Source organism: Alteromonas sp. Mac1 (assembly GCF_001562125.1).
Taxonomy (GTDB): Bacteria; Pseudomonadota; Gammaproteobacteria; order Enterobacterales; family Alteromonadaceae; genus Alteromonas; species Alteromonas stellipolaris.
Genome location: NZ_CP013932.1, coordinates 497,672 through 959,044 on the forward strand (window position 1 = coordinate 497,672; position 461,373 = coordinate 959,044).

Below are 461,373 nucleotides of genomic sequence, written 5' to 3' on the forward strand. Positions count from 1 at the left end.
GTAATGTGGGTATGCGAAAAATTTGTTCTTTTTGAGATTTACCCTGATGGCTTTGTTGCAATACTTCGCCATTTTTAACCAAGTAGAAGTCGACTTTGTCGAGTTGGCTAAAATTGATAGAAAATACCCAGTTCTCTTGGTTTGACACGTTGGAAAATGAAGTTAACAACCACATTCCTTTGTCTCTAAAGCCGAAGTTAGGGTTGCTATAAGGATGCATGCGAAAGTCGCTGCGTCTTCTACTCACATCATTTATTGTGAGTGGTAGATTGGTTTCGTATAAATAGTACAGGGAGTCGGAGAGGTCTAAAGAAGCATCTTCATCGAAAAGTTGCTCAATGTGCTGGGCGTGACTTGGTTGAGGGGCGATAAGCCAAAGTAGTGCGCACAGCAGTGTAAAAATTCGAAACAAATACATCCTGAATAGCTTCTTAATCTTCTTCTATTGTTATTAAACCACTCTGGCGGACAATTGTACAAAAGATTGAGGCATTAACGTAAATCGGCATAGTGATTTTACCTAATAGTGATTATTGCACTAGCCCCTAGTTTCCCCCACAATAGAAACATTGAAGGCTTAATAAAAAGTCCTACTTTGTGGTTAAACTCTTCCACATAAACACGCCGTTCGTTAACGCTGCCACCTGTCTAAAAACTAAAGGCTTTGCATTAACGCTGAATTGTGAAAATAACAAAACGAAAAAATTATCATGAGCGACGAGATTATTATTAACCGCGACGGTGTAGAACAACTGCCTTTAAGGCGCTTTACCGAAGACGCTTACTTAAATTATTCCATGTACGTCATCATGGACCGTGCCCTGCCTCATATTGCCGATGGTCTAAAACCCGTACAAAGACGCATTATATACGCTATGTCTGACTTAGGACTGAGCGCCAATGCAAAGTATAAAAAGTCGGCCAGAACGGTAGGGGATGTATTAGGTAAGTTTCATCCTCATGGCGATTCCGCGTGTTATGAAGCAATGGTTTTGATGGCGCAGCCCTTTTCTTACCGCTATCCGCTAGTCGATGGGCAAGGAAATTGGGGGGCACCGGACGATCCTAAATCTTTTGCTGCCATGCGATACACCGAGGCTAAACTTTCTCGTTTTTCAGAAGTATTGCTGGATGAATTAGGCCAAGGCACCGTTGATTGGACGCCTAATTTCGATGGCACATTAGAAGAGCCTTGTGTGTTACCCGCTCGATTGCCGCATATCTTGCTTAATGGCGTAACGGGTATTGCTGTTGGTATGGCCACAGACATTCCGCCACATAATGTACGTGAATTAGCTTATGCCTGTGCCATGTTGCTCGATAATAGCAAAGCAGAGCTTAGCGATGTGTTAGAGCATGTTAACGGACCGGATTACCCTACCGAAGCTGAAGTTATTACGCCTAAAGCTGATATTCGTAAGCTGTATGAAACCGGCCGCGGCTCAATTAAAATGCGCGCGGTGTTCCACGAGGAAAATGGCGATATTGTTGTCACGGCTCTACCTCACCAAGCTTCAGGCGGAAAAATTCTAGAGCAAATTGCTGGGCAGATGCAGGCTAAGAAGCTGCCGATGGTAAGTGACTTGCGCGACGAGTCAGACCACGAAAATCCTACCCGTTTAATTATCACTCCGCGTTCAAACCGTATCGATACCGCGCAGTTAATGCAGCATTTATTTGCAACTACGGATTTAGAAAAGAACTATCGCGTAAACCTAAACATGATTGGTTTGGACGGTCGCCCTAAAGTAAAAGACCTTCGTACTATATTATCTGAATGGTTGGTTTACCGAAAAGAGACAGTTACCCGTCGCCTTCAATACCGCTTAGACAAAGTACTCGCTCGCTTACATATTCTTGAAGGTTTGCTCATTGCCTTTTTGAATATCGACGAAGTTATCGAGATTATTCGTACTTACGAAAAACCCAAGCAAGAATTAATCTCTCGGTTCTCGCTTAGCGATAAGCAGGCAGAAGCAATACTAGAATTAAAGCTTCGTCATTTAGCCAAGCTTGAAGAAATGAAAATTAAGGGTGAGCAAGACGAGCTGGCAGCAGAGCGTGATAAATTGCAAACCTTGTTAGGCTCAGATCGCCGCTTGAAAACCCTTATCAAGAAAGAAATTTTAGCCGATGCTGAAAAGTATGGTGATGATAGGCGTTCACCTATTGTTGAGCGCGGTGAAGCAAAAGCGTTATCTGAAAAAGAACTTGTGCCAGCCGAATCGGTTACCGTGGTGTTATCGGAAAAAGGTTGGGCACGTTGTGCTAAAGGCCATGACATTGATGCCGAGGGATTAAGCTACAAAGCGGGTGATGGCTATCTATCAAGCGCAGAAGGGAAAAGTAATCAGCCTGCGGTATTTATGGATACCTCGGGGAGAACTTTTTCCTGCGATGCCCATGGTTTGCCATCGGCGCGGAGTCAAGGAGAGCCGCTTACAGGACGTTTTGCCTTGGTAGGTGGAGAGTCATTCGAGCACGTCATTATGGCATCAGACGAGGCTAAATTTTTAGTTGGCTCAGACGCAGGTTACGGGTTCGTTGGTACATTCAAAGACATGGTGAGCAAAAATAAGGCGGGGAAAGCGTACCTTTCTTTACCTACAGCGGCCAAAGTGATGAAACCTAAGCCTGTGACTAACCCTGAATCAGATTGGTGTTTAACCATTTCTAACGAAGGGCGTATGTTGTTGTTCCCACTTAAAGACTTACCAAGCTTAGGTAAAGGAAAAGGGAACAAGCTAATTAATATTCCTGGTGCCAAAGCGCAATCCCGCGAAGAGTTTGTGACTGTATTGGCTGTAGTGCCTGATGGGGCTTCATTAAAAGTGACGGCGGGTAAACGTAATATGACCTTATCTGCTTCAGATTTGGAACACTATTATGGAGAGCGAGGACGTAGAGGAAACAAATTACCTCGAGGTTTACAGCGGGTTGATGGTGTTGAAGTGGTACAAAGTCAAAGCGCCCCAAGTGATGATAGTCCTGAGGGCCAGGACAGCGATATTTCCTAAACAATGGTTGTCGTTGGGTGGGACTGAACTACACTATTATTAATCGTATAAGGAGACCGTATGTTAGGGATTGTATTTACTTCGCTTATAGACATGCTAGAAGAAAAGGTATCGCCTGAATTTGCTGACGAAGTGATTGTAGAAGCTGAGTTAACTAATGATGGTGCCTATACTGCGGTCGGCTATTACCCTTTCGAAGAAATGCAGAAAATTTTATCTATTCTTGCCGCGAAAACGGGCAAATCGGTCAATGAACTGCTGTACGATTTTGGGGTTTACCTTTTTGGCAAATTGGCGGCAGTACATGGCAATGTACTTGCCGACACGAAAGACATTTTGCAGTTGCTAGAACACCTAGATGGTGACATTCATGTTCAAGTACGAAAACTTTACCCTGATGCCGATTTACCGCGGTTTACCGTTATATCTAGAACTGATACTGGTATGCGCTTGCGCTACTTCTCTGAACGAGAGTTATACCCCCTTGCTGAAGGGCTAATGGATGCCGCAGCGATGCATTTCGATTGCACTCTAGAGCGTGAAACTCATCAAATGTCATTCCCTCATACGTACGAATTTAGTATTCAGGTTGTGTAGCCGGTGGGCGCCAATCTAGTTCCTCTAGAGAAAAAACTACAAAGCTTAGAAAGGCGGCTTCAGCGTGAAAAAGCGGCCAGAGAAAACGCTGAATCCTTGCTGCTGCTAAAGTCTGACGAGCTATATAACTCACTACTTTTCAGTCAGCAATCACTGAAAAAATTAGAGCTCGCGTTGTGGGCATCGCAAGAGTCATTTTGGGATTGGCAAGCAAGCCATGACATCATTGATATTCGAGCGTTTTCGCTCAATTCAGAAAGCGAATCTACCTGGTCAGGAACGCCAATCGACTTAATGGCGTTAGTGCATGAAGACGACTTGGAAAACTTACAGTTTCAATGGTCGATGGCGCTTCATGGAGGCCGCGAACGCATAGAGCTTTCCTTTCGTATGAGCATACAAGGTCAGTTGCAATGGGTTCGTTTGAGGGGGCGTGTGCTTAAGCGTGGCGTTAGCGGTGAAGCCTTGCAAATAGTGGGCACCACCAGAGACATTACGCAGCTAAGGCAGGCAGAGCAATCCTTCCAGCTAATGGCATCAGCCTTTGCTAATTCCCGCGAACCCATGTTGGTATTGTCACCTAGCTTGAGCATAAATGAGTGTAATGAAGCGTTTGTGAAGTTAGTGGGCGCGCCAGATAAGATGGCTTGTATCAATCTCAATCTCAATGATTTGCTGATAGGGGAAAAAGTTAATACGAACAGCCTGCAACACAACAAACAGCTTAGGTTTGAATCTGTTATTGTGCCTAGAGTAGGTAAAAACACACCGGTAGATATTTCAGTATCAGTTTTTGATAATTATCTACAAGCCCAGTCGTCGCTCATAGCTACTATGCGGGATATTAGTGAACGTAAACGCAATGAAGCTCGCTTAAAGCAACTTGCCCTTTATGATGAGTTGACAGGGCTCAATAATCGCAGCGCCCTGCGAGATATTTTTCAACACCTTTTCGACAGCCAAACCGATTTTTTAGTGGTGTTTATCGACCTTGATGGGTTCAAAGCTATTAATGATACCGCTGGGCACGAGAAAGGAGATACCGAACTTCAGCGTGTTGCCGCATTACTTACCGCTGCTTTCGGTCCGCACGGGGATGTGGCGCGGTGGGGAGGCGATGAGTTTATCGCTGTACTTCCAAGGCAACATATTGACTGGGCGGTGGAAAAATCCGAAGCGCTTATTGGCCTCATAGAAGAAGATGTTGTGGTGACCAAAAAGGTCGAATTAAAACTGTCAGCAAGTATTGGTATTGCCAAATTCCCCAAAGACAATGACAGTATTGAAGGCGTTGTCCAATGTGCAGATGCAGCGATGTATCACGCCAAAAAGCTTGGTAAAGGCCAAGTGAATGTGTACGAAGAAGGGCTTTACGAGAGAATGTCGCAACAGGTCAGTATGGTGAACGACTTGCGTAAGGCTATCGAAAACAATTTACTCGATTACTATATTCAAGGTAAGTATGACTTGCAGGGTAATTTGAAAGGCGGAGAAGTACTTTGTAGGTGGATATCTGGGTTACACGGTGTTGTGCCTCCTGTGGTATTCATTCCTATCGCTGAAGAGCACGACCTAGACCGCCAGATTGGCTTGCAAGCGCTGGAAGCTGCATGTGACTACATCGCCATGATGGAAGCGCAGCAAGGAGAAAGCATACCGCTTTCAATTAATATCAGCGTTAACCAAATGCTCGACACCGAATTCCCCGCTCAAGCCACCAAAATTTGTGATGACTGTTCAGTGCGCACTGACATGATTGAACTTGAGCTCACCGAGTCTATTTTTATCCGTGATGAAAAAGCTGCGCTTGTTGCGCTAAATAGTCTGCGTGAAGTCGGCTTCCGCCTTTCACTAGACGATTTTGGCAGTGGGTTTTCTTCCCTAAGTTATCTTAAGAATTTTCATTTTGAAGTCGTTAAAGTGGACAGGAGCTTGGTGAAAGATATTCACAATAACAGTAAAGCAAATGCGCTTTTTTGTGGTTTGGTGGCTATGCTTAACCGGTTACAGATTGAAATTGTGGTGGAAGGGGTCGAGCAGGAGTCATACTTGCCTTTTATGGAAAATGCAGACGTGAACCTAATGCAGGGTTTTTATTTCGATAAACCTATGCCCTATGATCAGTTCCTTGCAAGGCATACGAACCCGTCAGATACTTTTCCTGACAGAAAATAAAAGGGCTTTCGCCCTTTTATTTATCGCATATCAGTTCTTACTTTTCGTTCAATACCCGCTAATTTAACGCGTAAATAACTCAACTGGCGTTAGTGCTTTCAAAAATCTTATCTGCAGACGCTGCCACAAAACCTTGGTAACGCTTGCCATTAGGCATGTTATAACGCTGAGCAAATTCGTAAAAACAGCTAGGAATAGCAGCGGTCTCATCGGAAAAATTCACAGGAGCGCGGTCGGCCATAGTAGAAGACTGTGCAAGGAAGACTTCAGGTCCGCCTTTTATTTCGCCGCCAGAGGTATTTAGCACAAAACCGGCATCTTTAAGACGCGCATTTACGTCTGAAAGCTCATCAGTTTGCCCTAAATGATTAACGCTAACCGTGAAGTGATTGGCGCAAAATCCCCATGCCGCCAACCATGCTGCATATTCTGACTCATCTAGCAGGGCATCATAATCGGCTTTACTGATATCCCAGTGACGGCCTGAATAAAGGAAGTTGTCAGCAGTCACTACATCCGCATCCATTTGTGCTACGAGCTTTTGAATTATAGCTTGTGCATTGTCAGACAGTTCGTTCACTCTCAACTCACTGATGAAAACTTTTGGTTTTGTATCATCAGGGTGTTCGAAGTGCTTAGCGGTTAGCTTCTTCGCTTCAAAATTGTAATCACCCATTTCGGTATACCCGAGGGCAAGAAAGTGAGCAGCCAATTTTTCAAGCGCGGTTTTATCTAATGCAAAGGTTCTAAAAGCAACATGATCGTTAACTATGTTATTCGTGCTTTCTTCATCGGCAAGAAGGGCATGGATTTTGTGAGCTGAAGGGGTAATTGCAACATAATCGTCCCACATATTGGCAAAGAGCGTATCGATATTGTTATGCATGGCGTGTGTCCTATAAATAAAGCCGCTATTAATAGCGGCTTTGAATGTAGTGGTGTAATTAAAGTGTTAGGCCTGGGCTTAACTTACCCGGCAAGGTTACTTTTTCAAGCTCTACCGAGGCGACTGGAAACGCACAGTAGTCGGCGGCATAAAATGCACTAGCGCGATGGTTTCCACTTTCACCAATGCCACCAAAGGGTGCTGCACTGCTTGCACCCGTAATAGGGCGGTTCCAGTTAACGATGCCTGCACGAATACGTGCAAAGAAATAGCGGTAGTCTTCTTCGCTATCTGCTAGCAATCCTGCCGATAAGCCAAAGCTTGTATTGTTCGCTTCTTCAATTGCGTTATCAAAGTCGGTGTAGCGAATAACCTTAAGCAATGGGCCGAAGTGCTCTTCATCAGGCAATTCAGATAGCATGTCAGTTACATCAATAATACCTGGTGTGGCGAAACCCTTTTGGTTATCAGGCTGTTCTAATCGCAACAACACCTTGCCGCCTAGAGCTTCAAGTTCTTGCTGCGCTTTAACCATAGATGCTGCAGCGTTTGCTGAAATCATTGCCCCCATGAAAGGCTGATCGTCGGCATCATAGTCATCAATTTTGATATTCTTAGTGACTTCAAGCAGACGAGCTAATGTGGCATCACCTTGAGCATTGGCAGGTAAAAACAAACGGCGCGCACAAGTACAGCGTTGACCCGACGTAATAAAGGCTGATTGCACGATATCGTGAACCGCACCATCAATATCGGCAACATCTTTCACAATTAACGGATTATTTCCGCCCATTTCAAGAGCCAAAATTTTACCTGGGTGTCCTGCAAATTGTTCGTGCAAAATTTTGCCAGTGCGTGAACTTCCGGTAAAGAATAACCCATCTATACCGTTGTGCGACGCTAGTGCTTTACCGGTTTCAACTTCACCTTGAACCAGGTTAAGTACGCCGGCAGGCAAGCCTGCTTGTTCCCATAGCTTGACCATTTCTTCGGCAACCATAGGGGTAAGATCGCTAGGTTTAAATACCACGGTATTACCTGCAATAAGCGCTGGTACAATGTGACCATTAGGCAAGTGGCCAGGGAAATTGTACGGGCCGAATACTGCTACAACACCATGGGCTTTATGGCGAATGAAAGCTTTACCTACAGGCATAGGGTTTTCAACATTGCCGGTACGCTCAAAATAAGCTTTTTCAGAAATAGCGATTTTACCCATCATGGCACCCACTTCTGTGGCGGTTTCCCACTCTGGTTTGCCGGTTTCTTTTGCTATTACTTTAGCTAGGTGCGCTTTCGCTTCGCCTAGCTTTTCGCCGTAAACTTTAATAATGTTTAAGCGTTCTTCAACCGTCATCATTCCCCAAGCTGGAGCCGCAGCGCGAGCTGCTTTTACCGCTAAGTCAATCTGGCTAGGGGAGGCTGACTTACCCTCCCAAATAACTTGGTTTTTAGCTGGGTCGATTGAGGCTAAGTCGTGCCCTTCACCGGTAACCCATTGTCCGTCGATAAAATGTGTGTGTAACATAAAAAGTGTCCTTCAATTAGTCTCTGAACTTTACAGGTGCAAGACGAACATGGTCGCCTTCTTGCACATTCAGAGCGGCTGCAGCCTGACGCGAAAGCACGGCAATATTTTGCTCTTCATTAACACCTATTTCGGTGGCTACCGCGCGAAAATCTGCAACAGAGGTGTTTATGATGTAATGGGTTTGACCTTGTGCGGCCGCTGCATCATCAATAACAATTGGCATTTTTAAGCTAGATTGCGCCGTTCGGATATGGCTGAGGTTGGCCTCTACCGTAGGGCCCGCATCAAAAATATCAACGTAACCGCGACAGCTAAACCCTTCACCTTCAAGCAACTGCAAGGCGGGGCGGGTTTTTTCATGAACCTGTCCAATAACCGCCTGTGCTTCTTTGCTCAATAGATTGACGTAAATAGGGTATTTAGGCATCAGCTCTGCAATAAATACCTTATTGCCAATACCGGTAAGGTAATCAGCAGTAGGGAAGTCCATCGAGAAAAAGTGGGTTTCAAGCCATTCCCAAAAAGGCGAACGACCTTTTTCATCACTCACACCACGCATCTCGGCAATGACAGTTTCAGAAAAGCGCTCACGGTGCTCCATCATAAATAAGAAGCGGACTTTCGATAGAAAACGGCCGTTAATGCCACCACGGGCCTGCTCTCTTAAAAACAGTGTACAAATCTCAGTTACGCCCGTGTAGTCATTACAAAAGGTGAGAATTTCAACCGTATTGTGAATGTTTAGCTCGCGAGAGGCGTGCACCACTTTACTCAAATGATAGTGGTAAAACGCATCATCAATACCTACAGCTGCTTCAATACCTGACGTGCCTACTACTTCACCGGTTGTCGTATCTTCCATAACAAAAAGGTACGACTCATCACCGGGTTGGGTCACGTTAGCTTTAGTGAAAGCTTCTTGCGCACGGTCGACTTTTCTATGCAGCAGATCATCGTTAACTGGTAAGGAGGTAAACCCGATACCTGACTCTACAGCAATGTCGTACAAGGCCTTGTAATCAGCTTGTGTAATAGGGCGAATTATATTCATGTTCGCTACTCGCTAATTTGGCGTTTATTCGGCGTTCACAACAGCGGCAACGGCACGTTCAAATCGGGCTAAGCCTTCTTTGATATCTTCATCAGGAATAACCAGTGAAGGGGCGAAACGAATAACATTAGCACCGGCAATTAAGCACATAAGGTGCTCTTTTGTTGCTGCCATCATAAAGTCGCGAGCGCGGCCTTGGTATTTTTCGTTTAACGCGCAACCAAGCAACATACCTTGTCCACGTACTTCAGAAAATACGTCATATTTGTCGTTAATGACTGTAAGTAGCTCACGGTACAAGGCTTCTTTGTGTAACACGCCTTCAAGTACTTCAGGCTGATTAACAATATCAAAGGCTTTTTCAGCCACGGCGCAGGCTAGTGGATTACCACCGTAAGTACTGCCGTGAGTCCCCGCTTTTAAATGCGCGGCAATCGCGGTTGTCGTTAACATGGCACCAATAGGGAAACCACCGCCTAACGATTTTGCGGTAGTTAAAATGTCAGGTGTTACACCTAAGCCCATGTAAGCATATAAGTGACCAGTACGACCAACACCCGATTGCACTTCATCAAAAATAAGTAAGGCATTGTGCTTATCACACAACTCACGCACACCTTTGATAAATTCAACATCAGGAGAGATGATTCCGCCTTCGCCTTGAAGTGGCTCCATCATAACGGCACATGTGTTGTCAGAGATTAATGCTTCAAACGCGGCTAAATCGTTATAATCGCAATGCTCAACAGCGCCAGGCTTAGGGCCAAAACCATCAGAATATGCGGCTTGTCCACCAACGGTTACGGTAAAGAAAGTACGACCGTGGAAACCTTTGTTGAAAGCGATGATTTGGTTTTTGTCTTCACCGTAGTTATCTAACGCGAAACGACGAGCTAATTTTAATGCGGCTTCATTGGCTTCTGCGCCTGAGTTAGCAAAGTATACTTTCTCTGCAAACGTGGCATTTACCAGTTTAGCCGCTAAGCGAAGTGCTGGCTCATTGGTGAATACGTTGCTCAAGTGCCACAATTTGCTGCCTTGTTCGTTAAGCGCCTTAACGAGTTCAGGGTGACAATGACCTAGTACGTTCACGGCAATACCGCCAGCGAAGTCGATGTACTCAGCACCATCTTGATCCCATACACGTGAACCTTCACCACGTACGGGTACCATGCCCGCAGGATTGTAGTTAGGCACCATCACTTCATTAAACGTTGCGCGAGTTACTGTCATTTTTGTTACCTCTGTTTTAAGCGCCTGTGTCGGTAAAATAGACCTCGAACAGGCGGAAAAATAAACGAAATTACCGATGAGTATGCCATTTTTTTAAGGGTTTGTCTTGTTTGTGAATGGCTGCAGCCCTTTATATACAAGGACTCTGGCTTAATTTGCAGGAAAAGTGAATAACTATTTACTACTAAGCCATATTGTTTAGGAATAGTGTAATTAAAAGGTGAATTAGGTGTGTAATCTCACAGCCAGAGCGCGTTGATCTGGTGTGGGTCAAATAAGGGTAAAAGAAGATATTTGGCTACTTTGCATGAATATCCACAAAAAATTAGCTGTTTTCTTCTTCCCGAGATAATGGAAGGGTGAAAATATCAACAGATCTTAGTTGTTCCAATGCACCTGATGGATACTCCTGCTCCTTAATCATTGGTTTTACCTCTGGCACTTCAACCATGCGTGATTGGTGTAACATTCTTACCTTCGAATAAGTGCGAGCTTGATGTAGAAGCTTGGGCATGGAGCCTACTTCACAGGGTTCTCTGGTGGCACATTGGCGCATCGCATCACCAATAAATAAGCGTTTCAACATCATGTTTTCAATGAGATCAGCGGATACCGCATCGGCATATTCATCTTGTAATGCAATCAGGTAATTTGCCGACGGCGCCAGCTTTAACAACGCTTCATGGCGCATGCGCTCTTTGTCTTTTTGGCTTTCGTTTAACAGGTGAAGCTGCACCTTATCGAATAACTTGAAGTACAATCGGATGATGGCACATCGACCTAATTGACTGAGCATGCCGAAACTATAAGCCTGAATCGGGTTCAGCTTGTAGTGTGGCGCAAGATGCCTAGCCGCGACCGCCGTGCCGTGCGCAAACTGAGTGAGTTTAAGTTTGATGCAAGGGTATGGGTCGGTTACCTGAGGCATGGCGCGTTTTACAACAAGAGAAGGAATTAGCAGGCGTAAATTCTCAATGCCTAAAAAGCTAAGCGCCGTCCTGAAGGTTTCAACCACGATTACCCGGCCTTTGGAATCTCGTCTTCTAAAAGCGGGAGAGTTCACGACTTGCATCAACTCGTCATAAAGCCAAGGTAAATTAGTTGCAATAGGTTCTAGTTTTGATACCGACGCCGCGCGAACCGAAAGCGCATCGAGTAATGCACCAGTGTCGTCACTTAAATTCAATGTGTTGTTGAATACGTCTGAGGTAAACGATAACTGCTCGGTAAGCTCACCTAATAACACTTCATGTAAGTAATGGTTAACAGTTTCGGTATATGAAGCATCAGACTGTGCTTTTAGGCGTTTATTCTCTATAGCGACTTTTTCGACGTGAAGTAATTGTCTGCGGGCGTCACCTTGTTCGGATTGCTCAAAGCTGACTTCACCAGGACCACGTTTTCCCAGCATTTTCATCGCGAGTTCTGGAGAGATTAATAGGCTCTCAAAGCGCTCATCGATAGGCGGCGGGGTCGATGCTTGGGTCGTCATCTTAAAGTAGCTCCTGCTAAGTAACTGTTCGTGCGTCTGTTCATAGATGCCGTGCATTGGGTCGCCCTACTTCCTAAATATATATATTTACAAAGGCGCTTTGTTGATTAACCTATAAAAGTAAACAAAAACAACGCCAAATGCGAATAATTGCAGAACTTTTTATCGGCAGGAAGCCCTATAGCTTAAGTTTATTCTGTATCCTTGGCAGAATAAATAAGGGTTACACCCTAGGCGTTTAGAAAAGCACATAAAATATCGTGGCCATACTCGGTGAGTAAAGATTCAGGGTGAAATTGTACACCCCATATAGGGAGAGCTTTATGAGAGATCCCCATAATTTCTTTTTCCCCGTCATCAGTTACGCACCACGCATCGATATTTAAGCTTTCAGGAAAGTGGCTTTCATCAAGCACTAATGAGTGATAGCGAGTTACCGCATAACCTTGTTCAAAGCCGCTAAATAAGCCACGGTTTTTATGAAAGAGCGCGGAAGTTTTGCCGTGCTTAATTTCTTTTGCTCCAATCACTGAAGCACCAAAAACCTGACCTATGGCTTGATGGCCTAAGCACACACCAAGTAAGGGGATCTTCCCAGCAAAGTGCTTAATAGCCTCTAAGCTAATTCCCGACTCATTGGGTGTACATGGGCCTGGTGAAATCACTAAATGACTGGGTGATAAGGCTTCTATATCGGCAATAGTAAGGGCATTGTTTCTCACCACCTTAACGCATGCACCTAACTCGGTAAGGTAACGGGCAAGGTTGTGAGTAAATGAATCGAAATTATCAATTAACAGCAACACGACAACCTAACCTGTTCAATACAACGCTAATTAAGGTTTTGGAATAAAGCCAACGGCTTCATAAACCTTTTTAAGAGTTTCCTCTGCGCGGGCCGAGGCTTTTTCTGCGCCATTTCGCATCACATCGTTTAAGTAGTCACGATTGGTGCGAATATCGGCATAGCGTTGCTGAATTGGCTCTAAAAGGCCCACTACCGCTTCTGCTACGTCACCCTTCAAGTGACCATACATTTTATCTTCGTATGCCGGCACTAATTCATCTATCGATTTTCCTGTCGATAATGACAATAGGGTAAGTAGGTTTGATACCCCAGGCTTTTCTTGTGGGTTGAAGTAAATGTTTGCTTTTTCGTCTGAATCGGTTACCGCACGTTTAATTTTTTTGGTGATTTTTTTAGGATCTTCAAGCAAACCAATAAAGTTGTTTGGGTTAACATCAGACTTCGACATTTTCTTTTCTGGCTCTTGTAGACTCATGATACGAGCACCAAACTCAGGAATGTGAGGTTCTGGTACACGTAGAATGTCGCCATATAAGTTGTTCATACGGTTAGCGATATCACGGGTAAGCTCTAGATGTTGTTTTTGATCATCACCTACAGGCACTTTGTCAGCTTGGTACATTAGAATGTCTGCTGCCATCAATACCGGATAGCCATAAAGGCCAACATTGATATTGTTTTCGTTCTTCGCTGACTTATCTTTAAATTGCGTCATGCGATTTAGCTCACCCATTTGGGTGTAGCAATTAAGTACCCATGAAAGCTGGGCATGTTGAGGTACATGAGACTGCACGAATAAGGTGCTTTTTTCTGGGTCGATTCCGCAAGCTAGGTATAACGCCAGTCCATCTAGGCAGGCCTCAAATAATTGCTTAGGATCTTGCCTAACCGTTATGGCATGCAAATCCACTAACATGTATAGGCAATCATGATCGTCTTGCATGGAAACCCACTGCTTAAGCGCACCCATGTAATTGCCAAGGGTAAGTTGTCCAGAAGGCTGACAGCCACTTAATACAATAGGCTTGTTACTCATAATGTGTACCTGTACGTTAACGTTGTTTAGTTACGCCTTAGAAAGACGAGATAATTCAGTGCGCATGTCATCAATAACTGCGCGGTAATCGGGCTCAGAAAAAATAGCAGAACCGGCTACGAACATATCCGCGCCAGCTTCAGCAATGGCGCGAATGTTATCGACTTTTACGCCACCGTCAATTTCTATTCTTATATCGTGACCACTTTCTAACACGCGTTGCTTAACGGCGCGCACTTTATCCAATGTGCTAGGGATAAACTTTTGTCCACCAAAGCCCGGATTGACCGACATGATAAGGATATGGTGTAACTTGTCCATGACATGATCCAGATAATGCAAAGGCGTGGCAGGGTTAAACACCAACCCAGGTTTACAGCCAGCATCAATTATAAGCTGTAATGAGCGATCGATATGCTCGGATGCTTCAGGGTGAAAACTAATATAGCTGGCACCGGCATCGGCAAATTTTTCGATTAAGTCATCAACCGGCTTCACCATCAAATGCACATCAATAGGTGCAGTAATGCCATACTTTCGTAAAGCCTCGCATATCATAGGGCCAAATGTGAGGTTGGGCACATAGTGATTATCCATTACATCAAAATGAACCACATCGGCACCTGCGTTTAGTACGTTCTCTACCTCTTCTCCTAGCCGAGCAAAATCGGCAGACAGAATTGAGGGGGCAATCAAAAATGGTTTCATCGGTTTTCCCTATTTACGAGGCAATGCACGTGCTAAAAGGTGAAGTTTACCGAAAGTTGGCTTTTGAAAACAGCGCTGATTACATTAGTACTTGTGTTAAAGGGAAGTAAAAATAAGGGGTTGAAAAGATTAAATTAATTGCACCGTATTGGTGAGCATGCCCATTTTTGGGGCGATTTTGTGCACTTTAACTCAACTTTAAATTTATTTTTTATTTTTCATAATTTATTTTTATTCATAAAATCAGTATTTTATGTTTATTTTGGTGGTTGTGGGAATTGCGCTTTAAGTGGGCATCACTCTTGCGTAATCCAACTCAAATATAAGAAAAATCAAGACAGAAAAATTAATTACAACAAGTTTTGGAACTTCACGGAGAACACACACATGAAATTATCTACTAAAAGCACATTGCTTGCGGTTGCTGTATCGTCAGCTTGCCTATTTACTGCGTTACCTAGTTACGCAGAAGTTACGGCTAACGCCGGCGCGACAAGTAACTACATTTGGCGTGGTTTAACGCAAACAATGAATGAAGCTGCCGTTCAGGGCGGAATTGACTACGCACACGAAAGTGGCTTTTATGCAGGTACTTGGGCATCAAACGTGAAATACGGTTCAGACGACAATTATTCGTATGAGCACGATATGTATTTTGGATTCTCTGGTGAATCTAACGATATCTCCTATGATTTCGGTTACCTTTATTACAATTATGATGCTGCAGCAAACTTCGATTTTGCTGAAGTATACGGCTCTGTTGGTATGGGTGGACTTAGCCTGACCCTTTCTGTTCTTGCTCATACCGAAGCGGATGAAGCGGATAACCGTGATTACGGTTTTGGTGAAGCGACTTATGTTTCGCTTGATTATGGTTTAGAAGTACTAAATGGTTCGGAACTAGGTTTCCATGTTGGTTATCACCAAGGTGATTTTGCGGAAGACTTCAACGGTGTAGTTGGCGGTTACGCAGATTGGGGTGTGTCTATTGCGAAAGATGGATTTAGCTTCGCAGTAACCGGTACTGATTTAGATGACAGTGGTGATGCAGATTCGTTAGATAACGATGCAGTTAAGTTCACTGTTGCTTACAGCATGGACTTCGAGCTGTAAGTTTAAAATGACTTCGAAAACAATGAATTAATTGTTGTTGATGTCTGAAATTAAAAGCCTGATGCGTACGTGTCAGGCTTTTTTTACTATTGGAAATAGTAATTATATTCATCATTAGTGAATATTATCTTGTGAGTAATAAGGTTTTATTTATAATGAAGTTCAATGCAAAATAGCGCAAGGAGTGTTCAGGATGAAAGTACTTCCATTTTATGCAGTATGCGGCATGGTTGCGCTAGTTAGCGTAGCGGTGTATCCACGTTCGGGCTCGGAAGCCTCAGTGTGCGAGTTTCAACCCTCTTCTAGTTTTAATCCTAAGTTACCTGCTAGTCATGTGCAGAATCAGTGCGCCAGAGACAGAGATGGTGTTGCTGAAGTCAGTTGGCTGTCATGGATTGCTGGAAAGTCTCCTTCATTTCAGTTTCATTTTCTCGATTTGCTTGAGTTACTTCATAATGATGACAGCAAGTAAAACAGCAAGTAGCATCGCAGTTTCCCAACAAAAGACTTATCAGTAATGAGTCAACAACCGGGTACCGGCTTCTGGTCAGTGCTTATGAGTGTTGTTGCTGGTGTGTTCGGTGTGCAAAGCCATAAAAACTATGAGCGCGATTTTACGAAAGGAACCTTCGTTAGTTTTCTGATTATTGGCATATTTTTAGTTGCCATGATGGTGGTGTCTTTAATGATGTTTGTGAAGTGGCTAACCGGTTATTAGTTATTTTTTTGCTTCAACATTTCTGCGTTGGTTTCGTTTTGGCTTTTTTACTACTGCGCTAGGCGGGAAGTACGCCAAAATTTCATCTACGGGCTTTCTTGTAGCACCATTTTGACTAATGGAGCGCTTTACCGACAACATGCTGAAATCTGCGCCCTTGTATAAGGTGCGGGTAAGTGGCAAATCATGATTCGACACCAACACGGGGATCCCCCGCTTTTTTGCGGTTCGCATTGCAAGTTCTGCTAACTTCTCTTGCGCGTCTTGTCCAAAACTGCGCGCTGCATAACTTGTAAACGCCGCTGTTTTACTGATAGGTGCGTAGGGTGGGTCACAATAAATGACATTTCCGCGGCGGGCGCGAGTAAATACTTTTTCAAAGGGTAAACAAGTGAATGTGGCTTTTTGCGCCTTCTCTGCAAACACGAACATTTCATGCTCAGGGAAGTAGGGCTTTTTATAGCGCCCAAAAGGTACGTTGAACCTGCCCGCTAAACTATAGCGACATAATCCATTGTACCCATGCCTATTAAGGTATAGAAATAAAATAGCTCGGTAGTACTCGTCTTCGGTGGCATTAAATTCTTCTCGCAAAGCATAGTACATTTTCTCATCGTTACGTTCGCCGTTAAAGAAACTACGAGCGTCATGAATGATGGCATCTGGCTGCGCTTTTAAGAAGTTATACAGGTTTATAAGGTCAGGGTTGATGTCGTTCAGCAAATACCGCTTATACTGAGTATTCAGAAACACTGACCCCGCGCCTACAAACGGTTCAATAAGTTTGTTTGCTTGAGGTAACCTGGCCTGAATATGCTCTACTAGGCTGTACTTGCCACCGGCCCACTTTAAAAAGGCCCGGTTCTTTTTCTGCATCATGCGTAAACGTTACTACCTGCACGGAATAAAGACGGTTGTCATTCCGGTACTCGCCGAGTGTGGCGTTATTCTGGGGAGTGGCGCTGCAAATATCTCGCAATACCACGCTAAAGATAGATTGTATCTTTCCTCATACGATGGAACAACCATGAAACGTAAAGCTGACGGCTTTTCTTTTGTTTGAAGTCAGTACAATGAGCACAACGTACTATTATTCGCCAGCTACCAGCGCCATTTCGTCTAAAATTTGCTGTCCACGTTTAATGAACGCTTCGTTTTTAGTCGGATAATCCGGTAGGGCAGATAACGCAGTACGAGCGTCAGTTAGTGATTTAAATGGTTGATGGAAAACCACCACATGCCAATCACCGCCATACCGTGTAGTCACATACTGTCGGGTAACGGCATACAAGTTATGTTGAGCAATAAATTGGCTAACAACGTTTTTATCTTTAATGCCTACCATCTGAATCACAAAATCGTTGGGCAAAACCATGTCAGGCTTTAAGATTTCTGTGATAGCGCTGGTAGGGGGAGTGCTGGTAGCCCTTTCACTTGTTGATCCACCATCACTTTGTGATTGCACTTGCACGCTGGCTTGTAGAGCCTTGGCGGTTTGCGTGCTTTCATTTAAAGCGGGTTTTGCCGCAACGCTATCAGGAGTGTTTAAAGTAGATGCACTATTAGCCCCTTCACTCGAGATTACTTGTTGTTGAGGCTCTTGATTGCTGATTTGCATTGGCGTGCCCGCTACCAGCGTATCAGGGCCAGAAGTGCTGTCTATCAGAGCGCTGTTTGTTACGTCGCCAGCTACTTTGCCATCTGCATCGCGATCAAGCGAGGAGACCGCACCTTTCCAGTCTGTCACGAGTTCTACATTGCTCTCATTGTCTGGAGTTGGCGCAATAGGCTGCTCAGCTTGATTATCTGCGACTTTGCTAAAAGCAGAGCCTGGTACCACATTCTCTGACTCAGAAGGCTTAGGTTGTTGTGCAATCGGTGAAAATAACGACGATATTGAATCGCCATACTGCCAAGTAACCAATCCGCCAAAGGTCAATAAAAATACCAAGGCTATAGCTATATAGAACCCCGTAGAGGTAAGTGGGTTAGACGGGGTGGCTTCGACAGGAAGATTCCGTTTATCAAGGTGAGCTTGAAACGCTTCTCGGCGCTGGGAAATCATCCTATCTAGTTCAGATCCTTGAGGCTTTGAAGTTTGAAGGTTTGAAGAAATAGATTGGCTACTAATAAGTAATGGGGTATCGGTATTTTTGGCTGGGAGCCATTTTTTGGCATTTTCAGCCCATTTGGTTGTGGCAAATAGCAATACATTCAAATGTTGCTTGTTACCCGCGAAGCGGCTTTGTAATACCAAATCCCATAGCTCTTGAAGCAGTTTGTCGGGCATGTGCTCGGCTTGCGTTATAGCAATGAGTACTGGCCCTTCATGGCTATTAAGTGCAGACAATAATTCATTAAGAGGGCGTACGAAACTACCTACTACTTGACCTAACAACTGGCGGCACAACTGACCACGGTAGTCAGAAATTTCCATATTAGATTCAGCGGTTAAATACGCTATCTCAGTATCGTCATGCTGCTGGTAAACGAAGGCTTCAAGAGTTTGCTGTTGCTCTGCAATAGAGTCGCCACTGACAAAAACCAGTTGAGAGGAATAATTAACTAAATACTCAAGACGTTCATGCAATTCACTGTGCATGCGCAATAACCCCATAAAGCCCAATACCTGTGTAAAGGGCTAGCAAATAAAACGAATGTAGGTGTTAGTTAGGTTTGCCAGTATACGGCTAGCGTAGAATTTTAGTAAGAATATCGTCAGTGACGTCTTTAGTGACAACTGCATTGCCCATATTCTTAGGAAGTACAAAACGAATATTACCGGCTTCTACTTTTTTGTCGCGCTTCATATGCTTTACATAATCTGCTTTACTCATTGTGCTAGGCCCTTCCACTGGAAGTGAAAATGCCTCAAAAAGTGAACGTACGCGACGAGTTTCTGACGCTGTAAACCAACCTAACTGCTCTGCAGCTACACAAGCAATTATAGTACCAGCTGACACAGCTTCGCCATGTAACCAGTTGCCATAGCCTTGTTCAGCTTCAATGGCGTGACCAAAGGTGTGACCTAAGTTTAAAATAGCTCTCAGGCCGCCTTCACGTTCATCTTTAGCAACCACTTCCGCTTTAATTTCACAGCAGCGTTTAATGGCAACATTGAGGGTTGATTCATCAAGCTGTTTTAGTGCTTGCTCATTCGCTTCAAGCCAAGAGAAAAAGGCTTCATCATAAATGATGCCGTATTTTATGACTTCCGCCATACCAGCAGAGAACTCACGGGGAGGTAGCGTAGACAGTGATTTGGTATCAATAGCGACCAAGATTGGCTGATAAAAAGCGCCAATCATGTTTTTGCCCAATGGGTGATTAACCGCGGTTTTACCACCTACAGAAGAATCTACTTGTGAAAGTAGGGTAGTGGGCACTTGAATAAAGGGTACGCCGCGTTGATATGTTGCAGCCACAAAACCACACAAATCGCCAATAACACCACCACCTAATGCAATAAGGGTGGTATCTCGAGCCGCGTTGAGTTCAAGCAAGCGGGTCATGACTACCTCGAATTGCTCGAGGTTTTTATATTGTTCACCGTCAGGCAATACAATGGTTTCAATTTGCTTGCTACCACATGCCGCTTTCACTGTATCGAGATATAATGGCGCAACAGTTTCATTGGTGACAATAACCGCCAATGGACCTTTTATATAAGGCACAAAAAGGCCAGGCTGCTTGAGCAACCCAGCCTCAATATGTATAGGATAGCTACGTTCGCCAAGTTCCACAGTTAAGGTTGACATGGGCGTAGCACCTCCTAATTATTTTATTTATAAACCGATTTTACTAATGATCTGATTTGCCACTGCGCGAGCAGATTGGTCATCAGTATCAACTACATAATCTGCAACTTCTTCGTAAAGAGGATTACGCAAATCTGCTAGATCGCGAAGTACTTGCTCCGGATCGTCGTTTTGAAGCAAAGGGCGACGCTTATCGCGCTGTGTTCGAGCAACTTGCTTATCAATCGTAGTTTGCAAGTAAACAACAATGCCTCGTGCAGACAAACGATTACGTACTGCTTTGGTTACAATTGAACCGCCGCCAGTGGCAAGCACGATACCCTGCTTGTCTGTTAAATCATTGATGATGTTTTCTTCACGTGCACGGAATCCATCTTCGCCTTCAAGGTCGAAGATCCAGGCGATATCAGCACCAGAACGGCGCTCTATTTCCTGATCGGAGTCATAAAAATCCAGGTGAAGTTCGTCTGCCAGGTGTCTACCGATGGTACTTTTGCCAGCACCCATTGGGCCAACCAAAAAGATATTACGTTTTTCAGCCATATTTGCTTATATCACAACTTTATCATGTTAGGGGCATGCACTGTTGCCTTACCAGCCTACCCATTGACTCGTGCTTATTTAATGTCCAATAAGCACTACTCCTTTAACCTCGCTAAAATTTCGAGACCGCGATTATCTCAGTTTCTAACAAGCCCTTGCAAGTATTGTTGAAAACAATTAGCACTATAATGTAAATACAGGGGGATTGCAGTACCAGAAAACGCAAAAAGCGGACTGCTCTCAGCCCGCATTTTACCTTGAATAATAGCTTGTTACGGTTTTTCTGTAATTATTTTCGGTGTTACAAATATAAGTAGCTCACGTTTCTCTTGAAACTCCGATGTATTGCGAAACAGCACACCTAAAAACGGCAGGTCACCAAATAATGGCACTTTGGATACGTTATCGGTACTCGTTTGCTGGAAAATACCGCCTAATACTATGGTTTCGCCGTTTTCTACCAAGACCTGAGTTTTGATTTCTTGCGTATCAATGGCAACGGCATCACCGGTAGAAGTAGACACTGTTTCACCACGCGTATCTTGCGTAACTACTAAATCCAAAATAATGCGATTATCTGGCGTAATTTGCGGTGTTACGCGAAGCGATAATACCGCTTTTTTGAATTCAACCGAAGTTGCGCCACTTGAGGTGGCTTGAACATAAGGTATTTCGGTTCCTTGTTCAATGTAGGCTTCTTGTTGGTTCGCCACGGTAATGCGTGGGCTGGCGATAATCTCACCTTTGTTTTCAGACTCAAGTGCAGATAGCTCTAAATCTAATATGGTGCCATCAACCAAGCTTGCGATTTGAAAGCCAATAGTGCCCGTTGCACCAGAAACCGGAAGGTTTACGTTTAGTCTGTCGTCAATACTCGGAATAGAGCCACCTGCAATAGCTTCAGCCCCTTCAATACTCCCTGAAACACCACTGTCACTTTCTCTATCGCTTAAGCCCCAGCGAACACCTAGCTCTTCATCCACGTTATCAAGTACGGTAACCATTCTGCTTTCAATTAATACTTGTTTAACTGGGATATCCAGCGCATCAATCATTTTTCTTGCTTCATCAATGGAAGGTAACGTATCTCGAATAAGCATAGTGTTAGTGCGTTCATCCACGGTAACTGTCCCGCGCTCAGATAAAATGCCGCCTTCTGAAGATTTCAAAATAGTCGCCAGGTTGGCTGCTTTAGCGTAATTTACCGAGATGTTGACTGTACTAAGCGGGGCTAGATCAGACACTTGCTTCTTTGACTGCAATGCCTGGGTTTCTCTGGCGGTTAGCTCTTCAGTTGGCGCAATCAATAGAATGTTGCCCTCTAAGCGTTTATCTAATCCTTTAACACGCAAAATCATATCAAGGGCTTGATCCCAAGGCACACCAGATAGGCTAATGGTGACATTTCCAGTCACTGTGTCTGTAGTCACTAAATTAAAGCCGTTAACTTGCGCGATAATTTGTAACACTTGACGTACAGGTACATCTTGAAAATCTAGCGAGATAGGGTCGCCTGTATAAGTTTTTTTGTTTTCTAACTCTTCTTGTTGCGACAAGCTCATCGGCTCAATTTTGATGCGAATGACGTTATCGTCTATCGCGTGGCGGGCTGTCACGGTATCGCTATAAAGAATCTCTATACGCGTACCTTTTTCATCTTGAAAGGTCTCAATGGTTGATACAGGCGTGGAAAACTCTGTTACGTTTAATTCAACGAGCTGACTGTCATCTAACACGCTATTAGCAAGGGTTATGGTAACCTTGCCTTGAGACTCAACGAGTTGCGGTGTAGGTGAAGCACCTTCAAAGGTGACTAACGTAACACCAATATTATTAGCTTCTCGAGTAAAGTCTATACCGGTAATTCGGGTTGAAGGAGTGTCGTCATTTGGGTCGTACAATACGGGTTCTAACGCTTTGGCGGGCGCAACATAAACCATCAATACCGTACAGATAGCAGCAAAGCCAAGCAACCAAGGCCAGCGAGAACTTCTACGATTTAAAGATTTGTTAAATAGGTAACGCTCAGCCATTATTTTTTCTCTCCTGACGTTGAGGTTTTGCTCAACGTTATCTCTTTTTTCTGCCAGCAACCTGCGCCATCAGGTATAAGCTGTTCTATTGTTAGTGAGTTTGGATTAATTCCAGTGATTTTACCGTAAAATAAACCGATGCGGCTGCCAATTTTGGCTTTATGTAGAATACCGTCATTACTGGTTACTAGCGCCCATTCAACGCCTTGGCTTTTAAAGTTTCCGGTTAATCCTAATGAGTCTAAGCCATACCTTTCCAATTTCTGCTTTGTGCGTTTAAAGTCAGGTTGAAAACAGTTTTGTTGTCGAGTTTGTGTCAGTGGTGGCGTGTTTTCTTTAGGCGAATCAAAAGGGCTAGGCAATTCGCTCGCCGAATATTCAAAGGTTTTAGGTGTAGCAAACTCAGGGTAGGGTTCAATGTTGTGAACCGCATTTTCGCTCACACTTTGCGTGTACGCCTGCAAGTCATCAAGTTTTGGCGAGCAAGCGGTTATCAAGACAACAGCAGCAAGAACTAAAAAATAGCGCATTACTTAGATCCCCCGCTTATACCGGTACTGTTTTCTGAGCGGTAGGTTTTTGCTTGTAATTGCAAGGTAAGCCCATTGCTTTCCCGTAAAATATCAAAGTCATGCAAGGTAACAATACGAGGAAGCCCAGCCACTTTAGAAACGAACTCTCCAAAATGGTGATAGCCACCACTGACTTCAATTTCAATAGGCAGTTCGGTGTAGAACTCTTTAGGCACCTCTTGTTGCCAGTTCAATAACTTAAAGGTAAGCCCTGAAGAGGTGCCCACATAAGTTATATCGTCTAGCAAGCCAGGGGTTTCATTGCTGGTGGGTAGGCTTTTCAGCATGGAAGAAAAGTCATCTTCTAGCTGTGCGAGCTGCTCTCGGTACGCTTCTTTATTTACCGCAATGCGGTACTTGGCTTCATATTGCAGTTTCAGCTCTTGTTCTTTTAATTCTGCAGCTTCTAGAATAGGAAGTTTTGGGTTTATAAGCAGGTAATAGCTAAGTGCACCAATTACGATTGCCACAAAGGCAGCTACCACTATACGTATTTCATTGGGCCAAATAGCAATTTGTTCAAAATCTAGTTCATTGAGTTCTTTAAGTTTTTCTACATCAAATTTCATTAGTTTGTCTCCCCTTCAGCATCTTGCTTCAACGGTGATACCGAGTCGCTAACCATGAAGGTAAGCGTGAAGGTGCTAATTGCACGAGAGGCATTGGTGTCTGCTTTTATAGAAGACAATTCAGCTCCAACAAAAACATCTGAATTATCTAATGAGCGCATGAAATCAGAAAGTCGGTTATTTGAATCGCTGATACCTTCAATTTGTAATTTATTACCTATGCGCTTCATGGATTGGAAGGTCACGCCCACAGGTACGATTTTAGCAAGCTCATCAAATATTATGGCTGCCACATTTCGGCTAGCCTGTAATTGCTCAATAAGGGCCATGCGCTGTTCAATCGCATTTTTGCTTTCTTTAATATTTTTTATATCTGCAATTTGCGTATCTAATAAGCCAATCTCTCGCTCAAGAAACTGGTTTCTTGAATTCTGGTGATTAATTTGTTGGTCGATGGCTTGACCGATAAACCAAAAAATTAACCCCATAATAGCGGCAACGGCAACTAGGGCCATTAGATACTGCTGCTTTTGATGTTGGCGTTGTTGTTCGCGCCAAGGAAGTAAGTTTACATGTGCCATGATGTGAAACTCCGGCTAGCAAGGCCTGCAGCTATAGTGAGCTGTGGGGCGATACGACGTAACCGTTGTGAATCTAACTTAGGGTTCATGGTCATGCCCAAAAAGGGGTCGAATACATCAACTTGTAGGCCTAAGTCTTGGCGTAATATGTCTACTAAAGGTTGGATAGTGGCAGCGCCGCCGCAAAGTAAAATTTTTGCAGGGCGGTCAACATGAAATGTTGTCATGTACATTTGCAATGCACGATTGATGTTCTGTTGTAAATTAGCGGCAAAGATAGGTAATACTTCATCTACCCAGCTGTTAGATGATGAATCATCCATTAATAAACGTTCGGCTTCTTCACGCTCAATCATTTGAATAGCGCTAATATCGTTGACTAAGTTATTTAGCCCGAATGCGTGTTCTTTTGTGTAGACCACGTTGCTGTTACGTACCACACTGATTTGAAGCAATGAGGCACCAACATTAATGGCACAAATGGCTTCATCTTCTACTTTTCCATTGTAGAAAAAGTCGATGGCATTCCCAATCGCGTAATTTTCAACATCAACAATTTTAGGTTCGAAATCGGCTTCGCGAGACAGCAGTAATCGGCTATCTACTAAATCTTTATGAGCAGCTGTTAATAGAACATTGACCTTGCCAGAATGGGTTTCACTGGGGCCAAGCTCTTCGAAATCCAAATAAACCTCTTCAAGGGGAAAAGGAATAAGGCTGTCGGCTTCAATTTCTATCTGGCTTTCAAGTTCATAATCATTTTGGTCGGGTTCCATATAAACGATTTTGCTGATTACCGATGTACCCGCTACCGCGACATTAGCTTGCTTTATTTTAGTTTTTAAGCTGTTACGCACTTTTTTAAGTGCTAAACTTACCGCCTCGTAATCTTTAATATCGCGCTCTGAAAAAGCAACTTTATTGATAGATTCACATGCATAGCCTTGAAGCATGTAGCCATTGACTGAATGTTCTAGCCATACCGCTTTTATTTGACGTGTGCCTATGTCTAAACCCACAATGGGAGGCATCTTTTTCTTGAACAGCGATTTCATTTACAAGTGTCCAGTTTCAATGGTAATTGCTCTAAAGTACAATATTACTCAGTTTTTATTGTGCGTATGGTTCTATTGATAACACATACGTATGAAAATATACGTCATTTTCGCAAAAATGCCTTGGTATCCTTAAATTGTGAAGTACATTAAACCGTTATTATTATTCTTTGTCATCTCCGGCCTTATTGGTTGTGTCGCGCTTGTTGGTATTTACTTTTATATCAAACCTAACCTACCAAGCGTCACTGTACTTAAGGATGTTAGACTCCAAACGCCCATGCAGATATATACCCATGATGGAAAATTAATTTCCCAGTATGGGGTTAAACGGCGGATACCCGTAAAACTTGAGGAAGTGCCTGAACAATTAGTCCACGCGATATTGGCGACAGAGGACAGTCGCTTCTTTGAACATCACGGTATTGACCCTATCGGTATCGCCCGTGCAGCGTTGAGCTTAATTCTTACGGGTGAAAAAAGGCAAGGTGCGAGCACATTAACCATGCAGCTTGCTCGAGGCTTCTTTTTAAGTCGAGAAAAAACATATATTCGTAAGGTAAAAGAGATATTTATCGCTTGGCACATGGAGCAGGAACTCAGTAAAGAAGAGATACTTGAACTTTATTTGAATAAAGTTGAGCTAGGTCATCGTTCGTTTGGCTTCGGTGCTGCCGCCCAAGTATATTACGGTAAATCTCTTAATGAACTTACATTGGCACAACTTGCTACTATTGCTGGCCTTCCAAAAGCGCCTTCAGCACTAAACCCTATTACTGATCCTGAAGCATCCGCAGGTCGCCGCCGCGTGGTGTTGCTGCGTATGCTTGATGAAGAATACATATCTAAAGCAGACTTTGATAGTGCGGCAAGCGCGCCTATAACTGCGCGTAAGCATGGTGCAGAAATTGAAGTGGATGCGCCATATTTGGCCGATATCATCTATAACGAAATGGTCGACATTTACGGTAAAGATGAAGCTGAAACCGGTGGCTATCAAGTTTATGCGACCGCAGGTTCCGACTTGCAGCTTGCTGCTCAGCGGGCGGTGGTCAGGAATCTTCACGACTATGATGAGCGTCATGGTTACAAAGGACCACTGGGCTATTTGTGGGATGCCCCATCGCCAGATAGCCAAGATGAGCCAGTGCCGCAGCTTTCTTTAAATACCGATATCAGTGATAAGTTGCTTGCCAGTGATTGGAGCGAGCGCGAAATGCTTGCTGCGCTGTCACAAGTGCCGTACATAAAGCCTCTTGTGCCAGCAGTTGTGCTTTCAGCAGCTGAACAATCGATTGATGTGCTCGATGTAAACGGCGAGAAGCGCACAATTACCTGGGAAGGCTTAGACTGGGCTAGACGCTATATTACCGACTTTAGGCAAGGCAGTGAGCCTGAAACTGCATCGGATATTACGCAACCTGGCGCGGTTATTTATATTCGTGAGCAGGACGACGCATGGCGTATCGCACAACTCCCTGAAGTGAGCGGAGCCTTTATTGCGCTCAACCCACGAAATGGTGCGGTTGAAGCGGTAGTTGGCGGGTATAGCTTTTATCAAAGCCAGTTTAATCGTGCCACACAGGCTAAACGACAAGTAGGCTCTAACATTAAGCCCTTTATTTATTCTGCGGCTATAGACAGTGGGTACACCCTTGCTTCCATTATTAATGATGCACCTATTAACCAATGGAATGCGGCGACCGGTGTTGCGTGGCGCCCCCAAAATTCACCGGCTGAGTACGATGGCCCTATTCGTATGCGTAAAGCCTTGGGTAAATCAAAAAACGTAGTGTCAGTTCGTCTATTGCGGGGGGTTGGGCTTCGTAAAGCGGCCGATTATCTTACCCGCTTTGGTTTTGATCCAGACGATATCCCGTTAGATGAAACCGTATCGTTAGGCTCTAGCTCTCATACCCCGCTAGAGGTGGTTCGTGGTATGTCAGTTATTGCTAATGGCGGCTACTTAGTAAACCCTCACTTTATCGCTAAAGTGCTGGATGAACATAATCAAGTATTGTGGCAAGCCAATCCTGTATGGGCATGCGACAATTGCACCAAGGCTCATGCACCTGAAAGCTATCCAGAAAGTGATTTAGATAGCGGTTTGGACAACAATGAGGTTGATGTAGAAGCCTTACTCGAAGCCCAGCTCAATAAAGATGTGTTGCTCGCTGAAAACGAAACAGCTGAAAAGCAAAGTGCGCCGCAAGTTATTACCGCACAAAATGCTTTCTTGGTCGGTGAGATGATGCGTACCGGTGTGCGAGCAAATGGGAATTGGAGTAAGAAGACCTATTGGCTTGGTACAGGTTGGCGAGCACGAAATATTCTTCAGCGCACTGATATTGCCGGTAAAACCGGTACCACGAACGATTCAAGAGATACGTGGTTCAGTGGTTTCCAAAAAGATATCGTTGCGACTGCGTGGGTGGGTTTTGACAACATGGGCAGACAACTTGGCCGCGCGACCCGCAACCAAAACCTCGTCAATCGCAATCCTGAAAAATTCAATTGGATTGGTAATGCGTTAATTGGTACCGAAGACGGTGCCAAAGCAGCAGGTCCGGCATGGATAAGATTTATGGAATATGCGTTGGCAGGGAAGCCTCATTCACCTATCCCTGTACCTGAGAAAATAGTACGAGTTCGCATTGATCGTACCAGTGGGAAGTTGACCCGAAGGACAGACCATACGACACTGTTCGAATATTTCTTGCAAGGCACTGAACCCACCTCATATGTTCTTGATGATGAAGTGGTCGACCCTGCCTCGCAAAATAAAACAACGACGCCTGAACCTGAAGAAATATTTTAATAAAGAGCGTGCAAAAGCACGCTCAGCAGGTTGCTGCTAAGTGATTGCCTGTAAAAACAACCGGATAACCCATGTCAGAAGATTCAAATCGATATCTTTATATTCCTCATGCTGGCCCCTCGCTGCTGGAAACGCCCCTATTAAATAAGGGCAGTGCCTTTACTTCCAGAGAACGTGCTGCATTTAACTTAACCGGCTTAGTACCGCCTCGCTACGAAAGTATCGAAGAGCAAGTTGAGCGCGCGTACATGCAATACAGTAGCTTCGACGAAGTTCTGAATAAGCATATCTATTTACGCGCCATTCAAGATAACAACGAAACCCTGTTTTATCGTCTTATTCAAAAGCATATTGATGAGATGATGCCAATTATATACACCCCAACTGTGGGTGATGCCTGTGAGCAGTTTTCAGACATTTATCGTAGTTCTCGCGGGTTATTTGTGTCGTGGGAAGAGCGCCATCAAATAGATGATATTGTTCGCAACGCCACCAAGCGTAAAGTGAAAGTTATTGTCGTGACCGATGGTGAGCGAATTCTTGGTCTTGGTGACCAAGGTATTGGTGGTATGGGTATTCCAATCGGTAAGCTTTCGCTTTATACCGCCTGTGGTGGTATTAGCCCAGCTTATACCTTGCCGGTTATGCTTGATGTAGGAACGAACAACGAGAAGTTACTTAACGACCCTATGTACATGGGGGCACGTCATCCTCGTATTGGCCAAGAAGACTACGATGAATTTGTCGATATGTTCATTCAGGCAGTAAAGCGTCGCTGGCCTGAAGTGATGATTCAGTTTGAAGATTTTGCACAGCCTAACGCGATGCCCTTGCTGAACCGCTATCGCAATCAAGTGTGCTGCTTTAACGACGATATTCAAGGCACTGCTGCGGTTACATTAGGTACCATTTTAGCGGCATGTCGCATGAAGCGACAAAAGCTATCAGACATGAAAGTAGTGTTTGTTGGGGCAGGTTCAGCCGGCTGCGGTATTGCTGAAATGCTTATCCAACAAATGGTGCATGAAGGTATTAGCGATGCACAGGCGCGTAAACAAGTCTTCATGGTAGACCGCTTCGGCCTAGTAACTGAAGGCATGGAAGGGTTACGTGACTTCCAGCAAAAACTAAGTCAACAGTTAGTCGACCTTGAAAGCTGGACCTTTAGCGGTGATTACGCATCGCTACTTGATGTTATGCACTGCGCCAAGCCAGATATTCTTATTGGTGTATCGGGGCAACCTGGTTTGTTCACCGAGCAGGTGGTTCGTGCCATGAAGCAAAACTGTGAATTACCTATTATCTTTCCATTAAGTAACCCGTCTCGTCAGGTTGAAGCGCGGCCAGAGCAAGTTATCGAATGGACTGATGGCGAAGTGGTTATTGCAACGGGAAGCCCGTTCAAGCCCGTTGAGTATAAAGGTAAAGTATTCACCATTGCCCAGTGTAATAACTCGTATATATTCCCTGGTATAGGTCTTGGTGTCGTTGCTGCAAAAGCAAAATTAATCAGTGATGAAATGCTGATGGCTGCAAGTAATGCACTTGCTGATGCGTCGCCGCTGGTAAACACTGGCGAAGGTTCCTTGTTGCCGCCATTGGGTGCTATTGCTGAGCTTAGCCGCAAAATAGCCTTTGAGGTGGGTAAGGTTGCCATGGCACAAGGGCTAGCCCTTGAGATGTCAGACGATGCATTGAATGACCATATTGAACGTAATTTTTGGAAAGCTGAATACAGACCTTACAAGCGCGTTAGCATTTAAACTAATGTGCGTTTAATAAAAGTCTACGAGAGCAGCCCTAGGGCTGCTTTTTTTATCCCTTCTGTCAGGTTTTGCTAATTCAAATACACTGACTATTTTACTTCATGTTTTAAGTCTAGGTTTTTAATTCAAACTTCGGACGTTCCCCTAGTCAGTAATAAAGTGTTGCGAGAGTGCAACATTTTCTCAGTGCCACTTATCTCACGTACCGCGAGATTTTTCATAAGTATCTGATATTATTTAAATTGTTGTGGTGGCACAATTGCTGCTTACTCTTAATCGAGAACACAGCAATAGCTGCATCGGTATTGTGACTCAAAGCAATACCCACAGGGAGGAACCGTATGTTTGCAATAGTAAGGAATTTCACTAAAACCATTTTTGCTAATGAGATTATGTCTAATGAGCTCATGTCGAACGATTTCAATACGTGCATGTTGCTTGATGCACTGTCCTCTTTGGAACAAGACTAGGCTTTCTAAAGCAGTAGTTAGCACTTGTTAAAAAATTCGGTTACTGGTGATGCTCGTTGTAGCGAATACGCTATTAAATAGCACGCACCCAATAACCACACAGTTTGCGGGCAATGGATTGCGCGCCTTTTATTCAAGCAGGGGCAGTTTATAATACGTGTTAAGCGATTTTATTCTGTCTTCTTTGTGAATTATCCCAGCGAGAAGCGCTTGGTCGTATATCATTCATCCAATCCCTTGTAATTTCATATTCAGTACACACATCAAATTTATAATCATGCTAACGCGATAGAAAAGGATCTGATATGTCTGACAGTAATACTTACACGCCTCCAAAAGTATGGAGCCAAAATGAAGATGACGGTAACAAATGGGCTAGTATCAATCGCCCTGTATCGGGTGCCACCCATGAGCAAGAACGCTCTGTAGGGCAGCATCCACTTCAGCTTTATTCTTTGGCTACTCCCAACGGTCAAAAAGTGACTATCATGTTGGAAGAGCTTTTAGCTGCAGGTATTACAGACGCCAATTACGATGCGTGGTTGGTTAACATTGGCGAAGGGGATCAATTTTCATCTGGCTTCGTTGATGTAAATCCGAATTCTAAAATTCCTGCTATGGTAGATACATCAACTACACCAGAAACAAAGCTATTTGAATCGGGTTCGATACTGCACTATTTAGCGGAAAAGTTTGATGTATTTATTCCTAAAGATCCTGCTGCAAAAGTAGAGTGTTTTAATTGGTTGTTCTGGCAAGTAGGTTCAGCACCTTACTTAGGCGGCGGTTTTGGTCACTTCTATAGTTATGCACCGTACCCAATGGAATATCCTATTAACCGATTTACCATGGAAGTAAAACGTGAGCTAGATGTGCTAGACAAACATCTCGCCAAAAATACCTATTTTGCCGGTGACGAGTACAGTATTGCTGATATGGCTATTTGGCCATGGTATGGCAACTTAGTACTTGGAAATCTGTACGACGCAGCAACTTTCTTACAAGTTAAAGATTACAAACATGTTCTACGCTGGGCTACAGAAATTGAGGCTCGCCCTGCAGTACAGCGCGGCGTAATTGTTAATCGTACGTGGGGCGATGCGCAGCTTAAAGATAGGCATAGCGCGAAAGACATCGATGATGCGCTAAACGAAGCGAAATAAGCCGCGAACTTTGCTTTGAGTCAGCAACACATAGGTTGTCACCTAACTCGAGCCTACTCGTGGTAGGCTGGTAAATGTGTTGCTGCTTTGCAGTCTTTTTATGAGCGTCTTTAACAAGCGTCTTTAACAAGCGTCCATTATAAATGACTGTTGTGCGTAGCAACCAGCGCGTAAACGTGCAGCCGAATAGCATTCAATGCCCGCGCCTTCCAGTCCACCCAATTAATTCTATTGCGAATTTCATGTTGGTTTAGACTTATATAACCATGACACAACGCCCAAATTTGCATGGCTATATCTTGACGCTCTTCTACAGCAATCTCTTTTTTAATTATCGCTGAAACCACTTTAGTTAACGTAATAAACGCCTTTTCCCCTGCAGCAATTGCGTCCTCACTCGGGGTGTAGTCTTTAAGGTTAGACCCAAATATCAAATTGTAATGCGCTGCATGTGCTTCAGAGAATCGCAGTACGTGTTCGCAGGCATTTAGTAACCGGTCTGATGGGGTATTACCCTCTGACTTTTTCATCATCTCATCGACAAGGGTAAAGCCTTCAATATATAGGGCATCAAGAATACCTTGCTTCCCCTTAAAGTGGCTGTAAATGCCAATGGTAGACATACCAGCGCCCTCAGCAATAGCACGTACACTTAATGCATGGGTGCCCCCTTTCAAAAACAAGGTCGAAGCCGCTTCTAAAATTTTCTGACGAGTATCTTTTTTCATTTACATTGAATTTACATGTTGCGCAATATAACGGCGTTATATATATTGAATATAACACTGTTATATTCAATCGTTCCATTAGATTGTCGTTTAGCGTGATTACATTCTATAAACCCGCGTGCAGGCAGGTTCATACATAAAGGACATAGTATATGAAAGCAGAACAATTAACTTGCGATTATTTGATTGTGGGAAGTGGGGCGGTAGGCATGGCATTTGCCGATGTACTGCTCAGTGAAACCGATGCCAGCATTATCATAGTCGATAAATACGCTAAGCCTGGTGGTCATTGGAACTTAGCTTATCCTTTTGTCACCCTACATCAGCCTTCTGCTTTTTATGGTGTTTGTTCACGAGAGTTAAATCGCGGCGTAATTGATAAAACAGGAATGAATGAAGGATTAATGGGGCTGGCCTCTGGTGCTGAGGTGAGTGCCTATTTTGATGCAGTCATGCAAGAGACCTTTTTACCCTCAGGTCGCGTACAGTATTTTCCTCTCAGCCAATACGAAGGCGATGGCAAATTTACTAATATCACGGGCAATAAAACCTTTGAGGTTACCGTTAATAAAAAAATCGTGGATGCGACCTACTTAAAAACCAGCATTCCCATTACCCACAAGCCTAGCTTTACACTTGATGAAAATGTTGATTTTACGCCAGTAAACACCTTAACCCAACGTGTACGTGGGCATAAAAACTATGTGGTTATAGGCGGCGGTAAAACGGGGATCGACACTTGTTTATGGTTGCTTAGCAATCTTGTAAACCCTGAAAACATCCATTGGGTGGTATCGCGGGATGCATGGCTGCTTAATCGAAAAAACACCCAGCCACTAGATGACTTTTTCTTCGATACCATCGGTGCGCAAGCGAACCAAATGGAAGCTATTGCTCAGTCGACCTCTATTGATGATATGTTCGATAAATTAGAGGAAAAGGGCGTGATGCTGCGTATAGATAAAGACGTCAGGCCTGCTATGTTCCATGGCGCAACGGTAAGTGAAGCCGAATTAGCGGCACTGCAAACCCTACCCAATATTATTCGCCATGGCAGAGTGACCCATGTGTCAAAAGAGGCACTTACGTTCGAGGATACTCAGTGGGCAATGCCAGAAGATGCTTTGGTGGTGGACTGTTCGGCGTCAGCACTCACAAATCTAGAGATAAAGCCTGTTTTTGAGGGCAATACTATTACGCCGCAAACCGTGCGAGCTTACCAACCGGTGTTCAGTGCGGCGCTAATTGCGCATGTTGAAGCAGCCTATGATGATGAAGCTACCAAACAGAAACTGACCCAAGTTGTCCCTTTGCCCAATCGTGATATTGACTGGGTACCTATGACAGCAGCCATGCTGCGAAATATGCATATTTGGGGCGAGGCACCTGAGCTTCGAGCATGGATCCACAATTGTAGGCTCGATGGGTTTTCCAAAATTGTTCATGGAGTGGCCAGAGACGATATGCCGAAACTACAAGTGTTAGGGCGCCTTAAAGCCGCGTCGCAACCTGCTATGGGGAAACTCATGGAGTACATGCATATGCTATCAGCCAGTGGCAAACTCTAATTCTAAGAAAAAGGGAACAAGGTTATGCAACAGTTTCAAGTTGATAAACAAGACTTAAGCCAACACCGTATAGTCGCGACAGAAAACACCGATCTTTCTAATCAAGGGCTGTCGAAAGAGGGCGTGACTTTTGAAGTAGAGCGTTTTGCGTTTACCGCCAACAATCTCACTTATTTCATGATGGGTGAAAAGCTTGGATATTGGCAGTTTTTTCCAGCGGTTTCCGACAAAGCTCTTGCCGACAAAGCTGCTTCCAACAAACCACTTGAGAGCAACGTCAACAATAAGTGGGGGGTTATTCCTGTGTGGGGTATTGGGAAGGTGTCAGCGTCTAGCGCAGAGGGAGTGGACGTAGGCAGCCGTTATTTTGGGTATTTCCCGCCTGCCACGCACCTGCATATGGACGCCATTGCTTTTGCTCAAGGAAATCTGATAGATACCAGCGCGCATAGAAATTCATTACCGCAGGGTTATAACATGTATCGCCCGTTAGAAAGTGGCGGTGATAAGACCCAGTCACACCGTGAAAACCTGCAAATGTTACTGTGGCCTTTATACATTACATCTTATTGTTTATGGGATTTAATCGACCAGTACAACGCGCCTAAGCCAAAACAAGTGATTGTATTAAGTGCATCAAGCAAAACCAGTTTAGGGTTGGCCTATGCCCTTAAAAAAGATGACTATCACGTGGTAGGTGTAACTTCTGGTAAAAGCCAAGAGTTTGTTGAGGGACTAGATGTTTACAATCAAGTGGTTTGCTATGACAACCTAGATGACATCCACAGTAAAGCCAGTATTGTGGTAGATATGTCGGGAAACAGTGAGGTTAAGCAGCGGCTAAAGACAAGGCTTGGTGACGACCTAATGCGCTATGTGCAAGTGGGATTAACACATTGGCAAGACGCGGGCACAGAGGATGGCGCTGAAAATACCGAAGACGCCTCTGGCAATAGCGATGAGTTCTTCTTCGCACCAGCGCACATTCAAACCAGAATGACGGAATTAGGTGCAAGTAAATTTCACGCACAAAGCGGGGCTTTTGTAAAAGAAGCCATGTTGTGGACCTCTTCATGGTTGTCAGTAAAAGAGCATAAAAATATTGCGTCGTTAATACAAAACTTTACCGCTATTTGTCGCGGTGATGTTTCACCACACGAAGGGCTGATATTTATACCATAATCATAATAAAATTTGCGTTCACTCCTATCAAATAAGTGGGTAGGCGCATCGCTTTTTGGGACACCAACTCAAAGTAGCTTTCGCACCAGGTTGGTGCTTTTAGTTAATTTCATGTAAAAAATATTGTCAGTTGTCAATGATTTTTACATTTTTTCAGTTGGTATTAGGTTTTATTTCATAAACTTCATTAAAGTCATAGGGTTGAATTTATGGTATGAATTTTGCTTTTGTTGCGGCAATGCACAAGTTTTGACTTAATTTCCTAAGTTGATGGACTTGTTTGAACTTCATACAAATATAAGGCAGTACGTGATGTTTCGCTTAGTCGTATTAGTGATATCGTTGTTTACATTTGTAGCTTCAGTGAGCGCCGCAGAGTCTACTTCAAGTACGCTGGGTACTTACAACCTCATCTTGTTGGAAGATTATAACTTTCAAGGTGGAGATGTGCAGGGCCAAGTCCTTATCGGTGGTGACTTAAACGCTAATGGTCGCGCGGTTGAGTTTGGTAGTCGGCTAGCAAATACAGACACTGCCATCGATGCCGTTACTATTATGGGTGACGTAAATGCCAATCAAATTCGCGTATTAAATGACAATAACTTGGTTTACGGTGGCGCGCTTAATGTGTCGCATGTAGAACTGAATGACGGTAATGATGGCGAAGCGATTTATAATGCCAACCTCAGTATTGATGAAGTAGCGGCCTCGCTGCACGCCGATTCAGCTTACTTTGCCAGTCTTAGCGCGAATGGCACATACAGTGATGGCATATTTAATTATGTAGGTACAGACAGCGTTGCAGTATTTAATGTATCCGCTGGCGATATCTTCGCGCAAAACAGTAATTTATCGCTGAACTGGGGCGATGCAGAAACCGTTATCATTAATGTTTCAGCAGGTGATGCTGTTGCGAATGACATCGTAGTGGGTGGTGGTGTAAACCTAAACAATGGTTTCAACGGTAGCGAAGCATTTTCAAATGTACTGTGGAACTTCTACGACGCAGAAAGTATTGATTTTAATAGTTTAGCTGTTAAAGGTTCGGTGCTAGCCCCTCTAGCGACAACCCGAGGTGGTGCGTCGTTTGATGGTTCTTTCGCCGCGGTTTCATATACAGGCGCTCGTGAATTTCATAACTATGTATTTAATTACGAGACACCTTCAGCGCCTCCGGTAGTAACTGTCCCAGAGCCGCCTACCATTGCAGTATTGGCGTTGTTCTTGTTATTCTTAAGCTTTAGAAGAGTACGCCGCTACTAGTGTATCGAGCGACTGCCTATAGCAGAGCATGTTACTTAATGAGTAAAACCTCGCCCCTGATATCTATAATTACAAGCGCACGGTGTGCGCTTGTTTTCTTTGTGAGTCTTTCTCTATCTTTCTCGGTATATTCAGTGAATAACGAGGATTATGAAAAAGGGAAAGCTTCCTTCGCCCAAAAGGAATACAAAGAAGCATTCATTTATGCAAAAAATGCACTTCAAGCTGAACCAGACTATTTACCTGCACAGATCTTATTAGCACAATTGTATCAAGTTAATGGCATGTTTACCCAAGCAGATGCTGCATTTAGAGAGGCCTTTGATGCCGGGGGCGACGCAGGACTCATTTTCGAACCATGGGGCGAAGTACTGCTTCGCTTAGGCGATAGTGAACGTATACTCGCTCTTGGTTTTGATTCACCACTGCCTCTTGAAACACGCATAAATTGGCATACGATCCGCGCAAAAGCCTGTATGCAGCAATCTAGAATGTTGTGTGCTAAATATGAATATGACCAAATCCTCGCACTCACCGCAGATCACCCTAAAGGCCTAAATGGATTGGCATTATTAGCCATTCTTGACCGTCGTTATGCGGAAGCTGAAGCACTATTGGCTAAATCTATGACACAAAATGATAGCCAAGCACAAACATGGTGGTTAAAGGGGCGGTTGGCAAATGAGCGTCTAGAGTATGCACAAGCACAGGCCTTTTACAGTAGGGCCTTTTTATTGGCTCCAAATAACCCAACCATGGCGCGTAGTTTAATCGATGCTTACATTTCTTCTTCTGACTTTGATGCGGCGCTTTTAATCACAGAAGATTTGTTGTTACAAACGGAAGGCGATCTTTATGTATTGTTCGTCAATAGTTGGCTCACCAGTCAGGTAGAATCGTTAGCTGTTATTAGGCCCCAGTTAGAGCAAATAGCGACTCAATTAGCGAATGTTGATGACGTTATGCTGCAGACTGAACCTGCACTTTATTACCTGCGCGGTATGGTGGCGTTGATGCAGAAGAATTACGAAACAGCGCGTGATAATTTTCTCAGTTATGCAAAGCACACAGAAGAAGATGTACAAACGGCGATATTGCTAGCAAGCACTAATATAGCGCTTGGGGATAAGAAATCGGCGATGTCTGCTTTGCAACCTCATGCAGAAACCTTGATAGATAGCAATATTGATCAAGCGTTAGTGTTGGGAACACTATTTCTCGAGAACAAGCAAAATTTTGCAGCAGTAAACTTATTGAATAAGCTTGAAGAGGCGTACCCAAATAACGTCAATGTCGCTTTATATGCAGTGCGAGTTGCCTTAAGTCGCGGAAAAGTTGCTCAAAGCAATGCGCAACTATCTAGCTTAAAGGCACGTTACCCTGAAAACCGACAAGTGCTGATGACCTATGCGCTACATCATCTTAATAACGGAAACTCGGTGCTAGCTGGTGAAGCAATAACGTTGTTGTTAGCCCGCTTTCCAAATGACGTGTCGATTCAAAATATGTACGCAGCGCAGCTTATTATTGATAAACAATTCGAAAAAGCACAAGAGGTTCTTGATAGGGTTCTTATACAATCACCTAGGTTGTTCGCAGCACGCTATAATCAGGCAACTTTGTTGCTTCAACGTAATGAGTTAGATGAAGCTAGAGAAATATTACTCTCCCTTTCTACTTCGCGTCCTGAACATTTACAAGTTGCTTTTCAGTTGGCCAAAATTGATTTTCAAATGGGTAATCTTCAGGCTGCCATTTCGGGCTTTCGTAAAATATTAGTATCTAATGGAGCATCAACGCCGTCGAACGTTACCTTAGCGGCGGTAGCGGCTTATGCGCAAATAGGCGACTACAAGAGCGCTATAGAGTTGCTAAGAAAGCTATTGGCTAGCGAGCCTGGGAACCAAGTCGCATTAGTTCAACTAGCAGGTTTTTTCATAAAAGTAAGCGATAAACAACAAGCGCTGACTACCCTTAAGAAGATGGATGTTATCCCGTCGCTTTCTATTAATACACGACTTGCGCAAGTCGCACTTTGGACAGCTTTAGGCGAGCAAGCCAAGGCCTTAGAGGTAATGAAAAGCACCCATCAACTAGTGCCAGATGATAAAAATATCCATTTACAGCTGGTGAAGTTGATGCTTGTTTCCGGGAAACTGAACGATGCCGCAGCCTCCCTTGAAATGCTTGAAAACGACTTCCCGAATGATCCGCTGGTTAGGTTTAAGCAGGGCGAATTAGCACAAGCGCAAGGGCAACTAGACACAGCCTATAAGCATTTTGAAAACGTATTGGCACTTGATGCAAGTTTCGATTTGGCCTTAGCTAAACTGTATTCAATTAGCGTTCAAAAACAAAGTTTTAACCGCTTTTTGGCGCGCTTAAATAGCATAGTAAAGCAAGAGCCAACGCGTTATTTTCCCCGCAATTTACTTGCTCAATATCACTATTACTATGGCGACAAAGCCCTGGCTATTGGTCATTATCAACAGCTACTCAGTCTTGTTGATGATAATAGCCGATATGCCATGTTAAACCGGTTAGCTATTTTACACTTCCCTACCGATACAGACCAAAGCTTCGTGTATGCAAAAGAAGCGTATGAGCTTGCGCCTAACAATGCAGATGTCTTGCATTCCTACGGTTGGAGTTTAGCGCTTAATGATCGTTACAACGAAAGTTTACCCATTCTAAGAGAGGCGTCGGCAAGGGATGCTATATCACCATCGCTTAAATACCATTTAGCCTATACGCTTTATAACTTGGATAAACGTGATGAGGCCGAGCGAATACTAACGTCGTTACTTACCGTCGAAGAATATTCTGATATCCGCCCACAAGCCGAAGCATTGTTGGTAGAAATTAAGCGTTGAGGTGAGAGATAAGAAAATCACTTACCTCAGGCCACAACGACTGACATTTTCTAGAGAAAAACTTCATGTGGCCTATCTCTGTAAGATTATGGTCGCTGGGCTCGATTAGACGAATTTCTGCCTCTAGCGAAGGAAAGACGCTAATCATATCTTCAACGTTTGACAGGTTGGCAATATCATCATCGCTGGCTAACAACCATTTAGATGGCAGGCGTAGTTCATCATACCAGTGCTTGAGTACTTCTTTACCAAAAGCTTCCTTCACGTAACCTTGGCCATTACACCACTTTTGCCACTGCTTGCTAACACCTTTAGGTAAAGGCTCACCCATGCCGACTAAGTGAGACTTAGTGTGTCCGAAAAGTAAGTTGTTCAAAGGGATATAGACATTCATGAAAAAGTGCGCTTTGAGCAAATACCTAGCCCGCATGTTACGCAAACTACCCGATGAGCTTCCAAAGTTACAAAATGCAGTAAGGTCATTCACGTTTGGCATTAGCCCTAACAGTTGCCCGCCAGCACTATGACCGACTAAAAAGTATTGAGTCTTGGGGAAGTGCATTTTTAAGGTTTCTAATACTGCGGGCATATCTTGCTGCCCCCAGGTGACCAAGGAGGCTTTACTGTGTTTGACCTTACCTTTTAACGATTCAGCAATACCGCGGTTATCGAATGTGATCACACCAAATCCCTGTTCACAGAGGTAGTTAGCAAATGCAGAGTAAAACTGACGTTTAATACCTGTGGCGGGCGCTATCATGACTGCGCCTTTAACGGCGTGTTCGGGTGTGTAGAGTGTTGCGGTTAAGTGAGTACTGTCTTCACAGGTAACGCTGATATCTTTAGGCATCTGTCGTTCTCGCTCTTCTGGTCTTACCAGTAAAGCGAGAGTCGAGTGAAAATGCAAGAGAATAGGTATTTAAATTTGTTATAGACGGTTATTAAATTGCAGGCTTTCCAACAGTAATAGCTTTGTCCATTCCGTGCCACGCTTCAAGTGGGGCTGGTTTCCCGTACAAATACCCTTGGAAAAGAGTAAAGCCCATATCAACAAGTAGGTTAAGCTGTGCTTGCGTTTCTACTCCTTCAGCAATGGTCTGCATATCAAGGCTTTTTGCCAACTCTATCGTCATTTGAACAATCTTGCGGTGGCGATCTGAGCTATCTATACGATCAATAAACTCTCTATCAACTTTTAACACCGATGCTGACATATCGATAAGTTGTGACAGTGATGCGTGGCCAGTACCAAAGTCATCAATAATAATAGTCGCGCCCACATTGGCCAATGAAGTTAGCCTGCGCTTCGTTTCTTGGTGGCTCGCTAATACCGAGGTTTCTGTTAACTCCAGCTTCAAGCGCTCTCGTAAAAAGGCGCTTTCTGAATATCGGCGCAGTAATTTTTCGTAGAATAAATCACTGAGTAGTTCTGGGCCCGACAAATTTATGGCCACGGGAACGGGGGGAATACTGCTTGGCCAATTTTCAATAAGCTCAATGGTGTTATCAAGCACTTTTTGGGTGAAGAGAATATGCCAGTTGTTTTTTTCAATCACAGGAAGAAACTGATAGGGGTGAAGTATTTTATTCTCTTCATCATCTTTGAGCCTAGCCAGTACTTCAAAACCTACAATTGCATTATCAATGGAAACCTGAGGTTGAAGCCATAACGCTAAACAGCGGTTGTCGAGTAATCGCTTCACCTTGTCTCTGTGTTGCGTGTCTTTACGAATAAGCTTTACTACATTGCTATCAAATTGGCTGAAATCTTTGTCGCTACTAGCTTGGCTTAGGGCAATAGCACAAGACTCAGTAACCTGAGAAGGCGACTGGGGGGTGGTAACATGTACAAAACCGCCCAGCCAGTTTAATGGTTGAGACAGCTTTACGAGATTGTCATCAATCTGAATAGCGCAGGGAAGCTTCTCCCGAAGCCAAGCATTAAAGTCTTTGGACTGGTGCGAGTCGTGTTGACATGAAACCAGAAATCTAGCGCCAGGTAAGCGATACACGTTCACCGATGCGGGCAGTGCGCTTTGTATCTGCGCTGCACATCGTGCCATTGCTTTGTCACCTTGGGTAAAACCATACTGCAAATTAATGTCACGCAAATTCGCCAGTTTAAGCATGACCGCCTGCGTGTTTGCGGGTACCGGCTGATTAACACTGCTATTCCAATAATGATGGTTTCGCAAACCTGTGAGCTCATCGTAATAATGCTTTTCAAAATGCTGGCGTTTAAATGCGTCGAACTTACGGTCATGTTCCGTTGCCTCAGATACGTCGAAGCAATGGATTAATTGTTTTTTGTGAAGCTGAAGGCTGGCAGATTGAAGCTCGAAGGTGGCGTGTGGATTGCCCGTTATATGTGTTTTTTGTCGATGACCAGCACTAAGTGGCTTATTTAGCTCAAAAAGTTGATGAATATATTGGCAGGGTTCCGGTAATTGAGTAATCAGTTTTCGGGCGCTTTTGTTAGCTTGTAATATCTTCCCTTGTTGATCACAAAACAAAGAAGGGGTGCCGCCGTTGTTAAAGATTTCTTGATAGCGACTCACAAGCTTTTCCATCTTTTTCGTTTGCTTCAAGTTTAACGATGATTGACTTTCCAATGATGTCATCACGCGAATGACGGCCATGGGAAGGCAAAAATTGAAAAACATGAATATTAACGAACTCAAATAGGTGTGAGTGTCAGGTAAGGTGATGTCGATGCCGAAAAGTGGGGCTATTGGCTCGTTGTTGATTAAAACCGCAAAAGGAATGAGGTTTACAAACATACCAATCATTGCGGCTTTATTGCCGTAAAATAGCCGCAAAATAATGGGAAGCGTGAAGAAAAATAACAAGCCGTAGCGAGCGGAAGCAATATCAATCGTGAAGAACAGTATGCACAGTCCTGCTAACACAATGGTGAGGGTAAGGCTGGCTGATGCGAGTTTTATTTGTCCTTTACGAAGCCCCAAGGTAGCGTAAAGTAATGCTGAAAAGCCAATGGTAAGGTATAGAACATAGTACATACCTTCTTGATAGGCAGCATAAGAAGAGTGCAGCACAATGGCTGAGGTTAGGGTAACGCCGATAAGCAGGATAATTCGCAGCACGCTAAGCTTCCATGTATCAGCGTCTGGGGCGCGAACATGCTCTGCATTGAGAAGAAGATAACGTTTGAGTAAAGTACTGCAACGATTAAACACTACAAATAACCGAGTAATTATTCTGTCATCAACGTTATCTCAGGCTAGGCTATTTGTCGAGAATATTGTTTTAAATTACTGATAATTATTAACAATTTTCTATTTTTGTTAACAGGGTGCGCGCTAAAGTGTCAGCGCGCCACGACATTGCTAGATATTTAGCGTGAACACTTTAGAGTTACGCTGAAAGTTATAAAGCTCTTTTTTCACTTCAGGTAAGGCACTAATATCTGCGTGTTCAAAACCTTGCTCTAAGAACCAGTGCGCCGTCACTGTGGTAAGTACGAATACACGATTGATATCTGCTTCGCGGGCTCGTATCTTAACTTCATCTAAAATGCGCTCACCACGGTTTTTACCGCGATAATCAGGATGGGTAGCCACACACGCTAATTCAGCGCAACCATCTTCGGGGTAAAGATAAAGCGCCGCACACGCGATGATCATGCCGTCGCGAACAATTACAATAAACTGGTTAATTTCACTTTCTAGTCGTTCACGAGAGCGTTTTACCAATACGCCGCTTTCTTCTAGCGGTTTAATGAGCTTTAAGATGCCGCCCACATCATCAATAGTTGCTGCGCGAAGCTGTTCGTAGTGATGTTCCATCACCAACGAGCCTGTACCATCACGGGTAAAGAGTTCTTGCAGCAATGCGCCGTCTTTCTCGTAACTAATGCAGTGCGCGCGAGGTACGCCAGCAGCCACGCTGGTGGTGAGTGCGCGTAATACAGTATCTTCGGTGGTAATATTGCCACTCATAATAAGCTGTTCTAACTGAGGGCGCTCAATAGTGCGAAGTAGCTTGTCTTCGCTATTGTATATACCGTCGAAGTTAGAGAAAACAATAAGCTTGTCTGCTTTAAGGGCAATAGCTGCTTGTGTGGCTACATCTTCATGGGAAAGGTTAAAGACTTCCCCTGTAGCGGAATACCCCATAGGGGAGAGCAGCACAATTGAGCCATCGTTGAGGTGATCGTTAATACCGGTGGTATCTATACGACGCACCATACCGGTATTTTCAAAATCAATACCGTTTCTTACACCCATAGGCTTAGCAACCACCAAATTACCTGAGCACACGCGAATTTGTGCGCCGTGCATCGGTGAATTGGGTAGCCCCATGGTAAGTAAGGCTTCTACCTGTGAGCGCACAGAGCCTGCGGCATCTTTAACGCACTCTAGGGTTTGCTTATCGGTAATGCGCACGCCATTTTCAAATCGACCTTCAATATTGCGAAGGGCAACACGTTGATCAATTTGCGGGCGTGCACCATGCACCACTACCACGCGAACACCTAAGGTGTTCAGCAGAGCAATGTCATGAATAATATTGGGGAAGTTAGGATGTTCAATGGCTTCGCCACCGAACATCAAAACAAAGGTTTTCCCTTGATGAGCATTGATATACGGCAGTGAACTTCTAAAAAGTTTAACGCCGTCATGATGTGCAAGCACCATGTTACTACCCTTGCTTATCTAGGTTTTCTAGCTCTTGATACAGTGCTTTTGTCACTGTTTCTTTGCTAGTGCCGCCTAATATGTTGCGTTGGTTCACGCCGTACTCTAATTGCAATACGGTATAAACATCATCTTCAATTTTATCGCAAACCGCTTGTAAGCTTGCCAAAGGTAAGTCTTCAATCGCGCAGCCTGCTTCAATGGCTTCTAGTACCACTTTACCGGCAATGTCATGACCGGTTCTAAACGGAATACCTTTACCTACTAGGTAGTCGGCAAGTTCAGTGGCGTTAGCAAAACCTTGTGTGGCAGCTTCGCGGCAACGGTCTTCATTAAGCTGCAATGAATCAAGCACCTCGGTAGCAATACATAAGCAAATATGCCATTGGTTTACCGTATCGATAGCGCCTTCTTTGTCTTCTTGCATATCCTTGTTGTAGGCAAGAGGAAGACCCTTCATGGTCACAAGCAAGGCTTGAAGTGAACCGAATACACGGCCACATTTACCGCGCATAAGCTCTAATGCATCGGGGTTTTTCTTTTGCGGCATTAGCGACGAACCAGAGGTTACGCTATCGCCAAGCTGCAAGAAGCCCGCTTCACCAGAGTTATAAAAAATCATGTCTTCAGCTACGCGAGACAAATGCATCATGCTGGTGCTAGCAACGAACAAAAGCTCTAACACGAAGTCTCTGTCTGAAACCGCATCAAGGCTGTTTAAGCATGGCGAGTCAAAGCCTAACTCTTCAGCAATAGCGTGGCGGTCAACCGGATAGGTTGTACCCGCTAATGCACCAGAGCCCAATGGACACTGGTTCATGCGTACTTTCAAATCGTCTAGACGGCTTAAGTCGCGCTTAAACATTTCAACATACGCTAAGCACCAGTGTGCAAAGTGAATAGGTTGAGCACGTTGCAAGTGGGTGTAACCAGGAATAATCGCTTCTTGGTGACGACTTGCGGCATTAAGGAGTGAACGAATAACGGCTACAACATCACTACGAAGTGAAGCAATATGCTCACGTACCCACAATCGGAAATCTGTAGCTACCTGATCGTTACGGCTTCTACCCGTATGTAATTTACGACCAATATCACCAAGCTGCTCAATAAGCGCAGACTCAACAAAACTATGAATATCTTCTTCGCTAGATGCGTTAAAGTCTAGTTCACCCGCGTCAGCTTTCGCTTTTAAGTCGCTAAGTGCACCTTCAAGTTGTGCTTGTTCGTCTGTGGTTAGTACGCCTGCTTTTTGCAGTGCACGAGACCAGCTAATAGAGCCTTGAATATCTTGGCTTGCCATCACTTGGTCAAACGGCAACGAATCGTTAACCTGCTTGAACATGCTACTAGCGCCTGATTCGAATCGACCACCCCACAATGCCATGTGTTACTCCTTAACCTTGATTTTTCAATGCAGAAATACGACTTGAAAGACTGAACAGGCGAATAAAGCCTTCAGCGTGTTTTTGGTCGTAAACATCATCTGCACCAAAGGTAGCAAAATCTTCAGAGTATAGGCTGTTTGGTGAACGACGTTGAGTAACGGTCGCCTGACCTTTATAAAGCTTCACTACGATGTCGCCAGTCACTTTCTTAGCGAAAGATTCAGCGCCCGCTAGCAAGGCATCGTTTAAGGCTGTGAACCAACGGCCGTCGTACATTACGTGCGAGAATTCTAGGCCAATTTGTTCGCGGTACTTAAGCGCAGCTTTATCAAGCACCATGGTTTCAAGGGCTTTGTAAGCTTTAAGCATTACCGTGCCTCCTGGTGTTTCATAACAACCACGAGACTTCATGCCAACCAAACGGTTTTCAACAATATCGATACGGCCAACACCATGTGCAGCAGCAACTGTGTTTAGCTTAACCAATGCTTGGTAAGGCGATAAAGCTTCACCGTCAACGTGAGTAAGTTCACCTTCGTTAAATGAAAGCGTTACGCGCTCTGGCGCATCTGGTGCATCTTCTGGATCAACTGTCATGGTCCAGATTTGCTTAGTAGGCTCTTGCCATGGATCTTCTAATTCCCCACCTTCGTGAGAAATATGCCATGCGTTTGCATCGCGACTGTAAATTTTGGTGGCAGAGGCTGTGGTTTCGATATTACGTTCAGCTAAGTAAGCTAATAAGTCTTCACGAGATACCATGTCCCATTCACGCCATGGCGCAATTACAGTAAGCTGTGGTGCAAGGGCCGCAAACGTACTTTCAAAACGTACTTGGTCGTTACCTTTACCGGTACAACCGTGACAAAGTGCATCTGCACCTACTTTAAGGGCAATTTCTACCTGCGCTTTAGCAATAACAGGGCGCGCCATAGACGTACCAAGTAGGTATTCACCTTCGTATACCGCACCGGTTTTGATGGTAGGGTAGATGTATTCGCGTACGAACTCTTCTTTCAAGTCAACGATATGACATTCGCTAGCACCAGAAGCAATGGCTTTCTCGTGTAAGCCTTCAAGCTCTTCATCGCCTTGGCCAACATCGGCCGCAAAGGCAACAACTTCACAGTCGTAGTTTTCTTTAAGCCATGGAATGATGGCTGAAGTGTCAAGGCCGCCTGAATAGGCGAGTACGATTTTCTTTACGTTTTGCATCTAAAAGAGTCCTCTTAGGCACTTAATAATTGAGTGAGAATGGCGTTTTGGCCATGCATTCTATTTTCGGCTTGCTGCATTAACAACGATTTATCGCTATCAATCAACGAACCTGTAATTTCTAGGTCGCGGTGTGCTGGTTGGCAGTGCATAACATAGCTTGCACCGGTAGATTCCATCAGCGCCTCGTTAACCTGATAAGGCATAAATTTCGCTTTAATATCAGCCAAAGGCGTTTCGTCACCCATCGACAACCAGGTATCAGCGTAGATCACATCGGCGCCGTTTGCAGCGCTAACGTCATGGCTTTCAACAATGGTCGCGCCAGTTTGTTCGGCAAGCTTTTTAGCGTGCGCGACTATCTCGGCATCACATTCGTGACCTTCAGGGGTAACCACTACTTGATTGCAGCCTAATAACGCACCTGCAATTAACAAAGAGTGAGTGACATTATTGCCATCACCAATGTAAGCCATGGTAATGCCTTGGGTCTTACCAAAGCGTTCAAAGACGGTAAGGTAATCGGCTAATGCCTGGCACGGGTGATATTTATCGCACAGTGCGTTCACGACAGGCACTTTAGAGGCAAGAGAAAACTGCTCTAAGGTATTGTGAGAAAAAACACGGGCCACAATAGCATCTGCCCAGCATGCTAAATTAGCTGCCATGTCAACCGCGTCTTCACGACCAGCAAGTTTTCCACCTTGGCTATCAAGATACACCATGTGGCCGCCTAAGCGGTTAATGCCAATATCGAAGCTGACACGGGTACGCAAAGATGGCTTTTCAAACAAGGCGACTACCGATTTTCCGGCTAATACATTGCTGTAGCTTGAAGGTGATTGTTTAATTTCAACAGCCAAATTCAACAACTTATGCATTGCTTCGGGTGTCCAATTGGAAAAAGTCAGTAGGTCTTGTTTCATAATGCGTCTCCTAGTACGCCATGTTCCGGTGCTTGCGATGTAGGTAATACCTGCGTGCCCGTATTCTTATTCAAAATGTCAGTAATGTCAGCCGTCCAGCTAGCAATGTAAACAGGGAATCCGAGGGTATTGGCAGACTGCAGTGCGGCGTCTACCTTAACTTTCATACCATCAGTAATTACTCCAGCTTGTGCAAGCTCGGCAATGGAGTCTTGATTAAGCACTTCTATCAGTTGCTTATCAGCATCAAGTACCCCGTCAACGTTCGATAGCAACAGCAATTCAGCGTCAAGCAGCTCTGCAACCACTGTCGCGGCTTGGTCGGCGTTGATATTCAACAAGCGACCTTCAGGGCTGCTGCCAATTGAGCTTATTATTGGTAACGTGGCTTGCGCTAGCGCACTCTTAAGGAAAGTGGCATCGGCAGTTGAAGGAATACCTACAGCGCCATACTTCTCAGCCATCGGTTGGCACACTACCATATTGCCATCAAGTAAAGAAAGGCCGACGGGCGTTAATCCTGAGGCAATCGCCGCAGCACATAATTGTTTGTTTGCAGCGCCGGCTAACGCACCACAGATGTAAGGCATATGTTCATCAGGGGTTACCCGAAGGCCATCTATTTTGGTGCTTGCCAAGCCTAAACTTGCCATTAGTGTTTCAACCAAAGGGCCGCCACCGTGAACCACGGCAACAGGGCGCGATTCGCTGACTTGTTTTATACTTAAAAATAGCTTTTGCATTGCGGCAGCGTCATCTAGCAACGCGCCACCTACTTTAATTACAACGGGTGAACTGTTCATTATTGCACGAGTCCTGTTTCAACCGGCTGCGCAGTCATAATATTAAGGCATTGAATCGCCTGTGATGCGGCCCCTTTCATGACATTATCGATAGCTGCCGTCACTACTGCATAACCTGATGTTTCATCAAGCTTCCAGTGTAAATCAACAAAAGGCGTATGCGCCACATCGTCAATTTTAGGGAAACTTGAACGTAATCTTACTAAAGGTGCATTACTATAAGCTTCGGTAAAGGCGGTATGTAATTGAGCGCTGGTCACGCCCTTATTTAGTTTAACCGTAACCGTTGCAAGTATGCCCCGTTTGAAGTTACCTAAATGAGGGGTGAATATAACCGGCGTAGCTAAATAAGCTTCAATTTCTGGCGTATGGCGATGACCTAGTACACCATAAGCTTGCAAGCTAACTTCATAGAAACTTGACGTTAGGCTGGCTTTTCTACCGGCTCCGGATACACCCGATACGGCATTGATCACAGGGCGGACCGCGTCATCCAGTAAGCCATTAGCTGCCAAAGGTTTTAGCGCTGATAAACTCGCAGTAGGGTAGCAGCCAGGTACTGCAATAATATCTGCTTGTGCAATATCATCTTCGTACCATTCAGCCAACCCATATACCGCTTCTTGCAGACTCGCCTTCGCGGTATGAGGGAAACCATAAAACTGCTCAAAAACTTCGGTGTCTTTAATTCTAAACGCACCAGATAAATCTAGTATTTTTGCTTTGCCCGCAGACAAGGTTTCCATCCAGTCGTGACTAGCTTCATGAGGGGTCGCCAACAACACAAAATCCATTTCCGTTGCCAGCTCTACTAATATGTCATTGCTAATAGGCGTCAACGAATAGTTGAGGTGGGCTAGGTTGCCATGAAGTGCCGCAATATTTTTACCCGCATCAGCACTATTTTCTGAGACGTAAGTCCCCTCAAGCGACAAAGCAGGATGTTGATGAACTAATTGAACTAGCTGTGCGCCGGTGTAACCACTGGCACCAATAATCGATACGTTATACATAATGAGAAATTCAATAAATGGAGAAAAAAATCACTTTTTACCTTTGTAAACTGATTTGGCGAAATTACTTGCCTAACCGCTACCACATTACAAAGGTAAAAAGTGTGCTACCGAAAAAGCATATTCGCAGACATTCGTTGTCGCAAGCAATGCAATGTGCAGCTATCCAGGGGAGAGGTTAACTCATTGACGTTCCCAGTATTGCTACCACGAACGAGAGTTGGTTGTGTCATCGGTGCTTCCTGTGTCTGTATCAACCCTAAAAATGGGTTGGATGCCTTAACCGTCGCCTAGTTTACTTATATGGAATATTTATGCAATAAAAATGTATAAATATTTTAAGTTTTTGGTGCCACAGATGTCGCATTAAATAGCTGGGTAGGAGTTTTATCTATAGTAGCCACTGAGATATGACATAATGTTGACAATTGAGTGTATAAAACTGAATATTTATACTAATTATCGCATAAATCGGCGATGATATGGATTAACCATGGTTAAACAAACGACAGTTGGAATTTCTAAGTATGAGTAAACTTACCGTTGCGCTGGTAGCTCACGATCATAAAAAGCCCGAATTACTAGCATGGGTTAATAATCACATCGAAATAATGAAGCAGTGTGACCTAGTGGCAACTGGCACTACGGGTGGGCTAATCAGTGACGAAACTGGATTAGAAGTAAAACGGTTTAAAAGTGGTCCACTTGGTGGCGATCAGCAAATTGGTGCATTAATCGCTGAAAACAGACTCGATGCGCTGTTTTTCTTTTGGGACCCGTTAAACGCAGCTCCTCACGACCCTGACGTTCGCGCGCTATTGCGATTATGTTCAGTGTGGAATGTGCCAGTGGCATGTACGCCAGCTACCGCTGATTTAATGGTAACGTCACCGCTTTTCTTATCGTCTGAGTACAAGCCAATTAAGCCTAATTTTTAAGCGTGGCGGCGCTAGCCGCCGCTTACATCACTTAAGCACCTAGCTTTTAAACACAAAGCTCTTAAATACATAAAACTCTCATACGTTAGCTACCCAAGGCTAGCGCAACCCTTAGCCACTTACTTGGCGACGTACAAATTCATAAACGTCACTAGCAGCGGTTGAGGACGTCTCGCCATCAGCCTCATCTACCATTAGACTATTTTCATCGGTGGTTTCGGTGGGTGCATTGCCATTTATTATTTGTTTACCTGCGTCCCATAAATTATTTGAGATACTCTTACCGGTAAGCCCCTCTACAGTGAGGTCAACGGCGTTATAAAGTAGTCCACCGAGACCGCCATATAAGAAACTGCCCGCCATACTGGATGCCGCTGCAATATGGCTTGATGTCGTCGCCTCATAAATATCAGACACAACCGGTAAATGGTTCACAATGTTGAGTGTGTCAAAACCGTCTTGCAGCCCCAATCCATCCTCACCAAATGCTGATGTCATCATGCTATCGAACATCGAGGTTGTTGGCAGGTCGGTTTCCGTACTAGCTGCTTCAACCGTAGTTGAAGGCGCAGTGCTGCTTGATGACTGCGCTGCGGTGTCGGTTGAAGACGTTGATGCTGCCGCAGTAAGCGCCGCGAAAACATTATTTTGCAGGGCACCAAGCAATTGATTTTGCATTAGGCTAATGGCGTCATCAGTGACAAGGTTCGATAACAAGCTGGTATCAAATTGACTTGTGCTAGTACTGCTTTGTGAGCTTGACGTTTCTGACGTTTCGTCATTGCTGGCTTCTTCATTTGACAACAAAGCGGCAAACATAGACGGCAAAGACTGGCTAGTCGTTGCCGCTTCCTCTGCCGTATTGGAGGTGGAATTTCCCCCCGCTGACGGCACTGCTGAAAGCAGCGAATTTATCGTGCCTTGTGTAGATGTTTCAATGGCCATAACTCCCCCATACCCGCAGGCATATCATTGTTTTGTAAAGGTTTTGCAAAGTTACTAAAGAACGTATTTCGTGTTGAAATTATTCGTTTAAACTTGCTCCTGTTCGGGTCATGGATGGCACTTAAACAACATTATTTTTTATTTCCTTCAGAGCACATTATGAAAAATCGATGCCAGAAAGTGTTTCTTACCCTTATCTTTACAATGACCGGTTGCGCCCAAACGGTTTCACAAGAAGAAGAAGTGGTGGCAAGCAGTCCAACCAATCCAAAAGTAGAGCAACGCGCTATATCGCCCACCTCTGATGAACCTGCACCAGGCGATCCTACTTATGCACCGCCGCGGGCTTATTCTGTTGAACAAGTTCGTATCCCTAGCGGATCTTTGTTTAACCCAGAGCTGGCCATGGGGTTATATCAGCGCCATAGCCAGTACAAAGTTGGCGATATGATTTTAATAAAACTGGATGAGACCACCCAGTCTGAGAAGTCACTTGATTACAACCAAGACAAGAACAGCACCTTTGATATAGAACCTTTAACTGTGCGGGTAGGTGGAATTCAAATTGAAGGCGATGATCTTGAAGTTGACCATGAACAAGACAGCGAATTTACCAGTTCGGCCCAATCAAGCCAGTCAAACTCATTGCAAGGAAGTATAACGGTTTACGTTACCGCCATTACGCCAGCTGGAAACCTGCTGGTCACCGGGGAAAAGTGGATAACCATGAATAAAGGGAAAGAATATATTCGTTTTTCAGGTGAAGTACGAAAGCAAGATGTTGATGAAAGTAATACGGTGGTGTCGTCAAAAGTGGGCAACGCACTCATTGAATATAGCGGCACCGGTGATTTGCAGAAGAATCAAGAGCGCTCTGTAATAGATAAACTGTTCGCAATATTCGGTTAGTAGGTGAAAAGCATGAAAGGCTACCTTTGTCTGGGTATAGCAATATTAACTATGTGGCACGGCACTGCCATGGCCATATGGGTACAAGGTGAAGCAAGTCTCAATTTTACCGGTGCAGACTTAGATTCTGTTCGCCCTACGGTAATTAAAAATGCTATTGCCGATGCGTCTTATAAGAGCGGAAGTGTTATTGCCGCCGAAGATGTTCTAATCAATGGGCTGATACTTAGCAGCAAAGCCGAGCTTCGTACCGCGGGTCGAATACAGCGGGTTGAAATCATTAGCGAAAGCGTTCAAGACAATGTGCTATCGGTAGTGGTAAATGTTAATTTAACGCCTTTGTTTGATTGTGAACCCAATCGTTTTCAAAAGCGTTTGCTGGTGACCCACTTCGCCTTACTCGATTCACGGCAGGCGGCCACAGGCGGTATTTATAATATTGGTAAACACATCACGCAACGATTCGCGCAGCAACTGAAAAATACTGCAGATACGCCTAATGTCATGCAAATATCACAGGCCATGACAAACGCCGATATGTGGTCTGCCGAAGCGCTCTCAGGGGTAGAGTTGCAACAAAAATCTACTTACTTACGTGATACCTATGGTCAGCAATTCGCACTATTCGGCTACATAAAAGATGTAAGCTTGTTTGAGCAGATAGCGCAAAGTGAGTCATTTTTTGACAGCGACGAGGTGGCGGTTAGGCGCAACTTTACCCTTCAAGTGTTTGTGTTAGATACCTTCAGGCAACGCATCATTTATAACGACAGTTATCACAGTGAAGCAGACTGGGGGTTCGAAAATACCTATCAAGTTGATACTAACAACAGCTTGTTTTGGCGCAGTGAGTACGGGCGAATGGTGTTGAATACAGTAAATGCAGCGGTAACCGATATCTCTGCCGCCATTACCTGCGAGCCCACTTTTGCGCGGGTGGTTAATACGAGTAATCAGCAGTTGATCGTCGATTTAGGTGTTGCCCAAGGTATTCGTAAAGATGACAGCTTTCAGCTATATAAACAGCAGTCATTACCGGTGCTTTTATCACCCACTAAGAGCGTTATGTTGCCAGTAGAAAATGGGCGATTTGCTATTACCCATTTAGGTGATGAAGTGAGTGTGTTAAAGGTCGAAGGCGCTGAATCTGCGGTTCACTTGTACGACATTGTTTCGCCAGTACAAAAAAAAGACGCAAACTAAAGGTTTGCGTCTTTGCTTACGTTCCATGTTGTTATCTGTTTCTAGCCAATAGGGTTAGTTATCGCTAAACAAACGGCGAAGCGCGTCTATGTTTTCGCGCTTTTGCTGCATCTCGGCTTGCTGTACATCGGTAAGTACTGCAAACGTGGCTTGTTTGTGAGTAATGTCTTCTATCGCTGCGTTAACGAGATCATCTTTATATTCAGCATAAAGGGCATCCCACGCAGATTCAGAGAAATTGCCACTTCTTACAAGGGCTCTTTCAGCGTCTCTGTGTGCATCCAATGTAGCTCTACGTTGTAAGCGGGTTTCACGATAAGCGGCATTTAAGGTTTCTAGTGATGCTATCTGCTCGTCAGTCAATTGCAGTTCTTCAAACGGTAGACGAGGGACTCTTGGTGGCTGGCCTCGCATAGCGCCTCTGTCAGCACCTCTATTAGCCCCTCTTCTCAGGCCGTGGGCAGTTTCTCGTTTGGATCCTCGCTTAGCTTCAAGCTCGGTTATCATATTGCGTTGCGACTCAGAAAGCAGGTTGTAAATCTGACTGCGAAGTTCGGCAATAGCAAAATGTTGCGATTGTTGTGTCACCATTCTAGTTTCAACTAGGCTACGAATTTCACTTTCCGAAAGGTTGGCGAAACCGGGCTTATCTGGTCTCTCTGGGGGCGCGTCTGGCCGTTCGTGATTGGCCTTAAACGCGGTTACAAGGCTTTTCACCTCATCCATTTGCTCTGAAGAAAGAGAAAGGCGACTTAACGTTTTGATCATTTCCATCCCAGGAGCATGATCACGCATTTTGGGGCCTTGAGGGGCCGCATTTACGTTTTGGGCTAGGGTAAAGGTGGTAGCTAATAACCCAGCAATGAGGATTGAATTCACGGGCGTCTCCTTTGTATTCGCACACCAGAAGCTTACTCACTCTGCGGGCAAAAGCAGTCAACGCAGTGTAAAGCTTGTGTAAAGTTTGAACCATACGCAGATTCTATCGGTCACAAAGTTTATCATTTCCATCGTTTGTGTTTGGGAATGGCTAGGTAGCTGCTCATTGTGTTTCCTAGTTTTACAACGCAGCGCGCAGTATTTAACCGTTGTCATTCCTCTATGCATTATACTTGGGTATCCATAAGATGAATCAAGCCGTCGTAGGTTTCAAAAACATGAGTTCAGAGTTTCATTTACAGTCCATTCTTATTATCGATGATGATAATGAACTAACTGACATGCTAGCCACCTATCTATCAAGTATGGGGTATCAAATTCAGGTCAGTAATGACGGGCAGGCAGGGTTGGCGGAAGCGACGGCCGGTGGTCATTATGATCTCATTCTGCTTGATGTCATGATGCCCAAAATGGATGGCTTCGATGTACTTAAGAAACTAAGAGTGAGCCATGCTACACCAGTACTTATGTTAACGGCGCGCGGTGACGATTACGACCGCATTCTAGGGTTAGAGCTAGGTGCTGACGATTACTTGCCAAAGCCATTTAATCATAGAGAGCTGGTGGCGCGAATTAAAGCAATTTTCCGAAGACTGGCATTGACCAACAGCGGTGGTACCATTGAGCAAGACTTGATTGTGAATGAGTTATTTTTAAGTAGTAGTAGCCAGGTCGCCAAAGTGGGCGAGGTTGAAATGACCCTGACCAGTACAGAGTTCTCTATTCTTCGGTTGCTTATGCTGAACACAGGTAGTCGAGTGACGAAAGAAGAAATTAGTTTGAAGGTATTAGGTAAATCTCTTCAAGCGTTTGATAGAAGTATCGATATGCACGTAAGTAACTTACGCAAAAAAATAGCCGCAATTAGTAATATCGAAAAAATTAAAACCATCCGCGGTGTGGGTTATATGTTGCTACCCGGTCAATGACGTTTCTTCGTAAAATAAACCCTGCCCGCGCCATTATGGGGCGCTTGTTTTTATGGTTTTGGGCTACCTTTATTGTTACTGCTGTACTTGCTGTGTGGGGCAGTCGGTTTTTCTTCGAAGAACTTCAAGTAAATAGTGCCACGCCGAAAGAATTGCAACAGCTAGAACGTGTATTAAGTGGTATTACGAGTGACCGTGCTATGCAAGCCCCCCTTCGGGCTGTTTTAGATAGAAACGGCCGAGCAGGACGAGGCAGAGCTATTGCAGTTGATGTTGACTCAGGTCGTGTGATTGCCGCGGGTGGTCCGCCGTTACGTGAAGATGATAGGCGTGATGTACAAAGAATCATCGATCAAAAAGTGCCCATTACGCTAAATCGGGGCGCCCTAAAAATAACCGGCCCCATGTTCTTTGAACGTGACGGTAAACGTTTCGCTTTGTTTTCCGCTAAATTAGAAGCGCCAGGTGAAAACTCCCCTCCTTTTGTTCTCTTTCTTTGTATCGCTATAGTGACAACATTCATATTGTCGTGGCTATTTGCGAAGTCTCTTACACGCCCCATTTTGCAAATTCAAAAATCTGCTCGCTTATTATCAAATGGGAATTGGGAAACGCGTATTAACAATACGGATAAACGTCAAGATGAGTTAGGTCAATTGGGCAGAGACTTCAACTCTATGGCCAATCAACTAGAGAAAATGTGGAGCGGACAAAAGCGGCTATTGGCTGATATTTCTCACGAGCTTCGTTCTCCCCTTGCTCGATTACAAATGGCACTTGGCTTGGCACATCAGCAAAATGTTGACCCCGCTTCGCTAGCTCGTATTGAACGAGAAGCTGAGCGTATGGAGGCCTTAGTCACGCAATTGCTAGAACTGAGTCGCGCTGAAAATGGGGTAACCAACTTCTCTTCCTACTCTTTATCTCTGTTGTTTCGCGATATCTTTACCGATGGACAGTTTGAGGCCGCGAACAGTAATAAAGCCCTCGATATAGATGAAATACCCAAGTTGACTGTATTAGTAGACCAAGTATTACTTTGCCGTGCGGTAGAGAATGTATTACGTAATGCCATTCGCCACAGCGCATACTTAACAACGGTTGAGTTTACAGTTACTGAAACCGAGTGGTCAGTGACCATATGTGACGACGGTGAAGGTTTATCAAGTGAAGAGTGCGAGCGGGTATTTGCCCCTTTTTATCGTGCAACCCTAGCCCGAGAAAGAGCTTCTGGAGGGGTAGGCTTGGGCTTATCCATTGCAAAAGCAGCCGTAGAATTGCATCATGGAAAAATAAAAGCAGTGACAAGAGAAGAAGGTGGCCTAAGCGTCACACTATCCTTCCCTCGTAAGTTAGAAAACGCTTAACTAACGCGCATAGCTTCGCATTGCCCTGTCGCGTTTAAGTCATCACTGCCTAACGATTCTATTAGGACAACCCTCTATGAGCTGGACGTTTACGTCGGAGCAAGACTTAGCTTCAACCTTTGCCACTGCAATCAATCCTTTTTGGCAAACCTCCGTCACCTTTGGCGAATTTGTTGGTAAAGATAATATTGATGTGCGCTACGCGTGGTGCATACCAGAAAAAACCAAATCCACAGTAGTGATCAGTTCCGGACGTATCGAATCGTACTTAAAATACAAAGAACTCATTTTCGATTTGTACCAAAATGGCTTTGCGGTGTTCATTCTTGATCACCGTGGTCAAGGGTTATCGGGCCGTATGACTCACGACCCTCAACATGGATACGTGGCGGATTTCGCTGATTATGTGGAAGATTTAATTACTTTCGTAAATGATATTGTAATACCACGCCAACAGGGCGAATTGCAGTTACTTTGCCATTCTATGGGCGGTGCAATTGGCGCACTAACCCTATTGAAAGCCCCTAATTTGTTCGACAAAGCCGTACTTGTATCACCTATGTTTGGTATTAAACCGGCGTTACCCAATTGGTTGGCTAATAGTCTTATTAGTGTAGGGCTTAGTATCAATAAAATTAAAAAGCGTGAGTCGGGTTATTTCTTCGGGCAAACGCCTTATATCGCATTTCCTTATGCCCTGAATAAGCTTACGCATAGTAAAAGCCGCTACAGCTTGTTTCGTCAACTTTATGATGAAGAACGCCAAATACAACTCGGGGGGGTAACAACCGAATGGTTACGTGCAGCGCAAGCCGCAATGAATACCATTGAACTCAATGCGGCTTCTATTACAACGCGCTCACTAATCTTAAGTGCAGATGGCGACAGTATTATTGAGAATAAACGCCAACGTCGTGTGGCAGCTAAGTTCCCCAATGCTCAGGTAGAAATTATTCCTGTGGCGTATCATGAAGTGCTTACCGAATCAGACGATATTCGTGATGCTGCACTTTCTACTGTATTTGATTTTCTAAGCGCGTAAAATAGCGCGAATGGGCGATGAGCGCCCATTCGTTATCGCCATTTAAAATCGTGGCAATTTAGCATTTCTACAGTGAGCCAGCATGTTAGACATCGTACTTTACCAGCCAGAAATTCCGCCTAATACCGGAAATATTATCCGCCTATGCGCAAATAGCGGCTTCATGCTGCATTTAATTGAGCCTCTAGGGTTTGAGTGGGACGATAAGCGTGTACGTAGGGCCGGGTTGGACTATCACGAGTTTGCGCATGTTAAGCGCCATGCTTCGCTAGATGCTTACATTGAAAGTGAAAAACCTAGCCGAATCTTTGCTTGTACTACCAAAGGCAAAGCATTTCACAGCGATGCACAATATAAAAAAGGTGATGCCTTATTGTTTGGGCCAGAGACCAGAGGCTTACCCGACGATGTGATTGATGCGCTTCCGCCTGAACAGCGAGTACGTATTCCCATGCTACCCGACAGCAGAAGCATGAATTTATCGAATGCAGTATCGGTATTTGTGTATGAAAGCTGGCGTCAGTTAGGTTACGACGGCGCACGCTAGACATAAAAAAACGCGCAGTGTTGAAGCTGCGCGTTTTGTTTTAAGTGGTTTAGCTAGCCAAACTAGCCTTCGTTTTTGAGATCGCGACCGAGTAAGGTTAATGCGGCCTCTTTTGGCGATTTACCGTGATAAAGTACAGCGTAAATCTGCTCGCAAATCGGCATTTCAACACCTACTTTATGCGATAACACATGCACTTCTTCTGTGTTGCGATAGCCTTCTACCACTTGCCCAATTTCTTCAATCGCCGTGTCGACAGATTTACCTTGCCCTAAGGCTAAGCCAAATCGACGATTACGTGATTGATTATCGGTACAGGTCAGTACTAAATCACCAAGGCCAGCCATACCCATAAAGGTTTCTGGCTGCGCACCCAGCTTCACGCCAAGGCGAGTAAGCTCTGCAAGACCACGGGTAATTAATGCCGTACGTGCATTGGCTCCAAAACCTAACCCATCGGCTAATCCAGCGCCGATGGCAATCACGTTTTTCACCGCACCGCCTAATTGAACGCCGGTGAAGTCAGGGTTTTTGTATACCCTAAACGATTTTGCACAATGCAGCTTAGCAGCAAATTCGTCAGCAAAGGTTTCATCAGTGGATGACAACGAAATAGCGGTAGGTAAGCCCGCCACCATTTCTTTCGCAAACGTGGGGCCTGATAACACGGCTAGTGGATACGACGTACCCAGAATTTCTTCTGCCACTTCTCGTAGTAGGCGACCGGTCTTAGGTTCAAGCCCTTTGGTTGCCCAGATTATTCTATGGGTAGGCTGCAACAAAGGCTTAATGCTTTGAAGCATTGCAGCAAAACCGTGGCTTGGCACTACCACAAGAATATCTTGACTAGCGGCAATGACGGTTTCTAAATCGGCATCTACATTAAGCGCATCAGGGAAGGTCGCGCCCGGCAAATAGCGAGCATTTTCTCTGCTTGAAGCCAGTGCTTCCATGTGCTTTTCGTCGCGCCCCCATAATAAGGTGGGGTTACCATTTCTGGCTAAACAAAAAGCAAGGGCGGTGCCATACGACCCCGCCCCTAATACTGAAACCGAATTCGGGTTCATCATAATGGTGCTTACGCGTCCATCTTAGGCGCTTCGCCTTGTGCCTGCTGTGCACGCTTTTGAACGTAAGCAGCGAAGATAGCGTCGAAGTTAACTGGCGCTAAGTTCAGTGGAGGGAAAGTTCCACGGTTCACAAGGTTTGAAATCGTTTCACGAGCATACGGGAAAAGCATGTTCGGGCAGAATGAACCTAGCGTATGCGCTTTGTTCTGATCTGGCATTTCGCCAATAGCAAAAATACCGGCTTGCTGAACTTCACACAAGAAGGCTGTTTCTTCGCCAAGGGTAGCGGTAACGGTTACTGACAACACAACTTCGTAAACGTTTTCGTCTAGTTTGTTTGTGCTGGTGTCAATATCTAGCTTAATTTCTGGCTTCCACTCTTTTGTGAAAATAGCCGGCGCATTTGGCGATTCAAAAGAGATATCTTTAGTGAAGATACGCTGAATGTTGAATTGTGGGGCTTGCGCTTGGTCGCCTGCTGCGGCGCCATTGGTAGTCTGATTATCGTCAGCCATGATATTTCCTGTTTAATTGTCGTTTTACTTTGATGTATTGCGTTGCTTTACGCGCTGACGCGTTATGCTAACCCAAGCATAGGATTTAGTTTTTGCTGTGCTTCTAGTGCCATCATGTCATCACAGCCGCCTACGTGCTTATCGTCGATGAAAATCTGCGGCACTGTCCAACCGCCATTTGCGCGCTCAATCATTACATCACGCAATTCTGGCTGAACATCAATAGGGTACTCTTGAAACTCAACACCTTTCTGTGCGAGAAGTGCTTTAGCACGATGGCAGTATGGGCAATGGCCCTTGGTGTAAATCTCTACTTTACTCACTATGATCACCTATTATTTTGAAATCGGTAAACTTGCACTTTGCCACGCGTTCATGCCGCCTTTAAGCACTTTCACATTAGTGAAGCCCGCTTTTGACATCGCACCAGCTGTACCACGAGCTTGATTGCCCATGGCGCATACAACGATAATGGGTTTATCTTTGCTGTTTTCAAGCTTAGCGAAGTTTTTCTCGCGCAATTCTTCTGGTTTTATTTGCTTAGCACCTAAAATGTGCCCCGCTTTAAAGTCTTTCGCCGCACGAGTATCGAAGACAACCGCATCGTCTTTATTCATTAATAAAGTGGCTTCGTGTGTATTTACTTCTTTGATTGAAGAGGTGAACGTTGAAATGTAGCTAAACACCAACATGCCCACCAAAGCAACCCATACACCAGCAAGTACAATATTATCGCTGGCAAACGCTATTAGCTGATCCATTACTTCAAACCTTGTCTACAGACCATAAAAAGAGTGCAAAGTATATAGAAAAACGGGCGAGAAACCACCCTGCAATAGACAAGCGTCTATTGTAATTGTGTGCGGTACAATAGCTGCTTGATATTACAACCAAATTGCACTGGGATTTAATCTAGCCCTCAGATACACTGATACGCTAACTATTACCATGATTGCAGGTAAAATCTGCAATCTGTTTTTACCATTAATATACCGCCAAAGGCTGCTTTTACCTTTTTATGTATACTCAACGCTTTTGCTCAATTGTATGTTTACTGGCTGCCATATTCGGCATGGGCATTGTCTCATCCACCGTGGCGGCGCAAGATGTTAGCCAAGAGAAGCTGGCAGAACTGCAAGTTGAATTAAGAGCGCGTCAGCAGGTTTTAGAAAATAACAAAGCTAGCGCACAAGAACTTGAGCAAGTACTCAAGCGCTCAGAGCTTGAAATAGCGAAAGTGGCAAAAGCCTTGGCGCAAAACAAACAGCAATTAAATAGTGTGTTAGCGGAAGAAGAAGCGCTTGTTGAAGAGCAAGAAGGCTTAAAAGAAGCCATTCGCCAGCAACAGTCTTTACTTTCAAGTCAGTTGAAAAGTGCCTTTATGGCAGGGCATTACGACTACGCTAAAATGTTATTCTACCAAGAAGATGCCCGTAATTTCGAACGGGTCATTACGTACTATAAGTATTTGGCAAAAGCCCGTCAGCAAGAAATTACTCGATTCAGAGACAATGTAGCTCGCCTTGAAGCGGTAACCGAAGAACTGGCTGAAAAAGCGGAATCTCTGCTCGCCCTTCGCAAGACACAAGAAAGTCAGCGCGGCGTGTTGTTAACTCGCCAAGACGATAGAAAGCAAACCTTAGCCAAACTTAATAAAACTATCGCCAGTGAAAGCGGACGTATTGCCACCTTGCAGGCAAATGAAAAAGCGCTACTAGACGCTATTGAAGCCGCCCGTATTGCCGCCGAGCGGGCTGCGGCTAGAGCCAAGGTATCGTTGGATGGGTTAGCCAAATTAAAGGGGAAGTTGCTAGTGCCTGTTGAAGGTCACATTCGTAAACTCTTTGGCAACCGCAGACAAGGACAAGTGCGCTGGAAAGGCATTATTATTGATGGTTCTGAAGGCGAGGCCGTTAAAAGCGTGGCATCGGGCAAAGTACTTTATGCTGACTGGCTTCGCGGGTTTGGTTTAGTGGCCATTGTAGATCATGGCGAAGGTTACATGAGTGTTTACGGGCACAACCAAGCATTGTTGAAACAAGCTGGTGACGATATTCTTTCTGGTGAAAGTATTGCTTTGGTAGGAAGAAGCGGCGGACAAGATTACCCTAATTTGTATTTTGAAATACGCCATAAGGGAAAAGCGTTAAATCCCACCGCTTGGTTTAATTGATTTCGTAACTACTAGAGCTTGTCTTTACTTATCGCACCGACTCAAGCTCGTCTTTTGATGTACGCAAAAAACGCAAGCCAAAGCGAATCCAGAGCTTATTCAAAAGCGCAGTGATAAAAGTTAAACCTCAATGCCCGAACGGATTATACCGTTATTGAAAAAGTGGAATTGTCAGGTAAGTTCGACGCTTCTTGTTGTTGTGGAGGAGGCGGTGGTTTGCCGATACCCGCTAATTCGGCAATATTTTTACCTTCAAAGCCTGCACTGTTTAACGCGGTATTCAACGACTTACTTGGCTCGATACCTGCCTCTTTGAATTGCTCTACAATGGAAGCCGCATCTTCGCTTGATAAGTTTTCTGGATCGTAAGATGACAAGATAGCGCTGACAGATTCTTTTTGTGTATCACTAAGTGCTTGGCCTTCAGGGCGAGGCGGCATGCCAGCTTGAATAGCTGAGCTGTTTACAGAAGAAATCATAATTACTCCACAATAAATAGTATACGTTGTAACCTTATCGACTATTAAAGCTGAAATTGAGCCACTTGGTCACTCTTTACGCAACCTTTACACACTAAGAAGGGCTTAGCAGTGCTTGTTTCCTTTTTGTAAATTGGTATGCTGCACTAATGCTGGTTCAGTGAAACCAAGATGCATTCACACTTTTTTATCTGGCTTGGCTTCTATCTTAATTAGCCTAGTTGTTAGTATCAGCAGTGCGCGTGGAAATAATAAAATCAATAATGGAAGTGAATAAACGTAGATGAAGGTGCTTTGGCGTCTGTGTATTTTATCGTTAATGATAATGACGAGTTTTACGAGTCATGCTGCTGCGTCAGCGACTATCCCGGTAAAGCCTCGCGTTATTATAATTCTTGATGATCTGGGGTACAGAAAGTCAGATATGGCGGCCTTTGCGCTTCCCAGTGAAGTTACCTTTTCCATTTTACCGCAAACCCCTCTTGCACAAACTATTTCACGTAAAGCCGAGCAACAAGGCCGCGCGGTCATGTTACACATGCCAATGCAATCAACCAGTGGCAAAGCCATGGGCCCGCTAGGTTTATCTACCGATATGTATCCTGCTGCCATTACTCATACGCTAAGAGCAGCACTTAAAAGTGTGCCAAATGCGGTGGGGGTTAATAATCACATGGGTAGTGCATTTACGGTTAAAGAACCCGCCATGCAGACCATTATGGAAGAGATAAAGCGCCAAGGGCTTTTCTTTGTAGATAGTAGAACCAGTGTAAATACCACAGCGCAACAAGTTGCAGATAGAGTGGGGGTGCCTAACGCGAGCCGGCAAGTGTTCCTTGATAATGACCGCTCGGTAGCATCACTTAATAAGCAGTTTGAATACACAAAACGATTAGCTAAACGAAATGGCACCGTTGTGGTTATTGCACACCCCTATCCAGAAACCATTACCTTTTTAGCACACACTTTGCCTAGCCTCGTTAACGAGGGAATTGCTTTGGCATCGGTAAATGATTACTTCGCGGAAGCGGCAGATACTTCCACTGGTGTCTCTAATAGCAGCTTGGCAAAAGGAGTTCATCGAAAGCCGCTGTCAGAGTCTGAAGCGGCTGCGCCTAATGAATAGCCCTTGTTAGTTTCATTGAAGTAATTAGCTCTACTTCTTTCCCTTTCTCCGTGATCAGCGCGTCAATAGTATTACCTTTAACAATCAGTCGCTTACCAGATTAAATATTCACATATGATATTTTGTTCTGTTAAAGATTGAAAATATCATAGGGGAAAGTTTCGCATTCCCCTTAAAATGTTATATTATAACGTCTCTGGCAGAGTTACTCTGCGGTTACAGTGCGCGTGCAGCTATTGTTCTGACTAAAGCGTGTACAGTGACGAGTTTTAAAGTTTTTGATGTTACAAAGGTACAGTAAATGAATCCGGTAGAAGACAATCCGACAAAATTAGACAGACTTGGCATTTGGGTGTCGAGCTTGTGTGCGTTGCATTGCCTAGCGTTGCCTGTTGTTGTGCCTTTATTACCACTTATTGGTTCTTCGTTTTTTGCACAAGTTTGGTTTGAGCGGACCATATTAACCATTTCGTTAATTATTGGTGCGGTTGCACTTATCGGCGGGGCCACTCGCTATCACGGTCGTTATTATCCGTTGGCATTGTTGTTTACCGGTGGTGCAATTTACTGGAACAAGAACATGTTTGGTGAAGCCTACGAACCGTTCACCATCGCTGTGGGAGCCTTACTTATTGTGGCAGGGCATTGGGTTAACATGCGTTTATGCCGTCAATGTAAGTGCTGTAAAGAAACGGTATTTTCTAATCACTTATCTACCGAAGTAGAATAGTCTAAATTCCTCGTTAATTTTCTGACGTAAATTTTTTCTAAACCAAAAGCACAAAGTTTTAGCTTCTTAATTAAGAACTTGCTTTGCTATGTTGGGCACGTTGGTAAAAATACCGGTTACACCCCAAAGCTTCAATTGAAGCATATCTTCTGGCTCGTCTACCGTATAAACATACACATCCAATCCTGCCTGTTTCGCCGTATTCACAAAATCAGCATTCACCACATCTAATGCAATATTAATAGATTTCGCTTTAAGCTGGCGGGCGCAGTGCGTAGCATCAAGCGCGTAGGTAGCGGTTAATGCGCCAATAGCCACCTGTGGCCATAATGCGCTTATCGCAGCTAACCAATGATGATTAAACGAAGAGATAAGCAATGTATTCGAGTTTACTTGTGCATCTTCCACGGCCTGTTTTACATCTTTCACCCAGGTTTCAGCATTACGTAAGTGTTTTACTTCGATATTGCAAAGCGCTCCATTAGGCAAGGTGGTTAGCACCTCTTCCAAGGTAGGGATAACTTCACCTTCTCCGGCGTCTAGCTGCTTTAACATAGCCAGTGGAGTTTGTAATAACAACCCTGAACCGTTTGTAGTGCGCCCTAGGGTTTTATCGTGAAACACCACAATGGCGTCATCATGCTGGTAGGTGTCGAACTCTATTCCATCAGATTGCTGCTCGAAGGCTAGCGTGAATGCTTTAAGGGTGTTTTCAGGTGCAAGGGTACTTGCGCCCCTGTGAGCAATAATAAGCATTTAGTCACTGTCCTTGTCTGATTTACCGTGCAGCTTATGGGTATTAAGCGTTTCGTAAATAGAGGCAGAAGTAATAAGAATACCGCCCAAAAGCGTGCTGCCACTGGGGTTTTCATCTAAAAGCAATACGGCAAGAATAACCCCGTAGAAAGGCTGCATACAGGCAATGAGTGAAAAGGTTTTTGCTCGCAAATGACGTAAACTTGCTGCAATTAATGCATGAGGTAACGCGGTAAAAACAGTACCTAATAGCAGAAGCATTAACCATGCACTCATCGGGGCACGTACAATTTCATTACTACCGCTAGGAAGCAAGAAAATAGCAATGACTAAAGTTTGCCACGCCATAGCTTTAGCGCCACTGTATTGTTTAAAGTGTTTTCGATGAATTATGTTTCTGAACGCGTAAAGCACCGCAGAGCCCACGCCAATAAGTACGCCTAAGGTAATGTCATTATCCAGTGACGTTTCAGGCACAATAAAATATACACCCGCAATAACCGTTAGCGCAGATACAATGTCTTGCCATACCAGGCTTACTTTTTCGAAGAACGGCTCTATCAGTACGGTAATCACTGGAAAAGTGAATAGCGCAATCATACCCACCGACACACTAGAGTATTGCATCGCCGCGAAGTAGGTTACCCAGTGAAGGGCCATCAAAATACCTAGCCCTATGGCTATTAGATAATCTTTGCGGCTTGCCAGCGTCAAATTTTCACTAGAAAACTTAAGAAAAAGAAATAACGCGATACAGGCAAATACCGATCGCATTAGTGTGATATCACTGGCACTGAGGGGCACTAAATGTGAAAAAAGCGCGGTACCGCCCAATAAGACAACGGTAAAGTGCAGTGATATCAAACTTCGTTTTACTGCATTCATAAACTAGCTTGTTGTCGCTTGCGTGCCTAAATCAGCGCCTGAGTTATCGCCTAAATCAACGCCCGCATCAGTATTTACTGGCGCGTTCGCAGCAAAAGCCATTGGTTCACCTAAACGGGTTACTTGCCCAGGTGCTAATGCATCAAAATCAATCATGTCTTTTTCGAAACATACCACAATGGTAGAGCCCAACTTAAAGCGACCTAGCTCGTCGCCCTTCGCAAGGTGTACGCTTGCTTCGGTATCTTTCTCGTAAGTCCAGTGTTGTACATTTTTACCTGTAGGTGGCGACACAGTACCAGCCCAAACGGTTTCTATACTGGCAACAATCGTAGCGCCAACCAGTACCATAGCCATTTTGCCTACGGGTGTATCGAATAGCGCCACAACACGCTCATTACGGGCAAACAAGCTTGGAATATTTTGAGCGGTAAGTGGGTTTACTGAGAATAACTCGCCAGGCACATACACCATGTCGGTAAGCGTACCCTCTACCGGCATATGAATGCGGTGGTAGTCTCGAGGGGCTAAATAAATGGTAGCAAATTTTCCGTCTTTAAATGGAGCCGCTAAATCTGGCTTTCCGCCTAATAGGCTGGTAAGGCTAAAATCGTGCCCCTTAGCTTGAAATATACTGTCAGCTTCAATGTCGCCAAATTGACTTACCGTGCCATCTACCGCTTGAATTAACACATCTTCTCGTGGGTCAATGGTGCGAACTTCAGGCTTTAATGGGCGAGTGAAGAAGGCGTTGAAACTGCGGTAATGGGCAGGATCTGAATGCAAAGCCTCGCTCATATCAACATTATATTGCTTGATGAAAAGCTTGATAAGAAACGTAGTGAAACCACCAAGCTCTGCTGCCGCTAATTTGCCTACTAGGCGTGACAACAAATGTTTAGGGGTAATGTATTGTAAGTTTATTTTAAGCCAGTCCAGCACGAAAGCTCTCCATTAAAAAGACAGGTTAATTGTACCCTAACTTATATGCGCGTAAGTAACTTTAAGATTATGTATGCTACAAACTTGGAATAAGCCAGAAGGGGTGGGCTTGTTGAAGTAGTGTCAATATTCTGTTTCAACAAGCCAAACAAAGCGTAAAAATGCGCCTTATGCGCCAGGCGGTTGGCTGTGGCTCGGGCGCTGCTCGTCCATGGTAGTTAGTATTTTGTGGTAGCTAGCAAAACGCTCGGCATTAATTTTTCCTTCGTCTACAGCCTCCCGAAGAATACAGCCAGGATCGTTAAGGTGTTTACAGTCACGGAACTTACACCCGCCTAAGTAATCTCTAAATTCGATAAAGCCCCAGGTAATTCGTTCGGTAGGAATGTGCCATAAGCCAAACTCACGGACGCCAGGGGAATCAATTAAATCGCCGCCAGCCGGTAAATGCAGTAGCTTGGCTGCGGTAGTGGTGTGTTGGCCTAAGCCTGAGTTATCTGATACTTCACCGGTAAGTATGTCAGCACCAGGCAAAACTTGATTAATTAAACTAGATTTACCTACACCCGATTGACCTACGAAAACACTGACGTTGTTATCAAGATAGGCATTAAGCTCATCAATACCTTCACCGGTTTTACAGCTGGTGAAAAGTACGTCATAACCTAAGTCGGTATAAACCTTTAATTGCTCATTAATGGTTTCTCTTTCACTTTGTGAAAGCAGCTCCACTTTGTTTAAAACAATAAACGGCGTAATACCAATGTCTTCACAGGCCACTAAATAGCGATCGATAATGTGAGTAGATAATGAAGGCAGGGTAGCGCTTACCACAATAATTTTATCGATATTAGCGGCAATGGGCTTTATACCATCGTAAAAGTCGGGGCGGGTAAGTACTGAATGGCGGTCATTAACAATTTCAATTACACCACGCACACTGCCAGAGTCGGCATCGTCGCCTTTACTAAAAAGCACTTTATCGCCACATACCACAGAGTCAACCGTACGGCGGATATGACACCGTGACACATTGCCTTCGGCGTCTTCAACATCTGCATGTTTACCAAAGCGACCCGTCACCACGCCGCTTATCAGTTGGCTTTCATCTAGCGATGATTGCTTATTGTCACCATGCTTATCTTGCAACCGTTTACTTCTATTGGCTGCGACTTGGCGTTTCTGTCTGTGTGTAAGTTTTGGTTTTTTCGCCACGATTCTTTTCTAGTTCACGTATACTGCGCTTATAATAACGTTTGTAGGGCATGGTTGCCATGCCTCAGTACTAAGAGGAAGCCGATGACAAAGCACGACAGTAATTTAGTGTGGATTGATATGGAGATGACAGGACTCGATCCAGAGACTTGTGTGGTGATGGAAATTGCCACCATAGTGACAGATGCACAGCTAAATGTGCTTGCTGAAGGCCCCGTCATTGCGGTGCATCAGCCTGATGACGTACTTGATAATATGGACGAGTGGTGTACGCGGGTACACGGTGAAACTGGGCTTACTGCGCGTTGTCGTGCGAGTACGATAAATGAAGCTGAAGCCGCCCGTCAAACCATGGCATTCTTGGCTGACTATGTTGATGCAGGCAAGTCGCCTTTGTGCGGTAACACCATAGGTCAAGATAGACGCTTTATGGTGAAGTACATGCCAGAACTAGAAGAATACTTTCACTATCGCAGTATTGATGTGAGCAGCGTAAAAGAGCTAATTAAGCGATGGAAGCCGGAAGTATTAGACGGATTTGATAAAAAGGGTGTTCACCTTGCCCTTGATGATATTCGCGAGTCTATTGAAGAAATGCGCTACTACCGTGAGAAAGTGTTCACGATTTAAGCGGTAAGGGGGCGTTTGTACAAAAAAATCCAATTAATGGTTGCCAAATAAAAATATTTTTGTACAATGCGCACCACTTCAAAACGAAGTGCCTTTTTTTGTATGCGGGAATAGCTCAGTTGGTAGAGCACGACCTTGCCAAGGTCGGGGTCGCGAGTTCGAATCTCGTTTCCCGCTCCAAAAAACTTAGTGTGAATTGAAAAGTTTAGACTATACCAATCTTCAGATGCAAAAGCATCGACTCTATGCGGGAATAGCTCAGTTGGTAGAGCACGACCTTGCCAAGGTCGGGGTCGCGAGTTCGAATCTCGTTTCCCGCTCCAAATTTTATACTTCAAATTACGTTAGCACCATATCAGATTGATTAAAACGACCCCTATGTGGCCGCGACCGGTTCCCGGCGAGCAACAAATCTCGTTTCCCGCTCCAAATTTTATACTTCAAATTACGTTAGCACCATATCAGATTGAATAAAGCGACCCCTATGTGGCCGCGACCGGTTCCCGGCGAGCAACAAATCTCGTTTCCCGCTCCAAATTTTCATATCTTAGTCATCAATTGAAACTATTTTAATTTGATTAATGCGACCCCTGTGGGTCCAGCGAATCTCGGTATAACAAGTGTCAGCCAGTTATCAATTTTATTTCCTACGCAGTAATTCCTAATAGTCGACGGGTTTCTGTTCCTGAAATTGCACCACTATTTAAATTAAGCTTGTTCATTTGTGCCCAGATTGCTAGCAAAAGCGCGTTAGCAAGCTCACAAAAGCGCAGATGAATGTAAATTTCCTTCCGGAATACGTATAAAAAGACCTTAAATTTTGAATGGGTTTTTATTCTTGAGTTATCGCACTTTTTTGGGGCGCGTTTTCACTAATTTGGTGATGCTGGGTAAAACTATCTAAGTATCAATAGTTAAGCTTGCATTAAATGCGGCTATCATTAGCTTTATTTCAAAATTAGTGCATGCATGCGCGATATTAGAGCATATTTATTCAAAAAATATTAAATATTAATGTGTTTTTGCTTTAGAATGCGCGCCGTTTACGGCACAGATTCTGCTACGGATCATGCTGAAAATACTGATGCACGTACCCAATAATAAAATTAATGGGTACTAGATAGAAGCCCCGCCAGGAGAAAACACAAGCATGCATTATAAAGGCAGCACTTTCGGGTACTCTTTGGTTGCCGGCGCTGTATTTACTGCTTTAACCAGCAGTGCAGTTGTCGCCCAAGAAGTTACTGTAGATGAAAAACAAGTAGAAACAATTGAAGTTACTGCAACACGCCGAAGCGGCACTTTGCAGGAAGTTCCAATTAATATCTCCGCCATAACATCGGACGTGTTGGCCCAACAAAATATTGAAGACCTAGACTCAGTAGCACGCTGGGTACCAGGCTTGACCGTCACCGATCAGGGTGGTCGAAATGATTCTCCTATTATCGTGCGTGGCTTGAATACAAACTCATCTGGACCCGGTTCAGATGGCGGCACGGTAGCAACTTACTTTGGCGAAATACCGCTTTTCCTTAACATGCGTTTACTCGATGTAGACCGTGTTGAAGTACTGATTGGGCCACAAGGCACCTTATATGGCGCTGGCACACTTGGTGGTGCCATTCGCTATATTCCAAAAGCAGTTGATTTAGATTTTACCACGGCAGAAATTACCGGTGATGTCTTCACCATGGAAGAGAGTAATTCACTAGGTGGCGAGGGAAGTTTCGTATTCAACGCGCCTATTATTGAAGGTGAGTTGGGTGTTCGTGCATCACTAAACTACTTCAATAACCCTGGTTTTATTGATTACAACTACGTTGTACAAGAAGGTGGGGTTTCACTGCCCGATCCTGATTGGACTGACAGCACTGCCATCAGCGATAACTTACGCCAAGTGGAAGATGCTAACGGTGAAGACACGCTAACAGGCCGAATTGCGGTACGTTGGTTACCCACCGACACCATAGACGCTACGCTTACCTATTTCTTCCAAACACAGGATGTAGAGGGCCGTTCAATCAGCCACTACAATGCGTTGTCTGATGAAAACGGTTTAAGTGCGTTAGTCGGTAAATACGAGTCGGCTTATCGTTATGAAGAGCCGCGTGAAAAAGAAGATTCATTATTAAGCTTAGAAGTAAAAGCCGATCTTGGTTTTGCTGAATTAGTGTCGGCGACGGGCTACTCGAAATTTGAATCAGACGGTCAACGTGACCAAACTGACTTACTTATTCGCTTAGACTACAGCTACGAAGAATTCCCAGCGTTTTCTTCTTACACGGAAGAATTATCGGAACGCTCTACGCTTACCCAAGAAGTTCGCTTAGTGTCGCTAGACGATGGTCCACTATCGTGGATTGTGGGTGGTTTCTATTACGACACTGATAGTGAAGGCACCAGTAAAGAATTTACTCCTAACTTTGACGTGTATGCCATTGAAGTATGGGGCGTTGAAGGTAACTATCGCCCAGATAGCCTTGAATACTTCTCTGCTGACGAAATTGATATTACTGAAAAAGCACTTTTCGGTGAGCTAACTTATGAAATTACCGATAAGTGGGATGCCACTATTGGTTTACGAGCTTATGATTATGAAGTGTCAGCACGCTCGGGCGTAGATTTGCCACTTTATTACTCTGTATTTGAAGGTCGTGCTTCTGATTCTATCGATTTAGAATTAACCGAAGCACCTACTGAAGATGACAGCGGTACGTTATTTAAATTTAATACGAGTTACAAATTCACTAGCGATACCATGGCCTACGCGACAATCAGCGAAGGTTTCCGTATTGGTGGTGCTAATGGTGCACCAGCGTGCCCAGACAACGTTGATGATTTGAATAACCAAATAGTGTGCGCATTACCTGATGAGCAAACTTACGGTGCAGATACTACGACCAACTATGAGCTTGGCGTTAAAACCAACTTCTTCAACAACAAACTTCAGGTTAATACCTCTTTGTTCTATGTTGATTGGGAAGACCCACAAGTTACTGGTGCAACTGTAAATGGTCAGCAAACCATTACGGTTAATGCTGAAGGCGCTGCATCTAAAGGGCTAGAGTTGTCGTTACGTGGTCGCGCAAATGACTACTTAACCATGTATGCCACGTATGCCCATACTAAAGCAGAGCTAACCGCTGATGCGCCATTCTTGTTTACAGCCCAAGGTGAAGCGGGAACTGAACTACAAGATTTTTATGATGGTAAAGACGGGGATCGTCTGCCAGGTTCAGCCGAGCATCAATTTTCATTTGGTATGACTTACAGCCAAGAAGTATTTGGCGATAAAATGCTAGATGTGAACTATGGTATCACTGCACAAAGTGATATCTACACAACGGTTGGTTTACGCCAGGATGGTGAAGCGTTACCAGGTTATGCTATCAGTAACTTGAATGCGCGTATTTCATCTGAAACTTGGTCGGTAACCTTGTACATCGACAACCTGTTCGACAAATATGCATTTGTGTCTACACGACGTAACGTAAGTGATATTGGCGAAGGTGTATACGACAGTGTACTTCAACCAAACGGCACTGAATTAAGCCGTAACTACGGCCATTACATATTGACGCCGCGTACCGTAGGCCTGAAGTTCAACTACAAGTTTGATATGTAGTAGTATTACTTATAGTACTTATTAAAGGCACTCCATGGAGTGCCTTTTTTTCAGGTTTATGATGATTAACGTTAGCAAAAAATATCAACGAAAAAACAATTACCACAAACAGTATTGACGATACCGCTATGACATACAAAAATGATAGATAAACAACAGCATTTCAATGTGGCTACCACAGCCATTAGCAAACGAGACTATACGTCAGCACATAAAGCCTGCGTAGAGGTTATTCAGACCTTTGGCGACGACCCTCATGCTTATTTTCTTTTGGGTATCATCCACATTGAAATAGGGCAAATTAATAAAGCGGTTAAATTATTAGAAAAGTCGAATAGCCTTGAGGCTAGAGCCCTGACTTATGCTTATCTCGCCAAATGCTTTGCACTCACTGGCGATCTTAACCTTGCCCAAGCCGCCGCTAAAAAGGCCCCACCAACGTCCCTGACGCGAGCGCTAGATTTAGATACCGTGGGCGTAGCGTTAAGCAGAGTAGGCGACCATGAAGGTGCGCTTTCTTATTTTAAACGAGCGTTATCTATTGATAACGACAATCCGCAGTTTCATTATAATTATGGCGTGAGTAGTAAGTTCGCCGGTCATTTTGCGCATGCTAGAGAGCATTTCGAACGCGCAATTTCATTAAACCCCAATTTTTATCAGGCACATTTTGCATTATCAGACTTAGGCGGGGTTACGACTGAGAAAAATCATATCGACCGTTTGCTAGTTGCATCACGCACCTGCGAAAAGCATGTGGAAGGGCGGCTACACATTGGCCATGCATTAGCAAAAGAATATGAAGCGTTAGGGCAATATGATAAGGCTTTTGAAGCACTACGGCACGCCAAAGCGCCTAAACAACAAGCCAGCCAAGATGCCTTTGCAGACTACCAAGCGTTATTCGACTATTTACAGCAGCAAGCGCAAAGCGCTATTGAAGGTATTGACGTAGACGCTGATAAAAGCGCGATTGAGCGTATTAAAGCAATAGGGGCACAAGATGATTCGCCAATTTTCGTCATAGGTATGCCCCGCTCTGGCACTACCTTGGTAGAGCGTATTTTAAGTCACCATAGCCAAGTCGCCTCTGGCGGCGAACTACAAGATTTCGGGGTGGCAGTAAAATCGCTGGCTAATACGCCATCACAACATGTTCTTGATTTAGACACCCTCAAAGCGGCCGAAAACCTTAATATGCAAGAAATTGGGGAATGCTACCTAGCGCGAACCGCTTACCTTAAACAAGACGGACAGCGCTTAGTAGATAAGCTGCCGTTTAATTTCTTTTATGTGGATCTTATTCGCCGTGCATTACCGAACGCTAAAATCATTTGTTTGATGCGAGATCCCATGGATACCTGTGTGGGCAACTATCGCCAGCTATTCTCTATTCATAGCCCATACTACGCGTATGCTTATGATTTAAATGTTGTCGGGCGTTTCTACCTGCGATTTAAAAAGGTAATGGAAGCATGGGCGCAGAAATTTCCTGACAACGTGCATATCCAATCTTACGAAGCATTGGCGACCAACCCTACTCAAGAAGTCCCCAAATTACTTTCGTTTTGCAATTTAACCTGGGAAGAACAGTGTCTACATGTAGAGCGAAATACACTGCCAGTTTCTACGGCCAGCAAGGTACAAGTGCGCGAAGCAATAAATACTCGTTCGATAGGGCGCTGGAAACAGTATGGCGACCAAACTGCATCGCTACAAAAATTGTTAGGCCATTGTTAAAATTACTTGCATCCTTTGCGGTGGGAGCATAACCTCACTGGTCTAACCAGAAGAAAGTGTTTCAGAGAGAAGATTATGTCCGTACCAAACCCCCTTCGCAGCTTTGCGAAAAAAGCCAATACCTATCCAACATGGCTACGCCAGCGTATGCTGACGTGGATGTTCCGGTACAAAGTGAAACTAACGGGTACGGTCAGCATCGATATTCTGGAAACCGATTTGAAATCGGTTACTTTCCGTCAGAAAAACTATAAAAAGGCCCAAAACCATATTGGCAGCGTGCATGCTGCGGCAATGGCATTGTTGGCAGAATCGTCAACGGGCTTTGTTGTGGGTGTTAACCTACCTGGTGACAAATTACCGCTTATCAAAGAAATGAATTTTAAATATGTGAAGCGCGCCCAAGGTGATATGCACGCAGTGGCGCACCTTACAGATGAACAAATAGCGTTGATGCAAACTCAAGAAAAAGGTGAGGTGACGGTAGCCGTTAAGGTAACAGATGCCCAAGGTATTGAACCGGTTCTGTGTGAAATGGTTTGGGCTTGGGTGCCGAAAACCAGGAAGTAGTACCTGCCCTACATGCCGTAATCAGAATGCGCGTTAGTACTAAGTGTGCGTTACTTATGTAGCGCGCTTCTCTATCGGTGCATTTTACAGTTTTGTTAAGTTTTCTTTTATCACGTTTTTCTGTTTGACAGCATTGTTGATCCCAACTATCTAATTATCAGTGTAATGAGCCAAGCGGCACAGTCGCGCGGTTAATGGTTCCTCATCGGCAGCAGATGGGGAGTATGATAATAGCTAGACAGGCTGAGATAGGGGGTCATATGACAACGTTATCCAGAGAGAAACTGATTAACCGTCCGTTTGCTGATAAAAAGCATTACCCTTATGGTTTTGCACGCTCCGGTGATTTTTCAATTTCTGAAAGCAAGTTATTGCAAGCCCATGGTAGTTTGTTTGCAGCCTTAGTCGATGGCAAGATTGAACCAAGTTCAGACATTGAAATAAATTATCTTAATGCTGCGTTGGGGCAATGTGAGCCACAAACGCCTCAGGCCAAAGCATGGGTCAAATATCAAACCCGAATCAATCGGCCAAAAGCGGCCAGTATTTATGGTTCTAAGCGTGCTGTAACAGAATATGCAGACGATAATATGGGAATAGATGATAATAGTGACCTTGAAATAGACATTGATGACGATTAGTTGTTAATTTCTTGTGAAGGCTATCCTAATAATAGCTATTAATTTCACCAAATCGAAAGATTCATCCTAATTATCTTGAATATTGGGATATATATCTCACTTTTGTGCGGTTTGGTGTTTTATCTTCCTACTTCCTTCGTTATAGTCCGCTCATCGTCAACATTCGCTGACAATACACCAAACCGATACAGGAGATAGTACTGTGAAAATGATGTCGGGCGCTGCCATGGTGGTAGAAGCGCTAAAAGATGTAGGAGTAACACATGTGTTCGGCTACCCCGGTGGTGCCGTACTAGACATTTATGACGCTTTATATGCGCAAGAAGATGTCGAACATGTCCTCGTACGTCATGAACAGGCAGCCGCTCATATGGCGGATGGTTATGCACGTTCAACAGGCAAAACCGGCACAGTCCTCGTCACCTCAGGCCCAGGTGCAACCAATACCATTACCGGTATTGCTACCGCTTATATGGATTCAATTCCAATGGTTGTGTTGTCAGGCCAAGTTCCTTCAAAGCATATCGGTGAAGATGCTTTCCAAGAAACCGACATGGTGGGGTGTTCTCGCCCTATTGTTAAGCACAGCTTTTTAGTTAAGCGTGCCGTAGATATTCCAGAAGCGATTGCAAAAGCCTATTACATTGCAAACACGGGCCGTCCAGGTCCAGTGGTAGTCGATTTACCTAAAGACATTGTAAATGTTGCTGAAGATCATCCTTATGTGTTCCCAACTGATGTAACCATGCGTTCGTATAACCCAACCGAGCGTGGGCATACTAAGCAAATTAAGAAAGCGGTCGCTTCATTGATGAAAGCCGAACGTCCAGTACTTTATGTTGGTGGCGGTGCGGTTACTTCTGAAGCGTCATCACGTGTTATTGAATTAGCTGAGAAGTTGAATGCACCGGTTACCTGTACGCTTATGGGCTTAGGCGCCATGCCTGGCACACACGAGCAGTTCGTGGGGATGCTAGGTATGCATGGCACACTTGAAGCAAACAAAACCATGCATAATGCCGATTGCATTATTGCCTTAGGGGCACGTTTTGATGACCGCGTTACCAACAACGTAGATAAATTCTGCCCGCATGCCGATATTATTCACGTAGATATTGACCCTGCGTCTATTTCTAAAACCATCAACGCGCATATTCCAGTGGTTGGCTCGGTAGATAAAGTACTCGACCAAATTTTAGAACAGCTGGTTAATAAAGACCTATCTGGTCAAAAAGAAAAGCTAGCCGATTGGTGGCAACAAATTACTCAGTGGCGCTCTCGTGAATGTCTGAACTACGAGCAAGGCGATACGGTAATCAAGCCTCAGCAAGTTATCGAGTCTATTTATAAGCACACCAATGGTGAAGCTTATGTTAGCTCTGACGTAGGTCAGCATCAGATGTTTGCGGCCTTGTATTATCCATTTGATAAGCCTCGCCAGTGGATCAACTCAGGTGGCTTAGGCACCATGGGCTTTGGTTTGCCAGCAGCAATGGGCGTGCAGTTTGCACATCCTGACTCTACTTCTGTAGTGGTAACTGGCGATGGTAGTATTCAAATGAATATTCAAGAGTTGTCTACCTGTTTGCAGTACAACCTGCCGATTAAAATCATTACTTTGAACAACCGAGCGCTAGGCATGGTTCGCCAGTGGCAAGATATGATTTATAAAGGTCGTCACTCGCATTCATACATGGACTCTATGCCAGACTTCGTGAAACTTGCTGAGTCTTATGGCCATGTAGGTATCAAAGTAGATAAATTAGACGAATTAGATGCAGCTATGGAGAAATGTTTCAGTCTTACAGATCGCCTCGTGTTTATGGACATTGCGGTAGACCAAAACGAGCACGTGTATCCAATGCAAATTAAGTTTGGCGCTATGGATGATATGCGCTTAAGTAAGACGGAGCGAACCTGATGAAACGTATTATTTCAGTATTAATGGAAAACGCCCCTGGCGCGTTATCACGTATTGTGGGTGTTTTCTCACAGCGCGGCTACAACGTAGACTCGTTATGTGTAGCACCTACTGACGATGGCAGCTTGTCGCGTCTTACCATCATTACTCATGGTGATGATAAAGTCATTGAGCAGATTACTAAGCAAGTGAATAAGCTTATTGATGTGCTTAAAGTGGTAGACCTTACTGAAGGCACGCATATTGAGCGCGAGTTGATGCTAATTAAAGTGGCTACTCGCACTGAATCAGTACGTGCTGAAGTAAAGCGCAATAGTGATATTTTCCGTGGGCGCATCTTAGATGTTCATGCGAATAACTACACCATTGAAATCACGGGTACTACAGACAAACTAGATGCTTTTGCGGCCACCATGGCTCAATGTGCTGAAGTGATTGAATCATCACGCACCGGCGTGTGTGGTTTAGCACGCGGCGAGCGCGCGTTGCGCCCGTAACAGGTAATCACTAAGTAAGTTTATTGATAATGTACCAAAGGCGAGTAACGAAAGTTACTCGCCTTTTCCGTAATAGGCCTCTAAACGCAGCGCCATACCGTAAGACGGCGAGAAGTCTTCACTTCGAAGCCAGAGTACAAAGGGTTCTACCTCGAAATAAAGCCATTCTCTAATTGGGTTACTACGCCAGCGTAACCCTGTGTAAACCTCTTCTACTTGATAAGTAGGTTTGTTCAACCCTTCCACCATAAAGCTGTAAACCAAGGCATTGTTGTTGTTGATAGGGTACAAGTGTTGTAACTCGTGTCGCCACAACCAGTCGTTACTATTGTCACGAAAATAAAAGCGGTTATTTAACCGAGTAACGTTGTTACTGCCACTAACATGCTGAATTGAGGTGCCTAATTCCGCACCAAATTGGTCACGGGTGTATTGATATATTTCGGTATCGTAAAGCATTGCCCAATGGGAATTAAATGCATAGGCATTACGGTAGCGCGCCTTTACATACAACTGGTCACGCCTGCCTGCACCCACACGAAATGAATAGTGAGAGTTTATATTGGGGCGAAAACGCAGGGAAATGGTTGTATTGTCTTGTCTCCCCAGCGAAGGAGAACGTGCCGCCTTTATAGTATCGCTTTGGGTTTCGTCTTCATTATCACTTAAAAGCAAATCTACGCGGTTTTCGAGGTGGGGGAGTGAAACACGAATACGAAACCTAAGATCGGTTTCTGCGATATCTCGGGTTCTAGGCTCCCAGCTAAGTTGAATTCGACCTTCTGCTTTCGCCTTTTCTATGCTTTGTGAGCCATCGGAAAACAAGCCATCGAACTTACTGACGGTAAAGTCCATAGAATCGGTGAAGCTGCGTTGCCACACATCAAACCATTGCATAGGTTGATGAGATTCGACATTGTTTTGCGCATTATTCACCACCTCGCGCGTAGGAATAGACTGGTTATCACTTTGGTTAGTAAGTAATAAACACAATGAGACAGCTAAACACAACATAACAACCCAAACTCCCTCTATCGATTACGCGGTGAAATGATATCCGTATCAATTAATTACCATCAGGATGCGTGTTGTGATAATAAACGTCAACGATTATTCATCCACGCAAATATTCACGTGAAAGCTAGCGCTTTGGGTGGCATACTGTCCTAACTGTTGTATCGGAGATTATTTTTATGGGCGGTATTGGAATCTGGCAGTTACTTATTATCTTAGTAATTGTAGTTTTACTTTTTGGCACTAAACGTTTGAAAGGGATTGGCACTGATTTAGGTGGCGCAATCAAAGGCTTTAAAAAAGCAGTCACTGATAGCGAACAAGATGCCGATTTCGAGCAGAAGAAGCAGGTAGAAGACACAGACACCGTTAACACCGCTGACACTGTATCAACTAAAACGCAGAGCGACGTTAAAGAAAAATCCTGATGTTTGACATTGGCTTTTGGGAGCTATTGGTAATTGGTGTGATGGCCTTGTTGATACTAGGTCCAGAACGTTTGCCAGGTGCCATGCGGTCCACCATTAACACTATTCGAAGTGTGCGAAATACAGCAACGGGCTTTAAGCAAGAAGTTGAGCATCAGTTGCGCGTGCACGAATTACACGAAAACCTGAAGAAAGCTGAGCAGCAAGGCTTGAAAGATCTCTCGCCAGAGCTTGAACAAAGTGTTGATGAGCTCAAAAAAGCGGCTGAGTCGGTTCAGGAACCATATAAAAAACAGTAAATGTCTGACGCAAACAATTTAATATCTCATTTAATTGAGCTTCGTAGCCGCATCCTAAAAGCACTATTAAGTGTGCTGGTGGTATTTTTGTGTTTGGCGTACTTTTCGCAAGATCTCTATCAATGGCTCGCTTTGCCGTTGCTTGATTCTATGCCAGAAAACGCTAGCATGATTGCCACCGATGTTGCCTCACCTTTTTTCGCACCGTTTAAACTTACGCTGGTGTTGTCATTCTTTATCGCTATTCCCTATGTACTTTATCAAGTATGGGGCTTTGTTGCGCCTGGGCTATATCGCAACGAGAAAAAGCTCGTTGCACCGCTTTTACTCTCAAGTACTTTGTTGTTCTATGCGGGCATGGCCTTTGCGTATTTTGTGGTATTTCCTATCGCGTTTGCGTTCTTTAATAGTGTGGCACCAGAAGGTGTTACGGTCAGTACCGACATCTCTAGTTATCTTAATTTTGTATTGAAACTCTTCTTTGCTTTTGGGGTCTCATTTGAAATTCCCATTGCCATTATCTTACTGTGCTGGACTGGGGTAACTGACGCAAAGTCACTTCGAGCAAAACGCCCTTATGTGGTTGTTGGTGCGTTCGTTGTGGGTATGTTACTTACGCCGCCGGATATTATTTCTCAAACACTCTTAGCTATTCCTATGTGGATATTGTTTGAAATAGGCGTTGTTGTAGGTAGTTTGTATGCGGGGAAAGGCCGCCGAGATAGTGACGAAGAAACTGGCACTGAAATCGAATAATAATTAAGTAAAATAAAGGATTTACCATGAACATACGTGCATTATTACTGTTAGTAAGTATGCTCCCTTTTAGTGCTTTTTTAGCACAGGCAGAAACTGTAGGCGAAGCACTAGCCAAATGTAGCGAAACCAAAAACAGCCTTCAACGTTTAGTGTGTTACGACCGTGTAGAAAAGCAAGTAAACCGCCTCTCAGGTGCGCAGGCAGGTATACCCGTTGCTATGCCTACCAACACACCTGCCGTGGCTTCTGAACGTCGCCGCGAAGCACCAGTAAGCCAAACCCCAGCGCCTAAAGAAGAACAGTTTGGTTTAGAGCACAAAGTAAAAACTGAAACCTTAGCCGATACATTTGCAGGTACAGTAACTAAGATCACGAAAACTGCTCGCGGAAAGTTTATTTTAACCTTCGATAACGGCTCGGTTTGGCAGCAAACTACAGATACGACGTTGAAGGTAAAAGAAGGCGAAACCGTACTAATTGAGCGTGGTTTGTTAGGGGCTTTCTATTTGAAAAAAGAAGGGCTGAACAAACGTATGAAAGTAAAACGTGTAAAATAATATGCCTTGGTTCGACGCTGGCGTTAATCTATTAGATCGCAGATTTGATCCCCACGAGATTATTTCAAATGCAGTGGACGCCGGTGTTTCCAGGCTGTGCATTATTACCACCCACCCTAATGAGTGGGATGCGGCAGCAGCACTTCATCAGCAGTATCCGCAAATTTGCAGCTATACCTTAGGCATACACCCCCATAATGCTAAAGATGTGGTTGAAAGTGACTACGCGCGTCTAAGGAGCATGGCCAACGATGCTGGCGTCGTGGCTGTGGGGGAGTGTGGGCTCGATTTTAATCGCAACTTTTCTCCCCCAGATGTTCAAATAAGTGTGTTCGAAGCTCAGCTAGCGCTGGCGGCAGAATTGAACTTGCCAGTGTATCTTCATGAGCGAGATGCGTTCGAACAACAAGTGGCCTGCCTGCAAAAGGTGCTGCAGTCTCTTAGCGGCGGTATTGCGCACTGTTTTACGGGTGATACAACGCAGCTAAACGCCTATTTAGATATGGGACTGTATATTGGTATTACCGGCTGGGCATGTGATGAAAAGCGCGGAGAGGCCCTTCGTACCGCCATACCCACCATTCCTTTAGATCGTATCATTTTAGAAACGGATGCCCCTTATTTATTCCCGAAAACATTACGCCCAAGAAAACGCAACAATGAACCTGCGCTATTGCCTCATATCGGTGAGCAAATTAGTGAACTAATGCAGGTTGCCCCTGATAAATTACGAGATAGCAGTTATGCTAATACTTGTCGTTTATTTTGTATCAGTGATTAATGGTAATGCGCATAAATCGTCAAGAGGTCCGCAATTACGATCTTTATCTCTTCGTTATTACCGTTGTCGCGGTATCGATTTTTGCGCTTGTTGCACTAAGTGTAGTACCTGAGCGAACCACAAATAGCCGCGTTGCCCAATTAGCTTTTATTAACGATCCCGAGAACCGACTCACCTTCGAAACGATACTCAATAAAGACCCAGGCGCATGGACGCCAGCGGTGTCACCTGTAAATTTAGGCATGAGCAGTGATGTACACTGGTTCTCGTTTGTTGTCACTCCCGATGAGTCCAAAGTGCTGCGTTATCTTTTCGAAATAGACTACGCGTTGCTAGATAGTGTTGATGTTGCGATTTATACGCCGTTATCGAATTCACCCGTTGTGCGTTACCGAGCGGGCGACACTTTAGCATTTCATGTGCGACCTATCGCAAATAATACCCCGCTATTTTCGATCCCTTTAAGTGCAAAACCGCAAACCGTAGTGGTTCGCGTTGAATCTAGCGGTACTATTCGCATGCCTATCGTGGTGTGGGAAGAGAAAGAGTTTATAGAATATGCAGCAAGCCAAAATCTAGCATTAGGTCTGTTTTTCGGTTTCTTATGTGCCATGGTCATAAGCAATATCTTCTTATTTTTTACTACTAAGAACCGCTCGTTTTTATTCTACACCGGCTATGCACTGAGCTTAGGCTTAACCCTCGCCTCATTGCAGGGATTGGGCTACGCATATTTATGGCCCGAGCAGGCGTGGTTTCAGGGTAAGGCGGTACTCATTTTTGGTAATGCGACGATTTTATTTGCTGTACTGTTTTCGCGGCATTTACTGCCTATTGCCGAATTTAGCCCTGTAGTAGATAAAATCTCCAAGGTAGCTGCGTGGGCATTTGGAGCCTGTATTTTCACAAGTACAATATTGCCTTACCCCTTTGCCATAAAGCTCTACTTAGTCATGTTGTCGATAATCGTGTTTGTGGCCATGTTCACAGGTGGTTGGTTATCATTTAAAGGCGTGCCTATTGCCCGATACTTCTCTGTAGCGTGGTTATTTTTATTGTTAAGTGGCTTCATTGTTAGCTTAGATAGCGTGAATATAATCAATTTAGGCATTTCTACGAGCTATTTGCTTATTATTGCTGGTACCGTCGAAACGGTGATTTTAGCCCTTATTTTGGCAATTAATTATAGTCATAGTTACGATGAACTCATTTCTACGCAAGCATTTGCCCTTGAACAAGAAAAACAGGCGAGTAAGGCAAAAGAAGATCTTCTAGAAGTGCAAAAGCGTTATCAAGATGATTTAGAGTACAAAGTTGAAGAACGAACGTTAGAGCTTGAAATTACTTTGCGTGAACTGTCTGAAGTTAACCAAGAATTAGAGCGCCTAACGGCAATCGACCCACTTACTGGGATTAATAATCGTCGTCACTTTGATAAAAAGTTAAAATCAGAAGGCAGACGAAGTCGCCGCGAGCAAACACCTTTGTCTATTGCGGTAATCGATGTGGACCACTTTAAACGTATTAATGATAAATACGGTCATGCTGGCGGAGATGCCTGTTTAATTCATATAACGGGCGTTATGCAAAGTATGCTGCTTCGTTTATCCGATGATTTATGTCGAATAGGTGGGGAAGAATTTGCACTTATCCTACCGAATACCGACAGCGAGGGTGCCTTACATGTTGTTGAGGCAATACGCGAACGTATCGAAAATTCCCCTCTTATGTTTGAGGGAGAGGCAATACACCTAACCATTAGTGCAGGGGTAACCACCAGCATTATCACGGACGAAGAACATGCTGAGGCGCTACTTCGGTTAGCGGATGAGCAGTTGTATGCTGCGAAAGAATCAGGACGAAATAAAGTACTTTTTAAACCGTTTTCAGGATAACTTATGAATGCTTCCTTCCCGGCTCGCCGTATGCGACGCCTACGTGCAAAAGATGCACTGCGAGATTTAGTTGCCGAGCAACGTCTTACGACTAACGATCTTATTTACCCTGTATTCGTGCTTCCTGGCACCGGCCAGCGTGAAGAAGTGCCTTCAATGCCAGGAGTTGAGCGTTTATCTATCGATTTATTATTAGAAGAAACGGCAAAGTGGGTAGCCCTTGGTATTCGTACGCTAGCCCTTTTTCCCGTTACACCCATGTCACTTAAAACCGAGTGTGCTAAAGAAGCGTTCAACCCAGATGGCTTAGCACAAACGGCTATGCGTGCATTAAAAGCACAGTTTCCAGATGTGATGTTAATGTCGGATATTGCATTAGATCCTTTTACGTCTCACGGACAAGATGGCTTGGTGGATGAAGCCGGATACGTGATGAATGATGTGACCATCGAAGTGTTGGTCAAGCAAGCATTGTCGCATGCCGAAGCAGGCGCAGATATTGTTGCACCCTCTGACATGATGGATGGGCGCATTGGCGTTATTCGTGACGCACTTGAGCGGGAGGGATTTATTAACACCTGCATTATGGCGTATTCTGCCAAGTATGCCTCTGCCTATTACGGGCCATTTCGCGACGCTGTCGGCTCTTCAGCGAACATAAAAGGCGGTAACAAGAAAACCTATCAAATGGACCCTGCAAACAGCGATGAGGCTATACACGAAATTGCCTTAGATGTGCAAGAAGGTGCTGATATGGTGATGGTGAAGCCTGGTATGCCTTATTTAGATATTGTTCGTCGTTGTAAAGACGAGCTAAAGGTACCTACCTTTGCTTATCAAGTCAGTGGCGAATATGCCATGCATCAAGCAGCATTTGCGAATGGCTGGTTAAACGAAGAGGCGGTAATTCTAGAGTCGTTACTGGCTTTCAAGCGCGCTGGCGCAGACGGTATTCTTACCTACTTTGCCCCTAAAGCTGCCGCACTTCTCGCAGGCAAATAGCACAGCGGTCATAAAACAAAGAGTAAGCACATAGGCCAACAGGCCAGTTGCTAAAAAAAATGGGATGCTACCTAAAGTCGCATCCCATTTTTTTATTATTTATTTTAAGCTGCACTGACTATTTACAGATAAGTTCCCAGCCTGCTTTGTGCTGTAGCCAGCTTTCATTGGCTAATTCCGCGTTAATCAGCGGGTGAGCTTTCAGCCAGCCTTCAGGGAAGGAGACTTCCCATTTGTCACCTTCGCAGACTAAATCTACATGGGGAATATGCTTGTTTTGTCTTCGCAAACACAGCACCACAGAAATGCGCAATAACCTAAGCAACCCCAATAACATAGGCTGGGAGTCATCGTGGTAATTGCTAAAGGCATCAGCTGGAATGGTTAATCTATGATGGGCAACAAGGTCTCGGATGGCCGCCCGCTGCAAGCGTGTAAAGCCAGGTAAATCGATAAAAGACAGAATATAAGCACCGTGCTCATGATGTTTTTTGTACTCTATATGCAAGCCGGTTTCATGAAGTAGTGCCGCTGCACCTAAAATAGCTTCGGTATCAAGATGGCAGATGTTTTGTTGTGAACATAGCTGCGAACATAACTGCGTTGCCACGCTTTTTACTGAATTCGCTTGGGCTTTATCGATGTGGTATCGCGCCATTGTTTGGTTTAGCGTTTGGTCGCGACGATCATTTTCCTGCATGTTATCTAACATGCCGTAAATCAGTCCTTCGCGAAGTGCACCGCCAGAAATATTCATATTTTTAATGGCTAACGCTTCAAACAAGCTAATTAAAATGGCTAAGCCGGAAGGAAAAATCGCCTTGCGATTTTCTTCTAAACCTTCAATGTTAAGCTGGCTAATTTCACCGCATTCAACACATTGTTTTTCTAGGTGATGAAGGTAATCAAGTCGTATTGAGTCGCTAATTCCCTGTGCCACCAATATTTCAGTAATGGCCTGCGGCGTGCCAGAGGCACCTAAGCAATTTTCCCAATCAAAGCAAAGAAAGGCGTCTGCAACGGGTGAAAGTAACGCTTTCGCGGCTTTTTTCGCATTCTCGAAGTTTTCAGTGGTAATCTTACCGCCATCGAAATAGCGTTCCATAAAGGTTACGCATCCCATATCCAAGCTTTTTAAGTGAATGGGTTGCATGTCGTTACCAATAACAATTTCAGTACTGGCACCGCCGATATCTATGACTAAGCTGTTGCCTTGATTTGCCGAGGTATAGGCTACGCCAAGATAAATCTGACGTGCTTCTTCCTCACCGCTTATCACGTTGAGTTTATGCTTAAGAATTTGCTCGGCTTTCCCAATAAACACTTGGGCATTAGTAGCAAGACGTAAGGTAGCGGTAGCCACTACCTTAATATTTGAAGGAGGAATATCTTGTAACCGTTCGGAAAAGGTTTGCAGGCATTGCCAACCACGTTCCATGCTCATTTCATCTAGTGCAAAGTCGTCATCCAACCCTGCCGCTAAACGTACTTTCTGTTTCACCTTGCCAATGATCTGAACACTACCATTAACAACGTGAACAATGACCATGTGAAAGCTATTAGAGCCTAAGTCTACAGCGGCGTAATACTCGCCATAGCTTTCAGAGTCGTGCTGAAGTTCTGCCTGCATATTGTCTCGAATGTTAGTTACTGTTTCCGCGATTAGACGGTTTACCTCTATTTCCACCGCTGTTACCACGACCTTTACCATTACCACGTCGAGACGAGTTTCTCGTGTTTGGCGTGCGTCTGCGTCTAGCTTTAGGCGCATTAACGTCATCAAGTAAGGCACTAGCATCGTAGTCAGTCACAGGGATTGCTTGTTGAATATACTGCTCAATCGCAGGTAAATTCAATGCATATTTTTCACATGCAAAACTAATCGCAATACCGCTTTGACCAGCACGACCGGTTCGACCAATACGGTGAACATAGTCTTCTGCATCGTCAGGTAAATCGTAGTTAAACACATGGGTGACAGAATCAATATGTAAGCCACGTGCGGCAACATCCGTAGCCACTAAAATGTCTAGCTTACCTTTGGTAAAGTCTTCCAATATACCTAAGCGTTTTTTCTGTGGTACATCACCGCTTAATAAGCCAACACGATGACCATCGGCAGTAAGCCAGTCGGTCACGCGCTCACAGCTGTATTTGGTATTAGCAAACACAATGGCTTTATCTGGCCATTCTTCTTCAAATAATGAAAGAAGCAGTAGCATCTTGTCATCATCAGAAGGATAGAACAGCTCTTGCGATACCCGAGTCGCCGTCGTTTGCTCTGGCGCAACTTGAACGTGAGTCGGGTTGTTCATGTGCTCGTAAGCGAGTTCTTGAACGCGATAACTAAGTGTAGCGGAAAACAGCATACTTAGACGTTCTGTAGCAGGCGGCAAGCGACGGAACAAAAAGCGGATATCTTTAATAAAGCCTAAATCGAACATACGATCGGCTTCATCAAGTACGGCAACTTGAATATTATTCAAGGTAAACACGTTCTGTTTGTAATAATCCAGAATGCGTCCTGTCGTACCAATAATAATATCTACCCCTTCTTCTAGGGTTTCCCGTTGACTTTGGTAACCTTCGCCCCCATAAATCAATCCAAGCGATAAACCGGTATGCTCACTGAGCAGTTTGGCATCGTTGAAAATCTGAACGGCTAACTCTCTCGTTGGTGCCATTATTATGGCTCGAGGGCCTTTTGATTTGCTGTTCTCGTCATTATCTGCTTTGCTTAGCAAATAATGAAAAGTAGCAACCAAGAAGGCAATAGTTTTACCTGTACCCGTTTGAGCTTGTCCGGCAATATCTAAGCCTTCAAGTAACGGAGGCAGAGATAACGCCTGTATTGGTGTACAATTATTGAAATTTGCCGCCGTTAAGGCGTCAACAACCTTGCTATTAATCGGCAGGTCGGAAAAATGAGTATCAGTTAAGTGAGTAGGCATAGCTTATAGCTTATCAGTGCTTGCATTAAAAACGGTTTCTATATAACACTTATGGTAGAGCTGAAACAAATCAGCGACCGACCAAAAATGGAGAAAAGAATGAGCGACAAAATTATCCAGTTATCTGACGATAAATTCGAAGCAGATGTTATCAATGCTGAAGGTCCTGTACTGGTTGACTTTTGGGCCGAGTGGTGTGGCCCCTGTAAAATGATCGCGCCAATCTTAGAAGAAGTTGCGAACGAGTTTGAAGGCAAGTTAACAGTTGGCAAGTTGAATGTCGATGAAAATAACGAAACTCCACCTAAATATGGTATTCGTGGTATTCCTACATTACTACTTTTCAAAAACGGTAACGTAGCGGCAACGAAAGTAGGTGCGTTATCTAAAACTCAGCTAGCTGAGTTCTTAAACGAAAATCTTTAGTAAGATAGCAGTATAGAAAAAACCGGTGGCCTAGCTACCGGTTTTTTATTTACCCATGAAAATAAGCAGTAGCAACGTCTACAACAGCGTGAATACAAGTTATTTAACAATTGGCGAGTAAAACGCTGGACGTTGATTAATTTTAGTGCTAACTTTTCTTAAGCGCTCACCCGAGCAGCATTCTGCTTAGCCTCTATTCAGGCATAATCAAATCAAAAATTAGAACAGAGTGACTACCAGTCCTGTAAGCAAACCCCAAGCACAAAGACCCACCAGTATGAATTTAACAGAATTAAAGAACAAACCAATTAGCGAATTAGTCGCCATGTCCGAAGAAATGGGCCTGGAAAATATGGCTCGCGCTAGAAAACAAGACATCATATTCTCGATACTGAAATCGCATGCGAAAGGCGGCGAAGATATTTTCGGTGACGGGGTTCTGGAAATTTTACAGGACGGTTTTGGTTTCTTGCGTTCAGCAGACTCTTCGTATTTAGCTGGGCCTGATGATATTTACGTATCACCAAGCCAAATTCGCCGATTTAACTTGCGAACGGGCGATACCATTTCTGGTAAAATCCGCCCGCCAAAAGACAGTGAGCGATATTTTGCCCTGTTAAAAATCCGCGAAGTAAACTTCGACAAGCCTGAAAACTCCCGTAATAAAATCCTCTTCGAAAACCTTACTCCTCTACATGCTGCATCTCGTATGCGTATGGAACGTGGTAATGGTTCAACAGAAGATATTACGGCGCGTGTATTAGACCTAGCCTCACCAATTGGTAAAGGGCAACGTGGTCTTATCGTTGCACCACCTAAAGCCGGTAAAACCCTTTTACTTCAGAATATCGCGCAATCTATTGCAGCGAATCACCCTGAAGCTGAATTGATGGTATTGCTTATCGACGAACGTCCAGAAGAAGTAACAGAAATGCATCGCCTAGTACAAGGCGAAGTGGTTGCGTCAACGTTCGATGAACCTGCAAGCCGTCACGTTCAGGTAGCTGAAATGGTTATCGAAAAAGCGAAACGCTTAGTTGAGCACAAGAAAGATGTCGTTATCTTACTTGATTCAATTACTCGTTTAGCACGTGCTTATAACACGGTAATTCCTTCATCAGGAAAAGTACTTACCGGTGGTGTTGATGCTAATGCACTGCACAAGCCTAAGCGCTTCTTTGGTGCTGCACGAAACGTTGAAGAAGGCGGTAGCTTAACAATTATCGCGACAGCACTTATCGATACAGGCTCTAAAATGGATGAAGTTATCTATGAAGAGTTTAAAGGTACCGGTAACATGGAATTACACTTAAATCGTAAGATTGCTGAAAAGCGTGTATTCCCAGCCATCGACTTCAACCGTTCAGGTACCCGTCGTGAAGAGCTATTAACGTCACAAGAAGAACTACAGAAAATGTGGATCTTACGTAAAATTGTGCACGAGATGTCAGAGATTGATGCCATAGAGTTCCTTATTAATAAACTCGCTATGACTAAGACTAACGATGAGTTCTTCAACGCGATGAAGCGTCAAAAGAGCTAACCCGTTTTTATAGAAAAAGCGCCTCAGGGCGCTTTTTTTGTGCCCGCATTTCACTACCCACTTAATCGAAATAATTCTTATTATACTTCTGTCTAATGTTCACTGGCCATTGAATAGGTTATTTTCAGAAGTCACACCGCAATTGGTACTCGTATTTTTTAGCTACCAGATAGTTTATTCTGGCGTTTTACTCTACAACGGAATAGATGTTATGTATCGAAAGTTACTCTCGCTCGCTGTGGCAAGTTGTGCCACTTTTGCCTTTGCACAAGTTGATGTTGATGCATTGGCTACAGAAGTAGAGCCAGACGTTATTGAATGGCGCCACCACTTTCACGAATTCCCTGAACTTTCTAATCGTGAATTTAATACCGCAAAATACGTAGCAGACTACCTAACATCGCTAGGTCTAGAAGTTGAAACCGGCGTAGCCAGCACAGGCGTAGTTGCGATACTCGATAGCGGCAAACCAGGCCCTGTTGTAGCGCTTCGTGCAGATATGGACGGTTTACCGGTTAAAGAGCAGGGGGATTTATCCTACCGCTCTACCCAAATGGGTGAATACAACGGACAAGAAGTGCCTGTTATGCATGCTTGTGGACACGATACGCACATGGCCATGCTAATGGGAGCGGCAAAAATACTGACCAGCATTAAAGGCGAACTTAAGGGTAAAGTGAAGTTCATCTTTCAACCTGCTGAGGAGGGTGCACCTGCTGGTGAGACCGGTGGTGCTGAAGTCATGGTCAAAGAAGGGGTGCTTAAAAACCCTGATGTAGACGTTATCTTCGGGTTACATATCAGTTCGAATACTGATGTGGGCACAGTACGTTACAATTCTGGTGGCACTATGGCTGCAGTAGACCCGTTTAAAATTGTTATTCACGGTAAGCAAGCCCATGGCGCATACCCGTGGAAAAGTGTCGACCCAGTGGTAACTGCGGCGCAAATGATCATGTCTATTCAAACCATTGTTAGTCGTGAACTTAAGCTTATTGATGATGCTGCTGTGGTTTCTATTGGCTCAATTCATGGTGGAAATCGCTCTAACATTATTCCTAATGAAGTAGAGATGGTTGGTACCATTCGTACCCTTAACAAAGCCGCTCGTGAACACATTTACGAAGCGCTTCCGCGTAAAGTGAATGCTATCGCCGAGAGCATGGGCGCCAAAGCCGAACTTACGCTTCCTTTAGATTACTACTATCCCATTACCTATAACGACCCTGCACTTACGCAAGCCATGGTACCGACCATGCAACGTACCGCAGGGGCTGAAAATGCCATCGTTTCGAAGCCGGTTACCGGTGCGGAAGACTTTTCCTTTTTCCAAGAAAAAGTACCAGGTTTGTACGTATGGGTTGGTGGGAAGCCACTGGATGTTTCCGAGCAAGATAGTCCTGCTCACCACACTCCTGAATTTTACGTAGACGATTCGGGTATGAAATTAGGTGTAAAACTACTGACTAACTTTACGTTAGATTACATGGCGCAACACTAATCATGGTGATGCCAGAGGGGGGCGTTGTTGTACGATAAACACCGGTGGTCATTAACTCTGGTATTACACCTGTTACTTGTAGTGGTTGTAGGTAGTGCTCTAAACGCAGTACCTGCGCCATTTGATAGCAGCGGTATTGCTGTATTCGGTGTAGGGGTTGGTGTATACGCGGCACTACGGTTCCCCCCTATCGTCGCCATTCCTATTGCGTTAATTATCTGCGTCCCCTTATGGCTCACTCACGGCAGTATTGTGGGGAAAGAAAGCCTGTCTTTACTGCCTATCGTAGTAAGCTTATTTGGGTATAAAAAATCCCTGAGCCGAGTAATTAAAGTTGGTGCTGGGTTTTGGTCGCTTATTTTCCTACCCATTCTATTGTTAGAGCACGCACTTTACGAAGCCGACCAGCCTACAATGATGTTTTCTGGGGTGCTTGTTACGTGGGTAAGTGGCGTTTTTGGGCTTATTTCTGGGCACTTTGTCTTCCTAGCGAATAAAGGGCTTAAACACACCAATACGGGTTCGCAAGAAAGAGTCTCACTGCATTTTCTGTTCAGCTATTTTTTCTCAGGTTGTTTTTTTGCCGCTTCCATGGCGGTGGTGTATTTATCTGTAGCGCTTTATCAAGACGATCAAGAAGCGCAAATTGTTCGCTACATGCATCAACGTGTTGCGGTATTAGAACAACAGTTGTCTGATTTTATTGGGCAACACCAAAAAGCGATAGCTGTTGCCTCGCAATCACTATCCACGCCCTATGCCATTGAGAAGTTGGAAGAGGCTAGCAGCAATCAGCTTTCAGTTTTAGCTGCGCACTACCCCGAATTCATCACATTTTTAGTGGCCGACGAAAATGGAAATATCACCCACTCTTATCCACCCGGGCTGCTAAATAAAGCGCAGGCCGTCGGGGCTGCCAATGTGGCTTACCGTCCTTATTTTTATCAGGCAATGGAAACGGGCGGGCCGTACCTTTCAGATGTTTTCCAAGGCAAAGGCTTTGGAAACGATGCTATTGTTGCCATGTCTTCACCTATTATTAATGAATATGGCGTGCCTATTGGCATCGTGGAGGGCTCATTATCCCTTCGAAGCTTCTCTACAGTAGATGCCCTTAACCTCGATGGTTTTTCGCTTTTACTCGAAGATGCTAAAGGCGAGGTTATCTACGCGTCAGATGCGTTGGGCTTAAAACCACTGAACAAAGCGCCTACGTATTTATGCGATGGTGAGTGCGATATAAAAATTGAAGACGGACCGCTTAACAAGCAGTGGCTGAGGCTAGAAGGTCAGCTGCCTACCGCAAATTGGCACGTTAGCTATTACTACGATTATCGACGTTTATTGTCAGTAATGAGTGGGTATTTATTGACTGATTTATTGCTGTTACTTGTCTTGTCTGTATTTGGTACGTTTATGGGCTCTGTGGTGGCACGAATGATAGAGTCTCCCATTCGCAGGCTCATACGTTATATCGCCAATTTTACCCCTTCAGAAGTGCGCAGAGAGCCAACCTTGGCGGGGAGTACATTGCATATTCAGGAGCTCGCCTCACTTAATGACGAGTTCAGCAGCTTAGAAGGGCGCTTAGTCGACGCATTTAAAGCCCTTGAATTCGCTCGGTCTAAAGAACAAGCGTTAAATGTAGAGCTTGCTGGTTTCAATCATAGCTTAGAAAATAAGATAGAAGAGAAAACGCGACATTTGGCTACGGCGCTTGATGAAGCAAAAGCGGCAAGCGTAGCTAAAACCCAGTTTTTAGCCAATATGAGCCATGAGATTCGTACCCCGATGAATGGCATTATTGGGTCGTGTGAATTAATGATGGAATTACCCTTACCTGACGGGGCACGCCATAGAACGGAAACTATTTCCACTTCTGCCAGCCACCTATTAATGATCCTTGATAGTATTTTAGATTGGTCGAAAATTGAATCTGGTAAAATGTTGCTAGATAAGCGTAGTGTTTCCGTTGAGCAAACCATCGATGCATGCAGTGTGCTTTACGAGCGAAGCGCAAGTAAGAAGGGCATTTCGATTAACGTGAATATTGATGAAAACGTGCCAAAAGCGGTTATTACCGATGGTGGCAAGCTAAGCCAAATCATTAATAACTTGGTTAGTAATGCGATTAAGTTTACTCACCAAGGCGTCATTTTAATAGAGGCCAAGTATAGCCAAGGCAAGCTATCTTGTTCGGTTACTGATACAGGCATTGGCATACCAGCGGAAAAAATAGAGAGTATATTCGACCAATTTGAACAGGCTGATGCCTCGATAACCCGTGACTATGGTGGGACTGGATTGGGCTTAGCCATTACCAAAGGGTTAGTAGAGCTACTTGGTGGCAGTATTTCAGTAGACAGTAATGAAGGCACGGGAACCACCTTTTGCTTTAGTTTTCCGTGTGAGAAAGGCGATACGCAAGAAGCTTCATCCAATGTAAAAGCCCAGTCTTTACCAAGTACGTTACGAGTATTGCTTGCTGAAGACAATGATGTAAATGCTAATATCGTGATGGATATGCTTGGCTCTGTTGGCGTTAAACGCTTTAGGGCTAAAAATGGTATGGAAGCGATAGAGGCCGCAACTCGTCATGCATTTGATGTAATTTTGATGGATTACCAAATGCCCGTTATGGATGGGCTTACTGCCTCGAAACACATTCGCCAACAAGCTAAAAATAAAGACAAGGTAATCATTATTGCATTAACGGCAAATGCTTATGCAGATGATAAGGCGGCATGTCTAGCCGCCGGTATGAATGCACATTTAAGCAAACCAATTAGAAAGCAGGTGTTAATCGACAGTATTGCCCGTGAACTTGCTCGCGTTTGAGGCTACTTTACCTTTGTTGTTAACCGGTTTGTTGCCTACCATATACAATACGATGTAACCCAAGGTTGCCGATACAACTGAACCGGCCAAAATACCTACTCGCTCGTCAAAAATCTGATTAATACCCGTTTCTTCAAAAGCTAAACCACCAATAAACAAGCTCATGGTAAAGCCCACACCACACAGTAGTGCACAACCGTAAATATGTTTTAAGTTAAGATCATCAGGCAAGGTTGCAAGTTTGAGCTTAATCATCAAAAAGCAAAAGCCAAAAACGCCAACCTGCTTACCGAGAACCAAGCCTAAAAATATGCCAAAGGTGACGGGGTGAAAAATACCCTCGGGGCTAATATTACCGAAGCTTATCCCTGCATTTGCGAAAGCGAACAGGGGTAAAATGGCGAAGCTCACCGTGCTATTTAAGCTACGCTCTAAGCGCGTAACCGGTGAATAGGTTTCATCCTTACTGTCTCGCATAGGAATAAAGGCCGCTAATATCACGCCTGCTAGCGTGGCATGCACCCCAGACTTGAGCATGGCGACCCATAAAATAATGCCCACCATCATATAAGCAGGAATATCAACCACGTTGCGCCTGTTCATTTGCCATAACAGCAGTAAGCACGCCGCTGCTACCATCAGTGCTCCCATAGTGATGTGGTTGGTATAGAAAATCGCAATGATCACAATAGCGCCAATATCATCAATAATGGCCAAGGTGACTAAGAAAATCTTAAGGCTAGTGGGTACTCGGCTTCCTAATAACGCCAAAATACCTAACGCAAAAGCAATATCGGTTGCCGCTGGAATTGCCCAACCGGCAATTGCCACAGGGTTGTCCCAGTTAATGCCTACGTAAATGAGGGCCGGTAAAAGCATGCCGCCAATTGCACCGGTGGCAGGTAATACAATGTCTTTGGGATTTGATAGCTCGCCTTCGCATATTTCACGCTTTAGCTCTAACCCAACATGAAAGAAGAAAACGGCCATAAAGCCATCGTTAATCCATAGCAATAAGGGTTTATCAATCGCCCACGTACCTGCTGAAATTTGTACTGGAAGGCTGATTAGTTGGTCGTAGAGGTGATCAATAGGGGAGTTGGCAATGATAAGCGCCAGTACAGTAGCAATCATCAGTAAAATGCCAGGGGCAGCTTCCCGATTAAGAAAATCCGATACTACAACCTGCACTTCTTCAAAAACTTCATCAATTTTGTCTGTTTCATGCGCTTTCGACATTATCGATACCTCCGTTTACCCTAGCCTAAAAAGCTATAACCAGCCAAATAACCACGGGTAGTCGTAAAGAGCACCAAGTGGCATTAGAAGGATTAACTATTTGTAATTATATAGGGGTTTTACGAAAATGAAGGCCTCGCTAGATCACTTACGGCTAATATGTGGGATTTGTTGGCGATTTAGGCTACAATCGCGGGCTTTTCCGGTTATCCAATTTACCTATCTCAGAGGATTTCTAGATGGCAAAAGTCGCAATAGTTATGGGCTCAACTTCAGACTGGCCTACCATGCAACAAGCAGCAAAAATGCTGAAGTCGTTTGGTGTTGAATTCGACGCAAAAGTGGTGTCAGCACACAGAACGCCAAACTTGTTGGTTGAATTTGCTGAAGGTGCAGCAGATGAAGGCTTTAGTGCCATTATTGCTGGCGCAGGTGGTGCAGCACACTTACCGGGTATGATTGCTGCGCACACGCACTTGCCAGTATTCGGTTGCCCAGTAAAATCTAAAGCATTAAGCGGTCTTGATTCCCTGTTATCAATTGTACAAATGCCTAAAGGCGTTGCGGTTGGCACATTAGCCATCGGCGAAGCGGGTGCAGCCAATGCAGGCTTGCTAGCGGCGCAAGTGGTGGCACTGCAAGATACTAACGTACGCGATGCGGTTATTGCCTTTCGACAGCAGCAAACTGAGACGGTGTTGGCTTCAAGCAACACTTTGGAGCTTGACGAATGAGAGTAGTCGTTTACGGTGCAGGCCAATTGGCGCAAATGATGTATTTGGCGGGCAGTCCGCTTGGCATTGAAGTGCTGGCTGTCGACGTAAACAACGATACTGTCGTGCACCCAGTAAGTAAAACTCCCCTGGATACTTCTTTAGATCAAGCCTTAGAAGGTGCTGACGCACTTACGGTAGAATTTGAGCATGTGCCCGAACACTTACTCGAAGAAGCCACCAAAACGGGCAAGTTAATGCCCAGTATTGAAAGTATTTTAGTTGGCGCTGATAGAGTGCGAGAGAAAGCATTGCTTGAGGGCATGAAGGTTGCTAACAGTGCGCACCGCATAGTTACCCATCTAGATCAGCTCGATGAATGCATTGAAGCGTTGGGCGAGAAGCTTATTCTAAAATCCAGTCGAGATGGCTACGATGGTTATGGGCAGTGGCGATTAGCCAATAAAGATGAGTTACCAGAGCTTAAACGAGCCTTAGCGACTTTAAATTTAGAGAAAGTGCCTCTTGTAGTAGAGAAGATGGTGCCTTTTGAGCGTGAACTTTCTTTAATAGGCGTACGTAATAAGCAAGGTGATGTGCGTACATACCCGCTTGCTGAAAACTTACATTATCAAGGCCAACTTCATGTTTCGGTTGCCCCGGCTACCCATGTTGACGATGTGCTTCAAGCTAAAGCTCACGATATTTTTGTGAAACTGGCTGAAGGCATGGACTATATCGGCGTGTTAGCGGTTGAATTGTTCCAATGTGGTGATGAACTCTTAGTTAATGAACTTGCGCCTAGAGTGCATAACTCTGGTCATTGGAGTCAATCGGGTGCAGTAACCAGCCAATTTGAAAATCATCTTCGCGCAATTTGTGGTTTACCTTTAGGTGACACATCGGCTATTGGCCCAAGCGCAATGATAAATATTATTGGCTGCAGTAGTTTTTCAAGAGAACTTTTGAGTATTGATGGCAGTCATTTGCACTGGTATGGAAAATCGGTGCGTGAAAAGCGCAAGATGGGTCATATCAATGTCACCACTGACAGCTACACAAAACTGGGCGAAAAATTACACGATTTGAGTCAATATTTGCCATTAGAGTACTTTCCTAAACTGATTGGCGAGGCAAAACGTTTAAAAGGTTGACAACCTTTTAATTGTGGCTATTATACGCATCCGCTGTTAACCCAGCGGGTGTGAAAAGTGTGCCGACTTAGCTCAGTTGGTAGAGCAACTGACTTGTAATCAGTAGGTCGCCAGTTCGATTCCGGCAGTCGGCACCATTCTTTCACACTAAAGCCTTCACGCAGTTTTTTTATCTAGTGCTTTCTAAGTTAACTCCCTCGTTATCGTTTTTCCCTTTCGGGATACATTTCCAGTTTTTCTATATTTTCTTCTTTATTAAATAAACCTACCGTACACTAGCAGCCAGTTTTTATTTTGGAAGCGGCGGTATGACACCTAATACTCACTCATTATCCTTTAAGTTACTTGCCTTGTTTATGTTTGCGCTGACCGCGTGCAGCGTTCAAGCTACGCACCCTATTTCTATTAGCGACGGTTACGCTCGCGCCACGTTCCCCATGGCACAATCTGCAGCCCTTTACTTCACTTTGCATAATGAAAGCGACACTCCGGCTAAATTAACGGGTGTAACGGTGAGCGGTGATATTGCCAGCGACGCGCAAATTCATACTACCGAAATGAGCGATGACATGATGCGTATGCGAGAAGTAAAAGAAGGTATAGACATTGCGCCAAATGAGTCACTTTCCTTTACGTCTGGCGGTTATCACGTGATGTTGTTGGGATTAGAAAAAGGGCTGGTTGAAGGAAGTAGTGTGTCATTGACCTTGTCTTTCGATAACGCCGCTAATTACACCGTAGAATTGCCGGTTAAAGGAATGGGTAAAGAAGCCGGCCATCGGCATCATCATTGAAGTAAATCGTTAAAGTAGATGTGTACAATCGTTAAAATTATAATCCAAATCAATATTCTTAGAGTATCATTAAGGTAAGATTTGAATGGTATTCCCCATTCTAAATTAGTGAATTAGTTGCTAACCCAAGGAGAGATATATGAGCAAGATTGATATCGGCATTTCAGAAGAAGATCGTAATGCGGTGGCTGAAGGCCTTAAAAAACTATTAGCAGATTCTTACACGCTCTATCTACAAACCCATAACTTCCATTGGAATGTAGAAGGCCCACAGTTTAGACAACTACATTTGATGTTTGAAGAGCAATACACAGAGCTTGCAGAAGCCGTAGATGAAATTGCAGAGCGTATTCGTACACTTGGTGTATCAGCGCCAGGTACTTACAAGTCGTTCGCTGAACTAAGCGCAATTGACGAAGTGGAAGGCGTACCTGAAGCATCAGAAATGGTGGCTTTACTGACTCACGGTCATGAGCAAGTGGTTAAGACATCACGTGATTCACTTAAGTTAGCGCAAGACGCAGACGATGAGTCTTCTGCTGCACTTATTGGCGATCGTATGCGCGTTCACGAAAAGTCTGCTTGGATGCTTCGCGCAATGTTGGCAAAATAAGCCGGAATATACTTCACGGCGGAAAAATTATGACACGCACTATAGTAAATGTGCTGTCTGTTTGTACATTAACGCTGGCTGGGGCAACTCAGCCAGCGTTTTCGCAACAAGCAGACGCTAAAACTCCCACAAATGAAAATCTTGTCGTTACTGAATTAGCACAAGGGTTAGTTCACCCTTGGGGAATGACCTTCCTACCTAATGGCGATATGTTAGTTACCGAACGCGAGGGTGGCATTAGGCGCCTAAGTCAATCTGGTGAACTATCGCCGCGCTTGTCAAATGTGCCTAAGGTAGAAGCGAACAATCAGGGTGGTATGTTAGATATTGCTATCGATCCTGAATTTGAAACTAACAACACGGTTTATTTTTGTTTCAGCCAACCTGGTGAAGGTGGAAGCAGCAGTAGTGTTGCCAAAGCCACGCTAAACGGTAACACGCTGGCAAATGTAGAAACTATTTTTAGTGCCGCGCCACTAATTGACAACGGCTTTCACTTTGGTTGTCGTTTAGCGTTTGATGCCAACAAGCAATTGTTTATCACCTTGGGTGACCGTTATAAATACATGAAGGAAGCACAAAATACCGATAACCATTTCGGTACTATTGTGCGCATTAATCGCGATGGCAGTGTGCCTAGCGATAATCCTTTTACTGACGGTAAGGCCCCTGAAATCTATAGCTACGGCCACCGAAATGTTCAAGGCATTACCATTCACCCTGAAACCGGTGAAGTATGGGCAATGGAGCACGGACCCAAAGGCGGTGATGAAGTTAACTTGCTGTCTAAAGGTGCCAACTACGGTTGGCCTGTCATTACCTATGGTATTGATTACAGCGGCGACATTATCAGTGATAAAACCCATATGGACGGTATGGAGCAGCCAGTACTTTACTGGGACCCTTCTATTGCCCCAAGCGGTATGGCGTTCTACCAAGGTGACTTGTTTCCACAGTGGAACGGAGATTTGTTGGTAGGCTCGTTAAAGTTCACGCATTTACGACGTATCGAGATGGATGGCGGTAAACCTGGGGAGCAGCATGAATATATGCGTGATAACCAAGCCCGTATTCGTGATGTAGAAGTTGGGCCTAACGGTGCTATTTATCTGCTAACAGATGCCACCAACGGTAAAGTATTAAAACTTACCCCCGCCAAGTAAATGGTAGGCGTAATCTTATTTTTAGTGTGTTGAAAGCGACTAGATTTTAAAATTCAAAAAGCCAGCGTACAGGGGGTTATTTCACTGTGTACGTCTGGCTTTTTTGTTTTTTAACCCGACAAAATTTTAACGTTGATAGGCATCAAGCCCTAAGACTGACTTTACCTATTAAAATGTCCTTAAACATCACCCAGTCACCCAATAAGCTATAGAGCGGGTGGCGAAAAGTCGCAGGCCTATTTTTCTCATAAAAGAAATGCCCCACCCACGCAAAACCGTAGCCTACTACTGGGATCAGCAATAACAAAGCTAAGTTGCCCGTCATTATGCTACTGGCGATAACACCTAACACTAACCATGAACCAATAAAGTGTAATTTTCTGCAGGTTAAATTGGCATGTTCCGCAAGATAATAAGGATAAAACTCGCTAAAAGATTGAAATTGAGTTTGAACGTTTGACTCGGTAGCCATGGCGTAGCCCTCCAGTGAGTGTCGTCATGCATAAATTAACAACAAATTAACACGCGAGCGTAGGTAAGTATGTCGTGAATACGACATTGTTGCCGATTTTTTGTAGCGGTTGTTTTTTGCTATGAGTTACCCCATATTCATTGTCAGAAAATAAATGTTTTAAAAGGCCCACTTTATGGACAATCTTGTTGCGAACAATGCGGCAACTATCGTTGATATTACTGTTGAAAATTTTCAGCAGGTTATCTTAGAAGCATCACAAGAAAAGCTGGTGCTAATTGATTTTTGGGCAGACTGGTGTGAGCCATGTAAAGATCTACTGCCTATCTTAGAAAAGATAGCAGGAGAGTATGCACAGCATCTTATTCTTGCGAAGGTAGATTGTGAAACGCAGCAAGAAGTTGCAGGTCAATTTGGCATTCGTAGCTTGCCAACTGTGATGGTAGTGCAAAACGGCCAACCTGTTGATGGCTTTGCGGGCGTGCAACCTGAAGCACAAATTCGTGAGATGCTAGCTAAGTACCTGCCTAATCCTGAAGATGATTTTCTTGCAGCAGCAGGACAAGCCATTCAAAAAGGTGATTACGTAGAAGGCTTATCGAATGCGAAGCAAGTCTTAGAGATGAGCCCTGATAATATCAATGCCAAATATATGGTCATTGATTGCTACATTGAGACTGGGTCGCTAACACAGGCTAAAGCCTTGTTAGAAGAGATAAAGTTAGTCGATCAAGATGCGCGCTATAATACCCTTAACGGTAAAATAGAGCTTGCTGAACAGGCAGCCGATACACCAGAAATTCGCCAATTGCAGGCGTCGGTATCGGCTAACCCCGATGATTTACAACTCAAAGTAGATTTGGCTGTGCAACTACACCAAGCCAATAAATCGGAAGAAGCGTTATCCTTGCTGCTCAGCGTACTTAAAAAAGAGCTAGGGTTTGGGGATGCACGTAAAATCATGCTGGATATGATTAATGCGTTAACCGATGGTGATGCGCTTAAATCTGAGTATCGACGTAAAGTGTATAGCTTGCTTTACTAGCAATTAAATTTAAGGGCACAGATACGCCCTTACGTTTTCGCTATAGGTGAAAAGCCTTCCTTGTCTAGCCAATTAAGCGCTGCAAAGTAATGTTGAAAGTAGTTTCTTTCATAACCGTTTAAATCAAACGAGCGCTCTTTGGCTGGGTGGGTATATTCTAATTGCGCGCGCTTAACCATGCCTGTATCTAACACATAGGCAGAGCGTTTTAGCCCTTTAGTAATGCTAAATTTTATAGCGTCAACGATGATTTGTTGTGTATCTGGTGTCGATAACACCCACCTTCGACCATCTAGCAAAGCACCCCAAGGTTTGTCATCGAACCTGCTCACTAGGTCATGCATTTCTTCAGTAAAGGCTTCTGCGGTTTTTAAATTCCACGCACCCGTAGCAAACACTTCCAATACATTCCCAGAGATATCTAACGCATAATTTCCATATTTGGGAAAACGCATGAATTTGTTTCCGTGTGATTAAGTGCAATACTCTACGTATAGCAGATGATATATTTTTTGCACTACTTTGCGTTAAAAAAAAGTGAAAAATTTCAGTAGGTTGAATATAAAATGCTCGAATAACCATTAGGTTAGCAAAATAGGGTATTTATATGTGTTAATCCCTAATGAGCCATTACTATGCTTAAGTGACTACTTTAAGCGCATCTAGCTGCTACTAGGCTTTAAAATATATGGCGCAGATACACGAAAATAATTTAGATAAAACAGTGAGGTATAGAATGGACTGGCTTTGGCCCGCGCTAGCAATAGTGCTTATTGTAGAAGGCATAGGCCCTTTGTTATTCCCTACACGCTGGCGCTTATACTTATTACAAATAAGCCAGATGCAGACCAATCAACTACGACAAACCGGCGGTGTATTGGTTGTCATCGGTGTGGTTTGTCTTTTTTACTTGTCACAATAAGTCTAATTGCGTAACTAAAAATAGTTAGAGTATACAGATGCTTAGCGAGTTACAGACTGAAAAAGACCATGAGTTTCCAATAACTGGCGCATTTTTGCGCATAAAACAGATGATAAAGGGTATAAAATTTTGATAGAATCCCCGCCTAATTTTCTTACACAATATGATTCATGGCAAAGAACGTTGTGGTACTCGGCACTCAATGGGGTGACGAGGGTAAAGGCAAAGTAGTAGACCTACTTACTGATCGTGCAAAATATGTGGTTCGCTATCAAGGCGGTCACAATGCAGGTCATACTCTAGTAATCGACGGTGAAAAAACCGTTCTTCACTTAATCCCATCAGGCATCCTGCGTGACAACGTTACCTGTATTATTGGTAACGGCGTAGTACTTAGCCCAGACGCACTAATGACTGAAATGACTATGCTTGAAGAGCGTGGCGTTCCGGTACGTGAGCGACTGAAAATCAGTGAAGCATGCCCGCTTATTCTTCCTTATCACATTGCTTTAGATGTAGCGCGTGAAAAAGCCCGTGGTGCTAAAGCGATTGGTACTACCGGTCGTGGTATTGGTCCAGCATACGAAGATAAAGTAGCTCGCCGTGGTTTACGCGTAGGCGATTTATTCAATGCAGAAGACTTTGCAGCTAAGCTCAAAGAAGTACTTGATGTACACAACTTCACATTGACTAAATACTATGGTGAAGAAGCCGTCGATTTCGATGAAACCTTAAAAGGTGCCCTGGCCGTTGCTGATATTCTTAAAGCGATGGTGGTTGATGTTACTGACGAACTAGATAAAGCCCATAAAGCGGGCTTGCCAATCATGTTCGAAGGTGCGCAAGGTACATTGCTTGATATCGATCACGGTACGTATCCTTATGTTACGTCTTCTAATACCACAGTTGGCGGCGTAGCCACCGGCGCTGGTTTTGGTCCGTTAAAGCTAGATTATGTATTGGGTATTGTTAAAGCGTACACAACACGTGTAGGTTCTGGCCCTTTCCCTACTGAGCTTGATTGCGAAGTGGGTAATCATTTAGGCGTTAAAGGTCACGAGTTTGGTGCAACTACAGGCCGTAAACGCCGTACTGGTTGGTTTGATGCTGTAGCAATGAAACGTGCCGTACAGATTAACTCGATTACCGGTTTTTGCTTAACCAAATTAGATGTACTTGATGGCTTAGAGTCTCTACAAATTTGTATCGGTTATAAGGATGCAGACGGTAACGTGAAAGATGTTCCTCCTATGGCGGCTGACGGTTACGATAAAGTGACCCCAGTGTATGAAGAAATGCCAGGTTGGAGCGACAACACGTACGGTGTAACGACGTTTGAAGGTTTACCACAAGCTGCAAAAAATTATATTCAGCGCCTTGAGCATCTTACCGGTGTTCCTGTAGATATCGTTTCTACCGGCCCTGATCGTAACGAGACGATTGTTTTACGCAACCCATACGACGCGTAAACTAGCCCCGTCTAGTTAGGCTATTTGAAAGCCCGGTACTTATTTTAAGTACCGGGCTTTTTTGTGTAGGCAATAAACTGAGATTGAGGTAATAATTAAACATTAATTAACAAAATAATTGGGTTGTGGTTTATTGCCCTCATTACTATAAGATAAATATTGGCTTATTCGGTTGCGCCTGATCTTGAATTTAAAAACCAGCAGGTCAACAGTCTTCACATGCAGGTGGAATGTATTATGTCTAATCAACCAACGCTTCACGCCGTAGAACCCAGTTTTTGCTTTCTCGATACGGTAGCTTCGCTTCAAACTAGTTTTAGATCTGGCAAAACCCGCTCATTAGAATGGCGTAAGAGTCAATTAGATGCCCTAAAGCGACTGTTGATTGAAAACGAAAAAGAGATCTTACAAGCACTCCATCAAGATTTAGGCAAAAGCGAAAGTGAAGCTTACGTGGCCGAACATGGCTTTTTGCTATCGGATATTAAACATACCCTTAAACATTTAAATAAATGGATGCAGTCTCGTAAGGTATCAACTCCGCTTATTGCATGGCCGGGTAAGAGCTTTCAGCAACCAGAGCCTTTGGGTACAGTGCTTATTATAGGCGCGTGGAATTACCCTCTTCAGTTGTTGCTAGCGCCTTACATTGCGGCATTAGCGGCAGGTAACTGTGCGGTGTTAAAACCATCCGAATTATCTGTTGAAACCTCAACGATTGTGGCAAAACTTATTCCTCAATATATGGATACTTCGTGTGTTCAGGTGATTGAGGGCGGGAAGGAAGAATCGTCGGCATTACTTGCGTGTAAATGGGATCATATTTTCTACACCGGCGGCGAGGCGGTTGGCAAAATTGTTATGTCTGCTGCCGCTCGGCATTTAACCCCAGTTACGCTAGAACTGGGTGGTAAAAGCCCCTGTATTGTTGATAGCACTACCAACTTGAAAATTACTGCGCGCCGAATTGTATGGGGCAAATGGATGAATGCAGGGCAAACCTGTATCGCGCCCGACTACGTGCTAGTGGTGAAAGGCTTTGAACAAAAGTTAATAGACGCTATTAAAAAAGAGCTTAAATCCCAATTTGGTAAAAACCCTTTTTCGTCGAATGATTATGGAAATATCATCAATACCCGCCATTTACATCGATTACAAGGCTACCTCGATGGGGTTAATGTGGTTTACGGTGGCGATGTAAATGAAGCAAGACCCGCGATGACGCCCACATTGGTGCTCGACCCTGCGAAAGACAGTGCCATCATGCAAGAAGAGATTTTCGGTCCTATCTTACCCATAGTGCCCGTGAGCTCTATCGATGAAGCCATCGGTTTCGTTAACGACAGACCTAAACCTTTAGCCCTATATGCCTTTAGCGAAAGTGATAAAGTACTGAATAGTATTATTGAAAAAACCAGCTCTGGCAGTGTTTGCACTAACGATACGATGATATTTATGACTAACCCAGAACTTCCCTTTGGCGGCGTAGGTAATAGCGGTATGGGCAGCTACCATGGCCAAGCTGGGTTCGATACCTTTAGTCATTTAAAAACAGTGATGAAACGGGCTTTCGCGTTGGATGCACCCGTACGCTATGCACCGTTTTCTAAATTCAAATTATCGTTACTGAAGAAATTCTTATAGGATTCAATATATGGCGCAGCCGTTTCATTTAGCAATACCGGTTAGTAATCTTGCTAATGCAGAAGCTTTTTATGGAGAACTGTTAGGCTGTGAAAAAGGCCGCAGTGATAGCCAGTGGATTGATTGGAATTTTTTCGGTCATCAGTTGGTGACACACTGTGTTGAAAAGATGCCGTCACCGCCTTCCCATAATGGAGTTGATAGTCATGCTGTGCCTGTGCCGCATTTTGGCGTGGTGCTTGATATGCCGCAGTGGCAGGCGCTAGCCGACAAGGTAAGCGCTGCAGATATTGAATTTGTTATTGAGCCCTATATTCGGTTTAAAGATCAGCCGGGCGAGCAAGCTACTATGTTCTTTATGGACTACTGCGGTAATGCACTGGAGTTCAAAGCATTTGCCTCTATCGAACAGTTATTTGCGACTGATTAAAATCGATTTAACCCTGAGCGCTTTCTAGGTCGAAAGCGCTGCCACAACAGCACTATTCCAGTTAGCGTAAAAAGCAATGCGCCGGCGGAAAAGCCAATCAATAGTGGGTGATTGAAGTCACTGCGGTCTTCATAATCCATGATATGCAGCATCCACATAAAATCGAATAACCGCCAGGTGTCTGTTCTTACACGAAGTACGCTACCAGTGTTTGGATCGATATAAAGCCGTGTGTTTTCAGTATCATTAAATTGCACTTGCCAGATAGGCGAGGGAAGCTGCTGCACTTCTTGAGGTAACGTGGAAATAAAATCTATTTCACTCAAGGTGCCTGTCCCCGCGTATTGAACATTAGCGGCTTTTTGAATTTGTGTTTCGCTTAGTGGTGCCAAAATGGTCCCATTCACGGCATTGTAGCGAACAGTGGTGTTCTGCTGAGCCCCGTTTCCAGATATAGCTTCAGAGACTGTATAGACAGGTATTGCACGAGGTTTATCTTCATTCACAATCAACCGCTGGCTTAACGCTAATGTGGCGTCAGCACTATGAGAAGCAAGAACAGATTGTGGAGATTGAGTCGCGTGTTGCCAATTTGCTTGAAAGGTATGGCGAAGGTGCGCCCCGCGAACATCTTCAATAGGTAGCCACGCCATCACCAGACCACTGGCGAACCAAAGGGTAATTTGAATCGCCAGTATAAGCCCCAGCCAATTATGAACTGTGCGACATAGCTTATACATGGCTATTCCTTTCTTATGATTTAACAGTGCTTAACGTGCAGACACTATGCTTTTACCGCGCCCACTTGCTTCTGAAGCGGCTTCTACACCTTGCGCTGTACGCTTAATTAAGTGCACATCACCAAAGCGGCGGGCATCTATTGTGTAGCCCATGTCCGTTAATTCAGCCAATGTTGCCTCATCAAACCCAGGATGAACACGAATGGTATCTTTAGGTAGTAATTGGTGATGAAAGCGAGGAGCGTTAGCAGATTTTGTGGCATCAAAATCAAACAATAATGCGTTTAATAACGACTGTGCTACCGACGAAATAATGGTTGTGCCACCTGGTGAACCGGTTGCTAACACCACATCATCGCCCTGTTTTACAAGGGTAGGAGTCATTGAAGATAACATGCGCTTATAGGGCGAAATAGCATTAGCTTCTCCCCCAACAGCACCAAAGAAATTGGGTACGCCAGGCTTAGCACTAAAATCATCCATCTCATCGTTAAGCAAGAACCCGGCCCCAGCCACTACCACGCCACTGCCAAAAGTAAGGTTAATGGTGGTGGTATTAGCAATCGCGTTGCCCCATTTATCCATAATTGAAAAATGGGTGGTGTCTTCACTTTCTTTTAGGCCAGGTTTAACACTTGGCGTATCTGAAATACTATTGGGTTGAATAAGCGATGCGCGAGCCTTGATATAGTCAGGGGCAACAAGCTTAGCAACCGGTACTTCAACAAAGTCAGGATCGCCGAGGTATTCCGCTCTATCGGCAAATACGCGTTTACCAATTTCAGACATGACATGCAGGTATTCGGCGCTGTTATGTTCTGGCAGAGTATGATTGCTGCCGTAGCTTTCTAGCATGCCAATCCACTGCGCCACAGCTACGCCGCCTGAGCTTGGTGGCGGCGCTGTTACTAGGGTGTAACCTTGCCAATTAAGTTCAAGAGGTTTACGCCATACTGCTTTATAAGCCGCAAGGTCACTGTGGTTAATTAGCCCACCGTTTTCTTGCATAAAGGAAACAATTTTCTTGGCAACTTCGCCTTGGTAAAATCCATCTTGGCCATGCTGTTGAATCGCTTTCAAGGTAGTGGCTAATTCAGGCTGTTTAAACAAGGTATTGGCTTTAGCGTGTTCAAAGTAACTAGCAAAGTTGCTGTTTAAACCTTGCTCGCGGGTACGAGCTAAATAGCGAGTAATGTTACTGGCAAGTTTGTCAGGTACTAGAAAGCCATTTTCAGCCAGTTCAACTGCAGGCGCCACAAGGCGGCTCCACGGTAAGCTGCCGTACTTTTGATGCGCTGCCCACATGCCTGCAACCGTGCCTGGAATACCTGCTGCTTTCGCGCCAAAAAGTGATTCGTAAGGTTTCACATCCCCCTCGTCATCCAAGTACATATCTCGATGTGCATCAGACGGTGCCATTTCGCGGTAATCAAGAAAGTCAGTGCTGCCTTCAAACGCAATGGTCATAAAGCCTCCGCCGCCCACATTACCTGCTTCAGGTAGGGTTACTGCCAACACAAACTGCGCCGTAATGGCAGCATCTACCGCATTACCGCCGTCTTCTAAAACAGCATACGCGGCGTCGGCACTAAAGGTATCGGGCATCGCGACGGCTTGCTGTTGAGTTTGCGTTACTTCAACGCCTGTTTGACTACACGCTGTCAGAATTACAAATGAGAACAGAAAAAACGTTTTCTTCAACACCGTCTAACTCCTTAAAATTGAAAAACTTTGATAAAACTTACTATTAGAACTGTGAAAAATAGACTTAGCGTTAGCCTATCGTGGCTCGCACTAGCCAATCATAATAATGCTGGCAATGAGATAACCCACCAAAGTTAACCCGCCTGCCACAAGCGCGTAAGGAAACTGGGTTTTTACATGGGTTAATACGTCACAACCAGCGGCTAACGACGATACGGCAGTGGTATCGGAAATAGGCGAACAGTGATCGCCAAAAATACCACCACCTAAAATAGCTGCAACCACTAACGAAGGCGGTAATCCAAGGGTTTGAATTAGTGGCACGCCAATAGGAATAAGAATGGCAAATGTGCCCCACGAGGTGCCTGTGGTAAACGACATCACCGCCCCTGCAATAAACAACATAGGTACGATGAAAACAAGGGGTAGGTATTCACCCACCACACCGGCAACAAATACGCCAGTGCCTAAGTCTTTTAAACTATTCCCTAAGGTAAGAGACAGCAGCACAATGGTGACGAGGGGAAGCAATTCCCCCATGCCTTTAAAGCCGATTTCCACGGCTTCTTTATGGGTGAAGCGTTTGTGCCAAAGTAAAAGGCCATAAGCGATAGCGGTGGCAAGTGCCGTGGCATAAAGTACAGATTTACTGCCACTGCCTTCAGATAAAGTGCCGTTGCCGGTCCAAAACATAAAGCCCACCATGCTTAATACCATGGTAAGCAATGGCACTAACATGTAACGCGCTTTGGTGGCCGTTTCTGTTTGTTGGGGAATGTCTGTCTTCGACAGGGTTTTCTCTTCCACTGCCAATGGGCCGTGCACTTTGTCTGCAGCTATGGTGTAAGCCACAATCAGCAAGGTAAAAATAGCGTAGAAGTTAAAAAACACGCTGCCCCATAATATTGAGGCTGATGAAGCTGGCAGTTCGTAGGTGTCGAGCAAGCTTAATATGAATGCACCCCAACCATTGAGTAAAATGAGTATGCATACTGGTGCGCTGGTGGAGTCGATAATGTACGCTAAGCGGGCGCGGCTCATGCCGAAGCGGTCGAATAACCCTCGGGCAAAAATACCTGCCGTTAGCACACTTAAATTCGATTCTATAAATACCGCAATACCGGTAAACATAGTAAGGCTGCCAACTTGTTTCTTATTCTTAGCTACCCCTTTACCAACTAAGTAGTTAACCGTAGCCGTTACTCCGCCAGAGTCGCGAATAAATGCTAATAGCGCGCCTACTAATACAGAAAATAGAATGACTCGGGTATTACCTGGGCTGGAAGCGGTATCGACTACGCGTTCTATAGCATTTATTGGAGCAAGAAAGCTGGTGGCAGGACTTGCTGTTAACAAAATAAGTGCTTCAGAGCACAGCACCGCTAATAGCAATGCCAAGATAACTTCTTTTTTCCAGAATACGACAATGATCGCAACCAATGGGGGGATAATTGATACCCAATCCATACTACTTTCCATACTTTATTATTGTGAAATACTGCCATTCGCTTTAAAGCGAATATCTGAGCTTAAACGTTGATACTAAATTTAAACGACTTTGTTCGTGAATGCGAAGCGAACGACTTGCTAGTAAACGGCACAACGAATAACAATTCATGTGCATTAACATGAGCAATAGCGATAAGCGTACCGCAGAGCACACGGTTAATTCCACAGAATGACACGTATTTATTCTGTATGCATTGGTTTTTGATACCATGGCAATTATTATGCGTATCAAAGCTTAACGTATCGTTGTACTTACCCCGTCAACGGCAAGTAAAATAACAGTAATTGTAAATGTTACTAACAACGCTATTAGCACAACTGCTGGCAATGCTACTGGTATAGCTAAAAAGAATGCCACTGTTCAAACCTTTATTAAAACTTCTAGGATCCTGTTTGCGCCTTTTTCCATTACTCGTCAAATTTTTACCTTACACGTTCTTGCTTAGTCTATGCATGCTCATGCTACCTAGCGCTTATGCGAATGAGCTCAGCCAACAAGACCAAATAAAGAAATCTGTTGGGCAAAAAGTCATTCTCGATTTTCGTTTCTACTGCGATGATGGTACTAGCTCTAACGCATGCAAAAATCCGGTAACCACGCTACCCGATGCGCTTAAAGACCTACTCGTCACCCACAATATTGGTGGCGTTATTTTGTTTTCTGAAAACATTAAAACCAACAAGCAGCTAATAGAGCTGAACTACGCCTTGCAGCAAGCCATGGCAAAAGCGAAGTTGCCACCGCTGTTTATTGCAGTAGACCAAGAAGGGGGGAGAGTTGCTCGCCTACCATCTTCTATGCTAACGCCTTTTCCCGGAAATTTGGCAATAGGGGCAAGCTATTATCAGCACGGCACTGCTTTTGCTGAAAACGTAGCGAAAGGCATTGGCAGTAGTTTGAGTTCCTTAGGTATAAATACCAATTTCGCCCCGTCGGTAGATATTAACAGCGAGCCTAAAAACCCGGTTATTAACGTACGTAGTTTTGGCGGAACGCCTAGCGATGTTGCGGTACTAGGTCAATCTTTTGTAGATGGGTTGCAATCAAGCGGTGTAATAAGTGCTATCAAACATTTTCCTGGTCATGGAGATACACAAACAGACAGCCACACGGGCTTACCCAAGGTTAAACATTCTAAAGCTCAAGCGTTAAAGGGTGATCTATTGCCTTTTAGCCGAATTATCAGTGGTGGTAACCCGCCAGGTATGTTGATGAGTGCACATATCCAGTACCCATCATTAGATAGCACTACCGTAAAAGACAAACAGGGTAGGGTGATGACAATTCCTGCAACCTTGTCCCGTAAGATACTCCATGACGTTCTGCGAAATGAATTGGGTTACAAAGGGGTAGTCGTTACCGATGCATTGGATATGGCGGGCATTGCTAAATACTTCTCTCCCGAAGATGCCATGATAAGAGCTTATCAAGCGGGTGCCGACATCGCCTTGATGCCTTTCACCATTAGAACACCGCAAGATATCAAAGTGTTTGCTGCATTAATGGGTAAGGTAAGTGAGCGAATAAGCAAAGGCGAAATTCCCTCAACACAGCTTGCTACTTCCTTGCAACGCATAGCGTTACTTAAGGCTAAATTTAATGTAAGCAGCTACTCCGAGAAAGCGCTTTCTTGGTGGCTTTCTGACGTAGATAATAAAGCGAAGAAGACAAGAAATATTCAAATTGAGAAAGCGCTTTCTAAAGCGGCGATCACCACGCTTTTTGGCGCTAATAAACTCCCCGTTACACAGAAGACATGGCTGGCATTAATGCCCGATGCGCTCAGATGTTTAGCGCTCGAAAAAAGCTTATCTAGCATTGCGCCTAAAATAGGAATGGCATGTCTGCCGCTTACCAAGCTTCCAAACAAAGCAACCTTTGAATATGCATTAAAGCAGGCCGACCTACTAATAGTGGGAGACATCTCACCCCAACATGCCGTTTACGAAATGAAAGGCTTCGATAACGAAGAAGCCCTAGCTGCACGGGCGCCATTAGGCAATGTACATAATTTTATTAAATCGGCATTGCAGCAAGCTAAAAAACAAGGGCTTAGCACAGTTTTAGTGCCCCTTCGTATGCCCAATATGGCCAAAGAAATGCAGCCACACACCGATATCGCTATTGCTACATTCAGTTACAACGTAGATAGTAATATATACAGCCCAATTTTTGATGCTTTGGTAGAAACCCTATTAGGCTTGAACAGACCTAATGACTATGTGCCGGTTCAGTGGAAGGGTGCTTCAAAGTAGTGTTAGTGTCATAGAGCCGAGCAGATAGAAGGCTCTCAGTAAATTAGCCGCGCATACAAGTGATTGACGCTGTTAAATTAAATTAAGTAATTTGCAGCCGGTATTGTTAGCGGGCTGAAGCAAAAAAAGATAAAAATATAGTGCTATACGGCGAAAAACTAAGTTAATTGTGACTTGGTTATAAGAAAAAACGGAGTTTCAGTGTGGATGTAGTGGTCGCTTTTCTCATTCCTTTTATTCCATTAGTACTAGCAATTGTGCTGGTGGTGGTGGGGTTAGGTGCGCTTCATTACGTGCTACTTGCGCGACAATCCCACCTAACCAGTGAGCAAAAATTGCCGCGCCAGGTTACTTTGTTAGTACTTACTATTGTTGGTTTGGTAGCCATCTCCATGGCACTTCCTGTTAACGAAAGCACGCGTAATCAGGTCATCGCGTTGATTGGTGTTTTACTATCGGGTGTCATCGCATTTTCATCTACCACCATGGTGGGAAATCTGATGGCAGGATTGGTGTTGCGGGTTAATAAACCTTTTAAAGTTGGCGACTTTATTCGCGTAGAAGACTACAGCGGAAGGGTAGCTGAAATGGGCTTGCTAGATACTGAAATTCAAACAGAAACCCGGGAGCTAATTGCTTTTTCGAACACCTTAATGGTTAACACGCCAGTAAGAGTAACCCGGGCGTCAGGAGCGATTATCTCGGTTGACTTAAGCTTAGGTTACGATATCCACCACTCAAAGGTTGAGAAGCACTTACTAACTGCGGCAGCCAACGCTGACTTGGAAGATCCTTTCGTTCAAGTGATATCCTTAGGTGATTTCTCGGTAAGCTACCGAGTTGCAGGCTTGCTCAAAGAAGTCAAAAGTATGCTAAGTGCGCGCTCTCGACTACATAAATCTGTGCTTGATGCCTTGCACAATACAGGTATTGAAATTGTATCACCCACTTTCATGAATCAGCGACCTCAACCTGAAGGATTGCAAATGATTCCTCAGCAACCTGGCTCATCAATAGAGGTAGCAACCCCCGAGGTTGAAGAGGAAAACCATCCCGAGGCAATCATTTTTGATAAAGCAGAAGAAGCTGAACAGCATGAGAAAAATCGAGAAGGTTTAGCCGAGCAAATTGCGGCTATCAGCACGCAACTTGAAACCGCAGAGGGTGATGAAAAAGAACAATTGAAAACCCACAAAGCGACGTTAGAAAAGCGGCTGGCTGATCTCGTCGAGCAGAACCGCAATGTGTGAATAGACCACTCCACTGTGCTGGCTTAACCCAATAGCGCAAGTCGCACTATTCGACACTCCTCTATAACAATGTTCAGGCACCTGACTGGCAAGCGGTGCCAGTGCACTTTCGTTCAGCCCTGGGGTAGTGAATCCCTTAGTCCCCGCAAACCCGCAGCAGGTAATATCAGATGGAATAATAACGTTTGAAGTGCAAAGGTTCGCTAAAGCGTTAATAGCAACGCCCGCATCTAGCTTAGTACTTGAACACCCTATATGTAGCATTATAGGGTCATCTGTTTTACCCACCTTTACACGAGGTGAAATGTGCCGAAGTAAATACTCGCTTACTTCCAGTGCATTTATTTTATTTGGCTGTGAATCTTCAGCGCTTTTTGATGTTACGTTATATGCACAAGCGCTATTGTCAATGATGACCGGCCAGCGCCCTTGCTCTGAAAGTGCATAAGCTTCTTGTTTCCACGCCGTGAGTTTATCGCTTGCGGTGCTTGATTCACCCTCACTATCCCAAGGTTGACCACAACAAAGGTCATCTGCGCTGGAAAATACCACATCAACATTGGCCTTATTACACAAAGAAATCACAGCTTGAATAACGCTTTTTTCTTTAGCGTTACCACCGAAAACTTTGCTCGGGCAACTTACCATGTAAACCACCTTCGAAGCCGCTTGGGATGGCGCTTGGGATGGCGCTTGAGAAAGTAAGCTGGAAAGCGCTTTCTCGCGTGCTTTCTCAAGCTCATTCTCAGAGCAGCCTGGCTGCCCTGAATTAGGGGGCACTTTAAGTGGATATTCAGCGTCTATTTCAGCTACTTTATCAATGTCAGAAGCTAGTGCATTAGCCTGGGTTATGGCATTAAACTCTGCCTCACTAAGATTTTGCGAGGTCTTAGCATGGTATTGCGAAGTATAGGTTTTATACTGCGAAGCTTTAGGAATACTATTATGAAGCTGCGGTAAATGAAGTGTATCTGTAATACGATTGAATGCCTTCTCACCAATTACGCCTTTTACTTTATGACCGGTATTTAGTGTAAAGCGTGCAATTGATAACGCCTTATCGGTATGTTTAGCTGCAAGGTCACTCACTAATTGGGTAGCGCGACCACTATCGCGGCGGCCACGTATTTGTTTTATCCACTGCCCAGTGTCAATGCCTACCGGACAAGCACTTGCACATAACCCGGTTGCTGCGCAGCTATCTACGGCTAAATGTGAAAACGCTTCGCTAATTTCAGTAATAACTTCAGGTTCTTTCAAAGACGTTTGTCGCCGCTTAAGTGCAATACGTTGACGGGGCGACAAGGTATAATTAAGCGAGGGGCACTGGGGCTCACAAAAGCCGCACTCAATACAGGCATCTACAGTGTCTTGCACTGCTGGCATGGGTTTTAAGTGAGTGATATGCGCTTGAGGATCGTCATTTAAAATAACGCCCGGGTTTAAGATACCTTTAGGGTCGATAATGTCTTTTAATGAGCGCATTAACGCCACGCCTTCATCCCCCCACTGTGCAGCAAGAAAAGGTGCCATGTTACGGCCCGTGCCATGCTCGGCTTTTAAACTACCCGCGAAGCGCTGTGTCACTAGCACACTTATATCTGCCATAAAGGCCTGGTAACGGCTGACTTCATCTGGGGTATTGAACCCTTGGCTAAACACAAAGTGCACATTGCCATCGAGTGCATGACCAAAAATAATGCCATCGTGGTAATCATGCTTTTCGAATAAGTCGACTAACGCATTTAACCCATCGGCCAAGCTTTCAAGTGGAAAAGCCACATCTTCAATAATGACCGTGGTGCCAGTAGGTCTTACCGCTCCTACCGCTGGAAATAACCCTTTTCGAATATTCCACAGCTTTTCAATGATGCGGGGCTCTGCAGTAAAATCTTGCAGAGGCTGTCCTTGCTTCTGATTTTGGTTAGAGGGGGGCTCATTTTCTTTGCTTAACCCCGATGCTGGCTGGCTTAAAATGTTGCGTACTGTCTTTAGCGTATCATCAAGCTCAGCTTGTGAAGGTGCGCCCACATCAATGAGTAGGGCGACAGCATGTGAGTTATTAGTATTATGATTGCCTTTGCTTGCCACTATTCCATATAACAGTGGCGCTACTGCGCGCAATGCTCTGGCATCCATTAACTCCACAGCATCCACATCACAAGCTTTAAGCGCAGGAATAACCGCACATGCGGCTTTAAAATCTTCAAATAAATATAGTCCAGTTTCTCGCGCACGAGGTAAAGGTACGGTGTTGTAGGTAATATTGGCAATGAAGCCCAATGTACCTTCTGAACCAATCATTAAGTGTGTAAAAATATCTAGAGGGTTTTCGTAATCAAGTAAGGCATTAAGGCCGTAGCCCATGGTATTTTTAAGGCGATATTGATAACGTACTTTTTCAGTCAGTGCCGAATTTTTTAATAGCGTGTTGCGAAGGGCAGCTAGGGAGGCTAATAAGCCACTATGGCTTTGCTCAAACGCTGCAACGCTTTTTGCATCAGCGGTATTAACTTCACTGCCGTCGGGCAACAATACGTGAATGTGGCGCAAGGTATGATACGAGTTGTTCTTTACCCCACAACACATGCCAGACGCATTATTCGCTGCAATACCACCGATCTTGCAGGCATTAATAGAAGCTGGATCTGGCCCGATTTTCCGGCCATAGCTTGCCAATATTCGATTCGCTTTCGAGCCAATTACACCTGGTGCTAACGATATTGCCTCGCCGTTATCTATTACCTCAAACTGCTGCCAATCTGGTGTTAGCATTACCAATACGGAATCGGTAATTGCTTGACCAGATAAACTGGTGCCTGCTGCACGAAATGTCAGGGCTATACTTAAGCGATTCGCCAATGCCAATATGCGGCACATAGCACGAATACTAGGTACTTTAATAACTAGCTTAGGTATTTTTGTGTAAAAGCTGGCGTCGGTAGCAAGGGCTATTAACCTAGCTTTGTCGCTAATAATATTATTAGGCGCTAACCATTCGCTGATACCCGTGAAAAAAGCACGAAAGTTATCATCTGCGTTATCTATTATTTGCTTGTTCTTGGCATTACCCATCGCGTTAGAGCTATTCATAGTGCGTTGCTACTTTCATATTGATGGTTTTAACACGGCTTTTTACGTCGTCAGGCAATTCAGAAGCCATTAACTGGTAAAGTAAATAGGGGGAGCGAAGCTGTTTAAATGTGGCTAAGCCTTCTGCCCAACTAGCTTGTATTTGAGTGCTGGTTTTCCCCGCGATAATGGCCTGTCGTAGCGAATCCGTACCGGCTAATTTATCGAAAAAATCTGGGCGAGTGAAAAAAGTAATGTCTTGTTCATTAAACTGAGCATAAGCGTCAAGCAGCACATCAATATTTAACCCTGAAATGGGAGCATCCGTCATAAACGAAGCCTTCAGGGTGGTGTTATTGTGTTTAGGCGAGGGAGCGGCTTGATTAGCTACAACGTCTATATTTTCATCGCCAAGCGCTATAACAGGGTGGCCAATAAGTTGAAAAGGAAGATTAGTACCTCTTCCAACGCTTACGTCCGTGCCCTCAAAAAAGCAAAGAGTGGGATATAAGGCAATAGCAGCATCATTAGGTAAATTTGGGCTGGGGGCAACAGGCAAAGAATAAGGCATTTGTTTATAGTAATTTGCCACGGGAATAACGGTTAAAAGCGCCTGCGACTGCATGTGTTTATTCACCTGCTGCGCTAGCTGTTTCCCTTCAATGGCATCGGTCGTCATCCATTGTTCACCCACTATCATTAGCGCGAGCTCACCTAACGTCATACCGTGCAATACAGGAATGGCGTGCATGCCTACAAACGAGGCATAATCCGACTGTAAAATAGGGCCATCAGTAAAGGCACCATTAGGATTGGGCCTATCTAAGACTATTACCGGAATGTGTGCCTCGGCAGCGGCCTCTAGTACGTAGTGCAAAGTACTTAAATATGTATAAAAGCGCACGCCTACATCTTGAATGTCGAACACCAGAATATCGGTGTTGGCTAACATGTCGGCCGTCGGCTTTTTCGTTTTACCGTAAAGGGAGTGAATAGGCAGACCTGTTTTAACATCAACATCGTTATCTATTTTTTCACCCGCTCCCGCCTTGCCGCGAAAGCCATGCTCGGGCGACATAATACTCACCACATTGATATCACGATTTAGCAGTGCGTCGACTAGATGGGTAGGCTCCGGCGAACTGTTAATAACAGCCGAGCCTTTTATAATCGGGCTTTCGATAATTGAGCTTTGGTTAACTACCAGTGAAACACGCTTGCCTTCAAGCAAGGGCAAGTATTCATTAAATTGCGCCGCACCTACTTGCAACCTACTTTCTGCAACTTCAGCCTTATCATGGGTTTTGGCCCTAGTAACTGTTTGGGCATGGCCTGACACACTAAGAGTAATAGCAGCGCTTAGTAGTAAAGCGAATGTAAGTAGCGACTTAATACGCATGTATGAACGTGGCCTTTTTAAAGCGGTTGTTTTACAGCGTGACGCAAATAGCCATTGCTTGCCACCAATTGTTTTGCCGCGTCGTCGGCACTGGCGCCGGTTAACACCATTAAAATGGCCAGCTTTGCATTGTTGTTCGACGCTTTTAGCGCGTTAGCTGCGTCGTGTTCATTGCACTCAGTGGCTTGCATCACAATACGAAGCGCGCGAGCCTTAAGCTTTTCGTTGGTCGCGTTTACATCCACCATTAAGTTTTCAAAGGTTTTGCCCAGCTTGATCATGGTGGCGGTGCTTATCATGTTAAGTACCAATTTTTGCGCTGTGCCGGACTTCATTCTTGTTGAGCCGGTAAGCGCCTCTGGGCCAACCACAAGACAAATGACAACATCGGCATGTTCAAATATGGCTGAGCTCGGGCTGCAGGCGATAGCCGCTGTCGTTGCTCCAATAGATTGCGCATAAGCAAGAGCGCCTGAAACATAAGGTGTGCGCCCACTTGCCGACAACCCAACCAGCGTGTCGTGTTGACTAAGCGTAATAGCAATAACGTCTTGCTTGCCGGCTTCTCGATTATCTTCAGCACCTTCAACCGCATGTAAAACCGCACGTTCGCCGCCAGCAATAATGCCTACTACAACACCATCTGGCACACTGAAGGTTGGCCTACATTCAGCTGCATCTAAAATGCCTAGCCTGCCACTGGTTCCAGCGCCTATATAAATAAGTCGCCCGCCATTTGCTATGCTTTTTGCAGCGGCGTCTACCACTTTGGCTATGGCAGGAATTTCTGTCGCCACGCTGGGTACTACTTTGGCGTCTTCGTGATTAATTCGCGCCAGCATCCCTTCTGTTGAAAGGGTGTCAATATCTACAGTATTGGGGTTTCGCCCTTCAGACACTACCCGTTCTAAATCTTTAGCCAGGTGATGAATACTGCGTGATGAATCGGTGGGCTGCATGGTGATACCTTACGAAAGACAAGGGAGTTAATTTGCTATACATACATAAGAACACGCATAAATACATTCATACTTGAATTCTTAGCTAGCACTTTGTTGCTCCACAATTGAGTAAGAGCAAACTACACATATTTACAACGCATTATAATGTGGCGAACCTATAGCGCAAACCCAAGAGGCGAAAACCAACAAGGCGCAAACCAATAAGTCGTAAACCTACAAGATGCAAAGCTCAGTGCTTTAGTTAATAGAAAATTAGCTCGTACGTTGCGTCTATAAATTTGTATACCGAGAATTCGAATTCATTCAACTCGTGATACACTCTGTGCCTAAGCAAATACAAAGGATTACTCGTTTACTGTGAGCCGTCAAACCCAAGCCATTATTCACGCTGATGCTATTTTAAGTAACTTTAAACTATTAGCAGAATTAGCCCCAACAAGCCGTTCTATGGCGGTGGTAAAAGCAGATGCGTATGGGCACGGTGCAGTTAACGTTTCACGTATTCTACAACATGTATCCCCTCGGTTTGCTGTGGCGATTATTGAAGAAGCTATCGCACTTAGAGAGGCGGGGATTACCGCGCCTATCGTAGTGTTAGAAGGTGCACACCAAGCTAAAGAATGCGCTATGGCTGCAGCCCATGGTTGTATTTTAGTGATGCACAATAAAGCACAATTAGAATGGACGTTAGCGTGTCCCGAAGAGCGTCGCCCCATCATTTGGCTAAAAGCCGACAGTGGCATGCATCGACTTGGTTTTGCCCTTAACACGCTGCCAAGCATTGTTGAACAATACGCGTCGCTTATTACCAAAGACACTGTGCTTGTCACACACTTGGCTTGTGCAGACGACACCAGTAACGACTTTACTCAAAAACAGCTAAGTGCGTTTAGTCAGGTGGTTAGCCAATTAGGGCTACCTGTCAGTATTGCTAATTCTCCGGCCACCATTGAATGGCCAAAAAGTCGTGGCGATTGGAATCGCTTAGGCATTGCGGTTTACGGCGGTCAGCCCAACACCGCTAACGTGGCATTAGCCCCTACCATGACGTTACGTTCTAGTATTATTGCCCTTCGCGATGTGCCAAAAGGGGAGTCAGTTGGTTATGGTCAAAACTGGGTTGCACAAAAAGATAGCCGCATTGCTACAGTAGGTATTGGTTATGCTGATGGTTACCCACGACATTGTCCTAACGGCACGCCGGTTGCGATAAACGGCAAGCGAGCTTGCTTAGCAGGGCGTGTGTCTATGGACATGATCACCATCGATGTCACCCATATTTCAAACGTCAATATTGGCGATAGGGTAGAGCTGTGGGGTGAGAATGTTCCTATTAATGAGGTTGCAGGTGCTGCAGGAAGCATAGATTACGAATTGTTAACCCGAGTGTCCGCCCGGGTACCTAGGATCGTGAAATATCGCTAGTATTTACAGTATTTTACATTCCCGTAAATGCGCTGATGAATGACTATTCACCGAAACAATGAGGTGTTTTTCACCTGCTTGTGCCTATACTAGACTCCCATTTTCAGGATTGAGATGAATATTTCATCTTCGACTGTAATGGGTATATCACGTAAGTGAGGTTTGTATGCGTACTTCGTTTTCTCGCCCTAGGGTGAATCGAGGACTAGTAAGTCGACCGTTTAAGCCTGTGCAGAAAAAAGCAGTAGGGTAGCGACAAGGATACAAAGCGTTACGTTAGAAATAATATAAAAACTCGGCATTAATATGGCCGGGTTTTTTACGTTTAGCGCAGGCGAAACATTAACAGATTAGTTATTTTGCGCGTGTAGATTAGTGTTTACTGTTGCACACGTCTGCACGCTAGGCACCTTTTTTTCAGGTGACTTTCCACCTTCTTTTTTCGCTGGGATATAACGCTCTGGGCGATGGTTTAATGAAATGACCATATTCAAGCAGAACGCTGCTAGAATCGATATAAGCACTAAATGCCATGGAATGAAGAAAAGCCCGCAAAGCAAAATAACGCTATCTACAGTAAGTTGGAACGTACCGGCGCGAATATTAAATCGAGATTGCAAATAGAACGCTAAAATTCCCAAGCCGCCTAAACTAGAGCTGTGTCTGAACATGATCAACATACCCACACCAATAAGCAAACCACCTAAAATGGCAGCAAATATAGGGTTAATGCTAGAAATGTCGACGAAGGCTGGGATCTGCTCAGTCAGAATAGACACTGTGGTCACAGAAATAAACGTATTCAGTGTGAAGCGCTTGCTGATGCGAGTCCATGCTAGCGTGTAAAAGGGCAAGTTGATTAGGAAGAATAGAACACCGAAGTCCATATCAATCGCGTAAGTTCCCAGCAATGCGATACCCGCAGCGCCACCTACCATCAAATCTTGCGATTGGAACAGAAATACACCAAATGCCACGAACAATCCGGCACTAACTAATGCAAAGATATCTTCGATAACACTGTGATTGGAGTTTTGCATAAGTGGCGATTCTTAGTTGATAAGACACGCTGTAATTATACGTTTACGTTGGTAGGGTATACAGGGTTGTGGTTAGATAACATGCTGAGCTTAAAATCTATTGGTACGCGCAGCTTTACGACTTTTAACTGCAGGGTAAACAGTAAGTTGCTGACTTGTAAATACTGCACCATTTGTGAGCGAAAAGCGGGCTATTCCACCACTGAAAACACCACAATGTCTTGTCTGTTGAATTCAACGCGGCAGTGCATGTAACCGAAGTTTAGCGGACTATAGGCCACTATGCGGCTACCAACCGCTAAAAACTCGGTATCCCATACCAATAAATTAGTGGTATTTAATTGTCGTTCAACACTATTTTTCGATACCCCTGGCGTAAAGTTATCACATAAATAGATAACTTCTTTTCTGGCTTCAAGCCCATAAAACGCAGTCGCAATTAATATCGCAATGGCCAATATAGCCACTATGTCGGTAATGATTGAACGCTTCATGGGGGACAAAACAAATCTCCAGAGGGTGTGGTTACACCTAATTAAGGTCGGCATGCGCGGGTTGTAGTAAATCCCACTTATTGCCAAAACAATCTTTAAAAATAGCTACCGTACCGTAAGCTTCTTCTCGCGGCGTTTCTAAAAATTCAACGCCTTTATCACACATTGACCGATGATCGCGCCAAAAGTCATCGGTATGTAAAATCATAAAAACTTTACCCCCAGCTTGCTTTCCAATCATCGCTTTATCTTCGTCCGATTTAGCTTTAGCTAACAGAAGCGACGTTGCACTGCCTTTCGGTGTGACTAATACAAAGCGCGACCCTTCCCCTTTATCTCTGTCTTCGGTAAGAGCAAAATTAAGGGTTTGGGTGAAATAGGCAATAGCACTATCGTAATTGTCTACAAGGAAGGTAATAGCTGAAATGTGATGCTGCATAGAATCTTGTTTTACGTAAATTTTGTGGAATTTTACCCACTATATAACGCAAATGAAATGTACTTCATCGACAATTTCACCTTACATATTTCGTGTACGACAATGATCTTTTTGTAAGGTTCACTCTATATAATTTGTACTGAAGGAATATATATCACAACGAGGGTCTCCAAGGCGGAGTGGTCTAAGTTGTGAGCAAATTGACATTAGGACAAGGAATGAACAGACAACTTCCACTACTTTCCTTAGCCGCACTATTAGGCAGCAACTCCTTTGCAGTGCAGGCAGATGAGCTCCCTTTTACTCTTAGCGGCCACGTACGGGTTAATTATGGTCATCAAGATTGGCAACTTCCTGAAATAAGAGATGGATTTGAATTTGAATCTATCAAGCTAGGTGTTGCTGGAGAGTCAGATCAGTTTAGCTATAAAGCAGAATATCGATGGTACGAGAATACCGATTTCGACACTATTCGCTTTGCCGAACTTACCTACCATTGGGATGAATCCACCGACATCACCGCCGGTATTACGCAAACCCCTTTCGGCTTGCAGCCCTTTGGTTCAAACAACTTTTGGTTTTCAGTTAATTACTACCTAGGCTTTGAAGATGACTATGAAGCCGGTATTAAGATAAATCACGATTACGGTAATTGGGACTTTCAAGCCGCTTACTTCATGAATGACGAATATAACGATGCCGCTGAATTTGGCCGTTACTCATTCGATGTGGCCGATGATGGTGAGTTTCGTAACCAAGAAGATGGCCAATACAACTTACGTGCAAACTATACTGCAAAGCTGCTGCCAAGGAGTACCACCGACATTGGTGTGTCTTACCAATATGGCGATATCTTAAACTTAGATACGTTAGAAGATGGCGATATGACAGCTTACGCCGTTCACGTACGCCACCAGCAAGGTGATTTTAAAGTAGAGCTTCAATACATTGATTACGAGTACGACTTAGCTGCACCGGAAGGCCAAGCCACAGATAGAATTTCGCTTTCTGCATTTACGTTTCCGTTCTTAGCGGCAGCCGATGGGTCGACGTATTCGGCGAATTTGGTGTATTCAGTACCTTATAAATTCACCCGTATTGACTCGCTAACGTGTTACACGGAGTACAGTGTGGCGCAGGGTGATGAGGCATCAGGCCGAGATTCATCGCAGTGGATAAACGGTTGTAGTTTTGGCTGGGACAAATTATTTGTGTATGTAGATAGTATTCAAGGGAAAAACATGTGGTTTTCTGGTGGTCCAGGCGTGGGCTTAGACCTGGGTGGTCGCCAAGAAACAACACACAGATTGAATATTAATTTAGGTATCTATTTCTAAGGGAAGATTATGCGTTTATTAGCTATTTTCACATTACTATTGGCGTTAGTCCCACTGCATAGTTGGGGGCATGCTTGGTTAAAAATTAAAATTGCTACCACAGAATATGCGCCTTACACCTCATCTGAAATGGAGCATAAAGGGTATATTAACCACATCATTTCACAGGCTTTTTTAGAGACAGGTGTGGTGGTTGAGTTTGTATCAATGCCGTGGGATGAAGCCGTAGAAGCCACATTGAATGGCGAATTCGATGCGCTGTCTTACGGAAATTTCGTGCGCGCGCGTGGTGAAAAATTCTGGCATAGCGACCCAATCACCGCTGAAAGCCTAGTTTTTTACGTGAATGGAAAGTCTGACATAGCGTCATGGTCGAGCTTCGACGAACTGAAAGATAAAAAAATGGGGGTGACAGAAGGCTATTTGTACAATAACGAGTTGGCCACTTATATTGAAAATACCCCTTCGGTAACCACCTACGCAACAGACAAAGAAAACCTAGAAGCGTTAGTGAGTGGGGAAATAGATTTGTTTCCCATTGATGATTTAACGGGTTGGTACTTGCTTCAACGCGACTTCACAGATGAGCAGCGTCAAGCGGTAATGACTATCGACCCGTTTATATCTACCGTCACCACGCACTTACTGGTAGCAAAGGGTAGAAATGACGACAGGTTGCTTATTGAGCTTTTCAATAAAGGCTTGGAAGAACTAACACTAGACGGAAAGCTAACTCGCTTTAAACGGTTATTAAAAGACGGCTTTTATCAAGATCCGAAAAGGCCGGTTAACTTCGACAGACGCTAACAGTTACAAACTTGCGTATATGCGATAACCGATAGGGGTTAGACACAAAGGCGTTAAAAAAGGAGAGCATGCTCTCCTTTTCTATTATGCGCAAATGGGTAAATAAACACCCCTAAGCTGCGTTTATACAGTAAAACGTCCTACATTTTGCCCCAAGCTATTCGATACCTTATTAACATTCTCGCTGGCTTCGCTAGACCTAAAAACAGTCTGTACTGCTTTTTGGGTGAGGGTATTCAGTGAAGAAATATTTTCGTTTACGCTATCAACTACCTGACTCTGCTGTTCAGTAGCCGAGGCTATTTGATAGATGCCGTCATTGGCGCCACTGACGGCCTCTACCACTTTAAGCAATCGCTCAGAGAGTGCTGAGGATAAATCCACCACATCGGTAACCTGTGATGCACCACTGTTTATAGAGTTTACTGCTTCATCTACGCCTTTGTTAAGGTTAACCAGCATAGTATTGATATCGCCCGTTGCTTGTTGGGTTCTGTTTGCTAAAGAGCGGACCTCATCAGCTACAACAGCAAATCCTCTGCCTTGCTCTCCGGCACGAGCAGCCTCAATCGCAGCGTTTAGTGCCAGCAAATTAGTTTGATCTGCAATATCGCGAATTACCCCTAACAAAGAAGATATTTTTGTTGTTTCCTTCGCCAATTCTTCAATAACATGTCTGGCTTGGCTTATTGTTCCTGACATCAGTGTAATGCTTTCAGTCGATTGGGTTACCGCCTCTTGGGAAGCAAGGGCTTCGTCATTTGCCAATTGCGTTTCTGTAAGTGAGCCTTGCGTACTATTTGCGACTTCACGAAGTGCATGGCTCAGCTCGGTAACCGCAGTCGCAATTTGATCTAGGTTTTCGCTTTGCTGCCCCGAGATAGTGTTTGTCGCATCGGCTGCGCTAATTAATGAATATTGTGCATCAGCTAACGATTGTGCATCTGCTTTCACCATGGTGATAAGCCGTTGTAGGTTATTCATGAAATTATTAAAAGCTACCGCCACAGCGGTAATTTCATCGTTTCCATCAGTATTTAAGCGTTGGGTTAAATCGCCTTCGCCTTCACTAATAGAAACCAGCATGTTTTTCAAAATATGAATGCGACGGGTGACAAGTCGTGGGCCAACAATAATACTTCCTATACAAGCGAGCACTGCAAGCACGATAGCAATGATGAGTAACCAAGTTTGTAACGCATTTGAATCTAGGCTTTGTAGGGTTACTTCGTCAGATTGTGTTTTAACTGCCTCACCGATACGGTCATAATTCCCACGCAGCGTTTCGAATAACGCCATGCCCTCAGTGCGATATCGCTGGGCCGCCGCCGAGATATTTCCATTCTCAACTTGTTCAATAACGATTTGGTTTAAGGCTATCCAGCTTTCATAATCTTGGGTGAAGTCTTGCGTGACGCTGAGCATTTCAGGGTAATCTTTTATCAGACTTTTAACCTCAATCATTCTCGCTTTTGCTTGCTCAGCATTTTCTTCGTAGTCTGCAAGGTGATCACTGATAGATGTTGAATTCATAGAGCGATTGAGCATAAGTTCTAACAGCGCCGAGTGGGCTTGATATAAATCTCGGTCAGCATTCAGGGCGATACTGATTGATTGGGTATAGACCGTAGATAATGTCTCCGTGTTGTGTGCCAAATATCGACTGTTATTGATACTTATTGTGCTTACAACCAATACTAAAATGGCAACAAAACTCAATGGAACAGCAAATTTTTGCCTAACAGATAAATTATCAAAGTTCAGCATGGCTTATACTTCCTAGCTAGTAATAACGTACTAATTCACAAATTATTTCGATAAAGGGTAGTCCAAGAATTTTAGCTTTGCATTTAGACTTTCCACTAGATTTTCAATCAATATTAATAGACAAAAGAGGTAATGTGATTTTAATTTAACCGTCTATACTTCACGCCTTAAGAGCAGTCGAAGCTGTAAACGATTGAGGTATTAGAATGAAACTAGGTTATTTAAACATCGAAATAGTACTTTTGTGGAGGAAGCTATTATGAAGTTTTTTGTCATATTTGGCGTGTTTCTGGCGTTAACTTCACCATCGTTTGCTAGCGAGGTTAGTTTCGATGTAAGCGGTTCTTGGCGTCTTCGTTATGAGCATTTAAATAATCCCATTTTCCCTTCCTCAAGCGAAGATAGAGACCAAGTGAATCGGCGTGTGTCATCTCGTGTGCTACTTAAAACTGAAGCTAACTGGGATGTATTCAATGTCACCCTTGAGTTGGCCGACTCCCGCGTATGGTTAGATGATAACGACCCTACGTTAAAATCATCACAAGTGAATACCTTAGAGCCTTTACAGTTCTTCGCGCGCTACACGCCCCAAGATAGCGAATACTTAAAAGGTATCACCGCGGGACGAATTACTTTTGATCACGGTAGTCGCAGACTTATAGGCCAAGGCGTCTACCGCAATACAAAAAATGCTTTCGATGGCGTACTAGTCGATTATCAAGTTAGCGATTGGAACATTCGAGGTTTTTACTTGCTACCGGTCAGCAGACTACCTAGCGACAGCGGCGCAGTTGCTGATGCCGAACGCGCTTTTGACAAAAGCTACAGTGAGCGTGAGTTCTTCGGTTTATATATTACATCACCAGATAACAACGTGAAGCTACAGAGTTACTGGTTGAAAGAAGAAGATTCTGCAAAGCTTTCCACAAAAAATCGAGATTTGTACACACTTTCGGTTGATTATACCAAGCCCTTTGCTGATACATGGAAAGCTAACATTGAAGTTATTGGGCAAACCGGTACATCACATCAAACGGCAAGTGCAAGTGACACGACAGAATTAGACGTAGAAAGCTGGTTGCTTCATGCAAATATAGGCAAGAAAATTACCGACTACACGTTCTTACGCGGTGAAATAGACGCGATTAGCGGCGACAATGATAGTTCAGATAATACTATTTCTGACTTTGATAGCTTGTATGGAGTTAGACGTTTCGATTTTGGCCCAACCGATGTTTACCAAGCCATGCCACGAAGAAACTTATACACAGTTGGGGCAAGGAGTGTGACCAAGCCTTCTAAAGAACATAATATTATGGTGAGCTACAAGGCCATGTGGTATCAAAAGGCACCAGAGTCTGTTGATAATTTTATTGGACAACAGTTAGAAGCAAGATGGCGCTGGCAAATAATGCCATCATTGCGACTTGCAATTGGTGCAGCTTATTTGCTGAAAGGTGACGGGTTTGAGCGGGGCGATTACCCCGATGATAGCCAGTTTGTATTCACAGGCGCGCTGTATAAGTTCTAGATACGATTTAATTCTTACTCATTTTAATCTAATGCTGTTGGAAGCTCGCAATTTTGTGACGGGAATAGGTATACTCCTTAACCGCTTCTAGCAGTTTGTGATTAAAGGAAAAGGATTGAGTCACAGTATTTCACTCACACAATATCAACGCTTCATGCGCATGGTGCAGTTGCTTGGCCCAGGCGTATTAATGGCCACTGCTGCCGTTGGCGGAAGCCACCTTGTTGCTTCGACGCAAGCTGGCGCCAAATTTGGTTGGCAGTTAGTAATACTTATTCTTGCGGTTAACGTGCTTAAGTACCCTTTTTTCCGCGCAGGTGTCAGCTATACCATCAGCACTAAGCAAACCTTGCAATACGGCTACCATCAAATGGGTAAGGGTTATCTTATCGTAGCGCTGTGTTTAAATGCTTTAGCATCTGTGGTGAACGCAGCAGCGCTACTGCTCTTTGCAGCAAGCTTGCTTTCTTATTTTCTACCTTTCAACATATCTATTGCTATCGCCTCTGTGGCTATTCTCGGTGCCATTTTATTTATCTTACTGGCAGGACACTTTGAAGCCCTTGAAGGTGTAGCAAAAGCCATTATGGGTGTACTGGTTTTAGCAACCATTGCCGCTTTTTGTGCGGCGGTAATAAATATAGAGCCTAGGCCAGCCAATTTTGAGTCTCCCTCACCGTGGACGTTAGCTACCGTAGGGTTTTTGGTGGTCACCATGGGGTGGATGCCCGCACCAATAGAAATATCTAGCATTACGTCGTTATGGTTAAAACGCCAATGTAAAACACAAGCTGTCACCCCTAAAAATGCATTGTTCGACTTTAATTTAGGCTATGCGGTCACCACTATTTTAGCTTTGCTTTTCCTAGGCTTAGGCGCATTAGTGCTGCATGGAAGTGGCGAGACACTCGCAACAGGGGGCATCGGCTTTTCACAGCAATTAGTCAGCCTTTATGCCAACACGATTGGCGACTGGGCGCACTGGCTTATTGCCATCGTTGCCTTTCTTTGTATTTTCGGGTCGGCATTAACGGTTTACGATGGATATGCCCGCGTTATTGCCGAAGCCATTTCATTGGTATCGCCAAAGGAAATGGCGCGAGACGCAGTATTTGTACCTGTGCTACTGGCAATGGCAGCCATTAGTTTTAGTATTGTACTGTTTTTCAAATCTGCGCTACTGGCCATGCTAGGCTTTGCTATGACACTTGCCTTTGTTACCACGCCCATGTTTGCGTGGCTAAATCATCGTTTGGTAAAAAGCGCAGTGCTGCATGAAGATGCAAAAGCAAGCTGGTGGGTAACCCTACTTAGCTACGTGGGTTTAGTGTATTTGTTTGGCTTTTTACTGTTATTTGTATGGTGGAAATGGGGATAGCCTAAAACTTAGGTTTGGCTAGGGCTGAGCTTGGCGCGGCAAGTTACGATGGCGCGCGTTTTGTATAGATAAGCACTATTATCTGATATAGCACGTAAAAGCCTGCCAGCAATGAAACTAGCGCAATAATAGGGCTAAGAAATAACCAACAAAGTACATAAAGAACAAGCCCTATCACACCTTTTTCAGACGCCCTAGCAAATAAGTCTATGGCGCCCAAGATAAGTGCTGCGGCGCATAAAAGGCCAACTACTAAGGTTGTAACAATTAAAAGTGTGTTTTCCACTAACAAGCTATCCTAGCTTCTTTTGCCAAAACAATGCGTGGCCTTCGCCTTCCGCCAGTTCATAGCTAGTAAAACCAAACTTTTCATAGGCCGATTTTGCTACTGTGTTGTTGCTTAATACTTCTAGGGTAATTTTGCAGCAGCCTTTCTCGAGCGCTATTTCCTCTACTTTATCCAGCATTTTTTGACTAAGGCCTAAACCTCTGAATTCGGGAAGAACAGCAATATCATGAGTATTGATAAGCGGTTTGCAGGCAAAGGTAGAAAACGCTTCAAAGCAATTTATTAGCCCAGCGGGCTTACCATCAACAAAAGCAAGAATACTAAAGGCATGGGGTAGTGTAGATAGCGCATCGACTAAGTTGTCGTAGGTGTGTTTAGAAAGTGCCTCAGCACCACCCATAGGATCTTTCGCATATTCGTTTAGCAAATACGGAATGGCTTGCTTATGTGCTTCGTCAAAATAATCTGCTTTTAAAATTTCTATATTCATACACACCTTCACTTCTTTATATGCCCCAGCTTGCTTTAGACCCCAGTTGTTAAGAGAAGTCATGCTGGCGGATTTTGCACTGCTAGGGTTTACTTTAGTTTAATTTACTTCGTGTCAAATCTACTTTGTTTCAGGTTTATCTTCTGCTTTTTTAACGCGAATATTCGCATCGCCTAACGCATGGTTGTTCAACGACTTAATGGCCGCTTTAGCTTCGCCTGGTTTTGGCATTTCTACAAAACCGAATCCTTTAGAGGCACCGCTTTTTTCATCAACAACAATCGTGCAAGACTGCACAGAGCCGAAGGTTTTAAATAAACTAGCAAGCTCTTCTTGTGTAGTTTGTCTGTCTAAATTACGTATTAATATTTTCATTTTGTTTCCTGCGCGCTCGACAAGGTAAGAAGAGGCTTGTTATACAGCAAAGCTAAAGCGATGTAGATAGGTTTCGTGTTACTTCGCGGTATTCGCGGTAGTAAATCAAATTAAAAGCACATCGAATCAACGGTTAGGTAATTGGCTCCAATTCCCTTTTCAATTTAAGGCGCACTGTGCTCTTTACCTTCGGGCGCGTTGTGCTCTTTACCTTTGGGCGCGTTGCGCTCTTTACCTTTTGGGCGCGTTGCGCTCTGACGGTGCGGTTTTGAAGTTTTTAATCATCTCATGAGGATTAATATCTTCACTATGGCGCTTGGCCGCTTCTGCCCACCACATCAATTGATGTAAAGTACGAGAAAAATAATCAAACCACGATGATTGGTCTTCCCCTGAACACATCTCTGCGTTTGCTTCGAATACTTCCTGCGCCTTTGGAATATGAATCATAGCCGATACTGGTAAGCAACCTAACTCAGAAAGGTAAGTGCGCATGCCTACCGCTGCCCGCATACCGCCCCATTGCCCAGCCGAATAGGTAACAATAGCGCTTGGCTTATAAGCAAATAACGAACTACCAAAGTGATTGAGCAGGTTCGAAAGGGCAGGGCTCATGGAATGATTGTACTCGGGGCTAACCATGACATAGCCATCACAATTGGCAATTTTTTCTGCCAATGTATTTAGCTGCTCAGGCGCTTTACCCTTTGCATAAGCAAAATGGGGCTTAAATACGGCATCTAGAGGGTAATCTAACGGGTCTATTAATTCTATGTCATGCTCGTCGTAACGAAGCTGAAAGCAGGCCATAACCGCCTTTGCCACACGTTCACCAAGGCGAGCAGGTCTAGGTGGTGTGCTATCCCGTACCGTGCCTAAGAAAATAAGAAACTTCATTTGTACGCTCTTTTCACAAAACTATCCGGTTGAGCCGACAACGCCCGTGGTGGGAATAATAGTGAGGTACTGAAGCGCAGATCGCAAATCATCGCAGTGAATAATCCTTTGCAATTATCTTCCAAATCTTAATTCTGTTTCCATAATAGCCGCATTTATTAACTAAATCAGGTGTAATAGATTATAGGCATAGGTTTGGGAAACCGGTTTGATGTCGGTTTTGAAATCGTTTTGAAGAAGAACGCTAGTCCCCCATTTGCCATTGGAGATAATTTATTATGACATTTACTCAATTACAGCATGCACGTGCTTTAGATTTGCCAACGCGCGAAGCCATGCTTCATCGTGCACCATCCGTTCAACAGTTTTGGAATACAAACAACCAACTGCTGAGCAATGCGTGGAAAGAGTGGGAAGCAAGTGAAAAAGACAACTTATTCATCCTTGATGATTCCTTGCTAGATGCCAAGTTACGTAACGCAGTAATGCAAGCGTGGGAAAACCCTGAAAAAGAAACAGACGTAAAAGCACTTTTGGAAGAGGTATCGCCCGATGTGTATCAATTCCAATTCTTTGATCCTGAACGTTTGGTTGAGTTACGCGCCTATTTAGAAAAGGTATGGGATGCAGAAATAGCGTTAAGACCACCCTACGGTATAGTGTTGAACCGTCGTGGTGCCATGTTAGATGAGCGCTCGGAAGGGTATTTGGCTGCGCCAAGTTTTCAAGCGTTTTATCGCATGATGCTAGACACATACATGCGCCCAATTGCTCGTTTACTGTTTCCTGAAATTATGGGGTACGACACACAAACCTTTGGCTTTTCTATTCACTATCAGCCAAATACAGACACGTCGATCAGACCGCATACCGATGCATCAGCGGTAACGCTGAATATTAACTTAAATGTACCGGGAGAAACATTTACGGGCTCAACAGTAGACTTTTATGATGTGAAGGCGGGTAAAGTAAACCCATTAACGTTCAAGCCTGGTAGCGCTATGCTCCACCGTGGGAACGTGCCGCATGCAGCACAGCCTATCACCAGTGGCGAGCGAACTAATTTCGTACTCTGGTTGTATGGCAATCGTGGTCAAATGCCTCCACAAGGTTTGAAAGGCGTTAATGTTGATGCCCGTGAAAGATGGACAGTACCCTCTCAAGCACTAGATAACTTTGCACCATTTTAAGTGTGGTATCTAACAATAAGTAGCAGCAATAACGGGGGAGTGATCCTCCGTTATTATTCCTTCGAATTCATTTTTTTAGCGGCCATAAGACCAACAATAAAAATGATAAAAATAACAAACCCAACTGACAGTAAAATATTGAGTAAAAAATCCATTCTAGCCCCTTAATCTTTTCAGGTAGTTGCGAGTACAACAGTTTTCGCAATGACATAACCTCTATTTATACCATCACTACGCCAGATTAGCCCATATTGTTGTTGCCAAACTGTTACCGGTATAACGGCAAAGACACACCCGTGCTAGGCTTGTTCGATAGGGGATGGTTCACTTATCAGTAACTTCGCAAAAACATGCTTGTCGTAAAAGCGCCCATTTTTATAAATGGCTTTTTTCAGTATAGCTTCTTCGTTAAAGCCTGATTTCAAAAGCAGTTGCATAGATGCATGGTTACCCGCAAACACAGCGCCGAAAATTCTTACAATATTGGTATGGGCAAAGACAAAATCTGTCATTTGTCGAATAGCCTCTGCGGTTATGCCTTTACGCCAATACTGCTTATCAAGCCAATAGCCAATCTCCCCCGAGCGCTCATATTCAAACTGCCCTCGATTAACCCCAATGCACCCCACTAATACATCATCGTATGAAATGGCTTTGATGATGCCAGATTGACTGCCTTCATTAACCCACCAGGCAGCATCTGCACTTGTATAAGGGTAAGGGATTTTAGTAGAGAGGAACTCGGTGACTACCTCATCATTTAAGATGTGCACAAGCCTATCAATATCGCTGTTATCAAAATCTCGAAGAATAACCATTCAAATCCTATTGTAGCTAAGCGCTTGCTGTATTTGATGTAGACCGTTTAAACACTCTACTCACATGAATCAGGCTGGTTAATTTAATGAATGGTTTAATAATTAATTGCGCGCTACCTACTATAAATAACCACGTACCACTTTCAACAAGCGAGTCATTTAAAAAGAAAAAGCTACCAATCAGAAACCAGATAGCGATTAGCAAATCATTGAATGCACCTAAAGCCTCATAGCGACGCTGTATTACAATATGGTCATTACCGATATCTACGTCGAATTCCACACCTTGACTCACAAAACCTCCTAAACTCAACCTATTCGTAAACAGCATAGGCAGCATTGAATAAAACTTAATTTCAGGTACATTCGTTAACAACCGCTAAGCCCAAGTCTATGCTAGCCGCAATATACCCATATTCCTTCTTTGACAATTTGCACAGTTTTGTACTGTGCCCAATAAATAAAACGTACCATAAACACAGCACATAATTGAGCTTATTACCCAAAACGTTACTGAATTTTGATGTACTACAGGGGCTGAGGTAAAAAATGGTCCAATTAAGCCTACGACACCGCGCAACAAATAGATGGTAGTAATTAAAACCAAACAAGTTTTAAGTAGTGGTAATTTAAAAATGACACCAGCGCCAGACAAAGCATACAAGCCCCAGCCAGTGAGAATCGAAGCAACTATCAATGTAACTATTGTTGGATATGGGTCGCCTTGGGCGGCGAGTTGAGCCATTCTTTGGCCGGCGCCAAAAAAGAGATACCAGTCTGGGCCGCCAAAAATACAACTAATGTGAAGTAACGCAGCTAAAATGCTTAAACTGCCAGCGATTACTAGTTGAGTATTCTTGCGCATGTAATTCCTTTTGGCACATAACGGCCCGCATAACGGGCAAAAATACGTAGGCTACAATACCAAGCGAAGCTGCAGGGAGCCTGCGTGTTTTTGTCCCTAGTTAGCGCAGCGAGCGTTAAAGCGTTTGTTATATGCCCTACTTTCCATGAAAAGCGTATCTCGCCCGTGCCAAAAGCGCTTTGTACTGTTCCTGTGTTATTGCACCTACCGAAAGCTGCTCTTCTACGCGCATGATTTTTAAATGATATTCATTTTCCAGGTCTGCAACAATATAGCCATACTGCACTTCGTTTACTTCATCTGACCAAAACGCAGACCATGCAAGCTTTTTATTCCAAGGCATTCCTGATTTATGCAAAGGGTATGAATAGTCTTTTTCTATTACAGATTTGTCGGAAACACTTTTTACATTATCGCCTTCCGAAATAGCTAATTGGTAGCAATAGTTAAGTACCCAATCTACGGAATGTTTGACACCAATAGGGTGCCAATCAAAGCCTGCTGTGCATTCTCCTACTTTCTCACCTTCCTGACCATATAGGTTCAGGTTTCCACTTGCGCAACCAGATATAAGGCAAACATAACCTAAAACAGCCATGAATTTCATTTTTCTTCCTTGGGCATATAACACCCAAATAAGGGGTACAAACATGGCGGCTATAATCGGAACGAAGTGCCACAGCCGTCATGTTTGTATCCCAGCGAGCCAGCGAGCGACTTAATTTGATTGTTAGCTGCCACTTACTAGTAATGGTAACGACACGAGATAATCGTAATTGAGGTATCGTCCACGGCATATACCAAACGGTTGGTGTCATCTATTCTGCGGGACCAGAAACCTGAAAGATTTTCTTTAAGAGGTTCCGGTTTTCCAATTCCATCAAATGGAGAACGCTTAACATCCGAAATTAACTTATTGATACGTTTTAAGGTTTTCTTGTTTTGAGTCTGCCAATAAACGTAACTATTCCAAGCTTCATCAGTCCATGATAACAACCTGTTACTCATCAATAAGTTCTCGCTGGATCGTTTTTGCCGCTTTAAACTGTGCTATTGAACGATTTAAGTGTTCAGCGTTCGCTGGAGAACGAAGTAGATGAACGGTTTCCATAAGGCTGTTGTAGTAATCTAATGACATTACAACAGCATCCTCAGAGTCACGACGAGTGATTACTGTTGTATCTGCATCGTTGATTACATTGTCCAAAACGGCTTTTAGACCATTTCGTGCTTCGGTAAAAGAGACAATTCTCATTTTGCACCCCTCTTGTACATTATATGGGACAAGTTTAGACTGAAAACGGGAACATGTACAGGAAGTTGTGCATTACTGCGCCGTGGCAGCTAACACCTCAATAATAAGTGAACCATGTGCTGGCGGGCGATTTGCTCAGCAAATGGCATGACAGCCTTGGTGAATCTTAATTTATTGACTTGTTAGATTACGACTACTCCGAGCTATTTAACTCTTGAGGGTTAAACTGGTGGTTGTGGCTATTCCACTTTGATGCAATACCAATATCATAACCATAGGTGAGTGTTACTTGAATCAAGTTTTTGTTTAATGACTCTGGATAAGTTTTAACTATCACCTGTGCTAATTGCTTAGCAATATCCGAATCGTCAACATTATTTTTATAGAGAAAAGCCTGTGTATTCACATAAGTAGTCGTTGTCGTGCCGGAATCAGACGAAGTAAAAGTAGTTGAACCTTCTGTGACACCTGCATATTTTACTGATTCGTTACTATTTATTGCTTCCTGGGTAGCTAGTAAGCCTTTGAAAGGTTCTGATTTAGCTAAGTCGGAAGTAAATACTGGTACAAGGGCTGCTGTAATGAATAAACCTGCAACCACGACTAAGTGCGGTTTCCACACGGAAGGTAACTCTTCAGGGCTAATCTCAGTATTTACAACATAAGTATCTACAGCAAGGTCATGTAATGACTGCCGAGTTGCACGATTAAAAGTATATAAGTAAAAAATTGAAAATAAGCCGCCAAATATAATAAATGACAACGGATACATTAAATATGAAAGCAATGCTTCGTTAGTAATTTGTGCTCCATTCAGTGAAAATGGAACTGCAAGAAAGCTATACCTTAAAAATGACTTAGGTAGACTAATAGTTGAATTGGATGAATCTACTACCTTGATATTTAGTATTCTCTTACCAATAGTTTGGCCATTTGATAAGGAGCTATTCATAACTCCGAAATATGTAATTGATACGGCAAAACCAATTAATCTTCCCCATCCACCAAGCTGAACAAAGATATCTTCAAGGAATAAACCTACAACATATCCCAAAACACCTAAAACAATAGTGTCAATAAACAGCGCCCCGATTCTTCTCCAGAACCCGCAAATCCATTTTCCTTGTGCCTCTTCCAAAATTTAATCCTTACTACAATATTTAAAGTAATCTAACTTTCCAATAACGGGCGCGGACATGTGGGGCATAATGGCGAAGCCGCCCCGCGTGTATGCGTCCCAGCCCCCGCAGCGGGCGAACTTGATTTTTTGTTATATTGCATTGCCTATACATCCTCGATTGAGATACAACCAAACTCACCAGTTAGCTGCTCAATAAAAAAGCCGAGAAACAAGAAATAGTCTCCTGAACGGTGAGTATAAAAACCTTCGTTTGTAACGACAATTTCAAAGGACATATGCTCTCCGTGCATTGAGAGAATAATCCAATTTTTATCGTGTTTTTTAAATTTAAGACCTGTGCAAAGGTTATCTAGAAACAATGATGCTCGATCACAAGAGACTTTGTCTTCAAGCCTAATCTTTTGTGCTAATCCCAAAGATGCCTCCTGCAATATAACTTATAAATAAGGGCGCTGGCATGTGGGGCATAATGGCGAAGCCGCCCCGCAGGTATGCGTCCCAGCGAACGTGTTAAGCGCTTTGTATGGATAATTATTCCCTAAATTCACCACATTTCCTTTTCAAAGATGGGTAAAGTGAGGCCCAGACTTTGGCTGCAACCAAAGTTCGATTAAACTCAATGGTTAGAGATGGCGTCACGTGGGAAGAAAAAACGGTTTAACGTGGGAATTGACACCATAGTCGTTTGTTAGAAGCAGAGCCTGTTCCTTCGGCTTAATTAAAAACTAATAAAGTCAGCATACGATTGATTATTAACACAAACAAGTAAAACAACAGTGCTGTGATGGTTTTGATTTGACTGAAGCAAGCTGCCATTTGAGCTGACAGACGCAATGGCGCTTGCAGAATTGAAATAATATCTTGGCGATAAAGCGCCTATTGCACAACCTTTGAAGTTAATGCGGCGAAGTTAAAACCACCTAAAGCCAGAGCGATGCTGGTAAAACTGATGAGGGTAGTTGCGCCACTTTTTTATTTAGACAAACGTAGTTTAGGCTGCCGCCTTCTAACTTCCAAATAAGGGGCGCAGACACGTGGGCGATAATGGCGAAGCCGCCCATGTGTTTGCGTCCCAGCCTGCGCCAGCAGGCGACTTAATTTGTTTGTTATACCTGTGTTTTTAAAACCTTGGAACCGCTTTTTATAAATGAGCTTAAAGCACGGCTAACACAAGAATTTGAAAAAACGTTGAAATCATATGGTGCTCTTGAAACCTCGTAGTACGATAGCACTGATCCATTTTCAACGAATACCAATAAGGTTACTCCGTCATTAATCCACACTGACGTTAATGATTCTAATGGCCATTCAAAGCCGAGCAATTCACTTGCAGCTTCATTATTGGAGTAAGGGCCGAGAAAACAAACTTTATCCCAGTTTCCATCAACATATTCGACGAATTTAATTGGCTCTTTTGCGTAGTCAAAATTTAAGGACGGGGCTTCTACTTCACCATAGGAGCATGCGCTTAAACCAAGAATTAAAACCAATAAATTCAAATAATTCATAAGAAGGTATAACTTTTCAATAACGGGCGCATACATGTGGGGCATATTGGCGAAGCCGCCCCACGTGTATGCGTCCCAACGAACGCAGTGAGTGCGTTGATTGGCTTGTTATGCGTTGCGCTCATTCATACCTCTGACAGCAAAGAAGTAATAAACTAAAAAGCCTAACCATGAAAAGAATAGTGAAACGATGCACCAAACTAATTTGTGTACCCCCTTAGCTTTCTTTGATGTTAGGGCAACTAATACTGGTAAAAGCGTTAGGCTGAAAAGCACAATAAAAATGATAATTTGCCAAATACTCATGTTAAAAAAGAACTCCTTATCTTTTGTCTTCTATTTAAACGTATAACTTTCCAATAACGGGCGCAGACATGTGGGGCATAATGGCGCAGCCGCCCCACGTGTATGCGTCCCAGCGAACGTAGTGAGTGAGTTTATTGGGTTGTTATATGCCTTGTTTATTAAACCTGATGACATCTTTGTGTAATCCATAAGACATGCTCAATCCAAGCGTATCGTTAAAATAGAACTGAATATATCCATTATTGAGCCTAGCTTCCCAGTTACTGATATTGTCGTAGCGAGAAAGGTATAGATTTACTTTTTTCTGTCTCCCAAGGTTCCAAGACCTTCCAATGGGATCGTCGTACCAAGCACTTGAAACAATGCCATTAGTTTCATAAATAGCTACATTGTAAGCTGCATTTGAAATTTTATATTGCCTTTCCTCTTCGGACTCAAAAAAAACGGGACTGCCAATCTTTTTTAATATAGCCAATCCATCTTCTATTGGAATGCCTAAAGGTACGTGAGGGCTTTTGAGTTTTTTAAACCAGATAATGTCCGTATTCCTTTGGCATATAACTTTAAGCTAAGGGGCGCAGATACGTGGGGCATAATTGGCGAAGCCGCCCCGCGTGTATGCGTCCCAGCGACCGAAGGGAGAGGTTTAAGCGCTTTGTTAGAAGCAGAGCCTGTTCCTTTGGCCTTATTAAAAACTAATAAAGCCAGCATACGATTGATTGTTAAAGCAAACAAGCAAAATGCCAATGCAGTGATGTAGGTGATTTAGCTGAAGCAAGCCGCCAACCCAATCAACACACTCACTTCGTTCGCTGGGACGCATACACGCGGGGCGGCTTCGCCATTATGCCCCACATGTCTGCGCCCGTTATTGAAAAGTTATGTTTGCCTCGCTATGGAGAGTTTATGAAAGGTTTAGGTTTATTAATCATTTTGTTTGTTATTTCGGGTTGCTCATCGAACAATCAAAAAACAACTGTCACGGGTGAAAGAGTAAAGAAATCTGACTTTAAAAAAGGTGAGCTTACCGAACTAAAACCTGAAAAAGGGGAGAGTATTTTTGATATGCTTGTTAGGATGCAAGGCGCGGAAAACATGCCCAAAGTAAATGATTATGAAGACTGTAGTGGTTTACTTTTGTTGTTAAAAAATAAAAATATAACTATAGAGTCTATTCAAGAAAAAGAGGTTGTAGCAATTACACCAACAAACAAAAAGTTTACGTATAACTTTAAGTCAGGAAGTTGTTTGGGTTAAACCGCAAACATAACAAGCTGTTCAAGCGGGACTGCTAACAGTTGGCTCGGTTTCGCTTCGCTACACATTTTAGCCAACAATTATCAGCCCCTTAACAGGGCGTTAGCTGTTAGCTGTCAGCATGGAGGCAATAGAGGCATTTTGGAAAAATACGTAAACAAAAGTTCGTTAGATAAAACAAATTTCATTCATTTCGTTCTCATTTTAGCCATCGTTTTATCTTTAAGCTTTGTAGTTTTCGACATCAAAAGGCATGACGAACGCTCTTTTGTATTTTATTTATTATTCTTCATTTGGATTGCCTATGGAGCTGGTAGTAACAAGATAAGTTCTTTTGAATTTCGCAAAACAACCGACTACACGCCCGCCGCAGCATTTTCCGGAATTTGTCTATGTTGGTGGGTCGCGCTAACAGATTATTTCTTAGTCTTGGATCAAACATCACGGTTTTCTGGTTTTTTCTTAGCCTTTTCTCTTTTATTAACTTTCGGCTTAATGCTGGACTTCATTCATTTTTTTAGTGATAAAGTAGAGAAACCAATTACACCACAATACGTCATTCGTATTGGACAAGTCGTTTTGCTTGCAACCTTAGGTGCGTCGTCTTATTTTCTTATAAATGGAACTTGGGACTATCACATTGGCGACCCGTTTGAATTTTTGTCACGTGTAATGCAGGGTTAATAGGGGCGTGGCAGCTAACAATCGCATAAACTCGCTCGCAAGCTCGCTGGGACAAAAATACTTAGGCTCCCTGCGCTTCGCTTGGTATTGTAGCCTAAGTATTTTTGCACGTTATGCGGAGCGTTATAAGGCGTCAGCCTAAACTTCGTTTGGCTTTATAAAAATCCTAGTTCAACTACCCTCACCTGTTTTCACTAGCATCGCTCTTGCTTTAGGTGGTTTTAACTTCGCCGCACTAACTTCAAAGGTTGCGCATTAGGCGCTTTATCGCCAAGTTCTTATTCTAGGCCAGCAAGCGCCATTGCGTTTACCAATTCAAATGGCGGCTTGCTTCAGTCAAATCAACTACATCACTGCACTGTTGTTTTACTTGTTTGTGTTAATAATCAATCGTATGCTGGCTTTATTAGTTTTTAATAAGGCCAAAGGAATAGGCTCTGCTTCTAACAAAGCGCTCAAGTCACTCCCTTCGGTCGTTCGGACGCATTTACGCGGGGCGGCTTCGCCATTATGCCCCACGCAACTGCGCCGCTTAGCTTAATGTTATAAGACAAAGGGAATTCAGTGAACAAGGTTGTTATCAGTATCCTTTCAATATTACTCCTACTAACCAACTTATTTTGGTTGTATCGGAGTTTGGATAACGGCGTCTCTTTAACTTACATGGAAGCAAGCCTAGAAACCCAAACTAAAATATCGGAGCAACTGTTCGTTCTAATAAACGCGCAGCTTATAGGTAAAAGTATCAACGAAGTTAATAGTATTGTTCCACTGGATATTTATGGCTCTTCACCATTCATAAAAGATGATTGTTTATATTATGGTAGCGTATGCCTTATTGTTGGCACCAATGGCACTATTCAAGGTTTTAAGTAGCATGTCTTATAACAAAAAAATTAAGTCACTCACTTCGTTCGCTGGGACGCATACACGTGGGCTGCTTCGCATTATAGCCCACATGCCTGCGCCCCTTAGCTTAAAGTTAGAAGGCGTCAGCCTAAACTACGTTTGGCTTAATAAAAAAATCAGTACAACCTCCCTCACCTGTTGTTTCAAACATCGCCCAAGCATTGGTAGTTTATTAAACTCAATGGTTAGAGATGGCGTCACGTGGGAAGAAAAAACGGTTTAACGTGGGAATTGACACCATAGTCGTTTGTTAGAAGCAGAGCCTGTTCCGTTGGCCTTTTTAAAAACTAATAAAGCCAGCATACGATTGATTGTTAAAGCAAACAAGTGAAACGACAGCGCGGTGATGTTTTTGATTTAACTGTAGTAAGCCGCCATTTGAACTGACAAACGCATTGGCGCTTGTTGACGTTGAATAAGAACTTGGCGACAAAGCGCCTAATGCGCAACCTTTGAATTTAAAGCGGCGACATTAAAACTACCAAATGCCAGAGCGATGCTAGTGATGACAGATGAGGGTAGTTGAGCTGATTGTTTGACTAAGCCAAACGCAGTTTAGGCTGACGCCTTCTAACTTTTAAATAAGGGGCGCAGGCATGTGGGGCATAATGGCGAAGCCGCCCCGCATGTATGCGTCCCAGCGAACGAAGTGAGTGACTTAATTTTTTTGTTATATCGCATGTTTGCCAGCGTGCTCGAATTCCATGGTGTTAGCCTGATTGATTTTATGCTGAATGTAAATGACATGAAAAAAAGTGCAAAGAATTGGGTTGAGCCAAAGTTTGCTTTGAGGATTGGCGTCATTTAAAGCATTAATTCTATTTCTAATTTTTACAAGCCAAACTAAATGAAAAGCCGATGAAATGACGTGCATCGCTTTTGAAAAGAGAAGTACCTCTGGTGGCGCACTCGAAGCAAGGTAAATAAAGAGGCTGAAAAAAGAGACTAAGTGAATGGCAATTGCAGAAAAAGCGAAGTACTTTGAGATAGGATTGTGGGTATGAGGGTTAACTTTTGCAGTGAACGTATAGAGCCGATAAATAAAGAAAAGGCCAAAAGTTAAAACACACCATGCCATAGTTATAAATACTGACTTAGTTTCGAAAATATTTTTCATGCTCTTCCTTGATGCATATAGATACAGGCATACATGCGGCTAAAGTGACATAGTTCAAGTGTGGAAGAAGAGGTTAGGATTTTCTATGCGATATAACTTTTAAATAAGGGGCGCAGACATGTGGGCTATAATGCGAAGCAGCCCCGCATGTATGCGTCCCAGCGAACGGAGTGAGTGACTTAATTTTTTTGTTAGCTGACATTATTTGAATTTGTACCATTTTTTTCGTTGGTAGCAAGCCGCACCTATAGCAATGCCAAAAGCTATGAGAAAATAGTGAGTAGTGAACACAGCCCAAAAAATCAATGGAGCTGCGACAGAGATTGCAATTGATAACCTTTGATTTGATGAGTAATCGACTTCTACAAATTTACCTTTTTTAAAGGCAATAATTTGAACGATTAAGGCGACAACTATCAAAACTAAAATTAATAGTTGAAAAGGGCTTAAAAATTCCATCTTTATATCCTTTGGCAGCTAACTTTAAGCTAAGGGGCGCAGATACGTGGGGCATAATGGCGAAGCCGCCCCGCGTATAGGCGTCCCAGCGACCGAAGGGAGTGGCTTGAGCGTTTGTTAGGCGTACAACTGAAAGTACGCAGCTTTGCTGCCACCACTAGCTCATTAGCCAGCTTGTTTAAATTATTGAATTTAAGATAAAACAACCCTGTGCGAAATGCCAGATGTTAACGACATTACTGGATAAAAGAGCGAGTTTAAAAAGCTGGTGATGTTGAATATAGGCGTTGGGGTGTTGATGAAAAATGCGTTTCTAAAGTCGTTGAAACTACCGAAAAAGCAAGCCGTAAAGACAACCTAGAGAAACAACCTTGATGCTGGAATGTCACGTTTGAACCCACATTTTTATGCTGTAAGTAAATGACGCCTAACTTTCCAATAACGGGCGCAGGCACGTGGGGCATAATGGCGAAGCCGCCCCGCGTGTATGCGTCCCAGCGAACGCAGTGAGTGCGTTTATTGGCTTGTTAGTTGCCACGCTAATACATCCTAGAGTAACAGCTAAAATTGCGCACAACGCTCACTCACTTTTGACGAATAACTTTTTGAAAAGTTCTTCTGATTTGGCAAGACCTTCTTCAGTTAAAACAACAGACTTAGATTTGCCAACAGGATCGTGAATATATCCTTTTTCATAAAGCCGATCGGTGATACTCCAATCTATTTGTTTCCAAGCCCTACCAAACTTGTCATGAAGAGTAAGGTAAAACAGAGCAAGTGCCGCTTCATCGATTTTATCTTCATCTATTTCCACTGCTGTCTCCATTTTCATATGGCTACTAACTTTAAGCTAAGGGGCGCAGATGCGTGGGGCATAATGGCGAAGCCGCCCCGCGTATAGGCGTCCCAGCGACCGAAGGGAGTGAACTTGAGCGCTTTGTTAGAAGCAGAGCCTGTTCCTTTGGCCTAATTAAAAACTAATAAAGTCAGCATACGATTGATTGTTAAAGCAAACAAGTAAAATGCCAATGGAGTAATGTTGGTGATTTGACTGGAGTAAGCCGCCATTTGAGCTACCAAGTGCAATGGTGCTTGCTGGATGAAAATGAGAACTTGGCGGTAAAGCGCCTATTGCGCAACCTTTGAATTTAAAGCGGCGAAGTTAAAACCACCGAAAGCCAGGGCGATGTTGGGAACAACAGGTGAGGGCGGTTGAACTGTTATTTTTATAAAGCCAAAAGTAGTTTAGGCTGACGCCTTCTAACTTTTCAATAACGGGCGCAGGCACGTAGGGCATAATGGCGAAGCCGCTCTGCGTGTATGCGTCCCAGCGAACGAAGTGAGTGAGTTTATTGAGTTGTTATGCATGTTTATATACAGAGTGAGTTGTGTTTTTAAAACAGTGTAAGGCGATAAAGGCCCCTAAAGTTAAACTCGCCACGCCACACAAATAATTTAAGTCATAGATTATCGTTTCCATTAGGCTCTCACTGTCGAGAAAAACATAATACGAGGACATTATGTAAAGTAAAGCTATGACAGAGCTTCCAATTTTATAGGAAACCTTTGACGTATTAAAAGCAGCGAACAGCAATGCTATTGAAAAAAACACACTCGAAAATGCTCCGATGTAATAAGCTGAGTCTTGGAATTGATATCCTAATTCTTCATCGCGTAACATAACAAAAGGGGATATGAAGCCGATTAACTCCGCTAGAATTGGTCCACTAAATAGTCCAAAGATTAAAATTTTAAGAGCACGAACCATTAAACCGCCTTCTAAATGCATAACTTTTCAATAACGGGCGCAGGCACGTAGGGCATAATGGCGAAGCCGCCCCGCGTGTATGCGTCCCAGCGAACGAAGTGAGTGAGTTTATTGAGTTGTTATGCATCATTTTCCAAAACATCCAAGTTGCAATGGACTAAGTCTGGGCCTTCTAGATTAGCGCACTCTATATAACCATGTTGCTTCAAAGACTCAATGACGGCGTTATTGGTACTGTAGGTTCCGGTATTTAAACCATAGTCATTTTTATAGATATCTCTAAGTCGAATATCGTCACGATACATGAGCGACACCGCAAGAACATACTGAAACTTAGCAGCTTCTTTGTCCTGCAATGAGGCTTCATATAAAACCGTAAGAAGCTGGATTTCATTCCAACGATCGGAAGACAAATTTACAGTTGTGACTAATGCATCTATGTATTCTGAACTCTTCTTTGAATGTGTAAAATATTTACCTGCTAAGAACGAGAAACCGGCTACTAATATTAAAGCGACAAAAAAGAGTTTATTTTGCATGTTCATCCTGATGCATAACTTTAAGCTAAGCGGCGCAGTTGCGTGGGGCATAATGGCGAAGCCGCCCCGCGTAACTGCGTCCGAACGACCGAAGGGAGTGACTTGAGCGCTTTGTTAGAAGCATAGCCTGTTCCCTTGGCATTTTTAAAAACTAATAAAGCCAGCATACGATTGATTATTAACACAAACAAGTAAAACGACAGCGCAGTGATGGTATTGATTTGACTGAAGCAAGCTGCCATTCGAGCCGACAAACGCAATGGCGCTTACTGACTCAAAATAAGAACTAGGCGATAAAGCGCCTATTGCGCGACCTTTGAAGTTAATGCGGCGAAGTTAAAACTACCAATGCTTTGGCGATGTTGGAAGCAACAGGTGAGGGTGGTTGAATTGATATTTTTATACAGCCAAACGTAGTTTAGGCTGACGCCTTCTAACTTTAAGCTAAGGGGCGCAGATGCGTGGGGCATAATGGCGAAGCCGCCCCGCGTATAGGCGTCCCAGCGACCGAAGGGAGAGGCTTGAGCATTTTGTTAGGCATTGGGCTCAAACTTTGCCTTTGCGGCCAAAATAAAACAACCCAGACTAGCAAAAGTAGCTAAGTAATAGGGTAAATCATTGTACAAATGAATATCATCATATACGGCATCGTCTATTATTGCAGTACCAACAGCTATTGAGACTATCGGGATAAAAATAGATAAGAAAGAAAAACAAAACCCCAGTGAAAGGTACTTGTATACTTGATGACCAGAAATTTTTGCACTTTTACGAAAATTGAAAAATAAGTAACCAAAGGTTAGCAAAACTAACAGTTCAAAAATACCAGAAAGCATCCCTTCTGTTCCTAGGAGCTCTAAAAATAAATCCATTGTTTACGATTACCTTAAAATGCCTAACTTTTAAATAAGGGGCGCAGATACGTGGGGCATAATGGCGAAGCCGCCCCGCGTATAGGCGTCCCAGCGAACGAAGTGAGAGACTTAATTTTTTTGTTATATGCCGTGTTTCTGAAATCATATCTGACTGATAAAGAAACCCTATTCAAATGGATTATTACCATATTTCTTTCGGTCATGGATGAAAGGAATGAGCATACATAAAGTAACTAATATTAGAATACTTATGAATACAAATAGTCCACGCAAAAAGCCGTGTTCGTAACCTATAAGTCCAGCAAGAGGAATAATCATTAGACTCATTTTGAACAGATGCGATTTATAGATATTAAAAAAACGCTTTAAATTATTCATTTATCTTAGGCATATAACTTTAAGCTAAGGGGCGCAGATGCGTGGGGCATAATGGCGAAGCCGCCCCGCGTATAGGCGTCCCAGCGACCGAAGGGAGTGGCTTAAGCGCTTTGTATGGATAATTATTCCCTAAATTCACCACATTTCCTTTTCAAAGATGGGTAAAGTGAGGCCCAGACTTTGGCTGCAACCAAAGTTCGCAACCCAATCAACACACTCACTTCGTTCGCTGGGACGCATACACGCGGGGCGGCTTCGCCATTATGCCCCACATGTCTGCGCCCGTTATTGAAAAGTTAGTTCGCTCGGAGACTCTTGTGGAGATTCATATTGACTAGGCTTCTTATGTTTTTAGTTTTCTTAACTGTCGTTTTGCCTGTTCAATCGAGATGCTTTTTAAGGTCTGAATTTGTTGATACAGCAATATCGTTTAAGAAAAGCTTGAGTTCTGTAAAGTCCTACATCGTTTATTCTGGAAGCTCTGATGTGACTTCGTATTCAGGTGCAGTTACAAGTTTCCCTTTGACCAATTATTTTACGGCGTTACGATTGGAACCTGAAAACTTGGAGAAAAGCGCTTTTATTTTCGCGGTAGACCTGAAAAATGAAAGCTTTTACGCGTATTACACCAATGGCGTTTCAAAGCCTTTTCCTAACTATACAAAAGGTAAGGTATCTTTAGAGAATTGCTCTATCAACTTTGATATAAGTGATACAGAACAGCTTTTGGTCAAAGTCCATGAGAAGGGCGAAATTGAAATTATTTCACAGAGTCGTACTAATACAAGTGAGGCCTTTTCTTTAAGCCAACAGTTTATTTTTAGCTCAAATGAATACGCAAACTAACAAACACATTAAGTCGGTCGCAAGCTCCCTGGGACAGTAACACGTGGGCTCTGTCGCTTCGCTCCTATTTTAGCCCACGCATTACTGCCCCTTATGTGGGTGTTAGGCATATAGGTAAAGTGGCACATATGGATATTGAGTTCCCTATAATTATTAAACATAAGAATATCACCCTAAAGCTATATGATTGGATGGATTATCCTAAAAACAAAGCTGCCCGAAATGTTGAGGCTTATGATTCAAATGAAAATAAGCTTTGGGTTATAGAATCATTAGGTGGTTTATCCCAGTCTGATTGCTATACAAATATTTCATCTCGTAATGGAAATATTCATGCTTTTAACTTTCAATGTTATGACTGCATAATTGACGAGAATAATGGCAAAATAATAACAAGTTCATTTACAAAGTAAGTGGCAAAATATGCCTAACAAGGCGTTCAAACGGACAAAAAACAGTTGGCTGTTTCACTCCGTTCACAATTTTAGCCAACAATTTTTTGCCGCTTAACGTGGCGTTATATGCTAAGAAGGAATTCAGCATGGGCTTAGATACTGTAGAAATCGTATTGTGGGCTGAAGAGAAGTTTGGTGTAGAAATGCCGGATGAAGAAGTTACTAATATCTGTACTGTCGGAGAGTTTGCTAATTACATTGCCAGTAAAGTTAATAACGAAAAAGGCACCAACATCAGCTTTGAGGAAGTAATGCCGGATCTGCTCGATGTGCTGGAGGCGGACTATAGTGTGCCAAGACATAAAATCACTTTAGATAGTCGGTTTGTCCAAGATCTAGGTTTTGGTTAGACGCACATAACAAACAAATTAAGTCGTTCGCTCGCGCTCACTGGGACAATAACACGTAGGCTCAGGTCGCTTCGCTCCCAAGTTTAGCCTACGTGTTATTGCCCCCTTATTTGGGGGTTATGTTGCGGGGTAAACGTGGATTCTTACGGAAGGAATAAGCTTCATTACCTGATCATCGACTCATCTATTGCAGAACATCCAGCAGGTATCAAAGAGTTAGTCGATAAGGGAATTAACGTTAATGCACAGGATATTAATGGATGGTCCGCGCTACATTTTGCTGTACAGGAACAATCGTATAATGCTGTAAAAGCTTTACTAGAAAATGGAGCTGACACAGACTTACTTGAATCAAACGGTAATAGCGCTCTTCATAAAGCTGTTTTTTATTCCAACAATAATAATGACATTATCTCTCTATTATTGGTTTATGGCGCTAATCCAGATACTGTTAATAACCATGGTGTTACACCAAGATCGCTAGCTCAAGTAGTAGGAAATTCGAGTATTGTGGCTCTTTTTAACAAATGCAACATAACAAAAAACTAAAGGCGCTCGCGCTGCTCGCTGGGACGCTAACACATGGGCTGCGTCACTTCGTTCCTAATTTTAGCCCATGTGTTATCGCCCCTTAGTTGGGCGTTATGTGCTTTTCAGGAAGCTCATCAATAAGGAATTTTATGAATTTAAACGCAACATTTTTGGGGCAAGTACTCTTCATTCTCGCTTTAGTTGTAATTTTCTTTACCATCAAATTTGCTAAAGGAAAGGCTGACAATATCGGGTTGGTTGCCATTTACGCCGTCTTGCTCAACTTCTTGATTCCTCCTATTGGGTGGTTTTATTGTTACCGATGGGCAAATAAATAATTACTTAAAACAAATACTATTCTCTTTGTAGCTAGGATTATTTTTATTATAAAGTGGGTTTGTAAAAGGTTTTAAATTGTACGCACATAACAACCCAATCAACACACTCACTGCGTTCGCTGGGACGCATACACGTGGGGCGGCTTCGCCATTATGCCCCACATGTCTGCGCCCGTTATTGGAAAGTTAGCCACTAAAAAGGATTTTTCATGGATACAGGTTTTCTAATACTTTTAATATCCTGCTTAAGCGGCTTTATATATTTAATCATTGGCTATCTGCTTACCTTCAAACAAAAAGCGGATGTACTTAACGGCATCGACTTTTCTAAAATTGCCGACCTACCTGCTTTCTGCAAATACGTAGGCAATAGCTTTTTATTATCTGGTGTAATACAAATCGTAGTTGGGGTGTTAGTTTATTTAGCTTATTTCGACCTTTTACTGTTCGTAGCTATTTATGTTTTCTTTTCGATATTGCCCATTGTTAATGTCGTCAGAGCTATGCGCAAATTTCAAAAAAGTACTTCGTAAGTGAAGCGCGGCTAACAAGCCAATCAACACTCTCACTACGTTCGCTGGGACGCATACACGCGGGGCAGCTTCGCCATTATGCCCCACATGTCCGCGCCCGTTATTGGAAAGTTATGTGCACATGAAAATTCAAATTCTTTCAGTTTTATTATTACTAAGCGGATGCTCCAGCATCGACAATAAAATCGGCTATGGAGTGAACTTCGAAATTCCAATTGAAGCGTCGTGCCTTATTAACACAATAAATGAGTATGAACCGTTTCAGCCTGTTACCGCTTTAGACTCATCTTTGGAATTCACATATTTGGAAAATAGTACTAGTTTGAGTCTTCACTCTAAGAATTTAATCGGTGGTTATCAACTAACTATCGACGGCATGTTCCTCGGAAAGAGTCATCTACAATTTGTTCAAGAGGCAGAGCAAACATCAAAATTAGTTCAGCTCCTTGTAAATCAAGGTTGTTCTTAGTGAGTGCACATAACAAAAAAATTAAGTCACTCACTTCGTTCGCTGGGACGCATACACGCGGGGCGGCTTCGCCATTATGCCCCACATGCCTGCGCCCCTTATTTAAAAGTTATGTGCCAGTCGGATATTGAGTAAATGAGCTTTTATGAGTTAAAAAATGTTTCTAAAAAGGCCTTGTGGGCCGCAGTCACATTTTACCTAAAAGTTCTGGTCATCTTATTGCCTTTGTTCTTGTTTATCTATTGGCCAGAAAGTACGGAATTCAGCATCGATATACTGTCAAAAATCTTAGTGGCATTTTTCATAAACCCATTAACAGTCATCATGCCCAGTATTTTATTTTTCTTATTCTTGTTTATCGGTATTGCAGGTAAAAGGCCTAATCAGTAATGTCACATAACAAAAAAATTATGGCGCCCGCAAGCGGGCTGGGACACAAACAGGCAGGCGGCTTCGCCATTTTCGCCTGCCTGTTTGTGCCCCATATTTAGGTGTTAGAAGGCGTCAGCCTAAACTACGTTTGGCTTAATAAAAAAATCAGTACAACCTCCCTCACCTGTTGTTTCAAACATCGCCCAAGCATTGGTAGTTTCATATTAAACTCAATGGTTAGAGATGGCGTCACGTGGGAAGAAAAAACGGTTTAACGTGGGAATTGACACCATAGTCGTTTGTTAGAAGCAGAGCCTGTACCTTTGGACGTTTTAAAAACTAATAAAGCCAGCATACGATTGATTGTTAAAGCAAACAAGTAAATTGCCAGTGCAGTGATGTAGGTGATTTGACTGAAGCAAGCCGCCATATGAATTACCAAGTGCAATGGTGCTTGCTGACTGAAAATAAGAACTAGCCGCTAAAGCGCCTATTGCGCAACCTTTTAAGTAAGCGTGGTGACATTAAAACTACCAATGCTTTGGCGATGATTGAAACAACAGGTGAGGGTAGTTGAACTGATATTTTTATAAAGCCAAACGTAGTTTAGGCTGACGCCTTCTAACACCCGCATAACGGGCAAAAATACGTAGGCTACAATACCAAGCGAAGCGCAGGGAGCCTACGTGTTTTTGTCCCAAGGAGCGCCAGCGACTGAGTTTATGCGTTTGTTATGCTCCGGATTAGGGCTTCTTCTTTTTTCTGTTTGCAACATAATTGGCATATTTTGCTGCGCCAAGCAGATCAGGGAAAAGTGTTAGCTCATTAATATTCATTTTATCCAGTGAATCTAAAGCGAACTCTTGTTCCGAAGAGGGAATTAGGACTCTGGCTAAATCGATAGCGCCTTCTTCAGATATTTGTTTAATCCATTCCGTAAGGCAAATCATCTCTGGTGTTTTTATGAAAAGTCCTCTCTGATTTATAAGGCGAGAGTTCTCATCTAAATATGGTGTCAAAAACTCAATGTGTCTTTCTTCTTTGAGTTTTTCAATACATGGTTTTTTATTAACGCCCTTATTCAAAACCCATATAACTACATTGTCTGAGTCTAAAACACTGGAATTGAATGCGAAAAATGCCGCCACAAACGGGGACTCAGACCAGTCGAGTAAGGGAGTGTTCAACCCAAAATGTTGACCAAGCGCCCACCATTCACTTTCTTCTAATTGGGGAGGGTTATGACCCCTGCGTCCAAGGCAATATTTTTTGAACGCATTCAATGTCTTTTCTTCTTCTTTTTCTGTATCTTCCCATGGTGGTTTATCCATATCTAAAGATCTTTTTAGTGTTGGAACCAATGCCCACTCAACAGACGCATGCCCTCTAAAAATGTAGCTTTGCTTTTGTTTTAATGCTCGGTCATGATGCAAGAAGTCTATAAAACCATTCCAAGATTGACATTTTATATCTGCAGTAGTTGGTCCTGTCCACTCCAGTTGCCAGTCATTGCCTGATTCAGTCTTCCTTCCTTTCATAAATCATCCTTAATTTGTTAGACAGCTAAATACCCACTTAGGAGCATAACTTTTAAATAAGGGGCGCAGGCACGTAGGGCATAATTGCGAAGCCGCCCTGCGTGTATGCGTCCCAGCCCGCGAAGCGGGCGAACTTAATTTTTTTGTTAGGTGCGTGCTTACCATGAAATATCATATTTTGTACCGTAGGAATTGATGTGGTCCCTTGCGGCGAAATAAGTACTAAATGTAGGTGATTTACTTTTGCGCCCCTGTCCTTCAAATTGCCAGAAATATACAGAGCCCTCGTCACTTATGGAGTAATCGATATAATCCAAATTATAAGGGTGAACAGTCACTTCTATTTTTGGTAAATCAAAAGATGTGTAATCATATTTTTGTCTAAGCAACGTTGCATTGAATGGTATTTTATTATCATAAAACCACACGCCAGAGGCCAAAACTTCCTCTGAAAGAAGCGTTGGTTCCCATCCCGAAGTAAACATTTTTTTCACCAAAGCACCTAACTTTTAAATAAGGGGCGCAGGCACGTGGGGCACAATGGCGAAGCCGCCCTGCGTGTATGCGTCCCAACGAACGTAGTGAGTGAGTTAATTGAGTTGTTAGCTGCGTTCTTTGGTATACATAACATTTACATACAACCCAGCTAATAGTGGAGTTGCAACTGATACACAAAAAGCTACACCTGCGAATGACATTGACACTAACTTCATTGCTACTCCTGTACAAGACAAGATAATTAATGAGCCCGTTATAAAAGAGCTTGCTCCCATTATTCTTCCAACTAATACAGGATCTGAGAAACTTGAGTCATCCCAACTGGCAAGAAGACTTCTCTTTTGTTTCACACCGATCAGAAAACCCAAAATCACACAAGGTAATCCACAGAGCATCGCAAAAGTAAGAGCTATCCAAAACGTATCGTCCATAAAATTATCTCCTAGCAGCTAACTTTTCAATAACGGGCGCAGGCACGTGGGGCATAATGGCGAAGCCGCCCCGCGTGTATGCGTCCCAGCGAACGAAGTGAGTGACTTAATTTTTTTGTTAGGTGTAATTGCCAATAAAAAGACCGTACAATTTAAAACTGCCATCCAAGCCATTGTGAACCAGTATATAATTCAATGACTCACCTTTAGGTCTAAATAGAGTAAAAGCTAAACTATCTGAAACCAATTCACTTCTTAGTTCACACATTTCATCAATACCTAACGTACCTCTTTTAAACTCTTTGTCTGAAATGTTTTTTTTACTTAAGTTACCGTTTTGAAGCTGTAGTTTTATATATTTTACTTCTAAATTTTCGCAGCTGCGCACTTTTACTGCATGAGCATTAAAACTGCAGAACGTAGCCATAACAACGACAAAAGTAAGTATTTTCATCATTACACCTAACGCCCCATTAAGAGGAAAATGATAGTTGGTTATAATAGCGAGGCACGAGCAAAAACCAACTGTTATTTGTCCTGCTTGAATGGCTTGTTATAAGCCGAAGACGACTTAAACATTCAGCATTTCTTTACGATAAACTAGCACAGTTAAAACAAGAAAAATCAGGTAGCTAATCGCATCTTTGTAAGCAGTTAAATCAGTTACCTTTTCGTTGTAACTCTGTGCGCATTGCAGATATATAGAATGAAGTCTATCGAAGTTCATCATAAATTGGTTAATTTCAAGTAAAGCTTCCGTATTATCTTTTCTTACTGATAGATATGGATCTTCCATTAATTTCACAGTGATATCCAATCTTTCAATTGCTCCCTCAACACTAAAATCACCATTTTCGTCTTTTTCTGGAGGGACATCTAAAATACGCTTGTGAATATTTATAATAGCTTTAGGTCTTTCATTAATTTTCTTGATTAAAGGTGTGTATTCTTTTGCAATGAGATTGAAGGTATCTTGACTACCATCTATCAGCAAACATTGATCTGAGTTTGTGTACTTCCTTGCTATTTCGATATTTTCTGACATTTTGTCGATTGACATTAAGATTGGTTTTGAAATTATTATTTTATAAAGTTCTAACATTTGCCTGTGATAGTCACGTAAAACAGACATATAGGAATCATCAATTTTTTTCTTACCAGTCTGGATACTTAGCTCTGATATTAGATTTTTATCATGCATATATAAATTCATTTCACGTAAGCTTGAATCTGCTTCACTTTTTGGTTGATAAAATTCAATATCTTTATCCATCATTGGTTTGGGAATATCAAAAAGTATTTTATCTACAGCGAAATGAACGATAGTGAGGATAGCTATCCACCTAAAGATCTTAATAAGTTTTATTTTTTTTGTTTTATTATTCATGAATACTCAAACGTGCCAGTTAAACTGAAAGGCTTATAACTTTAAGCTAAGCGGCGCAGTTGCGTGGGGCACAATGGCGAAGCCGCCCCGCGTAAATGCGTCCGAACGACCGAAGGGAGTGACTTAAGCGCTTTGTTAGAAGCAGAGCCTGTTCCTTTGGCCTTATTAAAAACTGTTGTTGTTAGCATACGATTGATTATTAACACAAACAAGCAAAATGCCAGTGCGGTGATGGTTTTGATTTGACGTAAGCAAGCCGCCATTTGAGCTGACAGACGCAATGGCGCATGCAGAGTTGAAATAATAACTTGGCGATAAAGCGCCTATTGCGCAACCTTTGAAGTTAATGCGGAGAAGTTAAAACCACCAAAAGCCAGAGCGATGCTAATGAAAGCAGATGAGGGTAGTTGAACTTGGATTTTTATAAAGCCAAACGAGGTTTAGGCTGACGCCTTCTAACTTTTAAATAAGGGGCGCAGGCGCGTAGGGCATAATGGCGAAGCCGCCCTGCGTGTTTGCGTCCCAGCCCGCGCAGCGGGCGTGCTTAATTTTTTTGTTAGGTGCGCTCACTTTTAGAGCTCCAAGCCGCTCTTGTCGTGCAAACAGCCGACTAAGATACTAAAGCCTTTGAGCTGCTCTGTAACGGATAGAAACCTATTCCCTTGTGTGTCGTAAAGATGAAGTATTTGAGCGCTTGCTACATGGCGAACTTTTAAAATCGAGCTCCATTGTACGCTATTACATTTACTTCCATTTTTAACACTAATTCCCTTTTCCGATAGAGTGATAACAGCATTCATAAATGGTAGTGTTTTTAAACCATGTACAGTCATATATAAGCACCCACCGCCTAAAAATGCTGCTGAAAGAAACAGAAGAAATTCATATCTTTGGTACCAAACCGGTAAGAATAGGCACCAAATAGAAACGCCCAACATTATGGGTAAAAATACCCATCCTATAATACGTACCCAATAAGGGTGACTTAATTTAAGTTCTTCCATGGTAGCACCTAACTTTGAGCTAAGGGGCGCAGATGCGTGGGGCATAATGGCGAAGCCGCCCCGCGTGTATGCGTCCAAGCGAACGAAGTGAGTGAGTTGATTGAGTTGTTATGCATTACTTCCTCTGTAGTAAATATCTGGTGCTGGAGACAAAGTACCAAAGCGCAAACGACCAAGCGGTTAATTCAAACAATACTACAAAAGAAAACCAGAAAGGAGACTCAGTTAAGGAAACAGAATTAGTAGTTCGTAGATTGAGTATCTCTTGGTGAAAAGCAGCGGTAAGAATTTGGTGTCCCAGCCATATTACGAGAAACAAGCTTACAAACATCCAAAACCAATTGAATGAATAATCGGGTAAGACAACGAAATTCAAATAAAGCGTAAAAAATTAGCGATTCTGAGCTGGATAGGTGAGCAAAATCCATGTCCATTTACCTTTTCAAATTTATTTTTCGCTTTTTTCACCGATAAATTGACGTAGGTTTGCCGTTTCAATTTTTTATTATACTTTAGTTGGCACCTTATAAATAAAGGGCTAGAACCTAGCAACAGCTCTACAACTTTCGTATAAGGTATACTTTGGGATACCTTGTTATTTGCTTGCATGTTTTCTGACCTGCCCATTTGGTTTTTAATTATTCCCGAACCGAACAGACAAACTTTAAATTAAACATTAAATACGAAAGGAAATTAACCATGTTGAAAATTGTTAAAACTTCTTTAGTTATCGCAGCATCTACTCTAGCTTTCTCTAACGCAGCACAAGCCGATGTAAACGAAGCGCTAGCCAACATTTGTACTATCGTTCAAGCAGACGATAAAGGCGAACTACGTAAAAAGATGCGTCGTGTACAATCAGATTTCAAATTAAAATTGCATGATTACTACTCAGGTATTTCGTGTAACGGCAACAGCCTAATCCGTACTGCTATCGTAAACAACGCGGTAGATGTAGGTACACTTTTGGTTAAGAAAATGCCAAGCCGTGAACTACAAAACCCAGAAGCAGACGGTAAAACACTTCAAGCGTGGATTGCTGAGCAAGGTCTTCAATCAAGCCCTATCTCTAGCGAACTTAACGAACGTATCTAGTTTTTAAGATACTTCGCACCATGTAAAGATACAGCAGTTCAACATGGTAACGGCAGGATGCCGTGCTTGTGGCCCCGAAAGGGGCCACGCCCCTTTTCCAACATCGCTTTTCTCACACTTCTTTTTAAAAAATTCTACGTTACAAAATCAGTTATTTCTTTTGCAGCCCAACTCGCCTGTTCTCTATGAACCCAATGTGTTGCCGTATCGTGATACACAATTCGTAGGTCGGGAACGTACGCTGTTAAACCATTCAAGATACCTTCATCAAACGCATCATCTAAACGCCCCCATAATACCAATGTAGGTAAAGTGACGCGTAGAACCGGTACACGTAAGCGTGACAATTCTGTTTCAGGTGCGTGCTCATCGGGTGCCATTTGTGGCATTTCTCGGTAATAGTTCAGCATGGCTGACAATGTTGGAGTATTGCGCCAACTACGAAGTAGTCTTTGCCCGTAGCTATCTGGGCTAGCTTTATGATCTTTATTTTTGGGCATGGCGCCGTCAAACATAGCAGAGCCTAGCATCCCCTTAAGCAACGCAAAATCGGTTTGCTGTAAGACTACCTCTGCATCGTCTGCTACTAACGCTTTTATGTATTCACTTTTCTTACGTTGTGCGCTACTTGTTTTAAGCGCTTGGGTAAAGGTACTTGGGTGCGCTGCATTTAAAATCACTAGTTTATGAAACAAATCAGGTTGAAAAGCAGCTAACGGCCACGCTATCGCCCCACCCCAATCGTGACCCACTAGTATCGCTTTTCGACCTTGGCTAACTGTTTCAACAAATTCCTTCATACGAGCAACCAAGGAAGGAACTTGGTTATCGCTACTATCTGTCAATGGATCTGATTGATGGTAGCCCGGTAAATCAGGCGCAATAATATGATAATCAGCTGGCAAGACATTGATGAGCGCTTCCCATGTATGGGCATTCTCAGGGAATCCATGAAATAAGATAAGTAACGGGCTATTTGAGGTTTGCCCTTTTCTTTCTAGATAATATATACGGTGATCTTGAATAGAAATGGTGTGAGATGTTACTGCGTTTAGTGGCATACCTAGCCTTTCGCAAAACAGTAAAGATAAAAATGCCGAGCAGGTGCTCGGCACTTCATTACGTATCCTATTTACTCGATAGCAAACATGCTTTCTGGCATAGACATAAGGTTGTCTGAGCCTGAGTGCATGGCTGATACAAGTGAACGGGTGCGCGTTAGTAAGCGATCAAAATAGAAACCAGTGGTTAAGATTTTGCTCTTATAGAACTCGGTCTCAGTACTACCTGCATCAAGTTGTTCTTGTGCTTTAACAGCCATTTTCAACCAGAAGTAAGCGACTGTCACATAACCTGAGTACATTAGGTAATCTACCGACGCGGCACCAATCTCATCAGGATTAGAGGCTGCTGCTTTACCAATATCCATGGTAAGTTGCTGCCATTCATCTAAATGAGACGTTAATGCATTGGTCCACGCACTGAACTGGGCTTTACCGCGAAGCGATTCGCAATATTCACGCACTTCTTGCACAAATACATTAAGCAATTCGCCATTAGAGCCCATCACTTTGCGGCCTAATAAATCGATAGCTTGAATACCTGTAGTGCCTTCGTACATAGTACAAATACGCGTATCACGTGCTAACTGCTCCATGCCCCATTCTTTGATGAAACCATGGCCACCGTAAACTTGCATACCGTAGCTTGTGCTTTCTTGCGCTGTTTCTGTCAAGAAGGCTTTAACGATAGGTGTTAAGAAAGCAAGCTTGGTATCAGCCAGTTTCTTCTCTTGTGCATCATCACCGTAAAGGGTCACATCAACCAACTGCATGCAATAAGCTGCTAATGCACGGTTACCTTCTGCAAACGCTTTTTGCGTAAGTAGCATGCGGCGTACATCAGGGTGCACTATAATTGGATCTGCAGGGCCATCTTGGTTCTTACGACCCGTTAAAGAACGAAATTGAATACGATCTTTAGCATAACGCAATGCACCTTGGAAAGACGCTTCAGAAGCGGCTAAGCCTTCTAGGCCAGTACCGATTCGGGCAGTGTTCATAAAGGTGAACATGCAATTAAGACCACGGTTAGGCTGGCCAATCAAAAAGCCTTTCGCACCGTCAAAATTAATCACACAGGTGGCGCTAGCCTTAATACCCATTTTGTGTTCAATACTGCCGCACGCAACGCCGTTGCGATCTAGCTTTTCGCCTTCATCAGAAACGTTGAACTTAGGTACTACAAATAACGAAATACCTTTAGTGCCTTCTGGGGCACCAGGCAAACGCGCAAGCACAATATGAACGATATTTTCAGACATATCGTGCTCACCGGCTGAGATGAAAATCTTCGTTCCGGTTAAGCTATAGCTGCCATCGTCTTGCGGTTCTGCGCGACATTTAAGCATGCCCAAGTCAGAGCCACAGTGTGCTTCGGTTAAACACATGGTACCTGTCCATTCACCGCTGATAAGCTTTGGTAAATATTGGTTTTGTAGTGTTTCAGTACCGTGAGCTTTGATGGTTTCCATACACCCTTGGCTTAAGCCAGGGTACATAGCCCATGAGTGGTTAGCACCCGAGAACCATTCAGCAATAATAGATGACAATGAGTATGGCAATGCTTGACCACCAAACTCTTCAGGGTGAGACATACTTGGCCAGCCGCCTTCAACATATTGTTGATAAGCTTCTTTAAAGCCAGCAGGCGTAGTCACTTCACCGTCTACCCACTTACACCCTTCTTCGTCACCCGACATGTTGATGGGTGCTAGGCTGTTTTCAGAAAACTTAGCCGCTTCAGAGAAAATAGCTGATACTAAATCTTCTGAAGCTTCGTCAAAACCAAGCTTTTGATAATGTTCTTGATAGTTTAATAGCTCATGTGTAACAAACATGGCGTCGCGTTGTGGAGCTTTATAACCTTCCATACCAAATACCTATATAACTTCAAATAAACCAGCAGCACCCATACCGCCGCCAATACACATAGTACAAACAACGTATTTAGCACCACGTCGTTTGCCCTCGATTAATGCATGACCCACCATACGTGCGCCACTCATTCCGTAAGGGTGACCAATTGAAATTGCACCACCGTTTACGTTTAGTAATTCATCAGGAATACCCAGCTTGTCGCGGCAATAAAGCACTTGAACAGCAAAGGCTTCGTTAAGTTCCCACAAACCAATATCGTCCATGGTTAAGCCGTGTTGCTTTAACAATTTAGGAATAGCAAATACAGGGCCAATACCCATTTCATCAGGTTCACATCCAGCTACCGCAATACCACGGTAAATACCTAATGGTTGCGCTTGACCTTTAGCGGCAGATTGCTCATCCATAATGACGGTAGCACTAGCACCATCAGACAGTTGACTCGCATTACCCGCAGTAATACAACCGCCTTCAATCACAGGTTTCAGCGAACGCAAACCTTCAAGTTGAGTTTCAGGACGGTTACCTTCGTCTTTCGATAACGTCACTTCCTGCTCGCTTGTTTCACCAGTTTCTTTATTGAAAATGGCTTTAGTGGCCGTAATTGGCACAATTTCGTCGTCAAACTTGCCTGCTTCTTGGCCTGCCGCTGTGCGCATTTGGCTTTGATAAGCGTATTCATCTTGCACGTCACGGCTAATACCGTAGCGCTGTGCAACAACTTCAGCAGTTTGCAGCATAGGCATATAAATGTTCTTATGCTTTGCCACTAGTTGTGGGTCAACCGCGCGAGACATGTTCATGGCTTTGGTTTGAACCAAAGAAATAGAATCTAACCCACCCGCTACCATAATATTGGTGTCGCCAGTACGAATACTGTTTGCCGCATTGGCAATGGCATACATGCCAGAGCTACATTGTCTGTCTAACGTCATGCCAGCAACAGTCACCGGCAAATCGCCTGCTAATGCCGCTAAGCGACCTATGTTCATGCCGCCACTGCCTTGCGTTAGGGCTGCACCCATGATCACATCGTCGATACTGGCAGGATCAACACCTGCACGTTGTACCGCGTTGCGAATAGCATGACCACCTAATGTAGGGGCTGGTAAATTATTTAGTGCACCTTTATAGGCACGGCCAATAGGCGTTCTTGCGGTACTTACTATTACTGCATCGCGCATAGCGTACTCCTTAGTTTTTAAATTTTGCGAAGCTACTGCGCTCTTGCGCTAGCTTGATTAATAGGTCGCTTGGTTGTAACCACATTTTTCCGTAGTCACCCAATCTTTCAGCGTAGGTAGATAGCTTATCGACGATTTCCCCAAGGCCAACTTCATCGGCATACTGCATAGGACCGCCACGATAAACTGGGAAGCCATAACCATATACATAGATAACATCGATATCGCTAGACTTAGCCGCGATGCCTTCTTCAAGAATGCATGCGCCTTCGTTGATTAAGGTGTATAGGCAACGTACCAGAATTTCTTCATCGCTAATGTCATTGCGCTGGGCAACCCCTAGGCGAGCAGCTTCTTGTTTAGCAATTTCTAATACTTCAGGGTCTGGAATGGGAACACGGCTGCCAGCTTCATAAAGGTAAGCACCACGACCTGTTTTAAGACCGTTACGATCTTTCTCTACCAATCGGTCAGCCACTGCGCCGTAAGAAGGGTCATGTGAAATAAAGGCTTGGCGAGATTGGCGTACGTAGTAACCAATGTCTAACCCAGCCATGTCACCCATGGTAAATGGCCCCATAGGCATACCAAATTGTGTAAGCACGCGATCGACTTGCTCAGGGCTTGCGCCTTCAAGCAATAAACGGTTAGCTTCACGGCCATAAGGTTCAATCATCCGGTTGCCAACAAAACCAAAACATACGCCAACCAATACCGCTACTTTCTTAATGCGTTTGGCTAGTTTCATACAGGTTTTAATAACGTCAGCCGACGTATCTTCTGCTTTAACCACTTCAAGCAGCTTCATAACGTTGGCTGGCGAGAAGAAATGCAGACCGATAACATCTTGTGGACGTGAGGTACATGCGGCAATTTCGTTCACATCAAGGGTAGACGTGTTAGACGCTAAAATAGCCCCAGGCTTACAGACTTTATCTAAGGTAGTGAAAACGGTTTTCTTCACTTCCATTTTTTCAAATACAGCTTCAATAACAAGATCAACATCGGCTAAGTCGTCATACGTTGTGGTGCCGCTCAACAGCGCCATACGTGTTTCCACTTGCTCTTGGGTTAACTTGCCTTTTTTAGCTGAGTTTTCGTAGTTTTTACGAATAAGGGCCAAGCCTTTATCTAGCGCTTCTTGCTTAAGCTCTAGCATAGTGACTGGAATACCCGCATTCGCGAAGTTCATGGCGATACCGCCACCCATGGTGCCAGCACCAATAACCGCAACTTTCTCTATACTGCGCTCTGGTGTGCTCTTGTCGAAATCACTCACGTGACCCGCGGCTCGCTCGGCAAAGAAGAAATGTTGTTGTGCGCGGGCTTGAGGGGTGTTCATGCATTCCATGAACAATTTCCCTTCGTGTTTAAGTCCATCACTAAAAGCTAATGTATAAGCACCTTTTACTGCTTCAATACATTTTAATGGTGCAAAAAATCCACGAGCTGCTTTTTTCGTTTGTGCCGTAACGGCGTCAAATACGCCCTGCACTTCTTCAGACATTGTCAGCGTAATATCACTAGTACGTTTAATACCGTTTTCAGCATTTAATGAACCAAGATACTGCTTAGTGTCTTCAAGCAGATGTTCAGGTTTATCAGAAATTTTATCGAACACACCTGAAAGCTTCACTACCGAGGTAGGTTTACCCGTAACTATCATCGTTAAAGCGGTAGCAGGATCAGCTAAGCGCGGTAAACGTTGTGTTCCACCCGCGCCTGGCAATATGCCTAAGTTAACTTCTGGAAGTCCAACTTGATTACCCGCAAAGGTAATTCTGTGATGACACGCTAATGCGACTTCTAAACCGCCACCAAACGCAGGACCAGGCAATACTGCTACTACTGGCTTGGTTGCATTTTCAATTTTGTCGAGTACTTCAGGAAGGTTCGGCGATAAATCGCCACCGGAGAATTCACTAATATCAGCGCCGCCCGAAAATAGGGCGAGAGAAGAAGTGATTACAATAGCACTAACACTGTCGTCGCTTAATGCGCTTTCAATGCCATCTATTAGACCAACTCGTACTGCACGAGAAAGTGCGTTGACTGGGGCACTTTGCATAGTGATTGTTGCTACGCCCTGTTGGACTGTGTAGCCCACTGCCTTGTTTTCCATCTCTGTCATAACGGTATCCTGTTATTCACGTTAACCGGATGTTATTGCAGTGTTGTCAATCATCCAAGTTTATTGGTGTTATAGACATTCATCACAATATTTAATATGGACAGCAACCCCTTTATTTGTGCCCGACTCCCCTTGAGCGCTTATTCGATAGGGTATAAGGAAGATTTGACAGATTACCTCACTAGTGTTTTTGTTAACTGACACAATAATTAGTTACATATAATTTACATTTGAGGTTGGCAAGTATGCAAGTCTTAAAAACCCCTGAAAGTGCATTCTCTTCTATTACCGACTTTCCCTATAAGCCGAGGTACGTAAACGTTACCGACACGGTGAGCGGCGAAATAGCCATGGCTTATTATCAGTGCGGTCCTGAAGATGGCCACACTATTCTTCTTTTGCACGGTGAGCCTTCATGGGGCTACCTATATCGCAGCATGATTCCGATATTGGCAGATGCAGGTTTTAATGTATTAGTTCCCGACCTTATCGGCTTTGGCCGTTCAGATAAGCCCACCAGGCGGGAAGATTACACTTATGCCCGTCATCTTATTTGGCTGAAAGACTGGTTTAATCAAACCATTGAAGGAAAAGTCACCCTCTTTTGTCAGGATTGGGGCGGATTACTCGGTTTAAGGCTGGTTGCTGACATGCCAGACCGCTTTGCTGGCGTCATGGCTTCTAATACCTTTTTACCTACCGGTGAGCAGAAGCCCCCTGAGGCATTTTTGAACTGGCGTCGCTTCTCGCAAGATGTTCCTGTATTTCCTGTATCAGGTGTGATTAAAGGCGGAACCGTATCTACACTTTCTCAAGAAACATTAGATGCTTACGACGCCCCTTTCCCTTCTGAAGAATATAAAGAAGGGGCCAGACAATTTCCGTTATTAGTGCCTGCCACACCCGACGATCCCCAAACCCAAGCAAACCGAGATGCGTGGGAAAGGTTAAAACAATTTAATACGCCATTTATGACCGCATTCAGTGACAGCGACCCAGTAACCGCTGGCGGCGACAAGCTGATGCAGTCTTTGATACCTGGCTGCCGTGGCGTGCAGCACACCACAGTAGTGAAAGGCGGACATTTCGTACAAGAAGATAAAGGCCCTGAATTGGCCGATCTTCTAATCACTTTTATTAATGCAACTGGACAAGCTTAAGGAACCACCATGGATTCATTGTTAGATTTTAGCGACAAAGTGATATTGATCACCGGCGCGGGCAGCGGTTTTGGCCGCTTATTAGCAGAAGGCTTAGGGAGTCGAGGTGCCAAATTGGTACTATCAGATATTAATGAAGAAAATTTAGCGTCATGTCGCGCTGACGTTGCAAGCTATACTGATGTGGTAGCGAAAGCAGGCGATATTGCCAGCGAAGAATTAAACAAAGCCTTGGTAGAATTGGCAAAAGACAAGTTTGGTCGTTTAGATATCGCCATTAACAATGCGGGCATTGCCCATGTGCCTGCCCCTATGCATGAAATGACCGAAGAGATAATAGACCTTCAGTTTGCTGTGAACGTAAAAGGCGTGATGTTTGGCATGAAGTATCAATTGCCGCAAATGTTATCGCAGAAGCAAGGGCATATATTAAATGTGAGCTCCCTTGCCGGTTTAGGCGGCGCACCTAAAGGTGGCGCATATGCCGCTGCTAAACATGCGGTTGCAGGCGTGACTCGAACTGCAGCTGTTGAATATGGCCGTAAGAATGTACGTGTAAATGCAGTGTGCCCTTTTTATAGCCCTACCAACATTTTAAATGTGGATGGTTACAACACCAAAGAAGCACAAGCTCAACTTGGTATGGGAAGCCCAATGAAACGCTTGGGCGAACCTCAAGAAATTGTGAATGCCATGATCCTTATGTTGTCACCAGGTAATAGCTACATGAATGGGCAAACTGTTGCGGTAGATGGCGGCGTGACTGCATGGTAAGCACTTGGCAGATGCTTATACCTGGTTTAGATGGGCATCCAAAAGTATAAGTTTTCATACCTTAGTATGTATGGTGATGTTTTGTTTTAGTGCGACTTTAGTTGTAATGAAGGGGAACAAACAAAACCTTCGGACGAAGCGACTTGTTAGTCGCTTCTGACTTTTTACCTAACCAACCTGTGCGCTAAGAAACTAAACGCTAAGAGTACTTATGAAAATGACATTAAGACACTTCATTACTATGAGCAGCATTGTAGTTGGTTTAGGCCTATCTTCGAACGGTTTAGCTAACGAGTTATCAACGCAATACGCAACGTCTTCTTCAGCACAAACATCTGGGTTTCAACTTGCAAACCCTACGCAGAATTCACCCGTTACCGTTAAGAAAGTACGAAGCCAATCTTCTTCTTTTGCGCTTAAACGTTTGATTTCTGTTTCAACACAAAAGCCATCTGCGTCTAACGCTACGCGCTTACTTCATACTGCATTACCACAAGGCATAGTTGTAGCCCAGTAATTGCCAGTCAATGCTCGTAAGCCCATAATTATTAGCATGCCGGTAAGCAATCGCCGCTCTGCTTCTAAATTGACCAACCTGCTTTTGCCCCCAGATTATTCAAGCCAATTAGCATGTGCTTCTTATAGGCAATAGCTAAATACATTGCTGATATAAACGCCGTTTCTTATCTACACTTATCTGTATTTATCTACATTTGGCCGCCTATAATCACCCTCATTAGTATGCCACAATACGGCTAAAAGTCAGTTAGACATTGGTTGGAGAAACGCATGGACGTTGACCATATTAAAGTATTTATTCCCAGTAAAGATTACGAAGTATCGAAAAGGTTTTACAGACAAATCGGCTTTAAAGGTGAATTTGTTTCCGATGAATTAACCCTATTTGAAAATGGCGATTGCCAATTCTTTTTACAGGATTTCTATCAGGAAGATTTAGCAAAAAACTTCATGCTGCAGATTTGTGTGCAGGATATTGAAGCGGCACATTCATTATGTGAAAAAGCCACCAATAAACTCAAGATATCAGACGTTTCAATGGAAGCATGGGGAAAGGTATTTTATCTTTGGGGCCCTAGCGGCGAACTATTGCATATCACTGAGCTTCGTCAATTTTAGGCAATAAAAAAGCATGGCACGAAATGGAAGCTCTATCGAATCGTAGGCCATGCCTTTTTGTTTTATTAATTAGTGCCTTTCAGGCTGCGCTTTTAAACGGCCCTGGTTTAAAACTCATTTTAAAACCCTACGGCGTAATAACCATTTTGCCTTTTACTTCGCGGTTCATCACTTTAGCCATGGCTTCGGTAGCACGCTCCATGGGTAAGGCTTCATCTACCACGACTTTCACTTTACCTTGCACATACCAGGTTAAAAGCTCTTGCATGTTAGCAGCAAAGCCTTTCGGATCGTGCTGCGTGAATGAACCCCAGAATACACCCACTACCGAATAGCCTTTCACTAACGATAAGTTCACAGGGAATTGAGGGATTTCACCACCCGCAAAACCGACTACGAGCAAACGCCCTTCCCACGCCATACTGCGGCTACAGGCGTGAAACGTATCGCCACCAACACATTCGTAAACCACATCAGCGCCTTTGCCGTCTGTGGCTTCTTTAATGGCATCTTTTAGGTTCTTTTCTTTGTAGTTAATAAGTATATCTGCGCCATGCTCTTTGGCTAGCGCAAGCTTTTCTTTGGTAGAACAAACGGCGATTACCGTTGCCCCCATTTCTTTACCTATTTGCACTGCCGCTAAGCCAGTACCACCAGCCGCGCCTGTTACCACAAGGGTTTCACCCGGTTGAATTTTGGCTCGCTGTTTTAAAGCATGGTGGGCAGTAGCATGCGCAGTCACTAGTGCTGCACCTTCTTTTACATCGATAGGATCGGGTAATGGCATAACATGAGTAGCAGGCACCAACACTTTCTCGGCAAAGCCACCTAGATTAGACAATGCAATAACGCGCTGCCCTACACTGATATGTTTTACGCCTTCTCCCACTTCGACGACCACACCAGCCACTTCATTTCCTGGCACGAATGGGCATGGCGGTTTCATTTGATATAAACCTTGTACCAGTAACCCATCAGGGAAATTTACACCAGCCGCTTCTACATTCACGACTACGTGACCTGGCTTAATTACTGGGTCGTCGATTTCTTTGCATTTTAAATCGTCTATTGGCCCAAATGCTTCACATACAATCGCTTTCATAGCCACTCCTTATCATTCGTTTCTTTGCTTACCGCTCGTTTATTAACGGGCGACAAGTTGTTCATTAGCGCCTAAGTAATCCAACTCGCGCCTTTTTAATAGCACCGCGAGTGAGCACAATCACCATCCGTATGGCGTTCAAGCGCATTTCAAAGCAAATAAGGTCTACAACCGTATTCGGTCGTCTACCCGTTTTGATGAATTGTTTTATTCGCAATTTGTGCCAGAGGACGCACCATAGCGCCTAATTGCATCGCCTTGTCACTTGATGCATTCCCATCATGAGCCCGTTTTACAACCCCTTGCAGGATGGCTGCTAAACGGAAAAAACTAAACGCGAGGTAAAACGTCCAGTTTTCTATTTTGTCGATGCCCCGTCGTTTGCAATAAGCATCTACGTATTCTTCTTCACTAGGAATTCCTAATGCGTCCCTGTCTAACCCGCCTAAACCGGAAGCGTGGGCAATGTCACTCGGTAAACGCAATTGCATGCATTGATACGCTAAATCAGCATACGGATGCCCTAAGGTAGACAGTTCCCAATCAAGTACCGCAATTACTTTAGGTGCATCAAGGTTAGACATATCAAACATCATATTATCTAACCTAAAATCACCGTGAACTAAGGCTATCTGCCCATCGTCTTCAGGCAAATTTTCTTCTAAATAGGTAATCAATTGTTCGATGTCTTCAACGTGTTCTAGCTCAGACGCACGGTATTGCTGCGTCCAGCGGCTTAACTGACGTGAAAAGTAACTCCCGGGTTTGCCGTAACTCGTTAACCCAGCGGCTTCAATATCAACACTGTGCATTACTGCCAACACGCGGTTCATTTCATCGTACATGGCACCACGGGTTTTTGGGCTATCGACTTCCGGTAAGGCGCTGTTCCAATAAATGGTACCTTCGACGTAGGCCATAATGTAAAACATACTGCCAATGATGTCGGCATCTTCACACAGGTGATAAACCTTAGGCACAGGTACTTCTGTATTACTGAGTGCATTAATCACGCGGTACTCGCGATCAACCGCATGGGCAGACTTAAGCAGTTTCCCCGGCGGTTGGCGACGCAGCACATAAACGCCAGAATCAGCATTTAATTTAAACGTAGGGTTAGATTGCCCACCAGAGAATTTCTCTGCCGACAATACCGTGCCTATTTCTGGGCACGCCTTATTTAAGTAGCGATTTAACGTGTCTATCTCTAGCGTGTGCGTAGCCACAGATACTCCTTAAGCGTTCTTTTCGGCAATAAGATTGCGACCCAATTGCATCATGTGCACTTGATCTGGGCCATCTGCTAAACGAATGGTTCTGGCATACGCGTACATGGCTGACAAGGCGTAGTCTTGACTTGTACCCGCAGCACCGTGCATTTGAATAGCTTCATCAATAACCTTACACGCCATTTTAGGTGCAACAATTTTTATAGCGGCAATAATATCGCGAGAGACTTTATTGCCGTATCTGTCCATTTTATCGGCGGCTTTAAGTGTTAATAAGCGAGCTTGCTCAATGTCACAGTGCATTTGCGCAATACTTTCTCGCACTGATTGCTGTTTGCTAAGTGGCTTACCAAACGCTTCACGCTGTTCTACTCGCTCGCAGGCTAAATCTAGGGCGCGCTGCGCACAGCCTATTAGACGCATGCAGTGATGAATACGACCTGGCCCTAAGCGACCTTGTGCAATTTCAAAACCTCGGCCTTCACCCAGTAATAAATTACTTACCGGAACGCGCACGTTATCGAACAATACTTCCGCATGCCCTACTGGTTCATCAAAATAGCCCATTGCAGCCATCGGGCGCACAATAGTGACCCCCTTAGTATCCATTGGCACTAAAATTTGCGACTGTTGTTGATGGCGAGCAGCTTCAAAGTCAGTTTTGCCCATGACCACCATGATTTTGCAATTTTCGTTCATTGCACCACTGGTGTACCATTTGCGCCCGTTGATTACGTATTCGTCGCCTTCACGGGTAATTGAGGTTTCAATGTTAGTCGCATCACTTGAAGCAACTGCTGGCTCGGTCATGGCAAATGCCGAACGAATTTCGCCATTAAGCAGCGGCTCTAGCCATTGTTTTTTCTGCTCTTCATTTCCGTACTTTGCCAATACTTCCATGTTGCCTGTATCTGGCGCGCTACAATTGAAAATTTCTGAGCTAAACAACACGCGCCCCATCTCTTCACACAAAGGGGCGTACTCAGCATTTGATAACCCAGCGCCATAAGGTTTGTATTCCTCTGGCAAGAATAGGTTCCAAAGGCCCGCGTCTTTAGCGCGTTGTTTAAGGGTTTGCATCATATCGGGGGTTTGCCAACGGTTTTCACCATTTTCTACCGCGTGAACATAATCCTTTTCAATTGGATACACTTCTTCTTGCATGAAGGCTCTTAATTTCGTTAAAAGCGTTTGTGTTCTTTCATTATATTCAAAGTTCATAACTGTCCTTATCCGCTGATAGCGCTGTTTAGCTGTATGTCACAGCGTGTAATCTATCCACAACATCTAAATGTGGTACGCTGTTGAAATTATTCAAATGCACGCCGCGAGTATTCGCGAAGCACTGAGAAAAACTCGCATTTCTAATCTGCAAATTCATGTTAATAACCGTTGGGGCGTCGTATCCGAGTATGTGTTTTAGCATCATGGCAATAGCACCACCTGAACTCACCACTAGCACTCGCTTAGCCTCTGTGCTTTGAAGCGCGCTTAGCATGGTGGCAACCCTGTCTTCGAAGCCTGCCCAACTTTCATCCAATAGGTTATGGTCCAATTCATTGGCTGCCCATGCCAGCATGGCTTTTTTAAGCAAGCGATAATATTCAGCGCGAGACGCACCTTCGGGGACATTTTGATCTGGGTATCGGGTTAAAAATGCCGTTGCCACAGCTTGGAAATTAAATTCGTTCAGTTCACTGTTGATATTTGCTTGGGGTAAAGAACCTGCCCCCTTTGCAATACCTTCGGCAGTCTCTCTGTGGCGCACCATGTCCCCCATAAAAACACTATCAAAAGTAATATCGCGCTGTTTGAAATAGTGCCCAAGCCACTCGGACTGTTGTGCGCCTAAGTCGCTGAGCTTGTCGTAGTTTGCTGCGCCAAAAGATGCTTGCCCGTGGCGTACTAGGTAGATGTCAGTCATACTACTCTCTGATGTTATCAATATGTTAACCATGGTAAGAAAAGTAGCACCATAAGTTTAATTGATATTTTGAATGGGAATACATCATGTTAGGCTATGGGGAAATCAGGCGAGTACACACGCCTAATGTCGTTAAAACGGTTCGTTTTCGGATTATTTCTACCATTGTTATAACGACATAAAATTACTGCAACACTAGGTTGTTACGTTCTTTTTTGCATAATGATGCAAAGCGTAAAATTACTGCTAAGGTTCTAGCTGTAGTCAAACGACGCTATTCGTTTGAAATGGGTTAGATGTTAGGTAAAAATAAAAATGAAAAAATTGCTGCCCAAGCACACACTTGTCGCACTAGGTGTCTCACTAAGTATTGCGGCGAGTTGCACATCTTCACTTGCTTACAGCCAAGATAGCGCCTTAGAGCACATTACTGTTCAGGCACAAAAAACGGCACAAAATTTACAGGAAGTCCCTGTTGCGGTGACCGCCCTTTCCGGCGACGATTTAATTGAAACCGTAGTGAAAGACGTTTTTGATTTACAAAACTATGTACCGGCTTTTGGTGCTTTTCAAAATCAAAGCGTGACTAATTCAGGGTTTTCTATTCGCGGTATTGGCACATCATCACAAAACTTCGGTTTCGAATCTTCTGTGGGTTTATATGTGGATGGGGTTTATCGTTCACGGCAAAATGCCCTTATCAACGACTTAGTCGATATTGCCGCTATTGAAGTATTGCGCGGCCCCCAAGGCACTTTGTTTGGTAAAAATACTGCGGCGGGTGCAATGACACTTACCTCTGTGGCGCCAAGTCATACTGATACCGATGGGTTTGTAGAAGTACTGGCGGGCAATGATTCATTATTGAGAGTAAGCGCTGGCGCTTCGTTCTCATTGATTGATGATGTATTAGCCATGCGAATTTCAGGCTTTAAAACCGATGGAGATGGCTACATTACCGATGCCACTTCTGGGCAAAGTTTAAATAATAAAAATCGCTCGGCGGTAAAGGCCCAGTGGCTTTATACACCAACAGAGAACTTAAGCGTTCGTATTATTGCCGATTACGGTGAGTTAAATGAACGCTGTTGCGGTGCACTTACTTGGCGAAATAATTTTCAGGCAAATGAAATCTCTGGCAAGTTTGGCACCGATGCGGTGCTTTCTCAGCCCCCCTTTAACGCCACGATTTACAGTACGAAAGATTTCTACGACTTCACCACGTCGTTGTCTCAACCACCTCTTTCAAAAATGGAAGATAAAGGTGTATCGGCTCAAATTGATGTGGCCCTTAATGCACAATGGTCTTTAGTGGGTATTACGGCTTATCGTGCTTTTGACAGCATAGATATTGTAGATACTGATTTTTCAGATGCAGATCTGTTAACCGCCACTAACGATGCAAAACAACAATCTTTCTCTCAAGAATTAAGACTGCATTATAAAAGCGACAAAATTCGTGGTCTTGTGGGTGCATATTATTTCAGCCAAAATTTAGATTTAACCTTTAACACCACGACACAGTCGGAATTCGATAGCTTCTTTAGCATTGCAGGTGCCCAATTACTTCCCTTGGCAAATGCGATTGATGGGCTCAGCGCAGCTACAGGCGGGCTAATCGCCCCTTCTGGTGTGGCAGCACCAAGCAATACCGTATTTATGCATACAGCAAATCAAGAACAAGATAGCATTGCTCTTTTTGCCCAAGCTGACTGGTTACTTTCTGATTCACTTACCTTAACAACTGGCCTGCGTTTTACCGATGAAAAGAAGTCGATAGATGGGAGGTATACCGAGCAAGGCCCTGGCATTGATGGCTTAAACGGCGACCCCGAAAGTAGACCGAATATAGGTGCTGCGGTGACAGCGTTGAATGATATTGGCGCAGCGCTTATTACGGGTACTGCAATTAGTCCAACGTCACTAAATGACCTAGCCCCTTTTCAGCAACCAGGATGGGGGTATTTCTTCTTGGGATCATCCGCGGTGCTCCCTCGCCCTGACTTAAACGAAGAAATAGATGATAGCCAGTTAACGGGCACAGTAAAGCTTGCTTATCAGCCAAATAAAAACCAGCTAATTTATGCCAGCTTGGCCACAGGTTATAAGGCAGGCGGTACTAATACCGATCGTATTTTACCGTCTTTGGATGCCACTTTTGAAGCCGAAAAGGCCCGCAGTGCAGAAATAGGCTTAAAACAGGATTGGCCTGAATATGGTGTGCGGGTAAATGTTGCGGCACATTATTCAACTATTAAAGATTTTCAAGCTACCACTTTTACTGGCACGGGGTTTAACCTACAAAACGCAGGCGACATTCATGTTAAAGGACTGGAGCTTGAAACTACTTGGTTGATAAGCGCAAATACAGAACTTCAGCTTAATGCATCACGTACGTTAGCCAATTTTGATACTTTCAAACAGGGTACATGTTGGGTGGCCTATTCATGGCATACAGGTATTGACGATCCGGGCAGAGCGTCACCTTCCGACCCATATTGCGCACGAGACGGTGACAGAGTGGGTTTCGAACCTCAAAACAGCTTTTCAGTTCTGCTAAACCATCATTTTTCAGTGGCGAGTTACGACGCCACGATAAGTGCAGACTATCAATACACGGGCGATGTATATTTGGATGATTCGAACGACCCGTATAAACAGTCTGGTTCATACGAGATTATTAACGCTCGACTTGCACTTCATCTTGATGAATGGGACAGCGAAGTCATTGTATGGGCTCGAAATCTTTTAGATGAAGAATATATCGCCCGAAGCGGTTTTGATGTGCCAGTGCAAGAAGGAAAAATTATGGCTTACGCTGGCGCACCTCGCACCTTTGGAGTGTCGGTAAGAAAGCGCTTCTGACGTTAGCCTTTACTAAGTTAAAGCGTTTCGAACATTAAAAAAAGCCCCATGTACTCTTTCACTTTGGGGCTGCCGATTTATTGAACTGTCGACTTGTAGAGCTGTGTATATTGACCGCGAGTTGCACACTACTGCTGTAATGATGGTAGCTTTTGAGCTAGCACCGCATGGCACTGAGCGATAATCGACAACGCGATACTTTCAGGTAAATCGCCGCCAATATCAAACCCAGCTGGGCTAGCAAAGAAGCCCTGAAAATCACTTTCTGTCACCCCAGCTAGCGCAAACATTTCTTCTTTACGATGAATGGGCCCCAACATGGCCACGTACTTCAGCGGGTGCCGACTTAACGTTGCTAAGGCTTTGCTGTCTATTTGACGGTGATGGGACATCAGCACCGCTGCATCAACATTATGCTCTGCGATATGTAAATTGAGTGCGTCGGCTTCCGTAGACTCGACTATAAAGTTTGCATCGGTAAAGTGCTCTACCCTTGCCTGTGCTGGCCTAGGATCCCACACACTCACCGACCATCCTTGCTGTACCGCCATCTTCACCACAAAGGTTGCATCGTATCCACCGCCAATAATAAGTATGTGTGGAGGCGGTTGACAATGCACTGTTAAAAAGCGCTTTCCGTTTTGGGTATCCAGTGACGCAGCCACTTTTTTAGCTGCAGCCTTTACCAGAGGAGTAGTGTCAGCCAGTTCACTTGAACCCGTAGGTTGGGCGCCGCAAATGCTAACAGAAGACGAAAGCTCGCCATTAATTTCTTGCTTCCATAAACAAGCATTCCCGCTTACCAAATGAGAATAAACCGTATGTAACTGCAAATAATGATTATCGCTATTTACGGGCAGCAGCGCTAAATGCACAACCCCGCCACAGCCTACACCTAACTTAAAGGCAATGTCTTCTTCGTCATTGTCATCATAAACCGCAGTGCGATACTTACCATCTTGCATTACCCGCTGGGCTTGCTTGTTAATATCTGATTCAAGACAACCCCCACTTAACACACCAAGCTGGTGCCCTGCGTCGCTGAACAACATCACCGCCCCGGCTTTTCTGTAACAAGAGCCTTCCGTTTTATAAATAAGCCCCAGCACCCACTGGTGGGAATCCTTTCGCGGATACCACTGGGCTAAAAGGTGTATTAGCTGGTTACTCATTGCTCGGTTGATGCTTGCATAATAAACTGCGCTAAAGTATCTGGGTCCTGTGCGCCTGCAACACCGCTATTGCCAATCACAAAAGTAGGCACACTTTGAATACCGCGCTGCAACCATAAGTTCTCATGCTCTCGAACTACATCTGCGTAGGTTTGATTGGCCAGAATTTCACGTACCTCTTGCTCGTTTAACCCTACAGACACCGCTTCGTTTGCCAACACGTCAACATCGTTCACGTTCTTTCTTTCACTGAAATAAGCGGCAAACAAGCGTAATTTTAGTGCTTCTTGCTTACCTTTTTCCCCTGCGAAGTGCAGTACTTGGTGTGCATTGAAAGTATTGGCCATGCGCATGCCGTCGAAGTAGTCAAACTCAAAGCCGACTGATGCACCTGCATCAATAAGTTGTTGTCGGTTTTGATCACTCTGTGCCGGAGTAAGCCCGTATTTTTCAATTATGTGTTCACGAACGTCTTGGCCTTTTTGCGGCATATTCGGATTAAGTTCAAATGGATGGAATTGAATAGTTACTTCTATATCGTCTAGTTGAGCGATGGCTTTTTGTAGACGTTCGTAACCTATAATGCACCAAGGGCAAACCACATCTGACACCATATCTATTGTTACTTTTTTCATTGCACCTCCAGCGCGAAGCCGTTAAATATTGTTGGTTTTTCAACACCTACTAAATGAATAATGCATTGTAGGGGTGAACCTTCCAGCTTCAACCAACATGGCTATTTTTACCGACCAATTCATCAAGTTCTTCGTTAACTAACTTCACAACAGCGTTAGACCACAATTGATAGCCTGCAACTTGTGGATGAAAACCGTCTTCGGCCATGTAATTGTGTGTGTTGTTTGATTGGCTGTTATCTATTGGATTTAGCGTTAGGGTAAGTACGTTAACCCCATGATAATTGTTCACCAGCTTTAGCAAGGCGGCATTAAGGTACTTCGCTTTTTGCCCTAATACCCACCGTAATGGTTGAGGTAGTGCGGGAAATTCGTGCATAGGAGGCAGCGCAGTAAATACAATAAACCGGCACTGGAATCGTGCTTTTAGTATTTCAATTATTTGCTTTAGGTTGCAACGCCACTTCCGCAAAGAAGTAAAACCCGTAATATCATTTACCCCTATTGAAATCACCGCCACGTCAAACGCTCCACATTCAAGAGGCGTGTCGAAGTCATGAGTAGAAGTAAGTATTGAGGGCGGTGTTGATTTAGAATCAACAGTAGGTTCAGAGTTTGGTTTAGCCCGCTGCAACATAGATAACAAATCAGTACTGTTAACTCCTGCCTTGGCCTTTAACTCCCAATTAATGCAGTAGTTTGTTGATAAGCTTTCCACTAGCCAGCCAGACAGTGCTTGTTTTTGGTTAGATACTCCCACACCAGCGGCGGCGGAATCTCCTACAATTAGTAACGCTAAGGAAGGTTTGGATTGTGCATGGCCTTTAAGATCTGCTTTGCTGTCGACCTTGTTAACGCACTGGCAACGGCCCACTCTACTACCCGTAGGTTCCGGTAATTTGAGCGTTTTTTTCCTTACCCGCAAGCCTTGCAATAGCAAAATTGGAAAACTGACTATAATGAGTATGTTTAAGAGCAAAACCTTGAACGAGATCAATAAACACCTTACTAGTTTGCATTACTATCAATGATGAAATGGATTTAACACGAAAGAAAGACACCGTGTATGTGAGTCTTTCGCTACTTTACTAGCAAACTAAGCAGAAGATAACTATGAATTCGCCAATTGAACAGGCCACAAGTACAATAACAAAGTATGCACAACAGGCGCCACGTTACACTTCTTACCCTACTGCACTTAAATTTGAGGCGGTGAATGATGGCTTATTAGAGAGCGCATCTGAAAACTGCGGTGCCGATACAATAAGCTTGTATATCCACATCCCTTTCTGCGAAGAGCTTTGCTATTACTGTGGCTGCAATAAAATAGTGACTCGCCACAACGAAAAAGCCGACCATTACCTTAGCTATATTGAAAAAGAGATGGTAGCGAAAAAGTCGCTATATAAAGATAAGAAAGTAGTAGCGCTTCATTTAGGTGGAGGTTCTCCTAGCTTCCTTTCAGCAACACAACATACCTATTTAATGTATTTGATTAAGAAACACTTTCTTATTTCCAGCGATGCAGAGTTTTCGATTGAGTTAGATCCCAGAAATGTGACTTTTGAATACTTAGAAGATTTAAATGAATTAGGTTACACCCGCGTTAGCTTCGGTGTGCAAGATATTAATGTGGATGTTCAGCAGTCTATCAATCGTGTTCAAAGTACGGCTCATATTGCCAAATTAGTATTCGATGCAAAAAACATAGGCTATACCTCGGTTAATTTAGACTTGATTTATGGTTTACCAAAACAAACTATGGAAAAGTTTCGCACCACGGTAGTGGCGGTAAAAGCCATGTCACCCGACCGAATTTCTCTTTTTAGTTATGCACATTTACCCGATAGATTCGCAGCCCAGCGTAAAATACCGCTAGATACCCTACCCACCCCTGATGAAAAAGCGGCACTGCACCAAATGGCAGTAGAAAGCTTTACTAAAACAGGTTTTGAGATGATTGGTTTAGATCACTTCGCTAAACCCAGTGATACTCTAGCCATGGCTAAGCACAACCACGTATTGCACCGAAACTTTCAAGGTTACACTACCCATAAAAACAGTGACTTACTTGGTTTAGGTGTATCGGCTATTAGTACAATAGGTAATGCATATGGTCAGAACCCTAAGCAACTCAAAGACTATTACAACCGGTTGGATAACGACTTACCACTAACCGCCAATGGCATTGCGTTAAGCTTAGACGATCGCATTCGCCGAGATGTGATCATGTCTTTAATGTGTAATTTGTATTTAGACAAAAAAGACATTGAAGATAAATACAATATTAACTTCAATGGCTATTTCTGTATTGAATTAACAAGCCTTAAATCCTTAATGGCCGACGGTATTATTGAGCTTAGCGACCGATATATTAGTGTTCCAGATACGTCTCGCATTTACATAAGAGCAATATGTGCAAGGTTTGATGCTTACCTAAATAAAGATCACCATATCTCGCGCTATTCTGCTGCAATTTAGGAAGTGGGAATTTAGATCGCAAGGATTTGAATCGCGAGAATGTTGGTCGCGGGAATGTAGGCAGTGAGAATAAAGAGAACAGGAATTTAGCCTGCAGCATTTAGCTTGTAGAAATACCAAACGCTGGGCTTTAAAACACGCTGCACATCTACTGAAGCTTGAACCTGGCCATCACGGATAAACCAGGTTCAAGTTTCAACCTTTCAATCGACAAAGTACTTACTCTGGCATATAGCGTTTGAGCACCGTGGGATAGCATCACGATTGCGGTTTGAAGTTGCTGGCTGTTAGATTGTGGGTTGTTATATTGCAGTGTTTCAGGATAATAAATTTTCACCACCTCGCACGGTAGCGCATTCAAAATACTACTAGAGGGCACATTCACTTGTGTATTGGTATCAATACTCACTTCACTGGCAAAAACGGCTATTTTTCCTCGCGCTTGACGCGGGTTCGAGTCTAGCCCTTGTTCAGTGTTGTTATTGGTATTCCGTTCGTTATCACTTTGTACGGTCGCTTTAGCGTACAATATATTGCCGCTTACGTTTAAACGAGTAAACGGATGAGGAAAATCATCCGAGTGTGGAATTATCTCACCTTCTAATATGGCACAGGGGTTTTCTACGCTTCCTTGGCTGGCGATTTTCGCCATAACGTAAGCTACTGAGCCCGCCGCGTCTACCGCCCCATCTTCAACCGATATTAGCCCATCACAAAATAGGGCTAAGTCTTGAACATCGTGAGACACCATGATTAATTTTATATTTAAGCGCCCACAGGTTTTTACTAAAAATCGTAAGATTTTACTGCGTAACGTTGCATCTAATGCGCTTAACGACTCATCAAGCATTAGCACATCTGGCCCATTAACCAGTGCTCGCGCTAACGCCACCCGCTGCGCTTCGCCACCTGAAAGGCTATCTATTGATTTATGCAACAGGTGTTCGCACTCACACCCAGCGAGGGCATGCTCTACCGCTAACGCTTTGCTCCCTGCATGACGCTGTGCCAGTGCTAAATTGCCTTTTACGTTTACATGAGGAAATAGCATTGGTTGTTGGAATACTAAGCCCACTCGCACGGGGGCAAGCGCGTTTTTTGCGTTACATGCGCTTATCGCGTTTACCGTCTTTGTAGCTGAACCCGCTTTAGCGGTAGCTATTGATTTAGCGCCTTCACCAAACCAATTAACACTTACCGTCGCTTCTGGCTCGAACCCAGCTAGCGCACGAAGCAAACTGCTTTTGCCGGCACCTGATGGCCCGGTAATACCCACAACCAGCATGGAGTCTGGCAACACGGCTTTCGCACTAATGCGGTTTACTAACGAGATATTGAACTCCAAGCTTGCCCTCCTTTTCCATTAAAGCGATACAGCAGCGTAAGCAGCAAAAATGAAAACAACAGTAGCCCAAACGAAAGTGCATGTGCTTGACCATACTCTAAGGCTTCAACATGCTCATACAACGCTATTGAAAGCACTTGGGTTTCACCTGGAATATTGCCTCCAATCATTAGCACTACACCAAATTCACCTATGGTATGGGCAAAGCTAAGGCCGAAAGCCACTATAAACGGCGCTTTGCACAAGGGAAGTATGATGCGAAAAAACGTCTCAATTTTGCCAAAACCTAATGAATGCGCCACTTCAACATACCGTTTATCGAGTTGAGTAAAGCCGCTATACAGCGGCTGTAGTGCAAAGGGTAACGAGTAAATAAAGGAGCCTATCACTAAGCCTTCAAAACTAAACGCAAGTTGATGGCCGGTGAGCCATTGCCACCCTTCCCCTACTGGGCTTTGCGGCGAAAAGGCCACCAACAGGTAAAACCCAAGCACTGTGGGCGGAAGTACCAAGGGTAATGCAAGCACCGACATAAACACGGGTTTTAATTTATGCTGCCAAGTAGCTAACTTCCATGCCAAAGGAGTAACCAATAACATTAAAAGCAGACTGGTTAAAAAAGCCAATTTTAGGGTTAAGCCTACTGCGGCAAAAGCGCTACTCTCTAGCATTTACGGTAAGCCCCTAGTGTCACTGTTGTTTACTTCCTTGTTCTCCCTAATACGCGAATCTACACTAATCGGAAGTGAATCATTAGCGGGTTGATAACCCCAATTGGGTAAGTTTTCCTGTACTTCTAGTGACAATAAATAACGAGCAAATGCTGACGCTGCGGCTTTTCTATCGGCGGCAGCGGTAACCGCAAGGCTTTGTAATATGGGCTGATGCAGGGTATCGGGAATGAGTAATGCCGCGGCAGCACGACCACTAGTATTACGCCCGCCAGCCTCATTAATTTGCTTATCCGTCAGTGTAAGTGAGTATGCCACCAAGGCATAGTCGGCGTTACCTGTAGTAAAAAACTGATAGGTTTGAAGTACGTTTTTCCCCATCACAATATGCGGGGAAACAATGTTCCATTGATTGGTATTAACAAGATACTGTTTTGCTGCGTTGCCATAAGGAGCAAGTTTAGGGTTTGCGATGGCCAGCTTTTTCCCAGCCAAGGAAGCAGCGGTAAAATTAGGCGTTGAAGCAGTGGTATTCGATGACAGAAAGGCCAGCCTGCCTTTAGCATAAACATGCACATCTTCAGCGTTAACACGCCCAGCCTCTACCAGCGCATTTGGCCTAGCAGTATCGGCAGAGAGGAATACATCGAACTGTGCACCATGAGTAAGCTGCGCAAATAGGGTGCCACTGGAAGAAACGGTAACACTAACTTCCTGCCCGCTTTTCTTAAAATAATCACTGGCGATATTACGTAAGGGCTTGGCAAAATTTGCGGCTACTGCTACCTGTAATGGCGAAGACAAGATGGGCACTGCTTTGCCATAATTAGCGGAATCATTATCCGAATCAAGATACGTGTTTGATACTGCCGCATTGCACGCAAAGCTCAGAGTAAAAAAGACAACAGACAGAAACGTACCCGCGCTGACTTTAGGTTTACCTACTCGCGTGCTTAAACACGCGGGTATTATTCTTGAACAAGTAAGTATCTTTGCGCCAACCGCCATTTCTATTTTTCTCGCAACCAAGCCAAAGCGGCCTTGTCGTCTGAGGCTTTTACCTCAACCCAACGAGAATCATCTCGGGTAAATTCTTTTTTCCACAAGGGGACAGATTGCTTAAGCATATCCATTAAAAAGTTAGCGCCTTCAAAGGCCGCGGCGCGATGGGGTGCGGCAGTGCCCACCCAGACTATTTGCTCGTCGTTATATAATCGGCCGACACGGTGAACCGCGCCTGCCGAGGTTAGCGAAAATCGAGTGATGGCTTGTTGCACTAAGTCGGTTAAGGCTTGCTCTGTCATGCCAGGGTAATGCTCAAGCTCAATGCCTAAAATATTGCCATCGACATTGTTGTCTCGTACCAAGCCGGTAAAAGTAACAATAGCGCCTACATTGCCTTTCGCTTTTTGGCTAGCTTCTTGGCGTAAGCGATTGTATAACCATTGTTGATCGAAGTCGGCGTCGCCAATTAATGCGAACATGATTATCCCCCTGTTACTGGTGGGAAAAAGGCAAGTTCGTCACCTGGTTGCACATGAGTTTGTATGTCGCACAGTTGCTGGTTTCGCGCCATTAATACACTGCCATTTTCGCTACCAGCACTGGCACCAAGAGCTTGCGCCCATTTTTCACTTCGGCTTTTTAGCAAGGTAATAACGTCACCCATAGTAACGGTACTATCAGGCAGCGTTAGGGTGAAGCTACCTTCTTGGGTAATTTCACGTAATTGCGCAAAGGTTTTCACGGTTACATTCATGTTGATTCCTATGAAGGTAAATTACTCACCTAATGGGTTCTTGTCTTTTATATGGCTACTAGCTGGTTCATCGATACGTTGCCAATGCCCCGTTTTACCGCCTTTTTTATCGAGCACTTGAATGCCCTCTAAGCGCATACCAGGATCGATAGCCTTACACATATCAAATAAGGTAAGCAAAGCCACATTTACACCGGTAAGGGCTTCCATTTCCACCCCCGTCTTTCCACTTAGCTTGCAAAAACAAGTGGTTTTTATACGGTTATTTTCCGGCTCAATGGCAAAGTTAACATCGACTTTCGAGAGCGCTAGAGGATGGCACAAAGGAATAAGATCGGCGCATCGCTTTGCCCCCTGAATACCTGCAATACGCGCAACGGCAAATACATCGCCTTTAGCAATAGTGGCATTGCTTATTTGGCTGATAACCTCTGGGCTAGCATATAAATAGCCTTGAGCAGTGGCTTCTCTGACGGTAACCGCTTTATCACTAACATCCACCATGTTAGCTTCGCCGCCCGCGTTTAAATGACTAAATGTGGCCATTACGACACCAAGTGTTTAACGAAATTACAGGGTTTGAAGTCGACATCTAACTGGCTGGCAATAATTTTTTCCCAACCGGTTTTACAGGCACCTGTAGAACCCGGTAAGCAAAAGATGACGGTGTTATTGGCAAAACCTGCAATAGCGCGAGACTGAATGGTAGAAGTACCAATTTCTTCGTAGCTTACTTGGCGAAACAATTCACCGAAACCATCAACCTGTTTATCGAATAAAACACTGATAGCTTCTGGCGTTGAGTCTCTATGAGTAAAGCCGGTGCCACCGGTAATTAATATACCGTGAATGTCGGGGTTTGCTATCCACGCTGACACTATAGCGCGTTGCTGATAGATATCATCTTTTACTAAGGCTCTGTCGCCTAAGTTATGCCCCGCAGTTTCTAATGCGCCAGTTAAATAATCCCCTGACTTATCGTTTTCAAGTGTGCGGGTGTCAGAAATGGTAAGTACCGCCAAATTTAGCGGCTGACTAACTACAGACATAAGAAATCCTAAATTGATATGCGACATTTATTCAGGCTTTGATAAAGTACGCCTAATTAATACATCATGTTACGTTCAGCTTACCACATTGATGTATGCGGCAACATATACTGCACTAGCGGCGCTTCGGTTTTTTAGTCAGGCGCCGCGTCTTTGCAAAGACGTCGATTTTAAAAGCTTAATTTGTAAAATGCAGCGCCTAATCTGAAAATTGTTGTGTGTTGGTCGTATGACGCATTGCCATGTACCATTATAAATTAAAGTAGTGGTAAGGCTTAAAACACAACGTGAACAACACCAATTCATCTATAAGGGTACTGCGTAAATGAAAACCCCGCTATCTACTAAGCAGGTAATGCGATACAACCGTCAAATTGTGCTGCCTCAAGTTGATATAGATGGGCAGGAATTGTTGGCGGCGTCACGCGTTCTACTAATTGGAGTAGGTGGTTTAGGTAATGCGGCGGCTACAAGCTTATGTGGCAGTGGTGTGGGCAAAATCACACTCATAGACAACGATATTGTTGAACACACCAATCTTCCCCGCCAAACCTTGTTCGATGAAAGCCAAATTGGGCAGTCTAAAGTAATGGCGGCTAAAGCTAGGCTGGCGCAAATAAATAGCGATTGTGACATTGTAGGTATTGAAGCGAGTTTGCAACCAGATAATACGCCATATACTTCTATAGACCGCTCTGGGGTAGACAGCGCAGAGGTAGATGCCTCTCAGACAGATTCTTCAGGAATAGAGAAAGCTGAAATAAACAACCACAAACTGTTTAGCGAGCACGACATTGTGCTGGATTGTACCGATAATACGCAAAGCCGCGACCTCATAAACTACTTATGTTATAAACACGGCGTACCTTTAATTTCCGGTGCGGCCATTCGCTTTGAAGGTCAATTATTTGTAGCCAAACCTGGCGAGAGCCAATGCTATGCCTGTTTACGCAGGTTATTTAGCGCTCCTGAATTAAGCTGTACAGAAGCAGGCATTTTTTCGCCCATCGTGAATATTGTAGGCACTTACCAAGCCCTGCTTGCCATGCAAGTACTAATGAGAGTTGGTTCAGTGCCGCTGAATACCTTGTTAACCTTCGACGGCTTACAACATGAGTGGCAACAATGGACCTTACCAAATACTATGCAGTGTGATGTTTGCAACAAATAGCACAAAAATGCTGATAACAATCAAAGCTAGCGCACGTCCATCACCCAAGTGTGTTACGCAAGTACTTGCGAAAGCATCATTAACTTACAACGACATGAATAACAACGAACTAAAAAGAGAGAGTTATGACAACTAAGGTTGTTAAACAGCATATTGTCGTGGCGCAAAACGCCTCTGGCAGAAATATGAATGTACCTATTTACCGAATGCGTGGCGCAAGACCCGGCCCCACCGTATACATTCAAAGCTCGATACATGGCGCCGAGGTGCAAGGTAACGTAGTGATATACCACCTTATCCAACGCTTAAAAGACATGGATATTTGTGGTGAAATTATCTTGGTACCCAATTGCAACCCTGTGGGCACTAATATAAAAGCCGGTGAGTACACCATGGGCCGCTTCGACCCTGTAAACGGCACTAATTGGAACCGAGGCTATCATTTCGATAAAGGCAGTGTAGAGCAATTTGCTAATACCGTTACTCCAGAAGAGTCGGTACAAGGCATAAAGCAACGTTTCAGAACGTTTTTATCAAGCGCCATTGATACTAAACTTGCCACACCTTGGGGTTTAGGCTTAGCGCAGCAACTTAACTTAAAATTACAGCAATTAGCGGTGAACGCTGATTTTGTACTGGATTTACATAACGGCCCTGTTTCCACACGCCATATTTATGTGCCTGAGTATGCTAAGCCCAGCGCTAGCCTATTCAATATTCCCCACTGCATTTTTATTCCCAACGTTTTCGCTGGCGCATTAGACGAAGCGACTTTTTGCCCATGGTGGACGCTACAAGAATGTATTGAAGCAAACCTGCAGCGAAGTATTGAATTTAACGTTGAAGCTTTTACGCTTGAAATGGGTAGCCAAGAGGTGATTAATTTCACCGAAGGCGATGTGGATGCGCTAAGTATACTCAGTTACTTAAACGCAAAAGGCGCACTGCATAATTGTGATGTTAAGCCTGACCATATGACTCGGTTAGGGGTAATGCTGAAAGACTATAAAACCCTGTTTACTGACTGGGGCGGTATGGTGGAATACATGGCAAAACCAGGGGAAACTATTAAGGCGGGTGAGCCCCTAGCTAAAATTCTAAATATCGACGAGCTTGATAACGATAATGGCAGCCGTTTATTGAATGCCCCATGCGATTTAATACCTATTTTGCACTTTCCGTCGGCATCGGTACTAAGTGGCACACAGCTGTATAAAGTATTTACTAATTACGAAAAGCTCACCTAGCTAAGGTAATTCGCGTGGTTGCTTGCGAGATTGCGCAAGATTATATAGGAGCACTAATGTCTTCGTATTAGTGCTCAAATGCGCCATTCTGTAAAAAATGTATAGTTTGATTTGCCACTTCTTCGCTATATCGCATTTGAGCATGGCCAACCTCGATGGTGATAAAATCACTCATGCCTTCCAACTTGGTAGATTCTACTGATACCAAACCGTCATTTGGCCCCTTGAACCTGTCGTTCGTTAAACCTAATGGTTTTGTGCCAGCAATAACGCCTATATTGAAATCTATTGCATCAAGGTTATTGCCCAGGCTTCTACTGCCTGTTACCAACGCGCGACTAATTCCCCCACCTAGGTTCATCAACCAAGAATCACTATAATAGTCGGCCAGCTCACTGCCTTTGTTTGGCGTACCGATTAGTACTACCTCACCCACGTTCACGGCTTCTAATGCTTCTTCGTGGTTTTGCAGATACGCCCTAATGACTAAACCACCAAGGGAGTGCCCTACAAAATGTACCTTGGGGGCGTTTTGTAAGCACGCATCGATTTGGCTGGTTGTTTCATCTAATACCGACGCCACACTGACCCCGATGGTAGCGTAGTCTAATCGGCATACTTTATAGTTTGCGTGTTCCAAGCGCTGGGCAAAACGCCACATCGCCCAATCGCTTCGCCCTAATCCATGGGCTAGCACCACAAGCTCATCATCCACTTGGTAGTTAAGCGACTTTGCTTCAGAGTTAGCACAACCCGCAGTATGAAAAAGCATTAGCATTAAAACCGTTACAGCAACGGATTTTGTAGTCGTTAAGAGGAACATCATTCAACCTAAATTTTTACGCACCTAACCGAGAACATATAACTCTTTTTGAGTTTGGCGCGGCGAATTTCTCCTTTATGAGAGTTCCACCACGAATATGCCAGTGTTCTAGCAAAAGCCTCTTTTTCAGTGGCATTGCTGCTTGTCCAAAACTCAGTATACATGCCTTGGGTAATATACCAATTACCCAACTTCACACCCGCTGGCGTGGCAGAAAATTTATGCTTATTTACTTGGGACTGGTCAAAACGCTTAAACAATGTATTTGGTTGTGCGGCTTTAAGTGTAATAGCAACGTCGTTTTCGCCTCTCCACCCTTCTTTATCCAGATCAGATTCGGCAATACCAATAGCAGACTCCAACGCTTTCCAGTCTTCATCTGATGCAACTCGCCACCCCTCAGGGCAAATATTTCGGGAGTCAGAAACATCATTCCAATCATAAAGCCTGCCATAGCCTGAAAGGTTTTTGTCGTTATCATCAGGAATGAAGCCCGTATTTACCGCAGTGCCATCCTGAAATTTGGTCGACCTTAAATTTTCAGCCAACCATACTCTATTGCCAATGTTAACTGTACGATAAACGTTGCCCTCAACATCTTGTATTGAGCCTTGATCAGAACTTTGTTCCGAGCTTTGAATAGCTTGCTGAGTATCGGCTAACTTACTACTATCGTTAGCCGATGAATTCATTGTAATTAACATACTGATACCCACACCCAAAATTAACCTTTTCATCTTTTAGCCTAAACACAAAGCGCGTTACTTGTTAAATTAAAGCGGCCAATCAATAGCGGTTTCTTTTTCAGAAAGCGCCCACAATCGAGTTAACGCGTCTTTTTGCAAAACAAATGATTCAAGCTTACCCTCTCCTACCGGGCCACCAAAATTCATGATGCCGGTTGGCCCATAATAAGCACGCTCTTTTAAGTTTTCTTCGGTTGCACACATTACCTCTGGATAAGCGCCTTTTTCAGCGGTTTGCGCTAAGCCGATTTTAACCATAAATGCCCAGGAGATCCGCGTCATAAAACTCGCGCTTTCCCTGATAAGAGATGTATTAGAAGCCCCAGGGTGGCAAACGTATACTTTCACATTCTTCCCAGCCGCTTTGATTTTGTCTTGCAGTTCATAGGCAAACATCATTTGAGCTAGCTTACTTTGGCTATACACTTTATTTGGATGGTAGTTTTTGTCCCAATTCATGTCATCGAATTGAATGGCTTTTAAACCCATTTTATGGCCTTCACTAGACACCACTACAATTCTGCCTTCTGACGCTTCAATTCTTTCAAAGAGCAAACCACATAATAAAAAGTGACCGTAATGATTCACCCCTAACTGACTTTCAAACCCGTCGACAGTAAGCTGTTGCGTGGCGATTTGAGCAATTGCGCCATTGCACACAAGTGCATCGATTTTAGGCACCTTTTCTAATATTTCTTTCGATGCGCGCCTTACTGACGCCAACTCCGCTAAATCTAATTGTATAAAACTAACTTTAGCTTCATCACCAAATTCACTTTTTAGCTGGGCCATTGCAGCTTCCGATTTGCTAGGGTTTCGGTTTAGCATTACCACATTAGCCCCTTTCGATAGCAAGATTCGCGTAGCCTGAAACCCTGCACCGGTATTTGCGCCAGTGATGAGAAACGTTTTCCCCGTAAGAGAACCTAAACGCTCGGGAGTCCAGCCTTTAGGGCCAAATTGGTTGTTAATCGCCATAAAATTACCTGCCAATGTTGATTACGCAGTCACCGCCTAGCCTGAGGTAAGCTCTATTAAAAGATTGGTGACGCGCTTAGGGTTAAAACTACTCTTAGCAATGCATTATAGTATTTGGAAACAACATTTAGCAGGCGCAATAGTCGCTAAAAAATGCCTATTTGTATCAATATGCTTATATTTAGTCTATTTACTCTAACCTATAGCAAGTCAATTACTCCTGCGGTAATTTAGTATTTATCAAACTAAAATAATTTTGCATAAGCACTGTTTTTTTATACAGCCAAAGATTCAGTTGCATAGACTCGATCTATTACGGAATTTTTCCGTCTTTCTCTGGGTGTGGTTTAGGGTTTATTAATAATGACTTGCTAATCATAAGCTTAAAAAATAGACTGGGACAATAAATCAATGAAATATGGAAATTTTCCACCTTGCATAAAGGATTTTTTCCGTACACTAAATTGTTATAAGTCAATGGAATAACTTTTGATGTCAGAGCTTTTTAACACAATCCTTGTCGTGGTCATATGCTGTTTAGCCACTGCTCACATCAATGGCCTTTTTTCTATATCTAGAAAATCACCAAGTGTCATTTGGTTAAAAACAAAACATACCGCTGTAGTGGTTTCGCTTACAGTTCTTTTTATTGTCGTAGCTATAACTAAAATTTTGCTTTTACTTGTGTAATCTAGGAAGGTTGTTTTTAAAAATGACTTATAACAACCCAATTAACCCACTCACTGCGTTCGCTGGGACGCATACACGCGGGGCGGCTTCGCCATTATGCCCCACATGTCTGCGCCCGTTATTGGAAAGTTATGTGCCAAGGAGAGTGTGAGTGAAAATTTTGGCCTTTTTGTTTTCTTTAATCTCTTTCAATTCTTTAGCTTGTAGTTGCATGGGTTACGACATTGAAGAAGCCTTTGAAGATTATCCCGTTGTTTTCTCTGGTGTTGTCGAATCGGTCGACACCATAAAAGTGAAAGAAGATGGCTGGTTTGAGTACTCAAAGTTGAAAGCTGTCACTTTAGTCGTAGATCATAGCTATAAAGGTATGACAGCTGAAAAAATTAAGGTTACAACAAGAGTGGATTCTGCTGCATGTGGTTTTCCATTCGAGGAAAAAGTTAAGTATGTTGTTTTTGCCATTCCTGATGAAAATGGACTTTTTGTGGGCTCTTGTGGGCCGACTATCCATATGGAAAAACGTGAAGAATACTATGAACCGGAACGTCTGAGAATGACACGTTTCTTGTCAAAGCAAATTGGCACATAACAAAAAAATTAAGTCACTCACTTCGTTCGCTGGGACGCATACACGTGGGCTGCTTCGCATTTTAGCCCACGCGCCTGCGCCCCTTATTTAAAAGTTATGCGATTGGTGGAACATGGATAAAAAATTAGAACGTTCCAATGCAGATAAGGTCTTAAGAAGACTAACTAACCAAATCAAGCCACTTGGTTTTGTTCGAACAAAACCAACGTTTTGGGTTAGAGAGCAAGAATATTTGGTTCAGTTCATTCATATACACAAGTTCACATTTGGCCCGTGCTTTAGACTGCACACGTGTGTTAGACCGTTAAATTCTGAATTGGAATTTATTGGGTTGTTTGGTCCAATCGAGCGGGAACTTAGCGCCACTACCAAATTTGAATACACGGAAGCCTCAAACTCTGTAGAAAATTGTGCTTCTGCAATGTCTCAGTTTATCTCAACATTTTCAGAAGAGTGGTATGCAACTCTTGGTAGCTTAGCGACATTACTGAGTTCAGAATCAGTACTAGACGCACAGGAAAAAACGTCACTTCAAGAATCCTTAGATGGGAATTCCAAAATATCCAATATCGAAAGAACGAGGTTGTTATTAAAAATCGCATAACAAAACACTAAAGGCACTCGCTCTGCTCGCTGGGACGCTAACACATGGGCTGCGTCACTTCGTTCCTAATTTTAGCCCATGTATTATCGCCCCTTAGTGGGGTGTTAGGTAGCTATGGATAGTACGGCGATAAAATTCAGGGATTCGTGTCTAGAAATATTAAAATTCTTATCATCTCCTACGGAACAAGAAGAGTTTGCTTCTAAAGTTGAATATATCGACTATAAAAGTGAATTCGCTTGTTGGTGGTTTGATGATCTAGTAATGGAATCTCTGCCAAAGGGAACGGGGTTAATTTCTCAGAGTTTTAACGAAAGTGAGAAGTTTATTCTCTGGGAGTTCACCCAACTCTTTGATCAAAACATTGATAGCCAAGACCTACAAATTGATGAATTATTAAAAAACCCTCAATGGCAAAAAGTAGTTGAGGCTGCACAGGTAGCATTTGAAAAATTGGTGTAAAAGCTACCTAACAAGAATTTAAAGCGGGACTGCTAACAGTTTGCTCGGTTCCGCTTCGCTACACTTTTTAGCAAACTATTATCAGCCCCTTAAATGGGCGTTATATTTCAGAAGGAAATTGAACAATGGAAGGTAGTAAGTTACTAGAAGTAGATGGCACTGAAATCCAACCTATATCTTTGCGCTTCTATGAGGAGTTAGTTGAGATTGAATTAAACAACTGTGATAGCAACCATGTATTTCCTCAAAAAAGTGTCCCAAGACATGCTTTAAGTCAAAACAATGTTGCATTAGGCTATTTTAAAGTAACGAGAGCAAAAGCACTTTCCAATGGAAAAACCTCTCTTTTCACGCTACATCGACAGTAGTTTTTACGTACTATGACCAAGGTTTTTTCAACATTGAAATATAACAACCCAATCAACACACTCACTTCGTTCGCTGGGACGCATACACGCGGGGCGGCTTCGCCATTATGCCCCACATGTCTGCGCCCGTTATTGAAAAGTTAGCGGCTTGCTTCAGCTAAATCACCTACATCACTGCATTGGCATTTTGCTTGTTTGCTTTAACAATCAATCGTATGCTGGCTTTATTAGTTTTTAATAAGTCCAAAGGAAAAGGCTCTGCTTCTAACAAAGCGCTTAAGCCTCTCCCTTCGGTCGCTGGGACGCCTATACGCGGGGCGGCTTCGCCAATTATGCCCCACGTATCTGCGCCCCTTAGCTTAAAGTTAGGCGGTTGTTCCCTACAAAATCTTTTCGTCAGTTCGTTCGTGACATTTCAGCCAAAAGGTTGTTTCACTAGGTCGTTTTGAATTTCGTTGCTCCACTTGCTTTATCAGTTGTATCAGCTCGTGTTTCTATTTCAGCAACCTTGTTACATCTAGCATTTCGTACGAGGTTGTTTTATCGTGGTTTTATCAATTTTAAATCAGCGGTTTGTTTGGCAAGTAGTAGCGGCAGTGCCGCGTGCGTTCAGTTGCACGCCTAACAAAACGCTTAAGTCTCAGCCCGCTGCGCGGGCTGCTGGGACAAATATACAATGCGGCTTCGCGATTATCGCATTGTACATTTGCCCCTTAGCTTAGTGTTAGCCGTCATGGAGTTTATATCGAGCATGGATGTGTTATTTAATATTTTTTGGTTTGCCCTAGGTGCTCTTTCGATATACTTAACCGCGTATTTAAAGGTTAAGGGTAAAAACCGAGCACTAATTGAAGATAATCGCCAGCTTGAAGAAGACAAACAGAAGATTGTTGCAAAGTATCGCGCCGAAACAGAAAAAATTAAAAAACAGCACTCTTTAGATATTGAAAAGAGAAAATATCAATATGAGGATAAAAGGCTTCAATTCTCAAAATACTTTTCTCTACTTGATGAGTTCCACGGAAAGTGTAATTCAATCTTTGTAGAGAGGTTTCAGCCAATTATGACTGAATTTTTAACTGCTTGTTTACAAGATGATGAAACAGTCAAAAATAAAGCAATTGTTAAATATAATCAAGACGTTCAATCGCTTGTATTTGAGTTAAACGAGGAACATCTTAAAGTTAAAACTGAGCAAAATAGTATTCGGTTGATAGCTTCGAAGGAAGTTGACACGTTACTGGATAAGCTAGAAATTGCGGTAAAGAATGCAACCGACGCTTCTACCGAAATGCTTAGATTTATGTCAACGCAAGAGTTCTGGGCAGATCAAACTTTGATCACTCCGTATCAGGAAAAAGCGACCATATTCGGGCAGGACGTACAAAAATGTCATAATGCTTTAAAGGAGCAGATGAAGCTAGAGCTGAATGAGATATGACGGCTAACAAACAACTGTTGTCACTCACTGCGTTCGCTGGGACACAAATACATGGGCACCCTCGCTTCGCTCGTAATTTTAGCCCATATATTTGTGCCCCAAAGTTGAGGCGTTATATTCACAAGGAGGTCACATGAAGTTTTTACCTATAATCCTAATTCTTATTTACCCTTTTAGTCTTTTTGCAAGCGTACCAAATGACAGGCATATTGTTGTAGAAGGTGAAGCTCAAATAAGTGCCGCGCCAGATCTGGCGGTACTCACTTTTGAAACAGAATCAAAAAATGATTCAAGCTTAGCGGCTAAGAAAGATGTTGATGAGAGAATTAATGACTTTTTAAATGGGTTAAATAGATTTGGGATTAATGAAAAGAATGTTAGTGCGTCAAGTATTGTTACAAGTCCAAACTATTATTATACCGAGGAAGATAAGAAAGTATTAGACGGATACATTGCGAGCCGCACTATCAAAGTAACCCTCAATCAAATTAAACATCTCAACGAATTATTAAACTTTGCACTAGAGGTAAAGGTGAATGAAATTCACAATATTGAGTTTCAATCTTCTCGTAAGGAAGCATTAAAAGAAGAAGTTTTTGCAAATGCAGTAGAGAATGCAAAAAGAAAAGGGCGAACTATGGCCTCAGCATTTGATGCCAGATTAGGCAAAGTCTATAGCATAAATTCTGCTAACCAATATCAACGTAATAGATATGGTTTTAATGACAATATAGAGAGGATAGAAGTCACTGGGTCACGAATCGAAGCAGAAGAGTTTGAACCAGGTCGATATCTTCAAGAAAATATCGTATTTTCCGCCTCGGTAGATGTTGTATTTGATCTTGAAGTAAAGTGAATATAACAAAAAAATTAAGTCACTCACTACGTTCGCTGGGACGCATACATGCGGGGCGGCTTCGCCATTATGCCCCACATGCCTGCGCCCCTTATTTAAAAGTTAGGTGTTTCGTGAAGCATATATCTAAAATTGCATTTTTATCGCCACTTATTTCTATTCCTGTAGCAATCTTTTATGGCGCGTTTTTGGCCGGTTACTATTCGTATTTAGTTAACGGAAACGTTGATATTAGCGGTTTCGGAATTTTCGTAATTAACGCTATTCTTCTCTCTCTTCCGATAGGATATGTTTTTACGTTTAGTTATGGTCTTGCCATATATAAATTATTTAAATGGCTCAAAATCGATGGACTTTTTTATTATGCTATTGCAGGTTTAGTTCCAGGTTTTATCTATAGCTTCTATGCTAGGGTGTGGGTTGAAACAGGGTTGGCTAGTCTCTTATTCGGACTATCAATATCTCTCTGTTTTGGGTATCAAGTTCGAAAAAAAAAGCAAATAGCGACTTTATTGCAAAACAACACCTAACAAGCACATTAAGTCGGTCGCAAGCTCCCTAGGACAGTAACACGTGGGCTCTGTCGCTTCGCTCGGATTGAGCTTTGAGTGAAAACACGCTTTTAAACATCCCTTGTCGTTTGATTGCCTATAGTTCTATCGGTAATGCATAACAATTTAATGTACGGAAAAAATCCTTTATGCAAGGCGGAAAGTTTCCATATATCATCCAAATAATATTTTAACTTTCGCATGTAAGTTAACTTATATCAATATCCTACACTTTGTATCTGAAAACACTGTACTTAAGTACGGAATATTTCCTTTTTATTTTACGCAGCGTAAAAAAAACGTAATGCTGTATATAATTACAGTTGAGATGTGAAAAATAAAAATGAAGTCGATGTTTATGCAAATGGTGGTTCAACACATGAGAAATCGCCGTTATGCCAAGCGCTCTATCCAGCTTTATAGCGGGTGGATTATTAGCTATATACGCTTTCACAATACTAAGCATCCTGCCGATATGGGAGACAAAGAAGTAGAGTTATTTTTATCTCACTTAGTGAATAAAAAGAATGTTGCGCCAGCCACGCAAGCCAGTGCGCTGAATGCGTTGGCATTTCTGTATCGTGACGTACTAGAAAAACCGCTTTCCTTGAGTCTCGATTTCGTTACAAGTCGCAGGCAAGCCAAGTTACCTGTTGTGCTAACACAAGACGAAGTGGTCGCGCTTTTCGCCCAATTGCCTGCCCATTTAAAGTTACCTATTTCATTGCTGTATGGCAGCGGTTTACGTTTAATGGAAGCAGTTCGGTTACGGGTGAAAGACATCGATTTCGACTACAACGCTATTCGCATTTGGGATGGAAAGGGCGGAAAGCATCGTGTTGTTACCTTAGCAGCAGAGCTCAAGCCTGGGCTTACTCGGCAAATAAGTGTGGTTGAAACTTACCTCATTGCTGATTTAGATAACCCTAGTTACCAAGGGGTATATCTGCCACATCGTTTGCGTGTCAAATATCAAAATGCGCCTAAGGAGTTAGGCTGGCATTACCTTTTCCCCTCTTCGCGTTTATCGATTGACCCTGAAAGTAAAAAAGTGCGTCGACATCATATTGATGAATCAAGCATACAAAAGGCGATAAGAAATACAGCAAATGCATGTGGGCTTAAAAAGAAGGTTACGCCGCATACTTTGAGACATTCGTTTGCTACTCATCTTTTACAGTCGGGGGCCGACATTCGTACGGTACAAACGCAGCTGGGTCATTCTGATGTGAAAACCACCCAAATTTACACTCATGTGTTGCAACAGGGCGCGCAGGGGGTAGTTAGCCCTCTCTCCCGTGTTTTAAAATAGTATTTTTTGCTAAAAAATACTGAAGGTCAAAAGCCAATCAACAAAAAAGGGCCCGAAGGCCCTTTTAATAAAACGTGAATAACTAATTAAACACGTTCAAATACAGTAGCAATACCTTGGCCTAAACCAATACACATGGTGGCTAGGCCTAGCTCTACATCTTGCGATTCCATCAGGTTAATCAAGGTACCTGAAATACGTGAACCAGAACAACCTAGTGGGTGACCTAGTGAAATAGCGCCGCCGTTAAGGTTAATCTTGTCATCAAGATTGTCCATCCAACCTAGTTGCTTAATGCACGATAGTGCTTGGGCTGCAAAGGCTTCGTTGAACTCAGCAAGTTGAATGTCGTCCATGCTAAGGCCAGCACGTTTAAGCGCTTTTTGTGTCGCAGGTACTGGGCCGTAACCCATAATAGCGGCATCACAACCAGCCACTGCCATCGAACGAATTTTAGCGCGAGGTGTTAAACCAAGGGCTTTCGCTTTATCGGCAGACATAAGCAACATGGCAGACGCACCGTCAGACAACGCTGAAGATGTACCCGCAGTAACGGTTCCATTTACTGGGTCGAATACAGGGCGAAGTTGCGCCATACTTTCAGCAGTGCTTTCTGGGCGAATAACTTCATCATAATCAATCAGTTTAAGCGTGCCGTTAGCATCATGACCTTCAATAGGCACAATCTCGTTGGCCCAGCGGCCTTCAACATGTGCTTTATGTGCTAGCTGATGCGAACGTGCACCAAAGGCGTCTTGCATTTCACGGCTAATACCGTTTTGACGGCCAAGTAGCTCGGCAGTCATACCCATCATGCCTGAAGCTTTTGCGGTGTACTTAGCTAGGCCTGGGTGAAAGTCGATGTTGTAGTTCATAGGTACATGGCCCATGTGCTCAACACCACCAATCATGTATATATCGCCACGGCCACTCATAATACCGCTAGTAGCGTCATGCAATGCTTGCATTGAAGAACCGCATAAACGGTTAACGGTTACTGCACCTGTGGTACGTGGAATTTGGGTTAGCAACTGGGCATTACGCGCAATGTTGAAACCTTGTTCTTTGGTTTGCTGTACACAGCCCCAAATAATGTCTTCAATTTCTGCTGGATCAACACCTGGGTTGCGCTCAAGTAACGCGGTCATTAGTGCAGCAGACATCGTCTCTGCACGAACATTTCTAAACACACCTGCTTTAGAGCGTCCCATAGGGGTACGAACACAATCGATAACTACGACTTCTTTCATTATTAGTCTCCTTGGGAATTAAGCGAAGTAAGATTTACCTTCAGCGGCCATCTTGCGAACGCCATCTGAGATTTGGTAAATCGGGCCAAGACTGGCGTATTTGTCGGCTAGTTCGACAAAGTTCGCTAATCCCATTGTTTCAATCCAGCGGAATACACCACCGCGGAATGGAGGGAAGCCTAAACCGTAAAGTAAGGCCATATCAGCTTCAGCTGCAGTACCTACAATACCTTCTTCTAAGCAACGAATTGCTTCGTTAGCCATAGGGATCATCAAGCGTGCAATAATATCTTGCGCGTCGAAGTCTTTGGTATCGGCAGTAATAGGAGCAAGCAAGCTATACGCTTCTTCAGCAGCCACTTTGGTAGGCTTGCCGCGCTTGTCTTTACCGTAGTTATAAAAGCCTTTGCCATTTTTCTGGCCTAAGCGTTTTTCTTTATAAAGAACGGTTACTGGGTCGTCGCCAATACGTGCCATACGCTCTGGAATACCCGCAGCCATAACGTCTGCAGCATGGTCGCCGGTATCAATACCAACAACGTCCATTAGGTAAGCAGGGCCCATTGGCCAGCCGAATTGTTTCTCCATTACTTTATCAACGGCAACAAAATCAGCGCCATCTATTAGCAATTTACTGAAGCCTGCAAAGTAAGGGAACAATACACGGTTTACTAGGAACCCTGGGCAATCGTTAACTACAATAGGGGTTTTACCCATGCGAAGTGTTGTGGCCACTACGGCATTGATGGTGTCTTCCGAGGTGTTTTCACCACGAATGATTTCAACCAATGGCATGCGGTGTACTGGGTTAAAGAAGTGCATACCACAGAAGCGTTCTGGCTTGTCTAAGCTTTTCGCTAGTTGGTTAATTGAAATTGTAGAGGTGTTAGAACAAATGATAGCGTCATCGGCCACAACGTCTTCTACTTCTTTAAGCACGATGCCTTTTACTTTCGGGTTTTCAACAACCGCTTCAATAACAAGATCGGCGTCTTTAAGCGTGTTGTAGTCAAGGGTAGGCGTAATAGCGTTAAGGGTTTTTGCCATGGTTTTGGCATCAACTTTACCGCGCTGCATACCTTTACCAAGAATGTTGGCGGCTTCGTTTAAGCCTAGGTCTAGTGCATCAGTGTTAATGTCTTTCATTATCACTGGCATGCCTTTAACAGCACTTTGATACGCAATACCACCACCCATAATACCCGCACCCAGTACGGCATTAAGTTTTACGTCTTTAGTGGCTGCTTTAGCTTGTTTCTTGCCTTTGCTTTTAACTAGCTGGTCGGCTAGGAAAATACCAATTTGCGCTTGCGCTGCATCGGTTTTAGTTAGGGCTACAAAGCCTTCGTTCTCAAGCTTAAGTGCGCCGTCGCGGTCAAGGCCAGCGGCTTTTTGAACGGTTTCTACCATTTTATGCGGTGCGGGGTAGTGTTTGCCTGCTTGGGCAAATACCATAGCTTGCGCAGTTGAGAAGCTCATCATGGCTTCGTTTTTATTCAGTTGTAAAGGGGCTTTTTTCTGAGCACGACGTGCTTCCCATTTAAACTTACCATCTACTGCATCTTTCAGCATAGAAAGGGCACTGTCACGTAATGACTCAGGGGCAACTACGGCGTCAACGGCACCTTCGGCAAGGGCTTTTGCGCCCTTACGATCTTTACCTGTAGTCATCCACTCTAGTGCGTTATCGGCACCGATAAGACGAGGTAAACGTACTGTGCCACCAAAGCCAGGCATTATGCCTAGTTTAACTTCTGGTAGGCCAATAGAAGCTGTTGTGTCTGCAACGCGAAGGTCACAAGCTAGTGTCATTTCACAGCCGCCACCTAGTGCGAAACCGTTAATGGCAGCCACGGTAGGGAAAGGCAAATCTTCGAAGCGGTCAAACACTTGAGATGTGTTTGCTACCCAGTTTAGTACTTCGGCTTCATCCATCGCGAATAAGCCGGTAAATTCGGTGATATCAGCACCTACAATAAATGCAGATTTTGCGCTGCGTACTACTAAGCCTTTAACACCGCTTTCTTTAAGCAGTGCTTGGGTTGCTTCATCAAGCTCGGTCACTGTTTGGCGATCGAACTTATTTACTGAACCTTCGGCATCAAATACCAGTTCAGCAAAACCGTCATCTAACAGACTGACGGATAGACTCTTGCCTGTATATATCATTATCATCTCCTTCGGCGTTGGCCGGGATATTAGTGAAGCAATCTAACCATTCGCTATAAGCGTATAAACCAATCATGCATTCTGGTCGTACCACAACACTAATGCATTAGGGTGGCTAGCTTTTTAACTAAACTTAAACAAAATATCAATGAAAAATTCAAACGAGTGTTTCAATTGTTAAAAATGGTGGCCATTCATTGAAAATCAAGCTCGATTTCAATAATAGTGCTTGTATAATGGGCACTATTGACGCAAAGCGCCAATCCAGCATAAGAATAATCTACAATCATGGCATTAATGTTTGTAAGGTATAACTAACAGCGCTGGCACTTTTTACTTCTGTGGCATGGAGCCACGCCGATAATTTATCGGCTTTCAAGCAAGCATCGTTCTATAATTACACCAACTCTGGTGTGTTTGAATGCAACAAGGGGTAGGAGTTCACATTGTGTCGAATAAAGTAGGTGTAAGTTTTCTTTTAAAAGCGGTAACGTTCTTCAAGCGGTTACCTATGCTCAAGTCGTTTCACGTTTTCACGTTAGTCGCTATTTCAAGCAGCTTTCAGCTTAGTCATGCGCAAGTTTCACCGCTATTCCCTGACGACATCTACGCCGATGAACGAGCTCGCTTCTTAATTTTAGAAAAAAGCCTGCGTACGTTACCGAAAAGGCGTTTAGAAGATTTAGACGCAGAAATTTACGGGTTGGCGAATTACCCTCTTTATCCGTACCTGCTTCGTTTGCGATTAGAACGCACTATGTCGCTTAAAACCCAGCGTGAAGTAGAGCAATTCTTAGAAGATTACGCGGGGCAACCGGTCAGTTATGGTTTGCGCTATCGTTGGTTAAATTACCTAGCCTCTCGTGGTCATGAAAACGCGTTTTTAAGCAGTTATCGAAATGGCATGGGCGCTAAACTTACCTGCCAAGCGTTGGGTTACAAATTAAAACGTACAGACAACCCTAAACCTGTGCTAACCGAAGTCGACCCTCTTTGGTATAGCGGTCAATCACAGCCCGATGAATGCGACCCATTATTTGCAAAGTGGCGAAGTAATGGCCTCATGACGCCAGACAAAGTAGTTAAACGTATAGCTATTGCTGCGAAAGAAGATAATCGCCGCATTATTCCTTATTTAAAACGCCAATTACCCAGTAGTCATCAGTATTTAGCTGATGCGTGGTCATCGGTATCACGTGATGTAAGTTTAGTTAACCGAACCCGCTTATTTCCTATGAAGCACAAACACAACGAGGCTGAAATTCTAACATGGGGCATAGAAAAGCTGGCGTGGAGAAACCCTAAAGCGGCAATGAAGGCTTACGATACTTATGCCCCGAAAAACATTTTTTCCGTGCCTGAACTGCATATTATACAGCGTGCTATCGCGCTAAGTGCTACCCTCGATTTTCTACCAGAAGCCCATGAATGGTTAGATAAAGCCGACATTGAAGGTGCTAGCGATGATGTGAAATTATGGCATGTATCGTTTTTGCTTCGCGCCAAACAATGGCAGCGGGTAGTGGATGTAATTGATGCCGCAAACCCTGAACTCCAACAAGAAGAAAACTACCGTTACTGGAAAGCGCGCGCCCTCGAAGAACTAGGTAATGTGATGCAGGCCACAGTGATGTATCAGCAGCTAGCCAATGAACGCAATTATTATGGATTTATGGCCAGTGCCCGTATTAACAGCCAGCCGAACTTGTCTCATACGCCAGCGCCTCGAGTACAAAGTGCGGTGCAAGCCATTGCTAATACCCCAGCTACCCAACGGGCTATGGAATTTTACCGCTTAGAACGTTCAACCGAAGCCCGCCGCGAGTGGCGTTATTTGTTGTCAAACTTACCTGACTCACAAGTAACAGACGCCGGTGTGTTGGCTTACGAGTGGGGTATATACGACCAAGCCATTATTAGTTTTGCGAAAAGTGGTTATTGGGACGATGTTGAACGTCGCTTCCCCTTGGCGTTCGAGTCACAGTTTAGTGAAAAGAGTGAAGCTTACGACGTATCCAAAGCGTTTGCGATGGCTATTGCCCGTCGTGAAAGTTCGTTCATGGTAGACGCGGTATCGCCGGTGGGCGCTGCGGGGTTAATGCAACTTATGCCAGGTACAGCGCAGTATTTGGCTAAAGAGAAAGTGAGTCGAAATACCTTGTTTCAAGTTGACGATAACCTTGACTACGGCGTGCAATATTTACGTTATTTAGGCGATAAGCTTAATAACAACCCAGTTTTGGTGTCGGCATCTTATAATGCTGGCTGGCGCAAAGTACTAGAATGGCTGCCTGCTGGCGAAGCATTGCCAGTGGATATTTGGATTGAAAATATACCTTATAAAGAAACCCGTAGTTACGTAAAAGCGGTGTTGGCTTATCAGTACATTTACGAGCATCAGTTGGGAGAAAATAAAAACGTGTTTCCGCAGCTTACTCAAGATGTTATTCCTTCATCAAGTGCAGTGAGCACGCATCCTGTAACGGGAACCTTGCAATTGGCGCCTCGCTAGGGCAGATGAATCATTAGTGGATACAAGCCACTCGGTGAAAGCCGAGCGGCTATCGTGTTACACTCTTCGCCTTAAACATAAGCGTACGTAAGAGCAAGCGCACTTAACGACAATGGCTAATACTTTTCTCTTCTGGCGAATTAGCGTAGCAAACTGGAATCAGTGCAATTAACGCAGCTGGCATTACAGTGCTAATTGAAGAAGACCAATTAGCCATGCAAATCAGAAAACTTAAATGAGGTGTTATGTCAAAACATCAGGCAAGCTATCAGCAACATATTGAGGAACTTCAATCTCGCACTCGCGAAGCACTTCAGCGTGAAGGACTAGAAGGGTTAGTCATTCATTCAGGGCAAGGCAAACGCTTGTTCTTAGACGACAACCATTATCCGTTTAAGGTAAACCCACAATTTAAAGCTTGGGTGCCGGTTATCGATAACCCTAATTGCTGGTTGGTGGTTAATGGTGAAGATAAGCCCACCCTTATTTTTTATCGCCCTGAAGATTTTTGGCACAAAGTACCGCCAGAGCCACAAGATTTTTGGACCGACAGCTTTAATATCATTTTGCTACAACAAGCCGATGCTGTTGAAAAGCATCTGCCTTACGATAAGCGCGGTTTTGCTTATGTTGGTGAATACATTGAAGTAGCCAAAGCGTTAGGGTTTGAGAACGTAAACCCAGACAGAGTGCTGCATTATTTACATTACCAACGGGCGTATAAAACCGATTACGAACTAGATTGTATGCGAGAAGCAAACAAGCTGGCGGTAGCGGGGCATAAAGCAGCAGAACAGGCGTTTCTTGAAGGTAAGAGCGAATTCGATATCAATTTAGCGTACAGCGCAGCGTGCCGCCAAGGCGATAACGACGTGCCTTACACCAGTATTATTGCGCTTAACGAACACGCGGCAATTCTGCATTACATGCAGTGCGATACCACTGCGCCTAAGCAGTCTCGTTCGTTCTTGATTGATGCAGGCGCAAATTACCACGGCTATGCTGCTGATATCACGCGTACTTACAGCCAAAACTCAACATTATTTTCCGATCTTATTCAGGCCGTTGATAAAGTGACGTTAACCTTGGTTGATTCTCTAAAGCCAAGTGTGGCCTATACCGATATTCATTTGCTAGCCCATGCGGGCATAGCACAAATTCTACAAGACACTGGCATTGTGAACCTTCCAGCGGCAGATATTGTAGAGCAGGGCATTACGCGAACTTTCTTCCCTCACGGCATTGGCCACTTTTTAGGGCTACAAGTTCACGATGTAGGCGGATTGGTAAACGACGACAGAGGCACGCCTAAACCTGCCCCTGACGATCATCCTTTCCTACGCTGTACGCGCATGATTGAAGCGCGTCAGGTATTTACTATTGAGCCTGGTTTGTACTTTATCGACAGCTTGTTACGAGATTTAAAAGCAACCCCAGCGTCGAAATATATCAACTGGGATACAGTTGATACTTATCGTCCGTTTGGCGGTATTCGCATTGAAGACAATATTATTGTGCACCGCGATAAAAACGAAAACATGACCCGAGACCTTAATTTAAAATGATCTCATCGCGGCGCATTACTCTATGATTAATGGCGTCAGGCTTATTAATTTATAGATGCGCTCAGTAATAGAAAAAGGCAGCCAGTTTTGAGCTGTCTTTTTTATGGCTTCTGAGCATGCTACCAGTAGTGTTAGGCCAAGTAATGGAACAACTCAAGGCATAGGGAGCAAACATGCAGGAACCCGACATTTTAAATTTAATTATTGTGGCAACCCTGGCTGGCCTCGCTATGCCTGCTGGTGCTGTTTTGTCGAGGGTGAAAGGTTTGCGCCCTAAGTGGTTAGAGCAAGAATTACGACACGGTATTTTGGCCTTGGGGGCCGGTGCGTTAATTTCAGCGGTTGCTTTAGTATTAGTGCCTGAGGGTATTGAAGACGTATCGGTATTAATGGCATGTAGCTGCTTTATCGGCGGGGCACTTGCCTTTATGGCGTTGGATATCTATTTGGCTAAAAAGAAAACTGCAGGCAGCCAACTTGCCGCCATGTTAAGCGATTTTGTGCCTGAGTCGGTAGCGTTAGGCACTACTGCGGCATTGGGTGGCGGTACTATGCTATTAGGCGTGTTAATTGCGGTACAAAATTTACCGGAAGGGTTTAATGCTTATCGTGAAATGACCCCAACCAATAAAAACCGCAGCACTAAGCTTATTTGGATTTTTGTACTAATGAGCTTACTTGGGCCGCTAATGAGTGCGGTAGGGTTTTATTATTTGGCTGAATTCCCCGTCGTGATGAGTGGCATTATGCTATTTGCAGCAGGGGGAATTTTGTATTCAGTATTTCAAGACATAGCCCCAGGTATTCGCATGGAAAACCATTGGTTACCACCTTTAGGCGCAATACTCGGCTTTTTGGTGGGGCTGGTGGGCGCTATGCTTGAGGGGGGCTAACGCACTAGCTAGTGCGTTCTACCGAAATATGAGCAAGGGCAATTAATGCCTCTTTATAAGGTGAATCTGGAATAATAGATAAACTATCAATAGCCATTTTCACTTCATTGTTGGCACAAGTGCGAGTGTAATCCAATGCCCCGGTGCTTTCCATGATATGTTGAATACGAGTAAGGTGAGGTAAACCGTTGCTCTGCTCTATGGCATCGCGAATAAGCGCTTTATCTTCTTCACTGTCGGTATTCCACATTGCGTATAGCAAAGGTAGCGTTGGCTTTCCTTCCGCTAAATCATCGCCCGCGTTCTTACCCATTTCGTCACTGTCGGCCATGTAATCTAAAATATCGTCGGCTAACTGAAAGGCGGTACCTAAGTGCTTGCCGTATTCTTGCATGGCATGCTCTACGTTTTCTGGTTGGTCGGTTAATACCGCTGCCAGTTGCGTAGCCGCTTCAAACAAACGAGCGGTTTTACCGTAAATTACGTCGAAATAGCGTGCTTCGGTGGTAGAGGCATCATTGCAGTTCATTAACTGCAATACTTCACCCTCAGCAATTTGATTGGTTGCTTCAGATAAAATGTCCATAACCCGCATGCGTTTCAAACTTACCATCATCTGAAATGAGCGGGTATATAAGAAATCACCTACTAAAACCGATGCTTGGTTACCAAATACGGCGTTAGCGGTTTCACGGCCACGTCGCATGGTCGATTCATCAACCACATCATCGTGCAACAAGGTTGCTGTATGTATAAATTCAACAATAGCGGCAAGGGTGTGATGGTCAGCATTTTCGATACCCATTGCACGTGCACTTAGCACGGTAAGTAATGGGCGAAGGCGCTTACCGCCACTATTTACAATATAGAATCCCAACTGATTGATAAGCGCAACGTCAGAGTCTACTTGTTGTTGAATCAGTTGGTTAACCGCTTGCATATCATCATCTGATAGCGCGCGTATTTGATTAATATCCATTGGCATGGGCGTAAAAACTTATTCATTTCTTAGGCAATTATAGGGGCTGATTGTACCTGAATGCGCTGTACTATCCACCCAATTAAACGTAATGGCCACCCAATTAAACGTATTTAGCTACCGAATTAAACGCATTAGCCACCTAACTTAACCGATAGCGGGCCAATAGTGCTAAAAATTCTCTTTTAGTACGTTATAGAAAAATTCATATACCGCTGACCGACCAATCGCTCATTTCTTTGTTAGATTATGTCTTATTATAGGTGCTATCGCGTATTTATGACCTGAAGTGTGTATTTTCAGAAAAATTCTTTTTGCTAGCTGCGAAGTACAGATCAAAATGCTACAATCTCGGATCTGTTATCCGATCGTTTTGATCATTGTGATTAAAAAGCGCGTTTTAGGTGCGTTTTTCATGATCAGATCGGTGCGATTGGATCGTATTCGATTTTCCATCTACAGATATCGCATTCCATGCTTTTTTAGCAATAAATGCTTATCGAATTTGGCGGTTATCATCTTCAATTTTACCGTTTGTCATTCACTTAGTGCGGTTTTTTAAGTGTGACATCGTGCATTTTTGGGTGAATTCACGCAAAAATTCACCCATGTTGGAAAAATAATCTACTTTTATCAGAATCGGGGTTGTGATTTGCGGATGTTTCACGTACAATTCGCGCCCTGTTTTTTGAATTGATTGCGTCAGTGACGCAGAGCGGAGTTAACTATGTACGCGGTTTTCCAAAGTGGCGGTAAACAACACCGTGTGGCCGAAGGCCAAACCGTTCGTCTAGAAAAAATCGAAGTTGCCCCAGGTGACACGATTGAATTCGACAAAGTTTTAATGGTCAGCAATGGTGACGATGTAAAAATCGGCACACCAAACGTTGCTGGTGGTAAGGTGACTGCTGAGGTGGTTACACACGGTCGTGGCGATAAAATTAAAATCGTTAAGTTCCGTCGTCGTAAGCATTCACGTAAGCAGATGGGTCACCGTCAGTGGTTCACGGAAGTGAAAATTACTGGCATTAACGCTTAATAGGAGCACGAACACATGGCACATAAAAAAGCTGGTGGTAGTACCAAAAACGGTCGTGATTCAGAGAGTAAACGCCTAGGTGTTAAACGCTTTGGTGGAGAATCTGTTCTTGCTGGTAACATCATTGTTCGTCAACGTGGTACTCGTTTCCACGCTGGTGACAACATGGGTATCGGTAAAGACCACACGTTGTTTGCATTGAAAAGCGGCAAAGTTCAGTTTGATGTTAAAGGACCGAACAACCGTAAATTTGTAAGCATCGTAGCAGAGTAAGCGCTTTAGCTACTCGCCGAACAGGCTTAGAAAAACCCCGCGCTTGCGGGGTTTTTTGTTTTATGGAAACCCGCACTTTAGTATTTGGGCAGTACATAACAATTTGGTGTAAACTTAGTAGTTAGATACTGAGTATTAATAACCCCTACGGCAACAATGCCCGGAGTGATAAATGAAATTTGTAGATGAAGCTGAAATTCGTGTTGAAGCCGGTGACGGCGGCAACGGCGTAATTGGCTTTAGACGGGAAAAATATGTTCCCAAAGGTGGCCCTGATGGTGGCGACGGGGGCGACGGCGGTAGTGTTTTTCTTCTTGCCGATGAAAACCTAAATACATTGATCGACTATCGTTTCGAGCGTTTTCACCGTGCAGAGCGTGGCCAAAATGGTCAAGGCGCTAACTGTATTGGCCGTGGTGGTAAAGATTTAACCGTAAGTGTTCCAGTCGGAACCCGCGCTACCGATAGCGATACTGGTGAAGTACTTGGCGATCTTACTCGTCATGGGCAACAGCTTAAAGTGGCACAAGGTGGATTTCACGGTTTAGGTAATGCGCGTTTCAAAAGCAGTACTAACCGTGCGCCACGTCATAAGACCAATGGTACGCCAGGCGAAATTCGTAATTTAAAACTCGAATTAATGCTATTGGCCGATGTGGGTTTATTAGGTATGCCGAATGCAGGTAAATCGACCTTCATTCGCTCTGTATCTGCAGCTAAGCCTAAAGTGGCTGATTACCCGTTTACGACACTTGTGCCAAACTTGGGTGTAGTACGTCAAGACGCGCAGCGTAGCTTTGTAGTAGCCGACATTCCTGGGCTTATTGAAGGTGCAGCTGACGGCGCAGGTTTAGGTATTCGTTTCCTTAAACATTTAGAGCGTTGTCGTATACTGCTTCATGTTGTCGACATTATGCCAGTAGATGAAAGCGATCCTGCAGAAAATGCTAAGGCTATTGTTGAAGAGCTTGAAAAGTATAACCCTAAACTCGCAAGCAAGCCTCGCTGGTTAGTGTTTAACAAAGTTGATTTGATGCTTGAAGACGAAGCCAACGAGCGCTGCAAAGAAATTGCCGCACAACTTGGTTGGGAAGGCCCGATATACCAGATATCTGCTTTCCAGAAACTTGGCTTAGAACCGCTTTGCCGAGAAATAATGAACTTCATCGAGACGCTTCCAACCGAAGTTATCGAAGAAGAAGAAACGAAAGACGTTGAGTTTAAGTGGGATACTTACCATCGTAATACGTTAGAAGCACAAGACGCCGATTTAGGCGACGACTTCGAAGACGATTTAAGTGATGACTTAGACGATGATGAAGATTGGGACGAAGATGACTACGATGTTGAAGTCGAGTACCGTCGCTAATTGAACAACATTAAAACCGCTAGTTTGCTAAAACTAGCGGTTTTTTGTTAAAAGCTTCTGATTTCTCGAAGGCGAAGTAAATATAACCTTTCCAATAATGTCGCTTGGCTTTATCCAGCCTATTGCCAACGTGCTTACACTTTCAAGTGCATTATCACCTTGCAGCATAACGCCTTTAATAGAGCATACTTTGGTAATGCGCTTTACAATTACACCATATTTATCGCTATTAACTACCACTACATGGCCAATTTGAAGCCACGCTTTTGGCCACTTGCAGGTTAAAATAAAGTCACCAGCAAACAGCATGGGTTGCATGCTGTTTCCTTCAATCGCTAATAATCGAAGCATGATTAAAGTTTAGGATATACCACTTGTTCCGCAGGCGGATAAGGGCAGGTGGCTGTCTTAGTTTCAACACCTTTAGTGGCCCAGAAACTTTCAGCGAACTCATTCACCAATGTTAATAGTGCTTCTGCTTTCTCCCGTGAAACATGTTGCTTACACGCCGATCCGGTAAGCATAATATTGTGGACCAATTCGTTAGTATCTGGGTATTTTTCAAATTGAGGCGCTTTGAAGTAATCACCCCAAATAACTCTGACTTCATGTTTTACTTTTTCTGCATGAGTCTCTTTTTCACTAATTAGGCGGCTGAATTGGGCATGATCAGCAAACGAAAGGTTTTCTTTTTCACTTAACTCATTCAGTAAATCAACAAAACGAATAACACTTAACGCAGCGAGTTGGGCTGAAATAGGATCGTAAATTTTGCATGGAATATCGCAGTGAGCGCTCGCGGTAGTTAAGGGGGTCCTACGGTGAAGCGTCGTCAGTAAGCTGTTTAGCATGATTACTTTCCCTATTTAGATGAAGATTGTTTGCGAGAATAGGCCTTGTAGCCTGCGAAAACGCATGCAGCACCCACCGCAGCAAGTGACAAATAGAAAAGCCCGTGCATGAACTGGCTGCTCCAGTGATTATGATCGTGTCCAGCATGTGCAAAGGCGGGGGAAGAGGTTATAGCCACAGACGCGACGGCGTAAATGACATTATTTATCGTGTTTTTCATATAAACTCCTAATTAATTGAAAGTAGAATCAGCTAATGACTATCTTTGCCTGCGGTTGCTGCAAAGACAGTAAATGAATTGTCGATAGAAGGGCTATTATTTAGCGCAATCTCCAACTCGGGATGCTGTTTTAATAATAACCATCGTTGTTGATGCGCAATTCGCCTAGCGCGCAGCACATCAGTGTTATCAGGCAATAGCACTGCTTGCGTATCAATGCGTGTTTGTACTTCAGATAAAGTAGCAAGTGCCATATGGTAAATGGCCATTCTTTCTTCAGGCGGCGCCTCGCTGGCGTATTGCAAGTAGGTGTCGGAAAGATTGTGAAAGCTCACCAATAGCGAAAATGTGGCTTCTTTGCGGTAGGGTGATATCGCTATTAACTGGTTGGCATGTGCTATAGCTTGGTTGTACAACGCTATTGTCGAGAGCCATTGACCATTTGAAAACGCGTTATTGGCAAGAAGAACTCGCCGTTCCCACTGGCCTAATAATGCCTTAAAGTCAGTAGTATCGTGCTGCTTAACGTTGCGTTTATGATTTGCTGCAAGATAAGTATGCATAGTATTCTCAACTTATTGATGCACAGATTTAAGCAAAAAAGCTGATAAAATTGCCGATTCTGTGGCTTGTAAGACAGAATTAGCTCTATCTAAAATGGCGTTTCGGTACTCGGGCAGTTTCAAGTGGTAATAGGTTTCTTCAAGTAATCCAGCTAGGCTCTTAACTTTGCTTTTCATCGCTTCATTCTCGCCTCCATCTACTTCTAAAAGAATAACCGCAATATCAAAAGCGCAGCCCAAGTAAGGAATAGCGTCTGTGTATTGGCCGCAATGCAGTAAAAGCGTGCCCTGCATCTCGTCCCTGGCCATAAAGTGAAGCGCTTGCTTCGGGTTACTGTAAATCCAATCTTCGTGTTTTCCACACAAGTAAGTTATTTGCATTTGCTTGCCCTCCTGAATACACCCTAGTCGATATAAAACATGATCGCAAATGATAATTGTTATTATTTGCATGTGTGATTTAAGTCATACAATGGAGAAACGACTAACAATGAACAGAAACAAGATAGGTAAACACAATGGGCATAGCGTTATGAAAATGAAGAGGACAGTTCAGAGAGAAAAGCGAGAAATAATGGATTGTTGTTAACGCAAGAGTTATCGCGATAGGTCTAATCAGTTATCATAGGGAAAAGAACAACGCATTGGTTAAAGTTATTATGAAAATTGCCATGATTGCCGCAATGGCTAATAATCGCGTTATCGGTGCAGATAACGACATGCCCTGGCATTTGCCAGCAGATTTAAAACATTTTAAGCAAGTAACCATGGGTAAGCCTGTCATTATGGGGCGTAAAACCTATGAGTCAATTGGCCGCGCTTTGCCGGGAAGACCAAACATTGTCATCACTACAAACAGTGCTTACAGTTTGCCAGATGCAACAGTAGTATCGTCACCTGAAGCGGCTATTGAGCATGCTTCAGCGCTAGAGAGTCAGTCGGACGAGGTGATGATTATTGGTGGCGGGACAATTTATCAGGCGTTTTTGAATAAGGCTGATACTTTGCACCTAACCTTTATCGAACTAGCGGTGGAAGGTGATACACAGTTTCCTGATTATGAAGCCCAAGATCATTGGGAAGAGATAAGCCGGGAAGCGCATACCGCTGATGAGAAAAACCCACATGACTACACGTTTGTGAGCTTGGTTAGGGGATAGTGCTACAAATAAAAATGCCGAGGACAAACAACGCCTCGGCATTTAACGTATGTAACGCGCTATTAATTCATTTGGTTAAATAAATTTTCAAGCGATAGGCCTTGGTGGCCTAGAATATCTCGTAATCGTCGAAGTGCTTCTACTTGAATTTGACGAACTCGTTCACGAGTAAGACCAATTTCAGCACCCACGTCTTCAAGTGTTGAGGGTTCATAACCCATTAATCCAAAGCGTCTTGCCAATACCTCACGTTGTTTAGGATTGAGTTCTTCCAACCAGCCAACAATATTTGATTTGATGTCTGAGTCTTGCAAGTTCTCTTCAGGGCCGAATTCTTTTTCATCAGCTAGAATATCTAACAACGCTTTATCGTTTTCGCCACCAATCGGGGTATCTACCGACGTAATACGTTCATTAAGTCGCAGCATCTTGGTAACGTCTTCGACAGGTTTGTCTAAGGCAAGGGCAATTTCTTCGGCAGTAGGTTCGTGGTCAAGTTTCTGAGATAACTCACGAGCTGCGCGTAAATATACATTAAGTTCTTTAACGACGTGGATTGGCAAACGAATAGTGCGCGTTTGGTTCATAATTGCGCGTTCAATGGTTTGTCTTATCCACCACGTTGCGTACGTTGAAAATCGAAAACCACGTTCGGGGTCGAACTTTTCAACAGCACGTATAAGTCCTAGATTCCCTTCTTCGATTAAGTCTAACAGGGCAAGACCGCGGTTGTTGTATCGACGCGCTATTTTAACAACTAGGCGTAAGTTACTAACAATCATGCGTTTGCGTGAGGCTTCACATCCACGTAGAGCCTTTCTGGCGAAAAACACTTCTTCTTCTGCACTAAGCAGAGGCGAGAAACCGATTTCACCTAGATATAACTGTGTGGCATCTAGATTTTTTGGTTGGTCGTCTTGGCTTAACACTAATTCTTCTGAATCGGTGTCAGTGTCATCAGATATTGTTTTATCTGTTTTCAGATCGGCTGGCATATCAATGACGTTTAAGTCATCTTTCGTATTTGATTCTAGGCTTTTATTTATATGACCCACAATGAATCTCCTGCTTCAAGGTTTACCTTTCGACGTTTCTCCTTTATTCGTTTCTTATTGTTATTTATTATTATTATGGTCGTGTAGCTGGCAGATAACGCAGTGGATCTAAAGACTTTCCACGATATCTAACTTCAAAATGAAGTTTTACCGAATTTGTTCCGCTGTCACCCATGGTGGCGATTTTCTGCCCCGCAGACACCCAATCTCGTTCTTTGACGATAATGGTGTCGTTGTATGCGTAGGCACTTAAAAAGGTGTCGGTATGTTTGATGATGACCAATTTACCGTAGCCTCTTAAGGCGCTTCCTGAATAAACAACTTTTCCATCTGCTGCCGCGTGTATCGATGTACCTTTTGCCGCAGCGATATCAATTCCTTTGTTGCCCGACTCTGACTTACTGAACGTTTCAACAACCTTACCTTTGGTAGGCCAAACCCACTTTTTCACCTTATCAGGAAAACTGTTGGGTGCCGTTATTTTGACGCTTTCTGACGACCTGTTGACGCTCGTAACGTTTTGTCGCTTAACAACTTTTTCACCTTCACCATACCCCTGTGATATAGGGGGGTCAATCAAACTTTTGTCTACTGAGGTCGTGGTCGGATCTGCTGACTGAATGGTCTGAGGTTTAGATCTTGACGTGATCTTTACAATTTTGGGTGGGGGAGTAATGCGTAATTCTTGACCAGGAAAAATACGATAAGGTTCTGATAAGCTGTTAAATTTAGCGATATCACGATAGTCATTTCCAGTATACCAAGCGATGCCAAAAAGGGTGTCCCCAGGCTGTACTTTATAGGTATCGGATGTAAATCCACCAGACTCTTGATCTGCTTGACTATTTAATAATACAACGGGGGCTGGGTTAGTTCGGTTACTGCAACTTTGTAGTAGCAGTAACACAACACTGATCAGAAAGAAGCGGTATGACATCGCTGCGCAATTATCGCAAGATGAGGTAAGCGGCAACAGCCAATAACACTACTGCCCAGCCCAATACTTCTACATATTGGCGTAGTTTGGCTTCCATAGGAGCACCGCCCCAACGCATAAGTCCTGCGACCAAGAAGAATCTTGCGCCACGGCCAACCGCAGAGGCAATAAGAAAGGGAAAGAAGGCCATCTGTAGAAAGCCAGCGCTTGTGGTAAAGACTTTGTAGGGAATAGGGGAGAAACCCGCTACAAACACCACCCATACGCCGTAGTCAGCAAACCACTGCGTGGCTGTTTCAATTTTGTGAGTATAACCCCAACTTTCAATGATAGGCGATAGCCAAGCATCAAATGCAAAATAACCCAGCCAGTAACCTGCAATGCCGCCCAAAATAGACGCAAGTGTAGTGATAAGGGCAAAGCGCCACGCTTTGTCGGGTTGAGACAGCGACATGGGCGCAAGCATGACATCAGGCGGAATAGGGAAAAATACTGACTCAGCAAAGCTTAGCCCCCCTAAATATTTTACCGCATGGCGGTGTCTAGCCCATCGAAGTGCCATGTCATACATTGGCTCAAACAATTTCACAATAGCTCTCCTGCTACTAAGGGAACAAAACGCACCGCCTCTATGGTGGTGGTTTTTAATTCGCCTTCTATCCTGTCGATACACAATAGAGACTGCTGTTCATTTCCTACGGGAATAATCAGTCGGCCTCCTTCTTTTAATTGATCACATAAATCTTGCGGCAAACTACTGGCCGCCGCCGTCACAATAATGGCATCGTAAGGACCTTTAGATACCCACCCTTTCCATCCATCACCATGCTTCATGGCAATATTATGTAAATCGAGTTGGTTCATCCGTCTTTTTGCATGAAACTGTAGCGATTTGATTCGTTCTACACTGAATACAGCCGAAAAAAGCTGTGCAAGAATAGCGGTCTGATAACCAGAGCCTGTACCAATCTCTAACACTTTTTCAGGTTTATTCGGACTATCTAGCAGCAGCTCAGTCATTTTCGCAACAATATAGGGTTGCGAAATAGTTTGCCCCTGCCCGATAGGCAAGGCAGTATTCTGATAGGCTTTATGCTTAAGCGCATCAGGTAAGAATGTTTCCCGGGGTGTACCTGCAATGGCATTGAGCACAGGCTGCGAACGGATTCCTTCGTCATAAAGCAGCTGTGCTAGCGCATCCCCTTTTCTGGAGGCTCTCATGGTGGTGCTTATTATCCTTATTATCGGCTGCGCACTATTGGGTTACTTGGCTAACCATTCTTTCATATTGTCTAAGCTTTGGTAGGCAGTCATATCAACACTAAGTGGGGTTACGGAGCAATACCCGTTTGCCACTGCGTGAAAGTCTGTACCTGGGCCTGCATCTTGTTCTGAACCTGCTGGACCGTACCAATAAATGGTTTGACCAAACGGGTCTTTATCTTCAAACATAGGTTCAGCACGGTGTCGGCGACCCTGTCTGGTTACTTCTATACCTTTAAGCTCATCATAGGGTATATCAGGAACATTTACGTTCAAAATTTGATTTGCTGGTAAAGGATGAGATTGAAGTTTACGAATAATATCTAGTACTACTCGAGCTGCCGTTTCAAAATTCTCACCTTTCTTACTGGCAAGCGACACGGCAATGGCAGGCAAGCCCATATATCTGCCTTCGGTCGCCGCGGCTACCGTACCAGAATAAACTACATCATCGCCTAAGTTAGCACCATGATTAATACCAGATACCACCAGTTCGGGGTCATCTTTTAAAATTCGGCTGATACCTAAGTGTACGCAGTCTGAAGGCGTGCCATTAACTGAATAAAAGCCACTGTCCATGCGTTGAATACGAAGGGGTTGATGTAACGAAAGGGCGTTACTTGCGCCGCTACAATTACGATCGGGGGCGATAACAGTAATATCGTGCTCGCTGGCAATGGTTTCGTGCAAAACAGCTAGGCCTTTTGCAAACACACCATCATCATTACTCATTAGGATCTTCATGCAATCTCAACTAAATACTGTGAATGGGGGAAACGGTTTCAACACATTCCCTAAGTACGGATGTAGCGAAACAACCGCTAGGCAATGAAAACGATAGCGTTAATGTATCACCCTTACTTTGCCATTCAAGTTGCGATGGCCATATTTTTATTGCACGACGTTCTTGCTCGAAGCCACATTGGCCTAAAAAGTCGATAACTTCTGGATGACTTGATGCAACCTGCTCTTCGGTGGCGTTTGCCTCTGACGTAGTGACTAAGTCTCCCTTGCCCCACAGCGGTGCCGAAGGACATACATCTTTATCTTCATAACGTTGCTGGCTATCTTGCTGTTTATCATCGTCAATAAAGAAGCTGTTCGAGCCGGTTAATACCAATGCGTCACCGGTAAGTACCTTATCGAAGGTCTTGTTTTCTAAACGAATAGAAATGACCTCATTAAATAACCAACTACGCAGGGCGGACAGTGCCATAGAGCGCTTATTGCGGTGGCGAATGGTTTCACCGTTTATCATCCGCTCAGCCATGGCAAGGTTACCACCGCGCTGAACTTCGCCTTGCTCGTTTACCCGCATGACGCCAAATCGCTGTTCGCCGTAATAATTCGGCACACCATGTTTGGCGATTTCCTGAAGGCGTTCTTCAATGGCTTCTGGATGCACAACTTGACGCAGCGTAATGGTGAAGGCATTTCCTTTTAATTGACCGGTACGAAGCTTTCTATTGTGGCGAGTTTGCTTAATAACCCGCACACCCTCAAGCTCAAAATCGCTGAAGTCGAAATCAGCTTGTCCTGGTGCATGTAAACCGAACCACTGACGGGTGAGGGCATATTTGTCTTTCCTACCTGCATACGTCACTTGGCGAAGTGGCAGTTTGGTGTAGCGAGCAAGTTGCTCTGCAACAAATGCAGTATTGGTATTAATTTTTTCTACAAAAACAAACTGGTGCTCGCCTTCACCGCAGGGCTCGTAGCCTAAGTCCTCAACGACTTGAAAGTCGTCGGCTTGAAACTTAAATAAGCCGGTTGATACGGGTTTACTGTAATAATAATTCCAGTGTTGGGTATGTAATGGTTTCATATCTTTTCCAGCAGCACTACCGCGTGAGCAGCAATGCCTTCCTTTCTGCCTGTATATCCTAATTTTTCAGTCGTGGTAGCTTTCACGTTGATTGCATCAAGCTCGCAATGACAGTCTTTGGCTATGATTTCTCTCATGGCCTGAATGTGCGGTGCCATTTTGGGAGCTTGCGCCACTACGGTCATATCAGCGTTGCCTAACGTATAGCCTTTTTCATTTACTACGTGAATAACATGCCTAAGCAGTACACGGCTATCGGCACCTGAATAGGTATCATCAGTATCGGGAAAGTGCTTGCCTATATCACCTAGCGCCGCAGCGCCAAGTAATGCGTCGCATAGGGCATGTAGCAATACGTCGCCATCAGAATGGGCGACTAGGCCTTGTTCATAGTCAATGCTTACACCACCAATAACAATGGGGCCGTCGCCACCAAATTTATGAACGTCGAAACCGTGTCCTATTCGCATTCTGCTTGTGCCTTCTGTCGTTGATGTAAGTAAAAATCTGCCAAGGGTAAATCCCCAGGGTGGGTTATTTTAATATTTGCCGGGTCGCTATCAATAAGTGCAACCTTGTGTCCGCTGTATTCTATGGCTGATGCTTCATCGGTAATGGTTGCGCATGCGGCAAGGCCATCTTGCAGCGCGCTTTTAAGCAGTGCTGTAGGAAACAACTGGGGCGTAAGGGCATGCCATAGGTTTTCTCTGCTTTCAGTATGAAGAACAGTGGGGAAATTGATATCAGCCCCTTGGCTGGCAGCGCCTCGTTTCATAGTATCTCGAACCCGAGAAGCCAAAATGCCGCCCGCTACCTGTTCATTATCCATCACCGCCAGCAACTGAGTAATATCATTGGTACTTACGCAAGGACGCGCGGCATCGTGCACTAGTGCCCAAGTATTGTCTGGCAAGGTATTTACGGCGTTTAGCACAGAGTCAGCTCGTTCATTGCCACCCTCTACCACTTTCACCTTCGGGTTATTAGCAATGGCAAGAGAAGGGAAGTAGGTGTCGTGAGGACTAATGGCTATAACAAGGTAGTCGATGGCGTGATGGTTAAGCAGTATTTCAACAGTGTGTTCAAGAATCGTTTTCCCTTGAAGGGTTAAATACTGCTTGGGGCGATCAGCCTGCATTCGGCTGCCAATTCCAGCTGCGGGAATAACCGCAACCACAGAGGAGGATGTCATGTTACTCACTTAGTTTCTGGCGGTAAAATCCGGTAAAAAGTTTCCCCTTGCTTAATCAGACCGAGTTCATTGCGAGCGCGCTCTTCAATGGCTTCTAAACCTACTTTAAGGTCGGTGATATCTGCGTTTAGCAGGGCGTTTCGCTGCGCAAGATTAGCGTTTTGCTGCGCTTGAGTTTTCACTTCCTGCTCTCGACTAAGATAGTCAGGAATACTGTTTTTCCCAAACCATAGCCGATACTGCAACAACCCTAATAGAGTGATGAGTACGATAGGAAGCCATTTATCTTGCCACACAAAATCACCTGAAAATCGGTAAGCGGAGGAAAATTCAAAAAGGGCAGTAAACTGCCCTCCACGTTATTACCTATTATGCCGCGAAGGGCTTAGGAATCAAAGGTGCTTTATTCACCTTGCCCTAATTTACCTTTTAGTTTGTCGAACAATTTATTCTTTTGTTCTTCAACCACACTGCTCAATTGGCTTTGAAGCAATTCTTGTAAGGCGCCGCTGTCGCCCTGTGCCGCACTTAGCATTGAGTTAATATCAACCAATTCACCAGAAAGGGCATCTTGTTCACTAGCAACCATCGCATTTAGCTTGGTATTAAGTTCATCAAGCTTATCTTGCTGAGACGCGGTGAGCTGAGAAATCGCGGCTTGAGCCAATTTGTTGTCTAAATCTGACTTAATGTTAAACCCGGGGTTAGCAAGGGTGCCATCAAGTAGCATGGTCATCGATAAACTACTTAACGATTGCAGTGCAGAAGCAATGGCGCTAGTCACGTCGCTTGTACCTGTGGCTTCCATCACTAGTTCTTGTAAGTTAACTTTCCCGTTGCCGCTTAACTTATTATCAACCACTTCCATCGAGCCTGTGGTTGCCATGAGTGCAGTTTTCATCACCGCGTTAAGGGTTTCATTGCCGCTTACTGGAATATTCGACATATTCACCCCAGCTAGCTCCCAAACTTGGCTCGCATCTACGCCACTTTCATCAATCCAGAATTCACCGCTTGAGGTAAATTGCTTAAGCATGTCGCCAGCCGCTTCAATGGTAAAGGTTGTTGGGTTACCAAACACACTGTGCGTATTGGTAATGTTCTGCCACGAACTGCTTATCGACTCGTTTTGCCAAAGCACAGACACGTTAGCTTGCTTCACCAAAATAGAAGGCATATCGGTTGCAGGTTCTTCGGGCGTATCTCCGCCTTGAAGTAATGGCATCACAATTTGCATGGCAGACATCAAATACTCTGTATATTCAGCGGCTTTGTCGCCAAATACGAAGTACGTCACTTGAGATAGGGCCGCTTCATCGCCGGCAATCACGCCCTTAAGTAATGCATAATCTTCTCCGGGCGCTTCTTTTAACGCTTTAACCGAGTTGCTCAACGCACTCTTAGCATTCGACGCTTTATCGGTAAAACTGCTGATAAGCGCACGGTCTGCACTCATCTCTTCTTTTAGCTTATCTAACGATGACTTAGCTTGAATAAGGGCTTGAGGATCTTTGTAATTCGTTTCTTTAAGCGCAGCAACTTGGGTTTTGTAATAGTCGATACGTTCTTTATCAGGCAAGTTTTCATAGTCTTGCTTTAGGCCTTGTGAATAGGTGGCGTAGGCCTCTTTTGCTTCGGCAACGGCAGCGGTAGTTTTAAGGGGGTTACGAGCAAGTATTTCGTCTACAGAAGGCACGGCCTCTTTGGCTTTTGCTTTAATTTCATCGTAAGACAGTGAGCTTTCTGGCACCCGATAAACTTCACCTTCGTGCTCGCGAACTTGGTCAAATTGCACATCAAGTAAATTAAGGTTGTTTACCACAACTTGATTAGATAGTAGGGGCATAAGGGCAACGTCAGCATTTGCTTCGCCAACTAACACTTGATTATGCGAGGGCTTAGTTGCGTTGGTTAAGCCAATGCCTTTAAGGGTGACAGTGGTAGGGTATAAAGAGTGATCAAATTCGGCAATGTTGACTTCTGCACCATAAGACTCGCCTAATTTCGACTCTAGTACGGCTTTAATAATGGTATTAGCAAATAGAACATACACTAAGATAAGTAGAACAAAAAAGCCCAATACCCAATACTTGATTGGGATCCCTTTACTATCACTGCTCATATATCACTCCTTGTAAACGACGTTTAGCTGGTTATCTAACGATGTAGATAACCAGTCTAAAGCACCGCTTTAAATACTTCCATACGCAGGAAGTAGTATAAACCTGTGAATACCTTCCTTTTTACGACTAATTTGGTTCACTAAAGTTTAAATTTGCTGGCAATTTCTTTTATAGCCACGCAGCTTGTTTTAAGTGCCTGACTGGCACTGGCTAATTGATCCGCTGTTTTTAAACTGTTATCCGCTGCACCCGATAATGCATTGATACGAATGTTGGCTTCATTGGCAGCTTCGGCCTGTTGCTCTGTCGCACGGGCTATTTGACTACTCATACCTGCAATTTCATTCATAAGTCGGTCGGCTTCTTTTAAGCTATCGTTCGCTTTAATTGCATTGTCTACCGTAGTTGTTGAAGCATTTTGACTGACTTGCACCGCATCTACTGCGGCTTTTGCGTTGCTTTGTAGCTTTTCAATCATCGCTTGAATTTCATCGGTACTTTGGCCTGTTCGACTGGCTAAGGTACGAACCTCATCGGCTACGACTGCAAATCCTCTGCCTTGCTCTCCCGCGCGAGCAGCCTCAATCGCCGCATTAAGTGCAAGTAAGTTGGTTTGATCAGCAATGCCACGAATAACGTCTAGTACTGCGCCAATACTATTAGTTTGTTCAGCAAGCTCGGTTACTACATGGCTCACACTTTCAATATTTGACGTTAAAGAGTGAATATCACTCACGGTACTTTCTACCACGCGGGTGCCTTGTTCTACATTGGCTCGGGCACCACTGGTACTGGTTTCAGCAGTATCTGCATTCTGACTGACTTGTTGTATTTGTGTGGTCATTTGCTCCATGGCTACGGCAACTTGCATCATGTTTTCATTCTGACTTTGCGCTTGACCATTGCTATCTTGGCTAACGGTTTCAACGAGCACCGCTTGCTGGGTAAGGGCGGTGATGTTTTCACGTATACCTAACAAAGAATGCCGCATTTTATTGGTGTATTCATTGAAGTAACGCGCAAGTCTGGTAATTTCATCTTGGCCTGATTCAGGAAGTGACCGGGTTAAATCGCCATCTCCCATAGCAATATCTTTCATTCGTTCAGTGACTTCATGGACAGGCTTAACAATACTGCCGCCAATATAGAAGATAAGCGCCACGACCAATAACACGCTAATAATACAAATAATGATAAGTAAATTGCGTAAGTGGGCGTACTCAGCTTCAAGGGTAGATAAGTAAATACCAGAGCCGACGGTCCATCCCCATGGTTTGAATTCTTTAACATACGAAATTTTGTCTACCGGCGTTTCTTCCCCCGGAAGTGGCCATACGTAATCAACAAAGCCACTACCTGAAGACTTAACCAGTTGCGCCATTTCCACAAAAAACGCTTTACCGTTGCCATCCTTAAAACTTCGTAAATCCTGCCCGTTAAGCGATGGTTTGATAGGGTGCATGACCATGGCAGGGGTAGCATCTTGAATCCAAAAATAGTTGCTTTCATCGTATCTAAGGCGGCTAACTGCAGTCAGCGCCTGTTGTTTAGCGGCGTCTTCATCTACTCCTTCCAAGGATTCAAAGCTTGCAAGCAAGGTATGAACAACTTCTACCAGGTGTTGATTTTCTTTATACGACTTTTCTTTGAGCGCCTTGTAGTGCTGGTTTAATACCGCACCGGTTAGCACCAAAAACAACAGCGCCGTCAGCGCGACAATGATACTGAGCCTTTGAATTAAACTAAAATTGCGTAACCACATCAGCAGGAACCTCCAGTTTTTATATTATCTAGTGTAGACCTTATATTGAAGTTGTTGGCCTTGAATAGATATTTTTAAACATTTATTTAACATGGTATGGAGTGCCACCCGTGAGTTGAATCCCTGTGAAATGTTATTCACCTGCGTTCTTAGACGCTCTATCACAGTGGCGCAAAAAGTTGACAGCAAGGGCTTGGCGAAATAAGCATTTATGCTAGTATCCGCGCAATTTCAGCGATATCGTGATCTTCATTAAGACGATCTAAGTTTAAATACCTAGATACGCATGCGCAGCACACTTTAGGTGGGGCGCTTCAAGTAAGGCTCAGCTTTGCTTGTTAATTCATTTTTTCCATGTAACGTTATTCTTGTTTTCCGTTACCGGAAACATTTTCTACAGCTATTCGAATAAAGGGTTGCAATGCTCATTAACGACACACTTCATACTACATCTCCCCTACGCCAGCGCATTCGAGACTACTATCGAATTAGTGAGTCTGTGGCTGTGGATCAAATTTTACCGATTGCTGAGGTAAACCCTCGCGCCAGAAGTCGAGCGTGGGAACGCGCCCGTAAAATGGTACTGCAAATTCGTCGTGACCAAGAGGGTCATGGTGGAGTGGATGCACTGTTAAACGAGTATTCATTATCCACCTCTGAAGGTGTGGTATTGATGTGTTTGGCCGAAGCCTTGTTGCGTGTGCCCGATGGCGATACGCAAGACGAACTTATTCGCGACAAATTATCTAAAGGGCAGTGGACGCCACACCTTGGTAATTCAGATTCTTTATTCGTGAACGCTTCAGCATGGGGCTTATTGTTTACCGGTAATATGGTGAATTATGCCGACAAGCGTAAGAAGGAACAGTTTGGCCTGTTGAAGAAAACCTTGGGTCGCTTAGGTGAGCCGGTTATTCGCCGCGCAATGAATATCGCTATGCGCGTAATGGGCCGTCAGTTCGTTATGGGTGAAACCATCAAAGATGCGGTAGAGCGTGCTAAGGAAAAAGAAACCAAAGGCTATGTATATTCCTACGACATGCTGGGCGAAGGCGCTCGCACTATGGAAGATGCAGACCGTTATTATGATTCTTACGTTAAAGCTATTGAAGTGATTGGTAAAGCGGCTAACGGCCGTGGACCTAAGCGCTCACCAGGTATTTCAGTTAAGTTGTCGGCAATACATCCACGCTTTGAGTTCTTACACAGAGAGCGCGCAATGCGTGATATTCCGCCGCGCTTAAAAGCCTTGTGTATGTTGGCTAAAGAGTACGATATTGGCTTAACGGTTGACGCTGAAGAAGCTGACCGTTTAGAGCTTTCCCTCGATATCATTGAAGCGGTATTCCGTGATGAAGATTTAAACGGATGGACTGGCTTTGGTTTAGCGGTTCAAGCCTATCAAAAACGTGCTATTCATGTAATTGAACATTTACGCGTGCTTTCATTAGAAGTTGGCCGTTCATTAATGGTGCGGTTGGTAAAAGGCGCTTACTGGGATACGGAAATTAAGCTTACCCAACAAGCGGGCTTAGAAGAATTCCCTGTGTTTACCCGTAAGTCATCTACCGATGTGTCTTACCATGCTTGTGCAAACCGATTACTAGAATACCGCGATACTTTGTACCCGCAATTTGCTACTCACAATGCCTACTCTGCATCAGTGATTATTGAACTGGCAGGAGATGATAAAGAAGGATTTGAGTTCCAGTGCTTACACGGCATGGGTGATACGTTGTACGACAAAGTAGTGACTGAAGAGAAAATTCAGTGCCGTGTTTATGCGCCGGTAGGCGAGCACGAAGACTTATTAGCTTACCTTGTACGCCGTTTGCTAGAGAATGGGGCTAACTCTTCATTCGTTAACGCCATTGTTGATGATGAAAAACCGGTAGAGTCATTACTTGAAGATCCGGTAGAGAAAACCCAACGACTGAAAGTGCGTTTCAACAAGCTGATTAAAACGCCACGGGGTTTATATGCCCCTGAACGTGACAACTCTCGCGGGTTAGATTTAACCGATGTAAACGCGGTGAATGCACTTCAACATGAACTAGAGCGCTGGCAAGAATTTTATAGTGTAACTGATGGTGTGCCGGAGGGCGCAACGGCAGTACGTAACCCAATGAATCATAACGATGTGGTGGGTTACCATTATTACGCACAACCTGATGATATGCGTAAAGCGCTAGATGATGCAGATGCGGGCTTCGACGCGTGGTCTAAGCGCGATGTGTCGGAACGTGCTGAAATTCTTAACCGTTCAGCCGACGCCCTAGAGCGTCACATGGCAGAGCTTATTGCTATTTGTATGCGTGAAGCGGGCAAAGTCGCGCAAGACAGTATTGATGAAGTACGTGAAGCGGTGGATTTTTGTCGCTACTACGCCGCTCGTGCTCAAGAACTTGCTGAAGATAAGCGCTTGTTACCTCGTGGTGTTGTACTTTGTATTAGCCCATGGAACTTCCCGCTAGCAATATTTTTAGGTCAGGTATCAGCAGCACTGGTTACCGGAAACACGGTTATTGCTAAACCTGCTGAACAAACCAGCATGGTAGCGAAACGGGCTGTGGATATTATGCAGTCGGTAGGCTTACCTGAAGACGCTTTGAAACTCATTATTGCACCAGGTAAAGAAGTGGGCGAAACCCTGCTTTCCGATGAACGCATTAAAGCGGTTATGTTTACCGGTTCTACCCAAACTGGCACGCTTATCTCACAAGAACTGGCCAACCGAGGTGGTGAGCAAGTGCCGTTAATCGCTGAGACTGGTGGGCAAAACTGCATGATTGTGGATTCAACCGCCCTACCAGAGCAGGTCGTTGACGATGTTATTCATTCTGGTTTCCAAAGTGCGGGGCAACGTTGTTCAGCCCTTCGCGTATTATTCGTGCAAGAAGAAATTGCAGATGATCTCATCAGCATGTTAACCGGAGCCATGAAAGAATTAACCATTGGCGACCCAACCATGTTAGCAACTGATGTAGGCCCTGTTATTGATGAGAAAGCACTGAAGAGCCTAACCGACCATGTAGAGTTTATGGAAGGAAAAGGAAAACTGCTTTATCGGAACGAACTTCCCAAAGGCACCGAAAACGGCACCTTTTTCCCTCCTACGCTTTATCAAATTGATAACTTGGATGTGTTAGAAAAAGAAGTCTTTGGCCCAGTGGTGCATTTAGTACGCTTTAAATCGAAAGAGCTAGACGACGTACTAGCGCAAATCAATGGCACGGGTTATGGTCTAACGATGGGTATTCATTCGCGTATTGAAGAACGTGCATACGAACTTGCTGCGAAAAGCCGTGCAGGTAATGTTTATATTAACCGCAACATGATTGGCGCTATTGTTGGTGTTCAGCCGTTTGGTGGTCGTGGATTGTCTGGTACGGGACCAAAAGCCGGTGGGCCTAACTACTTGCCGCGTTTGATGATGGAACGTGCTACACCAAAACCCACGTTGATTGACGATGTTGATGGTACTGATAACGCGTTGGTCGGTGATGATAAAATTGCCGAACGTGCGCATGTGGTAATGGATCAAGCCAAAGAAGTTGAAGCCCAGTGGCGTCATATGGCCTTAAATGATCGTATCTCTATGGTACGTCAGTTACTGGCTAAAATTGCCAAGGTCGACATTGTTGACGACCTGGCCGACGATTTAAATCGCACCTTGGCCACTGCCCGTCAGCAGTTAACCAGTGTTGAGCGTAAGTTAGCTAAACCCACAGAGCTTCCTGGCCCCACGGGTGAATCTAACAAACTGTACCTAGAGCCTAGAGGCACCTTGGTATGTTTCGCAGATAAGGGGGTATCGTTCGAGTATTGGATGCTGTCAATCGTGACCGCACTTGCCACAGGAAACACGGTTGTGTCGGTTGTATCTGAAATCTTCTATGAAGAAGCCATTGAGATTCAAAATAAGTTTGAAGCGACCGGTGCGCCTAAAGGGGTATTCCAAGTAGCGCGATTAGGTCACTTCGATGCCTTGTTAATGGATGAAGATTTAGCGGGTGTTGTTGTTGATTCAAGTACAGAGCGTACCGCTCGTATTACTGCGATGCTGTCTTCGCGTGAAGGCGCTATTTTGCCAGTTATTACTGCTGAATATAACGATAAGTTGATTCAGCGTTTAATGACAGAAAAAACCATTAGTATCGATACTACGGCATCGGGTGGTAATACATCTCTCATGACGTTAGTGGAAGACGATGAGTAATAGCGCAAGGTAATTTTCCTTGTAGTAATCGGTAACCATGTAAAGCCAGTCCTTGTGACTGGCTTTTTTTATTTCATAGTGCATTAGTGACTCGCTTATTTGAGCGCGATAAAACACTTCAAACAAAATTTTGGTCGTTAACCCCGCCTTAACCCCCGCTGTGACACCCTGTATGCATGGTAGGCAATAATCGAATTACAATGATCGGGTTAGGTAAAATTTCATTTATGCCATTTGTGGCACTTGTACTGACGGGGTTAACCGCGTGTGCCAGTCATGACGAGGCTTCGCTTAGCGAGTCGGCATCTGCAATGACAGGAGAAAGTGTTACGTGGCAAGTGCAATCAGAAGATGCTGTTGCGGCCACTGCATTAACCGACTTAGTGTCGGTAGAAGGGCTGCAAGACTATATTGATGAAGCGCTTGAAAACAACGCAAGCTTGCAGCAAACGCTTATTACGTTAAGGAAAGCGCAGGTGGCGATTAAGTCGGCTGATGCGGCAGATAACCTTAATGTAGATGCCAGCTTTTCAGGCGCTAAAACGGAAAATAGTGATGCAAATTACACTAGCGCCTTAACCGTTAGCTGGGAAGTGGATCTATGGCAAAAAATTAGCGACAGTGTAACTGCCGCTAGTTTTGATGCTGCCAGCGCCCGCTCAGCGTATCAGTCTTCTCGCGATGCACTTGTGGCAAGCGTGATCCGAAGCTACCTAGATATTATTACTCAACAACAACTTCTTGCTATTGAGCACCAACGGTTAGGCGTTTACGAAAATAGTGAAAGTATTATCCTTAAGCGCTACCGCACAGGGCTTGGCTCTCTTGATGATTTAGACAACGCGAAAACCAGTAGCGCAAATACTAAAGCGTCACTTGCTTTGTATGAAAACGCCATTAGTACCGCGAAGCGTACACTAGCCGTTCTATTAGGGCGCGAAGACCAATCTCTATCTGACTTTCCCGCAGTAACAAAATTTCCAGAAGTGCTTGAACCAATGCTTGCCTTGCCAGAGCAAGACCTAGCTAGACGCCCCGATTTACAAGCGGCTTACTATGCTATTAAAGCCGATGAGGCTAATGTGAAAGTCGCATACAAAGCACTCCTACCTAGTATCAATCTGTCGGCGGGACTAACTGACAACGGTGTCACACCTTCTCAATCTCTGTTTTCTAACCCTCTGTGGAATCTTCTTGGGCAGGTAACCGCACCCTTGTTTCAAGGCGGCGCTCTTCGCGCGCAAATCGATGATGCCAAGTTAAATACGTTAAACAGTTGGTGGCAATATCGGGAAACATTACTTAACGCAGTACAAGAAGTGCAAAACGCGTTAGATAACGAAAAAGCGTTCACCCAACGCGAGTACTACACCAATGTTGCTTATAAAAATGCGCTAAGTAGTGCCGATACTTTTTCAGGCCAATACCGTCAAGGCTTGGTAGACATTTTAGATTTACTGTCAGTTTACGACACCACCTTTAATTTGCAGGCGCAGCGCGTCGAGCTTCAATATTCTCAGTTAAGTAATCGTATCGACTTGGGCCTTGCGCTAGGCCTTGGAGTGTCACAATGAACAAGAAAAAAATTATCGTAACCCTTGGTGCCGCAATGACTATTGTTATTGCCATTCTTTATACCATGAGCCAATTAGGTGGCTCAGGAGGTCCGGGTATGGCCCCAGGCCCCAAAGGAGGAAAAGAAGGCCGGGCAGGTAAAGGAAATCAAGAGATTAGTGCGCCTAGAAATGCGAATGCTGAAAAAGCGATTACTCAAGTAGAAGCACAACGTGGTGTAGAACAAACCGTGCTTGCGCCGACAGATGAACAAGGTGAAGGCCGTCAGCCTGGTGAGCGCCTGCGTCGCGATATATCTGGTCAAAAGTCAGGTCAAAAGCCTGAACAAAGCCAAAGTCAAAACGGGGCGAAAGGTGCAGCCAACAATCAAGCGGCTGGCAGTAGCTCAGCAGATGTTGCCGAAGTGGGCGTGGTAGAGGTTTATCCAACTACCTACAATGCAAAAGTAAAAGGGTACGGGCAAGCCAGTGCTACTCACATGCTTACGTTATCAGCGCAAGTGAGTGGGCAAATTACTGAATTGTCGCCACGCTTTGAAACCGGCGCTTTGTTAAATAAAGGTGAGGTGATGGCGTATGTAGATAATACTGATTATCGCCAAGCACTAGCCGCTGCCGAAGCAACTTATGAAACTGCTTTCGTCGCTCTTGAAGAAGAACGCCTTCAAGGGTTGCAAGCACAAGACGAATGGACACGCTCAGGGTTGACCGGTGAGCCAGAGTCGGCCTTAGTGCTTCGCGCACCTCAACTTAAATCAGCGCAAGCAGCATTGCGAGAAGCCGAGCAGAATGTCGCGGCGGCAAAGCGCGATTTAGCTTTTGCTAACATCAGCGCCCCATTTAATGCCTTAGTGGTTAGCCGTAGCATTCAGCCTGGAAGTTATGTACAAGTGGGCACCGAAGTGGCCGGTTTGTATTCCGCTGACGTGGCAGAAATTTCTATCCCACTCTCGCCTAGCCAATGGGCACAGTTGCCCCAAGCACAGGTAGGTGAAAAGCCAGATTGGAAAGTACAACTAACCGATACCACTGGCGAACATCAGTGGCTGGCAAGTATTGAGCGTATAGAGTTACACCAAGACGAAGATACCCGTCAGCGCAGAGCTGTTGCCGTTGTGGAAAAGCCATTATCGTTAGCGAGCCCTTTGTATTTCGGTACGTTTCTAGTGGCTGAAATTGAAGGCCGTGAACTTGATAATGTATGGAAAGTGCCGTCTTCGGCCATATCGCAAAAACAAGAAGTATGGTTTGTCGCGCCCGATAGTAACTTGCTCAACAAGTTTACCCCTACCGTGCTTTTTGAGTACGAAGGTTTTGCTTATATCACACCTATGGCGGGTGCTAACCAAGCGCTTATTGTAGCGCGCCCGCTTAATAACTATCTTGTAAACACTCTGGTGAAGCCTGTAGTTGAGGGCAATGGCAATGAATAGTCACAAGGGCATTATTGCGTGGTTTGCGCAAAATTCGGTGGCCGCCAACCTTCTAATGGTTGGTCTTATCGTGCTAGGCATGGTGTCCTACGGCGATATTAGAAAGGAAGCCTTTCCTAGTATGGAGCCTAGGTTTGTTAGTATCTCCATGACATATGAAAGTGGTGATGCTGAGCAAGCCGAAGAAGGCATCGCGATTAAAATAGAAAATGCGCTTGAAACCGTGCCAGGAATTAAGCGCATCACTTCTACCTCTAACGCCAACGGCGCGAATGTTCAGGTCGAAAAAGAAACCGACTACGATTTAGATGTGCTGTTTAACGACATTAAAACCGAAGTCGACAGTATTTCCAATTTACCTTCTGATGCTGAAAACGCCATTATTGACAAAGCTACCCGCGACGAGCACGTTATCTGGGTGCAGCTGTATGGCGATGCCAGTCATGATGAATTGCAGTATTTAGGTGAGCAATTAGAGCGAGACTTGCTGGCGCAAGATGATATTCGCGATGTGAGCGCAGCCAGCTTTATTGACCCTATGATGTCGATAGAAATTGATGAGGCGAAACTACAAGCCTACGGCTTAACCTTGTCAGATGTGGCCTCACGTATTAACCAAGAGTCGTCTACGTCACTCACCACTAGCTTGCGAAACCAAGAGAAAGTTATTCGTTTAAAAGCCTCTGAACAAGCTTATTACGCCGGTGATTTTGCCAAGATACCTTTAGTGACTAGCGTTGATGGTGCGGTGTTAACCGTAGGTAATGTTGCAGAAGTAACCGACACGTTTGCCGACGATAGCTACTCATTAGCCAGATATAACGGCCAAAACGGTTATGGCTTGCAAGTATTGATGGATAAATACGGCGATGTTACCGATATGGTGGCACAAGCTCATGCTGTGGTTGATAGCTGGCACGAGCGCGGGTTACTCCCCGAAGGTGTACAGCTTGAAACCTGGTATGACAGAAGTACGCTTATCACAGAGCGCTTAGACTTACTTACCAATAACGCACTAATGGGTATTGTATTGGTATTTATTACCCTTGCGGTATTTTTAAACTTACGAGTCGCCTTTTGGGTGGCCGCAGGACTACCGTTTATTTTCTTCGGTACTTTGTATTTCATGACCGATTCTTACACCGGCATGACCCTTAACGAAATGACCACCTTTGGTTTTATTATGGCGCTGGGGATTGTGGTAGATGATGCCGTAGTGGTGGGCGAAAGCGTTTATTCCACTAGGCGGCGTTACGGCGATACTTTAGCAAATACCATAGAAGGTACCCGAAAAGTCGCCGTCCCTACTATTTTTGGTGTGCTTACTACGGTGGCCACTTTCTTTGCCTTGTCGAACGTATCTGGCGGCCTTGGCACCTTGTATTCTCAGTTCGGTACCATTGTTACCCTTTGCCTTTTATTGTCGGTAGTGGAATCTAAATTAATACTGCCTTCTCATTTGGCGCATCTACCCACCAAGAAAACCACGAAAAAAGGCATTGCTGGTTTGTGGGGTAAAGTGCAAGACGGTGCCGACAATGGGCTAAATTGGTTTAACGAAAAGCTCTATCAACCAGCATTAAGTGCCACGATTGCTTATCGCTATGCTGCGGTGCTGTTGTTCATTACCTTGTTTATTGTAGTTATGAGTTTGCCGTTGACCGGCGTAGTACGGGTAGGGTTTTTCCCAAGTATGCAAGGCGATACCGTGTCGGCCAATATGTCGCTTTACAGTGATGCCAGCTTTGGTCAAACCGAACGTAACTTACTACGCTTAGAAAACGCTGCACTTGAAGCCGACAAGCAGCTGGTAGAAGAAAAGGGTGTGAGTGCGAGTGGCATGAAGAGCCTGCAAGTGACAGCTAGTGGCGATCAAAGTGGCACAATTACCATTTCGCTGTCTGAAGATAAGCCTTATACATTGGATGAACTAGCCGCACGCTGGACAGCACTAAGTGGCAACTTAGAGGCGGTGAAAAAGCTTAAGATTCAAGCGCGACGTGAAATGGTTGATGCCTTCAGAGTAGAGCTAAAAAGTATAGACGACGCCACCTTAACAGCGGCTAACACCGCCTTTCAAGACGCATTGGAAAACATAGATGGCGTATTTGGTGTGGAAAGTTCTTTAACGCCCGGTGAAGCCATGATGCGCTTTGAGTTAACGCCAGAGGGTCGTGCCATGGGCATGGATACCCAAAGCTTATCGCAACAGCTGTTAAAAGCGTTTGGGGGCGAAATAGTGCAGCGTTACTTGCGCAATAAAAACGAAGTGAAAGTGCGCGTACGTTACCCTGAAGAAGACAGAATGGACCCGTCTGATGTGATGAATACGCGAGTACGTTTAGATAACGGTACGGTAGTGCCATTAAGTGTTATCGCCACTATGACACCTGATGTTCAGCAAAAGCAGGTGGTGCGTATTGACGGGCTTCGTGCGCTTACTGTTAGCGCCTCAGTAGACAGTGACGTAATAACCGCCACTGAACTGGTGAACTACTTAAACGAAAGTTTCGTGCCTACTATATCTCGTCAGTATCAAGACTTGTCACTGCATTTTGCGGGGGAAGCCGAGCAGCAAGAAGAAACCCAAAGCTCAATGGAGAGCGTATTTATATTAGCGTTAATTTCTATTTACGCCTTGCTCGCCATTCCGCTTAAATCTTACGTTCAGCCGCTTATTATTATGACCGCTATTCCGTTTGGCATTGTAGGTGCGGTATTAGGACATTGGAGCAACGGGCTAATGCTTAGCATACTCTCTCTTAACGGAATATTGGCGTTGAGCGGGGTAGTAGTTAACGACAGCCTGCTGTTGGTGTCTCGCTATAACGCATTGAAAGAAGCGGGTATGCGTGTGCAAGAGGCGGTTATTGAAGCCTGTTCAAGTCGTCTTCGTGCCGTATTGCTTACTTCCATTACTACCTTTTTAGGTTTGTACCCCATATTGGGTGAAACCTCCATGCAGGCACAATTCTTAATACCTGCCGCTGCGTCCTTGGGGTATGGTATTTTGTTTGCCACGGCTATTACATTAGTATTAATTCCTGCATTGCTGTTAATTTACGAAGATGTAGCTCAGCTAGGTAAAAAAACCAAAGACGCTGCTGTACAAGTGGCAGGGTAGAAAAGGTGGACGGAATGATTCGGGTGTTGTTAGTGGAAGATGATATTGGCTTGGCTGGTAACGTTCTTGACTACTTGGAACTAGAGGATATGCAATGCGACCATGCCAGCAATGGCGTGGCGGCATTGCAGTTTATTAATCAGCATCAATACGATGTGTTAGTGCTTGATATCAACTTGCCTCGACTCGACGGTTTCAGCGTTTGTGAGCGTTTGCGAAACGACGGCAACGATACCCCTGTTATTATGCTCACCGCGCGAGATCAGCTTGAAGACAAACTCACGGGGTTTCAAAAAGGGGCCGACGATTATTTGATTAAACCCTTTGCGATGGCTGAATTAGTGGCGCGGGTAACCGCATTATCGGGGCGCCGTTCTGCGCAGGTAAATCAAATCGCTATGGGTAATGTGACACTCAACATGAATACGCAAGAAGCCCATACAAGTGGCAACCTTATTAAACTTAGCCCCATTACCTATGCACTGCTTAAAAAACTGTTGTTAGCTAAAGGGGAAGTGGTTAGCCGAGAACGGCTTATTGAAGCAGCTTGGAAAGATGGAGCACCCGAAAGCAATGTGCTCAAAGTGCACATGCACCATTTACGAAAAAGTCTAGAACAGGTGAATGCCTCACTTTCGGTGCTAAGTAAACCAAACAGTGGTTTTTACCTCGCCGAGGACGTTTGATATGGTTAAAGGCTTACACCTGAGTTTACGTCGCTATGTGTTGTGGACCTTGCTTGCCGTAGGAAGTGTGCTGATCACGTTGTTTTCAATGTTTTCAGCTGAGCGCTTTTTTCAAGGTATGGACGGCATGTTGCGCGGCACTATGGTAAGTGTAGCAAGCAATACCGAGTTAACAGGTGAGTTACCTCAACGTGTTTTGAACTTCTACATCAGTGCCGAATTTGACCAACAACCAGAAGAAATCCTCGCGTCATTTAGGCAAGACGAGCTTATTCCTTTTGTTTTAGCTAAAGATTTAAAGCGTGATTGGTTTTTCACGCGCCCGTACGCAGCACGATTTTTAGTGATGGTACCGCTTGAAAGCGGCGAGGTAAGGTACATTTCTCAGGTGTTTGGTGAGCCAAAAGGGCGTGGCCGTCGGCCGGTGTGGTTAAGCCATGAGTTGGTGAGTATCATTATTGGAATAAGTGCACTGGTTGTGTTTGCAATTGTATTGTTGCTTATCATGCGAAGCGTGACTAAGCCCGTAGAAATGCTTCAGGATTGGGCGGCGGCGCTAGATGAAAAGCAACTTGATGCGCCTATCCCAAGGTTTCGTTACAAAGAGCTCAATGCGCTTGCGTCACTGATACACAACAGCCTGCAAAGCGTGAAACAAACCCTTGAGCGAGAGCGTACTTTTGTTAATCACGCGAGTCATGAGTTACGTACTCCCATTGCTGTTATTCGAAGCAGTACGGAATTGCTACAGCGTGTTTTGGAAAAAGAGCAGCTAGAAAATCAAGCGCATACAATAGGCAGTAAAGGGGAAAATGCCTTAATGCGGATTGATAATGCCTCTAAAACAATGACCGATTTAACTGAAACCTTATTGTGGTTAGCGCGCGAAGACAGTCAACCTTTGCCTTATCATCCCGTGGACATTGCCACCACGGTTGAGCAGCTTTGTGATGACTTAGCATACTTACTAAAAGGAAAAACCGTAACCGTCGATGTGAATGTGCCAAGTACAACAATGTATCTGCCAGATACTGCTAGTAGAATAATTATTGGTAATGTTATCCGAAATGCCTTCCAACATACCGACAGCGGCGTAGTGTCTATTACATTACGTGACACTACCTTAACTATCGAGAACCAGAATGACGCAGAGGCTTCTCCACTATCAAACGTTGAAGATACTGGTTACGGGTTGGGACTTAAGCTAATTACTAAATTAACAGAACGGTTGGGATGGCAGTGCCAGGCAGGTGTGGTCGTAAATGGTTATCACGTCACGCTAACTCTCAATGAACCTGAAAATACCGATGTGTAGTTGTGAGTGTAGTTGTGAGTGTCACTTAACAGGCTAGATTTAAAATAAGCGGCTAAGAAGCCGCTTATTTTGTTTAACCTCGACAATTTTGCCTTGTCGATAGAGCAGTACAGGTAATCACATCCATTCTTTACTGCGGTTACGCTTTTTAGGCATATAAGTCAGAAGTACGCCTAATAAAATACCTGCGCCGGCAACAATACCGCCACGGGTGAACCAGGTGACTAGTTCATCTTTATCAGCGCTTTCTACTTGCGCACTTAAGCGTTTAATATCGTTGCTTTGTTGTTCAGTATCCGTTGTGAGTTGCGTAATTTGCTGGCGCGCATCATTAAGTTGCTGGCGCAGGTTCGCATTCTCACGTTGGGTAGTTTGTAAGCTGGTTTGGCTTTGTGCTAACTGCTCACTTAGAATAGGTAGTTTTTCAGCTTGTGACATCTCTGTAGTCACATACTTTGATTCAACCCACCCCTTACGACCTTCATCATCGGTCACTTGCGTGAACTCTGCATCAGCATCACGGTCTAGCACAGTAATCGGTGTGCCTGCCTCTACAGACCCTAGAATACGGTAGTTTCGGCCTGGGCCCGTGTGTAAAAAGATAAATAAATCATCGCGAATATAGTGCGACGACGACGCTTCTAGCGTATCGCTCTCTTGAAGAGCCAGCGCTTGGCAAGAGCATGCAAAAAGGGCAACTGCTAACCACTTTCGAATCATAGGTAGTCCAAATACTCGTCTAAAACATGGAGATGGTATTGGTTGACCGCGATAAAGGCAAGTTTGTTCCACTTTTGTCTACTGGTTAATTTCATCGCAACCAGTTAATAGTGTCATTGCGAATTAGTTTGGACACAGGTAAGGTTGCATCATTATCACGTATGCCACTGCGCAAATATGTCTGAAATTGAACTAAAATTTGTTACTCAAGATGGTGCGCATCAAGCTTTTAAAGACCGCGTACTTCCTCTTTTTGAAAAAAATAATATTACCCTCATTTCCCACTCCGAACTTCGGCTTGAAAACGATTACTACGATACGGTAAATCACGATTTTCAAGAAAGTAAGATGGGTTTTCGTGTGCGCGGCAATAATGGCAGCTACGAGCAAACCTTAAAAACCAATGGGAAAGTCAGTGGTGGGTTACATCAACGTGCAGAATACAACATTGACCTTGATGCACCTGAACCCGACTTAACCCTGTTTGATACTTCAGTGTGGCCTTCTAGCTGGAATATTCCCAGCATGAACAGCAAATTGGAAAAGCAATTTAGTACCCACTTTACTCGCCATGCTTATATTGTAGAGGTAGAGAAGAGTCGCGTAGAGGTAGTGCTTGATTGCGGTGAGGCGGCTACCGATAAAGCCAGTTCGCCCATTAATGAAATTGAGCTAGAATTGCAAAGTGGAGACCTAGACAGCCTCTTTATATTGGCAACGCACATAAATAGTTGTATGGATGTCAGGCTAAGCGACGTGTCTAAAGCGGCGCAAGGGTATCAGCTACTACATGGCTTTAACGCCAAAGTAAAACCCTTGCCAGACTTTTTGCCGCTAAATCCAAAATCGTCTACCGAAGAAGCCTTTTCAAGCGCACTTCAATTGGCTTTAGCCCATTGGCAGCACCATGAGCATGTATTTATTGAAAGTGGCTCTATTAAAACCTTAGCTGAAGTGGCCAAGAGCGTGCGCTTGCTGTTACAAAGCGTGTCTTTGTATTTACCTGTTTTACAGTGCCCAGAAATGCTTGCGTTGCATAAAAAGCTTATTGCTTACGCACAGCAATGGGCCTGGCAAGATGACTTGCAAAGCTTACGGTATTTATTGTCTAAAAAGAGCCTGTTTCACAAAACCTTAAGCAAACACCCTGCTATTGTCAGTTATTTGCAAGGACGTAAAGCAGGGCTGCTGCATGCACATGACCCAGCCAGTTTATTTTTCGACAGTATGGCTACCGATATTAAGCTGAAAGCTATCGACTTAATTAACGCAAAGCCATGGCGTAGAGAAGCTACAGGGTACGATTTGCTAGTTTTAGATCATGCCAAAGGGTGGTTATCTCAGGGGTGGCAAACGGTGCAGCAAAGTATGCCAGCCAATAAAGCGATGGGCCCCGCCAACTATACGTTGGTAGAAGTTGTGCTTCGACAAACCTTGTGGAGCGGTTTTTTACTTGGGGATTTGTTTTTAGAAGAGCGGGGTAACTTCAGAGCACCTTGGTTAGATTTGTTAACCGGCATAGAGGAGCTTAATGCGTTACTTATGCTTCGCCAAGCAGTACAAGACTCCGAATTAGAAACACAAGATGAACTTAGTAAGTGGACAAGCAGTAAGCTGACCGTGCTCGTGAAAGTCATGGAGCGAACCCGCGCTGTGGCGTTAGAACGAGATATTTACTGGTAATGACACTAGGTAAATCGTGAACAAGGATGTAGTAAGGTGAAAGCAGATATGGTGTATGACTACGCCCTTTATGCGGCGCTGTTCTTCTATTTTATTGTGGTAGTAAGATTTGTGTATTATCGCCACCGTATATTTCAGAACCCCTGGTTAGCGGCGGCTATTCTGAGCTGGCCCATTTTCATGCTAGATGAATGGATGCGGTTGTGGCAGTTAACCCAACTGGCGCCCCTTTATGGGCTGTCAGACGTCTTTGCGGTGCTACTGATGACATGTAGCTATAGAATGGTAAAGCCCATGCTTTTGGCTTATCCGTCTAAACGTTCTCGATTGTGGGTGCCTTTTTGGGTAATGGCCGTGCTGCAACTAACTATTTTACTTATTCCCACTGAAGACAAGCTATTGTGGTTAGAAGCCTCCCCAAGTGGCGAGCCATTAATGTTATGGCCAGCTTACTTAGCTTCGTTAACTACAGGGTTCTGCGTGTTGCTCATTGGTATTCTCATCACTGAACACATTCAAATGTATCATAGGCATTTACCCGAACAGGCGGTTGACGTTCAAGAGTTTCGCGTACCAAGACTTGCCAGCGTCATGGCAAATACGGTTGTTGTGGCGTTTGCCAGTATTTTGCTGGTGACTGCTGCCACCTTTGGCTTTTTTGCAGTGCCTTTTTGGGAAAGCCTACACCATACGGCCCTTGGCGTTTCTCTGCTCGTGGTGCTATTCAGCCTTACTTTTCCTAGGGTAACGTCACCATCGCCTTTAGATTACGAGCGGCTGGATGAAGGTGCAGTAAAGCCAGCCGAAGTGCGAGCGGTCATTGGTCAAGCTAAGCGCACCATGATTGATGGTAAAAACTACAAGAAGCTGGGGCTAACATTGAAAGACTTTAGCGATGAGGCAGGAGTCGATCCCACCACATTGGCGATTGCCTTGCACTTAGAGCTTAAGAAAAACTTTCGCGGTTTTGTGTATCAGTACCGGCTGGACTACGCCAAAAATGTACTGCTGCGAAGTGATGCCAAAATAGCAAAAGTGGCGAAACGCTTAGGTCTTAATTCTGAAAAGTTTTTAGGCGATGTGTTAGTGAAATACCTGCGCAATAGCCAAGAACCACACTAGTTCAGTAGGCTTATTTATTTAATCTACAAAGCCATGCTAGCTAAAGGCATTATAAAGCACCTGCTGGGTAAAGGTTTTACGCAAGTAGAACCCACGAGGGCGAGTTTTAATTCGCTCGCCTTGCGGACCTAAGGCATCAGTTAATACTTTGCCGCTGGCAGCCTTAGGTCGAAGGTGCAACGCCTCGCCTTGTCGAGAAGTGATTGATTCTACATGCCCCGTCAGTATTTGCTCTGTAAGCTCTTCCCAGTCTTGTTTTAACATCGCATCTTCTAGTGCACTCGGCTGCCAATAAAACGCACTGGCGACTCTGCGCTGCGCCAATGGAATGCGTCTGTCTCCCTCAATAGGTAACCACAGCACTTGTTGAATTTTATTGCGTACATTGCTTGTTTCCCACGTTAACCCTGGCTGCATCAATAAGGGGGCGTAGCAAACATAGGTGGTTTCAAGAGGCATAAAATTGGCATCAATGGGAATAGTTTTAAGTTCAATACCCAGTTCTGGGAAGTCTTGCTGAGGTTTAGAGCCGGCACTGGCCCCTAGCCAACGTTCAATTAACATACCTGGCCAACCTTTATGACGCTGTAAGTTTTCTGGTATGGCAACGTCAGCCATATGGGCTAATTCTCCCAAGGTTAAGCCCGCAATGGCGTCACAGCGCGCTAATAACGTGGTTGAATTTTCAGGTGGAGACTCGGGTGGACGCATAGTTCAGCTCAGTAATTTTCTATAAGGAAAGCATGAATTTCGATTAATGCTTTGAATGGTGTATATATTATGGAAGAATGCAGAGATATAAAAGTATAGTGTGCCCGGGAGTCTATGTGATAGATGCCGATGGATTCCGTGCGAATGTGGGCATAGTGATTTGCAACAAAATGGGTCAAATATTTTGGGCAAGGCGTTATGGTCAACATTCATGGCAGTTCCCTCAAGGCGGAATTGATGAAGGGGAATCTGCCGAACAAGCTATGTACCGCGAGCTGCACGAAGAAGTGGGACTGACACCGAAAGATGTCACCATTTTAAGTGTTACACGTAACTGGCTTAGATATAAGCTTCCTAAGCGATTAATTCGTCAGGGAAGTAATCCGGTCTGTATAGGCCAAAAACAAAAGTGGTTCCTGCTGCAGCTTGACTGTAATGAGCGGGACGTGAATGTATTGAAAACAGGGCACCCAGAATTTGATGATTGGCGTTGGGTGAGCTATTGGTATCCAATTAGAAATGTCGTGTCGTTCAAGCGAGACGTCTACCGTCGGGTTATGAAGGAGTTTTCCCCTGTTGTAATGGCTGCTCAACAGCGTCCACAACAGCGCCATAATACGTCGTCGCAAAAGCGCGGTAAAAAGCGTAGACGAGGCTAGGCGAACGAGCAAAGTATAGGGAGTAGCGATTGGACACTCAGGGTCACAAAGGCGCAATGTTAACCACGCTTAAACGTATCGTGCAGGAAATGAATCAAATTCCTGCGCTAGATACTGCCTTGTTTCGTCTGGCATCTCGTGTTAAACAAACGCTTGATGTCGACTCATGCTCCATTTATCTAGCCGATTACGAGAAACAAACCTTTATTCTAAAGGCTACCGACGGTCTGCACCCTGATGCAGTAGAGCAAGTTCATATAGGCTTTTCTGAAGGCTTAATTGGCTTAGTCGGTCAGCGTGAAGAACCGCTTAACATTGTTAACGCCCAGCATCATCCTCGATTCAAACACTACCCTGAAGTTAAAGAAGAAAATTACAACGCATTTTTGGGTACGCCCATTATTCACCAGCGTAAAGTGTTAGGCGTCATTACCCTACAGCAAAGTGAAATGCGCCGTTTCAGTGAAGACGAAGAAGCATTCTTAGTCACCCTCGCTGCCCAGCTAGCGCTTGAAATTACCAATGCTGACATGCGCGGCGCACTAAACAATACCGCCAATGTAAACAGTATTGCACTGCAAAAAAATGTCTCTGGTATTGCGGGTTCGCCCGGCTTAGCAATTGGTAAAGGCTTCTCACCAGATAAGTCACTTAATTTAAAAAACTGGGTTGTTAAACGCAGTAAAAATCCAAACGACGAAATCCAAACCTACCGCAAAGGCGTGGAAGTCACGCGCCAACACGTGGATGGATTATCGAAAAGTTTAGATGACGATATTCCTGATGACGTTAAATCCATATTTCAGCTTTATCACCATTTACTTGATGCCAATAGCTTAGGCCGCGAGGTAGAAGAGAAAATCAGGCAAGGGTGGGATGCTGCGTCGTCACTTAAAATGGTGGTCGAAAATTACGCCGCACGTTTTCGCGCGATGGACGACCCTTACATGCAAGAGCGTGCCATCGATATCGTCGACCTTTCCGATCGTATTTTGGCGAATATTCTTACCGAAGGCCAAGGCCAAGGGCAAAAGCTGGTAGAAAAACTCGCCACCGAAGATAGTATTTTGGTGGCCGATGAAGTATCGGCAACCATGCTGGCTGAGTTTCCAAGAGAAAAGCTCAAAGGCATTATCTCTATACGGGGGTCAAACAACTCTCATGCCGCTATTTTAGCAAGGGCAATGGGTGTGCCTGCGGTGATGGGGTGTCAGAATGTGTCTCCTGCACTGCTTGAGGGTAAAGAGCTTTTACTCGATGGTTATGCAGGTGAGGTAATTGTTTCCCCAGAGCGGAACATCAAAACTGAATTTATTCAGCTTATTGAAGAAGAGTCGGCAATAACCGAGCGCATAGACGCCGAAGCCGGGCAGCCTTGTGAAAGCGTAGATGGCTGTCGCATGTCGCTATACATCAATGCGGGTTTGTCTGCTGAAGCCGAGCTTAATGCTGGGCATATTGGCTCGGGTATTGGTCTGTACCGTACTGAAATTCCCTTTATGCTACGGGAGCGTTTTCCTTCTGAGCAAGAGCAAGTTGAGCTTTATCGCCAAATCTTAGAGTCGGCACCCGATTTACCGATTACCATGCGTACCCTTGATGTGGGAGGAGACAAACCCCTTCCTTATTTCCCCATCAATGAAGAGAACCCGTTCTTAGGGTGGCGGGGCATACGGTTAACACTCGATCACCCCGAGATATTCTTGGTACAAGTACGGGCCATGCTAAGAGCCAGTATTGGGCTTAAGAACCTACGCATTATGTTACCGATGATATCCACGGTGGCAGAAGTGCAAGAAGCCAAGCGCTTAGTTAACCAAGCCTACTTTGAGATATGTGACGAGGTTTGTGAGTCAGATGAAGTACTTCAGCGGCCTAAGTTAGGTATTATGTTAGAAGTACCCTCGGTATTGTATCAACTGCCGCAGCTTGCGAAACACGTAGATTTCTTCTCGGTGGGCAGTAACGACTTAACGCAATACTTGTTGGCGGTAGATAGAAACAACACCCGTGTGGCGGGGCTGTACAACAGCTACCATCCTGCGGTATTGGCTGCACTCTACGACATTGTGCAGCAATCAAACGAGAACCAAATCCCCGTTACCATTTGCGGCGAGATTGCCGGTGAACCGGCAGGTGCTATTTTATTAATGGGCATGGGGTATCGTCGTTTAAGTATGAATGCGTTCAATATTCGAAAAATTAATTGGCTTATTCGTAAGGTTTCGCTGGCGGAAAGCAAACAGCTTCTTTCTCTCGCGTTAACCTCGCAAAGCCATGAACAAGTATTCGGACATTTAAACGAATATTTAGAAACAAAAGGCTTAGGTGGGTTAATACGGGCAGGTGCGTAAAATAGGTATGGCGCTAGCAGTGTAAATGCTAGTTTCTGCTGTGTGATAAAGGATTTTGTATGGAACCGTTAACCATCATTTTTGTGAGCTGCTTAGTCCTTGGCGTGGTCGTCGGGTTATTAGCAGGAATGTTAGGTATAGGTGGTGGTCTTATCATCGTTCCTGTACTCTCCTACTTACTGATTCACTTTGCTGGTATGACCGTTGAGACCGTGATGCCGGTGGCCATAGCTACCTCACTTTCTACCATCATTTTTACGGGCATGTCGTCTGCGTTCGCACACTATCGCTTAGGTAATATCCATAAACCAACGGTGCTTTATACTGGGTTTGGTATAGCAATAGGTGCTATCTTAGGGGCGCAAATTGCCAGTCATATTTCCGGTGCGCTATTAAAAGACATCTTTGCGGTTTTGGTTATTATTATTGCCGCACAAATGATATTTGGTAAGCAGAAAACATCAGACAGCGAAGCATCGCCATGGGTGCTAAGTTGCGTGGGTAGCGGCACAGGTTTAATTAGCGCACTGATGGGTATTGGTGGTGGCGCCTTGTTAGTACCTGCTTTAGTGTGGTTCAGAATTAACATAAGATTGGCGATTGGCTGCGCGGCATTTAGTGGCTTGCTAATCGCAGTATTTGGCACCGCTAGTTTTGTTGCTGCGGGCTGGCAGCAAGCAGGTATGCCACAGTGGAGTTTAGGTTACGTATATTTGCCCGCCACAGCAGGTATTGTCACCACATCAATATTTACCGCAGGTATCGGCGCTAAGCTGGGCCAGCGGGTAAATACTCGAGTTTTAAAAGCAATGCTAGCGTGTTTGTTAGTGTTGGTAAGTATCAAAATGTTTGTAGGAATTAATTAAGCGTATGGCTGAAAGCAGTTATTTGGTTTTTCCCAGTATAGACCCTATTATTTTTAGCCTCGGGCCATTAAGTGTCCGTTGGTACGGCATGATGTACCTCGTTGGTTTTATTGCCGCGTATTTGTTAGCGCAGAAGCGTTTGTCGCGCACTGAATGGACGCGAGATCAACTCAGCGACTTATTGTTCTGGAGCTTTGTTGGTGTGATTTTAGGTGGTCGTATTGGCTATGTGTTCTTCTATCAGTTTGGCATGTTTCTAGAAAACCCCCTCTACCTGTTTAAAATATGGGCCGGTGGTATGTCGTTCCATGGCGGGCTTGTTGGCGTATTAGTGGCGTTAATGTGGCAAGCTAAGCGAATGAAAGCCACCTTCTTGCAATTAGGTGATTTCGTTGCACCACTAGTTCCCATTGGTTTAGGCGCAGGACGCATCGGAAACTTCCTTAACGCTGAATTATGGGGCCGTACCACTGATGTGCCTTGGGCTATCATTTTCCCAAACGCCGGTAATGTGCCTCGCCATCCTTCCCAGTTATATGAATTTGCCTTGGAAGGCGTATTATTGTTTGTTATTTTATGGCTTTATTCTGCTAAACCTCGACCGGTTGGCGCGGTAAGTGGTGTCTTTTTACTTGGCTATGGGAGTTTCCGTTTTATCGTGGAGTACTTTAGAGAGCCAGATGCTCACATTGGTTTATACCAAATGGGGCTAAGCCAAGGGCAGCTATTATGTTTACCTATGATTGCATTAGGCATAGGGCTATTAGTGCGCGCCTACACCCGCCAACAGCAACAAATTAAACAATAAATAAGAAGAAAGATGAAAGAATATCTCGCATTGATGCGCCATGTACGTGATACAGGTGTAAAAAAGGAAGACCGCACTGGAACCGGCACATTAAGTGTATTTGGCTATCAAATGCGGTTTGATTTACAACAAGGCTTTCCGTTAGTTACCACTAAAAAATGCCACCTTAAATCTATTATTCACGAGCTGCTATGGTTCTTGAAAGGCGAAAGTAACATCGCTTATTTGAAAGAAAATGGCGTGAGCATTTGGGATGGTTGGGCAACAGAAGAGGGCGAATTAGGCCCTGTATACGGTAAGCAATGGCGCAGTTGGGATAATGGCGATGGTACAACTATCGATCAGATAGCCGATGTGATTGACCAAATCAAAACCAATCCAGATTCTCGCCGTCTTATTGTCAGTGCATGGAATCCGTCTGTATTGCCAGATACACAATATTCGCCAAGTGAAAATGCGAGTATGGGTAAGCAAGCATTGCCACCGTGTCATACTATGTTTCAATTCTATGTGCTTGATGGCAAATTGAGTTGTCAGCTATATCAGCGCAGCGGTGATATTTTCTTAGGTATTCCTTTTAATATTGCTAGCTATGCTTTACTCACCATGATGATCGCCCAAGTATGTGACCTAGCGCCAGGTGACTTCATTCTGACATTAGGTGATGCGCATTTATATAGTAATCATCTAGAGCAAGTTGACCTGCAACTAAGCCGAGAGCCTTTTGCGCCGCCCGTTATGGAATTAAACGAAAGCGTGAAAGATATTTTTGATTTTTCATTTGAGGACTTTACGCTTAAAGGCTATCAGTCTCACCCTCACATAAAAGCACCGGTCGCAATATAAGGAGGTTTTGTGTCTACACCTATTCTTATATGTGATGATTCAGGCTTTGCACGACGCCAAATGGCACGCAGTATCCCAGATGGTTGGGATGTAGAGATTTCATTTGCCGGCAATGGGCAAGAAGCTCTTGAGGTTATCCGTGCTGGTAAAGGCGATGTGGTATTTCTTGACCTGAATATGCCTGTTATGGATGGCTATGAAACCATGGAGGCCATTCGTAAGGAAGACTTACCTTGCTTGGTTATCGTGGTATCAGGTGACGTACAAGCGCAAGCGAGAGAACGGATGTTAGCCTTAGGTGCCATCGATTTCATTCGTAAACCTATCGATAACGAAAAACTTACCAATATTTTATCTTCTTACGGTATTTACAGCGGCATTTCTACTGCAGTGCAGCGAGAAGCCGTTGCAAGAGACACCGATGCGTCATCGTTGGACGACAAGCTAGATGCGTACCGTGAAATGGTGAATATCGCCATGGGGCGAGCAGGTGAAAGCCTAGCGCAACTTATGGGCGAGTTTGTCGACCTGCCTATTCCCAATGTTAATTTGCTAGAAAGTAATGAACTGTCGATGGCCATTGCCGAAATAAATCGCAACGACTGTGTATCGGCAGTGTCGAAAGGTTTTGTCAGTGCTGGAATTCGCGGTGAAGCGCTGGTTATCTTCAATGATACTAACTCGCAAAACATTGTTGAGTTATTAAAATATGATGCCCATCAGTCCACGGGCAGCCTAGAGCTTGAAGCCTTAATGGATGTGTCGAATATTTTAATCGGAGCATGCTTAAATGGACTGTCTGAACAACTAAACGTGTCATTTAGTCATACGCTTCCTGTATTGCTCGGTCGCCATCGGGGACTAGCTGCGTTGCTTAATGACAATGTTAAGAAGTGGGGCAAGGTAATGGCAATCGAAATTGGTTACGCCATTAAAGCCAGAGATATTGCATTCGATTTGTTACTCCTGTTTCCCGATGAAGCGATGAACCATATTTATGGTCGTTTAGTGGATGTAGAAAAGGAAGCTTCATAATGATTTCACTTACCAAAAACGGAAATTTACCTGCTGAACTGCTCGACTCTATCGAAGTGGGTATTGTCGTGTTGGATAGAGATTTCAAGGTAGATGCGTGGAACAAATTCATGGAAAACCACTCTTCAATTCTACCCCGCGATATTAAAGGCACCTCGTTATTTACCCATTTTTCAGAAATTGATGAAAATTGGCTAAGGCTTAAATCAGGCCCAGTATTTAACTTAAAAAGCCCTGTATTTATTATTTGGGAACAGCGCCAATACTTATTTAAATTTGGCGGCAATAGACCTATTACCTGCCAAGCAAGTTACATGTATCAGAACGTGACCATGTTTCCTTTAATTTCTGAAACCGGTAATGTTGAGAAGTTCTGTATCGTCGTTTATGACGTAACAGACCAAGCACTTAGCAAAATTGGTATGGAAAGACTGAATGAAGAGCTAAAAACTGCCAGCCGAATTGATGGCTTAACGGGGCTGTTTAATCGTCGATACTGGCAGGAGCGTTTTGAGCAATCTTATAAGTTAGCGAAGCGCCAAGATAAGGCAAGCACTGCAATGATGTTGGATATCGACCACTTTAAAAAAGTGAATGATACCTATGGGCACCAAGCCGGTGATAAAGTTATTCAAATGCTGTCCGCTCTTATCAAGCGCTGTGTTAGGGAAACTGATTTAGCAGGCCGTTATGGCGGCGAAGAATTTGCCGTTATTCTCACCGACTCACCCGTTGAAAAAGCCGTTATAGTGGCTGAGCGTATTCGTCGTTTAGCGGAACGTTTGGTGGTAGAGCACGATGGTGAAGAAATTACTTTTACGGTGAGTTTGGGCCTAGCTGAATTCGACCTTAACAGTAAAAGCTCCATGGCTTGGCTTGAAAAAGCTGACCAGGCGCTTTACGAAGCTAAAGAAAGTGGGCGGAATAAATACTGTATTAGCGCGCTAGCCAGAGTGTAACGCAACTCTTTGTAACGCAACTATTTGTAACGTAACTACATGCATAGTCTTCTTCGGTAGCTTCAGACAGAGTTGGTAGTGCGCTTATTACACCAACTCTGCGTTTACTCCCTATAACTTCAACAGGGTTAATCCTAATGTATTTTTCAACTCTTGAAAGGTAACAGGTTTAACTAAGTGGTATCGAACACCAGCAAGCTCAGAGGCCTTCCTGTCGTCTTTATGTGCGTTAGCCGTAATAGCAACGATGGGAATATTTGGTTTTTTCTCTTTAATGATTTTTGCCACCTCTAATCCGCTTATATCAGGTAAATTAATATCTAACAAAATAGCGTCGTAGGACTCTTCACTCGCTAGCATGATGGCGTCATTACCATTGGTTACTGTCTTAGGTGAGTGACCCATGCATATCAGCATATTTTCAAGCATCTGTGCATTGATAGGCTCATCTTCTACCACCAGTATCTTGGCATGACTCACCGATTGATAGGCGGATTTATTCGGATGTGCTAAGTGATGAAGCGTATCTACAATACGGTTTTTATCAACTGGCTTAACAAAAGATTGCCATATTTCAAGCTTACTGTTTGCAATAACATTGGCAATATCTGGTGTCGCCGACAACACCACAATAGGTGGCGTACGCTTTCCGTAAATTGCATGAAGTGTTCGAGTTAGCTCTAAACCATCGATGCCAGGCATGTAAAGGTCGGCGAAAATGGCAGTGTATTGTAGTAACTCATCATGCAAGCTTAATAGGTCTGAACCTGAAGCAAAACAACGGGCGGAAAACCCTTCGCTAGTAATAATGTTTTGTATATGCAGTCGAGAAATTTCTAAATCATCAACAATAGCGAAGCGCGCATTGCTAGTATTAGCTTTGGGTGTTTCGATATCGGGTAAAGGCGTAATAGGAATATTGGCAACAAATTCAGTACCAATGCCCTCTTGGCTTGTAAACGAAAGGCGGCCGCCAAGTTGATCAATACTTTTCTGCACCACAGTTAGCCCAATGCCAGCACCTGGAAACCTATGATCTAGCGGCTGTTCGCCACGAAAAAAGCGTTCAAAAATTTTAGACTTTATATCATCCGCAATGCCTAGTCCTGAGTCTCTCACTTTTATGACCAAAAATACCTTTTTGTTTCTCACCAAGGTTGTGACGTTTACATCGATGATGCCATTGGGTGTGAACTTAACGGCATTGTCTAACGTGTTGCGGATGACTTTAGATAAGTTTATGGCATCCCCTTCGATAAAGTGCGGCACGCTATGGTTGCAATGCATCGTAAATTCGACTTTTTTCCCTCTAACCTGAACGGAGTAAGGGGATATGCACTCGTCGAGTAAACTGATGAGGTCAACTCGGCCAATGTGTTTATCTTGTTCGCTACCAATCGATAAAATATCGAGCAAGTTATTGGTTAAATTTAACAGCCGATAGCATGATTGTTCAGCTTGTTGAATGAGCTTTCCTTGCTGGTGCTTCATGTTAGGAATAAGTTCTAGTGCAGTAATGATGGCACTAATTGGTCCTCTAAACTCGTGGCTCACTAAGTTTAGGAAGTCGCGCTTTTCATTCTCAAGTAAGGCTTCAGATTCTTGATATTTCGAAGAGATATGCGCTTCTTTCTTAAGTAGGCGAGTTCTATTTTGGTTGATTTTTGAGAAAACAAATAGCCACAGCGCCATAAGAGAAAGTGCTAACAAGGCGGTAATCACGAACAAGCTTACCTTGAGGTTCTGAGCACTGTGACTCAACCGATTCAAGGTGATTTGTTCTTGAAGCCGAATATCTCTAATGAGTGGCGAAAGCTGAAGCGGGGGGGATAGATAACCCGCTACTTCACTAGGGGGTAAACCAACAATAGTACGGAGCAAATAAAAAGTAACTTTCACCTGCTCGGGAAGTGAAAGTGAAGTGCTCATTTGTTGTTCGCTGATATAGGCATCTAAACTGAGTGCTTGGGTATTAAAGTCATCGAAATGCGCATCGTCAATTAAAAAAGCATGTTGAAAGTGATACTTTGCTTCAACGACAAGGGGCACTAATTCCCTCTGAATAGTGGCTATTTCATCTGAAGGTTGTGGCTTAGTAAGTGTCTCAATATGGTTTTCTATTTCAATGAGTGCATGATGCAGTGAGTTGCTCGCACTTAGCGATTGCGACAACGTATAGTGGGTGTGTAAAAAGTGGTATAGGTAGGCGAAAAAACACAATATAACTACGGCAAACCCTGTAGCGATGTATAAATTCCAATGCGTTACTTCGTTAAACGGTACTTCATTCTTGCTCATAGCGACTCCATGCTACTACGCCTACTATTGGTCTTTTCTTGATTTTCCATTAGACGTTACTGGCTTTCCACTTAGCCATTGGGCTTTCGCCAGACCCACTACTACTACATTTTAATCGGCTACATTGAAGCCAAGTGAAAGCTTATTATATGGCTAATTTAGGCCATCCTTTTACGAACTCATTTCCTCATCATTGCTATATGCACAGTAGTTTAACTTTAGATGGGAAATGAGTTATTGCAATGTTATTGCTCAGAAGTTTTAGATTTTTCTAAATGAGTGATTTTATGTCTAATATTGTGTAAGAACAGCAAACTGGGAATAACCATAAGTGCTGTAATAACAAAGAACTGGCTCCAATTACCGTCAAGGAAATCAACCACGAAACCACTACTGGATGCTACTAAGGTTCTTCCCGCTACACTTAGCGATGCCATAAGGGCGTATTGGGTGGCACTGAAAGCGCGATTACACAACAGAGAAATAAAAGCGACCATAGCCACGGTGCTCCAAGCAGCCGTAAAACCGTCGATAATAACCGCGGCGGCCAGTAGTGTAACATCAGGCCCAGTAGTGGCTATAAGTGAGAACATAAGGTTAGAAGCCGCCATAGCAATACCGGCGGTCATTAAGCCCTTGTAAATGCCGTAGCGAATATTGACTAGCCCACCTATCAGAGAAAAGATAATGGTTACCCACCAATTGAGCAGCTTTGAGTAAGTGCCTATATCGCTATTTGAAAAACCAATCTCTTTGTAAAAAACGATACTCATTCTTCCTAAGAAGGCTTCTCCAATCTTAAACAAGAATATAAACAGCAAAAACGAGAGGGCGAGCTTGACGCCATTACGGGAGAAAAACTCGGAAAAAGGGGCCACTAAAGTTTGTTTAAACCAAAACGCTATTCTAGAAGAGCCTTCTCCGGCACTGCCTTGTGTTGGGCTCCCCACCACTTGGCTACGCAATAAATCCCTGTCTATGTCTGGTTCTTTAGCAAAAAGTGTTGAGACCATAAGTAGAAGCATGAAAAGGGCAAGTAAGCCGTAAATATCAGGCCAATACCAGCTGCTGTTGTCTGCAATAAAAAACGGGATGGCCCCAAGTCCACCATAACCCGTCCACCATCCTGCGGTGGCAACGGAAGAGGCAGCAGATAAACCGTCATTGTCATTTTCTTCAATAACATCAATTCGATAACCATCTATCGCAATATCTTGAGTAGAAGAAAAAATAGCGATGAGCAAACCCACCAATGCCAAATAAAATAAGTGACTATTGGCCGATAACTGTGTCATCAACGCACAACACAGGGCTATGCCACCTTGCATGATGAAAATCCAGCCTCGACGCTGGCCAAGAAAGCGAGGTTTTACGCGGTCAATTAAAGGAGACCAAAGAAAATTGAATGAATAGACCGCAAAGATAGCACCAAACAAGCCAATGGCTGACCGAGATAGGCCTTCATCTTTTAACCAAGCAGATAGCACTGAACCAATCATAATCCATGGAAAACCACTGGTAATGCCAAATAGAAAAATACTGAGGTAACGTCGGTCGTGATAAGTTTTCAGAGAGTCTAACAATTGCGTTCCATGGCCAAAGCGTGATCGTTTCGTATTGAGCCATGATCACGCTTGAGTTTCAATGAAAACGAGCGATAAAGGGTTGAATCACTGATAAATTAAGGAATAAAGAAAGTCGTTAGGGACGGATACCAACACAATCGATGGGGCAGTGCCCTTTTCCTTCTAAGAACAATACACAGTTCATTAACTCATCGACGAGATATTTATCTGAACGTAACTTATCTTCTTGCCAAAAATGGACTTGATGGAGCAAATGCCAAAAGACCCGTTCCTTATAGGTGTAAGGTTGGGTAAATGTGTACTCTATCTGGCCCCATTCTTCCATACTATCCCAAAAGAATAGTTCGATCTCCTCGACCGGAAGCTCTCCTTGCCAAAATGACCTCAGATAAAAACACAGCTGCTTGGCCTTTTTGTTTACGAATGTTTGAACAGTCATAGACACACAGCCGCCGTTATTAAAGATTAAAATGAATTATAGTTCAGAACAATCAGTGATACCTTGTGAAACACAAGGCACATGAGATAGATTACTGTTTTAAGCTGTAAATTAGACTAGTTGGTTTAGATTCTAATTACCAGCCTAAATGTTGAGTCCATCCAAGAACGCTGCCAGCAATCAACTGAATTTTAGCGCTATTCTCATTGTCCATTAGACCAAAGGTTGAATTTTGGGTTGAGAGTGACTGTTGTCTGTAGTGGAGTTTGAGTGAGGTGATGGCAAGTTGTTTTCGTTTCGTTTCTGTTTGCGATGCCCATGTATTGGTGTCGTTAATAGATAAATCTAATACCGGGAATTCTGTTCCAGCAATAAATTCAGGTACACCGCGATTTATGTCGGCATTCGGCCAAAAGGGGGTGATGGCGACTAAAGTGTCTGGTGAGGGAATAATGCCTTTAGAACCTAAATCCAGCAATTGTGCAGCCTGCATACCATAAGCAATGTTCATTCTAAACCCTTGATGACTTTCAAGGTGCGTATTAAGCGCATTGATTAAGATGGTTAAATGCTGACTGGACGATACGTAACTTTGTCGCTGAAGTCGACTGTCACTTTTCGGGTGAATGGCTTCATCGACGGGAAGGTCAGGGTCTTCTTCTAGCGTGAATGAAACTGGGCTAACCACAGCATGCCAACCTTTTTCATTCAGTAAGCTGGCTAAGTGACGCGCGTCCCCAATAGAAAGTCCGGTGGGTGAGGCATCAGCTAATATAATGGCCGCTCCGCGAGAGATGGGTAATGCTGATGGGCTCTCAAAAATAGGCACGCGGATTTCCCCAGCCATTACATAGGTAATGTCATCGGGTAAAAAAGCGTGGGTAATATCCTCATACAAGCTTTGGGCTTGCGCACCAGGCGCAAAATATCCCATCAAAAACATAAGGCTAAAGCTGCAACCCACCACGAGAAAGCGAAATAAACGTAACATGGCGTACCAATAAAGCATTCAACAGTTTTATTATCGGCTAAAGCTTTGAAAACTTCAGTTCGAACCAATAGTATTTTTTAGCATTTGGTTAATTAACCGCTTAAATGATAAAAGCTGAAGCAGGTAGCTAAGAAGCGCCCCAAAGTCTCAATCTATAGATAGTGGGGCGGGGGAGTAATGGGCATAAGCAGTAAACGGGATAGGCGTTTGAAAGGTTAACCAGTCTTCCGAGGCAGGATGCGCAAAGCTCAAGCTTTCTGCATGCAACTGCAAACGTTCGGCCATACTCAGCGCTTCAGCATGAGCATACAACCTATCACCTAAGATAGGGTGACCTAACTCAAGCATGTGAACACGTAGTTGGTGGGAGCGCCCAGTAACGGGGTACAAGGCCACTAACGTTTCGCTTAGCTCACTCGTAGTGCTAGTGCTGGGGCTAGTATAAGAGCTAGCGGCTGAATTAACGGGTTGAGGTGATACTTTTGGTATAACGTCTACCACTTCATAATGGGTGAGAGCTTTTTTGCCTCGCGCATAATCCACCATTTGCTTAGGGCGATTAGGCCAATCACAAATTAGGGGTAAATTTACTTCTCCCTCACTGTTTTTCACGTTACCGAAAACCCGAGCGAAATAACGTTTCTTGGTTTGACGTAATTCAAATTGCTTTGAAATATGTCGATGGCTTTCTTTGTTAAGCGCCATCACCATAATACCCGACGTTGCCATATCGAGCCTATGGACTACCGTCGCCGTAGGAAACACAGTATTAACTCTGCTAATGAGCGAGTCTTTATGTTCTTCTGCTTTACCTGGCACACTTAACAGGCCGCTGGGCTTATTCGCTACCAAGATGTCATCATCTTGGTAGAGAATGGTTAAATAGGGCTGTACGGGCGGGTTATAAACAAACGCTGGATTAGCCATTAAGGGTTATTCACCACTAAACGAAGGGCATCAAATTGCACATCAGCGCCTTGTATTACTTTGTCCAATGCGTTCATTTGATTTTCAATAAACTCGATTTCACTGTCACGTACTGACGGGTTACGCTTCTGCAAATCGACTAAACGCTGGATTTCACTGTTTAGGGTTTTATGCATGTCTTGCAGTGCATCGTGTAGCTTTTGATTCGCTTGTTGATGCGCCAGTTTACGGCTGTTTTCAATTGCTAAGGTAAGCGGCTGTTGAAGCGCTTTTATTAACTGATGCGAAATTTTGCGGTTTACTTTACGCTTTATCTCGAAGGTTAAATCTACTTGGTTACCTTGTGCATCTAAACAAATACGCAGTGGCGTTTGAGGTAAGAAGCGGCCAAGCTGGAGGGCTTTTGGGGCGTTGGCATCTAGCACAAACAAAGCCTCTAACCAGTAAGCGCCTTTGGGCAAGTCAGGGTCAGCAATAAAGCCAATGCTGCTTTTACCATGCACATCACTAAGCACTAAATCGATAGCGGTATGCACAAGAGGGTGATCCCAACTTAAAAACTGTACATTTTCTAGGGTTGTAGCAACTCGGCGCTTATAGGTTACGGTCATGCCTTCAGGGTCAAGCCCCGGTAATTGGCTAACCATAGATTCTGTTGGCATAAGAATGAAGCAATCGCTGCCTTTTTCTTCTTGCTGAACACCAATAGCATCAAACAAACGACCCATAAAACGGGACAAATCTTGCGAGTTATCAAGCAATATGATGTCTTCAAGCAACTGCTCAACGCGGCCTTCACCAGAGGCATTAAGTTCTAATAAACGGTCACGGCCGGCTTCCAACTGTGCCACTAACTGACTATTTAACGTGGTACTTAAGTTGATAAGTTCATCACGAGTATGGAGATCGTGAGGATGCAAACACGCACCAATCAACAAGGTTTTTACGTCGTCAAACACACCTGAGCCGGTAGGGCAGGTTTTCTCGAACGCATTAAGCCCTTCATGATACCAATCCACCAACACATGCTGAGCGGTGTTTTTCAAATAAGGCACGTGAATTTCAACGGTTTGAGTTTGACCGATACGATCTAAGCGACCAATTCGTTGTTCAAGTAAGTCGGGAGTGACGGGTAAATCGAATAACACCAAGTGATGAGCAAATTGGAAGTTACGCCCTTCACTGCCAATTTCGCTACACAGCAATATTTGCGCGCCATCTTCTTCATCAGAAAAATAATGGGCGGCTTTGTCTCGTTCTACAATGGTCATGCCTTCGTGGAATACGCTATGACGTACACCGGTTTGAGTGCGAATGACTTCACCAAGTTCTTGTGCGGTGCGCGCACTGGCACAAATCAGTAATATCTTTTCTGGTTTTACCGATTGCATAAAATCAAGTAACCAGCCTACCCGAGGATCTTCATCCATCCAGCTATTCACCACGCTTGGCATACGCTCAGGGTATAACGCATGGGTTAAATCACCACCGGTTACCGCACTTTCATATACCACTGGCAGTTCAAGTTGGTAGCCAAGCAATACGCGGTCAGGAAAGCCTTCAATATTGGCTCTGCGGTTTCTAAACAGCATTCTGCCAGTACCGTGGCAATCAATAAGCTGATGTACTAGTTCTCGGCGTGCTTCAGGTTGTGCTAAATCACCTGCATTTTCCATCACATCCGGGGCGAAGTCGGTTAGCTTAGTGCGCTGCTTTTCGTCCGGTGTGGTGTCTGAAAGTAACGGGGCTACAGCGTCAGCAAGCTGACTGTAACGCGACTCTTCTGTTAAAAACGCTTCGTAACTATGGAAGCGGGCAGGGTCGAGTAATCGCAAGCGGGCAAAGTGGCTTTCATGGCCAAGTTGATCTGGTGTTGCGGTTAATAGCAATACACCTGGCGTTTCATTAGCCAACGCTTCCACCAAAGTGTATTCAGCAGAAGGGGCATCGGCAGACCACGCAAGGTGATGGGCCTCATCAACCACCATTAAATCCCACGATGCCGCTTGAATTTGTTGTTGACGTTTTTCGCTCTGACTTAAAAAGTCTATGCTACATAGCACTAACTGGTCGTTATCAAATGGGTTGGTTTCCCCATCATCATCTAAAGCTTCGCATCGGCTTTCATCAAAAATAGCGAAAGGCAGATTAATTCTGCGCAGCATTTCAACTAACCACTGATGTACCAATGAATCAGGCACTAAAATTAATACTCGCTGAGCGCGCCCCGTACGCAGTTGCTGATGAATAATAAGCGCGGCTTCAATGGTTTTACCTAAGCCAACTTCATCGGCAAGTAAAACACGTGGTGCGTGGCGTCCACCCACTTCAGAGGCAATATGTAGCTGGTGGGGAATGAGCGAGATACGTGCACCCGCTAAGCCCAAGGTGCTTGAGCGTAAATAATCGTATTGGTGGTTCAGGGCATTAAGACGTAAGTCGAACCACTTAGGGTGGTCAAGTTGCTCGCTGAACAAGCGCTTTTCAGGTTGGTTTAATCGAATATGGTGATCAAGCAAGGTTTCAGATAGGCGAACCTGTGCTTTGGTGTCTTCGCGGATACCGAAATAAATGCAAACGCCCTGACTTTCTTCAATTTCAGAAATCGTCATTTGCCAGCCGTCTTGGCTCTTTATTGTTTCGCCAATATCAAAGACTAAACGGGTAAGTGGTGCATCTTGTTTTGTATACATTCGTGCTTCACCCGTGGCAGGGAAAAACACCTCAACTGAGCGAAAATCAACACTAATAACAGCGCCTAAACCTAATTCGGTTTCAGTATTACTTAACCAACGCTGACCAATGGAAAACGGATTCCCTGAACTCATAAATCACCAACCTTTTTTGCGGGGGCGGTATTGTACGCATTGTGTATTAATAAGTCATTAATACTAGCCCATTTGTGCGTTTTAATCTTGGGTAGGAAAATGTGGTTGGAGGAGGAAGGCAGAAACAGAAGAAAAAAAATTTATCAGAAAAACAGTGCTAATAATGAAAATCTGGATTATGGTGGATTTAGCGCTTGTGATTGTTTGTTGGGCAAGCGTGTGAAGTGGCGGTGTTTAGGTAACTGCCACTTTTCGGTCGACGCGACAAGGAGTGGAAGTCCTGTTCGAGCGACAACTTCTTCTCCTTCAGCGGAACTGTTCCTAGCACGCTAATTTGTTGTGTGTGCCTGGCCTTATTTACCGGAGTAAAGGATGCCAAGAAAAAATTCCACTGATACAAAAATATACGTCCTCGATACCAATATTCTGCTGCACGAACCTCACGCATTTCTCTCCTTTAAAGAACACGATGTCGTTGTACCAATGACAGTGCTTGAAGAACTAGATTACATCAAAGACAGTAAGAAAGACGTTGCCCGAGATGCGCGAGTATCTATTCGTGCAATGGAAGACTTATTGCACGATGCGTCACCTGACAATATGGTGGCCGGTGTATCTATGGTGGGAATGGGCGCAGGTGAAACAGCACCCACAGGTTCGTTGTCTATTTATACTGATTTGGGCATGGCACAATCGCAGCAAGTGTTCACCAGTAATGAGAACGACAACCGCATCATTAATGTGGCCCTGCATTTGCAAAAAGCGAATGCACCGCAACAAGTGGTGTTGGTCACCAAAGATCTCAACATGCGCCTTAAAGCTAAAGGGGCAGGTCTGGCTCATGTAGAGGATTACCGCACCGACCAACTTATCAGTGATATTAAATACTTATCTCGGGGCTTCCATCGGTTTGAAGGCAATTTCTGGGACAAGGTTAAAAGCGTAGACAGTCGTACTGAAGGTCGCGATACCATTCACACCATTCCCAAAGCCATGCTGCCAGAAGCTTACATCAATGAGTTTCTACTTGATGAAAGCAACGATTTTGCTGGACTCGTTGAGGCGATTAACGGCGACTCTCTTGAAGTGCTCGATTTAGGCTATGAGCGCTTAATGGGCCGCCATGCATGGGGAATTACACCAAAAAACATTGGCCAAGCTATGGCGCTTCATGCGTTGCTTGACCCACACATCGACTTGGTGATCCTTACTGGCCCTGCTGGGAGTGGTAAAACCCTATTGGCCTTAGCCGCCGCCCTTGAAATGGTGGTAGAGCGTAACATGTACGATAAGATAATCGTGACACGTAGCACGCCAGAAATAGCCGAATCGATAGGCTTCTTGCCGGGCACGGAAGAAGAGAAAATGCTGCCGTGGCTGGCGGCCATTACAGACTCGTTAGAGGTGCTACATAAGCACGACGAAAATGTGAAAGGCTCTATGAATTACATCATGGAGAAAGCCAATATCCAGTATAAGTCGGTTAACTTTATGCGCGGGCGAAGCATTCAAAATTCTATTGTTATTTTGGATGAATCTCAGAACTTAACTGCGTCACAGCTTAAAACCATTATCACCCGATGCGGTGAAGGTACCAAAATTATTGTGGGCGGAAACTTGGCCCAAATCGACAGTAATTACTTAAGTGCCGTAACTTCAGGGCTTACTTACCTGGTAGAGAAGTTCAAAGACTTCTCCGGCAGTGCAACACTGAACCTAGATGGGGTAGTGCGAAGCCGTTTAGCCAGCTTTGCAGAAGAGAATCTTTAGTGTTGTAGCTTGCTAATAATGGTTTGCCTTGGGGGAATTTCCCCCAAGGCAAAATTATTGATAAGCGTAGAATAATCCTTATTTTTGCGTTGTATTAAGTAGCGCGACACCATTTCTATTTTCTTAGAACTTACCTCTCACACCCACATTGTAGCGGGGGCCATACGTTTCATAGTCGATAAGCTGATTGCTGAAGCGACCATGTCTACGGGTACTTTCATCGGTTACGTTAATACCATCTAGGTACACAGATACATGGTCATTAATATCGTAACTTGCTGAGATATCAAGTTGGCTGTACGCCTCGGTAAAGGTAGGCTCTAAACCACCAGAAAGTAAAAACTCATCTCGCCAGTTATACGCTGCTCTAACTTGGTAATAGTCCTTTTCATAAAACAATACGAAGTTAGCTGAATCGCTTAAGCCGGTTAGTGCAAAGTTGTTTTCCAAAGAATAAACATCATATTCGTCTGCACTATTTACCATGGTGTAGTTAACCACGGTGCCAAAACCTGTTTCACCAAACAGATGCTGTACGTTGAACTCCCAACCATAGACACGCGTGGCATCAAGATTTAACGGCGTAGAAATTTCCCATGCGATAGCAGGATCGCCAGGTTGGGAAACACAGGCGGCTACTGGGTCAGTAACAGTGCCATCTGGGCAGTTCGCTCTCGCGCTTACACTTGGGTCAGTTAGTGGGCCATTAGGGCCTTCTATTTCGCTCTCTATCTGGCCAGTAGAAATAAAGTTATCAACTTGCTTACGGAAGTGGCCAACGGAAACATAGCTACCATCGTCGTAGTAGTACTCTAGCGATAAGTCCACGTTTTGAGACTCGAAAGGAAGTAGATTAGGGTTGCCTTGAGACGCACGAAATGGCCCACCTGCACGGTGTAAGTCTAAACTTGTGGCTGGGAACATAGCGCCAATACTACTTCTTGCGATAGTTTTACTGTAAGAAAACCTAGCGACTAAATCGTCAGTAATTTCCATACTAATATCTAAGTTGGGCAAGAATTGTTCGTAGTCTCCTTCCAGCGTTTCGGTTAGCTCCTCGGCAGCCAATACTTTTGCCAGTTGTATTGGCGTAATCCAATTAAAGCCTACCACTGGGCGTTGCACTGAGTAAGACTCAACGTCAGTTTCTTCGTATCTCACACCAAAGCTAGCGTTGATCGGCATGTTGTTAAAATCGGTGACAAAATCAAAGGAGAGAAATACCGCAGTCGTTTCTTCCGAAATACCATTGCGACGAACATCGGCTTCATTATAAAGGGATTGTTCCCTTACGAGATCAAGAAAGTCATTGGCACTATAAATAGGAAGAAATTCAAAGCCTACGCCACCAGGACGAAACTCATAGTCGAGTTCACTAATGTCCAACGTGCCATTGCCTAGCGCAAAATTATCACTATAAATATTGTTACTATCTACATCATATTTGGTATGAGCAAAACCGAAATTAATGGCATCTAATGCCCCTGTTTCCATATTTAGCCATTTACCGAATAACTGTATTTGCTGAATATTATTTTCAATCTCGTAACCACGTTCCTGATATAGATCTGCCTCTATATTTTCAGGCGCATAGGCGCCACCAGGTACCCCAGTATCATCATAATATGCAATAGGAGTATCGCCGCTGAAGTCAGCACTGATATGGACAGGTGCCAGGTCGCCAAATGGATTTTTTAAGTTAGCGATCCGTTCAGCAGGTAGACCGCCGGGATTTGAATGTGATGTTGAATCATGCAAATCTAATTCGAAGCTCAGTGCGTCGGTAGCCCGCCACTCAAAATTAACGCCATAGGAGTCATTTTCAGTTTCAAAATTGTATTCCCATGCCCAGAAATTAAGCTCGTCATTCATGCGGCTAGGATTGATAATGGTGCCGTTTTCGTCAGCTGCACCTTCTTGTACGTTATCAAACCAAAAACTCATACGGTTCATTTTACCGTTTTCATCTAAGCGAGATATAACATAATCTAATGTGGTGGTGAGTGAATCTGTTGGTCTGAATTGAAGCACTACCTGTCCATTTATTCGGTCACGACTGTAGTTAGACTCTTCTAAATCAACGGTGGGTGTGCGCCATGTTGCCAGGGTAGGGTTTTTTGAAATATCGATAGCACTGGTATCTGGGTTAGCTTGGCCTGGGTAGCCACGACTCCACCCTTGAGTTCCAATACGATCCACATGGCTATCTCGTTCAGCATAGGAAAACGACGCCAGTACCCCAAACCTTTTATCATCGAATGTTTTACTTACCATGCCAGAGAACTCAGGCGTAACACTATCTCCATCGGTTACGCTGGTGTCCATTACTGCTTTTGCACTCCACGCAGCCATGAATTCATCCATCTCAAAAGGACGAGCGGTATTAATGTTTATAGTAGCGCCTAAGCCGCCGGAACTGACATCGGCTTTACCTGTTTTGTGTACTTCCACACCAGAAACACTTTCGGCCGCAATCTCCCGGAAGTTAAAACTCCGTGATATGCCGCTTGTCAGCAGAGAGGATGAATTAGGCATCTGACGGTTATTTAAAGTGACTAAATTAAAGCTAGGTCCGAAACCTCGAACTGTAACCTGATTACCTTCATTGTTGGTTCGGTCAATAGATACACCGGTGATACGTTGCAATGATTCTGCAAGGTTGGTGTCTGGAAATTTTCCAATGTCTTCAGCAGAAATGGCTTCTACAACACCAGATGATTCTCGCTTGATATCCATCGCTGAGGTGAGTGAGCCTCGAATACCTTTCACTTCAATAACTTCGACAGACTTATCTTCTTGAGCCATCAAACCATTACTTAGCAGGGCACAGGCTACTGCAGCCGAGACCGCATTAAACTTTTTCGTTTGCATAAATATTCCCGTCACTATCGTGTAAAAGCTTTGTTAATAAGATTCATTATTAATGTTCTAATGTTAATTGTCAACAATATGATCTGGCGGTTATGTGAAGAGAATCTATGAAGTCCCTTTTTTAAAAAGCACAGCAGAGTAGATTTGGGCGAAACGAGTACTTATTGTTTGAGGTTAGCGACTGCAGATGTGGTAGATAGCAAGGCTGGATGTATTGTAAAGGTTGACGTGTTAGAGCATAGAAATTGGAAAGGTAACTTTTGTGATGAGTTTAAGGCTCTAGTTTTATTTAGTTTTTGTAAAATACAGAATTGTCTTTGGGCACTGCTGTGGCTTAAGTGGTAATTTGAAAAAGGTTGAAGCGGAGAAATTTGCTGAGGTAAGTAGGAAGGTAAGAAAGGAAACCATTTTTAATGGCCGCTAAATGATTTGGCGGCCATTATTGTAGTGCTGGGATTAATTTAAGGCTAATACCCTAAGAAGCCGAAGACGGCTATTTGATATTTTTACGGATGGCGACAATAGCGCCTTTGGCGTCACCTTCTCGAAATGCATTTACGATATCTCGGTGTTCATCTACTAATTTGTTAGATGATTTGATGCGTTGATAATTCATACGCATACGGATAACAATGGGGTACCACAAGTTAAGTAGGCTTTCACCGCCAGCAAGTTCAACAAAGTATTCATGGAACGCGATATCAGCTTTAGTCAGTTCAGTGTACTCATCGCGCTCAAAATGCTCTTGCATATTGTCGATAAGCTTATCCATATTAGCCAATTGCTCTGGGGTTAAATTTCCCGCCAATTGCTTAGCCGCATACTCTTCAATCTTCTTTCGCAAATCAATACTTAGTTTTTGTAGTTCAGAAGGAAGTGGTGTGTTTACAGACGCGCCAACGTTGTTTTTACTTACCAATAAACCTTCTTTGGTAAGTTTTAATATGACGTCACGAATAGGGCCTCTGGACACATCAAACCGGTCCGCTAGTTGAATCTCATTTAGCTTAGTGTTTGGCGCTAGTTCACCGGAAATTATATCTGAACGGATAAGGTCAGCAATTTGATCACGAACAGAGAGAATTTTCGGTTTCATGGGAACTCCAACTTTTATAGCAATAAGATTGGCGAATTGTTAACGTTTTTCTTTAAATTGTCCAGTAAAAAACCAAGTGAGAGCACAGTACGAATGCTAAATACCAAGGTGCCATTCACTTCGGGGCAACGCTAAAATGGTAAACCAATAACCGATACTGAATAAGCCGATAGCCGTGCAGAATGGCTACAAGGTTAAAGTGGTTTACCAAAACTACGCTGGTGGTACGTAATACCAAACAACGACTGCATTGTTCATTGCAGTCGTTGTTTAACCAGCACTTTACGGAGTAAAAGCGCAGCGAAAATAACGTAGGCGTCAATTACAAATTGAAACGTTGTGGATTAGTAACGCCAGGTTGAGGGATAAGGTCGTTGGGGATATTGATTTTTTTGTCATCGGCACCGTCTGCAAAATTGCTAATATTATAGTTATTGACCGTGTTCCAATCCATTTCAACCCGGCCATCCCCTAACACAATACGCCCGAGTTTTTGACGAAACCATTCTGCAAGTTTTAAATACTCAACCGTATACGCAACGTTCTGTCGCTCAAGAGGATCGACTCTTAAGTCATACAGCGCTAAGTCTACTTTCAAGGGGTGTGCAGTTAAGGCCCACGTAATATCATCGTTTAGATAGGGCGTAGTGGCAGGTTCACGTCTGTCTCGGGTTCGCATTGAGAACGCAAAGTTTTCAGTACGTAAGTAAGCTCTATGACCACTGACTAAATTCATTTCTCCTAAAATATACTCTCGGCTAAAACCCTCATCCTTGGCAATGCTCGCGAGGTCGACGCCATCTAAGTAGTCGTATTGGGCAGTCCGAATATCGATATTTGCGCCAGCCAAAAGGGTCGGGGCTAAGTCTACGTACTCCACTAATTCATCGACTACCTTACCGGCGGAATAGGTTTTTTTATCTGACGACACGACAATAACCGCGCCATTGAGCGATTGTTTCCAAGGGCCAAATTTAGCCATCATACCTTGCTCACCTAAATGCCAACCGTGGTCGCCTACCGTGAAAACAATTAGGTACTCGCGATTTTGTTTCGCTGAATAGGCTTTGAAAGCATCTACAGCTTCACCGATGAGTGCATCACCAAATGCGGTAAAAGCATAGTAATCGCGAACAGCCTGAAGCTTGTCTTGTTCTGTCATACCATCGGTTTTAGATTCGTTATAAATTTGCTGAAGCTGGGTGGGGAAACTTCCAACTTCTTCAGCACTAAACTCGGGTAATTTATAGGGTTGGTCTTTGAATTTGTCTCTGTAAGACTTAGGCGGAAGTACCGGTGTATGAGGTAAGTGAAACCCTAGGTTTACGAAGACGGGTTTAGATGCGTCAGGGCCGTTAACTTTTTTCCCTGCTAGGGTAGTGTAACTTTGACTTGCATTGGCTAAGTGGTTTTCAAACTCTTCAACAATGAGTGCATCTACTGTCTTATCGGCGGGTTGAGGGTTGACGCCGCCAAGAATTAATCCTGTGTTTATACGTGTGTAGGCACGCAAAATATCAAACTCGTCTTCTACTGAGGTTTTAATAGCCTCTTCTTCTGCGCTTAAGTTTCGGTCAGCTTTCGATAGCACATATTGTTTTTTCGTACCATCAGGGTAGAACACGGTTTCAGTCGCGTCTTGGCGCAATAGCACGCCATCAGTTAGGCCGTGTGACCCCGTTGAATATAAACCGCCTAAACCCGCCCTGTGTAGGTCACGATTGTATTCTAGGGCAAAATCGAAAATAGTGCTCGGCTCTCCCAGCTTTTCTGAAATACCATGGTGATGTTTGCCAATTATTGCCGTGTTATAACCTGCATCACGTAAGCTTTGGGACACTGCTGGGCGCGTAAAATCAGCTTCTTGATGGGTATGTTCCCATGCATATTTACCATTGCGAAAAGGGTAACGACCCGTATGCATCGACGTGCGGGACGGTCCACAGGCAGGAGAGTTGTTATAAGCGCGGGTAAACATGACGCCTTCAGCTGCCAGTTTATCGATATTTGGCGATGACACGTAGCCCAACGCGCTTTCGCTTTTACCTGTTGTCGCACGATTGTAAGCTTGAACTGAGTCTGGCCGGTGGTCGTCAGTAATAATCCACAGAATGTTAGGTTGCTCATTTTGCGCAAAACTATAGGTGGAGCTCACCACTAGGGTAGTAACAAATGCTATTTTGGATATCGTCGTTTTAATCAATGTAGGAGCCTCACTGTTAAGTGCCAATACAGCGAAATTTATGGCGGGAAAGACTCCCTATCTAGATGAAATCCAGATAGGAAGGGTTGGTAGCTAAGTGATTCTAGTGTGTTGACTGAAGTGTGATTAGGTTGGTTCGTGCATATAAATGGTTTTTTTATCTAGGTACTGCTCTAGGCCGTACAAACCATCTTCGCCACCCATTCCACTTTTTTTCCAGCCATTGTGAAAGCCTTGGTGCTGCTCACCGATGCCACGGTTTACATACACTTCACCCACTTCCATCTCTGCAATAGCTTTGTTTATATGTTTTAGTGAAGAGGTATAGAGGTAGGCGGAAAGGCCATACTCACTGTCGTTAGTAAACTCAATAGCTTGTTCGATACTGGCTATTTTCATGACGGGCAGGATTGGTCCGAAGGTTTCTTCATGCATTAACACATTGTCGTGAGAAACATTGCCCACTAGGGTTGGCTCAAACCAGTGGCCTTTTTCAAAGCCATCAACATTTGCTTCTTTACCGCCGCACAAGATTGTTGCACCTTGGTTTAGACCGTCTTTTAAGAGTTTGCTTATATTAGTAATCTCACGGGCGTTAATCTTTGGCCCCATCTGGGTATCAGGATGCATAGGATCGCCCACCTTAATCGACTTCACCTTAGGTAAAAGCGTTGCAATAAAGGCATCGTATACATCTTCATGTACATAAAGACGCTCTGCGCAGGTACACACTTGGCCACAGTTGGCGAAGCGAGTGTCGATTAGGTCATTGGCCGCTTTTTCTAGGTCTGCATCATCCATGACAATGAATGGCGCCTTACCACCAAGTTCTAACATCACCGGTATCATGTTCTTACCGGCTGATTGATAGATTTTTTCACCTGCTCGGGTACTTCCCGTCATGGTGATAAGCTTGGTAATCGGGCTTTCACAAAGGAATTGCCCAACCGAAACACCTGTACCATTAAGAATATTAAGAACGCCTTTAGGGATCCCTGCTTTTATCGCTAATTCACCTAACATGAGCGTGGCAAGTGGCGTTTCTTCGGTGGGTTTCAATACCAGTGTGTTTCCGGTGATAAGGGCAGGGCCTATCTTCCGTCCTGCCAATGCCAAAGGGAAATTCCACGCGGTAATTGCCACTACAACCCCACGAGGCACCTTATGAATGTATATTTTTTCATTGTCATTGTCTGAAGGAAGAATATCACCGCGAATGGTTAGCGCATTGTCACACGCATAGTCGATAAAACTTGCGGTTACTGCCACTTCCATTTCTGCAACGCCAATTAGTTTGCCTTGTTCACTTACTAGCAAGGGCGCTAGGGTGTCGGTGTGCTCCCTGATCAGCTGTGCAAATTTACGTAACACGGTGGCTCTTTCTCTCGCGGTCTTTAAAGCCCACGCACGCTGCGCGTTTTGCGCTGCGTCCAGGGCACTTTGCGCGTCTTCTTCACAACCAAAAGGAATGTCACCCACTCGCTTACCGGTGCTCGGGCTCGTAATTGAGATATGCTCTTCAGAAGCAGAGCTTACATATTCACCATTAATAAAATGCTTCTTGTTATGTGGGTACATGTTTACCTTCCCATCCAGCCGCCATCAACAAGAACGGTAGCGCCGTTCATATAGTCTGATGCTTGCGAGGCTAAAAATACGGTAGGGCCAATAAAGTCTTCTGGTTCACCCCACCGCCCCTGAGGAATTCGCGCCAATATTGATTCAGCACGACTTGGATCATTACGTAGTGCTTCTGTATTATCAGTGGCAATGTAACCGGGCGCAATAGCGTTGACATTGATACCTTGTCCCGCCCATTCGTTGGCCAGAGCCTTGGTAAGTTGACCAATAGCACCTTTACTCGCGGCGTAACCAGGTACGGTAATACCGCCTTGAAACGTCAGTAATGACGCGGTAAAAATAATTTTACCCTGCTTATTAGCTACCATCTGTTTGCCTATCTCACGGCTTAACACAAATTGGGCATTCAAATTGACTTCAATAACCGTATCCCAATACTCGTCGCTATGTTCGACAGCGGGGTCGCGCATAATAGTGCCCGCGTTGTTAACTAGAATATCAATAGTCGAATGTGCTTCCTTTACTTCACTGATGAAGCGATACAGGTCTTTTCGGTTACTAAAATCACATTGATAAGCACTGAATTCACGGCCAGCAGCCAGCACACCTTTTTCGGTTTCGGAGCCAGAAGAGGCTAAACTAGCTGATACGCCAATGATGTTTGCGCCTGCTTGTGCTAGCCCGATAGCCATTGCTTGGCCTATTCCACGGCTACACCCTGTTACTAAGGCAGTCTTTCCTGATAAATCAAACAACGATGACATCTTAGAATTCCTCACTTAACGACACGAGTGCTTTCATACCAGAAGGGTTACCATCCATAGAAGCAAAAGCACTACCAATATCATTGATTTTGCTTACCGAGCTGATAAGCGGCTCAAGATCTAGTGAGCCATCTGCAATTAGCTTAATCGCTTGCTCAAAGTCTTCATGCTCATATACCCGAGCACCTAGCAGTTCTAATTCTTTCCAAAAGAACTTGAAGAGATCGACCTGAGGTTTTTGTGAGTGGATGGCCACCATGCAAATGCGACCACGCACTGCCGCGATTTCTGTCATCACGTCAACGGCTGGCTGAACGCCTGAAACTTCAAAGACCACATCTGCGCCTTTTCCGTTAGTCACTTTCGCGATTTCGGCAACCGGGTCTTGGTTTATTGGATCAATCGTATTAATACCATTATCTTCTGAAAATTGTCTCCGAGTGGCATTAACTTCAGAGATGATGACATTCGCCCCTTTAGCTTTAGCTACCATTGCAACGAGTTGACCGATAGGGCCACCGCCAATAACCACAACGTCCTCACCTTTTGCAACACGTGCTCTAGCAACATCGTGACAAGCCACTGCAAGAGGCTCAACAAGGGCGCCCATTTTTAAAGAAACATTACTAGGAAGTTTATGCAACGTGCGTGATTTCACTGTCCATGAACTTTGGAATGCACCAGGAGTATCAATACCCATAAATTTAAGGTTTTGGCAAACGTGTGAATGACCCGCATCACAAGCGGGGCAATTCAGGCAATAATCAAGCGGGCGGACAACGACATGGTCACCTATAACCACATTTTTTACGCCTTCACCTACCTCGGCTACCACCCCTGACATTTCATGACCTATAATTTGGGGAGGGGCAACACGTGCGTCCATCACGCCGTGATATATATGCATGTCTGTACCACAAATTCCAACATAACCAACTGAAAGTCGAACTTCTCCGGGTCCTGGTGGAACTGTGGTTCCAGGTTGAATGTTAAAGGTTTTTTCACCTGCGTATTGTGCTGCAAACATAGTCAAATTCCTTACTTTATTTGATAAGGTGAGAGTTTCACGTCGTCGAAAGTTACACCCGTACCTATGGCGTTCGGTGCCAATGCATAGCCTTGCTTATCAAGGGAAACCGGGTGTGTCGTATATGTGTCTATAGGAAAAGAGTGATACTCCATCATCCCTGCATTAGGTTGTGAGGCCATCAGTGAAACATGCAGCTCTTGCATGCCGTGGCTACATACTTTTAAGTTATTAATGTGGGCAAGAGATGCCACTTTAAGCCAACCTGTTATACCGCCTATATTCGATGCGTCTGGTTGTAAGTAGGCTAGTTTTGATTGTTGAATGGCATAATTGAATTCGTACACGGTATGTAGGTTTTCACCCATTGCGATGGGTATGCTCGTAGCCTCAGCTATTCGTGCGTAACTTTGATAATCGTCGGGAATAGTAGGCTCTTCGAACCAATGGATATCATACTGCTCGATGGCTTTGGCAAAGCGAATAGCTTGAGCGGGGGACATAGAATAGTTCGCATCCACCATAAATTTTATATCGCTGCCAATATGCTTTCTTATAGCGGCGACTCGGGCAATATCCTCTTCTACATCATCTTTGCCGACTTTGATTTTTACAGCAGTAAAGCCCTTATTTAAATATCCTTCGATATGGGACTTTAGCTTATTCTCATCAAAATTTAGGTCGATGCCTCCTGCATAACAGGGGGTACGATTATCAAAGCCGCCAGCAAGACGCCATAGCGGTTGATTTATTCGTTTGCAGCGGATGTCCCACAAAGCAATATCAATAGTTGAAATTGCGAAACTCGCTAACCCACCACGACCTACATAATGTAAATGGTATTGCAATTGTTCCCAAATAGCTTCAACACAATCGGCATCTTTGCTATGTAAAAAATTGGCTAAATCGTCCTTTACAAGGCTATAAATTGCTTTCCCGCCCTTGCCCCCTGTGTAGGTATAACCCGTTCCAGATACGCCGTCATTGCAAGTAATTGTGCAAGTAACTAGCTCGAAGTGTGTGTGATCACCATGTTTGGCATCACTTAAGACCTCTGGCAAAGGAATAAGGTAGTAGTTGACTTGGACGTCTTTGATACTACTTGCAGAAAGCCTCGATGTGTTGATAGGGACTGCGGTCACGTTACCATCCTTACATATAACAATTCATTAATTGTACATTGTTAACAATTAATAGCAAACTTTTATCGGTAAGGGAAATGTTAATTTAAGAAAACTGAGGTTTAAATAAAGGTTGGAATAATAAAAATAACTTTGAAGTCATGGAGTAAGAACAAGACTAAAAACATCATTATCAATGAAGAACAAAACATATCAGTGTTATTGGGAGATAAGGCCATTCGGCACTTGTAGCTTTATATAAGGATAAGTAGATAAAAAGCGATGTAACTTAGCGCGTACGATTACGAATGAGCTGGGGCGCAGAAATTTGGAAAAGTTACCACCGGAGCGAACAGGGAATACGTTAACAAAATCATTTTGTATATATTTTATTGTTAACAATTAGTGTTTGTTGGGTTAGTATGTATGTTAATTCGGGTTTGCGATTTTTAACGTCGACTTAACAACTATAAAGATGAGTACTGATGAACACCAGACAAATTTTTGCCAATGCGATCATTGTAGCCCTCGGTGGTTTTATTTTTGGATTAGACGCCGCGCTTATTTCAGGTACGGTTAAATTTATTAGCATGGAATTTGGCTTGGGAGACCTTGAAATTGGTGCCGTAGTGAGTGCGCCAGGCTTTGGTGTTCTGTTCGCTTTATTAGTAACGGGTCATCTATGCAATAAATTTGGGCGTCGAACTACGTTAATTTTTATTTCGTTTCTTTATTTGTTCTCTGCGGTTTTCTCCGTAATGGCATTTTCTTTTGAATCTTTAGTGGCTGCCCGTTTTATCGGGGGGCTCGCTTTTACCTCGCTATCAGTGGCAGCCATGTACATTGGTGAAGTGGCACCGTCAAAGTGGAGAGGAAAGCTGGTCTCCATGATTCAGATAAATATTGTTGTAGGGCTCTCGTGCGCCTATTTTGCCAACTATGGCATTGTGCAATTAAGTAAATCTGAGCTTGATTGGGTACAAGCAATGGCGATAGACACTGCAACGTGGCGGTGGATGCTAGCGGTAGAAATTGTGCCTGCAATTATATGGTTCTTTCTATTATTTAAAATTCCACGTAGCCCCCGTTGGTTAGTGATGAAAGGGCGTGATGAGGAAGCGCTAGAGGTCATGCAAAGTATGATGCCAGCAGTGCAGGCGAGTGAAGAGCTACATGATATTAAGCGTAACCTTGATAAAGAAGGCGGAAGCAGCGCAACCTTAAAAGAGTCTTTTAAAATTTTATTCTCGGGCCCAGCTAAGACAGCAGCGCTAGTGGGGTTTACGATTGCTATTGTTCAGCAAATTACGGGAATTAACGCCATTATGTTTTATGCGCCTACTGTTTTTGAACAGGTGGGGATCGGCTCTGATGCGGCCTTCTTCCAAGCTGCAATTATTGGGTTGATCAGTTTATTTTTCACAGCACTAGCAATCATATTAATAGATAAATTAGGTCGCAGACCGCTTATTATTTGGGGGCTTGCTTGGGCGGCCTTGAGTTTATTTGCATGTTACATCGGTTTTGAAAGTGCGATTTATGAAGTGAATATTGAAGCGTTATCTCAGCTGCACACTAGTGACAAACTTGCGGGCCTTAAAAACTTAGAAGGTATTGTCTATCAGTCTGATATCTCGTTTAAACACGCGCTGCAGCAAACCATTGGATTCGATTTGGCTAAAGAATTCGAAAGCGAGATATTACAGGCCTCAACTACCATGAACAGTATGTTGGTGCTGGTGGGTATTTCTAGCTTTATAGCAGCATTCCATTTCTCAATAGGGCCAGTGATGTGGGTATTATTCTCTGAAATTTTTCCTACTCGTATCCGTGGTATCGCGATTCCAGTGTTCGCATTAATAGCTAGTTTAGTCAGTTATTTAGTTCAACAATTCTTTCCTTGGCAACTGAGCAACATGGGCGCTGCTGATATCTTCCTGTTTTATACCATTTGCGGGGTAGTGGGCTTCCTTGTGCTCTTTAAATTGATGCCGGAAACAAAGAACAAAACGATTGAAGAGATAGAAGCTTATTTTGCCAATAAGCAATTTGCAAAGGGCTAATTTGATGAATGTTGATAGAGGTACTCAAAGCAAGCGATTGATGGCTGTTGGGGAATGTATGGTCGAACTTATTCATACAGGAAACGATAGCTGTAAATTAGGTTTTGCCGGAGATACATTAAATGCGTTGATATACAGCAAACGATGGGTTCCCGAAACAGATTGCATTTTCTTTAGTGCTGTTGGACTTGATACTTTCAGCACTAAAATGATGTCTTTTTTCGAGCAAAATGACATTAATACTGTGGGAGTAGCCCGCAGTAAAAATAGAAACGTAGGTTTATATAGTATTGTTACCGATGAGTCTGGCGAGCGAAGTTTTGATTATTGGCGAGACCAGTCTGCGGCTAAAGTAATGATGTCACTGCATAAGGTCGAACCGCCAGAGTTAGACTCCATCGACATGGTTTATTTTAGTGGTATTGGCCTAAGTATTTTAAATGATGCTGATAAAAATGAACTATTAACACTTATTCAGCAATATCGCGATCGAGGCGCCTTGATTGCGTTTGACTCAAATTACAGACCTTCAATGTGGAACGGTTATCAGCATGCACAAGTTTGGTTTGACCGTGCTTACCGTGTTTCAGATATTGCGCTGCCTGGCCTTGACGATCACAAGAGCGTCTATCATCACGATTGCGTGCAAGATGTGTTGAATTATTTGAATAGCGTAGGCTGCAAGGAATACGTGGTTAAGGCCGGTACGCAGGGCATGTTTGGCTATCTGGAAGGGGGCTTAGTGCACCATCAAGCCTTCAATCCTGCGCCCAGTCAGATAGATACCACTGCCGCTGGTGACTCATTTGCCGGGGTGTATCTGGCAAACCGACTGGCTGAGAGAAGTATCGAGTTTAGTATCAAAGCCGCAGATGCTGCCGCAAGAGAAGTTGTGCAGCACGCAGGCGCTATTATCAGTAAAGATGCGCTGGCTAGCGTGAAAGCGCGTTTCCTAGCCAATTGCAATGAAGGAGTATTAGTCGATGGGTGAAAAACTAAGTTTAGCCAGCAAGCGAGCTTTAGCGCGGGGGTATGATTCCCTAGGTCCTGACTGGATGACTGAATTTGATGTTACACCACTGAAAGGCGATTTTGCTTTTGAAGAAGGGGTTATAAGACGCGACCCGTCCTCTGTTATTAAAGTTGATGGTGTGTATCACTGTTGGTATACACGAGGTACAGGAGAAACTGTAGGCTTTAACTCGAGTAATCCCAACGACAAGGTATTTCCGTGGGATTTAACCGAAGTATGGCATGCATCTTCTAAAGACGGTGAAACATGGAAAGAACACGGCATCGCAATTGGCCGCGGCGAACCAGGTGATTATGACGACAGAGCGGTATTCACCCCTGAAGTCTTAGTCCATGGCGATAAATTCTATCTCGTTTACCAGACCGTTAAGGCGCCTTATACCAATCGACAGTTTGAGCATATCGCCATTGCAGTGGCCGATACGCCTTTTGGGCCTTGGCATAAATCGAAAGCGCCAATTTTATCGCCCGCACAAGATGGTGAGTGGAAGGGCAGTGAAGATAATCGGTTTAATGTTAAGTCAAAAGGCAGTTTTGATAGTCATAAAGTACACGACCCTTGTTTATTAGCCTTTCAAGATAAATTTTATCTTTACTATAAAGGCGAAACCATGGGGGAGGAGATGAACATGGGCGGGCGTGAAATAAAGCATGGCGTTGCTGTGTCTGATTCTCCGTTTGGGCCTTATGCGAAGTCAGACTATAACCCTATTTCAAACAGTGGGCATGAAGTGGTGGTTTGGAATTACAATGACGGTATCGCTTCGTTACTTACCACCGATGGCCCAGAAAAAAACACGATTCAGTTTGCCAAAGACGGTATTAATTTCGATATTAAAGCCTACATAAAGGGAGCACCTGAAGCGATTGGGCTTTTCAGAGACGGCACAAATGAAAGCCAGGCTCCCGGACTATCTTGGGGGTTATGTCACAAATATGATGCTAGCTGGAATTGGAATTTCATCTGCAAGTTCAAAACCCGTAAACAGATACTCGATGCAGGCACGTTTCAAAATGAAGCCGGTTAGTTTGATATGCATTGTGCGAAATACAATTTTGGCTAAAGGGAAGGTGGTCTCAACGGCGAGATATGGTTGTCGCCTATTACCACATAAAATGAAGTTTTCAGGGCAGTACTACTGTTGATGGAGGCATTTATATGATTCAAGGTGTTTACTGCGAACCCTATTGCATCGAGCAGGGGGACGAGTTTGAAATTCATCACGTGGAATTTGCAGACAACGAGGCGTACGACTGCGCTACCCATTTCCACGAAGTTCACGAATTTATAATATTTGAAAAAATTGAGGGCAGTTACTTTTACAGCCAAGGCGAGTCGTCCTTAAAAGACTCCGACATTGTTTTTACGCCAGCGGCAGAAACACACAATTTTGAGTGTACTGCTCGAGGAAAGTCTTGGTTTATCGTACAGTTTAAACCTCTCGTGCTGGAAACAAAAAACATGTCTAACGTACGTGCTTTTTTTGACCACGGTTTGCATTTGCGATTACCTGCTCGGCGCATCAACGAGATTCAGCAGCAGGTAAAGTGGCTTTATGAAAGTTATCACCACGACCCCCTTAGCCCACGAAGCATCACGCTCTTGAATCTGCTAATTTGTACCATTGCTGAATATGCAACCTCTGTGGAAGCAAGTCAGTCACAACCCATTACACGCTCCCCGCTTTATGAAAAAATGCTGCCAGTCATTAATCAATTTAAGAACAGTACCGCGGTAGAATTATCGGTAACAGAGGCGGCTGAAGCATGTCATTTATCGCCCTCTCATTTCTCTAGAATGTTTAAACATATTTTCAGGGTTAATTACTCTGAGTATACGATGAAGCATAAGCTATATAGTGCCGCGCGCTTACTTAGCCAGTCGGGTTTGTCTGTGACGCAAATAAGTTACGAACTAAATTTTTCTAGTCCTTCCCATTTTATATCCCAATTCAAAAAACACTTCTCAGTAACACCACGGCAATACCGCACCTCTTTTTCCAGTAAGGCATGGTAATGCTATTTAAAGCCCATTTAAGAAGCGTTTTTCTACTAATTCGACATATTTTTGATATTTCTTTGCATTGAGGTGCCATTAATACCCAATCGATATTGCTAAAGTTTATTCGTACTGCACTTCTGCTTAACCGCGTTTAAAGGAGATTGGGAATGCAAACGAAGAATAGCGATGGGGGCTGTGGAACACCTTCACATCAGCAATTTGAGGGGGAGAAATCAAAGTGCCCTATGTCTGAACATGTTATGGGCAATGTGAGTCAGCTTGACGACCCCTTTACTGCGTTGCGACAAGGTGATGGCGTACTCGATATAGACGATCAGGGCGATCCAGTAAAGATGGTGCTGGGTCTGAAAGACGTTAGAAAAGCGGCTCACAGTTGGCAACTGTTCCAGTCGGGGGCAATTCCCGGTCGCATTGTTGTACCTTCAGAGGTGGCAATCCGCGATGTACGACAACTTCCATTTGAACTAGATCCTCCAGCCCATAAAGGTTTTAGGGGGCTACTAGAGCCCTGGTTCAAAAGGCCTGCTGGGAAAGCCTACCAAGACAAACTGACTGACATTGTTAGCATTATGTTCGATAGCATACTCGACAATCATACTGCTATAAACAAGCGCTCCTCTCCCGAAATGGTTACTCATGATGCGGTAAAAGATATTGCCTTGGTTTTACAGTCTCGCGCGCTAACCGTGCTCATTAATGTACCCATGACAGAAGCGCAAACATGGATTAATTGGGGAACACATGTATTTAGAAGTGACGATAACCCCTTAGATGCGAGCAAAGCGAATGTATTGTACGACTATCTCGACGAGCAAATAGCGCATGCCAAAAAGGCTCCAGGTGAAGATATTTACACCGAATTACTTCACGCCGAAGTGGAAGGTAAAGCGCTAACTGAAGAAGAAATCAAAGGGATAATGATACTTACCTTTGCAGGGGGCAGAGACACAGTTATTAATGCTCTTACCAATTCCCTTGCCTACTTTTCAGAAAATCCTGACGCACTGAATTTTATTAATGAACACCCTGAAAACCTCAATAGCGCAATAGAAGAATTGCTGCGCTATTTTTCGCCGTTAACCCATATGGGGCGAGTAGCCACAAAAGACACCCAAGTTGCGGGGCACGATGTAGCGTATGACTCACGCATTTCACTGTGTTGGGCATCGGCAAATCGTGATGAATCCGTATTTGAGTCACCCAATGAAGTCAATCTAACCCGTAAAGCGAACCCTCACGTCGCGTTTGGTTTTGGAATTCATAACTGTTTAGGGGCTACCCATGCAAGGGCGTTGCTCAGAATTTGGGTGGGACAATTAGCCGAGCGCGTAGCAAGGGTAGAGGTGGTTGAAGCCGATGAAAATACTGAGCAGTGGGGAGAGGTTGCTCGCAAAGTTGGTTTTCATAAATTGCTAGTACGATTACACAAGCGCGCATAAAACTGTTTAAAACCCGTAATGTCGCGGAGGCTTTCCGCTTAATTGGAGAAGATAATGATCAAAGTAACGTTCAATACTGCCGATGGCGAACAAATAGTCGCTGAAGGCACAGGCGGTTCTATGATGGAACTAGCCTTAGAAAACAATGTGCCTGGCATTGATGGTGATTGTGGGGGCGTGTGTTCTTGTGCTACTTGCCATGTCCATATTGCTCAGGATGACTTTGCCAAAGTGGGCGAGCCCAATGATATTGAAAAGGACATGCTGGAATTAACCAATGATGTATCAGGCACGAGTCGCCTTTGCTGTCAGGTGCCCTTATCAGAGGATATAGATGGCATTAGCGTGACTGTGGTAAGGGACTAGGTGATGACGTTTTTGGCTACTGCTGAAGAAACTTCAAATCAACAAACCTGCGTTATTATTGGTGCAAGCCATGCAGGCGTGACGTGTGCCTTTGAATTGCGTAAACAAGGTTTCGCTGGGCGAATTCTACTCGTTGATGGGGGGAAGCACCTTCCCTACCATCGACCTCCATTATCAAAAGCCTACTTAAGCGTGCCAGTGGGTGAACCTCCACCGAAGCTCAAGTCAGAAGCCGCCTATACCAAGGCTAACATCGAACTGTTATTGGGGGTGAACGCAACCTATATCAGTACTGATAAAAAAATGGTTTATGTTAAAAGCATCAGCGCACCGTTTGAACAGCGTAAGTTAGTATTTACTCACTTAGTTTTGGCCACAGGGGCTACACCAATTATTCCCCCTGTTGATGGGCTTAACGGGTGTTTTGAAAAGGCGAGAGAAAATACGCAAAACAATGTACTCGTGATGAGAAACGCCGATAACGCAATGTCGCTGAAAGCATTAGTGAATAATCCGAATAAACCAATAGCTGATTTCCACGCTGTTGTGATTGGCGCAGGCTATATAGGGCTAGAAGCCGCATCATCACTTCGAAAAGCGGGAGCGCAAGTGACCGTGATTGAGCGAGAAAGTCGTCCACTGGCAAGAGTCGCTAGCGAAGAGGTTTCACAATTTGTCGAAACCTTACATAGACACCAAGGTGTTAATATCATGTGCAATGAAGCTGTTGTATCTGTCGCGCCGAGTGCTTCGCAAGTAACCCCAAAAAAAGAAGTCACTGCGCAATATGACGTTGTGTGTAATAGCGGTAAACGTCTTCTTGTAGATTGTATATTAATTGGTGCTGGAGTTTGCATAAATACTGAGTTGGCGGCCAGTGCAAACTTGCAAATAGAGAAGCGCGCGATACGCGTTGATGGTCGCATGCAAACAAGTAACGATATCATTTGGGCGATAGGTGATTGCACCGTATTTCCCCACCCTGAGTACGGAAACGATACACATATTGAATCGGTACAAAATGCCCTGGAGCAAGCCAAAATTGCAGCCAAAAATGTTACGCTAAGTACGAATCAAGATACTATATGTAGAACCGGAATAACGCCTTCAGCATACTGCGCCATACCTTGGTTTTGGTCAGATCAATTCGATATCAAATTGCAAATAGCAGGGCTCATGCAAAGCGCTGACACCCGTATTCTGCGAATAGATTCAGAGCATGCTCGTTCAATTTGGCATTTTAAAGGGGATACCTTGTGTTGCGTTGAGGCAATTAATTCTCCTAAAGCCTATGTGTTAGGCAGTAAATGGATTGCAGCCCATGCAGTTATAGACCCGCAAAAACTTATCGACCCTTCAATTGACTTAACCACACTTAACTCTGACTGACAATTTATCGAAGTAGTAGACCAACCATCGCACTCACAGAATACGAGAGTAGGTGAAATTCTTGTTATCCTAATGTATATTGTAAATTGTAAACAATTTGTTTTAATTGAAAAGGGTATACCTTCAATGAAAGGCAGTGATACTCGTAAGGCTGATTTTAAACCCAGAGACAACGAGATTGCTGAGCTGTTAGATAAAGGATGCAGACGCGTGGCACCTGTTCACCGTTTATCAGTAAAGAGGCAGGTAAGATGATAAAACAAAAATTAATAATGGCATTCGCGTTTTTTTGTGGGATGTGTGTACTAACCGGTTGTGGCACTTCACAACCGACCGCAGTCACCGCCAACAATACCATAATGGTGACACCAGAAGCGCCGGTAGAGATTGTTATTGTCGCAGACACACTCGGGCCTAAGCGTATTACTTTTATCGTTGATAATCTTAAGTCTTACGCCAACCTTTCACTTTATCAGGGCACAAAATTACTCGCTGATAACCTTAATGTGCCAGTGCAAGGCGAGCAAGTTATTAGTGCGTTAGTCGATGTGGGTCAAACGGGAGAAATCTCGTTGTCGCTGCGCACGTTAAATGCACAAGTAAACATACTTTCTTGGCATGTCGATGATGTGGAATTCAGTAATTTACCTCAGTTTGAAGATATTACCGAGACGGCGGGTTTAGACAAAGTAATATCATTGAAGTATGGCGGCCCCAGTGTTGCTGATCTTGATCAAGACGGAGACTACGATCTCGTACTTAATAATCATAACGCTGAAACCAGCAAGATATATTTGAACAACGGCGATGGCACTGTCGTTAAATATCACACTGACTTATCTCGTTGGTTTATGCAGGATTTACATGGTACGGCGCTCGGTGATTATGACCGAGACGGCGATTTAGATTTGTTGTTAAGCCGAGGAGGGGGAAATGGCAAGAACCCTTCGGTGTCTTATTTTTACCTTAACGATGATATCAACTTTGTGCGTTTTACTGGTGATGCAGGAATAAATAAAGGTGGTCGAGGTCGGGGGGCTCGCTGGATTGATATGGATTTAGATGGTGATCTCGACTTGTTCATCATGAATGAAACCAGCTTATTCAAGAAGTCACCGCAGCACATATTTTTTGAAAACATGGGAAAGGGCCGATTTAATCAGCGCCGTGTGAAAGGCTTAGAAGATGTTACCGCGTCCCGCACTTTGGTGACCGATTTTAACCGCGATGGCATAGACGATATCATCATGTATAGCCCACTTTCTCTTTGGCAAGGCAACGGCGACTTCGGATACGACAATGTTACTACTATGCTGCCCTCATCAGTGACTGATACTGCAAGTGTTATGGCAATGACTGACATTGATATCGACAACGATGGGGACCTAGACCTTTATTTAGCCCGCGGTAAGAAATTTGAGCACGGTTTTGGTGAAAGTCCCTCGGTTGATTTCGACCCAGTTGAAAAGACCTTCTCAATAAAAACCCGTGGATATAAAGGTATCGACGAATTCTCATTTAATGCTGAAAGCGAGATAACCTTAACCAATTATTATTTTCTAGGGCAGTCTGGCTTTAGAGGAAAAGACTATCCGGCCTTTCTTGGAAGTAATAAACAGCCTCATATGGTGCCCTCAGGTGGAGAGTTTAGTTTTAGTGCATCTATGGCGCAAGGTTGGCCTTCTGAGCGCAATGCAAACGGTGTGTACTTCGGCCACACAGGTAAAGGCAAGTGGAAAGCTGAGCTGGTAAGAAACGGCAATATATTTTGGTCTTACTTCTTTACGCTCAAAGGCATAAATGAGGCAAATACGGCATTTGAACCAGATAATCGAAATCAACAGGATATCCTTCTTGAAAACAGAAACGGGAAATTTGTGGATGTTTCTGACCAGTGGCAAATACCAGTAGGCGGCAATGCACTGGGCGTTACAACAGGAGATTTTAATAACGACGGTTTTCAGGACCTCTTTGTGTACCGATGGGGGCGCGTTGACAAACGTATTGCTGACAACATGTTGCTTAATACCGGTAAGGGCTATTTTGAAGCTACGACCATGCATGGCGCTAGCGACCATGGCGGCCCAGGCTTTGGGGATATGGGGCAAGCGTTTGACTTCGATTTAGATGGAAAGGTGGATTTACTATCTGGTAGTGAGCACGGCTATTGGAATTTATACCTTAACACTTCCAAAAATGCAGGGAGGCATACGCTAGTTAAGGTAGGTTACTCACCCGACGAGCAGGTAGATGCCTTGGGCGCACATGTGGAAGTTGAAACATCTGAAGGAAAACAGTTTCGGCGAATTGGTTCAGCTGGTGAAATATTCTCCCAAAGCTTCCTCAACATTGTTCATTTTGGCGTGGGTACTGCTCATCAGATAGAACAAATAACCGTGCGCTGGCGAAATGGCGAAACACAGAAAATTTTGCATCCAGACATTAATAAGCGCGTAAATTTCGGTCTTGCCAAACCATCAATATCCTCAGTACATCCAGTAGTGCAAGAGCTTGAAGAACCCCATTCAAACTCTGACGCTGCACAGGCTCCTTTCATCAAAATTAAAGGTAAAAGTGCACTTGCCAAGCTAGGGATTGCGATTGGCGAGCCAATTGAGCTAACGGCTGATTACCATGCTGGCGGGCAGCACCAAGTAATAGCCGCCGATGAAGGCGGGGTACAATTTTGGTTGCGTCACCAAACGCCGAGTCATGTTCCAGTTGAAGACCGCGTTGTAGTAGACAATAACGCACTATATAGCACAAAAGGTAAGGCAACCGCACTCATTCAGACGACGGGCTTAGCGCCAACATCATTGTTGCCCGAAGGGCATTTCTACTCCTTGCGCGCCATTTTTACTTCAAGCGACGGCAAGATGTACGAAGACGCATTGGGCGAAGTCATTCTGTATTAAATTATCGAGAAGGAGATAAACCTTGCTAGGACAAAACGATTGGACTTATCAAATTGATGAGATGTGGGGCGAGCATAATCCTGCGAAACCCAAACCTGAAAATGCGCATGCGTTAGCGTTTTTAGACGACAGGCTTTTATTGGTTACTGATAATCTCGATCACAACGTTATAGAATATGATAGCAACGGCAAAGTTATTGATGCATGGGGCAAGCAATGGCCAGGCGCTCATGGCATCAAAGTAGTGCCTGATGGCGACAGTACCGCCATTTTTATTGTTGATAGCGGCTGGGTATTAAACAGTAAGTGGGACGGTACAAGTTACGATAAGTGGGACTCACCGTATAATAAAATGCGTCAGCAAGCCGGCTCAGTGGCCAAGCTAGATAAAGAGGGAAAGGTGCTGTTTTCTATAGGGCACCCTCAAACAGTGGGCGCCTATCGTGATGACATGCCATTTAATCCAACCGATATGGTTGTTACCGATAACGGCGACTTTTATATTGTAGACGGATACGGCAGTGACTACATATTGCACTATGATAAGCATGGACGTTACCTACAAAAGTTTGGAAAAGAGAATGCCAATAGTGCTGAAAATATCAATAACGGACATGGCATTACGCTAGATTACCGAGGTGAGACGCCTTTATTGTTGGTAAGTTCAAGAGCTGACCACTGCCTGAAATGGTATACCCTCTATGGTGAATTTATACGTACCCTACACGTACCCGGGGCATTTATTCATGCGCCTCTTTTTAATGGCAAGCATATGATAGCTGCAGTATGTTGGACAGGCGACACTTCAGCTCCTGAATTGAACTCAGGGGTGATATGTATCTTTGATGAGAACGAAACTTTGGTATCGGTTTTAGGCGGTGAGCTGCCTGAACATGGTGCGCCCGTAAGAAGTGATAAAAAACACTTCTATCATTGTCATGGACTCGAGCAAGATAAAGACGGTAATTTATATTTAGCACAGTGGAAGGCGGATGCAATGCATCCCATACGTTTACTCAAATGCTAGCATTACGGGGAGTTAAGCAAACGTTTTAAGTAAACGTTTGCTTATCACTTTGTTAGAACGGATTGACTGTGCCAAGGCTTATATCAAGGCTAAGGCGTAGTTTAGCTAAGTATTAAAGTGACGCGATGTCAGGCCATAACGCAATAGCGTCATCATCAATCTTATCTAATGGTCTATACACTAGTGAATTTTCCTTAAAAGGTTTAGCTGATTCGGCGCAGTAGGCGGCAATCATCACCCACCTTGGATCTTTAGATTTATTTTGATTTGATTTGTGCAGTAAATTGCAATGAAAGAACAAGGTATCTCCGGGTTCAAGCTCAACATTGACCAGCTCCAAATGTTTTAGTGCCTCATCCACAAAGGTCATGTCAGCCCCTTTTTGGTCTCCGGTTTTCGTGTGATTAATTCGGCCGATATGATGAGACCCTTTTAATACCTGAAGGCAGCCATTTTCAATTGTTGCACGGTTAATAGCTATCATGCAGCTAACTAACTTGGGGTATAAATGATAATTATCATTTGCCCAGTAACCATAATCTTGATGCCATTCCCATGCGCCACCTACGAAAGGTTCTTTCATCATAATTTTAGTCGTGGTGTGAAACACAGGTTCTTGCAGTATGTCTTCAGCAGCATCAGCAAGGCGTTTACCGCGAGAAAACATGGAGTAAAAATCGTCCCCAAGTTCTTGCCACAAACACACTTTACTAACCGTGCCTGAAGCATCTTTTTTGTCCCACGCTTTTTCATAAAGACCTTCATCATTGAAAACGGTATTTTGCAATTTTTCAATTTCTTTTTCGCTGTAGTACCCACGAGCAATTACGTATCCGTCGCGGTGAAAATCAGAAATTTGCTGCGGTGATAAGCTTATTTTACTCATTTTTTGCCTCTAATACTTTGTGTTTAATGTTGACAATATTGAGCAGAATTGGCATTAATGCAATGGGTAATTCATATAAAAATATGACTTTTATATATGAATCAATAAGTCCTTTGTTTTACATGGTTTCAAGACACAAAAATTATTTTCAATTCACTGGTAAATAACAGCAGGGGAAAAGTTATGGAAAAGCAAAAATACGCCGTTCCAGCATTAGATAAGTGCTTTGAGATTATGGAGTTTTTAGCTAGTTCTGGTAAGGCTAGTACGCAAGCGGAAATAGCGAAAGGTATCAGTCGCAGTACGAACCAAATTTATCGTATTTTAGTCAATTTAACGGAAAATGGTTACTTAACGAGAGATGAATTTAATGGTAAATATGCATTGTCATTTAAGTTATATAATCTTTCCCGTTCTATCTCTCCATTAGATGAAATACGTAAACAAGCGCTGCCCTTAATGGAAGATCTTGCTGTACGATGTCAGTTGTCCTGCCAGCTATTTGTTTTGTATCAAAGCCAAACTATGGTGTTGGTGCAGGCAAAAAGCCCATACTGTGTTTCCCTCAACTACGCTGAAGGAAGTCGTTTTTCTTCACTGATATCGAACCCTGGTAATGTACTGCTCGCCCACAGTAACAAGGATGTGCAACAAATGATTTTACGAACTGAGCCAAGTTGGCAAACATTTTCAGAGAAAGAAAAGCGAGCTTTTGGCAATAAATTAGACACTATCGCCGAGGCTAAGCAATTGGATGCGTCGAGCCAACATATTTTAGGCATTACAGAGTCAGTATGCTTAGTGGGGCAGCATGAGGGTAAACAAATTGCTGCGTTGATGATAAGCCACTTGAGCCATGTTAACGAAGTGACTGATAATCGAGAAAACCTGACTTTACTTCGTGAAACGGCGAACCGACTCACCACTAATTTGGGCTTATAAATACGGTACACATGAATGGACTACCTCTGAACGAGGTTATTTGTCCATTGTTTGCACTATTTTATATTCTTACGTATTGCTGCGACAGCTTGTTTAACATCACCTAATTTGAATGCTTCAACAATATCACGATGCTCCTCTACCAGCTTGCTAGAGGTTTTAATGCGCTGATAGTTCATCCGCATTCTAATCACAATTGGATACCAAAGGTTGAACAAATTCTCTCCGCCTGCGAGCTCGATAAAATACTGGTGAAAGGCAATATCAGCTTTGGTAAGTTCTGTATATTCCTGTTTTTCAAAGTGCTCTTGCATGTTATCGATAAGAATATCCATATGGGCAATTTGTTCTACGCTTGCACTTCCAATGACCTCTTTTGCCGCGAATTCTTCAATTCTCTTTCTGAGGTCGATACTGAGCTTTTGTAATTCAGGAGAAAGGGGGCTATTAACAGATGCGCCCACATTGCTTTTGCTAATTAGTAACCCTTCTTTGGTCAATTTTAATATGACATCTCTAATAGGCCCTCGCGATACTTCAAAACGTTCAGCCAACTGTATTTCGTTCAGTTTTGTATTCGATGCGAGTTCTCCAGAGATGATATCTGAGCGCAACACATCTGCAATTTGGTCCCGAACAGAAAGAATCTTGTTTTTCATAAACCTCATCATAATTAAAAGTAATAGGAGTAATGGTAAATTGTTAACTTTATTATGTGGAATGTCCAGTTTTTGAGGTCTTAGGGCTAGTATTTGCAGGAAATTTACAGTGAAATAGCTTTTACTTTAGTAAACGGGATTTATTTATATTGTTAACAGTTTAATGTTTAAACTGATGTGGGTATACTGATTTAAATTGTTAACAAAGTGTGAGATATAGGATGAATAAAACAGCAATAGCTTTGGCGCTTTCTCTCAGCTTATTGGGATGTCAAAAATCAGAAGAGGCGCCTACGTTTACTGCCAGCAAGTCTGACTCAATTGAAGCTAGCGCTTCATTGTCAAAAGAGCAGCCTTTAATACAGCTGACCAAAGAGGTCATCGACTCTCAGGTCGAACTGGTTAATGCAAAGGCTAGCTTTACAAGTCGCGGTATGAAGGTCACGTTGTTAGCCAAAGACAATCCTAACTCAGGGGTTAATATAAAGCCCAGTGAACCTTGGGACTTGAGTGAATTTGACGACTTTAACCTCGCAATGGATATTGAAAACCCTGGACCCCATTCGGTACAGCTGTTTCTAAATATTACCGATATAGATGGTGCCACTTATACGCGAAGTGTGGCCGTTCCTGTGGGGGAAAAAGCAACATACTACGCTAAGATGCGCGGTCATGATCTTGCTACCCCTGATGGCGATGTGAACCAAGAGCTCAATTTTTTATCTGGCTTACGCTCTAACCCTGAAACATGGGAGTCTGGTGACGTGCAGTTTATCTCGATGTGGGGGAAGAAAAATCTAAACCTTAAAGGCATTACCGAAATCAGTTTATCGGTACAGAGTGCGTTATTCGACAAGCATATTGAGCTTAGCAATATTCGGCTGCGACCAAACCCTGAGATGAATACTGACTTCTTGACGAAGATTGTAGACAAGTATGGTCAAAATGCCACCGTTGAGTTTCCAGGTAAAATCCACTCTCAAGAAGAGCTTATTCAAGCTAGAGAGACGGAAGCAAAGCAACTTGATAATAAACTCATGCCAGACCGATCTAGATTCGGTGGATACAAAGAGGGGCCAAAGTTAGCGGCTACGGGGTACTTTAGAACCGAAAAGATAGACGGTAAATGGGCGATGGTTGACCCTGAAGGCTACCTTTATTTTGCAACAGGTTTAGACATTATAAGGCTGTCTAATACGTCGACTATGACAGGTTATGGGTTTGATGATGGATTAGTTGACCTCGGCGGTGACGGTGTAACCCCAGAAGATTCTAAAGGGCTAAATCGGGTAAACGACGAAGCCATACCCAGCAGACATATAGTGTCTGATGTTAGAGCGAATATGTTCAACTGGCTACCAAGCTATGACGAGCCATTAGGTAAGTGGTTTGGGTATCGTGGTAGTGCACACTCTGGGCCAGTTAAAAAAGGCGAAACCTTTAGCTTTTATGCGTCCAATTTAGAGCGCAAATACGGTGAGCAAGACCCCTTAGAAGCTTGGGAACAAGTTACGTTAAAACGGATGAAGAATTGGGGTTTTAGTTCATTAGGAAACTGGACTGATCCTCGTTTTTACCAAAATAATGAAGTGCCTTACTTCGCTAATGGCTGGATCATTGGTGATTTTAAAACGGTATCTAGTGGTAACGACTTTTGGTCACCACTACCAGATGTGTTCGACCCTGAGTTTGCTAGAAGAGCCGATGTTACCGCCTCTAATGTGGCTGAACAGGTCAAGAATAGTCCTTGGTGTGTAGGGGTATTTATTGACAACGAAAAGAGCTTTGGGCGCAGTGAAAGTAATGAAGCGCGTTACGGCATCGTCATCAATACGTTAACGCGAGACGGCAAAGACGTACCAACGAAAGCTGCATTTACTGGGTTAATGAAGAAAAAGTACGGCAGTATTTCAGCATTAAATGCGGCTTGGGGAACTAAGATTGCCTCTTGGGGGGCTTTCAATGCGGGTATAGATTCCAGTATTCGAAATGAAGTACAACTGGCCGATTACAGTGAAATGCTGTTTCACTACGGGGAAAAGTATTTTAGCGTAGTGAATGCTGCTTTAGATAAACACATGCCTAATCATATGTATTTAGGCGCGCGCTTTCCAAGTTGGGGCAAACCAATGGAGATTGTTGAGGCTGCTGCTAAGCACGTTGATGTGATGTCGTACAATGTTTACAAAGAGGGTATTCATCCGAAATCGTGGGAATTCCTCCAAGACATTGATATGCCCAGTATCATTGGTGAGTTTCATATGGGCGCGCGTGACAATGGTTTATTCCACCCAGGCTTAATACAGGCTGCGACTCAAGAAGATCGCGCACAAATGTACATAGACTACATGCACTCAGTAATCGATAACCCTTACTTTGTTGGCGCACATTGGTTCCAGTACATGGACTCGCCCATTACCGGCCGAGCGTATGATGGTGAAAACTACAATGTGGGATTTGTTAACGTAGCTGATACGCCCTATGCGCCTATGATTAAAGCGGCTAAAGAGGTTAATAGTAAAATGTATCCACGCAGATTTAAATAATCTGCAGCCATACATTACGAGCCAACAGCCTTAACAGCGAAACCCGTAGATAGCTAAAACTTCATGCAGCTAACGGGTTTCAAACGCCCTAGTAGGCTCGTTATTCATAGCTTGGCCTTGTCTATACAAGGCCAAGCTTTTTTATATGTGTTAATTGAGTGAAAGCGGTATAGGCCTATTACTTAAGCAAAATAAGTGCGTTGTAGAGTGAATAGATAGGCTTAAGTGTATTTTTAATGTGTTGGGTAGAGCTCGGTGGGATATTTGGGCTATAAGATTTCAAAGGGTAGAGAAGTGTCATTACATAAAGCGAAGCACTCACTTTATGTAATGACATGAAAAGTAAAATTAATCCGTGGTATAGCGTTTATTAGCGGTAAGGTTTTTCAGTTCAATCTCCTCGCCATTTCGCCACCGAATAGTGGCGGAAGTGATGTGCGTATCGCCTCCTAAACCGAAATGCACGATATCCATTAAGCTTTGAGAATGTACCTCACCGGCTGAACCCACTCGCTTTTGATAGGTTTTACCTGATCCTGTCTTAATACTCACAAGTGCGGAGTATGGGTCGACGTTGTCTTTGGGGCTGTAGTTAACATCAATCAGAATATAGTTATTTGCGGTATCTGATTGGTTTTTGTAAAGATACCAGGCACCTTCCTCTTCGCTTCCATTGAGCAAATCAACCTGTCCATCATTATTAAAATCAAACGCCTGACCCATATCGCCGTGACCTGTATCGGTTATGGCTGATGCTCCGTGTGTCATCAAGTTTTCAAAGCGGCCTTTACCATTATTTAGCAGCATCAAGTCAGCAACTCTCTCAGCCAAAAAACCGTAACGGTATAAGAATAAATCTTGCCACCCATCGTTATTAAAATCTCCACGGGTGACACCCCAGTGATTTCCGCCAAGTGGAATATTCCAATCCGAAGTACGGTCAACAAAAAAGTCACTACGGTTAACTAATAAGAGGTCTTGAACGTTCCTATTATTGGGCTCCCAATCATACTTAATGTCTTGAAGTCCAGTAAGTGAAAAGGAAACCTTCCAATAAATATTTCGATCTCTGACCCACTCAGCCTGCCATTGGTTATTGCCTAAATAACCGATATACAGGCCATTGACTTTACGCTCCTCGGGCCATCCCACAGCATCATTGTTATTAATCGTAAGTTCTGATGGCGCAGTGCGCATTTCCATGGGTCGTTGAGAGGGCATAAAGCCTTTAGCGTTTACCACCATTCGCTTTTTGTTCTCACCTAAGAATATAGCAAAGCCATCATTGTACTGGCGGTAAGTAAGGTCTAAGTCAGCTAATACGATGGCATCATCGGCGGTGAAAGACACAGCAGTGCTACCAGTCTCGCCATCATCTCGAATGTCGAGGCGGGTGGTTTTTGGATTGAAATCAATAGACTTTCTAGAAATTTGATAATGTGTTCGGCTACCTGCAAAGTATAAATCTAGTAAGCCATCATTATTTACATCAATATCGGTAGCCGCATAGTATCCCATTTTTCCCTGAAGACTCGGAGGAAGCTTAGCCGCGGTAACGTCTGTATAACTGAAATCGCCGTTGCCTTCCCATAAGGTAATGGGTGAGAACATGACAAAATCATCAATGCCGTCGTGGTTAAAATCGGTGACTAACACACGTTCACCAGCAGCATCTTCTAGACCTTTTACTCGCTGCTGACTGAAGGTGCTATCGCCATTATTTTTGAAAAAGTACTGAACGGGGTTTTTACTGAAAGGTGTAGGTGCATTGAATAAAGCGACATCAAGATCACCATCTAAATCCATATCAACCCAACGTGGAGAGCGCCCACGAGCTGGGGTAAGGATACCAGCTTGTGCTGATACATTGGTGAAGGTTTGCTTGTCATTATTAAGTAAAATATACGAGGTAGGGTTGGTACCGTTGGCGCCGCCTTGTGCCACCATAATATCCAAATCACCATCGTTGTCGTAGTCGCCCACAGACGAACCGTGAAAATCTAGCGGGTAGTCGAATAGCCGCTCTAATTTAACAGGATTATCACCATTGTAGGTAACCAGTTGTGTGGGTACATGATTGTGATTATTTAACACATAATCGTAGTCTCCATCCGCATCAATATCGCCTATTGCGGGCCCACCATATTTGTAACTTATCTCGGTTTCTAATTGGTACTGTTGTGAAGCGTCGACGAAGCTTGGCGTCTTCAAATCTTGAACGTCTTCAAAATTAACAGTATTAATCGCAATGTCGTTGCTTCGGCGAACGAAGGTTAGGGTGTGTTGCCCCAGTGTTTTAAAATCTACCAAAACATTTAGGTTATGACTTCCTGTTGCGGGAATGTCTAGATTGTCTACCACCACACGTTGTCCATCCATGATGGTGAGCTGGGCATAACTTGCATCGATTTCTACAGAAAGGTTAAGGCGTTTTAAGGCGCTGCCAGTAACATTGTACGCGAGAGTGAAATCTTGGGAATTAGTCAGTATTACCGGTTTATCTAGAGACTTTTGAAGCTCACTAGCAGCATATGCACTGGTTTCATTACTGGCCATATTTTCGCAACCGGCTAATAATCCCATACAAATACCGCCACATGCCATGTAAAAGTAATAGGGCTTTTTCTTGCTAAGCAACATATTAGGTTTCCAACTTTTTAGCTAAAAAAGTAAATCGTTATTTCATATTTACCATAAAATTGTTAACATTTAAACTTATTGTTAACAAAGTGTGTGCAATGGTCATTCGTGGAACGCTTCCATTATGTAAGCTTTTTGACGAAAGAATGACGTGTGTATTTACGCAAAGGTAGGCGGGTGATAATGAGTTCTATGAAAAAAATGGTCTATATATTTGTGGCTGTTTCAACAGCTGTTGCAGCGATTCCTTTCATCAGCAAGGCCACTGAAAAAAGTTTTGATGTTGATGAAGCAGGCCCATTAATGCCATCGTTTGTCGCATTCGAAGATACAACGCCCGCCGGTATGACATGGCAAAAAGTTGAAGCTCTTTCCGATGAGTTTAATCAGTCGTGGGACGCGTCTAAATGGAAAAGATCAAATTGGAATTATTCTGACACTCCTGTGAATATGGTTGATACAAACTCAGGGGTGGAGAATGGCTACCTTTGGATTAGTGCTACGCTGGATGATTCAACAGAAGAAAGCTGGTTTAAAACTTCACGGGTACATTCTAAAGCGAAAATTAGCTTTCCTATGTACACAGAAACACGTTTGAAAGTTGCACACATAGCGGCTTATAACACATTTTGGTTGAATAATGGTGATGCAGATAATCGAGATGAAATTGATATTATTGAGATTAATTCTGATCCAACTTGTGGGGAGAATGATGAATATCCTTGGCAGATGAATTCTCAGTATTTTATTGTTAAAAATGGAGAAACAGAGCGTAATAAAGGGCCTTGGAGCACGAAAAAATTATCGGATGCCAACACCCGTAAAGGCGTGACGTGGAACCAGGACTATCATGTATTTGGCGCATGGTGGAAAGATGAACATAATGTACAGTTTTACCTGAATGGGGAACCGGCGGGTCATGTAGTGAGCAGTCAGCCTTTCACGTTACAGCAGGAGCTGATTTGGGATCTCTGGACGCAAGACAGTTCTTGGGTTTGCGGCCTGCCAGAAAAAGAAGACTTACTAGACCATAAGCGCAATACAATGAAGGTTGACTGGGTTAGGACATGGAAGTTAGTGTCCAAATAAATGACCAGAAAACTTGCAGCCTAAGTAAATACCTTTACGGTAACCTTGCGTTAAACTATCAATGCAAAAAGCTGCTTCATTTTCAGCTATTAGTAAAACTATAACCGTCGAGCCCTAATGAAGTATTTTACGTTTTATTGCTTATTCATACTTAGCCTGCTGTTACTTTCACCCTTATCCGCTAAGGGAAATACAAACTGCGTTGGTTGTCATCAGCAAGCCGTGTCTAACTGGCAACAATCTGATCATGCGAAAGCTATGGATGTAGCTGAAACACAGACTGTATTAGGCGACTTTTCAGGTGTGGAAGTTACCCACTATACCCAAGTTGCTAAATTCTACCAAAAAGACCAAGGCTTCTATATCCACTTTACAGAAGCTGGGGAAAGTACTCAATATCGCGTTAAGTACACCTTCGGACATTATCCATTACAGCAATATTTGATTGAAGGAACTGACGGAAAAGTTCAGGTGTTCCCTTTCGCTTGGGATTCCCGAGTTGCAGAGGATGGCGGGCAAAAGTGGTTTCCCATGTATGAACAGGAAGATATCCAGCCAGCCGATCGACTGCATTGGTTACAGCCGCTGCAAAATTGGAATGGTATGTGTGCCGATTGCCATTCAGATGGTTTAACCCGTAATTACGACGTTGAACACAATCAATTTGACACCAAATGGGACAACATTAATGTGGGCTGTCAGTCATGTCACGGTAAAATGCCCGACCACGCTGAAACTGCCTCATCAGGTCAGCTGTCTTTGTCGTTAAGCGAACAGAAAGCCATAGGGCAGTGGCTGATAGATGACGGAGAAAAAATTGCTTCTTGGCATGGAGAGCCCAGAGATAACACCTTTATGGAAACGTGCTTTGCCTGCCACTCGTTACGCACGCCAATCACTGATGGAATAAAGCCGAATGTCGCCTTTCTCGATCAGTTTTTGCCATCGCTGTTAGTTCCCCCTATGTATCATGCAGATGGCCAAATTAAAGAAGAGGTGTACGTTTACGGTTCTTTTTTACAAAGTAAAATGTATGCCGCGGGTGTTAATTGTCTCGATTGTCATGACAAACATACGATGAAAATTAAAGTAGAAGGTAACGGGTTATGTTTGCAATGTCATAGCGCTGAGGTTTATCAACAACCTGCCCATATTCGTCATGAGATTGATTCATCGGCGGGGCAGTGTGTGAGTTGTCATATGCCAGAAACAACGTATATGGGAGTGGATGCTCGCCGTGATCACAGTTTTAAGGTTCCACGTCCTGACCTCAGTATTAAGTACGACACGCCGAACGCATGTAATGGATGCCACCTTTCTCAAACACCAAGCTGGGCTGCAGATATTATTACGCAATGGCGCGGTGCGTCTGTACTTTCAGCATCTCAGGGTGAAGATTTTCTTGCGCTTATGCATGAAGGGCGCTTGCCGGTATCTGCGCACTTTTCCCTTATCAATAACGCAGAACTTAGTGAAATAGTGCGTGCCAGCGCGATAGCGATGTTACCAAGCAGTGTTGCCGAACTCACTGACAAGGATATAAAAGCGTGGGTAAATTCACAGCATGATCTTATTCGGTTCGCCGTTGCTGGTGTAGGGCAACTACTGCCAGTAAAAGAGCGTTTAAAATCTTATCGAACACTGTTAGATGACAAGTTAACGGCGGTGCGACTGACTGCAGCCAATCATTTGCTGGATGCGGGTTTAAGCCACAACGACAGTTTCAAAAATGCATTGCAGATATTATTAAATGCTAATGAAGTCTCAATGTGGCGTGGGGAGTCTGCACTTAACCAAAGTATGGTATACCTGCAATTAGGTAAGTTTAAAGACACGGTGAAAACGTTACAGCATGGTATTAACGTTGACCCATATTTTGTGCCGAACTATGTAAATTTAGCCGATGTGTATCGCAATACCGGGGAAGGGAGCAAAGAAAGCCTGATCCTCGAAAAAGGCTTAAAAGCGAACCCTACGTCGGCGGTTTTGCACTACGCCCAAGGTATGTCTCTTATACGCCAACAGAAAAAGCCAGATTCTATTCAGGCATTTCGTCAGGCGGTTAAATTAGCACCTGAGAATGTACAGTACGTATATGTGTATTTCCTAGCCTTGGATGGCATTGGACAAACGCCACTAGCGCTACGGGAGCTGAAGCTGGCTTTAAGTCGCTACCAGTATCACCCACAATTACAGCAGTTGGGTTTCAATTTCGCACAGAAAATGAATGATCTTGAAGCACTCGCGTATTTTCAGAAAATAGCAAAAAAAACGGCAAGGTAACTTGCCGTTGTAGATAACCATATAACCTTCACCGCTTAGGCTTACCGCTGATTAAATCTTGCTGGATATAAGGTGGTGTTAAATTCTCTTGCGGCGTTTACCATTTCTGTATAGGGAATGTCTGTAACAGAAACAAAGCCCACGTTATAGTTCTCTCCGTCAAATGCTCGACCACTAATAGGTGAGTCTACGTATTGGAACCAGTGAGCGCCTACCATGTTGGGATGGTCGACTACAGACTGCATATACTGCTGATACATTTTAGCCCGATCTTCTTGGTCGGCGGCGGCAACCAGCCCTGGGTGAAATAAACCCGAGTCAGTATTGGTCCCTATATGAAATTCGCCGATAATACTTGGCAGGTCTATATCTTCAATAAAGCGCCATTGTGAAGGTTGAACGCCCTCTTTGTATATATTAAAACTAAGTACATCGCTGTATCGTGTGGCTGCGCTAATCGTTTCATCTGGCATTCCCCAGCTGGCCATACGTGCGCCCATATAAAGGTGGTGTGGTAACGCAGTTTCAAGTGCATCATGCACCACTTTAAAGTATTGTTCAGATAGCATTTCAAGCATCATCGACAAATCCTTCTCGAGCGCAGCCGTAGGCTGTTGTGGCTGCCAGGCATTATTCAGCGCTTGCCATGAGGTGAATGAGGTGCCCCAACCTTCATTCAGTGAGTTCAATGACGAGTATTTTTGTTTTAACGCGTCAACAAACGCTTTTTTAGCAGGGCTTTCGTCAATGGAGTGAGATAGTGCATCTAAAATAAGCCCGTAGCGTTGTTCAAGAGTACCTTCTGTTCGACCCCAACTTTTTTCATTATCGACAAAAATTCCGATGCACCATGGTGAAGATTGTATTTCTTTTGCTATTTGATTGATGGTGACTTGTGCTCGACGCACAAATTCTGGGTCGAAGGAATCGGGCATTGAGTCCCAAACATCATGGACGGAACTGAGGGTTTTGAAGTCGCCGATAATCCATCCATTGGCGAAATATGGAACTTGCTCATTAGGGTAAAAGGCAGGATCTACCCAGTTCCCCATAGACGTAAATCCCCAGTCTTGAAACCGGTCTAAGGTAACTTCTTGCCACTTTTCTTCGTATGCTCCTGGGCTTGATTCACCATATCTGCGTTCTAAATTTGCGCGGTAGAAACTAAAGGTTTCTCCTGAAGTTAATGGTCCTGCGTGCACTGAACGCCTATAGCTATAATGGTCAGCTAAGGCGTCGTCGTAGGGGGGGAGCCAAGAAAACATCTCATGGCGTACTTCAGAAGCGATATAACGAGTATCCCGTACCGCATCTGAAACGTTCACTATACCCATAGAATCTTCAGGCGTTACTGCTTCTGGGTCGATATAGCGCACCGATTCATCTTTAAAATCAACGCCCGTCAGTGTGGTTAAGTTTGCCATACGAACGTTCGCTAACCCGTTAGAGAAGAAGAGGTAGCCATCTGGGTCAACCAACCACCATTTACCCTGCATTTTATGAGTACGGAAATAGCCCGTTGCTTCTAGTTTTGGACCCGCTTTCCAACCTCCGAAACGCGAGCGATCGGGTAATGGGCCTGACGCATTTAACCGGGTTAACTCTTCGTTGGCCTTTTCTTTTAGCTCTGCTTCGGAATGAACCTTTAAGGGGAAATCGCGTTTGGCGTTTTGCCCAAATTTATCAACGGTGTTTTGACGATACTCATCGCCGTAGTCAGGGTTCTCTCGTAGCCTTAGATTATCAATAGTAAGGCGCTTACTTACCATATTCCCTCGAGTATATAGACGGATAGCCTCAACCGAACTTAGGTCAAGCTTGATGCTGCCTATGCGAAAATGTGCCATTTGCTCGTTACTCTGCCACGCTTCCATTCGAGAACGCTTGTAACCTAGGTCCGTGTCTAGAACTTGACCATTTAGGACAAAATAGTAGGTAGATGTAGAGCCCGGGGGAATGATGACACTATGGCTAGCCTGATTTCCGCTCTCTGTCATTACACTAATATAAAGTTGGACAGATTCCTCTTCAGGATTAGTCGCTTCAAACGCCAAATTGATTTCTTTATGCATACTCCAATCCCAGTTTTGTGCTGGAATAAGTTTGACCGATGCTTCAGCTACGTCTCCTTCAAAGCTCACATGCAACGCCTTCCCACTATTAGGCGACATTGGTTGCACAGTGGCAGATGCAAATTCTGTTTCTATTTTGCCATTTAAGGGCACATCAAAACTATAGAGGTTGTCTATAACATTCTGAGAACTCGATGAAGGTAAAGACGTTTGATTTTTTTGTGTGTTGCAGGCGGCTAAGCTTAAACAAGCCACTGCGACTGCCATAGAAATACTATGAATTTTCATCGTTAAATTCCACCTTATTGTTTACAATATATTGTTAACAATAAGTAAAGCAGAATTTAACTTTTATAGCAATTGCTACCTGCGCAGTGTTCACTGCTGCGGGCGAGTTTTTGATGGTGTTTGCTTAAGCTGGCTGAGACTGAGGTAGTGCTCTTAAATGCTACTTCTTTTTGAAAATAGATAAGAAGCCAGACGATATACTCAGAGGCTAGTTAGCCCCATAAACGGTGCCGAGATACAAGATACTCGGCACCGTTTATGGGGCTTAATACAACGTAGATTCAGCCTAGACTAAGTTGAGGTTAATAAGGGTCTTTGGGTTTAAGCTCGATAATATTAGAGTAATCCACGATACTGTTTTCTGCCTTCCATCTTTCGCACATCGCGACTAACTTTTCGACCAACTCGGGATGTGATTTTGCTAGGTTGTTTGACTCCCCTGGGTCTGAGCTTAAATCATATAGCTCATGAGCAATGCCTGGTTTAGCTAAGGTTTGTAAATACCAACCTGGCTCTATAAGCAGTTTCCAACGCCCCTGATACACCACACTCTGCTGACCTTTATCATTAAAGAAGATAGCTTCTGGTGGAGACTGCTTTTCTCCCTTTAGCGTGGTAAAAACACTTCGTCCATCGGGTTTTCTCGGCGTGCTTCCATGAAACTTGTCTGGAAAAGGGGTTTGTGTAATTTCCAGTAGTGTTGGAAGTATATCGCCAACCCAAACGACGTTGTCAGAAATACGGTCTGCCGGAATAACACCAGGCCAGCTTGCAATTGCGTGGGTTCGAGCACCGCCTTCCCATAACAGTGCTTTAACGCCACGGTAGGGCACATTGAATAATCCATCGGTATGCGCTGCGGCGCCATTGTCTGAGAAGTACAAAATTAATGTGTTGTCGTATTCGCCAGACGCTTTCAATTCATTAATCATTTTACCGACGTTTTCATCTATCTTTTCCATCATTGCAGCATGTACCGCACCAATAAGTCGAAGCTCATCTCTTTTTTCATCCGACATCGAGCTTAGTAACTGTTTTGCACTTTGAGACGTAGCTTCTTCAGGAAAGAGACCAGAGGCAATCAAGCCTTTATAGCGCTCATCAACAAGTAGCTGTAAATCTTGATATCGCTCTAGGTATTTTTCAACCAGTTCCTGAGGCGCTTGTAAGGGTTTATGGGGCGCCCTAAATGCGGCGTACATGAAAAAAGGCTCTGGTTTTTGTGATGCTGCTTTGAGCATATCAACAGCACGATCGCTCATACCATCAGTAGCGTAAAAAGCTTTCTCAGACTTGCCATGGCACGCGCTGTACTGGCGTTTTTCAGCAGGACTTTTCGCATAGCAATGCATGTTATAGGTGTTTGAAAATACTAAGTCAGCCTTTTCATTTGATTCATAGTAGGGGTGATTATCTTTTGGGGTATAAAACAAGTTTCCTTGCGCACCCAGAAAAACGAAACTTTTTTGAAATCCTCTTTGAGGGGGAAGGGCAAGGTAATCTAGCTCCATTTCCTCTTGAGTTAATTCCATCGCGGTGTGCGTTTTATGCCATAGTGGTGCTAGTTTTTCTGGGTCATTTTTTATGTAGCTTCCACCAAGATGCCATTTACCGACCATCATAGTTTGATAGCCATTGTCGGCCAACAGTTCTGATATAAGCGGTTGCTCATAAGCAATACGCCCACGGTGAGCAGAAAAAGGGAGTTCACGGCTCCAGTCACCTACCACGCCACCGCCAAAGCCAACGTGGGCTGCATCGACACCTGTCAACAGCGATGCCCTTGTAGGACTGCACCTAGCATTACTATAAAATTGGCTGAAACGCATTCCACCTTTTGCCAACGCATCTAAGTTGGGAGTATCAATTTCACCGCCAAATGTGCCTAAATCTGAATAGCCTGCATCATCTGACAAGATGACCAGAATATTTGGGCGAGTGTCTTTGGCGAAGGTTGCTGCTGACAGTAAAGTGAGCATCGCTAACGCTGTATTTACTATGTATTTATTCATTATGATATTTACCTAAATTTCGAAGTCTTTTTATGTAAGCGTTTATCGTCATTAAGATGCGGGTGGTAAAGTTGATGGACGCCACGTTCTTATCCAATCGTATCGTGTGGTTCGTTGCTCTTTTGTGCCGGTCACTACCATACCCCCGTCTTCAGGAACTGGGTTCCAATCGTAGGTTTCAATCGCCATTTGATAGAACGCTGGTACATCCCAATCCACGCTCGGTTCAATTGAATAAACGTATTTCCCGTCAAGATAAAAACGAATTTCTTTGGCTGACTTCCACCATGCCGCGTAAACAAAATAACGTTCATGATTTTGTTCGGGCAAATACTTAATACCTTGAATTTGCACCTTTTCGGGATTGTGTTTATTGACGCGGTGAATCGCATTGGAATGAAAGATGTGATCCCAGTTTTTAGCCCACTCGGTAGCGTCTGGTGACATCTTCCCCACACACTCTTGAATATCTAATTCAAGTTTTTTGACGCCATCAGATTTCGTCATCAGCCAGAATGTAGAAGACATTTCAGTAGCATTCGCTTTCATACGGGCTTCGTAATACCAGCCTGGCTGGCCGGCTTCAAGAGAGCGTACAATTGCGCCTTGATACTTATATTCTCTTCCTTTAAGTTCAGTGGTTTTCTCTAGCGGGCTCACTTCAACATTCATTGAACCGTTAGATACGCTGACATTCTCAGGTTTAAACAACCCCGGTGGCCGACCAATCCACATCCAGCCATTCCCCACGGGCTCTATTTGCCATTTATTAAGGTTGATGGCGTTGCCGTTAAACTCATCTGACATGGCATCTACCCGTGACCATTGCATGCGTTCAATTTGTGGCGCGTGACCGGAAACAACAAAAGGGGCCGTGGCAGCACTGTGGTGCTTGTCGCTGTCTGGGTCAACGGAAGTGACCGAGTCGGCGCAGGCTGTAAGAAAGCCAATCGCGGTACTTAATATTAAAAATTTTACTTTGTGAGCGACTAATTGAATTCGTTTAATAGCCAATGATGGATTAGCTTGCCTAATATACATTTTGCACTGATCCTTGTTGATTTGCTGACACGCTGGATTGAAACTGCGCTACACAGTGATTGAAAAACGCTTTCATGTTGGCTTTTGATGTCTGAAACTGCTGGTTTAGAGATGGGTTTTGATAATGGGCGGAGGGGAAAACCCCCATGCCTGTTAAAATCACGTGCCATGATAGCGAAGGGTAATATTGGCTAATATTTTGGCGTTGTAATTCTTGCTCTAGATCCCCGCCTTGGCTCCATATTTCAAGTATACTTCTTAGGGAATCAGAGATGGCCACATCTCCTCGACAATCACGCCAGTACTGAGTGTCGTTGCGGTTATTTGCCAAGTAGTGCAGCAATACATAATCACGAATATGGTCGAAGGCGGCATTGATGCCGTTATTTACATTCTCTTGATAGCGGGAAGTGAAGTTCCCTTTTTCAAAGTGTGCGATAAACTGCTCTATGGTGATAAGCGTCATTTGTAGGCCAGTTGCCTCAAGGGGTTCAATAAAACCCTGTGACAAACCAACAGCTAGGCAGTTACGTTTCCAATGGGCCTGATTTCGACCCACTCTCATCTTAATGTGATGGGCAGCAGTTCTGGCATTATTAATACCCGCAGCATTTCTTAGCTGTTGTTCGGCTTCATCGCCCGACAGGTGGTCACTGCTGTAGACATAACCGTTACCGGTACGGTGAGTTAGCGGTATTTTCCAACGCCAACCGCAAGGCATGGCCGCTGAAAGGGTTTGCGGTAAAAAAGGGGCTTCTGCTGCACTTGGTATCGCGACAGCGGCATCATTGTGCAACGAATCACGGTAGCTGATAAAAGGTACATCGAGTGCTTTTTGCATCAGCAATGAACTAAACCCACTGCAGTCCACAAAGAAATCGGCTTCAATGCGTTGGTTCGAATGGGTTTGTATTGCGGCAATATCACCGTTAGGGTGTTTCTCTATCTCGAAAGCCTTATCGACAAGGTATTTAACACCAGCACAAAGCGCTCGTTTTTTAAGAAAATCTCCCAGTAATTTGGCATCAAAATGGTAGGCGTAAAAAAGCGTATGTGAGAACTGTCCAGTGGGCAAGGGGAGCTTTTTACGTTTTGTCATGTGGGTCATCAAAAAGTAATCGTCAGGGTGGACTGATATATTCAACCCTTGTCTTCTTAACGCCACGTGCTGTTTGAATAAATTAAAGTGGGGGTTATCTATGTCGGTAGCGAAGGGGTGAAAGTAGCTTTCAAACCCTGGCTTTGTTGTCCAATCGGTAAACCTAATACCATTCTTATAGGTAGCGTGACACTGAGGCATCCATTCACTTTCGGGTATGTCCATTTGCTCAAAAAAACGACGTATATAAGGTGTAGAACCTTCTCCCACACCAACAGTAGGTATATCAGGAGACTCCATTAAAGTAATAGAGAAGCCCTGCTTACTCCATGACTTAGCCATGAGATTAGCGGCCATCCAGCCCGCCGTCCCACCGCCTAAAATCAATATCTTGTAGGTCTTTACCATTAAATATGCCCCTGTAAACAAAAAAGGAGCCCCAGTGACACGGGGCTCCAAAGGCCAACGGATTAGTGTTTCGGTACGGGGTACATAGAGATGTTGTCGATTTGCAGTTCATCTCCAGGGCGGATATATAAAGCTGGCTGCACTATTGTCGAGGTCCAATCAAAGTTAACATCACTGTTAATGCTGCCACCAAAATAGGCACTGTCAGACGTGGTATCAATATGCATATAGTAGGTTGTCCACTCAGTAGGACTGCGATTTGCAAAGTCGACACGCTTACTAAAGTTGTTACCACCGACTTCGAAAATACCGAACTCTATAGGGATAGCACCAGTGTCAGAGGTATAAGAAGGGGTTCTCATATCAAACTGGATAATATAGCGCATTCCATTTTTAACCGCGCCTTGAGGGAAGAAGTTAGGATCTAACTCAATACGCTGGGTCTCTGCAGTATTATTGGTGATTTGCAGTCCATAATCTGCACCACTTGGGTTCGCAGCTCTGTTTGCATCTAGTGTTGCTTCAATGCTTGCTCCGCCGGTTATGCTCCAACCTTGGGTAGAAGGACTTAGGAACCGTCCATTGGCAATCATCTGACGTACTTGACCGCCGCTTTTCACTTTGATCATCGCCACGTCATCGAACTGAGTGTTCTGATTCATCAGTAGAGATAAGCTCACCGTTTCTTCGGTAGTCGGGGCGAAGTAGTCTGAGGCGCGCAGAGTGGTAATGCGTTCAACCCAGCTATTAGTGACACCTAGCGCCGACTGGAACGTTAAGTTCTCAACCGCGTTGTTGCGGTCGAAGTTGTCTCCACGATTCAGTAAGCCATTAAGTGTGTTCCACTGACCCGCTGCAACCTTGGCATAAACACTGATATAAAACAGATCATTTTCATTAAGCTGATTTTGTTGAATACCCGTTGTGCCCAGGGTGGTGAACATTCCATCTTGCATACTACTAAGGCTGTAGTCGCCAGAGTGCTTTTCAGCATCAGTTACTATCAAGTTCTCTTCAGTGGCTGCTGAAGCAGGGTCGAGTTGGAATTTCCAAGCACTTCCTTCTAAAGAGCCTGACTCAAAGCCCGGGTCGCTCTGTGCGCCCCTTGCTGCGAGGTTTGCACTTACACCATTAACGGTAATATCAACACGGCGTTCTTCGGAAGTCATCGAGCCATCAGTAATCTGATAGGTATACGAGAAAACTTTAGACTCACCAGGCGCTAAATAAGAGAAATGATAGGGGTCGATGGTAATGTTACTCGTACCAAAGAAAACGCCATACTCGGCTTCGGTAGCGCCTACTGGTGTTATCCCAATTGCTGACATTTCATCTCCGTCCAGCTCTATTGCCCCTTCTAACAAATTAATGTTAATAGGGTCGCCAGTCGTCTCAACGGTTTTCTCAATGCCTTCAAAGAAGACAGGGGCGTTCTCTTCATCGGCGCCAAGTACAGTAATTTCAATTTCTCTTGAGGTTACGTTGTTACCATCTGTGATATCAAAACTGACAAGTACATCTACCACTTCACCAGCGCTCAGAACATCAGCTAAAACGGCGGCATTAATCGTTAGATCAGCACCTGTGACTAAACCTGTGACAGGGTCTACACGCTGAACAAAAGACGCAAAGCCATCCGGTATTTCCATACCATTTGATGCCGTTACGGTGAAATTCGTAATACTAAGGTTTTCTCTGGCGTATAAGTTGTTGATGGCACTATAAAACGAAGCCAAATCGCCAATTTCTCGTTGCCAAGCTAAAGCATCATAGATGTCTTGGTCGTATAAACCCGCTGTCATATCAATGGTAGTGACGCCTGATTTTTCAGAAACCAAGAGCGAAGGTGGCTCAATGGGAATTTGGTTGCCATCAGAGTCTAAACGTGGCGTTCCATCAGGGTTGGTTTCTATGAACGAAGGAGCTTTATCTTCACCGTTTACGATGGCAACTAACTGACGACGTAACGTGTTTTCTCCATCAGTAATTTCGTAATTAATTCCCAGTTCTGCGGTTTGTCCTGTAAGTAGAATGGGAGCAAAATTTCGAGGCGTTACACGTAAGCTATCTGCAAGAAACTCGAAGCCGAATATTGCTTGGTCAACAATCGGTAGATTTTGATATTCACGAATATCGGCAGCGATGTCAGGGGTAATAGTATTGCCTGACTCCACGCCAAATTCTGCAAGGATAGGGTCACAAATATCAGGGAAGTTAACGGCATCGACCGTGGTATTCGCACAATTAGGACCAGGCCAAATGAAGGTCACATTCTTAACTGATAAGGTATCACCATCAGGGTCGGTAACCCCAGCCAGTAAATCTATGTCAAAGAAGTCTACTGTTGCGTTGGCATCATACGGGTCTGTAAATGTGTTTTCAGATTCATTAAAACTTACTTCCCATCGTACCACCTCTTCATTTTCGGAAGTCACGACCATGGCTTGGCCGCGATCTGTGTTTAAGGCTTCAGCATTTAACTGGGGTGTGCGGTTTGCGCCACTTGCACCTGAACTATCTGAACCGCTGTCGCTGTCACCGCCACAGCCTGTTAAGGCTGCTGTAATAGAGAGCGCAAGAAGCGCCGGTAGTTGTCTTTTCATTATCGGTACTCCTAGAAGTCTATGCGCAGGTCTAAACGGAACGTGCGACCAGTTTTGTATAATTGTTGTGTTCTTGATTGTGTCACGCTGCTGTCTTCCAATGGGTTGCCTTCGTCATAGAGCACGGCGACTTCTTGACCATCGATAATTTGAGTATCACCAAGGTTAATAGTGCGACTAGTAAAGTAGTTACGGGTTTCTTCATCCGTTAAATTGATAGCTTGGAAAGAGACACGCATGGTTTTCGATATTTGATAGCTTGCGGTTAAGTCAAAAAGAAGACTTCCGTCTCGCCACAGCGAACCTTCGTTCCACGTTCGCTGAATCAACTCATCTGATTTACCGCGCATTGCTAAGCGTATTTGATGACCCCCTTTCTCCCAGAAAACAGTAGCGTTGTAGCTGTGTTCTGGAGTCCAAGCTTGTGGGTACTGTGGCAGTGCTTGGGTGGAATCAAAAGAGGAAAACTCTGCATCTGTTTTACTATCTTGATAGGTATAGTTAACCTGAGCGCCTAGCCCAGACCAAATGCCGGGTAAAAAGTCGTAGGTTTGTTGATAGCTTAACTCTAGCCCTTTTATTGACGCACCTGCGCCATTTCTTAAGCGTGTGGCGGTAAATTGTGAGCACCAACCAATTAAGTCATCTGATTCGTCAAACCACCAATCTGCTTGAAGGTCGCTAATGTTGCCACGATCTGGGAAGCAGGCTGCATAACCTACACCGTCAATGGCGTCAGGGTTTTGAAGGTTTTCTCGTACTTGAGCTTCTGTCAGAATTAACCCGCCCACATCATAAGGTTGGGTTAAGTCGACGTGACGTAAATCTTCGGCGTAAACAAGCGCGGCTTCACGTTCTTCAAAATTGGATAGATCTTTATAGAAGAATGCTGCCGACAGTAAACTCGTATCGTTAAAGTACCACTCTAAAGATATGTCGAGGTTGTTTGACTCTTGAGGCATAAGCTCAGGGTTAAACAAGTTGATGTTGCCGCTTGCTGCGTCATTTGGAGACCAAAAGTTCTCATTTAGGTTGAAGCCTGGGCGCAGAGAATCAATGTTAGGACGTGAAATTGTTTTTGATACGGCAAAACGACTGATTAAATCATCACTAACCTGATAGTTAATATTAAGGCTAGGTAGGAACATGTCATATTCGTTGGCGCCTTCAGTGGCAAACGAAACTAATGAGCGGTCTTCAGGGTTATTAGGATCGTCACCCCACACATAAAATGGATGTCTAGAAATGTCTTCATGACGGCTTAAGAAAAATGAACCTGCCGCACCTTGCAACGCCAATGGGTCATAACAAGGGTAACCTGAAGGGTCTGCTGCCAATCTAACAGGGGTATCTCCAGTTAAATCCCAACCCAATCCGTCTAGTCTGTTGTAACCTGCGAATTGATCAACAATTCTAGGATTACCTGGAATTTGGCACTCAGGGTTATTCACGAAGTCACGTAATTGACGAAACATAAAGGGGTCGAATACACGACCAAATACGTTATCCCCAGCAAAGCGTGCACTGGAGTTACCAAGGCTACTGGATTCAGTTTTTATATAACGTACACCTACATCACCCGTTAATCGGCCATCTAGATACTCATAATTAAATTTCACATAAGCCGCTTGATGTTTTAGCTCTGTTTCCCGATAGTTGCCTGGGTCAGGATTCAAGGCAAGGTTATCAATACCAAATGCTTGCTCTTGAAGTAACTGCGCTGATACCAAAGGCCAGCCGTCAGTTGCAGCACTCATAGGAACACCTAAAGATTGCATGAAATTATCGTAGGGAAAGGCATCTGATAGGGTGTAGTTTGCAGTTGGTACTGTGCCTAAATTTTGCCCTTCTTGTAGTACTTGTTGCCCCACTAAGTTACCGTCTGCGTCGAAGATATCTACGGTCACGGCTCGTGAGGTATTGTTGAGATCGTAAAATTGGTCATCGACCGTTTTCACCCGTTTACGATACTTGGCGCCAAACTCCACTTGCGTAATACCTGCAAATTCAACATCCCAATCAAAATCGACGAAGAACGTCTCTTGCTCGTCATCTACCTCTCGGTCTAGCAAACGGAAGTTGTTGGTATTGTGCGAGGCAATGTCATCTGGGTTCCACGCGGTATTAGAGGTATTATCAAATTGATTAAATGGGTCATTTTCTGAAATTAAACCATCACCAAAAACCATCTGACATACGCCAGAGGTGCAATCGTAACCAGCCGGTTGAATACCAGTATGAGGCTCTCCCTCTGGGCCAGCGTATAACCGCCCCATTGCTGGGTTTGCACCATTGAGCAAATACACAGTAAAACTCTGGTCGGGGCGCTCTGAAGTTTTTGAGTAGTTTGCGCCTGCTTCCATACGTAAATTGTAAGTAAGCTCTTGTTCAAGAGTCAGCCCAAGCTGAATGTTAGAAGTATCTTCACCTCTATCGGTATGTCGGTAGCCACCATCTGCAAAACGTCTGAGCTGACGAGTTACTGTGCGAGTATCTGTGTCGACATTTGTCCAATCTAGGGTGGGGTCTGAAAACGTAGGGATAAAATCTTGGCCATCAATTTGAACTGCACTGGCTTCTCCCTCTACAAAGTTTTCACGTTCGGGAAAGGCGTTACGGACAATAATGCCGTTGGTGTATTGTTCACTGCTAAATTGGCTGTAATTGAAATCTAGAACAATATTAGTGGTGTCAGTGGGTAAATATTGAAGGCTACCATTTACGCCAAACCGATCTCGGTCATTTTGGAATAGGCTATACTCGACCTCTGTAGGGGCAATAGCGGTATAGTCGGTTACGATATTTCCATTTTGGTCATAGGCAGCGGCGATATCACGTTTTTGAAAATCATTAATTCTCATTTCATCGCGACGAACCGAATTTGTTTCTGTGTAACCCTGAATAATAAAGCCGAATCGTTCGTCTAAGAACTTTTCAGAAAATACACCTGATATTTTATAATCTTCGTTCTCTGAAAAGTCATTATAGCGCCCTTGAATTGTCAGAGCGCGCCGGTCATTCTTAATGTCAAGAGGGCGTGTAGTATTAAGGCTAATTGACGCTCCAAGTGATCCTTCATCGTGATCGGCACTGGGAGTTTTAACAACATTTATACTAGATAAAATATCTGAAGAAAACGCACTTAAGTCAACGGCTTGGTTGAAGTCAGAACTAGTAAGTTGAACGCCGTTTAGGGTAATCATATTCTGATTAGGGTTAGCGCCGCGAACTGTTATTCGGGTACCTTCGCCATCTTCAGATTGTACGGAAACACCGGTAACCCTTGAAAGCGCATCAGCAATGTTTTGGTCGGTAGATTTTCCAATATCTTCAGAGAATATAGAGTCAGAAACGTTTTTAGAGTTTCGCTTCTGTGACATTGACTTAATCAAGCTGCCTTTAAAGCCACTTACAGTAATAACCTCGACAGTCTCTTCGTCTTCTTTCTTGCTCTGTTTCTCTTTTTCAGAGACCTTAGTCTCACTCGATGAAATCTGGCGTTCAATATCGTTATTTTCTTGCGCGCCAACATATGCCGATGGTGTGATTCCCAACATTGCAAGCGCCAGAGCACTAAGTTTAAACTTTGGTCCTGAATTAATCACGCGTACCTCCCATAGACGAAATAAAGTAGCTTGGTTTTTATGAGCACTATCCTTCGTCCTAAGTTTCTAATGGTTTTCATCCCAGCTTCGCTTGATGCCTATCCCGTGCTTACTGCAAATTACGGATTCTACCTCAGCAAAACATGTGTATAACAATTGTTTTACAATTATTTCGTTAAACCATAATACTTAATTTTAACAATGTAAATGGTAAATAGTTTTTTGTTAACAATGTGGTGGATTTTTAGAATGGTTTTTTTGAGTATTTTTGTAATTAATATTCTGATTTTTATGGTTTTTATATTCAATAAGCTTAATGTTATGTAATTTCAAAAATTAACAGTTTCATTTGGATTTTCTTTAAAGTTGACCATTATTCTAGACTTTAGTATTAACGAGAGCCTTACAGGCTATGGTTTTTGAAACGTTTTATGGACTAGGCCATACAGGGTTAGGGATGTTGATATCGCTGAAATCGATGCGTTGCTGGAAGTTACGCTAAGAGGAGAGCTGAAATAGAATTAGCTATTTTAATGAGAGAAGGCGTTAATCATAATTTAATTGGAGTCTCTCTTAAGCTAGTTTAACATTTGATAAACATTTAATTGTTGACAATTTGGCGCGGTGAGTGGTTGAATTACGTGAAATAAATACAACAGTTACTACAAATAGCTGAGAGAACTCTATGACAAAGCCATTTTCTCGTCGTGATACCTTAAAGTTGGCTGTTGCTGGCTTAGCGACAACCGCAGTGGGTTGCAAATCTACCGAAAGCCACATTCAAGCGCCACCTTCAAATTCTTTACACACAAAAGTTACCGATGCTTGGAGCAATACCCATGATCGAGTTTGGTTAGGCGGTGAATATTGGGCGAACCCAATGGAAGACTGGCGTGTTGTAAATGGCGCTGCTGAATGCATTAGCACGGGTGGTAACCGAAGTGTGCACTCTCTCACTACGCAAATTGTAGACGCTAACGGCACTATTAATATGTCAGTTGTTGTACATCGTACTTCTTCAGGGGTAAACGATGGCGGTGGTGGCCTAAGATTTGGCGCAAAAAGTGATATTAATGAATACAAAAGTAATTGCTTTGTTCAGTCGGGTATAGATGCGGGTATTAAAGACGACCAACTAATTTTAAATAACAAATCTGTTAAATTGCCGCGTTTGCCAAACAGCAGCAAAGTTCGTATTAAGATTGAGGGAAAGCCCTACAACGGCACCACAAAGTTGACGGCTAAAGCGTTGGATCTCAATAATTCAGAGGTATTAGCGCAAGTTGAAACCTGGGTTGATTCCAGTTTATTACTGGGAAACGTAGCGGTGACGAGTAATTTCACTCTGTCCTCAGAAGCGCCTGCACCGAAAAATGGTACGCGTTACGGGTTTTCAGATTGGCAAATCAAAGGTTCAGCATTTGTATATTCACCGGAACAAAAATTCGGTCCACTACTATGGGCAATGTATACGCTAAGCGATACTCGCACCGAAGAAGGCTTTGTCCTTAAACTCAGTGCCTTTACGGGGCCTATGGGTAAACACGATAATCATCAAGTCGAGTTGCAAGTATTAAATAATGGCAATTGGCAAACAAGGGCGATGGCACCTTTAGACCCTGATGCATGGGTAGCTACATTTCGAATTCCTAATTGGAAGGAAACTCAGGCTACTAAGTATCGACTCGTTTATGCAGAAAAACGTCGAGATGGAACTATCGCAACAGATACGTTTACAGGTCTAATTAGGGCGAACCCTACAAAGCGCAATCTGCGAATGGCGGCATTAACGTGTCAGAATGATTATGCATTTCCCTATGAACCTGTTGCCAATAATGTTGCTAAGCTACAGCCAGATCTTATTTTATTTTCCGGAGACCAAATATATGAAAACCATGGTGGATTCGGGTTTGTTCGCACCCCTGCTTTACCTGCAATCCATTGTTACTTGAGAAAGTATTACCAGTTTGGCTGGTCATTTAGAGATGCCATGCGAAATGCCCCTACCGTTTGCTTGCCAGATGACCACGATGTATTTCAGGGCAACCTGTGGGGGGAAAGCGGTGCTGCAATGGATGAGAAGTTTGTTAAAACAGGTCGCAGCGATGGTTGGGGGGGGTATATTCAACCAATTCCTATGCTTGAGGTGGTACACCGCACCCATACGGCTCATCATCCAGATCCTATAGACCCCAGGCCGTCAGAACGTGGCATCAGTGTTTACTATACCGACTTAGTGTATGGCAATGTGAGTTTCGCTATTATTGCCGATCGCCATTGGAAAAGTGGACCTGAAAGATTAGACATCATTGTTGGGGAGACAGGGGACGGAGAAGCGCCAACCTATATTAACCCTGAATACGACAGCCCAGATTTACAATTGTTGGGACAACGTCAAGAAGACTTTTTACGACAGTGGGGGCAAGATTGGCGAGGTCATGAACTTAAAGCCGTACTGAGCCAAACCGTATTTGCTGGTATCTCCACCCATCAACCTCTACCTGACAGATATCTAAAATACGATTTTGACAGTAGTGGTTGGCCAGCAAGTGCTCGTAATCGAGCTATTGACATCATGCGCGAATCAAAAGCATTGCATATCTGCGGTGATACGCACTTGGGCACGCTGTCGCAATACGGTGTGCATGAACAAAGAGACAGCAATTGGGCGTTTTGTACGCCCGCCATTGCAGCAGGGTGGCCAAGGTGGTGGCGACCTGACGACCTAGGTTTGCCTTATCAACATCGCCCGTCTCATGGCTTAGCCCAAACCGGTGAATATTTAGATAGTTTCGGGAACAAAATATATGTTTACGCCGTCGGGAATCCGCTGGTGAGTAAAGCGGAAAACCGCTATATCGAAGCACACGAAAAGGGCAGTGGCTTTGGCTTTATCACATTTGATACTGATGCTAAAACCTACACCATAGAGGCTTTTCGATTTCTTGTAGATGCTGCAAACGCTAGCCAAGACGATCAATTTTCAGGTTGGCCCGTTACTATCCATCAACAAGAAAATATGGGTAAAAATAGGCTCTCTTAATCGTCTATATGCACGAGTAAATAGCATGAAAAAAATCCTCTGGTTCAAATTAGTGTTGTGTACAGCACTAATGATTAACATGGTCACTAACGCCTATGGCGACGAAAATGGTGAAAAGACCAATATTGTCCTCATTTTAATCGATGATTTAAGCCACTATGGTGTGACCGCTTATGGGGCGAATCGAATAACCAGCAATGATGGTAAATTCACCAATAAAGTATTTGCTACCCCTAATATAGATGAGCTTGCTCGGGAAGGACTCCGTGTAGACCACGCTTATGCATACCCCCTTTGTGAAAATACGCGTGTCGCATTGATGAGTGGCAAACGCAATGACAGAAATTATCTAAGACCAAAATCACTGCATGCCTCAGATATCACCTTTGGTGATGCCTTTAAAAATGCAGGTTACGCCACAGGGTTGTTCGGAAAGTGGAAACAGACGCGCGGCACTAAAGAGGTTCCAGGGGAACGCTATATCTCGGAGTTTGGTTGGGATGAGTACGCCGCTTTTGATGTAACTAAACAAGGTCAGCGGTACATTAACCCTAACTTGGTCATCAATGGGAAGGAATACAATTACAATGGAAGGAACGATCTGGATCCCAACACCGGACGTCGTTGGTATGGGCCTGATATCGTCAATCGTCATGCACTTCAATTTATTGAAGATAACCGAGATAAACCATTCTTTTTGTATTACCCGATGATTTTAGTTCATGACGAACACAAACCTACTCCCCTCACTCAGCCTGCCAGTGCATTTGATAATTTTCCAGAAATAGCACAGTACAACAATCAAGGAGGGGATGACCGCCAGTACTTCCCCGATATGATTGAATATATGGATCACCTCATTGGTAAGGTCGTGATGAAACTCGATGAAGTAGGTGTTCGTAACAACACCTTAATCGTGGTGATGGGGGACAACGGAACAAAAGAAGTCTTTGGTCATGTTTTGCCTGATGACACGGTTTATCCAGGAAGAAAAGGGGGCAATGCCGACAATGGCCTGCATGTTCCATTAGTGTTGAATTATCCTACTGTGGTTCCAGCATCTAAAAAGGAGGAATACAGAACATACCAAGGCTTGGTCAACCTTACTGATATATACCCCACTGTTGCTGAAGCCGCTGGTATAGACATGCCGCAGGCTGAGCACGTTGACGGTATTAGCTTTTGGTCACAAGCAAAAGGGGCCGAAGGTGAACCTAGAAAGTACATCTATACATGGTTTATTGGCAACAACAGCTATGAAGAAGTCGATGAAGTGGGCATCATCTATGCGTTCAACAAGGAGTTCAAACGATATGCACCCACTAAAGAATTTCCTAAGGGGCGCTTTTTTGATTTACGCACCGACCCACTTGAGCGTGTGGGAAAAAAAGTAGTTGAAGCCAAGTTTGGTAAGTTACGATACAGTGGGATCCCGCTAGATTCCCTCACTAAAGAACAGCAGAAAGCCTACAAGGAGCTAGGTGATGTACTGGAAAAGAACACCATGCGCCCAGTTCGTGAAGTGCAAATTTTAGCGCCCTATAAAACGTTAAACGTTAATCAACAAGTTCAACTTTCTTACCACCTTTCACCTGCTAACGCACAAAGAGCCGGCGTAATATGGCACTCTGATAACCCCCTTATCGCTTCTGTTAATAAGTTTGGGCAAGTCATCGCTCATCGCAAAGGGCAAACAACAATTCGGTTGTACTCTTGGCAAGATGCTTATCCTGTAGCAAATAACCGCAACCCCTCATACCTTACAAACGGTGTACAAGATGCCATTGATGTAGAAGTGAAATAATTCCTAGGATTCAAAGTTTCTTTCTATTTAAGCCGTTTACATAGCGTGGCCTACATTAGGTGAACCTACCTCGCTATGTGGAATTAAAAGAACGAAGTTGCAACATTTTGTTTACCTAAAATGCAATTTACTATGTTCCTAGCTTACATTAATTGTTACTATTTGATTGATGATTGTTAACAAAGTGGTTCGATTGGAACTCTGCTGAAGTGTCTAGGGAGAAGTCATATGCGCATTGCGACAAGCGCGACAGTATGTTTATTTTTATATTGTGTTGGTATCAATGCTAACGAAAAGGAAGATTCTGAAGTTATTGAAATTTATGGAAACTTTCAACCTTCAGCCGTTAGCCAAATGGTCAGCCCAGTATTTGTGCTATCAGCACAAGATATCCGCTCTATTGTCGGCTCCACTGCATTGGATGTATTAGCTCAAGTCCCAAGCGTCACCATTAAAAAGTCCGGTGCCGTGCAAGAAATATTTTTGCGTGGCGCAGAAACCAATTTTGTCATCGTTCAAATAGATGGGGTTCAAGTTAACAACCCTCTTGATACTCGAGGGGGTAGTTTTGACTTAGCTTCGATATCGAAAAGCGCGCTGCAACGTGTTGAGGTTATAAAGGGCGCCCAATCTTCTATTTATGGTTCAGACGCAATAGCAGGTGTTATTAACCTTGTTACATTTACGCCCGGAGACATTGGGACAGAGCTATCAGTAGGTGTTTTGCCGAAAGGTCAAAAAGTAGCGAGCGTAAATGTTGGCGCAGATAATCTTCAAGGGAGATTTAGCTATTTAGATACCGATAGGCAACCGAATGGTGATCAACAAGAATCCTTAGAGTTCGCACTACAGGGAGATTTTGTGTTGATGGATAACAGCAGCACGCGGCTAAATGCGCGATATAGCGACTATAAACAATGGGCATACGCAGATCAAAGCGGTGGAATTGTATATGCGCCAACAAACCCTCGTGATGAAAAACGTGGCGAGTTAGTTACCGCAAGTGTCCGCCATACTCATGAAATTAACTCATGGTACGAATTAGCTGCTCAGGCCGAGCTCTACCACATCGATGACCAATTAGTATCGGCCGGTATTGCTCCTTATACCAACGCGCCCCCGACAGAATCACAAAACCAATATGATTATTACAAGTTACGTTGGTTGAATATGATGTCATTAAACAGTGTGCAAGTTACTGCAGGGGTGGATTACAAAAGTGAGGAAGGGGGTGCTTCGGGTTTCGTTAGTCTATTTGGTACTGACATCCCTACTGACTTTGGTATCGAACGGGACACGCTAGCGGGCTTCATAGATGCGCAATGGTCTTATGAGGCATTGACCCTATTTTCGGGTCTACGTCACGATGATGCCGAAGGTTTTGCCAGCGAAAATACATGGAAAGTTGGTGGTGTCTATCAACTCTCTAAGCAAATACGATTTTTTGCCAACATTGGGTCGGCGTTTAAGTTACCGAGCTTATATGCGTTAAGTAACAATATGATTGGTAACCCTGATTTGAAGCCCGAGCAGGCTACCAACAAAGATATCGGTATTGAATGGCAAAGTGACTCGAGCGAATTAAACGCTTCTATTTTCTTTTACCACTACAAAAATCTCGTCGACTTTGATGGGCAAACTTTTTCGCTAGTCAATAGGTCAAACATCGAAGGCAGTGGTGTGGAGCTGTTTGCCAGCCATCAGCTATCAGAAGACATCGCCGTCGAAGGAGATATCACCTATGTCAATCTTGATACAGAAAGTGGAGAGATATTAACGGGTAGACCAGAATGGCAGGGTAGGCTGGCAGTAAATTATCAAGTTACTGACAATATAAAAACGATAGCAAGACTCAATTATGTTGGCGCTACTGAGTCTACAAGCCTGTATTCGGGAGAATTTGAGCAAAGTGACTTAGCCGCTTTCAATAAAGTGGATGTTACGACCACGTGGGATATTTCCAATCAGCATACCCTCGATTTCTACGTACAAAATATCTTCGATAAAAATTATCAAGTGGCCGTTGGCGTTCCTGGGCCTGAGCTAGGTGTAGGGCTACAACTTTCGTGGCATACAAACTAACAAGGACTCAGCAACAATGAAGAAACTCACTTACGCAATGACGGTGTTGGTAGTTACGATGGTGTTTAGTGTTAATGGAAACGAATTAGACACCACGCTAAGGTTAAAAAGTCAGGACGTAAAAGTAACCCAGCAAGGCCAAAAGCTGTTCGAACAAATATGTGCATCTTGCCACGCTAAAGATTTAAGTGGCGGGACTGGGTTTAACTTAAAAGACGGCGAATGGGTGCACGGAAGTGCGCCTTCTCAGATACTCAGTAACGTAAAGACAGGTTTTCTCAATGCAGGGATGCCGGGATTTGAGCAGGTTTTTGATGCGACGCAAATTGAAGCAATAGTGGCCTATGTATTGTCTAAACGGGAAGGGTGGGACAACCTAACTTACAAGCTATATCAACTAAACGGTGCAGACGATACGGATGTTACAGCCGATAAGTTGATAAAATCGGGTGAGTTAGCAAAGGGGCTTGCAGACTTTGCTATCCCTGAGGTTCAGCACTATTTTATTGAGTTCGAGGGTGACTTTTATGCACCTAAAGACTTGGATACACAAGTATGGTTACAGTGGGGATTCCCCCATGAACTGAAAGTTTACATTAATCATAAACAGGTGACGAAGGGCGGTACTGCATGGTTCCCTACTTGGCGTTTGGAGCGCGGTAAACAACACTTGAAAGTCACTTATCGTTCCGGCGACACAAAGCCAAATCAACGAGACCTCATACTCATCGGTACGAATTTAGATTTAACGGTAAAGCTCTTTCCGTTATCGAGTAAAGCCAAAAATATAGTGGAAGAGAAGAAGTTTGAATTAAAAGCCTCTGACCATATACTCATTCAACGAAAGCGAATTTTAGACCTACCTCCTTCCACTATTTCCGTTGGTTTCCCTACAAAAGTAAACTATGGCTTTAACACAAAGACATGCGCCGTAGTCGGTTTATGGCAGGGCGATATGTTGAATGTTGGGCCCAATATTGCTGGTCGTGGTGAAGATCCTAGTTTGCCTTTGGGCGAGTGGGTATTTCATGCACCTGAGCAGCTTCAGCACGTGAACGAAGAACACAAGTGCCACTACAAAGGCTATCGATTAGAAAACGGTAACCCCGTATTTTCCTACACATTGGGTGGACAGCAGTACGCACTTTCAGTGGAAACTAAAAGCAGCAATACCCTCAATTTTATCTATTCGATAACAGGAAACCAGCCCATAAAGCTAAAGATTCCTGAAACCTCAAACTGGCAATGGACACATGGGCTGCAGCCTATTGAACGGCAAAGCGCATTATTAACCCCGAAACAAAATGGGCGTGTCGTGGTTACGGCGACAGCAACCGCAACAGTGAAAGAGTAAAACCAGCCATAAGTAGGAATGACAATATGAAATTCAAAGGATTAAAAAAAGTCGCGCTCTGCCTAGTCGGTGCAGGTTTAGTGAGTTCGCTTCAGTTGGAAGCCGCGCAAGCGCCAAAGCAGGAATACAAACCTGATGGTTATGACATTGTCACCATAGAAACCCCCAAAGATGAACGCTTCCATGTCACGGGAATAGACAGTGATAGTGATGGGGTTATCTGGGTCGCTACCCGCTTTGGGGATGTGTGGTATTACAAAAACGATACTTGGTTTAAATTTGCGCAGGGCTTACACGAGCCGACTGGATTACTAATAGACACTGACGGAAGCCTTCTAGTTTCTCAAAAGCCAGAACTCACTCGCATTGTAGATAGTGATAAAGATGGTGTTGCCGATATCTATCAGCCTGTCGCTAACGATTGGACATTCAATGATAACTATCATGAATTCGTCTTCGGTCCGGTTAAAGATGAACAAGGAAACCTATACGGTACGCTGAACTTGAGCCACAATAATCCTGATGCCTTTACAATGGGTGCGATGGGCTCTCCAGGGGGATATCGTGGATTTGCTTTTCAAGTGGATACCAAGGGAGTCTTTACACCCTACGCTTGGGGGTTGCGCTCTCCGGCTGGACTTGGTACCTCGCCGCAAGGGGAAATCTTCTTCACCGATAATCAAGGTGATTGGGTCCCGACATCTAAAATGCACTTGTTAGAACAAGGTAAGTTCTACGGTCATCCTGTGTCGCTAGTTGATGTAGAAGGTTACACGCGAGAGTCTATCAAGGAAATGTCTGTAGAGACATTTGCACAAATGAGTGAGAAGCCTGTGGTGTGGATCCCTCATGTGGAAGTGGCTAACTCGCCAGGGAATCCAGAATGGGATACCACCGAAGGTAAGTTTGGTCCATTTAAGGGCCAAATTTTCATTGGTGATCAAACTCAGTCCAACCTATTTCGCGTATTGCTCGAGAAGGTCAACGGTCAGTATCAAGGCGCAGTCATCAACTTTATGAATAAATTTCAAAGCGGTAACATTCGCACTGAGTTTGATGTAAATGGCCAGCTATGGGTTGGACAGACTGCTCGCGGGTGGGGGGCGCAAGGTGGCAAACCATTTGGGCTACAAAAAGTAGTATGGGATGGCACTATGCCCTTCGAATTGCATTCTATTACGCTGACTGAAACAGGGTTTAGAATGTCGTTTACCGATACCTTATCTTCTGAGACTGTTGTTAAAGAAAGCCTTAAAGCCCAATCATGGCAATATCATTACTCTAGTAGCTATGGCTCGCCTAAGGTGGACTTGTCTACGTTGCCGATTACTAATGTTGTTTTGTTAGATGATGGAAAAACCATCGACGTAACACTGCCATTAACTTCGGGCAAGGTGGTACAAATTGATTTCACAGGTCTGAAAGATGTTAACGGGCGTTCAGTAAGTGTTGACAAGGTTTACTATACGCTCAACCAGTTGCTCGCGAGTAAGCAGCAATGACGCTCAGTGAACGTCGCATTCGGACATGCATATTGTTTGCTATCACCTGCCTGCTCATGGCGTGTGTTTCACAATATATAGCGCCTGAGCCTAAAAAAGTGTTGATCGTAGATGGTCAAAACAACCATCCTATCTGGCCAAAATCAACGGCAATGATGAAAGCTTTTTTGGAAGGAAATGGACAGTTCGTCGTTGATGTTTATCGAACGCAATATACTTGGCGGGGAGATAAGTGGCTTGAGCAGTATCCGGCCAATGACGGCCGTGAGCATCAATCAATGTCCCAAGCTAAAACAGACCCCTCGTTTTCCCCCGACTTTGCGCAGTACGATGTGGTTATCTCTAATTTTGGTTGGAAGGCCGCGCCATGGCCACCTGCAACCCAGCGCAAATTTGAGCAGTACATGCAAAACGGAGGCGGTTTCGTGTCGGTGCATGCTGCCAATAATGCATTTCCCAATTGGCTTGAATACAACAAAATGATTGGCCTAGGTGGTTGGGGAGGGCGAAACCAAAAAGATGGGCCTTATATTTATTACAACGACGATGGTGAATTGCAGCGCGATATGTCAGCAGGACAGGGCGGCGGACATGGTTATATACACGAGTTTACTATACAGGTAAGGCATGCAACTCATCCCATAATGCAGGGGCTGCCTAGCAATTGGCTGCATAGCAAAGATGAATTATATAATCGCCTGCGGGGACCTGCAGAAAACTTAACAGTGCTAGCTTCGGCGTACGACAACAAAAAATATAACGGATACGGGCGGCACGAACCTATGATTATGACCATTGACTATCATCAAGGAAGAGTGTTTCACACAACGTTGGGTCATGGTGAAGCGGTCTATTCTGATCCTACTTTTATGTCGATATTGGCTAAAGGGGTTACCTGGGCAGCGGGCACTAATCATGAGGGGCTGCGATAAAAAACGAAGTTATTATTGTGCTATGGTTGGTTGCTACAAGCTTAATGAACACCGGTTGATAGCGACAGGTTTTTAACCTGTCGCTATACGATAAATGACTTATCAGCGGTTAAATCGGCGTACGCCAATAAATGTGATAGCAACCATCAATATAATACTCAAGGTGTTGGGTGCAATTACGTTTACCGCATTAACAGTTGCCGACGCTTGCCCGCTATCTATTGCAACATCTAACTCCCCAACGACAAATTCAGCAGCAATGATATTTTCCATGTTGAAGTTGCTTTGCCCTGCATCGAGAGCATTTACGCTGAATCTAACAATTGTGAAATCGCCACCGGAAAACGCGACAAAGTCTAAATAAGCCACCGCGACACCAAACGCCTGAGGTGTCACATTGAATATAAACGGTAGTGAATCGTATAAGTCCCCGCCTATGGAAAGTGCATCAAGCTCAAATAAATCAGTATCAAACGCAATATCTAAGCTCAAAGTGTCGAAGTTTGTAAATCCTGTGCCTATTACCGAAACCTCTACGGTATCGCCAACAATAACGTTGCTAGTATCAAGCTCAATACTAATGAGTCCAGCTTGAGCTTGAAAGCCAATTAATAGCGTAATAAAAGTAAACAGTTTTTTCATTCAATTGTGTTCCTGTAAGTGGTTATTTAGCGACTTATTCCGTTTCTTCTTTTACGCATCGAGCACGGGTACATAAGGCCATCATGGCGCGAGCGTCTAGAATATTAACGAGGCCATCATTGTTGATGTCGAAATTGGGAGGGACATCCTGACGGGCTTGTATTGCGGCCAGAAGTCCGCTGATATCAGCACTGTCTACATCGGCGTCACCATCCCAGTCACCGAATAACGCTGCAGGTGCGACCACATTTAACGGTGCAATGCCTTGAATTTTATAGGTGCTGCCGTCGGTTGAGATAAATTGCGCAAACAGGAAGTAAAAATGCCCCTCAGGTAACGCTTGGGTTGGGGGAATACCACTAAGTGGCAACGACACCTGTGCAGTACCGCTCTGTTTACCAATAGCATTAGGATCGGATACCACGATGTCGTTAAACGAACGTGACCAAGTTTGATCCATTTCCCTTAGGAAAAATTTTACGCCACCAAGCTCGTCGGTTACGGTTTGTCCCTCGCCGGCTTCAAAAAACGCAGTGACATCAAGAGTGCCATTGTTGCTATATGTGCTAGAAAGGTACTTACTCTCATCATCTAAGGCCAGACTAGGTTTAACCGTATCTTCACTTGGCACGATAGTAATAGGGTAAGCTGCCACGCTTTCGGTGTCACCAGAGGATGAGCGCACGCGCACAAACAAAAAGTAAAATTCACCGTTGGTTAAGTCCTCGCTGGGCGTAAGTCCTGACAGAGGAATGTAAACTGTAGAAGTGCCTTTCTGTGTTCCAATAGCGGTACTGTCCGTCACTTTGATATCACTAATGACTGTCCAGTTGCTCGCCATGTGCCGCAACAGGTAATTAATACCGCCTAAATCAGCCGTTACCTCAAAGCCCGTGCCAGCGTCATATTCAGTAGTGACTTGCATATTTTTATCTAAATGGAATTCAAGCGTTTCATATTTTTGAACATCATCAAAACTTATCGATGTTTGCGTGGGCTCTTCAACGGTTATCTTGGTGGTTGCCGTAAAATTTCCATCACGTGATGTGGCAGTGATAGTCACATCACCAACGTTCAGGGCTGTTACCATGCCATTGCTATCGACCATAGCGACTGATTCATCGCTAGACGCTAAATTGAAACTTTGATCACTAGCAAAAAAGGGCGTGACGGATGCGGATAGTTTTAATGTAGCTCCGATGGCGAGCGTAGCGTTGTCAGGGCTAATATACATGCCGGTAACTGCGCCGCCATCCGGTCTGATCTCTTGGTCAAAACCAAACACTTTCATATTAACGCTGGCAATGTGGCCTCCCGTATCGGGGAAGGTAATATCGATTTGGTTATCGTTTTTAAGTAATGAATAGGGAACCGGAATTTCAAGTAACCCAAAAAAGCGGTCTCTTCCTAATTGTTCGTCTCCGCTAATACGTGCATTCGAAGTGAGTAACTGACCATTGAATCTCACTTCTGGTGAAAGTGATTGACCATGGTCTCTGCCGAGCGCTATGCGCAGAATTGATTCACCTAGGGAGGTGGTTTGAACCCCTTTTATTTCAAATTGATTAACTTGATTGGCGTCTATTTCTTTTAAGTACTCTGTTGCAAAGTACTTGTTTTCAGTGGATAGGCCATTGATGTTCAAATCGGCGTCGTAACTATATTCGACCACTATCGTTGCTTCTGGCGCTAGCTCGAAGTGATCGAGGCCCAACGGAGCATTAATAATATCTAACTGCGGCGCATTATTGGCTAGATATAAATGTTTAACTTTTATGTTTTGAACCTTGGCACCTGAAGTACCATGTTGATGAAGTAATATGGTTTCGTTGTCTTCAGTCAGGTTACTGAAAATAACGTACAACTTTTCCTTGCTGACATAGCTGTCTATCAATATATCTTCGTTGGTAGTAAACGAATCTACACGTGTCCCTTGCACGTCAGACCAAAGCTCATAGAACTTCACCATTTCAGTGAACACCCAGTGCTCACCTTGTTCTCCTTCGCCCTCTTTAGCTTGACGAAGTAAGCGCCAGTTATAAGGAAAACCGTTTCTAGTTCCCCATAATGCTTTTACGGTGACAAAAGGAATTGCTTTGCTGATAGCATCTGGACGATCCATAAATTGCATCATCATGGGGCTGGCGGTTTTAAGAAACCACCAGTCTCTCAGCGGTGTCCAGGGGGCATTCTCTAGGGGGCGATTACGGCCGCCGTATTCTGAAATGACATGTTCTTTGGTTTTACCCAGAGTGAGCAGAGAATAATGATCCATCATATCTAATGTGGCTTCAATACGACTACCCTTGAACCGGTTGTCATCTTCTAAGTCATAAAAGTGGGTTGAATAAAAATCCATGCTTTCGCCAGCGGTATCAATGAATAACTTCATTCTTTCCCCCCACCGTGCAAAGTTACGTTCTTCGTAAATTGGGAATGCAACCGTATAGCCACCAATTTTTATGTCTTGATTGTGCTGGCGAAAGGCATTGGCAACATCTTTGTGAAAATTAAAAATATCAATGGGAGGAATGGGCGCCTCTAAGCCCATTTCATGTGGCGCATCGGTAAGTTGATATAAAGGTTCATTTAATACCTCAAAATACGTTGGCTTCACTCGTCCTTGGGTAGAGGGTTCGCCCTCGGTACGAAAAAAAGCATTCATATATTGACCCATGAAGTCACCCACTGCATCTGCGCCATTTGCTTGCCAGCTTTGACCTCCACAGCAAGGATTTACCGTTGCAAACCAGTGCGGGCGAGGTTGCCCTCCCACCATAACGTCACCGCGGCCATCATATTTGTGAACGCTCGCGTCGTTAATTCCATACGTGGTTTCACGAGCGAATCTACCGCGATTGACTAAGTGTGTTGGGTCGACATAACCAGGGTTGAGCGGATCTTCGGCAGACTGATTAAAGTTCCAGCCAGCACTGCCGTTTTCTCGGCCAAAATAGACGTCTAAGTCTTCCATCAAATACTTAAGCTTGTCTGCTTCTCCGTCCCAATCACTTTCTGAAACCGTGGAATGCAACGTAATATATTTGTGTCTATCAAAGCTGTCTTTACCTCCGACGGAATGCTTAATATTTGCATTCACCACGGCCTCTGTTTTAGCGATTAACTCCGGCGATGATAAAGCCAGTCCTACTCCAAGTAAGGCGGAGAATAATTTGTAATTCATTGTTCTAGGATCCTTAATATTGATGCGTTGCTGAGTTGTTAACTAAACGTAAATCCTATTGCATGATTGTTATTTATACAATCAATTGTTAACAGTTTACTATTGTTTTTAATGGTGCTGTCCTTCTTTGCTGCCAAGGAAGGAATGGTATGTCATTGATAAATAATATTTTTAGTGGGGTTTTGGTGAGGGTTTTCTATAGGGGTTAATAGCAATGATGAAAATAAAGAGTTGATTTCACTCTTGATAATTGTTAACAATGTGGTATCTGGAGTTGTGCTGAATTCTAGTGATTGGTAGATGGTGAACCTTATTGCTATCTATCTAAAATGCTCATTTACTTATTAAATTCTGAACAGGTTCCTAGCAATGAAACGTACTTGTCTCCCTATTTTTTTCCTCGTGTTAGCCATGTTTGCTCTGATCTCGTGTGCTCATGAATCACAGGATAAAGTATTGGAAATAGCGCCTGATACTCTAACTCAGGCCCAAGACCGCAAGCTCCCCATTCTAAACACCGCCAATACTGATAAAATTCAACCCAATATTCTTTGGATAATTACCGATGACCATCGACCGGATTCGGTATCTGCATACAATAAAGCTATATATGGGCAAAGTGATAGCCCGCTAGGGTACATTGAATCACCTAATGCTGACCAGTTAGCCGAAGAGGGAGTGCTCTTTACCCAGGCCTTCACTAACTCCCCTGTATGTGCGCCATCGCGAGCCGCATTACATTCTGGCAGGTATCCATTTCGTACCGGGCGATTTGCTTTTGAACTGTCCCACCCAGGCCCGGATTTTTCTAAGCCTTTGCTATCTGAATACCTAAAAGGTGCTGGCTATTACACAGCAATGTTTGGAAAAGAAGACCATTACTTCATGCAATGGGGGCCTGGTCAATCGTTCAATAAACTCCCCTTATTTGATTTTAGGGTGCACTTCAAACATGACCTGCAAAATCATGGTATTGGTGATATTTACACCCGAGCGTCATATGGCGACGAACCTGGTAATTCAACCCCTATCGGCTATAGCGAATACGTGAACTACCCAGATGGCACTAGCAGAAGCTATTTAATTAAGAGTAAAGAGGGAGAGGTTAGTGAGCAGGATCTTCAATTGCGAAGCAAGACCGATGAAGAATTTGATATTTTACGAAGTTATACACGCAGCAATCCCAACCTCATCATCGGTGGCGTAAATCCCAACACGGCTACTGAAACCATTGATGCGAAGGTAGTTAGAGAGCTACGCAATCATTTAGAAAATGCCAAGCAAACCTACAGTACATTATCAGGTAAGCCGGCAGAAGGAGCCGATTCTGATAAGCCATTGTTCGTGAATTTGGGCTTCCATTTACCTCACACTCCTGTATTGCCGCCCAAGTCTGTAAGAGATAGGTTTAAAACAAAGGAATACAAGGTTCCAAAATTCGAATTATCTGAAGTAGAGAAGCTGCCTTTGCAACTTCAAAAAATGTATCACGCCACTAAAATTACAGGCATGACAGATGCTGAAGTTCAGCAGGCAATACAGGACTATTATGCGTTTACTGCGCATGGCGATGAACTTATTGGCGAAGCGGTCGACGTTTTTAAAGCTTACAGCAAAAAACAAGGTCGTCCTTGGGTGGTGGTTTACACCGTGGGTGACCATGGGTGGCATTTAGGTGAGCAAGGCATTGAGGCGAAATTCGGCCCCTGGCAGCAAAGTGTAGCCAATGCTGCAATCATTACTGCCTCTGATAAGTCTTTAGTTCCTCGTGGTTTGGTTAATCATGATTTGGTTGAATTTGTTGATTTTGCGCCGACCATACTAGATCTGGCAGGGGTCGATATTAAGCAAGAAAGATTTAATCATTTAGATGGTTACAGCTTACTTGATGTGGCGGCTGGTGAGGCACCAAAGCGAGAGTATATCTTGGGTGAAACCAATGTAGTGGTTGGCTCTCGTGCATACCTGCATTCAAAGCGGTTTCGTTTTTCTATGCGAACTCGACCTCCAGGCGCAGCGACTGGTGAGCGTATGCGTTGGGCGTTAGATGCAGATGCGAATGACGTCGACATGGCATTATACGATTTAGCTGTGGATCCGTTAGAGAGGCAAAATGTTGCTGATACAGAGGCCTATAGACCTTTAGCGCTATGGCTAAGAAATAAACTAGGCAACATAGTGCTAGGCGATGGCAGAATTGAGGTGGACTGGTCACAAGAAAATAGTTATGTAGAAAGTAATTTCGCTGAAGGTGCTGATGACAAACGGTTGGATATTCCTAAAGACTTAATTCCTTCAGTTCCTCAAAATGTGGCGACGAATAAATGAACTACCTTCAAAGTCGCTTTATGCAATCCGCCTTTTACGCATGTGCAGCTGTGACCTCGTGTTTAATACTCGGGTGCAGCTTCACTGCACCTCAAGATAGCGGGAGTGAAAGAATACCTTTATCACCAAACTCTTCTTCAGATACACCAAGGCAGAGCGATGCTTCAGATGAATTATCCCGTCATGCACACAAGAAATCACAGCTTCAGCCGAATATATTATGGATTTTAACTGATGATCAACGTGCTGACTCAATCGCTGCCGTTAACCGAGTCATTAGGGGAACCAGTGAAAGTGCGTTGGGCTATGTAGAGTCGCCGAATATCGATGCGTTAGCAAAGGAAGGCGTCTTGTTTACTTATGCTTATAGTCAGTCTCCAGGTTGCTCTCCATCACGATACTCTATGGCAACAGGACAATATCCTCATCGAAGTGGACGTTATGGCTTTGAATATGCGCACCGAGGGAACGAACATGCAAAACCCACAATGCCTGAAATACTGCGACAAGCAGGTTATCAAACAATGCTTAGCGGAAAGTCAGGTTTGCGGCTACGAGAATGGCAGCCTGAAAAAGGTGAGCGGCAGACACCCTTAACTTATGATTTTGAGGTTGAGCGATATGCGTTAAGTAAAGCTGGGTTTACCGATTGGGGTAAAAATACCGCTTACGACCCTGAAACATGGGAGCCACTGTCTACATCCGAGCATTTTTATTATTCTGATGGCAGTAAAAAATCTTTTTTAGTTAGTGAAAATGGCAAGAGTATTGGTGCTAAGAATCCAATTGATGAAGAACTGGATATTGTGCGCTCTTATACCCGAAGCCTTAAATCGTTGATTCTAGCCGGGGAGAGTCCCAAACCCGCAGGTGAAACTTTAGATGGGTTTATATTAAAAGCATTTACTCAGTATTTAAGCCATCCAAATGCCTCGTATACCTCTGTGCTTGGCGACAAAATTGAAGGGCCAGATCCGACTAAACCGGTAATGCTAAGTTTAAGCTTCGGATTTCCTCATACACCAGTGCTCCCTCCAAAATCCTTCCGAGACCGGTTTAAAACTAAACAGTACCGTATTCCTAAGTTTTCAAAATCTGATGTTGAAAGTCTGCCACCACAACTGGTGAAGCTATATAAAAATATGAAAACGGATGACATGACAAGCGAAGAAAAGCTCAAAACCATTCAGGATTATTATGCCTTTACAGCCTATGGTGATGCTCTCATCGGCGAGGCGATTGAAAAATTTAAGGTATTTAATGAAACATCGGGACGGCCATATTTGATTGTTATGTCAGTAGGGGATCATGGCTGGCACCTTGGCGAGCAGGGGATTTCTGCAAAGTTTGCGCCTTGGAATACATCTAATCATGGGGCGATGATTGTTGTAGATTCTTCCGGTGAATATTTTCCGAAGGACACGGTATATAACGACTTTGTCGAATATGTGGATATTGCGCCTACGATATTAGCAGCGTCTGGCCTTGATGTAGAAAATGATGAAAAGCTATCTCATTTAGATGGTTTCGATTTGGCCTCGGTTGTTCGAAACCCGACATTAAAACGAGACTACGTTATAGGTGAATTAAATCAAATTATCGGTGATCGTGCTTATTTGAGAACGAAGCGATTTGGTTTCTCCATGAAAGTACGGCCTAAACTAGGGAAGCCGGGGGAAACCCATGCGCCAGGCGAAGATATACACTGGGCGTTAAATGCGAAAGCAGAAGATGTTGAAATGGCACTCTATGATTTAGCGTGCGATCCGCACGAGCGACAAAACGTGGCTTACCACAAAGATTATGCTGATATTGTTGCTGTGCTTCGCACAAAAACTCAAAACATCTTTCTGGGCGACAAGCGCTTAGAAATAGATTGGCAGAAAGAAAACGTCTCTTTTGAATCACACTTTGCGTCAGGCGCCCATGATTACCGTTTGCCAAAAGCGCTTACAGAAGAGGCCTCATGTACTGCAGGGCTATAAACTGTATCGTGCAATTAAACCACATGGTATGGACTATAGATGGTTTAATTACTGAGCTTTATGATGAGATTGGCTGGGGCGATTGGAGACATAATGGAAAGCTAACCGATAGCCAATCAAAAGCAATGCTAGTCAATATGCTCCACTTGATAGCGGCCAGTAGAAATGTAGCGTTTCGTATCTTCTGAAATGTCGCCAAAGGGGATAAGTGCTGGGCCGGTTGGGTCAAAAAGCACGTAAGTCTTACCCTCAACTTCTAACTTCTCGTCTTCGGAAATGGCATTTATCGCGACTCCCAATAACGCATGATGGGGAAGAAAAACCATAATGATGCTGGTAGAAGGAAGAAAGGCACGTACCAAAGCGCCCGTTAGCACCGCCTTACTGTCGCAGTCGCCCCTGTTTTGCATCAGTAACCCTAACGGAGGTGCAAAACCAGAACCATTACTGGCGACTCTGTCTTCAAGGGAATCGTAAGGAATACTTTGTACCCAGCTAGTCATCAATTGTAAATAAGCACGGTTATTTTCGATACGATCTACTTTGTCGTAAAACGCTTCCGAGATAGGCCTAAGTGATTCAAAGGTTTGGGCAACGTAGCGAAGGTGGTCCGGCTTTACCGCTTGCTGGTTAAAAAGCGTGGTGAATCGGGTGTAATAATGCTTATCAAGGTAGTCAGTATAAGCTGTTCGCTGCACGTCTTTTAGTTGAGATAATATCTGGTCAGCTTTATTCGGCTTGGTTGATTTAACCTTAATATTAATGGCGTCATTTTCATGGGTAACTGACACAACTGCTTCGCGTGGGTCGACTTTCTTCGCTTCTTTCAATAACGACACAGTAACATAACGCTGGGCTATTTCAGGTTTATAGTTGGCCTGTGTGGTAGGCGCTACCTTTAATGCGCTATTGGGCAAAGAGAATGCAATGGTTTGCTCAGTACCTTCGTTATCTAGCCATCGATATTTAAACTGAATATCATCAGGCGTCACGGTTTTGTTGAAAGTGAGTTGCGACGCGTAAGTAGCGACAGGGGTAAAACAAAGAAGGAAAAGTGCGATCCTAAGCGGCAGCGCTAACCAAAGCGCTAGCGACTTAAACAACCGAGTAGGCAAGCCTATGGCAAACATCGCCGTTTTCCTGCAAAGACAGCTTACATGCCCTACAAATTGAAACCTTCGCTTTGGTGTTATTACCAATGTATAAATGCCGACATGCCGCTTAGCTGATTAATTCAGTATGCGTACGCAGGGGGAAATTGCAACAAATTAGTTAAAACCAACGCCTGCTCACAAGGGTAAGTTAGTCACCAAACCAGTTTAGCTGGTTATGCAAACTTACTACAGTACCTACGATAATGAGCGTCGGGGGCTTCAACGCTGACGTAGCAGGGTTTTGCGTAATATCGCTAAGCGTGCCTGTTACCACCACTTGGTTTTCGGTGGTAGCCGATTGGATTAGGGCGATAGGGGTATCTGCGGTAAGACCATTTTCAATCAGTTTTTTACAAATAATGGGTAAGCCAGTTAACCCCATATAGAATACAATCGTCTGATTGGCGTGCGCTAACGATTGCCAATTCAAATCGATAGTACCGTCTTTTAGATGGCCGGTAGCAAACACCACTGATTGGGCGTGATCTCTGTGGGTTAACGGGATACCTGCATAACTTGATGCGCCATTCGCCGCAGTAATACCGGGCACTACTTGGAACTCAATACCGTGCTGAATAAGGGTTTGAATTTCTTCCCCGCCACGACCAAATATGAATGGGTCTCCGCCTTTTAAGCGTACCACTCGATTGCCTTTTTTCGCCTCATCAACCATAAGCTGGTTAATATCATCTTGTGGCAAGCTATGGTTGCTCTTTGCTTTACCCACGTAAATTTTTTCGGCATCCCGGCGAACGAGTTCTAAAATCTGCGGTGAAACTAATCTATCGTAAACCACTACATCAGCTTTTTGCATTAGCCTTAGTGCACGAAACGTCAATAAATCAGGGTCGCCAGGGCCTGCACCAACAAGGTAGACCTGACCTTGAACTTGGTTGTTTTCAGCCGCTGCCGTTAGGGCGGTTTCAAAGGCTGCATCGGCTTTACTGTCTTGGCCTTTTTCGACCATTTCAGCTATGTCGCCATCTAAGACGTCTTCCCAAAAATATCGTCTAGCCGTTACACCGTTTAAGGTTTGCTTTACTTTTTCTCTGAATTTTTCTGAAAACGCACCAAGCTTACTCAAGTTAGCAGGCAGCACAGTTTCCAGTTTTTGGCGTAAATAGCGTAATAGTACGGGCGCTACGCCGCCGCTACTCATGGCAATAATAATGGGTGAGCGATCTACAATAGAAGGGGTAATGAATTGGCAAAGTGGGGTGTTATCTACCACATTCACAAGCACTTTTTGTTCGCGAGCTAAATCGTGAATAGCTTGATTGGTTTCAGATTTATCGGTGGCAATAAAAACCATGTCTTTATCGGCTAAATCGCTATCGATAAATTCCCGCTCAATAAGGGTTACTTTCTCGTTTTGCGCCAAACGTTTTACCGTGTCGCATGCCCAAGGCGCTACCACAGTGATGTGAGCTGGAGTCTTCATGATGAGCTCAAGTTTGCGGGCGGCTACTTCTCCTGCGCCAACGATTAAGCAGCGAAGAGAGCGAGCATCTAAAAATAGGGGAAAGTAATCCATCAAGGGGCACGTAAAAAAAAAGAACTAACGCTATTTTGCGCTAATTCTTTTTAATTAGAAACAACGAAATCAGCCTTTATATTCCACAACGTTATATAAAGGCAGAAGTTGCTTTTATTTCGATCTTACGACTTGCGACGTGCGCGGTTATCACGACTGCGGTTTTCACCACGGTTGTCGCCACGCTCGCGTTTCGCTGGTGGTGTATCCGACCATTCGCGAATCGACAAACGCTGACCCGCTACGCGAGTACCTTGAAGCTTGTCTTTAGTCTCTTTTGGCATGCCTTCAGGCAAATCAACAGTACTGAAGTTATCATAAATTTCGATAGCACCAATGTGCTTAGAATCCATGTTACCTTCGTTTGCGATTGCGCCGACAATATTACCAGGCTTAGCACCGTGTGTATGACCTACGTCGATGCGGAAGCGCTGCATACCAGCTTCTGGCTTACGACTAGTGCGAGGCGCTCTAGGCTTACGTTCACGACCGTCGCCGCGGCCATCTCTGCGATCGCCACGAGGTTCACGGCTGTCACGAGGTGGTTTGCTGTGAAGATCAGGGCGGTCGCTTTCTTTAAGGATAAGCGGCTCATCACCTTGTGCAATCTTAAGCAATGCTGCCATAAGCACTTCAGGAGAAGCTTCAGCTTCTTCTTTAATCATCTCAACCAAAGGAATAAGCGTTTCAATGCTGTCATCTTGCGTAGCTTCAATAACAGATTGCTTGAAACGGCTTAAGCGAGTTTCGTTGATTTCACTAATTGAAGGAATTGGCATTGCTTCAATTGGCTGCTTAGTCGTTTTCTCGATAGAGAAAAGCATACGCTTTTCACGATGAGAGATGAAAAGTATTGCATCACCTTGACGTCCAGCACGGCCAGTACGACCAATACGGTGAACATAAGATTCACTATCGTAAGGTACGTCGTAGTTAACTACGTGGCTAACACGTTCAACATCAAGACCACGTGCAACAACATCAGTTGCTACTAAGATATCAATGTTACCTTGCTTAAGTTTATCAACAGTACGCTCACGAGCGTTCTGAGGAATATCACCATTTAGCGGTTCAACATCGTATCCACGTGCAGAAAGTTTATCAGCAAGTTCAACAGTCGCTGTTTTAGTACGCACGAAAATAATCATGCCGTCAAAACGCTCTACTTCCATGATACGCGTAAGTGCCTCAAGCTTATGATGAGGCGCTACTTGGCAGTAACGTTGACGGATAGTACTTGCAGTACTTACCTTAGACGCAATTTTTACGTGCTTAGGATCTTTAAGATAACGCTGAGTAATCTTCTTAATTGGACCAGGCATAGTGGCCGAGAACAACGCTGTTTGGCGTTCAGCTGGCGCGTGGCTCAAAATAAGCTCAACGTCATCAATGAAGCCCATGCGCAGCATTTCGTCGGCTTCATCAAGTACAAGGAATTTAAGTTCGCTTAAATCCAACGTTTTACGTTTGATATGGTCGATTACACGACCAGGTGTACCTACTACAACTTGAACGCCGCGTTTAAGCTGGCGAATTTGATTGTCGTAAGATTGACCGCCGTAAACAGGCAGTACTTTAATTTTATGGCTGAAACTAGCGTACACTTGGAACGCTTCTGCTACCTGAATCGCTAATTCGCGAGTAGGTGCTAGTACCAGTAATTGCGGCTTACGTTGCTCAGGATCGATATTTGCCAACATTGGAAGGGCAAACGCTGCGGTTTTTCCTGTCCCTGTCTGGGCCTGACCGAGTAAGTCGTGACCTTCAAGCAGTAATGGAATACTCTCGGCTTGAATAGGTGACGGTTTCTCGTAGCCAACTTTTTCAAGGGCTTGTAAGATAGGTTCTGGTAGTTTTAGATCTTTAAATGTCATGTCGACAGTTGTTGTCATTAAGGGTCCTGATGCTTTAAGTAAGGAGGGTGCGGCATACTGTAGGACGCCTTCAAACGTCGGAGTGTGCTCGCGGTATTGCAAAAAACGTTATTATATTCGAATAATGGTCAGGTTGCCACGAAATTGCACAATAATGACGAAAAAACGCACAATTGGTAGTGTAAACTTCGGGTATACCTCGAAATTCAAATGATGTAGGGCAAAGGAACGACAATGAATAAGAAATACCCACAGCAGATTTTTAAGCGATCTTCCATTGCAGTTCTGCTTTTGAGCAGTCTTTTGACAGGATGTGGTGACAAATCGATAGATGCTCACCTAGAAGATGCTCGTGCTTATGTACAAAATCAAAATAATGCTGCCGCAATCGTTGAATACAAAAATGCCATTCAGATGGATCCCAATGCTGCAGTACCTCGTTTTGAATTAGGTCGACTGTATCTTCAAAATGATAATTATGTGTCAGCTGAGAAAGAATTAAATAAAGCATTAGAGCTTGGACATCCAGCCAGTGAAGTGATTCCCTTACTTTCTGTTGCTTATCAACAGTCAGGTGCTGAAAACGCTTTAGGCGAAGTGGATTACCGAGCAGAAGGGATGACTACCGTCGAATCTGCCGAAGTCGGTTTTTATAAACTACAAGCCTTAGTGCAGCTAGAAAAGCTCGCAGAAGCAGAAGCGCTACTAGACGATTTACTCACCCTCGATACACAGTCTGTGTACAAGGGCTTAATTGAAAGCTACCAGTATGTACTCTCTGAAGATTATACACAGGCACTTAGCGCCACTGAAGCACTGCGAGAGCAAGCGCCAAGCAATAAAGATGTTTTACTACAGCTTGCCCGCCTTTACCTGCTAGAACAAAAGCAAGTCGAAGCCATTGGTGTTTATGAAGATTACACCAAAGCCTACCCAAAAGACGTAACCAGTAAGTTCGCTTACGCTGCTTTGCTAATAGAGCAGCGTGATCTTGAACGTGCTGAGCCAGTGGTGGATGAGCTGTTAACGCTGAATGAAGCACACCCATTGTTGAATACTTTTAAAGGTATAATTGAGTCGGCCAATGGTAATCATGCAAAAGCGTTAGCGCATTTAGAGACAGCAGTACAAAATGGTCGTAACGATCAAGTGGTGCGATTGGTTGCCGGTTTCAGCGCGTATCAAATTCAAGATTTTGAAGCTGCCCAACGACACCTGACTATGGTGGCATCACGGTTACCTGAAAATCACCCAGGCTTAAGAATGCTGGCAGACAGCATGTTACAACTGGGTGAAAATGATGAAGCCCTTGCCGTGTTAAACCGAGTGGAAGGCGGCGCGACCACAGACGCAGCGTTATTTTCAAAAGCGGGGTATCAATTACTTCGTGAAGGTAACGTGCTTGGTGCCAAGCAAATGGTAGAAAAAACCGAAGCGGTTGTTGATACCTCGCCAGAAGATCTTGCTCGTTTAGGCGTACTGCAACTTTCACTAAACGATGTGACCGGTTTGGTTAATATTGAAGAAGCGGTTCAACGTGCGCCAGAATCAACAGCTTCTCAAAATACCTTACTGCGCGCATACATCGCGACTGGTGAGCTTGATAAAGCTAAAGTAGCTGCCAGCGAATGGCGTGACCAAGCGCCAACCGAGGCCTTGCCGCTGGTGTACTTAGCCAGCATTGCGATTGTTGAGGAAGACTTCACAACGGCAACCGACTTACTAAATAGCGCTCAGAAGCTAGAGGGTGCCGATAAAGAAGTGGCTTATGCCAAAGTGAAATTGCTGATTGCGCAGAAGCAGTTTGCTGACGCTGTAACGCTTGTTAAGTCTCATTTAAAAGATAACCCGTCTGACGTGCAAGCGTTGACCATGTGGTATGCCCTAGAAGCGCGCGAAAATAATGATGGGGTAGTGGTTGATTACTTAGAGAAGCAACTTGCAACGCAATCAGCTGATATCGATTTGCGTTTATTATTAGCCCGTATTTATTCGCGAATGGGCGAAGTCGCCAAGAACAATAGCTTGCTAGCCTCTGTGGAAGGTGATGAAAGCACCCCAATGGCGTTTTGGAATTTAAAAGGCCAAGGGCTAATTCGAGCAAACGAAGTTGGAAAAGCCAAAGCATTGTTTGAGCGTTGGGTAGCGTTTTACCCACAAGATAAAAACGCGGTACTGGGCATGTTGCTTATCCTCGACTCAGAAAATAACTACCGCGACGGTTTAGCGCTTACTGAAAAAGTGTTAGCGAAACGTCCTGATGCACAGATTAGCCTTTTAAAAGCGTATTTCCACGCCATGATGGGGCAAAGCAAACCGGCATGGGAGGTTGTTAATGGCACCTCTGATGAAGTACAAGCTCTGCCATTCGTACGCGGTATTCTTGCACGACTGTATGTTATCGATAAGCAACCAGAACAAGCATTAGAACATGCAGAGGTGGCTTATGAAGCTACGCCAAACTCAGACATGGCCTTGCTAATGGTCGCCATTCTTGAAATGACCGGTAAACAAGCCGAAGCTTTATCATTTCTTGAAAAACATGTGGATAAAACGCCAGACGATGTGCGCAGTGCCATGCTGTTAGCTGAACGCCAAATTGGTAGCGATAAAGAAACAGCCATAGCGACCTATGAAACTATTTTGACTAAAACTCCAGATAACTTTGTAGTGTTGAATAACTTAGCGTTTTTGAGTTTCCAAAATGGAAACCTAGATAAAGCTGAAACCATGGCGAAAAAGGCCGTGTCTTTGCAACCTGAAAATGCTGACTCAGTAGATACGCTGGCGCAAATACTGATTGCTAAAGGCGATAAAGAAGCCGCCCTTAAACTGTATTCAGATATTGCAACTCGGCCTATCTTAAATGATGAGGTTTATCTTAATCACGTAGAGCTTTTATTACAGATGGATAAACAAGCGTTAGCTAAGCGTCGCTTAGCCAGTAGAGAGTTTGAAAAAGAAGTATCACTTCAGCGTATAGTAACGCTTAAAACTAGCTACGGATTGTAACAAGTTATTGGTTACTTAAAAGCTAGTAGCTATTGATTTAACTATAATAATAGCTAAATTAACAGCTAAATGAATACAAACAAAAAAAGCGCCTAGGTTGTCACTTCTATCTTCCTTAGGCGCTTTTTTATTGTCTGTTATTTACTGTTGTTGATTAGTGCATATTATTGTTTTTCGAGTTTGGCCTTAATCGCGGTAAGCTCTGCCATTACGTCTTGTAATGTAGGTTCGCTATGGCCTTCGGCTTCTAATTCAGCTCTTAACAAGGCTTCTTTCTCTTCCCTGGCTTTTTCGTTTTCACGCTCCATCACGTTCACCACAATACCAATCACCATGTTTAAAAAGGCGAATGCAGTAAAGAAGATAAAGGTTAAGTAATACACCCAGCTTAGCGGATAAACCTCCATGGTTTCGTACATGACATCAGTCCAATCTTCAAATGTCATTACCCTAAACAGGGTAAGCAGTGAAATAGTAATGTCGCCCCAAAGGATAGGGTTAATATCGCCAAACAACGTACTGCCCACGGCAGCGTAAATATAGAAAATGATAAACATGAGCAACATTACGTAGCCCAGTTGAGGCAATGCTTTTACTAGCGATACTAAGAGTATGCGCAGTTCAGGGATGATAGATATCATCCGCAGCACCCTAAACACCCTTACTAGTCGTGCTATCAACGCAAGTTCAGTATCATCGGCGGGTATAAGGCTGATAATAACAATGACGGTATCGAAGACATTCCAGAAACTTTTGAAAAAGTTCCGCTTTCGGCGTTCGCCTAAAAAACGAATAGTGATTTCAGTTAAGAAGAACGCGCTGATAAACCAATCGAGTAGCAGGGTAACACTGCCAAATCCAGCGGGAAGTTCATAGGTTTTAGCGCCAACTAATAACGCTGAAATGACGATAACGCTAACCACAAAGGCTTCAAACCATTTATTAGCGCGAATGCGTTCAAATCGACTTTGTAACTCAGAAGCTTGCATGTTTTTCTTTGCTCACATTACAAACAAATAAGCGCTGCCAATCATTTACGATAAATAGGCTTATTTAGGGATAATAAAAAAGGGGCAACATCATGGACGATGCATTGTGCTTGTTGCAAGTAAAATTGTATCACCGGCATGGTGTGCGTGACATCATTTACAAAGAAGGCGGCTAATGCCGCCTTCTTTAATAACGCTGGTTGTATCGCCAGAATATTTTTTCAGTTTGTGCGTAGATGACTATTCAGCGTCTTCCATTGGCTTTAAGCCACGGTTGATAATAGCCACATCTTCACCGGTTAAGGTACCTGCAGCTTGTTTTAAGGTAACAACCGATTGGATAAAGTCGTAGCGGGCGCCAGATAAGTTGTTACGTGCATCAAACAAATTACGGGTGCTATCGAGTACATCAACAATAGTACGTGTACCCACATCAAAACCCGCTTCAGTTGCTTTCAATGCACTGTTGGCAGAAACCACAGATTGCTCAAGGGCACGAATGGTTGATATTGATGCTTTAACATTATTAAACGAGCTACGAATAGACTGAACCGTTTCACGGTAAGTTTGTTCAGCAGCCTGACTCGCCGATACGTACAAGAATTTCGCTTGGTCAGTTTGCGAACTTACACGATGGCCAGAGTAAATTGGTACTGACACTGATAAGCCGATTGATTGGCTATCAAGGTAAGGCGTCTCGTACTGAATAACCTGAGAATCTACGTCATTTTTCGAGCGACCCAGGCTGGCCGATAAATCAAGCGTAGGTAAGTGGCCTGAACGAGCAGCAGCGATATCTTCTTTAGCAATATCCATGGCTAAACGGTCAACCAACAATGCTAAGTTTTTATCTTGCGCCGTTTCTAACCAATTATCGACTTTTGCTGGTACTGGCATAGTGGCAGAAAATGTTTCTTTATCTAAGCCAAACAAGCGGTCGTGGTACTTGCCGGTGATCACTCGTAATGCTTCAAGGGCGAATTCTAGTTGGTTTTCAGCCTGAATCTCTTGAGCGACTGTGCTGTCGTAATTAGCTTGTGCTTCATGCACGTCAGTAATAGCAGTAAGCCCTACTTCGAAGCGCTGACGGGTTTGTTCTAACTGACGTTCAATGGCACGTTTTTCTGCGTTAACAAACTCAACGCTATCTCGGGCACGTAATACATCAAAGTAAGCGGTAACCGTCCGCACGATTAAATCTTGCATGCTAGCGGCTAATTGCGCATCGCTTTGTTCTGCAACCTTTTCGGCGCGATCTAAGCCAATCCAGTTTGCATGATCGTACAACGACATAGATAACGAAATACCGTACTCGATATTGTCATTGTCGGTCTCGAAAGTGACAACTTGTAAATCTTCTGCGTTTGTACCTAATGTTTGTGCACTTTCTGTGGTAGAGGTGGTGTAAGACATAGACCCAGAGATTTGAGGAAGAAGGTTTGCACGGCTAATGCTGATCCCTTCAAATGCAGCATCACGCTGCGCTTTCGCTTGATTTACCAAAGGGTCATTGGCAAGTGCTTGTTGATACACTTGCGTCAGATCATCGGCAAGCGCACCGGTTGTTACTGAGAAACCGATTGCCAGCGACAGAAGTTTTCGATTCATGCTTACGTCTTCCTGTTATGTCTAGGTGAGTCTAAGTGACTGCTAATAATTATAAATAATATGTGAAGTGTATAAATTTTATTCGCAAACCGAAACAGTTCAGTCGTAACAGTATTGCTTTAACTGTAACAGAATATGTGATCCAACCTAGTTCATTGGCAAGTAATCACATTTATCTCAGAAAATTCGGTATTAACTTTTTATGCTTCCGTCCGCGATTAGGGCGCGTATACAAAAGTTGTATGTCTATGTACTATGCATGATAAATCGTTTCGAACCAAAAGTGTCTGCAAATGAGCAAGAAAATCCTTTCATTTACCTCAAACGACGTTGAAATTAAGAGTGTAAAATCGGTTTATCGTGGTTTTTTCACCATGCAAGAATATCTGTTTACGCACAAATGCTTCGACGGCACCCAAAGCGGTACGGTGAAACGAGAGCTATTTGAACGCGGTCATGCTGTAGGCGTATTGCCCTACGATCCTATTTTGAATGAATTTGTTCTTATTGAGCAGTTTAGAATAGGGGCATTAGCGACATCTTCAACCCCTTGGCTGATAGAAATAATAGCGGGCATGATTGATGAAGGCGAAACAGACGTAGATGTATGCCATAGAGAGTCGATGGAAGAGGCCGGTATTGAGCTTGAAAATCTCACCAAAGCAATGAGTTATTTATCTAGCCCTGGGGGAACGACCGAGCGTATTCATATTTTTATTGCAAAAACCGATGCAGAAAAAGCACATGGCATTCACGGATTAGAGAGTGAGTCGGAAGATATCAAAGTACATAGAGTGGCTGAGCAAACTGCCCTTGAATGGCTGGAAAACGGCCATATAGACAACGCTGCCGCAGTAATTGCGCTACAATGGTTCTTTATGAACAAATCCACGCTAATGGAGCAATGGAAGATATCGTGACACAACGTACCCACAGAAAATACGTCCCTCATCTACCCACAATGCAGGCATTGTGCGAGTTAAACTACGCGCACATTCTTCGTATTCTGCCCGATTGTGATACAGAGGAACTTAACTACGTATTTACCGTGGGCGACACGCTTACGTACGAAATTAAGATTATTGAGTCTGCTCGATACACCAGTACGTTAAGCCTTAAACAAACGTCCGACGATATGCCCAGCTATTTAACACCTTCAATGACGGTGCGTTTGTACCATGATGCCAGAATGGCCGAAGTAATAAATAGCCAAAATACGGGCGCACTTCAACCTTCCTACGAATACCCTAATTTGAAAATGCGCCAACGCAATGAAAAGCAAATGGTGAATATCTTTCTTGCTGAATGGTTAGATTTTTGCCGCAAACTTCGTCCTAAGGTAACTTCGCTAGCGTGAGTACCCTGCTGCATATTAGCGACTGCCATTTATTTGGTGATACCACTCGCCAAGGTTACGGTGCGATTAATCCCTATCAAAGCTTAAAACAGATATTGATTGAGGCTTTCGAGCACAGCGCCAATATTAGCTCGATTATCGTTACCGGTGATATTAGCGGGGATGACTCTCTGGCAAGCTATCAGCACTTTACCGCGTTGATGGAAGACTACGCCAAGGCACCGGTTTATGTGATTGCCGGCAATCATGATAATAACCTTCATTTTGATACATTATCTGCTCACCATCTTGTTGCTGGCGCGCCAGTTGAATTAGGCGACTGGCAAATTCACGGTTTAGATACACGTTTTGAAGGCGCGAGAGGGCAGGTAGATATTCATGAGCTTAAGGTTATAGGCAAACAAGTATCTGAACATTCACATCGCCATCACTTACTTGCCATGCACCACCACGCCTCGCCATCTAAAAGCTGGATGGATAAACACGACTTGGCAAACGCCGGTGAGTTTTTAAACTGGGTAGAGGAAGGCATTCCATTAGTGGCCATCATTCATGGCCATGTACATTCGCCCCTTCGTTACACGCTAGGTACAAATAATAAAGTACCAGTGATGGGCTGCCCAGCAAGTTGTTGGCAGTGGGAAATGGCACCTGAATTTGCGTTAAGTGACGAGCAGCCCGGTTATCAATTAATTAGGTTACACGACGATGGAACGTTAACCTGCGACATAAAGAGAACAAAAACAATATGAAACATGTGTTATACCTTCATGGCTTTTTAAGTTCACCAATGTCTGTGAAAGCGCAGGCTACCAAAGCGTATTTTGAGCAGCATCACCCCGATGTAACATTACATATTCCCGCGCTTTCGAATTACCCGAGCCAAGTAGAAAGCCAGTTACTGACACTGATAGAAAGCACGCCTGCGCTAATTAAAGATGGCCTGCGCGTTATTGGTAGTTCTATGGGCGGTTATTTATCGACTTTTTTAATTGAAAAGTTCTCGGGTAAAGCGGTATTGATTAACCCTGCGGTAAAACCTTATGAATTGCTGCAAGGTTTTATTGGAAAACATACCAACCCGTATACGGGTGAAGTGTTTCATATTGTTGAAAGCGATATTGAAGTGATAGAAAAATTAGACGCTAAAGAATTGCAGCATGCACCAGCGTACAAGGTGTTACTGCAAACTGAGGATGAAACCTTAGATTACCGTTTAGCAGAAACCAAATACGCAATGAGTACGCTAGTGGTTGAGGAAGGCGGCGATCACAGCTTTACTGGCTTTGAGAATCACTTACCCGCCATTGCAGATTTTCTGCTTAAAGACTAAAAGCCGTTAAATGCGTCGCGCTTCCCATTGTTGCGCTACTATCAACAGCGTATCGTTTCTACCAAGTTTGCTGACTATCGCCTTTTCATTGCGAGGGTAGGCAAGCCTTGGTAACATCAATTTATCTTGCGTTGCAGTTGTCTTCTGCGTACGTTAACCCTTGTTGCTGGCTTAAATAATAACCATAACTATGTCAAATCAATATAACTCTGATGCAATTGAAGTCTTAAACGGTCTCGACCCGGTTAAGCGCCGCCCAGGCATGTATACCGATACCACTCGACCCAATCATTTGGGCCAAGAAGTTATCGATAATAGTGTGGATGAAGCCCTAGCAGGTCATGCTTCCAACATTAAAGTTATCTTGCATGAAGACCAATCACTTGAAGTCATCGATGACGGCCGTGGTATGCCGGTAGATATTCACCCTGAAGAGAAAATTTCTGGCGTAGAGCTTATTTTAAGTAAGTTGCATGCTGGAGGAAAATTCTCTAACAAAAACTATGCGTTTTCTGGGGGATTGCACGGGGTGGGTATTTCAGTGGTCAACGCCCTCTCTACACGGGTAGAAGTGACTATTCGTCGTGATAGTAACGTGTATCAAATAGCCTTTGCCAATGGCGATAAAATTGAAGAGCTGGCGGTAATAGACACCTGTGGCAAACGTAATACAGGTACACGCGTGCACTTTTGGCCCGATCCACAATATTTCGATTCAGCTAAATTCTCAGTCAGCCGTCTTATTCACAACCTTCGTGCAAAAGCAGTACTAAGCCCAGGTTTACGTATTCGTTTTGACAATAAAATCGCCAAAGACTCGCAAGAATGGTACTACGAAGATGGTTTGCAAGATTACTTGTATCAAGCGGTACAAGAATACGAAACACTCCCTACTGATGTGCCTTTTGTCGGTAGCTTCAAAGGCAACACTGAAGGGGCTGATTGGGCGGTAATGTGGCTACCAGAAGGCGGTGAATTAACTACCGAAAGTTACGTTAACCTTATCCCTACTGCCCAAGGCGGTACGCATGTGAATGGTATGCGCCAAGGCTTGTTAGAGTCTATGCGTGAGTTTTGTGAATTTAGAAACTTAATGCCCCGTGGTGTGAAACTGTCTCCTGATGATATCTGGGACCGATGTGCTTATATTTTGTCTACCAAAATGCAAGACCCACAATTTGCAGGGCAAACTAAAGAGCGCTTATCGTCACGCCAAGCTTCTGCGTTTGTATCAGGGGTAGTAAAAGACGCGTTTAGCTTATGGTTAAACCAACATACTGAAGTGGCTGAAGCTTTGGCAGAGATGTGCATTAACAATGCACAGCGCCGTTTACGTCAAAACAAAAAAGTGGCGCGTAAAAAGGTAACCCAAGGGCCAGCACTGCCAGGTAAGTTAACCGACTGTTCGTCTCAGGATATTTCCTACTCTGAACTCTTCCTCGTGGAAGGGGATTCAGCGGGTGGTTCTGCTAAGCAAGCTAGAGACCGAGAGTTCCAGGCTATCATGCCTCTTCGCGGTAAAATCCTAAATAGCTGGGAAGTAGACTCTTCACAAGTATTAGCGTCACAAGAAATTCACGATATATCAGTAGCGTTAGGTATCGATCCAGATTCTACGGATTTGTCTGGTCTACGTTACGGTAAGATTTGTATATTGGCTGATGCCGATTCCGACGGACTGCACATAGCCACTTTGTTGTGTGCATTGTTTGTAAAACACTTTAGAACGTTAGTCGACCAAGGTCATGTTTATGTAGCCATGCCGCCGCTGTTTCGTATTGATGTGGGCAAGGAAGTTTTCTATGCGCTAGATGAAGGCGAGAAAAAAGGCATATTAGACCGTATAGAAGCAGAGAAAAAGCGGGGCAAAGTAAACGTTCAGCGCTTTAAAGGGTTAGGTGAAATGAACCCGTTGCAGCTTCGTGAAACTACGATGGATCCCAATACTCGCCGTTTAGTTCAACTCACCATAGAAGACTCGGCAGAAATGCTAGAGTTGATGGACATGCTGTTAGCTAAAAAGCGCTCTGGCGACAGAAAAATATGGCTTGAGAGTAAAGGGAACATGGCGGAAGTCGGGGTTTAACCTTTGTTCGCCTGATAGCCATATTGGTATCGATATGGCTTATACCTTGTTTGATACACGCTCAAGTCTGTCTTTCAGATCATGGCGTCATTTAATAACGACATGCCCTCATCGCTCATAAACCTCTTTTACCGATCCTGTTTCAACCTATTAATAGTCGCTAACCTATATTTTTTCTCACAAGTACCTCGTGTGCCTAATTGGCGCGCCCATCGCAAAATCAAACTTAGGGTGTTGGAATAGCTAGCGGATAACTATCGAATAACTATCAAGTAACTATCAAATCAGGCCGATGTATTAGTGATATAAAACCAGCTAGCTATCGTGATCGTTTCGTTGGTTTTGAGTATAAACAATGGGTTTTTTGAACCTTTTAGGTACGTAACGCGTTTTATTTAACGTAATAAGATTAGACTTTAGTATACTTCTACAGTGCTAATTACTGGTATAGTAAGCGTATTAGATGCGGTGAAGATGCCGCAAATACTGAATGTTCGCATTGGCATTCAGTTAACTCAAATGGAGCTAAATGTAGTATGGAATCTTTACCGTCATCGCGGGTGACTAAACCTGAGATAGCTCCTTTTATTGTTGGCGTAGGCTCTTCAGCGGGCGGAATAGAAGCATTGATTAATCTGGTAAGTGAATTACCAAAAGACATTAATGCGTCTTTTATTATTGCTCAGCATTTATCGCCTACCCATAAAAGCCAAATGACGGAAATATTGGCGCGGGAAACTGAATATCCTGTGGTTGAGGCGACGCCGCATTGCAAAATCAAAGCGAACACCATTTATGTAGGCCCACCTGGCTTCCACCTCAAATACAAAGAGGGGTATTTACACCTCGATAAGTCACCGGATGAGCTTTCGCCTAAGCCTTCAGTAAACCTCTTGTTTGAATCATTAGCTGATGAAATTGGCGATCACGCCATTGGCGTTATCTTATCTGGTACTGGCGGCGATGGTGCCAGAGGGCTTAAGGCCATTAAAGGTGTTGGTGGATTTGCCTTTGTACAAGACCCTGCCTCAGCAAAATATGATGGCATGCCCAAAGCGGCGCTTGAAAATGTGGCTGTGGATTCAATTCTTGAACCCCAAGAAATGGGGCAAGAAATTGCACATATTTCGCAAAACATCGCGCGTAATTTCTTAGCGGTGCAGGAAGACACTCGAAGTGAATTAATGAGTGAGCTCTACGGAAAGATAAGAACGGCGACCAAAATAGATTTCAGTTTTTACAAACAATCGACCTTATTGCGCAGGGTGAATCGCCGTTTAATTGCCACACAAACTGAAGATTTACCCTCATACTTGACCTATTTAGACAATAACGCCGATGAAGTTATAGCGTTGTCGAAAGAGCTTTTAATTTCAGTTACCGACTTTTTCAGAGACAACACTGCCTTTAACGCTATCAAAACGCACATACAAAGCATTGTAGAGAACAAAAACAGCGGCGATGCTATTCGTTTATGGGTAGCAGGATGTGCCACTGGAGAAGAGGCGTACTCATTAGCCATCTTGTTTCTTGAAGCTATTGAGAAGCAAGGCATTGATGCCAACTTACAGATTTTTGCGACTGATATCGACGAACATGCACTCTCAGTTGCCCGCAAAGGGGCTTATTCTGTTCAGGCCATTGCAAGCCTTTCATCCGATTTAACCGACAAATACTTTCGGTATGCTGACAATGCGTATTACCCGCAAAAACTACTGCGTGATGTAATCACCTTTTCTCGTCAGGATATCACGCGAGATCCGCCATTTTTACACCTTGACATGGTGTCGTTTAGAAATGTACTTATCTACTTTAATAGCGATTTACAGCAGCGGGTGTTATCGCTGTTTCGTTATTCGTTAACCAAAGAAGGTATTCTCTTTTTAGGTAAGTCTGAATCGATTGGCTCGACAGAAGATATCTTTGTTGCCCTTGATAGGCGCAGTAGAATTTTTAAAGTAAGCGAGGCGTCTAAGCCTCCCTCACTGCCGAAAATGCTAAAAAGCCATGTAGATATAACTAAAACGAAAACGGCTATCACTAACAGCTACGAAAATATTTTCACTCGTTCTGTACTAGATAGCTTCGGGCCAAGTTTACTCATCAGTGAAAGGTTTGCCATTTTGCACTCACATGGCAACTTACAACGCTTTATTACGTTCCCATCTGGGGTGCCCGATCTTAACTTATCGAAACTCATTGCTGCGCCTTTTGCCGCAGACTTGATTTCTTGCGTGAATAAGGCAAGTCGTACTGGTGAAATAGCAATAAGTCGAGCTAAGCGCTTAGCCGACGATGATAGTCGGCTGTGGAAGTTACGGGTGCTACCGCTAGAAAACCAAAGTCCTCAGCACTACTTAGTTAATTTTTATGAATACGACACTATTATTGATGCCGAGCCCAAAGAGCCGACGGCAACCAATGAAGCTGATGTTGCTGAATTAATTGCAGCTCGAGAGCAACTACAAACGCTTACCGAAGAAATGGCTGCCTCAGCGGAAGAAATGCAGGCACTTAATGAAGAAGTGCAAGCCGCTAATGAAGAGCTACAAGCGAATAACGAAGAGCTTGAAGCCACCAACGAAGAGCTTCAGGCTACTAACGAAGAACTCATTAGCGTAAATGAAGAAAGCATGCGGAAATCTGCTGATTTAGGTGCTATTAACAGTGAGTTAATGAGCGTTTATAACACGTTAGATTTCCCCATCTTGGTGTTTGATACCGATACCTGCCTAAGTCGAACGAATGACGCTGCCAATCGGCGTTTTCATTTAAATAACGGCTCGTTTAAAAAGCCAATTTACTCGCTTAATTTCCCTGACTATTTTGAAGATATTGAAAAGCGCTTAAGTAAAACCCTCCGTAATGGGGTAAATACGAGCATGGTGATCAAGCCATCGAGCCAAGAAACTTACAATGTATTCATTACGCCAATTTTAAATAGTCGAGACCGCATCACTGGGGCTATTTTGGTTATTATTGATAACTCAGAATTGGTCCTTGCCCACGAGCGAATTGAAAAAAGCCAAGAGCAGCTTTTATCTATCATGAATAACTCGTTGGCGTTAATTGCACTAAAAGACAATGCGGGCAGATATGAGTTTGTTAACTCACGTTTTGAAGAAGTCTTTGGCGTAACCGCGCAAGATGTGATTGGTAAAACCGACCTTCAAATTTTTGAGCGAGATACTGCCCGTCAGTTCCGTGAAAAAGACTTAGATACCATGCGTACTTTATCCCCGGTAGAAACCCTTGATGAGTTCACCTTGCGGGCTGGTAAAGTTATCATCAAAAGTGTGCGATTCCCTATTTTTGATGCTGAAGGCACTATTAAGTCAATTTGTACCCAAGCAACAGATATTTCAAAAGAATTACATGCCAATGAACAGTTGCGTTTAGCTGGCAAAATATTTGAGCGTACCAGTGAAGCTATCCTTGTTACTGATGCTAACCAGCGCATTCTTACTACCAACGAAACGTTTGCTGAGCTAACTGGTTTTTCTCAGCAGGAGCTAACCGGCAAAACACCAAAATTGCTGGAATCAGGAGAGCACTCTAAAGATTTCTTTATAGCAATGAAAGCCTCCTTAACCGAACGAGGGTTTTGGCAGGGCGAGGTTGTTAACAAGGTCAAAGATGGCAGTCATGTGAAAATGTGGCTAACGGTTAATGCGGTGAAAGGCGCTAATGGCGATATTGTTAATTACGTAGCGGCTTATAGTAATATTGACGAAATAAAGAATATGCAGCGCCGCATTGAGTATCTTGCTACCCATGATGAGCTAACGGGGCTCCCTAATAGAACCGTGTTACTTGAACGTCTTGAACTAATGATCAGTGGGGCGAAGCGTAGCAAGCAACTGTGCGGTGTGCTCTTTGTTGACCTAGATAACTTCAAGCCGGTTAATGATAACTTAGGTCATAAAGTGGGCGACTTGCTACTTAAGCAGGTTACTAAGCGACTGCAACAATGTATTCGCGACACAGATATGTTGGCGCGAATTGGCGGTGATGAGTTTGTAGCCTTAATATCAGCTTCTCATATCGACGAAATTGATGATATTGCAAAGCGTATTATAGGGCAGGTTCAAAACGAGTTTGATGTGTCTACGCATTCTATTTCGGTTTCTGCGAGTATAGGTATTGCCGTTTATCCCTCAGATGGAATTAGTTCTGAAATACTCTTGCAGCATGCAGATGAAGCCATGTATTTAGCAAAATCGTCTGGGCGCAATCAATATCAGTACTTTACCGCGAAGATGAAAGAACAAGCTTTAGCTCGCTTAGAAGTGGAGAAACAACTTAAAGTAGCACTAGAAGGTAAGCAGTTCTCTATGGTGTACCAGCCTCAGTTCGAGTCTACTTCGAATGCCATAATTGGCGCCGAGGCATTACTGCGCTATAAAAATAGCGACGGTGAAGTACTCAATGCAGAGTCATTTATTAATATTGCAGAGCGTGGCAAGCTCATTGAAAGTATCGGGTTTCACGCAGTAGAGCTGGTGGCAAGAGAAATTGCCCAATATATTCAGCTTGGCAACAAACTGCCCGCTATAGCGATTAATTTGTCTGGAGCGCAGCTGCTCACATCCGATTTCATTAAAAAATTTGTGGCGGTGCTTGAGCGTTATGAACTTACCGCAGGTCTATTTAAATTCGAAGTATCAGAAAAAGACATTGAAAGTGGCGAAGAGCGAATTTACCATCGGTTGAAAACATTGGCCTCGATGGGCAGTGTAATAAGTATTGATGACTATGGTCTATATAACAGTGCCATATCTCAGCTTCAACGAAGCGGTGCAAGTGAAATTAAGCTTTCCAGCCATTTGCTAAACGATGCTAGTGATAACAATGATACAAACAAACTCATCCAAGCATTGATTACTGCAGGAAAAGCGCTAGGCCTTAAAATTATCGCCAATAAAGTTGAAACTCAACAGCAACTCGAATCTTTACAGGATTTCGGGTGCGATATAATACAAGGGTTGGTACTTTCACCTATGCTTACTTGCTCAGAGCTTAATAAAAAAGTTAGCCAATAAGATTATGAACACTGATACGATTACTCGTAATAAACATGATGCTGAGATGGACACCTTAGTTGAAAATTGTGAAAAAGAAGCGCTGCACCTAAGTGGCAAAGTACAGCAGTTTGGCGGTGCTTTTTTCATTGATGGCGAGTCTCTCCAGGTTACTGCTGCTAGCACTAACCTGGCCAGTTTTATCCACCTATCTCCTGCTAAATTGGTAGGTTGTCCGGTAAAATCACTGGACTGGTTGCCATTAAGCTTGCTTTATAATTTAGGTTCAAAAGCAGGCGATAGAGCCTATGCCTTTAACGAGCCCTTCAACGATGATGTACTAAATTTTAGAAGTCATCGCAGTGAAGAAGGTATCTTAATAGAGATAGAATCTAGTATTACCAATGTATCTCAGCGCCAGTACCTACAGTTAAGATCGTCAATACTTCCGACGATTGAGCAGCATTGGGAAGACAAAGATTTTTGGGACCAGCTTATCTCAACCCTTGATGAATTCTTGCCTTGTGAACGTATATTACTTTACCGCTTTAACGAACTTTGGAGCGGCGAAGTGGTAGCAGAAAAAGTGATTGAAGGTGCACCAAAGTATATCGGGTTAAAATTTCCGGCATCGGACATACCTGCTATTGCCCGCCAAATGTATTATGAAAACCCGTCGCGATATATTGCTAGCAGTGCCACACCGCCTGCTGACTTTTTGAATCAAGCGGAACAAGCGCTAAACTTAACGTATTCGGATTTACGTAGTGTGTCGCCTATTCATGGCGAATACATGCAAAACATGGGCGTGGCTACATCGTTTTCTATTCCCATCATTCAAACCGGCAAGTTGTGGGGCATAGTGTCCTGTCACAACAGCACTGAATCGCACATTGACGCACAGTTGCGCCATCAAGCGGAAATGCTGGTGAAGTATTTCTCTATGGTGTATTCCACACACAAATCGAAAAAGCGCCTGCAATTACTCACGTCATTGGATGAGAAGGTTGGGGCTATTACGCATAAGCTTCGCTTGAAAGATGCCCAAGCAACGCAAGATTTTCTCGAAGAGGTAAAGCGAGATTTCACCGCATGTGGGGCTGCCGTTTTCATAAATGGAAAATGGTTTATTAGTAATGATAGTGGCTATGACATTAGCCAACTAAAACGTATCGATAAAGCCTTTCAGTCAGACACTTCTGATGTCATCCTGCATACTGAAGATATTCGCCAGTGCTCAGGACTAGAGGCATTAGACTCAGAAAATGTGAGAGGCGTGATGCTAATTCGTATGAACTATGAATTAGCCAAAGCGCGATTATATATTTTTAGACAACCGGAGGCGCAAATAACACACTGGGCTGGCAAGCCGGAAAAAGACATTAACGAACAAGGCATGCTATCGCCACGTGCGTCTTTTGAGCGGTGGAGCGAAGTTGATGGTGAGCAAAGCTTACCGTGGACTAAACGAGATATTTTGTTTTCCAAAAAGCTGCGGGCATCGTTAATTCGAACGCTAACACGTTAGGCATTGAGCCTGACCATCTATCAAGGGCCTCCTGATTGGAGGTTCTTTTTTCCAGTTCAGTAACCAGTACATTTTCCAGCAAGCATTCATGCGAGTAATAAAAAATTCGTTTTAGTACTTGCTCATATTCGAGGTGAACCGATGGCAAATTCTTCCGTTTCCAAAAACACTACTACGCTATTGTTTGATCACGATGGTACCTTGATTAATTCAGAGCACGTCCACTTTACACTTTGGCAAGAAATAGTCGCCAGTTATGGGGCTGAATTAACTGACGAGTTTTACTGCAAGGTAATGGCGGGCATACCAGTTAAACAAAACGCCAAAGATGTTGTTAAGCATTTTTCATTAGACGCAGTCCCTGAGCAATTGGCTAAAAAGAAACACGATAAAATTGAAGAATATCTCTTACAGCAAGCTTTCCCACTTATGCCTTATGCTGCTGAAACTATTAAAGCGTGCGCAGAAGCAGGGTACACCCTAGGGATAGTGACCGGGGGAAGTACATTATCAGTCGAAAAAACACTGACTAGTTATGGCCTAGCGCAATACATTTCCTGTGTGGTGGCGGTAGAAGATGTTACCCACAGTAAGCCTGCACCCGATTGCTACCAGCTAGCAATGAAGAAGTTGGGAGTATCGCCTGGCGAATGTATTGCCATAGAAGATACGTATACTGGCATGCAATCAGCGTTGTCTGCTGAATTAGCGTGTGTGGTTGTCCCTACCACTCAATCAGCTATCCATGATTTCACCAAGGCCACCTCTCGTTACGAAAGCTTACAATTATGGGTGGAACAAGAGATCACAGGTCGCTAGTCATAAACACTAGATTTAGCTACTATTTCTATTCTTCACAACGTAGCGTTTAGGTAAGGTCGTGGTGGTATGTATTCATGGTGTTTGGGAAGTGATTAAATCATGAGAAGTGTAGGTCGTTGGATTCTTGGCATCGTTGTGACCTTATTCGTGGTTACTTTTGTCGTATTGATAGGGGTAAGCGTCGCTGTAGTTCAGCGCTCGCCGTTAGTGGTAGCCAGTGCACCGAACCAATTGGATGGCGCAGACAGTGTTAATGACTTATTGTCTCAGTTACAAAATGCGTTTACCGAGCGTAGTTCTAATCATGTTATTCGCCTAACTGAAACCCAGATAGAAAGCTTAGTAGGGGTGTTGCAGCGGGCCGTGCCTAATTTTAGTGGCGTAGTAAACGTAACCGAAGTAGGCAGTACTATCACCTTTACCTTTTCACCCAGTAGCGTTGATTTATATTTCAATGTATCAGCACTGATTTTACCCGGCGATAGCCTGCAAATTGATTATATTAGTGTGGGGGATTTGTCTTTGTCAGGGCCTCTCATGCTCTCGTTTGCTGAAAAGGGGATAAATTATTGGACCAAGTCTGAAATTGCCACTATTGCCCTGACTCGTGTTGAAAAAGTGACCATGCGCCGCGGTGAGGTGTCTTTACATACTGCGCCACTGGCCTCGCTGTTAGAAGAGCTTACTGTCGTATCTAATAATATGGGCGTTGAAGAAGAAACAGAGCTGCAAACCCTTGCCGCTTACTACTTGCGTTATATTTCAGGACGAGATTTAGCCCTATCAAAGCAGCCAGTGCCTCTTATTGAGTACTTACGGGAAGGCATGGCTCGCGCAAGAGAGCAAAGCAATTCGCCACAAGAGGCAGCACTGCATAATAAAGCGGTTATTTTGGCCCTTGCTGCGTACGTGGGGCACTATCGTATTGGTAGCTTAGTGGGTGATTTACAGCCTGACCCAACCAAAGCACTAAAGCCTCGTGCCCCTGCTATTTTATTGGAACGTAACGATTTAGCCCGCCATTTCATTATTTCCGCTGCCCTTGAATTACTTGCCGAGCAAGATATGTCCTGGGCGATTGGTGAATTTAAAGAGTTAATGGACAGAGGTGCGGGTGGTTCAGGCTACAGTTTTGTTGATTTAGGCGCCGATATGTCGGGCTCTCAATTTGCCCGAGTGGCGACCATGCCAGAGCATGCCGAAAGTACGCAAAACGCGGTGGCACGAATTCAATCGGACAACGATATTGTCCCTGCGATAAAAGCCTTTCCTGAAGGGTTGAGTAAGCAAGCATTTACCGAAAAGTATGGGCAAGTAGACAGTGACGCCTATTTAAATGAAGTGGCTGAGATTAAGCGTCTTATCAAACAAGTGCCTATGTATCAAAAGGCGCATGCTGAAGGGAATTTAATAAATCAAATTGAAGCAGGCGAGGTAGGGGAACACTAATAGCTTGCGCTAGCTCGCTGAGCCTGAATATAAACGTGGCCATGATACCCAAATTGCGAGCCAAAACAGCATGGTATTTATAGGTAGCATGGATTTTTATAGGTTAAAAAGCTCATCTATTTACTTGCCAAAGACTGCTGAAATTGAGAGACAGTAGTAAGTGCCATTTCAATTTTTTTAACAAGTGCAGGTAGTGCTGCCTTTGCTTCTTCTTCTGTCATTTCTTTTAGCGCTTGCCAATCTAACGCTATCTCTTCTACATAAGGCCCAAAGCGTTTAGCTTGTGTGGTGAACGGGCTATCTTCAGCAAATATGGCGGCAAACTTGCCTTGGCTATCTTTTTGCAAACGATCTAATGCCTGATCTGCATCCACCGCCTTACGGTAAAGGGTCTGGATAGTATCTTGAAGTTGTTGGTGAATAGCTTGCATATCGTTTCCTGTAAAAGAAGCCCATAAAAGTAGCCTCTTAAAAAATGCCTAAAAAAGACAGCTCGTGAAAGTCGCTTAAAAAAGCAGTGTAAAATTAGATTAAAGTTTCAGCATATCGAGCCGATAACCTCGAAGGTGGGCAATTTTGCCTATTTTTTTACTTTGCTTCAAGCAACAAAGGAAAACGGTATGGATCTACAAGGTGCTAGTGCCTCTGGAACGTCCGGTGCGTCACTTGAACTCGCTTCGCTTAAGTTGGCCAAGGGTCAACAAGAGCAAGAAGGAAAAGCGGCGCTTCAGCTTTTAGAAAATTCAGCTGACGTACCAAAATCAACATCTTCTAATCCTGCTGTAGGCGGAAATATAAACACTTTCGCTTAAGGTTAGGGATGTAACTGTAAGTCGATGGGCGTTTTGCCAGGCTGAGCGCCTATCTCTCTAACGAGTTTAGGCACAAGGAAACCTGGTAAGCGCTTTATCGCTTCTCGCATTATCTCCCTTGCCTTATCATCGCTGACATAAAAGTGACTTGCCCCTTGTACTTTATCAAGTACATGCAAATAGTAGGGCAGAACTCCCGCTTCGAATAAACTCTCACTTAATTCACACAATGCATCTGCTGAGTCATTCACACCTTCAAGTAACACCGATTGGTTTAACAAGGTAACCCCTTGATTGCGCAGCGTTTCTAAGCGGCGCTTAAGCGCGGGAGATACTTCATTTGCATGGTTTACATGTAGCACGAGTATTTTTTGAATAGGCAACTGAGTAAACCAGCCAGAAAAAGCATTATCCAGCCGCTCGGGTAGTACAACGGGTAAACGGGTGTGAATGCGAAGTCGTTTAATATGAGGTATTGCAGCAATTTCCTTTGCTAATTCGGCTAAGTGATCATCTTTTGCCATTAGCGGATCGCCACCTGAGAAAATCACTTCGTTAATTGCTGGGTTGCCAGCAATATAAGCTATTGCCTCTTGCCACTGGGCTTTATTCACCGCGTTATCGGCATAAGGGAAGTGCCTGCGAAAGCAATAGCGGCAGTTAACGGCGCAACCAGTGCGTACCATCAATAGCACCCGGGAGTCGTACTTATGTAACAAACCTTTACCCGCAGTATCGTGTTCATCTAACGGGTCTTTCGTATAACCCGGTTCAATACTAAACTCTTCTTTAAGGGGCATCACCTGAAGAAAAAGCGGATCTTTCGGGTTTCCTTTTTCCATTAACGAAGCAAAGTGTCGTGGAACACGCATAGGAAAAAGGCGTCTTGCTTTACTGTCTTGTTCGTAGTCTTTGGCAGGTAAATCTAAAAAAGACAACAGCTTTTCAGGGCTGGTAAAGCTATTAGCTAATTCTTTTTGCCAGTTATGCTCTACAGAAATCGCTTTTTTAGGTATTATTTGTTCCACGAAATTTTTTGTACCTTATGTTTAGACAGAGGAATTATGGCTAATTACAGCACTAACGAGTTCAAAGCCGGCCTGAAAATCATGCTGGACGGTGAACCTTGTAACATTTTAGAAAACGAATACGTGAAGCCGGGCAAGGGTCAGGCATTCAACCGCGTTAAAATTCGTAAACTTATTTCAGGCAAAGTTTTAGAAAAAACTTTCCGCTCTGGTGAGTCAGTAGAAGGCGCAGATGTTTTGGACACTGAGCTTGCTTACTTGTACACAGATGGCGAATTCTACCACTTTATGAACAACGAAACATTCGAACAAATCGCGGCTGACGAAAAAGCAGTGGGTGATAGTGTTAAGTGGTTAGTCGAAAACGATGTGTGCGTTATTACCTTGTGGAACGGTACGCCAATTACAGTAACGCCACCAAACTTCGTTGAACTTGAAATTACTGAAACTGACCCAGGCCTTAAAGGCGATACTGCGGGTACAGGTGGTAAGCCAGCTACGCTAACAACGGGCGCAGTAGTACGTGTTCCTTTGTTTGTGCAAACAGGCGAAGTGATTAAAGTAGATACTCGCTCTGGTGAGTATGCGTCTCGTGCGCAGAAGTAAGAATAAGTAAAAAGTAAGTAGAAAAGCTGAAGTTAGCCGATGCTGTATTTGGCATCGGTAACTCGCTTATCGTTACGCATTTTTTTAAGCGTTATTCGCCAGACTAAGCCCAAGAATCTTGAGCTTAGGCTTTGTAAGCATAGGCATCTCAAGCTCGAATCTCGTATGGTTAAGAGTTGATAATCACAACGCTGTTTATCGTATTTATCACCACCCTTTTCAATAAGTAAACACACATCTGTTCATGAACGACTGGCAACCTACCTCATCACATGATTCTCGAATTGCGCGAGCCCACTTACTTCGCAGCATAAGGCATTTTTTCTATACACGTGATGTGCTAGAAGTAGAAACCCCTTTGTTGTCCAGCGGTACGGTAACCGATGAACATCTTGATGCATTTTATACTAGGTTCAATCATTCACATGATGGCAAGCCCGTAGACTTATACCTGCAGACATCCCCTGAGTTCGCTATGAAACGCCTTTTGTGCGACCAAAGTGGTGCTATTTATCAAATCTGCAAAGCATTTAGGCATGAAGGGGAAGGGCGCTGGCATAACCCTGAGTTCACTATGCTTGAATGGTATCGTCCTAGATTCGACCATCACGCTCTTATGCAAGAAGTCGATGCGTTATTAATAGAAACCCTAGGTACAGACGCTAGCGAGATGGTCAGTTATCAAGATGTTTTTCAATCTCGGTTGGGTATTGACCCACTAACCGCTACGGATGACATGCTTTTGGCTAAAATGGCTGACTGCAATATTAATATTTCAAGCCCGGAACAACTCGATAAAGACAGCAAACTACAACTGCTTTTTGCAATGGCGATTGAGCCAGCTATAGGCCAAGAACGCCCGTGTTTTGTATTTGGGTTTCCTGCTTCACAAGCATCGCTTGCCCGTATCAATACAGAAGACTCACGTACTGCCGACAGGTTTGAAGTGTATTTTAAAGGGGCTGAGTTGGCGAACGGATTTCATGAACTCAGCGATGCTTCAGAACAAGAGCAGCGTTTCGAGCAAGACAATGAGAAGCGTCGCAATAATGGCCAATCTGTAAAGCCTATAGATACACGATTTCTGTCAGCACTGAAAAGCGGCTTGCCACACTGCGCAGGTGTAGCGCTAGGTATAGATCGGTTGTTAATGCTTAAAATAGGTGCTTCGCATATTAAAGAGGTGCTCAACTTTCCAGTGAGTAGGGCGTAAGTTTCACTCTTTACGCTATTTTCTACCCAGTGCCTTGCCCCACACTTCAGTTTATTCTAAGTGTTAAGCATGACGGCGACTGCCTCTAATCAAAGTACTACCTTAACCAGTGTCCTCGGTGAATGAAGTTAAATCGTAGACAAGTTGCCATTGACAATAAACGGCTCAACCCACAAAATGTTATAACATCACAAGAATGGCCATGTAAATGGTTAAACAAATAAAGAAATTGTTAGGGAAACCGTTATGAAAATGCGTTCACTGCTAAGTCTTACAATAGCAGGTCTACTCTCGTCTCCATCCTTTGCGACTGTTATCAGCGGTAAAGTTACCGATGTGTCAGGTCAACCCGTTGAAGGTGCCGAGGTTAGCATTGAAGGTACTCGCCGAGTCGTTACCACCGATGAAAACGGTGTGTACCGTTTTAGCGATGTTAAGCAAACTCATGTGCATCTTCACGTATTTTCAAGCCAATATATTCATGGTGACAATGACCTTGGTGAAATCGTCGGTGATAAAACCGTTGATTTTTCACTTACCCCTTCGTCTGTTGAAAATATTGTTGTTACGGCTACCGCATTACAATCTTCAGTACTTGAGTCTGTTACGCCCGTTACTGTTATTGGCGCAGAGCGCCTTAGACGTATTGAAGCGCCGACATTAGGTGAAACGTTAAAGAATACTCCTGGGGTACAAAGCACGTATTTTGGTCCAGTCTCAAGTAGCCCAATTATTCGTGGTAACGATGGCCCACGGGTTAAAATTGTTCAAAATGGATTAGATGTTTCTGATGTATCTCGTGTTGGTCCTGACCACAATGTAACTAGTAACTTGGCCAGTGCCACACAAGTAGAAGTACTTCGCGGTCCTGCCACTTTGCAATATGGTAGCGGCGCCATTGGCGGTGTGGTTAACATCGTTGATAAGCGTATTGTGCAACACCAAATGGACGGCGTTGAAGGTGAAGCCGAAGTAAGCTACAGCACAGTAGATAACGGTAAATTTGCTCGCGGCGATGTAACTGGTGGCAGCGGTAACTTTGCATGGCATATCGATGGCTATTCTCGTAACACAGATGACACGGATATTCCTGGTTATGCTTCAGTAGAACCTGATGAAGACGAAGCATACGGCGTATTAGAAAGCACCGCGATGGAAACCAGCGATATTACCGCGGGTTTGTCATACATTGGTGAAGAAGGTTACTTTGGCTTTGCGGTAGAGCAACTTGATAACCGTTATGGCGTGCCTGGTCACAGTCATGAGCATGAAGAAGAGCATGATGATGAAGATCACGACGATGAAGATCATGATGAAGAGTTGCACGAAGAAGAAGGCGTATTGATTGACGTAGATATGACTCGTTATCAAGCGGCAGGCGAATGGCATTCACCTATCAGAGGGTTAACCAATGCGAAGTTTGCAGCGGCTTATACCGATTACGAACACGTTGAAATTGAAGATGGCGAGCAAGGCACTATTTTCACTAATAAATCTAGTGATATTCGCGCTTCAATTTCTCATGAAGAAGTGGATGGCTGGCATGGTGTGCTAGGTGTCCAGTTCCAACACAGCGACTATGAAGCTGAAGGGGAAGAAGCCTTTACCCCTGCAAATACCTCTTCTAACTATGCTGTCTACCTTGTAGAGCAAAAAGTAGTGGGAGACGTGACCTTCGAACTAGGTGGTCGTGTTGAATACACTGAGTACGATGCCGACGACAGTGAATTGTCTCTTGAGGTGACGCATGCTGATGAAGATGAGCATGAAGAAGAAGAGGATCACGAAGAGCATGAAGAACAAGTTACTTCATATAGCTTCAACAAGTATGACTTCACCAGTACGTCTTTATCAGCTGGTTTAAATTGGGAATATGCAGAAGGGCGTTCAATTGCTACTACACTTTCACGCAGTGAGCGTGCGCCTAGCCAACAAGAGTTGTTCTCTGCAGGCCAGCATCTAGCCACACAAAGCTACGAGCTAGGTTTGGTTTTCGATTTAGATGAAGACGGTCATATTGAAGAAGACTTAAAAGACGTTGAAAAAGAAGTTAGCACTAATATTGATGTTACTTTCCGCAAATTCACCGGCGATTGGGGTTATACAGTTTCATTGTTCTATAACCAAGCGGACGATTATATTTATCAAACGAATACTGGGTTACTGGCAATAACCGAAGAGCACGAAGATCATGAGGAAGAAGAAGAGGAAGGCCATGATGAAGAAGGCACGCCTATCTATTACTTCCAACAAGCCGATGCGGATATTTGGGGCTTAGAAGCTGAAGCCTACTACGATGTAAATGCGCAAGTACGCGTGACTGTATTTAGCGATTACATTAACGCAGAAATTGATGATGATAACCTTCCTCGTACGCCACCTATGCGATTTGGTGGTAACATCAGTTATGTTAACGATGGCTTAAGTGGTGATGTTGGCGTCACTTGGTATGATGACCAAGACGACGTTGCGTCTTACGAAACACAAACAGATGGTTACACGCTGTTAGATGCCAGTGTTCAGTACGAGTTTGGCGGCCAAGGCGTTGAGTGGATTGTTTATGCCAAAGGAAACAATCTAACAGACGAAGAGGCTCGTGTTCATACGTCATTTTTGAAAGATCAAGCGCCACTACCTGGCCGTAACCTTACGCTAGGAGTACGTGCGCTGTTCTAATATTGCAGCTAAAACGGAGTGCGCTTGATAGACGTAAAAGCAGCAGACTGCTTATTAGCAAATACTGTAAAAAGCTCGGCGAATAGCTCAGAAAATACCACAGCAGAAAACAGTTGGTTAGCTACCTTAGCTAACCAACAAAGTAAGCATATTGTGCTGGGTTACGGCAGTTTGCTTAGCCGAGATTCCCGAGAGCGTCACTCCGGTATTTATACTCAAGGTTTACCCGTGCGTGTTTCAGGTTTTAAACGCGCATGGGTTACCCGTAGTCTGCAAGAAAAACAAACTTATGTAGGTGCGGTTGCCGACAATACATCTCAATTAAATGCACAGCTTATTCCCGCTGAGGTAAACCCTTCATTGCGTGCGCGAGAAAAGAATTATCGCTTTGTGGAAGTGCCTGTTAGTGCAATTGAACATGTAAGTTCCTCCTTGTGTAATCAATCCTCTTTCACCCCTGTGCTTCGCGATGCGTTAAGTCATCACCAACTCTGGTTATGCGAAACCTTACTTTGTCATCATGCCAGTAGCGACTTCCCGGTTTCACAATCTTATATCGATACCTGTCTTGTCGGTTGTTTAGAGCATGGTGGGGTAAGTGAAGCTCACGCTTTTATCGAGCATACTCATGGCTGGGAACACCCTAGAATTAACGACAGAGCAAACCCTCTGTACCCAAGAGCTGCTGTTATTTCTAAACAACATTTAGCGCAGATAGATAGGTTGCTTAATAATGTAAAACCACCCACCCAGAGGCACACTCATCCATGTTGTTACTAACTGAACGGTTGGAGTTAAGCCCGCTAACGCAAGCCGATAAACTGTGGATAGTGGAAATGCACCAAGATTCGCTATGGAAGCAATTTATTGGTAATCGTGGTGTGGCAAGTGTTGAAGATGCTGCTGATTATATAGACCGGGTTAACGCGCAACTTAATGAGTGGGGATACGGGGTGCTGGCAATAAGAAATAAGAAAACCAATGCGCCGTATGGTGTATGTGGACTGATTAATCGCTATGTTTTCAGTTGCCCTGACTTAGGTTTTGCGCTGCTACCGATTGCGCGTAAACAGGGGATCGCGTTAGAAGCCGCTAAAGCGGTTATGGATTGGGTGGAAATGGAAGAAGAAATGCATTTCATTACCGCTTCTACCCATCCCGATAACACGCGTTCTCAACATTTGTTACAAAAGCTAGGGTTTGAAAAACGCGGTCCTTATTTTATTGATAAGTCCACACCGGTTCAAACCCTATTCTTGCGCAATAGTGAGTTCGCTGGCCGTTAGAAAGGAGGAAGCACAATAATCTTTTTAATGATAATAGGCTCAATGGGTACGTTATTGGTGTTAAGCACTAACGAGTATTCGGTCTCTACTTCAGACATCGCATCGACAATATCTTCACCTTCTACAATCATACCAAAAACCGCATAGCCCCAGTCTCGTCCGGGGTTTAATGTTTCGTTGTCATTCACGTTGAAGAAAAACTGACGATTTGCGGTATGTGGATCATCTTGCCGAGCCATAGCGATGGTGTGCAAATCGTTGGTAAGCCCATTGCCCGACTCGTTAAATATTTCTGGATAATTAGACTTACCCTCAAAATCAGTCGTATAGCCTCCGCCTTGCACCACAAACCCTGGCACAATGCGATGAAAAATAGTGTTTTCATAACTGCGCTTATCTACATAACGCAAAAAGTTATTCACAGTAATCGGCGCACGTCGGCGGTCTAATTCAACCACAATATCGCCCATAGTGGTTTCAATTTTTACTCTAGGGTAATAGTTATCAGGTTGAATTTGTGAGCCATCGTCTTTTTTAGCCGCCAATGCATTAGGGCTAATGGCTGCAGACGTAAAAACGAGAGCTGAGAAAATTAAGGCTGTTATAAACGGTTTTAACATGTACATTCCTTATCGTTTAGCAGTGCCCAAAATAACAAATTTTTTGTCGCTTGCCAGCACGTCTGAACCACCAAACATGCGTTTAAGTTTAACGTGATGTTCGAGGTGTCTATTTCCAACCACCACCAATTGCCCACCTTTTACCAAGGCGTGTTTTGAGTCGTTAAACATTTGCCAGGCAATATGATCGGTAATGGCATTTTGTTGATGGAAAGGAGGGTTACACAAAATCTTGGTTACCCAAGGCGATTGTTGCTGTTCTAACAAGCTTTCAAGACAGTTACTGGCAATAAACTCACATTGATCAATTTTGTCTGGGAAATTCTCTAGTACATTTAATCGTGCACTTTCCACTGCCATAAAAGACTCATCAATGAATATTACCTTGCAGTCGCCTGCTAGGGCTAATGCGTTTACCCCTAACACCCCATTGCCGCAGCCTAAATCGACTACCGTTTCATTAGCACTTACCGTCATGTGCTCAAGCATAAGACGGGCACCAATATCTAACGACTGACGAGAAAATACATTTGCATGGTTTTTTAATACGAAGGTTTGGCTCGTAGCACCCTTGCATTCCCATGTTTCAGGGTAAGGCGAGGGGATAGGAGTAATACTTTCATCAAGGATACTGAAAACCAGCCGTGACTTTTTCTTCGCCAAGGAGGTTTTAGCTGGGCCAATGATTTTCTCGAACAGAGCAGATACCGACTTGGTCACGGCTTTTATTTTTCCCGCTGCCACAATATGCGTACCAGGCGCTGCATATCGCTTAATATCGATAAGCTGTTGTTCAAGTAATGCCAATGTGCGCGGCACTTTCAGCATAATTACGCTTGGGGCACTTTCTGGCATGAAAGTAAGGCTTTCAACACTGGTTAAACTTGTCACGGGTGACGTTAGCGCGCCTTCCTCATTCATAACCGGTTTTAAATGGTTACGCCTTAGGTTTTCTTGTAATGAACGCAAGCTAATATACGAATCTGAAATCCAAATGGGATTATACTGCGTAAACCAACAGCCAAGGGTACCAAAGTCGTCATTAAAAATGAGCATGGGCCCCAAGGTCGATGACGTTTCAGACTGGTCTTCATTTGGACCCTGGTTATTTGAAATTGAAGTAAGCGCATCAAGGTGTGCTTCAACATGCTCAATAAGCAGCTCATCGGCACTGTCCCATGCTTGTAGGCTTTTGTGCTGATGTTTTTCAGGGTAGCGTATTAAGGTAAACTGGCGCTCTGCCATTGAAAATTCTGTATTCATTATTTTCTTGTCTAAAGTTATCGGGGGGTTATGCAATTACCACTTTTTACTGACGCGAAAGCAGCGAAAAACTCACCCATTACGCTACCGTTGCCAGAAGCTGAGGTGCGCTATTATCCGCAATGGCTTAGCTCAGAGCAAGCGAATGACTATCTAGGTGTGTTTGAAAGCACATTGCCGTGGCGACAAGACACTATCCGCATGTATGGAAAGCGCCTAGACGTGCCTAGATTACAGGCTTGGCATGGTGATCCAGAGTGCTTTTATAAATATTCGGGTATTAAGCTTGCACCACAACCTTGGACTCAAGAGTTGGCAGCTATTCGGGATAAGTGCATCGAGGTTTGTCATATTCCTTTCAACAGTGTGCTGGCAAACTGGTATCGACATGGTCAAGACAGCATGAGTATGCATGCTGATGATGAGCCAGAACTTGGGCCAAACCCCGTGGTGGCGTCGGTAACTTTTGGCGAATCTCGGCCTTTTGTGTTTAAACACAAAGAAACCGGCGCTCGTTATACCCAACTATTAGAGCACGGTAGTCTGCTGGTTATGGGGGAAACCACTCAATCGCATTATCTGCACGGTATTGCTAAGACGACTAAACATATCGGTGGTAGAATTAACCTTACTTTCCGGCATTTAATTTCAACCAAGTAGTTTTCATATGAATGTTAAAGAATTTATAGAATCGACCATTACCAGCGCACTTTCACCTGCTTTATTAAAGGTAGAAGACGAGAGTTTTATGCACAATGTGCCTGACGGTGCGCAAAGTCATTTCAAGGTAACCGTGGTTGCTGATGCCTTTGAAGGCAAACGTTTAATTGCTCGTCATCGTGAAATTAATACGTTGGTCGATGAAGCCTTGAAAGGGCCCGTACATGCGCTAGCATTACACACTTACACCCCATCAGAGTGGGTAGCACGGGGTGGCGAAGCGCTAACATCGCCAGCGTGTTTAGGTGGCAGCAAGTCTTAACGCGTATTTATTCGTTTCATCCTTTAATTAAGTATTCATTTTAATTTTATATAGCCCCAATAGGAGCGCTACGCAGCATGGAAGTAAGAAGTTCGGTTAACGCGTATTTGCAAATAGTAAAAACACCCACGGTGCAGGTGGTGTTATTAGGTGGTGGCTTTTTGCTGCTAATGCTATTTGCCACCATGGAAGTATTAGCGCCTTTCGACAAAGCCGTCATTCAAATGTTGGTGTGGGACGATATGCCGGGGGTTATCCAACGCTTCTTTGAAAATTTCACCGCACTTGGCAGTAATGAAGTACTTATCTTTTTTTCACTTGCCGTCGCCGGTTGGTTGAAGCTGACCGGGCATCCTAAAAAAGCATTTACGCTATTAATAGCGGTAGTAGCAGGTTTGGTGATTACCTTTGTTCTTAAAGCCGGTATAGACCGCCCTAGACCACCGCTGTCTGGCCATCAAGTTACCGTATTAACGCAAAGCTTCCCTTCTGCTCATGCCATGATGTCTACTCTTGTTTACTTCTGTATTGCTAGGCTGTTTTGCTTTTCTATCACAAAAGTTAAATTAAAAGTTTGGGTATATTCTCTGACTACACTCTTGGTATTTATGATTGGCCTGAGTCGAGTGCAATTAGGCGTACATTGGCCGACCGACGTAATAGCAGGATGGCTAGGAGGCGGGGCGATAGCCGCATTTAGTTTCTATGTGATCAAATGGCAAAGGAATCTGCGGATTCGTTCTGAGCATTCGAAATAACACCTAGCTTTCTCATGCTAGCTTTTCTATGTTGGCCTTTTCATTAGTCTTATGAAATTAGTCTGCTCAAGTAAACGGCTTTAATGATGACGAACCCAGACAGTACAGGCATTACAGAAAGCGAAGCCCGATTAGCAGTTAGCCGTATGCTAACCGAAGATCTCTATCGCATGCAGTGTTTGACTGCGCTCAAAGCGCTAAACCTGCCCCAAGGGTATTTAGCGGCGGGATTTCTACGTAATGCCATTTGGGATGAGCTTCATGGCTATAAGAAAGCTACGCCATTAAACGACATCGATGTTATTTACTTCAACCCATCAGATACCTCAAAAGACACCGAACTCAACATAGAAAGAGCGTTAACTTCGCAAGTTCCATCAGCCCACTGGCAAGTGAAGAATCAGGCCCGTATGCATCTGAACCATGGCCATAACGTCTATAAAGATTGCGAAGAGGCCATTAGTTATTGGGTGGAAAAAGAAACCTGTGTCGCCATCAGGCTTTGCCCAAATGAGGGGAATGATACGTTTGATATGCTTGCGCCCTATGGGCTATCAAGTAATTTTGCTGGTACGATTTCAATAAACCCCCGTCATCCTAGAGATGACGTGTTTACCCAACGTGTAAAAGCGAAAAATTGGCTGGTAACGTGGCCGCAACTTACTTTAGGTTCAGCGTTGATTCGCTCTATTTGATATTTCAACAACGGTAGCAGCGATGTCAGTAAGCTTTTTATGTTCATTCATGGCTTGTTTTTGAAGCTTTCGATATGCATCATTTTCATTCAACTGAAATTGCTGCATAAGAATGAGTTTGGCTCTATCTACTAACTTGTGCTCGGTAATAGCGCGTTTAGCTTCTTCCAACTCACGGCTCATGTCTTCAATATACTGAGCTTGTCCTCTTAATAAATCATAAAATGAACGATGCGCGGACAAGGTTTGTGTCTGCTCGCTAATATCAGCATCTTTATTTAAGCCAGTCATATCGTGCTGTATCAGGGCGAGATCACTGTCTTCCACTAAGCCCGGCATGCGAGGGTCAAAAAGCATCGTAAGGGGGGAACCATCTTGCGCATGTTCATCGGTAAAGCTTTCAATCAACCGTTGATGGTTTTTCATTTCATGATGCGCGTTACTGACTTTAGTTTGCGCTTCTTTAGTTAAGCTGTCGGTCAGTTTATTTTCAATTTCTTGCATGGCATCAATGCGCCGCGTGGCCACATCGAACCACACTTCACTAATTTCAGCCGCAATCGGGCTGCCATCAGCAAGCTGTGCAATCATTTTGCGTAATTGATTAATATCGTGTGCGGCAGGGCTGTCATCTAAAAGCTGGTAAGCGTCTTTATGGCAAGCCCGCGCGAATTCGTTAAACACGGTAAAGTGATGCTGTTGGGCGTGTTGAAGTGCGCTGAGTTTATCGCATAAGCGTTTATCAAAATGCGTCTCTGCAAAGCCAATAGCACCCCATGCGCGTTCTTGCCCCGCATATTCCTTTCCCTGCATAAAGTTAAAAAGTGCAACTAAAAGGCGGGTTATCACAGGGTCACTTGCAATGTCAGCGGCTTCAAAAATAACGGTAAGTAGCCCAGCGACTAAGCGGCAATAAGCGCGAGTGGAATCTAGCGGGGAAAGGGTTAAATTTTTCGCTTGTTCACGAAGTACGGGCAGGTAATCAATGCCTTGCAGAGCAAGAGTAATGCTGCTTAACAAGCGAGGGTTAGCGGTGTCATGGCTATCGGTTAAATACAGTGATTTGAGTTGACTGCGTAACATCGATTCTGCTTCACAGCTTGCTTCAATATGAGTGGTACGCTGCCCTGCAAACCTATCACCTTTAGACGCTAAATAAATGTTGGTGGCACCACGCTCGCGCTGTAGAGCATGCACCATATTTCGAACCGAAATAACAATACGGCAGTTGCTGGATAGCTGCTCAAGCACCGTAATTTCGGCGCGTTTGGCAGCGAGCAAGAAGCGCTTTGTAGCATCGCTATAATGGGTAGCGGCCGTTATTTCATGGTCTGTTTGCATGATACGTTATGGATTTAGCGAACTAAGTGAATAGTTTATAAAAGCAATGCCTATGCCTTAACGTACCTTTCTTGAATGCTTTTGCTTAAGAATCTGTTTTTAATGGGATATTTATTAAAGTGGAATTTATTAGAGATGGGTTTTTGAACCAATATCTATAACCAGTACTACGCGTGCCACGTTTTGTGCTCGATAACGGTGCAAGTTAAAATGATCTTAGCCTTGCACCTAGCTTAATATTCGATATTACGCTCTTACTAGGCTCTTACAACTCGAAGAAACCAGCCCACAAAAATAGAAATAAGAAGCCCGAAGAAAGACATCAACGCAGTAATCATCAGTAATTTACCTGAAAAGTCGGGGTCTTCACCGGTTTCAGTCATTAGCATGCCGGATGCTTTGAAGATAAATAATGCGGCAATAGAAAAGAGCAGAATGACTGCAGTAGACATTAACGTGGATTTCCAGAAGGTTTTTGGAAATGCCCAATGAATAGCGCCAGCCACTAGCACGCATAAAATAGTGAGTAAATAAGGGACCACTTCCACTCCTTATCGGTTGGTCAAATACACTCGCCACCAAAAGTATCAGCAACGTAGTTTAAAAAATCAGTGAGAATACCATTGAGAGCGTCAATGACAATAAACGACGAATCAATTGTTAGGGAAAAATTAAGTTTGCTACGATGCCATGGAAAGCCAGCCTTGTCAGCTTAAAATCCTCTGTTCGATTAACATTCTATTAAAAGATTTTAAGCCTTAAAGGTGATAGAATCGCACCAAAATTTGTGCATGGCAGTGATTTACAGCATCCACAGCTATACTGTTACCGCACGACCCCTAAAACCTCTAGACTCCTGAGAAAACATGTTTGATTTAATTACTAATCGAGATAGTAATGTAAAAAATGACGTGCTTTCTGGTATTACCGTTGCACTAGCACTGGTACCAGAAGCGGTTGCTTTTGCATTTGTTGCTGGTGTTGAACCCATGATTGGGTTGTATGCCGCATTTATGATGGGACTTATCACGTCGGCCATTGGCGGACGTCCAGGAATGATTTCTGGTGCGACAGGTGCTATGGCCGTGGTCATGGTGGCACTAGTAGCACAGCATGGCGTTCAATATTTGTTTGCCGCTGTTATTTTAGCCGGCTTACTGCAAATACTCTGCGGCATATTCAAGCTAGGTAAGTTTATACGATTGGTGCCTTACCCAGTAATGCTAGGGTTTGTAAATGGTCTAGCGATTGTTATTTTCCTCGCTCAATTAGGTCAATTCAAAGTCGTGAATGCCTTAGGGCAATTGGAGTGGATGCAAGGGTCTATGTTGTATTGGATGCTTGGGCTCGTCGCGCTTACCATGGCGATTATTTACTTACTGCCTAAGCTTACTACCGCAGTGCCAGCCTCGTTAGTGGCTATTGTTACTGTAACTGCCATGGTACACGGACTTGATTTAGAAGCGCGTACCGTTATCGATTTCGTGCGTGATTTACTGCCTGAAGCACAGAAAGCTAGCGCTACCCTAGCGGGTGAACTACCAACTTTTGCTATCCCTATGGTGCCGTTTACCTGGGAAACGGTAATGATTGTTCTGCCTACTTCAATCATTTTATGCTTGGTTGGTTTGATTGAATCACTCCTTACATTATCGCTTATTGATGAAATGACAGACACCCGCGGCCGTGGCAACAAAGAGTGTGTTGGTCAGGGCGTAGCAAATACTGTAAATGGCTTCTTTGGCGGCATGGGTGGTTGTGCCATGATTGGTCAAAGCATGATTAACATTAACTCTGGTGGCCGCGGACGTTTATCAGGTATTACTGCGGCATTGGTACTTCTTGCTTTTATCCTTTTTGCAGCACCATTAATTGAAATGATTCCTCTAGCGGCATTAGTTGGCGTAATGTTCGTAGTAGTTATCGCTACCTTTGAATGGGCATCGTTCCGCATTATTCGTGGTGTAAATAAAGAAGATGCGTTTGTTCTGTTTTTAGTTACCGCGGTCACGGTCATTGCCGACCTTGCGATTGCGGTTGTGGTGGGTGTTATCGTTTCTGCCTTGGTCTTTGCGTGGAAGCATGCTCGCCATATTGAAGTTAAGAGTCATATCGATAACGACGATTGGAAAGTGTATGACTTAGAAGGGCCACTGTTCTTCGGCTCTGTTTCCCACTTCAAAGACTTGTTTGATATTGCCAATGATCCTGAGCATGTAGTTATCGACTTTAAAGAATCGCGAATTTGGGATTCTTCAGGTATTGATGCCTTAGACACCTTAGCTGACAAATACGAACAGCAAGGCAAGAAGCTGCATATTCGCCATATCAGTGATGAGTGTCGAAACTTACTGCGTAAAGCAGACAAGTTTGTAGAAATTAACGTGAATGAAGATCCACGTTATAGAGTTGCTACCGATAAACTTGCTTAACTGCTGTTGGTCAACGCCTTGGTGTTACTACTGAGGCGCATTACTAATACAAGAAAGTAAGATAGAGCGCTTAAATGCACCAAATGAAATCGCAAATGCTTTTGTTTGGTGCAAACTTAGGTGGTTCGAAAAGCCTGGCATTTGAATAAATCTATATAAAACAGGCTTGTAATGACATGGCACTAATATTGGATATACTTTATTGTGTGAAAAATTATGTGTGTATGTTTAGAGCAACTTAGCTCATAAAAATTTGATAGCTACGATCACTCGTAGCGCTTGATAGGCAACGAAGCCCGCAACAACGAAAGTTGATGCGGGCTTTTTTTTGTCCCGAATAAAGGGGAGAGACCATGACATCTTTGGCATCTAAAACGCGAATTCTGGTTGTTGGTAACGGAATGGTAGGGCACCATTTTGTTGAACAGCTTCATCAAAGCAGCGATAACGTTGATATCACCGTACTGTGTGGTGAGTCGAGACTAGCCTACGATAGAGTACATTTGTCCTCTTACTTTAGTGGTGCTAGTGCAGATGATTTAGCGCTGACCACCGCTGATGTATATCGTGATTGGGGCGTTAATGTGGTAACAAACGCCATAGTGACTGACTTGCTGCGCGACGAAAAAAAGGCGTTAACAGAAGATGGCCAGGTGTTTCCCTACGATAAGTTGGTACTTGCCACGGGTTCTTACCCGTTTGTTCCGCCTATTCCTGGAAACGATCAAGAACACTGCTTAGTGTATCGCACTATTGATGACCTGATTGCGATTGAAAACTCTGCCCGCGAAAGCAAAGTGGGTGTGGTAGTGGGTGGCGGTTTATTGGGGCTTGAAGCGGCAAACGCATTAAAAGAAGCAGGCCTTGAAACCCATGTTGTGGAATTTGCGCCACAGCTTATGGCAGTGCAGTTAGACGAAACCGGCGGTGACGTACTTCGAAGTAAAATTGAATCATTAGGGGTAACTGTACATACCCAGAAAGCGACACAGGTTATTGAAGCCGGTGAGCAATCACGTTATCGCATGGTATTTGCCGACGGTACTTTTCTTGAAACTGATATGGTGTTGTTTTCAGCAGGTATTCGCCCATCAGATCAACTCGCCAGAAAATCCATGCTAGCCCTTGGGGAGCGTGGGGGTATTGTCGTTGATGACAACTGCTTAACCTCAGATCCTGACATTTTCGCCGTGGGCGAATGTGCGCTGTGGCAAAACCGCATATTTGGTTTGGTTGCGCCTGGTTACACCATGGCTCGCGCCGCAGTAAGTGCGCTAACAGGTGGAGATACCGTATTCACTGGCGCCGACATGAGTACTAAACTCAAGCTGATGGGCGTGGAGGTGGGCTCTATTGGTGATGCGCACGAGCGTACTACTGGCGCACAAAGCTATACCTACTTTAATCAGCCTGAAGGCGTGTACAAGAAGTTGGTAGTAGATGAAAGCCAACAAAAAGTGTTAGGTGCCGTGTTAGTGGGTGATACTAGTGACTACGACACCTTGTTGCAATATGCCTTAAACGGTATTGATTTGCCGGAAAACCCAGAAACCCTCATTCTGCCGAGTTCAGGCGCTGCGCCAGCGTTAGGCGCTGATGCGCTGCCAGATACCGCAACGATATGTTCATGCCATAACGTGGCTAAAAGCGACATTGTCTCGGCTATCGACGAAGGCTGTTGCAGTCTTGGCGACGTAAAAAGCTGCACAAAAGCCAGCACGGGTTGTGGTGGATGTACAGCACTGTTGAAAAACGTGGTTGATAGCGAACTTGAAAAACGCGGCGTTGAAGTCTCGAAAGCCATTTGTGAGCATTTCAATCATACCCGCCAAGAACTATTTCACATTGTAAAAGTGAACGGCATTACCTCTTTTGACGAGTTACTCGAAAAGCATGGTACGGGTCTTGGCTGTGAAATATGCAAGCCAGCTGCAGGCTCTATTTTAGCGTCTGTGTACAACGACTACGTACTTAAACAAGAGCATTTACCCCTGCAAGATACCAACGATATTTACCTTGGTAATATGCAAAAAGATGGCACTTATTCTGTAGTTCCTCGTGTGGCGGGGGGAGAAATTACCCCAGAAAAGCTTATTTTGTTAGGCGAAGTTGCCAAAAAATACAGCCTGTATACCAAAATAACTGGCGGTCAGCGTATTGATTTATTTGGCGCGCGGGTCGATCAACTTCCTGATATATGGGAAGCCTTGGTTAAAGGCGGCTTTGAAACTGGGCATGCATACGCTAAAGCCCTTCGTACCGTGAAATCTTGTGTAGGTAGCACTTGGTGTCGTTACGGGGTGCAAGACTCGGTGAAAACCGCAATCGATTTAGAGAACCGTTACAAGGGCCTACGGGCACCGCACAAAATTAAATTCGGCGTTTCCGGCTGTACCCGGGAATGTGCAGAGGCACAAAGTAAAGACATTGGTGTTATTGCTACCGAAAATGGCTGGAACTTATATGTGTGCGGAAACGGCGGTATGAAACCTCGTCATGCCGATTTATTCGCTACTGATTTAGATACAGAAACGCTGGTTAAATACATCGACCGCGTATTGATGTTCTATGTACGCACCGCCGATAGGCTTCAACGTACATCAGTGTGGATGGACAACTTAGAAGGCGGTTTAGCTTATCTTCAAGATGTTGTTATGAATGATTCGCTAAACATTAACGCTGACTTAGAAGCCCAGATGGAAACTGTGGTTGGTGCTTATCAATGTGAGTGGAAAACTACGCTTGAAAGCGAAGCATCCCGCAAACGTTTCCGTCAATTCGTTAACACAGATGGCACAGATACAAACATTCAATTTGTATCTGAACGGGGCCAAGTTAGACCTGCCACTGAAATGGAAAAGTCTAAAGGTGCCGACAACCTCATTGCGGTTGACGTAATTTAATAAGGAACAAACTGATGACAGCAAATACAGAAGTGGCGCCCCTTTGGCATGACGTGTGTGGCATTGACGACGTGGTAACAAACAGTGGTGTTTGTGCACTTATCGAAGGTCAGCAGGTGGCGTTGTTTAGTGTAATGAAAGGTGGCGAGCAGTTTCTTTACGCTATTAGCAACTGGGATCCTATCGGCAAGGCGAATGTGCTTTATCGTGGCCTTATAGGCTCCATAGCGGATGATGTCGTGGTGGCATCGCCTCTTTATAAAGAGCATTACGTGTTGGCCACAGGCAAGTGTATTGAACGTGATGACGTAAGCGTAGTGGCGTACGACGTGAAAGTGGAAGGTGAGCGAATACTCGTTGCTGTTTAACCCATTTTTATCCGTTGTCTTTGTTTACTAAGAGAGTTTTTCCATGAATATGGCTACACCAAAAACCACTATGCTGGAACCACTACTACGGCAAAAGCAAACCACCTGCCCTTATTGTGGTGTTGGTTGTGGTGTAGATATCAGTTGCAACGTTAGCGGGCGCACAACCTCCCTGGACAAGGTTACTGGTACGCCCGAGCATCCGGCCAATTATGGTCGTCTGTGTGTGAAAGGCACAAACCTGCTTGAAACAAACGATCTTAGCGGCCGTTTGCTTCACCCAACCATGGCAGGTGCAAGGGTAGATTGGGACACGGCTACTCGCGCGGTGGCTGATAAAATCACCCAGACTATTGCTGAACATGGGCCGGATGCCGTTGCGTTTTATGTATCAGGGCAATTACTTACTGAAGATTATTATGTTGCGAATAAGCTCATGAAAGGGTTTATTGGCAGCGCAAATATAGACACAAACTCACGGCTTTGCATGTCATCTGCTGTTGCAGGTTACAAACGTGCGTTTGGCGAAGACGTGGTGCCTTGTGATTACACCGATTTAGAGTGTACTTCGCTGTTGGTGCTTACGGGCAGCAACACTGCGTGGGCACACCCTGTGTTATTCCAGCGTATTCAACGGGCTAAGCTTCGCAATCCAGATATGAAAGTGGTGGTGATAGACCCTCGGGAAACCGAAACATGTACTATCGCCGATTTACACTTACCTATTAAAGGGGGCAGTGACGTCGCACTGTTTAATGGGCTACTTCAATTTGCTCACACCAATGGGGCAATCGATGAACCTGCTATTGGCGAGTTCACCCAAGGATTAAATGACGCCATCGCAAGTGCTAACACGCTTGATGCAAAAGACGTGGCGAGTGTGTGTGGTTTAAATGAAGCAGATTTGGCCACTTTCTATCAATGGTTTATTAGCGCAGAAAGTGCGGTTACCTTCTATTCCATGGGGGTTAACCAATCCTCTGCTGGTGTAGACAAGGCCAACGCCATTATTAATTGCCACTTGGCGCTAGATTTCATTAGCAAGCCAGGTTGTGGACCCTTTTCAATAACAGGCCAGCCCAACGCCATGGGTGGCAGAGAAGTGGGTGGTTTAGCCAACATGCTGGCGGCGCATTGTGATATTGAAAACCCTGAACACCGTGAAAATGTTAAAGCGTTTTGGCAGTCTCCTGCTATGCCAGAGCAAGGCGGCTTAAAAGCGGTAGACTTGTTTTCTGCTATGGATGCGGGGCAAATAAAGTTTGTTTGGATAATGGGTACAAACCCCGTAGTCAGTATGCCTTATCGTGAGCAAGTTGAATCGGCGCTCAAAAAGTGCGACATGGTAGTGGTATCTGACATTGTGCAAAGTAACGATACCCTTGCCTTTGCCGATATTGCACTGCCTGCAACAGGATGGTCGGAAAAAGACGGTACTGTAACGAATTCAGAGCGCAGAATTTCCCGTCAACGTGGCATTATGTCGCCTCCAGGTGAAGCCAAACACGATTGGCAAATTATGTGTGATGTAGCCAGTAAAATGGGCTTTAGCAGCGCATTTTCCTACTCTCACCCTAGTGAAATATTTGATGAACATGCCCGCTTAACAGCATATAAAAATGATGGTGCACGACAACTTAATCTTGCCCCCTTAGCCGGTAAATCGCATGCACAATATGATGCGATGGCGCCCGTACAATGGCCTCTGATTACCAACAGCGACCAGACACTTGCACCTGTTCGCCCCTTTTATAACAAAGTGTTTTCTACCCCGACGGGCAAAGCAAACTTTATTGCTGTGAAATTTACAGTGCCTGTTCAGTTGACCTCGAATGAATTTCCATTTGTGCTTAATAGTGGGCGAATGCGCGACCAATGGCACACCATGACTCGAACAGGTAAGGCGCCGGTACTTCATGCCCACACTGCCCACGCTAATGTTTATATTCATCCCGAAGATGCAAAAGCATTGCTTGTAGCACAAAACGACTATGTTGCTCTTAGCAGTAAAGTGAGCGGCGAAACACCCTGTATCTTCCCTGTGCAAATCGATAAACGTCAGCGTCGAGGCGATGTGTTCGTTCCTATCCATTGGTCTGGAGAGTGGGGCTCGCACAGTAAATTAGCAAAGCTTTATGCGCCTGCAACCGATCCTATTTCAGGGCAGCCAGAACTAAAACATGGTGCGGTATCTATTACCCCTCACGAATTTTTAAGCTACGGAAAGCTTTTTATTAGTGACAACGTACAATTGGCAAATAGCGAATTAAATATCGTCAATGTGCTCAGCGAGGTAGTGGAATGTAATGGCGGCTACTGGGCTAAACAATTAATCGAAAATGGGCTGGGAGTATCTATTGCCAGCCAACTTACATCGCAAGCGTTAATGACGGGGTTGCTAGAAAAATTACCTAAAACGTGGGTGTGCTATCAACACAAAACTACCGATAGCCAAGTGCTGATTTGTACTTATGAAGATTCGTTTTGTTTTATGGCATTTTTCGGTACGAAAAGCCCGAGTGCCAAGCCAAAGTATGATGTGCCAAATTCTTGGATAGACAGTGCATTAACGCAAAGTTTCAGCCCTGACAAACTGGCTAATTTTTTACGCTGCGAAGTGGATGAAGCGTTTTTAAATGGCCCTGTGGTTTGCAGCTGCTTTTCTGTAAGGGAAAAAACCATTAACAAAGCGATTGCAGCAGGGTGTTCATCAGTGTCTGAATTGGGCGATACGCTAAAGTGCGGCACAAATTGCGGTTCGTGCAAACCTGCTTTAGCAACATTAATTACCGAACATGTTACCCCGGTAGGAGGCGTCGCGCGTGAGAGTTAACACTAAGAGCGTGTCTGCCAAAAAGCTATACAGAGTGCATCCTTGTATAAATGTAACTAATACAAGAGCGATTAACACAAAAGCTACAGACACGAGCCTTGCTCTGGAGACATTATCATGAACACTTTAGTTAACACATTTGGGCTGTTGTTTCGCGAAGCATTATCGTTACCTGTTCGTCACTCGACATCAAATTTTTTAAGTGGATGGTTGGGCAACGGGAAAAACGCGCCACGCAGTAAGAAAGAAGGAAAAGTGTACATTGTTGGGGCGGGTCCTGGTGATGTAGAATTACTAACCCTTAAGGCGCTTAGGTTAATCAAGCAAGCCGATATTGTATTGTTTGATGCGTTAGTGGGCAAAGATGTCATTGCAGAAATTCCCCGTCATGTGAAACGTGAATATGTGGGTAAACGCTGTGGGCAACACAGTATGAAACAGCAAGATATTAGTGCGAAGGTGGTTGAGCTGGCCAAGGCAGGTCATTGCGTAGTGCGACTTAAAGGTGGCGACCCTGCGTTGTTTGCCAGAACGTGCGAAGAAACCATGGCGCTAACAGAAGCGAATATTCCTTTTGCTATTGTACCTGGTATTACGGCAGCTTCTGGCATGTCTGCCTACACAGGTATCCCCCTGACTGATAGACGTTGTGCACAGGCGGTAAGCTTTATTACTGCACACTTTCAAAACCCTGAAACATGGCCAGAGATGACGCAATTGGCAAAAAACGTAGCCTCTCAAACGGTGGTGGTTTATATGGGGTTAAGTCGCTTGTCTATACTGTGTGACGCGTTAGGAAATCAGGGTATAGCCGATGATTGGCCTGTAGCCGCAGTAGAAAATGCAACAAGTCCACAACAGCGGGTCATAGAGGGTACCTTGAGTACCATTGGTAGTTTGGTATCTGAAGCGAATGTGAGTGGTCCTACGTTACTTATTTTTGGAAAGGTGATAGAGTCACGACAACTCGTCAATACATCACTTTTACATAATAAGCAGCATGTCTCAGCAATTTAGCAACTATATAAAAATCATCGGCAAGGGCCAAAAAGGTGGGCGCAGTCTTACCCGTCAAGAAGCTTACGAGTCTATGAAGATGGTTTTGTCTAACCAAGTTACCGGCGATCAACGTGGTGCTTTTTTAATGCTGTTACGCACGCGAGAAGAAACCCCAGAAGAAGTTATTGGGTTTGTAGATGCATGCCGTGAATTACTGGAGCCTGAACTTGCTGAATTAACACCCACGTTAGATGTGGGCTGCTATGCCGGTAAGCGCCGCCAACTACCTTGGTATCTGCTATCTTGCGCGATACTAGCCAAAAACGATTACACCGTTATGTTACATGGCGCCCACGAGCCAGGCTCTGGTCGGTTATACGCCAGCAAAGCGTTACCTACTTTGGGGCTTGTAGAAGTAAATAGTATTGCCGATGCATCTCGCCAAATGCGTGAATTTGGTGCTACCTATCTCGACTTATCGCATTTATTGCCAGCGCTTAATACCATCATTAAATTACGTGAAGTATTTGGGCTGCGCTCATGTGCAAATACCTTGGCGCGCTTACTAAACCCAACGTCAGCCCCTTTTTGTGTACAGGGTGTGTATCACATGCACCTTGACCATAAGCATTGCCGGGTGAATGAAAGTTTTCCCGCGTTTGAAGCGCTGTGCTTTCGAGGCGATGGGGGAGACCCCGAAGTAAACAGTGAGCGAAAAACCGAACTCTATGTCACGCGTAATGGAAGTACAGAAGAAATTATTCTTCCTGAGTTGACAGAAAAAATGGCCTTTAAAGATACCCAAATGAACGTAAGCGATATGCTGGCGGTTTGGCGAGGCGAGGCTTCGCATCTTTACGGTGAACAAGCCATTCATGCTACGCTGGTGAGCTACCTTATTTTACTTGAAAGGTGTGACGTAGAAAAAGCGAATACGCTTGCCACACAAATGTGGGCAAAACGAGATATAACTACACTTCCATTTGCCCAGCATTAGGCCATTTGTGTCTAATGCTGTTGCCTATTAATCAATTCATTTTCAAATTTCTCCAATAATTAAGTAACTTGTAAATCCTCTGCTATCTTTAGATCAGCCAACTAAAGCAATAACGACTTTGTATCCTCGCTCGCTCTCATAAACGTTATGAGAAGTTTGTGTGAGCGAGATGCTATACCCGAATGTCGAGGAGCACGGGATGTTTTTTAAGAATAAGCAATTGTTAGAAGAAGTAGAACGTTTACGCAAAGATGTTGAATCATTTCACACGGTAGAAAGCGAACTCAGGGCAGAAATGCTTTATGTTGAATTAGACAGAAACGGCAGAATCAATAGAGTTAACGACGGCTTTGCAGATGCTATAGGTTTTTCATCCAATGAACTTGATGGAAAAACCATGGATAGTCTCATTCCTCAGGGAGTCATGAGCCAAGCCGCTACGAAAGAGTTTCTTTCTGCTATCAAGCAAGCGCAGCATTGGCATGGTGCGATTAATCTTGCTAATGCGAATGGCGAAGACCGTTGGTTTAGAGGAATATTGCAACCCATCCTTAATGACAGCGGCGTGGTCGACCGGCTCGCCTTGTATATGGCTGAACAAACGAGAAATATTAATAAAAGCCGTGAGATGAAAGACATGCTTGAGGCTTTACATCGCTCCACTGCGGTAATTGAGTTTGACCTCACAGGTATTATTCTTAAAGCCAACGATAACTTTTTATCTTCTATGGGCTATTCATCAGAGCAAATAGTGGGTAAGCACCACAAGATATTTTGCCCCGCAGATGAAGTCGACACGCCAGAATACCGACAATTTTGGAGCGACCTTTCGCAAGGCAAAATGTTTTCAGACCGCTTTAAGCGAGTAGATAGTCGCGGTAATGAAGTGTGGCTAGAGGCATCTTACAACCCAATACGAAACGACAAGGGCATACTGTACAAAGTCGTTAAGTTTGCCACCGTCATAACCGAACAAATGCAGAGAGAGTTTGCTATTTCTGAGGCCGCTAATGTTGCTTTTAACATTTCGGAAGGTACGGGAGAGCAAGCCCAGAAAGGTAAAGAGGTTGTGGGTAGCATGGTGCGAATTATGGGTGAGCTTACTTCGCAGATGGGAACGGCGAGCGAGGGTATTCGTGAGCTTGATGAACAGTCACAGAAAGTGGCCGACTTAGTTAAAAGCATCAGTGGTATTGCCGACCAAACTAACTTACTGGCGCTGAATGCGGCAATTGAAGCCGCCAGAGCGGGGGATCAAGGAAGAGGTTTTGCCGTTGTTGCTGATGAAGTGCGCCAACTTGCATCCAGAACCAGTACAGCCACTGAAGAAATTGTCAGTGTGGTAAATGAAAACAGAAAGCTCACAGAAAATGCCGTGCAACTCATTGAGGCTGGCCAGGAAAAAGCGAGAGAAGCGCTTGAATACTCGACCGAGTCGGGCAAAGTCATGAACGAAATTCAAAATGGATCTTCAGAAGTAGTGAACGCCATTGGTCAATTCACCCAAAGGTTGTAACCGATAAACTAACAATAAAGCACTGGGGGAGAATGTAGTGTCTTCCTCTTGTTTTTATTCTTCGTCCCCGCTTTGCAACAAATATCCCTGTTCAACAAACACCCCTGAGCTGTGCATCGAACACTTCTAGTGCAATAAACGCACTGTTATTGTTCAGGTAAAAGAATGATTACCATTTCTATTTTTTCTAAATCCTATAATTTCAGTAGGTTAGGGTTTTGGCACGAACTCTGCTTTATCAATGGCAGTTACACTGTTAAGCGATACTAAAATAAAAAAGTACATTAAGTACTGGTAGCTACAATTAATACCCAAACAATAAGTTCGCCTGTACTTCATTAACTAATGATTACAGGCTCGGCATCGAAGCCCACCAAGCGCGACGTTTATTCGTCTACGCTGGTGGGTTTTTTTTTGGCTAAAGGAAACATAAATGACCAAGTTTAAAAACGTTTCAATGCTCAAACAAATAAAGAAAAAAATGACGGCTGGCATAACCGCTGCTATAGCGCTTTCTTTCACCTTGGGAGCGCCACTTGCTAGTGCGCAAAGCGATGAAAAAGTGGGGTGGCCAGAAAAAGAAGAATTAAAATTTGGTTTCATTAAGCTAACCGATATGGCGCCGTTGGCCATCGCTTACGAAAAAGGCTTTTTTGAAGACGAAGGCTTGTATGTAACCTTAGAAGCCCAAGCAAACTGGAAAGTATTACTAGATAGAACCATCGACGGTCAACTTGATGGCGCTCACATGCTGGCAGGGCAACCTCTTGGCGCAACCATTGGTTTTGGTACTGAAGCACACGTTGTGACGGCGTTCAGCATGGATTTAAATGGTAATGGCATCACGGTTTCAAACGAAATATGGGAAAAAATGAAAGCCCATATTCCGGTAGAAAATGGCAAACCAGTGCATCCTATTAAAGCTGATTACTTAAAGCCTGTCGTTGAAGAATATCGTGATGCGGGTAAGCCGTTTAACATGGGTATGGTTTTTCCAGTATCTACACATAACTACGAGCTTCGTTACTGGCTTGCTGCGGGTGGTATTCACCCAGGCTACTATGCACCACACAAAGGTGATAATGCTGGGCAGATAGATGCCGAAGCTTTGCTATCAGTTACTCCTCCTCCTCAAATGCCAGCCACCATGGAAGCCGGCACTATCTATGGGTATTGCGTAGGCGAGCCTTGGAACCAGCAGGCAGTATTTAAGGGCATTGGTGTTCCGGTTATTACCGATTATGAAATTTGGAAAAACAACCCAGAGAAAGTATTTGGTGTGAGCCAAGCATGGGCTGAAAAATACCCGAATACTCATATTCGAGTGGTTAAAGCGTTAATTCGAGCTGCCATGTGGTTAGATGAAAATGACAATGCTAACCGCCCAGAAGCAGTAAAAATCTTAGCGAAAAGCAACTATGTTGGCGCTGATGAAGATGTATTGGCTAACAGCATGACAGGCACCTTCGAATATGAAAAAGGCGATAAGCGTGAAGTACCAGACTTCAACGTATTCTTCCGATATAACGCCACTTACCCATTTTACAGTGATGCGATTTGGTATTTAACGCAAATGCGCCGCTGGGGACAAATTTCAGAGCCTAAATCAGACGATTGGTATAAAGAGACTGCACGTAAAGTGTATAAGCCAGAGGTTTACGCCATGGCTGCAAAAGCACTTATTGCCGAAGGAAAAGCAAAAGCGTCGGACTTCCCAGCGTTTGCCACTGAAACTGGCTTTAAACCACCTCAATCTGAATTTATCGACGGCGTTACCTACGACGGTAGCAAGCCAAATGCTTATCTTGAGCAGTTTGGTATTGGGCTAAAGGGTGAAACTGTTCTTTAACAGTTTCACAGTCATACACAAATAGCGGAGAACAACATGAGTAAGATGGCAAATATATTAAGCTTTTCGCCAGCCAAGTCACCAATGAGCGGTACCATGGGGGCGGTTTATAGTCGAGCACCCGCTTTATTACTGCCTCTTATTGGCCTTTTGATGTTCCTCGCTGTTTGGAATGGTGTGGCGAAAAGTATTGATACCTCACTCGGGCAATTTCCTGGTCCTGCTCAAGTGTGGGAGCAGGCAGGTTCGCTTATTACTGAGCACAGTGCACAGCGAGAAAACGCTAATGCGTTTTACTCCAGACAAGAAGAGCGCAACGCCGCTCGGGTTGCACAAGACCCAACTTACGAACCAAAAATTCGTGAGTATACCGGTTCACCCACCTTCTTTGATCAAATATGGACAAGTCTTTACACCGTCATGGTGGGGTTTCTTATTGCCTCAGTGATTGCTGTACCCGTGGGTATTTTATGTGGGCTGAGTAAGTCAGCCTATGCGGCCATCAATCCGCTCATTCAACTGTTTAAACCCGTGTCACCTTTAGCATGGCTACCATTAGTCACTATGGTCGTGAGCGCGCTGTATGTTAGCGACGACCCGATGTTTTCAAAGTCATTTGTAACATCGGCACTTACGGTATCTTTATGTTGCCTTTGGCCTACGTTAATTAACACTGCAGTGGGTGTGTCTGCTATTGATAAAGACTTGATTAACGTGAGTAAGGTACTGCGTTTAACGCCGATGTCTCATTTAACAAAAATCATTCTGCCTTCTTCTATTCCTATGATTTTCACAGGGTTAAGACTGTCTCTTGGCATCGGCTGGATGGTATTGATTGCAGCAGAAATGCTGGCACAAAACCCAGGCCTTGGTAAGTTCGTCTGGGATGAATTTCAAAATGGTAGTTCAGAATCTTTGGCTCGTATCATGGTAGCGGTGCTCACTATAGGCGCTATCGGTTTCATACTAGACAGGATAATGCTGTCGGTTCAACGTGCAGTGAGCTGGGATAAAACCAGCGTATTACGGTAATTAAGGAGAAAGAACATGCAAGCTAAGCACTTGGAATTAGAACAAGTAGGCATCGATTTCCCTACACCGAAAGGCCCGTTTACGGCACTTACTGATGTAAACCTTAAAATTGCGAAAGGTGAGTTTGTCTCATTAATCGGTCACTCGGGCTGTGGTAAATCAACCGTTCTTAATATTGTGGCGGGTTTACACCAAGCCACCACGGGCGGTGTCATACTTGATGGTGCTGAAGTAAAAACACCCGGGCCAGAACGGGCGGTTGTTTTTCAGAACCACTCATTATTGCCTTGGTTAAGCGTTTATAAAAACGTGGAATTAGCGGTAAAGCACACCATGCGTGGCAAGCCTAAAAAAGAAATGCGAGATTGGATAATGCACAATTTAGAGCTTGTGCATATGACCCACGCTCTTGATAAATTACCCAGTGAAATATCTGGGGGTATGAAGCAACGTGTTGGTATTGCTCGCGCACTAGCGATGGAGCCAAAAGTCTTACTCTTGGATGAGCCCTTTGGGGCACTAGACGCGTTAACGCGCGCGCACCTGCAAGACTCTTTAATGGAAATTCATGCCGATTTAGGGAATACAGTGATTATGATCACCCACGATGTCGACGAAGCAGTGTTGCTTTCCGATAGAATCGTGATGATGAATAACGGCCCTGCAGCGACGATAGGCGAAATCCTTGATATTGAGCTGCCTAGACCACGAGACAGACTTAAGCTTGCTGACAACCCTCAGTACAACCACTACCGACATGAAGTTCTGACCTTTTTGTATGATAAGCAAAAAAAAATTGAGCCGGTGTCTTCCCATATCAAATCTAATCAAGCTGGAGGTGGTTCTGCAAAAAAAGCAAACAGTAAATCCGACGCTGCTTGAGTTAGGCGTTTAACGCTAATTTAAAGCGTTACAGCATAAGTCGCTAAAACTGATTTAAACCCTTAGGTGCTCATCCCATTTTTAACTGGGAGGGAGCCCCTTAACTAAAAATCGTCAATAAGAACGCTAACCAACAAACGTTAATATCGTTAATAACAAGGGAACGCACATGAATACGCAAGATATAAAACCATCAGCACAGCTAACAGAAGCACCGTCAAATAGATATAAACCGGCACAAAAGCGCTTCGCAAAAGCGGCACTCACAAGCACCATGTTGGCATGTTTCAGTGCGCCATCGTTTGCCCAAAGTTGGCACGATGTATTAAGCGAAGCTTCTGCATGGGCAGACTTGAACTTACGTTATGAATCAGTCGACCAAGATAATGCGCTTGATGACGCCAGCGCATTAACGCTTCGTACTCGCTTAGGTTTTAAATCGGGTACGTTAAATGGATTTTCTTTTACCGCAGAAGTGGAAGATAGCCGTATTGTTATGGGGCAAGGCGATTATACAGTAGGCCCTACAGGCTATAACGTTGGTGAGTATTCAGTGATTGCAGATCCTGAAACCACAGAAGTAGATCAAGCCTTTATTCAGTACAAGAATGAAAAGTTAACACTTAAAGGGGGCAGACAAGTGATTGCCCTCGACAATCACAGGTTCGTTGGACATGTGGGATGGCGCCAAGATAGGCAGACCTTCGATGGTGTTACTGCTACCTATGCGTTTAACGAGAAAGTGAATTTCTTTTATGGGTACCTTACACAGCGAAATCGAATTTTTGCAGAAGCCGCTGATTTTGATTCAAAAGATCATTTGTTCAACGCGAGTTTCAAAACCGCGGTAGGAAAATTCACCGCTTATGGTTATTTATTAGAAATTGATAATGACACCGATAATGCGCTTGATACCTATGGTATTCGCTATAACGGCAGTATGAAAGGTGAGACAGTGAATTGGGCATACGGCGCTGAATTTGCTACGCAAAGTAGTGAATTAGGCTCTGGTGAAACCGCTACCGACTATGATGCTAACTACATTAATGCAAACCTTGCAGCTACCTTTTCAGGCATTACCGCTAAGATTGATTATGAGTTGTTAGGTTCTGACGACGGTGCATATGGTTTTGCCACGCCACTGGCCACTCTGCATAAATTTAACGGTTGGACAGATCAATTCTTAGGTACACCTGCACAAGGTCTTCAAGATGTTACTTTCTCGCTGTCCGGAAAATTAGCTGGTGGTAAATGGTTGTTGGCCTATCACGATTTTAGTGCCGATGAAGCAACAGCCGAGGTGGATGATTTAGGTAGCGAAATTAACGTACAGTACGTAACTAAAGTGATGGATAAGGTCACTCTTGCGGTGAAGTATGGTAGCTACTCGGCTGGTGATATCAAAGTAGACGCCAATAAGTTATGGGTGTGGGCAAGTACACGTTTCTAAGCGAGTTCGAAGGTTTTTTGATGACGGTTTTTTAAAAAGCGACATCAATCTTAAGCCATCAGCAGGGCCGACAAAACAAATTTATCAACAGACACACCAACAGGCCAATTTAAAAGACTTATAAAAAAGGTGCTAGAGAACAGATTCTCTAGCACCTTTTTTGTCGCTTATGAGCGCGAAGGTCGGAGCGTTTAACCGCTTTAGCTTTTTGCTGGAAGCAGCCACTTGTTCTGTACCGCGGTATCTAATTGACGCGTTACGTAATCCCATAATTTAGGCGCACAATGCTTCAAGTGTAAGTTACGCTTTTCTATCTTATCTCTGGTAACAGCATGTTTATTCCAACTACCACCTTGGTTTTGCATGTTTTGAAACACAGGAAGCACTCGGTCCATCGCCTTGGCAAACTCGGCATCAGGGGTCTTTGCTTCTTCGAACTCTACCCATAATGACAGTAATTCATCGGCAAAAGAACGGGGCAGTAAGCCAAAAATACGCTTTGCAGCATCGAGCTCTTTTTGTGCTTGCGCATCGTGTTCCGAGGCCTCGTTGAAAGCAAACAAATCGCCTGCATCAATTTCGACTACATCATGAATTAAAATCATACGAATAACCCGAGAGACATCAATAGGTTTCTCGGAATAATGTGCCAAGGTACTGGCCATAAGCGCAACGTGCCAACTGTGTTCGGCAGAATTTTCCTGACGATCGCCATCACAAGGCAAGGTTATTTGGCGCTTAATACTTTTTAGTTTGTCTAATTCGCAAATAAAGGCACTGAAATCTTCCGGTAAAAACGACATGAATCGCTCCTGCTTTTTTACGTATTAAAAATGAAAATGGGCCTTAGCGATAACCGCTACGGCCCATTTAAGTCTGTACTGAAATAGGCATGTTGAAGCCTATTTCAATAATTTTGGAAATTACTTTTGCTCAGATAACCAAACAATCAAATCAGCAATATCGTCAAAGGTCATTTCAGCAGTAAACTTAGGCTGATATTTACCGTTAATAACGAAGCTTGGTACGCCTGAAAGGTAGTCTCGGTTCTTGTCGATAAGCTGCTGGTTCTTACGAATCATGTTGTTTACACCAAAGCTGGTGGCTAACTTATCAAACTCAGCGCCATCAACACCGTTTACCACAAAAATGTTACGCAAATCTTTAAGGTTGGTAATGGTTGCGCGTTGCTTATGAATGTAGTTGAAGATAGCTGTATTCATTGCATCTTCTTGTTTCATTGCACGGGCAATTAACATGGCATGCGTCGCGGCATCTTGAACGTCAGGGCCGGTAAAGCGCATAAAGTTAACATGCACTTTCTCAAATTTAGTGTTCTCGCCTTTCTTCTCTTTAATTTGTTTTACGATTGGCTCAAATTGGAAGCAATGTGGGCACCAGAAAGAGAAGTATTCTGTGATTACTGGCTTTTTAGTCGCTTCTTCATCTAATACCGTGTAGTGGGTACCTTCTTTCCATTTAGCTGTACCTTCTTGGGCACATGCGGTCAATGGCAAAAGCATTGCCATTACAAACAATACTGCAAACTTCTTCATGTAATTGAATCCTTTGATTTCAAATCTATCTATCAATGCTGAGGTTACCACAGGCTTTTATTGGGCACTAGTTTACGCGACAAGCGAGCGGAAAAATGCAACGAATGGATGATATCTGAGGGGAAAGTTTCGCTTCTTCGTAAAGAAGAAGCGAATAAAGTGTCACTATTTGAGTCTAAAAAGTGACGGAATAGGTGTTACTGGTGGCTGTAGCTCACCGATAGCAATGCACGTCGTTCTTGTCCTGCATAGCCCACGATATCCTCGTAGTCAGTATCAAAAAGGTTATTCACTTTTAATGATAGTGCCCACTTTTCAGAAACTTGGTAGCCAAGGTTAACTGACGCTAGGGTATAAGCTGACAGCCCCAAGGTTTCTGAATTAGCAGGGTAGGGGGGGAAGTAAGTATCGTAATGGGTTCCAGTGTAGGCCAGTTTTGCATACAGGCTAAATTTCTCGGTACCTAAATCAGACAATACCGTTAATGCGCCTTGATGACGTGCACGGCGAAGCTCGGTGCTGGCAATTGCAAAACTGGTTTGGTCAGCGTCTAAATAACTATAAGACGCCGACACCTTCGCTAAATCGCTAAGCCAAGTTACTTCAACGTCTGCGCCATCACGGCTACTTTCACCATCTACATTGGCAGCGGTGTACACGCCTTGGGTGGCGTCATAAGCGAAGCCATTAATTTCGTCTTCAAGTTGGGCGCTATAAGCACTCATTTGTGCGGTAACCGAATCCCAATTCGCTTTTACGCCAACTTCCCATTCTTCACTCTCTTCAGGGATTAAGTCGGGGTTGCCAATAAAGCTGTCGGGGAAAAAGCCAAATCGTTCAGTGAAGGTTGGGGTTTTAATCGCCTTGCCGTAGCTTGAAAATAGCGCATAGGTTTTTGATACTTGCCATGTTAGGCCTGCGCGATAACTAACGGCGTCATCAAATTCACTGTTGTTGTCGAACCGTGCGCTCAATGTTGCGAAGACATTATCTACGATATCTCCAGTGGCCTCACCAAATAAGCTGGTCGTATTGTCGTGCTGCTTTTGATTCGGATCGCCAAATACAATAGGGCCACGTTGTTCAAACAAACGTTGTAAGTATTCAGCACCACCCGCTACTTGCCAGTTATCAAAGTTGTAAAAACTTGTCCAATTTAGGGCTAAGCGCTCACCCGTGGTGCCACCTGCATCGGCACCTGATGTGGTATTGTCATTGTCGTCTTTTCGGTAATCGAAAGACACGGTAGACGCATAGGCCGATGCATCTGGCGCGTAGCGCCAAGCTAGTTTAGTACTAAGTTGGCTACCATCAGTCACATTGTCGGCATCAGCTGGCAGGCCAGTCGTTACATAATCAGTACCATCGTAATCATTTTCGTATTGGGTGCTGCGAAATTTAGCACTTAATGTGTGTGCATCAGCCAATGCGTAATCAACGTTGATGCCTGCGGTCATGTTGTCATAACCGTCATCTTCATTACCCACCCGCGAAATGTTATCGCCATCTGTTTTTAGGTAACTGGCATAGGTGCGCACAGCCACATCGCCATTTTGGGTGGCGGCATTAATGCTGCCTTGGTAAGTACCTTGTGTGCCGATTCCAGCAGTTAAATTAACGCTAGGTTTTGCACTGGCTCCTTCACCGGCTTTGGTGGTGATACTCAATACGCCACCAATTGCACCACTGCCCCATAAGGCACTTTGCGGGCCACGTAGTAGCTCTATACGTGCCACGTTCGCCGAGGTTAAGTGGGCCAAGTCTATCAAGCTTCCTTGGCCAATATCGTTAGACACTACGCCATCAATAAGCACGAGTAAGTGGTTACTTTCGCTGCCTCGAACACGAACTTCGGTAAGGCCGCCTGGGCTACCTGATTGGGAAAGGCTTACGCCAGGTAGGCCGCGAATTAAATCGGTAAGTTGTACTGCGCCTGAGGCTTGAATATCTTGCTCGGTTAATACGCTTAACGATGCAGGCAGCTTAGCTATTTGTACAGGTAAACGGGTGCCAGTAACGGTGAGTGTTTCTATTGTTTCAGGAGTTTGCGCTAAAACAGGTGCAGAAAGCAGTGTAGCCACGGCAGCGTAAACTGCAGTGCAGGTAAAATGTGTTTGAAATTTCATTGTATTTCTCGCTATGTACTCCGCCCGAGTACAAGGGTGAATGTAAGCAGAATAACTGCCGTGAAGCTAGGCCGGTATCCGGGCTCACTCACCAATACTGTGTATGGTTTCTCTGCCTTCCCATGTCGCGCCATTAATAGCGATGACACAGTGGCGTAATAAGGAGAATGTGTGTGTTCACACTGAGTTTACCGTTGCGGGGGCAGCATCAGATTTCACTGATTTCCCGTTTAACCCATAGATGGGCACCTAAGCGCGAAGGAGTATAGCTTAAGTGCCTAATAAATAGCGAGTGTGTTCAGGTTTTGCCAGCTAATACCCGAGTTTTAGAGGCGGTTCCTGCATGGCAGAAAGTTGTTCCTTTAACGCAAGAATTTGACCTTCCCAGTATTTATCGTCGGCAAACCATGGGAAGGCGCGAGGGAAGGCTGGATCTTCCCAGCGGCGAGACAGCCATGCCATATAGTGTACCATTCGCATGGCGCGTAGGGGTTCTATTAGCGCAAGCTGATTAGTATTAAATGGCTGGAATTCTTCATAGGCTTCAATTAGCGTATCAAGTTGTAATAGTTGTTGCTGTCTGTCGCCACTTAACATCATCCATAAATCTTGGATAGCAGGGCCCATCCGACAATCGTCTAAATCAACAAAAGTAGGGCCATCACGCCATAGAATATTTCCTGGATGGCAATCGCCGTGCAATCGAATAACGTCGGTGGTTTTATAAGCCGAAGAGGCCGCGGTTATCACGGGGTTCAAAATAGCAAAAAATGCTGTTTTTAGATGATCGGGAAGCAAGGTGCTATTTTCTAAAACTTGTCTAGGTTCATCTAAATAGCTTTGCGTATCGATATCGGGGCGTTGTTTAAAGGTTTTCGCTTGAGATACGCGGTGAATACGGCCAATAAAGCGGCCCATCCATTCAAGCTGGTCTAAATTATCGTTCTCAAACTGGCGCCCACCTACCGAGGGGAAAACCGTAAAGCGATAATCGCCATGGTGGTGAAGGGTTTTTCCGTTTAGCGCTAAGGGCGCAACAACCGGAATTTCGCTATTGGCAAGTTCTTGGGCAAAGCTATGTTCTTCCAAGATTTGCGCGTCTGTCCAACGGGCAGGGCGATAAAACTTAACCACGTAACGTTTGTTATCATCGGCTTGAAATTGGTAAACCCGGTTCTCATAACTATTGAGAGCAAGTAAGCCGCTTTGAAGAAAAATGCCCTGAGTTTCCAGGGCATCTAATATAGTGTCTGGATCTAATCCAGAAAACGAAAAGTCTTTCATCGATAAAGGAATTTGGTTGGCTCATTAACCGTAACGTTTTCACCTGAATCGGTGGTAGTGGTAACGGTGAATTGAATGTCTGTTACCACATCTTCCAGATTATACGGGTCGGTTGCAACCGAAATCGGTGTGCTATAAACCTCACCACCTTGCACAGTCACTTCTTTGTTGCCAATAAAGGTGTATTCAGGCAGCCCTTGTACCGAAATGGTATAGGTATGAGTTTGCTGAGATTTGTTCAATACTTTAACGGTATAAACGTTCTCAATTAACCCTTCATTTGTTTCACGATATAATGAGTTACGGTCGCGAATAATATCAATTTCAAGGGGAACCCGGGTCACAATATCAGCAACCAATAACCCTGTCATGACAATAAGCACGATGAGGTAGCCAATCAGCTTAGGTCGCACGATGTGTGTTTTACCCCCCGCCAGCTCTTCTTCCGACGTGAAGCTTATAAGCCCTTTGGGATAACCCATTTTATCCATTACACCGTTACAGGCATCTACACACGCACCGCAGTTAATGCACTCATATTGCAAACCGTTTCGAATATCGATGCCGGTGGGGCAAACCTGCACACAGAGGTTACAGTCAATACAGTCGCCTAAGCCTTTTTCGTGTACCTGTTCATGGCTAAGTTTACGAGGGCGAGGGCCTCGCTGTTCGCCTCGTTTAGCATCGTAAGAGACAGTAAAGGTGTCTTTGTCGAACATGGCCGATTGGAAACGGGCATAAGGACAAATATGAGTACACATAATTTCTCGCATGTAACCCGCATTGGCATATGTACACACTGCAAAAAAGACCACAGAAAACGCCGCCCAGAAACCTGTATTAAAGGTGAAAAAGTCAATAAAGAGCGCGCCGATTGGGGTGAAATACCCCACAAAGGTGAGTGCGGTAAGTAGGGCAACCGCCACCCAAGCCGTATGTTTGAGGGTTTTGCGAATAAACTTATCCGCATCCATGTTTCGTGCGTCTAGCTTAATACGTTTATTTCTAGGGCCTTCTATCTTCTCTTCAAACCAAGTGTAGATATATACCCAAGTAGTTTGAGGGCACATGAAGCCGCACCACACCCTACCTGCAAAGGTCGTCACGAAAAACAGCGCGAATGCGCCCACGATGAAGATATAGGCAAGCAAGGTTAAATCTTGCGGCCATAACGTTAACCCAAAGATAGAAAAGCGCTGCTCTACAATATCGAGTAGCACTGCCTGCTGGCCATTAAATCTTATCCAAGGAATAGCGGCGAAGATGGCGAGAAAAAACAAACCGAAAAAACGTCTGAATGTTTCAAGAGGGCCTTTAACCGCACGAACATAAATACGACTACGCGAGTCGTATCGCTTCCCTTCAGTGGTTGATGCGGGTTTGTGCACCTTAACTGGAGTAACGTTTTTAACTGGAATTTGTTCGTTCATTTTTTCAAAACCTTAGCCAACTTCTTGTATTGCGCGGCGCATTATAACAGCTGAAAATTCAGCGTGTTTAACATAGATCAATGATAGGGCTAATGATCATCTTTATTTATCTTTCAGTCAATACTGAAAGTTCAGAAATTATATTTTATCAATCTATCTTTACTTAATGCTAGTTGACTACTATGGCGATAATAGTTTTAATACCGAATGAAAATTATACAAGTAATTATCCTTTTGATTTTTTTGACGAAAATTTTTGTTGAAAATAACTAACGATAGCTGCGTTGTTTGAATTAAGTATAGTAGTGGAATAATTTTAAATGCTTCGTTTCTTTGTAATCTGTGCTGAAATTGTATTATTGGTGATAGTGCTACGATCGCCTTTTGTTCAGTACTTTTTTTCAGATATACAAAGTACCGTTTCAGGTTGGTTTACTTCTATTTCTGAGTTACCTGAACAAAGAGAGCTGGATGCGTTGAGAGATCAGGCGGCGGCGCAGCTTGCGCCCTTAAAAGAATTCGAAGCAAACTACCTTCGAAGAATTCTGGCAAGTCGTTCAACGGTCATGCGCTTTCATATCGCTTATTGCGAAACCACCGATATAAACCCTAATTTTAGCCGCGGCAAGCGCCAGCAGTTGTGCGCAATGATAGAGCAATCTACGCTACTGGAGCCCGATAAATAATTGGCGCTAAAGCTGCTGTTTCTTATCTTAGTTTTTCTTTTGTTTCTTCCGTTATGCCTACTAATCTTTCCATACTGTTACCCTGTATATAGATAAAGTCGTTCACTTTACGTTCAGCTACCTGTGCTATTATTGAGCATATAGTTGTGATAAAAGTAGTAACATTGCTATAAGTTGAAGCCATGCTTCACTAAGCGCCGTTACCCGCTTACTCAGTTTTTTGTCGCTGACTAATACCGGGTTTTTAGAAATGAGGTAGGGGGTTACATGAAAATAGCTAAGTTAACGAGTTTATCTGCGCTCTTGCTCGCCAGCGTGGGTTTATCTGGTGTATTGCAAGCAGCACAGGTAGAAGTAACCTGGGAAGAACCAAAGTCTTACCGAGATGTTAAGCCATCGAATGAATCTCGAACTCGCTTTAGAGAACGCACTTTTAAAGAGCTCGATGAGTTTTTTACTGAACTCGCAGAAAAACTTCCCGAAGATCAGAAGCTATCAATTACCGTCACTGATTTAGATTTAGCCGGTCAGGTTTGGCCTGCATCTTTTGTTGGTATGGGGCAGTCTGCTACCGATGTCAGGATCATTAAAGAAATAGACATTCCTAGAATGTCATTCTCATATGTACTTACAGGCGGTGACAGCACAGTGCTTAAAAGCGAAGAGGTTAAGATTAAAGATATGATGTTCATGAATACCGTTAATCGTAGGTTACCCAGCGATAATCTGGTTTACGAAAAGAACATGATTGAAGATTGGTTTAACGATACGTTTGCAGAAAGTCTGGTTGCTAATAAGTAGTTACGTTTAGCTACCAGCTGTTATGTATTGTATCAATATGAATAAGAAAACCGCCTATACAGGCGGTTTTTTAGTTTAACTTGCTTGATTAAATGTAATCAAACTCACTGCCGGATACGGCCAGCGTGCTTTCGTAGCCTGCTGAGTATGCTTGCTTGTGCGCATTGCGACGAGGCAATATACGTTGCATGTAGAAATCACGGGTCTTCTGCTTAGAAGAAGCTAGCACAGCGTTGTCGGTACTCGCCGCTTTATCTGCCATGCTGTACCACAGCACACCAATTAGCGAGTAGGCAGAATAGGCTAAATAATCTGCTGCTGCCGCAGCTGCTGTAGTGCCATCCATACCTAGACAGTCAGCTGATGATGCGCGCCAATCGTCAAGTAAGCCCTGCGCTAGCCCTTTACTTTCAGCATCGCTAATATCAGCAACTAGCTCAGCAAAAGCTTGGTAAGTGGCTTCCATCATTTGCCCGCCATCACGGGTTAACTTACGACCAATTAAATCTAATGCCTGAATACCGTTGGTGCCTTCATACAACATGGCGATACGAACATCACGCATCAATTGCTCCATGCCCCACTCACGGATAAATCCATGACCACCAAAAACTTGCACCCCAATGCTGGTAGTTTCAAGGCCCATATCTGTCATGTAGGCTTTGCAGATTGGCGTAAGAAACTGCAGCACTTTATCTGCATTTTCTTTTTCTTCGTCAGTGCCTAATTTTTCGATATCCATGAACTTTGCGTATAGCAAAGACAGTGCGCGGCTACCTTCAATTTGTGATTTTTGCGTAAGTAGCATGCGGGCTACATCAGGCTGAAATACAATAGGATCGGCTTTGCCATCAGGATTCTGAATACCTTGAGGCGCACGAGATTGAACGCGCTCACGGGCATACGTTAACGCACCTTGGTAAGAGGCTTCGGCAGCGCCTAAGCCTTGTAAACCCACTTGGAAGCGCGCGTCGTTCATCATGGTGAACATGCAGGCTAAGCCTTGGTTTTCTTCACCCACTAACCAGCCTGTCGCGTCATCAAAGTTCATCACACAGGTTGGGCTCGCTTTAATACCCATCTTGTGTTCAATGCTGCCCACAGATAAAGAGTTTGCAGTGCTTGGCTCGTTACTTTCATCAAGCATTAATTTAGGCACTAAAAACAAGCTAATGCCTTTTACACCTTTTGGCGCATCTGGCAAGCGAGCGAGTACCAAGTGAATAACATTGCTGCTCCAATCTTGATCGCCAGCAGTAATAAAGATTTTATTACCTGTTACTTTATAGCTTCCGTCACCTTGCGGTTCAGCCTTAGTGCTGAGCAAGCTAAGGTCGGTACCTGCATGAGGTTCGGTTAAGTTCATCGTACCTGTCCACTCACCGCTGATGAGTTTAGCGAGATACTTGTCTTTCAATTCCTTGCTAGCATGTTTAGTGACTGCCAAAGTGGCACTTTCTGTCAGCATTGTTGTTAAACGCCAACTTAGGTTTGCGGCATTTAGCATTTCATGTACAGGCACTGCCATGGTGTAAGGAAGTTCCTGTCCATCATATTCTGCCGTACCTAACATGGCGTTCCAGCCATTTGCTACGTACTCTTGATAAGCGTCGGCAAAGCCTTTCGGTGTGGTGACTTTTCCGTTTTCTAGCTTACAGCCTTCTTCATCACCTTCACGGTTTAATGGTGCTACAACATCAATGGCGAATTTAGCGCCTTGCGCAATAATTTCGTTGGCCAGTTCGCTGTCAAAATCGCTGATACCCAATTTTTCATAGTGGGCATCTAGGCCTAACCAGTCCTTAAGTAAGAACTGAAAATCGGTAGTAGGGGCGTGGTACAGAGGCATAGAAGACTCCCTTTTCAAACAAGTGTTTTAATTTTGCCACATTATAGACACAAAAAGCATAGACAGAGTAGTCCGTTAAGGGAAAGTTAATGAAAAATAATATCACTGAATTTGCACAACAACTGTTCAATGCCTTTAAATTTAAATCACAGGCCATCATAATCTTTGGCAACGCTTGCTTTTCAATAGCTCGCTGTCATCCTATAACTATAGTTAATTCCATGTATTAAGAAGTAGAGTACTCATGAACCACGGGCAATCAGTTTGTGTCGTTACTGGCGGAAGTTTAGGTATAGGCTTAGCGGTTTGTAATACCTTTAGTGAAAATGACTACCGAGTAATAAACCTAGATGTAAGAGATTTTGACGACACACCAACTAACGCTGAGTGGGTGGCTTGTGATGTCAGTAACGTGGAACAAGTGCGACATACTATCGATAATATTGCCGTAAAATATGGTCGTATAGATGCGTTAGTGTGTAATGCAGGCATGCACGTGTCGGCAACCATTGAAGATACCGATGAAGCATTACTCGATAAGATAATGAGCCTAAATATTAAAGGCGCATATGGCGCAATTAAAGCGTCACTACCTACCATGAAAGCACAAAAAAGTGGGGCTATTGTGGTGATGGGTTCCGATCAGTGTTTTGTCGGTAAACAGAACTCTTTTGCCTATGGTTTAACAAAGTCAGCCTTAGCGTCTATGGCTAAAACCACGGCACTGGATTATGCCCCCTTTAATATTAGAGCTAACGCGGTATGCCCCGGTACGATTGAAACCCCCTTGTTTCACCACGCTATAGATAAATATGTGGCAGCATCAGGGGCCGATAAAATCGCAGTTGTGGCCCAAGAGGCCGCTGAGCAACCTATTGGGCGTATTGGCCAACCCGAAGATGTATCTGAACTGGTGTATTTTCTTTGCAGTGATAAAGCGACCTTTATTACCGGAAGCTTACACGCTGTTGACGGCGGTTATACCGCCAAGTGAATATTGTTGATGGTCATCTACATTTTTTTGCCCTTGAGGCGGGGGATTACCACTGGCTTAAGCCGCAAAATCCGCCGTATTGGCAAGATAAGCAAGCCATTGCGTTGTCGTGTGATGAAAGAAGCTTAACACTTTCTAGCGGTCACACGCTTGCGGGATACGTGCATGTTGAAGCAGGGTTCGACAATGAACGTCCTTGGCGTGAAATCCGGTATCTAGAACAACGAGCCCAACTACCTTTTAAAAGCGTTGCTAGTATCGATTTATGTAGTGAACGGGCCCTGTCTGATATTCAAACATTGGCTGGGTTTTCTTCAGTAGCGGGGCTTCGCCATATATTAGATGAACAAGCCAGCTTTATATTAACCCACCCTAAAACAAAGCACGCGCTTAAGCTTAGTAGTGAATATGGATTGTCTTTCGATGCCCAACTGGATGTGGGCGACGGCAAAGCGGTAAGTGCCTTATTAAGGTTATTAGAGGCATTACCCGCACTTTCAGTCATTATTAATCACGCAGGTTCATCGCTGTTAGGCTCTGCTGTTACCGCTACCTACATTAAGCAGTGGCGAATTAATATGAAAGTACTCGCACAGTGCCCTCGGGTGGCAGTAAAACTCTCAGGGTGGGAAATGCAGTGCAGAGACTGGCATTGGCGCAGTGCGCAAAATGTGGTCGTGGAAACGGTAGCTATATTTGGCGTGTCGCGAGTAATGTTAGCAAGTAATTTCCCACTTTCTAACTGGCGCCACAGTTATCAAGCGCTTTGGCTGCAATATGAAAAAATGCTGGCGCAGTTTACCTTTGACGAGAAATGCGGCCTGTTGGCAAACAATACCGCCCGTTGGTATGGCCTAGATATATAAACGACTAATGTCAGCCATTATTTTAAGCGATAGTGCTACGCCGCTAGCTTGCACCCAAGAGCGGGCACCCAAAGGCTTGCACCTTTACACCGCTTTTTAGTCTATAAGTTGATGGTGGGCCGCCACTGTCTGGCTTTCAATATGAATAAAGCTAAAGTCTGCGTTTTGCTGCTTTTTCAATATAGTGAGGAAGGCTCGAAGCTCATCCACAAAGCGCTCTGCTTTATCTGGCATTACCGCGCACCACACACATAGTGACTTCTCGGTAATTAAATTAGCGTCGTAACGAGGTTTGAATTCGCAAGCATCTTCACGCCAAGTCCCTTCACAATCAATGTGCGTGCATCCACCATAATAGGTCGATAAATATTCGTTTAACGCTTCTTTCACTGGTTCGTAAGCGTGTGTGCCTGGTGTCAATATAATGGTAAATTTTGTGCGCTTATTCATTTGTTCTTCGCAAATAGTAAGGCCATTAACAGCACCGCTATTAAGGCTAGGTTAACCGTATTTTCAGATGACATTAGCGAGAATATATCGTAGATACCCCACGTTGAATCATGCTTCACAGATTGTGATGCGGCAACAAAGTTGTTGGTAATATCCACCAAAGAAATACCCCCAATTAGCATGAGTATCACTTCAATCGATTTATTTATAGCACGATTAAGTTGGTTCTCGTAACTTGATATGGCGTTATTAATATAGGCCGCCCTATCAAGTAAACTCTCTTCTACGGCATTAATTTCCCATGCATCTATGAGTGCGTTCGCGAGTGGCTTTCGACTTCCTTGAAGTCCTCGAAGCGAATCACAAAACTCCAATCGAATATACTCTAGGGTTCTAATTGAAACCATGCGCTGGATCAACTTTTCAAGGGCTTTTCTGCGCCGCCCCGACGACAGAGCTTTAAGCGATTGCAGCTGATGGTAGGCGTTGCTCATCGATTGTTGATAGGCATACAACATCGCATTGTAATGCTGAAGCAAAAACAGAACCCTCCGGTTATCCAACGACAGTGAAATATCATTGTTTAAAAATAGGCAATTTCCCGAACGAAAGAAAGCCTCATCGTTCTCGTAGTTGCTAGGCGGACATTCATGAATAATTGAGAACGCCTGTTTGGCTTCTGCGGCAGATTCTGGAACGCGAGTAATATAACAACGTCCGGTCCACAATACCGCGTCACTGTCGGTGAGTTCAGAGGTCAATAACTTACAACGCTTGCTCAGTGTATCGAAAGTGGTGTTTAGCAAGTTAACCATTACACCTCCTGCCGCTTGTAAAATTAAAGACAGACGTTGTTCAATATCTCTGTTTTCAATCTTTTGCCAACATAGAGTGAGTTGTTCCTGAGATGAGGGTGCCAATGTCGCTTGTAAGGTAGCAATGCCTGTTTGATATAAGCGTAAATTTAAACCTTGAAGCTTAAGGCCTATTTCTTCTAGGGTTGAAAATGCATGTTGAAAAGCTGGACTTTCATGATCGACTTCAAGTTTTACCAATGGGGTAAACATGGGGCTTAATAAGTCAGAATCGGTAGATACATAGCCCATGTCCAGTTTACTTTCTTGATTTAGTACCCAATCTTGGCTGTGCATGACTTCTTCAACTTTGCTGGTTAAAGACGGCGTAAGCGCACTGAATTTACGGGTTAACGCGATAGGCGTATACGTAACAATAGAGACGGGCGGTGAGCACAAAAAAGCCGATGGGGAAGCCGAGGCTGACATACTTCTTCTTATCCTTGAAAACAGGCGGGGCAAAAGAATCATTGCCCCAATCTAAGCGCTTCGTTATTTAAGCTCTGTTACTGTCATATGAGGCGAGCGGTAAACAATCTCGTCATTTAAATCGATACCTAATCCAGGAGTGTCTGGCGCTTCAATAAAGCCATTTACAGGCTGTGGGTCTTGTAAACAAAGCTCACGATTCCAGTCTTTAATGGCGTAAGTGTGATGTTCGTGAATTAAGAAGTTAGGTATTGCGGTTTCTAAGTGCAAACTGGCTGCTGTCGCCACAGGTCCGCCACATACATGGGCTTGAATGCGCACATCGTAAATGTCGGCGTAATCACAAACTTTTTTCGCTTCAGTAAACCCGCCACACAAGCCTACGTCAGGCTGCAGTACATCGATAGATTGGTCTTCTAAATAAGGGCGCACGTCCCAGCGATGATACAAGCGTTCACCACCAGCAATCGGTACGTTTACATTTTTAGCCACTTTATCGTGTAGTTTTGAATTTAAGTAATTCACAGGCTCTTCGTAATACAAGCAGCCAATTTCTTCGACAATGTCGCCAAGCTGTATGGCGGTAGATGCCCCTAACAAGCTGTGACATTCAAAAATAATATCGCCGTCTTCACCCATGGTGTCGCGTATAGCTTGTAAGCGAGCTTTAAATAATTTTAATTCTGGCTTAGAGAAAAGTTTAGTGCGATCGAAATGTGTCACGCCATCTTTATCGTAAACAATAGGGTCAACTTTTACCGCATCGTAGCCGTCTTTTAATGCTTTTTCGGTAGCACGAGCATAGTCTGCTGGGTCGTTAAGCTTGGTGACTTCTTTATCCCAGTCGAACTGCAATTGGCTAGCATAGCTGCGTAGTTTGCCATTGGTTTTTCCGCCCAATAGTTCGTACACCGGCAAGCCTAGGGCTCTGCCTTTAATGTCCCAAAGTGCAGTATCAATGGCACTCATTGCTGCATAAATAACAGGTCCGCCACCTAAGCCCCAAAAACCTTCACGTAGCATACGCGACCATAATAGCTCTGTGTGAAATGGGTTGAAGCCAATTAACATGGCTTCGGCAATTTCTTTTATCATGTGCGCTGCAGCACTATGACCCCAATCATAAGCTAAGCCCGCTTCACCCACACCGACAATGCCTTCATCCGTATACACTCGCACAAAAACAGGGTTCCATGCCGGGCGTTTGGGGCACTCAATATCGAATATTTCTACTTTGGTTACTTTCATTTATTGTTTCTCTATTGTCTGTTTGTAGTCGCTGCTAGCGGCACTGGCAACGACGCTTTAAAGGGGTTATTCACAAAAACCAGGGTCAAGCTTATAGGCTTTTCTTAGCATAGCGGGCCAGGCTTTCTGGCCGCCGGTTTCACCACTGTGAACTACGCTGGCTTGCTGATAAATACCGTCGATAATAGGCTGTGGTATATCAATAATCTCTTCATTCGACTGCATGAGTGCCAGCTGAATTTCACAGGCCCTTTGTAAATCATAAAAGCGCATGAACGCATCGCCAACGGTGGGGCCTACTGTTAGCCCTCCATGATTAGGCAATAGCATATGATTGGTATCGCCTAAATCATCTTGTAGGCTTTTCTTTTCACTGTCGTTCACTGCCAAGCCTTCGTAACTATGGTAAGACAGCGAGGGAAGTGAAAATAAAGAATACTGGCTCCAAGGCTTTAAACCGCCTTTTACCGATGCCACTGAAATGGTGGCGAGAGTGTGCAAATGAATAACACAGAGTGCATCGTGACGAACTTCGTGAATGGCACTATGGATAGTAAATCCGGCTGGGTTTATTTGATAAGGTGAGTCATCAAGAATGTTACCTTCAAGGTCTACTTTGACAAGGTTAGACGCTGTCACTTCGTCAAACCCTAAACCAAAGGCGTTAACTAAGTAATGGTCGGTACCGGGGACTTTAGCCGAAATATGCGTATAGATAAGGTCGCCCCAACGCATATCAGCAACCAGTCGATAGCATGCAGCTAAATCGACGCGGGTTTGCCATTCTATTTCAGATACTTTGCCTTTAAGGCTAAGAGGAGCTAATGAATTCACGGCCTGTCTCCTAAATATCGTAGGCTAAACATGAAGATAATGATGGCATAATGCCTTCTGATAACAGCGGGTAGTCAAATTACCAAAGCAAGAGCATTGGCACAACTACTCACACATTATTCTTGTTGGGACTGGCGGTGCTTAATTTTATTAAAGCTATCGCGAAACGCAATTAGATCATCAGGAAAGCGAAGTTCGATATGAGTGAGTAAAAAGGGATCGGCTTGTACTAATTCAATCACTTCTAGTTTTGCCCATGGCGGCGCATCAAATACATCTGGTAAGTGTTCTACCCCAGCGTTTAATGTACACTCAAATAGCGCTAGACCGTTTTGTGTAACGGCCAATTTTTCACCGACCTCGACATTGAAACCTGTTTCTTCCCATGTTTCACGGTGGGCTGCGCAAACTAATGATTCGCCATCTCTTTTTCCGCCACCGGGAAAATCTAAACGATTTGAAAGACGATGTTTAATCAAAAGTGCTTTGCTTTGCACCTTAATGATGCATGCCGCGGCACCTTGAGTATGCTCATCGTTATTCGTGCTTCGGCAAAAAGGCGCTTCAGGCACCGTCTTTGTACATCCAAAAAGCGTTAAAACTACCAAAATGGATGATAAGCGAAAATTGATACTCATTAGTTTGGGTAAAATACTATTCAGAAAAAATTAATAATAATAAAAACGTAGATAAAGGTTTTGGTTTGAACGCGACCCTGAATCTCGTTAATGCACCAACTTGGTTACTTTATCACGTGGTGTATATTTACCAATAGGAAAGGTTATGTCTTCACGCAAATTACTATCTCCATTACTAATAGGGGCTTTATTGTTAGCGGCGGTGGTTGTCTATTTAAACTTGCCTGCAGAAGAAGAAGTGAAAAAAGGCGGGCCTTTAGCCACAACAGTGAAAACCATATTGGTAGAGCAAGGCGCAATGGCGATAACCATTGAAGCCCTCGGCACTGCCAGAGCAAATGAATCGATAGCGGTCACTGCGCAAGTTACCGAAACCGTACGCTCAGTTAACTTCGAAGATGGCGATAGTGTGAAAGCTGGGCAAGTGCTTATTCAGCTAAACAACAATGAAGAGTTGGCTCGGGTTGCTGAATTGCGCGCCAATATTGATGAAGCAAAGCGCCAATACACCCGTATTTTTAACTTACGTGAGTCTAGCGCGGCATCAGAACAACTGCTTGACGAACAACAAGCCCGGGTAAAAGGACTAGAAGCTCAATTAGACATCGCTGAAGCACAGGTTGATGATTTACAAATTCGCGCGCCATTTTCAGGCGTACTGGGCGCACGACAAGTCAGTATTGGCTCATTAGTGCAGCCCGCTGGTGTTATTACCACCCTTGATGATATTAGCGTAGTAAAAGTTGATTTCAGTATTGCTGAAAACCAATTGGCCAGTGTAGCCAAAGGTCAGAAGGTTTCGGCTACATCAGTGGCTTACCCCGGTGAAACTTTTAGCGGTGAAATCACGCATATTGATACCCGATTAGATCCCATCAGCCGCGCTATTAGCGTACGTGCCATTATCGATAACAAAGACCAACGATTAAGACCGGGTATGTTACTCACTATCGTGGTTGAAAAACGTGTGCTTGATACGCTTATTCTCCCTGAGAAAGCCTTAGTGCCAGTGCAAGATATTCAATATGTGTATGTGGTAGAAGATAACGTTGCCCATCAGCGTGAAGTGGTGATTGGCGAACGCCGTCCCGGTATCGTTCAAATTGTGTCAGGCCTTAAAGCTGGTGATGAAGTGATAACAGAAGGCACGCTTAGAGTACGCGACCAGTCTGCTGTTAACGTTCTTAACCGTAACAACGAGGGTTAAGCCATGTTGTTATCTGACATTTCAGTAAAAAGGCCGGTATTTGCAACGGTTATTAACCTGCTGTTGATTATATTTGGCGTGGTCGCCATTTCCATGCTGGCCCTTCGTGAATACCCAGACATTGACCCGCCTATTGTGTCGGTTTCAACCAAATACACGGGCGCATCGGCCAATATTGTTGAAACTCGCATTACTCAATTACTCGAAGACCGAATTTCGGGTATTGAGGGGATTAAAAATATTACCTCAACGTCCACCAATGGACGTTCTGATATCACCATAGAATTTAAATTATCTCGAGATATCGACGCTGCCGCCAACGATGTGCGAGAGCGAGTGAGTAGGGCGTTAAATAACCTGCCTGATCAGGCAGATCCCCCAGAAGTTTCAAAGGCCGATTCCGATCAAAGCGCTATCGTTTGGTACAACTTACGCAGTACCAATCTTAATACCATGGAGCTTACCGACTACGCAGAACGCTTCTTGGTTGACCGTTTGTCTGTTGCCGATGGGGTTGCTCGGGTGCAAATTGGTGGTGGCCGCCGCTACGCCATGAAAGTGTTTCTTGATAGAAACGCAATGGCTGCACGCGGTATTACTGTAAGCGATGTTGAAAGTGTTATTAGTTCTGAAAACGTTGAACTTCCTGCCGGTGAAGTTGAGTCGCTAGATAGAAACTTTGAAGTGCGTGTAGCGCGTACGTTCTTATCGCCGGAAGATTTTGCGGCGTTAACTGTAGCAGTAGGAGAGGATGGATACCTGGTTCGCTTAGGAGAAATTGCGAACGTGGAATTAGCGGCTGAGGACGACGAAACTGAGTTTAGAGGTGACGGCGTTAACATGATTGGTTTGGGCATTATAAAGCAGTCAAAAGCCAACACCTTAGATGTTGCTCGCTCAGCAAAAGCGCAAATCAGAAAAATTGAAGAAACCTTGCCGGACAATATTTTTATTGTGCCCAGTTATGACTCTTCAGTATTTATTGAAGCATCGATTAACGAAGTTTATGAAACCCTTGCCATAGCGATGCTTATGGTGGTGATTGTTATTTACCTTTTCTTGGGCAATGTACGCGCCACACTGATTCCTGCGGTCACCGTACCCGTGTCTTTGGTAGCTGCATTTATTGTGATGTACGCATTAGGCTTCTCTATCAACCTACTTACCTTACTTGCCATGGTGTTGGCAATTGGGCTGGTGGTAGATGACGCCATCGTGGTACTTGAGAATATTTCCCGGCGTATAGAAATGGGTGAGCCGCCCATATTAGCCGCTTATCGAGGTGCGAGAGAGGTTGGCTTTGCAGTTATTGCAACTACTTTAGTATTGATTTCTGTATTTGTGCCCTTGGTGTTTCTTGAAGGGAATGTTGGGCGTTTGTTTACTGAGTTTGCCCTGGCCATTGCTGCTGCTGTGGCGTTTTCAAGTTTCACCGCATTAACCCTATCGCCCATGATGGCCTCGAAAATTCTGAAAAAGCGTACTCGTTCAGCAGGATTTGGCGCTTGGATGGATAAGCGTTTTCATGCGCTAGAAAATCGTTATTTTAAAAGTTTGGGAAGTACTATTCACCAGCCGTTTATCATGGTGCTACTACTGATTGTTTCAGTGGTGGCGTTAGTGCAAATATCAGAAAAGTTACCTAGCGAATTCGTGCCAAAAGAAGATCGCGGTAATTTTTATATTTTAATGAATTCGCAAGAAGGAGCTAGTTTCGAAAGTAATGCGGCTAACCTAAAACTTATCGAAGATATCCTAATGCCATATCGTGAAAGCGGTGAAATAGGCAGGTTACTGGTACGTACACCCGGGTTTGGCAATAATGCGGGTATGGCGATTATTGGTTCTGCTGATTGGGATGAAAGGGATTTTAGTACTTTCACATTGATGGATGAAATAAGTGCAAAGCTTGATGCCGTGCCTGATGTGAGAGCGTTTGCCATTATGCGAAGTGGTATTTCAGGAGCAGGTTTCGGCCGCCCAGTGCAATTCGTCTTGCAAGGTGATACCTACGAGAACTTAGTGGAATGGCGTGACACTCTAATTGAAAAGGCATCAGAAAATAGAAACTTAGTTCGTATTGATTCTGACTATAAAGAAACATCACCTCAGCTTCTGGTCAATATCGACAGAGACAGAGCAGCTGATCTGGGGGTGTCTATTAGTGATATCGGACGTACCTTAGAAGTGATGCTAGGGCAACGTACGGTATCTACATTCTTAGATAGAGGCGAAGAGTACGATGTGATTATTGAGGGTATAGAGGCTGATTTTAGAAGCCCAAATAGTATCGATAATCTTTATGTTCGCTCTTCAAGAAGCGGCGAGCTTATTCCCATGGACAACTTGCTTACCTTCGAAGAGCAGGCGACGTCGTCTCGCTTAAATCGCTATAACCGCATGCGAGCTGTCACCATTTCAGCAAACCTTGCCGGCGATTATACGTTAGGAGAAGGCTTAGCTTACCTTGAAAATATCGTACGCACAGAGTTACCGGACAATGTGTCAATTGACTACAAAGGCGAGTCACAGCTTTATCAAGAACAAGGGAATTCCTTCGTCTACGTATTTATGCTGGCGTTAGCGGTTACCTACCTGATTCTAGCGGCGCAATTTGAAAGCTGGGTGCATCCGTTAGTCATCATGTTAACCGTACCGCTGGCGCTGGTAGGTGCTTTTATCGGCTTATTCTTTGCCGGTATGACACTTAATATTTACAGCCAAATAGGGCTGGTTATGCTGATTGGCCTTGCTGCGAAAAACGGTATTTTGATCGTAGAGTTTGCTAATCAACTTCGAGATGCAGGTATGAACTTCGAAGATGCCTTACGTCGCGCCGCTGCTCAGCGTCTTCGCCCAATCGTTATGACTGGTTTTACTACGGTATTTAGTTCTTTGCCCTTAGTGTTTGCCTCTGGGCCTGGTGCGGAAAGTCGCATGGTAATTGGTATGGTTATCGCGGCAGGTGTGCTGGTTTCAGCTTTCATGACCTTATATGTAGTGCCTACCGCTTACAGTTGGCTAGCCCGAAATACCGGATCGCCACAGCAAAGAAGTACTGAAATAGAACGCCTAGAAGTTGACATTCCCTACCGTAAAGGCGAGGAAAATTAGACCTCTGTTAATAAGGGCAAGAGCGTGTTTTTTAACGCTTATTCCATACGCTTATTCTCAGTACTTGACCAATAAGCACTAAAAAGTTCAAAAAGTCGTGCGGTATTAAGGTATATATTTTTATACACTAATATCGTTCGGCACTCCTAAGTTAATTTGTTGTTTTTTTCTCATCTAATTGATTTTAGATAGTTAAATTGATTTATCTGCTACGCTTTAGTTATTTTTACGTATGAATTTTTACGCCCTTTCGGTGCGTTTATCCTTTAGTCTAGTTGCTTCTACGCCTCTCTTCCCTAAACTGCGCATACTTTTTAAAGCCGGACTGAACACAACGAAATTTAAAACGAAAATTTTTCGTAACTCAGTTGGCAGTTTTTCTAATCCTTGCTAATACTTATCTTAATCTTGAAGCAGGAAGATATCTGTATGAGTAAGAATAAAAAATAAGCATATTGGTATTGTAAATTTAAAAGTTAACGTTTTTTTAATTGCGCTACCAAAACAAACACGACTTAGAGGACATGTAATGAAACAGTGGATACTAGCAGCAAGTTTGTGCAGCAGCATGGCTTTTGCAGATGTAGCAGTGATAGTTCACCCATCCAATGGGGATGCGTTAGATAAAGATTCAATCAGCCGACTCTTCCTTAACAAAATGAAAGCTTTTCCAAACGGCACTAAAGCAGTACCTCTAGCGCTTGCTGAAGGTCAAGCTGCGACAGATGAATTTAACGGTAAAGTTTTGAATAAGTCAGCATCTCAGCTTACCGCGTTTTGGTCAAAGCTAGTTTTTACAGGGAAAGGTCAGCCCCCTAAAGCATTAGGTAGCGACGCTGAAGTGGTTTCGGCTGTTGCTTCAAATCCAGGTGCTATTGGCTATGTAGATGCGGGCTCGGTAGATGGAAGCGTACGCGTAGTAGCCACTTTCTGATTACACAGTTTAAGAATATTTTAAGGATTTAACATGAAAACCAAACTTGCCCTTTTATCAGTTGCTAGCTTACTTGCCATGCCGGCGGTTGCAGACATAAAAATCAATGGATTCGCCAACCTTATCGGTGGTATGACACTAGATGATGACGAAGCTGTATACGGTTATGACAGTGATTTTAATTTCGAGCCTGCGAGTGTTTTCGGTCTACAAGTTCGTGGCGACGTAAGTGAGAAGCTTTCTGCAACAGCGCAGCTAGTTGGCCGTGGAAGTGACGATTACGATGCAAGTTTTGAATGGGCATACATGACTTATGCACTTTCAAATAACTCGAGTATTAGTGCTGGTCGAGTTCGCTTGCCATTTTTCAAGTATTCTGCTTCTTTAGATGTGGGGTATTCATATCACTGGTTAACACCACCTGATTCAGTTTACGGCGTACTTATTAACAATATGGACGGCGTTCGTTATGACTACAGTAACTATGCGGGTGATTGGGAATACGGTGTTCAGGCTTTTGCAGGACGCTCGGAGGCTGATACAGTAGAGGCGGATAACCTTACTGGTATTTCTTTTGAAGCCACTCGTGATTGGTTTAATATTCGTACTATTTATGCGCAAGCTAAATTTACTAGTCCAAATGAAGATCTTGATTTTTTAACTGATAGCATCAATCAATTTTCTGCAATTGTTCCTACTGTCACTAATTTTTCAAACAACTTCTTAATTGAAGACGATACGGTTGGTTTCTTCGAACTTGCTGTGAATATAGATAAATACGATTGGTTTGTAGGGGCAGAGTATACCCACATTTCATTTGATGAGGCTCCTATCGCAAATGATGATGCTTGGTATGTAACCGCGGGAATGCGTTTTGGTAAGTTCACGCCGCACATTACCTATGAACACAAAGAATCAGATCCAGATGATGTTGCAACTTACTTAAACGATGTTCCTTCTACTATTGCTACTGGCGATGCCGTTACTGATGGAACATGGTCAGCGTTGTATCAAGGTTTTGCAGCTGTAGCCGCATCAACATTAGAGGATACATCTGCGTTAACGGCTGGTTTACGTTACGATGTTGAGCCTGGTTTCGCGGTTAAGGGTGAAGTGACTTGGTTTGAAGACGATGCAAACGACGCTAATGATGCGACTCTCTTAAGAGTTGGTGTTAACTATACTTTCTAGTATTCATTTATTACTGTCGTTTTGGCCCCGCTCAGCAATGAGTGGGGCTAAGATATTTCTAAAGTTTTTTAAGAATGTGAAGATATAGAATTATAAAGCCATGATTAGTGGCCGTGCCTAAAGTAACGTGACGTAATTGGTGAGATAAAAATGAATTTTCTAAAAAAAATGCCCATCGCAACAAAAATTTTTCTGATACCAGGAATTGCTGCACTAAGCTTTATTATTTACCTCTTAATTACTGTTTTCGTTGCTCTAAACAACGGCGACACCCTTGAGAAAGTTGAAAAGGTCCAGTTTCCCGCACTTCAATTGTCTGCCTCTACATTAGTTGATATGCAAAAAGTGAGAGACACGCTAAGTAGTGCTGTGACCACTGGCGATCAAGATACATTAAGCGCTGCGAGTGAGATAGCTAAAGAAGCGAAAGCTGGGCTAGACGAGATAAGCGCGATAAGTCCAGAATTTCGTTCAGCGATATCGAAAATTTCTGACGGGTTCGATAACTATTTTGAAGTAGCTTTCGGTGTTTCCCAGTCAATGGTTGATGGCACTGCTGACTTTAGCCGCTTAGGTCAACTATCTGCCCAAATGAATGGTTCATACGATGCGGTGATCGCCTCGATGACGAATTTTAGAGATGAGCAACAGTCCGCATTTGATGCTTCATTCGCCAAAACCGATGCGGCGAATACTTCGTTAATTAGCACTGGTGTGGTAATGACTATTGTCGTTACTTTATTATTATTTGCTACTGCTGTGCCTATTGTTCGTGGCATTAAGCAGAGTATTGATGATGTGGTACGCTCGCTTAAAGATATTGCCCAAGAAAATGGTGACCTGACTGTTCGAATCGCAACGAAAAGTGAAGATGAAATTGGCGAGCTGGTTTATTGGTTTAACCAATTTATGGATAAACTGCAAGGCGTTGTGAAAGACGTGGTAGAGGCAAGTTTACCGTTATCAAATTTAGCGCAAAACCTTCGCGGCCTAACGGAAGAAACGCAACGTACCATCGACATTCAACAGCAGTCAGCACAAAACGCTAAACTCGCGGTTGATACTATGAGTGGTTCGGTAGATGGTGTAGCACACAGTGCCGCGCAAGCGGCTGGTGATGCCAATGAAGCCACTAGCGCTGCGGGTGAAGGTCGTCAAATCGTACAACAAACTGTTTCTAGTATTCAGCAGTTAGCCGAAAACGTGCGTGAAACCGCTGATGTGATTGGCCGTCTTGAATCAGATTCGAACAAAGTTGGCTCGGTACTCGACGTTATTAAAGGTATTGCTGAGCAAACCAACTTACTTGCGCTTAATGCCGCTATTGAAGCTGCTAGAGCCGGCGAACAAGGGCGTGGTTTCGCCGTTGTTGCTGATGAAGTACGTACACTAGCATCACGTACTCAACAATCGACTGAAGAAATTCAAAGTACTATTGAGCAACTACAAAGTGCAGCGCATTCAGCGGTAGAAGTGATGTCTCGCGGTACCGAGCAAGCAACGAATAGTGTTGAGACCGCTAATAGAGCGGGTGTTAGTTTAGAAACGATTACCAGTACAATTGGTCGTATTAACCAAATGAACGAACAGATTGCACACAACACTGAAGATCAACGTTCAGTGGCGGTAGACATTGTGAAGCACGTTGAAGAAATTCATCAACGTACAGAGCAAACTTCTACTCGCTCAGGCGAATTAGGTGTTATGTGTAACGAGCTTGCGGATTTAGCACAGCATCTAGAATTGATAGCGAAACAGTTCCGCGTATAACCGCTAATCCAATATTAAAAACGCCCTCTGCATTGAGGGCGTTTTTGTATCTGGCATTAATCAATTAGCCCGCAGTGCAAATTGCGAAGCTACTGATCAATCAATGTTGAAAATGGAACTTACTCATCGTGGCAAGTGACCACTTTTTTGCTATAGCTTTAGCGCTAACTCAAAATAAAAAAATCCCCTGACGAAGCAGGGGATTTTTAATTTTTTATTACTTTTATTGGCGAGTATTCTACTCGTCTAAGAAGCTTCGTAGCTGCTCAGAGCGGCTAGGATGACGTAGCTTACGCAATGCCTTCGCTTCAATCTGACGAATACGCTCACGGGTAACGTCAAACTGCTTACCCACTTCTTCAAGTGTGTGGTCAGTATTCATGTCGATACCGAAACGCATACGAAGTACTTTCGCTTCACGTGCTGTAAGCCCTGCCAACACTTCTTGTGTTGCGTCTTTAAGGCTACCGCCGGTCGCAGAATCGAGGGGCTGAATAATGGTGCTGTCCTCGATAAAATCGCCTAGGTGCGAATCTTCATCATCGCCAATTGGCGTTTCCATTGAGATTGGCTCTTTAGCAATTTTCAACACTTTACGAATTTTGTCTTCTGGCATAAGCATGCGTTCAGACAATTCTTCAGGTGTTGGCTCACGACCCATTTCTTGCAACATTTGACGAGAAATACGATTAAGTTTGTTAATCGTTTCTATCATGTGTACAGGAATACGGATAGTACGCGCTTGGTCGGCAATAGAACGAGTAATTGCCTGACGAATCCACCAAGTAGCATAAGTTGAGAACTTATAACCACGGCGATATTCAAACTTATCTACTGCCTTCATCAGGCCGATGTTACCTTCCTGAATAAGGTCAAGGAACTGCAAACCACGGTTCGTGTATTTCTTAGCAATTGAAATAACCAAACGTAAGTTAGCTTCAACCATCTCTTTTTTCGCACGGCGAGCTTTTGCTTCACCAATTGACATACGACGGTTGATGTCTTTGATATCAGCAATAACTAAACCAGTTTCTTGTTCAACCTGGTTCATTTTGCTAATACAGCGTTCAATTTCTTCTTTATTGACGGCTAATGCATCAGAGTACGCAGCGTTAGCTTTAATCGCTTTTGTTAACCAAGCAGAAGACGTTTCGTTTCCTGCAAATGCCTTGATAAAATCTTTCTTAGGCATTTTGGCGTTAACCACACAGAACTTCATAACAAGACGTTCTTGGATACGCACTTTGTCCATCATTGAACGCATGTTTTTAACCATACGATCAAATTGCTTAGGCACTAGACGGAATTCTTTGAAGACTTCACTCAATGCATTGATTTGCTCACGAGCGGCAGCATGAGAGCGACCTTTCTTCTCGATAACGTCACGTGCTTTGATGTACTGATCACGAAGGGCACCAAACTTAGCGCGTGCTAGTTCAGGATCTACACCGCCTTCATCTTCGTCTTCTTCATCATCGTCGTCATCTTCATCTTCCAGTTCTTCTTCTGAAAGTTCAGAGCCGATATGCGTGGCCGTGGGAGCAAGATCTTGATCATCATTCGGGTCAACAAAGCCCGAAATAATGTCGCTAATGCGAATTTCTTCTGCTTCGTACAAATCCCATTGATCGAGCAAATAGGTGATTGCTTCAGGATATTCAGCAACAGAGCACTGAACCTGATTAATACCATCTTCTATACGCTTGGCAATTTCGATTTCGCCTTCACGAGTAAGAAGTTCTACCGTACCCATTTCACGCATATACATACGCACAGGGTCGGTGGTACGCCCAATTTCGCTTTCTACTGTAGCAAGCGCTTGAGCGGCAGCTTCAGCTGCGTCTTCATCGGCGGTTGCTTCTTGCATGAGAAGTTCGTCTGAATCTGGAGCAGATTCAGAAACTTGAATTCCCATGTCGTTGATCATGCGGATAATATCTTCAATTTGATCAGAATCGACAATATCTTGCGGCAGGTGGTCGTTAACTTCTGCAAAGGTTAAGTAACCTTGCTCTTTACCTTTTGCAATCAGGAGTTTAATCTGAGACTGCTTGCTTTGCGCCATATAACCTACACTTCTCACATTCAATTAGTTTGCAATAGAAATACCCATACCAAAGAGGTATGTACATTATTTCTCTGTAGTACTACTGTTGTATCAATGCCGCTTCCGCTCGGTGTCACGTCATATTAAACGGTGCACACCTGCCCGGGTTTGGTTCTGCCCGTTTTGTTCGGCTTTATAATTGCTACTGACATTGCTGCAAATTTGTTCACATTTATGCTTATAAGCTTGCGTGCAGCGAATTAGCCAGTATAGCAGAATTACTAATGGTTTTACCAGATTGACGGCTGTTTTTTTAGCCAGTTATTAGCCTCGACCTTATGGTCAGCTTTTCTGGCGCTCCTTCATTAACAAGTTCAGTTCCTCTTTTTCCACTTGAGTTAGTGGCTGAACCCGAGAGCGGGAAATTAAAGTTTCAATACGGCTATCGAAATGCCAATCGAGTAATCGAGCAAAACTGTCGCTATAAACACGTTCAGCATCCTCGTCTTTAACAAGATGTTCTTGTAACAATAATTTCGCGATAGTAGGAGAATGGGGATGATTGCGGAAGTTTTCAACTAGCTGCGCAGTGGTTGCTTGAGGATATTGTGAACAATAACGATGAATATCCAATAAAAGGTCCATCCCGGTGGCATCACTTCCTTCAAATACAGAAGGTTGCACGTCATCACAGCGTGTGGCTAGCGAAGGAGAATCTAGCAGTAATCGAATCAGCATACGTAGCGGTGACAAGCGGGCTTTTCCTACCTGGTTTCTATTCGCTGAATAAGCGGGCTTGCTACTGGCGTGATTCGCTTTGGATATATCTTGCTGTAACTTAAATCTATCGTATTCACCGGTGTGCTTAGCAAGCTCTTCTAATAACATCTGCTTTTGGTCGTCGCCCTGAACACTTTCAATTAAGGGCATCGCGGCTTTGCGAAGTGCTATTTTGCCTTCGGGTGTACCTACTTTATGGGTTTTTAATTGGTTTTCGAAGAAGAAGCGTGACAATGGCATGGCATTATCAAGCATTTCCATAAAGGTATCTTTGCCAACTTTTCTTACCATAGTATCTGGGTCTTCGCCGTCAGGTAAGAATAAGAAAGACAGTCTGACGCCGTCTTTTAATGCGGGTAGGGCATTTTCCAATGCCCGCCAGGCCGCTTCACGGCCAGCACGGTCGCCATCGTAACAGCAAACAATATGCGGCGTTGCTCGCACTAACATTTGCATATGTTCAGCCGTGGTAGCGGTTCCAAGCGCAGCCGTTGCTTGGTTGATACCAAACTGACTTAACGCCACTACATCCATATAACCTTCAACAATGAGTACTGCATCGAGTTGACGGTTTTGTTGACGAGCTTGGTAAAAACCAAATAGCTCACTGCCTTTATGGAAGATACGGGTTTCTGGGGAGTTTAAGTATTTTGGGCCGCCTTCTTCTAATACACGTCCACCGAAACCGACTACGCGGCCTCGCTTGTCTCTGATAGGGAACATGATTCGGTCGCGGAAGAAGTCGTATCGTCTGCCTTGGTCGTTTTGATTAACCAATTTTAAGTCGATAAGTTGCTTTACACGGGCTTGGTCTTTGCCAAAGGTTTTTAGCAGGGCGTCCCAGCTGTCTGGTGCATAGCCAATTTCCCATTGCTTGACGATATCGCCGCTAAGTCCACGGCTTTTCAAATAATCTATGGCTTTTCCGCTATTTTCATTTTGTTTTAGTTGGTGTTGAAAAAAGCGAACAACTTGTTCCATTAGTGAATAGTCATCTTGCTGCTGTTGCTTTTTCTCTTCGCTAACAACAGGCAAGTGGCCTTTCTCTCTCGGCACTTCTAATCCGTAGAGTTTGGCGAGTTCTTCAATGGCCTCAACAAATTCAAGACGGTCGAATTCCATCAAAAAGGAAATAGCGTTGCCGTGCGCACCACAACCAAAGCAATGATAGAACTGCTTTTCTTGGCTTACGGTAAAAGAAGGGCTTTTCTCATTATGAAAAGGGCAGCAAGCTTGATAATTTTTGCCCGCTTTTTTTAACTTCACCCTACTATCAACAATGTCTACAACATCGGTGCGTGAGAGAAGATCATCAATAAAATCGCGAGGTATTTTTCCGGCCATGAGGAGACACTAATGCTTATAACGGTAATTAGGGTAGCACAAAAAAGTACTTTAACAGGGAAGGTAAATAATGAAAACGCCAGGTTTGCGATTACACAAACCCGGCTAATTCTATTTCTACCGTTGTATATTTAACGATATTTAGGCGTTCAAACGGGCTTTTATTTTAGCGCTTAGAGCGCCCATGTCGGTGCGGCCTTGCACTTGTGGTTTTAAGCTACCCATTACTTTACCCATGTCTTGCATACCTTGAGCACCGGTGCTTACCATTGCTTCATCAATTAAGGTGGCAAGTTCGTCTTCGGTTAAAGGCTGAGGAAGAAAACCTTCCAACACAACAATCTCTTCACGCTCTTTACTAGCCAAGTCATCACGGTCAGCGGCATCAAACTGAGAGGCGGCATCTTGACGTTGTTTAACCATCTTGGTTAATACTGCAAGAATATCGCTATCACCTAAAGTAATTTGCTCGTCAATTTCACGTTGTTTGATGGCTGCTATTGCCATGCGAATGGTGCCTAGACGTAATTTCGCTTTAGCGCGCATTGCATCTTTTTGTGCGGATTTTAAATCGTCTATTAAAGCCATGATGCTCCCAAATTAAGTAAAGTTTCAACAAAGAAGGGTTGTCACTATAAAGGTATAAAAAAAGGAATAAAGAAAAAAGTAAAACAGTAAAAGTAAAAAAGCACTCTATACAAGCATACCCATAAAAAGGCATACACTATTAATAAGGGGCGAGTCAGTGGCACTTTAAAACCGGGTGTCTAACAGGCGTTCTTGATGTCCTTCAATTCGCTGTTCATAAATAATGGGCAGTACATCAATATTACGCTGTGCATTAATAAATAATGCTAACAAGCACTAAAGAAGAATTTTCTGTGGCCCAGAAACGCGAAAGGTGTTGCAAATGCAACACCTTTCAGACTCGTAAGTTAACCCTGTATTAGTAGAGTTTTACGCGACGTGCGTTTTCACGAGCTAATTTCTTTAGATGACGCTTTTTCGCAGCGGCTTTCTTACGCTTGCGTTCCCAAGTAGGCTTTTCGAAGAACTCACGACGACGAACTTCAGACAATACGCCTGCTTTTTCACAAGAACGCTTAAAACGACGCAGCGCTACATCAAACGGCTCGTTTTCTCTAACTTTAACGATAGGCATTTAAACACTCACCTCAAAACTTTTGCTGTATAATTCCGGGAAATTGAGCGCTAAAAAGGCCACCCGGGTTAAAAATGGTGCGAAATTCTAATCATTTCCGAACAGAAAGTAAAGACTGAATTGCCAAAAAATAGGCAATATTGCGCAAATAAACGAAGCACCATTCCAAGATATGCGGAATAAAGGTAAACTCTGCGCCTTCTGAGACAAGGTAATACCCTTTTGTCTGTCTACAGGAGAAAAAGAATTCAGCGCGATCCCGCATTGGTTGAGTCGATCATATCACAGATCGCAGATGATCAAACAGGTCAGGTACTGATCTATTGTAATAAACTTTGTTATTAAAGACGTAAAAGTAAGGCTTGGCTCAAAGCAAATATTAGGAATAGTATGCGTATATTAGGAATAGAAACTTCTTGTGATGAAACGGGTATTGCCGTTTACGACGACACTGCGGGGTTATTGTCACACGAATTATACAGCCAAGTTAAATTGCACGCCGATTACGGCGGTGTAGTGCCTGAACTTGCGTCACGAGATCATGTTAGAAAAATTATCCCGCTAATTGAAAAAGCGCTTAGTGATGCTAACACCCAGCCTAGTGAATTAGACGGCGTAGCCTTTACCCAAGGTCCAGGTCTTGTTGGTGCCTTATTAGTAGGTTCATCAGTGGGCCGTTCTTTAGCGTATGCGTGGGGTGTGCCTGCGGTAGGCGTTCATCATATGGAAGGGCATTTACTTGCTCCCATGCTAGAAGACAATGCGCCTGAATTTCCCTTCGTTGCATTATTAGTTTCGGGCGGCCACTCTATGTTAGTAAAAGTAGAAGGTATAGGCAGCTACGAAGTACTTGGCGAGTCGATAGATGACGCAGCCGGTGAAGCCTTCGACAAAACCGCTAAGCTTCTAGGGCTTGATTACCCTGGTGGGCCTTTATTAGCTAAATTGGCTGAAAAAGGTGAACCAGGCCACTACAAATTCCCACGACCTATGACCGATCGCCCCGGTTTAGATTTTAGCTTTAGCGGCTTAAAAACGTTTGCAGCTAATACTATTCGTGCTGCGGATGACAACGAACAAACTAAAGCAAATATTGCTTATGCATTTCAAGAAGCGGTTATCGACACGTTAATCATTAAATGTAAGCGAGCACTTAAACAGACCGGTATGAAACGCCTTGTTATCGCGGGCGGCGTAAGTGCGAATACCATGCTGCGTACACAAATGAAAACTTTGATGGACGATTTACGTGGGGAAGTGTTTTACCCCAACTTGGCATACTGTACCGACAACGGTGCCATGATTGCCTATGCAGGCATGCAGCGTTTGAAAGCAGGTGAAATATTAGGGCTTTCTTCACAAGCAAAACCTCGCTGGCCGCTAGATACGTTAGCGCCTGTATAATAAAGCTGTCATGGGGTAGGGTTATTATGCTAAATAAAAAGAGTATCTTATTTAGTTTGTAGGAAAAAACATCATGTTTGACAAGATTAGATCTTGGCGAGTCATTCAATTCTACGGACCGCTATCTGCCGTTATCGTTTTATTGTTAATGGCCTTTCAAGCTGATGCGCAAAGCAATAATGAAGTCACTACAGACCCAGCTACCAATGTGTCGGTCCAGTACGAAAAAAATCATGTTGTACTCATCTCCTTAGATGGATTTAGGCATGATTACATTGAACTTCACGCTGCAAAAAATCTTGCCCGTATTGCAAAAGCGGGTGTGCGATCGACCTCATTAACGCCAGTTTATCCTGCGAATACATTTCCTAACCATATTTCGATTGTTACAGGGCTGTTGCCTATAAACCACGGTATAATTGATAACAGATTCTATGCAAAGTCGCGGCCTGATAATCAGGGAGGCTATGCTAAATATTCGATGGGTAAAGCCAAGGGCGACAGTAGTTGGATTACGGCATTACCGCTTTGGCATTTAGCTGAATTCCAGGGGCATAAAGCTGCGACCTTTTTCTGGCCTGAATCTGACGCCAGAATAGCTGGCGCTCTTCCTACCTATCTTTATCATTATTCAAAATATGCAGACTACCAACAGCGGATTGATCAAATTGTTCAATGGCTACGTTTACCTGAAACATCACGCCCGCTCTTCGTTGCAGGCTATTTTTCGCTAACCGATACGGTAGGCCACGATGAAGGGCCTACGTCGTCAGTAACAAAAGAAGCCGTCGCTAAAGTTGATGAGTTAATTGGTCAACTGTATGACCGTCTGAACACGCTTCCCATAAAGGTAGACTTAGTAATAGTGTCTGATCACGGTATGACAACATTAAACGATAGTCACAACGTTATGGTGGAATCTTTAGATATTCCTGATTATTTTACGATTAATAATAGTGGTGCTCTGGTTCGGCTATATGCACACTCTGAGGTGTCGCCCAAGCTAATTGAAAATGAGGCATCACGGCTTAATGCGCTCGCAAACGGCCAATTTAAAGTACTGAGCACTGCAGAGCGCAATAAAAGGCAGATACCGTACAACGAACGTACTGGCGACATTATTATTGAAATTTTGCCTCCAGGCCGCTTTAGAAGTGAGGAAGACATTCATGTTAGCAAAGGAGGCCATGGCTACTTAAATACGTTATCAGATATGGGTGGGTTATTTGTTGCATCAGGCCCTTCATTTCAAAAAGGAAAGACATTGCCTGCGTTTAGTAATTTGGAAATATACCCAGCGTTGGCGGAAATTATGGGGTTGGAATTACTGACACCTATTGATGGCGAAATTGACGTATTAAGGCAAGGTCTACAATAAATCAGCAATAGCGTTTGTTTGGCCTGCACTATGATTGTAATTACTCTTTGGTGTTGCCCTTATCCCAAATCTTACCTTCAGAGCGGCTCATCAATCGGGCGATATTTTCACGGTGCCGTAAGATAATAAGTAAAGACAGCATGAGCACAGGAACGGTATAAAGTGGCTTTATTAACCAAGTAAATAACGGCGCTAGGCTGACGGCAACCAATGCGCCTAGTGACGAATAGCCGGTAAGAAATACGACAATAACCCAGCTTAGAATAAGTAGCCCTGCCAAATCTAATCCAATAGGTAACATGGCACCAAATGCCGTTGCAACTCCTTTGCCGCCTTTAAAGCCAAAATACAAAGGGAAAATATGGCCTAAACATGCAGCGATAGCGATAAGACCTAAAAGCACGGGCTCCAAGCCTAGAAAGTAGCTTGAGTAAACCGGAATAGTCCCTTTCAAAATATCCATTACCAGCACTAGCAACGCCGGAATTCTGCCGCCAATTCGATATACATTGGTGGCACCGGGGTTCTTAGAGCCTGCAGTACGGGGATCGGGGAGAGAAAATGCTTTGCAAATAACTACCGCGCTCGATAAAGAGCCAAACAAATAGGCTACACAAATCATTAATAGGGCTAACGGTATCATTATTGCTGCTTAAACCTGCTGCTTTGTACACTAAACGTATATCTACACTCAAATAATATGGGGCGAATGCTATAGTGCGTGTTGCCCCCACTTGCAGTACAACGGTATAGTTGTGCCACCATCGCCCTAAGGCGAACAACGTAAAGCGTAAAGCTACTCTATTCAAAAGTGATATACCACCTTTTGAGAAGAAGTTAACGTGGTAGTAAGACCAGTATGGTCATAAGAATGAAAAGGTTTATGGGAAAAATATATATAACAGGGCTAGCTGTCGATACCCTCATCGGTGTGTACGATTGGGAACGGGAGCGTTTAACCACGTTGTTGCTCGATGTTGAACTCGACGCTGACCTAGATGCTGCAATGCAGTCGGATAATGTTGATGACACCATTAACTATGCCGACGTGGCTGATTGCATTACTGAGGTTGGAAAAAACAGTCGCTTTATGCTGCTAGAGGCATTTGGTGGCGCTGTAATGAAGCAAGTACTTGCCACCTTTCCGGCCCATGCTATTCGCTTGAAAATTGTGAAGCCGAATATTCTTCCTAATGCACAAACGGTGGCAGTGGCTATGTATCAGGATAAGTCCTAGTGGGGCGTCATACAATTTTAATTAGTGTGGGTTCTAATATCGACAAAGAACACTACATACGAGAAAGTATTAAAGCGCTTAAACAGAATTTCGATGACGTTAGCTACTCTTCGGTATATGAGAGTGAGTCAGTCGGCTTCGATGGCAGTGCCTTTTATAACTTAGTGGCGAAAGCCGTGACTTCTATGAGTATTATTGAAGTGCGAGATACCTTTCGTCAGATTGAAAGCGACAATGGTCGTAAACACGGGGAAAAGAAATTTTGTTCCCGTACACTAGATTTAGATTTACTCACATACGACGATCAAGTTACCCATGAACCCGTTGTATTGCCTCGGGAAGAGATTCTGTATAACGCCTTTGTACTATGGCCGTTAGCTGAGTTGGTTCCTAATGATATCCACCCTGTTGAAGGCAAAACCTACGAGGCACTTTGGCAGGCTTTCGATAAAGAAAAACAAACACTCTCGCCCATCAATTTTACTTGGAGCTAAGCAACGGAATGACACTGTTCGAAATAATCATATTGGCCATTATTCAGGGCGTTACCGAGTTTTTACCTATTAGTAGTTCTGGGCATCTTCTTTTGCCTGCAGAGTTATTCGGTTGGGTAAGTCAGGGGTTAGCGTTTGACGTGGCTGTTCACGTGGGAAGTTTACTGGCGGTAATGATTTACTTTCGCCAAGAAATCGCACAAATGACAGTGGCCTGGGTTACCAAGGGGTTCACAAAAGAGCAAAACACTGACAGTAAGTTAGCCTGGTATGTGATTATCGCAACTATACCTGCTGTGATTATTGGTTTTGTAATGAAAGACTGGATAGAACTTAATGCCAGAACAGCCCTTGTTATCGCCGCAACCACTATTATTTTTGGTCTTGCCCTATGGTATGCCGACGCCACCGCGAAACGCACTCAAGAATTAACATCGCTTAACTGGAAACAAGCATTGTTAATTGGTTTAGCGCAAGTACTGGCGCTGATTCCCGGTACTTCTCGCTCGGGTATTACCATGACAGCAGGTTTGATGCTGGGCTTAAATAGAGAGAGCTGTGCGCGCTTTTCGTTTTTACTGTCTATTCCCGTTATTTTGGGCGCCGGTTTGCTTGCCACTCTTGATTTATTACAAGCTAACGAAGCCGTTGATTGGTCTGCGTTGCTCTATGGCGCTGCGTTCTCATTTGTGAGTGCTTACTTATGTATTTACCTCTTCCTTAGCTGGATATCGCGAATTGGTATGCTTCCATTTGTGATTTATCGCTTACTGTTAGGCGTCATTTTGCTTTGGTTCGTTTTTGCATAAGCGATTAGCATAAATTCGGGTTAATAAAAGACTGTGTTGGCGTAATACAATGGAGCGATTTCCTTTTAGGGAGTTGCCTCTTATGAAGTATTCAGCAACGCAGTATGGTTACAATAATTGAAGCAGGGAGTACGCAATGTTAGACACTATTTTTACGAAGATTATCAATAAAGAAATTCCAGCAGATATCCTTTATGAAGATGATATCTCGTTGGCGTTTAGGGACATAAACCCGCAGGCCCCGGTTCATTTTTTAGTGATCCCGAAAAAAGCCATCCCTACTATCAATGACATCACAAAAGAAGATAGAGAGGTTGTAGGACACTTATCTTTTGTTGCCGCAAAAGTAGCAGCAGAGTTGGGTGTAGACGAGCAAGGTTATCGCACGGTAATGAACTGTAATGAGTTTGGTGGGCAAACGGTGTACCACATACACTTACATGTACTGGCCGGTAAAATCATGGGCTGGCCGCCATATACCGATACGGCTAAGCGTTTAGAATAAAAGCGTTTGGAATAGCTTTTAAACGCATACCGATGAGTTTAATAACCAGTTAGTTGCTTAACACGGGCAACTAACTGGCTTAGTTTTTATTGAAACATCTATCGATAGCCCGTGGTTAGTTCAAACCAAGTACCTTTTTACCTTGCTCAAAGTGAATATCCACAGGAATATTTGCCGCCTCTAAGCGAGCTAAATCTGCCGCTAGCTGTGGTTTAATCACGCCCATACTGTCAACAAGTTCTGCAACACCGTCGTAGTCGCCATCACCTTGCAACGTTAAAATCAGCTCAGATAAGGCGGCAACTGCAGCGCCCATTTTCTCAATATTAACGCGATAAACACCTTCTTCGGTTTGTTCAAAAGCGCCTTCTTGTGCAAAGAAATTAAAGCGGATCATATTCGCTTTTCCGTGTGCACTAGACGCCCCAAAACGTACTGAGCGGAAAATTCCAGCCATAAAGGTGACATAGTAATCTTCAAGTGTACCTTCTGAAATCTCACCTTTTTCAAGCAAGCTTTGAATCATGTAAAGGCCCAAAATGTCAGCTTTACCTTCTTCTAACGCAGAGGCGTGCTCTTTTAGCGAACCCCTTACAGTATCGCTCCCATCAAGCGTGTTTTTTATCCCTAAGCCATGCGCCACTTCGTGAAACATGGTGTTAGCAAAAAACGCATCAAACGTAATATGAGCGCGTTGCTCAGGTGCAATTAGCATGTCCGCAATAGGAATAAGAATATTGTCGAACTTGGCACGCATAGCGTTTTTCAGTTGCAAGCGACGGGTGCCTTTTTCAAGCTGTACACGCTCATCGTTAGGCAAGTTAATCGCAATGGTTTTACTGCCAGCGTTTGAATGACCCGCGTAATACACTACATCATAGGCGTTTAAGTCGGCATCAGAGCCAGGTACTTCTGCTTTGTACTGGGCAGGAACAGGTAAACCTTCTTGTAACTCTGGAAGAAAAGCGGCGTATTTTGCGAGCTTTTCACTCCACGCTAAATCTTTTACCAGAACGTAGGCTTCAAAGGCGGCGCGATAACCAAATAGCTGGTCTTCATAGCTTTCGATTGGCCCAATCACCAACTCTACAGGGTTAGTCTTCATGTCCATCCACGCCATGTCCGAAGCTAGGTAGTCGTCGGTAAGCAGTGCCTGTGCACGAAGGGTTAAGTAGGCTTTAAAGCTTAAGTCTTCTGCAAGTTCAGCCGCTTCTTTTAGAATCTTAGATGCAGCGGTTAATTCACTCTTGTACGCCTCGGAATAGGGAACCGAGTAGAGGTTGCCAGCTTCATCTTGCTTCACTAACGAGTATAAGCCTTGCTTGCCTTCAAATGTGGCGGTCGCGAAGTCGGCCTTTGTCATGGTGTGAGGATAAAACTCAGCACCCAGTGCTTTTTCTTCATAGCCCGAAAGGAAGGGGCTATCTCCGTTCAATCTGTCCCATGGGCCGTAGTTGATTGAAGCAAAATGTTTAACTTCATCGCTTTCGATACTATTTAAAAACTCACTTTTGTCACCGAAAAAGGCTTGTTTCCAAAATAAGTCATCCATTATCTTTGAAGCATCAATAAGCAAAGCAATCATCTTTTGTTGGTTGTTGCTTAAATGGGATAAATCGCTGGTTAGTTCAACGGGATGATAAATAGATAACCGAGACTCATTCACAAGAAGGGCACTATCGGGTGATTCAGTTTGCGAAGCATCTACAGAAGGATTTGTTTTTGATACGGTCTCTTCTGGTGCCTTAGAGCAGGCGCTCATAAATAAACTTGTGGCAACAGCCACTGCAAGAGTAGAGTAATGTATGCGTGGAAATTTCATCATAAAGTTTTCTGTTCTACATTTATTGGCAGGATAAGAATATACAATAAAGTTACACGTTAGCGAGCGGCGTTTTGATGTGTATCAAGGTTTCATGTAAAGGCATATGTACTACACTGTTCATAACGCGTAATAATGCATATTCAATGTTGAGTTAGTAAAAGGTTCAATATTATTCGAGCTCAATAACGGTTATAACATAAGGGGAATGTGATTTCCTGCTATCATAAAGCTATGCTTTTCAGATGTGTAGCGTATAGTAGGATAGTAAGTCTCTGAGCAACTGCAACTTGGTCATTTACTCGCAAACAAGGATTACAGTGTAACCGCGGGTATCTTAAATTCATTGCCTTTTAGTGGCTATTTGAAACATATCTAAGGGTAGGTATATGTCTACACAAAATGCGCTCTCAACAATTCTTGTTGAAAAAATAACAAACGACACACTCGTACTTCCTACATTACCGGCTATTGCTTTAAAAGTAAGAAAGTCAGCGGACGATCCTAATATCAACTTAAGTGCAATGGGTGATGTTATCGGACAAGACCCCTCGCTAAGCGCAAGAATGATTAAAATTGCGAACAGTGCTTATATGGGGCGCAGTATCAAAGTAAATTCTATCAGCCAAGCGGTAACCCGCATTGGTTTACGCCAAATCAAAAATATTTCAACTGCGCTTGCCATGGAGCAGCTGTTCGTTTCTAAAAACGATGTAGTGAGTGCCTATTTGCAAAAAGAGTGGGCGAATACGGTGAATATCGTGGCTAACTCAATGGCGGTAATGCAGCTTTATATCGCGCGCACGAAAAAGCGTGAAATGAGTATGGATATTATGACGCTCACAGCGTTAACCCATAATATTGGTGTATTACCCATTCTAACTGAAGCGGAAAGACACCCTGAAGTGTTTGCGAATCCAACCTTTTTAGAAGTGGCCATCGACAAACTGGCTGGGCAAATTGGCGCTAGCATCATGCGAGAGTGGGGCTTTGGTGAAGAGTTTGTGAGTGTAGCTAAATGCTGGAAAGATTTAAGCTATATTCCTGAGCAGGTTACTTACATAGATTTCGTTCGTGTTGGTGCGGCCGTTTCTGGCGCAATGGACAGTCAAAAAGACGCTGTTTTGAACTTAGCCATACAGCGTGATGTGATTGACGATGTAGCGATACTTCATTCTGATGAATTTGCCGACCTTGCCAGTGCCGCAAAGCAAATATTTGCCTGACACTTTGCTACCATAATGCTGGTCAAGCATGACTACCTAAAGCCGAACTTATGTTCGGCTTTTTTGTTTGTTACTTTCAACCAACATTAACAATAAGCCGAGTAGTAGGCCCCACACCGCTGATGTGATAGATAAAAGACTGAAGCCTGACGCCGTACATAAAAAAGTGACCAAGGCAGCGTGACGGTATTTGTCGCTCTCTACGGTTTTGACCAAGGCGGCTTGCAAGGTAGCCAGCAGCGCAAGACCTGCCAGTAAATGCACTACAATCGGGGGCATTGAAACGAACAAAACCACCACAACAGACGCAAGTAGCCCCATAAATAGGTAACCAATACCTGCGGCGATGGCCGCTTTATAACGCTGACTTTTATCTTTATCTGCTTCTTCCCCCATGCACAAGGCCGCGGTTATTGCCGCAAGATTGAACGTAAACCCGCCAAATGGCGCTAGCAGCCCCTGCAATATGGCAATGCCACTTAGTACTTTTTTATGGTCGGGGTGGTAACCATGGGCATGGTGTATCGCAATGCCGGGTAAATTCTGAGAAAGGGTAGTAATAATGTACAAAGGAACGGCAAGCCCAATGACGGCGGTAATTGAAAACTCGGGGCTGACCCACACGGGAGTGGGTAGTGAGAGAGTTAACGGGATTTCACCGTTTAAGAAGCTACTAGTGACAATAGAAACAGCCAGTAAACACAACATAAGGTAGCGAGGGAAAAATCGGCTTCCAACAAGATAGATAGCCAGAAAACTGGCAACAATATAGGGGTGTTGTTCTACATCAGTGAATATCGATATACAGATAGGCAATAGAATACCTGCCAGTAGCGCCGATGAGATACTAGCCGGAATGCGGCTTATTTGATTGAGCAAACTGCGACTTTGCGCGGTAACCAGCGAAAGCACTGCGCAGATAATAAAGGCGCCAATACTCTCAGGAAGGGTGTACTGCTCCACGCTACCTAATAAAAAGGCCGCACCAGGGGTAGACCAGGCGGTGACAATAGGCATTTTCATTAGCCAAGAATAGAAAATACAGGAAAGACCCATTCCTATACCTAATGCGAGAAGCCAACTGATGACCATATCAGGGCTTGCCCCCGCTTTACGGGCAACATCAATAACAATAACAACAGCACTGCTATAGCCAACGGTGACTGCCGTTAATCCTGAAGAAATGTGGCTAATCTGCCATTCTGATTTCATCTTTGCCCCAACCATTTGAACCTAAACCTAAACTACTTCATACTGTGTGCGTTATAACGTACGCAATAAGTTAACTCTACACTTGTGCGTTATAGCGCACAAGGCGTTTTGCATTAAAATGCTAAATCGACTCTATTTGTAAGAATGTGACAAGAAGCAGTAAATGATGAAGACCAATAGCGATGCACTACAGGCGGGAGACTTTTCGTTAAGTATTTCTGCGCGTTTAAAGCAGTTGCGTGGTGATATGGGCTTGTCTCTTGATAAAGCCGCCACGTTAACCGGTGTGTCTAAAGCCATGTTAGGCCAAATAGAGCGGCAAGAGTCAAGCCCGACTATTGCCACATTGTGGAAAATTGCGACAGGGTTAAATGCCTCGTTCTCCTCTTTTATTGCAGCAACCGCACAATCTGAATTCGATGTTAATCACGGCTTTATTCACGACCCAAACATGCAAGTGAAAACCCTTTTTCCGTTTGATGTAAACAAAGGTTTTGAGGTGTTTGAAATTACCCTAACTCACTTCCATGAGCAACGCTCTACGGCCCATCAAAGTGGGGTTACTGAACATATTCATTGCATTGGAGGCAGGTTAACCTTGTGGCAAGGTAATGAGTGTAAAACCATCAAAGCCGGCGAGCAGTATTTAATAGATGCCGATCAAGCGCATGGCTATAAAGATGAAAGTGGGGAAACCCAGTTTATTAATATTATCCACTACCCGGTTTATTAATATTATCCACTACCCGGTGTTGTAAAGGCAGCTGGCAGGCAAGTGATTAGAGGTGAAGCGGGTAACTAACGGGTGGCAAAGTTAAACAAAATGTTGAGCAATACCCATGGGGCACTGCTCAACACGTATTAATTTCACGCTAGTTAAACACGGTTTAGGTGTTAGCGTCATTCAAGTTGAGCGTTTCACGCAAGAAGTTTAGCAAAGTACAAAGCTCTGCAGACATTAACGCAAATTCAGCATCTAGGCGTGCTTCAACTTGGTCTTTAGGAATGTCTTCAGTCTCTTCTTTTAATCTATCGGTAAACTTAATACGCTTTAACGAGCCATCTTCAGCAATAACTGCAGTTAGGGTATCTTGATATTCAAACGCCACTTTTTGTACCAGCTTACCTGCATCCAAATGAATCGTGATTTCATCACTATCAAGCGGCTGGTTTTTACAGCGAATAATACTGCCAGCATCATCTGTAGATTTGAACTCGGCTTCTTCAAGTAGTGCTATGCCATCTGGCGCTGAGTCAGTCAGCCAGTGAGTCAGTTCAGACTGCAAACTGTGGCGGGCTAAAGGCACAACCGGTAGTGAGCCAATGGCTTTTCGAACTAGGGCTAAAAAGGCTTCAGCTTTGCCATCGGCAGAGGCATCAACAGCCACCAGGTTATCTTCTAACGAAATAAACCCATGGGTGTAAGTGTTTTTAGTAAACGCTTGAGGCAACAACCGAGTTTGAATTTCCTGCTTAAGATCGGCTTTCGCCTTTTTACCGACAGGCGAACCGGTTTCCATTTCAATTTTGGCAACCATGTCGTCCAATTCGGCATTAATTACTGCAGCAGGAAGCAACTTTTCTTGCTTCTTAACGGTAAGCCAGTAACGTTGCCCAACGCGCTGAAACATGGTGCCTTGTTTGCCAGCTTGAGAGAATGGGGAAGCAAAGCCCATCGTAGCCAAATCTTGACTCTTACAAGGACGGAATGCTTGTTCGCTTAGGACGCGCTCTAGGTCGCCATCGTCAAGGGAAAGTGGCTGGGTAATTTGGTAGGCTTTTATATTTTTAAACCACATTTGAGGCTATCTCTTTTAAAAATGGTGGGCAAGCGTACCAAGCTAGCGAATGCGGTGCAACGGATATAGTACGGGAGTTATAGAGATTTTTTGTTAAGCCGGTTTACCCTTCATAGGAAAGCGAATGGTATATTGAAGGCCATCGCCAGGTTTGCTTTGCGCTTCAATGTGGCCAGATAAAGACTGAGTAACAAGGTTGTACATAATGTGTGTGCCAAGTCCGCTGCCACCTTCTCCTCGTTTAGTCGTAAAGAAGGCGTCAAATAACCTATCTAAGTCGTCATTAGATAAGCCTTTCCCGTTGTCACGATAACGCATTTCTATGGTGTTGTTATCAACGCTCACATCTAACGTAATTTTGCCATCGTTAGTATCTTCAAAACCATGCACTAAGGAGTTCACAATCATGTTTGTGACAATTTGGGCAATGGCCCCTGGTGCACAGCGAATATAAAGATCTTCAGGGCAATTAACCACTATTTCATGATTATTATGCTTGAAGCTTGGCTTAAGTGATTTAATGATGTCACGAATGTAATCGTTAAGGTTTATCTCTCGTTCAGTTTCGCTGGTTTGATCTACCGCCACTTGTTTGAAGCTTGCGATAAGCTCAGATGCTCTGTTTAAGTTAGTTAACAGGAGATTAGCCGTTTGTTCTGCTTCATTAATGAAGTTTTCCATGTTTTTTGTAGTCAGGCTTTTTTCTTCAAAACTCGTTTTTAAGTTATTAAGTCGCTCTTGCAAAAAGCTGGCGGCAGTTACGCCAACGCCAAGTGGTGTATTTACGTCATGGGTAATCCCAGCTACCAAACCGCCAAGAGAGGCCATGCGCTCAGATTCGACCAATTGGTCTTTGGCGAGTTGTAAATTTCCCATTGAATTCGCTAACTCCGAATTTTTTTTGCGAAGCTCATCTTCTATATACTGCCTATTTTCATTCTCTTGACGAAGCTCTCTTTGATTTGCGATAAGCTCGTCTTTTTGTTGTTCAAGGCTAAGCATAATTTGAGAAAGCGAAGAGGTTTTCTTAGCGACTTCTTGCTCTAAAATAAGATTCTGATCGTCTAGCTTTTTATTGGCATGCGATAGCTGACTTTGAGCATTGGTCAACTTACCATTAGATACGATTAAATCGTCGATAACATTGTTGTACGATTCTTTTAATTGCAATAACTCATTATCGTCACTTATTTTGACTGAAAGCTTGCTTTCATCGGGATGAAGCGGATCAAATCCTTCCATTTGATGAATTATTTCAGCCAAGGGTTCGGACAACATGGTGCGAAACGCGGTCATAAAAAGAAACACCAAAAAGGTGGTTTTTATTAACGCATTTCCAATAAGAAAAAAGATGCCAATTTCGATACGGCCAAAAATAGTATCGAAACTTGAGTAGAGCGTTACATCGCCTACGGTCGATTCTCGTCCTGAAAATTTAAATATTAATGGAAAGCTATAACTGAAAATCCCACCCGGGTGGTCTTCAATAAGTTCTTCTTCGATAGGAGAGCGGGGACGCTGAATACTTAAACCGAAGTCGGCAATTTGATTGCCATTTTCATCCCTAACTTGTACACCTTCAACAATAGGAAGTTCTAATAACCCCTCTGCTATTGAGCTAGCTTGTTCGCTGTTCAATTCCCACAGGGCACGGGTTAAGCTGGTTGAGAAGGTATTTTTTAAAGTTTGTAATTCGTCTTCGACATGATCTTTGGTACTTAGATACTCGGTAAAAATCTGTCCAACGGTAACAATAAGCGTAAGAATGAAGTATACAGAAAGCACTCGTGTCAGCAGTTTTCTTGATAAACCCGTTTTTACCGCCGCCATTGAACAACATTCCTCTGTCTACAATTTACTTGACCTTCATTGCCAAGAATATGCGTAAATGTATGAATAAACAAGCAACCTCTATGAAGAAAATTTTACCTATCTTTGTCGAAAACTTGACACATTAATGTAATCGTTTTAATAAAAGTGTCACAGTGCACATTAATAATAGCGGCGTTTTGTGATGAGCAGGAAAATAATAATGTCTCGTACAGTTTTGGTGGTTGAGGACGAAGCGCCCATCCGTGAAATGCTTAAGTTTGTGTTAGAGCAATCTGGTTTTAATATTATTGAAGCCGAAGATTACGATATAGCGCAAGAAAAAATATGTGAACCTTACCCAGATTTAATCTTACTTGATTGGATGCTACCGGGTGGTAGCGGCGTGCAATTAGCTAAGAGTTTAAAGCAACATGAGTTCACTCGTGATATTCCAGTGATTATGCTTACCGCTAGAGGCGAAGAAGAAGATAAAATTCGTGGCCTTGATGCGGGTGCGGATGATTACGTCACTAAACCGTTTTCACCTAAAGAGCTTATTGCTCGAATTAAAGCGGTGATGCGACGCGTAACGCCGACTTCAAATGAAGAGCCTATTGAATTTAATGGCTTGAAACTTGAGCCTGTGTCTCACCGTGTTATGGCCAATGAAGAGCCACTAGACATGGGGCCAACAGAGTTTAAATTACTGCATTTCTTCATGACCCACCCAGAGCGTGTTTATAGCCGTGAGCTATTACTCGACAATGTATGGGGTACGAATGTGTATGTGGAAGACAGAACGGTTGATGTACATATCAGGCGTTTACGTAAAGCTATCTCTCGTCATGGGCATGATGCTATGATTCAAACCGTGCGTGGAGCCGGTTACCGTTTCTCTACCAAACTCTAAATTCCCAGCGGATAAGAGACGCTATTAGCGTCTCTTCGCTCTCCGCGTTTCACTGTTTCAGGGCGCATTCACTATGTATTACCCGTTCTCATGGCTGAGAAGTACGCTTCGACTAGTGCTATACCTTCTGGTATTTGCGCTAATCGGTTGGTACATGAATGACATGTTATTTGCCGTAGCCATTGGCGCCACTTTGCTGCTCATTTTCAACTATTGGCATTTATACAAGCTTAACCGCTGGTTATGGCATAGCCGTAAGATGTCACCGCCTACAGTGCGTGGGGTGTGGGAGCATATTTACGAGGGTATTTATTACCTGCAGCGCAGAAACAGAAATAAACGTAAAGAGCTTGGGGAGTTAGTAAAACGCTTTCGGGAAGGTTCTGAGGCACTCCCCGACGCTGCGGTAGTAGTAGATTCTAAGGCATGTATTATTTGGTGTAACCGCTTAGCACGGTTGGATCTGGGCTTAAAGTGGCCACAAGATGCGGGCAGAAGGCTCGATAATTTACTACGACACCCAGAATTCATTCAGTATTTTCATGCTGGAAATTTCAAATATCCTATTGAAGTACCATCGCCAACCAACCCGCATAAAACCTTTGAATATCGGGTTATGCCTTATGGCGACGAGCACCTGTTATTGATTGCGCGAGATATTACTCGCGTTTCTCAGTTAGAGGCCATGCGTAAAGATTTTGTCGCCAATGTGTCACATGAACTACGAACGCCTCTCACGGTTATCAATGGCTATTTAGAAATTTTGCCGGTGGATGAAACCGCAGATCCTTTTATGCAAAAAGCCATGAAGGAGATGACTGCGCAAACTCACCGTATGCAAAATTTGATTGAAGATTTATTGGTGTTGTCTCGCATTGAAGCCAGCTCGGAACGGATTTACGAAAATGTGGTAAATATTCCCACGGTACTGTCTCAGATAGAGCGAGAAGCCCAAGCGCTGAATAAAGAAAAACAGCATCATATTGAATTTCATATTGATACCGACCTTAAGGTCTTTGGAGTTGAAACCGAGCTGCGAAGTGCTTGTTCTAACTTAGTATTTAATGCGGTGCACTACACTCCACCTGGTGGTGAAATTCATGTATATTGGCGGCATGATGAGGAAGGCGCAAAGTTCGCGGTGCACGATAATGGTGATGGTATTGAATCTAATCACCTGAATCGACTCACAGAACGTTTTTATCGAGTAGATAAAGCACGGTCACGCAAAACCGGTGGTTCAGGGTTGGGGTTGTCGATTGTGAAGCACGTACTTAGCCACCATAATTCTCGTTTAGACATTGCTAGCACCTTGGGGGAGGGCAGTCAGTTTTCCTTTGTGCTAGATAAAGAGTTAATTGCGGAGCAAATTTAAATGCGAATAAAGCAATTCATCGCCTTGTGCAATGTGGCCGTTTTGCTTCTTGTTTCAGGCACGCTAGGCGCTGAAACTACCCACGAGTTAGACTACGAACGTCAACCTGGGGTGGCGGGAAAAATCACTTCGGTAGGTTCAGACACACTCGCAAATCTAATGACTTTTTGGTCACAAGAATTCAAAGCCCTCTATCCGCAGGTGGGTTTTCAAATTCAAGCTTCTGGTTCTTCTACTGCGCCTCCTGCGCTCATTGAAGGTACAGCCACTATCGGCCCAATGAGCCGAGAATTAAAACCTAGCGAGATTCGCGATTTTACTCGCAAGCACGGTTACCCGCCTTTAGTCCTTAAAGTCGCGATGGATGCCATTGCTATCTTTGTTGAACGCAGGAATCCGTTGCAAGGGCTTACCCTAAATCAAGTCGATTCTATTTTCTCTCAAACGCAATTTTGCGGAGGAGATGGGCCAATTAATAAATGGTCAGAGTTAGGCATTGATGCCAACGGATATCGCGCCCCAATTCGTTTGTACGGACGAAACTCGGTATCAGGAACCTACGGTTTATTTAAAATGATTGCCATGTGTGACGGAGATTTTAGAAATACAGTTAACGAGCAGCCGGGGTCGGCTTCAGTGGTACTTTCTGTTGCTTCAGGAAAAGGGGCGATGGGATATGCCGCCTACGGATATAAAACCGCAGGGGTTCGGGCGTTACCGTTAGGTGAGACCATAGATTCGTTAGTGCCACTTACCATAGATAACGTGCGCAGTGAGTCTTACCCGTTTTCCCGTTTCTTGTATTTAGTCATAAACAAAAAACCTGGCGAACCTTTACCTACACTGGAAAAAGAGTTCTTGCGCTATATTTTATCTGAGCAAGGGCAAGAGCAAGTATCCCGGGATGGCTACTTTCCTATTCGGGAAGATATGCTCTTAAGGCAGCGTAGGTTGGTCGATTAATTTGTATCAAACAGGTGAATAACCGTGGAGCATGTTTCATCACGCTGGAAAAATTGGGTAGTTAAAAACCTTCTCGCAAGCACAGCACTTCCCGTGATTACAGAGCAGTTAACGCTAAATGGGTTTGATGCAGATACAGTTCGTCGGCTTTTAGGCCGTAATTTACCTTCAAACTATGTTTTCGACCGAGATGTAGAGTTTTATCGCAAGCTCGCAACGCCCGCATTTTTACATCAGCCTTCAATTAATAATGTGACCTGTTTGTGCGATGAAAAGGAAGTTCAGCTTTACCGTGTAGATGACTTTTTATCGGCAGAAGAGTGCCATGCTGTAATCGACCTTTCTTCTAGCAAGCTTTCGCCCTCAAAACTGACAGGGGCGCCCTCTGCAAAAGGGATCAGAACATCGTCAACTTGCGAACTCGCCTTTATGGACAGCGCACTAGTTACCTCAATAGATAGCCGCATCGTCAATTTTTTAGGCTTGGGCATAGGAGAAAAAGAAGTTATACAAGCTCAGCATTATGAGCAGGGTCAATACTTTAAACCGCATTTTGATTTCTTTCCCCCAGGTACGCCGCAATATTTAGAACACGCAAAGCGGCGAGGTCAACGAACATGGACTTGCATGGTTTACTTAGATGATGGCATGGAAGGAGGCCATACTTATTTTACAAAAATAGGTGTATCGGTAAAACCCCATCGAGGCACAGCACTCCTATGGAATAATCTGACGAACACAGGGGTGCCTAACTTCAATACGCTTCATTATGCTGAGCCTGTAACGGCTGGTAATAAAAACGTCATAACTAAGTGGTTTCGAGATAAAAATTAGTCCATTTGTCAATATAACCACCCGGTTCGCCCCTTCAATCTCTCGCTAACAACATAAAAAACAAGACAAAATTTAAGCTATCAACTGATTTTATAAAAGTTCCAAAAATTTCAGTGTGAATCCACATTTGTAACAAAAATGTCACCCTTCTCATTTAACCTCTACCGGACTTTGAAATTCAAACTAAGATCTAACTGGAGAATTTAATGGAAATTCGTAATGTTTTTAAGATCAGTGCTATTACCACAGCACTTGTTCTTGCAGGTTGCGGTGGCGATATAAATATTAACGAAGGTGACGAAGTTGTTGTAACGCCAACGACTCCAACCACGCCAACGACCCCAACTACGCCAACGACCCCTGATGTTGATACGCCATTTTCATTAGGCTTGGCGACTGACGCCTCAAGCGAATTCTCTACAATTACCGATAAGCCTGTCTATCGCTTAAACGACGATTTAGTGTTAACCCAAGACATGACGTTAACAAATGATGCTCACTGGATCATCAAAGGTCGTACGGCAGTAGGTAACGACAATGCTGATTCAACAGTACTGACGATTGAAGAAGGTACAACCGTTATCGGTGAAGACGGTGATGACTTTTTAGTCGTACGCCGTGGCTCACAAATCGAAGCGTCTGGTTCATCTTCAGCGCCAATCATAATGACGTCTATCCAAGACGTTACTGGTGAAGAGACATCAATTGGCCAATGGGGTGGTGTGGTATTGCTAGGTAATGCACCAACTAACCTTTGTAACACAGGTGACGATGACCAAACTTCTGACGATGAATTGGCTTCTTGTGGTGTTTCAGCGGAAGGTGATGCAGGCCTATATGGCGGCAACAACGCGGAAGATAACTCAGGTACGCTTGAATACGTTGTTGTAAAGCATGCTGGTAAAGCATTGGCTTCTGGTGATGAACTAAACGGTATTTCATTTGCGGGTATCGGTTCTGAAACAACAGTTAATCACATTCAAGTTCATCAAAACCTTGATGACGGAATCGAATTTTTCGGTGGTACGGTTAGTGTAAGTAATGTTGTACTTACTGACATTGGTGATGATTCACTCGATTGGTCTTTCGGCTGGACGGGTAGTGCAACTAACGTTTACATTCAGCAATCTGCAGACGGTGGCGACAACGCTATTGAAGCGGATAACAATGAAGATAATCCTTCATGGTTACCACTTACCAAGCCAACTGTTTCTAACGTAACCATTGTAAGTGCCGACGGTACTAACGGCGTACGTTTACGTAACGGTACAGCAGGGGTGCTATCTAATGTAGTCGTTACCGGCTCTACATTAGCGGCTAACTGTCTGCGCGTAAATGGCGACGAGTCTATTGCGAATGCAGAGTCTGGCGAGCTAGCGATAACTAACTCTGTTGTTGCGTGTGAAACACCAGCAAATAACTTTGGTTCTGATGATATTGGTGGCGAATCTACGCAAGCTTGGTTTGAAGGTCAAACAGGTAATAGCGTATTAACGCCTTCTGAACTTTTATTTGAAGATAACGGTTATTTCCCAACTTCTGCATCGCCTTTAGCCAACAGTGGAAATTACATCGGCGCATTTGACCCAGCGGGAGAAGATTGGACGACCGGTTGGACGGTTGGTGTAAACGGTGGATTCCCAACTGATATTCAGACTGCTTTCGAGCAAGGTCTTGCGACAGATGTTTCAGCTAACTTCCCTGAATTAACTGACAAGCCAGTTTATGAACTTGCTGAAGATACAACACTAACCAATGATGTAACGTTAACTAACGATGCTTATTGGTTAATTAAAGGTCGTTTAGCTGTTGGTAACGATAACGCAGACAACGCGGTACTTTACATTGAACAAGGCACAACCGTTTTCGGTGAAGAAGGCGATGACTTTTTAGTAGTGCGTCGTGGCTCTCAGATTCAAGCTGAAGGTACGGCTAACGCACCAATCACTTTTACGTCGGTTCAAGACTTAACAGGTCAAGAAACGTCAATCGGCCAATGGGGCGGTCTAGTTTTACTTGGTAACGCACCTACAAACCTATGTAACACGGGTGATGACTCAGATACTTCAGATGCTGAGTTAGCGGCATGTGGTGTAGCAGCTGAAGGTGACGCAGGCCTTTACGGTGGTGCAGATGCTGAAGATAATTCAGGTACACTTCGCTATATCGTTGTTAAGCATGCAGGTCGCGCATTAGCGGCAGGTGACGAACTCAACGGTATCTCATTTGCGGGTATCGGCTCTGGTACTGAAGTTGAATTTATCCAAGTTCACCAAAACCTAGATGACGGTGTTGAATTCTTCGGTGGAACAGTAAGCGTTCGTAACATTGTGTTGACTGATATCGGCGATGACTCACTTGATTGGTCATTTGGTTGGACTGGTAACGCACAAAACGTTTATATCCAGCAATCGGCTGCAGGTGGTGATAACGCTATTGAAGCGGATAACAACGAAGATAACCCTGCATGGTTGCCGCTTACTAGCCCAACTATCTCGAACGTAACTATCGTTGGTGCAGATGGCACAAACGGTGTGCGTTTACGTAACGGTACCGCTGGTGCAGTACGTAACTTAGTCGTTACTGCGGGTGAAGGCTATTCAAACTGCCTACGTGTTAATGGCGCTGAATCTATCGCGAATGCAGAGTCTGGTGCGCTTTCAGTTGAAAACTCAATAGTTGCCTGTGAGACAGATGACAACTTCGGTTCTGATGAAATCAGCGGTGGTTCAACACAAGATTGGTTTACCGGCCAAACTGGGAACAGTGTACAAACGGCTGACGCATTGATGCTTTCTACTGATGGCTTCACACCTCGCTCAGGTTCTCCTTTGCTTGGCGCTGGCGTTGATATGTCTGCTGACAGTGATTTCTTCACGTCAACTGACTACATCGGTGCGTTCGACGGTGAAAATAACTGGATGGATGGTTGGACTGTTGCTGTTAACGATTCAATTCCTTCTGATGTGACTAATGCATTTGAGCAAGGCCTAGCCACTGACGTTTCAAGCAGCTTTGCTGCGATTACTGATAAGCCAGTGTATCAACTTGCTGCTGATACTACCTTTACCGCAGACGTTTCTTTAACCAATGATGCTCACTGGTTAATTAAAGGCCGCACTGCCGTAGGTAACGATAATGCTGATAGTGCCACGCTTTATATCCAACGCGGTACGACCGTATTTGGTGAAGATGGCGACGATTTCTTAGTTGTACGCCGCGGTTCCAAAATGGAAGCGTCTGGTACAGCAACATTACCTATCACGTTCACTTCATCTGAAGATATGACAGGTGGCGAAACGACTATCGGTCAATGGGGTGGCCTAGTTATCTTAGGTAATGCGCCAACTAACTTGTGTAACACAGGTGACGACGATGCAACCTCAGATGCTGAATTAGCAGCCTGTGGTGTGTCTGCTGAAGGTGATGCTGGCCTATATGGCGGCGCTGACGCAGAAGATAGCTCAGGTACTTTCCGCTATGTTATCGTTAAACATGCAGGTAAAGCACTTGCAGCAGGTGATGAACTAAACGGTATCTCATTTGCAGGTGTCGGTAGTGGTACTGAAGTTGACTTCATCCAAGTTCACGAAAACTTAGACGATGGTGTTGAGTTCTTCGGTGGCTCGGTAAACGTTAGTCACCTAGTACTAACTGCAATTGGTGATGACTCACTAGATTGGTCTTTCGGTTGGACAGGTAAGGCACAGTACGTACTTATCAAACAGGGTCTTAACGGCGGCGACAATGCATTTGAAGCTGACAATAACGAAGATAACCCTACTTGGACGCCACTTACTACGCCTACTGTATCTAACGTAACCATCATTGGTTCTACAGATACCAACGGCGTACGTCTTCGCAACGGTACAGCAGGAACCATTAAAAACTTAGTAGTAACTGGTGGCGCTGACTACAGCAACTGCCTACGTGTTAACGGTGACGAATCAATTGCAAACGCAGCAAATGCTTCGCTTACTGTTACCCATTCTACTGTGGCTTGTGAGTCTACAAGCGCATTTGGTTCTGACGTGATTGGCACGGCAACAACCCAAGAGTGGTTTGAATCACAAGACGGTAACACCGTTGTTGCGGATATTGATGCACTAAGCTTCGATGATGCAACCGGCTATGTGCCAAGCAGTGATTCAGCGTTACTTGGTTCTGGTTTTGATGCGTCTACGCTAGATAGCTTCTTCGATAGCACTGATTATAAAGGTGCATTCGATGGCGAAGCTAACTGGACGCTAGGCTGGGTAACTGTAGGTCTTGAAGACTAATTTACTTTCGTCATTCATTGAAGCTAAGGCGCTTGTGCGCCTTAGCTTTTGTGTTGAAAGGTCTTCCTAACTACAGTCCCATAGGAGTTTCCATAATGAAAAATAATCAATCGTCAATATTCAAGTTAGGTAGCCTGACTCTTGCCATTTCTTCCATTCTGGGTTCAAGTTTGTTGTCGACAGCGGCAATAGCGCAACAATCAGAAGATGAAGTGATTGAAGAAGTTGTTGCTACAGGTACCCGATTAAAAGGGACTGCAACAGCGGTAATGCAAGAACGTCAAAACCAAGCGTTTGTTGCCGATATCATGGGTGCAGATCAAATTGCACGTACCGGTGATGGCGATGCAGCAGCAGCACTTCGTCGTGTAACTGGATTGACATTGGTAGATGGTAAATTCATCTACGTTCGTGGCTTGGGTGAACGTTACTCAAGCACACAATTAAATGGTATGACAGTACCTAGCCCTGATCCTACGCGTTCAGTGGTTCCATTGGATTTATTCCCTTCAAGTATCATTGAAAGCTTGAACGTACAAAAATCGTTTTCACCCAATATGCCTGGTCATTTTGGTGGCGGTAACGTTAATATTCGTACTAAATCTATTCCAACTGAATTCGTTTTCAGTGTGTCTGGTGGGGCAGGTTGGAATTCAGAAAACAGTAACGATGGATTTTTCTATGAAGGTGGCAGCGACGATTGGACTGGACGAGACGATGGCACACGTGCTTTGCCGTCTATCATTGCATCTAACCTTGCCGCTTCTGGCTCTGACGGCTTTGAAGGTGATTCTTCACGCACGTTAGCGCAAACACAAGAAATATTGAATTCATTCAACTGGGATATTGGCCCTGAAAGTAAGTCTGCAGAGCCAGACTTCAATTTAGGCGCAACCCTAGGTAATCGTTACACGTTTGACGATGACAGTGTACTGGGTTTCTTAGCGACGGTTTCTTACAGTAACGAATGGTCAATTACCGAAGAACAATTGGGTAATGATATTGGTGGCGGACAAGATAATCCTCGCTTCACCAAATATCGTGACATGATTTCGACCGAACAAAATGTTCGCTGGAGCGGCATGTTTAATGTGGGTTACGAGTTAAATAGTAACCACAAAATTGAACTGGTTAATATGATGTTGCACGACATGCGTGACCGTCTGCGTGACGGTGAATACTTCGACGATAGTGAAAGCACCATCGGCGTGGAAGAGTTCAGTCGTATGGATATCATTTTCGAAGAGCGTGAAATGGTGTCGTCACAGTTGAAAGGGACACATAACTTCCTCGATATTGCTAACGGTGTGTTTTTTGATTGGTATGCAGGTACAAGCCGTGCCTCGCGTGAAGCGCCAGATATTATGGAAGTCACTTACCAGTTATTCTATGACGACGCAGGTGCGTTAGAGCTTGAGCGTATTGATGATACTTCAGGGACTAACTTAAACCGTCAATATCAAAGCCTTCAAGATGAATCTGATACTTATGGTTTTAATATCTCTACCCCCTTCTACGGAGACGGGTATGACATCGAAATTAAAGCTGGTTTTGATTATTACGAGAAAACCCGTGATGCCGTTAATATCGATTTAGCGATTCGCCATTTTGGTATTAATGATGAATTTAAAGTGGGCAACCGACTGTATGATATTTTCTCAGAAGAAAATATTAATAACCCTGACTTCTATGCAAGTTCAACAGGTAGCTCGCTATTTCAAGACAATACCGGTGAAGGTGATAAGTATTCTGCAGCCAGTAAACTGACTGCTGGTTACTTGATGGTTGATGCCTTCATTGATAAAAAGTGGCGTTTAAGTGGTGGTGCCCGTTGGGAAGAGTTCCAGCAAATCTCAGTGCCTTTTGTTGAACACTCGAATGAGTTTGCAGCAGAAACGGATGAAATTGCGGACAGTATTTATAATGAAGACGATATTCTTCCTTCATTCGCATTAACCTATATTGCCAGTGATGAAATGCAATATCGTTTCAACATCAGCCAAACGTTAATTCGTCCTGATTTACGTGATATCAGTACTACATTCTTTATCGATCCGCTTACCGAATTCCTTGTTCGTGGTTCACCATCTTTGGTTGAAACAGAGCTTATGAACATAGATGTTCGCTGGGAATGGTACATGTCTCAAGGGAATAACGTGTCTGTTGCTCTATTTTATAAAGACATGGAAAACCCTATCGAGATGGTTCAGTTCGATGGCGGTGAGGGGGTACCTCAGCTGCTTACCGCTAACGGCGAAGAAGGTGAGTTATATGGGGTTGAAGTGGAGTTTTTACACGACCTCAGCTTCATCAGCGATTCAATGAGTAACTTCTTTATATCTGGTAACATGACGATATCAGATTCAGAAGTGACCATTGGCAGCGGTGATCAAGATTCTTTGTTCTCACAGCAAGCACGAGAAGCTTATGGCGGCACCATTACAGCGACTATTACTAATGACCAACGTCGTTTAGTGGGTCACTCTGAGTGGGTTGCTAACCTTCAATTAGGTTGGGATTCAGACAATGGAGAGCATTCGGCTTCATTGGTGTATAACTCTTTTGGTGAGCGAATTATTGCACCAGGTGTTCGCGGGTTCGAAGACGGGATAGAAAATCCATTCCATTCTTTGGATTTTGTTTACACTTACTATCCTGACTTCAACACTACGGTCAAACTGAAGTTTCAAAATATCCTCAACGAGGATAAGGAAATTGAACAAGAAGGACTCTTGTTGCGCCGTGAAACCGTCGGCACAGGTATTAGTGCTAGTGTAAGTTACGACTTCTAATTTAAAAAGCCCGGAATTGTCCGGGCTTTTTATTGCGCGATTGTCTGCTGAATATGACGGTTATGTAATAAAACTGTCATGGAAAACTCCTATCCTACGCCCAGAATTTTATAGTCGGTAATCCCGATTTCTTTTAACTTTAAAGGTTTGAATGTATGAAGCTTATCAATTCTTTGCTTATTGCAGGCGCGCTTGTAGCGACACCTGTACTAGCACAAGACGATGAAGTACTAAATCCCGTTATCGATGAGGCGGCGAAAATTAATGAATCTGCTGCGAAGTCGCAGGAAAAAATAAACGGCATTACCGATCAGATTGACAGTAAACTTCAGCAATTCAAAACTTTGATGAAAGAAATTGAAGGTTTGGAAGTTTATAACACTCAACTTCGTAAACAAATTAGCAGCCAAGAACAAGAAATGGATGACTTGAACGCCGCTATTGATGAAGTATCGGTTGTTGAGCGTCAAATTACCCCGCTTATGATGCGTATGATTGACGGCATGGAACAGTTTATTGCCCTAGACGTACCTTTTCTTCCTGAAGAACGCAAAAACCGCGTTATGGATTTGAAAGCCATGATGGACCGCGCCGATGTAGCCGCGTCTGAGAAGTTCCGTCGTGTAATGGAAGCGTACCAAGTTGAGATGGACTACGGTCGCACCATGGAAGCCTACAGCGGCTTGCATACTATTAATGGTCAAGAGCGTGACGTAGAGTTTTTACGCTTAGGTCGCACAGCGCTTATTTATCAAACTCGTGATGCTAGTTCACAAGGTGTTTGGAACAAGCAAACTCGCCAGTGGGAAGAGCTAGACAGTAGCTACCGCACACAAATTACTAAAGGTCTGCGCATGGCGAAGAAACAACTTGCCCCAGACTTGCTAATGTTACCAGTGGCTATTACAGACTAAGAGGTTGATGAGAATGTTTAATTCAGTAAAACGTATCGCTTTTGGCCTAGTAGCCCTTAGCTTAAGCGCTGGTGCAGTAGCACAAAACGACCGCGCAATGGACCTAGACGCACTGCTTAAGCAGCTTGAAGAGGGACAATTTGCACAGTCTGAGCAAAATAAACAACGTGAGCGAGATTTTGTTGCTCAACGTGCTGAGCAAGATCAAGTATTGCGCGATACACGCGCTCGTCGTGACCAGATGTTGGCACAGTCAGAGCAGCTTGAAACACGATTTGAAGAAAATGAATTTAAATTGGCCGACCTTAACGGTGCGCTAGATACACGTTTAGGTTCACTAAAAGAATTGTTTGGTGTTCTTCAGCAAATTGCTGGCGACACGAAAAACAAATTTTATAACTCAGTAGTATCGGCTCAAATCACAGGTCGTTCAGACTTCCTTGATAAAATGGCACAAGACATGGGCTCTAGCTCAAAGCTTGCTTCTATCGAAGAAATTGAGCGTGTTTGGTTTGAAATGCAACGTGAAATGACTGAGTCAGGGAAAGTCACCAAATTCACTACTGACGTCGTTGAAGCGGGTGGTCAGAAAGTATCGAAAGAAGTGGTACGCGTAGGACCTTTCGCGCTAGTTGCTGACGGTAAATACCTTGAGTACAACGGTGTGACCGGAACAGTTTCAGAACTTATCCGTCAGCCTGCTGACCGTTACAACAGCTCAGCTGCAGAACTTCAAGAATCTGCAAGTGGTGAGTTAGTTCAGTTTGGTATCGACCCAACAGGTGGTTCAATTCTAGGTCTTCTAGTTCAGGCGCCCAATCTTAAAGAGCGTGTTGAACAAGGCGGCGTAGTAGGGTACATCATCCTTATCGTTGGCGCGTTCGGTTTGTTACTTGCCCTAGAGCGTTTGATTACCTTGTCGCTTATTCGCATGAAAGTGAACAAGCAGCTTAAGAGCAAAGAAGTTAAAACCAACAACCCACTTGGCCGTGTACTTAAAGTACGTGACGAGCATCCAAACGCTGATGTTGAAGCACTAGAGCTTCACCTTACTGAGGCGATTTTGGGCGAAGTACCTAAGCTAGGGCGTAACCTTACTATCATAAAGATTATCTCAGTAGTAGCGCCGCTTATGGGTTTACTTGGTACGGTAACCGGTATGATTAATACATTCCAAGCCATTACCTTATTTGGTACAGGCGACCCGAAACTAATGGCTGGTGGTATTTCAACAGCACTAGTTACGACGGTTCTTGGTCTAGTAGTAGCAATCCCTATGACTTTGCTATACGCCATGCTGAATACACGTTCTAAGAACATTGTATATATCCTACAAGAACAGGCATCTGGCGTTATTGCAGAGCGCGCAGAGCGGAGCTAATCATGATCGAGTTTCTGGAAGCAATTCGCGATTTCACAGAAACAGGTGGCCAGGTTCTTCTGGTCATCGGTCTGCTGATATTCGTTATGTGGCTTTTGATCCTCGAGCGTGCCATGTATCTGATGATTTGGCATAAGCAAGCTAAGAAAGAAGCGGTATCTATGTGGACTGCACGTAACGACCGCGCTTCTTGGATTGCACAGCAAGTTCGTCAGAAAACGATTTCACAGTTAACTATGCGTCTTAACGGTAGTATCCCGATTATTCAGTCTTTGGTTGCGCTTTGTCCGCTGCTTGGCTTGATGGGAACGGTAACCGGTATGATTGAAGTGTTCGATGTTATGGCCATTGCAGGTTCGGGTAACGCCCGCTCTATGGCATCAGGCGTATCGAAAGCCACTATCCCCACTATGGCGGGCATGGTTGGTGCACTTTCAGGCGTATTCGCCTCTACGTGGCTTAACCGTATGGTGAAATCTGAACGCACGCATCTTGAGGATGCATTGACTATTCAACGTTAATGCTACGGCATTAAGGTAAGGTAAAAATTATGAAGCAACATTTTCAAAACCTAGTTGATGAAGAAGAAGCAGCCATCGATATGACGCCCATGCTGGACGTTGTATTTATCATGTTGATTTTCTTTATTGTAACCGCATCGTTTGTGAAAGAAGCGGGTATTGATGTTAACCGCCCTGAAGCAGCTACTGCTGTGAAAAAAGACCGCGCTAACATTCTTATTGCTATCTCTGATAAAGGCGAGATTTGGATTAATAAGCGTCGTATCGATGAGCGCGCAGTACAGGCTAACATCGAGCGTCTACACGCTGAAAACCCGCAGGGTACTGTTGTGATTCAAGCAGATAAAGAATCAACGACTGAAACCCTTATTAAGGTTATGGATGCCTCCCGTGCGGCAGGTGTTTTTGATGTTTCGATTGCAGCTCAAGAGCCATAAATCATGCCACGATATATAATCGCATTTGTTATATCCCTTGCGATCACGTTAGGCCTGTTCTTCTTGATGCAATCACTTATCAAGATGGGTGGCAGTGCGTTAACGGAACCGCCAAAGGGTAGTGTACTTGACTTTGTTAGGGTTAAGCAGGACGAACAGGTCGAGAAAAAAGACCGTAAGCCTAAAAAGCCGCCTAAGCCAGATCAGCCACCACCACAAATGGAGCAGCCTCAAATGGACTCACCCACTCCTGATGCGGAAGGGACGTCTATGGATTTCGGTGCAGATGTTGGTGATGATATTTCATTAGACGGCGGGTTAGCCCTTGAGTCTGGTGATGGCGAGTATTTACCTATTGTTAAGGTGGCGCCGGTGTATCCTCGTCGTGCTTTACAACGTGGTATTGAAGGCTTTGTTATTGTTGAATTTACGGTAACTAAGCAAGGCGCAGTGCGAGATCCTATCGTGATAGAAGCCAACCCAGAGGGTATATTTGAACAAGCAGCAATGGATGCAGCAATGAAGTTTAAGTATAAGCCGCGAGTGGTAAATGGCGAAGCCACGGAAGTGTCTGGTATTCAAAACCGTATTACCTTCCAGATAGACGGATAATGACATGAGAATAAAACAAACGAATACATTGCTTAGTGCACTGGCGTTTGCCGTTGTTTTTGCAACTGTGTCTGTTCCTACTATGTTGGTTGCCAATAATGCGGTTGCCCAGGAACAAAAAGCCAGTGATAAGAAAACCCGTCGTGTTCCTACACTTCGCGGGAAGGTGTACGAGCAATTAGCACGTGCACAGTCAGCCGCCGATGATGCAGGCGATGTAGAAGAAGCTATTGCTATTCTTAAAGAGGTAGAAGAAAAAGCTGACTCTATGAATAGTTACGAAAAAGCCATGATGTATAACTTTTTCGGCTTCATTTACTACAACGACGAAAATTACGACAAAGCCCTAGAATCGTTTGAAAACGTGGTAAACCAGCAACCTATTCCTGAGAAGTTCGAGATGTCGACACTTTTCAGCTTAGCGCAGTTGCATTTGATGCAAGGTAACTACGATAAAACGATAGAATTTATCGAACGCTGGGAAGTATTAAACAACGGTGTGATTCCACCTAAAAATAAGGTGTTAAAAGCACAGGCGTATTACCAGAACAAGCGTTACGATGATGCAGCTGATTGGATAACACAAGCCATTGAAGAACATGAAGCAGAAGGCATGTTGCCCGATGAAGCATGGCTTATTCTTCAACGCGCGGTGTTCTATGAACTTAAGCAGCCTGCTAAAGTAAAAGATGTTTTGATCAAGCTAGTAAAGCTTTATAGCGAACCAAAGTATTGGATACAGTTAGCCGGCATGTACGGCGAACTTGGTGAAGAGCGTAAGCAGCTTGCCATTATGGAAACCGCTTACCAACAGGGTTTTGTAGAATCTCCAGCGGATATCTTTAACATGGCTCAGCTTTATTACTATCACCGTGCTCCTTACAAAGGTGCATTGTTGATGGAACAAGCTATGAAAGAGGGTGTGCTGGAAGAAAACCTTCGTAATCTTAAGTTTTTAGGTCAAAGCTGGACTCTCGCCAAAGAGCAGGACAAGGCGATTCCGGTAATGATGCAAGCAGCAGAATTATCAGAAGACGGTGAGTTAGATGCTCAGCTAGCGCAAATTTTGCTTAATGAACAACGTTGGGATGAGGCGATTACCTCAGCAGATCGCGCGATTGAAAAAGGCGAGATGCGTAACCCTGGTTTGGTATATTTGATTAAAGGCATGGCCCTTTACAATCAAAAGCAGTATGCACTAGCACTTAACCAACTTGCTGAAGCTGAAAAGCATCAGAAAAGCCGTGCTATGGCGCAGCAGTGGAAACAGTTTGTGCAATCTGAAAAGACACAAGCCGAAATCATTGAAGCTGAGCTTGGTAACAGTTAGACGCAACAGCTAGCACGCTTAAAGGATAATCGCGATAACAAAACGCCGTAGGCATCTAAACGAGCCGGCGGCGTTTTTGTTTGTGTTGTTGTAGTTAATAGCTCACTAGGCTGAAGTCTTACTCTTAAAGCCGTTGGCTAAATGACAACGATATAAAATCTAACCCTGGATTGGGCTTTTTAAAACCTGCATTCGAATAGTGAAAGTAGCGCAGAGACACGCGGTATTCTTGGTATTGCCCAAACGTGGTTGAAAATCCAATTCTATCTTCAAACTGATAGTGGGTAGACACGTCTTTACCTGCAAATTGAGTATCATCTAGTAACGACACGCCAATGCCCAACTCTAAATCGATAGGCTTGTTAAACATTGTGGTTAGCGGAAACCGTAAAATAGGTGAAAGGGCGAGTACAATATTTGAGTCGTACTGATTATCGTCACCATATTCCCAAAAGTTAGCGCTGGTTTCCATGGTTAAGGTCATAGGCCAACTTACGTTTAAAGGCTGATCGATATTGTATTGATAGGCTAATTTGATGCCATTTACCGCGCCCTCTCCACGTATGAAGTCGATAGCGTAGCCATGAGCGCTTTGTGTTGGTGCTGGCCATAAGCTAGGCGATTGGCTTTCGCTACTGTTAGCAGAAAATGGGGTAAGTAATAGAGTGAGTAGTGCAGCAAGGGTGAAAATGTGTGTGTTAGTCATAGTATGTTCCTCCAACGCCCTATATGAGGGAGGAATACCGGTAACCCAATTCTAAAAAAAGACGTGTTTTATTCGATTAAATATGACAATTTTATTCTGATAATTTAGAGAAAAATGAACTAACAGATCATCGTTTAAATCTGTGGTTTCACCGTAGTATTTTGCATAGATAAACTGCATTCGCTGATTAGCGTCATTCAAACAAGCCCTAGGGAGTTAGGGCTTCAAGCATAAGGACTCAGGGAAGAAACGCTTCTATCGATGGGAGTTCATTTCTAGCTTCAAGTTCATTCCAATACGCTTTTGTTTTCAATACTTCTTCTTTGATAGACAAAAAAGCAGACACTAATTGTGGGTCGAAGTGCTTGCCCGATTCACTCTCAATGTAGGCAAATGCTTCTTCATCCGGCCATGCCTTTTTATAAGGGCGTTTCATAGTCAGGGCATCGAACACATCTGCAATTGCCACAATGCGAGCGCTCAACGGAATTCGATCACCTTTCAATGCATAAGGGTAGCCACTACCATCCCATTTTTCATGGTGATAGCGCGCAATTTCTGCGGCTAAGCTAAATAAGGGGGAATTACTGCGAGTTAATATTTCATACCCAATAGCCGCATGAGTACGCATCACTTCCATTTCATCGAAGGTAAGTCGTCTAGGGGCTTTTAAAATACTATCGGGGATACCTATTTTCCCGGTATCGTGCATAGGCGCGGCTTGTGCCAGTAATGAGGCATCTTCAGGTGACCAACCAGAGGCTAACGCTAAGCACTGACAATATGCAGCCATGCGCCAAATGTGATGGCCGGTGTCAGTATCGTTGTAATGTCCCGCAGCGGCCAACATGCTAATAGCACTTTGCTGGCTACGAAGCAGTTCTTGCGTTCTGATTTTAACTTCTTGTTCAGTTACTCTTACTTGATGTGCTAACGAGATGTGAGTTTTTACTCTAGCAAGCACTAATGCGGGTGAGATAGGCTTAGTAATATAATCTACTGCACCTAATTCGAACCCTTTTTCTTCATCTTGACCTTGACCCAAAGCCGTAACAAAGATGATAGGCACTTTAGCCAGCCTGGGGGCAAGTTCTGGTGAAGTTTTAATTTGTCTGCATACCTCATGCCCATCAATACCCGGCATCATAATATCGAGTAAAATAAGGTCTGGGGTGAACTGCTCTACGACTTTCAATGCGATATGCCCAGTGGGCGCTACTTTTACTTGATAATAGGGCGATAAAATACCCTGCAATAAATCGATATTTGCTGGCTCATCGTCGACGACTAAAATGCTAAAGTCCGTCTTTTTCGATTTTTGGTTATCAGCCATTTAGCAGTGTATCCCTTAGGCGTAAAAGTTCTTCAAGTGCTCGGCCGTAATCGTAAACACTAACAAGTTGCCTTGCATGGTTTAAGGCATGTACCGATGCCGATGTTGATGCTGCATGTTTGTGGTATAGCGCTGATAGTAGAGATACCGCCTCAGCATCGTAAGATTCAAGGCTAGTGATCACCGCTGATAAATCTGAGATAGATAGTGTCTCTTCTACTTCTTTTTCATCATACTCTTTTGGCAATGAAAGCGTATGAGCAATAAGTCGAAGAGTGGCGTCTAAAGCGAAAGAGATGTTGGATATCTTATGCGCATAATTAGCTTTGTTTTCAAGGCTGCTTGGTAGCTCTTCTAACGCGGCCACCAAAGTATCAGCCCCTATTTTTCTCGCATCGTCCAATAGCGAATTAATGGCATCATGCTTTGAGTCGTTTTCAACCATGATATTAATAAGCTGCGCGAGTAATTCTGCATTTCCATAATTTAAGTAAAACTCAGCGAGGGAAGTGAGGTAGGGATCGTCACTGTCATGCATGTTACTTAAATTTGCAGAAGTGTGAATGTTGATATCGATGACATGTAATATCTCAGCCGCGCTTGCGGGTTTTAGTAAGTGCGCGCACATACCTACGCTAGACCCTTTTTGTATGTTTTCGCTACTACTATCTGCACTAAGTGCAATAATAGGGCAGTGCCAGCCGTTTAAATTATTGAGTTCTTCAGCAACAGTGAATCCACTTTTATTGGGAAGAATACAATCGAGCAGTACCACATCGAAGTTGTTACTCTTACCTAATACTAGGGCTTGCTCGCCAGTGGTTGCTGTGGTGACTTTCAACCCTGCATCAAGTAAAATTTGTTGCGCTATTTCAAGGCTAATACTGTCATCATCGACCAATAGGGCGTGCTTTCCTGCTAAGCGTCGCTTACGCCAGAGTTTACTTTCCAGTCCATCAGCGTGCGTCGCTAATGTGGAACCAGAGGTTGGGAATAATGCCCGTAAGATGTGAACATCGGTAAAAGGTAGCTCTATTATATTAAGCGTGTTGAGTTTGATAGATTGTAATCGTCGCTTGGCTTCTTCGGTGTCGACGGGAGTGACAATACACATCAGGTTCAAATTTTCATATTCACCAAGTTTTATGTGGTTGACGAATTTTTGCCATGCTGCTGGCTTAGCGGGAAGCAAAACAATTACATCATGAGGGGTGACTGGGAACGCATCTGCATCTGCATTTACTTTAATAAAGCTGCAAGGTATGGAAAGGCGCGACAGGGTGTGAGCTAAAATATCGTTCGCTTCATCCATATCTTGACTGGTATTCACACACAGCAGTGGGTGATTCAATTCCCGCAGGGGCACGGATTGACTCGCATTTATTGAGATTGTCTCATTAGCCTTTTCATAAACCATTCCAGGCAGGGTAAAACAAAAGCTAGTCCCTTTGCCAAGCTCACTGGTGAATTCAAGTTCACCATGCATTAGCTCAACTAAACGCTTACTAATGGCCAACCCTAACCCTGTACCGCCATATTCTCTTGAAATTGACGCATCTGCCTGCACGAAGGCTTTGAACAGTTTTTCTTTGTTGTCTTCATCAATCCCAATACCTGTATCGCTCACACAAAAAGAAAGCGCCTCTCCTTCTTGGCTAACGATTAATTTAACGAAGCCGTGACGCGTGAACTTAATTGCATTTCCCAATAAGTTAACCAGCACCTGATAAATCTTGTCACTGTCACCTTTACAGGTAACATCCGTGTCTAAACGCATATCGAAAAGTAACTGTAGGTGCTTTTGACGCGCTTTATGTTGAAACACTTGCGCGAGCTTGTTCATCATATCGGCAAGATTAAAATCAGCGTGGTGCAATTCAATTTGTTGGGCTTCAACTTTTGAAAAATCTAAAATGCCGTTTATTAGCGTGAGCAGCGAGGTGGCGCTACCTCTCACCTTGGACATGTAGTTCTGTTGCTGCGCTTGATTATCACTTTCAAGCGCTAAATGAGTTAAGCCAATAATGGCATTCATAGGCGTGCGAATTTCATGGCTCATTGTGGCCAAGAAATCCCCCTTGGCCTTGTTGGCTTTAGCGGCTTCTTGGTAGGCATGCTGTAGCTGCCGCTCTAACCTTTTACGGCCACTTATATCTCTGAACACACCCACATGCCCATTGGGCTTGCCATGAATGTCTTGAAGGGGAACTGCAACAATTGATATAGGAAATATACGTCCTCGCTTATCGGTAAAGAAGTCTTCATCGGAGCTATAGGTTTTTCCTTCACAAATAGCATTGTTGACTGCACAATCCTCTCGAGATAAGAGTGTGCCATCTTCTTTTTGATAATGAACCGCATTATGAAATCTATGACTTTGTAAATCCTCTAATTCCCACCCTAATAAACGTGATGCTTCAGGATTAAGAAATTGAGTTTTGCCATTGGCGTCTACAGCATATACGCCTTCACCAATGCTATTAGTAATGCTTTGATAAAACTGCCTACCTGTCTCTAACCTTTTTTCTAACCTTTTTTGATTGGAAATATCGGTACAAAGTACGACTAAGTTTTCAACACGGTCTTGATCATTTACATTGGGTACGATGGTACAAAATACAAACCAAGGGGTGCCGGACTTAGTGATACTTTGAAGCTCGCCGTGCCAAATTTCACCTTCAAATAAGGATTTCAGAATAGCGAGGCGTGTGGGTAAGGGGACATTTTTAACATTGAGCATATCCGCATTATTCCCGATAAGCTCGTCCCGAGTAAATTCAGATAACTGGCAGCACTTATCATTAGCACTTAAGATAGTGCCGTTTAAGTCGAGCGTGACCACTATGCTGTGCTGATCCATTGCTCGTCTCTGGATCAGCATGTCGTTTTCGTTGTGTTGTTGCTCAGTAATTAAGTCTAAGACCAAGGTGGACAGCGAGGTTAAGCTAGCAATGTCGTTATCAATTTCAGGTCGCGCTTGCGCCGTTAATAATGTATTGACCGATTGAACAAGGTTATCTGTAATGGCTGCTAATTCTTGAGGCGAGGTTTGCCCTTGTTCTAAAGGCTGTCTATCCATACTATTTTGACATGCGTACCCGCCGCTTGTCGTCTCATCTTCGGCTTCAAGACCATGTTGGCGGTATGTATTGTCAATAGAGGCAAGCAATGCACTAAGGCCAGTGGTAAGGCGGGATGCATCATGATTGTCTAACAAAGTAGTTTTATTGAGTATATCGTCTAACCAAAGTTCGCCTTCTTCGTTGTTTTTACAAGAAAATGCAGCTTTGATTTGCTTGATTAAAAGGGAGTTCACAGCGTTGGGGTAAACTTACGTTGGGCTTAATAGATTATTTATAGAACGGAAATGATATTGCAGCAAACAAATCAGGTTATTCTTTGGTAGCAATAACCTGATTTTATTCACATTAACGGCAAGTAGGGCTAAGTTAATTTAGGCTGAACGCAGCTCTCTACGGAGTATTTTCCCTACGGTAGATTTAGGCAGCTCTTCTAAAACGGTAAGTTCCTTAGGTACTTTGTAATTGGTTAAGCTTTCTTTGCAAAACGCAATGATGTCATCGTTAGTAACTGGCTTGCTGACGGTAATGAACGCGCATACTCGCTCACCAGATTTTTCATCTAGTTTACCGACTACAGCGGCTTCCATAATATCTGGATGGGCAGTGAGTACATCTTCTACTTCATTAGGGTACACATTGAAACCAGAAACAATAATCATGTCTTTCAAGCGATCGACAATTTTAAGTGCGCCAGATGCTACCCAAACGCCGATATCACCGGTTTTAAAGTAGCCATCTTTTGTCATGACTTTTCCGGTTTCGTCGTCTCTGTTCCAATAGCCCAGCATAACCTGCGGTCCGCGAACCGCAATTTGTCCTGACTCTCCTTCGCCTACCGGGTTATCGGAGCTGTCTAGCAACGCAACTTCAGTATCTTGCAGTGGTTTACCAACGGTACCAATTTCTTCTTCGCCAGGTAAGTTAAAAGAAACCACTGGCGCGGTTTCTGACAACCCGTAACCTTCAGTAATAGTATTGCCTGTTACTTGTTTCCATATAGATACTGCGCCTTGAGTGAGGGCTGTACCACCAGACATGGTTAAATGCAGTTTTGAAAAGTCGAGCTTGGCAAATTCTGGGTGACGACCCAAACCAACGAACAAAGTATTGATGCCCGCAAACGCGGTAATTTTATGCGGCTTTAATGTTTGAATGAAACCGTCGATATCACGAGGATTCGGAATAAGCACGATATGGCTGCCCTTCGCGAATAGTGCCATCATACAAACAGTAAAGGCATAAATGTGATACAAAGGAAGTGGACAAACTACCACTTCTTCACCTTCCTTGAAGAACCCGCCTAGGTGGTCAAGCATTTGAACGCTGTTGCTCATAACGTTTTTATGGCTAAGGGATGCGCCTTTAGATACCCCTGTAGTTCCTCCCGTGTATTGCAACATGGCAAGGGCTTCAAACTCTGTTTTAGGTCTTACCACGGCGGGCAAATCTGCACCGGCGTTAATCGCATCAGTTAACGATACAGTACCTGTTAAAGTAGGCGCCGTAGCAGCATCTAATAATTCAGTCGCCGATGTAGCAACAACGGTTTTAATTTGAGTGTCGCTTTTAATGGCATCAAATTTTGGCAGTAAATCACTTAAGATAACTAACGCTGTTGCGCCGCTATCAGTAAATTGGTGCTTCATTTCCCGCTCGGTATAAAGCGGGTTAGTGTTAACCACTACCAAGCCTGCGCGCAAAGCAGCATAAACGGCAATAGGGTTTTGAATAAGGTTAGGCAGCTGGATAGCAATTCTGTCGCCGGCTTCTAGCTTGGCTTCATGAGTGAAGTAGCGCGCTAAGGCAGCAGATTTTTCGTCTATTTCTTTGAAGGTAAGGGTTTGACCCAATGCGGTATACGCAGGCTTATCAGCATGCTTAGTAAGAACGGCTTCAATATTGTCGGCCAGGCAAGTAACGTTTTCTGGGTACGTTAACATAATGCTTTATCCTGAATGAGAGGTTTCAATGAAAGATGACTATGTCGCTACAGTAACAAATGTTCATTTTTATTTACATACCTATTACATTATAGCTAAACATTCACCTCAGTGATGGTTGCTGACAGTTTGAATAAATTTGAATGGGGCTGGGGATCGCTGGTTTGAGCAAGGTTTAAGCGTGGATCCTGTGTGACATTAGCGTTGGGAGTGGCGGCTATTACCTATTTGAAAGTGCACCCGACTCACTCGTTGCCCGCAATAAGCCATAAATGAAACCACCTAATAGTCCTGCGAAACATTGAAGTAAAAAGCCATCGTACCCGCGCGCTCCCGCAATAAGCGTGACGTTAAGAATAGGCTGCATGGCAAGTAACGCAACGGCAATGCTGCTTGCACCCGCTACACTCGTTAACGTGATAAAGCGAGGTTTTTTAATGTCGTGCTTTATCGCGTATTTGCGAATGATAGTGACAACCCCGAACGCAAGTAACAGTGCAACAGCGATGATAATGCCGTAGGTGGGTAGCAAGCCTACGGCATCCTTCCAAGCAGTAGATAACCACTCAGTGGATGATATTTCTACCCCAATACTGGACAGTGCATTCAGTACTTGAAACGTGTGTAAACTGCTAGCCACTAGAAAGGTTGCTAACCACGCAGGAAGAAAACTTTTGATAAAAGACCACATAACCGCTGTTTCCGCTATTTTAAGGTGTTATAACAATCAAACTACTATTGCATGCTAAGGTAGCGTAATAAATAGGGTAAGGGAATGCTGTTTAGCAATAGTGAGTCGGCAAGACTAGGTAATAAAATGGCTATTAATAAAATGCGAGTTTACAAAATAAGCGGATTTAAAAAACATCGGACACAATCGATTTCACGACATGTAGCCATTTTGTTGCTCATGTTTTTGAATGTACAGTCAGCGTTTGGTGTTTCAGCAAATATATCAGGTAAAAGTGCTCTTAAGGCGCAAACGTCTGATACAGCAATAACGACGGCAATTGCCAAAGATTTACATTATCCGAAAGCACTTTTGCAATTGCCCGATAGCAGCTGGCTAGTGGCAGAACGAGACGGCACGATTGTCACCGTACCTTCTACTGTGGTTAGTTCTGACAAACCATCTTCGCCCCAACAAGCCGGCTCAGCACAAGCATCAGCTCGAAAAACCTTGGTTCAACAAAAATTACCCCTTCCACAGCTTTATCAAAAAGGGCAGGGCGGTCTGCTACACATGGCGCTTTCTCCTGATTTTAGCACCTCGAAAGTCATTCTTTTTTCGTACTCGAAGGGCACCGACGACGCGAATCGTTTGGCAATCATGCGCGGTGTTTTGGCTGATGATGGGCAAATTGAAGCACTCACACCAGTAATAGAAATTAACGACAGCAAGGCTACGCCTGTGCATTTTGGTGGCAAGCTGGTGGTCATGGATGATGGCACTTGGTTGGTGACTACAGGAGACGGTTTCGATTACCGCGAGCAGGCCCAAGTATTAAGTTCACAGTTAGGGAAAGTGCTTCGTTTTACTTTAGAAGGAGAGCCTGCCTCAAATGTGCCTTTTAATAATGCACCGTTTGTTTATACCTTGGGGCACAGGAACCCACAAGGGTTAGTGAAAATGCAAAATGGTGACGTCTACTTGCATGAACACGGCCCAGATGGCGGCGATGAACTAAACCAGCTGACGCCTGGAGCGAACTATGGTTGGCCGGTGGTTACGCTAGGAAGGGACTATTCTGGGGCAACCATTTCCCCCTTTAATCATTACGAAGGCATGGTGAATCCGCTGGTGGATTGGACGCCATCTATAGCGCCATCGTCTATGGCGATATACAACCACAATACTTTTCCGGCACTCTCTAATCACTTGCTTGTTTCGGCCTTAAAAGCGAAGGCGCTTTATGCGGTTGACTTATCAAGCCAGCCTTTTCAATATCGAAAGGTGTTTTCTTCGGTAAATCAAAGGGTTCGTGATGTTGCGGTAGGAAACGATGGCGGTGTTTATGTGCTGACTGATGGGGAAAGAGCCGAGCTGATACAGTTACTCCCCCCTAACCCTTTTATCGCTGAAACAAACTTAGATTAGTTACAGAGAATTCAATAACTAGAAAATATTGTAAAATTACTACATTATTGTTTATTATTTCATCTGGTTCGACCATAAATACGAGAAATACCTAAGATAAGTCGTACTTTGTATAGCTCGCTTTTCATATTGCCCAAAGAAGCAGTATAAAAGTAGTTTAACGCTAGATCGTTTTCCTAACTCAATGATAATTATTGATTATTTTTTGTTTTAGTCAATTGGCTTTTAACTGACAAGTAAGAAAATTGTAAATACGCCGAAGTTAATAAAAAGTGTAAATAGGGCTTTGCGCCATTCTGCCGTTTTCTAATGATTACCTGACGCTTAAAAATCAGTTAAAATAACCACTATAATTTCATGCGTATAGCTAAGACCGACGTATAATTAAACCCTGCGTATAAAAATACCTACGTATAACCAAGACCGAGAGAATTATATGAGTTTGTATTCAGATTACATGGCCGAAATCGAGACCCGTAAAGCGGAACTTGGTTTACACCCTAAGCCTATCGACAGTGCCGATTTACTGTCAGAAATTATTGCTCAAATTAAAGATACGAATAACGAGCACCGTGAAGACTCTCTTAACTTCTTCATCTACAACACACTGCCAGGTACAACAAGTGCTGCAGGTGTTAAAGCTGCATTCCTTAAAGAAATCGTACTAGGTGAGTCAGTTGTTGCTGAAATTACACCTGAGTTTGCGTTAGAGCTGCTTTCACACATGAAAGGTGGCCCGTCTGTTGAAGTACTTCTGGATTTGGCACTTTCAGACAACGAAGCCGTCGCTAAGGCTGCTGCTGAAGTAGTTAAAACACAGGTTTACTTATACGAAGCTGATACAGAACGTTTAGAAGCGTCGTATAACGCAGGTAATGTGATAGCAAAAGAGATCCTAGAGAGCTACGCAAAAGCAGAGTTCTTTACTAAACTGCCTGACGTTCCAGAAAAAATTGATGTAGTGACTTATATTGCTGCAGAAGGTGATATCTCTACTGATTTGCTTTCTCCTGGTAACCAAGCTCACTCTCGTGCAGATCGCGAGCTACACGGTCAGTGCATGATCACCCCTGAAGCACAGCAAGAAATTGTTGAGCTAGGTAAAAAGCACCCTAACGCTAAAGTAATGCTTATTGCTGAAAAAGGCACCATGGGCGTAGGTTCTTCGCGTATGTCTGGTGTGAATAACGTTGCACTTTGGGCCGGTGAGGCAGCAAGCCCTTACATTCCATTTGTGAACAAAGCGCCAGTGGTGGCAGGTACTAACGGTATCGCGCCTATCTTCTTAACCACAGTAGACGTTACCGGCGGTATTGGTTTAGACCTTAAAAACTGGGTTAAAAAGACGGATGCTAACGGTGAAGTGGTTCGTGATGAGAACGGCGACCCAGTATTAGAGCAAGCATACTCTGTTGCGACTGGTACCGTACTAACGATCGATACTAAAGCGAAGAAACTGTTCAACGGCTCAGAAGAACTTGCTGATATATCAAGCGCTTTCACTCCGCAAAAAATGGAGTTTATGAAAGCTGGTGGTTCTTACGCGGTAACGTTTGGTAAGCAATTACAAACTTTTGCTGCGAAAGTGTTAGGCACAGACGTACCAGAAGTTTACGCACGTTCGAAAGAAGTGTCTGTAGAGAACCAAGGCCTAACGGCTGTTGAAAAAATCTTTAACCGCAATGCGGTAGGCGTTAAGTCTGAGACCCCGCTTCACGCTGGCTCAGACGTTCGCGTTAAAGTAAATATTGTAGGCTCACAAGATACAACCGGTCCGATGACATGCCAAGAGCTAGAATCAATGGCAGCATCAACGATTTCTCCGCTTGTAGACGGTGCATACCAGTCTGGCTGTCACACAGCATCGGTATGGGATAAGAAAGCCCAAGCTAATATTCCTAAGCTTATGTCTTTCATGAATAACTTTGGTGTAATCACGGCACGTGACCCTAAAGGGGTTTACCATGCAATGACTGATGTTATTCACAAAGTATTGAACGATATTACCGTTGACGATCGCGCTATTATTATTGGTGGTGACTCACATACTCGTATGTCTAAAGGTGTCGCATTCGGTGCTGACTCGGGTACGGTAGCGGTAGCACTTGCGACAGGTGAAGCGGCGATGCCAATTCCTGAGTCGGTAAAAGTGACGTTTAAAGGCGAAATGAAGAGCCACATGGATTTCCGTGATGTTGTTCATGCTACTCAAGCTCAAATGCTGAAGCAATTTGGCGGCGAGAACGTGTTCCAAGGTCGTGTTATTGAGGTGCAAATCGGTACGCTGCTTGCTGATCAAGCGTTCACGTTTACAGACTGGACTGCTGAAATGAAAGCGAAAGCGTCAATCTGTATTTCAAACGATGAAACTATGATTGCGTCACTAGAGCTTGCTAAAACACGTATCAAGATCATGATCGACAAGGGCATGGATAATGATGCGAATATGCTTCAAGGTCTTATCGACCTTGCAGACAAGCGTATTGCTGAAATCAAGTCTGGCGAAGAGCCAGCACTGGCACCAGACGACAATGCAAACTACTACGCAGAAGTGGTTGTTGATTTAGACCAAATCGATGAGCCAATGATTGCCGACCCAGACGTAAACAACGACGACGTTTCTAAGCGTTATACTCATGACGTTATTCGTCCAGTTTCTTTCTACGACGGCAAAACAGTTGATTTAGCCTTTGTTGGTTCTTGTATGGTTCACAAAGGTGACATGCAGATTATCGCTCAAATGCTTCGTAATTTAGAAAAGCAAAATGGCAGTGTGTCGTTTAACGTACCACTTGTTGTTGCCCCACCAACATACAACATTGTTGATGAGCTAAAAGCGGAAGGCGATTGGGATATCCTTACTAAGTACGCTGGTTTCGAGTTTAACGACGACAAGCCGAAAGAAGCAGCACGTACTAAGTACGACAACATCATGTACCTAGAGCGTCCAGGATGTAACCTTTGTATGGGTAACCAAGAAAAAGCAGAACCTGGTGATACGGTAATTGCTACTTCTACGCGCTTATTCCAAGGTCGTGTTGTTGCAGACTCTAACGAGAAGAAAGGTGAATCTCTGCTAGGCTCAACGCCATTGGTAGTGCTATCTGCCGTGTTAGGTCGTTTCCCAACGATGGAAGAGTACAAAGCGGCGGTTAAGGGTATTAACCTTACTGACTTCGCTCCACCGGCTGAAGACATGGCCGTTGCGCCTAAATTTTCGCCAAGCGTTGCTGTTAAAACAGTAGGCTAAGTTCAAATTTAACCCTCGGTTAAATGATATTTAGTGTGAAAGCCCCAACTTCGGTTGGGGCTTTTTTATATCTCCTATTCCTACATAAATTTCTCTGTCTTCATATAAACCCGTCTTAAGCCCAGTTTACTCCAGGGGGTATCAGCGTAAGCTTTTTTGTTTTTTAACAAGAATGTCGAAATGAATATCAAACGTTTTACCTTAGTATTAATACTCGCTACAAGCTTGCCTCCAGTGTCATTCGCCGCCACCGTCGCTCACCCAGTGTCTAACGTTACTAAACTAACGCTTAACGCTGCTAAACCAATATCTGGCGTTGCTAACGTAATCTCTAATCCAATACAACGAGTGCCCGGGCAGACTAGTACGCCCATCCAATTGGCAGCGACCTACAAGGCAAGTGATAACATCAATATTGCTGAGTATTTCGTAAGCGAAAAGTTAGATGGCGTACGGGCCCGCTGGACGGGAACACAGCTTCTTACCCGAAACGACAACGTCATTCACGCACCTGCGTGGTTCACCCAAAACTGGCCAAACGTAGCGCTCGATGGAGAGCTATGGACTCAGCGTAGCAGCTTTGAAGCCATCGCTTCTATTGTACTTAGCCATACGCCTGATGAACGCTGGAGAGCGGTGAAGATGATGGTGTTTGATATGCCCATCAGTGATGTACCTTTTGCCTCGCGCTTATCTACAATGGAATCATTAGTGAGGGGAGCAGATAGCAACAGTTTGGCTACAATCCCACAATTTACGCTGAGTTCTCAGAAGCTTCTTGAAGCGAAAATCGATGAGGTCACCGCAAAGGGCGGTGAAGGTTTAATGCTACATCACAAAGCGGCCTTTTATCAGAGCGGGCGCAGTAATCAGTTATTAAAAGCGAAACGGTATAGCGATGCAGAAGCCAAAGTGATTGGCTATGTAAGAGGAAAGGGGAAGTTCGTTGGCATGATGGGCTCTCTTATTGTAGAAACGCCCGAGGGTATACAATTTAAAATTGGAACAGGGTTCAGTATGAAACAGCGTCAATATCCGCCACCAATGCACAGTTGGATCACCTTCAAATATTATGGCGTAACAAAAAAAGGCATTCCCCGCTTTGCGAGCTTTAGGCATATTCGTCCAGTTAAAGACCTACCAAATTTATAAGATGTTATGCCCACCTGTGGTATTCAATAATAGCTTGGTTTTAACGTTGGTAACCTCCATGCTGCTAATGACAGAGAATGATGGCTGGTAATGATGACAGAGAGCGATCACCGGAACAATAAGATGAATATTTAATTAGTTTTAAGGTTTTATTTCTCTGTTTTTAATAGCTTTAACCGTTCAATATTAAGTGCGCTGAATGGCGACTATAACTGAATAAAAAGCCGCAAAAATTTAATTTATGAAGGTAAATCGTTATACTCATGATGTATTTTTAATCAGACCTTGCGTCAAGACCGTACAAGACCGTTTATTCCCATTGCGCAAGCGACATCAAGAGGAAGACATCGTGTTACAAGACTATCGCAAACATGTAGAAGAACGTGCTGTTGAAGGGATCCCTCCAAAGCCACTGAATGCTGAGCAGGTAGCAGGCTTAGTTGAATTAATTAAAAATCCACCAGAAGGCGAAGAAGACACCCTTTTAGAATTGCTTTCAGAGCGCGTCCCTCCCGGGGTTGATGAAGCTGCTTACGTAAAAGCAGGATTTTTAAGTGCTATCGTAAAAGGCGAAGACAGCTGCTCGTTAATCTCAAAAGAAAAGGCCGTTGAACTATTAGGCAACATGCATGGTGGATACAACATCGTGACATTGGTTGAGCTTCTCGACGATGAAAACCTAGCGCCACTAGCCGCAAAAGAGCTTAAGCACACGCTGCTTATGTTTGACGCCTTCCATGATGTGGAAGAAAAACACAAAGCCGGAAACAAGTTTGCCACAGACATTATTAGATCGTGGGCCGAAGGCGAGTGGTTTACTTCACGTAAATTAATGGACGATAAAATTACATACTCCGTTTTTAAAGTGACCGGCGAAACCAATACCGATGACTTATCACCGGCACCCGATGCATGGTCGCGGCCTGATATTCCCCTTCACGCCTTAGCCGCTTATAAAATGACCCGTGATGGCCTAGAGCCAGAAGAGCATGGTGTGAAAGGCCCAATGCAACAAATTGAAGATGTGAAAAATCAAGGTTATCCCGTTGCCTTTGTAGGTGATGTGGTAGGTACGGGGTCGTCACGTAAATCCGCAACTAACTCAGTATTATGGTTTTTCGGGGAAGACTTACCTGGCGTCCCCAACAAGCGCGGCGGTGGTGTATGTATTGGTAGCAAAGTGGCGCCAATCTTCTTTAATACCATGGAAGATGCAGGGGCCTTGGTGTTTGAAGCCGATGTAGAAAAAATGAATATGGGCGATGTTATCGACATCTACCCGTTTGAAGGCAAAATCACCAATCACGAAACCGGCGAAGTATTAGCTGAATATGACTATAAATCTAAAGTGATTTTAGATGAAGTGCGCGCAGGTGGTCGTATCAACCTGATTATTGGCCGCGCGCTCACTGAAAAAGCACGAGAAACATTAGGTTTAGGCGCAACAGATTTGTTTCGTACCCCAGAGCAACCTGCCGATACCGGAAAGGGCTATACCCTTGCCCAGAAGATGGTAGGTAAAGCGTGCGGTGTTGAAGGTATTCGCCCTGGCACTTATTGCGAACCTAAGATGACCACCGTAGGCTCGCAAGATACCACAGGCCCTATGACGCGAGACGAGCTAAAAGATTTAGCCTGTCTTGGTTTCACTGCCGACTTAACCATGCAGTCGTTCTGTCATACCGCGGCATATCCTAAACCTGTTGATATTGAAACCCAACATACTCTGCCTGACTTTATGATGAACAGAGGCGGTGTTTCACTTCGCCCTGGCGATGGCATTATTCACAGCTGGTTAAACCGCATGCTATTGCCTGATACAGTCGGTACAGGTGGTGATTCACACACCCGTTTTCCCCTGGGTATTTCATTCCCAGCAGGGTCTGGATTAGTCGCTTTTGCTGCCGCAACCGGTGTGATGCCCCTTGATATGCCGGAATCTATTCTGGTGCGGTTTAAAGGCGAAATGCAGCCAGGTATTACCCTACGTGATTTAGTGCACGCCATTCCCTTATACGGTATTAAGCAAGGCTTACTCACCGTAGAGAAAAAAGGCAAAATTAATGCGTTCTCTGGTCGCGTACTAGAAATTGAAGGACTTGAGCACCTAACGGTAGAGCAAGCATTTGAATTATCTGACGCATCAGCTGAGCGTTCTGCGGCAGGTTGTAGTATTAATCTGTCTGAAGAGTCTATTGCTGAATACTTAAACTCAAACATCACTATGCTTCGTTGGATGATTAACGAAGGCTACGGTGACCCACGTACCCTTGAGCGCCGTGCCCAGAAAATGGAAGAGTGGTTGGCTAACCCTGAACTTATGCGCGCCGATGCGGATGCTGAGTACAAAGAAATTATCGAGATAGACCTTAACGATATTAAAGAGCCTATTGTGTGTTGCCCGAACGACCCTGACGACGCGAAAACTTTATCAGACGTAGCCGGTGAAAACGTAGACGAAGTCTTCATTGGTTCGTGTATGACAAATATTGGCCATTTCCGTGCTGCAGGTAAACTCCTTGAGCAGTTTAATAAAACCTTACCTACCCGTTTGTGGATGTCGCCACCGACAAAAATGGATAAGGCTCAGTTAATGGAAGAAGGCTACTACAACATCTATGGTCGAGTGGGCGTGCGCACAGAGATGCCTGGGTGTTCACTGTGTATGGGTAACCAAGCACGTGTAGATGCAGGCACTACAGTACTGTCTACTTCAACTCGTAACTTCCCTAACCGTTTAGGTGATGGGGCGAATGTGTACCTAACATCGGCTGAATTAGCGGCGGTAGGTGCTATCGTTGGTCGTATTCCTACGGCAGAAGAATACATGGAATATGCGAGTAAAATTAACTCCATGTCGTCTGAAGTATTCCGCTACTTAAACTTTGATAAAATGCCAAGTTTCAAGAAGGCAGAAGAAGAGGCGAAGGCCAATATCATTCCAACGTTGAATGTTGCCTGATTTAGTGTATAAACTACAAAGCCGGGCACCGTAAGTGTCCGGCTTTTTTTATGGGTTAAAGGAATGTCTAATGGCTAAAACTACTTTTATCGCAATCGCGCTTTTTGTGCTTCTAGGATATGGCACTTTGAATGCCAGCGCACAAATGGAACCTAGCGTAGAGTTTGATCAAATCACCTTAACGATTGACGGCAAACTTTACCAAATGGAATACGCGCATTCTTTTGAACAACGTGCCCAAGGGTTAATGTTCAGAGAATCACTGTGTGATGATTGTGGAATGTTCTTTAAGTTTGCATCGTCAAGATACGCCAGTATGTGGATGAAGAATACGAATGTTGCTTTAGATGTCGCCTATATCGACAGAAATGGCGTAATTACAGATATAAAACCTCTAGAGCCTCACGACCTAACGTCTGTGCAGGCAACTAAAGAGGTACTCTACGCGCTAGAAATGAACCAAGGGTGGTTCGCTTCACACAATATAAGTGTGGGTGACCAGATAGAAATTAATCGTTAAACCGGTGCGAATGATCTATTCGCCGGTCAGTATCGAGTAACATGCTCGGTAAAAGAAATTCGGAGTAAAATCGTGGCAAATGCTTTAACCATCGCCAAGTTCGGCGGAACCAGTGTTGCGAACTATGAAGTGATGCAAAACTGTGCGCGAATTGTTGCCTCAAACAGTGCGACTCGTATTGTGGTAGTCAGTGCATCAGCAGGGGTGACAAACCACCTTGTGAATTTGGCGCACAGCCCACTCACCCAAGAGCAAATAGAATCTACTTGCCAGTCTATTGTTGATATTGAACTTGCCATTCTCAACAAGCTTGCTGATAAAAGCTCGGTTGAAAGCAAACTAAACGATTTGCTAGATGAAGTGAAATCGCTAGCATTTCACGAAGAGATTCTGCATAGAAACGATTTGAAAGACCAGTTGCTTTCTATGGGGGAGCGCATGTCATCATTGATGTTCAGTGCAGTGCTGGCTGAACAAGAAGTGGCTACCATGAACTTTGATGTACGCAAAGTTTTGCGCACCGACAGTGAGTTTGGTGAAGCTGTGCCACAGGTTGACACTATTGAAGCCTTGGCGAAGCAGTTGCTGGCCTCTGAAATTGAAAATGCCATTGTGGTAACGCAAGGGTTTGTAGGAGCTGATGATGAAGGTCGCACTACGACATTAGGTCGCGGTGGTTCTGATTTTACAGCTGCGCTTATTGCTGAAGCTTTAGACGCGGATGCCTGTGAAATATGGACCGATGTCATTGGGGTTTATACCACCGATCCTCGTATTACTGCAGCTGCTCGTCCGTTACCAGAACTTAGCTTTGAAGAAGCGGCTGAAATGGCGACCTTTGGTGCTAAGGTGCTTCATCCCGCCACCATGGAGCCAGCTCTTCGTAAAAATATCAAAGTTTTTGTAGGCTCAAGTAAAGAGCCAGAAAAAGGCGGTACTTGGATTGTTCGAGACTGCGTGGAAGAGCCTCCATATCGTGCCATCACTCGCCGTAAAGACCAAGTTATGGTGACAGTGAAAACACCTAAGATGATGTACGCACAGGGCTTCCTACAGCAGGTTTTTGCCATTATCGCGAAGCATAAGCTAAGTGTGGATTTGGTGACTACATCAGAAATCTCAGTGTCGTTTACCTTAGATAACCCTGCCAATTCTGTGGCACAGCGTTTAAACAAAGAAACCATTGCAGAGCTTGAGACTATTTGTGATGTGAAAGTAGAGAACGGTTACGATTTAGTCACTGTGGTCGGTAACCACATGCAAACGGCAATTGGTGTGTCTAGCAAGATTTTTGCTGCGGTGTCTGACTTTAACTTGCGCATGATTTGTTTCGGTGCGAATCCGCACAATCTGTCATTCCTAGTGAATGAAACTGACAGCGATAAAATAGTGAAGGACTTACATAAAGCGCTCTTCGAATAGCGTGATATGTGTTTTTCACAGACAAAAAAGGGAAGGTGTTAACCTTCCCTTTTTCATTTAAAGCAGACTATTTAAGTCAATCCAATTTAACCAAATTAAACCAAACCAAATACTCAGTGTGGTGTTATACCTTAAACTGACGGATAGATTGCTGTAGTTCTTCAGCAAGTCTTGCCACTTCGTGGCTAGAGTCAGAAGTTTGCTGAGCACCTGATGTGGTTTCTTCAGCAATATTAACGATAGTTTCAAGCTTCTCGCTAATTTCTTGTGACACAGTATTTTGTTCACGTGCCGATTGCTCAATTTGAGAACTTACGTCGTGAGCTTTGTGTACAGCTTCAGAGATAATATCAAGGGCTTGAGTCGCTTTTTCCGTTTGCTCTACACAGGCAACGGTTTGCTCTTTACCTTGATTCATTACCGATACCGCGCGTTCAGCACCCGCTTGAAGTACCTCAATCATAGCGTTGATTTCTTGCGTAGACTGTTGCGTACGGCTGGCAAGAGTACGGACCTCATCAGCAACTACCGCAAAGCCTCTACCTTGCTCACCCGCACGGGCAGCCTCAATGGCCGCATTCAAGGCAAGTAGGTTAGTTTGGTCGGCCACGCCGCGGATAACATCAAGAATGCCACCGATGCTGGCGCTGTCTTGATGAAGTTTGTTAATAACATCTGCAGCGTCTTGTACGTCTTTAGCTAGAATTTCGATAATACGTTTATTCTCAAGCGAGAGTTGACGTACATTTTCAGCCTCTGCATCTGCATGGCGAATTTGGCTCAGCGTATCTTCAGCGTTTTGCACTACCAATTGCGAGGTAGAGTGCATTTCTGTAGTAGCTGTTGCCACCTGGCCAATTTGCGACTTCTGATCTTGAATCGAATGGGTGGTTTGCGCAGTAACGGCTGAGGTTTGTTCTGATGCCGCGGCAAGTTGCTCGGCACGGGTGTTAATTCCTGAAATCAGCTCTTTAAGGTTGCCAATCAAGTTATTACAGTTTTTAGCTAATAGGCCAAATTCATCTTCAGCAGAATCGTCAAGGCGATGGGTTAAGTCTCCAGACGATGCTACGGTAAGCAACTCGTTCACGCGGTACAGCGGGCGAGTAATGGCACGTACTGTTATGTAACCAATAATGATGGCTATCGCGATAGAGAGAATAACCACCGCACTGATAATAATGTTACCTGTGGTGATAGCACCATTTACTTGGTTTTCAACGTCTTTTGCTTTTGCGTCGGCAAGAGAGAGAAGCTGCTCAAGTTCCACAATACCATTCGCAATGTTTTTATCTGAAGCAGTAAGCGCGGTTTCAGAGTCATTTCTGCGCTCTAGTCTTTCTACATGCAACGCCATGACGCCATCACTGGCGGTAATCGCATTTAGGGCATCGTTTACCAATTCATTAATATCGCTAAGAGTACCAGATTGGTCGCGCTGCCCAGCGGCTTGGCCCATATCACTAAGTAAAGTAGCAACCTTATCTACCACTAAGTCAACTTCGTTACCTAGAGTTTGAGAGCGTACGATAGTTTCGGTTTTTACGTATTCATAAGAAACGGTAAGTAAAGAAAGTAATGAGGTTTCTAGTTGGCTACCAATATCTGCTGCGCGTCTAAGATTTGGGTCACTTTGCACTGCGTCAAGGTCTGAAAAGTCTAGTAGGTAAGTAGATGCATCGTCAGCATTGTCTTCAGCATCACCTAAACGGTCGTCAATGGTATTTCGAATATCCATGAACTTTTGGTGGTTCAGGTAAACCGCTTCAACATTTTTAATGTAGTTATCATAGGAAGCTCGAACACTGTTCAACTTACTTTGCAGTTCAGGTTCATTGGCAACTGCAGTGGCAAGCTTCTTATATTCAGTCTCGAACATATCTCGGCTTTGATTGAATGCAGTGCGCTTTTCCTGAAGGCCCGATAAATCTTCTTCAATATAGGCTTCGAATGTCAATCTACCCATGTTTAGAAAGTTCGCTTTTAAGGCGTTACTCCCCGCTACTGTAGGAAGCGCTACGTCATTTACCTCTTCGGTTGCTGAACCGATGGAATTGAGGTTAAACAACGAAACAACGCTAATGACAATCAGTAGACAAGTAATTGCTACAAAACCGCCGATTACGCGAGTGGCTACTGTAATCTTCATTGAAACTCCTAGACTATTTTTTATTCTTTTGCGTGACGATACTACCCCGCACTACGTCCAAAATACACCTCAATGACCTAGAATAAGGTATTAAAATGTATAACATGAACTGTAATGGGATTATAGACTAACGTATATAACCAGAGTATCGGCAGGTAAGCTATTAAGTTAACAAGTAAAGCACAAGAATTTGTGATTTAGTAGTTTGCTGTATCAATTAAGTAATTTACGCATGTACTCTGATGAGCTTACCTGTGTTGACATCCAGCATAGTCATTTCTTGACCCCAAACATAGCCAGTGTCTAGTGCGACAAAACGATTATCTTGCGTCTCACTATTAAGTGCAGCCCAATGACCGAAAAGTATCTGTTCTTGCGCCTTAAGATGGGTATTGTCTACTTTGAACCAAGGCACAACAGACTTCGAAGCCTGAGAAGGGTGGGTTTTTGTCTCAAACTCTAAACTAGTATCTGCGTTTAGAAAGCGCATTCTGGTACATGCGTTTACAATAAAGCGAGTTCGCGATACGCCTTCAAGTTTATCAGACCACTTGAGTGGCGTGTTGCCGTACATGTTTTTCAAAAAGTCAGTATAGTGCTTTGATTGTAATTGTTGACTGATTTCATCGCTTAGGCTGACGAGCGTGTCTGTACTCCAATGAGGGTAGAGACCAGCATGTACAATAGTATGGTTGGCATTGATTTTTTTAGCGAGGGGAAACTGGCGAAGCCAATCCAGCAATGCTTTTAAATCGGGAGCATCAAGCAAGGGCTGAAGGTTGTCAGCTTTCTTAGGTTTACGAATTTTGTTCGCAACAGCCAACAAGTGAAGATCATGGTTTCCTAGCACTGTCTCGAAACTGCTACCTAAGCTTTTTAGAAACCGTAAGGTGCCTAACGAGTCTTCGCCTCTGGCAACTAAGTCGCCAACGGCGATGAGTTTGTCTTTATCCGCAGAGAAATTGGCTTTTTTTAGCAGTTTCTGTAGCCCGCCATAACAGCCTTGAATATCACCCACTACAAAGGTGTTGCGATAGGTCATAAGTCTCAAACTTAGTGAAGAATGTTGGGAACCGCTAAACGGAATACTTCAATGGGAACACGAAAACGTTCACCGTTTTCACGCTCCATTTCGTAATAGCCTTGCATATTTCCTACCGGGGTATCAAGTACTGCACCACTGGTATAGTCAAAATCTTCGCCCGGTTTTAATATGGGCTGTTTACCGACAACTCCTGAGCCACTCACCTCTGAGGTTTTACCGTTAGCATCGGTAATTTGCCAGTAACGATTAATCAGTTGTACCGTTTCCTGGCTGTCATTCACAATGGTCACGTGATAAGCGAACGCGAATTGTGGCGAATCAGAAGGTAGATGTTCGGGCAGGTGACGGGTTTTCACCCGCACCTTAATTTCAGACTCATTCATAAGCTAACTTTAATTTTCTTGTGCTTCTTCTAACGCTGATACTGCATTCGCTATGGTGGCGAAATCCTGCAAGGATAGCACTTCAGCCCTTACGGTTGGGTTTATACCCAGTTCGCTGATTTGTGCTTCAGTAAGACTTTCTTTCAACGAGTTTCGTATTGTCTTACGACGTTGATTAAACGCCTGCGCGCATACTCGCTCAAGGGTAGCTACTGAAACCACATCCACTGGCGGTGTTTTGTGTGGAATAAGACGTACTACCGCAGAATCAACCTTCGGGGGCGGCTTAAAGGCACCTGGCGGCACATTGAGTACCGGCATGACTTTACAATAGTATTGCGCCATTACCGATAATCGACCATAACTTTTAGAGCCATGACCAGCAGCTAAGCGGTTCACCACTTCTTTTTGTAGCATGAAATGCATGTCATCTACGCAGGCGGCGTGAGAGAACAAATGAAACATTAAGGGCGTTGAGATGTTGTACGGTAAGTTACCAAAAACGCGCAAGCCTTTATCTTTCACCGGCATGGTTTTAGCCAGCTCAGTGAAATCCATTGTCATTGCGTCTTGCTCAATAACCGTTAGCTTATCGCCGTTAAACGGATGCTCTCGTAAGCGTTTGGCCAAATCGCGGTCAAGCTCTATAACCGTAAGTGCTTCAACTTCATCACAAACCGGATCGGTTAGTGCGCCTAATCCTGGGCCTATTTCAACCAAGTTTTGCTCGTGTTGCGGATTAATCGCCGACACAATCTGACCAATCACATAGTCGTCGTGTAGGAAATTTTGTCCGAAGCGTTTTCTGGCCGTGTGGCCTAAATGTGTTTTACTCATTGTTGATGATGTGCAAGCTCAATGGCTTTTTCCAATGCTTTTCTGAAACTGCCAGGATCGGCATTACCATGGCCTGCTAAATCTAGTGCAGTACCGTGATCGACGGATGTTCTTATAAATGGAAGACCAAGGGTGATGTTAACCGAAGCGCCAAACCCTTTATATTTTAGCACGGGAAGGCCTTGGTCGTGGTACATCGCAAGAACAACGTCTGCATCTTCCAGATATTTAGGCTGAAATATAGTGTCCGCAGGAAGTGGCCCGGTAATATTTAGCCCTTCTTCACGTAACTCATTTAGTGCCGGAATAATGGTTTGAATTTCTTCTGTACCAATATGTCCATCTTCACCTGCATGGGGGTTAAGCCCACACACGTAGATATGTGGATTACGAACGCCAAACTTCAGTTTGAAGTCGGTATTGATAATATGGAGCACTTTGTGAAGACGTTCTTTCGTGATGGCACGAGACACATATTCTAAAGGAATATGGGTAGTCGCTAGCGCGACATTTAAGCCCTCAGTTGCCAACAACATAACAACATCAATGGTATTGGATTGATAAGCGAAAAATTCAGTGTGGCCACTAAAAGATACGCCCGCTTTATTGATAATACCTTTATGCACAGGTCCTGTGACTACCGCATGAAAGTCACCTTCCATGTTTGCTTGGCACGCTTGTCGAAGGGTTTCTACTACGTATAACCCGTTCTCGCTATCTAACGTTCCGGCTACCACATCGGCGGCTTTATCAATTTGCTTAATAAACAGCGAACCCGCAGGCTGAACCTGCGGGTTTGATGCATCATAAGGAAGTAAAGTAAGCGGTAAACCAAGCGCTTTCGCTCTGGTCTCTAGTATCTCGCCATCGGCGAATACCACTAATTGAGCTTGCCAAGATTCTTGAGCCAGCTTAATGATTAAGTCTGGCCCAATACCGGCAGGCTCACCTGGTGTTACTGCAATTTTTATCGGTGTCATTTATGCTCTATATATTACTCGATAACTTCAATGTAGGCAGCGTCGCGCATTTCACGTAACCAGTTTTCCGTTTCTTCTGCGAACTTTCTGTTGAAAATAAGCTGATACGCTTTGTCTTCTTTGCGGCGCTCTGTTGCGTCGTCTACACGTCTATCGATTAATTGGATTAAGTGCCAACCGTGTACTGAACGTACTGGGTCGCTGTATTCACCAGCCGATAATTGCGCAAGGGCGTCTTTAAAAGCTGGTACGTAGTTGTTTGGATCTGACCAACCAAGCTCACCACCTTTAAGGGCTGAACCTGGATCTTCTGAATGTTCTTTAGCGAGATCTTCAAATTCAGCTTCACCCGCTTCAAGCTGAGTCCTGAACTTAACAAGCATCGCTTTTGCTTTATCTTCACTGAGTATAATTGAAGGCTTAACGAGGATATGACGTGAGTTAACCTCTTCAATGGTTACTTTTTCAATGCCTCGAGTATCTAAAACTTTCAAGATATGAAAACCAGCACCACTTCTAATAGGGCCGACTAGCTCGTCTTTTGCTTTACCCTGAATCGCTTCAGCAAACAGGGTAGGCATAGCGTTAATGTTCAACCAACCCATGTCACCACCTTCTAAGGCTTCATTACCTGATGATGATGCAATTGCTATTTTAGCAAAATCTGACCCAGAGTTTAATAGTGAAAGTACTTTGTCTGCACGTTCTCTTGCAGCATTAATTTGCTCGTCAGAAGGATCTGATGGGAAACCAACAAGAATATGGCCTAGACGGTATTCTTCTTGTTCTGCACCTTGTTGTTCCATAAGTTCAATAAGGGTCTGTCTTTCTTGATCGGTAATGTAAACACGGCGACGAACATTCGCGCGACGTACTTCACCCATCACGATTTCTTCGCGAATATCTTCACGGTAGTCTTCATAAGCGATGCCTTCTAAACGCAATTGCCTGCGTAGTTCATCTATCGTGGTATTTTGGTTTGCAGCAATATTTGCAATGGTTTGCTCAAGCTGTGGGTCACTTATTTGAATACCCATTCTTTGTGCCATCTGCAACTGAAGGCTCTTAGTGATCAAACGCTCGATGGCTTGAGTACGCAGTGCACGGTCGGAAGGAAGGTCTTGCCCATTTGCCTCTGCATTACGTTTGACGTCATTCATGAGTGCATCTACTTCACTTTGAAGTACAACACCCTGATCGACAATAACCGCTACGCGGTCAAGCATTACTTCTTGCGCGTAGCTGCTAAACGACAACACTGCACTGACTAACAAGGCCCGGATTATGAACTTCATACTCACTCTTTTATTATTGGTTAATGCTTAACGTAGGGCTACTCCCTACGCTACAACGGATTAATTTAAACTATATGGCTGACGATAGCCAAACATGCCATCTTGTAACATGCTTCTTTGTGTACCAGACGTACCGATACCTTTGAATATAAATTGTAATGACACACCAGTATCGAAATCGTCGGTAGATTGCTCCCCCGATGAATCGTAGCGGTTGCTTAAACTTCTTTCTGCCACTAATCGTATTGCCCAACAACAGGATTCATACTGAATACCTGCATAAGTCTCGATACTGCGGTCGCGCTCAATATCACGGTAAGTTCGTCCCACCCATTGCCAGTTTTCCGCAATAGGCCAACTCGCAGATATTCCCACTTGGTCAATGGTTTCACCACTTAAATCACGAACGTATCGATGACTTAACTGAATGAATCGCTTTGCATCTTTTCGATATTCTAAGCCAACACTGCTTAAGTCAACTTTGTCAGTGTCGGTGGTCACTTGAATATCAGAATGGGCGTACCAGTTTTTGTTAAATTGCCAGTCCATCTCAGCTGCAAGCGCCGAACGGTCTTGATTTTTAGTCGCAGCAATGACTTTGTTATCTTCAAGGTAGAATATCTGACCCAAGCTAAGTACAAATTGTTCCCTATTGTTTTTATCCAATATTCGACTGGTTACACCAAGGGTAACTTGGTTGTTGTCTGATATTCTATCCAATCCGGTAAATTCTTGCCCTCTGAAAAGCCCTTCAACATCGGTTAGCAGGGGCGTTGAATCGTAAAGTCCAATTGCAGTTTGGTCTTCATACGAGGTATACAGATACTGAATTTTAGGCTCTAGCGTCATGGCGGTATTATTACCAAACCATGAAGAGTCTTTTTCAAAATACAGGGCACCGAATAAGCGAGCTTGCCCCAAGGTACGCTCTACATTTTCTTCTAAGTCTGTATCTTGAATATTTTCTTGTTTATAAACCGTTTGCAATACGGTGGTTTCGGCAACAAATTCACCCCATGCAGCCCGAATAGGCATAGCAAAAGTAGGGGCTACATGAAAGCGAGTTGCTGTTGGCGCGGTTTCAGAAGTGTTATCGAAATACGCTAGTTCAGAATTCACACTGAATTCGAAATAGCGGCCAAAAGACGTGCGATAATCAATTTTAACTTCTGGAAGCGCGCGATAACTGTCAGCAGTATCACCGAGTATCTCGAAGTCTTTAACTTGCATGTTTACCGAGAGATCTCGAGTGTAATAGCCCAAGCTCACGGTACGGTAAAGGTGCGTGTCTGCGCTGTTATAATAATCAGAGCCTAAATCGACAATATAGTTATCATCACTCAATCCATTGAAATCGATGCCCAACACCCAGTTTTCATTTAGCTGCCCTTGGTGCTGTAAACGGTAGAAGTAGCGATCGGGAGACCCTTCAATATCACTGTCGCTTGGCAAGTACTCCACGTACGCGGTACCTTCACTTTTCTCGGTGAGGTAACGAAATTCGGTATTTAGTTGAACACCACGCTGGGTCATCACCCGAGGCGATATAGTCATGTCAAAGTTAGGGGCAATATTCCAATAGAACGGCTGGGTGTAATCGATGCCGGTATTGCTAGAGCTCGTTATTTCAGGAAACAATAAGCCGGTTTGACGTTCATTACTTACTGGAAATGCGAAATAGGGGAGATAGAAAACAGGAACATCAGCAACATAAAAGCGGGTATGTTTCGCTTTACCCCACGCAGTGCCTTTTTCAATGCTAATCTCACTGGCCCGAATCATCCAATCTTCATGACCTTCAGGGCAGGTAGTAAAACTCACTTCCTTTAAAACAATACCTTCATTGGTATCAACCAATATGTCTTCAGCAGCGCCTTGACCAACAAACCCAGTTAATTGATAACGGGTGTTTTGCATTTCTAAGCGTTCTTCTTTCGAACGAAGTGACACCGCATCACTTTCTACGCTTAACTGTGCGTCGCGAAAATGCACATCGCCTTTTGCCAGTACGTCTTCACCGTTGCCATTCACTTGTGCTTGAGATGCGCTAATAATGGCGCTATCAGACGTAATATCCACATTACCTGAAAACAGTGCTACTTTATTTTCGATGATTTCAGTTCGGTTGGCTTCAACCTTCACATGCCCCTTCGGCATAAGTGCTGAGCTTTTAAAGACAATGGGCTCCACCGAGCAAAAGGCTAGCGGTGAGACTGATTCTGGATTAGCTTCCTGTGCAAACGCGACGTGAGTAGACAAGGTCGCGGAAACAAGCATGGCGCAGGTCTTTTTCATGCGGTGGTGAATGGCCTGTTTTGTTATTCGGTGCTGACACTATAATGGTGTGACCTTAAGGCGCACATATAGTTCTGCATAGAGTTAATAATACGCCAACCTAAGTAGCGTTGGCAGTTAACGCAATGTAATTAGCCGTCAATTCTAAGCACTTCTGTTGTATTTACCAACCATTGGATTAAAAAAATCGTATTTCTCTTTATCTAAATAGTGATTTACCGCATATTTACTGACTTATTGCATAAAAAACTACTCAATTAATGAAGTGAATAGACAAGTTTTTAGCTTGAAAAGCGTCAAGCTATACCTACTTCTAATGATTACTCTATTTTTATAGCCTTATAAGGCTTGCAGATCATGGTGCTTAAACAACGATTTTAGACGTTGGCTGGGTGCAGAATCATCATCAACAATGCGCTAATGATTACAGGAGAATGCTGATATGGCGGTGTGGGGAAAAGTCCTTGGTGTACTTTTTGGGTTTATGTTTTTAAAAATCCCCGGTGCTATATTAGGGCTAATTGTAGGGCATTTTTTTGATAAGGCTTATAGCCAAGACTTTAATCAACTTGGTGGGTTCGGCCGTTTCTTTACCGATCAAAATAGTATGAAGCAACAAGCCGTATTTTTTCATAGCTTGTTCTCAGCCCTGGGTCATTTAGCGAAATCTGATGGCAAAGTAACCAGTCGTGAAATTCAAATTGCCACTGCACTCATGGATGACATGAAGTTAACCGGTGATGCACGTAAAGAAGCACAAGAAGCGTTTCGTGAAGGTAAAGCCAGAGACTTCCCTATTACTGATACGTTGAAAGGGTTGTACGAAGCCAGCCACGGTCGCCGAGATATATTACAGGTTTTCTTGGAGATATTGATTCAAGCAGCATTTGCCGATGGAAAGTTAACCCAAGAAGAGTATGTGGTATTAGAAAAAGTAGCGAAGCCACTGGGTTTTAGACGCCGAGATCTCGATTATCTTATTTCTATGTTTGAAGCTGAAATACGCTTTAGGCAGCGAGGAGGACAAAGTAGCCAAGGCGGCCATGGCCAGCAGCGTTCTTCGCAGCAAAGCGCGTATACCGAAAAACAATCTCTTGATGATGCTTACCGTATTTTGGGTGTTACTGCGTCTGATGATGAGAAAACCATTAAACGAGCCTACCGAAAACGTATGGCAGAGCATCATCCCGATAAGCTTGTATCAAAAGGCTTGCCTGAACAAGCCATGGAAATGGCGAAGAAAAAGACCCAAGATATTCAGTCTGCTTACGAGTTGATAAAACAAAAGCGTGGCTTTTAATGAAGC

General features: G+C 44.0%; 389 protein-coding genes, 3 tRNA genes and 1 riboswitch (2 of these 393 only partly in view). Of the genes, 203 read left to right on the forward strand and 189 right to left on the reverse strand.

The features are described 5' to 3' along the window. On the reverse strand, nucleotides 1-418 hold the 5' end (the start) of the coding sequence (locus tag AV939_RS02005) for a hybrid sensor histidine kinase/response regulator (RefSeq protein ID WP_057794405.1). 2,714 nt of this gene lie to the left of the window's left edge; only the first 418 of its 3,132 coding nucleotides appear in the window; it begins with the start codon at nucleotides 416-418; its stop codon lies off the left edge, out of view. A 292-nt stretch (nucleotides 419-710) separates the two neighbouring features. Between AV939_RS02005 and parC the strand changes: the two genes are divergently transcribed. Genes parC through AV939_RS02020 form a run of 3 tightly spaced genes read left to right on the forward strand, consistent with a single transcriptional unit; the run spans nucleotide 711 to nucleotide 5,789 of the window. Further along, entirely contained in the window at nucleotides 711-3,017 is a 2,307-nt protein-coding gene (parC, locus tag AV939_RS02010; protein WP_057794402.1) for a DNA topoisomerase IV subunit A, read from the forward strand. A gap of 60 nt (nucleotides 3,018-3,077) precedes the next feature. Next, entirely contained in the window at nucleotides 3,078-3,614 is a 537-nt protein-coding gene (locus AV939_RS02015) for a heme NO-binding domain-containing protein (RefSeq protein ID WP_057794400.1), read from the forward strand. 3 nt (nucleotides 3,615-3,617) lie between these two features. Then, nucleotides 3,618-5,789, forward strand: a complete 2,172-nt coding sequence (locus AV939_RS02020) for a putative bifunctional diguanylate cyclase/phosphodiesterase (RefSeq protein WP_057794399.1) — start codon at nucleotides 3,618-3,620, stop codon at nucleotides 5,787-5,789. 79 nt (nucleotides 5,790-5,868) lie between these two features. Here the strand turns inward: AV939_RS02020 and AV939_RS02025 are convergent, their stop codons facing one another. From AV939_RS02025 to rpe, 8 genes are all read right to left on the reverse strand, one after another. Further along, a complete protein-coding gene (locus AV939_RS02025; RefSeq protein ID WP_057794396.1) occupies nucleotides 5,869-6,675 on the reverse strand; it encodes a DUF1338 domain-containing protein in 807 nt (268 codons plus the stop codon). Between the two features lie 58 nt (nucleotides 6,676-6,733). Beyond that, nucleotides 6,734-8,203 (reverse strand): succinylglutamate-semialdehyde dehydrogenase, encoded by a 1,470-nt coding sequence (astD, locus tag AV939_RS02030; RefSeq protein ID WP_057794394.1) that lies wholly within the window; start codon nucleotides 8,201-8,203, stop codon nucleotides 6,734-6,736. A gap of 16 nt (nucleotides 8,204-8,219) precedes the next feature. Further along, nucleotides 8,220-9,257, reverse strand: coding sequence for an arginine N-succinyltransferase (gene astA, locus AV939_RS02035; RefSeq protein WP_057794392.1), 1,038 nt, complete (start codon nucleotides 9,255-9,257; stop codon nucleotides 8,220-8,222). Between the two features lie 24 nt (nucleotides 9,258-9,281). Next, nucleotides 9,282-10,490, reverse strand: a complete 1,209-nt coding sequence (locus tag AV939_RS02040) for an aspartate aminotransferase family protein (RefSeq protein WP_057794390.1) — start codon at nucleotides 10,488-10,490, stop codon at nucleotides 9,282-9,284. Between the two features lie 325 nt (nucleotides 10,491-10,815). Continuing rightward, nucleotides 10,816-11,982, reverse strand: coding sequence for an HDOD domain-containing protein (locus AV939_RS02045; RefSeq protein ID WP_057794387.1), 1,167 nt, complete (start codon nucleotides 11,980-11,982; stop codon nucleotides 10,816-10,818). A 230-nt stretch (nucleotides 11,983-12,212) separates the two neighbouring features. Then, entirely contained in the window at nucleotides 12,213-12,788 is a 576-nt protein-coding gene (locus AV939_RS02050) for an anthranilate synthase component II (RefSeq protein ID WP_057794385.1), read from the reverse strand. Nucleotides 12,789-12,818: 30 nt separating this feature from the next. Further along, on the reverse strand, nucleotides 12,819-13,826 hold the full coding sequence (gene trpS / locus AV939_RS02055; RefSeq protein WP_057794383.1) for a tryptophan--tRNA ligase: 1,008 nt from the start codon (nucleotides 13,824-13,826) through the stop codon (nucleotides 12,819-12,821). Nucleotides 13,827-13,856: 30 nt separating this feature from the next. Beyond that, a complete protein-coding gene (gene rpe / locus AV939_RS02060) occupies nucleotides 13,857-14,534 on the reverse strand; it encodes a ribulose-phosphate 3-epimerase (protein WP_057794381.1) in 678 nt (225 codons plus the stop codon). Between the two features lie 387 nt (nucleotides 14,535-14,921). On the opposite strand from rpe, the gene AV939_RS02065 reads away from it, so the two are divergent. The 3 genes from AV939_RS02065 to AV939_RS02075 all read left to right on the forward strand — a co-directional run bounded on the left by AV939_RS02065 (nucleotide 14,922) and on the right by AV939_RS02075 (nucleotide 16,365). Further along, nucleotides 14,922-15,647 carry a TorF family putative porin gene (locus tag AV939_RS02065; RefSeq protein WP_057796408.1) on the forward strand — a complete coding sequence of 242 codons (726 nt, stop codon included), beginning with the start codon at nucleotides 14,922-14,924 and terminating at the stop codon, nucleotides 15,645-15,647. A gap of 193 nt (nucleotides 15,648-15,840) precedes the next feature. Next, on the forward strand, nucleotides 15,841-16,119 hold the full coding sequence (locus AV939_RS02070; RefSeq protein ID WP_057794379.1) for a hypothetical protein: 279 nt from the start codon (nucleotides 15,841-15,843) through the stop codon (nucleotides 16,117-16,119). A gap of 45 nt (nucleotides 16,120-16,164) precedes the next feature. Beyond that, nucleotides 16,165-16,365 carry a DUF2970 domain-containing protein gene (locus AV939_RS02075; protein ID WP_057794377.1) on the forward strand — a complete coding sequence of 67 codons (201 nt, stop codon included), beginning with the start codon at nucleotides 16,165-16,167 and terminating at the stop codon, nucleotides 16,363-16,365. Here the strand turns inward: AV939_RS02075 and AV939_RS02080 are convergent, their stop codons facing one another. After that, nucleotides 16,366-17,244, reverse strand: a complete 879-nt coding sequence (locus tag AV939_RS02080) for a Dam family site-specific DNA-(adenine-N6)-methyltransferase (RefSeq protein ID WP_057794374.1) — start codon at nucleotides 17,242-17,244, stop codon at nucleotides 16,366-16,368. Between AV939_RS02080 and AV939_RS20120 the strand changes: the two genes are divergently transcribed. Next, on the forward strand, nucleotides 17,243-17,428 hold the full coding sequence (locus tag AV939_RS20120) for a hypothetical protein (RefSeq protein ID WP_138118164.1): 186 nt from the start codon (nucleotides 17,243-17,245) through the stop codon (nucleotides 17,426-17,428). The genes AV939_RS02080 and AV939_RS20120 overlap by 2 nt on opposite strands. Before the next feature lie 27 nt (nucleotides 17,429-17,455). Here AV939_RS20120 and AV939_RS02085 read toward each other — a convergent pair whose 3' ends face one another. The 8 genes from AV939_RS02085 to pilM form a co-directional block, all read right to left on the reverse strand. Continuing rightward, complete coding sequence (locus AV939_RS02085) at nucleotides 17,456-18,982, reverse strand: SPOR domain-containing protein (RefSeq protein WP_231751153.1); 1,527 nt, start codon at nucleotides 18,980-18,982, stop codon at nucleotides 17,456-17,458. 73 nt (nucleotides 18,983-19,055) lie between these two features. Beyond that, entirely contained in the window at nucleotides 19,056-20,123 is a 1,068-nt protein-coding gene (aroB, locus tag AV939_RS02090; protein WP_061996902.1) for a 3-dehydroquinate synthase, read from the reverse strand. Nucleotides 20,124-20,150: 27 nt separating this feature from the next. Then, entirely contained in the window at nucleotides 20,151-20,666 is a 516-nt protein-coding gene (gene aroK, locus AV939_RS02095; protein ID WP_057794370.1) for a shikimate kinase AroK, read from the reverse strand. A gap of 272 nt (nucleotides 20,667-20,938) precedes the next feature. Next, nucleotides 20,939-22,699 (reverse strand): type IV pilus secretin PilQ, encoded by a 1,761-nt coding sequence (locus AV939_RS02100; protein WP_061996903.1) that lies wholly within the window; start codon nucleotides 22,697-22,699, stop codon nucleotides 20,939-20,941. Further along, complete coding sequence (locus AV939_RS02105; RefSeq protein ID WP_061996905.1) at nucleotides 22,699-23,229, reverse strand: pilus assembly protein PilP; 531 nt, start codon at nucleotides 23,227-23,229, stop codon at nucleotides 22,699-22,701. Before AV939_RS02105 ends, AV939_RS02100 begins: the two co-directional genes overlap by 1 nt. Further along, the gene (locus tag AV939_RS02110) at nucleotides 23,229-23,840 is read right to left on the reverse strand and encodes a type 4a pilus biogenesis protein PilO (RefSeq protein WP_061996908.1); all 612 of its coding nucleotides are present in this window, start codon (nucleotides 23,838-23,840) and stop codon (nucleotides 23,229-23,231) included. Before AV939_RS02110 ends, AV939_RS02105 begins: the two co-directional genes overlap by 1 nt. Continuing rightward, nucleotides 23,840-24,421: a PilN domain-containing protein gene (locus tag AV939_RS02115; RefSeq protein ID WP_061996910.1), complete on the reverse strand. Its 582-nt coding sequence runs from the start codon at nucleotides 24,419-24,421 to the stop codon at nucleotides 23,840-23,842. The genes AV939_RS02110 and AV939_RS02115 overlap by 1 nt, the downstream gene beginning before the upstream one ends. Then, nucleotides 24,409-25,476, reverse strand: coding sequence for a type IV pilus assembly protein PilM (pilM, locus tag AV939_RS02120; protein ID WP_061996911.1), 1,068 nt, complete (start codon nucleotides 25,474-25,476; stop codon nucleotides 24,409-24,411). The genes AV939_RS02115 and pilM overlap by 13 nt, the downstream gene beginning before the upstream one ends. A 139-nt stretch (nucleotides 25,477-25,615) precedes the next feature. Here pilM and AV939_RS02125 point away from each other — a divergent pair, with 139 nt between their 5' ends. From AV939_RS02125 to yghU, 4 genes are all read left to right on the forward strand, one after another. Beyond that, nucleotides 25,616-28,294, forward strand: coding sequence for a penicillin-binding protein 1A (locus tag AV939_RS02125; RefSeq protein WP_061996912.1), 2,679 nt, complete (start codon nucleotides 25,616-25,618; stop codon nucleotides 28,292-28,294). A 71-nt stretch (nucleotides 28,295-28,365) separates the two neighbouring features. Further along, the gene (locus AV939_RS02130; protein ID WP_057794356.1) at nucleotides 28,366-30,057 is read left to right on the forward strand and encodes an NAD-dependent malic enzyme; all 1,692 of its coding nucleotides are present in this window, start codon (nucleotides 28,366-28,368) and stop codon (nucleotides 30,055-30,057) included. A 344-nt stretch (nucleotides 30,058-30,401) separates the two neighbouring features. Then, entirely contained in the window at nucleotides 30,402-30,530 is a 129-nt protein-coding gene (locus AV939_RS20425; protein ID WP_257721357.1) for a hypothetical protein, read from the forward strand. A gap of 305 nt (nucleotides 30,531-30,835) precedes the next feature. After that, complete coding sequence (gene yghU, locus AV939_RS02135; RefSeq protein ID WP_061996914.1) at nucleotides 30,836-31,693, forward strand: glutathione-dependent disulfide-bond oxidoreductase; 858 nt, start codon at nucleotides 30,836-30,838, stop codon at nucleotides 31,691-31,693. A gap of 137 nt (nucleotides 31,694-31,830) precedes the next feature. Here yghU and AV939_RS02140 read toward each other — a convergent pair whose 3' ends face one another. Next, entirely contained in the window at nucleotides 31,831-32,421 is a 591-nt protein-coding gene (locus AV939_RS02140; protein ID WP_061996915.1) for a TetR/AcrR family transcriptional regulator, read from the reverse strand. Nucleotides 32,422-32,573: 152 nt separating this feature from the next. Here AV939_RS02140 and AV939_RS02145 point away from each other — a divergent pair, with 152 nt between their 5' ends. From AV939_RS02145 to AV939_RS02160, 4 genes are all read left to right on the forward strand, one after another. Next, complete coding sequence (locus AV939_RS02145; RefSeq protein ID WP_061996916.1) at nucleotides 32,574-33,989, forward strand: hypothetical protein; 1,416 nt, start codon at nucleotides 32,574-32,576, stop codon at nucleotides 33,987-33,989. Between the two features lie 24 nt (nucleotides 33,990-34,013). Beyond that, nucleotides 34,014-35,171: a DUF2855 family protein gene (locus AV939_RS02150; RefSeq protein ID WP_061996917.1), complete on the forward strand. Its 1,158-nt coding sequence runs from the start codon at nucleotides 34,014-34,016 to the stop codon at nucleotides 35,169-35,171. Between the two features lie 312 nt (nucleotides 35,172-35,483). Then, entirely contained in the window at nucleotides 35,484-36,434 is a 951-nt protein-coding gene (locus AV939_RS02155; RefSeq protein ID WP_061996919.1) for a choice-of-anchor A family protein, read from the forward strand. Between the two features lie 134 nt (nucleotides 36,435-36,568). Beyond that, on the forward strand, nucleotides 36,569-39,307 hold the full coding sequence (locus AV939_RS02160; RefSeq protein WP_061996920.1) for a tetratricopeptide repeat protein: 2,739 nt from the start codon (nucleotides 36,569-36,571) through the stop codon (nucleotides 39,305-39,307). On the opposite strand, the gene AV939_RS02165 is transcribed toward AV939_RS02160, so the two are convergent. The 8 genes from AV939_RS02165 to argC form a co-directional block, all read right to left on the reverse strand. Beyond that, a complete protein-coding gene (locus AV939_RS02165) occupies nucleotides 39,297-40,157 on the reverse strand; it encodes an alpha/beta hydrolase family protein (RefSeq protein WP_057794341.1) in 861 nt (286 codons plus the stop codon). The genes AV939_RS02160 and AV939_RS02165 overlap by 11 nt on opposite strands. A 91-nt stretch (nucleotides 40,158-40,248) precedes the next feature. Beyond that, the gene (locus tag AV939_RS02170) at nucleotides 40,249-42,504 is read right to left on the reverse strand and encodes an EAL domain-containing protein (RefSeq protein ID WP_061996922.1); all 2,256 of its coding nucleotides are present in this window, start codon (nucleotides 42,502-42,504) and stop codon (nucleotides 40,249-40,251) included. A 150-nt stretch (nucleotides 42,505-42,654) separates the two neighbouring features. Beyond that, nucleotides 42,655-43,965 carry an amino-acid N-acetyltransferase gene (gene argA, locus AV939_RS02175; protein WP_061996924.1) on the reverse strand — a complete coding sequence of 437 codons (1,311 nt, stop codon included), beginning with the start codon at nucleotides 43,963-43,965 and terminating at the stop codon, nucleotides 42,655-42,657. Between the two features lie 4 nt (nucleotides 43,966-43,969). Continuing rightward, nucleotides 43,970-45,352 carry an argininosuccinate lyase gene (gene argH / locus AV939_RS02180; protein ID WP_061996926.1) on the reverse strand — a complete coding sequence of 461 codons (1,383 nt, stop codon included), beginning with the start codon at nucleotides 45,350-45,352 and terminating at the stop codon, nucleotides 43,970-43,972. Nucleotides 45,353-45,362: 10 nt separating this feature from the next. Then, a complete protein-coding gene (locus AV939_RS02185; protein WP_061093569.1) occupies nucleotides 45,363-46,568 on the reverse strand; it encodes an argininosuccinate synthase in 1,206 nt (401 codons plus the stop codon). Nucleotides 46,569-46,582: 14 nt separating this feature from the next. After that, nucleotides 46,583-47,494 carry an ornithine carbamoyltransferase gene (locus AV939_RS02190; RefSeq protein ID WP_057794330.1) on the reverse strand — a complete coding sequence of 304 codons (912 nt, stop codon included), beginning with the start codon at nucleotides 47,492-47,494 and terminating at the stop codon, nucleotides 46,583-46,585. Next, nucleotides 47,491-48,297 carry an acetylglutamate kinase gene (argB, locus tag AV939_RS02195; RefSeq protein WP_057794328.1) on the reverse strand — a complete coding sequence of 269 codons (807 nt, stop codon included), beginning with the start codon at nucleotides 48,295-48,297 and terminating at the stop codon, nucleotides 47,491-47,493. Before argB ends, AV939_RS02190 begins: the two co-directional genes overlap by 4 nt. Next, nucleotides 48,297-49,310, reverse strand: coding sequence for an N-acetyl-gamma-glutamyl-phosphate reductase (argC, locus tag AV939_RS02200; protein WP_057794326.1), 1,014 nt, complete (start codon nucleotides 49,308-49,310; stop codon nucleotides 48,297-48,299). The genes argB and argC overlap by 1 nt, the downstream gene beginning before the upstream one ends. A gap of 527 nt (nucleotides 49,311-49,837) precedes the next feature. On the opposite strand from argC, the gene AV939_RS02205 reads away from it, so the two are divergent. Beyond that, nucleotides 49,838-50,248, forward strand: coding sequence for a methylglyoxal synthase (locus AV939_RS02205; protein WP_057794324.1), 411 nt, complete (start codon nucleotides 49,838-49,840; stop codon nucleotides 50,246-50,248). A gap of 111 nt (nucleotides 50,249-50,359) precedes the next feature. Here AV939_RS02205 and AV939_RS02210 read toward each other — a convergent pair whose 3' ends face one another. Then, entirely contained in the window at nucleotides 50,360-51,193 is an 834-nt protein-coding gene (locus AV939_RS02210; RefSeq protein WP_057794322.1) for a hypothetical protein, read from the reverse strand. A gap of 159 nt (nucleotides 51,194-51,352) precedes the next feature. Between AV939_RS02210 and AV939_RS02215 the strand changes: the two genes are divergently transcribed. Beyond that, complete coding sequence (locus AV939_RS02215) at nucleotides 51,353-52,102, forward strand: flagellar basal body L-ring protein FlgH (RefSeq protein ID WP_061998146.1); 750 nt, start codon at nucleotides 51,353-51,355, stop codon at nucleotides 52,100-52,102. A gap of 69 nt (nucleotides 52,103-52,171) precedes the next feature. Next, entirely contained in the window at nucleotides 52,172-53,305 is a 1,134-nt protein-coding gene (locus tag AV939_RS02220) for a flagella assembly protein FlgT middle domain-containing protein (RefSeq protein WP_231751154.1), read from the forward strand. Between the two features lie 54 nt (nucleotides 53,306-53,359). On the opposite strand, the gene AV939_RS02225 is transcribed toward AV939_RS02220, so the two are convergent. Continuing rightward, nucleotides 53,360-54,184, reverse strand: coding sequence for a Spy/CpxP family protein refolding chaperone (locus tag AV939_RS02225; protein WP_061996927.1), 825 nt, complete (start codon nucleotides 54,182-54,184; stop codon nucleotides 53,360-53,362). 248 nt (nucleotides 54,185-54,432) lie between these two features. Between AV939_RS02225 and AV939_RS02230 the strand changes: the two genes are divergently transcribed. The 4 genes from AV939_RS02230 (at nucleotide 54,433) to trmL (ending at nucleotide 58,129) form a co-directional block, all read left to right on the forward strand. Next, nucleotides 54,433-55,173, forward strand: a complete 741-nt coding sequence (locus AV939_RS02230; RefSeq protein WP_057794316.1) for a response regulator transcription factor — start codon at nucleotides 54,433-54,435, stop codon at nucleotides 55,171-55,173. Beyond that, complete coding sequence (locus AV939_RS02235; RefSeq protein ID WP_061996929.1) at nucleotides 55,170-56,540, forward strand: ATP-binding protein; 1,371 nt, start codon at nucleotides 55,170-55,172, stop codon at nucleotides 56,538-56,540. The genes AV939_RS02230 and AV939_RS02235 overlap by 4 nt, the downstream gene beginning before the upstream one ends. Before the next feature lie 76 nt (nucleotides 56,541-56,616). Then, nucleotides 56,617-57,582: an alpha/beta fold hydrolase gene (locus tag AV939_RS02240; RefSeq protein ID WP_061996931.1), complete on the forward strand. Its 966-nt coding sequence runs from the start codon at nucleotides 56,617-56,619 to the stop codon at nucleotides 57,580-57,582. 82 nt (nucleotides 57,583-57,664) lie between these two features. Then, a complete protein-coding gene (gene trmL / locus AV939_RS02245) occupies nucleotides 57,665-58,129 on the forward strand; it encodes a tRNA (uridine(34)/cytosine(34)/5-carboxymethylaminomethyluridine(34)-2'-O)-methyltransferase TrmL (protein ID WP_013785635.1) in 465 nt (154 codons plus the stop codon). Between the two features lie 62 nt (nucleotides 58,130-58,191). Here trmL and gpsA read toward each other — a convergent pair whose 3' ends face one another. The 4 genes from gpsA to AV939_RS02265 all read right to left on the reverse strand — a co-directional run bounded on the left by gpsA (nucleotide 58,192) and on the right by AV939_RS02265 (nucleotide 60,475). Next, nucleotides 58,192-59,196, reverse strand: a complete 1,005-nt coding sequence (gene gpsA / locus AV939_RS02250) for an NAD(P)H-dependent glycerol-3-phosphate dehydrogenase (protein ID WP_061998147.1) — start codon at nucleotides 59,194-59,196, stop codon at nucleotides 58,192-58,194. Nucleotides 59,197-59,207: 11 nt separating this feature from the next. Next, the gene (gene secB, locus AV939_RS02255) at nucleotides 59,208-59,714 is read right to left on the reverse strand and encodes a protein-export chaperone SecB (RefSeq protein ID WP_013785633.1); all 507 of its coding nucleotides are present in this window, start codon (nucleotides 59,712-59,714) and stop codon (nucleotides 59,208-59,210) included. A 62-nt stretch (nucleotides 59,715-59,776) separates the two neighbouring features. Continuing rightward, nucleotides 59,777-60,037 carry a glutaredoxin 3 gene (gene grxC / locus AV939_RS02260; protein ID WP_013785632.1) on the reverse strand — a complete coding sequence of 87 codons (261 nt, stop codon included), beginning with the start codon at nucleotides 60,035-60,037 and terminating at the stop codon, nucleotides 59,777-59,779. A 12-nt stretch (nucleotides 60,038-60,049) separates the two neighbouring features. Next, the gene (locus AV939_RS02265) at nucleotides 60,050-60,475 is read right to left on the reverse strand and encodes a rhodanese-like domain-containing protein (RefSeq protein WP_061996933.1); all 426 of its coding nucleotides are present in this window, start codon (nucleotides 60,473-60,475) and stop codon (nucleotides 60,050-60,052) included. A 311-nt stretch (nucleotides 60,476-60,786) separates the two neighbouring features. Here AV939_RS02265 and AV939_RS02270 point away from each other — a divergent pair, with 311 nt between their 5' ends. Further along, the gene (locus tag AV939_RS02270) at nucleotides 60,787-61,887 is read left to right on the forward strand and encodes a murein hydrolase activator EnvC family protein (RefSeq protein ID WP_377895516.1); all 1,101 of its coding nucleotides are present in this window, start codon (nucleotides 60,787-60,789) and stop codon (nucleotides 61,885-61,887) included. A 143-nt stretch (nucleotides 61,888-62,030) separates the two neighbouring features. Here the strand turns inward: AV939_RS02270 and AV939_RS02275 are convergent, their stop codons facing one another. Further along, nucleotides 62,031-62,366, reverse strand: a complete 336-nt coding sequence (locus AV939_RS02275) for a hypothetical protein (RefSeq protein ID WP_057794306.1) — start codon at nucleotides 62,364-62,366, stop codon at nucleotides 62,031-62,033. A gap of 325 nt (nucleotides 62,367-62,691) precedes the next feature. Between AV939_RS02275 and AV939_RS02280 the strand changes: the two genes are divergently transcribed. Continuing rightward, a complete protein-coding gene (locus AV939_RS02280) occupies nucleotides 62,692-63,492 on the forward strand; it encodes a divergent polysaccharide deacetylase family protein (RefSeq protein WP_231751155.1) in 801 nt (266 codons plus the stop codon). Nucleotides 63,493-63,793: 301 nt separating this feature from the next. Further along, the gene (locus AV939_RS02285; RefSeq protein ID WP_057794303.1) at nucleotides 63,794-64,222 is read left to right on the forward strand and encodes a MerC domain-containing protein; all 429 of its coding nucleotides are present in this window, start codon (nucleotides 63,794-63,796) and stop codon (nucleotides 64,220-64,222) included. A gap of 66 nt (nucleotides 64,223-64,288) precedes the next feature. On the opposite strand, the gene AV939_RS02290 is transcribed toward AV939_RS02285, so the two are convergent. From AV939_RS02290 to rsgA, 4 genes are all read right to left on the reverse strand, one after another. Continuing rightward, nucleotides 64,289-64,978, reverse strand: a complete 690-nt coding sequence (locus AV939_RS02290) for a glycerophosphodiester phosphodiesterase (RefSeq protein ID WP_057794301.1) — start codon at nucleotides 64,976-64,978, stop codon at nucleotides 64,289-64,291. Then, nucleotides 64,979-65,863 (reverse strand): DMT family transporter, encoded by an 885-nt coding sequence (locus AV939_RS02295; protein ID WP_057794299.1) that lies wholly within the window; start codon nucleotides 65,861-65,863, stop codon nucleotides 64,979-64,981. Nucleotides 65,864-65,866: 3 nt separating this feature from the next. After that, on the reverse strand, nucleotides 65,867-66,805 hold the full coding sequence (gene asd / locus AV939_RS02300; RefSeq protein WP_057794296.1) for an archaetidylserine decarboxylase: 939 nt from the start codon (nucleotides 66,803-66,805) through the stop codon (nucleotides 65,867-65,869). Between the two features lie 168 nt (nucleotides 66,806-66,973). Next, complete coding sequence (gene rsgA / locus AV939_RS02305) at nucleotides 66,974-68,020, reverse strand: small ribosomal subunit biogenesis GTPase RsgA (RefSeq protein ID WP_057794294.1); 1,047 nt, start codon at nucleotides 68,018-68,020, stop codon at nucleotides 66,974-66,976. Between the two features lie 84 nt (nucleotides 68,021-68,104). On the opposite strand from rsgA, the gene orn reads away from it, so the two are divergent. The 9 genes from orn (at nucleotide 68,105) to ilvN (ending at nucleotide 77,644) form a co-directional block, all read left to right on the forward strand. Continuing rightward, nucleotides 68,105-68,650: an oligoribonuclease gene (orn, locus tag AV939_RS02310; RefSeq protein ID WP_057794292.1), complete on the forward strand. Its 546-nt coding sequence runs from the start codon at nucleotides 68,105-68,107 to the stop codon at nucleotides 68,648-68,650. A gap of 104 nt (nucleotides 68,651-68,754) precedes the next feature. After that, nucleotides 68,755-68,830, forward strand: a tRNA-Gly gene (locus AV939_RS02315). A gap of 67 nt (nucleotides 68,831-68,897) precedes the next feature. Continuing rightward, nucleotides 68,898-68,973: transfer RNA gene (locus tag AV939_RS02320), tRNA-Gly, on the forward strand. 827 nt (nucleotides 68,974-69,800) lie between these two features. Further along, nucleotides 69,801-72,275, forward strand: a complete 2,475-nt coding sequence (locus AV939_RS02325; RefSeq protein WP_057794290.1) for a TonB-dependent receptor — start codon at nucleotides 69,801-69,803, stop codon at nucleotides 72,273-72,275. 141 nt (nucleotides 72,276-72,416) lie between these two features. Continuing rightward, complete coding sequence (locus tag AV939_RS02330; RefSeq protein WP_057794287.1) at nucleotides 72,417-74,015, forward strand: sulfotransferase family protein; 1,599 nt, start codon at nucleotides 72,417-72,419, stop codon at nucleotides 74,013-74,015. Between the two features lie 75 nt (nucleotides 74,016-74,090). After that, a complete protein-coding gene (locus AV939_RS02335) occupies nucleotides 74,091-74,585 on the forward strand; it encodes a DUF4442 domain-containing protein (RefSeq protein ID WP_057794285.1) in 495 nt (164 codons plus the stop codon). 260 nt (nucleotides 74,586-74,845) lie between these two features. Continuing rightward, nucleotides 74,846-75,226, forward strand: a complete 381-nt coding sequence (gene maoP, locus AV939_RS02340) for a DUF413 domain-containing protein (RefSeq protein WP_057794283.1) — start codon at nucleotides 74,846-74,848, stop codon at nucleotides 75,224-75,226. A gap of 202 nt (nucleotides 75,227-75,428) precedes the next feature. Next, nucleotides 75,429-77,147, forward strand: a complete 1,719-nt coding sequence (locus AV939_RS02345; RefSeq protein ID WP_057794281.1) for an acetolactate synthase 3 large subunit — start codon at nucleotides 75,429-75,431, stop codon at nucleotides 77,145-77,147. Then, nucleotides 77,147-77,644: an acetolactate synthase small subunit gene (gene ilvN / locus AV939_RS02350; protein ID WP_013785617.1), complete on the forward strand. Its 498-nt coding sequence runs from the start codon at nucleotides 77,147-77,149 to the stop codon at nucleotides 77,642-77,644. Before AV939_RS02345 ends, ilvN begins: the two co-directional genes overlap by 1 nt. A 54-nt stretch (nucleotides 77,645-77,698) precedes the next feature. Here ilvN and AV939_RS02355 read toward each other — a convergent pair whose 3' ends face one another. Then, on the reverse strand, nucleotides 77,699-78,658 hold the full coding sequence (locus tag AV939_RS02355) for a hypothetical protein (RefSeq protein ID WP_057794279.1): 960 nt from the start codon (nucleotides 78,656-78,658) through the stop codon (nucleotides 77,699-77,701). 179 nt (nucleotides 78,659-78,837) lie between these two features. Between AV939_RS02355 and tatA the strand changes: the two genes are divergently transcribed. The 7 genes from tatA to hemB are packed head-to-tail and all read left to right on the forward strand — an operon-like array spanning nucleotide 78,838 to nucleotide 84,379. Then, nucleotides 78,838-79,086, forward strand: coding sequence for a Sec-independent protein translocase subunit TatA (gene tatA, locus AV939_RS02360; RefSeq protein WP_057794277.1), 249 nt, complete (start codon nucleotides 78,838-78,840; stop codon nucleotides 79,084-79,086). Next, nucleotides 79,086-79,385, forward strand: coding sequence for a Sec-independent protein translocase protein TatB (gene tatB / locus AV939_RS02365; protein ID WP_013785614.1), 300 nt, complete (start codon nucleotides 79,086-79,088; stop codon nucleotides 79,383-79,385). The genes tatA and tatB overlap by 1 nt, the downstream gene beginning before the upstream one ends. After that, on the forward strand, nucleotides 79,386-80,141 hold the full coding sequence (tatC, locus tag AV939_RS02370) for a twin-arginine translocase subunit TatC (protein ID WP_057794275.1): 756 nt from the start codon (nucleotides 79,386-79,388) through the stop codon (nucleotides 80,139-80,141). It begins immediately after the preceding gene. Nucleotides 80,142-80,167: 26 nt separating this feature from the next. Further along, the gene (locus AV939_RS02375; RefSeq protein WP_057794273.1) at nucleotides 80,168-80,701 is read left to right on the forward strand and encodes a hypothetical protein; all 534 of its coding nucleotides are present in this window, start codon (nucleotides 80,168-80,170) and stop codon (nucleotides 80,699-80,701) included. Between the two features lies 1 nt (nucleotide 80,702). After that, complete coding sequence (locus AV939_RS02380) at nucleotides 80,703-81,482, forward strand: TatD family hydrolase (RefSeq protein WP_057794271.1); 780 nt, start codon at nucleotides 80,703-80,705, stop codon at nucleotides 81,480-81,482. Between the two features lie 5 nt (nucleotides 81,483-81,487). Continuing rightward, nucleotides 81,488-83,377: a sensor domain-containing diguanylate cyclase gene (locus tag AV939_RS02385; protein WP_057796400.1), complete on the forward strand. Its 1,890-nt coding sequence runs from the start codon at nucleotides 81,488-81,490 to the stop codon at nucleotides 83,375-83,377. 3 nt (nucleotides 83,378-83,380) lie between these two features. After that, nucleotides 83,381-84,379: a porphobilinogen synthase gene (hemB, locus tag AV939_RS02390; protein ID WP_057794269.1), complete on the forward strand. Its 999-nt coding sequence runs from the start codon at nucleotides 83,381-83,383 to the stop codon at nucleotides 84,377-84,379. 118 nt (nucleotides 84,380-84,497) lie between these two features. On the opposite strand, the gene AV939_RS02395 is transcribed toward hemB, so the two are convergent. Both AV939_RS02395 and rhlB read right to left on the reverse strand, forming a co-directional pair. Next, nucleotides 84,498-86,009: a Ppx/GppA phosphatase family protein gene (locus AV939_RS02395; RefSeq protein WP_057794267.1), complete on the reverse strand. Its 1,512-nt coding sequence runs from the start codon at nucleotides 86,007-86,009 to the stop codon at nucleotides 84,498-84,500. 13 nt (nucleotides 86,010-86,022) lie between these two features. Then, nucleotides 86,023-87,330 carry an ATP-dependent RNA helicase RhlB gene (rhlB, locus tag AV939_RS02400; RefSeq protein ID WP_057794265.1) on the reverse strand — a complete coding sequence of 436 codons (1,308 nt, stop codon included), beginning with the start codon at nucleotides 87,328-87,330 and terminating at the stop codon, nucleotides 86,023-86,025. Between the two features lie 99 nt (nucleotides 87,331-87,429). On the opposite strand from rhlB, the gene trxA (AV939_RS02405) reads away from it, so the two are divergent. The 4 genes from trxA (AV939_RS02405) to AV939_RS02420 all read left to right on the forward strand — a co-directional run bounded on the left by trxA (AV939_RS02405) (nucleotide 87,430) and on the right by AV939_RS02420 (nucleotide 93,638). Continuing rightward, complete coding sequence (gene trxA, locus AV939_RS02405; protein WP_013785606.1) at nucleotides 87,430-87,756, forward strand: thioredoxin TrxA; 327 nt, start codon at nucleotides 87,430-87,432, stop codon at nucleotides 87,754-87,756. Nucleotides 87,757-88,033: 277 nt separating this feature from the next. Further along, nucleotides 88,034-89,299 (forward strand): transcription termination factor Rho, encoded by a 1,266-nt coding sequence (gene rho, locus AV939_RS02410; protein ID WP_057794263.1) that lies wholly within the window; start codon nucleotides 88,034-88,036, stop codon nucleotides 89,297-89,299. Between the two features lie 211 nt (nucleotides 89,300-89,510). Further along, nucleotides 89,511-90,800 (forward strand): amidohydrolase, encoded by a 1,290-nt coding sequence (locus tag AV939_RS02415; RefSeq protein WP_057794261.1) that lies wholly within the window; start codon nucleotides 89,511-89,513, stop codon nucleotides 90,798-90,800. 27 nt (nucleotides 90,801-90,827) lie between these two features. Beyond that, entirely contained in the window at nucleotides 90,828-93,638 is a 2,811-nt protein-coding gene (locus AV939_RS02420; RefSeq protein WP_061996938.1) for an ATP-binding protein, read from the forward strand. Here AV939_RS02420 and nhaA read toward each other — a convergent pair. After that, the gene (gene nhaA, locus AV939_RS02425) at nucleotides 93,600-94,877 is read right to left on the reverse strand and encodes a Na+/H+ antiporter NhaA (RefSeq protein WP_057794257.1); all 1,278 of its coding nucleotides are present in this window, start codon (nucleotides 94,875-94,877) and stop codon (nucleotides 93,600-93,602) included. The genes AV939_RS02420 and nhaA overlap by 39 nt on opposite strands. Before the next feature lie 239 nt (nucleotides 94,878-95,116). On the opposite strand from nhaA, the gene purE reads away from it, so the two are divergent. The 6 genes from purE (at nucleotide 95,117) to AV939_RS02455 (ending at nucleotide 99,314) form a co-directional block, all read left to right on the forward strand. Further along, nucleotides 95,117-95,611 (forward strand): 5-(carboxyamino)imidazole ribonucleotide mutase, encoded by a 495-nt coding sequence (purE, locus tag AV939_RS02430; RefSeq protein ID WP_057794255.1) that lies wholly within the window; start codon nucleotides 95,117-95,119, stop codon nucleotides 95,609-95,611. After that, entirely contained in the window at nucleotides 95,608-96,744 is a 1,137-nt protein-coding gene (locus AV939_RS02435) for a 5-(carboxyamino)imidazole ribonucleotide synthase (RefSeq protein WP_057794253.1), read from the forward strand. Before purE ends, AV939_RS02435 begins: the two co-directional genes overlap by 4 nt. A 61-nt stretch (nucleotides 96,745-96,805) precedes the next feature. Further along, nucleotides 96,806-96,881: transfer RNA gene (locus tag AV939_RS02440), tRNA-Thr, on the forward strand. Nucleotides 96,882-97,052: 171 nt separating this feature from the next. Next, the gene (locus AV939_RS02445) at nucleotides 97,053-97,538 is read left to right on the forward strand and encodes a copper chaperone PCu(A)C (protein WP_057794251.1); all 486 of its coding nucleotides are present in this window, start codon (nucleotides 97,053-97,055) and stop codon (nucleotides 97,536-97,538) included. Between the two features lie 139 nt (nucleotides 97,539-97,677). Next, on the forward strand, nucleotides 97,678-98,151 hold the full coding sequence (locus AV939_RS02450; protein WP_013785598.1) for a Dps family protein: 474 nt from the start codon (nucleotides 97,678-97,680) through the stop codon (nucleotides 98,149-98,151). Nucleotides 98,152-98,180: 29 nt separating this feature from the next. Next, the gene (locus AV939_RS02455) at nucleotides 98,181-99,314 is read left to right on the forward strand and encodes a PQQ-dependent sugar dehydrogenase (RefSeq protein WP_057794249.1); all 1,134 of its coding nucleotides are present in this window, start codon (nucleotides 98,181-98,183) and stop codon (nucleotides 99,312-99,314) included. A 142-nt stretch (nucleotides 99,315-99,456) separates the two neighbouring features. Here the strand turns inward: AV939_RS02455 and AV939_RS02460 are convergent, their stop codons facing one another. Continuing rightward, entirely contained in the window at nucleotides 99,457-99,786 is a 330-nt protein-coding gene (locus AV939_RS02460) for a DUF962 domain-containing protein (RefSeq protein ID WP_057794247.1), read from the reverse strand. A 175-nt stretch (nucleotides 99,787-99,961) separates the two neighbouring features. Between AV939_RS02460 and trxA (AV939_RS02465) the strand changes: the two genes are divergently transcribed. Next, the gene (trxA, locus tag AV939_RS02465; protein WP_057794245.1) at nucleotides 99,962-100,831 is read left to right on the forward strand and encodes a thioredoxin; all 870 of its coding nucleotides are present in this window, start codon (nucleotides 99,962-99,964) and stop codon (nucleotides 100,829-100,831) included. 29 nt (nucleotides 100,832-100,860) lie between these two features. Here the strand turns inward: trxA (AV939_RS02465) and AV939_RS02470 are convergent, their stop codons facing one another. Next, nucleotides 100,861-101,286 carry a hypothetical protein gene (locus AV939_RS02470; RefSeq protein ID WP_057794243.1) on the reverse strand — a complete coding sequence of 142 codons (426 nt, stop codon included), beginning with the start codon at nucleotides 101,284-101,286 and terminating at the stop codon, nucleotides 100,861-100,863. Between the two features lie 281 nt (nucleotides 101,287-101,567). Here AV939_RS02470 and AV939_RS02475 point away from each other — a divergent pair, with 281 nt between their 5' ends. The 4 genes from AV939_RS02475 to AV939_RS02490 all read left to right on the forward strand — a co-directional run bounded on the left by AV939_RS02475 (nucleotide 101,568) and on the right by AV939_RS02490 (nucleotide 105,296). Next, nucleotides 101,568-101,753, forward strand: coding sequence for a DUF2065 domain-containing protein (locus tag AV939_RS02475; RefSeq protein WP_057794241.1), 186 nt, complete (start codon nucleotides 101,568-101,570; stop codon nucleotides 101,751-101,753). A 170-nt stretch (nucleotides 101,754-101,923) separates the two neighbouring features. After that, nucleotides 101,924-103,222 carry an adenylosuccinate synthase gene (locus AV939_RS02480; RefSeq protein WP_057794239.1) on the forward strand — a complete coding sequence of 433 codons (1,299 nt, stop codon included), beginning with the start codon at nucleotides 101,924-101,926 and terminating at the stop codon, nucleotides 103,220-103,222. A 237-nt stretch (nucleotides 103,223-103,459) separates the two neighbouring features. Continuing rightward, nucleotides 103,460-104,866, forward strand: coding sequence for an aldehyde dehydrogenase family protein (locus tag AV939_RS02485; RefSeq protein ID WP_057796398.1), 1,407 nt, complete (start codon nucleotides 103,460-103,462; stop codon nucleotides 104,864-104,866). Nucleotides 104,867-104,876: 10 nt separating this feature from the next. After that, nucleotides 104,877-105,296 (forward strand): VOC family protein, encoded by a 420-nt coding sequence (locus AV939_RS02490; protein ID WP_057794237.1) that lies wholly within the window; start codon nucleotides 104,877-104,879, stop codon nucleotides 105,294-105,296. On the opposite strand, the gene AV939_RS02495 is transcribed toward AV939_RS02490, so the two are convergent. From AV939_RS02495 to AV939_RS02505, 3 genes are all read right to left on the reverse strand, one after another. Next, nucleotides 105,293-106,036, reverse strand: a complete 744-nt coding sequence (locus AV939_RS02495) for a PepSY-associated TM helix domain-containing protein (protein ID WP_057794235.1) — start codon at nucleotides 106,034-106,036, stop codon at nucleotides 105,293-105,295. The two genes, AV939_RS02490 and AV939_RS02495, sit on opposite strands and share 4 nt — an antisense overlap. A gap of 30 nt (nucleotides 106,037-106,066) precedes the next feature. Continuing rightward, complete coding sequence (gene ggt, locus AV939_RS02500; protein WP_231751187.1) at nucleotides 106,067-107,704, reverse strand: gamma-glutamyltransferase; 1,638 nt, start codon at nucleotides 107,702-107,704, stop codon at nucleotides 106,067-106,069. Nucleotides 107,705-107,830: 126 nt separating this feature from the next. Beyond that, entirely contained in the window at nucleotides 107,831-109,207 is a 1,377-nt protein-coding gene (locus AV939_RS02505; RefSeq protein ID WP_057794231.1) for a Na+/H+ antiporter NhaC family protein, read from the reverse strand. Between the two features lie 435 nt (nucleotides 109,208-109,642). Here AV939_RS02505 and AV939_RS02510 point away from each other — a divergent pair, with 435 nt between their 5' ends. Both AV939_RS02510 and AV939_RS02515 read left to right on the forward strand, forming a co-directional pair. Continuing rightward, nucleotides 109,643-111,505, forward strand: a complete 1,863-nt coding sequence (locus tag AV939_RS02510) for a glycoside hydrolase family 3 N-terminal domain-containing protein (protein ID WP_057796396.1) — start codon at nucleotides 109,643-109,645, stop codon at nucleotides 111,503-111,505. Nucleotides 111,506-111,708: 203 nt separating this feature from the next. Next, entirely contained in the window at nucleotides 111,709-112,755 is a 1,047-nt protein-coding gene (locus AV939_RS02515; protein ID WP_057794229.1) for a mechanosensitive ion channel domain-containing protein, read from the forward strand. Here the strand turns inward: AV939_RS02515 and AV939_RS02520 are convergent. The 3 genes from AV939_RS02520 to murQ are packed head-to-tail and all read right to left on the reverse strand — an operon-like array spanning nucleotide 112,708 to nucleotide 118,185. Beyond that, nucleotides 112,708-115,848 carry an FAD-binding and (Fe-S)-binding domain-containing protein gene (locus tag AV939_RS02520; RefSeq protein WP_061996940.1) on the reverse strand — a complete coding sequence of 1,047 codons (3,141 nt, stop codon included), beginning with the start codon at nucleotides 115,846-115,848 and terminating at the stop codon, nucleotides 112,708-112,710. The two genes, AV939_RS02515 and AV939_RS02520, sit on opposite strands and share 48 nt — an antisense overlap. Next, a complete protein-coding gene (locus AV939_RS02525) occupies nucleotides 115,841-117,226 on the reverse strand; it encodes an exo-beta-N-acetylmuramidase NamZ family protein (RefSeq protein ID WP_057794224.1) in 1,386 nt (461 codons plus the stop codon). The genes AV939_RS02520 and AV939_RS02525 overlap by 8 nt, the downstream gene beginning before the upstream one ends. Nucleotides 117,227-117,243: 17 nt before the next feature. Then, a complete protein-coding gene (gene murQ, locus AV939_RS02530) occupies nucleotides 117,244-118,185 on the reverse strand; it encodes an N-acetylmuramic acid 6-phosphate etherase (RefSeq protein WP_057794222.1) in 942 nt (313 codons plus the stop codon). 360 nt (nucleotides 118,186-118,545) lie between these two features. Here murQ and alr point away from each other — a divergent pair, with 360 nt between their 5' ends. After that, nucleotides 118,546-119,613, forward strand: a complete 1,068-nt coding sequence (gene alr / locus AV939_RS02535) for an alanine racemase (RefSeq protein WP_061996942.1) — start codon at nucleotides 118,546-118,548, stop codon at nucleotides 119,611-119,613. Between the two features lie 350 nt (nucleotides 119,614-119,963). On the opposite strand, the gene AV939_RS02540 is transcribed toward alr, so the two are convergent. The 3 genes from AV939_RS02540 to AV939_RS02550 form a co-directional block, all read right to left on the reverse strand. Next, complete coding sequence (locus tag AV939_RS02540; protein WP_057794218.1) at nucleotides 119,964-120,653, reverse strand: YitT family protein; 690 nt, start codon at nucleotides 120,651-120,653, stop codon at nucleotides 119,964-119,966. A gap of 191 nt (nucleotides 120,654-120,844) precedes the next feature. Continuing rightward, nucleotides 120,845-121,147 (reverse strand): hypothetical protein, encoded by a 303-nt coding sequence (locus tag AV939_RS02545; RefSeq protein WP_013785580.1) that lies wholly within the window; start codon nucleotides 121,145-121,147, stop codon nucleotides 120,845-120,847. A 37-nt stretch (nucleotides 121,148-121,184) separates the two neighbouring features. Further along, complete coding sequence (locus tag AV939_RS02550) at nucleotides 121,185-121,586, reverse strand: VOC family protein (RefSeq protein WP_061996944.1); 402 nt, start codon at nucleotides 121,584-121,586, stop codon at nucleotides 121,185-121,187. A gap of 218 nt (nucleotides 121,587-121,804) precedes the next feature. Between AV939_RS02550 and AV939_RS02555 the strand changes: the two genes are divergently transcribed. After that, entirely contained in the window at nucleotides 121,805-122,923 is a 1,119-nt protein-coding gene (locus tag AV939_RS02555) for a hypothetical protein (RefSeq protein ID WP_057794212.1), read from the forward strand. Nucleotides 122,924-122,932: 9 nt separating this feature from the next. Next, the gene (locus tag AV939_RS02560) at nucleotides 122,933-123,730 is read left to right on the forward strand and encodes a substrate-binding periplasmic protein (protein ID WP_061996946.1); all 798 of its coding nucleotides are present in this window, start codon (nucleotides 122,933-122,935) and stop codon (nucleotides 123,728-123,730) included. A gap of 123 nt (nucleotides 123,731-123,853) precedes the next feature. On the opposite strand, the gene AV939_RS02565 is transcribed toward AV939_RS02560, so the two are convergent. After that, entirely contained in the window at nucleotides 123,854-125,497 is a 1,644-nt protein-coding gene (locus AV939_RS02565; protein ID WP_061996948.1) for a methyl-accepting chemotaxis protein, read from the reverse strand. Between the two features lie 259 nt (nucleotides 125,498-125,756). Here AV939_RS02565 and AV939_RS02570 point away from each other — a divergent pair, with 259 nt between their 5' ends. Both AV939_RS02570 and AV939_RS02575 read left to right on the forward strand, forming a co-directional pair. Continuing rightward, nucleotides 125,757-127,028: an alginate export family protein gene (locus AV939_RS02570; protein ID WP_156454612.1), complete on the forward strand. Its 1,272-nt coding sequence runs from the start codon at nucleotides 125,757-125,759 to the stop codon at nucleotides 127,026-127,028. Nucleotides 127,029-127,143: 115 nt separating this feature from the next. Continuing rightward, nucleotides 127,144-128,406 (forward strand): NRAMP family divalent metal transporter, encoded by a 1,263-nt coding sequence (locus tag AV939_RS02575; protein WP_082746020.1) that lies wholly within the window; start codon nucleotides 127,144-127,146, stop codon nucleotides 128,404-128,406. Nucleotides 128,407-128,449: 43 nt separating this feature from the next. On the opposite strand, the gene AV939_RS02580 is transcribed toward AV939_RS02575, so the two are convergent. From AV939_RS02580 to AV939_RS02595, 4 genes are all read right to left on the reverse strand, one after another. Continuing rightward, nucleotides 128,450-128,692, reverse strand: a complete 243-nt coding sequence (locus tag AV939_RS02580; protein WP_061996951.1) for a hypothetical protein — start codon at nucleotides 128,690-128,692, stop codon at nucleotides 128,450-128,452. Nucleotides 128,693-128,699: 7 nt separating this feature from the next. Then, nucleotides 128,700-129,185: a GNAT family N-acetyltransferase gene (locus AV939_RS02585; protein WP_057796393.1), complete on the reverse strand. Its 486-nt coding sequence runs from the start codon at nucleotides 129,183-129,185 to the stop codon at nucleotides 128,700-128,702. Between the two features lie 120 nt (nucleotides 129,186-129,305). Beyond that, the gene (locus tag AV939_RS02590; RefSeq protein ID WP_057794205.1) at nucleotides 129,306-129,560 is read right to left on the reverse strand and encodes an RNA recognition motif domain-containing protein; all 255 of its coding nucleotides are present in this window, start codon (nucleotides 129,558-129,560) and stop codon (nucleotides 129,306-129,308) included. A gap of 231 nt (nucleotides 129,561-129,791) precedes the next feature. Further along, complete coding sequence (locus tag AV939_RS02595; RefSeq protein ID WP_061996953.1) at nucleotides 129,792-130,457, reverse strand: NADPH-dependent FMN reductase; 666 nt, start codon at nucleotides 130,455-130,457, stop codon at nucleotides 129,792-129,794. Between the two features lie 278 nt (nucleotides 130,458-130,735). Here AV939_RS02595 and AV939_RS02600 point away from each other — a divergent pair, with 278 nt between their 5' ends. Next, nucleotides 130,736-131,647 (forward strand): 2OG-Fe(II) oxygenase family protein, encoded by a 912-nt coding sequence (locus AV939_RS02600; protein ID WP_061996955.1) that lies wholly within the window; start codon nucleotides 130,736-130,738, stop codon nucleotides 131,645-131,647. Nucleotides 131,648-131,946: 299 nt separating this feature from the next. On the opposite strand, the gene AV939_RS02605 is transcribed toward AV939_RS02600, so the two are convergent. From AV939_RS02605 to AV939_RS02655, 11 genes are all read right to left on the reverse strand, one after another. Next, nucleotides 131,947-132,465 carry a GNAT family N-acetyltransferase gene (locus tag AV939_RS02605; protein WP_061996957.1) on the reverse strand — a complete coding sequence of 173 codons (519 nt, stop codon included), beginning with the start codon at nucleotides 132,463-132,465 and terminating at the stop codon, nucleotides 131,947-131,949. A gap of 16 nt (nucleotides 132,466-132,481) precedes the next feature. Further along, nucleotides 132,482-132,760, reverse strand: coding sequence for a YrhK family protein (locus tag AV939_RS02610; RefSeq protein WP_061996959.1), 279 nt, complete (start codon nucleotides 132,758-132,760; stop codon nucleotides 132,482-132,484). A 96-nt stretch (nucleotides 132,761-132,856) separates the two neighbouring features. After that, nucleotides 132,857-133,330, reverse strand: coding sequence for a hypothetical protein (locus AV939_RS02615; protein WP_061996961.1), 474 nt, complete (start codon nucleotides 133,328-133,330; stop codon nucleotides 132,857-132,859). Between the two features lie 136 nt (nucleotides 133,331-133,466). Continuing rightward, entirely contained in the window at nucleotides 133,467-133,937 is a 471-nt protein-coding gene (locus AV939_RS02620; RefSeq protein ID WP_061996963.1) for a hypothetical protein, read from the reverse strand. 137 nt (nucleotides 133,938-134,074) lie between these two features. Further along, nucleotides 134,075-134,338, reverse strand: coding sequence for a Txe/YoeB family addiction module toxin (locus AV939_RS02625; RefSeq protein WP_061996965.1), 264 nt, complete (start codon nucleotides 134,336-134,338; stop codon nucleotides 134,075-134,077). Next, nucleotides 134,331-134,585: a type II toxin-antitoxin system Phd/YefM family antitoxin gene (locus AV939_RS02630; protein ID WP_057794191.1), complete on the reverse strand. Its 255-nt coding sequence runs from the start codon at nucleotides 134,583-134,585 to the stop codon at nucleotides 134,331-134,333. Before AV939_RS02630 ends, AV939_RS02625 begins: the two co-directional genes overlap by 8 nt. Nucleotides 134,586-134,778: 193 nt before the next feature. After that, nucleotides 134,779-135,723, reverse strand: coding sequence for an RDD family protein (locus AV939_RS02635; RefSeq protein WP_057794189.1), 945 nt, complete (start codon nucleotides 135,721-135,723; stop codon nucleotides 134,779-134,781). A gap of 146 nt (nucleotides 135,724-135,869) precedes the next feature. Further along, nucleotides 135,870-136,142, reverse strand: coding sequence for a hypothetical protein (locus AV939_RS02640; protein WP_057794187.1), 273 nt, complete (start codon nucleotides 136,140-136,142; stop codon nucleotides 135,870-135,872). A 690-nt stretch (nucleotides 136,143-136,832) separates the two neighbouring features. Next, nucleotides 136,833-137,234 (reverse strand): hypothetical protein, encoded by a 402-nt coding sequence (locus tag AV939_RS02645; RefSeq protein WP_156454613.1) that lies wholly within the window; start codon nucleotides 137,232-137,234, stop codon nucleotides 136,833-136,835. Between the two features lie 108 nt (nucleotides 137,235-137,342). Next, nucleotides 137,343-137,540, reverse strand: a complete 198-nt coding sequence (locus AV939_RS02650) for a hypothetical protein (protein WP_061996969.1) — start codon at nucleotides 137,538-137,540, stop codon at nucleotides 137,343-137,345. A gap of 142 nt (nucleotides 137,541-137,682) precedes the next feature. Beyond that, complete coding sequence (locus tag AV939_RS02655) at nucleotides 137,683-138,015, reverse strand: hypothetical protein (protein ID WP_231701268.1); 333 nt, start codon at nucleotides 138,013-138,015, stop codon at nucleotides 137,683-137,685. A gap of 431 nt (nucleotides 138,016-138,446) precedes the next feature. Between AV939_RS02655 and AV939_RS02665 the strand changes: the two genes are divergently transcribed. The 3 genes from AV939_RS02665 to AV939_RS02675 all read left to right on the forward strand — a co-directional run bounded on the left by AV939_RS02665 (nucleotide 138,447) and on the right by AV939_RS02675 (nucleotide 140,357). Then, a complete protein-coding gene (locus AV939_RS02665) occupies nucleotides 138,447-138,797 on the forward strand; it encodes a hypothetical protein (RefSeq protein ID WP_061996975.1) in 351 nt (116 codons plus the stop codon). A 141-nt stretch (nucleotides 138,798-138,938) separates the two neighbouring features. Next, a complete protein-coding gene (locus tag AV939_RS02670; protein ID WP_061996977.1) occupies nucleotides 138,939-139,481 on the forward strand; it encodes a hypothetical protein in 543 nt (180 codons plus the stop codon). A gap of 564 nt (nucleotides 139,482-140,045) precedes the next feature. Beyond that, nucleotides 140,046-140,357 carry a hypothetical protein gene (locus AV939_RS02675; protein ID WP_156454614.1) on the forward strand — a complete coding sequence of 104 codons (312 nt, stop codon included), beginning with the start codon at nucleotides 140,046-140,048 and terminating at the stop codon, nucleotides 140,355-140,357. 703 nt (nucleotides 140,358-141,060) lie between these two features. Here AV939_RS02675 and AV939_RS02685 read toward each other — a convergent pair. The 5 genes from AV939_RS02685 to AV939_RS20125 all read right to left on the reverse strand — a co-directional run bounded on the left by AV939_RS02685 (nucleotide 141,061) and on the right by AV939_RS20125 (nucleotide 145,145). Continuing rightward, on the reverse strand, nucleotides 141,061-141,507 hold the full coding sequence (locus tag AV939_RS02685; protein ID WP_061996983.1) for a DUF6688 domain-containing protein: 447 nt from the start codon (nucleotides 141,505-141,507) through the stop codon (nucleotides 141,061-141,063). A gap of 201 nt (nucleotides 141,508-141,708) precedes the next feature. Further along, nucleotides 141,709-141,966 carry a hypothetical protein gene (locus AV939_RS02690; protein ID WP_057794171.1) on the reverse strand — a complete coding sequence of 86 codons (258 nt, stop codon included), beginning with the start codon at nucleotides 141,964-141,966 and terminating at the stop codon, nucleotides 141,709-141,711. Between the two features lie 580 nt (nucleotides 141,967-142,546). Continuing rightward, nucleotides 142,547-142,780 carry a DUF6429 family protein gene (locus tag AV939_RS02695; RefSeq protein ID WP_044056436.1) on the reverse strand — a complete coding sequence of 78 codons (234 nt, stop codon included), beginning with the start codon at nucleotides 142,778-142,780 and terminating at the stop codon, nucleotides 142,547-142,549. Between the two features lie 1,073 nt (nucleotides 142,781-143,853). Continuing rightward, on the reverse strand, nucleotides 143,854-144,273 hold the full coding sequence (locus AV939_RS02705) for a hypothetical protein (RefSeq protein ID WP_061996987.1): 420 nt from the start codon (nucleotides 144,271-144,273) through the stop codon (nucleotides 143,854-143,856). 533 nt (nucleotides 144,274-144,806) lie between these two features. Beyond that, a complete protein-coding gene (locus AV939_RS20125; protein WP_061996989.1) occupies nucleotides 144,807-145,145 on the reverse strand; it encodes a hypothetical protein in 339 nt (112 codons plus the stop codon). 726 nt (nucleotides 145,146-145,871) lie between these two features. Between AV939_RS20125 and AV939_RS02720 the strand changes: the two genes are divergently transcribed. From AV939_RS02720 to AV939_RS02750, 7 genes are all read left to right on the forward strand, one after another. Further along, nucleotides 145,872-146,372, forward strand: coding sequence for a hypothetical protein (locus AV939_RS02720; protein WP_197427689.1), 501 nt, complete (start codon nucleotides 145,872-145,874; stop codon nucleotides 146,370-146,372). Between the two features lie 128 nt (nucleotides 146,373-146,500). Beyond that, nucleotides 146,501-146,785, forward strand: a complete 285-nt coding sequence (locus tag AV939_RS02725) for a hypothetical protein (protein WP_061996999.1) — start codon at nucleotides 146,501-146,503, stop codon at nucleotides 146,783-146,785. Nucleotides 146,786-146,913: 128 nt separating this feature from the next. Beyond that, a complete protein-coding gene (locus AV939_RS02730) occupies nucleotides 146,914-147,177 on the forward strand; it encodes a hypothetical protein (RefSeq protein WP_061997001.1) in 264 nt (87 codons plus the stop codon). A gap of 135 nt (nucleotides 147,178-147,312) precedes the next feature. Next, nucleotides 147,313-147,726 carry an ankyrin repeat domain-containing protein gene (locus AV939_RS02735; protein ID WP_061997003.1) on the forward strand — a complete coding sequence of 138 codons (414 nt, stop codon included), beginning with the start codon at nucleotides 147,313-147,315 and terminating at the stop codon, nucleotides 147,724-147,726. Between the two features lie 131 nt (nucleotides 147,727-147,857). After that, nucleotides 147,858-148,046, forward strand: a complete 189-nt coding sequence (locus AV939_RS20235; protein WP_061997004.1) for a hypothetical protein — start codon at nucleotides 147,858-147,860, stop codon at nucleotides 148,044-148,046. Nucleotides 148,047-148,255: 209 nt separating this feature from the next. Beyond that, the gene (locus tag AV939_RS20240) at nucleotides 148,256-148,579 is read left to right on the forward strand and encodes a hypothetical protein (RefSeq protein WP_061997005.1); all 324 of its coding nucleotides are present in this window, start codon (nucleotides 148,256-148,258) and stop codon (nucleotides 148,577-148,579) included. 121 nt (nucleotides 148,580-148,700) lie between these two features. Then, on the forward strand, nucleotides 148,701-149,048 hold the full coding sequence (locus tag AV939_RS02750) for a hypothetical protein (RefSeq protein WP_061997007.1): 348 nt from the start codon (nucleotides 148,701-148,703) through the stop codon (nucleotides 149,046-149,048). Between the two features lie 1,115 nt (nucleotides 149,049-150,163). Here the strand turns inward: AV939_RS02750 and AV939_RS02760 are convergent. The 6 genes from AV939_RS02760 to AV939_RS02790 all read right to left on the reverse strand — a co-directional run bounded on the left by AV939_RS02760 (nucleotide 150,164) and on the right by AV939_RS02790 (nucleotide 154,278). Continuing rightward, nucleotides 150,164-150,958: an FRG domain-containing protein gene (locus AV939_RS02760; RefSeq protein WP_061997013.1), complete on the reverse strand. Its 795-nt coding sequence runs from the start codon at nucleotides 150,956-150,958 to the stop codon at nucleotides 150,164-150,166. A gap of 158 nt (nucleotides 150,959-151,116) precedes the next feature. Next, a complete protein-coding gene (locus AV939_RS02765; RefSeq protein WP_156454618.1) occupies nucleotides 151,117-151,452 on the reverse strand; it encodes a hypothetical protein in 336 nt (111 codons plus the stop codon). 108 nt (nucleotides 151,453-151,560) lie between these two features. Then, nucleotides 151,561-151,887, reverse strand: a complete 327-nt coding sequence (locus AV939_RS02770; RefSeq protein ID WP_061997017.1) for a hypothetical protein — start codon at nucleotides 151,885-151,887, stop codon at nucleotides 151,561-151,563. 118 nt (nucleotides 151,888-152,005) lie between these two features. Next, the gene (locus AV939_RS02775; protein WP_156454619.1) at nucleotides 152,006-152,344 is read right to left on the reverse strand and encodes a hypothetical protein; all 339 of its coding nucleotides are present in this window, start codon (nucleotides 152,342-152,344) and stop codon (nucleotides 152,006-152,008) included. Nucleotides 152,345-152,458: 114 nt separating this feature from the next. Continuing rightward, nucleotides 152,459-153,274, reverse strand: a complete 816-nt coding sequence (locus AV939_RS02780) for a hypothetical protein (RefSeq protein WP_061997021.1) — start codon at nucleotides 153,272-153,274, stop codon at nucleotides 152,459-152,461. A gap of 572 nt (nucleotides 153,275-153,846) precedes the next feature. Beyond that, nucleotides 153,847-154,278: a hypothetical protein gene (locus AV939_RS02790; protein ID WP_061997025.1), complete on the reverse strand. Its 432-nt coding sequence runs from the start codon at nucleotides 154,276-154,278 to the stop codon at nucleotides 153,847-153,849. A 699-nt stretch (nucleotides 154,279-154,977) separates the two neighbouring features. Here AV939_RS02790 and AV939_RS02800 point away from each other — a divergent pair. Next, nucleotides 154,978-155,373 (forward strand): DUF3718 domain-containing protein, encoded by a 396-nt coding sequence (locus AV939_RS02800; protein WP_013783794.1) that lies wholly within the window; start codon nucleotides 154,978-154,980, stop codon nucleotides 155,371-155,373. 134 nt (nucleotides 155,374-155,507) lie between these two features. Here the strand turns inward: AV939_RS02800 and AV939_RS02805 are convergent, their stop codons facing one another. From AV939_RS02805 to AV939_RS02820, 4 genes are all read right to left on the reverse strand, one after another. After that, nucleotides 155,508-156,434 (reverse strand): alpha/beta fold hydrolase, encoded by a 927-nt coding sequence (locus tag AV939_RS02805; protein WP_061997027.1) that lies wholly within the window; start codon nucleotides 156,432-156,434, stop codon nucleotides 155,508-155,510. Nucleotides 156,435-156,505: 71 nt separating this feature from the next. Continuing rightward, the gene (locus tag AV939_RS02810) at nucleotides 156,506-158,305 is read right to left on the reverse strand and encodes an acyl-CoA dehydrogenase C-terminal domain-containing protein (protein ID WP_057791416.1); all 1,800 of its coding nucleotides are present in this window, start codon (nucleotides 158,303-158,305) and stop codon (nucleotides 156,506-156,508) included. 9 nt (nucleotides 158,306-158,314) lie between these two features. Next, on the reverse strand, nucleotides 158,315-159,496 hold the full coding sequence (locus tag AV939_RS02815) for an acetyl-CoA C-acyltransferase (protein WP_061997029.1): 1,182 nt from the start codon (nucleotides 159,494-159,496) through the stop codon (nucleotides 158,315-158,317). Nucleotides 159,497-159,506: 10 nt separating this feature from the next. Continuing rightward, nucleotides 159,507-161,627: a 3-hydroxyacyl-CoA dehydrogenase NAD-binding domain-containing protein gene (locus tag AV939_RS02820; protein ID WP_061997031.1), complete on the reverse strand. Its 2,121-nt coding sequence runs from the start codon at nucleotides 161,625-161,627 to the stop codon at nucleotides 159,507-159,509. A gap of 245 nt (nucleotides 161,628-161,872) precedes the next feature. Between AV939_RS02820 and AV939_RS02825 the strand changes: the two genes are divergently transcribed. From AV939_RS02825 to AV939_RS02840, 4 genes are all read left to right on the forward strand, one after another. Further along, nucleotides 161,873-162,787, forward strand: a complete 915-nt coding sequence (locus AV939_RS02825) for a haloalkane dehalogenase (RefSeq protein WP_061997033.1) — start codon at nucleotides 161,873-161,875, stop codon at nucleotides 162,785-162,787. 9 nt (nucleotides 162,788-162,796) lie between these two features. Next, nucleotides 162,797-163,561 carry an SDR family NAD(P)-dependent oxidoreductase gene (locus tag AV939_RS02830; RefSeq protein WP_057791408.1) on the forward strand — a complete coding sequence of 255 codons (765 nt, stop codon included), beginning with the start codon at nucleotides 162,797-162,799 and terminating at the stop codon, nucleotides 163,559-163,561. Nucleotides 163,562-163,772: 211 nt separating this feature from the next. Continuing rightward, entirely contained in the window at nucleotides 163,773-164,078 is a 306-nt protein-coding gene (locus AV939_RS02835) for a hypothetical protein (protein ID WP_057791406.1), read from the forward strand. 272 nt (nucleotides 164,079-164,350) lie between these two features. Continuing rightward, complete coding sequence (locus AV939_RS02840) at nucleotides 164,351-164,698, forward strand: lactoylglutathione lyase (RefSeq protein WP_061997036.1); 348 nt, start codon at nucleotides 164,351-164,353, stop codon at nucleotides 164,696-164,698. A 127-nt stretch (nucleotides 164,699-164,825) separates the two neighbouring features. Here AV939_RS02840 and AV939_RS02845 read toward each other — a convergent pair whose 3' ends face one another. From AV939_RS02845 to AV939_RS02860, 4 genes are all read right to left on the reverse strand, one after another. Further along, nucleotides 164,826-165,800: an NADPH:quinone oxidoreductase family protein gene (locus AV939_RS02845; RefSeq protein WP_061997038.1), complete on the reverse strand. Its 975-nt coding sequence runs from the start codon at nucleotides 165,798-165,800 to the stop codon at nucleotides 164,826-164,828. A gap of 185 nt (nucleotides 165,801-165,985) precedes the next feature. Next, a complete protein-coding gene (locus AV939_RS02850; protein ID WP_061997040.1) occupies nucleotides 165,986-167,026 on the reverse strand; it encodes a phosphotransferase family protein in 1,041 nt (346 codons plus the stop codon). 9 nt (nucleotides 167,027-167,035) lie between these two features. Next, nucleotides 167,036-168,250 (reverse strand): acyl-CoA dehydrogenase family protein, encoded by a 1,215-nt coding sequence (locus tag AV939_RS02855; RefSeq protein WP_061997042.1) that lies wholly within the window; start codon nucleotides 168,248-168,250, stop codon nucleotides 167,036-167,038. A 28-nt stretch (nucleotides 168,251-168,278) separates the two neighbouring features. Then, nucleotides 168,279-168,953: a histidine phosphatase family protein gene (locus AV939_RS02860; RefSeq protein WP_061997044.1), complete on the reverse strand. Its 675-nt coding sequence runs from the start codon at nucleotides 168,951-168,953 to the stop codon at nucleotides 168,279-168,281. 315 nt (nucleotides 168,954-169,268) lie between these two features. Between AV939_RS02860 and AV939_RS02865 the strand changes: the two genes are divergently transcribed. After that, on the forward strand, nucleotides 169,269-171,818 hold the full coding sequence (locus AV939_RS02865; protein ID WP_061997046.1) for a TonB-dependent receptor: 2,550 nt from the start codon (nucleotides 169,269-169,271) through the stop codon (nucleotides 171,816-171,818). A gap of 128 nt (nucleotides 171,819-171,946) precedes the next feature. Here AV939_RS02865 and AV939_RS02870 read toward each other — a convergent pair whose 3' ends face one another. The 3 genes from AV939_RS02870 to AV939_RS02880 form a co-directional block, all read right to left on the reverse strand. After that, nucleotides 171,947-172,990, reverse strand: coding sequence for an XdhC family protein (locus tag AV939_RS02870; RefSeq protein ID WP_061997047.1), 1,044 nt, complete (start codon nucleotides 172,988-172,990; stop codon nucleotides 171,947-171,949). Continuing rightward, on the reverse strand, nucleotides 172,987-173,625 hold the full coding sequence (locus AV939_RS02875) for a DsbA family oxidoreductase (protein ID WP_061997049.1): 639 nt from the start codon (nucleotides 173,623-173,625) through the stop codon (nucleotides 172,987-172,989). Before AV939_RS02875 ends, AV939_RS02870 begins: the two co-directional genes overlap by 4 nt. Before the next feature lie 88 nt (nucleotides 173,626-173,713). Beyond that, nucleotides 173,714-174,499 carry an SGNH/GDSL hydrolase family protein gene (locus tag AV939_RS02880; protein ID WP_061997051.1) on the reverse strand — a complete coding sequence of 262 codons (786 nt, stop codon included), beginning with the start codon at nucleotides 174,497-174,499 and terminating at the stop codon, nucleotides 173,714-173,716. A gap of 239 nt (nucleotides 174,500-174,738) precedes the next feature. On the opposite strand from AV939_RS02880, the gene hemN reads away from it, so the two are divergent. Then, entirely contained in the window at nucleotides 174,739-176,106 is a 1,368-nt protein-coding gene (hemN, locus tag AV939_RS02885) for an oxygen-independent coproporphyrinogen III oxidase (protein WP_063456973.1), read from the forward strand. Between the two features lie 148 nt (nucleotides 176,107-176,254). On the opposite strand, the gene AV939_RS02890 is transcribed toward hemN, so the two are convergent. From AV939_RS02890 to moaB, 7 genes are read right to left on the reverse strand one after another with little or no spacing between them, the layout of a single operon-like run. Beyond that, entirely contained in the window at nucleotides 176,255-177,451 is a 1,197-nt protein-coding gene (locus tag AV939_RS02890) for an ATP-binding cassette domain-containing protein (RefSeq protein WP_061997055.1), read from the reverse strand. Next, nucleotides 177,430-178,122 carry a molybdate ABC transporter permease subunit gene (gene modB, locus AV939_RS02895; protein ID WP_061997057.1) on the reverse strand — a complete coding sequence of 231 codons (693 nt, stop codon included), beginning with the start codon at nucleotides 178,120-178,122 and terminating at the stop codon, nucleotides 177,430-177,432. The genes AV939_RS02890 and modB overlap by 22 nt, the downstream gene beginning before the upstream one ends. Continuing rightward, nucleotides 178,123-179,130 (reverse strand): molybdate ABC transporter substrate-binding protein, encoded by a 1,008-nt coding sequence (gene modA / locus AV939_RS02900; protein ID WP_061997059.1) that lies wholly within the window; start codon nucleotides 179,128-179,130, stop codon nucleotides 178,123-178,125. A gap of 2 nt (nucleotides 179,131-179,132) precedes the next feature. Beyond that, a complete protein-coding gene (locus AV939_RS02905) occupies nucleotides 179,133-179,606 on the reverse strand; it encodes a molybdenum cofactor biosynthesis protein MoaE (RefSeq protein WP_057791380.1) in 474 nt (157 codons plus the stop codon). 2 nt (nucleotides 179,607-179,608) lie between these two features. Next, nucleotides 179,609-179,881 carry a MoaD/ThiS family protein gene (locus AV939_RS02910; protein WP_061997061.1) on the reverse strand — a complete coding sequence of 91 codons (273 nt, stop codon included), beginning with the start codon at nucleotides 179,879-179,881 and terminating at the stop codon, nucleotides 179,609-179,611. 21 nt (nucleotides 179,882-179,902) lie between these two features. Next, entirely contained in the window at nucleotides 179,903-180,427 is a 525-nt protein-coding gene (moaC, locus tag AV939_RS02915) for a cyclic pyranopterin monophosphate synthase MoaC (RefSeq protein ID WP_057791377.1), read from the reverse strand. Continuing rightward, entirely contained in the window at nucleotides 180,427-180,930 is a 504-nt protein-coding gene (gene moaB / locus AV939_RS02920; RefSeq protein WP_061997063.1) for a molybdenum cofactor biosynthesis protein B, read from the reverse strand. Before moaB ends, moaC begins: the two co-directional genes overlap by 1 nt. A gap of 325 nt (nucleotides 180,931-181,255) precedes the next feature. Between moaB and AV939_RS02925 the strand changes: the two genes are divergently transcribed. Both AV939_RS02925 and AV939_RS02930 read left to right on the forward strand, forming a co-directional pair. Next, complete coding sequence (locus AV939_RS02925; protein ID WP_061997065.1) at nucleotides 181,256-182,101, forward strand: HesA/MoeB/ThiF family protein; 846 nt, start codon at nucleotides 181,256-181,258, stop codon at nucleotides 182,099-182,101. 125 nt (nucleotides 182,102-182,226) lie between these two features. Continuing rightward, the gene (locus tag AV939_RS02930) at nucleotides 182,227-183,348 is read left to right on the forward strand and encodes a succinylglutamate desuccinylase/aspartoacylase domain-containing protein (RefSeq protein WP_061997067.1); all 1,122 of its coding nucleotides are present in this window, start codon (nucleotides 182,227-182,229) and stop codon (nucleotides 183,346-183,348) included. 67 nt (nucleotides 183,349-183,415) lie between these two features. Here the strand turns inward: AV939_RS02930 and AV939_RS02935 are convergent, their stop codons facing one another. The 3 genes from AV939_RS02935 to AV939_RS02945 are packed head-to-tail and all read right to left on the reverse strand — an operon-like array spanning nucleotide 183,416 to nucleotide 185,895. Further along, nucleotides 183,416-184,120, reverse strand: coding sequence for an alpha/beta fold hydrolase (locus AV939_RS02935; RefSeq protein ID WP_231751156.1), 705 nt, complete (start codon nucleotides 184,118-184,120; stop codon nucleotides 183,416-183,418). Nucleotides 184,121-184,179: 59 nt separating this feature from the next. Further along, a complete protein-coding gene (locus AV939_RS02940; protein WP_231751157.1) occupies nucleotides 184,180-184,908 on the reverse strand; it encodes a fibrobacter succinogenes major paralogous domain-containing protein in 729 nt (242 codons plus the stop codon). Between the two features lie 36 nt (nucleotides 184,909-184,944). After that, nucleotides 184,945-185,895, reverse strand: a complete 951-nt coding sequence (locus AV939_RS02945; RefSeq protein ID WP_057791366.1) for an SDR family oxidoreductase — start codon at nucleotides 185,893-185,895, stop codon at nucleotides 184,945-184,947. An 841-nt stretch (nucleotides 185,896-186,736) separates the two neighbouring features. Here AV939_RS02945 and AV939_RS02950 point away from each other — a divergent pair. The 8 genes from AV939_RS02950 to AV939_RS02985 all read left to right on the forward strand — a co-directional run bounded on the left by AV939_RS02950 (nucleotide 186,737) and on the right by AV939_RS02985 (nucleotide 192,768). Next, complete coding sequence (locus tag AV939_RS02950) at nucleotides 186,737-187,174, forward strand: hypothetical protein (RefSeq protein WP_061997069.1); 438 nt, start codon at nucleotides 186,737-186,739, stop codon at nucleotides 187,172-187,174. Nucleotides 187,175-187,286: 112 nt separating this feature from the next. Continuing rightward, on the forward strand, nucleotides 187,287-187,778 hold the full coding sequence (locus tag AV939_RS02955; protein ID WP_061997071.1) for a hypothetical protein: 492 nt from the start codon (nucleotides 187,287-187,289) through the stop codon (nucleotides 187,776-187,778). A gap of 114 nt (nucleotides 187,779-187,892) precedes the next feature. Beyond that, nucleotides 187,893-188,240, forward strand: coding sequence for a hypothetical protein (locus AV939_RS02960; protein WP_061997073.1), 348 nt, complete (start codon nucleotides 187,893-187,895; stop codon nucleotides 188,238-188,240). A 125-nt stretch (nucleotides 188,241-188,365) separates the two neighbouring features. Continuing rightward, a complete protein-coding gene (locus AV939_RS20245) occupies nucleotides 188,366-188,608 on the forward strand; it encodes a hypothetical protein (protein WP_061997075.1) in 243 nt (80 codons plus the stop codon). 751 nt (nucleotides 188,609-189,359) lie between these two features. Next, entirely contained in the window at nucleotides 189,360-190,049 is a 690-nt protein-coding gene (locus AV939_RS02970; RefSeq protein ID WP_061997077.1) for a hypothetical protein, read from the forward strand. A gap of 133 nt (nucleotides 190,050-190,182) precedes the next feature. Next, the gene (locus AV939_RS02975; RefSeq protein WP_082746025.1) at nucleotides 190,183-190,905 is read left to right on the forward strand and encodes an SIMPL domain-containing protein; all 723 of its coding nucleotides are present in this window, start codon (nucleotides 190,183-190,185) and stop codon (nucleotides 190,903-190,905) included. A gap of 113 nt (nucleotides 190,906-191,018) precedes the next feature. Further along, the gene (locus AV939_RS20150) at nucleotides 191,019-191,435 is read left to right on the forward strand and encodes a hypothetical protein (protein WP_061997079.1); all 417 of its coding nucleotides are present in this window, start codon (nucleotides 191,019-191,021) and stop codon (nucleotides 191,433-191,435) included. Between the two features lie 364 nt (nucleotides 191,436-191,799). After that, complete coding sequence (locus tag AV939_RS02985) at nucleotides 191,800-192,768, forward strand: integron integrase (RefSeq protein ID WP_057794148.1); 969 nt, start codon at nucleotides 191,800-191,802, stop codon at nucleotides 192,766-192,768. 86 nt (nucleotides 192,769-192,854) lie between these two features. Here the strand turns inward: AV939_RS02985 and fadA are convergent, their stop codons facing one another. Together fadA and fadB are read right to left on the reverse strand one after the other, a co-directional pair. After that, entirely contained in the window at nucleotides 192,855-194,018 is a 1,164-nt protein-coding gene (gene fadA, locus AV939_RS02990; RefSeq protein ID WP_057794146.1) for an acetyl-CoA C-acyltransferase FadA, read from the reverse strand. Nucleotides 194,019-194,036: 18 nt separating this feature from the next. After that, nucleotides 194,037-196,187, reverse strand: a complete 2,151-nt coding sequence (gene fadB / locus AV939_RS02995) for a fatty acid oxidation complex subunit alpha FadB (RefSeq protein ID WP_057794144.1) — start codon at nucleotides 196,185-196,187, stop codon at nucleotides 194,037-194,039. Nucleotides 196,188-196,635: 448 nt separating this feature from the next. Between fadB and AV939_RS03000 the strand changes: the two genes are divergently transcribed. From AV939_RS03000 to AV939_RS03010, 3 genes are all read left to right on the forward strand, one after another. Continuing rightward, nucleotides 196,636-198,699 carry a transglycosylase SLT domain-containing protein gene (locus AV939_RS03000; RefSeq protein WP_231751158.1) on the forward strand — a complete coding sequence of 688 codons (2,064 nt, stop codon included), beginning with the start codon at nucleotides 196,636-196,638 and terminating at the stop codon, nucleotides 198,697-198,699. Between the two features lie 245 nt (nucleotides 198,700-198,944). Next, nucleotides 198,945-200,264, forward strand: a complete 1,320-nt coding sequence (gene pepQ / locus AV939_RS03005; RefSeq protein ID WP_061997083.1) for a Xaa-Pro dipeptidase — start codon at nucleotides 198,945-198,947, stop codon at nucleotides 200,262-200,264. A gap of 173 nt (nucleotides 200,265-200,437) precedes the next feature. Next, nucleotides 200,438-201,157 carry a ZIP family metal transporter gene (locus AV939_RS03010; RefSeq protein WP_057794138.1) on the forward strand — a complete coding sequence of 240 codons (720 nt, stop codon included), beginning with the start codon at nucleotides 200,438-200,440 and terminating at the stop codon, nucleotides 201,155-201,157. Between the two features lie 4 nt (nucleotides 201,158-201,161). Here the strand turns inward: AV939_RS03010 and ispB are convergent, their stop codons facing one another. Beyond that, nucleotides 201,162-202,136 (reverse strand): octaprenyl diphosphate synthase, encoded by a 975-nt coding sequence (gene ispB, locus AV939_RS03015; protein ID WP_061997085.1) that lies wholly within the window; start codon nucleotides 202,134-202,136, stop codon nucleotides 201,162-201,164. Nucleotides 202,137-202,863: 727 nt separating this feature from the next. Between ispB and rplU the strand changes: the two genes are divergently transcribed. The 3 genes from rplU (at nucleotide 202,864) to cgtA (ending at nucleotide 204,817) form a co-directional block, all read left to right on the forward strand. Continuing rightward, entirely contained in the window at nucleotides 202,864-203,175 is a 312-nt protein-coding gene (rplU, locus tag AV939_RS03020) for a 50S ribosomal protein L21 (protein ID WP_013785542.1), read from the forward strand. Between the two features lie 15 nt (nucleotides 203,176-203,190). Further along, entirely contained in the window at nucleotides 203,191-203,448 is a 258-nt protein-coding gene (gene rpmA, locus AV939_RS03025) for a 50S ribosomal protein L27 (protein ID WP_013785541.1), read from the forward strand. 172 nt (nucleotides 203,449-203,620) lie between these two features. Continuing rightward, a complete protein-coding gene (gene cgtA, locus AV939_RS03030; protein WP_057794133.1) occupies nucleotides 203,621-204,817 on the forward strand; it encodes an Obg family GTPase CgtA in 1,197 nt (398 codons plus the stop codon). 33 nt (nucleotides 204,818-204,850) lie between these two features. Here cgtA and AV939_RS03035 read toward each other — a convergent pair whose 3' ends face one another. Genes AV939_RS03035 through AV939_RS03055 form a run of 5 tightly spaced genes read right to left on the reverse strand, consistent with a single transcriptional unit; the run spans nucleotide 204,851 to nucleotide 206,833 of the window. Next, complete coding sequence (locus tag AV939_RS03035; protein ID WP_061997087.1) at nucleotides 204,851-205,168, reverse strand: S24/S26 family peptidase; 318 nt, start codon at nucleotides 205,166-205,168, stop codon at nucleotides 204,851-204,853. A 2-nt stretch (nucleotides 205,169-205,170) separates the two neighbouring features. Further along, on the reverse strand, nucleotides 205,171-205,668 hold the full coding sequence (gene sodN / locus AV939_RS03040; protein ID WP_061997089.1) for a superoxide dismutase, Ni: 498 nt from the start codon (nucleotides 205,666-205,668) through the stop codon (nucleotides 205,171-205,173). An 11-nt stretch (nucleotides 205,669-205,679) separates the two neighbouring features. Continuing rightward, nucleotides 205,680-205,889, reverse strand: a complete 210-nt coding sequence (locus tag AV939_RS03045; protein WP_061997091.1) for a hypothetical protein — start codon at nucleotides 205,887-205,889, stop codon at nucleotides 205,680-205,682. Nucleotides 205,890-205,921: 32 nt separating this feature from the next. After that, nucleotides 205,922-206,452: a hypothetical protein gene (locus AV939_RS03050; RefSeq protein WP_061997093.1), complete on the reverse strand. Its 531-nt coding sequence runs from the start codon at nucleotides 206,450-206,452 to the stop codon at nucleotides 205,922-205,924. A gap of 12 nt (nucleotides 206,453-206,464) precedes the next feature. Then, complete coding sequence (locus AV939_RS03055) at nucleotides 206,465-206,833, reverse strand: hypothetical protein (protein ID WP_061997095.1); 369 nt, start codon at nucleotides 206,831-206,833, stop codon at nucleotides 206,465-206,467. Nucleotides 206,834-207,123: 290 nt separating this feature from the next. Here AV939_RS03055 and folA point away from each other — a divergent pair, with 290 nt between their 5' ends. Next, a complete protein-coding gene (gene folA, locus AV939_RS03060; protein WP_061998151.1) occupies nucleotides 207,124-207,612 on the forward strand; it encodes a type 3 dihydrofolate reductase in 489 nt (162 codons plus the stop codon). 62 nt (nucleotides 207,613-207,674) lie between these two features. On the opposite strand, the gene rpoS is transcribed toward folA, so the two are convergent. The 11 genes from rpoS to AV939_RS03115 all read right to left on the reverse strand — a co-directional run bounded on the left by rpoS (nucleotide 207,675) and on the right by AV939_RS03115 (nucleotide 217,769). Continuing rightward, nucleotides 207,675-208,667: an RNA polymerase sigma factor RpoS gene (gene rpoS, locus AV939_RS03065; RefSeq protein ID WP_082604976.1), complete on the reverse strand. Its 993-nt coding sequence runs from the start codon at nucleotides 208,665-208,667 to the stop codon at nucleotides 207,675-207,677. A gap of 73 nt (nucleotides 208,668-208,740) precedes the next feature. Beyond that, nucleotides 208,741-209,604, reverse strand: a complete 864-nt coding sequence (locus AV939_RS03070) for a peptidoglycan DD-metalloendopeptidase family protein (protein WP_061997097.1) — start codon at nucleotides 209,602-209,604, stop codon at nucleotides 208,741-208,743. A gap of 10 nt (nucleotides 209,605-209,614) precedes the next feature. Next, nucleotides 209,615-210,193 (reverse strand): YqaA family protein, encoded by a 579-nt coding sequence (locus AV939_RS03075; protein WP_057794119.1) that lies wholly within the window; start codon nucleotides 210,191-210,193, stop codon nucleotides 209,615-209,617. Next, nucleotides 210,190-210,825, reverse strand: coding sequence for a protein-L-isoaspartate(D-aspartate) O-methyltransferase (locus tag AV939_RS03080; RefSeq protein ID WP_057794117.1), 636 nt, complete (start codon nucleotides 210,823-210,825; stop codon nucleotides 210,190-210,192). The genes AV939_RS03075 and AV939_RS03080 overlap by 4 nt, the downstream gene beginning before the upstream one ends. Before the next feature lie 42 nt (nucleotides 210,826-210,867). Then, nucleotides 210,868-211,611 carry a 5'/3'-nucleotidase SurE gene (surE, locus tag AV939_RS03085; protein ID WP_057794115.1) on the reverse strand — a complete coding sequence of 248 codons (744 nt, stop codon included), beginning with the start codon at nucleotides 211,609-211,611 and terminating at the stop codon, nucleotides 210,868-210,870. Between the two features lie 10 nt (nucleotides 211,612-211,621). Then, nucleotides 211,622-212,692, reverse strand: a complete 1,071-nt coding sequence (gene truD / locus AV939_RS03090) for a tRNA pseudouridine(13) synthase TruD (protein ID WP_057794113.1) — start codon at nucleotides 212,690-212,692, stop codon at nucleotides 211,622-211,624. Continuing rightward, complete coding sequence (gene ispF, locus AV939_RS03095) at nucleotides 212,689-213,162, reverse strand: 2-C-methyl-D-erythritol 2,4-cyclodiphosphate synthase (RefSeq protein ID WP_061997099.1); 474 nt, start codon at nucleotides 213,160-213,162, stop codon at nucleotides 212,689-212,691. Before ispF ends, truD begins: the two co-directional genes overlap by 4 nt. After that, on the reverse strand, nucleotides 213,153-213,884 hold the full coding sequence (gene ispD / locus AV939_RS03100) for a 2-C-methyl-D-erythritol 4-phosphate cytidylyltransferase (RefSeq protein ID WP_061997101.1): 732 nt from the start codon (nucleotides 213,882-213,884) through the stop codon (nucleotides 213,153-213,155). Before ispD ends, ispF begins: the two co-directional genes overlap by 10 nt. Before the next feature lie 5 nt (nucleotides 213,885-213,889). Continuing rightward, nucleotides 213,890-214,180, reverse strand: coding sequence for a cell division protein FtsB (gene ftsB / locus AV939_RS03105; protein ID WP_013785529.1), 291 nt, complete (start codon nucleotides 214,178-214,180; stop codon nucleotides 213,890-213,892). 107 nt (nucleotides 214,181-214,287) lie between these two features. Further along, nucleotides 214,288-216,006: a TIGR03545 family protein gene (locus AV939_RS03110; RefSeq protein ID WP_061997103.1), complete on the reverse strand. Its 1,719-nt coding sequence runs from the start codon at nucleotides 216,004-216,006 to the stop codon at nucleotides 214,288-214,290. Nucleotides 216,007-216,146: 140 nt separating this feature from the next. Continuing rightward, nucleotides 216,147-217,769, reverse strand: coding sequence for a methyl-accepting chemotaxis protein (locus tag AV939_RS03115; protein WP_061997105.1), 1,623 nt, complete (start codon nucleotides 217,767-217,769; stop codon nucleotides 216,147-216,149). Between the two features lie 421 nt (nucleotides 217,770-218,190). Here AV939_RS03115 and putA point away from each other — a divergent pair, with 421 nt between their 5' ends. The 6 genes from putA (at nucleotide 218,191) to AV939_RS03145 (ending at nucleotide 230,120) form a co-directional block, all read left to right on the forward strand. Further along, the gene (gene putA / locus AV939_RS03120; protein ID WP_061997107.1) at nucleotides 218,191-221,988 is read left to right on the forward strand and encodes a bifunctional proline dehydrogenase/L-glutamate gamma-semialdehyde dehydrogenase PutA; all 3,798 of its coding nucleotides are present in this window, start codon (nucleotides 218,191-218,193) and stop codon (nucleotides 221,986-221,988) included. A 227-nt stretch (nucleotides 221,989-222,215) separates the two neighbouring features. Beyond that, the gene (locus AV939_RS03125) at nucleotides 222,216-223,562 is read left to right on the forward strand and encodes a TolC family protein (RefSeq protein WP_061998152.1); all 1,347 of its coding nucleotides are present in this window, start codon (nucleotides 222,216-222,218) and stop codon (nucleotides 223,560-223,562) included. Beyond that, a complete protein-coding gene (locus AV939_RS03130) occupies nucleotides 223,559-224,995 on the forward strand; it encodes an efflux RND transporter periplasmic adaptor subunit (RefSeq protein ID WP_061997109.1) in 1,437 nt (478 codons plus the stop codon). Before AV939_RS03125 ends, AV939_RS03130 begins: the two co-directional genes overlap by 4 nt. Then, nucleotides 224,988-228,119, forward strand: a complete 3,132-nt coding sequence (locus AV939_RS03135; protein WP_061997111.1) for an efflux RND transporter permease subunit — start codon at nucleotides 224,988-224,990, stop codon at nucleotides 228,117-228,119. The genes AV939_RS03130 and AV939_RS03135 overlap by 8 nt, the downstream gene beginning before the upstream one ends. A gap of 14 nt (nucleotides 228,120-228,133) precedes the next feature. Further along, nucleotides 228,134-228,805 carry a response regulator transcription factor gene (locus AV939_RS03140; protein WP_061997113.1) on the forward strand — a complete coding sequence of 224 codons (672 nt, stop codon included), beginning with the start codon at nucleotides 228,134-228,136 and terminating at the stop codon, nucleotides 228,803-228,805. A 1-nt stretch (nucleotide 228,806) separates the two neighbouring features. Further along, nucleotides 228,807-230,120, forward strand: a complete 1,314-nt coding sequence (locus AV939_RS03145) for a sensor histidine kinase (protein ID WP_057794093.1) — start codon at nucleotides 228,807-228,809, stop codon at nucleotides 230,118-230,120. A gap of 117 nt (nucleotides 230,121-230,237) precedes the next feature. Here the strand turns inward: AV939_RS03145 and AV939_RS03150 are convergent, their stop codons facing one another. Beyond that, entirely contained in the window at nucleotides 230,238-230,840 is a 603-nt protein-coding gene (locus AV939_RS03150) for a TIGR04211 family SH3 domain-containing protein (protein ID WP_061997115.1), read from the reverse strand. A 177-nt stretch (nucleotides 230,841-231,017) separates the two neighbouring features. On the opposite strand from AV939_RS03150, the gene AV939_RS03155 reads away from it, so the two are divergent. Next, a complete protein-coding gene (locus AV939_RS03155) occupies nucleotides 231,018-232,523 on the forward strand; it encodes a CYTH domain-containing protein (protein ID WP_057794090.1) in 1,506 nt (501 codons plus the stop codon). A 36-nt stretch (nucleotides 232,524-232,559) separates the two neighbouring features. Continuing rightward, complete coding sequence (locus tag AV939_RS03160) at nucleotides 232,560-233,645, forward strand: helix-turn-helix domain-containing protein (RefSeq protein WP_156454621.1); 1,086 nt, start codon at nucleotides 232,560-232,562, stop codon at nucleotides 233,643-233,645. A 36-nt stretch (nucleotides 233,646-233,681) separates the two neighbouring features. Here AV939_RS03160 and mutH read toward each other — a convergent pair whose 3' ends face one another. After that, on the reverse strand, nucleotides 233,682-234,356 hold the full coding sequence (gene mutH / locus AV939_RS03165) for a DNA mismatch repair endonuclease MutH (RefSeq protein ID WP_057794088.1): 675 nt from the start codon (nucleotides 234,354-234,356) through the stop codon (nucleotides 233,682-233,684). Nucleotides 234,357-234,472: 116 nt separating this feature from the next. Between mutH and rppH the strand changes: the two genes are divergently transcribed. Genes rppH through AV939_RS03200 form a run of 7 tightly spaced genes read left to right on the forward strand, consistent with a single transcriptional unit; the run spans nucleotide 234,473 to nucleotide 241,883 of the window. Further along, nucleotides 234,473-235,015 (forward strand): RNA pyrophosphohydrolase, encoded by a 543-nt coding sequence (gene rppH, locus AV939_RS03170; RefSeq protein WP_041453052.1) that lies wholly within the window; start codon nucleotides 234,473-234,475, stop codon nucleotides 235,013-235,015. A gap of 56 nt (nucleotides 235,016-235,071) precedes the next feature. Next, complete coding sequence (gene ptsP / locus AV939_RS03175; RefSeq protein ID WP_061998154.1) at nucleotides 235,072-237,369, forward strand: phosphoenolpyruvate--protein phosphotransferase; 2,298 nt, start codon at nucleotides 235,072-235,074, stop codon at nucleotides 237,367-237,369. A 59-nt stretch (nucleotides 237,370-237,428) separates the two neighbouring features. Beyond that, on the forward strand, nucleotides 237,429-238,235 hold the full coding sequence (locus AV939_RS03180) for a sulfite exporter TauE/SafE family protein (protein ID WP_057794086.1): 807 nt from the start codon (nucleotides 237,429-237,431) through the stop codon (nucleotides 238,233-238,235). Nucleotides 238,236-238,239: 4 nt separating this feature from the next. Next, complete coding sequence (gene lgt / locus AV939_RS03185) at nucleotides 238,240-239,043, forward strand: prolipoprotein diacylglyceryl transferase (protein ID WP_057794084.1); 804 nt, start codon at nucleotides 238,240-238,242, stop codon at nucleotides 239,041-239,043. 12 nt (nucleotides 239,044-239,055) lie between these two features. Further along, nucleotides 239,056-239,889, forward strand: coding sequence for a thymidylate synthase (locus tag AV939_RS03190; protein WP_057794082.1), 834 nt, complete (start codon nucleotides 239,056-239,058; stop codon nucleotides 239,887-239,889). A 9-nt stretch (nucleotides 239,890-239,898) separates the two neighbouring features. Further along, nucleotides 239,899-240,924: a response regulator gene (locus AV939_RS03195; RefSeq protein ID WP_061997117.1), complete on the forward strand. Its 1,026-nt coding sequence runs from the start codon at nucleotides 239,899-239,901 to the stop codon at nucleotides 240,922-240,924. Continuing rightward, nucleotides 240,924-241,883, forward strand: coding sequence for a sensor domain-containing diguanylate cyclase (locus AV939_RS03200; protein ID WP_061997119.1), 960 nt, complete (start codon nucleotides 240,924-240,926; stop codon nucleotides 241,881-241,883). The genes AV939_RS03195 and AV939_RS03200 overlap by 1 nt, the downstream gene beginning before the upstream one ends. Nucleotides 241,884-241,994: 111 nt before the next feature. Here the strand turns inward: AV939_RS03200 and AV939_RS03205 are convergent, their stop codons facing one another. The 6 genes from AV939_RS03205 to rapA all read right to left on the reverse strand — a co-directional run bounded on the left by AV939_RS03205 (nucleotide 241,995) and on the right by rapA (nucleotide 250,952). Next, a complete protein-coding gene (locus AV939_RS03205; RefSeq protein WP_061997121.1) occupies nucleotides 241,995-244,181 on the reverse strand; it encodes a hybrid sensor histidine kinase/response regulator in 2,187 nt (728 codons plus the stop codon). Nucleotides 244,182-244,426: 245 nt separating this feature from the next. Further along, nucleotides 244,427-245,764, reverse strand: a complete 1,338-nt coding sequence (locus tag AV939_RS03210; protein WP_057794073.1) for an AmpG family muropeptide MFS transporter — start codon at nucleotides 245,762-245,764, stop codon at nucleotides 244,427-244,429. A gap of 118 nt (nucleotides 245,765-245,882) precedes the next feature. Beyond that, the gene (locus tag AV939_RS03215) at nucleotides 245,883-246,206 is read right to left on the reverse strand and encodes a hypothetical protein (RefSeq protein WP_013785507.1); all 324 of its coding nucleotides are present in this window, start codon (nucleotides 246,204-246,206) and stop codon (nucleotides 245,883-245,885) included. 136 nt (nucleotides 246,207-246,342) lie between these two features. Continuing rightward, nucleotides 246,343-247,197, reverse strand: coding sequence for a DUF3530 family protein (locus AV939_RS03220; RefSeq protein ID WP_197427691.1), 855 nt, complete (start codon nucleotides 247,195-247,197; stop codon nucleotides 246,343-246,345). Nucleotides 247,198-247,344: 147 nt separating this feature from the next. Then, nucleotides 247,345-248,124: a pseudouridine synthase gene (locus AV939_RS03225; protein WP_061997125.1), complete on the reverse strand. Its 780-nt coding sequence runs from the start codon at nucleotides 248,122-248,124 to the stop codon at nucleotides 247,345-247,347. Further along, the gene (gene rapA, locus AV939_RS03230; RefSeq protein ID WP_057794067.1) at nucleotides 248,124-250,952 is read right to left on the reverse strand and encodes an RNA polymerase-associated protein RapA; all 2,829 of its coding nucleotides are present in this window, start codon (nucleotides 250,950-250,952) and stop codon (nucleotides 248,124-248,126) included. The genes AV939_RS03225 and rapA overlap by 1 nt, the downstream gene beginning before the upstream one ends. Nucleotides 250,953-251,324: 372 nt before the next feature. On the opposite strand from rapA, the gene AV939_RS03235 reads away from it, so the two are divergent. Further along, nucleotides 251,325-252,722, forward strand: coding sequence for a PhoH family protein (locus AV939_RS03235; RefSeq protein ID WP_057794064.1), 1,398 nt, complete (start codon nucleotides 251,325-251,327; stop codon nucleotides 252,720-252,722). Nucleotides 252,723-252,845: 123 nt separating this feature from the next. On the opposite strand, the gene AV939_RS03240 is transcribed toward AV939_RS03235, so the two are convergent. The 7 genes from AV939_RS03240 to AV939_RS03270 form a co-directional block, all read right to left on the reverse strand. Continuing rightward, nucleotides 252,846-255,593, reverse strand: coding sequence for a TonB-dependent receptor (locus AV939_RS03240; RefSeq protein ID WP_057794062.1), 2,748 nt, complete (start codon nucleotides 255,591-255,593; stop codon nucleotides 252,846-252,848). Nucleotides 255,594-256,086: 493 nt separating this feature from the next. After that, nucleotides 256,087-256,689, reverse strand: a complete 603-nt coding sequence (locus AV939_RS03245; RefSeq protein WP_057794060.1) for a GntR family transcriptional regulator — start codon at nucleotides 256,687-256,689, stop codon at nucleotides 256,087-256,089. Between the two features lie 322 nt (nucleotides 256,690-257,011). Further along, complete coding sequence (locus AV939_RS03250; protein ID WP_197427692.1) at nucleotides 257,012-258,892, reverse strand: sulfatase-like hydrolase/transferase; 1,881 nt, start codon at nucleotides 258,890-258,892, stop codon at nucleotides 257,012-257,014. Between the two features lie 126 nt (nucleotides 258,893-259,018). Further along, nucleotides 259,019-260,470, reverse strand: a complete 1,452-nt coding sequence (gene aldA / locus AV939_RS03255; RefSeq protein WP_057794058.1) for an aldehyde dehydrogenase — start codon at nucleotides 260,468-260,470, stop codon at nucleotides 259,019-259,021. 2 nt (nucleotides 260,471-260,472) lie between these two features. Further along, nucleotides 260,473-261,237, reverse strand: a complete 765-nt coding sequence (locus AV939_RS03260) for an SDR family oxidoreductase (protein ID WP_057794056.1) — start codon at nucleotides 261,235-261,237, stop codon at nucleotides 260,473-260,475. A gap of 1 nt (nucleotide 261,238) precedes the next feature. After that, entirely contained in the window at nucleotides 261,239-262,264 is a 1,026-nt protein-coding gene (locus AV939_RS03265) for a zinc-dependent alcohol dehydrogenase (protein WP_057794054.1), read from the reverse strand. An 11-nt stretch (nucleotides 262,265-262,275) separates the two neighbouring features. Beyond that, a complete protein-coding gene (locus tag AV939_RS03270; protein WP_057794052.1) occupies nucleotides 262,276-263,406 on the reverse strand; it encodes a mandelate racemase/muconate lactonizing enzyme family protein in 1,131 nt (376 codons plus the stop codon). A gap of 464 nt (nucleotides 263,407-263,870) precedes the next feature. Between AV939_RS03270 and AV939_RS03275 the strand changes: the two genes are divergently transcribed. From AV939_RS03275 to AV939_RS03320, 9 genes are all read left to right on the forward strand, one after another. Continuing rightward, the gene (locus tag AV939_RS03275; RefSeq protein ID WP_057794050.1) at nucleotides 263,871-265,448 is read left to right on the forward strand and encodes an MFS transporter; all 1,578 of its coding nucleotides are present in this window, start codon (nucleotides 263,871-263,873) and stop codon (nucleotides 265,446-265,448) included. A gap of 4 nt (nucleotides 265,449-265,452) precedes the next feature. Further along, nucleotides 265,453-266,439 carry a sugar kinase gene (locus AV939_RS03280; protein ID WP_082604975.1) on the forward strand — a complete coding sequence of 329 codons (987 nt, stop codon included), beginning with the start codon at nucleotides 265,453-265,455 and terminating at the stop codon, nucleotides 266,437-266,439. Continuing rightward, nucleotides 266,432-267,508: a glycoside hydrolase family 117 protein gene (locus AV939_RS03285; protein ID WP_057794047.1), complete on the forward strand. Its 1,077-nt coding sequence runs from the start codon at nucleotides 266,432-266,434 to the stop codon at nucleotides 267,506-267,508. Before AV939_RS03280 ends, AV939_RS03285 begins: the two co-directional genes overlap by 8 nt. A gap of 131 nt (nucleotides 267,509-267,639) precedes the next feature. After that, entirely contained in the window at nucleotides 267,640-268,497 is an 858-nt protein-coding gene (locus tag AV939_RS03290; RefSeq protein ID WP_057794045.1) for an AraC family transcriptional regulator, read from the forward strand. 230 nt (nucleotides 268,498-268,727) lie between these two features. Continuing rightward, a complete protein-coding gene (locus AV939_RS03295; RefSeq protein ID WP_057796377.1) occupies nucleotides 268,728-269,942 on the forward strand; it encodes a cytochrome P450 in 1,215 nt (404 codons plus the stop codon). A gap of 54 nt (nucleotides 269,943-269,996) precedes the next feature. After that, a complete protein-coding gene (locus AV939_RS03300) occupies nucleotides 269,997-270,308 on the forward strand; it encodes a 2Fe-2S iron-sulfur cluster-binding protein (protein WP_057794043.1) in 312 nt (103 codons plus the stop codon). Between the two features lie 3 nt (nucleotides 270,309-270,311). Then, nucleotides 270,312-271,697: an NAD(P)/FAD-dependent oxidoreductase gene (locus AV939_RS03305; protein WP_057794041.1), complete on the forward strand. Its 1,386-nt coding sequence runs from the start codon at nucleotides 270,312-270,314 to the stop codon at nucleotides 271,695-271,697. A gap of 251 nt (nucleotides 271,698-271,948) precedes the next feature. Further along, a complete protein-coding gene (locus AV939_RS03315) occupies nucleotides 271,949-274,612 on the forward strand; it encodes a CRTAC1 family protein (protein WP_057794037.1) in 2,664 nt (887 codons plus the stop codon). A 22-nt stretch (nucleotides 274,613-274,634) separates the two neighbouring features. Beyond that, nucleotides 274,635-275,639 carry a hypothetical protein gene (locus AV939_RS03320; protein WP_057794034.1) on the forward strand — a complete coding sequence of 335 codons (1,005 nt, stop codon included), beginning with the start codon at nucleotides 274,635-274,637 and terminating at the stop codon, nucleotides 275,637-275,639. 112 nt (nucleotides 275,640-275,751) lie between these two features. Here the strand turns inward: AV939_RS03320 and AV939_RS03325 are convergent, their stop codons facing one another. Continuing rightward, complete coding sequence (locus tag AV939_RS03325) at nucleotides 275,752-276,525, reverse strand: phytanoyl-CoA dioxygenase family protein (protein WP_057794032.1); 774 nt, start codon at nucleotides 276,523-276,525, stop codon at nucleotides 275,752-275,754. A 183-nt stretch (nucleotides 276,526-276,708) separates the two neighbouring features. Here AV939_RS03325 and AV939_RS03330 point away from each other — a divergent pair, with 183 nt between their 5' ends. Continuing rightward, the gene (locus tag AV939_RS03330) at nucleotides 276,709-277,467 is read left to right on the forward strand and encodes an IclR family transcriptional regulator (protein ID WP_057794030.1); all 759 of its coding nucleotides are present in this window, start codon (nucleotides 276,709-276,711) and stop codon (nucleotides 277,465-277,467) included. Between the two features lie 56 nt (nucleotides 277,468-277,523). On the opposite strand, the gene AV939_RS03335 is transcribed toward AV939_RS03330, so the two are convergent. Continuing rightward, entirely contained in the window at nucleotides 277,524-278,135 is a 612-nt protein-coding gene (locus tag AV939_RS03335) for a GntR family transcriptional regulator (protein WP_082605063.1), read from the reverse strand. Between the two features lie 212 nt (nucleotides 278,136-278,347). On the opposite strand from AV939_RS03335, the gene AV939_RS03340 reads away from it, so the two are divergent. Continuing rightward, complete coding sequence (locus AV939_RS03340) at nucleotides 278,348-280,672, forward strand: beta-galactosidase (RefSeq protein ID WP_057794026.1); 2,325 nt, start codon at nucleotides 278,348-278,350, stop codon at nucleotides 280,670-280,672. A gap of 348 nt (nucleotides 280,673-281,020) precedes the next feature. On the opposite strand, the gene AV939_RS03345 is transcribed toward AV939_RS03340, so the two are convergent. Further along, a complete protein-coding gene (locus AV939_RS03345) occupies nucleotides 281,021-283,312 on the reverse strand; it encodes a CRTAC1 family protein (protein WP_231751159.1) in 2,292 nt (763 codons plus the stop codon). A gap of 183 nt (nucleotides 283,313-283,495) precedes the next feature. On the opposite strand from AV939_RS03345, the gene AV939_RS03350 reads away from it, so the two are divergent. Together AV939_RS03350 and AV939_RS03355 are read left to right on the forward strand one after the other, a co-directional pair. Further along, nucleotides 283,496-284,401 carry a family 16 glycosylhydrolase gene (locus AV939_RS03350; RefSeq protein ID WP_057794024.1) on the forward strand — a complete coding sequence of 302 codons (906 nt, stop codon included), beginning with the start codon at nucleotides 283,496-283,498 and terminating at the stop codon, nucleotides 284,399-284,401. Nucleotides 284,402-284,518: 117 nt separating this feature from the next. Next, entirely contained in the window at nucleotides 284,519-286,684 is a 2,166-nt protein-coding gene (locus AV939_RS03355) for a multiheme c-type cytochrome (RefSeq protein WP_057794022.1), read from the forward strand. Between the two features lie 41 nt (nucleotides 286,685-286,725). On the opposite strand, the gene AV939_RS03360 is transcribed toward AV939_RS03355, so the two are convergent. From AV939_RS03360 to AV939_RS03385, 6 genes are all read right to left on the reverse strand, one after another. Further along, nucleotides 286,726-289,044: a hypothetical protein gene (locus AV939_RS03360; RefSeq protein WP_057794020.1), complete on the reverse strand. Its 2,319-nt coding sequence runs from the start codon at nucleotides 289,042-289,044 to the stop codon at nucleotides 286,726-286,728. 302 nt (nucleotides 289,045-289,346) lie between these two features. Next, complete coding sequence (locus tag AV939_RS03365; RefSeq protein ID WP_082604974.1) at nucleotides 289,347-291,056, reverse strand: sulfatase-like hydrolase/transferase; 1,710 nt, start codon at nucleotides 291,054-291,056, stop codon at nucleotides 289,347-289,349. Nucleotides 291,057-291,107: 51 nt separating this feature from the next. Then, nucleotides 291,108-292,097, reverse strand: a complete 990-nt coding sequence (locus AV939_RS03370) for a glycosyl hydrolase (protein WP_138118127.1) — start codon at nucleotides 292,095-292,097, stop codon at nucleotides 291,108-291,110. Next, nucleotides 292,087-293,604, reverse strand: coding sequence for a tryptophan halogenase family protein (locus AV939_RS03375; protein WP_057794018.1), 1,518 nt, complete (start codon nucleotides 293,602-293,604; stop codon nucleotides 292,087-292,089). The genes AV939_RS03370 and AV939_RS03375 overlap by 11 nt, the downstream gene beginning before the upstream one ends. Nucleotides 293,605-293,666: 62 nt before the next feature. Then, nucleotides 293,667-296,207 (reverse strand): hypothetical protein, encoded by a 2,541-nt coding sequence (locus tag AV939_RS03380; RefSeq protein WP_057794016.1) that lies wholly within the window; start codon nucleotides 296,205-296,207, stop codon nucleotides 293,667-293,669. Between the two features lie 11 nt (nucleotides 296,208-296,218). After that, nucleotides 296,219-299,764, reverse strand: a complete 3,546-nt coding sequence (locus AV939_RS03385; protein ID WP_063457212.1) for a TonB-dependent receptor — start codon at nucleotides 299,762-299,764, stop codon at nucleotides 296,219-296,221. A 733-nt stretch (nucleotides 299,765-300,497) separates the two neighbouring features. On the opposite strand from AV939_RS03385, the gene AV939_RS03390 reads away from it, so the two are divergent. The 6 genes from AV939_RS03390 to AV939_RS03415 all read left to right on the forward strand — a co-directional run bounded on the left by AV939_RS03390 (nucleotide 300,498) and on the right by AV939_RS03415 (nucleotide 310,529). Beyond that, a complete protein-coding gene (locus AV939_RS03390; RefSeq protein WP_057794012.1) occupies nucleotides 300,498-302,855 on the forward strand; it encodes an alkaline phosphatase D family protein in 2,358 nt (785 codons plus the stop codon). A gap of 25 nt (nucleotides 302,856-302,880) precedes the next feature. Continuing rightward, nucleotides 302,881-304,659, forward strand: coding sequence for a sulfatase-like hydrolase/transferase (locus tag AV939_RS03395; RefSeq protein ID WP_057794011.1), 1,779 nt, complete (start codon nucleotides 302,881-302,883; stop codon nucleotides 304,657-304,659). 228 nt (nucleotides 304,660-304,887) lie between these two features. Then, nucleotides 304,888-306,741 (forward strand): TonB-dependent receptor plug domain-containing protein, encoded by a 1,854-nt coding sequence (locus tag AV939_RS03400; RefSeq protein ID WP_057794008.1) that lies wholly within the window; start codon nucleotides 304,888-304,890, stop codon nucleotides 306,739-306,741. 16 nt (nucleotides 306,742-306,757) lie between these two features. Further along, on the forward strand, nucleotides 306,758-308,095 hold the full coding sequence (locus tag AV939_RS03405; RefSeq protein ID WP_061093571.1) for a c-type cytochrome: 1,338 nt from the start codon (nucleotides 306,758-306,760) through the stop codon (nucleotides 308,093-308,095). A 26-nt stretch (nucleotides 308,096-308,121) separates the two neighbouring features. Continuing rightward, the gene (locus AV939_RS03410; protein ID WP_138118125.1) at nucleotides 308,122-309,597 is read left to right on the forward strand and encodes a DUF7133 domain-containing protein; all 1,476 of its coding nucleotides are present in this window, start codon (nucleotides 308,122-308,124) and stop codon (nucleotides 309,595-309,597) included. A gap of 98 nt (nucleotides 309,598-309,695) precedes the next feature. Then, nucleotides 309,696-310,529 (forward strand): ThuA domain-containing protein, encoded by an 834-nt coding sequence (locus AV939_RS03415; protein WP_231701271.1) that lies wholly within the window; start codon nucleotides 309,696-309,698, stop codon nucleotides 310,527-310,529. A 102-nt stretch (nucleotides 310,530-310,631) separates the two neighbouring features. Here AV939_RS03415 and AV939_RS03420 read toward each other — a convergent pair whose 3' ends face one another. Continuing rightward, nucleotides 310,632-311,171: a cohesin domain-containing protein gene (locus tag AV939_RS03420; RefSeq protein WP_057794004.1), complete on the reverse strand. Its 540-nt coding sequence runs from the start codon at nucleotides 311,169-311,171 to the stop codon at nucleotides 310,632-310,634. Nucleotides 311,172-311,205: 34 nt separating this feature from the next. Then, nucleotides 311,206-314,355, reverse strand: coding sequence for an Ig-like domain-containing protein (locus tag AV939_RS03425; RefSeq protein ID WP_057794002.1), 3,150 nt, complete (start codon nucleotides 314,353-314,355; stop codon nucleotides 311,206-311,208). 369 nt (nucleotides 314,356-314,724) lie between these two features. On the opposite strand from AV939_RS03425, the gene AV939_RS03430 reads away from it, so the two are divergent. After that, nucleotides 314,725-316,683, forward strand: coding sequence for a sulfatase-like hydrolase/transferase (locus AV939_RS03430; RefSeq protein WP_231751160.1), 1,959 nt, complete (start codon nucleotides 314,725-314,727; stop codon nucleotides 316,681-316,683). Beyond that, the gene (locus AV939_RS03435; protein WP_061997127.1) at nucleotides 316,680-318,668 is read left to right on the forward strand and encodes a sulfatase-like hydrolase/transferase; all 1,989 of its coding nucleotides are present in this window, start codon (nucleotides 316,680-316,682) and stop codon (nucleotides 318,666-318,668) included. Before AV939_RS03430 ends, AV939_RS03435 begins: the two co-directional genes overlap by 4 nt. Before the next feature lie 128 nt (nucleotides 318,669-318,796). Here AV939_RS03435 and AV939_RS03440 read toward each other — a convergent pair whose 3' ends face one another. The 3 genes from AV939_RS03440 to AV939_RS03450 form a co-directional block, all read right to left on the reverse strand. Next, entirely contained in the window at nucleotides 318,797-319,798 is a 1,002-nt protein-coding gene (locus AV939_RS03440; protein ID WP_082604972.1) for a hypothetical protein, read from the reverse strand. A gap of 172 nt (nucleotides 319,799-319,970) precedes the next feature. Further along, the gene (gene cysG, locus AV939_RS03445) at nucleotides 319,971-321,356 is read right to left on the reverse strand and encodes a siroheme synthase CysG (protein WP_057793997.1); all 1,386 of its coding nucleotides are present in this window, start codon (nucleotides 321,354-321,356) and stop codon (nucleotides 319,971-319,973) included. 125 nt (nucleotides 321,357-321,481) lie between these two features. Further along, on the reverse strand, nucleotides 321,482-323,248 hold the full coding sequence (locus AV939_RS03450) for a DEAD/DEAH box helicase (protein WP_057793995.1): 1,767 nt from the start codon (nucleotides 323,246-323,248) through the stop codon (nucleotides 321,482-321,484). A 216-nt stretch (nucleotides 323,249-323,464) separates the two neighbouring features. Here AV939_RS03450 and prsT point away from each other — a divergent pair, with 216 nt between their 5' ends. Continuing rightward, nucleotides 323,465-326,242, forward strand: coding sequence for an XrtA/PEP-CTERM system TPR-repeat protein PrsT (gene prsT / locus AV939_RS03455; RefSeq protein WP_057793993.1), 2,778 nt, complete (start codon nucleotides 323,465-323,467; stop codon nucleotides 326,240-326,242). Nucleotides 326,243-326,406: 164 nt separating this feature from the next. Here prsT and AV939_RS03460 read toward each other — a convergent pair whose 3' ends face one another. Together AV939_RS03460 and tolC are read right to left on the reverse strand one after the other, a co-directional pair. Beyond that, on the reverse strand, nucleotides 326,407-327,231 hold the full coding sequence (locus AV939_RS03460; protein ID WP_061997129.1) for an ion transporter: 825 nt from the start codon (nucleotides 327,229-327,231) through the stop codon (nucleotides 326,407-326,409). A 240-nt stretch (nucleotides 327,232-327,471) separates the two neighbouring features. Beyond that, nucleotides 327,472-328,839, reverse strand: coding sequence for an outer membrane channel protein TolC (gene tolC / locus AV939_RS03465; RefSeq protein ID WP_057793989.1), 1,368 nt, complete (start codon nucleotides 328,837-328,839; stop codon nucleotides 327,472-327,474). 293 nt (nucleotides 328,840-329,132) lie between these two features. On the opposite strand from tolC, the gene nudF reads away from it, so the two are divergent. The 9 genes from nudF (at nucleotide 329,133) to AV939_RS03510 (ending at nucleotide 342,435) form a co-directional block, all read left to right on the forward strand. After that, nucleotides 329,133-329,759: an ADP-ribose diphosphatase gene (gene nudF, locus AV939_RS03470; RefSeq protein WP_057793987.1), complete on the forward strand. Its 627-nt coding sequence runs from the start codon at nucleotides 329,133-329,135 to the stop codon at nucleotides 329,757-329,759. A 41-nt stretch (nucleotides 329,760-329,800) separates the two neighbouring features. After that, nucleotides 329,801-330,196: a DUF1249 domain-containing protein gene (locus AV939_RS03475; protein WP_171008969.1), complete on the forward strand. Its 396-nt coding sequence runs from the start codon at nucleotides 329,801-329,803 to the stop codon at nucleotides 330,194-330,196. Next, nucleotides 330,193-330,948: a metallophosphoesterase gene (locus tag AV939_RS03480; protein WP_057793982.1), complete on the forward strand. Its 756-nt coding sequence runs from the start codon at nucleotides 330,193-330,195 to the stop codon at nucleotides 330,946-330,948. The genes AV939_RS03475 and AV939_RS03480 overlap by 4 nt, the downstream gene beginning before the upstream one ends. After that, nucleotides 330,945-331,529: a YqiA/YcfP family alpha/beta fold hydrolase gene (locus tag AV939_RS03485; protein ID WP_057793981.1), complete on the forward strand. Its 585-nt coding sequence runs from the start codon at nucleotides 330,945-330,947 to the stop codon at nucleotides 331,527-331,529. Before AV939_RS03480 ends, AV939_RS03485 begins: the two co-directional genes overlap by 4 nt. Before the next feature lie 190 nt (nucleotides 331,530-331,719). Next, entirely contained in the window at nucleotides 331,720-333,615 is a 1,896-nt protein-coding gene (gene parE, locus AV939_RS03490) for a DNA topoisomerase IV subunit B (protein ID WP_057793978.1), read from the forward strand. A 536-nt stretch (nucleotides 333,616-334,151) separates the two neighbouring features. Further along, nucleotides 334,152-338,657, forward strand: coding sequence for a chemotaxis protein CheB (locus AV939_RS03495; RefSeq protein ID WP_057793976.1), 4,506 nt, complete (start codon nucleotides 334,152-334,154; stop codon nucleotides 338,655-338,657). Between the two features lie 4 nt (nucleotides 338,658-338,661). Further along, complete coding sequence (locus tag AV939_RS03500) at nucleotides 338,662-340,164, forward strand: GAF domain-containing protein (RefSeq protein ID WP_057793974.1); 1,503 nt, start codon at nucleotides 338,662-338,664, stop codon at nucleotides 340,162-340,164. Nucleotides 340,165-340,305: 141 nt separating this feature from the next. After that, complete coding sequence (locus AV939_RS03505; RefSeq protein WP_057793972.1) at nucleotides 340,306-340,983, forward strand: HAD family hydrolase; 678 nt, start codon at nucleotides 340,306-340,308, stop codon at nucleotides 340,981-340,983. Between the two features lie 102 nt (nucleotides 340,984-341,085). After that, nucleotides 341,086-342,435: a hypothetical protein gene (locus AV939_RS03510; protein ID WP_057793970.1), complete on the forward strand. Its 1,350-nt coding sequence runs from the start codon at nucleotides 341,086-341,088 to the stop codon at nucleotides 342,433-342,435. 116 nt (nucleotides 342,436-342,551) lie between these two features. On the opposite strand, the gene AV939_RS03515 is transcribed toward AV939_RS03510, so the two are convergent. After that, on the reverse strand, nucleotides 342,552-342,866 hold the full coding sequence (locus AV939_RS03515; protein WP_057793968.1) for a hypothetical protein: 315 nt from the start codon (nucleotides 342,864-342,866) through the stop codon (nucleotides 342,552-342,554). Between the two features lie 189 nt (nucleotides 342,867-343,055). Here AV939_RS03515 and AV939_RS03520 point away from each other — a divergent pair, with 189 nt between their 5' ends. Continuing rightward, nucleotides 343,056-343,247, forward strand: coding sequence for a hypothetical protein (locus tag AV939_RS03520; RefSeq protein WP_057793966.1), 192 nt, complete (start codon nucleotides 343,056-343,058; stop codon nucleotides 343,245-343,247). Between the two features lie 2 nt (nucleotides 343,248-343,249). Here the strand turns inward: AV939_RS03520 and epmB are convergent, their stop codons facing one another. After that, on the reverse strand, nucleotides 343,250-344,275 hold the full coding sequence (epmB, locus tag AV939_RS03525) for an EF-P beta-lysylation protein EpmB (RefSeq protein ID WP_057793964.1): 1,026 nt from the start codon (nucleotides 344,273-344,275) through the stop codon (nucleotides 343,250-343,252). 36 nt (nucleotides 344,276-344,311) lie between these two features. Here epmB and efp point away from each other — a divergent pair, with 36 nt between their 5' ends. The 5 genes from efp to AV939_RS03550 all read left to right on the forward strand — a co-directional run bounded on the left by efp (nucleotide 344,312) and on the right by AV939_RS03550 (nucleotide 350,056). Next, complete coding sequence (efp, locus tag AV939_RS03530; RefSeq protein ID WP_013785484.1) at nucleotides 344,312-344,881, forward strand: elongation factor P; 570 nt, start codon at nucleotides 344,312-344,314, stop codon at nucleotides 344,879-344,881. Nucleotides 344,882-345,125: 244 nt separating this feature from the next. Then, on the forward strand, nucleotides 345,126-346,094 hold the full coding sequence (gene epmA / locus AV939_RS03535; protein WP_057793962.1) for an elongation factor P--(R)-beta-lysine ligase: 969 nt from the start codon (nucleotides 345,126-345,128) through the stop codon (nucleotides 346,092-346,094). Between the two features lie 246 nt (nucleotides 346,095-346,340). Beyond that, nucleotides 346,341-348,770, forward strand: a complete 2,430-nt coding sequence (locus tag AV939_RS03540) for a TonB-dependent receptor (RefSeq protein WP_057793960.1) — start codon at nucleotides 346,341-346,343, stop codon at nucleotides 348,768-348,770. Between the two features lie 18 nt (nucleotides 348,771-348,788). Next, nucleotides 348,789-349,550 (forward strand): gamma-glutamylcyclotransferase family protein, encoded by a 762-nt coding sequence (locus AV939_RS03545; RefSeq protein WP_082604971.1) that lies wholly within the window; start codon nucleotides 348,789-348,791, stop codon nucleotides 349,548-349,550. Next, a complete protein-coding gene (locus AV939_RS03550; protein WP_057793957.1) occupies nucleotides 349,538-350,056 on the forward strand; it encodes a GNAT family N-acetyltransferase in 519 nt (172 codons plus the stop codon). The genes AV939_RS03545 and AV939_RS03550 overlap by 13 nt, the downstream gene beginning before the upstream one ends. Here AV939_RS03550 and AV939_RS03555 read toward each other — a convergent pair. Together AV939_RS03555 and AV939_RS03560 are read right to left on the reverse strand one after the other, a co-directional pair. Further along, entirely contained in the window at nucleotides 350,053-350,676 is a 624-nt protein-coding gene (locus AV939_RS03555; RefSeq protein ID WP_057793955.1) for a peptidylprolyl isomerase, read from the reverse strand. The genes AV939_RS03550 and AV939_RS03555 overlap by 4 nt on opposite strands. Nucleotides 350,677-350,685: 9 nt before the next feature. Continuing rightward, nucleotides 350,686-351,939 carry a methyltransferase gene (locus AV939_RS03560; RefSeq protein WP_057793953.1) on the reverse strand — a complete coding sequence of 418 codons (1,254 nt, stop codon included), beginning with the start codon at nucleotides 351,937-351,939 and terminating at the stop codon, nucleotides 350,686-350,688. Between the two features lie 30 nt (nucleotides 351,940-351,969). Between AV939_RS03560 and AV939_RS03565 the strand changes: the two genes are divergently transcribed. The 4 genes from AV939_RS03565 to AV939_RS03580 all read left to right on the forward strand — a co-directional run bounded on the left by AV939_RS03565 (nucleotide 351,970) and on the right by AV939_RS03580 (nucleotide 354,374). Then, on the forward strand, nucleotides 351,970-352,599 hold the full coding sequence (locus AV939_RS03565; RefSeq protein WP_057793952.1) for an alpha-ketoglutarate-dependent dioxygenase AlkB family protein: 630 nt from the start codon (nucleotides 351,970-351,972) through the stop codon (nucleotides 352,597-352,599). A 7-nt stretch (nucleotides 352,600-352,606) separates the two neighbouring features. Continuing rightward, entirely contained in the window at nucleotides 352,607-352,921 is a 315-nt protein-coding gene (locus AV939_RS03570; protein WP_057793950.1) for a BolA family protein, read from the forward strand. A 77-nt stretch (nucleotides 352,922-352,998) separates the two neighbouring features. Continuing rightward, nucleotides 352,999-353,679, forward strand: coding sequence for a phosphatase PAP2 family protein (locus AV939_RS03575; protein ID WP_057793948.1), 681 nt, complete (start codon nucleotides 352,999-353,001; stop codon nucleotides 353,677-353,679). Between the two features lie 86 nt (nucleotides 353,680-353,765). Then, on the forward strand, nucleotides 353,766-354,374 hold the full coding sequence (locus AV939_RS03580) for a nucleotidyltransferase family protein (RefSeq protein WP_082605060.1): 609 nt from the start codon (nucleotides 353,766-353,768) through the stop codon (nucleotides 354,372-354,374). Here AV939_RS03580 and AV939_RS03585 read toward each other — a convergent pair. Together AV939_RS03585 and AV939_RS03590 are read right to left on the reverse strand one after the other, a co-directional pair. Further along, the gene (locus AV939_RS03585) at nucleotides 354,351-355,715 is read right to left on the reverse strand and encodes a nitrate regulatory protein (RefSeq protein WP_057793946.1); all 1,365 of its coding nucleotides are present in this window, start codon (nucleotides 355,713-355,715) and stop codon (nucleotides 354,351-354,353) included. The two genes, AV939_RS03580 and AV939_RS03585, sit on opposite strands and share 24 nt — an antisense overlap. A 257-nt stretch (nucleotides 355,716-355,972) precedes the next feature. After that, entirely contained in the window at nucleotides 355,973-356,257 is a 285-nt protein-coding gene (locus AV939_RS03590) for a hypothetical protein (protein WP_057793943.1), read from the reverse strand. 324 nt (nucleotides 356,258-356,581) lie between these two features. Here AV939_RS03590 and AV939_RS03595 point away from each other — a divergent pair, with 324 nt between their 5' ends. The 11 genes from AV939_RS03595 (at nucleotide 356,582) to AV939_RS03645 (ending at nucleotide 372,976) form a co-directional block, all read left to right on the forward strand. Next, nucleotides 356,582-358,147, forward strand: coding sequence for a SulP family inorganic anion transporter (locus AV939_RS03595; protein ID WP_057793941.1), 1,566 nt, complete (start codon nucleotides 356,582-356,584; stop codon nucleotides 358,145-358,147). A gap of 353 nt (nucleotides 358,148-358,500) precedes the next feature. Further along, entirely contained in the window at nucleotides 358,501-361,050 is a 2,550-nt protein-coding gene (nirB, locus tag AV939_RS03600) for a nitrite reductase large subunit NirB (RefSeq protein ID WP_057793939.1), read from the forward strand. Between the two features lie 14 nt (nucleotides 361,051-361,064). Continuing rightward, entirely contained in the window at nucleotides 361,065-361,418 is a 354-nt protein-coding gene (nirD, locus tag AV939_RS03605; protein ID WP_057793937.1) for a nitrite reductase small subunit NirD, read from the forward strand. A 43-nt stretch (nucleotides 361,419-361,461) separates the two neighbouring features. Next, nucleotides 361,462-364,251 carry a nitrate reductase gene (locus AV939_RS03610; RefSeq protein ID WP_057793935.1) on the forward strand — a complete coding sequence of 930 codons (2,790 nt, stop codon included), beginning with the start codon at nucleotides 361,462-361,464 and terminating at the stop codon, nucleotides 364,249-364,251. A 117-nt stretch (nucleotides 364,252-364,368) separates the two neighbouring features. After that, nucleotides 364,369-365,268 carry a uroporphyrinogen-III C-methyltransferase gene (cobA, locus tag AV939_RS03615; protein WP_057793933.1) on the forward strand — a complete coding sequence of 300 codons (900 nt, stop codon included), beginning with the start codon at nucleotides 364,369-364,371 and terminating at the stop codon, nucleotides 365,266-365,268. Next, on the forward strand, nucleotides 365,252-366,247 hold the full coding sequence (locus tag AV939_RS03620; protein ID WP_057793931.1) for a glycosyl transferase family protein: 996 nt from the start codon (nucleotides 365,252-365,254) through the stop codon (nucleotides 366,245-366,247). The genes cobA and AV939_RS03620 overlap by 17 nt, the downstream gene beginning before the upstream one ends. A gap of 199 nt (nucleotides 366,248-366,446) precedes the next feature. Then, the gene (locus AV939_RS03625; protein ID WP_057793928.1) at nucleotides 366,447-367,763 is read left to right on the forward strand and encodes a methyl-accepting chemotaxis protein; all 1,317 of its coding nucleotides are present in this window, start codon (nucleotides 366,447-366,449) and stop codon (nucleotides 367,761-367,763) included. A gap of 433 nt (nucleotides 367,764-368,196) precedes the next feature. Further along, the gene (locus tag AV939_RS03630) at nucleotides 368,197-369,612 is read left to right on the forward strand and encodes a CmpA/NrtA family ABC transporter substrate-binding protein (RefSeq protein ID WP_061997131.1); all 1,416 of its coding nucleotides are present in this window, start codon (nucleotides 368,197-368,199) and stop codon (nucleotides 369,610-369,612) included. A gap of 36 nt (nucleotides 369,613-369,648) precedes the next feature. Beyond that, a complete protein-coding gene (locus AV939_RS03635) occupies nucleotides 369,649-370,644 on the forward strand; it encodes an ABC transporter permease (RefSeq protein ID WP_057793925.1) in 996 nt (331 codons plus the stop codon). A 15-nt stretch (nucleotides 370,645-370,659) separates the two neighbouring features. Next, complete coding sequence (locus AV939_RS03640; protein WP_061997133.1) at nucleotides 370,660-371,526, forward strand: ABC transporter ATP-binding protein; 867 nt, start codon at nucleotides 370,660-370,662, stop codon at nucleotides 371,524-371,526. 274 nt (nucleotides 371,527-371,800) lie between these two features. Then, nucleotides 371,801-372,976, forward strand: a complete 1,176-nt coding sequence (locus AV939_RS03645) for an alginate export family protein (protein ID WP_061998156.1) — start codon at nucleotides 371,801-371,803, stop codon at nucleotides 372,974-372,976. A 200-nt stretch (nucleotides 372,977-373,176) separates the two neighbouring features. Here AV939_RS03645 and AV939_RS03650 read toward each other — a convergent pair whose 3' ends face one another. From AV939_RS03650 to ccoG, 5 genes are all read right to left on the reverse strand, one after another. Continuing rightward, entirely contained in the window at nucleotides 373,177-373,779 is a 603-nt protein-coding gene (locus tag AV939_RS03650; RefSeq protein ID WP_061997135.1) for an HD domain-containing protein, read from the reverse strand. 120 nt (nucleotides 373,780-373,899) lie between these two features. Continuing rightward, on the reverse strand, nucleotides 373,900-374,532 hold the full coding sequence (locus AV939_RS03655) for a thiol:disulfide interchange protein DsbA/DsbL (RefSeq protein WP_057793918.1): 633 nt from the start codon (nucleotides 374,530-374,532) through the stop codon (nucleotides 373,900-373,902). Nucleotides 374,533-374,729: 197 nt separating this feature from the next. Continuing rightward, nucleotides 374,730-376,658 (reverse strand): TonB-dependent receptor plug domain-containing protein, encoded by a 1,929-nt coding sequence (locus AV939_RS03660; protein WP_061997140.1) that lies wholly within the window; start codon nucleotides 376,656-376,658, stop codon nucleotides 374,730-374,732. A gap of 52 nt (nucleotides 376,659-376,710) precedes the next feature. Beyond that, nucleotides 376,711-376,926: riboswitch (cobalamin riboswitch) on the reverse strand. Between the two features lie 44 nt (nucleotides 376,927-376,970). Then, the gene (locus AV939_RS03665) at nucleotides 376,971-377,942 is read right to left on the reverse strand and encodes a serine/threonine protein kinase (RefSeq protein ID WP_061997142.1); all 972 of its coding nucleotides are present in this window, start codon (nucleotides 377,940-377,942) and stop codon (nucleotides 376,971-376,973) included. Then, nucleotides 377,939-379,372: a cytochrome c oxidase accessory protein CcoG gene (gene ccoG, locus AV939_RS03670; RefSeq protein WP_057793913.1), complete on the reverse strand. Its 1,434-nt coding sequence runs from the start codon at nucleotides 379,370-379,372 to the stop codon at nucleotides 377,939-377,941. The genes AV939_RS03665 and ccoG overlap by 4 nt, the downstream gene beginning before the upstream one ends. A gap of 320 nt (nucleotides 379,373-379,692) precedes the next feature. On the opposite strand from ccoG, the gene AV939_RS03675 reads away from it, so the two are divergent. Further along, entirely contained in the window at nucleotides 379,693-380,058 is a 366-nt protein-coding gene (locus tag AV939_RS03675; protein ID WP_057793906.1) for a hypothetical protein, read from the forward strand. A 267-nt stretch (nucleotides 380,059-380,325) separates the two neighbouring features. Next, a complete protein-coding gene (locus tag AV939_RS03680) occupies nucleotides 380,326-380,859 on the forward strand; it encodes a DUF3016 domain-containing protein (protein ID WP_061997144.1) in 534 nt (177 codons plus the stop codon). Nucleotides 380,860-380,947: 88 nt separating this feature from the next. Here the strand turns inward: AV939_RS03680 and AV939_RS03685 are convergent, their stop codons facing one another. Next, nucleotides 380,948-382,708 carry an acyl-CoA dehydrogenase family protein gene (locus AV939_RS03685; protein WP_061997147.1) on the reverse strand — a complete coding sequence of 587 codons (1,761 nt, stop codon included), beginning with the start codon at nucleotides 382,706-382,708 and terminating at the stop codon, nucleotides 380,948-380,950. Nucleotides 382,709-382,952: 244 nt separating this feature from the next. Between AV939_RS03685 and AV939_RS03690 the strand changes: the two genes are divergently transcribed. Together AV939_RS03690 and AV939_RS03695 are read left to right on the forward strand one after the other, a co-directional pair. Continuing rightward, nucleotides 382,953-383,702, forward strand: coding sequence for an SDR family NAD(P)-dependent oxidoreductase (locus AV939_RS03690; protein ID WP_057793900.1), 750 nt, complete (start codon nucleotides 382,953-382,955; stop codon nucleotides 383,700-383,702). Beyond that, nucleotides 383,699-384,568 carry an amidohydrolase family protein gene (locus AV939_RS03695; protein WP_057793898.1) on the forward strand — a complete coding sequence of 290 codons (870 nt, stop codon included), beginning with the start codon at nucleotides 383,699-383,701 and terminating at the stop codon, nucleotides 384,566-384,568. Before AV939_RS03690 ends, AV939_RS03695 begins: the two co-directional genes overlap by 4 nt. 96 nt (nucleotides 384,569-384,664) lie before the next feature. On the opposite strand, the gene AV939_RS03700 is transcribed toward AV939_RS03695, so the two are convergent. The 5 genes from AV939_RS03700 to AV939_RS03720 all read right to left on the reverse strand — a co-directional run bounded on the left by AV939_RS03700 (nucleotide 384,665) and on the right by AV939_RS03720 (nucleotide 389,021). Further along, a complete protein-coding gene (locus AV939_RS03700) occupies nucleotides 384,665-385,018 on the reverse strand; it encodes a hypothetical protein (protein WP_057793896.1) in 354 nt (117 codons plus the stop codon). Next, a complete protein-coding gene (locus AV939_RS03705) occupies nucleotides 385,015-386,301 on the reverse strand; it encodes a hypothetical protein (RefSeq protein WP_061997149.1) in 1,287 nt (428 codons plus the stop codon). The genes AV939_RS03700 and AV939_RS03705 overlap by 4 nt, the downstream gene beginning before the upstream one ends. A gap of 63 nt (nucleotides 386,302-386,364) precedes the next feature. After that, nucleotides 386,365-387,549, reverse strand: a complete 1,185-nt coding sequence (locus tag AV939_RS03710) for a mandelate racemase/muconate lactonizing enzyme family protein (RefSeq protein ID WP_057793892.1) — start codon at nucleotides 387,547-387,549, stop codon at nucleotides 386,365-386,367. 66 nt (nucleotides 387,550-387,615) lie between these two features. Beyond that, nucleotides 387,616-388,383, reverse strand: coding sequence for a class II aldolase/adducin family protein (locus AV939_RS03715; RefSeq protein WP_057793890.1), 768 nt, complete (start codon nucleotides 388,381-388,383; stop codon nucleotides 387,616-387,618). Between the two features lie 116 nt (nucleotides 388,384-388,499). Further along, nucleotides 388,500-389,021, reverse strand: coding sequence for an NUDIX hydrolase (locus AV939_RS03720; RefSeq protein ID WP_061997151.1), 522 nt, complete (start codon nucleotides 389,019-389,021; stop codon nucleotides 388,500-388,502). Nucleotides 389,022-389,166: 145 nt separating this feature from the next. Between AV939_RS03720 and AV939_RS03725 the strand changes: the two genes are divergently transcribed. From AV939_RS03725 to AV939_RS03745, 5 genes are all read left to right on the forward strand, one after another. Then, entirely contained in the window at nucleotides 389,167-390,228 is a 1,062-nt protein-coding gene (locus AV939_RS03725) for an efflux RND transporter periplasmic adaptor subunit (protein WP_057793886.1), read from the forward strand. Nucleotides 390,229-390,231: 3 nt separating this feature from the next. After that, a complete protein-coding gene (locus tag AV939_RS03730) occupies nucleotides 390,232-393,342 on the forward strand; it encodes an efflux RND transporter permease subunit (protein ID WP_057793884.1) in 3,111 nt (1,036 codons plus the stop codon). 529 nt (nucleotides 393,343-393,871) lie between these two features. Then, the gene (locus tag AV939_RS03735; protein ID WP_057793881.1) at nucleotides 393,872-394,276 is read left to right on the forward strand and encodes a phosphate ABC transporter substrate-binding protein; all 405 of its coding nucleotides are present in this window, start codon (nucleotides 393,872-393,874) and stop codon (nucleotides 394,274-394,276) included. A 33-nt stretch (nucleotides 394,277-394,309) separates the two neighbouring features. Further along, on the forward strand, nucleotides 394,310-395,467 hold the full coding sequence (locus tag AV939_RS03740) for a hypothetical protein (RefSeq protein ID WP_057793879.1): 1,158 nt from the start codon (nucleotides 394,310-394,312) through the stop codon (nucleotides 395,465-395,467). A gap of 150 nt (nucleotides 395,468-395,617) precedes the next feature. Further along, on the forward strand, nucleotides 395,618-397,237 hold the full coding sequence (locus tag AV939_RS03745; RefSeq protein ID WP_057793877.1) for a methyl-accepting chemotaxis protein: 1,620 nt from the start codon (nucleotides 395,618-395,620) through the stop codon (nucleotides 397,235-397,237). 238 nt (nucleotides 397,238-397,475) lie between these two features. On the opposite strand, the gene rpoD is transcribed toward AV939_RS03745, so the two are convergent. The 4 genes from rpoD to rpsU all read right to left on the reverse strand — a co-directional run bounded on the left by rpoD (nucleotide 397,476) and on the right by rpsU (nucleotide 402,570). Continuing rightward, a complete protein-coding gene (gene rpoD, locus AV939_RS03750; RefSeq protein WP_013785437.1) occupies nucleotides 397,476-399,302 on the reverse strand; it encodes an RNA polymerase sigma factor RpoD in 1,827 nt (608 codons plus the stop codon). A 324-nt stretch (nucleotides 399,303-399,626) separates the two neighbouring features. Continuing rightward, entirely contained in the window at nucleotides 399,627-401,408 is a 1,782-nt protein-coding gene (gene dnaG / locus AV939_RS03755; protein ID WP_057793875.1) for a DNA primase, read from the reverse strand. 141 nt (nucleotides 401,409-401,549) lie between these two features. Next, nucleotides 401,550-401,996, reverse strand: a complete 447-nt coding sequence (locus AV939_RS03760; RefSeq protein ID WP_057793873.1) for a GatB/YqeY domain-containing protein — start codon at nucleotides 401,994-401,996, stop codon at nucleotides 401,550-401,552. Nucleotides 401,997-402,354: 358 nt separating this feature from the next. Then, on the reverse strand, nucleotides 402,355-402,570 hold the full coding sequence (gene rpsU / locus AV939_RS03765) for a 30S ribosomal protein S21 (protein ID WP_012517258.1): 216 nt from the start codon (nucleotides 402,568-402,570) through the stop codon (nucleotides 402,355-402,357). A 390-nt stretch (nucleotides 402,571-402,960) separates the two neighbouring features. On the opposite strand from rpsU, the gene tsaD reads away from it, so the two are divergent. Both tsaD and AV939_RS03775 read left to right on the forward strand, forming a co-directional pair. Continuing rightward, nucleotides 402,961-403,974, forward strand: a complete 1,014-nt coding sequence (gene tsaD, locus AV939_RS03770) for a tRNA (adenosine(37)-N6)-threonylcarbamoyltransferase complex transferase subunit TsaD (protein WP_057793871.1) — start codon at nucleotides 402,961-402,963, stop codon at nucleotides 403,972-403,974. A gap of 73 nt (nucleotides 403,975-404,047) precedes the next feature. Then, on the forward strand, nucleotides 404,048-405,352 hold the full coding sequence (locus AV939_RS03775; protein WP_082746027.1) for an alkaline phosphatase family protein: 1,305 nt from the start codon (nucleotides 404,048-404,050) through the stop codon (nucleotides 405,350-405,352). Between the two features lie 40 nt (nucleotides 405,353-405,392). Here the strand turns inward: AV939_RS03775 and plsY are convergent, their stop codons facing one another. Continuing rightward, the gene (plsY, locus tag AV939_RS03780; protein ID WP_057793869.1) at nucleotides 405,393-405,995 is read right to left on the reverse strand and encodes a glycerol-3-phosphate 1-O-acyltransferase PlsY; all 603 of its coding nucleotides are present in this window, start codon (nucleotides 405,993-405,995) and stop codon (nucleotides 405,393-405,395) included. Between the two features lie 240 nt (nucleotides 405,996-406,235). Between plsY and folB the strand changes: the two genes are divergently transcribed. From folB to AV939_RS03800, 4 genes are all read left to right on the forward strand, one after another. Continuing rightward, entirely contained in the window at nucleotides 406,236-406,589 is a 354-nt protein-coding gene (folB, locus tag AV939_RS03785; RefSeq protein ID WP_061997153.1) for a dihydroneopterin aldolase, read from the forward strand. After that, the gene (folK, locus tag AV939_RS03790) at nucleotides 406,589-407,083 is read left to right on the forward strand and encodes a 2-amino-4-hydroxy-6-hydroxymethyldihydropteridine diphosphokinase (protein ID WP_057793866.1); all 495 of its coding nucleotides are present in this window, start codon (nucleotides 406,589-406,591) and stop codon (nucleotides 407,081-407,083) included. Before folB ends, folK begins: the two co-directional genes overlap by 1 nt. Nucleotides 407,084-407,091: 8 nt before the next feature. Further along, nucleotides 407,092-407,892 carry an undecaprenyl-diphosphate phosphatase gene (locus tag AV939_RS03795; protein ID WP_057793864.1) on the forward strand — a complete coding sequence of 267 codons (801 nt, stop codon included), beginning with the start codon at nucleotides 407,092-407,094 and terminating at the stop codon, nucleotides 407,890-407,892. Between the two features lie 136 nt (nucleotides 407,893-408,028). Next, on the forward strand, nucleotides 408,029-408,397 hold the full coding sequence (locus AV939_RS03800) for a histidine triad nucleotide-binding protein (protein WP_057793862.1): 369 nt from the start codon (nucleotides 408,029-408,031) through the stop codon (nucleotides 408,395-408,397). A gap of 115 nt (nucleotides 408,398-408,512) precedes the next feature. On the opposite strand, the gene AV939_RS03805 is transcribed toward AV939_RS03800, so the two are convergent. Beyond that, nucleotides 408,513-410,219 carry a dipeptidyl-peptidase 3 family protein gene (locus tag AV939_RS03805; RefSeq protein WP_061998157.1) on the reverse strand — a complete coding sequence of 569 codons (1,707 nt, stop codon included), beginning with the start codon at nucleotides 410,217-410,219 and terminating at the stop codon, nucleotides 408,513-408,515. A gap of 389 nt (nucleotides 410,220-410,608) precedes the next feature. Between AV939_RS03805 and AV939_RS03810 the strand changes: the two genes are divergently transcribed. Then, nucleotides 410,609-411,445 carry an HDOD domain-containing protein gene (locus tag AV939_RS03810; RefSeq protein ID WP_013785426.1) on the forward strand — a complete coding sequence of 279 codons (837 nt, stop codon included), beginning with the start codon at nucleotides 410,609-410,611 and terminating at the stop codon, nucleotides 411,443-411,445. A 48-nt stretch (nucleotides 411,446-411,493) separates the two neighbouring features. Here AV939_RS03810 and AV939_RS03815 read toward each other — a convergent pair whose 3' ends face one another. After that, a complete protein-coding gene (locus AV939_RS03815; RefSeq protein ID WP_061997155.1) occupies nucleotides 411,494-412,657 on the reverse strand; it encodes a benzoate/H(+) symporter BenE family transporter in 1,164 nt (387 codons plus the stop codon). A 163-nt stretch (nucleotides 412,658-412,820) separates the two neighbouring features. On the opposite strand from AV939_RS03815, the gene AV939_RS03820 reads away from it, so the two are divergent. Further along, the gene (locus tag AV939_RS03820; RefSeq protein ID WP_061997157.1) at nucleotides 412,821-413,390 is read left to right on the forward strand and encodes a helix-turn-helix domain-containing protein; all 570 of its coding nucleotides are present in this window, start codon (nucleotides 412,821-412,823) and stop codon (nucleotides 413,388-413,390) included. 154 nt (nucleotides 413,391-413,544) lie between these two features. Here AV939_RS03820 and rdgC read toward each other — a convergent pair whose 3' ends face one another. After that, complete coding sequence (gene rdgC / locus AV939_RS03825) at nucleotides 413,545-414,456, reverse strand: recombination-associated protein RdgC (RefSeq protein WP_057793855.1); 912 nt, start codon at nucleotides 414,454-414,456, stop codon at nucleotides 413,545-413,547. 93 nt (nucleotides 414,457-414,549) lie between these two features. Further along, complete coding sequence (locus tag AV939_RS03830) at nucleotides 414,550-416,286, reverse strand: sensor histidine kinase (RefSeq protein ID WP_061997159.1); 1,737 nt, start codon at nucleotides 416,284-416,286, stop codon at nucleotides 414,550-414,552. Between the two features lie 202 nt (nucleotides 416,287-416,488). Here AV939_RS03830 and phoB point away from each other — a divergent pair, with 202 nt between their 5' ends. The 12 genes from phoB (at nucleotide 416,489) to AV939_RS03890 (ending at nucleotide 432,617) form a co-directional block, all read left to right on the forward strand. Further along, the gene (gene phoB, locus AV939_RS03835; RefSeq protein ID WP_057793852.1) at nucleotides 416,489-417,178 is read left to right on the forward strand and encodes a phosphate regulon transcriptional regulator PhoB; all 690 of its coding nucleotides are present in this window, start codon (nucleotides 416,489-416,491) and stop codon (nucleotides 417,176-417,178) included. Nucleotides 417,179-417,251: 73 nt separating this feature from the next. Continuing rightward, the gene (phoR, locus tag AV939_RS03840) at nucleotides 417,252-418,553 is read left to right on the forward strand and encodes a phosphate regulon sensor histidine kinase PhoR (protein WP_061997161.1); all 1,302 of its coding nucleotides are present in this window, start codon (nucleotides 417,252-417,254) and stop codon (nucleotides 418,551-418,553) included. Next, nucleotides 418,554-419,516, forward strand: coding sequence for a PstS family phosphate ABC transporter substrate-binding protein (locus AV939_RS03845; RefSeq protein ID WP_057793848.1), 963 nt, complete (start codon nucleotides 418,554-418,556; stop codon nucleotides 419,514-419,516). Nucleotides 419,517-419,540: 24 nt separating this feature from the next. After that, on the forward strand, nucleotides 419,541-420,350 hold the full coding sequence (locus AV939_RS03850) for a 2OG-Fe(II) oxygenase (RefSeq protein ID WP_061997163.1): 810 nt from the start codon (nucleotides 419,541-419,543) through the stop codon (nucleotides 420,348-420,350). Between the two features lie 206 nt (nucleotides 420,351-420,556). Next, nucleotides 420,557-424,630, forward strand: a complete 4,074-nt coding sequence (locus tag AV939_RS03855) for a hypothetical protein (protein WP_061997165.1) — start codon at nucleotides 420,557-420,559, stop codon at nucleotides 424,628-424,630. 95 nt (nucleotides 424,631-424,725) lie between these two features. After that, nucleotides 424,726-427,422, forward strand: a complete 2,697-nt coding sequence (locus AV939_RS03860) for a TonB-dependent receptor domain-containing protein (RefSeq protein WP_057793842.1) — start codon at nucleotides 424,726-424,728, stop codon at nucleotides 427,420-427,422. A 155-nt stretch (nucleotides 427,423-427,577) separates the two neighbouring features. Continuing rightward, nucleotides 427,578-428,336, forward strand: coding sequence for a DUF3450 domain-containing protein (locus tag AV939_RS03865; protein WP_057793840.1), 759 nt, complete (start codon nucleotides 427,578-427,580; stop codon nucleotides 428,334-428,336). A gap of 13 nt (nucleotides 428,337-428,349) precedes the next feature. Continuing rightward, a complete protein-coding gene (locus AV939_RS03870; protein ID WP_057793838.1) occupies nucleotides 428,350-429,717 on the forward strand; it encodes a MotA/TolQ/ExbB proton channel family protein in 1,368 nt (455 codons plus the stop codon). 2 nt (nucleotides 429,718-429,719) lie between these two features. Next, nucleotides 429,720-430,238, forward strand: a complete 519-nt coding sequence (locus AV939_RS03875) for a MotA/TolQ/ExbB proton channel family protein (protein WP_013785413.1) — start codon at nucleotides 429,720-429,722, stop codon at nucleotides 430,236-430,238. Nucleotides 430,239-430,267: 29 nt separating this feature from the next. Then, on the forward strand, nucleotides 430,268-430,675 hold the full coding sequence (locus tag AV939_RS03880) for an ExbD/TolR family protein (RefSeq protein WP_013785412.1): 408 nt from the start codon (nucleotides 430,268-430,270) through the stop codon (nucleotides 430,673-430,675). 3 nt (nucleotides 430,676-430,678) lie between these two features. Continuing rightward, entirely contained in the window at nucleotides 430,679-431,287 is a 609-nt protein-coding gene (locus AV939_RS03885; protein WP_013785411.1) for an energy transducer TonB, read from the forward strand. A gap of 4 nt (nucleotides 431,288-431,291) precedes the next feature. Further along, entirely contained in the window at nucleotides 431,292-432,617 is a 1,326-nt protein-coding gene (locus tag AV939_RS03890) for a tetratricopeptide repeat protein (RefSeq protein WP_057793836.1), read from the forward strand. Between the two features lie 124 nt (nucleotides 432,618-432,741). On the opposite strand, the gene AV939_RS03895 is transcribed toward AV939_RS03890, so the two are convergent. From AV939_RS03895 to AV939_RS03915, 5 genes are all read right to left on the reverse strand, one after another. Then, a complete protein-coding gene (locus AV939_RS03895; RefSeq protein WP_057793834.1) occupies nucleotides 432,742-433,323 on the reverse strand; it encodes an acyloxyacyl hydrolase in 582 nt (193 codons plus the stop codon). 238 nt (nucleotides 433,324-433,561) lie between these two features. Further along, nucleotides 433,562-434,656: a response regulator gene (locus AV939_RS03900; protein ID WP_057793832.1), complete on the reverse strand. Its 1,095-nt coding sequence runs from the start codon at nucleotides 434,654-434,656 to the stop codon at nucleotides 433,562-433,564. Continuing rightward, the gene (locus AV939_RS03905) at nucleotides 434,649-437,972 is read right to left on the reverse strand and encodes a hybrid sensor histidine kinase/response regulator (protein ID WP_063456553.1); all 3,324 of its coding nucleotides are present in this window, start codon (nucleotides 437,970-437,972) and stop codon (nucleotides 434,649-434,651) included. Before AV939_RS03905 ends, AV939_RS03900 begins: the two co-directional genes overlap by 8 nt. Nucleotides 437,973-438,110: 138 nt before the next feature. Continuing rightward, on the reverse strand, nucleotides 438,111-439,679 hold the full coding sequence (locus tag AV939_RS03910; RefSeq protein ID WP_057793830.1) for an AMP-binding protein: 1,569 nt from the start codon (nucleotides 439,677-439,679) through the stop codon (nucleotides 438,111-438,113). 220 nt (nucleotides 439,680-439,899) lie between these two features. Further along, on the reverse strand, nucleotides 439,900-440,370 hold the full coding sequence (locus tag AV939_RS03915) for a hypothetical protein (protein ID WP_057793827.1): 471 nt from the start codon (nucleotides 440,368-440,370) through the stop codon (nucleotides 439,900-439,902). Between the two features lie 84 nt (nucleotides 440,371-440,454). Here AV939_RS03915 and AV939_RS03920 point away from each other — a divergent pair, with 84 nt between their 5' ends. The 6 genes from AV939_RS03920 to lysC all read left to right on the forward strand — a co-directional run bounded on the left by AV939_RS03920 (nucleotide 440,455) and on the right by lysC (nucleotide 451,083). Beyond that, nucleotides 440,455-441,777, forward strand: coding sequence for a PQQ-dependent sugar dehydrogenase (locus tag AV939_RS03920; protein ID WP_057793825.1), 1,323 nt, complete (start codon nucleotides 440,455-440,457; stop codon nucleotides 441,775-441,777). Between the two features lie 436 nt (nucleotides 441,778-442,213). Further along, a complete protein-coding gene (locus AV939_RS03925; protein ID WP_057793823.1) occupies nucleotides 442,214-445,027 on the forward strand; it encodes a bifunctional aconitate hydratase 2/2-methylisocitrate dehydratase in 2,814 nt (937 codons plus the stop codon). Nucleotides 445,028-445,207: 180 nt separating this feature from the next. After that, nucleotides 445,208-446,179: a DNA ligase gene (locus AV939_RS03930; protein ID WP_057793821.1), complete on the forward strand. Its 972-nt coding sequence runs from the start codon at nucleotides 445,208-445,210 to the stop codon at nucleotides 446,177-446,179. A gap of 349 nt (nucleotides 446,180-446,528) precedes the next feature. Next, nucleotides 446,529-449,141, forward strand: a complete 2,613-nt coding sequence (gene acnB, locus AV939_RS03935; protein ID WP_057793819.1) for a bifunctional aconitate hydratase 2/2-methylisocitrate dehydratase — start codon at nucleotides 446,529-446,531, stop codon at nucleotides 449,139-449,141. 70 nt (nucleotides 449,142-449,211) lie between these two features. Further along, on the forward strand, nucleotides 449,212-449,661 hold the full coding sequence (locus AV939_RS03940) for a DUF192 domain-containing protein (protein WP_057793817.1): 450 nt from the start codon (nucleotides 449,212-449,214) through the stop codon (nucleotides 449,659-449,661). Between the two features lie 72 nt (nucleotides 449,662-449,733). Continuing rightward, nucleotides 449,734-451,083 carry a lysine-sensitive aspartokinase 3 gene (gene lysC, locus AV939_RS03945; RefSeq protein WP_057793815.1) on the forward strand — a complete coding sequence of 450 codons (1,350 nt, stop codon included), beginning with the start codon at nucleotides 449,734-449,736 and terminating at the stop codon, nucleotides 451,081-451,083. Between the two features lie 124 nt (nucleotides 451,084-451,207). Here lysC and AV939_RS03950 read toward each other — a convergent pair whose 3' ends face one another. The 7 genes from AV939_RS03950 to AV939_RS03980 all read right to left on the reverse strand — a co-directional run bounded on the left by AV939_RS03950 (nucleotide 451,208) and on the right by AV939_RS03980 (nucleotide 460,067). Then, nucleotides 451,208-453,232, reverse strand: a complete 2,025-nt coding sequence (locus AV939_RS03950; protein WP_057793813.1) for a HAMP domain-containing methyl-accepting chemotaxis protein — start codon at nucleotides 453,230-453,232, stop codon at nucleotides 451,208-451,210. Nucleotides 453,233-453,458: 226 nt separating this feature from the next. After that, complete coding sequence (locus AV939_RS03955) at nucleotides 453,459-454,274, reverse strand: symmetrical bis(5'-nucleosyl)-tetraphosphatase (protein WP_057793811.1); 816 nt, start codon at nucleotides 454,272-454,274, stop codon at nucleotides 453,459-453,461. Between the two features lie 11 nt (nucleotides 454,275-454,285). Next, nucleotides 454,286-454,660 carry a Co2+/Mg2+ efflux protein ApaG gene (gene apaG / locus AV939_RS03960; protein ID WP_013785396.1) on the reverse strand — a complete coding sequence of 125 codons (375 nt, stop codon included), beginning with the start codon at nucleotides 454,658-454,660 and terminating at the stop codon, nucleotides 454,286-454,288. A 9-nt stretch (nucleotides 454,661-454,669) separates the two neighbouring features. Beyond that, nucleotides 454,670-455,497: a 16S rRNA (adenine(1518)-N(6)/adenine(1519)-N(6))-dimethyltransferase RsmA gene (gene rsmA, locus AV939_RS03965; protein ID WP_057793809.1), complete on the reverse strand. Its 828-nt coding sequence runs from the start codon at nucleotides 455,495-455,497 to the stop codon at nucleotides 454,670-454,672. Beyond that, on the reverse strand, nucleotides 455,494-456,477 hold the full coding sequence (pdxA, locus tag AV939_RS03970; protein WP_013785394.1) for a 4-hydroxythreonine-4-phosphate dehydrogenase PdxA: 984 nt from the start codon (nucleotides 456,475-456,477) through the stop codon (nucleotides 455,494-455,496). The genes rsmA and pdxA overlap by 4 nt, the downstream gene beginning before the upstream one ends. Nucleotides 456,478-456,491: 14 nt before the next feature. Beyond that, nucleotides 456,492-457,778 carry a peptidylprolyl isomerase SurA gene (surA, locus tag AV939_RS03975; RefSeq protein ID WP_257721356.1) on the reverse strand — a complete coding sequence of 429 codons (1,287 nt, stop codon included), beginning with the start codon at nucleotides 457,776-457,778 and terminating at the stop codon, nucleotides 456,492-456,494. 54 nt (nucleotides 457,779-457,832) lie between these two features. Beyond that, complete coding sequence (locus tag AV939_RS03980; protein WP_057793805.1) at nucleotides 457,833-460,067, reverse strand: LPS-assembly protein LptD; 2,235 nt, start codon at nucleotides 460,065-460,067, stop codon at nucleotides 457,833-457,835. A gap of 442 nt (nucleotides 460,068-460,509) precedes the next feature. Here AV939_RS03980 and djlA point away from each other — a divergent pair, with 442 nt between their 5' ends. Together djlA and xerD are read left to right on the forward strand one after the other, a co-directional pair. Beyond that, on the forward strand, nucleotides 460,510-461,367 hold the full coding sequence (gene djlA, locus AV939_RS03985; RefSeq protein ID WP_082604969.1) for a co-chaperone DjlA: 858 nt from the start codon (nucleotides 460,510-460,512) through the stop codon (nucleotides 461,365-461,367). Then, on the forward strand, nucleotides 461,367-461,373 hold the start of the coding sequence (xerD, locus tag AV939_RS03990; protein WP_057793803.1) for a site-specific tyrosine recombinase XerD. It continues 911 nt past the right edge of the window; the window shows 7 of its 918 coding nt (coding positions 1-7); its start codon is at nucleotides 461,367-461,369; the stop codon falls past the right edge of the window. The genes djlA and xerD overlap by 1 nt, the downstream gene beginning before the upstream one ends.

Coding starts and splice junctions, on each gene's coding strand:
- parC (WP_057794402.1), top strand. CDS start 711: ATGAGCGACGAGATTATTATTAACCGCGACGGTGTAGAACAACTGCCT.
- AV939_RS02015 (WP_057794400.1), top strand. CDS start 3,078: ATGTTAGGGATTGTATTTACTTCGCTTATAGACATGCTAGAAGAAAAG.
- AV939_RS02025 (WP_057794396.1), bottom strand. CDS start 6,675: ATGCATAACAATATCGATACGCTCTTTGCCAATATGTGGGACGATTAT.
- astD (WP_057794394.1), bottom strand. CDS start 8,203: ATGTTACACACACATTTTATCGACGGACAATGGGTTACCGGTGAAGGG.
- astA (WP_057794392.1), bottom strand. CDS start 9,257: ATGAATATAATTCGCCCTATTACACAAGCTGATTACAAGGCCTTGTAC.
- AV939_RS02040 (WP_057794390.1), bottom strand. CDS start 10,490: ATGACAGTAACTCGCGCAACGTTTAATGAAGTGATGGTGCCTAACTAC.
- AV939_RS02045 (WP_057794387.1), bottom strand. CDS start 11,982: ATGACGACCCAAGCATCGACCCCGCCGCCTATCGATGAGCGCTTTGAG.
- trpS (WP_057794383.1), bottom strand. CDS start 13,826: ATGAGTAACAAGCCTATTGTATTAAGTGGCTGTCAGCCTTCTGGACAA.
- rpe (WP_057794381.1), bottom strand. CDS start 14,534: ATGAAACCATTTTTGATTGCCCCCTCAATTCTGTCTGCCGATTTTGCT.
- AV939_RS02065 (WP_057796408.1), top strand. CDS start 14,922: ATGAAATTATCTACTAAAAGCACATTGCTTGCGGTTGCTGTATCGTCA.
- AV939_RS02070 (WP_057794379.1), top strand. CDS start 15,841: ATGAAAGTACTTCCATTTTATGCAGTATGCGGCATGGTTGCGCTAGTT.
- AV939_RS02075 (WP_057794377.1), top strand. CDS start 16,165: ATGAGTCAACAACCGGGTACCGGCTTCTGGTCAGTGCTTATGAGTGTT.
- AV939_RS20120 (WP_138118164.1), top strand. CDS start 17,243: ATGCGTAAACGTTACTACCTGCACGGAATAAAGACGGTTGTCATTCCG.
- AV939_RS02080 (WP_057794374.1), bottom strand. CDS start 17,244: ATGATGCAGAAAAAGAACCGGGCCTTTTTAAAGTGGGCCGGTGGCAAG.
- AV939_RS02085 (WP_231751153.1), bottom strand. CDS start 18,982: ATGGGGTTATTGCGCATGCACAGTGAATTGCATGAACGTCTTGAGTAT.
- aroB (WP_061996902.1), bottom strand. CDS start 20,123: ATGTCAACCTTAACTGTGGAACTTGGCGAACGTAGCTATCCTATACAT.
- aroK (WP_057794370.1), bottom strand. CDS start 20,666: ATGGCTGAAAAACGTAATATCTTTTTGGTTGGCCCAATGGGTGCTGGC.
- AV939_RS02100 (WP_061996903.1), bottom strand. CDS start 22,699: ATGGCTGAGCGTTACCTATTTAACAAATCTTTAAATCGTAGAAGTTCT.
- AV939_RS02105 (WP_061996905.1), bottom strand. CDS start 23,229: ATGCGCTATTTTTTAGTTCTTGCTGCTGTTGTCTTGATAACCGCTTGC.
- AV939_RS02110 (WP_061996908.1), bottom strand. CDS start 23,840: ATGAAATTTGATGTAGAAAAACTTAAAGAACTCAATGAACTAGATTTT.
- AV939_RS02115 (WP_061996910.1), bottom strand. CDS start 24,421: ATGGCACATGTAAACTTACTTCCTTGGCGCGAACAACAACGCCAACAT.
- pilM (WP_061996911.1), bottom strand. CDS start 25,476: ATGAAATCGCTGTTCAAGAAAAAGATGCCTCCCATTGTGGGTTTAGAC.
- AV939_RS02130 (WP_057794356.1), top strand. CDS start 28,366: ATGTCAGAAGATTCAAATCGATATCTTTATATTCCTCATGCTGGCCCC.
- AV939_RS20425 (WP_257721357.1), top strand. CDS start 30,402: ATGTTTGCAATAGTAAGGAATTTCACTAAAACCATTTTTGCTAATGAG.
- yghU (WP_061996914.1), top strand. CDS start 30,836: ATGTCTGACAGTAATACTTACACGCCTCCAAAAGTATGGAGCCAAAAT.
- AV939_RS02140 (WP_061996915.1), bottom strand. CDS start 32,421: ATGAAAAAAGATACTCGTCAGAAAATTTTAGAAGCGGCTTCGACCTTG.
- AV939_RS02145 (WP_061996916.1), top strand. CDS start 32,574: ATGAAAGCAGAACAATTAACTTGCGATTATTTGATTGTGGGAAGTGGG.
- AV939_RS02150 (WP_061996917.1), top strand. CDS start 34,014: ATGCAACAGTTTCAAGTTGATAAACAAGACTTAAGCCAACACCGTATA.
- AV939_RS02155 (WP_061996919.1), top strand. CDS start 35,484: ATGTTTCGCTTAGTCGTATTAGTGATATCGTTGTTTACATTTGTAGCT.
- AV939_RS02165 (WP_057794341.1), bottom strand. CDS start 40,157: ATGCCTAAAGATATCAGCGTTACCTGTGAAGACAGTACTCACTTAACC.
- argA (WP_061996924.1), bottom strand. CDS start 43,965: ATGGTGCTTGCACATCATGACGGCGTTAAACTTTTTAGAAGTTCACTG.
- argH (WP_061996926.1), bottom strand. CDS start 45,352: ATGGCATTGTGGGGTGGTCGATTCGAATCAGGCGCTAGTAGCATGTTC.
- AV939_RS02185 (WP_061093569.1), bottom strand. CDS start 46,568: ATGCAAAACGTAAAGAAAATCGTACTCGCCTATTCAGGCGGCCTTGAC.
- AV939_RS02190 (WP_057794330.1), bottom strand. CDS start 47,494: ATGAAACAAGACCTACTGACTTTTTCCAATTGGACACCCGAAGCAATG.
- argB (WP_057794328.1), bottom strand. CDS start 48,297: ATGAACAGTTCACCCGTTGTAATTAAAGTAGGTGGCGCGTTGCTAGAT.
- argC (WP_057794326.1), bottom strand. CDS start 49,310: ATGTATAACGTATCGATTATTGGTGCCAGTGGTTACACCGGCGCACAG.
- AV939_RS02205 (WP_057794324.1), top strand. CDS start 49,838: ATGAGTAAACTTACCGTTGCGCTGGTAGCTCACGATCATAAAAAGCCC.
- AV939_RS02210 (WP_057794322.1), bottom strand. CDS start 51,193: ATGGCCATTGAAACATCTACACAAGGCACGATAAATTCGCTGCTTTCA.
- AV939_RS02215 (WP_061998146.1), top strand. CDS start 51,353: ATGAAAAATCGATGCCAGAAAGTGTTTCTTACCCTTATCTTTACAATG.
- AV939_RS02220 (WP_231751154.1), top strand. CDS start 52,172: ATGGCCATATGGGTACAAGGTGAAGCAAGTCTCAATTTTACCGGTGCA.
- AV939_RS02230 (WP_057794316.1), top strand. CDS start 54,433: ATGAATCAAGCCGTCGTAGGTTTCAAAAACATGAGTTCAGAGTTTCAT.
- AV939_RS02235 (WP_061996929.1), top strand. CDS start 55,170: ATGACGTTTCTTCGTAAAATAAACCCTGCCCGCGCCATTATGGGGCGC.
- AV939_RS02240 (WP_061996931.1), top strand. CDS start 56,617: ATGAGCTGGACGTTTACGTCGGAGCAAGACTTAGCTTCAACCTTTGCC.
- trmL (WP_013785635.1), top strand. CDS start 57,665: ATGTTAGACATCGTACTTTACCAGCCAGAAATTCCGCCTAATACCGGA.
- gpsA (WP_061998147.1), bottom strand. CDS start 59,196: ATGAACCCGAATTCGGTTTCAGTATTAGGGGCGGGGTCGTATGGCACC.
- secB (WP_013785633.1), bottom strand. CDS start 59,714: ATGGCTGACGATAATCAGACTACCAATGGCGCCGCAGCAGGCGACCAA.
- AV939_RS02265 (WP_061996933.1), bottom strand. CDS start 60,475: ATGGATCAGCTAATAGCGTTTGCCAGCGATAATATTGTACTTGCTGGT.
- AV939_RS02270 (WP_377895516.1), top strand. CDS start 60,787: ATGGGCATTGTCTCATCCACCGTGGCGGCGCAAGATGTTAGCCAAGAG.
- AV939_RS02275 (WP_057794306.1), bottom strand. CDS start 62,366: ATGATTTCTTCTGTAAACAGCTCAGCTATTCAAGCTGGCATGCCGCCT.
- AV939_RS02280 (WP_231751155.1), top strand. CDS start 62,692: ATGACGAGTTTTACGAGTCATGCTGCTGCGTCAGCGACTATCCCGGTA.
- AV939_RS02285 (WP_057794303.1), top strand. CDS start 63,794: ATGAATCCGGTAGAAGACAATCCGACAAAATTAGACAGACTTGGCATT.
- AV939_RS02290 (WP_057794301.1), bottom strand. CDS start 64,978: ATGCTTATTATTGCTCACAGGGGCGCAAGTACCCTTGCACCTGAAAAC.
- AV939_RS02295 (WP_057794299.1), bottom strand. CDS start 65,863: ATGAATGCAGTAAAACGAAGTTTGATATCACTGCACTTTACCGTTGTC.
- orn (WP_057794292.1), top strand. CDS start 68,105: ATGACAAAGCACGACAGTAATTTAGTGTGGATTGATATGGAGATGACA.
- AV939_RS02325 (WP_057794290.1), top strand. CDS start 69,801: ATGCATTATAAAGGCAGCACTTTCGGGTACTCTTTGGTTGCCGGCGCT.
- AV939_RS02330 (WP_057794287.1), top strand. CDS start 72,417: ATGATAGATAAACAACAGCATTTCAATGTGGCTACCACAGCCATTAGC.
- AV939_RS02335 (WP_057794285.1), top strand. CDS start 74,091: ATGTCCGTACCAAACCCCCTTCGCAGCTTTGCGAAAAAAGCCAATACC.
- maoP (WP_057794283.1), top strand. CDS start 74,846: ATGACAACGTTATCCAGAGAGAAACTGATTAACCGTCCGTTTGCTGAT.
- ilvN (WP_013785617.1), top strand. CDS start 77,147: ATGAAACGTATTATTTCAGTATTAATGGAAAACGCCCCTGGCGCGTTA.
- AV939_RS02355 (WP_057794279.1), bottom strand. CDS start 78,658: ATGTTGTGTTTAGCTGTCTCATTGTGTTTATTACTTACTAACCAAAGT.
- tatA (WP_057794277.1), top strand. CDS start 78,838: ATGGGCGGTATTGGAATCTGGCAGTTACTTATTATCTTAGTAATTGTA.
- tatB (WP_013785614.1), top strand. CDS start 79,086: ATGTTTGACATTGGCTTTTGGGAGCTATTGGTAATTGGTGTGATGGCC.
- tatC (WP_057794275.1), top strand. CDS start 79,386: ATGTCTGACGCAAACAATTTAATATCTCATTTAATTGAGCTTCGTAGC.
- AV939_RS02375 (WP_057794273.1), top strand. CDS start 80,168: ATGAACATACGTGCATTATTACTGTTAGTAAGTATGCTCCCTTTTAGT.
- AV939_RS02380 (WP_057794271.1), top strand. CDS start 80,703: ATGCCTTGGTTCGACGCTGGCGTTAATCTATTAGATCGCAGATTTGAT.
- AV939_RS02385 (WP_057796400.1), top strand. CDS start 81,488: ATGCGCATAAATCGTCAAGAGGTCCGCAATTACGATCTTTATCTCTTC.
- hemB (WP_057794269.1), top strand. CDS start 83,381: ATGAATGCTTCCTTCCCGGCTCGCCGTATGCGACGCCTACGTGCAAAA.
- AV939_RS02395 (WP_057794267.1), bottom strand. CDS start 86,009: ATGCAGGCAGAACTTCAGCACGACTCTGAAAGCTATGGCGAGTATTAC.
- rhlB (WP_057794265.1), bottom strand. CDS start 87,330: ATGCCTACTCACTTAACTGATACTCATTTTTCCGACCTGCCGATTAAT.
- trxA (WP_013785606.1), top strand. CDS start 87,430: ATGAGCGACAAAATTATCCAGTTATCTGACGATAAATTCGAAGCAGAT.
- rho (WP_057794263.1), top strand. CDS start 88,034: ATGAATTTAACAGAATTAAAGAACAAACCAATTAGCGAATTAGTCGCC.
- AV939_RS02415 (WP_057794261.1), top strand. CDS start 89,511: ATGTATCGAAAGTTACTCTCGCTCGCTGTGGCAAGTTGTGCCACTTTT.
- nhaA (WP_057794257.1), bottom strand. CDS start 94,877: ATGTCGAAAGCGCATGAAACAGACAAAATTGATGAAGTTTTTGAAGAA.
- purE (WP_057794255.1), top strand. CDS start 95,117: ATGGCAAAAGTCGCAATAGTTATGGGCTCAACTTCAGACTGGCCTACC.
- AV939_RS02435 (WP_057794253.1), top strand. CDS start 95,608: ATGAGAGTAGTCGTTTACGGTGCAGGCCAATTGGCGCAAATGATGTAT.
- AV939_RS02445 (WP_057794251.1), top strand. CDS start 97,053: ATGACACCTAATACTCACTCATTATCCTTTAAGTTACTTGCCTTGTTT.
- AV939_RS02450 (WP_013785598.1), top strand. CDS start 97,678: ATGAGCAAGATTGATATCGGCATTTCAGAAGAAGATCGTAATGCGGTG.
- AV939_RS02455 (WP_057794249.1), top strand. CDS start 98,181: ATGACACGCACTATAGTAAATGTGCTGTCTGTTTGTACATTAACGCTG.
- AV939_RS02460 (WP_057794247.1), bottom strand. CDS start 99,786: ATGGCTACCGAGTCAAACGTTCAAACTCAATTTCAATCTTTTAGCGAG.
- trxA (WP_057794245.1), top strand. CDS start 99,962: ATGGACAATCTTGTTGCGAACAATGCGGCAACTATCGTTGATATTACT.
- AV939_RS02470 (WP_057794243.1), bottom strand. CDS start 101,286: ATGCGTTTTCCCAAATATGGAAATTATGCGTTAGATATCTCTGGGAAT.
- AV939_RS02475 (WP_057794241.1), top strand. CDS start 101,568: ATGGACTGGCTTTGGCCCGCGCTAGCAATAGTGCTTATTGTAGAAGGC.
- AV939_RS02480 (WP_057794239.1), top strand. CDS start 101,924: ATGGCAAAGAACGTTGTGGTACTCGGCACTCAATGGGGTGACGAGGGT.
- AV939_RS02485 (WP_057796398.1), top strand. CDS start 103,460: ATGTCTAATCAACCAACGCTTCACGCCGTAGAACCCAGTTTTTGCTTT.
- AV939_RS02490 (WP_057794237.1), top strand. CDS start 104,877: ATGGCGCAGCCGTTTCATTTAGCAATACCGGTTAGTAATCTTGCTAAT.
- AV939_RS02495 (WP_057794235.1), bottom strand. CDS start 106,036: ATGTATAAGCTATGTCGCACAGTTCATAATTGGCTGGGGCTTATACTG.
- AV939_RS02505 (WP_057794231.1), bottom strand. CDS start 109,207: ATGGATTGGGTATCAATTATCCCCCCATTGGTTGCGATCATTGTCGTA.
- AV939_RS02520 (WP_061996940.1), bottom strand. CDS start 115,848: ATGAATAGCTCTAACGCGATGGGTAATGCCAAGAACAAGCAAATAATA.
- AV939_RS02525 (WP_057794224.1), bottom strand. CDS start 117,226: ATGCGTATTAAGTCGCTACTTACATTCGCTTTACTACTAAGCGCTGCT.
- murQ (WP_057794222.1), bottom strand. CDS start 118,185: ATGCAGCCCACCGATTCATCACGCAGTATTCATCACCTGGCTAAAGAT.
- AV939_RS02540 (WP_057794218.1), bottom strand. CDS start 120,653: ATGCAAAACTCCAATCACAGTGTTATCGAAGATATCTTTGCATTAGTT.
- AV939_RS02545 (WP_013785580.1), bottom strand. CDS start 121,147: ATGAAGCGTTCAATCATTACCGACATAGTGGCTATATTGGCCATTGCG.
- AV939_RS02550 (WP_061996944.1), bottom strand. CDS start 121,586: ATGCAGCATCACATTTCAGCTATTACCTTCCTTGTAGACAATTACGAT.
- AV939_RS02555 (WP_057794212.1), top strand. CDS start 121,805: ATGAACAGACAACTTCCACTACTTTCCTTAGCCGCACTATTAGGCAGC.
- AV939_RS02560 (WP_061996946.1), top strand. CDS start 122,933: ATGCGTTTATTAGCTATTTTCACATTACTATTGGCGTTAGTCCCACTG.
- AV939_RS02565 (WP_061996948.1), bottom strand. CDS start 125,497: ATGCTGAACTTTGATAATTTATCTGTTAGGCAAAAATTTGCTGTTCCA.
- AV939_RS02570 (WP_156454612.1), top strand. CDS start 125,757: ATGAAGTTTTTTGTCATATTTGGCGTGTTTCTGGCGTTAACTTCACCA.
- AV939_RS02585 (WP_057796393.1), bottom strand. CDS start 129,185: ATGAATATAGAAATTTTAAAAGCAGATTATTTTGACGAAGCACATAAG.
- AV939_RS02590 (WP_057794205.1), bottom strand. CDS start 129,560: ATGAAAATATTAATACGTAATTTAGACAGACAAACTACACAAGAAGAG.
- AV939_RS02595 (WP_061996953.1), bottom strand. CDS start 130,457: ATGAAGTTTCTTATTTTCTTAGGCACGGTACGGGATAGCACACCACCT.
- AV939_RS02600 (WP_061996955.1), top strand. CDS start 130,736: ATGACATTTACTCAATTACAGCATGCACGTGCTTTAGATTTGCCAACG.
- AV939_RS02605 (WP_061996957.1), bottom strand. CDS start 132,465: ATGGTTATTCTTCGAGATTTTGATAACAGCGATATTGATAGGCTTGTG.
- AV939_RS02615 (WP_061996961.1), bottom strand. CDS start 133,330: ATGCGCAAGAATACTCAACTAGTAATCGCTGGCAGTTTAAGCATTTTA.
- AV939_RS02620 (WP_061996963.1), bottom strand. CDS start 133,937: ATGAAATTCATGGCTGTTTTAGGTTATGTTTGCCTTATATCTGGTTGC.
- AV939_RS02625 (WP_061996965.1), bottom strand. CDS start 134,338: ATGAGTAACAGGTTGTTATCATGGACTGATGAAGCTTGGAATAGTTAC.
- AV939_RS02630 (WP_057794191.1), bottom strand. CDS start 134,585: ATGAGAATTGTCTCTTTTACCGAAGCACGAAATGGTCTAAAAGCCGTT.
- AV939_RS02645 (WP_156454613.1), bottom strand. CDS start 137,234: ATGAATTATTTGAATTTATTGGTTTTAATTCTTGGTTTAAGCGCATGC.
- AV939_RS02650 (WP_061996969.1), bottom strand. CDS start 137,540: ATGAGTATTTGGCAAATTATCATTTTTATTGTGCTTTTCAGCCTAACG.
- AV939_RS02665 (WP_061996975.1), top strand. CDS start 138,447: ATGAAAGGTTTAGGTTTATTAATCATTTTGTTTGTTATTTCGGGTTGC.
- AV939_RS02685 (WP_061996983.1), bottom strand. CDS start 141,507: ATGAAAAATATTTTCGAAACTAAGTCAGTATTTATAACTATGGCATGG.
- AV939_RS02690 (WP_057794171.1), bottom strand. CDS start 141,966: ATGGAATTTTTAAGCCCTTTTCAACTATTAATTTTAGTTTTGATAGTT.
- AV939_RS02705 (WP_061996987.1), bottom strand. CDS start 144,273: ATGCAAAATAAACTCTTTTTTGTCGCTTTAATATTAGTAGCCGGTTTC.
- AV939_RS20125 (WP_061996989.1), bottom strand. CDS start 145,145: ATGGATTTATTTTTAGAGCTCCTAGGAACAGAAGGGATGCTTTCTGGT.
- AV939_RS02720 (WP_197427689.1), top strand. CDS start 145,872: ATGTTTTTAGTTTTCTTAACTGTCGTTTTGCCTGTTCAATCGAGATGC.
- AV939_RS02725 (WP_061996999.1), top strand. CDS start 146,501: ATGGATATTGAGTTCCCTATAATTATTAAACATAAGAATATCACCCTA.
- AV939_RS02730 (WP_061997001.1), top strand. CDS start 146,914: ATGGGCTTAGATACTGTAGAAATCGTATTGTGGGCTGAAGAGAAGTTT.
- AV939_RS20235 (WP_061997004.1), top strand. CDS start 147,858: ATGAATTTAAACGCAACATTTTTGGGGCAAGTACTCTTCATTCTCGCT.
- AV939_RS20240 (WP_061997005.1), top strand. CDS start 148,256: ATGGATACAGGTTTTCTAATACTTTTAATATCCTGCTTAAGCGGCTTT.
- AV939_RS02750 (WP_061997007.1), top strand. CDS start 148,701: ATGAAAATTCAAATTCTTTCAGTTTTATTATTACTAAGCGGATGCTCC.
- AV939_RS02760 (WP_061997013.1), bottom strand. CDS start 150,958: ATGAAAGGAAGGAAGACTGAATCAGGCAATGACTGGCAACTGGAGTGG.
- AV939_RS02770 (WP_061997017.1), bottom strand. CDS start 151,887: ATGGACGATACGTTTTGGATAGCTCTTACTTTTGCGATGCTCTGTGGA.
- AV939_RS02775 (WP_156454619.1), bottom strand. CDS start 152,344: ATGATGAAAATACTTACTTTTGTCGTTGTTATGGCTACGTTCTGCAGT.
- AV939_RS02780 (WP_061997021.1), bottom strand. CDS start 153,274: ATGAATAATAAAACAAAAAAAATAAAACTTATTAAGATCTTTAGGTGG.
- AV939_RS02790 (WP_061997025.1), bottom strand. CDS start 154,278: ATGGAAGAACTTAAATTAAGTCACCCTTATTGGGTACGTATTATAGGA.
- AV939_RS02800 (WP_013783794.1), top strand. CDS start 154,978: ATGTTGAAAATTGTTAAAACTTCTTTAGTTATCGCAGCATCTACTCTA.
- AV939_RS02805 (WP_061997027.1), bottom strand. CDS start 156,434: ATGCCACTAAACGCAGTAACATCTCACACCATTTCTATTCAAGATCAC.
- AV939_RS02810 (WP_057791416.1), bottom strand. CDS start 158,305: ATGGAAGGTTATAAAGCTCCACAACGCGACGCCATGTTTGTTACACAT.
- AV939_RS02815 (WP_061997029.1), bottom strand. CDS start 159,496: ATGCGCGATGCAGTAATAGTAAGTACCGCAAGAACGCCTATTGGCCGT.
- AV939_RS02820 (WP_061997031.1), bottom strand. CDS start 161,627: ATGACAGAGATGGAAAACAAGGCAGTGGGCTACACAGTCCAACAGGGC.
- AV939_RS02825 (WP_061997033.1), top strand. CDS start 161,873: ATGCAAGTCTTAAAAACCCCTGAAAGTGCATTCTCTTCTATTACCGAC.
- AV939_RS02830 (WP_057791408.1), top strand. CDS start 162,797: ATGGATTCATTGTTAGATTTTAGCGACAAAGTGATATTGATCACCGGC.
- AV939_RS02835 (WP_057791406.1), top strand. CDS start 163,773: ATGAAAATGACATTAAGACACTTCATTACTATGAGCAGCATTGTAGTT.
- AV939_RS02840 (WP_061997036.1), top strand. CDS start 164,351: ATGGACGTTGACCATATTAAAGTATTTATTCCCAGTAAAGATTACGAA.
- AV939_RS02845 (WP_061997038.1), bottom strand. CDS start 165,800: ATGAAAGCGATTGTATGTGAAGCATTTGGGCCAATAGACGATTTAAAA.
- AV939_RS02855 (WP_061997042.1), bottom strand. CDS start 168,250: ATGAACTTTGAATATAATGAAAGAACACAAACGCTTTTAACGAAATTA.
- AV939_RS02860 (WP_061997044.1), bottom strand. CDS start 168,953: ATGACTGACATCTACCTAGTACGCCACGGGCAAGCATCTTTTGGCGCA.
- AV939_RS02865 (WP_061997046.1), top strand. CDS start 169,269: ATGAAAAAATTGCTGCCCAAGCACACACTTGTCGCACTAGGTGTCTCA.
- AV939_RS02870 (WP_061997047.1), bottom strand. CDS start 172,990: ATGAGTAACCAGCTAATACACCTTTTAGCCCAGTGGTATCCGCGAAAG.
- AV939_RS02875 (WP_061997049.1), bottom strand. CDS start 173,625: ATGAAAAAAGTAACAATAGATATGGTGTCAGATGTGGTTTGCCCTTGG.
- hemN (WP_063456973.1), top strand. CDS start 174,739: ATGAATTCGCCAATTGAACAGGCCACAAGTACAATAACAAAGTATGCA.
- modB (WP_061997057.1), bottom strand. CDS start 178,122: ATGCTAGAGAGTAGCGCTTTTGCCGCAGTAGGCTTAACCCTAAAATTG.
- modA (WP_061997059.1), bottom strand. CDS start 179,130: ATGGCGGTTGGCGCAAAGATACTTACTTGTTCAAGAATAATACCCGCG.
- AV939_RS02905 (WP_057791380.1), bottom strand. CDS start 179,606: ATGTTCGCATTAATTGGCGACGCCGACTTCGATCAACAATGGTTATAC.
- AV939_RS02910 (WP_061997061.1), bottom strand. CDS start 179,881: ATGAATGTAACCGTGAAAACCTTTGCGCAATTACGTGAAATTACCCAA.
- moaC (WP_057791377.1), bottom strand. CDS start 180,427: ATGGCCACATTTAGTCATTTAAACGCGGGCGGCGAAGCTAACATGGTG.
- moaB (WP_061997063.1), bottom strand. CDS start 180,930: ATGTCTGTAGTTAGTCAGCCGCTAAATTTGGCGGTACTTACCATTTCT.
- AV939_RS02925 (WP_061997065.1), top strand. CDS start 181,256: ATGAAAACCCCGCTATCTACTAAGCAGGTAATGCGATACAACCGTCAA.
- AV939_RS02930 (WP_061997067.1), top strand. CDS start 182,227: ATGACAACTAAGGTTGTTAAACAGCATATTGTCGTGGCGCAAAACGCC.
- AV939_RS02935 (WP_231751156.1), bottom strand. CDS start 184,120: ATGCTTTTTCATACTGCGGGTTGTGCTAACTCTGAAGCAAAGTCGCTT.
- AV939_RS02940 (WP_231751157.1), bottom strand. CDS start 184,908: ATGAAAAGGTTAATTTTGGGTGTGGGTATCAGTATGTTAATTACAATG.
- AV939_RS02945 (WP_057791366.1), bottom strand. CDS start 185,895: ATGGCGATTAACAACCAATTTGGCCCTAAAGGCTGGACTCCCGAGCGT.
- AV939_RS02955 (WP_061997071.1), top strand. CDS start 187,287: ATGGATAAAAAATTAGAACGTTCCAATGCAGATAAGGTCTTAAGAAGA.
- AV939_RS02960 (WP_061997073.1), top strand. CDS start 187,893: ATGGATAGTACGGCGATAAAATTCAGGGATTCGTGTCTAGAAATATTA.
- AV939_RS20245 (WP_061997075.1), top strand. CDS start 188,366: ATGGAAGGTAGTAAGTTACTAGAAGTAGATGGCACTGAAATCCAACCT.
- AV939_RS02970 (WP_061997077.1), top strand. CDS start 189,360: ATGGATGTGTTATTTAATATTTTTTGGTTTGCCCTAGGTGCTCTTTCG.
- AV939_RS02975 (WP_082746025.1), top strand. CDS start 190,183: ATGAAGTTTTTACCTATAATCCTAATTCTTATTTACCCTTTTAGTCTT.
- AV939_RS02985 (WP_057794148.1), top strand. CDS start 191,800: ATGAAGTCGATGTTTATGCAAATGGTGGTTCAACACATGAGAAATCGC.
- fadA (WP_057794146.1), bottom strand. CDS start 194,018: ATGAAAGAAGTCGTAGTTATCGATTGTGTTCGTACCCCTATGGGACGC.
- fadB (WP_057794144.1), bottom strand. CDS start 196,187: ATGATATATACAGGCAAGAGTCTATCCGTCAGTCTGTTAGATGACGGT.
- pepQ (WP_061997083.1), top strand. CDS start 198,945: ATGTCAAAACATCAGGCAAGCTATCAGCAACATATTGAGGAACTTCAA.
- AV939_RS03010 (WP_057794138.1), top strand. CDS start 200,438: ATGCAGGAACCCGACATTTTAAATTTAATTATTGTGGCAACCCTGGCT.
- ispB (WP_061997085.1), bottom strand. CDS start 202,136: ATGGATATTAATCAAATACGCGCGCTATCAGATGATGATATGCAAGCG.
- rplU (WP_013785542.1), top strand. CDS start 202,864: ATGTACGCGGTTTTCCAAAGTGGCGGTAAACAACACCGTGTGGCCGAA.
- rpmA (WP_013785541.1), top strand. CDS start 203,191: ATGGCACATAAAAAAGCTGGTGGTAGTACCAAAAACGGTCGTGATTCA.
- cgtA (WP_057794133.1), top strand. CDS start 203,621: ATGAAATTTGTAGATGAAGCTGAAATTCGTGTTGAAGCCGGTGACGGC.
- AV939_RS03035 (WP_061997087.1), bottom strand. CDS start 205,168: ATGCTTCGATTATTAGCGATTGAAGGAAACAGCATGCAACCCATGCTG.
- sodN (WP_061997089.1), bottom strand. CDS start 205,668: ATGCTAAACAGCTTACTGACGACGCTTCACCGTAGGACCCCCTTAACT.
- AV939_RS03045 (WP_061997091.1), bottom strand. CDS start 205,889: ATGAAAAACACGATAAATAATGTCATTTACGCCGTCGCGTCTGTGGCT.
- AV939_RS03050 (WP_061997093.1), bottom strand. CDS start 206,452: ATGCATACTTATCTTGCAGCAAATCATAAACGCAACGTTAAGCAGCAC.
- AV939_RS03055 (WP_061997095.1), bottom strand. CDS start 206,833: ATGCAAATAACTTACTTGTGTGGAAAACACGAAGATTGGATTTACAGT.
- folA (WP_061998151.1), top strand. CDS start 207,124: ATGATTGCCGCAATGGCTAATAATCGCGTTATCGGTGCAGATAACGAC.
- AV939_RS03070 (WP_061997097.1), bottom strand. CDS start 209,604: ATGTCATACCGCTTCTTTCTGATCAGTGTTGTGTTACTGCTACTACAA.
- AV939_RS03080 (WP_057794117.1), bottom strand. CDS start 210,825: ATGAGAGCCTCCAGAAAAGGGGATGCGCTAGCACAGCTGCTTTATGAC.
- surE (WP_057794115.1), bottom strand. CDS start 211,611: ATGAAGATCCTAATGAGTAATGATGATGGTGTGTTTGCAAAAGGCCTA.
- truD (WP_057794113.1), bottom strand. CDS start 212,692: ATGAAACCATTACATACCCAACACTGGAATTATTATTACAGTAAACCC.
- ispF (WP_061997099.1), bottom strand. CDS start 213,162: ATGCGAATAGGACACGGTTTCGACGTTCATAAATTTGGTGGCGACGGC.
- ispD (WP_061997101.1), bottom strand. CDS start 213,884: ATGACATCCTCCTCTGTGGTTGCGGTTATTCCCGCAGCTGGAATTGGC.
- AV939_RS03110 (WP_061997103.1), bottom strand. CDS start 216,006: ATGAGCAGTGATAGTAAAGGGATCCCAATCAAGTATTGGGTATTGGGC.
- AV939_RS03115 (WP_061997105.1), bottom strand. CDS start 217,769: ATGTGGTTACGCAATTTTAGTTTAATTCAAAGGCTCAGTATCATTGTC.
- putA (WP_061997107.1), top strand. CDS start 218,191: ATGCTCATTAACGACACACTTCATACTACATCTCCCCTACGCCAGCGC.
- AV939_RS03125 (WP_061998152.1), top strand. CDS start 222,216: ATGCCATTTGTGGCACTTGTACTGACGGGGTTAACCGCGTGTGCCAGT.
- AV939_RS03130 (WP_061997109.1), top strand. CDS start 223,559: ATGAACAAGAAAAAAATTATCGTAACCCTTGGTGCCGCAATGACTATT.
- AV939_RS03135 (WP_061997111.1), top strand. CDS start 224,988: ATGAATAGTCACAAGGGCATTATTGCGTGGTTTGCGCAAAATTCGGTG.
- AV939_RS03140 (WP_061997113.1), top strand. CDS start 228,134: ATGATTCGGGTGTTGTTAGTGGAAGATGATATTGGCTTGGCTGGTAAC.
- AV939_RS03145 (WP_057794093.1), top strand. CDS start 228,807: ATGGTTAAAGGCTTACACCTGAGTTTACGTCGCTATGTGTTGTGGACC.
- AV939_RS03150 (WP_061997115.1), bottom strand. CDS start 230,840: ATGATTCGAAAGTGGTTAGCAGTTGCCCTTTTTGCATGCTCTTGCCAA.
- AV939_RS03155 (WP_057794090.1), top strand. CDS start 231,018: ATGTCTGAAATTGAACTAAAATTTGTTACTCAAGATGGTGCGCATCAA.
- mutH (WP_057794088.1), bottom strand. CDS start 234,356: ATGCGTCCACCCGAGTCTCCACCTGAAAATTCAACCACGTTATTAGCG.
- ptsP (WP_061998154.1), top strand. CDS start 235,072: ATGTTAACCACGCTTAAACGTATCGTGCAGGAAATGAATCAAATTCCT.
- AV939_RS03180 (WP_057794086.1), top strand. CDS start 237,429: ATGGAACCGTTAACCATCATTTTTGTGAGCTGCTTAGTCCTTGGCGTG.
- lgt (WP_057794084.1), top strand. CDS start 238,240: ATGGCTGAAAGCAGTTATTTGGTTTTTCCCAGTATAGACCCTATTATT.
- AV939_RS03190 (WP_057794082.1), top strand. CDS start 239,056: ATGAAAGAATATCTCGCATTGATGCGCCATGTACGTGATACAGGTGTA.
- AV939_RS03200 (WP_061997119.1), top strand. CDS start 240,924: ATGATTTCACTTACCAAAAACGGAAATTTACCTGCTGAACTGCTCGAC.
- AV939_RS03205 (WP_061997121.1), bottom strand. CDS start 244,181: ATGAGCAAGAATGAAGTACCGTTTAACGAAGTAACGCATTGGAATTTA.
- AV939_RS03215 (WP_013785507.1), bottom strand. CDS start 246,206: ATGACTGTTCAAACATTCGTAAACAAAAAGGCCAAGCAGCTGTGTTTT.
- AV939_RS03220 (WP_197427691.1), bottom strand. CDS start 247,197: ATGTTACGTTTATTTCGCTTTCTCGTGGTGGGTTGCAGCTTTAGCCTT.
- AV939_RS03225 (WP_061997125.1), bottom strand. CDS start 248,124: ATGGCTAATCCAGCGTTTGTTTATAACCCGCCCGTACAGCCCTATTTA.
- rapA (WP_057794067.1), bottom strand. CDS start 250,952: ATGAGTTCAGGGAATCCGTTTTCCATTGGTCAGCGTTGGTTAAGTAAT.
- AV939_RS03235 (WP_057794064.1), top strand. CDS start 251,325: ATGCCAAGAAAAAATTCCACTGATACAAAAATATACGTCCTCGATACC.
- AV939_RS03240 (WP_057794062.1), bottom strand. CDS start 255,593: ATGCAAACGAAAAAGTTTAATGCGGTCTCGGCTGCAGTAGCCTGTGCC.
- AV939_RS03245 (WP_057794060.1), bottom strand. CDS start 256,689: ATGAAACCGAAAATTCTCTCTGTTCGTGATCAAATTGCTGACCTTATC.
- aldA (WP_057794058.1), bottom strand. CDS start 260,470: ATGTACCCACATAACAAGAAGCATTTTATTAATGGTGAATATGTAAGC.
- AV939_RS03260 (WP_057794056.1), bottom strand. CDS start 261,237: ATGTCATCGTTGTTTGATTTATCAGGAAAGACTGCCTTAGTAACAGGG.
- AV939_RS03265 (WP_057794054.1), bottom strand. CDS start 262,264: ATGTTTGCAGCACAATACGCAGGTGAAAAAACCTTTAACATTCAACCT.
- AV939_RS03275 (WP_057794050.1), top strand. CDS start 263,871: ATGAACACCAGACAAATTTTTGCCAATGCGATCATTGTAGCCCTCGGT.
- AV939_RS03280 (WP_082604975.1), top strand. CDS start 265,453: ATGAATGTTGATAGAGGTACTCAAAGCAAGCGATTGATGGCTGTTGGG.
- AV939_RS03285 (WP_057794047.1), top strand. CDS start 266,432: ATGGGTGAAAAACTAAGTTTAGCCAGCAAGCGAGCTTTAGCGCGGGGG.
- AV939_RS03290 (WP_057794045.1), top strand. CDS start 267,640: ATGATTCAAGGTGTTTACTGCGAACCCTATTGCATCGAGCAGGGGGAC.
- AV939_RS03295 (WP_057796377.1), top strand. CDS start 268,728: ATGTCTGAACATGTTATGGGCAATGTGAGTCAGCTTGACGACCCCTTT.
- AV939_RS03300 (WP_057794043.1), top strand. CDS start 269,997: ATGATCAAAGTAACGTTCAATACTGCCGATGGCGAACAAATAGTCGCT.
- AV939_RS03305 (WP_057794041.1), top strand. CDS start 270,312: ATGACGTTTTTGGCTACTGCTGAAGAAACTTCAAATCAACAAACCTGC.
- AV939_RS03315 (WP_057794037.1), top strand. CDS start 271,949: ATGATAAAACAAAAATTAATAATGGCATTCGCGTTTTTTTGTGGGATG.
- AV939_RS03325 (WP_057794032.1), bottom strand. CDS start 276,525: ATGAGTAAAATAAGCTTATCACCGCAGCAAATTTCTGATTTTCACCGC.
- AV939_RS03330 (WP_057794030.1), top strand. CDS start 276,709: ATGGAAAAGCAAAAATACGCCGTTCCAGCATTAGATAAGTGCTTTGAG.
- AV939_RS03335 (WP_082605063.1), bottom strand. CDS start 278,135: ATGAGGTTTATGAAAAACAAGATTCTTTCTGTTCGGGACCAAATTGCA.
- AV939_RS03340 (WP_057794026.1), top strand. CDS start 278,348: ATGAATAAAACAGCAATAGCTTTGGCGCTTTCTCTCAGCTTATTGGGA.
- AV939_RS03345 (WP_231751159.1), bottom strand. CDS start 283,312: ATGTTGCTTAGCAAGAAAAAGCCCTATTACTTTTACATGGCATGTGGC.
- AV939_RS03350 (WP_057794024.1), top strand. CDS start 283,496: ATGAGTTCTATGAAAAAAATGGTCTATATATTTGTGGCTGTTTCAACA.
- AV939_RS03355 (WP_057794022.1), top strand. CDS start 284,519: ATGAAGTATTTTACGTTTTATTGCTTATTCATACTTAGCCTGCTGTTA.
- AV939_RS03360 (WP_057794020.1), bottom strand. CDS start 289,044: ATGAAAATTCATAGTATTTCTATGGCAGTCGCAGTGGCTTGTTTAAGC.
- AV939_RS03365 (WP_082604974.1), bottom strand. CDS start 291,056: ATGAATAAATACATAGTAAATACAGCGTTAGCGATGCTCACTTTACTG.
- AV939_RS03370 (WP_138118127.1), bottom strand. CDS start 292,097: ATGTATATTAGGCAAGCTAATCCATCATTGGCTATTAAACGAATTCAA.
- AV939_RS03375 (WP_057794018.1), bottom strand. CDS start 293,604: ATGGTAAAGACCTACAAGATATTGATTTTAGGCGGTGGGACGGCGGGC.
- AV939_RS03380 (WP_057794016.1), bottom strand. CDS start 296,207: ATGAAAAGACAACTACCGGCGCTTCTTGCGCTCTCTATTACAGCAGCC.
- AV939_RS03385 (WP_063457212.1), bottom strand. CDS start 299,764: ATGTTGGGAATCACACCATCGGCATATGTTGGCGCGCAAGAAAATAAC.
- AV939_RS03390 (WP_057794012.1), top strand. CDS start 300,498: ATGACAAAGCCATTTTCTCGTCGTGATACCTTAAAGTTGGCTGTTGCT.
- AV939_RS03395 (WP_057794011.1), top strand. CDS start 302,881: ATGAAAAAAATCCTCTGGTTCAAATTAGTGTTGTGTACAGCACTAATG.
- AV939_RS03400 (WP_057794008.1), top strand. CDS start 304,888: ATGCGCATTGCGACAAGCGCGACAGTATGTTTATTTTTATATTGTGTT.
- AV939_RS03405 (WP_061093571.1), top strand. CDS start 306,758: ATGAAGAAACTCACTTACGCAATGACGGTGTTGGTAGTTACGATGGTG.
- AV939_RS03410 (WP_138118125.1), top strand. CDS start 308,122: ATGAAATTCAAAGGATTAAAAAAAGTCGCGCTCTGCCTAGTCGGTGCA.
- AV939_RS03420 (WP_057794004.1), bottom strand. CDS start 311,171: ATGAAAAAACTGTTTACTTTTATTACGCTATTAATTGGCTTTCAAGCT.
- AV939_RS03425 (WP_057794002.1), bottom strand. CDS start 314,355: ATGAATTACAAATTATTCTCCGCCTTACTTGGAGTAGGACTGGCTTTA.
- AV939_RS03430 (WP_231751160.1), top strand. CDS start 314,725: ATGAAACGTACTTGTCTCCCTATTTTTTTCCTCGTGTTAGCCATGTTT.
- AV939_RS03435 (WP_061997127.1), top strand. CDS start 316,680: ATGAACTACCTTCAAAGTCGCTTTATGCAATCCGCCTTTTACGCATGT.
- AV939_RS03440 (WP_082604972.1), bottom strand. CDS start 319,798: ATGTTTGCCATAGGCTTGCCTACTCGGTTGTTTAAGTCGCTAGCGCTT.
- cysG (WP_057793997.1), bottom strand. CDS start 321,356: ATGGATTACTTTCCCCTATTTTTAGATGCTCGCTCTCTTCGCTGCTTA.
- AV939_RS03450 (WP_057793995.1), bottom strand. CDS start 323,248: ATGACAACAACTGTCGACATGACATTTAAAGATCTAAAACTACCAGAA.
- prsT (WP_057793993.1), top strand. CDS start 323,465: ATGAATAAGAAATACCCACAGCAGATTTTTAAGCGATCTTCCATTGCA.
- AV939_RS03460 (WP_061997129.1), bottom strand. CDS start 327,231: ATGCAAGCTTCTGAGTTACAAAGTCGATTTGAACGCATTCGCGCTAAT.
- tolC (WP_057793989.1), bottom strand. CDS start 328,839: ATGAATCGAAAACTTCTGTCGCTGGCAATCGGTTTCTCAGTAACAACC.
- nudF (WP_057793987.1), top strand. CDS start 329,133: ATGAGCAAGAAAATCCTTTCATTTACCTCAAACGACGTTGAAATTAAG.
- AV939_RS03475 (WP_171008969.1), top strand. CDS start 329,801: ATGCAGGCATTGTGCGAGTTAAACTACGCGCACATTCTTCGTATTCTG.
- AV939_RS03485 (WP_057793981.1), top strand. CDS start 330,945: ATGAAACATGTGTTATACCTTCATGGCTTTTTAAGTTCACCAATGTCT.
- parE (WP_057793978.1), top strand. CDS start 331,720: ATGTCAAATCAATATAACTCTGATGCAATTGAAGTCTTAAACGGTCTC.
- AV939_RS03495 (WP_057793976.1), top strand. CDS start 334,152: ATGGAATCTTTACCGTCATCGCGGGTGACTAAACCTGAGATAGCTCCT.
- AV939_RS03500 (WP_057793974.1), top strand. CDS start 338,662: ATGAACACTGATACGATTACTCGTAATAAACATGATGCTGAGATGGAC.
- AV939_RS03505 (WP_057793972.1), top strand. CDS start 340,306: ATGGCAAATTCTTCCGTTTCCAAAAACACTACTACGCTATTGTTTGAT.
- AV939_RS03510 (WP_057793970.1), top strand. CDS start 341,086: ATGAGAAGTGTAGGTCGTTGGATTCTTGGCATCGTTGTGACCTTATTC.
- AV939_RS03515 (WP_057793968.1), bottom strand. CDS start 342,866: ATGCAAGCTATTCACCAACAACTTCAAGATACTATCCAGACCCTTTAC.
- AV939_RS03520 (WP_057793966.1), top strand. CDS start 343,056: ATGGATCTACAAGGTGCTAGTGCCTCTGGAACGTCCGGTGCGTCACTT.
- efp (WP_013785484.1), top strand. CDS start 344,312: ATGGCTAATTACAGCACTAACGAGTTCAAAGCCGGCCTGAAAATCATG.
- epmA (WP_057793962.1), top strand. CDS start 345,126: ATGAACGACTGGCAACCTACCTCATCACATGATTCTCGAATTGCGCGA.
- AV939_RS03540 (WP_057793960.1), top strand. CDS start 346,341: ATGAAAATGCGTTCACTGCTAAGTCTTACAATAGCAGGTCTACTCTCG.
- AV939_RS03550 (WP_057793957.1), top strand. CDS start 349,538: ATGTTGTTACTAACTGAACGGTTGGAGTTAAGCCCGCTAACGCAAGCC.
- AV939_RS03555 (WP_057793955.1), bottom strand. CDS start 350,676: ATGTTAAAACCGTTTATAACAGCCTTAATTTTCTCAGCTCTCGTTTTT.
- AV939_RS03560 (WP_057793953.1), bottom strand. CDS start 351,939: ATGAATACAGAATTTTCAATGGCAGAGCGCCAGTTTACCTTAATACGC.
- AV939_RS03565 (WP_057793952.1), top strand. CDS start 351,970: ATGCAATTACCACTTTTTACTGACGCGAAAGCAGCGAAAAACTCACCC.
- AV939_RS03570 (WP_057793950.1), top strand. CDS start 352,607: ATGAATGTTAAAGAATTTATAGAATCGACCATTACCAGCGCACTTTCA.
- AV939_RS03575 (WP_057793948.1), top strand. CDS start 352,999: ATGGAAGTAAGAAGTTCGGTTAACGCGTATTTGCAAATAGTAAAAACA.
- AV939_RS03580 (WP_082605060.1), top strand. CDS start 353,766: ATGACGAACCCAGACAGTACAGGCATTACAGAAAGCGAAGCCCGATTA.
- AV939_RS03585 (WP_057793946.1), bottom strand. CDS start 355,715: ATGCAAACAGACCATGAAATAACGGCCGCTACCCATTATAGCGATGCT.
- AV939_RS03595 (WP_057793941.1), top strand. CDS start 356,582: ATGTTTGATTTAATTACTAATCGAGATAGTAATGTAAAAAATGACGTG.
- nirB (WP_057793939.1), top strand. CDS start 358,501: ATGACATCTTTGGCATCTAAAACGCGAATTCTGGTTGTTGGTAACGGA.
- nirD (WP_057793937.1), top strand. CDS start 361,065: ATGACAGCAAATACAGAAGTGGCGCCCCTTTGGCATGACGTGTGTGGC.
- AV939_RS03610 (WP_057793935.1), top strand. CDS start 361,462: ATGAATATGGCTACACCAAAAACCACTATGCTGGAACCACTACTACGG.
- cobA (WP_057793933.1), top strand. CDS start 364,369: ATGAACACTTTAGTTAACACATTTGGGCTGTTGTTTCGCGAAGCATTA.
- AV939_RS03620 (WP_057793931.1), top strand. CDS start 365,252: ATGTCTCAGCAATTTAGCAACTATATAAAAATCATCGGCAAGGGCCAA.
- AV939_RS03625 (WP_057793928.1), top strand. CDS start 366,447: ATGTTTTTTAAGAATAAGCAATTGTTAGAAGAAGTAGAACGTTTACGC.
- AV939_RS03630 (WP_061997131.1), top strand. CDS start 368,197: ATGACCAAGTTTAAAAACGTTTCAATGCTCAAACAAATAAAGAAAAAA.
- AV939_RS03635 (WP_057793925.1), top strand. CDS start 369,649: ATGAGTAAGATGGCAAATATATTAAGCTTTTCGCCAGCCAAGTCACCA.
- AV939_RS03640 (WP_061997133.1), top strand. CDS start 370,660: ATGCAAGCTAAGCACTTGGAATTAGAACAAGTAGGCATCGATTTCCCT.
- AV939_RS03645 (WP_061998156.1), top strand. CDS start 371,801: ATGTTGGCATGTTTCAGTGCGCCATCGTTTGCCCAAAGTTGGCACGAT.
- AV939_RS03650 (WP_061997135.1), bottom strand. CDS start 373,779: ATGTCGTTTTTACCGGAAGATTTCAGTGCCTTTATTTGCGAATTAGAC.
- AV939_RS03655 (WP_057793918.1), bottom strand. CDS start 374,532: ATGAAGAAGTTTGCAGTATTGTTTGTAATGGCAATGCTTTTGCCATTG.
- AV939_RS03660 (WP_061997140.1), bottom strand. CDS start 376,658: ATGAAATTTCAAACACATTTTACCTGCACTGCAGTTTACGCTGCCGTG.
- AV939_RS03665 (WP_061997142.1), bottom strand. CDS start 377,942: ATGAAAGACTTTTCGTTTTCTGGATTAGATCCAGACACTATATTAGAT.
- ccoG (WP_057793913.1), bottom strand. CDS start 379,372: ATGAACGAACAAATTCCAGTTAAAAACGTTACTCCAGTTAAGGTGCAC.
- AV939_RS03675 (WP_057793906.1), top strand. CDS start 379,693: ATGCTTCGTTTCTTTGTAATCTGTGCTGAAATTGTATTATTGGTGATA.
- AV939_RS03680 (WP_061997144.1), top strand. CDS start 380,326: ATGAAAATAGCTAAGTTAACGAGTTTATCTGCGCTCTTGCTCGCCAGC.
- AV939_RS03685 (WP_061997147.1), bottom strand. CDS start 382,708: ATGCCTCTGTACCACGCCCCTACTACCGATTTTCAGTTCTTACTTAAG.
- AV939_RS03690 (WP_057793900.1), top strand. CDS start 382,953: ATGAACCACGGGCAATCAGTTTGTGTCGTTACTGGCGGAAGTTTAGGT.
- AV939_RS03700 (WP_057793896.1), bottom strand. CDS start 385,018: ATGAATAAGCGCACAAAATTTACCATTATATTGACACCAGGCACACAC.
- AV939_RS03705 (WP_061997149.1), bottom strand. CDS start 386,301: ATGTCAGCCTCGGCTTCCCCATCGGCTTTTTTGTGCTCACCGCCCGTC.
- AV939_RS03710 (WP_057793892.1), bottom strand. CDS start 387,549: ATGAAAGTAACCAAAGTAGAAATATTCGATATTGAGTGCCCCAAACGC.
- AV939_RS03720 (WP_061997151.1), bottom strand. CDS start 389,021: ATGAGTATCAATTTTCGCTTATCATCCATTTTGGTAGTTTTAACGCTT.
- AV939_RS03725 (WP_057793886.1), top strand. CDS start 389,167: ATGTCTTCACGCAAATTACTATCTCCATTACTAATAGGGGCTTTATTG.
- AV939_RS03730 (WP_057793884.1), top strand. CDS start 390,232: ATGTTGTTATCTGACATTTCAGTAAAAAGGCCGGTATTTGCAACGGTT.
- AV939_RS03735 (WP_057793881.1), top strand. CDS start 393,872: ATGAAACAGTGGATACTAGCAGCAAGTTTGTGCAGCAGCATGGCTTTT.
- AV939_RS03740 (WP_057793879.1), top strand. CDS start 394,310: ATGAAAACCAAACTTGCCCTTTTATCAGTTGCTAGCTTACTTGCCATG.
- AV939_RS03745 (WP_057793877.1), top strand. CDS start 395,618: ATGAATTTTCTAAAAAAAATGCCCATCGCAACAAAAATTTTTCTGATA.
- rpoD (WP_013785437.1), bottom strand. CDS start 399,302: ATGGCGCAAAGCAAGCAGTCTCAGATTAAACTCCTGATTGCAAAAGGT.
- dnaG (WP_057793875.1), bottom strand. CDS start 401,408: ATGGCCGGAAAAATACCTCGCGATTTTATTGATGATCTTCTCTCACGC.
- AV939_RS03760 (WP_057793873.1), bottom strand. CDS start 401,996: ATGGCTTTAATAGACGATTTAAAATCCGCACAAAAAGATGCAATGCGC.
- rpsU (WP_012517258.1), bottom strand. CDS start 402,570: ATGCCTATCGTTAAAGTTAGAGAAAACGAGCCGTTTGATGTAGCGCTG.
- tsaD (WP_057793871.1), top strand. CDS start 402,961: ATGCGTATATTAGGAATAGAAACTTCTTGTGATGAAACGGGTATTGCC.
- AV939_RS03775 (WP_082746027.1), top strand. CDS start 404,048: ATGTTTGACAAGATTAGATCTTGGCGAGTCATTCAATTCTACGGACCG.
- plsY (WP_057793869.1), bottom strand. CDS start 405,995: ATGATACCGTTAGCCCTATTAATGATTTGTGTAGCCTATTTGTTTGGC.
- folB (WP_061997153.1), top strand. CDS start 406,236: ATGGGAAAAATATATATAACAGGGCTAGCTGTCGATACCCTCATCGGT.
- AV939_RS03795 (WP_057793864.1), top strand. CDS start 407,092: ATGACACTGTTCGAAATAATCATATTGGCCATTATTCAGGGCGTTACC.
- AV939_RS03800 (WP_057793862.1), top strand. CDS start 408,029: ATGTTAGACACTATTTTTACGAAGATTATCAATAAAGAAATTCCAGCA.
- AV939_RS03805 (WP_061998157.1), bottom strand. CDS start 410,219: ATGAAATTTCCACGCATACATTACTCTACTCTTGCAGTGGCTGTTGCC.
- AV939_RS03810 (WP_013785426.1), top strand. CDS start 410,609: ATGTCTACACAAAATGCGCTCTCAACAATTCTTGTTGAAAAAATAACA.
- AV939_RS03815 (WP_061997155.1), bottom strand. CDS start 412,657: ATGAAATCAGAATGGCAGATTAGCCACATTTCTTCAGGATTAACGGCA.
- AV939_RS03820 (WP_061997157.1), top strand. CDS start 412,821: ATGATGAAGACCAATAGCGATGCACTACAGGCGGGAGACTTTTCGTTA.
- rdgC (WP_057793855.1), bottom strand. CDS start 414,456: ATGTGGTTTAAAAATATAAAAGCCTACCAAATTACCCAGCCACTTTCC.
- AV939_RS03830 (WP_061997159.1), bottom strand. CDS start 416,286: ATGGCGGCGGTAAAAACGGGTTTATCAAGAAAACTGCTGACACGAGTG.
- phoB (WP_057793852.1), top strand. CDS start 416,489: ATGTCTCGTACAGTTTTGGTGGTTGAGGACGAAGCGCCCATCCGTGAA.
- phoR (WP_061997161.1), top strand. CDS start 417,252: ATGTATTACCCGTTCTCATGGCTGAGAAGTACGCTTCGACTAGTGCTA.
- AV939_RS03845 (WP_057793848.1), top strand. CDS start 418,554: ATGCGAATAAAGCAATTCATCGCCTTGTGCAATGTGGCCGTTTTGCTT.
- AV939_RS03855 (WP_061997165.1), top strand. CDS start 420,557: ATGGAAATTCGTAATGTTTTTAAGATCAGTGCTATTACCACAGCACTT.
- AV939_RS03860 (WP_057793842.1), top strand. CDS start 424,726: ATGAAAAATAATCAATCGTCAATATTCAAGTTAGGTAGCCTGACTCTT.
- AV939_RS03865 (WP_057793840.1), top strand. CDS start 427,578: ATGAAGCTTATCAATTCTTTGCTTATTGCAGGCGCGCTTGTAGCGACA.
- AV939_RS03870 (WP_057793838.1), top strand. CDS start 428,350: ATGTTTAATTCAGTAAAACGTATCGCTTTTGGCCTAGTAGCCCTTAGC.
- AV939_RS03875 (WP_013785413.1), top strand. CDS start 429,720: ATGATCGAGTTTCTGGAAGCAATTCGCGATTTCACAGAAACAGGTGGC.
- AV939_RS03880 (WP_013785412.1), top strand. CDS start 430,268: ATGAAGCAACATTTTCAAAACCTAGTTGATGAAGAAGAAGCAGCCATC.
- AV939_RS03885 (WP_013785411.1), top strand. CDS start 430,679: ATGCCACGATATATAATCGCATTTGTTATATCCCTTGCGATCACGTTA.
- AV939_RS03890 (WP_057793836.1), top strand. CDS start 431,292: ATGAGAATAAAACAAACGAATACATTGCTTAGTGCACTGGCGTTTGCC.
- AV939_RS03895 (WP_057793834.1), bottom strand. CDS start 433,323: ATGACTAACACACACATTTTCACCCTTGCTGCACTACTCACTCTATTA.
- AV939_RS03900 (WP_057793832.1), bottom strand. CDS start 434,656: ATGGCTGATAACCAAAAATCGAAAAAGACGGACTTTAGCATTTTAGTC.
- AV939_RS03910 (WP_057793830.1), bottom strand. CDS start 439,679: ATGTTAACGTACCCAGAAAACGTTACTTGCCTGGCCGACAATATTGAA.
- AV939_RS03915 (WP_057793827.1), bottom strand. CDS start 440,370: ATGTGGTCTTTTATCAAAAGTTTTCTTCCTGCGTGGTTAGCAACCTTT.
- AV939_RS03920 (WP_057793825.1), top strand. CDS start 440,455: ATGCTGTTTAGCAATAGTGAGTCGGCAAGACTAGGTAATAAAATGGCT.
- AV939_RS03925 (WP_057793823.1), top strand. CDS start 442,214: ATGAGTTTGTATTCAGATTACATGGCCGAAATCGAGACCCGTAAAGCG.
- AV939_RS03930 (WP_057793821.1), top strand. CDS start 445,208: ATGAATATCAAACGTTTTACCTTAGTATTAATACTCGCTACAAGCTTG.
- AV939_RS03940 (WP_057793817.1), top strand. CDS start 449,212: ATGGCTAAAACTACTTTTATCGCAATCGCGCTTTTTGTGCTTCTAGGA.
- AV939_RS03950 (WP_057793813.1), bottom strand. CDS start 453,232: ATGAAGATTACAGTAGCCACTCGCGTAATCGGCGGTTTTGTAGCAATT.
- AV939_RS03955 (WP_057793811.1), bottom strand. CDS start 454,274: ATGACCTATCGCAACACCTTTGTAGTGGGTGATATTCAAGGCTGTTAT.
- apaG (WP_013785396.1), bottom strand. CDS start 454,660: ATGAATGAGTCTGAAATTAAGGTGCGGGTGAAAACCCGTCACCTGCCC.
- rsmA (WP_057793809.1), bottom strand. CDS start 455,497: ATGAGTAAAACACATTTAGGCCACACGGCCAGAAAACGCTTCGGACAA.
- pdxA (WP_013785394.1), bottom strand. CDS start 456,477: ATGACACCGATAAAAATTGCAGTAACACCAGGTGAGCCTGCCGGTATT.
- AV939_RS03980 (WP_057793805.1), bottom strand. CDS start 460,067: ATGAAAAAGACCTGCGCCATGCTTGTTTCCGCGACCTTGTCTACTCAC.
- djlA (WP_082604969.1), top strand. CDS start 460,510: ATGGCGGTGTGGGGAAAAGTCCTTGGTGTACTTTTTGGGTTTATGTTT.